The following is a 426,316-nucleotide window of genomic DNA, read 5'->3' on the forward strand; positions in this document are numbered from 1 at the left end:
ATATCTTAATAAAAATTATTAATTTAAGTATGCATTTAATACGTTAGTTTTGTCAATATTATTTAGCTTTGAGAAATATTAAATAATGAAAATTATGTATTATGATTAGTTATTTAGTACTATTTAATCTATTATGTTAAACCTCTTATAATTTTTTATATTATTGTTATTTTAGTTTTTCGATTTCTTTCTTAGTTAAACCTGTAAAGTCTATTATTTGATCTAAAGGCTTATTTTTTACTAACATCTTTTTAGCTAAAATAATTTTTTCTTTTTTAATTCTAGCTCTTTCTTTTTCGATACCTTGTTGCTCCCAATGATGTGCTAAATTTCCATAATATTTGCTATATTATTTTAACTTCTCAATCTCTTCTTTTTTTAACTTAGTATATTTTATAATTTTTTCTAGCGGCTCTTTGTTAGCCATCATTTCTTTAGCTATAGTAATTTTTTCTTTTTAAATCTTTATTCTACTTCTAGCTCTTTCTTTTTCAATACCTTGTTGCTCCCAATGATGTGCTAAATTTCCCATAATATTTGCTCCTAATTCAGGATTTAAATGTGATTTAAGTATTTTTTCTAATTCTATTTTATCATTTTCTTTTATTCTAGTTGTACATAATCAACTCCACTATTAGAGTCAGCAAACTCTGGTAAAGTATTGGCTAGTTGTTTCCATCTTGGTAATAAATCATGCTCATTTATATATTTCATTAGAATTTGTAAAGGAGCAAGCCAAGGTCTTTCTTTTAATTGTTCATCAGGAATATCAAACAAGTTGATTAGTTGATAATCGTTGCTCCAAGTTTCTTTTGCCAGCTCGCTATTTTCAAATAAATCCCACAAGTTTAAAGGAGCAGTATATTTTTTATGATCATTTGAATATACTAACGGATATATAAAAGGAAACTTTTTAGAATCGGGATGCGAATTTAAGTGTCTTTCAGCAATATTTAACATATATTTAAACAGGCGAAAAGCCATAAGAGGGTCAGAACTACTTTGATGTTCACACAAAATATATATATAACCATCTCTATTATTAATTTTAGCAGAATATAAAACATCTGTAATAGTTTCTTTTAAGCTTGGCTCTATAAAACTATCATTTTCCAATTTCAAAGTAGAGGGCAAGAATAAAACTTTTATTTCAGTTGGTAAATATTCCTCAAAGAATTCTTTAGCTATTAATGGATTTGCTAAAGCTTGCTGAAAAAACTTATCATGCTCTTTTCTATCTGACATAATTTTATTATTGTAACTAATAAGAGAGTATTATACAAGCTTTTCTATTATAAGTATACATTTAATAAATTTAAAGAGTAGATAAACGAGACTCTATTATTGAGTATAGTTAAAAAACTATTGCTTATTTTTGTTCTGTAATTTATATTGATTAACAAATCGTACACCATTCTACGTTAAACCTAGCTAACCAGCAAATAATTATAATTAAATAGGTCTGCAAGCCAGACTATTATAGTCAATTCAGTTGAATTTTGTGACAGGCGTGAGGGTAGAGCTTATAATAATAGGCAAGACGATGAACAACCTGCTACATGCGTTCAAATCAATTGACTATAGGTAAGGGATTATGCCTAATTTCAGTATGTTCAAAAGCATATTACCTGATCATCATGATCAATTTGCTGAAATTTTTGATCAAATTAATGATTTATTAGAAGATCATAATTATAATGCTGCGGCTAGCAGGCTTGCAGAACTTCATTATGCTGATTTAGCTGATTTCTTAGATAATTTAAGTCCTAAAATCTATAAAATAATCATTCCCCTACTACAAGACAAAATCAAACCTGAAACCTTGGTTTCATTAAATGCTTACAGCAAACCTTTAATAATAGAAACGCTTGGTATTAAAAAATCAGCAGAATTAATTGATAAGCTAGATATAGAAGATGCTATTGAAGTTGTAATTGACTTAGATGATGATATTAAAGATTTAATTTTAAATAATCTTTCTAAGGAAAAAAAACATCAAATTACTATTGGGTGTACATATCCAGAAAATACAGTAGGAAGAGTAATTGAGCGAGATTTTGTTAATCTTCAAGAAAATTGGACTGTTAAAGAGTCGTTAAATTTTATAAAAACTGTCAAAAATGACTTCCACGCTGCTATTGTTACAGACAATAAACTACGTCCTATCGGTATCATCTCTCTTAGTACTTTAATTAAGCATGAAAAAAATGAATTGGTGAAAAATTTAATGAGTAAAGATTTTAAACTGGCTGATAGTTTCACCGATTTAAATGAACTTAGTTTCATTTTTAAACAATATGCTTTAACTATAGTACCAGTGGTCAATAAAAATGGTAAATTAATTGGTAGCGTATCTATTGACAATATAATCTATATTATTGAAGAACAAGCCGAAAAGGATATATTATCGCTAAGCGGTGTGCATACACAAGATACCTTTTTTAATTTCTTTTATACTGTAAAGCATCGATTTCCTTGGTTATTTGTTAATCTGATTACCGCTTGCATGACTTCGCTTATTATTAATCATTTTAATGATACTATTGCAAAGCTTGTAACACTTGCAGCTACTATGCCTATTGTAGCCTCTATGGGCGGCAATGCAGGTACGCAAGTTATGACAGTAACAGTTAGAGCACTTGCCAATAAAGATATTCATTATAGTAACGTAAGTAAAATAATCTTAAAAGAAATAGCCGTATCGGGTTTTAACGGCTTTGTGCTAGCAATTATCGGTGCAGGACTTAGCTTTGTGATGCTGATGGACCTTAATCTTAGCGTAATTTTTGCTATTGCTGTAATCTTAAACTTTCTGGTAGCAGGGTTATTTGGCTCTGCTATTCCTATATTACTGCACTATTTCGATATTGACCCAGCTGCTGGCTCTGGTGTCTTCCTAACTACCCTAACCGATGCTTTAGGCTTCCTCACCTTTTTAAGTCTTGCTCACGTCTTTTTGGTATAGCATAAATTAAAAGCTCTAGATTTTAGGCAGGGGAGGATTTGCTTTTGTTTTAGATTTAGTTTGTTTAATTTTCGACGGCAATACTGGATTTTTTAATTTCTTCAATTCTTTAAAATTTTCCTTTAATTCCTCTAGGTTTTTCTGCTTATCTTTATCAACTGAAGATATTATTGCACCTGATTTATGTAGCTCTTTTGAAAGCTGTTCTAACTGCTTTCTTACTTCCGGTTTCATAGTAAAGTAACAAATTTTACTACCTATTACTTCTTTTATATTTTTAAGATTTTCTTTTGAAATTTTGTAATATTTTATACCACAATAATTAGCTATTTTTGACCATATAGATCGTTTTTGATAAAGCTCTTGATGAATTATATCTATTAACTTTTTTTTGTTAGAAGTTAGTGCTTCAATTGAAAATTCCTCTAAAAATCTAGATATACGTCTCTTAATTTTTTCTCGTTGTTGACCTTCAATAGCTATTTTTTTATTTTGCTCTAACTTTCCTATTGATGTTTCAATTATTGAAGATATTTCGGCTTCTTTTTCCTCATTTTTTTTATTCTCATATTTTTCTTGAGTATTAGCATGCTTTTCTATATATGCTGCTAATTTTTTCTCTACCAAATTTTGAACATATTTGCCGTTAGGGTTTCGTATGTCACTTTCTGCGATCAGTTTATCCATATCAGATAACTTCTCATATTCTTTTATTTCTCGAAAAAGAGGAGCATATAGCAGAAAATTAATACTTTGAGCAATCCTACTATCTATTGAGTCTTTGGAATCCCTTTGGGGATAAAATTTTTGTTTGAGAACGAAATAATGGTTTAATATTTCTTGAGGTATATTTTTGATATTAAGAGGCTGTAATTCTGACTTGGAGTTAAGTTCGGCTTTCATACCATGACGTTTTGCCTCTAATAATAATAATTCTCCCCAAATTTTATTATCAGTAGTACGACAAACAAAATTCGGGTCATTAGCCGGCATTAGCTCGCTTGCACGTTCCATTACTGCCCTATTTAATTTATGTAACTGATTATTTTTAAGATTTGTATTTATAATAGATATAAAAGCTTCTCTCTGCTTTTGCTTACTTGCAGTACTAAAGGCTTGCTGTATTTTTTCTAAAACTTTTAAATCAAAATTCTCATTTTCTAATTCTTCAATAACTAAATCTGCTAAATTTTTATTTGTAATAGAATTTTGATTCTTCTTTGATTCTTTTAACATATATGGTAATAACTTAATGACACAATTATATTAAATATGTAATAAACTAATTACTATGAAATTTTACTGACTATATCACTAAAATTTTAGGATAGTAGCTCGTAGGTCATAATTCTGTTTCAATAGTTCCTAAAACTTTTACTGTAATTATTTCATCATCTAATTTACTATACATTACTGATTCTAAAATATCTGAAGATGCTAAATTACTAATATAAATACCATCTATATCATTTAATACTTTATTAACTACTATTACTCTAGTATCTTTATTGTCTGGATATCCTAATTCTAATGAATTATCTAATTTGCGTTTAAATATAGGCAACTTAACTACTTTATTTAGATCATGCTCATTAATATATTTACTTATAAATAAACACATTGTACTTTCTGCTAAGCTCTGTTTAACATAATGATTTTCTAACTCATCTTTACTTTCATCTTTTAAATTTTTTTGATGTAAATTATATATTTTTTTCTGAGTTTCATCATCTTTAAACTTTTTCAAATAAAAATTATTAACTAATAGTTTATAAAGCTGCAATATTGAATTAGGAAAATTAATTGTTAGATCTCCTTCTTCATTAAATTCAGCGGTAAAATTATTTCTTATTGCCTCTAAATAAAGTAAGTTACGTAATATAGAATCATCTGATTTGCGTAGAAAAAAACTTAGATCTTCAGAAACAGATAAATTTATAGCATGCTCCATTATTTTTTCGTTAAGACCATGTAACCCTTCATCAGATATTTTACTTTCTAAATTCAATAGAAATAATTGTTTTATATGTTTCGGTAAATTTGATAGTTTTTGTAGTTCTTGTAAATCTTCTAACGTAATTTTCTTGCTTTTAATATTATAAATTATATGTTCTGCAATATAATTTATCTCATACTCATTATCATCACTTTTAACTGTTATACAAAAAAATTTAGTAAATTTCATTTATCCTCCTTAAATATCAAAAAGGCATATTATGCATAGTTAATAAATATTAGCAAGAATTTTATACAATAGTTAAAATATTTTTAATTTTTACTGAGGGGATGATGTAGTAACGCTTTTTTAAGATGGTTAGTTTGAAGATGAGTGTAAATTTGAGTAGTAGAGATATCAGCATGACCTAATAGCTCTTGAATAACACGTAAATCCGCTCCGCCCTCAAGCAAATGGCTTGCAAAGCTATGACGCAATACGTGCGGGGAAATATGCTCAGGATTAAGGCCAGCGTAAAGAGCAGCCGATTTTAAGAGAATAGCAAAATTTTGCCTAGTCATATAACCGGCAGCAGCTGAAGAGGGGAATAAGTAAATAAGATTTTTTGGTTTTGTTTTATTTACAAAGTTATCTCTAACTACTAAATATTTAACAAGACTATTAATAGCCGGCTCATTTATTACTATAATTCTTTCTTTATTACCTTTACCAAGCACGGAAAATATTTTTTTTACCTCTCTTGACACTTTATTACTTAAAATATCGCTGAGTTTAAGGCTAACAAGCTCTGAGACTCTAAGACCGCTAGCATACAGCAAATGAATCATTGCATTAAGCCTAGCACCTTCAGGTGAAATATCTTGCGAGCAATATTCAAGCAATGATTTAATATCATCTATAGATAATATTTCAGGAAGTTTATTTTGATATTTTGGTAAATCTATATTTAGTAAAGGATTTAAGTTAGTATGGTTTTCACTAATTAAAAATTCATAATAACTTTTTATAGTTGATATTTTTCGGTTAATAGAACGAGCTTGCAAACTATTTTCTGCTAGATACTCAACCCAATTTCTAATATTGTCAGTAGTAATATTTAATTCTGATAATTTTTGCTTGGCAAGATAATTATGAAAATCTAATAAATCACGCTTATAACTAAGTATGGAATTTTTTGATAATGCTCGCTCAGCGAGTAACATTTCTAGGAATTGTGAAATAAATTCCATAAAATTTTTAATTTTAGATGGAGGCTAGGGTCGGAATCGAACCGACGAATAGAGGATTTGCAGTCCACGGCATTACCACTTTGCTACCCAGCCAGTATTATTAATGTCATCCCGTGGCTTGTCCACGGGATGACAGGATTAAATAACAAACCGCATATTACCAACAATAAAGAAAAAAAGCAAATAATATATTTATACAAACTCACTAATCTGTGATTTTGCAAATAGTTTAATTTGGAAATCAATAAACTCTGCATTACCATTTGCACCTATTTCAGCAAACTTATTAGCTTTAAGTAACAGGTCATAATCTCTTGCTAAATCAGCAAAGAAAAAATCCATCTCACCGCTTTGCTTTACACCTAGAATCTCACCACTACCCCTTAGTTTTAAGTCCTGCTCAGCAATATAAAATCCATCATTAGTTTGCTTCATTATCTCAAATCTACCACGCCCAACTTTACCAAGTCTTTTAGGGTTATATAGCAATATACAATATGATTGTAAACTACCACGCCCTACTCTGCCTCTCAGCTGATGGAGCTGAGCAAGCCCGAAACGCTCGGCATTTTCGATAATAATTAATGTTGCTTCAGGCACGTCTATCCCGACCTCGATAACAGTTGTTGCAACTAATATCTTAATTTCGCCATCCTTAAACTGTTTCATTACAGCATCTTTTTGCTCATTTTTCATCTTACCATGGATAATACCAGTACACCCCTTATAGATATTCTCAACCGAATTAAAACGATTCATTACATCCATTAATAGGCTGTCCGCTTCTATTGTCATCCCGTGACCCCGCCACGGGATCCAGTCAAAATTATTGGCATTATTAGCTGTTTTTTGGATACCGCAGTCGAGCCGCAGTATGACATCGGAGATTTTCGCTTGCTCTATCAATGGACATATCCAATATATTCGCTCGCCTGCAACAAGCTTCTTATTTATCGCTTCTAAAATATGTTCGATTTTATTGATAGACATAGTGTTTGTAGCAATAGGCAGACGATTTTTGGGCTTTCCTTGAAGCTTAGATATAGTCATATCCCCAAACATAGTAAGAGCAAGACTTCTTGGAATTGGTGTTGCAGTCATAACTAAAACATCGGGGTTTATACCTTTATTTATTAGATCAAGTCTTTGCTGCACTCCAAATCTATGCTGCTCATCTATCACTATATAACCAAGCTTCTTAAAATTTACTTTTTCTTGAAATAAAGCATGAGTGCCAATTAATATATCAATTTCACCATTTTCAAGCTGCATCATAATATTTTTTCTAGCTGAGCCGAGTATTTTACCGGTAAGTAATCCAATTTTTATATCGGTATTTTTCAAAGCTCTAACAAAAAACTCATAATGCTGATTGGCAAGTAAGTCAGTCGGTGCCATTAATGTTGCCTGAAATCCTACGGCTGCTACATTCGTCATGGTAAGCAGGGCTACTAAAGTTTTACCTGATCCAACATCACCTTGTAGTAATCTCATCATCTCAATGCCGCTAGCCTGATCTTTTTCTATCTCTTCTATTACTTGCTGCTGATAAGAAGTTAACTCAAACCCAAGACTATTTAGTATATTAGTTTGAACTTGCTTTGCTTTAGGATAAATATTACCATGCTTTCCTACTATTTGCGTACGTGCCTTAAAAAGAGATATCTGATTAGCGATGAGTTCTTTAGTGGCTAAGGATTTTTTATGTACATCGTCATTGCGAAGCCCCTTTAGGGGCTGTGGCAATCCAGAAATTAATGATTTTACATCACTAGATTGCCGCATCGGCATAAATGCCTCCTCGCAATGACGAAGAGCATGCACCCCTTTCAAACTTTCTAACACTTCATCCAAATATTCCTTTACCTCTTTATCCTGCACATTCTTACATTTCTCTTCAAACATATCTATTGCTTTTATGATATATGAATATAACTGTTTGTTACTAATTAAATATGTCAAAGAATAAATAGGCTCTAGTTCCTTTGTAAGCTTGGGATTAACGATAAATTCAGGATGAGAAATTTGTAAGTGATGATCAAAAAACTGTACTTTACCGCTGATAGTATGCTTACTTCCAACTTTCAGCTTATTAAAAATAAATGGAGGCGGTTTATGAAAAAATACTAATAGCAATGAACCTGTATCATTACTTGCTGTAATTCTTAGCGGCTGATGGCTTTTATTGGGTAGATTAACGCTTTCAATTATTACTTCTACTTGAATTAAATCCCCCTCTCTAACCTCTGTTAGATTAGGTGATAATGTTTTTGTTTGATAAGAAACAGGGGAATAAAATAGCAAATCACGAATATTACTAATACCAAGCCTTTTAAGGGCAGCTATAGTATCTTCACGAATATTAATAAAAGCTTTGATGGGGGAAAATAAACATTTCTCTAAAATAGTTAGCATATATAATCATAATTACCTTACATATGAATATATACTTTATAATAAAAATTAAAATATAATTTTAAAAAGCATCGTATGTCATTGCGAGCGAATGAAATGAGCGTGGCAATCTCATGAAACAATGCGATACTCCTGAGATTGCTTCGTTAATTACTTCGTAATTTCCTCGCAATGACTAATTTTTAGCAATAAAAAGACTTATAAATCCAGTTTTAGACCTGCTCTAACTATAGCTGAAGATTTTAAAGGCATACCCTCTATAAATCCTGCTGTTTTATAACCACCTGAACCAACTATTTTAAATGTATCATTTAAGCTAAGTTCAAAATTAACAGCTCCAAAGCCACCTTTTTTACATTTTTCCTTTAAAGGAGTAGCAGTTAGCATTTTAGGCTGGTTCCAATAAGCAGCTTCTAAACCTAAAGAAATAAAATCAAATTTTGCTAAGTTATTTGCCTTAATTCCAACACCATAAGACTTAAATTTTTGATTTTTTCCGTAGTTAATATTAAGTTGTATATATTTATCATCAATAACAAAATGATTAACTAAACCACGCTCTAAACCGTATGGAGCAAGTATAGCTCTGGTAGCCGGTAAATATTTTACTCTTCCTAAATTAATCATTGGAATATTGTCAAGATTAGTATTCATTACAAATGAATAAGCAGAATAGAATAAAAATGGATCAATTAAATCTAAATAAGCATAAGAACGCATTTTGCTTTTCGTAATATAATTATCACCATATATGCTATTCATCAGTTTTGTATAAGCATTAATATTATTGCCCTTTTTATCAGTTTCATTAAAATTAGTGTCAAAAATATAAGTTGCTTGATCTAATCTTGCTATAAAATAACCTATACCATAAGTAGGGTTAATTTTATTACTGCTCATATATCTATCTTTAATATTTTCAGATAATAGATAACTTGCTTGCATTCCTCCAACATCTATAGCTGCTTTTTTATGAACCTGTAAAGAATCAAAATCTTTTGCCTTATATTGAGTGAATCCATCGAAAGGATTAACTTTATACTTTGTTACTTTTAAGTCAAACTCTCTCATTCTAGCACCATGCCCACCTATTTCATGATTAGCAACCATAACCCATGAAGCAGCAGTAAATCTTGTGACATAGCTTAAAATATTCATAGCATATTATCAGAATTAGAAAATATAGCATCGTCTAACGCACGATATCCTTCGAGCAATGACATAGCGGCATTACTACTTGATATAGAAGACATATCTTTATCATAAGTTAATACATAACTATATCCTTTCTTGGATGAGGTATTATCTATGCTTGATGCATTTGCTGCTACTGACAAAATACATGTAGCAAAGGCTAAACTTAATTTACTTATTTTCATAATTATTAATATTTGTTAATTTATCAGAAAGGCATTATATATAATATTTCTAATATATAATATTTCTAAAATTAACAAGTAAATTTTTTAATAAGTTAAAGTTGTTAATATTCTTGACTTATTATGAAAATCCCCATAATTTCTTAATAGTAAGTATTAAATAATAAAAAATTTATGAATAAAATCTATCCTTCAGCTGAAGCAGCCCTTGAAGGATTACTTTATGACGGCATGACCATCATGTCGGGCGGATTTGGTCTATGCGGTATCCCTGAAAATCTAATCAATGCCCTACTTAAGAGCAACGTCCAGAATCTTACGATTATTAGCAATAATTGCGGTGTTGATAATTTCGGTCTTGGTTTACTTCTTCAAACTAAACAAATCAAAAAAATGATCTCTTCTTATGTAGGGGAAAATAAAATTTTTGAACAACAATATTTAGATACAAGTATTAGAGCTTGAATTAAACCCACAAGGAACTCTTGCCGAGCGAATTAGAGCTGCTTGTGCTGGGATTCCCGCTTTCTATACTAAAACCGGTATAGGTACAATCGTAGAAGAGAATAAAGAAACTAAAGAATTTAACGGCGAAAAATATATAATGGAGACAGCACTTCAAGCTGATCTTGCTATTATTAAAGGCTATAAAGCTGATAAAAGCGGGAATGTTATTTATATAATAAAACCGCTAGAAATTTCAACGCTGTAATGGCAGGTGCGGCAAAAGTCACTGTTTGTGAAGTAGAAGAAATAGTTGAAGTTGGTGAACTCAATCCTGATGATATTCACACTCCTAATATTTTTGTGCAGAGGCTAATAGTCGGTGAAAAATACGAAAAACGCATTGAGCAACTAACAACAAGAGCAAAATAAATGGCTTGGAGTAAAGAACAAATTTATCAAATAACAGCAGAGCTTGAACTTACGGACGGCTTATATGTTAATCTTGGTATAGGTATGCCAACTAACGTGGCAAACTATATCCCTAAAGGCGTAACTATAACGCTTCATAGTGAAAATGGTATGCTTGGGATGGGCCCTTTTCCTTATGTAGGTGATGAGGAACCTGACTTAATTAATGCCGGTAAGCAGACTATAACGGCTTTGCCAGAAAGTAGTTATTTTGACAGTAGCTTTTCTTTCGGGATGATTAGAGGTGGGCATATTGATTTGACTATTTTAGGAGCTATGCAAGTTTCAGAAAAAGGCGACCTTGCTAACTGGACTATCCCGGGTAAAATGGTTAAAGGTATGGGCGGGGCTATGGATTTGGTCGCCAACACCAAACGAGTAGTTGTTATAATGGAACATAATGCCAAAGATGGCGGTGTTAAATTATTAAAAGAATGTAACTTTCCTTTAACAGGTGCTAAAGTAGTTAATAGAGTAATTACCGACCTTGGAATTTTTGATATTGATAAAGATAAGATGATACTCTCTAAAAAAGCCGAAGACGTTACTGTTGAAGAAATAAAATCCAAAACAGAAGCTGAATTTGTAGTGAATTTATAGAAAATTCCCGTTATTGCGAGGAGGCATTGTTGCGTGGATCGAAAAGCACTTTCAATGTCATCAACTATGTTTTAAATTAAAAAGAAGAGATTTTAATTTAGCATTAGCGATGACAATAATTTTACGCATTAAAGCGGTAAGAGCGACCATTTTCTTTTTACCATTGTTAATGAGTCGCTCATAAAAGAGTCTTAAACCAGAAGTCTTGCTATTACGGGCTGACATAGCAGCAAGGAATAGTATAGCTTGACTCCTGCTCTACCATGTCCTACCTTTCTATATCCTTGATATTTACCACTATCATTAGCTTTTGGAGCAAGCCCTGCAAGAGAAGCAATCTGCCGTCTTGTTAACTTCCCTAACTCCGGTAATAATATTAATAACTCAAAAGCAACTATATTACCAATGCCATTTATCTCTTTCAATATCTCATGCTTTGCTTTTAACAGCTGATCTGATGATATAATCACTTCTACCTGATTAGTAATCTCTGTAATTTGATTACTTAAAACATCTATCATATTTATACAGCTATTTTTAACAAACTTATCTGTATTTGCTTGTTGTAATCTATTCTTTTCGGCAACTAACATTTGCTTTAAATCATTCCGTCTTTGTACTAACCGAAATAATTGTATATTTTGTTTTGATTCAGGCTTAAATACTTCAAGCTTATCTGCTCGCTCCTTACCATATAATCCTAATGCTTTAGCATCTAACTTATCTGTTTTTGCACTATTACCATATGATCTGATAAAATTCTTTACCTTTCTTGCATCTGCTCTATGTACTACATAACCTCTTTCACATAAGCTATACAATAACTCTAGTTCATATCCGCCTGTTGTTTCAACTACAGTTAGAGAGTTTGCTAAAATATCCTTATTATCATTAATAAATTCAAATATACCGAAACTTGTATTCTCATATTCTTTTGTATCTTTTATGCCCTCTATTCCTACTACAAAATTATATTTTCCTATATCAATTCCTATATGTTTGTGATATTTTATCATATGTACCTCGAGATTTTATATTGTTTAGGATTGTAATCGGGCGTGCTTATCGCATCCCTTCCAACTATTCAAACTTCTCGAGAGTCGGGCTATAGTACCTTGATGACTCCGGTCGTATAAAACCTACTATACCGTGACGGTCGCTTATGCCCGCTTAATACCCTATATCATTATATAGGGTATTAACACTCTCTTATAAATGTTTATATTACATTTATAACTTATATTATATCACTTTCTTTTCTTACAATACCGTAGCGGCATTGCCTGCGTGGATCGAAAAATGCCCTATATGTCATTCCGTTGATCGCAGGAATCCAGTATAAAGCGAGATAAATCGAGCTTTTAATTTTAAAAATTTGCTGTATTTATGCTTTTTTTCTTGGATTCCTGCGATCAACGGAATGACATCGGAATCACGCAGGCAATGCCTCAACGGGATGACACCGAAGATACTCTCGGCTTATACAAGTAATAACATTAAAAGCTTTTTCTTTTCTTAAGTTGATTCTTGCTTTTGCAAAAATAAAAGTTTCACCATTTTATAGTGATAGAATAATGATCCTACCGAGCTTAGTAAAATTATTATAAAATCTAATAATAGATTTTGCTTTAAAAATAATTCTAGAATACTTACCTTAACAAAAAATAACGGACTAATTGGCAAGCCGCTGCTACAAATTACAGCTATTATTACTAAAACTTGGTTCGGTTTTTTCTGATATGCTTCTTTATAAGCAGCAATTAGAAAAAGAGCTATTTTATTTACACTATCTATAATCAATAAACATGGTAAAATTTTCATACCGCTATTGGTAACATATAATAAAAATACATAGCCTATTTGAGTAATACACGAATATACTATAATTTTCTTAAAATTCTCAGCTTTATAAGCAAAATAAGGAGCTATGATAAGCGTCAATAAAGCAATAGGTCTTATAAAATTGTTAATTGCTAGTTTAATCGTTTCATAATTTATAATGAGATAGGTAAATTTATATATTATATATACACCTATTATGGTCGAAATTCCTGCCAAATATACTAAAATCACGGAGGCAGTGGTGCTATAAGCTCTCATCATCCAAAAATGCATAGGGAAAAAAGCAGTTTTTAAAATACCCCCTATTAAGAAAAATCCTATAGATAAAGTTACAATACGTGAATTAGAATATTTTTGTAAAAATCCAGCTACATCTAGCATATTTAAACTACCGGTAATACTTAGCAGAAAGCCTATAGCTATAAGAATCAAGGTTGCACCGATACTACCCATTATTAAATAATCAAGAGCACCAATTAAAGATTTAGGGTTACCACCACTAGCTATCAAAACATAGCTACTAAGTGCTGAAATCTCTATAAACACGTATAAATTAAAGAAATCATTAGTACTAACCATCCCTAAATAACCCATATGAGCAAACAACAATATAGCGAAAAATAAAGCTCTTCTATTGTGGTTAATATATTTTAGGATAGTTTGGTTAGTGATGTTATAGCAAAAAATTAGAAAGAATAATAAAACCGAATTAAGGTAAACAATAATAGCTTGATTCAAAGAGGTTAAATAATACTCAATTCCGATAGACGAAGCCCACCCTCCCATCACATAAGAAATCTCAGTATTTTTTACAATAGAATATCCATAAATACTAACTATGAAGCTTGTTAAAATAGAGCAGATAGTAATGATTCGAGTTAATAAAATAAAACGAAAAAATATTGTCGCAAGTAATGCACCTGCAAATGGGAATAAAATCTGTAAGATAGGAAAATGCTTAGCTAAGATCATGGGTTTTTATTCAAATCGGTGTCATCCCGTGGCTTGGGAACTAGATCCAGAAAATAATAAAAAATACTAATTTTATTAGTATTTTTAACTGGATCCCGTGAATAAATCACGGGATGACAATACATAAATAACATACTAGAAATATATCTATTTATCAAAACTAATTTCGTTTTCTGATATTGTACCAAAGTGTTTATAAATTTGATATATGAGACTTAGAGCTACGCTAAGTGTTGCAAAGCCCACTACTATAGCTGTTAGCATCAATACGTGAGGCAATGGGCTGGTGTAGGTAGTGACGCCTTCTTGCATAATAGGTACAATACCTGTTTTAACTTTACCTAAAGCTAAATAAAAAACTAATACTGAACTTTGAAAAACCCCAAGTCCAATAACCTTATGAATATAATTATGGCTTGTAAGCATTATAAACAAACCCGAAGTAAGTAATATTAAAGCAAAAAAATATATTAAGTGGGACATAAAATTGTCATCCCGTGGCTTGTCCACGGGATCCAGAAAAAATTTTGATTAAAAGACTGGATCCCGTGGTCAAGCCACGGGATGACAGAACTCAGTATGCTCTAAAAGATTCATTGAATATACAAGTAATCTTTTTACCTTTACGTACGGCAAGTTTTGGGAATACTTGTTCAAGAATAACTAAATTAGGGTTATCTGGAGCGAGGCGATAATTTACTAAAGACTCACGCAGTGAATCATCTACAGCAAAAATCCCAGGAATTTCAGAATTTTTATCTCTAAATTGTAGATAGGTGAATTCGCCATCGTCAAAAATTTTAATAGGAGCTATTTCTTCACTACCGCTAATATAATAGTTGAAGTTATATTTTTCTGGATGATTAAGATCAGGGGTTGCTGAAGAGGCAATATAAGTTTGCATGTGACCACCAGCATTATCATTTTCATCATCAGGATAGAGGAACTTGACGTTAAAAACCATTTCTGGATCACGCATATCAAGAGTCTCAGCAGCGTATAGTTCAAAGAAATATGTTCGTTTATTAGTAATTAAGGTCATATTAGTGGTAGCGTCCTGCTCCATAGGTTTAATAAAAATCCTATGACCTGCAGGTACTATTTGCCATGAGGTAGTATCACCCATAGAGATACTCACTATTTCTTCATCTCTTGCAAGTTCTATACTTGCTTGATAGCCGTAATATCCTGTAAATTTAAAAACATCATCAGGGTTATAAACCATAACTCTTAAACGAGAATCTTGCCCCAAAGGTCTTGACTCTCTAATAGCAAATATATTTAATGTAAAAAATATTATTGTAAAAAATATTATTAATTGCTTCATATTATTTCTGGTTTTTATCTTTTAATAATTTTAGCTTATAACTGGTAACAGTAAAGTTAAATGAAGCATTAGGCGGAAGATTTGCACTGATAGAATCCATTATATAACCTATTTTTGCTTCCCATAACATATTTTCTAAAACTTCCCCTGCACTATTTTTAGCTAATGACTCAAAAGTAACAACTACTTCATTATTATTTATATTCTGAATTGATGTTATACTAATTGAACGCCTATATAATTTTTGATATCGCATAACCGGTGATAGTGGGTTATCAATATTCATAAAATTAGCAAATTGCATATAAACAATACTTGTAGAACTATTTTTAATAAAGACAAATTGTTGTTTTAATAAATCATAATTATATTCTTCTCGCTGTAGCACATAATTTTTGAGCATAATATTAGCAACAGAACCATAAGGATCACGCAATGTAGATTCTTTAGTATTAGTAATAGTAATAGTAGCTTGTTTTTCGGTACTACATTTTATCAAGTAGCTTATTTTTTCGTTTATAGGTAATAATACATCAATATTTATACAAATTATAGCAAGTAATAATGTAAATGTTGCACATGCTAAAAGTAAAAGAGACCTACTACTTAACGGCACTACATATTTAAAGCTGTACCATTTTCTTGCATCACTAAAATATTCGCCGGATTTAACATATTCTTGTACGGCACTAAGTACTGGATCCATAATTATTTAGTAATTGATGTGTATTTTTATTCCCATAACCTTAGCATAATTATTTTAATATAATTATCATTTGTTAATTTAAGATTATTTAAGTTATAAAATAACTTTATATTGTTGCTACAATACCAAAATACTACTTAAATTTTAAAGTTAAAATAAATAATTTATAAGTTTAAATTATACAATAATAATTATTGATGGTAATAATATTGTATCAATATTATTGTTATATAACACTGTTTACAATCTTTTTAATATTTTTTTATACTTAAAATAAATTTTTGTAAAAAATGCTTGTGAACAATTATATACTAAGCTAATTTAAACAAGTAATAAAATAAACCACTATTATATATTTAAGATGTTAAAATTATTCAAGTTTGGGGTATTATTAATTATGCTTTCACAATTATTATCATGTACACCCTCAGCACCTTACGAAATTAAAAGCCCGTGTGTTGCAGCTGAAATTAATGATGAAGCAGAGTTAAATATGAATCCTTGTGTAAGAAGACCGGTTAATTCTATAATAGATATAGCATAAATATATCAATGACACTTATTTCGCTAGTAACCGTTTAATATAACAATAGAAGTATGTTAGATAATATATTCGGCTTCTTTAAATCAAGTGATAAAGCACAAAATGATGCAAAGAGCGAGCAAAACCAAGCAAATCCGCTAAAGATAACTCAAAATTGGTATGAAGAACGTGCTGATAAGCTGATTGTTCAACGTAACTTATTAATAATATTACTGATAATATTATTAATTTTTATGATAATATCTACTTTAGTAATAGCTTTTGTGGTAAAATCTAAACAATTTGATCCTTTTGTCATTCAACTTGATGACACTACCGGTCGTGCATCAGTAGTAGAGCCTATTTCATCACCAGTGCTTACTGCAGATGAGTCTCTTACAAGATATTTTATAAAAAAATATATAAATGCAAGAGAAACATATAATTTTGTTGATTTCACTACCTTGGCACGCACTACTATAAGATTACTTTCAACAAGTAATCTTTTTTATGGTTATCTTGGGTATATAAGAGATAAAAACAACGATCCAAGTTTAAAGTATCAGGAAAATAATACGACTTATTTAGTAGTAAAGTCATGGTCAAAAATTGCCTCAGACAAATATATAGTTAGATTTTCCGTAAATGAAGCAACAGGAAATCAAACAGTTTATAATAAAATAGCAGTAGTAAGTTATGCTTACGTACCAATGCAATTAACAGATTCAGAACTTGATATAAATCCTGTAGGATTTCAAGTTAACGGATATAGGGTAGACGATGATAATAGTTAGATTTTGTTTTTTAATTTTTATATACTTAAGTGGCTTAATAGCTAATGCTGACTGTCCACTTTTAGAAAATGATCCATGTAGTAATATCAGTAATAATTATTTGGATGATTTATCTATAACTAGAGATAATAGGATACAAACATATATATATAATCCTAATGAAGTTTATTTATTAACATTGCATTTCGGCTTTCAAGCACATATAGAATTTGCTAAAAATGAAGAAGTTCAAAATATCATCCTTGGAGACGCCTATGCATGGAAACTAACTCCTATTGGTAATCGTTTATTTATAAAACCTCTTGAAAAATATATTCGTACTAACATGACTATCATAACTAACAAAAGAACATATGAATTTGATATTTCTTCTGTTGAGTTGATGGAAGGGCATGAGAAAGAGTTAGTATATGTAATTAAATTTGACTATTCTAAGAATAGAACAAGCAATAATTACATGGCAAGGTACTAGTGTCATCCCGTGGCTTGACCACGGGATCTCAGGAACATAGCTTGTGACAAAAGATCCCGCAATCAAGTCGCAGGATGACAATAAATAACTATAATATAATTTAAATATGGCCGAAGAGCAAAACAATAACAGTTCTTTATCAGGAGCAGATACACCTGAAGTTCAAAAAGAATTATCAAAAGTTTCAGTGAGTTTTAATAAAAGTATCGCTATCGTAGTTGTAATTTGCGGTATTCTTATATATATTTTTTATTCTCTTTTCTTTGCTCCTAAAAAGGAAGAAATTCAAAATACTAATATACCTAGCAATATTGTTAAACCTGTTGAAGATAATTCAGATAACGTACCTGAAATACCTAAATTACCGGATCCACCAAAACTTGAGACACCGACAGCTCCACCTCCTCCACCTACAGTGGAAGTACCACCAGTTTTACCTCCAACTACCCCAGTAGAAACGGATAAGTCAAAAACACTTCCAGCTCCACCTATTTTGTTACCTTCAACAAACGAACCTTTAGTTGAAAGTGACGAAGAAAAGAAGCGTAAACAAGCAAAAAGAACATCATCTATTGTGCTAGTTAGCGGCGTAGAACCTAAGAAGACAGCTGAACAAGTTGCTGCGGATGCAGTATTTAAAGATCGTGGTGACATGTCTTTAATCTTAGGGCGTGGTAAATTAATTGAGGCAGTACTTGAAACAGCCATAAATAGCGATCTTGGTGGCGAAATAAGAGCTATTATTAGTAGAGATGTATATTCTGAGAAAGATAAGATAATATTAATACCAAAAGGATCGAAAGTATTTGGTAAATATGCAACTTCAACTTCAGCAGATAGCTATGGCAGAGTTTCTGTAATATGGGATAGAATAGACTTAACTAATGGCTATACTATAGCATTTGATTCACCTGCAGTTGATAATTTAGGAAGACCAGGGGTACAAGGAAGAGTAGATAATAAATATAAGGAACAGTTTGCTAATTCAGTATTACAATCTGCTTTCAATATAGGAATTGCTAAAGTTCTTGATAAATTAGTACCTCCGCCTATAAACTCACAAGCTGCTGCTACTAATAGTGCTATTGCTACTCAGTTATTAAATACTGCTCAAACAATTTCCCAAAATACTAGTTTGGATCCAAATACAAGAATAGTTACAATTTGTACAAATGTTTTAGCTGCTATTACTGATAAAACATCTACTGCCTATACTACAATGACACAAGCCTGTACAACTGCCCAAGATGCTTCTTCGGCAAATACACCTGAACAGAGACTAGCTACATTAGTACAAGCGGTTAATACAGCTGCTTCAAGCTTGCTTACTAGTACTTCTATAGCATCGAATCCAACTCAGGCACAGCAAGCTTCTACGCAAGCTTTTACAGATATTACTAATACTGTACAAAATATGATAACTCAGCAGCAATTTAAACCTACTACAACGATTAATCAAGGTACTCCGATTAAGATATACGTTAATAAGGATTATAAATTCCCTGCTACCGTATTAACAAAATCAAAGGTAGTAAAATGAGTGATGCATTTGCTGCCTTAGAGACCTTTTTATTACCGTTTAAAGAATTATTTGCTGAAGATGGTATTAACGAGATTATGGTTAATAAACCTGGAGAGGCATGGGTTGAGAAAAAAGGTGATATATATTCTAAACAATTACCAGAGCTTGACGCAGAACATTTACTTTCGCTTGGACGTTTAGTTGCTCAATCTACTGAACAAATGATTTCAGAAGAAAAGCCTTTACTTTCAGCCACCCTTCCAAATGGTTATCGTATTCAAATAGTATTTCCACCTGCTTGTGAAATAGGACAAATCATTTATTCTATAAGAAAGCCGAGCGGTATGAATCTAACTCTAGATGAATATGCTAAAATGGGAGCTTTTGATGAAACTGCAACAGAAAGTTTAGTAGATCAAGATGAAATAATTCTAAACGGATATTTAGCTGAAAAGAAGATAAAAGAATTCATCAAACATGCAGTTATTTCAAAGAAAAATATTATAATTAGCGGCGGTACTTCAACAGGTAAAACTACTTTCACTAATGCAGCACTTACTGAAATACCTCAATTGGAAAGATTAATTACAGTAGAAGATGCTCGTGAGGTTGTATTATCTAGTCACCCTAATAGAGTTCATTTGCTTGCTTCTAAAGGCGGGCAAGGACGAGCAAACATTACTACTCAAGATCTAATAGAAGCGTGTTTGCGTTTAAGACCTGATAGAATTATAGTTGGTGAGCTTCGAGGTAAAGAAGCTTTTAGTTTCTTGCGAGCTATTAATACTGGTCACCCAGGTTCTATATCTACACTCCACGCTGATAGTCCTGCTATGGCAATTGAACAACTAAAATTGATGGTTATGCAAGCTGATCTTGGTATGCCACCTGAAGAAGTAAAAAAATATATTTTAACAGTTGTAGATATTGTAGTACAATTAAAACGTGGCAGTGGCGGTAAAAGATATGTATCGGAAGTATATTATAAAAAGAATAAAAACGCCGAAGGAATGGTGTAGTGAGAGCGTCATTGCGAGGATATGCATAGCAGAGGCGGAGGCAATCTCATAAAACAGTACAATACTCCTGAGATTGCCACGCTCCTTTTAGTCGCTCGCAATGACATAAAAAATAAAATCAAGGATTACTAAATGGAATGGCATAACATACTCAAAGTCACTAGAAATATATTCGGTCATGCTATAATTCATCCGGTTGTTATTTTTAGTACCTTATGGATAAGTGGTGCATTTGTTGCAATCTTTACCAATGAAATTGGGACTCTTGGAGTAGATGTAACTGCTATAAATATTGCTTACAAATGGTCTTATTGGCTTGTTAGCGTTTGGGGACAATTAAAAATCTCTGATTATAACTATTTAAAATTAAAGCTACTTGCTTCACTTCTTGGTCCTGCTCTTGTCGTTATAATATTTTACATTAAAAACTTTGAGAGAATCAAATCGCTACAATTTTTTGAGCAACCTGAAAAAGTCTATGGTGATGCTAGGTGGGCAAGTCCTGCAGATGTTGAATCGGCTGGTCTTAGAGCTAAAAAAGGTATGCTAATCGGGGTTGATAGTGGTGGTTATTTTGTTGCTGATGGATTCCAGCACGCCTTATTATTTGCTCCTACCGGTTCTGGTAAAGGTGTGGGTTTTGTTATACCTAACCTATTATTTTGGTCTGATTCCGTAGTCGTTCATGATATAAAACTTGAAAACCATGGCTTAACGAGCGGTTGGCGTGAAAAACAAGGTCAGAAAGTCTTTGTATGGGAGCCATCTAACCCAGATGGTATTACTCACTGCTATAATCCGATTGACTGGGTTAGTACTAAGCCTGGGCAAATGGTTGATGACGTACAAAAAATTTCAAACCTTATCATGCCTGAAAAGGATTTCTGGAATAACGAAGCACGAAGCTTATTCTTGGGCGTAACTTTATATTTAATAGCTGATCCTGTTAAAACCAAATCCTTTGGTGAAGTGGTGCGTACCATGAGAAGTGACGATGTAGTATATAATCTGGCGGTCGTGCTTGATACTTTAGGCGGAATAATCCACCCTGTTGCATATATGAATATTGCAGCTTTCCTACAAAAAGCCGATAAAGAGCGTTCAGGTGTTATATCAACCATGAACTCATCACTTGAGTTATGGGCAAACCCATTAATTGACTCTGCTACTGCTTCTTCCGATTTTAATGTACAAGAATTCAAGAAAATAAAAACAACTGTATATGTAGGTCTTACTCCTGATAATATACAACGTTTGCAGAAATTAATGCAGGTATTTTATCAGCAAGCTACAGAGTTTTTAAGCCGAAAAATGCCTGATTTAAAAGAAGAACCTTACGGCGTGATGTTCTTACTTGATGAGTTCCCAACACTTGGTAAGATGGATACGTTCAAAGCAGGTATTGCTTATTTCAGGGGGTATAGAGTTCGTTTATTCTTAATTATTCAAGATACCCAGCAGCTAAAAGGAACATATGAAGATGCGGGTATGAACTCTTTCTTATCTAACTCAACATATCGTATTACCTTTGCTGCTAATAACTATGAAACTGCAAATTTAATATCACAATTAGTCGGTAATAAAACTGTAGAACAAAGATCATTCAGCAAACCTATATTTTTTGATCTTAATATTTCTACTAGAACACAAAATGTTTCTCAAGTTCAAAGGGCTTTACTTTTACCTCAAGAAGTAATACAGTTACCAAGAGACGAGCAGATTGTTTTAATAGAGTCTTTTCCTCCGATAAAATCTCGTAAGATTAAATATTTTGAGGATAAGTTTTTTACTAGTAGATTATTACCGCCGACTTTTGTACCTACTCAAGTACCTTTTGATCTGCGAGCAAATAATAATGAAACTTCTAATGAGACAGAAGAGGCTGCTGTTGCTCCAGAAAACAGTGAGTAATATATACCCAAATGATTTGAGTATAATTCTACTCTTAAAAGAAAAGAAGTATATACGAAGATGCGTTCAGCTATTATTGATATCGGTTCAAATGCTTTAAGAGCTGTAGTTTATGAAACCGATGAGCTTGGAGCTCCTGAAATTTTTAATTATAAATTCAAAAATTATTTAACCAATCTACTCAATTTAGATAATTTAGATATAAAACATCAAACATATTTATCTCTACAATATCTCACTCATATTTTTACTAAGCTTTCTGTTACTAATATCAGATGCGTTGCAACAGCTATACTCAGGGGACACCCAAAAGCAGAAGAATTTAAAGCAATAATCGAAAAGAAATTCAATATTGAAGTTGAGATTATCTCAGGTGAACGTGAAGCTTATTTAACCGCTGCCGGTTTAATTTCCGGAATTAGCGATGCTTCAGGTATTGTAGCTGATCTTGGTGGCGGCAGCTTAGAGCTTGCACAAATTGCGGATAAAAAAGTTGGTAAGTTAAAATCGCTACCGCTTGGCACACGGATTATTGCTAATAATAATTTTGATAATCTTGGGCTTATTACAGAATTAATTGAAAAAGAATTTGGTCTTGAGCATTATCCTAACCTATATTTAATCGGTGGTGCATTACGTTTAATGAGCCGAATATATATGGAATCTATTAATTACCCTCTTAAAAATTTACATAACTTTGAAATAAGCCGTGTAGAATTTGAATTATATTTGGAAAAATTATCACAAATCGATAAGTTAAAGCTTAGCTATTATGAACAAAAAGCGATTAATTATAACGCTGTTTTAGTAATAAAGGCGATGATTAAAGTGTTTTCTCCAGAGAAAATTATCATCTCAAATTATGGCTTAAAAGAAGGGGTAAGATTTGATTCACTACCGGATAATGAAAAAGAAAAAGATATTATTTATGAGCGAGTTAAGAGATTAGTAAAATTTGATAGAAATATATGTAAAATCGATCAATATATTGAAGCAGTAGAATATCTTTTAATTAATCCTGATACTACAACTCTAATAACGGTGGAGCTAGCTATAATGCTTGCTCAGTATAACAAAAATATCGATAAAACCCTTAGAGCTAATTTCGTTTCAGAATTTATTCTATCTTCAGATATTCCCTTTAGCCATAGACAGCGTCTAATGCTCGGTATTGCACTAACTGTTACTTATACTGCTAAAACTGATATGAATATTAATAAGATAGCTAAAAAAATGATCAGTAAAAGCGATTATTATAACAGCCATATTATCGGTTATTATATAAAAATTGCTAGAGAAATCGATGGTCCAGAATTTCAAGAACCCTCTTTCTCTATTAAGCTAAAAGATGACGAATTTTTACAAATTAATACTTCTATCCTCCCTAAACAAGTCTTCGGAAAAGTCCATGAACGCCTAAAGGATATAAGAAGTGCTAGAAAGAATATCAACCAAAGCTTTAGTGATTAGTATACTCATACCGCCACAGGATGATATAATATAATTTACATAAATTACATAAAATAGTATAATACATAAAGTATGATAATTTTATTAGGTTATAGATATGGCACAGATAGTTAAAGCAACAGAAGCCGTTCGTTCATTTTCCGATATTATTAACCGTGTTTATTATAAAGGCGAAAGCTTTGATATTCAAAAAGGTAATAATATCGTGGCACAAATTACACCTGTCGAAAATAAATCTTCTGTAAAAGTAAAAAATTTAGATGAACTTTTTAAAAATGGTCCACATCTCGACCCTGAGGATGCTGAACAATTTATGAAAGATGTTGATGATGTAAGACGTAGTACTAGAATAAACATTGAGGAGTTGTATCGTAAATGGGATTAATTGTTGATACCTCTATAATTATAGCTTTAGAAAGAGGAAAAATTAGTACTAAAGCATGGTCAAATTATGATCAAGCTTATATTAACCCTATTGTGTTAACTGAACTATTAATAGGAATAGATAGAGTTAAAGATGAAAATAAGCGTGGACAATGTTTAACTTTTATAGAATATGTAAAAAGCTTATTCACTCTACTACCTTTCGGTATTGAAGAAGCATATGTATATGCAAAAATTATAGATAATTTATATAAAGAACGCATAACTATTGGTGTTCATGATTTATTAATTGCAGCGACAGCAATAACTTATAATTATCCAATACTAACTTTAAATACAAAAGACTTTAAAAGAATTCCTGAACTAGAAGTATTAACAGTTCCGCTTAAAGATTAAAATGTTTCAAAACACTAAACTATCATTTTTTCTTGCTAATTTCGAGCTAGTGTTCGACTTTAGCACGCAAAACCAATTAATAGCGGTAGCATTTTTACTAATTACCGCTATTGCAAATTTATATGCGATTTCTCAAAATAGAAAACTTGAAAGTTTAATCGGTAGTTTATATTGCCTTTCATCTCTCATCTGCTTATTTTCAGGCGATTTTATCTCTATGATAATTTCGTTAGAATTTATGACAATTTTTGCCTGCATAATTGTTTTTATAGGAAGTTGTAGTGTAAAACATACTAGGCAATATTTCCTAACCCATTTATTTAGCAGCGGATTAATTCTAACTGGCATGAGCTTGTTAATTGATAAAACAGCTAATATAGCTTTTACTCCATTAACAACAGCGATATATAATTCTGAATTACCGGCAATATTAATACTTGCGGGCTGCCTAATAAACGCTTCAATTATTTTCTTCAATGGATGGGTAGTTAATTGTTATCCTAAAGCTTCAAGTAGTGGGATGATTTACCTACTTAGTTTTACTACTAAAATCGCATTAATCACAATATTTAAATTATTTAGTGGTCTTGAAATACTTAAATTTTGTGGCCTAGCTATGATCATTTATGGTTTAATATTTGCTTTAATAGAAAAAAACCTCAGAAGACTAATATGCTACCTCACTGTTTCACAGCTTGGTTTTATTTTAGCAGCTATAGGGATAAACTCTCCTAGAATATTATATCTTATTCCAATTTTTATATTTATGCATATATTATATAACGGAGTATTTGCTTTATATTTTGCTATTATAGAAGATTCAAACAAAATTAAAAATTACCAAGACCTTAAAACTACTAAATATAATCCTATTTTATTAATTGGATTTATACTTACCATATTAATATATAGCTCCATACTTCCAATTAATTCTTCCTATATTAAATTAGAACTAGTAAATGCTTTAAACGAAAACTACGTTATGATTTTCTTTAAAATAGCAACCTGTACTATATTATTTAGCTTGGTTTTTGAGGGGGTATTAGCATTATTGCAAGTGAGTAATAAAGAGGTAACACGTCATTGCGAGCGACTACAAGGAGCGTGGCAATCTCATTTTATTATCCTGAGATTGCTTCGTCAAAACTTACAGTTTTTCCTCGCAATGACGCCAGTTTATTTACTATACCTCTCTTCCTGCCTTATCACCCTAGCAATATGTGCATTTTATCCTGTTCAAATTTCTGATGTAAATAATAACTTATCAATTATCTTAATTGCATTCTTTCTAGCTTTACTATTTCGCTCATCACCACGTATTTTAACAAAAAATATTAACCTTGATCTATACCGCTATATACAAAAAATTATTTACTTCTGTATCACCAAATATAAAGAAACAAAAAGTGATGAAATAGAGGAAGATGAGTATTTAAATTTTAAAGCTTTCTGGCAAGATACTTTAAGTAAAATATCTACTTGGCATAATGGGCAAACTGCTATATTTATTATAGTATTGATGTTAGTTAGCTTGATTTTAGTACTGTAGTATACACTGTCATCCCGTGGCTTGACCACGGGATCCAGTAAAAAAATACAATTATAAAAAGCTCGATTTATCTCGCTTTATGCTGGATCCCGTGGACAAGCCACGGGATGACCAAAAACCCTATAACACTTATAAACATATGAAACCACCAATTGCCGACAAACAAAACTATAATAATGACGATTATCACTGGCTGCGTGATCCCAAATGGCCAGATGTACAAGATAATAAAATCCTAGATCATTTAAAAGCTGAAAATAAATATACCGAGCATTTTTTCACTGATTTACAAGATGATAAGGAAAAGATCTTTGAAGAATTAAAAGGACGCATTAAGCTAGATGATACATCCACATACACTAAGAAAAAGGATTATTACTATTACCATAGAGTAGAAGCAGATAAAAACTATCTAATATATTGCCGAAAATATAAAAATATAAATGCTCCTGAAGAGATAATATTAGACGTTAATCTTTTAAATACCGGTTTTACTGATGTTGGTGAAGTTGCAATGTCACCTGATCAAAATTTAATGGCTTATAGTGTCGATTTCACAGGTAATGAAAAATATGACATCAAAATATATGATCTCAAAGAACAAAAATATTTAGCTGATATAGTCAAAGAAGTAGCCCCTACTATAATCTGGCATGAGAAATTAAATGGCTTTTTCTATATTACTATTAATGAAAATCAATGCTGGGATAAAGTAATGTTTCATCGTTTAGGCGAGGATGCAACAAACGACAAGCTCATATTTGAAGTAAAGAACTCGGCTCATTTTGTTAGCAGTGAGAAATCTAGTAGCCGCAAATATTTATTTATTAATTCAGGTGATTACAATGGAAATGAAATTTATACAATTTCTATGCATGATGAGAGTTTTACGCCAAAATTAATACGACCTCTTGAGAGTCATATATTTTATGACGTAGCTCATCACGAGAATTATTTTTATATCAAAACTAATTATAAAGCTAAAAATTTCCGTATAGTCAAAGTTCCAGTAGATAACTTCCAGAACGATGATTGGCATAATGATTATATTAAGGAAGAGCAAGATAAATATTTGAAAGATTTTGATATAACAGAAAATTATTTTATTTTAAATTATCGTGATAATGGCTTACCGCTCGTCAAAATAAAAAGATTTAGAGACTCTTTAGAGAAAATCGTTTCCTTTCCTGACGAAAGCTTCCAAGCAAACGGCTATTCTACTAATTTCGATGAAGATGATATACGCTTAAACTACTCTTCTCTTGCAAGACCGAACACCACTTACAGCTATGATTTTGATAGCGATAAGCTAATAATATTAAAAGAGCAGGAAATACCATCTGGCTTTAATCCTGACGAGTATAAAGTAGAGCGAATATTTGCAGATAATCAGGGCGTTAAAGTTCCTATCACTCTCTTTTATAAAAAATCTCTATTCAAAAAAGATGGCTCAAATCCCTTATTTTTAATGGGTTATGGAGCTTATGGTATCGCAATGCCGGTTAATTTTAGAAATATGGCAGTTAGCCTTGCCGATAGAGGATTTATTTACGCAGTTGCTCATATTAGAGGTGGTGATGATCTCGGGCATGATTGGTATAAGGCTGCTAAATTTTTAAATAAAAAAAGAACTTTTGAAGATTTTATAGCTTGCTCAGAAACTCTAATTCAAGAAAAATATACAAGTATAAATAATATAGTAATAATGGGCGGTAGTGCTGGCGGTATGTTAATCGGCTATGTTCTTAATGAGAAACCAGAACTCTATAAAGTATCCGTCGCTTCACGTGCCATTTGTAGACGTTCTAAACACCATGCTTGATGAGACTCTACCCCTAACTCTTTTAGAATATAATGAATGGGGTAATCCAAAGGAAAAAGAATATTTTGACTATATCAAATCCTATTCGCCTTATGATAACGTGAAACCGCAAAACTACCCTGCTCTATTTGTTACTTGCGGTATATCAGACCCACGTGTAGGATATTGGGAACCGGCAAAATGGGTAGCAAAATTACGTGAATATAAAACTGATAATAACCTCTTATTGTTAAAAACAAATATGGATACGGGGCATAAAGGTTCTGCTGGTCGTTTCGACTATCTTAAAGAAACAGCTGAAGAGTTAGTATTTATTTTTAAGATGTTTGATGTAAGGGTTTAGTGTAGTTTATGTCATTCCTAGCTAAAAGCGGGAATCCAATCAATTATATTGTCATCCCGTGACTTGATCACGGGATCTTGTGCCATAGAATGTGTCCTAAGATACCGCAGTCAAGCCGCAGTATGACAGACTTTTTTCTGGATTCCCGCTTTTAGCTAGGAATGACATATAAGGTGCTTATTCGATCCACACCACCACCATGGCATGACACTCTATAAGGTTAAACATGTTTGACGATAAACTCAGTAAAGATTTGTTACTATCTGCTAGAGCTAATAATAATTTAGCTGTAATAAGAATATTACAAGATACAACCAGTGCAATTAACCCGAATCTACAAGATGAGAATGGAAAAACCGCCTTACATTGGGCAGTAATAAATTTAAATCCTCTTATAACTTGCTATATACTTAAAATCGAAAAAGTAAATGTTAATATTCAAGACAATACTGGCTTTACTGTTCTACATTATCTCGCTAAAACAATAAGTAATCTTAAATTTACCACTATCAATGGTTCTTTTTATAAAAGCAACAATTATAGCATTTTAAAAACTTTGTTTGAATATGGTATTGATGTTAATATCCAAGATAATAAAGGTAATACTGCTTTACATTATGCAATATGTAAGAATAATTTCTTTTTTATAGAAGAGTTATTATCCAATAATGCTAGTCCTTTTATTTTAAATAAAGCAGGTTTTTCTATCTTATATAAATTAAATACAAAAAATTGTAATTTTAAAGATGAAATTATAGAATCTTTACATTCTAAATACCCTGAATCAATTGAACTTGGACTAGTTGATAACAAAATTATTATTTATGATATACATAAATTACTTTATAATTTACCTTATTTTATGTATGAACATAATATTTTGATACTAGGAAATGATGCATAAAAATTATTTTGACCAAATAAAAAGACTACCACTTACTTTAATCCTACTCATTAGCCTAATTTGTTCTATTGGGTTTATTGTTCTTTATTCTGCTGCAAACAGCAATCTGCAACCTTGGGCACTTAAACAAATTGTGAATTTTTGTATATTCATGCCTATAGCTATAATCATTGCTTTAATTGATTTACGGATTATCTTTAGATTATCTTATATTTTCTATTTTTGCGTACTCGCTTTATTAGTTGCCGTAGAGCTTTTTGGCTCAACTGCCATGGGCGGAAAAAGATGGATAGATATCGGGATAGTAAAGCTGCAACCTTCCGAGCCGATAAAAATTGCCATAGTATTGATGTTAGCCCGATATTTTCACTCACTAACAGTGGATGATCTAAGTAAACTTCATAAAGTAATTATACCAATTATAGGCGTGCTAGTTCCAGCTTTTTTAATAATTAGAGAACCGGATCTTGGTACAGGTATGATTACTTTAATTGTCTCTAGCATTATATTTTTTGCAGTAGGTTTTAGAATAAAATATTTTATAATACTTGGAGTTACAGCCCTTGTTAGCTTACCTATCGCTTGGAATATGATGTATGATTATCAGAAAAAACGGGTAATGGTATTTTTAGATCCTGAACAAGACCCGCTAGGTGCTAGCTATAATATTATACAATCTAAAATCGCTATAGGCTCAGGGGGCTTTTTTGGGCTTGGGTTAAACCAAGGTAGTCAGAGTCATTTAGATTTCTTGCCCGAACATCAAACCGATTTTATTTTTGCTACTTTTGCTGAAGAATTCGGCTTTTTAGGCGGTATGTTTTTACTTGTGTTATATTTCTCACTTATAACTCTTTCCTTATTAATTGGCGTCAATTGTCGCACTGTTTTTAGCAAATTAATGGTCATAGGCATAACTGCCACGCTATTTAGTCACGTATTTATCAATATGGCTATGGTTATGGGATTAGTACCTGTAGTAGGAGTACCACTACCATTTATTTCTTATGGTGGTACAATGATGGCATCAATGTTGATGGGCTTTGGATTGGTTATGAATGCTCAAGTAAATGGGCATACTAACTTAACAAATATATGAGAGTTTGGTTTGACTATTATAACGAGCATGTTATAATAGTCACAAATATTATTTTTTATAACCACTTCTTCTTTTTAAAATATTTATAGGTAACGGCTATAGATATGACCATTAAAAACAAGGCTATAGGGTAGCCGTAAGGCGATTGAAGCTCAGGCATCATAGTAAAATTCATGCCGTAAATACTAGCTATTAAAGTAGGCGGCAGGAAAAATATAGTCACTAATGAGAAAAGCTTAACCATATTATTCTGCTCAATAGCAATCATACCAAGTGCTGCGTCTAAGGTTCTTGCGATCTCACTAGATATAAATTGTGAAAAATTAATTATTGAATCCACATCCCGAAGTAGTGTATCTAATAAATCTTTTGATGCTTTATTTTGACTTATTTGCGGGGATTTTAAAATATACTGAATAACCATAGTAAGTGAAAATAAACATTCACGACTTTTTGAAAGTAAATCACCTTTCTGTCCTATTTTCTTTAATATTCTTTTATGGTCTATTCGTAAATCATTTAAATTATTATCAAGTATCAAACGCCCATAATCATCAATATCCATACTAACAGATTGCACAACATTTGATAAGCCTGTTACCATATTACGAAGTAACATAAACAACATATGCTCTGCTGTATATTTATACGTCAACTGTTTAGCAAATTTATTAATACAATCATTGAAAGAGGTTAACTCTACATAACGAACAGTTATTAAATAAGATTTATGTAAGATAAATACTATAGAATGCGTTTCTGGAAATTTCTTCTCTTTATTAATAAGCTCTGTAATAGTTAGATATAATGCATCATTTTCCGTATATAATCTTTCTGAAATCTCAATTTGTGATATATCTTTTAATGTTGGTATATCTATATTTAATGAATTCTTTATCTCTTCTCTTTCTTCATTTGTAATATTAAATAAATCAATCCATAAAGTTGATTCATTAACAAGATACTCTTCTTTTTTTACTATAGCATTATTTTCTTTTAAATATGTGGTAATCATAACCTTAAGTAACAAATTTTATTATCAAGATTAGCAAAATTCTGTTTTTAAAGCAACTTAAAGCTATTATTCATAGAAATATAGAATATATAATAATATAAAAAAACAGTTTAAAGGAAAATGAAATGCAAGTTCTAAAACCAAAAATAAATACAAGATATTGTAGTATATGTGCAGGGTTACTATTTATCTTATATTTTGTCATATTCACCCAATTAGGAATATCTCTAAACGTGCTTATTGTGCTTTATTTAGCTATAACAACTTTCACTATACTAGGAGTTAAAATATTTTTTCACTGGATAGAATATTCCATTGATGAATATAAAGTCTCAAAAATCAATAATTTTATTACATATGAGAGAGTAGATATTAGATATCAAGATATAAAAGAAGTAAATTTGAAAATTGGACTTTTACAACGTTTTTGTAATCTTGGAACTATTTCTATGCTAAGTAATGCTACCATAGAAAAAGCCGGCATAACATTTTTCAATGTAGAAAATCCTCTTGAAATATACCAAGAAATACAAAATAGAATTGATCAGTGTAAAAAAGTAAATAATTAGACTTTCTTATATTATTGAGTTACTGCCCCTAATATAGTCAATTCAGTTGGATTAGCATACAAGGAGCGAGGAGCAACACCTATAAAAATAGGCGAGATGACGAACAAGGACGTAGGCTAGTTTAGATCAATTGACTATAAATGAAAAATTTTATTAGGTTCTGTAAATAAGTCATTAATTTATATTTTTAATTAAATATCTATTGCATTCTTAAAACCCTTTATTATGATTCTACCAATAGTTAATTTTTAATAGAATATTAAAAATCATAGAATTTAATAAGAGTTTAAATATGAAAGAATTAATAGAACTTTTAGAAAAAAAAGGTTTAAAAGAAAAAGCTGATAGTTTAAAAAATGGTAGTACTAAGCTTAATATTATAGGTAACAAAGTAGGAACATGGGGAGCAAAAGAAATTATATACATTTTTAAATTTGATAATTTAACTAAGCTTAATATTACCTATAGCGAAATAGGAAAAAGATGGTTAATATTAATTTTCTCCCTTCTCAAATTTCACGACTCTTTAAGAGTGCTTAATCTTTCTGATAACATAATTAAGAACGAAAAGGTAATAGTAGAAAAAACATGGTTACCTATGATTTTTAATGGTCTTAAATTTAATATATCATTAACTAAGCTTAACATTTCTAATAATTTAATAGGACAAGAAGAAACAAGAGTAATTTTTGATGCTTTAAAATTTCACAACTCTTTAACTGCTCTTGATATTTCCAATAACTTAATGGGAAAAGAAAGAGCAATATCAAATGCATTTTTCCTTAAATCTAATACTTCTTTAACTGAACTTAATATTGCCTCTAATAAAATAGGGAAAGAATGGACAACAGTAATTTTTGATGCCCTAAAATTTAATAAATCTTTAAGAGTACTTAATCTCTCTAATAACACATTAGAGAGAGAAAAAACAATAATAGTGACAAAATGGATAACAGCAATTTTTTACGCTCTTAAATCTAATAATTCTTTAACTACTCTCGATATTTCTAATAACTTAATAGGGAGAGAAGAAGCAATAGTAATTTTTAATGCTCTTAAATTTAACAAATCTTTAACTGAGCTTAATATTTCTTATAACTTAATCGAGAAAGAATGGATAGAGGCAGCTTTCAATGCTCTTAAATTTAATAACTCTTTAAGAGTACTAAATCTTTCTAATAACAAAATAGGAGAAAAAGAAATAGTAATTACGGATACGCTTAAATCTGGTAGCCCTTTAAATGAACTTGATATTACTAATAACTCACTACAATATTTTACTAAAATAGAGGAAAAAATCCAATATAACAATATCCAATATAACGAGCAATTAACAAGATTTATTTTGTTTCTAAAAAAAGCTTTTCCAGATAAAAATGAACAAATTAACACTATTAGAAATGATTCTTATGATATTTTTAAGATTGCAAGTGCTATAAAATTTTATAAAAAAGTTCCTAAGAAACTGTTAAAAGAATGTTTACAAGAACAAAAAATTGATAATTTTAAATTTACAATAGAAGCGATGAATAACTTTAAAAAAGCATATCCTTTTTTTATTGCCGGAATATGTATAAAAATGGAAATTATTGTTTCTGTAGATTATAGCATTATAATACCTAATGATATAACATTCCATATTGCTTCTTATTTAGAAAAGGAAAAATGGGGAATAGATGTTGAGGTTTTAGGAAAAAGTATATACCCCTAATAAATGAAAAATCTAAATTTTATTCATAACAAGTATTTAAAAGCTTTTTGGAGAAAAGTATAAAATACTCCTTTCCAAAGAGAAGAAGCTTACATCACTTCCCCTAAAACTTCTAGTTCATCATGTTGAGCCTTTTCATATCTATCCTTTATTTCTAATAACTCTGTCCATGTAGTTTTTATTTCCGGCAGTTCAGTAGGAAGATTTTTTGATATTTCATTTAAAGAATTTTGATCTTGTGAAGATAGCGGAAACTTTTGTATATTTTTGATTAAATTACAAAGCCCATTAGCCCATAAATTTTCTGATACATTATTAGTTTTGGTAATTTTATTGTACAAAGATTTAAGATATGGAAATACTACTTTGCAAGTATTTAAAGCTGTGGAAACAAATTGTAAATTATTAAGCCCTTTATTTATATCTACTATTTCCTTACTTACATCAACTATGAAAGATATATCGCTATATATTATAGCTACTGCTCCACCGCTAGCAATTGTAAGCTTTGTACTAGAATCTTGAGGCAGTTTAGAATATATGGCACTACCTATAGTATAAGCAGAAAAAGCAAGTTGGGTTAAGGGATTAACAGCAGATAAACCTACTATAGCTACTTTACCGGCAATAATAACTCCATTCATATAACTTTTATCTTCCATATAATCTTTAATAGAAGAAAGAATAGATGGAATTAAATGAATAGGTAAATTATATAAGTTAACCGACGGAAGTAGTGAAGCTACATAAACTACTGTACCAGTAACAGGGATAATAACTTTTAGGCTTGGGTTATCGTTATCTAAAAAACCAAAAGTATTTTTTACTATTTCGCAACTATTACCTATTTGTATTATAGTACTAGCATTTTGATTTAACGTGCTAATATGATTATTTCTATCATAAGGCAGAGATAATATTTCTGCTAAATTTTGCGGTTTCTTACAAACCTTAGCCCAAGCAGGTAGCTCTTTAATAGGTGTGTTATAGTAAACATTAGCACATCCACCAGAACTATCATTACGAATAACCATATTTACTTCATTTTGTCCATCAATACTTCTTACTATATGCTGTTTAAAAGGACCAGCTACATGATGGCATCCTTGATAAGAATTATACTGCTTCCAGACATTATTTTCTTCAACAATGATAGAACTAGATAAAGAGGCTATATTTTACCATTAAGCGATACGTATTTTTCGCCGATAAAAATATCATTTTTAGGTTGTTGCTTTGAATGGTAAATATTAGAAATACTATTTATCCCTTCTCTTATTGATCCTATTATATTATTAATAAACGAACCGCTCTTACTAGCACCCGAAGTTAAAAATTCTGCGTGATAACTAGCTTCATCTATATTAAATTCTGTTTTACTATAATGATTATACCTTATTTGGTGCATAGTTTGAGCTGTATTAATTAGGCTATCTATAAATTCTATTACAGATGTAGAGCTAAATGAAATTTGTTCTATAGCTTTTCTATATTCTGCTACTTTTTCTTTAGAGATAGATTTAAGCGGTAAGCTTTCATGTAAGATAAATTTATATTGGCTTAATAATTTATCATTAATACAATCTTTTAATTTTATTAGATCATTTGGAATGAGATTATAATTTTGTAAATATTGCATTTGCTCTAATAACGAAGCAAAACCTAAAGCTTTAGCAGTAGAAACATTTTTAATATTTTCTAATGCTATTAAATATTTTAATTCATTTATATCTAAACAATTTGCTTTATTACCAAGTTTATCTATATGTATATATGCCTCTTGTACTATTCCGGCTTGCAATAATTGAAATTGGAACGAATAATCGCTATTATGATAGATGATTATTGGTTCCAATAATTCTTCTAATCCCCAAAATTCAAATATATCAATATGTGAGGCATAAGTGTCGGAATATACTTTTGATATAATAAGTTCGTAACCATTTACATGTTTTAAAACCATATCTTCACTTTGTCTCTCAACTGTTATATCATTTGGATTAATATTCCAAAACCTCACTATTCCAATTTTTTTATTCTCTTCTGGAGTTGGATGCGAATCAGTATATATATCTTCTATATTATGAAATATTTCCTCATCCTGAGTAAAATCAAAATTATATACTGTAAATATATCAGGATTATTTAGATTTTTATGATTTAGTGTTAAGATATCTTGATTGATATGAGGTAATTTTATAGGATTTTTATAATCTATAGCTTTGTTATATTTATAGAACTTAAAATTTTTCCATGATTCATGGTCAGAGTAAAAATCTTTTAACACTATACTTGCTTGTAAACCGATAAGTCTATTAGTAGTTAAAAATATTAAATCATAATCTTTACGGTATATTTCATAATTAGTGTCTTCAATAACTGCTAATTTTGTATCGGATGATACTAAAAATACGTTTTTAGTATTACTTGCCCTATAGAAAGGAGCTAATATTAACCCTGTTTTTGGAGTATTAAATGGAATAAACCCGTTATATTCTTCATCTAATAACATTAAATGCTGATATTCTGCTCCTTTAAAATAATCTAAAACATCAACAATCTTAATACTATTTTTCTCTTGATTTGTTATTTTTAATTTTAAACTATTGCTTATATTAGCTATTTCCATACTACTTATACTATAAGGTATATACAGCACATCTAATTCTTGGTCGGTTGCTTTGTTATTAATATAAAATTTAGAATACCATAATAAAAATTCTGCTATATATATCGCCTTTCTCATTACCCTGAGCGTAAATTACCTGCTTGTTTAAACTTATAATATCTTTCCCGTCAGAACCTAAAATTATATTCTTCTTATTATCACTATCAAGCTGTAATATTTTGTTATAATCTTCTATATCAGGAGAGAAAAACGGTATTTCCATTACTGTTAGAATTTTATACCCTTCCTTAGAGCTAGTAATTTTCTTTAAATATTTTTGGTATTGTGATAGATTTTGTAATTCTTGCACTATACGCTTATCATCTTGATTTGGATAACGTACATCTAACTCAAAACGATTGATTATTTCGTTATTAGATAATTTAGGAATAACATGAGTACCATATTTGTCGAATAATATGTAGTTAGTGTTTTGATAATTTTTAAGTTTTAAAGTAAAAATCTTATCATTGCCCCAAGGACTGATATCAAAATATAAAATATCATCTTCCTTGGAATAATAAATCTTCTGACAATCTTTTAATAATACGATATCAGGAAATGTAACTGTTACATTACCTTTTACATCAATTTCTGATTTTGTATTATAATCACCAAATCCGCTAGTTTTAATATAAAAAAGATATTTTCCTACTTCTCCTGAGATATTACTATTTGGCCAAACTACAACATCATTACAATTCTTTATTTTATCAGGATAAAATGAATTATTGGCACCTCCTGTATTAACTAATATAGGACTTTGAAGTTTAGATTTTGAAACTAAGTCATTAGTATCACAAATAACAGTATCAGTATTATTTCTACTTCCATATATATTTATTTTTATCTTTTCATCAATTTGTTCTGCCCATATTGTAGATTTTCCATTACCAAACCTTATATTCATCAAACCGGATATCGGCACCGCAGAATTCCAAGAAATTTTAATATCTTCATTTGACAATTTTGAGATATCTATAATATTAGTTGAGTTATATGCAAATTTAATTCTACCTGTAAAATTTTTTTCTAAAAAAGCAAAATGATTAGTTGTATTTTTACCACCCCTTAATGTGCTATTACCCTCATGAATATAAAAAATATTATTCCACTCATTACTACCGATAATATAGCCTGATTTTATATATGCTAAATCATAAATAATTTTTGGGTTTTTAGAAAAACTATTTGCTTGCGACTGAATGACTACGGCATTTTCACAATAATATTTACTATCTTTTGAATTATTACTTTCTTCTGAATACTCATAATTATTGTTTGTTTTCTTTGGTAAGCAAATCATATCTGCTTCTGAACGTTTTTTAGGTAAAAATCTCGATAAGCTATATTTTTTATTATGAGGTTTACTCATATCAATTACGGAGGAAGAAGAACAAAGCTTAGTATTTGTTTTTTCAACTTCTACTTCTCTATAATTTTTGCTTATAAGATTTGGTTTAACAAGCGGTCCTGGTGTTACAATTTCTTTAACTTTAACTGTCTCTAAAAATATTTCACCTAACCCAAATCCATAAGCTACGATATCGACATTATTGGATAAAGCCTGGAAATTCGCAAATGCTTGTTCCGTCAATTTATCTATATATTTTACGCGAGCAGCTAATTCTGTTATATCCTCATGCATTGGATATGATAAAAAACTACGCCAAAAAATACTCCAATTTTCATTATGAGTTGTGTCGTACTTTTCTTCATATTCTATAATATTACTAACACCGTTATATATACCCTGCCCAATCATTAATACAGTACCAACTACAATACCTGCAATAGGATTAGCAACAAAAACTATACCGCTTATAAAAGATACAGATGAAAAAGTTATGGAAGCTATAGAGTCTCTTATTTCTTTATCACTACATTTAGTATCTATTGCTGATAGACATTCGTTTAATTTTACTGATGCTAAGGTTATATCTACAATATCAAATGCTCCTGCTATAGCACCAGCAGCACCTTTTGCAAATTTTACAGCATATTTTCCTGCTCCTACTTTAATTATAAATTCCGGTTTTATAAATTTGAAACGGGTTAGTTTACTTGCAATATTTCCAGCATTATTTAGGGATTTAATAGTATATTTAACTGCTATATTTTCTATAGGTTGCGATAAGAATGAGTAGCTAAATCCTGCCAAACCCAACATACATTCTTTAGTTGCATCATCTTGGACGCATGTTTGGCTAATACTATGAAGAGAGTTTATTAATTGTATATGACCTGCTGCATTTAATAATTTATTTCCTAAAGCCTTTCCATACTGCTTACTATGAATATTAGGCATAATTTCTTGAATATGTACGCTTTCTAAATATTTATCATACCCACCATACTGCCCTATTTGATATTTTAATTGATCATAGTCTTTCCCTGTTACTATTTGTATTTTGGAATTTTCTAATAAAGAAAATTGTTCAATTGCTTGTAAGCTAAATTTATTTTGGCTTATATCTAAGATAGGTAATTTATTTAAATTGATTAATGATAAGGCATCTTTAATATCCAATTTATTATTACGAATACTTAATTCTTTTAAATTCGGAAAATTTCCTGAATATAATATTGCTTCAAGACCATTCATTCCTATATTGTTATTATCAAGAATAAGTGTTTTAACTTTATTAAGATTTATCTTTGTTAATTTTTTTATATCTTTATTTTGGAAATTATAGCCTGATAAATCTAAAATTTCTTTTTCTGAAAAGTTTTTTATACCTGGTACTTTACCTTTCAATAACTCTTGATAATCTGTGCTAATTTGATTTGGGTTGAGATTTAATTGGTTGACTGCTTTTTTAGGTAAAGGATTTGCTAGTACATAACAATTATGGTGAAGATTAATACCATTAGCTGAAAAGAATTGTTTAATAAAACTACTAAATTCTGGATATGTTAAGTCAGCCTTAAGCGTAAATATTTCATTATAATTTATGGATTTACTATATAATTTATATTGATTATTTTCTTTAAACAATAATATAGTATGCTCTCCATTACTGTATAATGCAGGTAATTGTTTAGGGAAATCCTTTTTACTTATTGCTTTTAAACTATTTTCATCTATATATTTCTTTCTAAAGTTCGAGGCTTTTCTTGATAATAAATCAAGTTTTCTCTGCTCAACCTTACTATGGTTTTCTTTTGTTTCATCTAGCAGCTTACTAAGATTTGTTATATATTTTAAGTTATGACTCTGCTTAGGTTCTACCATAAAAGCATAATCTAAATATTGATTAATAATATGTTCATTATCAGGTAACGGTTGATATAAAGGCTTAAATTTTGTACAAGGATCAGTAGAACGCTTTTGTTTGCTACTACAAGCTGTAGCTGTTTTAGTTGTTATTTTTTCAAGAGAATCAGTAAGTGAGTCTATATTTTCTTTATGTAACTTATTATATGCGTCAGTAGTACTCTCAATTGTTTCACCTATATCTCTTCTAAAATCACTTAATTTATTTAATAACTCCTCAGCTTCCGGTAATGTAGCTAATTTATTTACAAGGAAATCAGCTTGTCTTTGTAATTCATTTAGATATTTAGATTCTAATACAGATTTCCATACATTAGGATTTTTACTATTTAATATATTGTCAGATAATTTATATTTATTTTCTACAGGTACATTATACGGGCTGGCAGCATAGACAAAAGCTTGCACTCCATCATGATGTATAGCTTCAATTTCTGCAGTGCACCCCGCACAAGTAGAAGGTGGGTACATATTATTAGGTGCTAAGCCTATATTTATTTTTAATATTTGTGAGGATTTGTGTTTTACAGTTTTTATTATTTCCTATTGACTTTTATATAAAAAGGTATAAGTTCTTTACAATTTAATTTTTTGTAAAGAAATTATGTTAAAATATGCACAAGAGCAAAAAAGCTTAACACGGGAACAAAAGCAAGCCATAGGTTTATTATCAATAGGTACATTCCTAGAATATTTTGACCTAATGCTATGCATATGGCAGTACTTCTTAATAAAATATTCTTTTCTCCAGATAATTCTTACTCTATTAAAGTACTTTCTGCTTTTGCTTATTGTTCAACTTTTATATTTAGACCTTTTGGTGCTTTATTGTTTGGCTGGATAGGTGATAATATAGGGCGTAAGCCGGTAATTTTAATAGCAACTTTTTTAATGGCTTGTACCTGTATAGGTATTGCTGTACTTCCTTCTTATGATGAAATAGGATTTACTGCAACAGTACTAATTACACTTTTTCGTGCTATTCAAGGTATTTCTTCTGCTACAGAAGTTACAGGGGCTCAACTTTACATTACTGAAATGGTAAAACCCCCCTTACAATACCCTGCGGTAGCATCAACCACAATTTTTAGTACATTAGGAACTTTAGCAGCACTTGGTATAGCAGCTATTGTAACTTCAGGAAATTTTAATTGGCGTTATGCTTTTCTATTTGGAGCATTTGTAGCGGTCACTGGTCTGATGGCAAGAACAACATTAAAAGAAACTCGGGATTTTATTGATGCTAAGAGACGGATAAAATTAAGTTTAGAAAAAACCGGCATAGACCCAAAAAAAATTGAGAGTAATAGCATTATAAAAGAAAAAACAAACTTTAAAACTTTCATTTCTTATTTTGCAATACAATGTACATGGCCTGTATGGTCTTATTTTGGATATTTTTATTGTGGAAATATTCTAACAGAAAATTTTGGATATAGTCCTGCTGAAGTTATTCATCATAATTTTTTTATTTCCATGATAGAACTTACAGGTACTATATTATTAGTATATTTAAGTTATAAAATTTATCCTTTAAAAATATTAAGAGCAACATTTTACATTCTTATAGTATTTTTTTGCTTTTCACCTGTGATAATGCAGAATTTGACACCCTCTTATATAATGTTAATACAAGTATATTTTCTTGTATTTGCTCCTGGTTATTTTCCGGCTACAGCAATTTTTTATAAACATTTTCCCGTCTTCAAACGCTTTATGCATACTAGCTTCATATTTGCTATGTCACGTGCGTTAATGTATATTATAACATCATTCGGTCTTGCATATTTAACAGAATATTTTGGTTACTGGGGAATACTAATGATTATGATACCAGTAACGATAGGCTATTATTTGGGGTTGCGTCACTTTGAGAATTTAGAAAAGAATATGATATATTAATTTTATTGGAATTAGGCGAAAAATTATTGTTAATAAAATTGTAACATATATTAAATAAATAATTTTCTATAGTTTTAGTTTCAAAATATACAGCCGTAACTAAAAAACAAGATAAAGTCTCTTCAATAATTTTTCGTGCTTTCTCGGGCGATTTAGCACCCAATGTTTGTATATTATGTATTCTATCAAATAATTTTATTAATACTGTATCATATCTTTTTTGTTTAGCTAGCAAATTCAGACTTTCTTCTGCACTAATCTTGCCATAAGATTTAATATGGGTTAAGCCCTCAACGTGTCGTGCAACTTCTTCCCCAAAGATTTTAGCAATCATTTCCTCTGTAAGTTCTGTATCTTCAATAGTATCATGAAGTAGTGCTGCTTGTATCATTACAGCATTGTAAAGCTTAGGTACTTCCATTGCTGTAAACTCTGCAAGCATAATTGCCACTTCGATTGGGTGAGAATAATAAGGATCACCTGACTTACGCATTTGTAAGCCATGATACTTTCGGGCATAATAAATACCCTTTTTGACTTCGAGGGGATCTATAGGATTATTTACTTTGGTGTTTAGATATTCGAGTTTATCAAGTAGTTTTTTAGCATAAATACAGCTTTCAAACTTTTCTTTCCAACGGCTTAAATCTTCCATAAAAGTTACATTTAAATTTATTAAAGAATTTTTTATAACAGTTTCTACTTAAAATTAAAAGTGAGAAATTGCAATAATAAATATTTTTAAAACTTTGTGTGGCAAAAATAAACTAGCTTATATACCTTAATATGACTAGCAAAATAATATTAATTTGGTGCTACGTTAATTAACTAACTTTAAAATAATAACCAACAAAAAGAATTTTTATTAAAAACTAGCGATGCAACTAATAATTGTATTTATAAACTTCAAACTTTAATCAATTCATAGCTATAGTTAAAGTTTTCAAAAGCTTTTTTTAAGTGAAAAAAGTAGTCGGCGGTAATTCTACTACCTATAAACGCTGTTTTTGGTTTAAGAAAAATTTTGTTATTTATCTGGTCCTTTGTCGTTAATTCTAACTTACTAAACCAAGCTATATCAACCATTTTTCCACAAGAATATATTAAATACTCCCTAACTTTACGCCATATGTCGTCAAGTCCAACAAGTGCCGTTTCAATATAACTTTCAACACTTAATTCTTGCGTTTGTTTGACAATTGGTTTAGCGGCACTAGTATAAATTACCTTAAGGTGCTTTACTTTTTTAGCTCCATAAACAGCTTGTATTTGGTTTAGTAAAATTCTTTTGATATGTTCAGATAAAGAAATATTATATTTTAGTTTTAGCGTATATTCTTCCATTTCAATTTCTTCAGGAAATATACTTGCTTGCAGTATTTTATAAGCATCATTTGGTTCAAATACTGCAGCTATTTTACGCTTTAATTGTGCTTCAGCCCTAGTGTCGCTACTAAGTTCTATTTCCTTTAAATATGTTTCTATTTTTTTTGTCTTATGGTCATATTCAAAGCTAAAATCTTCACTATTAGCCGTAACAGTGTCACGTTTTTCGTTTATTAAAGCTTTAGCCATATAATTTAACAATTTTTCTTTTGTGCTAAAACGATTATTAGGCTTATTATCAGCAAGTTTTAACAATAATTTATTCATAAATCTTAAGTTAAAATCACGACCTGACTTTGATCTTAGCCACTGTTCATCTTCCTCGGTCAATGGATGAAATTCTTCCGTTTTCTTCATAACACCTGAAGAAGTAGCCTGATTTATTACTTTCGGCTCTAAACTTTCATTTTTACTTTTAGAAATTAGCGTGTTATCCAAATCATTTATATTTTCGTTGCTTAAATTTCCTTTATCAAAAATATCATTTTCAAAATCAGCTTCTTCATATCTAGATTTATTATTATCTATTATATTGTGTGGGTGAAAATTATTTCGGGCAACCCCGAAATAATTTTCAGGTTGACCTGAAATTTTTTGCGGGTAGGGTACAAAATTTTTTACAAGCTTGATACTTAAAATATTGCGATATTTAGTATATTGTTCAGTCATATTAATTAAAGCAACTTTAATATAGCCACTTTTTTCAAGTTCTACTAAACATTGTCTTATACGTCGTTGACAAAGCCCAAGAAGTTTCTCAAAATAATAGTAAGTTTCCTGTAATTCATTTGATAAATTTATGCCATTACTATTTATTTCTTCAGCTTTATCTTCTATATAAGGCATTCGTGAAACCACAAGCGATAAAATTTGCCTTGCGGTTTTGCTCAAAATTTTTCCACTACTAGAAGTTAAATTTTTCCATTCAGGCGGTATAAAATTCCCTACTATATCGTAAAAAATTGTATCGTTGGAAGACTCTGACAAAGAAAAAGGAGCAACTATTTTATTCATAGTTCCTCCATTTTATTGAGGGAAAACCAGCATAAAGCCAGCATATACCCAGCATATAAAAAATATATATAAGGTAAGGATGTGTTAGAAAACTGATTATAATATGGTGGGCGATGACAGACTCGAACTGCCGACCCTCTCGGTGTAAACGAGATGCTCTACCAACTGAGCTAATCGCCCTATATTATTAACTTAAAGTTAATTAGATAAAATACAATGAAGAATAAATTTATTAAATAGAAACTAAAATTAAAAAATAACATAATTATTTTTATGATTTAAATTTAATTCATAGTTTTTATTTTTTTTGATAATTTACTGATTTTTCTTGATGCAGTATTTAACTTAATTATATTTTTTTTCACACCTTGCATTATCTTAGATTGTGCAATTACTAAAGCTGAGTTAGCTTCTTCTTTATTACCTTGATTAATTTCATGTAAAACCTTTTTCACAAAAGTTTTTATTGCACTAGCTCTTCTTTTATTAACTAAGGTTTTTTTTACTGTTTGTCTTGCAGCTTTCTTTGCTGAAGAATGATTAGCCATTATTTAGTCCCTTTATTACTTTTAATATCTTCTTTGCTATTATCTTGAGGTATATTTCCTTTAGCATTAATATCTCTATCTACAAATTCAATATATGCGATTGGAGCTAAATCACCATAGCGAAATCCGGCTTTTACTATTCTAGTATATCCACCTGGTCTATCTTTGTATCTAACACCTAAAACATCTATAAGCTTCTCGATTGCTTTTTTATCTTTTATTTTTGATAGAATATTTCTTCTTGCTGCTAAGTTATTATCCTTAGCCTTAGTAACTAGAACTTCGATATAAGGTCTTAATTCTTTAGCTTTTGGCAAAGTAGTTTTTATTTGCTCATGAGTAACAAGTGATACTGCCATATTAGCAAGCATTGCTTTCCTATGGCTACTTGTTACATTTAATTTTCTACCTTTAATTTTATGTCGCATCTCTATTGTCCTTAATTATAAGAATCTTCGTAACGTTTAGATAATTCATGTATATTTTCTGGTGGCCAATCTGGTACATCCATACCAAATCTCAAACTAAATTTTGCAAGTATTTCCTTAATCTCATTTAAGGACTTTCTACCAAAATTTGGAGTTCTTAGCATATCAGCTTCCGTTCTTTTTACCAAATCACCTATATAAATTATATTATCATTTTTTAAACAATTTGCTGATCTAACTGATAATTCCAATTCATCAACTCGTTTAAGTAAATAAGGAGAAAATGGTAATGCATCTGTTTTAACTTGTTTATCTTCTTCTTGTTCTTCGAAAGAAATAAATAATTGAAGCTGTTCTTGCAAAATACGAGCAGCTAAGCCTACTGCCATTTCAGGCAATATATCACCATTAGTTTCAACAAACATAATTAACTTATCATAGTCAGTGACCTGACCTATCCTTGTATTTTCTACTTTATAAGTAACACTTTTTACAGGATTAAATAAAGCATCTATAGCTATTTCACCAATTGGTAAGTTATTATCCTCATTATTGTTTGTACTAAGTGTATACCCCTTACCAACTTTGCAAGTTAATTCCATTTCAAATTGTTTATTCTTAGCTAAATTGCAAATTACATGATCAGGATTTAATATTTCTACGTCATGCCCGGCTTCAATCATACCAGCCGTTATAGCACCAGGTCCTGTTGCTTTTAATCTTATAACACGTTTTTCTGCAACGTGCATTTTGATTTCTATGCCTTTAACATTCAAAATTATCTCTGATATATCCTCTTTTACACCTGGTATAGAAGAAAATTCATGCTCTATTCCAGGAATTTTTATAGAGGTAACCGCTGCTCCTTGTAGAGAAGAAAGTAAAACTCTTCTCATAGCATTACCTAGAGTCAAACCAAATCCCCTTTCTAAAGGCTCAACTATAATCTTAGATTTATTATTAGTCTCAGGGAAGCTCTCATAAGATACTTTATCTGTTTTTATTAAAGCGTTCCAGTTTTTACTTAACGATAACATTTAATACCTATGCTTCTTATACTCTTCTTCTTTTTGGTGCTTTTACTCCATTATGAGCAATTGATGATACATCTAAAATTGATGTAACTACAAAATTTTGCCCAAATAAAGCTCTCATTGCAGATTCACGCTGAGCACCAGGTCCTCCAATTCTAATAGAAATAGTTTTCAGACCGTATTCTTTTGCCTTTTCAGCTGCTTTATCAATTGTTATCTGAGCTGCATAAGGGGTAGCTTTTTTTGCTCCCTTAAACCCATTAGCTCCGGCTGATGCAGAAGATATCGCATTACCCTGAACATCAGTAAATGTTACAATAGTATTATTAAACGATGCTCTAATATGTACCACACCTAGGGTGATAGTTTTTTTCTTTTTTTTAGCTTTAACCGTCTGATTCATTATGTTTATACTCTACTTTAACTATTATTTTACAGCTTTTTTCTTTCCGGCTATTGCAACAGCTTTACCTTTTCTAGTTCTAGCATTAGAATGAGTATTCTGACCTCTTACAGGTAGCTTACGTATATGTCTAAGCCCTTGATAACTTCTAATATCTTTTTTCTTTTTAATATTAAGCGTTACTTCTCTTCTTAAATCACCTTCAACTTTATATTCATTTTCGATAATATTACGTAAGCTTATTAGTTCTTGATCAGTAAGATCTTTAACTTTCTTATCTTCTAATATTTTTGCTTTTTTACAAATTGTTTTTGCCATAGTAGTCCCAAGACCATAAATATAAGTCAAGCTTACTACTAAACGTTTATTATCGGGAATGTTAACACTCGCAATTCTTGCCACAAATATTCTCCAAAATTTTACTGGTAACTAGAAAATAATATAAAAATCTTTACTAAAGTCAATTTATTTTTAGTACTTTCTCTATATGATCTTCTATTTGCTCTTCATTTTTATTTCCATCAATCATATAAAAATCATCATTGTTTTTATAATGCTGTATTAATGGATAAGTTTCAGTTTTAAATATATTAATTCTTTCTTTTATTACTTCTTCATTATCATCTTTTCTATATTCAAATACGCTTGATTTACAAACATCACATATTTTATCAATTCTAGGCTTTAGAAAATAATCATTATATATTTTTCCGCAACTTTTACAACTATATCTACCTAAAATTCTTTTAATTAGTAATTCATCTGAAACATTTAAATATATTACTTTTATTTTTTCTGTGACAAATGATTCAAAAAACTTAGCTTGTTCTAAATTACGCGGATATCCATCTAATATATAACCTTTTTTATAATCAGAAGATGATAAAAAATTTTTAATTATATGATTAACTATTTCATCAGGAATAAGCTTTCCTTGCTCAACATAACTATTAATTACTTCAGCATCCTTACTTGATGTTTTAATAATTGCTCTAAATATATCGCCAATTGCTATATGTGGTAAATGAATTTTTTTAGCTATTTTTTTTCCTTGAGTTCCTTTTCCAGCACCGGGAGGACCTAAAAAAATTATTATCACTTCTAACTCATTTTTAATTTTTTAATTTTACTTTTTTCATTAAACTTTCATATTTACTACTAAATAAGTAAGTTTGAATTTGAGTCAATGTATCAAGTACTACATTTACTACAATTAAAAAACTTGTACCACCTAAAGAAAGAGAAATAACATATTTATTCATTAATAACTCAGGTATTATACATATTACGCTTAAATATATACCACCTACAACCGTAAGCCTAGTAAGTATATAATCAAAATATTCAGATGTATTTTTTCCTGGTCTTTTACCAGGAATATAAGCACCGTATTTTCTTAAATTATTAGCAGTTTCTTCAGAATTAAATACTATTGCAGTATAAAAAAAGCTAAAAAACATTATCAATGCTACATACAATAATATATATATAGGCTTCCCGTGACCCAAATAATAAGTAAGCATATTCATTATTTCAGAATTACTACTTGAAAAATTAGCCAGTGTAGCCGGGAATAATAAAATTGAACTAGCGAATATCGGAGGAATTACCCCAGAAGTATTTAACTTAAGTGGCATATATGTTGAATCACCACCATAAATTTTATTTCCTACTTGCCTTTTAGGATACTGAACTAATAATTTTCTTTGTGCTTTCTCAAAGAAAATTATTATAGATATTAATATAACTACTCCCGCACAAACAGCAATTGCAACTAAAGGTGATAATGCACCTTTTCTTGATAGTTCAAACATACTAATAATAGCACTAGGCACACCGGAAATTATACCTATAAATATAATTAAAGATGTACCATTACCTATACCACGTTGTGTAATTTGTTCACCTAACCACATTAGTAGCATCGTACCTACCACTAAAGTAATTACTGTTGTAATTTTAAAGAAAAGCCCCGGTATAATTACTACAGGTCCGGTATTTGTTACAATTGACTCTAAACTTACTGCAACACCATAAGCTTGAAGTGAAGCAAGCAAGACTGTTAAATATCTAGATAATTGATTTATTTTCCTTTTACCCGCTTCTCCTTCTTTTTTTAAATTTTCTAAAGGCTTATATGCTACAGACATTAGCTGAATAATTATTGATGCTGTTATATATGGCATAATCGCTAAAGCAAAAATGGACATTCTGCCTAGTGAGCCACCTGACAGCATATTAAACATACCAAGTATCCCTGACTGATTTTTTTCAGCAATACTACCTAAAGCAATAGCATCTATACCTGCAATAGGTATAAACGAACCAAATCTGCATATTATAAGAACAAAAATAGTAAAAATAATACGATTAATTAAATCATTGCTAGATTTTTTAGAGAAATTTTGGTTCATAAATTATAATAATTTTCCGCCTGCTTTTTCAACTATTTCTTTAGCTTTAGAAGAATAAGAATCTAATTTAAACGATAAAGGATAATTGAAATCATCACTGCAAATAGATAACAATTTTACTAACTTTTTATTACTTTTATTAATTAAACCAATTTCTATTAATTTTTCCTTAGTAATAACATCATTAGCATTTAAACGCTCTTCTGCTATTGCTGCTTCAATATTATAAATATTAATAACATTATATTTTTTAGATGAGATACAATTAAAGCCCCTCTTAGGCAGCCTCTTAATCATTGGAGTTTGACCACCTTCAAAGCCTTTTATTGCAACACCTGCTCTAGATTTTTGACCTTTAACACCTCTTCCAGCAGTTTTTCCTTTTCCACTACCAATACCACGTGCTACTCTTTTCTTATTTTTTTTAGCACCTATATTATTATATAATTCATTTAATTTCATTGAAAAACTCTAATTACACATTTTCTATTTTTAATAAATGCTCTACTTTTTTGAGCATACCTTGAACTGAATCAGTATTTTTAAGAACAACAGATTTATTAATTTTATTTAAACCAAGCCCAATTAATGTTAATTTTTGATCATATTTACGACCTATACTGCTTTTAACTTGAGTAACTTTTACATCATTAATTAAATTTTTATTATTCATAGCGTATACATCTTACCTTAAAATATTATTCATTAACTTGGATATCAGAAGATTTTATAAAAATTTCATTCATTTTTTTATCTCTTCTTGCAGCAATAGATTTTGGGGACGAAAGTTTTTTTAATGCATCAAACGTTGCAGCTATCATTGTATAAACATTTGTTGAGCCTATCGACTTAGCAACAATATCATGAACACCTAAAGAATCAAAAATTGCTCTCATAGACCCCCCTGCTATAACACCTGTACCTGCTTTAGCTCTTCTTAAGACCACCTTAGCTGCTCCACTTCTGCCTATAACATCGTGATGAATTGTTCTATTTTGATATAAAGATACTTTCATCATTTTCTTTTTAGCAGCTTGTTTTGCTTTTTCTCTTGCTTCATTTACTTCTTTCGCTTTACCGTGACCTGCTCCAACTCTTCCAGCTTTATCACCAACTACTACATAAGCAGAAAAAGCAAATCTTCTACCACCTTTTACTACTTTTGTAACTCTATTTACATCAACTAAAACTTCACTTAAAGCTTCTTCGTTTTTTCTAACTTTAGACATATTTTAAACCTTAAACTAAAATCTTATTTTTTTTCTAGCAGCATCAGCAAGAGCTTTTACAACACCATGATACTTATATCCACTTCTATCAAATACTACCTCTTCTACACCACAAGATACAGCTTTCTCAGCTATTAATTCACCTATTTTTGTAGCATTTTCAACATTACAATGAGATTTTTTTAATTTTTTAATCTTTTCGTCTAAAGTTGAAGCAGAAGCAATTGTTACTGATTTAGTATCATCAATAATCTGTGCATAAATATGTCTACCTGATTTAAATATTGACAATCTAGCTCTATTAGCTGTTTTAGCTATTTTATGTCTTATTCTACTTCTTCTCTTTTCAAATTTTAGCTTAGCACTACGCATATTTAACTCTTAAATTAATTTTTCTTACCTTCTTTGCACGGTATAAATTGATCTTCAAATTTAATTCCTTTTCCTTTATAAGGTTCAGGTGGTCTTTGTTTTATAATAATTGAAGCAAATTGACCTAATTTTTCTTTATCTGTACCCTCAAGAATAATTATATTCTGCTTAGGTACTTCAACTTTAATGTGTGAAGGTATTTCAATTTTTGTGTTATGACTTTTAGCAAGCATTAGATTTAAATACTTACCTTTCATCATTGCCCTGTACCCTACACCATTAATTTCAAGCTTTAACTTAAAGCCTTCTTTAACTCCGGTAACCATATTTGATATTATGCTTCTAGCTGTACCCCACATAGCACGTGCACTTTTACTTGAAGATAATGGCTTTACTAAAAGCTTATTTTCTGCTAATGAAATTCCTATGCTACCTTTAAAGCTTTTTGATAACTCACCTTTAGGTCCTGATATTTTTACTTCTAAATCATTTAACCCGACTTTTACACCTTCAGGTATAATAATCGGTAACTTTCCAACGCATGACATTTTTTTACCTTAAAATACTTTACAAATTACTTCACCGCCAACATTTTTAATATGAGCTTCTCTATCAGACATAACACCATAAGGAGTAGATAGAATATATATTCCCATATTATTGTAGTATCCTTTTAAGTCCTTAATTGCAGAATACACCCTTTTTCCTGGCTTTGACACTCTATGAATCTCGCATATAGAAGCATCACCATTAGCAGAATATTTTAAGGTTACCTCAGTATAGCTAATGTTATCTTTTGGAGTACTTGTATAATTTTTTATATAACCTTCTTTTTGTAGCACTTCTAAAATTGAAGTTTTAATCTTAGAACTAGGAAAAGAAACATTTATTAGTTTGCTTTTATAAGCATTTCTAATTCTAGTTAACATATCTGCTACATTATCTGTCATTGACATATTTATTCACCTATTATTTTTACCAACTTGACTTAATTATCCCTGGAACTAAACCTCTGCCACTTAATTCTCTGAGTTTATTTCTTGATATGCCAAATTTTCTTATAACCCCTCTTGGTCTACCTGTAAGCTCACATCTATTTCTAATTCTAGTGGCTGATGAATTTCTAGATAATTGTGCTAATGACATTACCAAAGAAAAACGCTCTTCTAATGAAATATTTTTATCGTAAATTTTATTTTTTAATTTCTCACGCTTATTATGTAAACTTTGTGATAATTTTTTTCTTTTTTCATTCTTTTTTATAGAACTTACTTTTGCCATTATATACCTTAAACTTAATTATAAAAAGGTAAATTAAATCCTGATAACAAGGATTTACCTTCTTTATCTGTTTTAGCAGATGTAACGATTGTAATATCCATTCCTCTTATAGAGTCAATTTTATCATAATTAATCTCAGGAAAAACTATCTGTTCTTTTAGTCCAAAAGTAAAATTACCTTTACCATCAAAACTTTTGTAAGAAAAACCACGAAACTCTTTAACACGAGGTAACGCAACAATTACTAACCTTTCTAAGAAATCATACATTCTATCTTTACGTAAAGTAACTTTGCAACCTATTTTCATACCATCACGTAACTTAAATGTTGCAATAGATTTTCTTGCTGAAGTTACAAAAGGTTTTTGACCAGAGATTAAAGTTAAATCATTTACTGCTTTATCAATCACTTTTGAATCAGCTATTGCTTCCCCTACACCCATATTTATGACAATTTTTTCAATAGCTGGAATTTCATGTTTATTTTTATAAGAAAATTCTTTTTGCAAATTGCTAATAATTTCCTTTTGATATAATTCTTTAAATCTTAACATTATTTGCCTTCCTTACCAATAATTTCTCCGGATTTTTTTGCTATTCTAACTTTAGAACCATCTTCTAAAAATTTAAAAGCTACCTTAGTAGGATTACCAGTTTTAGGATCAACATGTGCAACATTTGAAATATCTATAGGTAATTCTTTAGTTATTATGCCGCCTTCGCTTACTTTGGTAGGTTTAGTATGTTTTTTAACTAAATTTATTCCTGAAACAACTATTTTATTTTGCTCAGGAAAAACCTTTAATATTTTTCCTTTTTTCCCTTTGTATTTTCCAGTAATAACAATAACTTCATCACCTTTTTTTACTTTTAATTTTATCATTTATAACACTTCCTCTGCGAGCGACATAATTCTAACATATTTTTTTGCTCTAAGTTCTCTTGTCACAGGACCAAAAACCCTAGTACCTATAGGCTCATCTTGTTTGTTTAAAAGCACTAATGCGTTCTTATCAAACTTTATTGTACTACCATCAGCTCTTACAACCCCTGTTTTTGTACGGACAATAACGCCTTTATAAACGTCACCTTTTTTAACTTTACCACCAGGTATAGCTTCCTTAATAGATACAACTATAACATCTCCTAGCTTTGCTACCATATGATGGGAGCCACCTAGAACTTTAATACACATAACTTTTTTGGCACCGGAATTATCTGCCACTTCCAAAATGCTTTGCATTTGAATCATATATCACTTCCAATTTTATTCACGAAAGACAAAATAAACAATTTTCCCAATAAAGTCAAAGGATAAAACCTTTACTCTTCATTTATTACTACCCATGTTTTAGTTTTTGAAATAGGGCGACTTTCAATTATATTAACTTTATCGCCTTCTTGAAACTTATTATTTGGATCATGAGCTGCGTATTTTTTAGATACTTTTATAAATTTTTTATAAATAGGATGTTTAAATCTTCTTTCTACTTTTACTGTAACTGTTTTATCAGTTTTTGAACTTATAACTACCCCTTGTAGGACTCTTTTAGGCATTTTAATTACTCTCCACTACTAGATCTTTTTGTTAATTCAGTTTTAATACGTGCTATAGACTTTTTAACTAATGAAAACCTACTAGTATTTTTTAATTCGCCCAGAGTTTGCTGAAATCTTAAATTAAATAGTTCTTTTTTTAAAAGATTAAGATGCTTAAAAAGCTCTTCAACTGTTTTACTTGTCAATTCACTCTTTAATGATTTTAAATCATTCATAATGCCTCACTATCCTTGTTCTAACAGGTAATTTTGCACTTGCAAGCTCTAAAGCTTTAACTGCAACATCTTCCTCAACCCCTTCAATTTCAAACATAATTCTTCCAGGTGATACCCTTACTGCAAAAAATTCAGGATTTCCTTTACCTTTACCCATTCTTACTTCAGCAGGCTTCTTAGAAACCGGAAGATCAGGAAAGATTCGTATCCATAATCTTCCTTGACGTTTCATACATCTAGTAGCCGCTTTTCTTCCTGCTTCTATTTGTCTAGCAGTAACACGCCAACCATCTATAGATTTTAAACCAAATGATCCAAAGGCAAGTGTTGTACCTGCTTTTGATTTTGAAACAACTCTACCTTTATGAGCTTTTCTAAATTTTTGTTTTTTTGGAGCTAACATTTTAATACTTAAAAATTAATTATATCTTTTATTTTCGGTATACTCGCCTTTGTAAATCCAAACTTTAACTCCTATAACCCCATAAGTAGTTATAGCTTCTGCAGTCGAATAATCAATATCTGCTCTTAAAGTATGCAATGGCATTCTCCCTTCTATATACCATTCTGTTCTAGCAATCTCAGCTCCACCAAGACGTCCTGAGCAACTAACTCTTATACCTTGTCCACCTTGTTTAAATGAAGCTTGAATTGCTGTCTTCATTGCTTTTCTAAAGGATACTCTTTTTTCAAGCTGCGATGCTATTGTCTGAGCTACTATAGCTGCATCTATATTAAACTTTCTAACTTCATGAATATTTATATAAACTTCACTTAAAGAAGTCATTTTTTCAATGGCTTTTTTTAGCTTATCAATTTCACTACCGTTTTTACCGATAATTATATTCGGTTTTTTTGCATTAATATTGATAATAATACTTTTGTTAGAAGGACGTTCAATTAAAATTCTGCTAACTTGAGCTTGAGTAAAACTTTTATTAACTAATTCTCTAATCTTTAAATCTTGTATAAAAAGAGTTTTATACTGCTTTTCTGCATAAAATACAGAATCCCAACCTTTAATTAAAGTCGGTCCAACCCTAAAACCATGTGCACAAACTTTCTGCCCCATCTTAATTATCCTCTTTTTCTGTAACAGTTATATAAAGATTACTAAAAAACTTATTTATTCTAGTAGCTCTTCCTTTTGCTCTTGGCATAACTCTTTTCATTACTAAAGCCTTGCCTACTGTTGCGTTAGTTATAACTAATCTATCTATATCTAAACCTAGATTATTTTCAGCATTTGCTACAGCAGATTGCAGACAAGCTTTTACAACTTTTGAAATTCTTTTTGGCGAAAAAGTTAATTGCACTAATGCTTCAGAAACTTTCATGTTTCTAATAAAAGCTGCAACTAAGTTTAATTTCCTTGGACTAACTCTAATTGATTTAGCTTTTGCCGTGGCAAAATTTTTATTTTCCTGTACCATATGATTTTATTTTCTTTTAACTTTTTTATCTGCTCCATGCCCATGAAATGTTCTAGTAGGAGAGAATTCCCCTAGTTTTCTACCAACCATTTCTTCATTTACAGAAACTGGAATAAATTTATTTCCATTGTGAACAGAAAACGTAAAACCAACAAAAATAGGCAAAATGGTTGATCTTCTAGACCAAGTTTTAATCATTTCTGACTTACCAGATTCCATTAATTTTTGAACTTTTTTTATTAAATAACCATCTACGAAAGGCCCTTTCCACACCGAACGTGCCATAATTAATACCTAATTAATTTAAAAATTTATTTTCTTTTCTTTATAATAAACTTAGAAGTACGCTTATTTTTACGCGTCTTTTTACCTTTCGTCGGGAATCCCCAAGGAGTAACTGGATGACGCCCACCAGAGGTTTTACCCTCACCACCACCATGCGGGTGATCTACAGGGTTCATTGCCACACCTCTTACATGAGGTCTCCAACCAAGCCATCTATTTCTACCAGCTTTACCTAAGTTAATATTTTTTTGATCAGGATTAGATACTGTACCTATCGTAGCCATACAATCTAAAGGTACTAATCTAAATTCACCAGACTTTAATTTAATTTGTGCATATCCTGAATCTTTACCTACTAAATCTACCGACGTACCGGCTGATCTTGCAATTTGACCACCTTTACCAACTTTCATTTCAACATTATGTAAAGTAGTACCTATAGGGATATATCTTAAAGGTAAACAGTTGCCAATTTTTATATCTGCATCTTTGCTTGATATTATCTTATCTCCTACCACTAATTTTTGTGGAGCTAAAATATAAGCATGCTCACCATCTTCATATTTAATTAAAGCGATAAAAGCAGTTCTATTAGGGTCATATTCTATTCTTTCAACTATAGCAGAAATATCTAATTTATTTCTCTTAAAGTCAATAACACGATATAGTCTTTTATGACCTCCACCTCTTTGCCAAGAAGTGATTCTACCCTGATTATTTCTTCCACCTGTTTTAGATATCCCTTTAGTTAGAGCCTTAAAAGGTCTACCTTTCCATAAACTAGTTCTATCAACTTGAACTAACTCTCTCAAAGAAGGGGTAATTGGATTAAAACTTTTTAAAGCCATTTATTTAATTCCTCCGGCAAAATCAATATTATGATCTTTTTCTAATGTTACCACAGCTTTTTTTCTATCAACTTGACGTCCGATAACTCCCTTAAACCTCTTTTTCTTACCTTTGACATTTAAGATATTTACTTTTTTTACTTTTACTTTAAATATTTCTTCTATGGCTTTTTTAACGGCAAGCTTCTCAGCAAGTTTATCTACATAAAAAGTGTATTTATTTTGTTCTGAAAGAAGCGTAGTTTTTTCTGTAATAACAGGTCTTCTAATTAAATCGTAATATTTATAAGAACTCATTTTAACCTCTCTTCTAAAACATTCACTGCTTCTTGTGATAACAATACATATTCGTGTCTTATTATGTCATAGACATTTGCACCTATTTGCGGGACAACTACTGTATTATAAATATTTTGTGCTGCTAAAGAAAAATTAACATCCACTTCATTGCCATCTATTACAAAGAAGCTTTTACCTTGAAACTTATTTAATATATTAACAAGATTAGAGGTTTTAGGCGTTTCTAATTTTAAAGAATCTATGACTAGTAATTTTCCTTCAGAAAATTTTTCGGATAAAGCATGGATTAAACCAAGTTTTCGTACTTTTTTAGGTAATTTAGTTGCATGGCTACGTACTACAGGACCATGAATTACACCACCACCACGCATCTGTACAGATCTTAAAGAACCTTGTCTTGCATTCCCTGTACCTTTTTGCTTAAAAGGTTTTTTGGTAGTACCTGAGACTTCTGATACAGTTTTAGTTTTATGTGTACCAGCCATTGCTTTAGCTCGCTGCCAATCAACAACTTGCTTTATTATATCATCCCTAATAAACTCTACAGCAAATATATCTTCGTTTAAACTAATCTCACCGATTTCTTCATTAGCAAGATTTAATATTTTAGTTTTCATTTCTATTCAACCTATACAGTCTTATATAAAATCTTTTATATAAATAATTATTTTTTATGCAGTTATTGAAATCTTTTTTATTGCATCTTTTATTGAAATATATGAACCTTTATGTCCCGGTATACTTCCCTGAATCATAATAAGCCCTTGCTCTTTATCGATTGCAAATATTTTTAAATTTTGGATAGTAACTTGACTACACCCCATATGTCCAGCCATTTTTTTACCTTTAAAGACTTTTCCTGGATCTTGTCTTTGACCAGTAGAACCATGTGAACGATGTGATATTGAAACACCGTGAGAAGCTTCAAGTCCTCTAAAATTATGTCTCTTCATACTACCAGCAAATCCTTTACCTATAGTAGTAGCTGTTACATCTATAAATTGTCCTGCTGTAAAATGATCTACTTCTAAACTTGCTGCTATATCAATAAAGTTATCTTCAGAGATTCTAAATTCTTTTAATTTAGTTTTAGGAGACACTTTAGCATTAGCAAAAACTTGTTTCATAGGCTTAGTTACTCTAGATATTTTTTTATCTTTTATCCCTATAACTAAAGCATTATAACCATGTTTTTCAGCAATTTTATGTCCTACTACTTGGCAATCATCAACTTTCACTAGTGTTAATGGAACTCTCTTCCCATTATTATTAAAAACACTAGTCATCCCAACTTTTTGAGCAATTATTCCGGTTCTCATTACTCCCCACTCTCTAATTCAATCACTACATCAACACCTGCTGCTAAATCAACTTTACTTAAAGCGTCAACAACTACTGGATTTGGATCATCTATAACCAATAATCTTTTTTGTGTTCTAATTTCGTATTGCTCCCTTGATTTTATATGGACATGGGGAGATCTATTTACGGTAAATCTTTGAATTTTTCTAGGTAAAGGAATAGGACCACTAATATTAGCAAATGTCCTTTTAACAGCACTAACTATCTCTTTAGTAGCCTGATCAAGACTACGATGATCAAATGACTTTAAACGAATTTTAATTTTATTTTTCATTTAACAAACCTTAATTATAAACAGCAAGATGTTTTTTACATCTTAAAACATAAATACCTATTATTAAAAAATAATAGGTATTTATAAAGTGGACTAATTAATTACTTTAGAAACTACACCAGCACCTACTGTTCTACCACCCTCACGAATTGAGAACTTTAAGCCTTGCTGCATAGCAATAGGAGAAATTAGCTTAACTTTGAAAGTAGCATTATCACCAGGCATAACCATCTGTTTATCAGCCGGTAATTCTATTGTACCTGTAACGTCTGTTGTTCTAAAATAGAATTGTGGACGATAGTTATTGGTAAATGGAGTATGACGACCACCTTCATCTTTGCTAAGCACGTATACTTCAGCTTCAAATTCATCGTGAGGTGTTATACTACCAGGCTTAGCAAGAACTTGTCCTCTTTGTACAGCTTCTCTATCTATACCGCGTAATAATATACCAACGTTATCCCCAGCCTCACCACTATCAAGAAGCTTTCTAAACATTTCAACACCGGTACATGTAGAAGTTTGAGTTGCTTTTATTCCAACTATTTCAACAGCTTCACCCACTTTAACTTTACCAGCTTCAATTCTGCCTGTTACAACTGTTCCTCTTCCTGAAATAGAGAACACATCTTCGATAGGCATTAAGAAAGGCTTTTCAGTTTCTCTAATAGGTTGTGGTATATAACTATCTACTGCATCCATTAATTCATGGATAGCTTTTTCACCTTCAGGCTTTCCTTCTAAAGCTTGAAGAGCAGAACCTCTAATTATTGGTATCTCATCACCAGGGAAATCATATTTTGATAGTAATTCTCTTACTTCCATTTCCACTAATTCTAGTAGATCAGGATCATCAACCATATCAACTTTGTTTAAGAACACCACCATTTTAGGCACGCCAACTTGCTTTGCTAATAATATATGTTCTCTAGTTTGTGGCATTGGACCATCAGCAGCAGAAACAACTAATATTGCACCGTCCATTTGAGCAGCACCTGTGATCATGTTCTTTACATAGTCAGCATGTCCTGGACAGTCTACGTGTGCATAGTGCCTACTCTTAGTCTCATATTCTACGTGAGCAGTTGATATTGTTATACCTCTTTCCTTTTCCTCAGGAGCGGCATCAATTTCATCATATTTTTTAACTTTGATATCTTTATTATCTTTTCCAAGCACCATTGTTATTGCTGCTGTCAAAGAAGTTTTCCCATGATCCACGTGACCGATAGTACCGATGTTAACATGCGGTTTGGTTCTTTCAAACTTTGCTTTTGCCATATTTTTACTCTCTTACAATTTTTTAAGTTTAATACAAGTTAATTTAAAGTGCGTTTTTTGCTAAATTTATTTGTCACCACTATATTTAATGGAGCGGGTGATGGGAATCGAACCCACACAGCCAGCTTGGAAGGCTGGAACTCTACCATTGAGCTACACCCGCAACTAACACCAATTTTATTCAGACTTACAATTATACACGATTATATTTTATTTTTAAATATAATTTATAATATAAAATGATAAGTTTAAAAAATGATATGCTTCCCTGAACCATTCAAGTGGTGGAGGGAGAAGGATTCGAACCTTCGAACGCTTACGCGGGCAGATTTACAGTCTGCTGCCATTGACCACTCGGCCACCCCTCCTAAAGAACTTTAGTATTAAATAGACTAATTCACTTTAAAAGACAATATAAATTAGTATTAGGACTTAATAAAACTTCTCGCCGAATCATCAAATAAACAAATAGCAGCTTGCACATTTATTTAGTTGTAACTTTCTATAATAAATAGTAGTTTCTGTCAAGAACAAATTACCAAAGGTTTTCAATAACATGCAAAATAAAAAGTTGGATTCTAAAAATTACTACTATATTTATGGAAAACATCCTGTATTTTCAGCCCTTAATAATCCAAAACGTCAAATTGAGGATATTTTATGCACTCAAATGATCTTTGATGCAAATAAAAAATTAATAAGTTCCAAGCCTTATAAAATTGTTAATAATGATGTTTTATCTAAATTGTTAGAAAACCAAACACATCAAGGAATAGCTGCTAAAGTTAAGCCAATTTTTTCCCATAATATAGAAGATATCAACATAAAAAATCCAAAATGTAAGATTGCAATTCTTGATCAAATAACTGATCCGCAAAATATTGGGGCAATTATTCGAAGTGCAGCAGCTTTTAATATAGATGCTATAATCTTACCACTAGATAATTCACCGAATGAAAATGGCACTATAGCTAAAGCAGCTTGCGGAACTTTAGAATTAATAAAAATTATTAAAGTAACCAATCTAAACTCTTGTATAAATTACCTAAAAAAACATGGTTTTTGGGTTATAGGACTAACTGGGGAAGCCAATGATTATTTTACTGATAAATTAATCTCAGATAAAATAGCTTTAATATTCGGCTCAGAAGATAAAGGCATGCGAAGATTAGTTCAAGAAAATTGCGATTATTTAGCAAAAATTCCTATTTCTGATAAAGTAGAAAGCCTTAACGTATCAAATGCCGCTTCTATAATTTTTCACTCACTATGGGATCATTAACAAAGTTGAAATATTTTTAACAAATCAAATATTGTTTTTTATTTACTTCCATATAAATATTTAGTCTACTTAAATATATGTTTATTAAAATGATAACGTAAACTACTATTTGCGTTATCATTGTTCTTTATTTTTTCAGTATTAGATAAGATTTATTCTATCACGTTACTATTATTAATTTAGTTCTAATCGGTAGCGTTATGTCACAAAATATATTACAAAACAAACAAATTATTAAGAGCTTTGAAAAGCAACTTAATATATTCTTAGATGAATATAAAGAAAGAGAAATTACAAATATTGTTCTAAGTAATTTTCTCGATAAAGTAATTAATAATTTAAAACATGAAAAATTAATTAGTGATACACTATTTGAAGTATATCAAGGCAAAGCAGTAATTGCTAAACCGTTACATACAGATTACCCTCAATCACCCGAACAAGCACGTGACGAGAATTGGCAAAAATTTTATAGTTTTAATCATGATATCATGATAGAAAACACAATCGGATTTATTGCCAAAAATCTAAAAAAGCTTCCATTAAAGACAAATTATACTATAGTTTTGCTAAATTATCCGAGCAATTAGACTTAAATGCTATCAGTGATCATTTTATGAATAAAATAAATAATTATATAACATTTAACGATTTATGACAAACTATAGAACAGAAAGCGACTCTTTTGGGGAAATTCAAATAGAAGACAAATTTTATTGGGGAGCACAAACACAAAGATCATTAGAAAATTTCAAAATAGGCAAACAAAGAATGCCAGAAATTCTAATCCGCTCCCTTGCTATATTAAAAAAATGTGCTGCAAAAGTTAACCTCGAATTTGGTGATCTAGAACCTAAAATAGCTGAAAGTATAGATAAAGCTACAAGCAGAATTTTAAATGCTGAATTTAGCGATAATTTTCCTTTAGTAGTTTGGCAAACAGGCTCTGGAACGCAAACAAATATGAATATGAATGAGGTAATCGCCTCTATTGCAAATGAGGAATTAACCGGCATGAAAGGCGGTAAATCCCCTGTACATCCTAATGATCATGTCAATAAAGGACAGTCATCAAATGATTCATTCCCAACGGCTATGCATATAGCAACTGTGCTTGCAACTAGAGAAAAGCTAATACCGGCTTTAAATAATTTACTCACAGCTTTACAAAATAAATCAAAAGATTGGGACAGCATTATAAAAATCGGACGCACCCATTTACAAGACGCAACTCCTCTAACACTCAAGCAAGAATTTTCCGGATATATTACACAAATAGAATATGCTTTAGAAAGAATAGAAGACGCATTAAAAAAAGTTTATTTACTTGCCCAAGGAGGAACAGCAGTTGGAACAGGCATCAATTCACGTAAAGGATTTGATATAAAATTTGCTGAAGAGGTAGCAGAATTTACAAAACAACCTTTTAAAACAGCACCTAATAAATTTGAAAGCTTAGCCGCTCATGATGCACTTGTAGAATTTTCAGGCACTCTTAATACTATAGCCGTAAGTCTGATGAAAATAGCAAACGATATAAGATTGCTCGGGTCAGGTCCAAGATGCGGTCTTGGTGAGCTGCACTTACCAGAAAATGAGCCTGGCTCTTCAATTATGCCAGGTAAGGTAAACCCTACACAAGTCGAAGCTTTAACAATGGTTTGCACTCAAGTTATGGGAAATCATGTTACAGTTACTATTGCCGGCTCAAACGGACATCTTGAACTTAACGTCTTTAAACCAGTAATAATATATAATATTTTGCAATCTATCGAGCTACTATCGGATGCCGCAAATAGCTTTGTCACTCATTGTGTGGACGGGATAGAACCTAATATAACCCATATTAACGATTTACGTGATAAATCTTTAATGCTTGTCACCGCTCTTAATCCGCATATTGGCTATGATAATGCCGCCAAAATTGCTAAAGAAGCTCATAAACACGGAATCACTTTAAAAGAAGCTGCAAAAAAACTTAATCTTTTATCGGAAGAAGAATTTAACAAAATAGTAGTACCTGAAAAAATGGTTAGACAATCCTAGGTTTTTATAAAAAATTTAATTTAAACTACTAATTGTACTATACAAAATATAATAAATAGGCTAATATAATATTAGTTTATTTATTATATTACTTATATGAAGCAAAATTTATCTAATCAAATTAATTTGTTAGAAGCAAAAACACATTTTTCTAATCTAATACAACGTGTACAAGATGGAGAACAAATTACTATTTGTAAGCATAATACACCGTTTGCTGTACTTTCACCAATAACTCAAAAACCAAAAATAAAAACAGAAGATATAGTTGAACAAATAATGGAATTTAATAAAGATAAAACACTAGCACCATATACTATAAAAGAACTTAGAGATGAAAGTAGAAGATGAATAAAAAAACTCAGAACATACTACAATAATGGTTATCTTTTTATGGATCGAGAGTCGGCATTACAGCCCTGTCATCCCGTGATTTATGAACTAGAGCCAGTTAAAAATACTAATAAAATTAGTATTTTTTATTATTTTCTGGATCTAGTTCCCAAGCCACGGTATTGTAAGAAAAGAAAGTGATATAATATAAGTTATAAATGTAATATAAACATTTATAAGAGAGTGTTAATACCCTATATAATGATATAGGGTATTAAGCGGGCATAAGCGACCGTCACGGCATAGGTTTTATACGACCGGAGTCATCAGGTACTATAGCCCGACTCTCGAGAAGTTTGAATAGTTGGAAGGGATGCGATAAGCACGCCCGATTACAATCCTAAACAATATAAAATCTCGAGGTACATATGATAAAATATCACAAACATATAGGAATTGATATAGGAAAAATATAATTTTGTAGTAGGAATAGAGGGCATAAAAGATACAAAAGAATATGAGAATACAAGTTCCGGTATATTTGAATTTATTAATGATAATAAGGATATTTTAGCAAACTCTCTAACTGTAGTTGAAACAACAGGCGGATATGAACTAGAGTTATTGTATAGCTTATGTGAAAGAGGTTATGTAGTACATAGAGCAGATGCAAGAAAGGTAAAGAATTTTATCAGATCATATGGTAATAGTGCAAAAACAGATAAGTTAGATGCTAAAGCATTAGGATTATATGGTAAGGAGCGAGCAGATAAGCTTGAAGTATTTAAGCCTGAATCAAAACAAAATATACAATTATTTCGGTTAGTACAAAGACGGAATGATTTAAAGCAAATGTTAGTTGCCGAAAAGAATAGATTACAACAAGCAAATACAGATAAGTTTGTTAAAAATAGCTGTATAAATATGATAGATGTTTTAAGTAATCAAATTACAGAGATTACTAATCAGGTAGAAGTGATTATATCATCAGATCAGCTGTTAAAAGCAAAGCATGAGATATTGAAAGAGATAAATGGCATTGGTAATATAGTTGCTTTTGAGTTATTAATATTATTACCGGAGTTAGGGAAGTTAACAAGACGGCAGATTGCTTCTCTTGCAGGGCTTGCTCCAAAAGCTAATGATAGTGGTAAATATCAAGGATATAGAAAGGTAGGACATGGTAGAGCAGGAGTCAAGCCTATACTATTCCTTGCTGCTATGTCAGCCCGTAATAGCAAGACTTCTGGTTTAAGACTCTTTTATGAGCGACTCATTAACAATGGTAAAAAGAAAATGGTCGCTCTTACCGCTTTAATGCGTAAAATTATTGTCATCGCTAATGCTAAATTAAAATCTCTTCTTTTTAATTTAAAACATAGTTGATGACACCGTACGTGCTTTTCGATCCACGCAACAATGCCTTCCCGCATAGGCGGGAATGACATAGTGGTATTTTTCAAGCCATACAACAACACTAATTTGATGACGACTTTCGATCCACACAATAACATCATAATGATGTTCCACTATTAAACATTTCAAACAAAAGTTGCTAATCTAAATAAAACCTATTACATTAAAGACATAATGTATCGTGATAGGCGTTAGGGTAGAGCCTATAATAATAGGCGAGACAACGAACAACATGCTACATGCGTTCAAATCAGTTTACTATATATATGGAATTAATTTATGACAGATCCTTATGTTGAATATGCGATAGCTATCTTACCAAGCTCTGAAGTAGCACAACAATTTACAGATATAAATACAAAACTTGCTAAACAACTAGTACCGCAAGGTCTTGAGCATAAGCATAATAAATGCCATGTTACATTGTACCATGGTGTATATAACTTTCTGGATTTACCAAAAATCTCTGCTAAACTAGCAGATATAGCTTATAACACAAAAAATATCACATTAAATTTTAAGAATGAAATAATAGTTACCGGACCTAATAGATGGATTGATATAAATATTAAGCGTTTTGATGAAAATGATAAGGTCAAGAAAGATTATGAAGCAATATGTGATTTGCATAATAAAATAGTTGATACATTTAATGAATATCACAAGCGTCCCCTTGAAAGAGCAAGCAATACTCTCGAAACACTTAAACCCAAAATTGAAGCACAAGACGAAAATGCCTTGAAAATAGCTAAGCAAATTGAAAAATATGGCGTTTCAGGTGTTAAAGAATTATATACCCACATACTACAATATGGTATCAATGGCCTACAAATCCTGCTCTTAACGATGCTACGAATAGCGTAAAAGGCGAGGCTAGTGATTTTTCTTGTGATGCATCAGCTTTAGTTTTAGGAGAACTAGGATTTAACGGAAATATAGAAAATCCTTATGCTGTTTTTCCTTTAGGTCAAGATTTTACTATAGAACAAGCGATAGAACTTGCTGCAAAAACTAACCTTGACTGGTAGCATTCATAAATTTTCTTAAAAGATTATGGAAATTTCTAAATCTTCTATTATACTTAAATCATAATAATATAAATAAACGATTATCATGGCTTTAATAAATATAAAAGCACCAGAAAATATAATATTAAAACCGCATATCACAGTTTTTGGCGTCGGGGGTGCAGGTAGTAATGCAGTAAATAATATGATTGGTGCTAATCTGCAAGGAGCTAATTTTGTAGTAGCTAATACTGATGCACAATCATTAGAATATTCTCGCTGTGAAAACAAAATACAGCTTGGCGTCTCCACAACTAGAGGTCTTGGTGCAGGAGCTGCCCCTGAAGTTGGAGCAGCAGCTGCCCAAGAGTCAGAAAATGAAATTCGCAATTATCTAGAAAATAGTAACATGGTGTTTATTACGGCAGGCATGGGCGGCGGTACTGGTACTGGCTCTGCACCAGTTATTGCACGAATTGCTAAGGAACTTGGAATTCTAACAGTTGGAGTAGTAACTAAGCCTTTTCATTTTGAGGGTGGGCATCGTATGAAAACTGCCGATAAAGGAATTATAGATTTACAACAATTTGTTGATACTTTAATCGTGATACCAAATCAAAACTTATTTCGTATTGCTAACGAGCAAACTACTTTTGCCGATGCTTTTAAAATGGCAGATGATGTATTGCATGCAGGCGTTAGAGGCGTCACGGATTTAATGATTATGCCAGGGCTTATCAATCTTGACTTTGCTGATATCAAAGCTGTTATGAGCGAAATGGGCAAAGCTATGATGGGTACAGGCGAGGCTAGCGGTGAGGATAGAGCTACTAAAGCAGCAGAATCTGCAATCTCTAATCCATTACTTGACCATAGCTCAATGTGTGGTGCTAGAGGCGTATTAATTAATATTACAGGCGGACCAGATATGACTTTATTTGAAGTCGATAACGCTGCTAATAGAATTAGAGAAGAAGTAAATAATAAAGATGCTAATATTATTTTTGGTTCAACATTTAATCCTGAGCTAAAAGGGATTATTAGAGTTTCAGTTGTTGCAACAGGTATTGATGCAGATAAAATACCACTTTACAAACCTGTTAACTCTAGTGCTACCGATTTATCCATCGAAGAAGATGAGGATACAAAACTTAGAGCTCAATCTACTCAAGGAGATCAACCTGTTCATATTGAAGAAATTCCTAATTTTAACAGCTATAGTAACGACGAAGCAGAAATTGCTGACTCTCTAGACCAAGCCCCTAATTCAACCAACGATGATATGGAACCAAGAGTAAGTCTTACTAATGATGCTGGAGAAACTCCTAAATCATCTTTCTTTGTAAGGATGTGGGGGTCACTACGTACACAAAATAATAATCAAATCCCAGAACGAAAAAATGTTGTAGTTGGTATGCCCGATGAAGAGACTAAAGAATCTGACATTCACGATATACCAGCTTTTTTAAGAAAGAAAAGGGATTAAAATATCATTTCATTACTTACATGAATCGAAAAACGTTCTAGGTATCACTCCGTGACAGCATTGCCTGCGTGGATCGAAAAACGTCCTCGGTGTCATCTAGTTGCTTGACCACGGCATCCAAAAAATAATAAAAAATAATAATTTTATTAGCCGATAATAAATCGTTAAAAGATATTGCACCCTACCCTGAGCCCCTCAGTAATCAAAAACGTTATGTAATTTATTTACCTAATAAGCCTAATGAGGAAAATTTAAAAGTAAAATTACAAGCTACAAAAGAGGCAATGAAAGATTGTAATAATATGAGGTTTGGCGGTAAGCTAGAGGAAAAAACTTTAGATGGATGGGGATATAATTATTACGTAATTGATCAAGTTGGTGACCATCCTATTACTACATTAATGGGATGCCCGGGTGTAAAAGCAACTATGCAGCCTGTAAATGTATATTTGGGTGATAAAGCATTTATAAGGTATAACAGCAAATTACCTATCGTAGTTTATGCTCCAAAAGATGTTAAGTTACAGTATGTTATTTGGAATCAAGATGATACAATTAATGACGCAAAAGAAGAATAGATAAAACTAAATTTATATTCAACGTGGGAACCGCTTTCCACCTTGAATATTCATTATTTTAAAGCTTCTTTGAAGAATCGTATTTATACGATTCTTCAAAGAAAAGAAATTTACTCCTCTTCAACAGCCTCGACTTCTATAACCTCCGGTACGAAATGTTTCAGCATCGATTCAATACCGTTTTTTAAGGTAATAGTAGAGCTAGGGCAGCCAAGACATGCACCACGTAATGCTAGCTTTACTACACCATTTTCAAAACCTTTATAAATTATATCACCCCCATCTTGTGCAACAGAGGGACGCACTCTTGTCTCAATAATCTCGATAATTTGCTTCTCTATGTCTGAAAACCCTTCAAGGTTTACATCATCTACTTTGCTACTTACTTCAAATACTGGAAAGCCCGCAACGAAATGATCCATAACAACCATTAAAACTTCTGGCTTTATCACTTGCCAATCGCTTTCAGTTTTTTTAGTAACAGTTATGAAATCACTACCGAAAAATATTGATTTAACATTATTAATATTAAATAGCGATTCTGCGAGCTTGCTTTTTCCTTTTACCTCAGCACGCTCACTAAAAAATATAGGCTGAGTACTTATTTCCTGTCCAGGGAAAAACTTTATCGCATCAGGATTTGGGGTATCTTCAGTTTGAATAAACATAGTGACAATTACTTTAATAAATTTGTTTGTTATTATAACTTACTAGGGCTATTTTTACAATATAATATGTGAGCAATAAATTTTAAGTATTAAATATATGAACATTAAATTAGATTCTTACGAACAAGATATTGAAGATAATTTTGAAAAACATCAAGAAATTGATGATCCAGCCCTGATTACATTATTTCAAAAAGCCACAAAAGCACATATTGATAAAAAAATCTATATACTGAAGATACTTCAAAAGTTGGTAAGTCAATAAGCGGTGAACCTGTGCAGGCATTGTTGCGTGATTCTGATGTCATTCCTGCAAAAGCAGGAAGCTAGGAAAAAAAGCATAAATATAGCAAATTTTTAAAATTAAAAGCGTAGGTTATCTCGCTTTATACTGGATTCCTGCTTTCGCAGGAATGACATATAGGACATTTTGTAATCCACGCACCAATGCCGCCTGTGCAAACAGTATATATAATACGTGGCTACATATAAATCTCGAAATTTGGCTTACCAAATCTTGAAGTATCAAAGTTATACTCTAGGTAAATATCTGATTAGAATATATGCCGGTATAAAACAAAAGCTTGCAATAGCAAAAAAGTATCCCCAGCCTAAATAAGTAGCGGCGTAACCAGAAATACTACCAAACAATACAGTACTAATATAAGCAATAGAAGTGATCAAGGCGATCTGTGTTATGCAATATTTAGAGCTACAACATCTTAATTGGTAAGAAAAAAACGGCGACATAGTTAGCCCTTTGGTAAATTCCTGAAGAAACACTGCTATATAAAGAGTTGTAATAGTTTGACTATAAGAATAGAGCAGTAAAAAAGTTATACTAGATAAAGCATGATAAACTAACACTCTTTTAAAAATATAAGTATATTCATATTTCCGGCATAGAAAACCGCCTATAAATCCTCCAGCTATAGTAGCACACATACCAAAAGCCTTATATCCAAGAGCTAAATCTTTTTTCGTATAGCCGATATCAAGATAAAACATATTTGGCATAACCGCAAGAAAGTTATCCTGTAAGCGATATAGAAGCATAAAGCCAACAATTATTAGCCATTTAGGTTTTTTGATAAAATCATAAAAAGCGTGCCAAAATCTATCAAAATCATTAACGGCTATTTTTTCTTTAAATTTTAGCGGATAGAAAATAATTAGCAATAATGATGGCACACATAAAATCGCCATAGTGCGATAAACTTCTTGCCAAGATATGATAGTCGATAAATATAATGCACCAGACCCTGATATGAGTATGCCGATTCTGAACCCACTAGTGCAAGCTGCTTCGCTTATTCCCCAATTTTTATTATTAATAAGTAGCATTTGGGAAGATTGCAAAAGCATGTCATAAATAGAGGAAAAAAATGCCAGAATTATCAAGCACAAAGAGAAGGATATAAAATTAGTAGTGGGATTAAAGCCAGTTAAAATATATACGCAACAAATACAGCTAAGCAGTGAAAAGATTAAACAATATTTATATCCACGACTATTTGAGGGTATAAAGCTTATTTTTTCAAGTAGCGGTCCCCATAGAAATTTAAATATGTGAATGAAGTTAACCAGACTAAAAAGACCGATGGTAATTTTATCAAAACCGGATTCTCGAAGCCAAAAAGAAAGCGTCGAACCGGTAAGTAGATAAATTAAACCACCAGGGAGCGAAATGAATAATATAAATAAAATATTATATATATTTTGTAATCGTGAAAAATTAGAAATTATGAATTTATCCTCCTATAAATTATGTGCCATTGCATAAATTGGAAACGTCATGCTCATTTTTTGATCACAGCATCTCACGGTCTACATCCTAAGATCCCGTGGACAAGCCACGGGATCTAGAAAAAAGCTAGATGAATCGAGCTTTTAGTGCTAGAGGTTTAACGTATTTAAGTTTTTTTATTCCTAGATTCCCGCCTACGCGGGAATGACATCGAAACCACGCAACAATGCCACCACGGGATGACAGATTTTCCTCTTAAGATACTTTACTTCTTCTTTGACCGTAATTATTACTATCACCCTCAGAACTTCTCTTATTGCTAGAACCGAATCTTTTATTAGAGTTATCGCCTCTTCTATTATTACCAAAAGATCTTTTACGATTATTTTTGTTACTTCTAAAGCTCTCTCTAGGAGTGGACTCGCCTTGATTTATTAAACGATCAATAGCACGCCATCTAATAACATCATCAGGCGAAATAAAGGATAATGCGTTACCTTTAGCACCAGCTCTACCTGTTCTACCTATTCTGTGCAGATAATCTTCCGGACACATCGGTAAATCATAATTAATTACGTGCTGAGTATGCGGAATATCAAGCCCACGAGCAGCCACATCAGTTGCCACCATTATTCTATGGTTTGACTTGCGGAATGATAAAATTACTCTATCACGTTGACGCTGACTTAAATCACCATGTATAGCTTCTGCTTTATGATTTTCATATCTTAGCATTTTAGCTAATTGATCAGCAGAACGTTTTGTTTTTACAAAAATAATTACTGATCCTTCTCTATCACCAAGCTGCTTATTTAATTCAGTAAATTTTTCTTTATCTGTAATATGTACTGACTCCTGTTTTATTTCTGCTGCTGCTTTATTAGTAGCACCTACTGTAATACGTACAGGATTATTTAAATATTTTTGTGAAAGAGAAATAATATGTTTTGGCATAGTAGCAGAAAACATTAAAACTTGTCTTTTTTCCGGCAAGAATTTATTGATTTCTTCTAACTGCTCTTTCATGCCCATGTCTAGCATTCTATCCATTTCGTCAAGCACAGTTATACCTATACGATCAATTTTTAGGCTTCCACGATTTAAATGATCAATAATACGCCCTGGAGTTCCTATAATTACTTTAGGATTTTTCTTTAATTGCGTAAATTGCTTAGGCATAGGTTCACCACCTATCAAAACTGCATTATTTATTTTGAAAGACGTAGTTACTTTGTTTAAGGTAGAACAGATTTGTGTTGCAAGCTCTCTTGTCGGTACTAATATTAAAGTAGTAGTTTTATCTTTAATAAATGCATTAATTACTGGTAACAAGTAAGCTAAAGTCTTGCCTGAACCAGTTTGGCTAGAAGCAAGTATATCAGAACCTGCGATAGCAACCGGAATCGATTGTTTTTGTATTTCGGTTGGCTCTGTTATCTTCATCGCTTCAAGCGTAGTAGTTAATTCTTCAGGTAAATTAAAATTTTTCATTATATAATCCAATAAAGTTTAAGTTAAAATATGCACATTATTGATTGTATAAAAATAACTCACAGCAAAAAATAATGACTTTACTATTTTTGTATTACAAGAATACACTAATAGCAGCCATTAAATTATCTATAGCATATTAACAAAATAGCTTTAATTGATTCGAAGTAATAGCGAACCTATTTCAAAAAAATCTTATAATTTACAGCAAATAAAGATTTTAATTAGCTTTAAAATTATTTGTTAATAATACCATAATTATGATATTTTTTTACTTTTAAGCATTAAACCATTCCAATGCTTAAGACATGTATAAGGTTATTATAAGACAAAACAAAATATCTAATATTTTGTTGTAAAAGGTGACGAGGCTATCCAAAATTTGAAAACTTTGGATAGCTGTTTTTGGTACAAATATATTTATTTAATTCTGAGGTTAACTGCAGAAATTTTACCATTCTTGTCTTCAAGATCAAAAATTACATCTTGTCCTTCGTTAAGACCTGCAAGACCTGCTGCATCTACGGCAGATCTGTGTACAAACACATCTTTGCCGCCATTTTCCTGTTCAATAAATCCAAAATTTTTCGTCGGATTAAACCATTTAACTTTACCTACTATATTTGTAGTCATAAAAACCTTTTTAGATAGAAATTGCTTGTTGGAATTTAAATTATGCTTAATAAAAAATTCACTATGCAAAACTATCTTACCTTGCGGCATTTGTCAATAACATGCAAAAGAAAGTATTACTTTCTGGGTCTAATTATATCATATTATTACTATTTTGTCACTATTTTAGTTAATATATTACAGGCAAAATTTGATTTGCCTACATTAGACCTTTATTATTATGTAATTAATAAATAAAAGTTCTTGCTTTTTTTTCTTTTTTTTATTAATCTGTCCACTTAGCAAAATACAGTATTGTATTTTTAATTGCCCGCATGATGGAATGGTAGACATAACGGACTTAAAATCCGTGGAGCGTAAGCTCTTGCCGGTTCAAGTCCGGCTGCGGGTACCACATGTTAAAGTACATAGAAGATCTCCACTTTTAACTTGTAAACTTCCCCCTAAATTCTTTATTTCTAAGTCTTTTTTAGTTTCCTGTTTTATCTCACTATTTATAAGATAATTTATAATTTTTGATATTCTATTCAACTGCAAACCAAAAGTAGAAAAAATTATATTAATATCATTGCAAATACAATATAAATAGCTATAATAGCTTCAGGAATAGGAATTTAACGGATGCAATTTAAAGTTTAAATTAATAACAAAAAAGATGTAAATATAATAATATAACTCAAAATATATGGATAATTTAATAAAGTTTTTAGAAGAAAAAGATTTTACAGAAGAAGCAGTAAATTTAAAAAATGGCAGCGATATTCTTAACCTTTCGAAAAAAAGACTTACAGATAAAGATGTTAAAGAAATCTCTAAATTGCTAGCAAGCGATAATAATATTATCCAGCTTGATTTGTTTGGTAATAACATAAGTACAAACGGAGCTATAGAGCTTGCAAAACTGCTTAAGCTTAATAAAACTCTTATTGGTCTTGACCTTGGGAATAACGATATAGATAAAATAGGAGCAAGCGAGATTGAGAAAGCATTAAAAGCAAATACAACTCTTATTTTCCTTAATTTGACATGGAATTCAGTAGAATCAGCAAAATATAAAAATATCAAAAAATATTTAGTTAGAAATGCCAATTTAACAAACGAGCAAGAATTAGTAAAAATGGCAAAAAAATTTAATGAAATAGACGAAGAAAAATTATTAATGAAATTAGATATAATCTAATTTGAATTTATGCCGCTTGTTGTATAAAAAAATATTAATATCTATTTTCTAAGGCTTGTTAAAGTTACTAATTTAGATATTTGGGGATATTACATTTAAAGTGTGCAGACCTCTACTTTCAATTGTAATCCCAAAACACTCAATAAAGTTCTAACATTATCAAAACTTGGGTTTCCTTTACTAGATAACATTTTATATAAATGCTGCCTATTTATATGAGCCTCTCTAGATATTTTGGTGACTCCTCCTTTTGCTATAATAGCTTCTTTTAAAGTAACAAGAAATAACTCCTTATTATGGTCTAGAGAATATTGCTCTAAGGCCTCATTAATATAAGCTATCAATGTTTCTTCATTTTGTAATTTTTCTTTTAAATAATCTGTAAACTTTTCCATCTAAACCCTTTATTTATAAATCTCTTCCATTATTTCTAAGGCTTTTTTAATATCTTTACTTTGTGTATCTTTATCACCTGCATTTAACAAAAGTATAATTTCGTTATTTTTTTCAGTAAAATATATTCTATAACCCCTGCTAAAGAAAAATCTTAGCTCATATAATTTTCCTTGTATATTTTTATAATGGCACGAAAGCCTATATATTAATAATGATTTTTGTAGCAAGTTAAAAAATATATTACAGAATAGTAAATATTAATTGTAAAATATATTTACTATTTCTATCACCCTTGACAATAGATATTTCTTTCATTTATAAGTTAGTATATTTAAAGAATTAAGATTATGTTTAGAAAATATTTCTCAGGCTTATTTATTCTTCTAATTTTATCAGCTGCAATGTATGGCACTGAAGGAAATTTAAAATTAAAAGAGCTGTTAGACGTGATGCCGCAAATAGCAAATGCTACCTCCTCTTCTTCTGCTCATCCTGAAATTTGCAGCTCAAAAGTAACTATTAACGGCGTTAATTATGAAGTTAGGTATTTTAGTTTTGAAGATACTAGCAAAAACCTACCTCCAAATATGACTTTCAAAGAATATGCTGAAAAGCAAAATTTATTAGACATGAAAAGCTCTTATTCAAACCCCTTACCCGGGATAGATTTTGAGTCTTTTGATTTCCGTAACGTAAATCTCGGTGACGGGGTATATTTCAGCATGGCTTTGAGGAAAACTGAATAATGTGAAAAATATAATGCAATTTGCAATACATTGTGTTACAATAAAGCTAATATTATAAAATAATAGTAACATGGCAAAAAGTATTACAACCAGTATACGTTTAGAATTAAGTTTAAATAAAAAACTAGAAAAAGCAGCTCATGATTTACATCGTGGTAAAAACTGGTTAATTACTGAAGCAATACTTATGTATCTTAAACAATTAGAAAATTCAAGCCTAGCTGAAGAAGCTAAACAGCAATCTTTGTTAGTTAGTAAAATGGAAAAGTCTGATAATGATTTATGGGAAACAAATAGTGATCAAACAAATTGGATTTTTTAATGGAAAAGGGAGATATTATAATTTGTGTATTAAGTGGTGATTATGGTAAGCCAAGACCTGCAGTTTATTGTTCAATCTGATTTATTTAATGAAACTCATGCAAGTATAACAATCTGCCCTATAATAACATATTTGTTAGAAGCTCCATTATTTCGCCTTTCATTAATACCTTCAAAGCTAACAGGTCTTATTTCAGAATCTCAAATTATGATTGATAAAATCATTACTATTAAGTCTGAAAAAATTGACAGAAAAATCGGAAAATTATCATCTAATGAGATGATTAAATTGGATAATGCTCTTAAGTTATGGTTAAACTTAAGTTAAGGAAAATATAAGAAATGTTAAAGGTATATTTTCTTAACAATAAAATTAAACCATAATTTATCTTTACTTGCGGAGATTCTACCGTCTTCGCTTGTCCACATTTTAATTACATCGAAAAGCCCATCAAAATAAGGTTTTACTATATCTTCATTCATATTATAAAAATCTCGGTCATCAGCTTGCACTAAATCATCCCCATGAGTATAACAAGCATAAAAAATTCCATCTGGTTTCAATGCCCTGTGAATTTTTTTGTAAACATCTTTTGTTTCACTATAAGGAACATGGAGTAATGAAGCTTGAGCCAAAACTCCATCAAATATATTTTCAAAATCCATATCCTGAAAACTTAAATGCAGAATATCAATCCCCGTTGCTTTTGAAGCTAATTTTACCATTTCGCTTGAACCATCAAAAGCAGTTACTTGATAATTTTGACTTAGAAAATATTTTGTATCACGCCCTGCTCCGCACCCTGCATCTAAAATATGTGCTTTCTCAGGTAAATAACTTATAAACTCTTTATAGCTATCAGATAAATCTAGATTAATCGTTTTATCATAAAACGACTGTGCATTATTATCATAATATTGTATACTTTTTGTTATCATAATTTCATATATTGAATACAACTAATAGTATAGTTATACTTATCAAACAACAAAATACAAGTAGGAATATGAATATATAAACATTATAGCGAACGCTAAACAATTTTTAACGAATCAGTCGCTGTAGATGGATATCAAGTGCCACATTTTAGTTTTTTAGTTAGAAAAACTTAGTCGATACTATTTTTTTGATTATCATCACCGATGATTAATTAAAAATATTACTTTAATGCTTGCCCTACAACTTGCTAAAGTCTTAATTAAACAATTTGAATCTCTACAACTAACTCCTTATTATTGCCCAGCAGGACTTAAAACAATTGGTTATGGTCATGTAATAAAACCTCATGAAATGTTACATTTAGCTAATAAAATAACTGAAGAAGATGCTGAAAAATTACTTGATGCAGATATAGCAGAAGTAAATTGTGTTTTATATAAATACTGCCACAGTTCTTTAAACATTAATCAACAAGTAGCATTAATTTCTTTCATCTTCAATTGTGGTAGCACAGCATTTAAAAATTCTACATTGCTTAAAAAACTCAACCAAAATAAATATCTAGAAGCTGCTGATGAATTTCTTAAATGGATTTATGTTAAAGGTAAAAAATTGAAAGGGCTTGTTAAACGTAGACAAATTGAGAGAGCTATATTCTTAGGTAAAAATACAACCGAAAATTAAAATTGTTGACTTATTTTAATTCTTGCTATAGCTTTTTCATGATCGTTTAAACTAAATTACTAAAGGATTAGCATATGAACAATACAGAAGAAGAGCAAATTTTAACGTCTGAGTATCAGTTTGATGAAGAGGAAGAAAAACGATTAAAATCTCAAAATTCAAAAAAAGAGCTTAAATTAATATTGCTAACTTTTGCAATAATTTTAACCAGTTTTTTAACTTTTTGTTATTTCTTTTTTAGTTATGTAGAAGAAAAAACAGCAGAGTATAAATTACAACAAGAAGCAGAATCTAAGGAAGCTAATAACAAAATATAATAAATATAATGCATTGTTTAGAATAAGATTTTTTGTAGAATCTTATTCTAAATTGGCGTTAATACTATATAATTTCAGGATACTTACCTATTACTTCTGGCATATATTTTTCTCTCATATCTACAGAAATACATGTAGGATTTGGTTCAACACTTAAAGTTCCCTCTAATGCACTTATTATCTCAAATAATATATTCTGTTTTTTACAAGGCGTAGACTCTACGCTCATGGCTAAAATATATTGATATGCAGCCTCTTCATCTTGTTTTTGAGAAATTAGATAATCTCCTTTTTGACGATACGGGGTTACATTATCAATATCATCATTTGAAATACTATCTAAGGTTTTTAATATGTGAAAAAACTTGTTTAAGAGCATAATGATAATTGGCTAATGCTTCTTCATAATTTTCTGCTTTACTAAGAAGATTAGCGATTTTTAAATAACATGCAGATTTAGTTTTTTCAATTTCTTTAGGTTCATTATATATATTCAGCCATTTTATGGCTTCTCTATAATATTCTATAGGTTTATTATCTTGAGGCTGAATATTTTTTATGGAAGAAAGATAATTATCTTTTATAAATGACTTACAGATTTCTAATTTATAAGATTTATTAGAATTTAATGCTTCTTTGAAAAATAGTACTTCTCTAATTTGTTGATCTAATACATAATAATAATCCTCCATTTTATCATGTATTGCTTTATCATTAACAAATTTTTTTAAAATACTTAAAACTTTAAGCCCTGTTGGTAATTTATCATTATCTTGTTGCTTTAAAACTTCTTCAAGTTCAAATAATTGCTGTAATCCTGGAAAATGAGATGGATTTGTTTCCAAAGCTGGATAATTTAATTTTTTGGAAAATGGTTGAATAAAATTATTATAATTAAACAGATCACAAAATTTTGAGCAATCAAGCGTTGTATATATATCAAAGCCTTTTCCGTAAAAATTAATCGAATAACATCATATATTTTAGATATATTTGACTCTCTACTATCATATAAGCTTTGTACTAATTCTAAATGAGCTGCATTATAATGATCTATTGAAAAAAGTGAATTTAATTTCTTTATATTTATTTTTTTCTCACTCGTATTAATATTTTCTAGTTTTAAAGTGACCTCTTCATTTGGTGTGTTAGAAGCATATAAATAATATAAATCTTCAAATAATTGCGGAAAATATTCTAATATGACTTCTTGATTTTTTAATAATTGTACAAATGGTTCTTGGGTATTTTTATTAAATTTTGTTACTACGAATGTAACATTTTCTTTTAAATTTTCACGATTTGCTTCAGGGAATATATCTATAAAATAGTCTATAATTGCAATAAAGTTCTCAACAGTTTCATTAACTGTTGTTTTTTGTGGTGCTACTACAATAAATCCTACTTTATCTGAATTTTGCAATATATTTTTCAAAAAGAATCTATTAACTAGTGCTTGAAGGATAGATTCTTTATCAGTTGTATTAGTCTTTATTTTATTAGAACATTCCCAAAGTACTTTATCATTAACTTTTAAACCTTTTGGTAAATTTATGTTTGATGCATATTGCGAACTAAATTGTTCAGAATTTTCATTAGTTAAAGTTTTTAAAACATCAACCCTACCACTATCAGACGGTCCTATTACTATAACATTTTCTTTACCTGCTTTTTTAAGTAAATAATTAACTTCAGGAAGAAGTTTTAAAGCTTGCTCTTTTAAAAAATTAAAATTATGAACATCATCTGATAAAGGTTCAAAATACTCTTCTTCATCCTCACTTTCGCTTTCTATTATGACTTCTATTGTTTTCGACATTGAAGTTACCATTTAATATTTGATATAAATTTTTACGCTATCGCTTTGACCACTATCATTAATGGCTCTAATAACAAACTCGCCAATTTTTGCTTTCCACTTTACTGCTTCATTTGGCTTAGCAACTGCTATTAGTTCATTATTAACAAACCAAAAAATATTATTAGTTTTATTATCACCAATTGCGTTTAAAATTATATTATCACTATTTTTGATTGAGTATATGGAATTTTTTAACGGATGCGTAATTTTAGGTTTCTGATGATACCAATTTATCAAACTATTACAATAATTTGCCGGTATTGGTTTTGGTAATATATGTATACCGGCTTTTTGGTAAACTGATAACATATCTGTTGGCCATAAATTTACGATTTTATATTCTGTTTGTCCTTCGATAAAATTACAAGCCGGCATACCAGTTTTTAGATCTATCAACATTTTTCTATAAATGCCTGATTGTTTTATTGGCGATTTACCTTTAATAAATAAAGTCTTGGTCTTCACTGGACACATATCATTATCAAGATCACCCGTATCAGCACAAACTTTTACCTTAGTAATATTTAAATCATTTATCTTGGCAGCAATTAAATCTTTGTCTTTATTTGGATCAATTATTGATTCTATAATATTAAAAAATAGAGGTGCAGCAGAACCATTACCAGTAAATGATCCATGAGTTTGCCCTTTAAAATCTCCAACCCAAACAGCAAGTACATATTTCCCAAATATTCCAACACTAACCCCATCTCTAAACGAGCTAGAAGTTCCCGTTTTCCAATAAACCGGTATATTTATTTTTGTATTATAATTAAGTGGTCTTGTAGTATCTTTAATAATATCAAGCGTTAAGTAACTTGCTTCAGGTGATAATAGGTTTAGATGAGTTTCAGGTATGTCATTCCCGCAAAAGCGGGAATCTAGTAATTTTGTCATATCATTATCAAACTGTAATATTATAGCACTGGATTCCCGCTTTTGCGGGAATGACAAATCTAGCACTTTCCTAACTGGCTCGTAAACCCCCAAATTAGCTAGCATAGCATAAAGAGTAGTAAGCTCCTCTAAAGTAACTTCCGCTGTACCAAGGACTATAGACAATCCATAGCTTTCAGGTTTTCGTAAATTACTGATTTTTGTTTGTTGCAAAAATTCATAAAAATTCGGATTCTTTAATTTAGATGCAAGGAATATAACGGGTACATTACGGCTTTTTATTAATGACTCTTTAGCACTTAAGCCACCAGCAAATCTACTATCAAAATTTTCTGGTTTATAATTATCATAGTAAGTAGGAGTATCTTTTAGTAATGTTAATGGATGTATTAATGACTGATCAAAACTAAGTGCATATACAAAAGGCTTTAAGCTAGAGCCAGGAGATCTAGAACTCTTAACACCATTAATTTGCCCGCAAATATCGTTATTAAAAAAATTGCTAGAGCCAACACTTGCAAGTACCTCCATTGTGGTAAAATCAACAAGCATAACAGCAGCATTATTTATGCCATATTTTTTCTGATCATTAACATATAGCTGCACCTGCTTTTCTAAAATAGTCTGTAGGCTTTTATCAATAGTAGTATAAATTACTAGACTATTATTATCTGCTAATATATCTAAAGTAAAATGTGGTGCAATAAAAGGTAGGTTTTTACTTTGGCTAAATTTAATCGGTAAATTTATCAATTCTTTATAAATAATATCTTGCGGATGAGTTTCTAGCCACTTAGTAAATAAATATTTTCGCATGTCTAAAATATTTATATTATTACCACCTCGTTTCAGCGGATTTTGCGGGATAACAGCTAAGCTTAGAATATCGATTAGGTTTAAACTTTTTAGATCACGATTAAAATAAATATAGCTACTCGCCGATATCCCTTCAATATTACTACCATAAGGTACTAAATTTAGATAAGCCGTTAAAATCTCATCTTTTGAATAATGTAACTCTATGTGAATAGCTTTGATAATTTGATGAATTTTACCGAAAATAGTAGCAGAGTTTATACGATATTTCAGCCGTGCTACTTGCATTGTTATAGTAGACCCGCCTATTTTACGATCATTTTTTAGATAAGTAGAGTAAAAAGCTTTGATTAAAGAGCTGGGATTAATACCGAAATGTTTATAAAAATGCTTATCCTCATACAATAAAACTGCTTCTATAAAACTTTGCGGCACTTCATCAAGCGGAGTAAATATCCGATATTTATCATCCTTAGAAAGCGAGATACGCATTAACTCGCCATTCCTATCAAATACTCTTTGCGAAAAACTTACCTTTTCAAGCAAAGGAGTAGGAGGAATGACAAAGTATAATATTATACCGCTAATTATTGTAATAAGAAATAGTTTGATTTTAAGGGACAAAATAATAGCCTATATAAAAATACGTCATTGTAAGGATTTGTAAGATTTATTGCGTGGATCATTCTCTCTTTGTCATCCCGTGGCTTGACCACGGGATCCAGAAAAGCAACTTTTAATACTAATAATTTTAGTATTTTAAACTGGATCCCGTGGACAAGCCACGGGATGACAGGGGAAACTGATCCACACAACAAAGCCTATGCGGGAATGACACCGAAAGCACTTTTCGACCTATACAAACAAACCCTTAAGCAAGGATGACACAACAATAACTATACAACATTATAAAGCATTTTTTCAAGTTCCTCTAAACGTTGTTCTATTCTTTCAATATTTTTTTCTGTTGCGGGGTTTTCTAATAAATGTGCAACTTCATCTTTAAGAGTATTTATCTCTTTTTCAACGAAATCTAACGTAATATTGCTGATGGTTTTTGTATTTTGATTTGACATTTGATGACTCCCGATTAATTAAAACCACCAAACTATATAATTTTGGTGGTCGGGGCGTTCAAAAAACTGCCTAAGATCAGTCATAATAGCTTTTAGGTTTAAGGTTTACACCTTAAACCTTGAACATGACTATTATCACCCCGACCATAGAAGTCGAGGTTTGTATCATTTTATGGTTGATACTGCCCATCTTGGGTTTGGGTTTTTGAAGTCCCAGAATAGCATTAACTATTCCGGTTACGATTCTATATATGACTACTAAAAAGTCAATAAGTTTATAGGTTGAAATTTCCGCTTCTGTATGTCATTCCCGCAAAAGCGGGAATCCAGAAAAAAGGCATAAATACAGCAAACTTTAAGAACTAAAAGCTCGATATATCTCGCTTTAGCCTGGATTCCCGCCTATGCGGGAATGACACTGAAGATGCTTTCCGACCTACACAAGCAAACCTTAAACAGGAATAACATAGAAAACAAACCTATGATTATTAATTTTCTATATTTCCATCAACTAGATATTTTCCTTCGGAGGTTAATCCTATCACTTTCATACCTTCTATTCTTACAGCTTGATCTCCTTCAGGTCCTGCCGGATAAAACACTTTTACACCTAAATTTTGCTCTATATATTTAATATGAGCTGAGTGTTCACTTGGAGCAATTTCATCAAAATTAATCTCATTTACATCCATATATCTAGCTTTTTCAACATGCTTAGCTTCAGGATCAGCCTGTATAATAACACCAGCAAAAGAAGTGGTAGTTCCTACATTTCCTGTTATGGTAGCCCCACTCCAAGAATTTTCTAAAATTGGATTTGCAAAATCAATAGTACCTGAAATAATCGTAGTATTATCACCTCCTAAACTTTTAACTTTTAATTCTGTTGATGAATTACTAAAAGTTTCAGCACCTGATATCACTCCTGTTATTGTACCACTACCACTAAACACTAAATCCTTACAAAAATTATCAGAATTTTTACCTTTCATAGTTTACCTCTTATCTAATATTGCAATTGAAAATATATATTATAATAAATTTAATAAAAGTAAATATATTAATTATTATTTAGCTCTTCTTCCTGCTGTTTATACCAAAGTTCTGCGTAATAGCCTTTTTGTTTTAGTAAGGTTTTATGGTTGCCACGCTCAACTATATAACCATTATCTAAAACAATAATTTCATCAGCATCGATTATTGTTGATAATCTGTGAGCAATAATTAAGGTAGTATAATGCTCCGATATCTCTTTAAGACTTGCTTGAATCAGCTTTTCGGTTTTAGTATCAAGCGAGCTTGTCGCTTCATCAAACACGTATATAGATGGATTTTTGAGTAACGTCCTTGCTATGGCGATGCGTTGCTTCTCACCACCTGAAAGCTTTAAACCCCGCTCGCCTACTTGAGTCTCATACCCCTCCGGCAGGCTAATAATAAACTCATGAATATGGGCGTTCTTTGAAGCAGCTATAACCTCATCATAGCTAGCCGAATTATCACCATAAGCAATATTGTAATATATTGTATCATTGAACAAGACAGTATCTTGCGGCACGATTCCAATAGCTTTGCGAAGCGAGCTTTGTGTAACCCCTCTTATGTCCTGCCCGTCTATAGTAATACTGCCACTATTAATATCGTAAAATCTGAAAAGCAAACGTGAGATAGTCGATTTGCCTGCCCTACTACTACCCACTATGGCAAGCGTCTTACCACTATCTATAGTAAAGCTGATATCATGCAAAATCGGGCGTTCTTGATTATAAGCAAAATTCACCTCTTTAAAAGCGACTTCGCCTTTTGATATAGTAAGCTCTTTAGCGTCTTTAGAATCCTCTACTTCTTCTGGTATGTCTAAAAGATTAAACATATCTTCCATACCAACTAAGGCATTCTTAATTTCCCTATAAGCAAATCCAAGTATTGAAAGCGGAATTGATAGCTGGAAAAGATAAGTATTAACCATGATTAAATCACCGACAGTCATTTTACCTTGATTTATTTTAGTCGCCGAAAGTATCATAAGAGCGACAAGCCCAAGGGATATTATAACATCCTGCCCTATATTTAAAATGGATAGGCTATTAGTTGTCTTCGTTGCTGATTTTTCATAAATTTGTAGTGCCTCATTAAATTTAGAGGCTTCATATTCCTCATTACTAAAATATTTAACAGTCTCAAAATTCAGCAAGCTATCGATTGCCCTATTATTTGCGGTATTGTCGCTTTGATTCATCTCTCGTGCAAACGAAATCCGCCAAGTACTAATTAGGAAAGTGTAAAGAACGTAAATTGACATGGTTACTAAGATAGTGAAAGAAAACCAAATGCCATATACATACCATAATATCCCGCTTACAAGTATGATTTCTACACTTGTCGGAAGAATATTAAATAGTGAATAACGCAGCACCGCTTCTATGCCTTTAGTGCCACGCTCTATTGACCTACTTAAGCCGCCAGTTTTTCGGGTAATATGAAACCGCATGCTTAAATTATGCATATGCTTAAAGACATTAAGAGCAATAAGCCTAGTCGCTTGATGCCCTACTTTTGAGAAGATAATATTCCGTAACTCGCTAAATATCTGAACAAATATTTTAGTCCCGCCATATACCATAATCATGCCAATAGTGACCGAAAGGGCTAGGTTTTTATTTAAGCCGTCTATTACGTATTTATAAACTATTGGTACGAAAATATTTATTACTTTAGCAAGCAACAAACAAATAAGTGAAGTAACGATCCGCAAACGTATGTTAAAATCCCTCGACCATACATAAATAAGGCAGAAGTGAATAGAATGAATTTTTATGTTGATTTTGATTAGTCATTGCTCAGTGTCATCCCGTGGCTTGTCCACGGGATCCAGTTAAAAATAAAAATATGAAAAGCTCGATTGCTCTCGCTTTATGCTGGATCCCGTGGACAAGCCACGGGATGACATCGAGAGCGTTTTTCGAGCCATGCAACAACGCTTTGCCTACGTGGGATGACGGACAGGGTAATGCGATCCAAGCCACGGGGTGACATATAATTTAGTCTTTCTTCGGCTGTCCTTCTAGCAACTTATCTAATCTTCCCTCTTTGTCAAGATCGTATAAATCATCACAACCACCTATATGCATATTATCTATAAATATCTGCGGAAATGTTAATCTATCAGGATTATTTAACTTCTTTCTTAATACTGCTACGTTTGGATCTTGAGAGTTTTGAACTTCGATTTCTTCATAAGCAACTTCTTTTTTATCAAGTAGTGCTTTAGCTTTCATGCAATAGGGACAACCGGCAAGGGTGTAAATAATAATAGCGTGTAATATAGCTTTATTCATAATGTTGTACTCTTTTATTAAATTTTAATATATTATCTTAAACTATAAATGTTAAAGCAAGAAAAAAGCGATGAGTAACTTTTCTATTATATCAGATTATAAACCAGCAGGTGATCAACCAAAAGCAATTGATGAAATTATCAAGGGCTTAAACAACAAAAAGCGTTCTCAGATGTTGCTTGGTATTACAGGCTCGGGTAAAACCTTTACTATGGCAAATATCATAGAAAGAACCAACCGACCGACGCTTATTATGGCACATAATAAAACGCTAGCTGCACAAATTTATTCTGAAATGAAATCAATTTTTCCCAAAAATGCAGTTGAATATTTTGTCTCATATTATGATTATTACCAACCAGAAGCTTATATCCCGAAAACCGATGTTTTTATAGAAAAAGACTCTTCAATTAACGAGCAGATTGACTTAATGAGGCACTCAGCTACAAGATCGTTATTAGAGCGTCGTGATGTTATAGTTGTGTCCTCTGTTTCTTGCATTTATGGTCTTGGTTCCCCTGATTTATACTATCAAATGACAGTCAATTTAGAGCCTGGTAAAAGTTACCCTCGTGATAAGCTACTTAATGATTTAGTGAATTTGCAATATGAGCGTAATGATATTGGTTTTGAACGTGGTTGCTTTCGGGTTAAAGGCGATAATGTTGATGTTTTTCCATCACACTATAGTGATAAGGCTTGGCGTTTGTCATTTTTTGGTAATGAACTTGAGTATATTCACGAATTCGATCCGCTAACTGGTGAAAAACTTGTCAAGCTTGATAAGGCTATAATATACGGAAATTCTCACTTCGTAATGCCGAAAGAGACAGTAAATAAAGCAATATCAGAAATTGAAGAGGAATTGCAAAAACGTATCGCATTCTTAAAATCTCAAGATAAATTACTAGAAACACAAAGGATCAATCAACGCACTCAATACGATCTGGAAATGCTAACCGAAACAGGCAGCTGTAAAGGTGTAGAAAATTACTCCCGCTTTTTCACAGGTCGTAAAGCCGGAGAACCACCGCCCACCTTGTTTGAATATCTCCCAAAAGATGCATTATTATTTGTTGATGAAAGCCACGTATCCGTACCGCAAATTAGAGCTATGTATAACGGTGATAGAGCAAGAAAAGAAGTGCTGGTAGAGCATGGATTTCGTCTGCCGTCAGCTCTTGATAATAGACCGCTAAAATTTGAAGAATGGGATAATTTTAGACCACAAACTGTTTTCGTATCAGCAACGCCTTCGCTTTTTGAGTTAAATGAAACCGGCGGCGAAGTTGTAGAGCTAATAATTAGACCTACGGGGCTGCTTGATCCTGAATGTATTATTAAGCCAGCTACTAATCAGGTTGAGGATTTAGTGGGCGAAATTCAAAGCACGATTGCCAAAGGCTTCTGCGTATTAGTTACCACTCTTACCAAAAAAATGGCAGAAGATTTAACCAATTATTTGCAGGAACTTAAATATAAAACCTCTTATTTGCATTCTAACATCCACACATTAGAACGTATCGAAATATTAAGGGATTTAAGGCAAGGAACAATTGATATTCTAGTTGGGATTAACTTACTGCGTGAGGGTTTAGACATTCCCGAATGCGGTTTAGTTGCCATACTTGATGCTGATAAAGAAGGGTTTTTGCGTTCGGAAGTATCGCTGATACAAACGATCGGTAGAGCTGCAAGAAATAGCGAGGGCAGAGTTATACTTTATGCCGATAAAATGACTAAGTCTATCGACAAAGCTATTAGCGAAACGATGCGTAGACGGACTATTCAGCAAGAACATAACGAAAAATATGGCATAATTCCAAAAACCATCAACCGCACTATCCATGCTTTAGCAGAGCTTGAGAAAGTAGATAGTAAGCTCGATAAAAAACAAACGCATAATTTATTTGAAAATCCAGCTAAGCTAAAGGCTCATATTGATAAACTGAGAAAAGAAATGCTTAAAGCTGCAAGCAATCTTGAATTTGAACAAGCAGCAAAGCTTCGTGATCAACTCAAAACCCTTGAAGAAGCAGCATTAGAATTGAGCTAAATTTACGATAAGTAAACCTCTTTATCTAAAGTCCCCTCGCTATTATCAACAAGCATAGTGATTGTTGCATCACCTGTTATATTAATGGTAGTGCGTAACATATCAAGAATTCTATCTATTCCAGCAATAATTGCTACACCCTCAATCGGTAAATGTACAGATGAAAGCACCATAGGCAGCATTATTAAAGAAGCACCCGGAATACCAGCACCGCCAATTGAGCCAAGAGTTGAGGTTAGAATAATTACTAAATAATCATGCGGAGCAAGCGTTACACCCATCATTTGAGCAAAAAAGATAGTAGTAAGCGATAAATTTATAGCAAAGCCATCCATATTAATTGAAGCACCTATCGGCAATACAAACGAGGTACTAGACTCTGAAATCCCAAGTTTCTCACGACAAACTTGCATAGTAGTTGAAAGAGTCGCTTTACTACTTGAAGTAGAAAAAGCAAGTATCTGATACTCAAAGCTTTTCTTATAAAAAGGTATAGGAGAAACACGACAAAATATATATATAAGCAAACCGAATACTAAATATTGAAATGTCATTGCCACAACAACCGCTATAACAAGCTTTGAAAGGCTTATCATTACTTCTATGCCTTGCGTACCTATAATCCAAGCTGTTAGAGCAAAAGCACCATAAGGCGATAATTGAATAACAAATGATATCATTTTTAGTACTAATTTCGACATTAAATGTATTAAATCAGTAATAGGTTCCGCTGCTGCTTTCATTTTATTTAAGGTAATCCCAACAAAGACGGCAAAAAATACTACTTGCAAAACATCACCATTTGCAAAAGCACCGACAGCATTATCAGGTACTATATTTACAAAGAAATCTATTATATTAAAGGATGTTCTCTCAACCTTGCTAGAGCCAGAAGGAGAAAAATCTATATGCATGCCTACGCCGGGCTTCAATATTGCCGCAACAGCAAGACCAAAGACTGTAGCAAAAAAAGTAGTACCTAAAAAAGCTACTACCGCTTTCATGCCTACCCTGCCAAGTGCAGAAGTATCATTCATACTAGTAATGCCTGAAACCAAGCTAAAGAAAATTAGCGGTGCAATGATCATTTTTATCAAACGTAAAAATATGTCACCGACTGGCTTAATATAATCAACATATTGCGGTAGGTAAATACCGAATATAATACCGAAGATTAGACCTAAGGTAACTTTTTGCCATAATTTCATTTTTTACTCCGAATATACTTACTTAATTTAATTTTAATTCAACCATAGGTTTATTTACAATTTTGATTAATCCATTCTAAGTATTTTTGAAAGCCGCAGTCAATATTTATTTTTATTATTTGCGGTAATTCATAATTATGAACTTCAAGGATTTTATTTTCAATTTCTTTATAATTAGAAGATCTTGTTTTAATTATAATTCTATATTCTTTTTCAAAGTTTACTTTTCCTTCCCATTTAAAGTAACTTTTCACATCATCGATTTGTATGCAAGCAGCAAGATCTAACTCTAATAATAGAGAGGCTATTTTTTCAGCAATTTGTAAATCATTAGTCGTGGTCAAAACTAAGCAAAACTCTTGCACGCTTAGACCTCAACAAAACAATTAGGTGTTTCAAATAGTTTTATATTAGTAACAAAGAATTTTTGACTTTCAAAAAGCTTAGGGAAAATCTCATTTTTTAAATGCAGAGCAATATTTTCTGCCGTCGGATTATTCTTTAAATAATATACTTTCTGACCTGTGTGACTTTCAATTTTCTGCCCGATTTCTTTATCACCTTGATGCAAGATTAGGCTATGGTCAAAATTTTCATCAACCCAGCCTTTAGCTAAATCTTTAATCAAGCCAAAATCCACTACCATACCAAGTTCATCAGTATTTTTTGCTGCTATAGTTATTTCGAGAACATAGCGATGACCGTGCAGATATTGACATTTATTTTGATGACCGATAATTCTATGCCCTGCATCGAACTCAATACGACGAGTACATTTTATCATTAATTATAACTCCAAGCAAACTATAAGTTTAGCAGTAGCTTTTCAGGACTTTCTATTAGCTCCTTAATTTTTACTAAGAATGAAACAGCTTCCTTTCCATCAATTATGCGGTGATCGTATGATAGAGCTATATACATCATCGGACGTATTTCAATTTTACCATCTATAGCCACTACTCTTTCCTCAGTTTTATGTAGTCCTAAAATACCAGATTGAGGCGGATTAATAATAGGAGTAGATAAAAGCGAACCATATACACCGCCATTAGAAATCGAGAATGTGCCACCTGATAAATCAGCCATAGAAAGCTTACCATCTCTTGCTTTTTTAGCTAGCCCCCCTATTGTCTTTTCAATATCAGCAAATCCCATTTTGTCAGCATCTCTAACAACCGGCACGACAAGACCTTGTTCTGTTCCAACTGCTACACCTATATCGTAATAATTTTTATATACTAAATCATCACCATCTATCTCAGCATTTACTGACGGAATAAGCTTTAACGCTTCGATAGTTGCTCTAACAAAGAATGACATAAAACCAAGCTTTACGCCGTGCTTTTTCTCAAACTCATCTTTATACTTACCACGCAGAGCTATAACTTTTGACATATCAATTTCGTTAAAAGTAGTCAAAATAGCAGCTGTATTTTGTGAGTCTTTTAAACGCTGTGCAATGGTTTTACGCAAACGTGACATACGCACACGCTCTACTCTTTCCTCACTAGCTTTAGCTGAAGAAGTGGTAGAAGTAGCGGCAGGAGTAGGAGCGTTCATAGTCTCTAATACATCACCTTTGGTAATTCTACCATCTTTGCCTGTTCCTTTTATATTATTTGGATCAAGCTTATTTTCAGTAACTAATTTCTGCACAGATGGAGCAAGGGTATTATTAGCAACTGCTGGCTTTTTTGGTACTTTTTCTGGAACAGGCTGGGAAGCTGTTTGAGGTTTTGCTGCTTCGTTACTATTTGTTGCTACAGCTTCCCCCTCATTTATATCGCCTATTTCTTCACCAACTGCAACATTTGCTCCGTCAGCTTTTATTATTTTACCTATAGTACCATTGCACGGGGAATTAACTTCTAATGTTACTTTCTCAGTTTCAATTTCCAATAATAATTCATCGGTTTTAACAGCATCGCCCTCTTTCTTATACCACTTGGCAATAGTCGCTTCTGTTACCGATTCACCGAGAGACGGCACTATAATTTTAACACCCATATTATTTTACTCCTAAGGCTTCTTTTAATAATTTTTCTTGCTGCTTATTATGTGCTTGTAGTGAGCCTACTGCCGGAGATGCTGATTCTTCTCTACCTATATATTTGAATTCATTATTAATTCCTGCTTCTTTTAAAGCATTATTTAGGTGAGAGGTTATATATCTCCAAGCTCCCATATTCATTGGCTCTTCCTGACACCAAATAAATTCACTTGCTTTATTATATTTTTTTAACAGCTCTACTACAACCTTTTTTTCAAATGGGTATAATTGTTCAAGCCTAATAATCGCTATACTACTATTACTGCCACGCATTTCAAATAGATCATAATACACCTTACCGCTACATAAAATTACTTTAGTAATATTGCTTGCTTCTAGTTTATTTACTTCATCTAAAACCGGCAAGAACGTAGTATTACTACCTAACTCATCAAGTTTAGAAACCACATTTTTATGACGCAATAAAGATTTCGGTGACATCACGATTAATGGTTTTCTAACATTATCAATTATTTGACGACGAAGTAGATGGAAAATTGAAGCAGGCGTAGTAGGATATGTAACATACATATTATCCTCAGCTGCTAGCTGTAGGAATCTCTCAAGTCTTGCTGAGCTATGCTCTGGTCCTTGCCCCTCAAAACCATGTGGTAGTAAAACTACTAGTCCGCTCATGCGAAGCCATTTTGTTTCACTACTTGAAATAAATTGATCAAAAATAATCTGAGCTCCGTTAGCAAAATCGCCAAACTGTGCTTCCCATAAAACTAAATTTTTTGGGTTTGCGAGTGAATAACCATATTCAAAACCAAGCACTGCATATTCAGATAAATTACTATCTGCCACCTCATATGTTGCTTGTTCTTTAGACAAATTATTTAGAGGTATATAGGTAGTATCATCAACTTGATTATGTAATACCGAATGACGATGCGAGAAAGTGCCACGTCCGCAGTCCTGCCCTGTTAATCTTATATTAGTACCAGATGTTAGCAGGCTTGCAAAAGCGAGCTGCTCAGCTGTTGCCCAATCAATAGGCTGATCTGCGGTTAAAGCAGCTTTTCTAGCGTCAAATAGCTTAACTAATTTTGGATTAACGGCAAAATCTTTCGGCATTTCGCATAGTTTAGTCCCTAGACTTTGTAAGGTCTTTTTATCTACCCCAGTTACTGCCACTTGTGTGCGAGTGCGAGTAATACCTTGCCACAAACCACCTAAAAAATGAGCTTCTTGCTTATAATTCTTAGCCTGCTCATACTCCTTATCTAGTTTTGCTTTAAACTGTTCTTTTAATTTAGCAAAATAATTATTATCGATCACACCACTTTTCACTAGCTCATTTGCATAGATATTTCCAGGCGTTAGCTTACTCTTGATAATGTTATACATTTTACCTTGTGTATACATTGGCTCATCGCCCTCATTATGCCCATATTTTCGGTAGCAAATGATTTCCACAATAACATCTTTACCGAATTTCTGCCTATATTCTACCGCAATATTTGTGGCTTTTAATACTGCTTCTATATCATCACCATTAACATGCAAAATCGGTACTGCTATTATTTTTGCAAATTCCGTAGAATATCTACTGGCTCTGGTATCTGCTGCATTTGCTGTAAAACCTAGCTGATTGTTAATTACGAAATGTAGCACTCCGCCAATATTGTAAGCAGCTAGGGGTGACATAGATAAGCTTTCTGCCACAACTCCTTGACCACAAAAAGCAGCATCACCATGTACTAAAATAGCTTTGACTTTACTACGTTTATTATCTTTAAGCATGTCCTGTTTTGCTCTTACTTTACCTGCAAATATCGGGTTTACAGCTTCTAAATGTGATGGGTTATCAGCAAGTGATAAATGTATTTTCTTATCACCTACGACCCTATCCGATGAATAGCCTAAATGGTATTTTACATCACCTGAAACATTTAGCTCATCAGGAAAAACGCTTCCGCTTATAAAGCCTGCAATAACGGCTCTGTAAGGCTTACCAACTACTTTAGTTAGCGTGTTTAATCTTCCTCGATGAGCCATACCTATAACGATCTCTTCCACACCTTGATGCAGAGATAAATCAATAGCCTTATTCATAGCAACTATGGAAGCATCACCGCCCTCTACCGAGAAACGCTTAGCTCCTGGGAATTTTGTATGTAGATATTGCTCAAATCCTTCTACTTCTACTAAGTCATTTAGGATATTTTTCTTTTCTTCCGAGGAAAATGAAATGACACCTGATTCTAATTTAGAATATAACCAATTTTTTTCTTCCTCATTTTCTACCTGCTCAAATTCAACTCCAATAGAACCTGCATAAGTTTTATCCAGAAAATTAACCAACTCGCCTAAATTATATGTTTTTTCTAAAAATTTATGTTCTATTACTTTACTAAGCTGATCATTTGTAAAACCAAAATTTTCTATACTGAGCTTTAAATCCTCTTTAGTTTTAGTAACTTCAAGCCCAAGCGGGTCTAGCTTTGCAAGATAATGGGCATATTTACGATAATTTTTTATCATCGCACCAACATTAAAATTATTTGTGGTGGATACAGGATTTTCTGAAGTTTTAGACTCTTCTGTGGCTGCTGCTTTTAAAATTATTTTAGCAGTACTTTTATTAAGAAGCTGATTGCTATCCTTAACTGAGCTAAAAAACTCTTGCCAAGTTTGATCAACTGAAGCAGGATTTTCTAAATATTGTTTATATAGTTCCTCAATAAAAACAGCGTTCCCACCGAATAAAAAACCTGTCTTTTTTAAATTTTCTTCCATATTATTTTTACGATAATTTAATTTTTTAACGCCATTGCGACGAGATGTTCTATGTCATTTCCACATAGGCACATAGGTGTCAACTTAAGGCTCGGTGTCATCCCGTGATTTATTCACGGGATCCAGCATAAAGCGAGAGAAATCGAGCTTTTGACTTTAAAAACTTACTGTATTTTGCTTTTTTCTGGATCCCCGCTTTTAGCTAGGGATGACATCAGAGCCACACAAAAATCTAGACACAAGTCACGGCATGGCACCTCGTTTATTACAAATACTTCTCTTCCAAGTACTTAATGAACACTTCAGGATTTATATTCTCCTCACCGCTAGCACTCTTTAGCAAATCAGGCGAATTTTTTAGTGAACCGAAATTTCTGAAATTTTTATTCAAATAATTATTTAAGTTACTAAAGTCACCTTTTAAAATATCATCTTTTACGCTTTTGTTTATTTCTTTTACTTTCTTCATTACCATTGATGCAATAATTGCCCCATTTGTGTAAGCTGGAAAATAACCGAACCATCCGCTAGACCAATGAATATCTTGCAAACATCCTTCACTAAAGCTTCTAGGTTTTATTCCTAAATATTCCTGCATCTTACTATCCCAAAAATTTGGCAATTCATCAAGATTTAATTCACCGCTAATAAGTAATTCTTCTATTTCAAAATGCAATATTACATGCATCGGGTAAGTTACCTCATCAGCGTTAACTCTGATAAAATCCGGCTCAACTTTCGTAATTGCCCTATATAAATTATCTGCCGAATATTCTTCCGACTTAAGGTTAAATTCATCACGAAGTAATTTTGCTAAAAACTCCGTAAACTCTCTTGACCTACCTACTTGCATCTCCATAAACAAAGACTGACTTTCGTGAAAAGCCATGCCTTTAGCACGTCCGACCGGCTGCCCCTTGTACATTTCTGGTAAGTTCTGCTCATATAAAGCATGTCCAGTTTCGTGAATAATCCCCATTAAGCCGCTTATGAAATTATCTTTATCATATCTGATAGTTAAGCGTATATCATTTGGTGTTCCACCGCAAAAAGGATGAGTAGACTCATCAAGCCGCCCTTTTGTAGTGTCAAATTGCATAATTTCCATTATACGCTTGCCGATATTTTTTTGTATTTCAGGACTTAATTCAGTACTTTTTACCAGTTCTTTTTGACTTTTCTGCTTTTCTAAAACCTTACCAATAAGCTCAGAAAGATTTTCTTTAACATATGAAAAAACTTTTTTAATCTCGCTGCTTGTTCTACTTGGATCATACATATCAATTAATGCATCGTAAGGACTGCAATTAAATACACCTGCACGTACTTTAGCAACTTCTCTTGTATAATCTAAAACTTTCTGCAAATGAGGCTTAAATAAATTATAATCATTAGTATTTCTTGCTTTTCGCCAAACAAGTTCAGCTTTAGTAGTTGCAGCTACTATTCTTTTTTGTAATTCCTCATCGATACAATTTGCATCTAATATCTTCCGCTCAATTTCTCTTATATTAGCATTCTGCCATTCATCAAGATTTTTTGCCTCTTCCTTTGCTCTGCTAACTAACTCTTTAAGCAACGGGGATTTTACCAGAGAATGAACTAGCGAAGTTAAAGATACCATCTCGTTTGTCCTACTTTCCCCTGAACCTATAGGCATATTTACCGCTATATCCCAATATAATATGCTTAAGATATTTTTAAAATTTGAGATGGTTGAAAGTTCATTTTCTAGTTTTTTGTAATTGTTCATATATTCCTTATTGTTTGTCATTGCAAGGAGCTTTATTATATGATTTCTCTTTGTCATCCCGTGGTCAAGCCACGGGATGACAAAGTAGTTCCTTAGCCGCCTTTAAGCTTGCTTCAGTAATTGCTTTACCTGAAATCATGCGGGCAAGTTCTTGCTGTCTTTCGGCTAAATTTAAAGCTTTTACTGTTACTTTTGTTTCTTTTTCTAACTGCGTTTTCTCAATTTTTATATGCAAATCTGCTTTTCCCGCTACTTGAGGCTGGTGCGTTATAACTATTACTTGCGTAGCTGAGCTAAGCTTTTTGAGCCTTTCACCAACTTTATCTGCAACCTCACCGCCAATTCCCACATCTATTTCATCAAATATAATAGCAGGTTTAACCATTTTATTAAATAAGGAAGTTTTTAAAGCAAGCATAAATCTTGATAATTCACCGCCCGAAGCGATTTTATTAATTGCCTCTGGAGACATCCCCGGGTTGGTGGAAGCTTTAAAAACTATATCATCTATGCCATATGCTGCCGCTTCTTTTCTTTCTGCTATATTAACATGAAAAGTAGCTTTTTCCATTTTTAATTGCTTTAATTCATGGTGCAGCACTTCTTCTAAACGCTTTGCTGCGGCAAGACGTTTGCCCGATAAATCCTTACCAAGTTTATAATATTCTGTACTTAATTTTGCTTCTTGCACTTGCAATTCTGCTTGATTTGCTATTTTCCCTTTCAAGCTATTTAGCCGATTTAAAGATTCCTCTAAAAATGTCTTAAGTGCGTCAGCAGAAACATTATATTTGCGACTAATTGCTTTTATTGCAAATAATCTTTCTTCTATTTCTTCAAGGTTATAATCTAACTTGTTAAAATTTTCTAGAAGATTCGATAAATTTTGTCTCGCCTCTTCTAAATTATTATAAGCTTCTTCAAGATTTGTAGAAATATTTGCGAATTCTTCATTTTGGCTTTGCTTTGCTAATAGCTTTTCTGCTTTACTAATTGAGCTATTTATTTCAGGATTATTAACTTGCTCGAAAATATCTTTGATTAGCTGCAAATCTTTATCTTTATTTTGCAAATCTTTTCGTATATTTGTTAGCTGCTCTTCTTCGCCTGTTTGAACATTAAGCTTAATCAGCTCTTCGGTTACGAAGTTCAAATAATCAATTTCTTGTTCTATGGAATTTTGTTTAAGTGCTATTTCAGCAATTTCATTACGGATATTCTGCCACGCTTGATAACACTTGGCAAGCTGCATACGAAGTTCTAAAAGATCCCCAAAACTATCTAAAATATCACGCTGCGTATTGATTTCTAAAAGGGAAATATTATTGTTTTGTCCGTGAAGTTCAAATAAATAAGTAGCTAATTGTTGCATAATAGCTTTGTTAACTACTTGATTATTGATAAAGAAATTTTTGCGTCCTTCTGCTTTTTGGACACATTTTATAAGTAGCGATTCCTCTAATTCAATGAAATTTTGAGTTAGGAAATTTTTTATTTCATCATTTAATGAAAAGACTATATTAACGGCTGCATAATCTTTCCCATGCTTTATTATGCCGGCACTTGAAGTTTTATAGCCCAAACAAAATAAAATAGCATCAAGTAAAATAGACTTACCGGCACCGGTTTCGCCGGTAATAACGCATAAACCATTAGTAAATTCGATTTCTAACTCGTCTATCAGGATAAAGTTTTTAACTGAAAGACTATGAAACATAGTCTACTCGATGAATTTCAAAAATTGGCATCGTCGTCCTACAAGTACTGCGGTACTCACGTATTAATATACGCTCCGTTCCTCGTCTTGTGGATTCCTTGCTCTTTTTGAAATTGATCTTCGTATACATACTATTTATTTACCAATATTGTATCCTTTAATTAATTTATAAGCATAGCTATACCATTTACTATCTGGATAGTTATGACCAAGAACCGAAGCATATTTCATTGCCTCATCCGATAATCCAAGCATCATATAGCTTTCAGTTAAACGATAAAGTGCTTCTACACAATGAGAGGTAGTTTGATAATTTTCGACTACTTCTTCAAATCGATTAATTGCTGCCATTGGATTCTTCTTCTTTAAATAGAATCTACCAATTGTTAACTCTTTACCAGCTAAATGATCATTTACTAAATCAATTTTTAAAGATGAATCAATAGCATATTTAGTATTTGGGAATTTTGTAATTAGATCTTCAAAACTATCTTTAGCCAAGAAAGTTCTAGATTGATCATGATTCACATCAGAAATTAGCATATAATATGAAAGAGCTTTAAGGTAATATGCATAAGCAATATCAACATTTGCAGGATGTAAATTAATGAAAATATCAAGTACATCAACTGCCTCTTCGTATTGAGCAGCAAGGAATAATGAGTATGCCTGCATCAACTCTGCTTGCGGCGTAAATTCATTACCCGGATGCTGATAAAATATTTTTTCAAATTCTTCAGCAGCATTTTTATACTTCTTTTTCTCAAGCAGAGTAACACCCTCATTATAAAGAGTAGAAATAGGAGTAACTAAATCATCGTTACTTTTTTTGCTTTTACATCCGTTTAGAATTAGCCCTAAGCATAAAAGGGCACTTAATATTTTTGCTAATTTCATAAGAACTTAAAATTCAGTTAATACCTAAATATACATATAGGTTTAAAGGATTTCAAGAATTCAATTTCTAAAATTTTGTAAACTTATATATTTTTGCTAGGTTTTGTGTGTTTTTGATAAGGGTTTTTATTATTTTAATAGAAACTAGAATTTATAATGTTTGAGCTTTTAAATCTTAAAAAAAGAAAAAGTACCCATAAGAGCAAATCTTATGAGTACTTTATCTTTAGAACTTAAATGTTAACAATTACGAAGTAACGCTGGTGGTACCACAATTAGCATTACCAGTACTATCTGATACCATAGATACTATGTCTGGAGCTTTAAATAATATTATAATTGCCGCAACTATAACTAAAGCTACTTCCCATTGTAGTTTTCCTCTAAGTGTTTGAATACCTAGCACGATTATACCAACAACGGCAATACCTCTTGCTGTATTACCTCTAAATACTAAAATTACATTACATAATGCCGCACCTACTGGATCACCAACGCTAGCTGCAGCTAAACTATCCATGGACATTGTTATAATAGCTAAACCAAGTACCATAAATAATAGACGTAGCGACATGTTGTAATCAATTAATTCTTCATTTAATTTACGCAAATTCATATTTTTTACCTCAATTATGATTAGTTATTTAAAGATTAATGTATATTCTATTTACATATAAATCAACCTATAAATATATGTAATTTAAATTAATATACCAAAATATTGCAAAAATACTTGTTTTAAGTAACATTATAATCACATATTATGGTCTATAGTCTATGACTAACTACCAAATATATATACAAAAGTAAATAAAAATAACCATACTACATCAACAAAATGCCAGTACCATGCTGCAAATTCAAATCCTAAATGCCCATTATTTTTAATAGCAAAGTCACCTCTTCTCGCCCTGAAACAGCATACTATTAAAAATATAGTACCTATAATTACATGTGCACCATGAAAGCCAGTTGCTAAATAAAAATTAGACGGATATATACCATCAGTAAATTTAAAAGCCGCATGGTAATATTCATATGCTTGCATACAAGTGAAGAATATTCCAAGAATTATAGTAAGACCAAGAGCCGTTACACAATCTTTTTGATTACGTTCTTCTAAGGCATAATGAGCCCAAGTAACAGTAGTACCAGATAAAAGTAATATTAAAGTATTAATAAAAGGAATATCAAATGGATCAAAAACTTTAATGTTAGGTGGCGGCCATACGCCTTGTTTTATTACCCATACACCATCTAAAAGACCAACAGGCGATAAACTTGATTTAAAGAAAGATGCAAAAAATACTCCAAAAAACATTATTTCGGTTAAAATAAATAAAGCCATCCCAATTCTTAGACCATGTCTAACAGGCTCGGTATGACTATGATCTATTATTCCCTCTTTTATTACATCTCTCCACCAAGAATATAAGCAATAAGCCACTGAAATAACTCCAAAAGCTAATATGTAATGGTTAAATTTATAGCTATGCATAAATGAAACGCCACCCGCAACTAAAATAAGCAAAGCGAATGAAGTTAAAATAGGCCAAGGGCTTGGATCAACTATATGAAATAAATGTGACTTAGTAGTAGGATGAGAATTATTCATATTTTATTTTTTTATTTCTGATTACATACGTAAATATAAATTATTATTTATTTAAAAGCAAATTTTACCACAAAATATCAGCCAAAAAATATAAAAATAGTGCTTATTAACTGAAAATTACATTTTTTATCAATATAACAACTAAAGCCTCTTGACTATTTATATTATTCAACTAATATATGAAATGCTAATGATGTTTAAGCTCCATTGTTGCAAGACCAATCTGTCAAAAACTTATAAGTCAAGTTTATGCCAGGGGTCTGTTATTATAAGTGAGTAAAATCATGAAGTATAATGGAGGTTGTTATATTGTAACAACGGAGCTTAACCCCTGGCACCCTATTTTTTCTTAATTCCTAATACATGAAGACTATTAAACTTCAGAATCTAACCTAAACATAGAAAATATATATTTAGAACTTCTTGGATATGACGGCAGTGAGGATTAAATCTTTTTGCTTAGTTTAATAGCAATTCTACAAATCGCTTTTACTACGCTACTTGTTGCTTTTGCAAATATTGCTTGCTCGCTATCATTTATTATAGCTGTGTCTTTATGTTCAATCTCATCTAACCGAAATTTTACAATATTATCTAATAATTCTGGTTCAATGCCTTTATTTTCCAAATAATTTATTTGCTGTGCATAATGCTTCTCTATTACTTCTTCTACACTCTCCGTAACTAACATTGCTGTTTTTGTACCAATTTTAGAAGATACAGCCCCAAGTAAAAATCCATAATGATGCCAAAAAGATAATAAGGCAGTAGGTCTTACTTTCTTTTCTAATAATTTTTTCTCAAAATAATCTAGATGCACTTCTTCCTGCTCTAGCATCTCTTTAATTAATACATAGTCATTTTGAGATTTAGTATATTTTAACTGTCCTTGATAAATCCTTCTTGCTCCATACTCACCAGCATGGTTAACTCTAATTATCTCTTGAATTTGTTTATCAGGATCAGAAAAATCAGGTCTTGGCATAATGATATATTCCTTTAATGTCATTCGTAGCTAAAAGCAGGGATGACATCAACGATTTTTTGTAAAAGATCAAACCCGGCAGGATTTAATTTATAATCCACTTCCGCTTGTTGCAATATTCTTAAAGTCTTCAAGCACTCAGCTAGATTAAGGCTATTTGCTATTTTGGTAAAATCATTAATATACTGATAAAAAATAGGCGGTGATAGCGATTTTATTGCAGAATCAACACGCTCCCCATTTTTTACTTTCGCCAACACTATATATAAATTTAGATAATGCCTTATTAAGGCTCTAATCATCAGCACTTCATTTATATTTTGCTTTTTTAATATATCTAGTTCTTTTAAAAAACTGACATAATTTTTTTGTGAAAAGTACATTGCTAAATCGCTACCATTAGCTATGATCTCACTACTTAGCACCTCTTTAATGTCATTTAAGGTAACTTCTTGTTTATCATGCACAAAATATATCAACTTATTTATCTCGTTGGAAACTAACTCATGATCCCCTTTTAAATGATTTTTTAAATAAATGAGTGCTTCCCTATCTATAATTTTATTACATTTAGCTAATTTTTCTAAAACTATCTTCTCAATCTTTGCTTCATCATCATGATAACAAGCAAGCGAAGCTAGTGATTCTTCAGTTTCAAAAAATTTTCTAAAGCTGCTGCTTGAGGTAATATCTTCACCAATAAATACAGGAAAATTAATATAATTATCATTTAGAATTACTTTTAAATTCTTATCGATCGAATTTCCTACGCCTTTAATTCTAATTAATTCTTTTTGATTAAAGAAGTTAGGCGAATTAAGTAATATCTCTAAAGAAGAAATATTAAGGTCACTATATTCTATAGAAGTTTGCAGCATGTTAAACTTTTTCACTAAGTGACGGCAAATTTTATCTATATAACCTTTATCAGGACCATATAATAATAGAGCCTTAACCTTACCATTGGCTATTAATTCAAATAAACGATTAATTTGCGAAAAATAGAATTTCATAAATTATTATTTCGAGTAAAGTATAAAATTATTCTGCTGCGAATTTCCTCAGCTGCCGCATAGGCAAGGTCTATTCCTGTTTCATCTCGTTCAACACTTGAAGCATAGGGGGTAAAAATAGAATTATATGATGTTGATTGATAAAATTTTTCTTTGATTAATACTTTTTGGCTTTCTATATCAACTAATTGGTATTTGACTGACTGATTGATATACTCCCTTAAAACATTCGAGTTTTTTTCTATGGTAGCAGGCGTAGTAGCCCCTGCTAATTCTGCTTTAAGAATATATTTTGCTTTTGTTTTTTGTGGCAAGATACTTGTTAATCGGTGATAAAATTCAGACCCTTCTATTGTTTTAATAGGCTCTACCTCAATAGATTCTAAATTTTTAACTACCTCACTATTACTATATTCTGTATTATAAACAGGTTTTAAATTACAACCATTTACAAATAAGAGTAAGAAAACAATAAATAAATAACGCATAATTTTTTAGACTTTTTTTGATTACAAGATGCTGGTTGGATTATAAGTGTCATTGCGAGAAGAAACCGAAAGTTTCAATGAAGCAATCTAGTTGAACCAATGTCATCCCGTGGCTTGTCCAATAGTACAGGACAGTTTTTGTTTTATGTCATTCTTAGCAACGGCGGGAATCCAGGAAAATAAGTTTTTAAAACTAAAAGCTCGATTTATCTCTCTTTATGCTGGATTCCCGCCTATGCGGGAATGACATATAAGGCATTTTCCGAGTTATACAACAACCTAGGTACAAGCCATGGATAACAAATAACCCCCTAACATCTTTTTATATTAATATCAGTTTATTTTGCTTTTGTGAAAGGAAATTATGATAATTACTTTTTATTAATATTTAGTATAAGATTTATTAATTTATGTTGACACGCTTAAACAAGATTTGTATATTGCCGATTCAAAATAATTTAGGACCATGTTATATGATAAATATTAATTTAAAAGGAGCAAAAAATTTCTTCAAACTCATAAAAAATTTTGCTAAACCAAAAATGGACAATGCTAGAAATACAGCTATAAACAATATAACCAAGCAAGATTTAGAAAAATCTTTCAAATTATATGAGAAAAAGCTAATAGAGTTATCACAAAAATTTTCCTTACAAGCAGCAACTAATAATGATAATTACTACCCTAAAACAGAATGGCATAATGTTGAGGTAATGGGTGCAGATGGAAACATAGTAGTAAAAACTATACCGGTCACCGAATTATAAATCTATCAATATCATTCCTGTGAAAACAGGAATGATATATGAACAATAACGATCTAGCTTGGCAACACTTCAACATCCACTCCCATAGGCAGAACATAATAATTATTATCATCCATAAACCCTTTTTCATACATATAATTTTTTAAAACAGGTACTAGTTTTATCATTTCATTAAGTAATACATACTCTTCATTTTTAATTGCTAAATTTAATACCTTATCTAATATTAATTTCTCACTATACTTTAATTTATCCCTACTATTCTTGGTCATAGAGCATATATTGTTCTCACAAAGATACAGTTTATCTTTAAAAAATTGTAACGTATTTTCAGGCGTTATCCCCTCATCATTATTATTTATGTTATAGTTCTGTCCCATTAACCCCTCCTAAATTATTTCCTAGTAATTCGTCCTCGAAATCTACCATTTTTTCATTAGGCGGATCAGGCAAATACGAATCATACCTAATAGCATCTCTCTCATAGTCTTTCAGTATTGCTTTTATTTTATCAATTTCTTTCTTTGATAGTACTTCACTAAAGCCATATTTTTCTCCAAACATAAGAGGAGTCAAATTTTCCTTATTCTTCTCTGTTATTAGTTTAGGTTTACATTGCAGTAATATTTCTATCATTTCTGCATCTGCTTTTGCTTTATTTTTAAGTGCTATATGCAGTACATTATGACCTTCCGAATTAGTATAATCTATACATTTAGGATTATAGCTTAATATCTTTTTTACTAACTTTTTTTTATTTGACATCACTGCTTGATAAAAAACATCTTTATTTTGTTTTAAATTAACAGCTATATAAAGTTTTAAATTTTCTTCATTTCCTTTATCATATAAATATTGCAAAAACTTTAAACTATCTGGAGTTTCTTTAGTATCTTTAATAAATAATGATTTTGATTCTCTAATAGGTACTTTACCACTAGCAACTTTTTTCTCATAATGTTCTATTACTTTTTTAATTTTACTATTTTGCTCATTTTGAGCTTCTATGCCAAAACCATATCTTTCACCGAACATATAAGGATTTAGACTTTGATTGTCTATCCTTGCTACTAAATAAGGTTCATTTTCCAATAATATTTTTACCATCTCTACGTCTACTATACCAGCAAGAGCTTTATGCAGAATATTATGTCCCTCTAATTTAGTTTTTACGTCTATCAAATCAGTATTTATTGCCAGTATATTTTTTACTAATTCTTTCTTATTTTGTTCTACTGCTTGACAAAAAATACTTTTATTATGTTCAGTGATAGACCTAAAATATTTTTTTAATTCATTTTTTTTTTAATTCTCACAATCTTTTAAATCTAATTCTTTACAATCTGAGAGAATTGGTGCTGAAGTAGGTGTAGTTATTCTATCTTCTTCTGAATTAGGTGGAGGTAGTAAATCTTCCGATTTGCTTTTTTTTTTTGTAGCACTTAAATCTAAACTAGGTACGGATAATTGTTTTTGTTGCTTCTTCATTTTTTTTCCTAAATTATAATAATTAGAGCTTAAAATAATAAATTATAATGGTTTAGGCTTTTTTAAACTTCATCTAATGAGGATTGATCACTTCCTAATAATTCTGGCAAAAAATTTTTTAGCTTAGGTTCTATTTCCGACATATTTGCTACTAATTCCTTTTCACCATTCTCAAATGCGTGACAAAAAATATTTTTAATGAGTTCTTTATTACAACCATTAACATAGTGTTTTAATGCCCTAGGGTTTATTATTTTAAAAAATGCTAAATCCAATTTTGACGATACTTTTTCTGATATTAGACACTCTATTATCATATCTATATCTTCAGATGTAAGCGAATTATATATATTATTATTGGGTGCAGGGAGTAGTTGAGTCATTATTTCTCCTAAATTGATAAAAATTAAATTCTTAGTAATTTAAAGTTTATAAATTTAGAAGAAACAACGCAATAAACAGAGTTGAATTTGATATTATTTAATTGATTAACGATTGTTAATTTATCACAACTAAATTAGTTACTGAAGCTTTATATTTTCTGTATTCCATTCATAAGAAACATTATTATATTTAAGTATATATGGCTTAGTATCTATGGAATCTAAAGTTATATCTGCACTCATTTCATCATGAGACGAAATAATTTTATTGTAACCAAAATGAGCATAATATGGTTGATAATTTTTAAACCTTATAGTTATAAATTTATCTTTAGTAATATTTGGCATAAGCTTTATTAAATCATCAAGATTATTTAGCTTCAAATCTTTCATCTCAAAAATTTGCAGTCTATAAACATTTTTATAATCTTTAGTGAAAAATGTTGGTATAGAACTAAAGCTACTACCAGATTGAACTGAAGCTATGGCTAAAGATTTAAGCGGAATACCTGATTTATTACTAAAATAATCATCTACTTCAAAAAATATAGCACCGCCAAAATTTACCATTCTACTGATTTTATTATTATTGACGTTATATAAATTAACTGTTTGTTCAAGCTTTTTCCCATCACGGAATATAACAAGTTTCGTAACGGCGTTTTTAGAATTGTCCATTTCTCTATCAAACATCGCTAAATTACCACCTAGCTCTTTATCATTAATAGCCCAAATAATATCACCGGCTTTCAAGACCTTTTCAGCAGGCGAACCAGCTAAAACCGTCTTAACGCTTATAACTCTATTTCTACTATCGGGAAATTTCTTTATATATTTATCCATTTCCTCTTTAGGAAAATTATTATGTCTAACAGCTTTATTTAATGAATATAGATCGCTTATTATCCCCATATGCTGTCTTATTGGTTCTTTATTATTCTTTAAGCTTTCTAAAGTGCGGATTACATAATCGCCGTGCAATGCTAAAGAGTAGGTCTTACCACCACCATATAATACACCTATAGCCTCAATTTTATCGTTTAACACTGGTGAGCCACTAGCACCGCCGGTAACATTTAAATTAATTATATAAGTACCTTGCGGCATCATACCATCAATATTATATAGATCAGATAAATAACCTGTATGGAAAGAAAAACCTTGTGCTTCGGTGTTACCAACTACAAAAACTTTCTGGTTTAATGTTGGAGATTCGTTAGAAAAAGGTATTTCCATTGCTGACTCTGGTATATCGTTACCAGCTACTTTTAAAACGGCATAATCTTGCCAAATATCATAATATATTAATTTTGCCTCAGCTTGCTCACCATTATAAAAGGTAACAAAATAAGTACCGATTGCACTAAGCCCAATAACGTGAGTGTTAGTAATTATATAACCATTTTTCTTATCATTAATAAATCCGGTCCCTGTCCAGCTATTTGTATCTTCATAAGCTGATACAGCAATTCTAGTATCAATCGTCACAATAGCTTTCTTAGCTTTTTCAAATATAGTACTACTTATTTCCGGCGACGCTAAAACTATATTATTTAATAAAAATAGATTAACGATAAATAAAATTTTTGGTAAAATTAATAATTTTTTCATTAACACCTCTTGTAAAATGATTAAAGCAGCACTATATCAAATAAAAAGCAATAAACAAAATAAAAAATTAATAGAGGATTTATGGGAAAAGTAATAGGTATAGATCTTGGAACTACCAACTCTTGCGTTGCAGTGATGGAAGGTAAGGAGCCAAAAGTAATAGAAAACTCTGAAGGTGAGCGAACTACGCCGTCGATTATAGCTTTCGCAAATGGTGAAAAATTAGTTGGGCAGTCCGCTAAAAGACAGGCTGTAACCAACCCGCGTAATACTGTATATGCAGTAAAAAGATTAATCGGTAGAAATTTTACCGATCCAATGGTTAAAAAAGATCAAGAAATAGTGCCATATAATATAGTTAAAGCTGATAATGGTGATGCATGGGTTGAAGTTGAAGGGAAAAAACATTCGCCTAGCCAAATTAGTGCTTTTATTTTACAAAAAATGAAAGAAACAGCTGAAAATTATTTAGGTGAAAAAGTAACACAAGCAGTTATTACTGTGCCTGCTTACTTTAATGATGCACAGCGTCAAGCAACAAAGGATGCTGGTAAAATCGCAGGGCTTGAAGTACTTCGAATAATCAACGAACCAACTGCTGCAGCTCTTGCTTATGGTTTTGATAAATCAGCAAGTAAAACTATTGCAGTTTATGACCTTGGTGGCGGAACATTTGACGTTTCAATTCTTGAGATTGGTGATGGTGTTTTTGAAGTAAAATCAACTAACGGCGATACATTCCTTGGTGGTGAAGATTTTGATACAAGAATATTAGAGCATTTAATAAATACATTCAAAAAAGAAAGTGGTATTGATTTACGTAATGACCCGCTCGCACTTCAACGTTTAAAGGAAGCAGCTGAGAAAGCTAAAAAAGAATTATCATCTGCATTAACTACCGATATTAATTTGCCTTATATTACAGCTGATAATAGCGGTCCAAAACATTTAAATATTAAATTTACTAGAGCAGAACTTGAAAAATTAGTCGATGATTTAATTGAGAAAACCATAGAACCTTGCCGTAAAGCTTTAAAGGATGCAGGTTTAAAAGCTTCTGATATTCAAGAAGTAGTGCTAGTTGGCGGTATGACCAGAATGCCGAAAGTACAAGAAGCAGTAGAAAAATTCTTCGGGCGTGCCCTGCATAAAGGCGTGAATCCTGATGAGGTTGTAGCTCTTGGGGCAGCTATCCAAGGCGGAGTATTAAATAAAGAAGTAACCGATATATTATTATTAGACGTTACACCTCTATCTCTTGGTATTGAAACTTTAGGCGGTGTGTTTACAAGATTAATTGATCGTAATACCACAATTCCAAGTAAGAAAAGCCAAGTGTTTTCTACTGCCGATGATAATCAGCATGCAGTAACTATTAGAGTATTCCAAGGTGAGCGTGAAATGGCAAAAGATAATAAAATGCTTGGTCAATTTAATTTAGAAGGAATCCCTCCTGCTCCACGTGGTGTACCACAAATAGAAGTAACTTTTGACATTGATGCAAACGGCATAGTACATGTTTCAGCGAAAGATAAGGCTAGTGGTAAAGAACAAAGGGTAACAATACAGGCTTCCGGCGGTCTTAGCGATGCTGAAATCGAGCAAATGGTTAAAGATGCTGAGAAAAATGCAGATGAGGATAAAAAGCATAAAGAGCTTATTGAAGCAAAAAACGCTGCTGATAGCTTAATTTATTCTACCGAGAAAACTTTAACAGATTATAGTGATAAATTATCGTCTGAAGATAAAGGAGGCGTAGAAGAAGCTTTATCTGCTTTAAAAGCTGTTTTAGATTCAGAAGATGCTTCATTAATTAAAGAAAAAACCGAAAGCTTAACCGCTGCTAGTATGAAAATTGGCGAAGCAATGTATAAAGCTCAAAGCGACGCTGGTGCTGCGGGTAGTGCTTCTGAAGAAAATACTACTAGCAACGAAAAAGTAGTAGACGCAGACTTTGAAGATGTAGAGAAGAAGTAAAGTAGAACGTCATTGCGAGGAGCGAAGCGACGTGGCAATCTCATTAAACATCCTGAGATTGCTTCGTCAATTACTTTGTAATTTCCTCGCAATGACGTTTTATTAGTTATACATAGCCCCAAACAACCATATAATATAATTTCATGTCACAAGATTATTACCAAATCCTTGGAGTTAGCAAAACAGCAAATAGTGCTGATCTTAAAAAAGCCTATCATAAGCTAGCTAAACAATATCACCCTGATAATGCCGCATCTGGTGATACAAACGCCGAGAAAAAATTTAAAGAAATCAATGCCGCTTATGAGGTTTTAAAAGACGAACAGAAAAGAGCAGCTTATGACCGATTTGGACATGATGCTTTCCAAAATCAACAAGCAAGAGGCGGAGCAGGCAGTCAGGGCGGTCATCCTTTTGGTGCTGATATCAACGATATATTTGGTGATTTCTTTAGCGACTTTATGGGCGGTGGTGGCAGAAGAAAGCCAACTTCAAGCAAGGTTAGAGGCTCTGATTTAAAATATAATCTTACGATTAATTTAGAAGAAGCATTTCATGGCGTAGAAAAAAATATTAGTTTTTCCAGTGAAGTAAAATGCGATACTTGTCATGGTAGCGGCTCTGAAAAAGGTGAAACTACAACTACTTGCGATGCTTGTGGCGGCGTAGGTGCAACTAGAGTTCAGCAAGGCTTTTTTATGATTGAACAAACTTGTCATAAATGCCAAGGTAATGGTCAAATCATTAAGAACCCTTGTAAAAAATGCCACGGCTTAGGGCGTTATCATAAGCAACGAAACTTATCGGTGAATATTCCCGCAGGTGTTGAAAATGGCACTCGAATAAGACATCCAGGCGAAGGCGAAGCAGGTATTAGAGGCGGCAATAATGGCGATTTATATGTTGATATCGCAATAAAACCTCATGATATTTATAAGGTAGATGGAGCAAATTTACATTGCAAACTACCTATTAGTTTTGTAAATGCTGCCCTTGGCGGAGAAGTAGCGGTGCCAGTAATTGAAGGCGGCAAAGTTAACTTAACCATTCCAGCAGGTACGCAAAACGGTGATCAGCTAAGATTATGCGGCAAAGGTATGTCTAAAATAAGATCAACTATTAGAGGCGATATGCTTGCACATGTGCATGTTGAAGTACCTAAAAATTTATCAAAAAGACAACGAGAATTACTAGAAGAATTGAGAGGAGAATCCGCCAATGAAAAAGAAAATGACGGCAGCTTTTTTAACAAAATGAAAAGTTTGTGGTCATAAAATTAAGTTTAACTTTTTTCTAGAAATAAAACCTCTGATGTTATAAAATATTTTATGTGTCATTCTATTCCCGCTTGATGCTGGTCTTGTTGCATGGCTCGATTTTTCCCCTGTCATCCCGTGGCGGCATTGTTACGTGAATACTAAGTCGTCATTACGAGAAGCGAAGCGACGTGGCAATCTCAGGAAATAATAATGAGATTGCTTCGTCAAAACTTACAGTTTTTCCTCGCAATGACGAGAAAATGATCTACGCAACAATGCATCCCGTGGCTTGCTAACTAGGTTCAGCTAAAAAATGCTATAAGTTAGCATTTTTTTACTTCCTTGCTTCGTCAATTACTTTGTAATTTCCTTAGCTCAGACGGAAAAACTAATCCACGCTGACAAACCTCACGCTAGAATGACACCAAACAATACTATATATCAGAGGTTTTTTATGCCTTACAAAAACAATACCGACCTACCCGATTCAGTCAAAAATCATCTTCCAAAGCATGCTCAAGATATTTATCGTGAAGCTTTTAACCATGCATTTGAACAATATAAATCTCCTAAAAAAAGACGGGATAACGATTCTAGAGAAACTGTTGCACATAAAGTAGCATGGTCAGCTGTGGAAAAGAAATATCATAAAAACGATAAGGGCGATTGGGTGAGTCATTAGATTTTAAATTATTTTTTTCAGAGTCCCATAGTAACATTTTAGATTAGATTCACTCATGCAAAGAAAAAAAGAAGAATATTCAAAATTAATCTATAACTCTTCCTTAATTTTTAAAATTAAAAAAGTAGCACTTCCTACCCTTAAAGTTTTTCAACAAGAAGTAACTAAGAAATATCCTAATATTTCTATTAAAATTGATACTCAAACTATAATAAAAGAGATGGTTGACTCATTTTCAAAAGCTTTGTCTTCTTTATTTGAAGAAGATGATATAAAGTTTAATAATTTACATTATGCCGGAGGATATGTTTTAGTTTTTTTTTCATCTAATTTATGGACTTATTGGAAAGGTGAATATCTCTATCCTAAAATTCCAGAATATCAAAATCTAATGTTTTTAAGATCAATGTATATTTATAGTAAAATTGATTATATGCTTAATTACCAATATACTGATAAAATACAAAAAATTTATAATTATTTTACTCAATCCGATCAGAGTAATATTATCCATGCGAATGATTCTAAGGACAACCTAGTGTTATTAGAAGATTTTAAAAAGCAAAAAAAAACTTATACTAATCAAAAATTTGCTGATTCGCTTACTAACTATTTAGAAAATTTACTTTTGCAAGAATATTATAAAGCTTTTGATAAAATTAATATAGATGATAACTTAAACAACATATGCAACCTTTTTGAAATAAATGCGATAATGGAATTAATTAGTTCTATTAAATCATCAAATTGAACCGACTATAGTATACTCGTTTTATTTGAAAAATTGGCTATGTCGTCTTTGTATCCTTCAGATGCTCACGTACCTTTTGTACGCTCCGCTCCTCGGCTTACAGACTCCATGCTCTTTTCCAAATAAAACTTCGTCTACCCAACTTTTCATTTATTAGCAGTATATCCTGAATTGAGAGCAGGTAGCTAGTTGTTCGCCAGTTTGCCTATTAGTTATAAGCGTTTGTATTAATGCATGTTGTCCAATCCAATTGAGTTTAATTATGTAGGATTGTTAATAATTCATCTTGTGTTTACGGTGCCAATGTGGGGATTTGAACCCCAGACCTACGCATTACGAATGCACCGCTCTACCAGCTGAGCTACATCGGCAAGAATTTAAAATAAGAAAATTATTTTGAAAGTATTATTGTGGAAGTACTAGGCTCTGTAAAGGAAAATTAATTTAATTTTTTGGTATTACTAACTAAATATAGATATCGTCATAAGCTATGCGACTGCAAGGAGCTTGACAATCCAGGAAAAATAATAAAAATGCTATGCATTTTACTAGATTGCTTCGTCAAAACTTATAGTTTTTCCTCGCAATGACGATATCTATATTTAGTTAGTAATACCAATTTTTCTTCACGAACCTAACAATGCGTCCTTAATACAATTTTCGCATGGCATTGTGGTGTGGTTCGGTTTCACATCTGTGTTATGCCATGGCGGCATTGTTGTATGGCTTCGATTTCATTCCCTCGTGAGGTTTGCTTGCATGGATCGAAAAACGCCCTAAGGTAGTCATCTAGTTGCTTGGGAACTAGATCCAGAAAAATAACTAAAAATATCAATATTACTGATATTTTTAACTGGATCCCGTGAATAAATCACGGGATGACAGGAGGAAATGATCCATGAGGGCAATGCCGCCACGGGATGAGAAAGGAAAAATTACTTCACGCAAGCACAACGACTACGTTAGGATGACATTTTACACTTTTTTCAAGCTATGCAAGCCTGAAGCAAACTAGATTATAATACCACTAAAGATGCGTAGAAAATCTTAAGTGGAAATGCTGCGTATCGTCGTATTTCTTCTTTTTAACCGCAAAACCCCAATCCATTCTAATTGGTGCAAAGCGTGTTACCCAAATAAATCCAAAACCAACTGATGCTCTAAGTGACTTATCATTATAGATACCATTTGGACTTTGATATTTTGCTTTATTTAAGCCTACTCCCCATAAGCTTCCTAAATCCATAAATACTGCACCAGTGAGGTTAAATTCTTCAGGTACTGGAGTTGGGAAGTTAAGTTCAGTAGAAAATGTATAATATCTTTTACCGCCTAAACCTTCATTAGTAACTTTTTCACGTGGTCCAACACCACCGCTAGCAAAACCTCTTAAGCTATAATCACCTAAATTAAAGCGATCTGAAATTCTAATAACTCGTCCGCCGAGTGCTGCAATATCACCTCCAGAAGCAGATAGTTTTAAAGTAAGCTTATTTTGTATGAAAGATTTATAATATTTACCATCAACTTCATGTTTCAGATATTTATTATCACCTCCAATACCAGCATATTCTTGACTAACACTTACTAAATAACCATTCTTCGCAATAATTTTACTATCTCTTTGATCATAAGCAATAGTGTGACCAATAGCAGAAGTAATAAACTTACCCATTTGCTCCTGTAAAAATATTGAGCTTGATGGAGATGGAGCACTCAAAGTATCACGTTTAATTAAATAATCTATTTCGTGACTTAAATCTTCTTTAATTTCATAACCTAAGGAAGTTTTACCACCTACAGAATGCTGTCTATAATTTTGATCTGTGTTGGAAAGCACACTCTGACCACGACCGCTTTTATTGATAAATCCGCTTACACCTAGGGATAAATCACGATCTAAGAAATGTGGATCAGTAATACCACCATAATAGCTAGTAGTATTTTTACTTACCTGCACCCCAGCATTAAGTATTTTACCTGTACCTACTAAGTTATACTCTAAGAAAGAGAAGCGTCCAAATACCCCACCTGTGGTGTTATACCCTAAATCAAAACCGACAGAAGAAGTAGATTTTTCATCAACATCAACATTTAAGTCATATTTATCCTTGGTTTTTGCTTGAGCAAAAGTAATTCCTATCTTCTCAAAATAATCTAAGTTTCTAAGATTACGTTCTCCTTTTTCAATATAAGAACGGTTAAGTATATCATCTTCTTCAGATTTAAACTCTCTTCTTATAACATGATCTTCAGTTTTAAGGTTATTAATAATATTAATTTTATTGATATAAACTTTATCGGCTTTCTCTATAATAAATTTAATATTGATTGTATGATCAGGATTTTTTACAATATCAGGATAAACATTCACTGCTGGATAGCCTACTGCTGTAAAATATTCTCCAATTTTATCAGCAATATTTTCAACTGTTTTCATATTGAAAACACTACCTTGCTTAATATTGACAATTTTATTAACAGGAGTTATATCGATATTGGTTAATTTGTTTTCTATTGTAACATTGTCGAAATTATATTTTTCCCCCTCTTCAAGAGAATATGTAAGAACGAAATATTCTTTGGTATTATTTAACTCAGCTGATACCGAAATTACTCTAAAATCTGCAAAACCAACTGATTGATAGAATTCTTTTAATAATTCTTTATCATATTCAATACGATCAGGTTCATAAGTATCATTACTATCTAAGAAACGAAACCAACGAGATTCTTTAGTTAAAACAATAGATTTAAGCTCTGAATCGCTATAATTTTCATTACCACTAAAATAAATATATTTAATACCGGTTTTTGGTCCTTCTGCGATATCAAAAATAACCTTAACTCTATTATTTTCTAAATCTTCAATTTTAGGTGTTACTATAGTAGCAAAACGTCCGCTACGCTTATAAATTTCTGATATTTTTTTTACATCTAATTCAATTTTAGCTTGGCTTAAAGACTCACCTGCCATTGTATAAATCTCTTTAGATAGCATATTAGCTTTTATTTTAGAGTTACCTCTAAACACTACACTGCTTATAAATGGAGTTTCAGTAACGCTAACAATTAAATTACCATCGCTTGACATATCCATTTTGATGTTTCTAAAAAGTGAAGTAGCATATAAGCGTTTTATTGCTTCGTCTTCTTTTAAACTATTATAGCTTTCACCAGGTTTTAGCTTTAAATAGCTCTCAATAGTAGAGCGTTCAATTCTATGATTACCTTCTATAGTTATTTTACGAATAACTGAATCTGCTAAGGAAATGTTATAGTAAAAAATTGTTAATGTTAAAATTGCTAATTTAATAATTGACCTGATTATCACCTAAAACCTTCTTATAAGATTTATTTAAAATTTTTGCGTTAAACGTACACTATAGTAAATAATATTAACTAGAGCAAGTAAATCTACCTACTTAAGAGAATAAATTTTTTATATCGTTAGAAAAAGAAATTACAGTAAGGAAAATTATTATCATTATCCCTATTTGTAATAAAATATTTCTAGCTTTAATATTCGGTAATTTACCTGTAACTGCTTCATATAATATGAATAATAAATGACCGCCATCAAGTACCGGTATAGGTAACAGGTTAAGTAATCCTAAATTTACCGAAAGCATTGCTATAAATAGTAAATACATCTCTATACTATGTTCTAAAGTTCTTCCTGATTCTTTTGCAATAGCTACCGGACCTCCTATTTCACTTACTGATCGCTTTCCTACAATCATTTGTAATGCTGCTTTTAAAGTTACAACCGATACATCTATAGTATTACATATTGCTTCCGATAAACTTGATAATATCCCTATTTTAGTGTGAACAGGTTCATTTTTAGCCATAATACCAATACGCAGTATTTTTCTAGCTTTTTCTACAACTACTTCTTCAGGCATTATACTAACAGTAAATTCTTCACCTTTTCGCTCTATTAATAAAGTAGAAGAATTTAAACCATTAATTAGTATTTCTTTTTGTACATCACTAAAATCTTTAACTAATTTATTATTAACTTTAACAATTCTATCACCCTCTCGCAAATTAGCTTTTTCTGCTGGTGATTCAGCTATTACCTCCCCTATTACAGGCTGAATTTCTACTTTACCAAGGCAAAAATAAAATCCGGCAAATATTATTATAGCAAGGAAATAATTAATTAAAGGTCCTGCTGCAACTATTAAAAAACGCTCAAAACAAGACTTAGCATAAAACGCTACTTTTTCATTTATTTCTTGCGTTTTATCCATAATGTTTCGATCATAACCATAAATCTTAACATATCCCCCAAGGGGCAATAAACAAATTTTCCACCTAACCCCTTTTGAGTCTGTAATACCGATTAATTCTTTGCCGAAACCTATCGAAAATTCTTCGATTTTTACATTAAAGAATCTTGCAACTGCATAATGCCCTAGTTCGTGGATAAACACCAAGATACTAATTGTTATAATAAATCCGACTATAGATAACATAATTTTTTATTATTAATATGTAGGTAGACGAAGTTTAATTTGGAAAAGAGTAATCGGCTCATAAAATTAGGAGCGGCAGCAATGACTTAATACGTTGCTACCTGCACATTTATAGAATGACGTAGCCAATTTTCCAAATTAAACGAGTATACAAATAAGTAGTTTTAAAGTATAGTATACTAAATTTAAAACTTTATTCCTTTTTATGAGTTCAAATAAAATCAATAAGAAGTCGATTGCACGTATTGCAGCAATACAAGCTATATATCAACATATGTTACGGAACAATGACAATATAGATGATATAATAGAAAATGTACTTTCTTTTTATCGCAACGATACTTCTATGACTGATTCACCCATAAAAATATCACTAACTATAAGTCATTTTAAAATGTTGGTAAAGTTGGTATTTGAAAATATTGATAAAATAGATGAAATTATAAGTAATCATCTAGTAAATGATAAAAACCAAAATCATATACCTATTTTGCTACAAGCTTTATTACGCAGTGGTATATGTGAATTATTATTTTTTCCAGATATACCTACTAAAGTAATAATTAATGAATATACAGATATAGCAAATGATATGCTAAATGATCACGAAATAGGCTTTGTTAATTCTATATTAGATAAAATAGCACACGAAAATAAAAGATTTTATGACAAATAATTTAAGCGGTTATAGAAATAAGTTTGTTAGAGTTAAGACTTCTAAAAAACGCACTGTTTCTTCTAGTAACTGGCTAAGGCGTCAGTTAAATGATCCTTATGTTGCAAAAGCACGCATTGAAGGCTTTAGATCAAGGGCTGCGTATAAACTTCTTGAGATTCATGAAAAATTTAAAATTTTCACTCCAAATATGAAAGTAGTGGATTTAGGAGCAGCTCCAGGAGGATGGAGTCAAGTAGCTTCTAAACTTATTAAAGCTACGGATGGTAATTTAAAAAATAAAATAATTTCAGTCGATTTACTTGAAATCGAACCAATTCCTGGAGTTGAATCTTTTCAAAAAGATTTCTTTGAAAAAGATACTGAAGAATTGATTATACAAGCTTTAAAAGGCAAGGCTGATATAGTACTGAGTGATATGGCATCAAATACTATAGGTCACAAAGCTACCGATCATATAAGAACTCTGCTTTTATGCGAGCAAGCTTTTGAGTTTGCTTTAAAAGTTTTAAATCCTTCCGGTCATTTTATTGCTAAAATCTTTCGTGGTGGGGCTGAAAATGAGCTTTTAAACAAAGTGAAACGTGAATTCTCTACTGTCAAACATTTCAAACCATCATCCAGCCGCAAAGAATCAACAGAAATTTACCTAGTTGCTCTAAATAGAAAATGAATTATTAATAATATTTAACTAAATGGTTGACATTTATTTACTTATGTTTTATGGTGGTTTTTACTTAAGTTCTAGAAACCATAAAATATGGTAATTCAATTTAATAATGGAGAAAGTTAATGTTTTCTAAAATGTTTAATTATTTTGCTAGTAGTAGTAAAACGCATCTTGATAATACTCAAGAATCAGCTATAAATTGTGGTCAGCATTCTGCTGAAGCAGCAAGTTATGCCGTAAAAACTTTACCACAAATTCTTTTAGGTCTTATTACTTTTAAAGAAATATCTGGCTCAGTAATGACAGGATATGCTTTTGGGTTTGCTTTACCAGAATTTGCAAAGGTAATAGTAAAAAGCCTTGCTAGTACAATATTTTTCCATCCTACAGCTAGTATGGTAGGTACTGTAGCAGTTACAGTAGCTGCTAATTCTGAAAATGTAGTAGAGTGCATAAAAAATACTGCTCATGCATTATATGACGCAGGATCTACCGTTTATGAAGGTACTTTATGTGCAGTAAATGGAGCAGCCGCAGCTGCAACTTTTGTTTATGATAATGTTTGTAGCACCGACGTACAATTATCAGGAAATGCTATAGAAGCTGTATTATAAGTTTTCTATCAATTAAGTAAGGTAAAATTAAAGTTTCTTTACCTTACTTAATAATTCCTCTCGCCCTTTCTTCAAAAGCTGCAATCATTTTTTCGGTTATTTTAATAAAATAGCTGCCAACTAATTTCTCAAATATTTTCGATTTCATTTCAAAATCAATAAAAAATTTTAGCTCAGTTCCTACAGGATGTGAAGTAAATTGCCAAGTACTTTTTAAATACTTAAAAGGCCCAGAAATAGCCAAGGTATTAATGAAATATTCTTTATCATCTATTATTTTATTAGTAACATGAGAACGATAACTTTCTGAAAAACCTTTTAACTGAATCACAAGATCCGCAACGATTTCTTCACTATTTTCTGAAATAACTCTGCTAGCTACACACCAAGGTAGAAATTTAGGATAAGATTTTATATCCCAAACTAAATTAAATAATTCCTGAGGTTTATAAGGTAAGATTTTTGTTTGTTCGAATGATGGCATTATGTAGTTCTTTTCTTTTAAAATAGCAATTTTATACTCTTTTTAAAAGAAAAGAATAAAAGGAAATGATAATATAAACTTCAATAGAAAAAATATTAATTAACTAATATTTTTTTTCTTGGCGGGATATATACGGTTTCATCATCTTCTGCATGCGAAATTTTTTCCAAAAGACCAATAAAACGTCCCTTATTAGGCACTAGTTTTACTATTGCCCATCCTTCTTCTATTGCTTGTTTTATACGCTCTATATCAGCTTTATGTTCTGAAAAAGATATAAATTTTTGTGTTGGATTTTCCATCTTGATCAATGAACATGTTAATAAAAATTAATAGTATAATAAATTTTTCTTAATAAATCAAATTAATTTTATTACTTAGTTTGATTATACTTGAAATAAGAGCATGTTATTATGATTTAGTCAAGATAATCTAGTTGAAAATTAAAAGTTGCAGCATTAATTTTGTATCGTAATAAAATTTTATTGACTTTTGATCGAAAAAACCCTAAATATTTACATCTAAAAATTAGAATTAGCAAAGATTATGAAAAAATATATATTACTGACTATCATACTCTTAATGAGTAAGAATATATTCGCAAGAGAACAAATATCTAATCTTGTTACACCTGTTAGCTATTTTATAAATCATACATCACAAATAAAAAAGATCAAAAGTAACTTAATCAAATATAAACAATCAGGCATATTAGGTGTGAGTGGTATGGGTAAAACTCAGGTTGCTAGGATGTACGCTTATGATAATAAGGCTGATTATGATCTTATTTGGTTTATAGATTGTAATTTAGATATTGATGGACAGTTAATGAAGCTTGCTAAAGTTATTAACGCTCAAGCAAATTCTGCAGTCATTTCAGATAATATTAGTATGGTAAGAAAGGAATTAATGACTTATCTAGCTAGTAAAGATAAATGGTTATTAGTGTTTGATAATTTAAAAGTAGGCGAGAATAAAAAAATAGCAGATTTTATTAATTGGGAACATAATGGCAATATTATATTTTGTTCACAGGACAGTGAATTATTACCAAATATCGTAAAAATTACTGCTTTTGAGGAAAAAGAATCTAAAATGCTTATAGAAAATATTTTAGAAAGTAATAATTCGGAATCGATAGAATTTTTAGCCCAAGAATTTAAAGGATATCCAATTCTTATGGTTCAAGGATCACAAATATTAAATCAGGTACAGGGTTTAAGCTTAAATGAATATAAGAAGCAAATACAAGGAGCTAATGATAAAATTGAGCTAAATATTAGACTTGCTATTAATGAGTTAAGTACTTCTGCTAGAAAATTACTAAATGAAATAGCTTTAATTAACAATCAAAGTTTTTCAAAAGAATTTTTAAATTGTATCACTTCGGATAAGGATCATTTAGATGATGACATTTATAATATTTCCAAATTTGCTTTAATCACTAATATTGAGCCAAATGAAGATAATCCAACATTTGAAATGCATGATGTTATAGCAGAAAAAATATTAAAAATTAATGGATATACTAATAATAAAGAATCTATTGATCAGGTCGTTACTAATTATATAAGTTCTGTACCTTCAAGCGTGGTAAAGGCACGTATTTTTAGAAACGCTAAAACAGTATTAGGTAACATAGATATAATCACAAAAAACGCAGAAAAATATGATATACCCATAAATGTAATTTTAGGACTAAAAATAAATTTGATAACACAATATATAAATTCTTTAGATTTATATAGTGCTCAAAAATTAGTAGATTGGTTTAATGAAAATGATAGCAAAGGTAATTTTAAATTATCAAAAATGCGATTATGCCTCATATTTAAGTCTTATAGGTGGATATTATAGGCATCTTGGAAACCATCATAAATCAATTGAATATGATATAAGAGCTAAAAAAGTTTATGAGGATATTCAAGGATATAATTCTTACCGATGTAATATAAATTATACTTTGGCACTGGCATATATTGAACTCGGTCAGCTTGAAGAAGCAAAAAATAATATTCAAATTATGGAGGATATGTTTAACGGTGGGTTGGTTGATAAAGCCGATATTATAACTTTATATTCTGCAAGAGCTAGATTGTTCGCCATGCAAAGTAAATATGATGACGCACTAGAACAAATTAATAATACTATAAATACAGCTGTAGAGAATGGAATAAATCCTCAAGATGTATTTCTAAGCAATATATATCTTATTAAAGCAGATATATTAAATAACCTTGGTAAATATGAAGAAGCTTATTCTCAAGCACAACAAATATATGATATGAATAAGTTAGTTAAGAAAGAAAATCATCTGATATTTGGGCGTGTTTTTACTCAAATGTCAAAAGCAAAACTTGGTCTCGGAAACCCTAAAGAAGCACTAGAATATGCAGAAAAGGCTAAAACAATTTTCATTAGCGATACAAATAGACCTAATAAGGAAATTATTACATCACCAGATACAAGCTTGGCTAAAGCATTTGTTGCTGAAGGTAATGCACTAGCTAGCCTTAATAAAAATGATGAAGCAGTAGAAGCTTACGGCATAGCAGAAAACATATATTGGAATAACTATAAAGAAAATATGAAAAATGTAGACGAGATAAGTATTATGTATTTAAACGCTGCTAAAGCAAGCTGCCATGTACCTCTTAAATCTTTCTATAAAAACTTTCGTGATCATCAAATAAAGAAATTCGGGGAGCAGCATCCAAAAAGTATAGAAATACTAAAGCTCAATTGCCATAATTTAAATAATTAGACTATTTGGTATTACTAACTAAGTATAAAATCGTCATTGCGAGGAAAAACTATAAGTTTTGACGAAGCAATCTAGTAAAATGCATAGCATTTTTATTATTTTCCCTAGATTGCCACGCTCCTTACAGTCGTGTAGCTTATGACGATATCTATATACCGCAAATACTTCAAAAGTTGGTAAGTCAAATAAGCGGTGTGAGTCTGCGGAACGTAGATAAGTGAGCAAAGACGAATCCCGAAATTTGGCTTATACGAAGATTAACTTCAAAAAGAGCGAGGAGTTCATAAGACGAGGAGCGGCAGCAGTTACTTAATACGTGGCTACCTGCGTACTTATAGAACTGTCACCAATTTTTGAAGTTCTATCTTAGTATTTACCAAATCTTGAAGTATTAAAGGTATACTTAATTAGTAATGCTGACTATTTAGATAATTGTACAAATAGCTTTATTGCGTGGATTGTTTCCTCCTGTCATCCTATGGCTTTGTTGCGTAGATCAATTTTTCCTGTTTCATCCTGCGACTTGATCGCAGGATCCAGCTTAAAATACTAAAATTATTAGTATTAAAAGTTGTTTTTCTAGATGCCTTAGGTACAAGCAACTAGATGATTACCTTAGAGCGTTTTTTGATCCACGAAACAATCCCTGCACAAGAATAATAATATAATCCTAATAAATGAAAAGTAGATGACGAAGTTTTGTTTTTATTATATTAATATCATAATAGTAGCAAAATAAAGCATGTAATTAAACTTTTTTATACAAATTTATATTTAAAAATTGACTTTTGATAGAAAAACTATAAAATTTTTCCCTAAAATGGATGCATTATTGTATGATTTCGGTTTTTCCTTTATCATTAAAGGATTTAGTCGGCTTTATTGGAAAGGTAGATTTCTCATTTCTAACTAGGTTCTATTATGTGGATTAGTAGAACAACTGCGTCATACCATGACGACATTGTGGCATGGACACCCAATTTTCATGAGCTTGACAAACGAAATGAGCGTGACAATCCAGTCAACTATAATATGTTATCTATTTATGGTATCTTGTGCCATAAGCTGCATCCTAATATAGAGGGCATTGCCCGTGTGGATCGAAAAGCACCCTAAGGTAGTCATCTAATTTCTTGTACCTAAGGCATCCAGAAAAATAATAAAAATACTAGTATTTTTCAGCTGGACCAGTTCCCAAGCCACAGGGTGAGAAAATGATCCATGCGGACAATCCATAAAAGAGACCACTACAACAAGTGAGCTAATGACATCAAGCGTTTTTTATAAATTGCCCCGTTCTTTTTAGCCGCTCGCAACAACACTACTCTAAAATAGGTAAAGGTATTTAGTGAAACATACTATTATTAAGATAGTTTCTTGTATTATAGCATTTTTGATTTTTCTTATTTTTAATATTTCAGTTTATTATTGTTTAATATATTATCAAAAAAAAGAATATAAGGGATTACTCAAAGCTTATGCGAGTAGTATATCAAGCTTACTTACACAAGATCTAGAAAATGCTCTTAATAGCTCCATACCAAATAAAGAATTCTTCTTATTTAAAGGTTTTGAAGTTATTCCTAAATCTAAAACTACTGTGAATTTAATCACAGTAAGTGCCAATTCTATAAGAGTAAGAAATAAAAAAGAAGAATACATATTTAATTTACACAACTTAAAAGAAATCATAAATAAAATATTTCCTCCTTTTATAATTTATAAATTAAGCTTAAATAATCATGATATATTTTCCGAAAGAATAAATATAGATCAATATTTAACTGAAAGTAAACTTGTAGAAGCAAATGGTATTTTAAATTTAAAATTGGGTATTAAGAAAGACTCGCAATTTTATTTAGATGGAGCATATTTATTACGAAGAAATATGTTAATTTATAGTATCAGCTCATTTTTAACTCTTTCAATATTAGTATCTATATATTTTAAAATATATAATACCATACAGCAGAATTTTAGAATTTTACATCAAGAAATATATGAAGAAACTGAAATAAATACAGCATTGATAAATAATAATAAAGCCGATTATGACTTAAGAAAGCTCTTTATAAAAAAATTAACAGAAATATATTTAAAACAAGAATTAGGAGATACATACAATCCAAATGATTTTCCATTTAAGAATCAACTTTTTCCTATAAACTTAACTGATTTATCCCTTACTAAAATTAATATTGAAAATTTAATCAAGCTATTACAAGGATATTTCGCTCCTTATTTTGCTAAAATTGGTATTAGAACTACTAACAATATAAAAGAGAGTGAAATTAACTGCTCTCTTGAAGTTTTTTATCAATTAATATTTAGCTTGGTATTTAATTTGGTAAAATTTATAGATAGGCAAAGCAATATTCCTCAAATAATTAAGATAGATTTTAACCAAGATAAAATTACTATTACTAACGATTGTTTTTCATTAGATGAAAAGAAAATGATTAAATTATCTGATATTATAATAGAAGAATATACAGATCTTTTTATTTTAAATTGCTATAAGATATTTAAATCGTTAAATGAACATAAATTTAAATATAATATCTTCTCGCATGATGGCTCACACTTAATAGAAATAGTGTATCCTCCATTAAATAACTCTAATTTAAATACAGGGAAGATATTAGATTTCACTAAATATTTAAACAATAAAAACTAAATATCATATTGAATATTTTTCTTGGACACGCTGATGTAATATCCATTCAATAATTTTATTATCAATAGATTCATCAGGTGTAGGGCGGTAGTAATTAAATACTTCATTTAAGGTTTGAGAAAATTCTGTTTCAGAAACTACTAGATTTAATTTTTTTATTGTTTTTATTATCTCAGGCAAGATTTTTTGAAATAAGATATAATCATCTTGACCAAGGTAACCATTAACTTTAATATTAGGATTATATAAATCCTTAATTGAAACACCTAAAGTATCAGCTATTGTTTGTAGAATCTCTGCGGAAGGTTTCCTGGATATACCTTTAATAATGTTATAAACACTATTTTTCTTTAGCTCTGCCTTTCTCTCAAGTTCTGTAATTTGAATATTACGTTCCTTTATGAATTTATATAAATTCTTTTGCAATACTGTATCTGACATGAGTTTCAAATTATAGTTGTATTTTTATAACAAATTAAAACTTTCTTTGTAAAAATTAAAACTAAAGAAATATTATAGTTGATATTTTATTTTAAAAGTGGTTATTATAATTACATGTATGTAATTGAGAAACATTATTGCTAAACTATAATCAATTTAGATAAGTTTTAAACTAGCTATAAATTTAATAAGTAAAAGCTAGTAACAATTTACCATATAAGTCCATATAAATTGACTATAAAACTAACAATACTATCCAGTTGAATACAAATGTAATATAAAAACATTAAATTCATTATTTTAACTAAAATAATGTTGTTAGAACATATCATATGTCTTTGAAAAAAGGCAAGAAGATAATCATACCTAAATATACTCTAGGTATAAATATATTGCATTTTGTTACGAGAATATAGAAAAACAGAATATCTATACATCAAAATTCATCTCAACTTAATTACTTACTATTTTTTTATGCCTTAGTAATTTAAGCTCTTACTTTAAAGGCACCAAATATAGACAATAAGGAGAATATTTTTGTGAATTTTATAAGAAAAAATTTTCTTGGGGTTGGAAAAAATATAGACATAAATTTAAAAAATATTTTTAGACAAGTAAATGAAACAACCGAAATATTTAATACATTTCTTATAGATAAAAATTTTACTGATGAGTGGGATGATGAAGATGATTTTGATGATGGTGTATGGATAGAAGTTCCATTAATAGAATCAAAAGAAATCTAAATCAATATATACTTTTGAAGTATCTGCGTTATATTATCATGTCACTAGTTAATTTAATTTTTAAAGTAAATTTTTGAAAATTCCTTATGCGTTAATGATAATTTATAATATAATTTAGTTAAACTATATTATTTAATTATGTCAAACGATAATTCTCAAGCTACCCCTCCTCTTTCTAAGCAACAATTATTTGCTTTTTTTGGTATGGTTGTCGGTATGTTTATGTCAGTGCTTGATATCCAAATTGTTGCGAGTTCACTATCCGTAATAGCAGCAGGACTTGCGGCTTCAAGTGATTAACTTTCGTGGGTTCAAACATCTTATTTAATAGCTGAGGTTATCATAATTCCGATTACGGGATTTTTAGCAAGATTACTTTCCACTAGGATTTCTTACTTTATTGCAGCTCTTGGCTTTACGATTATGAGCGTATTATGCTCACTTGCAACGAACATTGAGTCAATGATCATCTTTAGAGCATTACAAGGATTTTTTGGTGGTGCTATGATACCAACAGTTTTTAGCACTGTTTTTATAATTTTTCCACCATCACAACGCCCTAAAATTACTATATTAATTGGGCTTGTTGTAACTGTTGCACCAACTTTAGGTCCAACGCTTGGGGGATATATTACAGAAATTTTATCATGGCATTTTATGTTTTTGCTAAATGTTATACCTGGTATTTTTGTATGTAGCGTAGTTTTTTTATATGGGCATTTTGATAAACCAAATTACAACTTGCTGAAAAATTTTGATTTCCTTGGTATAGCAATTATGGCTTTGACTCTTGGTTTACTACAATATGTTTTAGAAGAAGGTAATAAAAAAGGCTGGCTTGAGGATAATGTAATATTATTTTTAAGTATTGCGGTAGCTTTAGGATTTATTTTACTAATAATCAGAGAACTAACTTTTATAAACCCGATTTTAGATTTAAAAACATTTCTCCATAAAGATTTTACGTTTGGCTGTCTCTATTCTTTTGTTATGGGTATAGGATTATATGGAGCAGTATATATATTACCATTATTCTTATTTACCATAGCAGGTTATGATACTCTGCAAATCGGTGCTACTATGATGGTAACGGGAATAGCACAATTTTTATCAGCACCACTAGCTGGAAGAATGCTAGGAGCAGGCGTAGATTTACGGCTAATGCTGATTATAGGGCTTGGAGGCTTTGCACTTGGATGTCATTTAAATAGCTTTCTAACACCTGATTCTAAATTTGCCGAATTTGTACTACCACAATTCGTTAGAGGACTTTCTTTAATGTTTTGCTTTATACCAACTAATAATATTGCTCTTGGCAATATGCCAAGGGAAAAAGTAGGCAATGCGAGCGGTCTTTATAACCTCACTCGTAACCTTGGAGGAGCGGTAGGACTAGCAGTAATTAGTACTATACTAACTAATGATACTAAAATTTTTATGCAATATCTATCAGAAAACATCCCCTCCACTTCTATAATGGCAATGGAGCAATTAGATTCATACACCGCATTATTAAGCGGAAAAGTATTTAATCCCGAAAAAGCCTCATATTTATTATTGGCTAATAAAATAAATACGGATGCATTTGTAATTGCAATAAATAATATATTTAATATGATAGCGTTATTATTTATACTTATAATGCTGCTAATCCCTTTTACTTCAAATATCAAGCTATCAGGAAACACCAATGCCCACTAAAATTTCAATTATATTATATTTTCCTTGGTTATTTTGGGAAATATGCAAGTCAGCTTTTTCAGTTATTAAAATAATTTGGCAAAGAAATATAGTTGTAGAACCAGTTTTTGAATGGGTTGATGCAGAAGGATTAAAAGATATCGGTGAAATAATATATGGTAACTCAATTACTTTAACTCCTGGTACAGTAACATTAGACATAAATAACAATATGTTATTAGTGCATGCACTCAATAAATCATCGATTGATGATTTACACAATGGTAAAATGATTAAAAAAATTAAAAGAATTTTGAGGATATGACATCAAATTTAAAATATAAACGGGTTTTGTTGAAAGTTTCAGGTGAAGCTTTAATGGGTGATAAGCAATTCGGTCACGACTATGACACAATAAAAAAGATTGCTGGGGATATTAAAGAACTTATTGATTCAGGTGTAGAAGTTGCCATCGTAGTTGGCGGCGGAAATATTTATCGCGGGATTAATGCAGCATTAGTCGGTATGGATCGAGCATCAGCCGATTATATAGGTATGCTCGCAACTGTTATTAATGCTTTAACACTGCAAAATGTTATGGAAAGCCTAAACATCTACACAAGAGTTCTATCGGCTATTCCAATGATGAGCGTATGCGAGCCATATATTCGTCGCAGAGCTAAAAGACACATGGAAAAAGGTCGAGTAGTAATTTTTGCTGGTGGCACTGGTAATCCGTTTTGTACAACCGATAGTGCAGCAGTACTACGTGCAATAGAAATGAATTGCGATGTTTTGCTAAAAGCAACGCAAGTTGATGGTGTATATGATTCTGATCCGAAAAAAAATCCGAATGCTAAAAAATATTTCACTATTAACTATAAAGATGTTATAACTAACAACCTGCAAGTTATGGACTTGGCAACTATAGCAATTGCAAGAGAAAATAAGCTGCCTATAAGGGTATTTTCAATAAAAGAACAAGGTAATATTGCTAAAGTAGTTCAAGATCAAGGAGAATATACTACAATCGAAGAGTAGTATATTGCTCGTAAGAATTAACTGGAAAACGTCATTGCGAGGAGCGAAGCGATGCGGCAATCTTATCAAGCATCCTGAGATTGCCTCTGCCCTCTGCTATGCATATCCTCGCAATGACGATAATACCACAACTTATACAATAACATATGGATGAAAAATTATGGATAAAGTAACTCTTAAGAAAAATTTACAAGAAAAGATGGATAAAGCTTTAAAGGTTCTAGATCATGAGCTTAAAGGACTTCGTACTGGTAGAGCTTCAGTTAATTTACTCGATAGCGTAACTGTAGAAGCTTATGGTGATAGAATGCCACTCTCACAAGTTGCGTCTCTAACAACTCCAGATGCACGAACAATTAATGTGCAGGTCTGGGACAAATCGATGGTGTCGTCAGTAGAAAAAGCAATTACAGTAGCAAATCTTGGTTTAACTCCATCCTCAGATGGGCAATTAATCAGGCTACCTATACCAGCTTTAACGGAAGAAAGACGTAAAGAGCTTGCAAAACTTGCTCATAAATATGGCGAAGATACTAAAATTTCATTACGTAATATTAGAAGAGACGGAAATGAAGAACTCAAAAAAATGGAAAAGGATAATATTATAGCAAAAGATGAACATCATAGTTTAGCAGAACAGGTACAAAAACTAACTGATGAATATAGTAGCAAAGTTGATTCGGCGATAAAGCAGAAAGAGCAAGAAATAATGACTGTGTAATAGTATACTCGATGAACTTCAAAAATTGGCTACGTCGTTCTATAAGTACTTCGGTACTCACGTATTAAGTATACGCTCCGTTCCTCGTCTTATAACTCCTTGCTCTTTTTGAAGTTGATCTTCGTCTACTCATGCTTTACATTACAATTGTATGGAAATAATGTAATTATTTAAGACAATTAGAGACTAAAATATAAAAACAAAATAAATTATGATTACAAAAGAAGAAGTAAAAAAAATAGCAAAGCTTGCAAGGCTTAAATTTGAGGAAGATAAGGTAGAGGAATTCTCTAGCAGGCTTAGCTCTATAATGGATATGATCGATATTCTAAATGAAATAGATTGCACCGATGTTAAGCCTTTAACTTCTGTTTGTGACATGCAAGCAAGAATGCGACCTGATGAAGTTACAAGCAAAGACCATTCAAATGAATTATTTGATAATGTTCAGGGTGCTAGCCAGCAGCTTGCTAAAGAAGTGAAATATTTTATTACTCCAAAGGTTGTTGAATAATATGACGGAATTAAATAAGTTAAGTGTAGCAGATAGCCTAAAAGGCTTAAAAAATAAGGAATTTACCAGTAAAGAATTAGTTAATGCACATATTAAGCAAATAGAAAAACATAAAAACCTAAATGCTTATGTTACTGAGACTTTTGATCTAGCTTTAAAACAAGCAGAAGAGGCTGATCAAAGTTATGCCAAAAATCACTCAAGAACTCTTGAGGGTATACCTTTCGCTGCTAAAGATCTTTTTTGTACAAAAGGCATTAGAACAACTGCTTGTTCTAATATATTAAGAGAGTTTATTCCTAATTACGAGTCAGGTGTTACGCAGAATATTTTTAATAAAGGCGGCGTAATGCTTGGCAAAACCAATATGGACGAGTTCGCTATGGGATCGGCAAATATTACTAGCTGTTTCGGTAATGTAATTAGCCCATGGAAAGCTTTAGATGATGGTGCTGATCTAGTGCCTGGCGGTTCCTCAGGCGGATCAGCTGCGGCAGTAAGCGGCTTTATGGCTACCGCTGCCCTTGGTAGTGATACAGGCGGTTCGGTGCGTCAGCCGGCAAGCTTTACCGGTTTAGTTGGGTTCAAGCCTACATATGGACGCTGCTCAAGATATGGTATGGTATCGTTTGCAAGCTCTCTTGATCAAGCTGGTATATTTACTAGAAGCGTTTTAGACAGCAGTATTATGCTCGAAGCAATGATAGGTTTTGATGAAAGAGATTCTACTTCTATTAAAATGGAAGTACCGCAATTACAACCTGCTATCGGAAGTTCTATAAAAGGCATGAAAATAGGCGTACCTCTAAGTCTTGGAGAGGGCGGGATTATCGAGCCTGATATTATGAAGATGTGGCACTCTACTATAGAGCTGCTTAAAGATGCCGGTGCTGAAATAATCGATATTTCTCTGCCGCATACTAAATATGGCGTTGCTGTTTATTATGTTATAGCACCTGCTGAAGCCTCTTCAAACTTATCTAGATATGACGGCGTAAGATACGGGCTTAGAGTAGAGAAAGAAAATATGAGCCTAGATGAGATGTATGAAATAACAAGATCTTCCGGTTTTGGTGATGAAGTAAAACGCCGTATTATGATCGGGACATATGTACTTTCTTCTAGCTTTATGGATGCATATTATTTAAAAGCACAAAAAGTGCGTAGGCTTGTTGCTGATGATTTTAATAATGCTTTTGCAAAAGTAGATGCTATTTTATTACCATCTGCTCCAACAGAAGCATTTAGAATCGGTGAAAAACAAAATGATCCAACTATTACGTATTTAAACGATTTATTTACCATTCCTGCAAGTTTAGCAGGGCTGCCTTGTGTTTCAGTGCCGGCAGGCTTGTCAAATAGAGGGCTACCGCTTGGTATGCAAGTTATAGGTAAGCAATTAGACGAATATAATGTTTTAAGAGTAGCATCTGCTATAGAGGCAGGTGTTAAACATATTAAATTTGAGCCGGTAGGGTTTTAGTTATGGCATATATTGAAAGTAATAGCGGAAAATGGGAATATGTGATTGGGCTTGAAATACACGCTCAAATTTCCTCAAAATCTAAACTTTTTTCAGGCAGCGGTACAACATTTGCAGCAAGCCCAAATTCACAAGTATCCTATGTTGATGCGGCAATGCCTGGTATGTTACCAGTGCTTAATGAGTATTGTGTTCATCAAGCGATTAAAACAGGTCTTGGACTTAAGGCAAAGGTAAATAAATATTCGGTATTTGACCGTAAGAATTATTTTTATGCCGATCTGCCCCAAGGTTACCAAATCTCTCAGTTTTATTATCCGATAGTGCAGGATGGTACTATGGAAATACCAACAAGTACTGGTGAGCTGAAAACTATCCGTATTAATCGCCTGCATTTAGAGCAGGATGCTGGTAAGTCTATGCATGATCAATCACCACATTATAGTTTTATCGATTTAAACCGTGCAGGTATTGGACTTATGGAAATCGTAACCGAGCCTGATATATCCTCTCCGGATGAGGCAGCAGAATTTGTTAAGAAGCTCAGAAGCTTACTTCGTTATGTTGGTAGCTGTGATGGGGATATGGAAAAAGGTTCTATGCGTTGTGATGCTAACGTATCAGTAAGACGCAAGGGGGAGCCGCTTGGGACGAGATGCGAGATTAAGAATATTAACTCGATTCGTAATATTGTCCGAGCTATAGAGTTTGAAGCTAAAAGGCAAGTAGATTTGATTGAAAATGGTGAATCTGTAATTCAAGAAACACGTTTATTTAATGCTGATAGCGGTGAGACAAGAACTATGCGTTCGAAAGAAGAAGCAGCTGATTATCGCTATTTCCCTGATCCTGATTTATTGCCGGTTATTCTTTCTGATGAATTAATAAATGAATTAAAAGCAAGCTTGCCTGAGCTACCGGATCAGAAAATAGATAAATATATAACCAAATTCGGTTTAAGCAAATATGATGCTGAAGTAATCGTAGCTGATGAGTCGGCTGCTAAATATTTTGAAGAAGCAGCAAATGAATGTGATCCTAAATTACTAGCTAATTGGTTAATTAATGAATTATTTGGGCAGCTTAATAAAGCCTCAGCCGAAATAAGCGAGTGTAAAATTACGCCTAACGATTTTGCAAAATTAATCAAATTGATAGAAGATAATACCATATCCGGTAAAATTGCTAAGACTGTTTTCGAAATTATGTTTGAAACCGGTAAAGCAGCTGATAAAATTGTAGAAGAACAAGGCTTAGTACAAGTTTCAGACTCTAATGTGCTAAATACTGTAATTGATGAAGTAATCAGAGAAAACCCTGATTCGGTTGAAGGATATAAAGGCGGTAAGGATAAATTATTCGGCTTTTTTGTTGGTCAAGTGATGAAAAAAACCGGTGGTAAGGCAAACCCTGGGCTTGTGAATCAGCTTTTAAAGGAGAAGCTTGGTTCATAGTTATCCTTTGTCATCCTAGCTAACTTGATCGCGGGATCTCAGTATACAGTCTGGAACACAAGATCCCGCGATCAAGTTGCGGGATGACATACAATAAAAACTATTCAAATTTAAAATATTACTTTTTATGAAGTTTCTTAAAGTACTTTTATTATCTTTATTATTAATTTCTTGTGAAAAAAAAGAGCAAGAAGCAACTTTAATCGTTGGAACTTCAGCAGACAATCCACCCTATGAATTTATTCAAAATGGTGAAATTGTTGGGATTGATATAGATATTATCAACGCAATAGGCGAGCGTTTAAATAAAAGAGTCATCATAAAAAACTTTGACTTTAATGGCTTACTTGCAGCTTTGGTAAGCGAAAATATCGATATTGCAGTTGCAGAACTTTCAGTAACACCAGAACGTGCGGAATATATTAGTTTTTCCGATAATTATGCTACAGCAAAATTTGCTGTATTATACAGGTTAGAGGACAATGTACAAAGTATTGGTGATTTAGATAACAAAATAATCGGTGTGCAATTAGGTAGTGTATTAGAAAAAAAAGCTGAAGAGCTTTCTAAAACAATGAATATTAAAGTTCATTCCTTAGCAAATAGTTTAATGTTAGTTGAAGAATTAAAAGCTAAAGTCGTAGATGTTATTATTTCTGAAGAGTTTCAAAATAAAAAGTTACAAGAAGCAAATCCGAATTTAGCAAGCTATACTTTAGAGGAATTTTCTTCAGAATTTGCTTTAGGCTTGTCTAAAAATTCAGGATTAATTAAAGAAATTAATGAAGCAATAGATTCATTGAAAAAAGATGGTACTATCAATAAAATTATGAAGAAATGGCTGGGACAGTAACAGAAAATCAATTTAAAGATGCTATGAGCTGTTTTCCTGCAGGAGTGACAATCATAACTACTAATTTAAATAATAAGTTTTTTGGCTTTACTGCTAGTTCTTTTACTTCTGTATCTTTAAAACCTCCATTAATATTATTTTGTCTCAATAAAAATTCTTTTAGCATAAAAGGTTTTGAAAACAGTAGTAAATTTGCCATTAGTATTTTAGCAGAAAACCAAATTGATATCTCAGAACATTTTGCTAGGTCGCATACTGATAAATTTACAAGTATTTCTTATGAGCTTGGTTCTGCTACTTCTTGCCCCTTAATAAATGGAGCTATTTGTCATATAGAATGCCTAAAACATGCCACCTATGATGGTGGTGATCATGTTATATTTATTGGTAAAGTAATAAATACTGCTATTAAAAACGACTCAAAACCTTTAATATATCATCATAAATCTTACATAAAATTAATATGATTATAAATATAGGTCTTAGCGGTGCTACCGGTAAAATGGGTAGAACTATTTTAGAGAGAATAGATAACTTTAAAAATTGTAAAATTTCAGCAAAATTTAATAGCACCCGTGATTTACATGAGCTAAATGATTTATGTAAAAATTCTGACGTAGTTATTGATTTCTCTACTCCTGAAATATTAGAAAAATTAGTTGATAGTGCTTTAAAATATGATACCAAATTAGTAATTGGAACTACCGGTTTTACTTCCTCACAGTTTAAACTTTTAGAAAAAGCAGCAAAAACCTTACCTATTTTATATTCTGCCAATATGAGTATAGGTGCTAATTTACTCGGTTATTTAGCAAAAGAAGCAACAAAAATATTGGATGATTACGATATTGAGATTTTAGAAGCTCATCATCGGGCTAAAAAAGATGCTCCTTCAGGCACTGCTATTATGCTTGCTGAAATGGTTACCGCTGAAAAAGAACTAGATATAACATTTAACCGAGGTAATAAAACAAGAAGAACTAATGAAATTGGTATTTCTTCGCTTCGTGGCGGTAATGTACACGGCACTCATGAAATATTTTTCTTAGGCGATGACGAAACTATCACTTTGAAGCATGAAGCTCTTAACAAGAATTCTTTTGCCGATGGGGCAATAAGGGCGGCAATCTGGCTACAAGATAAACAAACTGGTTTATATTCTATGCTCGATTTTTATAAAAATTTAATTAATTATCACTTGAAAAAGCCCATTTAAAGGACTATATTTATACTATATAAACATAATCTTAAGGTTTCTTATGATCGATTATACAAAAACTTTGACAGCTTCATCATCTAAAAACAAAACTTTTGATGAAGGTCTAAGAAAATATATGCTTAAAGTATATAATTATATGGCTTTAGCATTATTACTAACCGGCATAGCTGCGGTAACAACTATATCAGTTGAGCCTTTATATAATTTAATGTTTCAAACAGGTTTTGGAACGCTTATAATGTTTGCTCCTCTTGGTATCGCTTTATATTTCTTTATGGGATTTGGGCGTATGAACCTGCAAACAGCACAGATATTATTTTGGGTTTATGCTGCTTTAACAGGTATGTCTCTTGCATATTTAGCTCTTGTCTATACTGGTGAATCAATAGCTCGTACTTTCTTTATTTGTGCTTCTGTTTTTGGAGCAATGAGTCTATATGGTTATAGCACAAATAGAGATTTAACATCTATGGGTTCATTTTGTGCAATGGGTCTTATAGGTCTTATAATTGCTTCATTAGTTAATATGTTCCTAAAAAGTTCAGGTCTTTCTTTTGCTACTTCTCTCATAGGAATAGTTGTATTTATGGGTTTAATTGCTTGGGATACTCAAAAAATTAAATCTATGTATTACATGGCAGGAAATGATGAAACAGGACAAAAGCTTTCTATTATGGCAGCTTTTACATTATATCTAGACTTCATAAATCTTTTCTTATATCTAATGAGATTTTTAGGCAACAGAAGAGACTAATATATACTCATTTTATTTGACATTGTCTTTTGCTGATAATCTTCCCTCATGGCGGCATTACTTGCGTGGATACCAAATCGTCATTGCGAGCGACTGTAAGGAGCGTGGCAATCTCATAAAGCAATATTTGACTCATGAGATTGCTTCGTCAATTACTTCGTAATTTCCTCGCAATGACGGAAAAATTGACCCATGCGTGTAATGCCGTCACATAATGATGATTATAGCCAATTCTTCAAAGCAGAAGAGTATACCACGGATAAATGAATAGTTGATATACGAAGCTCAACTTGAAAAAGAGCAAGGAGTCTATAAGGCGAGGAACGGAGCGTATACTTAATACGTGAGTACCGTAGAACTTATCAAGACGACGTAGCCAATTTTTTAAGTTCATCGAGTATATAATTAAAAATCTGTTACTTTTCCTTTATGCTGCCAATCACCATATCTTGTTGGCTCTAGACCTTTAGCCCCACCGATTTCCTTTGGCATTTCTTTTTCCTTTGGCAAATTTTCTTCTTCTAATATATTATCTTTTTTATTATCCATGATATCAATTTATGAAATTTAATCGTATCTATATTAATAACCATTTAGCTGAAAATATCAAGTTAGAATTAGGAAGTGATCACACTCATTATATTAAAACTGTATTACGTCTTAAGGTAAATGATCAATTTCGAATTTTTAATGGCACGGATGGAGAGTTCCTTGCACAGATTACTAAATTAGATAGGAATAACCTTATTATTACAATTCAAGAATGCTTGAGAAAACCTCGTGCTGAATCTTCATTAACGCTTGCTATGTCTATAATAAAACAAGATAAGTTAATGCTTGCAATAAATATGGCTACGCAGCTTGGTGTAACTAAAATTGTTACTCTAATTACTGAAAGATGTCAATTTAGATCAGTAAATATTGAGCGTTTGACAAAATGCGTTATTGAAGCAACTGAACAATCTGAGCGATTAAATCCTCCGGTAATAGAGCCTGCTATTTCTATACAAAATTATCTAAAAAAGAATAATAATTTTGTGTTATATGCAAACGAGCATGAGAAAGAAGAGAATTCTATATTAAAACTTAACAAAGATATTACTAATATTTCGATTGTGATTGGACCAGAAGGCGGATTTACCAATGACGAGATTGCTTTGCTTGCCTCATATAAGAATGCATATTCTATAAGTTTAGGAAAGAATATTTTAAGAGCTGAAACAGCCGCTATAGCAGCCCTTGCTCAAGTAAATCTAGTTAGATAACATAAAAGCATTTGGGGTCATTCCTTTGCGGTGGGAAGCCAGAAAAAATAATAAAAATACTATGCATTTTACTGGATTGCACGCGTACAAAATTTTCAATTTTTCCTCATAATGACAAATCTATTCTAATAACAACCCAAGCCTATTTCCCACAGTAACATCAATATATTTTGCAGCAGCTGGAAGCCCTTTGATTTCCATTTCTATATACGTATCTTGCTTTGGAGGGATTTTTGCTTTGAGCTTTGTAACAGATATATATTCATCTAGAGCTCTATTATTACCATCCATCGCCCTAACTTTAATTAAAGGATTAGATATTAAATAATCAGAGTTATTAGATATTTTATAAAACATTTTTATAGTACCAGCATTATGCGAACTTCCTAATTTAATTTCCTCTATTTTTAGCTGATCATACTTGCTCAAGGATTTAAAGCTATCTAGCAGTAATATAGCTAAACAAAAAATTATGAAGCTAGTCCACAATAATGGAAAGACATTATATTTTTGTTTAGGTGGAATATATGGCAAAATCACTGGTACGTTTGCAGAAAATTGATTACCATATCCATTTTTAATAGGTGTTTTAACAGCTTCAACTTTATTTTCGTCAAAATCACTTAATTTACTTGTTTTATAATCTAGTTTTTGATACCAAATATGGCTACATTTAGAGCATTTAACTCGTCGTCCATTAATACCTATTTGATTATTTGAGACAATAAATTTTGTTTGACAATTAGGACAACTAATATACATAGTAAATTTTTTTATATTTGACTTCATGATAAAGTTATTTATGCTTTTTAGCAATATAACAGTTAAAAATTATGTTCACATACATCAAAGAAATTGAAGAAGCTTGGCAAATAAAGGACAAGCTATTACAAGATTCCGTAAAACTTTCAGCATTTAAAAAAACATTACAAGATGTTATAGAAAACCTAAATAAAGGCACCATTCGTGTTTGTGAAAAACAAAATAGCAGCTGGCAAGTTAATGACTGGGTAAAAAAAGCAATTCTTTTATATTTTATGACGACTGAATCACAGCTTTATAATAATAATTATAATAGTTGGTATGACAAAGTTGCCCCTAAATTTCCTTTTGATGCTGAGCTTAACAAGTTTAAAGAAGCCGGCATACGCAAAGTCCCAGGATCGTTTGTTAGAACCGGCACATATATTGCTAAAAATGTTGTCATTATGCCGTCTTTTATCAATATCGGTGCTTATATAGATGAGGGTACAATGATTGATACATGGGCTACTATTGGTTCATGTGCTCAAATCGGTAAAAATTGCCATATTTCAGGTGGTACAGGAATTGGTGGGGTGTTAGAACCGCTGCAAGCAAAGCCCGTTATTATCGAAGATAATTGCTTTATCGGTGCAAGATCAGAAATCGCTGAAGGGGTTATAGTAGAAGAAGGAGCGGTAGTTAGTATGGGTGTCTTTATTGGAGCTTCTACAAAAATAGTTTACAGAGATAGCGGTGAGATTATCTATGGCATAGTACCTGCCTGCTCTGTAGTAGTGCCAGGGGTATTACCTAATAAAGAAGCAGATAAACCAGGACTTTATTGTGCTGTAATCGTAAAACAAGTTGATAAAAATACGAGAGCTAAAGTTAGTATTAATGAATTGTTAAGGAGTTGATATCTAAAAATATTAGAAAAATAAATAATTATAAATCGTTATTATTATTAAATAAAAATTATTTTTTATTTACATATAAAAATTTCACTTAAGTGTTGTTTTTTAACCTTGACTTGAAAAATATTAAGGCGTAACCTTATAGTTGCAATAAAATAATTAAGGAGGATAAAATGACAACTTTAATAGGAATCCAAAATAATTTTGTAGATGGAATAAAAGAACTGGTTGAACTTGATTACGATGCTATAGAAGCATATGAAGCCGCCATTAATAGAATTACCGATGAGAATTATAAAACACAATTACAAAGGTTTAAGGAAGATCACGAAAGACATGTAAAAGAACTAAATGAACTTTTATCAAAACATAAAGAAGACGAGATAACGGGTCCTAGCAGTAAACAATGGCTAACAAAAGGCAAAGTAGACTTGCTACACAGATTGGCGATAGAGCTATATTACATGCTATGCTTTCAAATGAAGAAGATACTAACACTGCTTATGAAAGGCTAAATAATCATGCTGATAAATGGCATGATGCAGAAAAAATTTTAGAACAAGGTTTTAAGGACGAACAAAAACATAAAAAATGGATAGAAAACCAACTTAACGACTGAATTAAAAGCTAAAAAATAAGGAGAGTACGAAGTTAGTACTCTCTATTTTCAGACTTGTAAAAGCCTTGGAACTATATAACTATGCAACATTAAACCCTTATAGGTTAGATATATATTGTCATCTAACCTAATTAAATCTAATTCTTGGTAATGGTTAAGGCTGCTAATATCTAAAATATTTTCTAATTTTGCATCTATTTTCTGCTCCAATGCAGAAATATTTATGCCATCCTTAAGGCGTAAACCCATCATCAAAATTTCTTCAATAATTTCTTGCTTAGTTAGCTTAACATTGGTTTGAACACCATTATTCTTATTATTAACTGCTTCTAACCATTTTTCTGGCTTATGCCACATCATAATTGCGGATACTGAACTAGGATTTTCAATTATTCTACTGTGAGCACCAGGACCTATACCTAAATAATCATTATAGTTCCAATAGGTTAAATTATGTACGCATTCCTGTCCTTTTTTAGCATAATTAGATATCTCATATCTAAAATATTTTTGAGATTCTAAATAATCATTCGTCCACTCATACATTTCAGCAGCCAGATCAGAATTTGGAAGAATTAAATTACCATCATGAAATAATTTATAAAACGGCGTACCTTTTTCAATAGTAAGCTGATAAAGAGAAATATGCCCTGTAACAAGCTCCATTGCTTGCTTTAGTTCTTGCTGCCAATCTTTTAGTTCCTGACCACTTCGAGCATATATTAGATCAAATGAAACTCTAGGAAAAATTTTACTAGCGGATTCAATCGTTTTAATAGCCTGCAAGGAATCATGAGTTCTGCCAAGCTTTTTTAAGTCATTCTCTCTTAAAGATTGTACACCAATCGAAACACGATTAATACCTGCCAACTTAAATGCTTTGAATTTCTCTGTCTCAAATGAAGTTGGGTTAGCCTCTAGTGTTATTTCTGTTTGCTTATCTATTCTTGCAAACCCACTAATTTTATTTATTATCCCCTCAACAATTTTGGGATTCATCAAAGAGGGAGTACCGCCACCAAAAAAAATAGATCTTATATATTTATTTTGAATAATATCTTTAAAATATTCTATTTCTTTCTCATAAGATTTAAGCCAATTATCATCATCTATACTATTCGCTATATGGGAATTAAAATCACAATAAGGACATTTAGACAAACAAAAAGGCCAATGAATATATATGCTTAAATCATTCGCCTTAACTTCTTTCATAGATATAACTTATTTTAACTACTTAATTTCTGCTTTTGATAATTTCGTAATTTTTATAACAGACTCTAAGGTAAGTCTTTCTTTCATCATTTCTTTTGCCATAATAATTTTTTCTTTTGCATTTTAATATTAGCTAGCCTTGTTGCTTCTTCTCTTACCTCTACTTTTCCTTGTTGTATCCAATGATGTACTATACTTTCCATAATTTTTTCTCTTTTTTAGGGGTTAATTTTAACGGAGTAATGTTTTTATTCCTCCTAATATTTGTAATAGTACATACATTTATTAATTGGCTTATTTAAGTTTTTTGATTTCGTCTTCATTTAAACCGGTTGAGGTAGCAATTAAATCAATTTTTAGACCTGCTTTAATTAAATTTCTAGCTATGGCAATCTTTTCTTCCTGCAATTTTCTTTACCATGATAGCTTTTTCTTCTTCTCTACCTTGTTGCATCCAGTGGTGAGCTATACTTTTCATAATGTTCTCTCTTTTTTTAAGATTTAATTTTGATTTAAGTAGTTTTTCTACTTCTATTATATCATCTTGTTTAATTCTGGTCAAAGTGTAGCATAAAATTAGTTCTATATGCTCAATACCAATATCTATTTTAGCAAATTTAGGCAAAAGATCAGCTACTTCTTCCCATCTTTTTAATAAATCACGCTCATGAATATGCTTCATAAAGAACTGTAAAATCCCAGACCATGCTTTTTCTTTCAATTTTTCGTCTGGGATATCATGTACATTTATTAATTGATAGTCATTAGTCCATGTAGTCTTTACAAGTTCACTATTTTCAAATAGTTCCCATAGATTTCGTGGAGCATTATATTTCTTTTGACCATTGTAAAATATCAAAGGATATATGAAAGGGAACTTTTTACTTTTTGTTGATTTCTTATGGTATTCAGCAATTTTAAACATATACCGAAATAACCTCAAAGCCATTTTATACTCAGGTGTGCTTTGGTGTTCTAAAAGTAGATATAAATAGCCCTTTTTCTCTCCAAACTTAGCAGAAAATAAAATATCTACTATAGATTTCTTAAGTCTTTTATCTACAAAGCTGTCTTTTTCCATTTTCAGCTTTTCAAAGGAAATCAAATTTTGTATATGGGGAGGTAAATGCATCTCAAAAAACTCTTTAGAAACTAAAGGATTCTCAAACGCACTTCGGATAATTTCGTCGTGTTTAGGCTTTTTAGACACTTATAATCGTTTACTATTAATACATAGTGAATTAACTTGGACTCAGGATAGTTAATTTAAAAGTAAGACTGCGGAACGTATACTTAATACGTGAACACAGGCGAAACTTGCAAAATTGACTGTCCCCAGTTCAAGTTAAAAAACTATAAACGCACTATATACATTTTCTACTAATAGTACAACAATAATATTATTTTTTTAATTAGAAGTGGTGATTTGCTTTTAGGAAAACAACTTTCCAAGTCCACTGCGAAGCAAGTTTTTAGGATTCATGTTGCTTGCTTTTTTCATCATGTCACTTATTTGCTTGAATTGTTTTAATAGAATATTTACTTTCTGTACTGTAGTTCCAGCACCCAAAGCTATACGTTTTCTGCGAGAAGCATTAATAATATCGGGATTTCTTCTTTCCTTTGGAGTCATAGATAAAATGATTGCTTCTTGATGCTCGATTATTTTACTGTTTAACTTCGATTGATCTATCTGATCCATAATCTTACCGCTACCAGGAAGCATACTAAGTATACTACCAAAACCACCTATCTTTTTTATACTTTTCATTTGTTGCAAATAATCATTTAAATCAAACTTACCTTTTTTTAATTTAGCTGCTGTTTTTTCTGCTTGTTCTCTATCTACTATACTTGCTGCTTTTTCAACGAAAGAGATAATATCCCCCATATCAAGTATTCTAGACGCTATACGTTTAGCATCAAACTCCTCTAAATCGGTTAATTTCTCACCACTACTTAGAAACTTAATTGGTCTTTGTGTAATATATTTTACGCTTAATGCCGCACCACCCTTAGAGTCACCATCAATTCTTGATAAAATTAACCCTGAAATTTCTAGCTGCTCATTGAAACTACTAGCCGTAACTACCGCATCTTGCCCTGTCATGCTGTCAATTACTAACAACGTTTCAGTTGGCTCAACTATCTTTTTTATTGCGATTGCCTCATTCATCATTTCTTGATCAATTTGCGTTCTTCCGGCAGTATCATAAATAACTATATCGTATGCCGATAATTTAGCTTCAGCCATTGCTCTTTTAACGATATCAAGAGGTTTCTCACCTTTAACAATTGGCAGTGAATTAATTTTTACCGAATTTGCAAGTATCTCTAGCTGCTCTTGTGCTGCTGGTCTATAAGTATCAAGAGAAACTAATAAGACTTTTTTATTCTGGTTTTTAAGACACAATGCCAGTTTGCCACTTGCTGTAGTTTTACCACTACCTTGCAAGCCCACCATTAAAAGATTTACTGGCGGTTTTGCATTTAAATTTAGTTTTATCTCATCTTCACTAGAGGATAAAATATTTATCATCTCTTCATGAATAATCTTAATTATCATCTGCCCAGGTGAAACGGATTTGATAACTTCCTGTCCTAAGGCTTTTTGTTTAACTTCTGCTACGAAATTTTTTATTACAGGCAGAGCAACATCCGACTCTAAAAGAGCAACTCTTATATCTCTTAAAGCAGCATCTATTTGCTCTTCAGTTAAAAGCCCAGAGCTTACTAGCCGATCAAAAATCTTCATTAAATTTTGCGTTAAAGTTTTAAACATAAAGATAAATAATTAAATAAAGTCTTTGTCTAATATATTTCTCTCTTTGCATTTTAGCAACAATAATATTTTGTGACTTTTATGCAACATATTAGTTTTTTAATAACAAATATAAATTAGAGCCATATTATACAAAAATGTCTTATAATAAGATAAAAACTTACAAAAATATTAAATTGCTGAAATTACCAAAAAACAAGAATCTAAAGAACTTGCAAATAACTAAGTAAAGAAAACTTATTAAAAATTTGAAAAAAATAATAAATCCCGAATCTAATCCTAAATCTATAAATGATCAAATAGCAAAGCTAGCTGTTCAAGATACAGTATTGTTAATATGTGAATTACTTAACAATAATACCTCGGATATTATTAGTTGTACTAGGAATTTTAAAGTATCAATTGAAGTTACTACAGATAATATTAAATATATAGAAGTAATAGGTAACACTGTACTTAGTAACTCCATCTTTGATGAATGATCTTCTTAAGAAAACTCACTCATCACTAATATATAACTAGCTTTTAAATCTAAATCATAATCAATTGTGTTGTATATTAGCTTTTTTATGTCGGCAAATTTCTGAACTAGATAGGAAGGAGTACGATTCGGTAATGCATGGAATATTTTATTTTCTAAATCTGAAAATTCAATATTAATACCTGAAGATTTTTTTAAGATACGGTTCATTAATAGTAATATACTATCAGTAAAATCCAACCATAATTCTCTATCTTTAGTATTAAATTGCTTAATAAACTCTAATTTAGAATTTAAGTTTTCATTATCTGCTATAGGCTGAATAAATTTAGAATATAATTCTTCTTCAGAATGTCTTTCAGATGATTTAGTACTAATTTTAAAACATCTAGATCTGATGGTAGAAATTATACTTGAAGCTCTTGAAGTAATCAAAAATATATAACTATTTTTAGGAGTGTCTTCTAAAATCTTTAAACATGAATTTGCAACATTCAGATTCATAAGATCTGCCGAATAAATTACGGCAACCTTACAACCTGAAATTGCAGAGGTTTTACTTAAGAACTCCTGTAATTTTCTTATTTGCTCGATAGAGATATTCTTAGCATTAGACGTAGCAGAAACTTCTCTAGCAATAAGATGATAATCTGGATTATTTTCAAGAGGAATACTATTCTTTAAAAGCTTTGAACATATAAATTTCTCTATATCTTTTAAAGCTTGCTCTATATTTTCTGCTTCAATAAGCCAGCTATTATGTAGCTTTTTATGTTTTAAACTAAATTCTAGATGCTCAATTATCATATAAACTAATAGTTAAGGCTTCCTTTAATGCCATGATTCTTGAAGCATAATTATATTACTAAAGCTATAGGACTGCTAACAGTCCCACGACTGTACCTCAGGCTTAACTGTGGTACTATAGGAAAAAAATATAAGTTACTTATTATTACAAGCTTCTTTAAGTTTACTTCCAGCTTTAAATACAGGTTGCTTATAAGCAGGTATGGTCATTTTTGCTCCTGTTTTTGGATTACGACCTTCTCTTGATTTTCTGCTTTGTATTCCAAACGAACCAAAACCTGTGATATTAACACTATGTTGATGTTTAGTAGCAGAAATTATAGATTCAAGCACCCAATTAAGTGCCTTTTCTGCATCAGCTTTTGTAAATGATTTATGCCCCTGATGTTTATGGTGGTGACCATGCTCAGTCATGAAAGCAATAAATTCTGTCTTATTCATTTTTTTAGGTTGTGTGCTCATAAGAAATCAACTCTCTTTTAATGGGTTAATACATTACTGTCGTAGTACAATAATATACAACTAGCAATAATGCACATCAATATATTTTTTTATTTTTTAACTAGGTTATTTAATTATAACAAACTCTTAGTTTACTGCAAATATCCATTATTTATAAAGTTTTAAAGATATATATAATTGTATAACTGATGAAAAAAATGTAGCCATTTTACATCAGTTATGCTTTTAAAGCTGGATATAATTAATAATTCAAGTAAAAATTTACAATAAATATATCAAAGAGAACATCAAATAAAATGTTATTATCTGAAATTTGCATAAAACGTCCGGTATTTGCAACTGTTTTAAGTTTAGTTATTTTAGTTCTTGGAACAATTTTTTTCACTAAGCTACAAATTAGAGGTACGCCAGATATTTCAATTCCTATTATAAACGTCAATGCTTTTTATTCTGGTGCTGATGCTTTATATATGGAAAAAGAAATCACAACCCGAATAGAAAAGGCTTTAAAAACAGTTAAAAACCTAGATTATATAACCTCACAAAGTAGTACTGGGCAAAGTAGTATTACTTTATCTTTCTTATTATCTACAGATATTGAAGTAGCATTAAACGATGTACGCTCTAAAATATCTGATATAACTTATATGTTTCCGCAGGATATGAAAGCACCATCGGTTGCAAAGCTTGATGCTGATAGCTTTCCAAGTCTTTTTATAAGCGTTGAAAGTGAACAATATAATGATTTAGAGCTAACAAAAATTGTTGAAGATTACTTGCAAACTCCTTTAGATAAACTAGAAAGCGTAGGACAATCACAAATTTATGGCGGCAATGAATATATAATGAGAATAGAGCCTGATCCTAAAAAATTATATCAACATAAAATTTCTTTATTAGATATTGAGGTTGCCATAAGAGAGCAGAATAAAGATTATCCTGCCGGTAACATTAAAACGGGAGTAAATAATTTTATAGTAACTCTTGAAGGTTCTTTATCTAAACCGGAAGAATTTGGCAATATTATAATAAAAGTTCAAGATAATAGTATAATCAAACTACAAGATATAGCTAAAGTATATTTAACTGCTCCAGATAGTGAAGTATTATTTAGGTATAATGGGAAAAATTCTATTGCTCTTGGGCTTATCAAAGAATCTAAAGCTAACGTTATAGATTTATCAAATGATGTTACAAAAGAGATTGAAAAAGTAAAAGAGTCAATTCCTAAAGGAATAAGCTTAAATATTGCATATGATGGAGCAAAACCTGTTAGAGCCTCGATTTATGCAGTATTTCAAACCATTTTTGAAGCTTTAATATTAGTGATTTTAGTAACATATTTATTTCTTGCCTCTGCTAAAATTACCCTAATTCCATTTGTTACTATTCCTGTATCGTTAATAGGTACTTTCAGCGTAATGTATGCTATGGGGTTTTCTATCAATATCTTTACGCTACTTGCCATGATCCTTGCAATCGGGCTTGTGGTAGATGATGCAATAGTTATGCTTGAAAATATATTTAGATACAATGAAATGGGTCATAAACCCATGGAAGCGGCATTGCTTGCCTCTAAAGAAATAGGATTCGCAATTATTGCAATGACTATTACACTTGCTGCTGTATTTTTACCTGTTGGATTTATAGATGGGTTTGTTGGGAAATTATTCATAGAATTCGCATGGACTTTAGCGTTTTGTGTTTTATTTTCAGGATTTGTAGCCTTAACCTTAACACCCATGATGTCAAGTCGTATGATTACTAAACATAACGCTCCGACACTTAAGTTTCTAGTTAAATTCAATGAGCTTTTACAATTAATACAGGACAAATATATTTATTACCTAAACCTAACTTTTGATAATAAAAAGAAATTTGTCCTAATTATTGCTGCATCATTTGTGGTATTAATAATCAGTTTTAAATTTGTGCAAAAAACCTTTATACCTCAAGAAGATGACGGGTTCTTGCAATTATCTTTTAAAGGACCGGAAGGATCTAGCTTAGAGCATTCTACTGAAGTAGTAATAGAAGCTGAGAAAATCCTTGCTAATTATAAAGACATAGCAGGTTACTTAATGGTAATAGGAGCAGGCGGTAGTGATAATGTCCTTTCTTTCGTACCATTAAAAGATTGGAAGCAGCGTTCTAGATCGCAAGAAACAATCAAGAATATGCTAAATAAACAGTTCTCCGAGATAGCAGGTATGAAAGTTTTTGCTATGGATCCTCGCTCGATGGTCAGTAGTGGCGGAGGTAGCCCTATCGAATTTACTATTCAAACAAATCTTGAGTATGATGATCTAGATAAAATATCGCAGCAATTTATAGATATAATGAAAGCAAACCCGATTTTTTCTAATGTTAATAGAAACCTACAATCAGCAATGCCAACTATTGCTATCGAAATTAATCGTGATAAAGCTTATTTGTATGGAATGAATATGGCAAATATTGGTAAAACAGTGCAGTATTTGCTGGCAGGTCAACAAGTAGGTGATTTTAGAATGGGGAACGATCTGTATGAAGTGATGCTGCAATTTAATCAAAAAGATCGTAGTAGCATTAGTGATTTTAGTAAAATTCTGATACCAACAAAAAATAATAATATGTTGCCCCTTGAATCAATAGCTAATATCACAGAAAAAATATCCGTAAAATCATATAGCCATTATAACAACTCAAAATCTGTTACCATCTCTTCCGATCTTAGCCCTGATAGTAAAATCGAAGAGGCAATTAACGAAATTAATAAGATAGCAGTTAAATTACTTGATCCAGGTAATACTATACTCGAATATATTGGGGAAATTAAACAAATGAAAGAAGCAGATAGTAATATGCTTATGACATTTGGCTTTGCTCTCATATTCATTTATTTGGTGCTTGCAGCACAATTTGAAAGCTTTGTTGATCCATTATTAATATTGCTTGCTGTACCTTTTTCAATAACCGGTGGCGTGCTTACTCTTTGGATTTCAGGTAACAGTCTTAATATGTATAGTAATATCGGGCTTATTACTTTAATTGGGCTAATCACTAAGAACTCTATTATGATAGTAGAATTTGCTAACCAACTAAGGGAAAAAGGAGCAAATATTAGAAATGCTATAATAGAAGCTTGTACTCTTCGCCTGCGACCAATCTTAATGACTACACTTGCTGCTGTTGTAGGTAGTATACCATTGATTTTTGCAACAGGTGCGGGAGCTAGTGCTCGTAATTCTATTGGTCTTGTAATAGTTGGTGGCTTAAGCATTGGTACTATATTTACAATTTTTGTTATACCTGTAATATATCAAACATTTAAGAAAAATTAATAATTTGTAAAATAATTTTACAAATATAAAAATTTCAATGGACATCTATCTAAAAATAGGAAATTATAATTGTATGGTAAATTGTTTTGAAGTCTAGATTTACTTAAACATCAATAATATGGAGAGCAAAATATGCTAATAAATACTTCTAGTAATCCACTTATTACTACTATACATTTACTATCTTCTATAGGTGCTATAAATTGGGGACTAATTGGACTATTCAATTTTAACCTAGTAACACTTTTATTTGGTTCATTCCCAATTATCGTTAAGTTACTTTATATAATTATTGGTTTTTGTGGGATATATTCATTTTTATGTTTAGGCAAATTATTATGTAAGCCAGGTGTAGAAAAGGGAAAATAATTACTACTTCAGTATTATCCGTTGAGAAAAAAGCGGGTAATACTATTTTTAGTCAATATAACAAGATTCTATATCTTGTTATATTAATAGCTGAATTTTGACGAAGCAACCTCAGGAATATATTTCCTTATGAGATTGCTTTTTAACCTTAAGCATTTTCTTCGTCAAGTTTTGCTGCTACTTTACGCATTTTGTCCATAAAGAAACCCTGTCCCTGCAGGTACTAAACGCCCAACTATAACATTCTCTTTAAGTCCTCGTAGCTTATCAACCTTACCAGCAATAGCAGCTTCGGTTAAAACCCTAGTAGTTTCTTGGAATGATGCAGCAGATATAAATGATCTAGTTTGCAGAGAAGACTTAGTAATACCTTGTAATATTAACTGAGCATCAGCAGGTCTTAAACCATTCTTAATTGCTTTTTCATTTATTTCGTCAAATTCACGTCGATCTATCTTCTCACCTACTAATAATGTAGTACCGCCTGAGTCTGTTATTTCTACTTTTTGTAACATCTGACGAATAATTACTTCTATGTGCTTATCATCAATTTTTACCCCTTGTAAACGATAAACAGCCTGGACCTCTTTAACAATATAGCTTGCAAGAAGTTCTACACCCATCACTTTTAAAATATCCTGAAGTACTGGATTACCATCAATTAATAAGTCACCTTTCTTAACAAAGTCTCCCTCATTAACCACAACATGCTTACCTTTTGGCACCATATACTCAAGACCCATTGAACCGTCAACTGGGTGTATAATAATACGTCTCTTAGATTTATAATCTTTACCGAACTCTACTCGCCCATCTATCTCAGCAATCACTGCATGATCTTTTGGACGTCTTGCTTCGAAAAGCTCGGCTACTCTTGGTAAACCACCAGTAATATCCTTAGTAGTAGTTGACTCTTTAGGAATACGTGCAATTATATCACCTACTGATATCTGCACCCCATCTTCTACACTTAAAACCGCTCCAACTGGTAAATAATATCTTGCTTCTAAACCATTTGATAACATGATAATTTCACCTTTAGCGTCAAGAAGCTGGATTCGTGGTCTTAGTTCTGCTCCACGTGAATATTGTTTTGATTCAATGATAACTTTGCTTGGAATACCAGTTGCCTCATCAGTTACATCACGAACCGAAATCCCCTCAACCATATCTTTAAATAATACCTTACCAGATTTTTCAGTAATGATAGGTATGGTATATGGATCCCATTCTGCAAGCTTCTGCGTCTTAGTAACCATATCACCCTCGTCAACAAGTAATCTAGCACCATATGGGATTTTACTATGAGCTTTTTCATTGCCGTTATTATCAAGTAATAATAACTCACAGTTACGGCTCATAACAATTTTGCGTTCTTCGGAATTAATAACCACGTTACGGCTAAGAATTTTTACTTTCGCATCATATGAAGCTTCTACAGAAGAAACTTCTGCTCCTTTCGTTGCTGCTCCTCCAATGTGGAAAGTTCTCATTGTAAGCTGTGTACCAGGCTCACCGATAGATTGAGCAGCGATCACACCTATAGCTTCCCCTTCGGAAACTAACGAACCAGTAGCAAGATCTCTACCATAACATATAGCACATATACCGGTGGAACTTTCACAGGTTAATACCGACTTAATCATAATTCTATCTAAACCTGCAGACTCAATTTGCTCTAATTTAGACTCATTAATTAATTCACCTTTGGTGAGAATTAAATCATTAGTCACCGGATGATATATATTAATAGCTGCCGTACGACCTAAAATCATTTCAGCTAAAGGCACTATTACTTCACCACCTTCTATAATACTCTTTACTTCAATACCTTTATCAGTGTTACAATCTTTTTCAGTAATAATACAATCTTGTGCAACATCTACTAATTTTCTTGTTAAGTAACCTGAGCTTGCAGTTTTTAAAGCTGTATCTATTTGCCCTTTACGCATTCCGTTAGCAGAGTTAAAGCATTCAAATACAGTTAATCCTTCCTTAAAGTTAGCGATAATAGGTGTTGGTATAATTTGACCATTTGATTTAGTCATAAGCCCACGCATACCACCAAGCTGTTTAATCTGCTGGAAAGACCCTCTAGCACCTGAAATAGCCATCATATATATAGAGTTTATCTTCTGTTGATTTGAATCATCACTAACAGGTGGTTTAGCAATTTCTTTCATCATGTCATTAGCTACTCTATCAGTACATCTTGACCATGCATCAATTACCTTGTTATATTTTTCGCCGTAAGTAATTAAACCATTTGAATATTGCTGCTCAAATTCCTTAATCTCAAGCTGTGTTTCATCGATATGAACAATTTTAGATTTTGGTACAACCATATCATCCATACCAAAAGAAATACCTGAAGAACAAGCATATTTGAAACCAAGCTTCATCAACTGATCAGCAAAAATTACTGTAGCTTTTTGACCGCAGTGACGATAGACTAAATCTATTACTAGAGATATATCCTTTTTAGTTAAAGGCTTATTAATAAACTTATATTCTATATTAGGATTAGAAGGCAACAACTCACCAACCATTAATCTTCCATAAGTAGTATCAACTATAACAGGAACTATTTTACCCTCAGCATTTAACTGATTACGACGATATTTTATCTTAGTATGAATCGTTATAAATTTGTTATATAAAGCATGCTCCATTTCAGTTAGGTCTGAGAACATCATCCCCTCACCTACCTCATGATCAAAAGCAAGCGTTAAATAATATAAGCCGAGTACTATATCTTTATCTGGTACAATAATAGGACGTCCATTAGCGGGGCTTAAAATATTATTAGTAGACATCATAAATACCCTAGCTTCAAGCTGGGCTTCAATCGATAAAGGAATATGTACAGCCATTTGGTCCCCGTCAAAGTCCGCATTGAAAGCGGCACAAACAAGCGGATGAAGCTGTATTGCCTTACCTTCGATTAATAATGGCTCAAATGCTTGGATACCCAAACGGTGCAGTGTCGGAGCTCTGTTAAGTAATACAGGGTGTTCTCTTATAACTTCCTCAAGCACATCCCAAACTTCAGGCTTTTCAGCCTCAACCATTCTTTTAGCTGCTTTAATAGTTGTAGCAATACCATATAATTCAAGTTTTGAGTAAATAAACGGCTTGAACAGTTCTAGAGCCATTTTTTTAGGTAAACCGCACTGATGAAGTTTAAGCTCAGGTCCTACTACGATAACTGAACGTCCTGAGTAGTCCACCCTTTTACCAAGTAAGTTTTGACGGAAACGACCTTGCTTACCTTTTAGCATATCGCTTAATGACTTAAATGGACGCTTATTAGCATTTTTTGCTGCTCTACCACGGCGTCCGTTATCAAATAACGCATCCACTGCTTCTTGCAGCATTCTTTTTTCATTTCTAACAATTATATCAGGTGCTTTTGACTCTATAAGCTTCTTTAGACGATTATTTCTATTAATTACTCTTCTATAAAGTTCATTAAGATCTGAAGTAGCGAATCTTCCACCATCTAACATAACAAGCGGTCTAAGTTCAGGAGGCATGACCGGCAACACGTTCATAATCATCCATTCTGGCTTATTTTCAGATTCTAAAAAGTCTTCTACTAATTTTAAACGCTTTACTAACTTTTTCTTTTTTACTTCTGAAGTCGTATTTTGTAGTTCTTCGTACAGCTCTTGCTTTAATGTTGGGAAATCAAGCTCTTTTAGCATTTGTTGTACTACTTCTGCACCAATAGAGGCAGTAAATGCATCTTCCCCGTATTTATCCTTTGCTTTTTGCAGCTCTTCTTCAGTTAAAAGCTCACCTTTTTGTAGAATAGATAATCCAGGATCAACTACCACATAATTTTCAAAATAAAGAATTTTTTCTATATCTCGCATCGTCATATCAAGAAGCGTACTAATTCTTGAAGGAAGAGACTTTAGAAACCAAATATGAGCAACGGGAGCCGCAAGTTCAATATGCCCCATTCTTTCACGTCTTACTCTAGAAACAGTAACCTCAACACCGCACTTTTCACAAGTAATACCGCGGTTTTTCATTCGCTTATACTTACCGCAAAGACATTCATAATCTTTTACTGGACCAAAAATTCTTGCACAAAATAAACCATCTTTTTCAGGTTTAAAAGTACGATAATTAATAGTTTCAGGTTTTATTACTTCACCGAAAGACCATGAACGTACTTGTTCTGGACTTGCTATATTAATTCTTATCTGATCAAATTGTTGAGTATTACTTAATTGTCCGTAAAAATTTACTACACTCATAAATACTTTTTCCTTAAAATTGCTCTTATATACCTTTGATACTTCAAGATTTGGGGGCTTGTGCTCACGTAATTTTCTACGCCTCACCGCTTATTTGCTCCCAAATTTTGAAGTATCTGCATTATACTTCTTTATTAGAGTCGTTGTGTGAGTATACTTCTTTTCTTTCAAGAGCAGCATTATATACTCCTCCTAAAAGAAAATTTTAATAGTTTTATTCAGTAATCCTTAAGAAGTCACTTCAAGTTTTACATTAAGACATAAAGATCTAAATTCTTTTATCATCACGTTAAATGATTCAGGAATACCAGATTCAAAATTATTTTCACCACGCACTATAGAGTCATAAATCTTAATTCTACCATTTACGTCATCTGATTTAACAGTTAACATTTCTTGTAACGTATAAGCAGCTCCATATGCTTGTAATGCCCAGCATTCCATTTCCCCGAAACGCTGACCACCAAAATGCGATTTTCCTCCAAGAGGTTGCTGAGTCACTAAACTATAAGGACCTATAGAACGAGAGTGAATTTTATTATCTACCAAGTGATGTAGCTTTAATAAATATTTCTGCCCTACAGTTACTAAGCGATCAAAATATTCACCTGTTCTACCATCAATTAGCTTTACTTGCCCTGAAAGATCTTGACCTGCAAGCCTTAGCATATCCTTAACGTCTTCAACCTTTGCACCATCAAATACTGGAGTTGCAAAATATACTCCCTTAGCAGCTTCATTACAGAATGAAATAATTTCTTCGTCAGATTTTTCAAGTATATGATTAATATTCTCACCATATAGCTCGATTAAAAACTTCTTAATCTTCTCAATACTTGCATGTTTAGTTTTATGTTCTTCTACTAAACCTGCTATTTTTTTTGCTAGATTCACTGATGCCCAACCAAGATGAGTTTCAAGCACTTGCCCTATATTCATACGAGAAGGAAGACCTAAAGGATTGAGAACAATATCAACTACAGTCCCATCTTCTAAGAATGGCATATCCTCTTCTGGCACAATACGTGAAATAACACCTTTATTTCCGTGTCTTCCTGCCATTTTATCACCAGGTTGTAATTTATGCTTAGTTGCGATAAATACTTTTACTACTTTTAAAGCACCTTGAGGTAAATCGTCTCCGCTTTGTAATTTTTCTACCTTAGTAGCGAACCTCTTATTAAGAGCTTCTTTTTTGCCATCATAATGACCTTTTAGCTGCTCTATTTCGTTCATTACATTTGCATCTTCAACAGTAAACTGCCAAAGTTGTCCTTTAGATAAACCTTTTAATATTTCGCTTGTAATAGTTTGCCCAGTCTTTACTGTCTTAGGACCATTAATACTTACCTGTCCTACTAAAAGCTTCTCAAGCCAACTAAATACAAAATGCTCAATAATTTCTAATTCATCATCACGGTCTTTTGCTAATTTCTCAATTTGTTGTTTTTCAATAGCAATAGCACGCTGATCTTTTTCAACACCTCGACGAGAGAATACTCTTACTTCTACTACCGTTCCGCTAACCCCGGAAGGAACATGCAGCGATGAATCTTTCACATCAAAAGCTTTTTCTCCAAAAATAGCTCTCAGTAATTTTTCCTCAGGAGTAATAGGTGATTCACTTTTCGGCGTTACTTTCCCTACTAAAATATCACCTGCTTTTACTTCTGCACCTACATAAATTATTCCGACTTCATCTAAATGACGCAGAGCTTCCTCGCTTACGTTCGGTATATCACGAGTAATCTCTTCAGGACCAAGGCGAGTATCTCTTGCTATTACTTCAAACTCTTCAATATGGACAGAAGTAAATACGTCTTCTTTTACTATTCGCTCTGATATTAAAATTGAATCTTCAAAATTGTATCCATTCCAAGGCAAGAAAGCGACTAAAACATTTCTGCCTAAAGCAATTTCACCATTATCGGTACTAGGTCCGTCAGCTATAATATCATTCTTCTTAACATAATGACCTACCTTAACTAAAGGTTTTTGATTGATACAAGTATTATGATTAGATTTTTGGAATTTTAATAAGTTATAAATATCAACTGAAGGTGCACTTTCGGTTTTTTGAGCAATAGCTCTAATTACAATTCTATTTGAATCTACTTGCTCAACTATACCATCATTTAATGCAAGCACAGATGCTCCAGAATCTTTTGCTACTACTCCCTCAACTCCTGTACCCACAAAAGGTGCATCAGTTTTAATTAAAGGAACCGCTTGTCTTTGCATGTTTGATCCCATCAAAGCACGGTTAGCATCATCATTTTCTAAGAACGGTATAAGAGAAGCTGCAACAGATACAACCTGCATAGGCGTTACATCAATGAAGTCTACTTCGTGTGGCTCTACCATTACAAAATTGCCACCTTCAACTCGGCAATTAATAAATTCGCCCTGTAATATCCCATCTTTATCAACCTTAGAATTTGCTTGACCGATCTTATACTTCCCTTCTTCAATAGCTGAAAGATATACTACTTCATCGGTTACATGCCCATCTTTGACTTTTCTATATGGGCTTTCTATAAAACCATGCTTATTTATTCTAGCATAAGTTGCCATAGAGTTAATTAGTCCGATATTTTGACCTTCAGGTGTTTCAATAGGACAGATACGACCGTAATGAGTCGGATGCACATCACGCACTTCAAAACCTGCTCTATCACGACTAAGACCACCAGGCCCTAATGCTGATAATCTTCTTTTATGAGTTATTTCAGACAATGGATTTGTTTGATCCATAAATTGGGATAATTGCGAAGTACTGAAGAATTCCTTTACTACAGAAACTAAAATTTTGGAATTCACTAAATCGTGAGGCATTACTGTATCAATATCACCTGCCGACATTCTTTCAACTACTGACTTTTCCATCCGGACAAGACCTATTCTGAATTGATTTTCTATCAATTCACCAACCGATCTAACCCTTCTGTTACCTAAGTGATCAATATCGTCTATAATCCCTTTGCGATCTTTAAGCTCTACTAAAACTCTTAGTATATTTTTTATATCATCTGTAGTTAAAACAGTAGTTTCATCAGAGATATTTAGTTCTAACCTTGAATTCATTTTTATTCGACCTACTTCTGAAAGATCATATCTTTCAGGGTCAAAGAATAAATTATAAAATAAACTTTCAGCAGCTTCAATATTAGCAGGCTCTCCCGGTCTTAATACTCTAAAAATATCAAATAATGCTGATTCACGATCTTGGTTTTTATCAGAAAATAAAGTATTTCTTATATATGGACCAGATTGAGGATTAATTACTAATACGCTAATATTTTTAATTTTAAGATCACTAATTACACTAAGTAATTCAACAGTAATCATTTCACCGATTTTTGCTAATATTTCATCGCTTTCAGGGTCTTTTAAATCCTCAGATAAATATTTACCAATCAAAGCTTTATGAGATACTAAAATATTATTAAGTCCTTCCCCAGCATATTTTTTAGCTAAGCGAGGAGTAATTTTTTGCCCTGCTTTAAGCAAAACATTTCCCGTATCAGCATCTATTAAATCACTTGTTAATCTATGAGCAGTAATATGGCTAGGCATAAATTTAACTGCCCATCCCTTATTTTTAACAACTTTATAATTTACTGAATCATAATAAAATTTTATAATTTCTTCTGTACTCATGCCTATTGCTTTAAGCAAAGTAGTAGCATAAAGTTTTCTTTTTCTATCTATTCTAAAATAAATAATATCTTTAGCATCAAACTCTAAATCAAGCCATGATCCTCTATATGGAATAACACGTGCAGAATATAAAAGTTTTCTAGAAGAATGAACTTTGCCCTCATCATGATAGAAGAATACCCCAGGTGAGCGATGCATTTGCGATACAACTACCCTTTCTGTACCATTAATGATAAAAGTACCATTTTTAGTCATTAATGGGATATTACCCATATATACTTGCTGCTCTTTGATACCTTTAATCTCTCGGCTTCCAGTATCTTCGTCTATATCCCAGATACTTAATCTTAAGGTTACTTTAAGAGCAGAATCATAGCTTAAGCTTCTTTGAGTGCATTCCTCCACATCATATTTTGGAGTATCAAATTCATATTTAACGAATTCTAAATTAGCTATATTAGAAGGATCAGAGATAGGAAAAATTGAATTTAATATAGATTGTAAGCCTTTATTTTTTCTTTCGGAATCTTTTGTATCTAGCTGTAGAAAATTTTTTTCATATGAATTTTTTTGAATTTCAATCAAATTCGGTATATCTGCTACTAAATTTATATGACCAAAATTTTTTCTTACTCTTTTATTATGTGACAAGGGTTGTACTTCAATATTATCCCTTAATGAAACCATATAATCTCCTGACTGATAAAAAATTAACTATCAACATTGAAGTTAACAGTTAAAGAAACTTAATAGACTTATTATTAAACTTTATTAACGCAAGCATTAAGATAAGATTTTAAAAAATCTGTCTTAATACTGATAAAAACAAGGAAATAATAGCTTAAGGTGGCTTTTGCTATCATTTTTATACTGTAAATTTTTTTAATATAATTTACGGTAAATCTTCATTTAATTAAGGACAAATCTTGCCAAAACCCTAATCTCTTTAGTCGAATTTTAAGATTAAATTTTTATCTTAAAATTTGCATTATTAACACTTTTCAAAGTGTGTATATTTTAATGCTTAAGGTCTAAGTTACGTAAATATGGTGTTACACTTTATATAACTTAAATACATTAACTAAAATTTTTGTTAAATGAAGATAATTTTGATAAAAATTTTTAATGGTAATTTTTAACTTAGCGTTAACTACTAGAAATTACTAACAAATCACTTTATAAAAAAGTAATTCATTAACAAAATAGCTAAAAGCCTTATTTAAATTTAATTACTAAAATAAGGCTTTTAAAAATTCTAATAAGCAATTTTAAATTTTATATTAACGTAAAAAATTTATTATAAAAATAAAATTACTTTAATTCTACTTTTGCTCCAGCAGCTTCTAATTTGCTTTTAATTTCTTCTGCTTCTGCTTTTTTCACATTACTCTTAATTGGTTTTGGAGCTTCATCAACTAATTTTTTAGCTTCAATTAAACCAAGACCTGTAATTTCTTTTACAACTTTAATTACTTCCACTTTTTTATCACCGCTAGAAGCTAAAACTACTTCAAAATCAGTTTTTTCAGCAGCTGCTTCAGCAGCAGGAGCGGCAGCGGCTGCTACAGCTACAGGTGCTGCTGCAGATACACCCCATTTTTCTTCTAACATTTTTACAAGCTCAGCTGCTTGCATTAATGTTAAAGATGATAATTGTTCTTCAATTTTAGCTAAATCTGCCATAATTTTTTCCTTTTTACTTTTATATATTATTATCTGAATTAATTTTTACTAGCATTTGCTTGTATTACCCTGGCTAAGCTTGAAGACGGTGCTTGTAAAACGCCTGCAATCTTAGTAGCCGGAGCTTGTAATAACCCAACAATTTTACTTCTAAGCTCATTTAATGAAGGTAACTTAGAAAGTTCTTTTATTGAATGTTCATTTAATACTTGTTTATCGACTATACCGCCAACAATCTTAAGATTTTCATTACTTTTAGCAAAATTAACTACTAATTTTGCCATTTCAACCGGTTCTTTAGAATAAACAATAGCGGTAGGACCTGAAAATAAGCTTACGATATCATCAAGACCTGCTTTATTTGCTGCTATTTTTGCTAAAGTATTTTTAACAACTTTAAAACCTGCATCTTTAGACTTAAGAGACTCTCTAAGTGAATTGACTTCACTAACAGTTAATCCGTGATAATGAGCAACGATTACAGATGGCGAATCTTTATAAATACTTGCTATTTCTTCTACAACTTCCGGTTTTTCTGATCTTAACACTTTATTAATTCTCCTTGTTACAACACTTGAGATGTTTCTATATTTTTCTCAATAACTTATTATTTATTAAGATAGCTATTTTTTTATATTTTATTAGTCTACTTATAAAAACAGTATAAACTTAGTAAATTTATCTTCACTGACATATTAGTCAATTTGTAAAGTTTTACTTAAAGCTATAGTGGCTTTCACCGCATAATTTATAAAATTTATTACAAACGAGTTTAATATATTAGGCTTTGCTAAAGGATCTAGACTCAAATGTATTAAATTTAGTTTATGCTATACTAGCTAAATCTATTTGTACTGATGCACCCATAGTAGAAGATAAATATATTGCTTTTAAATAACTTCCTTTCACTCCAGTAGGTTTTGCTTTAACTACTGCATCAATAAACGCTTTCAAATTTTTTAATAAATCTTGATCCGGAAAAGATAATTTTCCAAGCCCTGCGTGAATTATACCTGCTTTTTCTGCTCTATATTCTACTTGACCACTTTTAGCATTCTTAACAGCACCCTTAATATCTAATGTCACAGTTCCGAGTTTAGGATTCGGCATTAAACCTTTTGGTCCTAAAATTCTTGCAACTGAACCTATAACTGCCATCATATCAGGAGTAGCTATACATACATCAAAATTGATCTTACCAGCTTTAATTTCATCAATAATATTGGTTGAGCCTACTAAATCTGCACCTGCAACTTTCGCTTCTTCTTCTCTTTCTTCTTTACAAATAACGGCAACTCTTACAGTCTTACCTGTACCTGCGGGTAAATTAACTACACCACGTACCATTTGATCAGAATGTCTTGGATCAATTCCAAGCTTCATAACTATTTCTAAGGTTGGATCAAATTTAACATAAGAAGCGGATTTTAATTTCTCAACCGCAGTTGTTAAATTATATAAACTATCCGATCTTACTTTAATGCGTGCTTCTCTTATTTTCTTACCGCCGCTAGATTTTATAGCAACATCTTTGTTATTTGACATAATAATTAATTCCCTACAACTTCAATTCCCATAGATGCTGCACTACCACAAATAATCTTTGTTGCAGCTTTAATATCTTTTGTATTTAAATCAGGCATTTTTAACTTTGCAATCTCACGGCAATCATCCATAGTGATTTTACCTACCACAGCTTCCTTTTTAGTAGCCCCAGACCCTTTTTTAACTTTAGCATATTTCTTTATAAGATAAGATGCCGGCGGTGTTTTAACTATAAAAGTAAAACTCTTATCTACATATATAGTAATAACAGTTGGAAGAGGTGTTCCTTTTTCAATACTTTGTGTAGCAGCGTTAAAAGCTTTACAAAATTCCATAATATTAACTTTTCTTTGTCCAAGCGTTGACCCTATAGGAGGAGCAGCGGTAGCTTCACCAGCATTTACATTCAAGTTAATATGACCTTCTATTTTTTGTGCCATTTACAAATATCCTTCTTTTCTTTCTTATTATAGTCTTAGAATTTTCTTTTATTTTTAAAGATAATCAAATAATAATTTTATTTATTTACAATCTATTTACATTAGTCGTTTTTCTTTACTTGAGTAAAGCTCAACTCTATCGGAGTTGCTTTACCAAATATTGATACTGAAACTTTTAATCTAGCTTTTTCTTGATCTACTTCTTCTACAGTACCTGTAAAGGTTTCAAAAGGTCCTTCTGTAACAGTTACTATTTCGCCGACCTCATATAATTTCGCATCTTTTGCTTCTTTAGCTTCTGTTTCTAATCTAATATTCTGTATTTCGCTTTCTGTAAGAGCTTTTGGAGTAGTTTTACTACCTAAAAAGCCTGTTACTCCTGGTATATTTTTTACTAAATGCCAAGATTTATCTGTCATATTCATTTTTATTAGAATATAACTAGGCATTAATTTTTTTTCTACCTTGACGTTTTTACTGCGTTTAACTTCGGAAACACCAAAAACCGGTACTAATATATCATCAAAAAAATCTGACATTTTCTGCTTGCTAATTCTCTCAAGCATAATTCGTTTTATACGATTTTCTGCTCCTGATGCAGTATGTATAACGTACCACTTTTTTGTATCTTTTTCAGAATTTGACAATATATCATCTATATTTTGTTCTGCCACAATTTATTCCTTGATAACTTATTTACCGATGTTAAGTAAAATTTGTATTATATTATGTATACCATAATCGAGCACTAAACAAATTAGGCTAAAAACAAAAACCGCTACTATGACTACTAAAGTCGAAGCAGTTAACTCTTTTTTAGTGGGCCAAACTACTTTATAAGCTTCTTGTTTAACTTGTTCAAAAAACTTATATATTTTATATTCTTTAAACATATTTATAAGTTATTTTATAGTAAAAACCCTATTATTTGTAATGGCAGGAGCGACAGGCATCGAACCCGCAACCTCCGGTTTTGGAGACCGGTGCTCTACCAATTGAGCTACACTCCTATCATATTTTAAATAAAAAATCAACAAAATTTATTGAAAACCTTTTTATTTAAATATAATATTTTTAATTTTAAGCTAATAATAAATATTATTTTTTAGCTTTAATAGTATCTGCAACTTGAGTTGGTACTTGATCATAATGATTAAATACCATGCTATACTGAGCTCTACCTTGTGATAAAGATCTAAGCGTATTAACATAACCGAACATTTCAGCTAAAGGAACATATGCCTTGATCACTTGAGCATTACCTCTTGGCTCCATACCTTGAACTTGTCCTCTACGACTATTTAAATCACCAATAACATCACCCATATACTCATCTGGTGTAATCACCTCAACTTTCATAATCGGCTCAAGCAATTTAGGATTACCTTTAGGCATTCCCTCTCTAAATGCTGCTTTTGCTGCAATTTCAAACGCAAGTACGCTAGAATCCACATCATGGAAAGCACCATCAATTAATGTAGCTTTAAAATCGATCATAGGATAACCTGCAATTACGCCTGTTTCCCTAATGTTATTTAATCCTTTTTCTACGCCAGGAATATATTCTTTAGGTACAGCACCGCCAACAATTTTACTTTCAAAAATGAAGCTCTTATTTTTATCTTCTTCTTTTAGATCTTTTACATCTTTTAGAGGTTCAAAAATAATTTTTACACGTGCAAATTGACCTGCACCGCCTGATTGCTTTTTATGAGTATAATCAATTTCGCAAGCTTTAGTAATTGTTTCACGATATGCAACTTGAGGAGCTCCAATATTTGCTTCAACTTTAAACTCTCTTCTCATACGATCGATAATGATCTCTAAATGAAGCTCACCCATTCCTTTAATAACAGTTTGCCCTGTTTCTTGATCAGTTGAAGTTCTAAATGAAGGATCTTCAGCTGCTAAACGAGAAAGAGCTAGTCCCATTTTTTCTTGATCAACCTTTGACTTAGGCTCTACTGCAAGCTCAATAACTGGCTCAGGGAATTCCATTCTTTCGAGAATTACTTTTTTATCTTCATCTGATAATGTATCACCAGTAGTAGTAGTATCTTTAAGCCCTGCTAATGCTACTATATCACCTGCTGATGCTTCTTTTACATCCTCACGGTTATTAGCATGCATTAATAGCATTCTACCTATTTTCTCTCTCTTATTCTTTACAGTATTAATAACAGTTGTTCCGGAAGTAATCTTACCTGAATACACTCTAATAAAAGTTAATGAACCAACAAACGGATCATTCATAATTTTAAATGCTAAGGCAGAAAATGGCTCAGAAACAGAAATAGGGAAGTCTTTTTCTTCACCTGTACTAACTTCAACACCTTTTACTGTAGCAATATCAATAGGTGATGGTAAATAATCTACTACAGCATCAAGTAGAGGCTGTACGCCTTTATTTTTAAATGCACTACCACATAAAACTGGATAAAAAGCTGCTGAAATAGTACCTTTTCTTATTAACTTCTTAATCTCTTCTTCAGTTACTTCCTCACCAGACAAGTATTTTTCCATGATTTTATCGTCTAGCTCAACAACCATATCAAGCAAATTAGCACGATATTCTTCTGCTTTTGCTTTCATGTCATCAGGAATTTCTTGATAAGAATACTCAGCACCTAAAGACTCATCTTTCCAAACTACTGCTTGCATTTTAACAAGATCAACAACCCCTTTGAAATTTTCTTCAATACCTATTGGAAGCTGAATAACTAAAGGCTTTGCTCCTAAACGATCCTTGATCATGTCAACGCATCTATAAAAGTCTGCTCCCATTCTGTCCATTTTATTGACAAAACACATTCTAGGAACATTATATTTATCAGCTTGTCTCCATACTGTTTCAGATTGAGGTTCAACACCTGCAACGCCATCAAACACTGCAACAGCACCATCAAGAACACGTAAAGAACGCTCTACTTCAATTGTAAAGTCAACGTGTCCAGGAGTATCAATAATATTAATTTGTTTATCTTGCCATCTACAAGTAGTAGCAGCCGAGGTAATTGTTATACCACGTTCTTGCTCCTGCTCCATCCAGTCCATGGTAGCACCGCCCTCATGAACTTCACCTATTTTATGGGATTTACCTGTATAATATAGAATACGTTCTGTAGTAGTAGTTTTACCTGCATCAATATGAGCACATATACCGATATTACGGATATTTTCAAGCTTTTTACTCATATTTAGTTACCCTGCTTTGTTTTTTTAGGGCTAAAGTGTGAGAAAGCTTTATTAGCTTCAGCCATTTTATGAGTGTCTTCTTTCTTCTTAATAGCAACACCTCTATTATTTGAAGCTTCAAATAATTCTTCAGCGAGTTTATCAATCATCATTTTTTCAGAACGCTTTGTTGCCGCTGTAATAATCCAACGAGATGCAAGAGCATAGCCTCTTCTTTCATCAACCGGAGTTGGAACTTGATAATTAGCTCCACCTACTCTTACAGAAGTTACTTCCAAATATGGCTTTACATTATTCATAGCATTACTGAAAGTCTGATACGGATCAGCTTTATGTTTCTTTTCAATTTTATCGAAAGCAGAATAAACTATTTTTTCTGCGAGAGCTTTTTTTCCCTCTTTCATAATATTATTGATGAACCTAGAAAGTAAAACACTGTTATACTTCATATCAGGTAAAATTACTCGCTTTTCTGCGGCGTGACGACGTGACATTTGACTTTTTCTCTCTAACTAATAATTATTTTTTTGTAGCTACAACTTGTTTACGAGGAGCACCATAACGTGAACGACCTTGTTTACGCCCTTTAACTCCAGCAATATCATAAGCACCGAGTACCACGTGATATTTTACCCCTGGAAGATCAGGAACTTGCCCGCCTCTTACTAATACTCTATCGTGCTCTTTCACACTATGTTTTTCACCAGGAATATAAACATTTACTGTTCTTTTATTACTTAAACGCACAGTTGCTACTTTACGAAGAGCTGAGTTAGGCTTTTTAGGAGTAACAGTTTTCACTACTAAACAAACTCCACTTTTAAAAGGATTAGCCTCTAACGCAGGAGATTTAGTTTTACGAACTTTTGATTTTCTTTCAAAACGTACTAATTGATTATATGTTGGCATTAAAAAAACACTCCAAAAAAACTTACAAGTACCACAGAGATTTCAAAAGTTGGAAGTCAAATAAGCGGTGAGACTGCACAGCGTACAAATAGTACGTGAGCAAAAACGAATCCCGAAATTTGACGTACCAAATCTTGAAATATCAAAGGTACATACGATGATTAAAGGGCAAAAACTACTTTTGCCCTTTGAATTTTAAATGATTTTACAAATGTAAATAATATATTTACACTGTCAAATTAAATTACACTAAATTTAAATTATAATTACTTTTTCCATAAAAGCAAGTATGTTTTAACTAACAATTAGTTTTTTCTCTATTATTCTTGCTATAAAACTTATTAGCATCACTAAAATATAGTAACAACAAGCGGCAACAATCATGGGGAAAAAATAATTATACGTCTCAAGCGATACAATTTGTGCTCTTTTCATCAAGTCCATTTCTCCAAACATTGAAATAATGGCTGACTCTTTGATTAAATTAATAAGCTCATTGGTTAGCGATGGAAAAATATTTTTAATTGCTTGTGGCAAAATTATATCTTTCATAATCAAAAATTTGGGGATAGCAAGAGCTTCTGCCGCCTCAAACTGCCCTTTATCAACTGCATTAATTCCTGCTCTTATTACTTCCGAAACATAAGCACCTGAATTAAGAGAAAAAGAAATAGCACCTGCCATAAATACAGTAAATTTAATACCTATTAAATAAGGTGATGCAAAATATATAATACTTAACTGAATTAATAAAGGTGTGCCTCTAAAAATGGAAGTATAAAAATCTGCGAAAAGTCTTAATGCACGATTTTTATTTACCTTACAAAGTGCTAGCAATACTCCTATAACTAGACCAAATATAACAGCAATAACGCTATATTTTAAAGTGATCAAAGTTCCTTCTACAATAAAAAGAATTTTTGGAGAAAATTTTATTAAATATTCAAACATGTTTTTAGTGATATAATTTTTAGCTATTGTGTCAGATTTTTGTCATTGCGAGGAGCAAAGGACGTTATTGCATGGCTTGTTTATGTCATTCCACGGAGGCATTGCCCGCATGGATCATTTTCCCCTGTCACCCCGTGGCTTGTCCACGGGGTCCAGAAAACAGTAAAAGTACTAATACTTTTAGTATTTTAAGCTGGATCCCGCAATCAAGTTGCGGGATGACAGAGGGAAATCGATCCACACAACAACACCGCCGCAGGATAACACCAAGGATAATTCTAGTATACTCTCTTCGCTGGTGGAATTGCTTTCACTTCATCACTCAAAGTAGTTAAAGTAACAGGTTTGTAATCAAGCACCACCTTGCCGGCTTCATCAACCCCGCTAAGAGTGTGCTGCATCCATTCTTTATCATTACGATCGGGATAATCTTCCCTTGCGTGTGCTCCTCTGCTTTCTTTTCTGGCAGCTGCTGAATATACAGTTACTAAAGCCTGATCAAGTAAATTATCTAGCTCTAAAGCTTCAACTAAATCGCTATTCCAAATTAAAGATTTATCATTAACTTTTATATCTTTGTAACCGCTTCTTATCTCGCTAATCATTTCTGCCCCCTCATCTAGCACTTCTTGAGTTCTAAACACTGAAGCATGACTTTGCATAGTTCTTTGCATTTTAAGCCTTAAATCTGCAACCGAGATATTACCGCTACTATGACGAATTTTATCAAATCTACTAATAATTTTTTCAAGGGCTTCTTCTGATACAGGCTTATGCGGACTTGCTGGCTTAATAAGCTCAGCTGCTTTTAGTGCTGCACTTCTGCCGAATACTACTAAATCAAGTAAGGAATTTGATCCTAGACGATTAGCTCCATGCACCGATACACAAGCGGCTTCACCGATCGACATAAGACCTTTTACTACACTATTATGATTTTTGCCATCTTTAATTATTACCTGACCATGATAATTAGTAGGTATTCCACCCATATTATAATGCACTGTAGGAAGTACCGGTATAGGCTCTTTGGTTACATCAACACCAGCAAAAATTTTAGCTGTTTCAGAAATACCAGGCAAACGACTATGTACAATTTCAGGTGATAAATGATTTAAATGCAAGAATACATGATCTTTATGCTCTCCAACTCCTCGCCCCTCACGAATTTCGATAGTCATTGCTCTTGAAACCACATCCCGTGATGCTAAATCCTTTGCAGCCGGTGCATAACGCTCCATGAAACGCTCACCATTAGCGTTAACAAGATAACCACCCTCACCTCTAGCTCCCTCTGTTATAAGGCAACCAGCTGAATATATTCCGGTCGGATGGAACTGGACAAACTCCATATCTTGCAGCGGCAAGCCTGCTCTAATCGCCATTCCGCCCCCGTCACCAGTGCAAGTATGAGCCGAAGTTGCTGAAAAATAAGCACGCCCATATCCGCCCGTTGCAAGTACTACATTATGTGCTCTAAAACAATGCAAGCTACCATCATCTAAATTCCAAGCAACTACTCCTCTACATTCACCATTTTCCATTAATAAATCAATAGCGAAATATTCGATAAAAAACTGTACTTTATGCTTTAATGATTGTTGATATAAAGTATGAAGTATAGCATGTCCAGTACGATCTGCTGCTGCACATGTACGTTGTGCTGCCTTGCCTTTGCCATACTCGGTAGTCATGCCGCCAAAAGGACGCTGATAAATTTTTCCCTCTTCGGTTCTTGAAAAAGGTACGCCGTAATGCTCAAGCTCTAAAATCGCATCCGGAGCATTCTTGCACATATATTCGATTGCATCCTGATCGCCTAACCAATCAGAACCTTTAACCGTATCATACATATGCCAACGCCAATCATCCGCTCCCATATTACCAAGAGCTGCACTAATACCGCCTTGTGCTGCGACAGTATGGCTACGAGTCGGGAATAGCTTAGATATACAAGCCGTATTAAGACCCTCTTCAGCCATACCGAACGCAGCACGTAAACCTGCACCGCCTGCCCCTACGACTATTACGTCAAATTTATGATGAATTATATTATACGATTTGGTCATTAAGTTAATTTTTTACTATATATTTTGGTTATATCCATGTTTTTATGTAGCACTCTAAGTATTTCAATTTTATTGTCAACTAGTGCATATAATATCATATGACTATTTATAGCTATTGACTTAACACTTTCAAAAATTTCTGGACGATTTATTCTTATGTGTGGAAAATTACAAATTTCTATACATTTATTATGTATTTGAGTTAAATATTTTTTTGTTATATCTTGCCCCCATACTTCTTCACTATAATATTTTATTTGCAACAAATCACTTTCAGCAATTCTAGTTAATTTGTAAGGCAATATTTTACTCATCATCAATCAAGTCTAAAATTGATTTTTCGCTGAATATATTATTTTTTGCTTGATATATTCCTACACCTACAGCTTGACGTAATAATTCCAATTTAACACTTTGAGCTTTTTCAAATTTATCTAATAACCTTAAAGCCTCTGCAACTACTTCACTTTCATTATTGTACATTCCTGAGTTAACTTTAGCTGCTACCAATTCTTCTAAATTATTCGTTAAATTTATATTCATACAAACACTCCTTATATTTATCCCCTATAAAACACAGCTACTATAAAAGCTACGATAGTTAGAATACTAAATAGCTTCACTGCTATAATTAATGTATTACGTAACTTGTTGCAGCTTATATAATCCTCTATTACTACCTGCATTCCAAGCATGGCATGATATAAAGAAGTAATTACTGCGATTAATAAAGGTATTAAATTAATAGGTCTTTTCAGCTCCCAAATAATAATATTTACATCACTATTTTTATTGGCTAGCGTAAAATATAGTAACCATAAAGAACACAACACTAATATAATAGCGGTAATTCTTTGTAGCAACCAATGATGTGAACCACTTTTAGCAGAACCAGTATTTTTTGCTTTTACAATCTCTGCTCTAAAATCATATGTCATTAATTTTCTCTAAACACATTTTTTTTGTTATTAAGTATGTCATCCCGCATGCTTGTAGCGGTATCCAAAAAACGCCCTCGGTGTCATCCCGTGGCTTGGGAACTAGATCCAGTAAAAATATAAATGCAATAACTTCTTAACTTGCTTTATCTCGCTTTATGCTGGATCTAGTTCCCAAGCCACGGGATGACAAATAATATTACTACACCCACAACAATATCGTAAATAAGACGGAACAAATAACTACGCTCCAGCCTGTTAAATTAACTGCTTTTATAGAAAAGCCTAATCCAATATCCCAAAATAAATGTCTGATGCCGTTACATAAATGATAAAACCAAGCAAAGCTAGTTAGTATCAAACATATTTTTATAATGCAACAACAATTAGCTAGCTTTATATAATTACTATCAAATTTACTGAGGATAAACCACCATGCCAAAATTGAAACTGCAAAAAATAAAGCTACCCCTGTCATACGATGCAAAATCGATAAGGTAGAACTTATTTGCGGCTTATATATAGTTAGATGCGGCGAAGTCGGACGCTTATTATAAATTTCTTGTTTGGTTTTAGTCATATTATATTATTGGTTTGTATTATACTTTTAAGACGAAGCTTTATTTGGAAAAGAGCAAGGCGTTTTGAAGCTTTTAACCGCAGCGTACATATAGTACGTGAGGATTAAAAGCAAAAAACAACGTAGCCAATTTTTCAAACAAAGCGAGTATTACTTTCTCTCGAGCCAGTACCCTTCAGCGGGTGCTAAATCATCTGCCACCGCTCTTCTGTCATCAAAAACAAAGCACTCACCTTGCCATAAATTATTCTTATTTTGCGTATCTTCTAGATATTGCAATATACCACCTTTTAAGTGATATACTTCTTCATGTCCCATACTTTTCAGTAAGCTAGTAGATTTCTCACAACGTATACCACCAGTACAGAACATCGCAATTTTCTTACCTTTAAGTAATTCAGCATTTTGCTCAACCCAAGCTGGAAATTGTTTAAATGTTTCAGTATATGGATTAATTGCCGCTTTGAACGTACCGACTTCCACTTCATAGTCGTTACGTGTATCCACTATAACATCTTGTTTCGTAATAAATTCATCCCAATCTTTTGTCTCTATATACTCGCCTTTAAACAAATTAACATTTAAATTGTCAACATTCATCGCAACGATTTCTTTTTTAAGCCTGACTTTTAACTTTTGAAAAGGATGTATTTCGCTGCAATTTATTTTAACATTCACGTCTTTCGTATTAGTTAGTTTTTTTAATTCTTCAAGTACAAGATTTACACTTTCATATGAACCTGAAAAAGAACCGTTAAAGCCCTCTTTCGATAATAAGATAGTACCTTTAACATATTTTCTTTTACCGACAAATAATAGTTTCGGTATTAAGCTTTCCGGCTCTTCTATATTTACAAAACTATATGCACTTAAAATTGCAATTTTTTCACTCATAAATTATGGTATTGGTTGTTTTTATTTTATATGGTTTATGTCATCCCGTGGCTTGGGAACTAGATCCAGCATAAAGCGAGATAAATCGAGCTTTTTGTATTTTTATTATTTTTCTGGATCCCGTGGTCAAGCCACGGGATGACACTGTAACCTAATGCATAAGATAACGCTTAATCACATTACAGATAATGGAACGAACATACTACTATCACCTCTCTCAATCAAAAGCAAAATATTTTGCTTTTCTGATTTTTTAGCATTTTCGTATAATTCTTCTAGTTTATTTATATCGCTTATGCTTTCTTGATTAACATTACTTACTAAATCACCAACTCTAAAGCTACTATCTTCTTCATCAACATTTGTAATAACTAATCCTACTTTATCAACAGATATAGCAAATTTTTGCTTTAATTCCTCAGTCAAATTACTAAAAGTGATATTACTCTTTGTAATAGACGTGCCATTATCTTCTTTCTTAGTAACTTTTTCTATATTTTCTTCCGCAGCTTCTTGTTTAACTTCCTCATTATCTGATGTCATTTTTATTGGTAGTTCTATTGCTTCTCCGTCTCGTAATACTTTTACTTTCACTTCTTGATCAACAGGAATATCAGCCACGATTACACGTAATCTTTTAGTGTTTTTAACTGTCTGCCCTGCAAACTCTAATATTATATCGCCTGTTTTAATGCCTGCTTTATCACCTGGATCATCTTTTTGTATTTTAGCAACTAACACACCATTAGTGTCTTTTAGCCCTAATCCTTCTGATATTTCTTCAGTCAAATCTTGTATTGTTACACCAAGACGCCCTCTATTTATTTTACCATCTTTTTTAAGACGCTCAATTATAGGCTTTGCAGTATTTGAAGGGATAGCAAAACCAATACCTATATTAGTGCCAAGCGGTGAGAAAATTGCCGTATTTACACCAATTACTTTTTGGTCCAAATTAAACATAGGACCACCAGAATTGCCGTTATTAATTGCCGCATCTGTTTGGATAAAATTATCGACTATATTGTTAGTGTCAATATCAATATCTCGTCCTTTTGAAGAAATAATACCGGCAGTAACAGTACCACCAAGATTACCAAAAGGATTACCGATTGCAATAACCCAGTCCCCTACTCTTGCATCATTTGAGTCACCAAATTCTACGAAAGGCAGCGGTTCTTCAACATCTATTTTTAAAAGAGCTAAATCAGTTTTAGTATCACTACCTATTAATTTAGCTGGTAATTCAGTGTTATCGGCTAATTTTACATTAATTTTACTAACATTAGCAATCACGTGATAATTTGTAACTATCAAACCATTAGGCTCAATAATAAACCCAGAACCGAGCGGCATCGCTTTTGGAGTAGGATCAACTTCTTCAAGGTTGAGAGGTATGTTAAGACGTTCTAGAAAATCATTAATGAAATCCAGAGGTTTTTTTTCTTGTAAAGGATCTTTTTCTGCAGCTTCTGACTTACTATTAACATATTCTATAGTAGAAATATTAACAACAGCAGGGATTAAAGGCTCAACTATATCAGCAAAACTATAACGTGATGCATTATTTACTTTTAGAGGTATGGAATTTATTTCGGTAAATTCACTTTCCTCCTCCAAATCTATTGCTTTTGAAGATTTATTATTTTCTTTCGCTAAAATATTGTTATTAAATATTAAAATTATTATAATAAAAAATATTTTCAGATTCATATACTACTTAGCTAAATTAAGATATTTTAAAACTTCAGCATCGGGCGAAATAATAAAATTAGTATCTTCTTTCTTTAAAGAATTTTTATATACTAAAAGCGACTTATAAAATTTGTAAAATTCCGGATCAGTAGAATAAGAAGAATTATATATTTTAGCCGCTTTCTCATCACCATCACCTTTGATAATTTGGGCATCTTTGTAAGCTTTAGCAAGTATTATCTTACTTTCCTTATCTGCTTTTGAGCGAATACGAACACTTTCTTCTTGCCCTTCTGCTCTAATTTGTGTTGCTTCTTTTTCACGAGCAGTTTGCATACGGCGATAAATAGCCGCACTATTTTCCTTTGGTAAGTCAGCTCTTAAAATTCTAACATCAACCACATCAATACCGAAGCTTTTAGCTTCGCCGTCTACTTGATTTAAAATATTAAGCATTACATTACTACGCTCTTGCGATAATAAACTACTTAGTGAAATCTTACCTATTACTTTCCGCATCGAAGATTCAAGGTTACGAGTCAGCCTAATTTTGACTCCTTGATAATCATGGACCGTTTTATAAAACATTACAGGATTATTAATTTGAAACTTAGCATAAGCATCAACGATAACTCTTTTACCATCAGCAGCCGTTAACTCTTTTGCTTCAACTTCAACATCTAAAAGACGCTTATCAAAAAATTCAACATTTTGAATTAACGGAACTTTAATATGTAGTCCAGGTTTTTCTATGGTTCTTACTGCTTCACCAAATTGGAATACTACAGCAGATTGACGTTGATCAACTGAAAATAGTGAGCTAGAAATTAATATCAGCCCAAAAATAGCCGTAAAAATTATATAGTAAATCTTTTGCATTTAATTTAACATTTTTTGTTGTTTTTTGTATGTCACACTACGGCTTGACCGATGTTGTTGCATAAATCGAGAACTGTTTTTTATGTCATTCCTGCGAAAGCGGGAATCCAGAAAAATAAACATGAATACAGTAATGTTTAAAATAAAAAGCTCGATATATCTCGCTTTATGCTGGATCCCCGCCTATGCGGGGATGACATTAAGGCTTAATAGCCATATGCGGAAGTAACGCATTATTAATAATAGTCTTATTCGAGCCGCTTAATACTTCTTCAGCTACTTCTAAATATAGCCTGTCTCTAGTTACTTGCTTATTTGCAGCATATTGCTTATAAATTGCACTAAATCTTTGACTATCTCCCTCAGCCTTTGATATTATTTCCTCTCTATAGGCTTCTGCTTCTTCTATAATTCTAGCTGCTGCCCCTCTAGCTTCCGGTAATACTTTATTATTATAGGCTTGAGCTTGATTTATTTCCTTTTCTTTATCTGCTTTTGAAGTTTGCACATCTCTATAAGCATCTATTACCTCAGCAGGTGGCTCAGCTTTTAACAATTGCACCTTTTCAATCATTACTCCAGCGTTATAACTATCTAGAATTTTTTGTGCTAATGTTTCTATTTTATGAGTAATTTCCTGCTTCTGATCAGATAAGACCCAAGAAATAGGCGTATTCCCTATTACTTCTCTAACGGCACTTTCTACTGTTGACTTAACTGTTTCTTCAGGCTTTTGTACGTTAAACATAAAATCCTCAAGATTACTAATATGCCACATTACGTCACAATTTAAAGCAACAATATTCTCATCACCAGTTAGCATAATACTTTCACCGGCAATATTTTTGGTATCACCACCACTACGCACAAAGTTATTTGTACGATATCCAATCTCAATTCGTCTTGATTGTTTAACTTTCTCGACTATTTCTTTTTCAAATGGAGCAGGTAAACGATAATTAAGACCAGCGTAACCTTTACGAACAAAACGTCCAAATCTTGTTACAGCCGCTTCTTCACCTTCTTTTACTTCATAAATACCTGAAGCGAGCCACAAAACAAAAGATGCTAGAGCAACTAAAATTATTGTTTTTGTACTGAAATTAAATTGATTTTTTCTTGGTCTTGTGAATATGTTATCATCTTTATCGTTATCAAAATCTTTCCACGGAGATTTTTTGAAAATTGGGGTATATTTTTTACTAAGCATTTGCTTTTTATATTAATTTTGAAATTTGAAGATTTAGTGATTATATATATTATAGTATTTAACGTCAAGTTGCGAACTTATAGCAGACTTAAAAAGGAAATTTAATTATGGCTGATTTACACCAAAACCAAATTATCGATAAACTGCATAATATTGCTTTTAAAGACGGTACTTTTTTAAAACAAGTTATATCAAATATTATAATTAAACATAATAATGTTGGTTTTTCAATAGATATATCAGGCATTGACAAATTAGAAGTAGAAGAAATAAAAAATACAGCAATTAAAAAGCTTAATGAAATAGTTGGCATAGGTAAAATAACTATTGTTTTTACTGAGAGTAAAACAGTAGAAAAAAAACCTCAAAAACCCAAACATTTTGTTGAGAATGTTAAAAAGATTATCTTAGTTGCATCAGGTAAAGGAGGAGTCGGCAAATCTACTATTTCAGCTCTTATTGCTCAACAATTAAGTTTAGAGAATCACCGAGTTGGCATAGTTGATGCTGATATTTACGGACCTTCAATTCCCCATATATTTGGTATTAATGAAGTGCCGCAAACAGTGGGTGGGCGAATAATACCGGTAAGAGCTAAAAATATTGAGGTGATATCAATAGGCTTTTTCGTTAAAAATTATTCCGCAATTATTTGGCGTGGTCCTATGGCTAGTAAAACTATTTATCAATTATTATCAGTGACGAAATGGGATAACCTTGATTATTTAATTATTGATATGCCACCAGGAACAGGGGATATTCATTTAAGTATGCTGGAGAATTATCATCTAAACGGCGTGGTAATTGTCACTACTCCGCAAAAAATGTCGGAAATAGATGTCGTACGCTCGATAGATTTATATCAAAAATTAAATTTACCGATAATTGGAATAATCGAGAATATGAGTGATTTATTTGATGGTAATAGTGGGAGTCATTTATCACAAAAATATAATATACCATTAATAGCTCAAATTCCAGTTATACCAAAAATAGCTAATGCATGCGATAAATCACTGCCGCTTACTGACTTACTAAAATTATCTTTAAAGGAATATTTATGACTAATACAGATTTTTTGTATAACGAAGCTAATAAAGAGGAATTTGCAGGAGACACGGAACGCAGAACCGCAGCGTACAAAAACGTACGTGAGGATTCGAGTAACGGATCGACGCACAAATTACCTTTAGAAGCAAGCTATACGGAAAATCTGTGGGTGCTTACAGATAGTAGAACAGGTAATAACCACCAAGCAATCGCACTTGCTGAAAAATTAGCAGAAGAATATACAGTCATTAGACTTGAATATAATTGCTTAGCTAAGCTGCCAAATTTTTTACTTAAATATCATCCTGTTCATATAAAAAAAGAAATATTACGGGATATTTTAGATAAGCCTCTACCTGATATAATTATTACTGCTGGAAGAAGAACGGCAGCTTTAGCATTTTATTTAAAAAAGAAGTTAAAAAAAGAAATTAAACTGATTCAAATAATGCAACCTAATTTATCTTATGAAGTGTTTGAAGCGGTGATCTTGCCTTATCATGATCAACGTCATTGCGAGCGACTGCAAGGAGCGTGGCAATCTCAGGACTTTTTCACTAGATTGCTTCGTCAATGCTATGCATTTCCTCGCAATGACGATTTCATCATCCCAATAAACGGAGCTATTAATAACGTAACTGAAAAGTTTGCCACGGCGAATTTAGAACTACAAAAACATTACCCTAAGCTTAAAGAATTTATTGCCTTAATAATCGGTGGGAATAATAAGAAATTTAATTTCACTGAAAAAGAAGCTATTCATTTTTCTTCATTATTAAAAAGAATATATGATAATCAAAAAACTCCTTTTTTCATTAGTTTTAGCAGACGCACACCTGACATAGTAAAATCAATTATTAAAAATAACATGCCGGCTTCAACAATTATTTATGACCCAACTACTGATACAGGGTTTAACCCATATATCGCTATGCTTGCAAGTGCTAAATATATAATCTCTACAGCCGATTCTATATCAATGTGCAGCGAAGCAGCTTCAAGCGGCAAACCTCTTTACATATTCTGCCCATCAAATTTTAACTCCTCCAAGCATAAAATTTTTGTAAAAAAACTGGTTAAGCTGAAAATAGCAAAAATGTTTGATGAGTCTGTAACGAAATTAGAAGAGTATAGCTATCCACCTTTAGATGAAGCAGGAAGAGTAGCTGAGATTATTAAACCTTTAATATAAAAGCTGGTAATTAAATGAATAAAGATATACAATCCTACATATTTATCAAAAAGCTAAAATCTTTACCATTTATCGAAGAAATATGGCTTTTTGGTTCTCGTGCTAGAGGCGATAACAACAAGCGTTCCGATATTGATCTTGCTATCATTTGCCCTAATATTACAGATCAAGAATGGTTAAAAGTTGTAGATATTATAAATGATGCTGATACGCTTTTAAAGATAGATTGTGTCAGGTTCGATAACACGAAAATAAGCCGTGAGCTTTATGAAAATATAATAAGAAATAAAAAGATTTTATATGTTAAAAACAAATATTAGACTTAAAACAAAACTTGAAAACTTTCGTAAAGCTTTTATAGCACTTGAAGCTATTTATTTAAAACCAATCACAGAAGATCGTGCTTATATAGACGCAACAATTCAAAGATTTGAATTTACTTTTGAACTTGCTTGGAAATTTTTAAAAGAGTATTTTGCTCAAATGGGTATAGTTCTCAATTATCCCAAAGAAGTCATTAAAGAAGCTTACGCAGTGGGCATTATAAATGATGAAGATTTATGGATTCACATGCTTCTTGATCGTAATATGACCTCACACACCTATGATAAGAAGCTTGCCGATGAAATTTATGAACATATCAAAAATTATACTCCTGAATTTAAGAGGTTACTAAGTATACATCTAAAGTTGTTAGACGAGGATCAAATTGGAAAAGAGTAATTGGTCTGTAAGCCGAAAAACGGCAGCAGTTACTTAATACGTGAGTATCGGAAGATTTACAAGACGACGTAGTCAATTTTTCAAATTTAATTATTATTCAAAGACTTTATAATACCCTGTAGGATTTGGATTTCAGGGGTAGAGAGGTTATTGATACGCATAAATATATTGGTGATATTTTGCTGCATTATAAGTTTTCTTTCCGGAATTTTAAAGAATCCGGCTTTGTCTAATTTTCCGAATAAATGTGTTAGGAAATGATCTATTTCTTCTTTAGTAGCGAGTTTTTGAATATTATAAATATCTTCTCTTGATTCAGAATTACGAAATAATTCATAACATACAATAATAACTGCTTGTGCAATGTTTAGCGAGCTAAATTCCGTGGTGTTAATGGTGATAATCTTATTGGCAAGCGATATTTCTTCATTGCTAAGCCCATTATTTTCCCGCCCAAACATTATCCCGACTTTTGCAAGACTCGGATAATCGGAAGTTAGATTTTGTGAGAATACATAATCCTTATTTATAGCCCGCTTGATGCAGGTAGTAGCATATAGATATTCGAGGTCTTTAATACATTCCTCTAAGCTATTATAAATTTTTGCATTATCTATAATATTTACTGCTCCGACTGCATTACTGCGGGCTTGTTCATTAGGCCAACCATCTCTTGGGGTTATTATTCTAAGCTCATCCAAGCCAAAATTCTTCATGGCTCTTGCGGTAGCACCGATATTCTCACCCATTTGCGGTGCAACTAATATTATTATAGGCTTCATTTCAGTAATTTTTCGTAACTAGACAGGTATAAGCGATTGCTACAGCATCAGCTTCATCTGAGTTAGTAATTGCAGCAGTACCCGGCAGTAATAACTTAATCATATGCAAAATCTGATCCTTTTCGGCATGACCATATCCTGTGACAGTTTTTTTTATCGTGTTAGGTTTGAATTCTCGCATATCTAAATCATATCTACCAATTAGTGACATTATAGCACCTCTAGCATAGCCAAGCTTTAACGAAGTTACGCTATTAGTATTAACAAAAGTTTCTTCAATCGCTGCCATATTCGGCTTATATTCTAATATTACTTTTTCTAATATGCTGTTGATATAGCTAAGCCTATGATGTATTTCATCCTTACTACTTGTTTTGATAACGCCGCTGGCTAAATATTTCAGCTTTGCCGATTCTTTTGCAACCACCGCCCATCCCAAACTCCCAAGTGCCGGATCAATCCCAAGTACTATCATTGTTATCCCTACCGTGTCATCCCGTGGTCCCGCCACGGGATCTATAAAATGATTTTAAAAATACTGAATCCTGTGACTTGACCGCCAACTCTCATGTCACTCCCACCTTAGGTGTCATCCCGTGGCTTGGGAACTAGATCCAGAAAAACAATAAAAAATACAAACATAAAAAGCTTGATTCCTCTCGCTTTATGCTGGATCCCGTGGACAAGCCACGGGATGACACCGCACACGTTCTTCGATCCATGCAAACAAACCTAAGGCGGGAATGACAATTCTTTATATCTTCATATATTCATAATAATCAGAATTATCTTCCCACAACTCTTGCACCTTGACGAATAAAAACAAATGTACAGGAAAGCCAAAAAATTGTTGCATTTGCATTCGGGATTTTGCCCCTAGCTCTTTAATTTTTGAGCCGTTTTTCCCAAGTATTATAGTTTTGTAGCTCTCTCTTGAAACTACTATAATCTGATTAATTTTTACGGATTTATCTTTTAGCTCTTCCCATTTTTCGGTTTGCACAGTTAGCTTATAAGGCAGTTCTTGCTGCAACCCTAAAAATAACTGCTCTCTCGTAATTTCTGCGGCGATAAAACGCATCGGCAAATCGGTTATGTCGTCCTCTTCATAAAGCCAAGGAGCGATTTTTGCTTTACTTGTTATGTATTCAAGTAGCTTATCAACATTCTCACCTGAAATAGCAGAAATAGGGAAAAGTAAGCTGTCAGAATAATTTTCAGCTAAAAAAGCTTTAGTGTCGTCTATATATTTCGATTCAACATCTATTTTGTTTAACAAAAATACCGGCACAACATTAAGTGAGCGAAGCTTGTTTAAAATATCATGCGTTATGCTATCTAATGGCTTTAAGCTATCAATAATTAACATGACAATATCGGCACTATGCAGACTAGACCAAGCACATCTAACCATTGCCTTTTCTAAAGTTCCTTTCGGCTCAAATATCCCTGGTGTATCATATAGTATTATTTGGGTATCGTTTAGGGTAATGATGCCGGTAATGATCGACCTAGTTGTTTGAACTTTTGGGGTAACTATCGAAAGCTTTTCCCCGATTATTCTATTTAGCAAAGTAGACTTGCCGCTATTAGGTCTGCCGATAATACAAACCGAAACTGTTTTTTGAATTTGCTTGGTCACAAATTTTTACCTAGCTTTATAGTTTTTGCATTAATTCTTGTTTAAGTTGTTGAGCATCATAGTTTAAATGATTTAATTCTAGTGCTTTATTAACTGCTTCAAGAGCTAATTTATAATGACCTAATTTTTCTAATATTAAACTCTTATTATAATATACATCTGAATTATTAGGATTTAGTTCAATAGCTTTATTAGAAGCTTCAACAGCTAGACTATATTTTTCTAACTTATATAAAACAAAAGCTTTACCGTCATAAAAACCATAATCATTAGGATTTAATATAATCGCTTTGTCGTATGCTTTAATAGATAAATCATATTGAGTTAACATAGCTAATATGAAGCCTTTAAACCCATATAATTCTGGATTATTAGGTTCCAATTCAATCGCTTTATTTAAAGTTTCAATAGCTAAATCGTATTTATGTAGCCTAGATAAAGCTCTACTCTTACCAAGATATATATTTGGAAAAGTTGGATTTAATATAATTGCTTTATTAAAGGCTTCAATAGCTAAATCATATTTTTTTTAATTATAAAACTCAACAGCCTCATTATAATAATTTGCGTAGGAAGTGCCATCATTAGCACTAGCTATTGACATAGAAAACAATAAAAAAATAAACAGTAAATTCTTTAAGTATTTCATCATATTTTATAACAATTTGAGCTTATGTAATAATTCCCTTGCAGCGTTTTTTTCAGCTTCTTTTATAGAGTGTCCTTTACCTGTTTGCTCGTAGCCGTTTATTTTTACTGATACTGTAAAGGTTGACAAGTGAGCTACACCCTCTCTTTTAATTAGGCGATATATAGGGATATGATGATCTTTGCTTTGTGCCCATTCTTGTAAGGCGGTTTTAGGGTCATAATCTGTTAGATCTTTGACTTTTATAAATTCTGCCCATAATTTCCCTATAATATTATGAATTGTAGTAATATCACTATCGAGATATATAGCTGCGATTAAAGCTTCTGTAACATTTTCAATATTATTAGGATTATCACGCCCGCCGGCTATTTCTTCGCCATGAGTCATAATAATATAATTTTTTAAACCAAGCTTAGCTCCTACAACACAAATTGTTTCTTTACAAACTAAGTATGATCTAATTTTAGCTAAATTTCCTTCGTTATATTCTTTAAAATTATTAAATAAAATTTCTGTGATAATTAAATTTAATACCGCATCTCCTAGAAATTCCAACCGCTCATAATCTTTATTAGCCTTATATTCATGATGCTGTCTTAAAGAGGGATGACTTAAGGCTTCTGTTAAAAGTGCCTTATTCTTAAAACTATAATCTAGTAATTTTTCTAACTCCTCAAATGATTCCATCAATCCTCTATGCTGTATAGATTTCTAAATATCCTATTAAACCTAATAGACTCTGCCCAAGGCTTTAACTTTAATATCAGATTAATAACCCCTATATCACTATCCCACCATGTTATTTTTGTTGAAAACCAAATAAATTGTGCTTTAGCAATAAAATTCTCAAACGGCACAAAACCTAAATCAATCCTACTATCATTTGACTGGTCTCTATTATCCCCTAAAAAGAAATATTCCCCTTCCGGTACATAAAAAGCGTCTGTATTACCATATTTATCGTTAAACATAATTCCTAAAACAGGAGCAAGCTTATAAGAAAAATATGTTTTACCATTTGGCAGTGTTTCCTTAAATTTTAAATATTTTCTTCCCTCTTCACTAACATAAATTCCTGACTCTACACGCTCTATTTTTTCATCGTTAATATATATTACATCATCAATTAATTGCACTTTATCCCCAGGAAGCCCTATCAAACGCTTTATATATCTAGTATTCATCTCATGAGGAGGACGAAAAATTATGATATCGCCACGCTCTGGAGTGCGAGCAAATATTCGTCCCTTAAATAAATGAATAAAATCAAAAAAAGATAAAGAATAATTACTATATCCATAACTATATTTTGTACCAAAAATCCGATCATTTTCAAGTATAGTAGCTTTCATTGATCCAGTTGGAACCACAAAAGATTCTATTATTAATATTCTAATCATTAGTGCAATAACTACTACTAAAATGAAAGATTTCCATTCTTGAGCAGTTGTTTTATTGTTGTTTGATTCAGTATTTGTTTGCATAAAGTTTTTTAAGTTGTTTATAAATAATTTGTTATCCCACAACGTTGTAGTTGTGGAGGTCAATTTTTTCATTGTCATCCCGTGGCTTGTCCACGGGATCCAGTATAAAGCGAGATAAAATCGAGCTTTTAGCTTTAAAAACTTGTCGTATTTATGGTTACTTTACTGGATCCCGTGGACAAGCCACGGGATGACACCGATCTGACGCTCATGCACCTATGCGGGAATAACATAGGAACTATTGTATCCTGCTTTCAATCTCGTTTCTAAAATGTTTTATCAGCCCCTGAATTGGCCAAGCGGCAGCATCACCTAAAGCACAAATGGTATGCCCCTCTATTTCCTTTGTAACTTCAAGAAGCTGATCTATTTCGGATTTTTTGGCATCACCTTTAACGAGCCTCATCATAACACGCCACATCCATCCTGTACCCTCACGGCACGGCGTACACTGACCGCAAGACTCATGCATATAGAACTTACTAAGACGTGCTATTGCATAAATAATATCAGTCGATTTATCCATAACAATAATCCCGCCAGTACCTAAACTAGAGCCTGCTGCCTTTAAGCTATCAAAGTCCATATCGGCAGTTTCGCATAAGGATTTAGGAAGCAAAGGAACGGAAGAGCCACCCGGTATTATAGCTTTGAGGTTATCCCAACCGCCACGAACACCCCCTGCATGTTTTTCAATGATTTCTTTTAAAGGAATCCCCATTGCCTCTTCAACATTACAAGGCTTATTAACATGACCTGATATACAAAAAATCTTAGTACCGGTATTATTTGGCTTACCGATAGATGCAAACCAGCTAGCTCCTCGCCTTAAAATAGTTGGCACTACCGCAATAGATTCAACATTATTTATAGTGGTTGGACAGCCATACAACCCGAAGCCCGCCGGAAAAGGCGGCTTTAGCCTTGGCATGCCTTTTTTACCTTCTAAGCTTTCAAGCAGAGCTGTTTCTTCTCCACAAATATAAGCTCCAGCTCCACGATGCAAATAAATATCACAATTAAAGCCTGAACCGCAAGCATTTTTTCCTATCAAACCATCTTTATATGCTTCATCTAAGGCACGCTGAATATTGGAAGCTTCGTTGTAAAACTCCCCTCTAATATAGATATAACAGCTATTTGCTCCTATGGCAAAACTGGCAAGCAAACACCCTTCTATTAACTTATGTGGTTCATATCTTAATATATCCCGATCTTTGCAAGTGCCGGGTTCAGATTCATCAGCATTAACTACTAGATAAGATGGCTTTTTTGATTCTTTAGGCATAAACGACCATTTAGTGCCGGTAGAAAATCCTGCACCACCTCGCCCTCTAAGTCCCGATTTCTTAACTTCTTCAATAATCCACTCTTTGCCTTTATTAAGTAATGCTTTAGTATTATCCCAATCACCAAGCTTCTTGCTAGATTTCAAATCATGGCTCTGCTCACCATGTAAATTAGTAAAAATTCTATCTTCTTTTTTCAGCATAAATTACTCTTGTTTTGTCATTGCGAGGAGTGGCAAAGCCTTATTATGTCATATCGTAGGCATGGATCGAAAAACATCCTCATTGTCATCCCGTGGCTTGACCACGGGATCCAGTAATAAAAAATACGTATACAAAAAGCTCGATTCCTCTCGCTTTATGCTGGATCCCGTGGACAAGCCACGGGATGACAAGTTTTACTACTTACTTCTCAAATTTTTTATTGGCAAATATCGTAAGTATCGGGGCAGAAATAAAAATAGACGAATAAGTCCCTGCTATTATTCCAAAAAATACCAGTACGCTAAAACTACGGATTGCCTCACCGCCAAAAAGAACCAGTGCCAAATTAGCAAGTAGAGTAGTCACTACTGTTAAAATTGTTCTGGATAGAGTTTCGTTGATACTTAAATTTATAATTTCCGTGATGCCTTTCTTATGATATTTACGTAAATTTTCCCTGATCCTATCATATATCACTACCGAATCATTAACAGAATATCCTATGATAGTTAACACTGCTGCAATAGTGCTTAAGTTAAAATCAAGTTTTGTTATACTCATAAATCCAAGTGCTAATATAACATCATGCACTAAAGCAATAAGTATACCAAGCCCAAAATACCATTCAAAACGTACCCAAATATATATCATAATTGCCGCAAACGAAAATAGCATTGCCATAGTCCCTGCCTCAATTAACTGCCTACCAACCTGCGGACCAACAAAATCCACCTTACGATATTCAAAATTATAAGGAAAATTATTTTGAAGCGTCGATTTAATTAGCTCAATATTTTTCATTAAATTATCTTCGCTACTACTACCAAATCTAATCGATAAGTCACGCTCACTACCAAAGTTTTGCAGCACTACTTCACCAATTCCAAGCTCACCTAAAACTTGACGCATTTTTGGTAAATCTGGCGTTTGGTCAAGCCTTACTTCTATAACTATACCTCCGGCAAAATCAATACCGAAATTAAATTTGTACATACCAATCCAAATAAAGCTAATGAGTGATAAAATAATTGAGAAAGTGTAACTGACTTTTTTAAAATTCATAAAATCAAAATCGATTTTATTAGGCAAAAGCCTCAAAGGATAAATTTGCATTATTAATATTTTATTGAATAAAAATGATATTTGTATTATAATAGTAAATTCAAAAAGGTTAAATAATTTTTTATGTCTGAAGTAGTAGTAAAAGAACAATTAGAGCAATATTTAAGCAAAATAGAAAGGTTAGAGCAAGAAAAAGCTGATCTATCTGAAGAAATTAAGGATATTTTTCAAGATGCTTCTTCGCACGGATTTGATGTTAAAGCGATGAAAACTGTTTTAAAGCTAAAAAAACTTGATAAAGATAAGCTAGCTGAACAGGACGCTATGCTTGAGTTATATAGAGATACTTTAGGGATTTAAAATTCTACTACTTATTTTAAATCCCTAGCTTTATTTTTGTTAATTCATCCTTATAATATCTATAATTTAAATTATAACATTATTGACATAAGTTAACTATTAATATATTTTGTCGCTACAAAAGTTAATTTAAATTAAGATTTTTAAGATGACAGATATAAATAAGTATTGAATTAGAAGCAGTTAATTTTAGAGATAGCGTTATCCAAATTATTGCAGAATCTATACAGCAAAAATTTTTATTTGACTACCAAACACAAAAAGAAGTTTTTAAATATATTAAATTTAATATTAATTCAAAAAGCTATATATTACCCAAAACTATTTCTAATTCTGAAATTATAGATGAATTTATAGACCTTAGGGCAAATTTCAGAGAATATATTAAATGGAAATTATCCAATAAAGTGGAATCAGTAAATTTAGAAAAAACTACCGCTGAACTTTTAAATCAAATATATTTTCTTAGTATTAAATTTATTGATGAAACTATTTCAGAAATTACTGATAAAATAGACCGAATTAAAAATTGTAAGTCTGAAAATGAGGAGGAAGAAATTGCTCTTAAATGGTTTAATAGCTCAGAAGTAGAAAAAAATAAAATCGTTGAAAATTATCAAAAAAAGCTTGAGCAAAAATTAAGTGACACTATAAAAAGTCAAAAAGAGATTATTGATAGTCAAAAAAGCGAAACAAATCCTGGGGTAATTAGTTATCAAATCGAGCATATTTTAGATTTTGATCAAGACTTTAACAGCAAGTCTATATCAAATTCTATCAAACTTAAAAGTTTAAACTTTAATGAGACAGGATCTGGAAATTTAGATATTTCTGTACTTCATTTGACCGATGCACTTGAACAAAATACTACTATTACAAACCTTTATCTTAATTCGCATAATACAAATCAACCAAACAATAATATCATTTTTTCAGAAAGAGCAAGTACATTAGAGCTAAGTTTAGACAAAATAGACTTTACATTAGGCAAAATACACTTTAATCATCTATATAATCTAATAAACTTTTCTGAAACATCTATAGAGATAGTAGGTGAATTAGAAAATAATCCTGATTTAGAATAATAAATAAGACTAGATTTTTATTGTTTAAAGAAAAAAGGCTTAACAATTCTTTTGTTAAGCCTTTTTGTATTAATAGACTTACTATATAAAAAGAGCGTAGCAATCAACAAAAATATGTAAAAAGTGCTAATTTTAAGACTTTTTAATTGGGTTGCTTCGTCAAATTACTTTGTAGTTCTCCTCGTAATGACATTGTTTTTTCAAAAGAACAAAACGATCTATTACTGCCATGCTCAAGAAAATCAATAATTTGCATTACTATAGTATTGTTTTTATATTTCTCTTGAGCTTGCTTAATTCTATCAGCGAAATTACCTTCACCTAAAAAGATTTCTTGAACTATTTTTAAAGCGTTTAAAGACTCTGCTTTATCAAACCCTTTCCTATTCATGCCGACTAAGTTTAGCCCCTCAAGCACTGCACGTTTGCCGCTTGCAAGACCAAAAGGGATTACATCAGCTCCAACTGGTGATAAGCCGCCAATCATTGAGTGTTTACCAATTCTTGCATATTGATGAACTGCCGATAAGCCACCAATTATGACATAGTCTTCCACTTCTATATGCCCAGCTAGGCTTACATAATTAGCAAACACTACATTATTACCGATTTTGCAATCATGACCGATATGAACGCCAACCATAAATAAATTATTATTTCCTATCCTTGTAATCATTCCGCCGCCTTGGCTTCCTGCCTGCACTGTAACATATTCTCTAATAATATTGTTAGAACCGATTATCGTATTTGACCGCTCATTATTATATTTTAAGATTTGCGGAGGTTGACCGATAGACGCAAACGGATAAATTACTGTACTTTCGCCGATTTCAGTAATCCCCTCAATAACTACGTGAGACTTTAGTTCTACATTATCATGCAGTATTACTTCTGGACCAATAATACAATATGGACCAACTTTTACGTTCTTACCAAGTTTTGCACCTTCAGCAATTATACTAGTTGGATGTATATTAGAATTTGACACTACTATACCCTTAAGATTTATCTTTGATCATTGCGGTAAATTTACTCTCCGCTGCCATTTCACCATCAACTTTAACCGTACTTGAAAACTTCCATACATTAGCTCTTTGCTGATCAATAGTAGCATGAATATGCATTGTATCCCCTGGCTGAACAACTTTGCGAAATTTTGAGTTCTCGATAGCCATTAAAAACACTTCTTTATTTTTAGTAGAGCCAAGAGATTTAGCAACTAATATAGCTGCAAGCTGTGCCATAGCTTCAACCATTAAAACTCCAGGCATAACAGGTCTTGCCGGAAAATGACCTGTAAATTGTGGCTCATTAACAGTAACATTTTTAATGCCAGTTATTGATTTATTAGGATCAATTTCAACTACTTTATCCACTAATAAAAACGGATAACGATGAGGTATCAAATCCATAATTTCGGTAATATCGATAGTCATTTATTTAGATCTCTTATTTATTAATTGTTTCATAATAATAGATTGTCTGTGCCAATCCATAATAGGTACAGCTGGACTACCGCCAACAATCTTACCCGCTTCTATATTTTGTGCTACACCGCCTTGTGCTGCTACCTGAGCTCCATCACCTATATATAGATGTCCAGCGACTCCCACTTGCCCCCCAAGAGCACAATATTTACCAATTACGCTACTTCCGGCTATGCCTGCTTGTGCTACAATAATAGAGCCTTTACCTATTTTGACGCTATGCCCGATCTGCACTAAATTATCTATGCGGCATAAATCTTCTATTATAGTATCTTGCAGCGATCCCCTATCGATAGTAGTGTTAGCACCGATTTCAACATTATTACCGATTTTAACAATTCCAGTATGAAATATTTTATGATGCATACCTTTTTCAGTAGAAAAGCCAAACCCGTCTTGTCCGATTTTTGCTCCTGAAAGTATTACAACATCATCCCCTATAACAGAATAATTTATTGATACATTAGATTCGATTCTAGCATTTCTGCCAATAACCACTCCTGTACCTATAAAGCTGCCTGCTTCTATTATACTATCATCACCTATAACAACATTATCCTCAATAACTGCATTATGACCTACATAACAATTTTTACCTATAGTTGCTGATTCTGCAACATAAGCTGATTTCATTATTTTAGCAGGATACGATTTTACCGGAGCATAGAAAAAATCTATTAGCTTGCCGTAAGCAAAATATGAATTTTCAGCACGCAATAAAACAGTATTGGGATTTACTTCTCCCGTAAAGTCTTTTGGCACGATACAAGCTGCAGCTTTAGTATTTTTTAAAAATCGAGAATATTTAATATTACTTAAAAAGCTAATATCATTAGAAGAGGCTTCTTGTAAAATTTTAATATCATGAATAGCTACATCTTCATGAATTTTAGGAGCTTCTATAAAATCTTGTAGGAAATCTGCAATTGCCATTAGCTTTCTTGGTCCCAGATTCCTATAAAAATTACTATTTACCATGCAGAATTTTAGCAGATTTAATTTATCCCGTAAAGTATATAAGCGATAGCTTTATTATGCAACAAAATTTGCAAGAAGTTTTGTATTGTCATCCCATGATTTATTCAATAGTACCGAACAGTTTTTATTCTATGTCATTCCCGCGAAAGCGGGAATCCAGAAAAAAGCATAAATACGACAAGTTTTTAGAATTAAAAGCTCGATTTTTCTCGCTTTTTTCTGGATCCCGTGGACAAGCCACAGGATGACACTGAAGATGTTTTTCGACCTACGCAACTATCAATCCATTAAACAAGACTTATAAAATCAGATTGACTTATTTAAAGTTTTGCTTAGAATCTTTTTGGGGCAGCTAAATGCTGTTCTGGAGTGTAGAAACCTCTTAAGAACCGATTTATCATTTTCCGTAAAAATGTAATCCTCGATTTTTTTGATCGGGGGGATAATAGGGTATGTTCAGGGCTTATAGCATTTGCTTTAAGCCTAAAGCCTATTATAGCTGTTGTTCTTACGGTGTTTCTAACTCCCCGGTCACCAAATAAGCCTTGCTTCTTGGTGATCAAAATTAAATTAATTTAAAGGATATATTAAACCGTTATGAACAATATTGTAGAAAAAAGAATAGCCCTTATCGAGCCATATTTAGATTTTATTATTAAAAGCGAAGAATTATTGCGGGAAATCTATCCAAATGGGATAGATAGGGATTTAATGATAGAATTTATTTTAGCTAAGAAACCTTATAAATCTTATGCTTATTATACTCTAATTCGTAGTTTATTCAAATCGCCATGCAATAAAATTATACTTATAATTGATAAACAATTACTAAAATCTTTCTTGGGTTTATTCCGCTCTATTATCCTCGGTACGTTATCATATCTCAAGCTAATTAAAATTTTTATCTATGATGAAAATGATTTTGCTTTAGATATAAAAGCCTTAAAAAGTAATGAAAATTATTTCTGGTCATATAAAATCAATTACTTTAAAAAATTGATTAATTGGGAGTGATTGAAGAGTATAACTTAAATGGTGGAAGCAAATAAATATGATTTGCTAACCGCCATAAATAAAAAGTGTAAGACTTATAAAGATTTTATTTTCAGAAAATATTTTTTAATAACTTATACACTTCAGAGTCATTACGTTTGCCAACTAATATAACGTAAATCGTACTTTCATTAAAGTTGTAAATTATTCTATATTCTTCGATATCGCATCTATGGAAATGAGGATAACCTACTAATAATTTACTATTATTTGGTATTGGATTTTCCATTAAAGACAGAATTTTATTTTTAACTTGACGCTGATGCTTTTCAGGGTAACGTTCTAACGTTTTTATTACTCTTTTTTCTAAAACTATTTCTCTCATGGATTAGCTTCTAAGAAATTTTTCTGATTCTTTTGCTGATAGCCACTCCGGTTGTTCTGCAATATTTTTTGCTGCCTTTCCCCAATAATCATCTTCAAGTTTAGTAAAATATTCATAATCTACTAAAACAACAGTAGGTCTACCTTGTTTGTTAATGACTATTGGCTCTCTTAATGCTTGATCAATAATTTTTCCAGGATTCTTATTTAATTCAGTTGCAGATATATTCATATAGTTTTACGTATTATACTTAATATACCTATAATACTATATATATTAACTAATAACAAATAAATTATTTTGATCTTTAGATTTATTTAATTTTTCTTGCAATGACATTTTGCAAATTATCATACAAAGTTTACAAATCAGATTGACTTATTTAAAGTTTTGTATTGTTATCCCGTGGTGGCATTGTTGCGTGGATAAAAAAACGCCCTCGGTGTCATCCCGTGGCTTGTCCACGGGATGACACTCTTAACTATAAGCTAATTCGTAGTTTATTTAAATCACCATGTAATAAAATTATACTTATAATTGATAAACAATTGCTAAAATCCTATTTGGGTTTAGTTCGTTCTATTATTCTTGGTACTTTATCCTATCTCAAATTAATTAAAATTTTTATCTGTGATGAAAAATATAATGCTGACTTTTCAGATATTTTATTAGGTAAAGTTAATAAAATATCTGGATGTGATTCTACTATAAGCTTTGATATTAAAGCTTTAAATTTAAAAGAGTTTGATGACCCTATTAATATCTTAGAAAAAGATAAATAGTAATACGTTTACCCATGCTCCCTATGCTTAGGTGGAGCATATTTATTTTGAACCTTTATTTCATTGCTTTTATTTTTAGTTATAAACGACTCTAAATCATCTTTAGTAAATTTGAACTTAGCAATATTTTCATCATAAGTTTTAGTTTTATTAAATCTTGTATCTTTGCTTTTATCTATAGCAAACACTTCTATAAAACTTTCTTTTACTTCATTAGAAGCACTTGGATCATTCAATACATGGAATAAAGCTTTTACTGAATTTGTATTGTCTTTTAATGTACCATTACGGCTAGTTGCAGCTGCTATTACATATTCTGTAAGAAGTGGTTGTAGGTTTTCTTTAGTTAAAGCATTAACATTGCAAAATGATAATAGTATTTTTGCTTTATCATCATGGTTTTCAACAACTCCTTGTTGCCATTTAGAATCATTATTTTCCTTTGACGGAATAAACATTTCTAATAATTTAGTTCCAAAGGTTTTATTTAAATTCTTGTTGTCATAAACTTCATAAACATTTAATAGAAATTTCTGATGTTCAAGCGTTTTATCTTTTTCTTTAGCAAGCCCATGATTATTAGCATATTCCATAGTTTGGCAATATCCTTTAATATGTAGGTAATTAGCATATTTTTGGGCATCTTTAAAATCAAGAGTATCAATTCCTTGGGTATCTAAAACAACAGTATTTAAAGCATTTTCACGTAGCTGCTCATTTGTTTCTTTTAGAGTGTCGGTATATTTAAATTTTCCACCTATTTTTGCAATCATTTTAAATAATACGTCAACTAAAAATTTTACAATTTCACCTGGACTTTTAAATTCTCCAGCACTATATATCGCAATATTTGCATCCGCTTCCATGCCAACACCAAAAGCCATAGAAAGAGTTCTCCCTTGCTTTTTAGCTAATATAATCTCATCTGTATCATTCGTTATTTCTTTTACGTCAAATTCTGGTTCATTATCTTTAAAATATTTTGTCGGTACGTTATCCAAATAACCACCATCAACATATTTTTTGCCATTAATTTCTACTGGCTCAAAAACAAGGGGGATAGAAGCAGAAGCACGGCATGCTAAAGCAACTTCAACATCAGGCGTATCAAGGCTGCTAAAAATAGTTAGCACACCTGCATCTTTCTCAACAGCTGTAACCACTAAATCTTTATAGTTAGTAGGATCATATTTGCGAAGTAATGCTAAATCCCTAAAATATATTTTACCGCCGCTTTTATGCCTTTCTCTTAACTCATCTAAAGCTTTATTATCTTTGACATTTACAATATCTGGTCTTTGTAAAAAATCGCCTACATTATCTTTTATAGTTTTATCAAGCAAATTATATAAAGGTTTACCATCTTTATTTAACTGTAGAACGCCAGCAGAAAACCCTTTTTGTCCTAGTAAATCTTGTAAATTAGTAGTTTTAGATATTTCTTCAAATCGCTCAGCTGGTGTACCAAATGCCACTATTGCGGCAGTTATAGCACCGGCTGATGAGCCTGCAACAGCTTTTACATTATCTAAAAGATCGGCTTTTTTTAGTGCAGCATAAGCACCTGAATATATAGCCCCTTTAGCCCCACCACCGCTAAAAGCTACATATTCTATAAGAGCTTCTTTAGAATCTTCTATATTTCTAATTGGAGTTTCTTGAACTTCTTTTAGATCATCTATATATTTGACTTGCTCTTCTTGAACTTCCTTTAAATCAACAATAGGTTTAATAAAATTTCGATTTTTTTTAAAGTTTTCTATTTCTGCCATAATTTATATTCATTTAGTTAAATTATTTTCTACAAATTCCCAATTGATCATATGCTTAATAAAAATGTCAACGTAATCAGGACGTTTGTTACGATAATCAATATAATAAGCATGCTCCCAAACATCACATGCAAGAAGCGGTTGCATACCATTTGCTATAGGTGTACCAGCATTTGCAGTTTTTACAATTTGTAATCTATTATTATGATATACAAGCCAAGCCCAGCCACTCCCGAACTGCCCCGTTGCTTCTGCTTTAAACTGTTCACAAAACTCTTCAAAACTACCAAAATCCTCATTAATTTGCTTTAATATCTTACCACTTGGCTTTCCTCCACCATTCGGCTTTATTGAATGCCAAAAAAATGTATGATTCCAAACCTGTGCAGCATTATTAAAAATTGCAATATTTTGATTTTGCGATGACCAGTCTATAATTTCTTCTAAATTCTTTTTTTGTAGTTCTTCTTTATCTTTTAGCAAATTATTTAAATTCTGCACGTAAGCATTATGATGTTTACCATGATGATATTCAAAAGTTTCAGCAGTAAAATGTGGTTTAAAACTTTCTTTTTCATAAGGTAAATTAGGGAGCACAAAAGGATAGGAAGTTTGATTAGATTTATCACAATAAGTCATGTTATTTTTCTCCTGTTTTATTATTAGTCTCTAGAAAAAATATAAGAGAATAGCTTTTTGTACGAACAACCAAAAAGACTTATATCATATATAAGCATACTGTATTTGGTAGAATATTAAAACTAATAAAATTACTTTCAAGTGTTTTTAGCATTAAATTATTTTAACTTTTTCTTGACTTACATATTAATATCCTTTAGTAAAGGACCGTATTTTATGGTTTTTAACTTAAATTGGAGAATTAAATTATGTACACACCTAAAATGTACACACCCAAAGTTTTTAAATGTGTTATGCCTGTAGGTTTAACCGAAATTACCAGTAATTTAGGTAATAATATGAAATATGCAATTTCTCAAATAGCCAGCAAAACATTTCTATCTGTTTATACAACAAATGATGATGGAGAATTCAGAGAAGGTTATTCCGCTAATATTTTATCATGTGATTTACCGCAGATTTATAAGGATAGTAAGCAAGAAGGAGCAAGTTTAACAACAGTATTTAAGAATTGTGGTAATAGAAATGCAATACATGAAATAGCGGGTCTTATTAATAAAGATGGTCAAAATCATGTTATTTTAAATCAAGCTGCAACTGTTTCTCAAAATGATACAGCCACTGTTTTAGATCAGCTTTATGAAGTAGTAGATAATAGATTTTCTTTAGGTAATGAAACTATCTTAGGTTTAGAAGATTGTAGCCCTGAAACAGCTAATAATGCACTTCAACAATTTAAAGATTATTTAATAAGCTTGATACCTACCACCACCACAACTACAACGACTACAGAGTCACCTATTGATAAGGGTTGGGATATTAAAAATCATCTTAATATTACTTACAACTAGATGAAGAGACACCAATAGAAGATATAAATTACCCACAATTAATTCTAAAAATAACACAATTCTATAAACAGTTAAGTGCTTTATGTAACTCATTTAATGAAGCTAATACTACACCATACATTAAAGTCGTGCAAAAAGTAAAAGAAATAGAAGGAGTGATAAAATCATTAAGAGCATTAGAAGAAAGCAATGTTAATATTGATGATAATAGTCAACAACATTTGTATATTGGTCATGTAACTGATTTAAATAAAATATTCGCATTTAGTAATATTTATACATCCTCCGATTCTGGTATGCGTAGTAGCAATACAAGTAATGAGTTAGAGGAAACTATGACATTCTTAGGAGAAACCAGCGAGACTATATAGCTCCAATGTCATTCCTGCATGGCGTTGTTGCGTAGATCGAAGAACATCCTCGATGTCATACCGTGGGGGCATTATTGCGTGGATCGAGAGTTGTCATTGCGAGCGAATGAAATGAGCGTGGCAATCCAGAGAAAATAATAGAAAATGCTATAAATTAACATTTTTTATACTTCCTTGCTTCGTCAATTACTTTGTAATTTCCTCGCAATGACAGAAAAACTGACCCACGCAACAATGCCCCCATGGCTTGACCACGGGGTCCAAAAAAACAACTAAAAATATCAACATTTATTGATATTTTTAACTAGATCTAGTTCCCAAGCAACTAGATGACTACCTTAGGACGTTTTTCGATCCACGCAGGCAATGCCGACACGGCATGACACCGAACGTGCTTTCTGACCTATGCGGACAACTCTAATCTTTTTAGTTCGCCAAGAGAAATGCCTTTTCAAGAGGTAATAATTTGAGACTTGGTAACATTGGCATGATTAATTTTATTCCGGCTTTTTCGTTGCTGTTACCATGCACTAAGATAAAAGAACCATCTTGAACTTTTTCACCTTTTGCAAGCCAAGCATCGCTTCCGAGCGGAATAAATCCAAAATCTTTTAGCTTTTCTATTAATGTTTGATCTGAAACTAAACCAGGAAAACGAAAGAAAGGTGACGGAGCAATATTATGGCTAACTAATACTTTCCCTGCTTCAAGAACCTCTCTTTCAAAATTCTCTTTATTAGAAAGAAGAAAATTATTCTCAAGAGGTTTATCCTTGAAATAAGGGTGGCTAAATGAATGGTTAACCCAAGTAATTTGTAAATAGCCTTTTTCTTGTTGCTGCACTAACCATAAAAATTCTTTCTCATGTTTGTTAATCCATAAACCTGAAACGCATATAGCAATTGGCATAGGTTTATTTAGCTTAACAGATAGCTCAACAAGCTTGTTAAAAAATTCCTCCTCAAAGCTTTTAGAAGAGGGGCACATATCAATCGTAAGAAATTGTCCTTTTACCTCATACATTGAATGAGTAGCACCATAATTTTGCTGCACATAAGGCGGCTTCGTATATTTATTTAAAGCTTTGATATAAGGAGTATTACCTAATTTTTTTAGCAGATTTTGTTTTTCTGCTTCATTGCTAGGTAACTCCACTTGGTCTTGCGGAATTAGAGCAGTTTTAAAGGAATTCGGATCGACTAAAACAAAATATTTTTTAGAATTAGTTAAGTACGAACGTATAGCAATTTTTGTTTCTTTATCACTAGTAATTACAGGCAAAAAGACCGATTTATAGTCAACTATTTTTTCATTTGCATAGCTCGAATTAAAAAACAATATTATAAAAATAAAACTTAAAACTTTTCTCATTACTCTCTATTTATAACGCTTGTATAAAACTCCACAATCTTATCTTTTACCGCTATTGGATCATTCATTAAATTAACAGCTCCTCTAAATTCTGCCGAGTTGGGCAGCCCGCTACTATACCACCCCATATGTTTACGAGCGATAGGTACGCCTGCAGATTCGCCATAATAATCGACGATAGCCTGATAATGCTCAAGCACTATATCTAGCTGACTCTCTATAGATGGTGCCGGTTTTTCCTCGCCTGTTTTAAGGTAGTGGTCAATTTGTGAAATAAGCCAAGGTTTGCCATATGCCCCTCTACCGACCATAACCCCGTCCGCACTGGATTTCTCTAATGCTTCTTTAGCTTTGGCAAAATTAGTGATATCGCCGTTAGCTATAACCGGAATTTTTACTGCCTCTTTAACGTTTTTGATAAACTCCCAATCGGCATTACCTGAATAAAATTGGCATCTGGTTCTGCCGTGAACTGTCACCATTTGAATTCCTGATCTTTCTGCAATTTTAGCTAGAGTTGGAGCGTTTTTTGTTTGATCATCCCAGCCCATACGCATTTTAACGGTTACAGGAATTTTTACTGCTTTAACCGCCGCTTCAAAAATTTTAGCTGCAAGCCCCTCATCCCTCATCAAAGCCGAACCTGAATAGCCGTTTACAACTTTTTTCGCCGGACAGCCAAAATTCAGGTCAATAATCTTTGCTCCCATATCCTCGTTCATCTTAGCAGCTTCAGCTATAACGTTCGGCTCACAACCGGCAAGCTGCACGCATGCACTTGTTGCATCGTCTTGCATAATAGAACATTTTTGCAGTGATTGCCTAGATTCTACAATCATTGCTCTGCTTGCAATCATTTCCGACACCACAAGCCCCGCTCCAAATCTTTTCACTAATCTTCTAAATTCCAAATCCGTCACACCCGACATCGGAGCAAGGATTATGTTTGAAGAAAGTTCAATATTACCAATTTTTATCATAAAAAATGCTGTATAAATAATTATGTATACCTTTAATACTTCAAGATTTGGTAAATACTAAGATAGAACTTCAAAAATTGGTGACAATGTTCTATAAGTACGCAGGTAGCCACGTATTAAGTAACTACTGCCGTTCCTCGTCTTATGAACTTCTTGCTCTTTTTGAAGTTGATCTTCGTATAAGCCAAATTTCGGGATTCGTCTTTGCTCACGTAGTTTATCTACGTTCCGCAGACTCACCGCTTATTTGACCTACCAACTTTTGAAGTATTTGCGGTATATTATACTATAATTTCTTATTTTTGTCTAATACTAGTAAATTAAGAATAGACAAAAGCCAATTAATCTATTATAAGGATTAGATTACATCCCTAGGTAAAATGAATATAGACGAAGTTTTATTTGGAAAAGAGCAAGGAATCTATAAGACGAGAAACGGAACGTATACTTAATACGTGAGTACCGCAGTACTTATAAGATGACGTAGCCAATTTTTCAAATAAAACGAGTATATTTGGCCATGTAGCTCAGTTGGTAGAGCAAAGGACTGAAAATCCTTGTGTCGTTGGTTCGATTCCGACCATGGCCACCACTTCTTAATCACTCCCCATTAATTAGCTTTTTAAAGTAATTGATTTTATTAAGACCAGAATAATTTTCATTACTTTTTAAGACTTTTATATTTAACACAAAATCATTCTCATCATAGATGAAAATTAGCTTTACAAAACTACTGCCAAGTTGTAAATATAGACAATTTATATAAACTTAAGGGTAAAAATAAAGTAGAATTTATAGCTAATAGGTGAATAACATGTAATAACTTTTTTGGTTTATAAGGTAGTAATTAATGCATATATTATTTATTGATGAGTCAGGTGATCACAATCTTACAAAGATTGACCCTTCGTACCCTATTTTTGTACTTGGAGGTGTAATTATAGAAAAAAATTATGCTGATAATGAATTAATATATGAAATGAATAAATTTAAGCAAAAAGTTTTTGGTACTACAGATATCATATTGCATACTGCAGAAATATGCCGTAATAAAAACAAATTTTTATGTCTCAAAGATAAAGATTTTAGAGAGTTTTTTATCAAGAATTGAATAACTTAATGAATAGGCTGCAATATAAAGTAGTTGCTTGTGTAATTCATAAAAATAAGCATTTAGATAGTTATGGCCTTGCTGCACTTGATCCATATATTTTGAGTTTGAATATATTATTAGAACGTTTTGGTTATGAATTATCAAAAGGGAATCAAGGCGTAGTAGTTGCTGAAAGTCGTAATATTGTTTTAGATAATCAATTAAAAATAGCTTGGGAAAATTTAAAAATACAGGGTACAAGACATTTTAAAGCAAAGTATTTAAAAAAACGTATTTGTGATTTCAAGTTAGAGAATAAAAAAAATAATATTGCAGGATTACAATTGGCAGATTTAGTAGTATCACCTGTAGGACGTTATATAATAGGTAAAAAGGTTCAGGAAGATTTTCAAATTATTAAACAAAAATTCAGAAAAAATGATAAGGGAATTCATGATGGGTATGGATTAGTAGTTTTACCTAAATAACCAGCGTTGATAGCGGTCGTTACCCGCTACGCAGTTAACGACCTTAAGTTAATAGTAACATAAATTAATGCTATGTGCAATAATCATTTTATTTTGTAAGTCTTATTTAATGGATTGGTGTAGAGAAATACTAAAGTTAAGATACTTCAAAAGTTGAAAGTCAAATAAGTGATTGCAGTAGCTTGTAAAAATCAGCCGCTAAGAAAAGCGATCCGGTTATTATGATATTTGCTTTATTATCGCCATTTATTTTTTTTATGTCCATAATTGCTTCTTCAAGGCTTTCACTAGAGGTAAAATCAATACCGGTTTTACTTGCCTCTAAGGCTATTATCTCAGCATTATAGCTTAATGTTTCAGATAAAACTTTAATACCATAACCTTTAGTTATCAAACCTTTGAAGTAAGCACAAAACTCTTCTATATTGCGGTTTTTAGTCATACCGAGTATCAAATATATCGGTGATTTTAAATTATCACGAATCCACGCTGTTAAAACTTGTGCACCACTATTATTATGTGCTCCATCCACCCAAATTTGTACGTCATCACCTATTAATTTAGAATATTTTTGCGGGTTAATTTTCTCGATTCTAGCAGACCAAACAGTATTTTGTAGACCTTTAGCAATAGCTTCATTATTGATATTAAATTGTTTATTAATAAGACTTATTAGTGCAATAACGCTTGCTGCATTGATCAACTGATGATCACCAACTAAAGAGGGAGCAGGAAATTCATAGGTAAAATTTTGTGAGGAGTAAATAAACCCATTATCCGTTTTTTGTATACCAAAATCATATTCATAACAAAAGGTGGGGGCTGCTAAATTTTCTGCTTTTGCAAATAATATTTCATGAACTTCGGGAACTTGTACGCTTATAACACAAGGCGTGTCCTGCTTCATAATGCCAGCTTTTTCAAAAGCTATTAGCTGCAAGGTTGATCCTAGCACATGCATATGATCATATGAAATAGGGGTAATTAACGTAATTAACGGCTGATCTATTACATTTGTTGCATCAAATCTACCGCCGAGTCCTGTTTCTAAAATTAATATATCAGCTTTATTATTGGCAAATGCTAGAAAAGCTGCGGCTGTCGTTCCTTCAAAAAAACTAGGTTCAATATTAAATTTCTCACTTACTACCCTTACATGTTCACAAACTTGCCATAATTCATTATCTGAGATTTTCTCACCAGCTACTATAATTCGCTCATTAAACTCTAATAAATGCGGAGAAGTATAGCAATGTACTTTATAACCAGCTTGCGTAAAAATGCTTTTAAGCATCGCACTACTTGAGCCTTTGCCGTTCGTACCTGCTATATGTATTACAGGAGGAAGCCTTAAGTGAGGATCGCCTAAAGCCTTTAAAAGACTGTTTATATTTTCTAAATCATATTTAATTTGATTTTTCCAGTTTGGTTTTGGTACTGGAAAATGCGGCATGAACATTTTTGTTGATTTCTTTGTATGAATAATAGAGTTATATAAGACTTTAAAAGCTCAAGATAGAAAAAGATTTAAAAAAATCTTATTGTTGCATGGATTGGTTTTTCCGTCTGAGCTAAGGAAATTACCAAGTAATTGACGAAGCAATCTAGTTAAAAAATGCTATAAATTAGCATTTTTTGTTATTTTTTCTGGATTGCCACGTCGCTACGCTCCTCGCAATGACGATTTAATATCCATGCAGCAACGCCAGACAAGCCACGGGATGAACAGGGGGAGAATGATCCACGCAAGCAAGCCTTTGCGGGAATGACATATAACAGCTAATTTTTCAAGTTCAACTAGTATATTTGGCTTTTGGTTTTACTATGTTAATAAGCCCAATTAATAAAGCTGATTTAATTATACCAGGTATTATAAAGGGTAATACACCACCATAAAATGCACCACTTGCTCCTATCATTTTAGCAAGCCACATCCAACCTAAGCTCATAATAATTATATTACCGATTAAACATAATGATATTTGATTTAATAGCTTATTATTAATAAAAATTTTATCTTTTAAGCTTGCCATAACGTATACAACAATTATAAAGCCTGCTAAATATCCAGCTGTAGGACCGAATAATATTCGTAAGCCACTGGAAAATTCTCCAAATATAGGCATTCCTACTACTCCAAGAGTTATATAAGATAATATCGTTAAAGGGGCAGTGGTCTTATTATATGTAAGCCCGATAAACATAACTGCAACAGTTTGCAATGAAATAAATATCGGCTTCATAGGTATTATTATTTGCGAACAAATCGCAAGTAATGCTACTCCTAAAAATACTTCAAGAGTTCTTTGTTTAACTGTCGGGAAAGAGATTGTACTAAGTTGCATAAGCTACCTCATATTTTATTTTTAAGTAAGTAACTAAATAGAATGATATGGGCTCGTTGTCAATAAACTAAAATAATTATTTTAGTTTTCTTCCACAGAATCTAAATCAAGCTTTTTATACATTTCTTGATAAGAAGAATATTCATTTATGTTTAAGCCATTAACTGATTCTTCTAATATTTTGAGGGATTCTGCATTCAGTTCCTTTTCTTGTTTTTTCTTATTATCCATAATACTGTATTTTTATAGCTGGTATGAGCTTTTAGAAATCTAAATCTGTATAATAGCTTGGTGGAGTAAAGCCTGGGATTCTATCTTGCAATAATAATCTAAAAGCAGGTCTTGATTTAATTAGCGAATACCAATGTTTAATAACAGTCCATTTATCCCAATAAATTTCACTAAAATAATCAAGTACGGATAAATGACAAGCTGCTGCAATATCAGCAATAGTTAGCGAGTCTAAAACTATATAACTTCTTTTCTCAAGTAAGCTAGTCATATATTCTAGGTGATAATTTAGGTTATTTTTTGCAGCACGTAAAAATTCAGTTCTTGGACTGCTCATTTTAGCGATTGATCTTATAACTTTTTCATCGATGATAATTTTAGTAACTTCACGATAAAATTTATCATTAAACCAAAAGAATAATCGCCTGATTTCACAACAAACATCTACATCCTCATCTAAAAAATTAAAATTTGGATATTTGCTATGAAGATATTCTACCAAAGGATAAATACCAACTACCGATAAACCATATTGTTCCTCTAAAACAGGCAATGTTCCGGCAGGGTTTATTTTTAGAAATTCTTTATTAAACTGCCAATAATCTTCTTTAATTGTAGTAAATTGTATATCTAATTCTTTTAAAAAGACACGAGCTTGTCTTGAGATGGGACAGATAGGATAATGATATAATTTCTTCATTATGGGTTTAACATATATATTTATGTTCTTAGTGTCATCCCGTGGCTTGACCACGGGATCCAGCATAAAGCGAGATAAATTGAGCTTTTAATATAGCGAAAAAATTATTTCATAATTTTTAACTGGATCCCGTGGACAAGCCACAAGATGACAAAATAAGGTCTATAAGCCGGATTCTGTACGAACTATAAATAGCTCGTTGTAGTTATTTATCTAGGATAAACGTTATCGTTTACCTCAAGCAATCTACCCGCATTACAAACCGGTTAGAGATACCCGGGAGCTTATAAAAGCTCTGTAACACCTATTTGATTTTGCTCTTGGTGGGGTTTACCATGCGTAACTTGTTACCAACTTACCGGTGTGCTCTTACCACACCTTTTCACCCTTACCGTAATATAAAATATATTATGGCGGTTTATTTTCTGCGGCACTTTCCCTAAAGTAATATTACTCCGCCGGGCGTTACCCGGCACCATACCTCTATAGAGTCCGGACTTTCCTCGTAATTTTTTAAAAATCACGCAACTACACGACCTATTTAGATTATGCTAAATTTTCACAAATTAGTCAATATTTACTATTAACAATAATTTAACGTTGCCACTATTATTAGCATAATGTATAAATAGGGTTTAAGTTCCAAATACCATCAATAATTATTAGCAAATTTTATATATATATGAAAAAATTAATTTACTATTTTGGTAGTAACGGTAGCGATGGAAACGCTAGTATGAAAGATATACTTGGTAATAAAGGAGCTGGGCTTGCTGAAATGTCTAACTTAAAATTACCTATACCTGACGGCTTTACTATCACTACTGAACTTTGTAACTATTTTTATACTCATGATAATAGCTTTCCTAAAAATTTTAGAAATGAACTAAGAACAGCTGTAGAAAAACTTGAAGCCACCACTGGCAAAGTTTTTGGAAGCACCAAAAATCCTTTATTATTATCGGTAAGATCAGGCTCTATTGTTTCAATGCCTGGTATGATGGACACCATACTTAACCTTGGAATGAACGATGAAGTTTGTGCAGCTCTTGGAGAAGTATGCAAGGACAAAAGATTTGCTCTTGATAGCTATAAAAGATTTCTAGAAATGTATGGAGCAACTGTTTTATCCATACCAAGTGATTTATTTGAACAAATTTATGAAAGACATAAGATTCAAGCCGATATTTATAGAGATAGCGATGTTACACCACAATTATTAGAAAAGATCATTGAGGACTTCAAAAAATTACATGTAAAATATGCAGAAAAGTTAATAACTGATCCTTACGAACAGTTAGAATCGGCAATTAAAGCGGTACTTAATTCTTGGATGAGTAACAGAGCAGTCATATATAGAAAAATCAATAATATTTCCGAAAGCTCTGGCACGGCTATAAATATCCAATCTATGGTTTTTGGTAATTTAAGCAAAACTTCAGCAACAGGAGTTATTTTTACTAGATCACCCTCTACAGGTGAAAAAAAGCTTTTTGGTGAATTTTTGATAAATGCTCAAGGGGAAGATATAGTATCAGGCACTAGAACACCTTTGCCTATTATTTCTGATGATTCAAATTCCATGAAAGCAACAATGCCGAAAGTGTTTGATGAATTATCAAAAATTTCTGAAACATTAGAAAAGCATTATCTAGATATGCAAGATATAGAGTTTACTATAGAAAACAGCAAGCTTTATATACTACAAACTCGTACAGCTAAAAGAACTGCCATTGCTGCTATAAAAATTGCTGTACAAATGGTGGAAGAAAAGCTGATCTCTAAAGAACAGGCTTTAATGCGAATCGATCCTGAGTCGTTAAACCAATTACTGCACACTCGTATAGATTATAGCAAAGGTCTTACATCTATTGCAGATGGATTACCTGCCTCCCCAGGTGCCGCAACTGGTATTATCGTATTTTCACCTTATGATGCTGAAAAACTATCACATCACCATAAAGTGATTTTAGTTAGGCACGATACTAGCCCCGAAGATATTAATGGCATGCATGTTTCCTCAGGTATTTTAACAATACGAGGCGGTATGACTTCACACGCAGCGGTAGTAGCAAGAGGTATGGGCAAGCCCTGTGTTTGCGGAACTAATAATTTAGTAATAGATGAGAAAAAACAAACATTAATAGCTGGGGATCTGATACTTAAACAAGATGATATTATCACGATTGACGGCGGCACAGGTAAAGTTTTTTTAGGGGCAGTGCCATTAATTCAACCTACTTTTAGTGAAGAATCAAAACTAATTTTAGAATGGGCAGATGAGACAAGTAAACTAAAAATTCGTACCAATGCCGAAACAGTAAGTGATGCTTTAGTATCGGTAAAATTTGGTGCTAAAGGTATCGGTTTATGTCGTAGTGAACATATGTTCTTTGATAAAAACAAAATTCCTCTGGTACGGGAAATGATTATTGCCCCTGATATAGATAGAAGAAAGCTTGCAGTGCAGAAATTACTCCCTCTTCAAACACAAGATTTTAAGGCTCTATTTAGAGTGATGGGCGATAAACCGGTAAATATTAGATTACTTGATCCACCATTGCATGAGTTTTTACCTACTACTGAAGAAGATAAGAAAAATCTAGCAAGTAGTTTAAACTTGCCCTTATCAATGATTAATCAACGTCTGCACGCTATGCATGAGGTAAACCCTATGCTTGGTCATCGAGGTTGTAGACTTGGTATCTGCTCACCAGAAATTTATCAGATGCAAGTTGAAGCAATCTTTACAGCTATTTTTGAGCTCCATAAAGAAGAAAATATTGAATGCAAATTAGAATTAATGATTCCTTTAATTAGTAATGTTAACGAAATCAAGAAGCTTAAAGGTGATATTTATGAAATGATCCATGAGCTAGAAGAGCGTTATGAGCATAAATTTTCTTTTAGTTTAGGTACAATGATTGAGCTACCAAGAGCGGCACTTAACAGTAAAAAGATAGCTGAAGAAGTTGATTATTTTAGCTTTGGTACTAATGATTTAACACAAACTACATATGGAATTTCTAGAGATGATATAGCCTCTTTCTTACCTTATTATTTAGAAGAAAGAATTTTTGAGTCCGATCCATTTACTACGCTAGATGAAGAAGGAGTAGGAGAATTAATTGAGATTGCTATAAAACGAGGAAAAAGCAGCAACCCTAGCTTAAAGCTGGGTGCTTGTGGCGAGCATGCTGGACACCCTGCTTCTATAGAATTTTTTCACAAAATGAATCTGGATTATGTTTCCTGCTCCCCTTATCGTATTCCGATCGCACGAATCGCCGCCGCACAAGCTAAAATTAAGCACGGATAAGTATTGTTGCGTAGATCAGTTTTTCAGTTGTCATCCCGCACTGGAGGTATTGTTGCGTGGATATCAAATCGTCATGAGCTACGCGACTGCAAGGAGCGTGGCAATCCAGAAAAAAATAATAAAAAATATTATAAAGTTAGCATTTTTTTACTTCCTTGCTTCGTCAATTACTGCGTAATTTCCTCGCAATGACGACTCTCGATCCACGCAACAATGCCCGCACGGGATGACAGAGGAAAATAACACACACAACAACAATAGTTTCTTCTCACAATGACGTTTTTTACCTCTCTTTTAAAACCTTAATTATTTCTTAATTATTTGACAAATCTTAAGATTTAATGTATAATGCTTTTTACTTTGCAAATAAAAGCTTAATATTTTAACTATTACTTGACTAAGTTTTTATTGTGAATAATTTTACAAGGGGAATTTTATGTTAGATCTTAAGTCATTAAATACAATTTTATTTAGTAATAAAGAATCAGAATTAAAAATAGCAATAAAAAAGATAAGTGATCAATTTGAACCGGAAAAAGCTAAAAATATTTTAGCATATGCAAATACTTATAATAATATACTTTCTAGCTTACTTACAGAGTTTAATACATTACCTAAAATAATAAGCGATGAAGAGATTATCAATCAATTCTACAATTCAGAAATTAGTCCTTTTTTTGGCTTTTCAAGCTTTAAACACTTAGAAGAAGCAAAAAAATCTATCTCACAAGCTCAAATTAATACAGTTAAGAAAAACTATTCTAAGTTAGAAATAAAAAATAAAGAATTAGCAAACGCTAAAAAAAACAGTAATTCTTCTACAGTGCAAAAACTAGAGCAGGAAACAGAAAAACTTCAAACTTTTCTAGATAGCCCTCAATCACAAACCGCACTAAAAATATTAAAGCATAATATAGCTAAAGAACAATATATTAAATCATTTAAATTAAGCAAATTAGTAGCTGATTATATCGAGGAAAATAATACAATAGATGACAATTTAGCTTATAAACATGCATATGACATAACAGTCTGTTTAGGAGGAGAAATAGCTCAAAATCAAGATATTTTAGCTAAATTACAAAGCTTTCTAAGTGATAACGGATTCTTAAAAGCTAAAAAGCCATTGCACGATACATTTGCAAGATTTTCTCTACCTGAAAATAAGGAACATGTTACTTTAAAAAAGTGGCAAGGGTTAATTAGTAAACACGGCAAAGAGGCAATGAAGTTATTTGCAGTATCTGACGAAATTGAAGAAAAAAAAGCAGGGGATACCGGTATACATTTAGCACCAGAAAATTTACAAGATGCAATATTTCTTCAAACTCAATTAACCTATGAAAGAGCTGACGAATATCCTGAACTAGCTAAATTGGCACTTAAATATAAATTATCTGAAGAAGATTTTAACCAATGCTTAGAAATAGAAAGACAAAAAAAGAGCTTTGACAATTTACCAGATATTACAATTCATGGGAAAGATCTGGATTGCAAGCTTGATAGTAGCACATCATTAAAAGGTTATCATCTAGTTAAATTACCAATTAATGATCCTAGAGCTTATATTCTAGGTCATATTGTTCAAGACTGTCAATCTATTGGGGGGCATAGTGAAAGATGTGTAATCGATGGGATTACTAGAGAAAATAATGGTTTTTATGTTTTACTAAAAAGTAAGAACTCAGCTAAACCAAATGCAGAAATATTTACCTCAGATGGAAAAATTGATTATCAAAATTTTGATATAGTTGGTCAAGCATATGCTTGGCTTAGTAAGTTAGGTAACCTTGTTTTAGATTCATGGGAAAATTTACGTAATGAGAAGGAAGACGAGGAGGATGATGAGGAGGAGAATGATGAAGATGAAATTGAAGATGAAGATGAGATTGAAGATGAAGAAGAAGCAAAATCATTAAATGATGATAAAGTAATTGTACCTTTACTAAAAGAATTCGCAAAACAAGTTTGCAATACCACAAACATCAACAGAGTTACTGTTGGTCTTGGCGGCAAAACTCCTGAAAAATTTAAAGAAATAGAAACTGAATTCCCTGAAACTATATTAGAAGGTTATGATTATGGCGATGCTACAGACCAAGCTTTAATCTATCAAAAACCTGAATTAACAGAATTAGAAAATAAAATTAATGGTTACGTAGCAAAAACAGAATTTGAGTTTGAATTAAATAGAATTGATATAGCTAAAGCCTTATTAAATTTAATAGAAAATGAGCCAAATTTTAATGATCTTCTTAATAACATTAGTCACAAGTTACTAAAATTATTAAATGTATTAGCTATTAGTTCTGATTTAAAAAAATTTAATTATGACTATTTTAAAGAATTTTTAAATTTAGAAGCTGATGTAATAAAGCAACTTGGGGGCTTTTTAGAATATTATAATAAAAAATATTTTATGCCTCATGATCTAAAGGATTTAGGCACAGAAAGAATAAATAATATAACTTCATGTAATGTAATAGAATGTTATAAACAACAATATTTTACTTTTGAAGATCTTAAAGATTTAGATAACAAAAAAATAGAATTATTAACTTCAACTTGCATACAGAACGGTTATCGAGACCAATATTTTACTTTTGAAGATCTTAAAGATTTAGATAACAAAAAAATAGAATTGTTAACTTCAACTCGCATACAGAACAGTTATCGAGACCAATATTTTACCTTTAAAGATCTTAAAGATTTAGATAGCAAAAAAGTAGAATTACTAACTTCAATTTACACGAAGTGGGGTTATGAAAAGAAATATTTTACTTTTGAAGATCTCAAAATTTTAGACCTAGATAAATTAACAATAGCAACTTCAACAAACATAATTGAATGTTATGAAAGCAATTATTTCAAATTTAAAGAGTTTGTCGAATTAGATATAAAAAGAATAAAAAATATTTGTGACGATTTATTTGAATATAAAATGCTTTTGCAAAAGTATTGTACATTTAGTGAGTTAAAAGATTTAAGTTCAGATAAAATAAAAGCTCTTAAAAATTCTTTTGTAGTAAAAGGTTATGACAATAAATATTTCACATTTAACGACCTTAAGGATTTGAGTTTAGAAAAAATAAAATTATTAACTTTAAAGGATTCTGTTGAGGCTTATGAAAAGCAACATTGCACATTTAACGACCTTAAAGATATAAATATAGAAAAAATACCAATTTTAACAAGTCCATCAACAGTTACAACATGTCAACTAGGGTATTACAATTTTAACGATCTAAAAGATTTAAACTTAGATAAATTAGAAATAGCAATTTCAATGACAAGCTACTACGATATTATAAAATTTAAAGATTTTGTCGAACTAGATGTAGAAAAAATGCAAGCTATTTATAATACTAGAATTACATGTAGCAAAATCCTTAAAGGAAAACATTGTACATTTGATGATCTTAAAAACATAGATGAAAACAAAATGAAAGCTCTAACATCAGATATGGCACTTATGTGTTATAGAAGCAAGTATTTTACATTTAACGAGCTTAAGGATTTAAGCTTAGAAATAATACAAACCTTAACAAGTAAAAAATCTTATATTCACTATAAACGTAAGGGTTTTAAATTTGAAGATTTTAAAGCAAGTTTAGAAAAAATAGAAATAGCTGATAATCATAAAATAGAAATTTCTAAAAATCTTGAAGTCTCTTCTTTCACTGATTTAGTTGTTAACGATCATAATCATGAAGAGAATGTAGATATAATTGGAAGAGATTTATAGTTTAGTGTCATGAGCTACTCGACTGTAAAGAGCGTGACAATCTCATGAGTTAATACAATCTCCCTGAGATTGTCCTGTACTATATCTAATGTATTTCCATCCAATTATTACCAGCTCTAATTTCGGTAATAATTGGTACATCCATATTGGTAGAATTTTCCATAATTTGTTTGATAATAGGCATTATCGTTTCTATTTCATCTATTGGTGCTTCAAATAGTAACTCATCGTGAATTTGCAACACTAACCTAGTTTTGAGTTTACGCTTCTCTATTTCTCTATCAAGTAGGGTCATCGCTATTTTGATTATATCGGCATTAGTCCCTTGAATCGGGGCATTAATAGCGGCACGCTCGGCAAATTGCTTGAGTCTTTTATCATTAATTAGCGGCACAAAACATTTACGTCCGAAGAAATCAGTAACATATCCATTTGCTTGAGCAAAGCTTTTAGTCGCTTCCATATATTCCTGCACGCCCTTATATTCAGCAAAATATTTTTTGATATATTCGGCAGCTTCGGTATTACTAACATTTAGCTGCTTTGCAAGCCCGAAAGCACTTATTCCGTAAATAATACCAAAATTTATAGCTTTTGCTTTACGTCTATGTTCGCTAGTTAACTCCTCTTTTTGTAAATTGAAGATCTGGCAAGCAGTTTGGGTATGGATATCATCTTTATTAATAAATGCTTGTTTTAAAGCCTTTATATCCGCAATATGGCTTAATATTCTAAGCTCTATTTGCGAGTAATCCGCTGATATTAATTTATAGCCTTGCTCTGCAACAAAAGCTTGCCTGATTTTATTCCCCTCCCCTGATCTAATAGGTACATTTTGCAAATTAGGCTCTTGTGAGCTAAGCCGTCCTGTAGTAGTGGAAGTTTGCAAAAAAGTGGTATGAATCCGACGAGTTATATTATCTATTTGCTTTGGCAGACTATCAGTATAAGTATTTTTTAGCTTGGTAAGTTGACGCCATCTTAGCAATAAATCCGCAATAGGATAACCCTGCTCGCTAAGCTTTTCGAGTATATCAGCCCCTGTTGAATAGGAATTTGCTTTAGCTGAAGTTTTACCGAATGGTAATTGCATCTTTTCAAATAAAATTTCACCTAATTGTTTTGGTGAACCAATATTGAACTTCATGCCACTTAAAACAAAAATTTCTTCCTCAAGCTTTAATATTTCTGCTCCAAATTCGCTAGATAACTGATTTAAATAATTCGCATCTACCTTTATGCCAGCTTTTTCCATTTTATCTATTACAAAGCAAACAGGTAAATCGATTTCTTTATAAATTCTAAAAGCCTTGTTATCTTTAAGCTCTAAAATAGTTTGCTGATAAAGATCGATAAAGCCTACTACTATTTTTGCTGCCTCTTCTATTGTTGCTTCTTTTTCTACAGCTTCAAATAGATTTTTTTGCGGCAGACCTGCGGATAGTGCATAATTCATTAACTCTAAATCTTCGATTGCTGTAATTTGCTGTGCCCTACTAGCATAAAATTTCAGCAGAGGTTTTAGTGAATAAGTGATTTTCTTTATTGACTGGTCAGTTAGTAAATTAAAAATAATATCTGTAAACCATTCATTATCAGCCTTAGAATTATAAGTAAAAAGATTATTAGCCTCATTTGAGATTTTAATAATATAAGCTTGATTTTTTAGGGATAAAATAAATGCAATATTAGCTCCTTTATTCTGCAATATATATATTCCAAATATCCCTACTTTTTTAGCCTTTTCAGCGAAAGCTTCAAGCTCAGCTTTATTACTGATATCTTTTATCTCTACGGCTTTTTCTTCTATTACTTCTTTATGTTCACTAATTTTAATGTCAAATAAATTCTCTGCTCTTTTATATAAAGATTTAAAGCCATATTCATGTAGAAACTCTGTTAATTTATTATGATCAGGTGGCGACCATTCCAGAGCATCTAGCTTGAAATCCATGTCAACATTATAATCTAGTCCAATTAACTGCCATGAGATTAGAGCAGCTTCTTTTGAGTTTTGTAGCGTCTCACGTTGTTTTATGCTTGAAACTTGCTCTAGGGAATTAAAGATATTCTCAACTGTACCAAACTGGGTAATAAGGCTGCTTGCGGTTTTTGGTCCTATTGACGGCACACCAGGGATATTATCAGATTTATCACCGATTAAAGCCATCACCTCACGTAATTTATCAGAAGTAACGCCGAATTTTTCAACAACATTATCTTCTGTAATATATTTGGCTTTTAGCGGGTCATATATTTTTACATTGTCATTCATTAATTGCAATAGATCTTTATCAGAAGATATGACCACTACTTCTTCCCCAATAGAAGCAGTTTTAGCAGCAAAAGTTGCTATGATATCATCAGCTTCAAAGCCATTTTTTTCTAAAATTGGGAAGTTTAAATTTCTTGCAACATCACGTACTAATGGCAATTGTGCAATCAAATCCTCAGGCGGTGGTGGACGATTAGCTTTATATTCAGGATAAATTTCATGACGGAAATTTTTCCCACCACTGTCAAACACTACTGCTGCATGCTTCGGCTTAAAGTCATTAAGTAGCTTTAGCAACATTGACGTAAAGCCGTAAAGAGCCCCTACAGGCTCACCTTTTGGGGAAGTTAAAGGCTGTTGTGCATAATAGGCTCTGAAAACAAATCCGTATCCGTCTATAAGCAGTAAAGTATTTTTCTTGGTCATTTTGTACGAAGATTAAAGATAAATGATAATATAATAATGAATTAAGATCCTGATTTCAATTTAAGAATTTTACTCCTCTTTTTTTTAATCTCTGCTATATTCTATAAATGTCCTTAGTGTCATCTAGTTGCTTCGATGTCATTCCCGCTTAAGGCTTGCTTGCGTAGATCGAAAAACGCCCTCGGTGTCATCAACTATGTTTTAAATTAAAAAGAAGAGATTTTAATTTAGCATTAGCGATGACAATAATTTTACGCATTAAAGCGGTAAGAGCGACCATTTTCTTTTTACCATTGTTAATGAGTCGCTCATAAAAGAGTCTTAAACCAGAAGTCTTGCTATTACGGGCTGACATAGCAGCAAGGAATAGTATAGCTTGACTCCTGCTCTACCATGTCCTACCTTTCTATATCCTTGATATTTACCACTATCATTAGCTTTTGGAGCAAGCCCTGCAAGAGAAGCAATCTGCCGTCTTGTTAACTTCCCTAACTCCGGTAATAATATTAATAACTCAAAAGCAACTATATTACCAATGCCATTTATCTCTTTCAATATCTCATGCTTTGCTTTTAACAGCTGATCTGATGATATAATCACTTCTACCTGATTAGTAATCTCTGTAATTTGATTACTTAAAACATCTATCATATTTATACAGCTATTTTTAACAAACTTATCTGTATTTGCTTGTTGTAATCTATTCTTTTCGGCAACTAACATTTGCTTTAAATCATTCCGTCTTTGTACTAACCGAAATAATTGTATATTTTGTTTTGATTCAGGCTTAAATACTTCAAGCTTATCTGCTCGCTCCTTACCATATAATCCTAATGCTTTAGCATCTAACTTATCTGTTTTTGCACTATTACCATATGATCTGATAAAATTCTTTACCTTTCTTGCATCTGCTCTATGTACTACATAACCTCTTTCACATAAGCTATACAATAACTCTAGTTCATATCCGCCTGTTGTTTCAACTACAGTTAGAGAGTTTGCTAAAATATCCTTATTATCATTAATAAATTCAAATATACCGAAACTTGTATTCTCATATTCTTTTGTATCTTTTATGCCCTCTATTCCTACTACAAAATTATATTTTCCTATATCAATTCCTATATGTTTGTGATATTTTATCATATGTACCTCGAGATTTTATATTGTTTAGGATTGTAATCGGGCGTGCTTATCGCATCCCTTCCAACTATTCAAACTTCTCGAGAGTCGGGCTATAGTACCTTGATGACTCCGGTCGTATAAAACCTACTATACCGTGACGGTCGCTTACGCCCGCTTAATACCCTATATCATTATATAGGGTATTAACACTCTCTTATAAATGTTTATATTACATTTATAACTTATATTATATCACTTTCTTTTCTTACAATGCCGTGGCGGCATTGGTGCGTGGATCGAAAAACGCCCTCGGTGTCATCCCGTGGCTTGACCACGGGATCCAGTTAAAAATACTAATAAAATTAGTATTTTTTATTATTTTCTGGATACCGAGGATATTGATATTTCTAGTTGTTTTTCTGGATCCTGTGAATAAATCACGGGATGACAGAGGGGAGAATGATCCACGCAGGAATAACATCGAGAGTGCTTTCCTATCACTGTCATCCTAACATCAAGCCACCGGATGACAGAGCAGGCTTCGCCCATTCTCACAATGACGGAAAGACGCCCTACACAACAACCACGCCACAGCACAAACCCCTATATCTACTGTTGCTCTAATACTACTTATAAATACCCCATTAAAAAACTTCTTCAATTTTCTCTTTATTAATTGGTCTATATATTATTTAATTAAATTAGTTACTAATTATTAAGGGTTTTGTATGAAGAAGCAACACATAATAAATGAGACGTTTTTAGACGCAATTTTAGCCAAAAAATTAGGTACTTCCTATACCCCTCCAAAAGAAATTAACGACCCTGATTTTGATGAAGCAGCCAAGCATTTTATTAATCTGCTTGTTAGAGCGGATGGTTTCAAGCCTGTCAAAACGGCGGTAGTTCATCCTATTGATAAAGAGTCGTTACTTGGGGCAGTTAGAGCGGCACAATTTGGTGTAATAACACCCGTTTTGATTGGACCACAGCATAAAATCGAAGCAGTAGCAAAGGTTAATAACGTCGACCTTGCTAATTATCAGGTTATTAATGTTGAGCATAGTCACGATGCAGCAAAAAAAGTCCGTAGAGCTTGCAAAGAAAAGAGAAGTTGCCGCCATTATGAAAGGTTCGCTGCATACTGACGAGCTTATGTCAGCGGTAGTTCATAAAGAGAATGGACTTCGTACCGAACGCCGAATAAGCCATGCTTTCTTAATGGCGGTTGCTACTTTCCCTAAACCTTTTATCATTACCGATGCTGCTATTAATATCCGCCCTACCTTAGAGGACAAGCGTGATATAGTGCAGAATACTATAGATTTAATGCATATCCTAAAAGAAGATAAGCAGGTTAGAGTTGCAGTATTATCGGCTGTTGAGACTGTTACTTCCGCAATCCCCACTACTCTTGATGCAGCTAGCCTATCTAAGATGGCAGATCGTGGACAAATCACCAATGCTATAGTGGATGGTCCTCTTGCTTTTGACAATGCTATATCTTTATTTGCGGCAGAAGCGAAAGGCATTAGCTCATCTGTTTCAGGGAATGCCGATATATTAGTAGTGCCAGATCTTGAGTCGGGTAATATGCTTGCAAAGCAGCTTAAATATTTAGGTCAAGCAGTTATGGCTGGTATCGTACTTGGAGCTAAAGTGCCGATTATTCTAACCAGCAGATCCGACCCTATGGACATGCGTGTAATTTCTTGCGTACTTGCTTCGTTTATTTATAACCATTCTAAAGCCAAGTTACATGTACAAATGAAAGGTAGTTAGCATGAAAAATGTTATCTTAATAGCTAATGCCGGTTCGTCTAGTCTAAAAATTTCCGTTTTTGAAATTAAAGATAAGAAAATAAAAGATAAAATTTACAATATTTTTTTAGAAAAAAATGATACTAAAATAGTATTTCATATAAATAAAAAACAAGAATCTATTACAGAAATTAATGGCGATGCTATTTCAGCGATGATTGAGCTTTTTGAAAGTTGGTGGAAGAATCAGAAAGACTTACATTTGATTGCTACCGGTCATAGAATTGTTCATGGAGGAAAAAATTTCAATAAACCCGTTCTTGTTAATCATAAAATTAGTGAAGATTTAAAAGCGTTGATCCCTTTAAGCCCTTTGCATCAACCTTATAATTTAAAAGTATTAGATTTATTTCTCCAAAAATACAAAGCAGTCCACCATATAGCTTGTTTTGATACATCGTTTCACTTTACTAACCCACCAATCGCAAAAGCTTTCGGCTTACCAAAAAAATATTATGATAAAGGGATTATTCGTTATGGCTTCCATGGTTTATCATATAAATATGTTAGCAGTCATTTTAAAGAAATGACCAAAAAAGATTTATCTGAAAAAACTATCATAGCTCATTTAGGAAGCGGTAGTAGTTTATGTGCAATCAAAAATGGTATAAGTTTAGCTAGTTCTATGGGTTTTAGCGTACTTGATGGAGTAATGATGGGAACTAGAACAGGTAGCCTTGACCCTGGGGTCGTGCTATATCTTTTGGATCATGAGAAAATGACTACCACAGAAATAACTGATCTGTTATATAAGAAATCGGGACTGCTTGGTATATCAGGCGAAAGCTCCGACATGCGTACTTTGCTTGCAAGTAATAATCCTGATGCTAAGTTTGCGGTAGATTTATTTGTACATCGTATTGTGCTTGAAATAGGTAAGTTAGCGGCTGCTCTAGAGGGGCTTGATTGCTTAATCTTTACTGCCGGTGTTGGGGAGAATTCCGCTATAATACGTGAGATGATTAGCGATAAACTTTTATGACTCGGTATTAAAATAGATGATGAAAAAAATCAAAAAAACGAATATATAATAAATACAGAAAACAGTAAGGTTAAAGTTTTCGCCTTACCTACAAATGAAGAATTAATCATCGCAGAAGAGGTAATGAGGTTTATAAATATCTATACCTTACTTTATCATTGTAATTTCAATGTTATTTTTATATTATTATACTAAATAATTAACCAGTCAATTTTTTAAGTATGCACATAGAATATAAAGTTACTGTTTCTGAAAACGGTAGAATAAATATCCCAACAAAAATTCGTGATCAGTTGCATATTTCTTCAGGGGATCAATTGATGTTAGTTTTTGATAAGGAGTTAAAACTTATTCCTTTGAAAAATAAAATTAGAGCATTTCAAGAATTAGTAAAATCTAAAAATAAAAATAATATATCTTTAGTTGACTCGCTAATTAAATCGAGAAAAGAAGAGTTTGATAATGAATAAATGCATTTTAGATTCATCTGCTTTACTTGCATTATTTAATTCAGAAAAAGGTTGGGAAAAAGTTGAAGAATTATTGCCGTTATCTATTATGTCTACGGTAAATATAGCAGAAGTAGTTGCGGAATTAGATAAAAAATTAGCTGTATCATCTATTCAGAGTAAAGAAATGATTATAGCAGCAATAAATAAAATTGTGCCTTTAGATTTTGATCAATCTATTGAGGTTGGTCGTTTACGAAAAGGGCATTCCTTTAACTTATGAAGAATGGGATGGTGGTAATGCGTTACACGTTGCGTGCGGTGCAGGTGGAAGTTTAAAAATGGTAAAATTTCTTGTTGAAAATAATATATTAACTAATATTCATAAAAAATCTGAAAAATTTGGTGATACACCTTTAACATTAGCTATCTCCTATGATCATCATGATATTGTGGATTATTTTAAACAAAAATTTAATATTACTTCCGTTACTTTAAAAGATTTAGATGTTATAATAGACCGAGTGAAAGCAAATTATAGAAGATATTATAATATAAAAAAGTACTACGAAAATCAAAGTAAGAAATAATGTCCCTTATAGCTAACAAAAGAAAAGAAAAATCTTTAGTTAAAATATTATTCTATAAATTGTTATTAGCTATGGTTATAATATACTTGATAATACTATTTTACAATTATATGGATAAATTGAAAATACCTATATTAATTAAACATTCAGATTTTTATAACGAAGATAAATATAATCGTATTCAAGGAATTATAGATTATGTGAATGCTCTTCGAAATGCTTTATATAATCAAGAAGAATTAGATCAAATTATTCCTCAAGCTCAACAAGTATATTTTGTAGATTATTATTTAAGCCAAGTAGAAAACGGAGGACTCACCCAATATTTTTCTAATAGTAATTTTAATGGAAAACAGAATAATATTGTTTTAAAAGGTCTTGAAGATATAAAAGCATATAAAAATAAAGAAATATTTTTTCAGGCTTGTCAATTATTAAATAATATGGATGCCTCATTAAGAGAAGAATATTTATTTTCCGGTATGTATCGGGAAGAGGAAGTTAGACAGAAACCGATAATAAAAGAAATACATATAGAGCTAGAAAAGTTAACTGATCTATTTTTTGAAATAAATGAAAAAGAAGAACCCATTTTAGATTTAAATTTTAAATATGTAGAAAAAATCGATAATTTAAAAATAATCGATGATAAGCTATATGACAAAGAAATAGAAGCTATCGTAGCCTTAGTTCCAAATTATGACGAAAGAAAAAAATACTCAGAGGAACAATGGCTAAAAAATATGCCTAGATATACAAAAATTGCTCGAAAATTATGTAGTAAATATAACTTAGAATTATTATCAATTAATGCTTTAAGTTATGGAGAAAGTCTTATAAGTGAGGAAAAGGTTAAAGAAAATTATAATAATAATATTATGTTTTATCATATAAGTACAGATCAAGGATATTTTTATATAATTGATTTTGGCAAAACATCTGTACTTATTAATGGTGAAGATAATCAGCCAATAGGAAAAATAAATAATTTAGAAATAAATTTCGACCAAAGTAATATAGATATAAATAGCTTTGAAATAGAAAAAAGTACAAATATATTCAAAACTCCTAAATGGTCTATTCAATTAGAAGAAAATTGGAAATCAGAAATAAGCGAAGATTGCTATTCATTTTTTAATCCCGAAGGTTACGGAACGTTACAAATAAGTGACTATACTAAAGATACATCTATAACTTATGATGATGTATTAGATTTAGTAGGGTTTAGCTATAAAGAAAAAACACATTTAGAAGTAGTAAAATTTGGTGATTTTGAAGGTTTTCAATATGTTTATGTTAATACGGAAAATACTTTGTGAAGGAAATTATGGTTAAAAAACGATAAAATACTTTTATTCATAATTTATAATTGTGATATTAACTATGAGGATCATACGGTTGAAACTACAAATAAAATGCTATCCTCGCTAAAAGTTATAACTAAGTAAAAAATGTCCCGACTTCATGCTACTATCTTAACGGTTTTTCCCGAAATGTTTCCTGGGACTTTAGGGCATTCTTTGGCTGGGCAAGCTCTGCAAAAAAATATTTGGTCATATGATGTTATCAATATTCGTGATTTCGGTTTAACCAAGCATAAAAATGTTGACGATGAAGCTTATGGCGGTGGTGATGGGCTAATAATGCGTCCTGACGTGCTGGGTAATGCGATAGATCACGCATTATCTTTAAATCCAAGAGCTAAAATTTATTACCCCTCACCTCGCGGTAAAGTCTTTACACAAGGCTTTGCTAAAGAGATATTGAGAGATATACAGCTAAATTCAGAAAGCTTTAGACAAGATGAATTTAAGGAAGAGCCTGCGGAGCATATAATAATACGTGAGCAAAGGCGAATGCCGCAAAATTCGCTTGTATCAAGTTTGCTGAATGACGCTGTAAATATGATATTCTTGTGCGGACGTTACGAAGGGATTGACGAACGTGTAATTGAAGAGTATAATATAACCGAAATTAGTGTAGGCGACTACATTTTATCCGGCGGGGAAATACCCACTCTCACCATTCTTGATTGCTTAATTAGGCTACTGCCTGGTGTTTTAATGAACCAGAATACCCTTGCTTCTGAGTCTTTTGAGAAAGATGGGGAGTTTGAGGGAGGGCTTGAATGCGGCTTATATACAAGACCTGAAGTTTGGTACAACCGAAAAGTACCGAGTGTTTTATTATCCGGTAATCATAAATTGATTAATGAATGGAAAAAAGAACAGTCGCTTATGATTACAAAATTACGTCGCCCGGAATTATTAAAAGATTTAAGAGACAAGGAAAGGAGTTAATAAATGAATATTATTGACCGCTTTGAACAGGAAAATATTTCAAAGCTTATTGAAAATAAAAAAATTCCTGATTTTAAAGCTGGTGATACAGTTAAAGTTACCGTAAAAATAGTTGATAGATCAGTTGAGAAAGATGGTAAAGAAAAGCTGACTGAAAGATTCCAAGCTTATGAGGGTGTGGTTATTGCTAAAAGAAATCGTGGCATTACCTCTTCGTTTTTAGTGCGTAAAATTAGCCATGGTGAGGGTGTTGAGAGACGCTTCATGACTTATTCACCAGTAGTACATGCTATTGATGTAGTAAAATATGGTGTTGTTCGTCGTGCTAAACTTTACTATTTAAGAGAAAGAAGCGGTAAATCGGCAAGAATCAAAGAAAGACATATGCATATTGCTAAAAAGCCTAAAGCTAAAGTAGCTGAGGCTGTTTAATCTTAATCGTCATTCCTGCCTGAGGCTTTATTGATGACTCAGATGTCATTTTTAGCTAAAAGCGGGAATCCAGCATAAAGCGAGATACCTAAGCTTTTAATTTTAAAAACTTGCTGCTTTTATGTTTATTTTTCTGGATTGCCACATCCGCAGAAATGGCATAATAGTACCAACAGTTATTAAAAAGAATCAGTCATTGCAAGGAAATTATAAAATAGTTGTACGTACATAATCTAGTAAAAAATACTACAAATTAGTATTTTTTTATTAGATTACTTCAGCATTTTCTATAATGTTACCTGCTATTTTGATGCTAGCATTTTCAAACTGAAGATATTTAGTTACTTGAGGTATAATAGTTGGAACTAATAACTTAAAAGCACTATCTTGTAAGTTGTTAGCTATCACTGCTATTTCAAAAAAATTATTGTTTATAAAATTATCTACTTTATTCAGATCATCAGAGTTAAAATTCATTTGTGCTAAAAGAATTTTTAACGCCTCCTTTTTGTATTTTGGCAAGCTACTATATTCTCTTAATAAATTATACTCTTTATAATCTATACTGTTTTCTGTGTTAAACTTCTCTACAATAAATTTAGCCATTTCTAAGTAATCAAGCTCTTCATGATTGTTTATTATACCTCATACTAAATATATCATGTAAAACAGTTCTTATTTCACTTTGAGATCCGAGATATTGATATTCAAATTTAGGATTAATATTTGCTCTTTTTTTAATAAAAACTTTGTGCTTTCCATAGCATTCTCTTTAACAGCTGAGTGCAAAGCGGTTCTAGAATTTTCTGAAACTCTTTGATCAACGTTAAAAATATTATTATCTAATAAATAATTTATAACAGTTACAGAATTATTTGCCGCAGCAACATTAAGTATATTTACTTTTTCGCCGCATTCGTCTAACACTACAATATGTAAATTACCACCTCTAGTGATATAATTTTCTATCACGGGCAATAAATCATGCCTAGCAGCTTCTTGTAATATACCATCTAATTTATAATTACTATATTGCTGTTGAACTAATGACATTACTTCATCTGTCCATGCATCTAACCATTCATTTTTCTTTTTTTCTTTATATAATTCCAAAAATAGTGCTTTTGATTCCTCTAACATAATATTAATAAATCTTAATTTCTTTGATATAAGTTAAAATTGATTATATCAATATAATTAATTGTTAGTAGAAATCAATATGATTTTTAATATTAGAGGTATTAACTATATGCGTTAAATATAAGTAATCAAGAATTTTGCAATAAAATTGCTTGATTACCTTTGTCTGTTCTTTGATGTTTTTGTTCTATTATTAGGGGTGTTAGACGGTTGCAAATTGCCAAGTCTATTGATAGCTTGGCTATGCTGTTGTACTTTTTTTGCTCCGGCAGCTGCTATTGATCTAGTAACTTTAGCAGTTTCTAAGAAGATTTGTTGTGGAGTTTGTAACTGATCAATTTGACTATAATGATTTTTAAGAAATTCTTTTTTTACCTTTTCATCAACACCCTTTAAATCAACATATGATTTATATAATTCTTTCAATTGTGCTTTAGATTCTGCCATTTGCTTATCAGAGGATTTTTTAGAAAGCGATTTGATAGAATCGGTAAAAATATTACCTATCTTTTTAAGAGTATTAATAGCGGGTGTTGTTATTTTCTTTATTCCATCATAAATTTTACTTAAAGTATTAGCGATAATGTCTAATAATTTTGGTTCTTGTTCTTTAGATATATCAGGAGTATTTGCTATTATATCTCTCATATCGTATAGTTTATTAGTAAAATCCATTAAAGGTATTTTTGCTTCCTTTTCATTTATTTGTTTAACTGCTTTACTAGCCATTTTAGCTTGCGTATCTAAACTATCAGCAATAATTGATTTAGTCTGACGAAAAGTTAAATTTTTTGGTTTATTTATTACAGGCTTCTTAGGTCTGTCCTCTTTTAATCTTTTCAGCCTATCACCCAATTCTTGATTAGGTCTATCACTAAGCTCTTTACTTTTCTTCTCTAATTTAATTTCAGATTCTATTTGCTCTATTAACTTCTCTGCTTCACTGCTAGGCTTTTTGGATGGCACGTAAGGCTTATCTTGCAACTTAGCAAGTCTTGCTTCTAATTCTTCCAATGATGGAATATTATCTCTATCTTGTAATTTTCTTAATCTTGATTCTAGATCTGATATATCAAATGAAGCCATAAATTACCTAATAAATTTTAATGTCTCTGACATACTAGCATATTATATATAATATAGTCAATTCCTATACATATAAAATTATTAGTAGAACTCAATATAATTTTTGGTATTAAGGGTATATGTCAGATTTTAATGATGATCAATGTTGCTACCAGCTATTTTAACACTGCTATCTTCAAATTTAAGATATTGGGTTATTTGAGGCATAATAGTTTCTAATATCTCAAAATCACTCTTTTCTAAACTATTTGCTATTCTCGCTAGTTTGAAGAAATTATTGTTCACAAAATTATCTGCTTTTGTAGTAAGCTCTTCAAAAGTAAATTTTTCGTTTTTTAACACCCTCAGTGTCATCCCGTGGCTTGTCCACGGGATCCAGTTAAAGATATCAATATTATTGATATCTTTAGTTGCTTTTCTGGATCCTGCTACAAGCTCGCAGGATGACAAAGGATAAACTGATCTACGCAACAAAGCCTATGCGGGAATGATACCGCATGCGTTATTTGATCCATGCAACGACACCAATTTTTCAAATTCAGCGAGTATACTTATCCAGCACGTCAGACATGATTTTGCGGGCAATGGGAGCAGCAGCTTTACTTCCGCCGCCTCCATGATCGACAAAAACAGTAATGGAGTAGCGAGGGTTATGATAAGGAGCAAAACCTATAAATAAAGCATGATTTCGTCGCTTCCAAGCGATAGAATCACGGCTAAGATCATCGTTAGCATTTGCTTTTCCTTGCACTTGAGAAGTGCCTGTTTTACCGGCAAGTTGTCTATCTTCCCCGAGTATCCTATTATAATAGGCAGTACCGCCTGCAACATTCACTGCATTATACAAGCTTTCCTGCACTATTTTAATATTTTCAGAGTTAATATCAATATTATGATATTCTAGATCATTTTTCACTATTCTTGGTGTATATAATTTACCCGTACTTGCAATAGCTGTAATAAATCTTGCAAGCTGGATGGGGGTAACACCTAAATAACCTTGTCCGATTGCTAAATTAAAAGTATCACCTATTGACCAAGGAAGCTTTAGTTTTTTCTTTTTCCATTCCTTTGATGGTACGAACCCTGAACTTTCAGGGGCTAAATCAATACCGGTTTTTGAGCCTAGCCCAAATTTTCTAGCAACCTCAAGAATTTTGTCAGGTCCTACTATCCTAGAGATCTCATACATATAAGTATTACAGGAATGCTTAAGAGCAGATGACATATCAAGAGTGCCGTGACCAGTATGTTTCCAGCATCTAAAACTATTAGTACCCAGTACAGAAGTACCGCTGCAAAAAAAAGTCTTGTTTGGCTTAACGCCCGCTTCTAATGCTGCAAGTATGGTAATTATTTTAAAAACAGATCCAGGTGGATAAGAATTCTGCACTACTTTATTTATTAAAGGCTTATAAGGATCATTAGTTAGACTTTGCCAATAACTTTCGGATAATTTGCTAAAATTATTTGATTCAAACGCAGGTGAAGAAGTACAAATTAACACATTGCCGTTTTCAGTATCCATAACTATTGCAGAAGAACCTTGAGGATTTAGATATTCTTGTATTTTCTGCTGAAGATTTACATCAATATTTAAATGAATATCATTGCCTGATTTACTGGAAACACCAGAGATCTCTCTTATTTGTTTACCATAAGCATTAACTTCAACTTTTTTATAACCGAATTCCCCTCGCAATTTATCATCATAATATTTTTCGATACCAGATTTACCTATATTAAAATCACTTAAATTATATACGTTCAATCCTTGTTTTTCTTGTTCATTTATCTGCCCAAGATAACCGATTAGGTGAGAAGTCACATTTGAGAAAGGATAGGACCTTAAATATCCTATATCGATAAATATATTAGTTAACTTATGTTTCTGCTCTTCAATTAAAGATACTTGTTGCCAATCAAGTTGATCGAGTATCATCAAAGGCACGTGACGGCTAGATTTCTTAATTTTTTGCTGGATATAATTATATTTTTCTTCGGATAAGTTTAAAACTTTACTAACTATTTCTAGCTCATCTTTATAATTATTATTAACGCTTCGATCTATTAATAGCTGATAGCATGGCTTATTAGTAGCTAGAATATTATTTTCCAAATCGTAAATTCTGCCTCTGCTAGGTGGTAGAACAACAAAATTAATACGGTTTTTATCTGATAACGTCTTATATTCCTCGCTTTTGATAAGTTGCAGATAAAACATCCGCATTCCAAGTAAAGATAAAAGCCCTAGTTTACTTGCTCCAATTATAAAAGCACGGCGTGAGATTAGCTCATTATGTAATATTTTTTTGTTTAGCATGCTTTTTAAAATAACTTAGAGGAGAGTCAAATATAAGACGAATTAAATTATAAGAAAATATAGTTGTTAAATATTGAAATAAAATTGTTAAATATCCATCTATTTCTAACTTTTTCATTGTTACAAGTAAATATTTAAAGTTCAAGATAAATAAACAGTAAACACAAAATACGATGAAATTTACTAAATAATTTTTTACCGCAAAAAATTTTGAAGATAATTTTAAAATTATATAAGCTGATAAAAAAACTAAAGAATTTGTCCCAATAGGCATGGAATTTATTTGATCAAGCAGTAATCCTATCAAAAATATTCCAAGCATATTTAAGGAATATAAAGTCATGAAATAATAAATAAATATGATTTCTATTGCAGGAAAAATTCTGCTTTTTACCCCAATTTTATAAGCAAATTCAGGAAATAATATTATAAAAAAACATAATAACGCAAACAGCAATCTAAATACTATTTGTACAGTGTTGTTTATTATTTCTTGTTTTATTTTAAACATGTTAATAAATTTAATTTTGTGGCTTCTAGATTGTCATTGCGAGGAAAAACTGTAAGTTTTGACGAAGCAATCTCAGGATTTTATTATTATTTCATGAGATTGCCACGTCAAGGCTACGCCTCTCCTCGCAAGGTATTGTTGCGTGGATCGGTTTTACCCTGTCATCCCGTGATTTATTCACGGGATCCAGAAAAACAACTAGAAATATCAATATCCTCGGTATCCAGAAAATAATAAAAAATACTAATTTTATTAGTATTTTTAACTGGATCCCGTGGTCAAGCCACGGGATGACAGGGTAAAACCGATCCACGCAACAATGTCCTCCGTGACCCCGCCACGGAATCTAATAATCTTTACACAGAAAACCTATCTAATGACATTACCTAAAGAAGAGACAATAGGCATATCCAAATCATATCTTTCTATCAACTCCAAAACGAGCTTTATCGCCTCTCTTCCTTCCACTAGCTCTTTATATTCTTGTAAAAATTTCTGTTTGTCTTTACTTATGCCAAACTCATAACCAAATTTTGTATTACGTGAACTCCTCGAGTAACAAGTAAGCACTAAATCACCAACCACGCCAGCTTCTAGCAAAATATCCATATTATTTTTCATGCCACCTAAAGCTTTTGATAATATCGCTATTTCTTTTAAGGCAGATACGATTAGGGTTGCTTTTGCATTTTCGCCCTGCTCTTTTGCCATATCAATGCCGCTTTTAATGGCAAAAATATTTTTTAAAGCACCTGCTACTTGTAATGTTATAACGTCATTAATAGTACTAGCAACGAAAGCTTCTGAAGATAGATTATAAGATATTTTATTTGCTAAATCTATATCTAAGCTTGCAATGGTTGCAGAAGCAGGCAAACCTTTTGCTAGATCTTTTGCTAAATTCGGACCAGATAAAAATGCTATAGGGTTATTTGATAATAAAGTTTTAAGCCTATCAGAAAATAATTCAGTAGGATTACGTGCAAAACCTTTTGTAGCAATTAGAAGAATATTATCGTTTGAGATATGTGTTTTTAGTAACTTTATTGCCTCATCAAAAGCGTAAGACGGTACTGCAATAATAATTAGCTCAAAATCCTTAATTTTATCTAGATTAGTGGTAGCTTGTAGATTAGACGGTAGTTTAATATTGCCTAAATATTTTGTGTTGGTTTTCTTATCTGTTATTTCTTTTGCTATTTCTTCATCACGCAAAAATAAGGTAACGTTCTCGCAAACCCTTGCTGCTATGGCTGCAAGGCTTGTGCCGAAACTCCCTCCTCCATATACTGCAATATTTTTAAATCTTTTCATGATTTTATTTTTTTATTTGGAGGGGGCTAATATCTGTCATCCCGTGGCGGAGTTGTTGCATGGATCATTTCCCCCTGTCACCCCGTGGCTTGTCCACGGGGTCTAGCTAAAAAATACTAATATTATTAGTATTTTTTATTGTTTTTCTGGATGCCGTGGTCAAGCCACGGCATTGTAAGAAAAGAAAGTGATATAATATAAGTTATAAATGTAATATAAACATTTATAAGAGAGTGTTAATACCCTATATAATGATATAGGGTATTAAGCGGGCATAAGCGACCGTCACGGCATAGGTTTTATACGACCGGAGTCATCAAGGTACTATAGCCCGACTCTCGAGAAGTTTGAATAGTTGGAAGGGATGCGATAAGCACGCCCGATTACAATCCTAAACAATATAAAATCTCGAGGTACATATGATAAAATATCACAAACATATAGGAATTGATATAGGAAAATATAATTTTGTAGTAGGAATAGAGGGCATAAAAGATACAAAAGAATATGAGAATACAAGTTCCGGTATATTTGAATTTATTAATGATAATAAGGATATTTTAGCAAACTCTCTAACTGTAGTTGAAACAACAGGCGGATATGAACTAGAGTTATTGTATAGCTTATGTGAAAGAGGTTATGTAGTACATAGAGCAGATGCAAGAAAGGTAAAGAATTTTATCAGATCATATGGTAATAGTGCAAAAACAGATAAGTTAGATGCTAAAGCATTAGGATTATATGGTAAGGAGCGAGCAGATAAGCTTGAAGTATTTAAGCCTGAATCAAAACAAAATATACAATTATTTCGGTTAGTACAAAGACGGAATGATTTAAAGCAAATGTTAGTTGCCGAAAAGAATAGATTACAACAAGCAAATACAGATAAGTTTGTTAAAAATAGCTGTATAAATATGATAGATGTTTTAAGTAATCAAATTACAGAGATTACTAATCAGGTAGAAGTGATTATATCATCAGATCAGCTGTTAAAAGCAAAGCATGAGATATTGAAAGAGATAAATGGCATTGGTAATATAGTTGCTTTTGAGTTATTAATATTATTACCGGAGTTAGGGAAGTTAACAAGACGGCAGATTGCTTCTCTTGCAGGGCTTGCTCCAAAAGCTAATGATAGTGGTAAATATCAAGGATATAGAAAGGTAGGACATGGTAGAGCAGGAGTCAAGCCTATACTATTCCTTGCTGCTATGTCAGCCCGTAATAGCAAGACTTCTGGTTTAAGACTCTTTTATGAGCGACTCATTAACAATGGTAAAAAGAAAATGGTCGCTCTTACCGCTTTAATGCGTAAAATTATTGTCATCGCTAATGCTAAATTAAAATCTCTTCTTTTTAATTTAAAACATAGTTGATGACACCGTACGTGCTTTTCGATCCACGCAACAATGCCTCCCGTGGCTTGGGAACTAGACCCAGAAAAAAATACAAATAAAAAGCTCGATTTATCTCGCTTTATGCTGGATCCCGTGGTCAAGCCACGGGATAACTACCTTAGGACGTTTTTCGATCCACGCAATAATGCCCTCACGAGGTGACACTAAAGTTACTGGATTCCTGCCGCAGCTAGGAATGACATAAGAGCTGACGATAACGCCTAACCATTGAGTAAATCCAGCATAGTTTTGCCGATATCAGCAGGTGATCTTGTAATAGTTACGCCGGCACTTTGCAGAGCTTCAAGCTTATCTTCAGCACTACCTTTTCCGCCAGCAATAATAGCACCAGCATGTCCCATTCTTTTACCCGGAGGGGCAGTAATACCTGCTATAAAGCTTACTATAGGTTTTTTTATTTTTGAATGCTTGATAAAATCAGCTGCATTTTCTTCTGCGTCACCACCAATTTCACCAATCATGATAATTGCTTTTGTTTCGTCATCTTGTAAAAACATATCAATGCAATCTACAAAATTAGTGCCATTAACGGGATCACCGCCAATGCCAACACATGTAGATTGACCAAGCCCTACGGCTGTTGTTTGTGCTACTGCTTCATAAGTTAAAGTACCTGATCTTGAAACAATACCTATAGAACCTTTTCTATGAATATGCCCTGGCATGATACCTATTTTGCATTCATCAGGGGTTATAATCCCCGGGCAGTTAGGACCGATTAATCTTGTTCTAGAACCGACCAAAGCACGCTTTACTCTGACCATATCAAGCACCGGAATTCCTTCCGTGATACATACGACTATTTCAATTCCGGCATCAATTGCCTCTAATATTGAATCGGCTGCAAAGGGAGGTGGTACATAAATAACGCTAGCATTAGCACCGGTTTTGGCTTTTGCCTCATGCACAGTGTTATATATCGGTAAATCGAGGTGAGTTTTACCGCCTTTACCTGGGGTCACCCCACCAACCATTTTAGTACCATAAGCTATTGCTTGCTCGGAGTGGAAAGTACCTTGTGAACCCGTAAAACCCTGACAGATTACTTTTGTTTTTTTATTAACTAATATTGCCATCTTTGATAACTACTTATTATTTTTAAATTTGTTTTTGTACAATCGTCATTGCGAGGAGATGCATAGCAGAGGACGGAGGCAATCTTAGGAGTCTTGTACTATTTCATGAGATTGCCACGCTCATTTCATTCGCTCGCAATGACGGCAAAAATTGACCTTTTTGTATTTTTTATTACTGGATCCCGTGGACAAGCCACGGGATGACATTATTACCTAAATTGCTTCTACTATTTTACTAGCCGCATCAGCTAAATCATGAGCCGGTATTATTTCTAAACCTGAATTGGATAAAATCTCTTTACCTTTCTCAACATTTGTACCAGCTAAGCGGACTACTAGCGGCACTTTTATACCTATATCTTTTGCTGCTGCGATAATTCCTTCTGCTATGATATCACAACGCATGATACCGCCGAAAATATTAACTAAAATGCCTTTTACTTCTTTATCAGATAAAATTATTTTTAAGGCTTCTTTCACACGTTCACGATCAGCTCCGCCCCCAACATCTAGGAAATTCGCAGGTGTTGCACCATAAAGCTTAATAATATCCATTGTTGCCATAGCAAGCCCTGCACCATTTACCATACAACCAATACTACCATCCATTTTCACATAGCTAAGACCGGCATCAGCTGCTCTTGTTTCTAACGGATCTTCTTCATCTTGATCACGTAGAGCCATAATTTCAGGGTGCTTAAATAGACCATTATCATCAAAGGTAAATTTTGCATCTAATGCTAATAAATTGCCCTCTTTATTTACAATTAGCGGATTAATCTCAATTTGTGCTGCATCTGTTTCAATAAAAGCTTTGTAAGTTGCTTTTACTATTTCTTTCATTTGCTTTACTTGATGGTCTTTAAAACCTAATTCATATGCTATTCCTTGAGCATGGAAATTTTGCAAGCCGGTAGCTGGATCAACTGAAAATTTGATAATTTTTTCAGGAGTTTTTTCTGCAACTTCTTCAATATCAACACCGCCCTCCGTAGAAGCTATAAAGGTGATGCAGCTAGCTGATCTATCAAATACGACACTAAAATAATATTCTTTTAAAATATCACAACCTGATTCAATATAAAGACGATTTACTTTCTGTCCTTGTGGTCCTGTTTGGTGTGTGACTAAATTAATACCGAACATATCATGAGCAACTTTTTTTGCTTCCTCTTTACTCTTAACAACCTTAACACCGCCGGCTTTACCTCTACCACCAGCATGTATTTGTGCCTTAACTACATAAACCTTTGTATTTAGCTCATCAATCGCTGCATTAATACTTTCGGTTTTTGTAACCACTACCCCAGTTGAAGTAGGCACACCGTATTTTCTTAAAATCTCTTTTGCTTGATATTCGTGAATATTCATAAATAATTTATTTTATTATTGTTATTAATTTAAATTTCTACTTAAGGATAAGATGCACTTTTAATTTCTTGTACTATCTCTTTATCAAAACTAACAAAGTTATTAACGCTATTTGTCTCTCCTTCAGAAATAATCATATAATCAGCAAAATCTGCTTTACCTTTTATATATTTTTCAGCTGCTGATATTATTATATCTTGATGTCCGATAATAAAACCAGAATTATCAATAAGATTTATAATTGCACCATAAATTTCTTGGCGTGTAAACTTTTTTACTTTTAACACCCATGCAAATTCAAGTATTGCATATGAGGAAATAAAGATTTTATGATTAACATGATTTTTCAGAAAATTTTGAGCAGTCTTAGCCTGTACTTCATCATCTTCAAGGAAAGTACGAGTTAAAATATTAGTGTCAATCCCTATCATTTTCGATAACCGCAATACTAATAGCTTCATCTACGTCGATTGGACCATTTTTAGCTTTGTGTTTACCTTTACCAAAAAAACTAAAAATATCCTTTTTTATAGGAAGCAATTCTAATGTTTCGTTTTTCTTGTAATTAATAATTACTTCAGAACCTGAATGCAAACCAAGCTTATTTCTTATATATTTAGGTATAACTACTTGCCCTTTTGAAGAAACTATTACTCTAGCACTTTTACTCATAACACTAATATAGTAAGTTATGTAATCTTACTTATATAAAACATAGTTTTGTATATATGTCAATAAATTTATGATTAAATTAACTATTCCACATCCTCTTAAGTACATTATCCTTTCTAATAAAATGATGATAAAATGCAGCTAGTATATGAAGAATAATCAGAGCAGTAAATAATAAAGCTGCTTTTTGGTGGATTTTTTTGCAGATTTTGGCGAATTGTAAATCTTGGGCAAAAGATTGTATAGTAAACAAGCCGTAAAAATCTATATGATGATTTGACAAAATGGTCATAAGAAAGCCGCTTATTGGCATTAATATCATTAAAAGATATAAGAGATTTATGTTAATGGTGGCGGCTTTCTTTTGCCAGTTTGGTAAATCAGCAGGCAGTAAAACAGTAGTGTTATAGAATTTCCATAAAAGCCTTAATGTAACTAAAGTTAAACTAGCACTCCGGTTGCTTCATGTAAGCCAAATATTTGCCATTTTAAAGGCGGCTCTATGTAATCATCCATTAAAAAAACAGCAATGAGCATTAATATAACCATAATACTCATAACCCAGTGGAAAAGTTTAGCAATCAACCCATAAGAATTTTCAGTATTTGTAAGTAGCATAATTGTACTCCTAATGATGTCATATTAGGTAAAATGTCATTGCGAGCGACTACAAGGAGCGTGGCAATCTCATGAAGCAGGACTCCTGAGATTGCCACGTCGATGCTACGCATCTCCTCGCAATGACGTCTACCCAACTGCCTTATCTATTATCTTCTCTGCTTCTGCTCCATTTAAATTCTCTTGGTCGTTCAAAATTAAATTAGCATTTTTTAGATCATCGCCAATTTCTTCGGCACGTCCTTTTAAGATTTTAGCTAAAAATTGTTCGGCAAGAGCGTAATAAGAGATTCTGTTACCAGGTTTTGCAAAGCCGTGACCTTCATCTTTATAGAGTGCATAAACTACTGGTATGTGCTTTGCTTTCATAGCATTTACGATTTGATCGGATTCTGCTTGCACGACTCTCACATCATGAGCTCCTTGGGCTATGAATAAAGGCTTTTTGATATTATCAACAAAATTAATCGGTGATCTTTGTCTTAAAAACTCTTTTTCCTCTTCAGTATCCCAAGGACCTATACGTGTTTTATATATACTTAATAATGGAGTCAAATATGGAGCTTTAGTTTGCACATGAGTTAATAAATTAGACATACCAACAACATCAACTCCGCAGGCAAACACATCAGGTGTCATAGTAAGACCAACTAGCGTTGCATAACCGCCGTAACTTCCACCCATAATCCCTATTTTATCAGCTTCTGCTATATTATTCTTAATTGCCCAATTTACACCATCAATTAAATCAGTATGCATTTTACCGGCATATTCTAAATTTCCAGCATTAAGGAAATCTTTACCAAAGCCAGTAGAACCACGATAATTAATACTTAAAACTGCATAGCCACGATTAGCAAGCCATTGATGCTCCAGATCGTACCCCCAACTATCACGTGCCCATGGACCACCGTGAACATTAATTATTAGCGGAACTTTTTTATCAGGAATATTATTTTCATCAAGTTTCACATCATTTGGGAAAGTAATATAACTAACCAAATCAAAACCATCACGTGACTTAATAATTACCGGTATCATTTTAGCAAGTTTATATTGCTCTAATTCTTTACGGTTAGTGAATAAAAACTCAGCTTTTTTATTAGTGCGATCATATTTATAATATTTCACCGGTGAATTATCGCTATTATAAGCTATAATCCAAGTTTTATCATCAAGCGTTCTACTATTAATAATTAAATCACCACGATCAAGGTTTTGTAAATATTTGATATCATCTTCAATATCTTTATCTAATATTTTGTACGATACCATATCGTAATTTATTGATACTGCTTGCGGGGTCTGCTTAGTAGGATGCACGGCAAATAAACCAATATCAGCTTTTGAATCTTCTGCTAATATTTCTGAACTATTAGTAGCTAAATTTATAGCTTTAAGGGCTGAGGTATTACGATCACGCCCCTCTAGCATATATAAAGTTTCACCACTAGCATCAAAACCAAGTATAGCGGTATTAAACGAATCTTCCATTGATATTTTGGTAAATAGCTGAGGCTTACCATCTTTTAATTCGTAATATTCAACAGCACCATCTTTATCTAATAAACTACCAAATCTTAAATTTAAATTTTCATCTGTTACAAAATTGGTAAATTTATCATTTTGATAAATTAGTTCTTTTTCTAAAGTATCTAGATTTAATTTATAAATATCAAAATATTCAGGATTACGCTCATTTGAATCTATTAATATTTCATTCGGCTTTTTGTAGCTTAGTCCAACTAGCCCAGCCTTTACTCCCTTTTCCGGAGTAAGTAACTTTGTCTCTTTTGTTTCTATATTATAACTATAAATTCGGTCATTTTCATCACCGTTAAAATCTTGAGTGTATAAAATATTTTTATTGTTATAAGCTTTAGCATAAGACCATATACCACGCCCTTTATCATGCGTTATCGCCTCTGCCTTACTAATATCATCACTTGGGGCTAACCAAATATTTAGCACGCCATCTTTTGGTGCAATATATAAGATATATTTACCGTCATGGGTTAATGACACTCTTGCCTTGTCAGGATTACCGAACAGAACTTTACGAGGGATTATTTGGTTATCATCACCTGTTATTGTAGATTTACTTTGAAACATAAAAAAGACACCTATTATTAATATAGTGCCTATAATATAGAATAATTTATTCATTACTAATAGTTTGTTATGTTATTTATATGTGTCACGTGGCTTGATAATTGTTCGGTGTCATCCCGTGGCTTGTCCATGGGATCCAGCATAAAGCGAGAGAAATCGAGCTTTTATATTTGTATTTTTTATTACTGGATCCCGTGGACAAGCCACGGGATGACAGGCTCTAAGTAACAAAGTCACTACAGAGCAACAAAACTACACTTTCTCGATATTGCTTAAAAACCAATCCACTTCCTTGGTATTAGCATTACGGGTAAATGTCCATTCTTCTTTTAATTCCTCTATTTTGTCAACTACGTTTTTACCTTGAAATAGTAATTTAATAAATATGTTGTTGCCAAATGTATAAATTTCAGAATATTTAGCGTTTAAAGCCGTTGAGTCGAAAAAATTACCATAAGAATCAGATATTTTTTCAAATTCTTCTAAAAACCTTTTATCAACTAATTCAGCAAGTTCTTCTGTTTGGTTTTTATAAGCAGCTTCTATAATCATTTGGAAAGCGATTTTAGCGTTGTTTATAAATTTAATAGGTTGAAATGCATTAAGACGTTTATGCACTGTTTCCATACCATCTACAACTGCCGTTATATTCTGTTCTACTATCAAATTTTTAAAAGTTTTAATATCTTGTGCGGTTGGTAGATCTTTTTCTTCTTCATATGATTTATTAGAACTATGTGTTACATCTTTAATAACTGGTTCACCAAAATAAGATTTTTGTTTCGCTGGATCATCATCCGAAGTAGCACCAAGCGTTGTAATTAGCTTATTAATAATAAAAAAAGCAATACCAGCAAAAATTAATAACTCGATTATTTGAGGAGACATTCTACTTACTCTAAAAGATTATCTTCTTATTTTAGTATAAAAAAACAATCTTTGAAAGTTATTTATGGAAATAAGGCTTAATTTTTTATAAAAATTAATAAATTTTTATACTGGAAATATAAAAACATTAAGAAATAGTATGAGTATACTTATAGTTTAAAAAAATACTAAAAAGTAACTAAAAGCACTTGATTATTTTAATTACTGTTGATAGTATGTAAAACGTGAATGATGTTTAAACTCCATTATTGCAAAACAGCTTATTAAGCCTTTAGTGCAAACTTTATGCTAGGGGACCTAGGGGACTGTTGTACTAAGTATTTTTAAATACTTAGTACAATGGATAATTATTGTTTTCAATGATTGAGTTTATCCCCTAGCACCTGTTCCTATCTAAAATATATCTCATTTTTAATAATTATATATTATTAGTATCCTTTAGTAGTTGCTCTACCTTTAAGGCATTGTCAAATCCGTGATCGTAATGAAATCTTATATCGGGTGAGTATTTCATATTTATTTTACCTGTTACAAAATTTCTGATAGCATTTTTGGAATTATTTAGGCTTTCGGTAATTTCTTGAGGCGTTAGTTTAGTGTTAAAAGGTAGAAAATAGCAATTGGCTATTTTTAAATCGGCAGTAACTATAATTTTTGTTATCGTAAGAGGACAATCGTAAAGTCTAGGATCAAGCATTTTACCACGATGTAAAATCTCAATTAATGCTTCATTTATTATACTTGCTACTTTTTGCTGTCTATGAGAGTTTTCTGAGGTTAATTTTTTCATGGCTATTTATATAATATATAGTTCTGCAATATAATAACAGGCTTTTGCTAAACAACCAAGCCCCAAAAATTTTGAAAATTTTGTTTTAAAAAAACCAGAAAATAAGGAAATAAAGCTTCCCCAAAAAGGAAACGCCATCAGAAGAAGTATAAATATCTCATATTTATAAAAAAGTTGTGCTAAATTTTTATGCCTTAAGATATTTTGTTCATTTTTAGAAGAGTAGAAAATATTTAAAGCACATTTACCAAAAATATAATTAACTATATTACCACTAAGAGAAGCACAAGTAGCTACTATAAACATTATAGGGTAACTATAGTTACCAAACATTTTCATAGAATGAAAAATTAATTCACGCTGAAAACCGATGACTAAATTTGAGACAAAACTATCAACAAATAATAAACTAAATGCTTCAAATTGTTCCATAAATACTGTAATGTTTTTAAATTATTTATAATTAAACATCAAAAAATAGTAATCAGCAATGAAAAAACAAATTATATACCCAGATTTTATAGCACGTATTTTTTCTACGGCACTTGATTTATCTTTATTTGCTTTTATAGCAATCCCAATTTTACAATTTTGTTTCTTTTATCTAATGGTTTTTTTCTACCGTGATTATTTCCAGAGCTATAATATTGACTTGCATAATCAAAGCGAGGTGCTTAAATCTGTTATGAGTCAAGAATTTTATGAATATCTTAAAGCAGGAAATTTTAATAAATATATTCTATTTAACGTTTCAATTTTACTAATTAATTTAACAGTGATAGGTTCCTATTTTATAGGTTTTTGGTATTATAAAGGAGCAACCATTGGCAAAATATTTATGCGTATGAAAATAGTAGATGCAAACGACTTTAACCGTCCGACCCTTAAACAGTTAATTAAACGATTCCTTGGATATATGACATTTCCGATCGGTATTTTCTTTATACTTTTCTCTTCTCAAAAACAAGCATTACATGATAAAATAGCTGGAACTGTCGTAATAAAGGCTTAACATGAACGATAATAATAACGAGATAGACCAGCTAATTTATCTATTTTCTAAGCTTCCTGGACTTGGTAGCAGATCAGCAAGACGTATAGTATTATATTTACTGCAAGACAAGGATGTAAGGCTAAAAACTCTTATCAATAATCTTACAGAAATAGATAAGAAAATAGTAAAATGTCAGGTCTGTGGTAATATGGATACTGAAAATATTTGCGGTATCTGCACATCTGAATATCGAGATAAATCAGTTATTGCAATCGTTGAAACTGTTGCTGAATTATGGGCGATGGAGCGTAGTGGTAATTTCAAAGGATTATATCACGTGCTTGGTCATAATTTATCAGCAGCTAGCAGACAGAACCCTAGTATCTTAAGGTTACCAGAACTACTTGATAGATGCTTTAAGGAAAATATTAAAGAAGTCATTATCGCAACTAACTCTACTTTAGAAGGACAAACTACTGCCTATTTTATTACGGAATATCTAAAAGACCATCCCGCAAAAATCTCTCGTCTTGCTAGCGGCATACCTATCGGCGGTGAACTTGATTATCTAGACGAGGGAACTTTATCTGCTGCTATCAACCTAAGGCAACCTTTTGAGTAAGTTAAAAAGCTTCATGAAATTCTAAACTATGCTCTCCAGCAAATTTTATTACATCTTTATGATTACCAAAATGATCAAAATTTATTAATAACTCACCTTGGGGATTAGTATTTAATATATTTGTATATAAACGATTACCGCCATTAATTTTGATTTCAACAGCATTTTCCTTGAGAAATTTAACTCCATTATTTCCCTGCTGTTTGTAAATTATGCCTTTTTCTAACGCATTGATAAATTCATTATATTGAGTACTATCACATTTTATATCTGTGCTAATTCTTCCATAACAATCAAGTCCTTTATATTTACCCAAAGAAATAGCATCGTTTTTATTAATCTCTCCTTCTTAATTATCCACTTACTAACATTACTATTTGTATTATTGATAGCATGACGTAAATTAAGCTCTTTTATTGATCGATAATATTTATGAGTATTTTGTATATCATTAATGAAGTCTTTTTCATATTTTTCATGTAATAATACACTATATTCTTGGATTTTTTCTTGATTGTTGATTAATTCAGCAGCACTAAGACCAATCTCTATAGCACTATAGTTTTGAGGTTCAAGCAGTAATATTTCTTCAATTTTTTCTAAGGCTAATTTATATTGTTCATCTGCGACTAAACAGCTACTGACCTGAATCACTAAATCTATAGCATCTTCTTGTGATAAATCAAACTTACTTCTTAGTTCTTCTATATGAACTTCGCTTATATATTCGACAGGAGTTAATAAAAACCTAGTTTTTTCTATATATGGAGTTATTATATTTTTAGGTATTTTTTTGGCAAATTGTGCTGCTAGTTCATATTGTTTGGTATAAATAGCAGTTGTAAACGATAATACTGCGTAATCAATAACCTTATCAATCTCAATTAATTCTTCTTTCAAGTTTTCATAATTTGAGTCTCTTTCAGAATCATTATAGCTGTTAAATTTAGCAATATATTCAAAACAACGAAATTGACTTTTGCTTGTCGCAGGTAATTCATCCTGATTAATTGAATTTAGTTTTATAGTGCTAATCTCAGCTAAATCTAAACTCATCTCCATTAAAATTTTTAAATCTTTTGGGGAATTTTTTGTTAAATCCTTAGCCTTGTCTAATTTTTGTTGTGTTAAATAAATATTAAATAAGTTATAGAGAGCATCTTTATCGTCAGGTTCGGTTTTTAAAAAATGTAAAAGTTGTTTTTCAGCTAATGATAAATTAAAACGGCAAAAAATAATGCCATCCTCTTCCGGTATCACATTATTTTTTATATTTAATAATTTAGGTTCAAGTAATGTTATTATCTCTTCATCTTTTTCAAGCTCAAGCAATACGTTAGTAAGAGTGGCTAGAACATTAAAATCTTCTGCTATTGTATCGACTAATTGTTTAATAATATCAAATTGAAATTCAGGTTTTACAAAATGTACAATTTCTATAATAAAATGAAACGCTGTTTTATATTTCTCTTGATCTATAGTATTTAATAAATTTAAAACTATATGCCCCGTCTTGAATATATCTACAAATACTGCTTCCATTAATTGAATATTTTGTTCTATAGCGGCTAAATAAAAACTGCTTTTTTTAGCAAGAAAGTTGTTAAAAATTTTATCTTGTAAGCAAGAAGAATTAGAAAAAGATTTATATTCAAAAAATATAACTGATTTAGAAAATTTATGTTCTAAATATGAGCCATCTTCACTAATTTCATAATCTATAAACAATTTATGGTTTTTAAGTTTTTCATAAGGGTAATTTTCTAATAAACATTTTAGAAGATGATTTTTTTTATTAGCTATTCTTGTAATAGCTAAATTAGCAAATTCTAAAGCTAATTCTGGAGCATTTAAGTTTTGGGTTATTCTCAAATAATCTTTAAAACCAATTTCTTTTAACATACATTTATATAATTCTATAAATTTATTTTGCAAATCGCTTTTGAATATTTGAGCTTTGTCATCTTGATTAGGTAAGCATAAAAAATCTTTTTCTTGAGTAAGTCTAAAAGAATTTATTTTTCTTTCCATATTTTTTACATTAAAATTTTTTGAACGCATAGTATACACTAATTTATTTTTTTGTAAAGATTTCATTAATATTTTTTAATAAACTCTAAAGTAACTTGACTAGAAAGTTAAAAAATATTAACTTTTAGATCTCATCATCTTAAAAGGAGGTTTTATGCAAGAATTTAAAATTAACTCAGCATCCGTTGCTCATATGGCAACTCAGGTTAGAGTAAAACAATTAGCAACAAGAGATTCACAATATAAAGTACTAGCCTCTATAGTTGAAACATGGGAAAAAAATCAAGCTGATAAAAGTGGTGAAGCAAATTACAAAGAAATTATAAAAGATTTAAAAGAATATTCTACACTTAGTAAATCAATAAATGATTATTTTCACGAGCAAAAAATACCTGCAACAGATTTAGGCTATCCTATTAAATTTAATAAAACTGATTTACAGCTTAAAATGGCTTATAAATATGCAAAGCAACAAGATGATAATTTAATAGCACAAATAAAGAATGGTCACTTTTATAATAATCAATATTGTTATGTAGATTCAACTAAGTTACCTGTTTTACAAGCTGATAATAGCGATTCATATTATGGTAATGAAAATTCTTCTGTTAGCTCAGTATTACTTGCAAGTATTAATGCTTCGCTTGGTAACAAAGATATTAACATGCCTGGAGCGGCAACATTTTTTCCTTTCTATAATTCTAAATATACTACATTACCTAAAACATTTACAAAAGATTACGATTCCTCTAATGAAAATGGCATGATGCTTTTTGGTGATTACCAATTTGGTGGACATCGTTATCTTAAATATCAGTTTATATTTGGTCCTGAAGATTGCTCTAGTAGCGTAGGCAAAGCAACCGGTTTAGCTACTGAACAAATCAAAACTATAACTACAAGAGAAATGAGAGAAAATTATTCTCAATATGGTTATGAATTAGTTACAGAATTAAAGAGTATAGATGAACAGCAACTGAAATTAATTCAACCAGGTGATATTTATCTTCGTGGAACGCATACAGCAATTATTGCCACTCTACCAGATAATGAATCTAATATTACTACATTACAATTTGCAAGAGATATAGAATATGCCACAGAGAAAAAAATCTCAGGTGGTGGATTATACAATTACAATTTAAGTGAACAACTTAAAGGACATTCTTCTAACCCTATTTATATCTTACGTGCAGAAAATTCTAAACCATTAGACGAAGAAGTTTCCTCGCTAGATTTCTTAAATAAAATAGATAACGCATATACAGACTTATACCCGAACGGTCCCGATGGAGACGTAGTAGGTGATTGTTCAATATTTTTTGAAGATCTTGGGTAAATGAAGAATCAGTAGACGAAGTTTATTTTGGAAAGAGGAATCAGTTTTGATATTTTTAACTAGCTGCGTATAACAGACCTTGTTGCACGACTCCAATGTCATTCCCGCTTAAGGCTTGCTTGCGTAGATCGAAAAACGCCCTCGGTGTCATCAACTATGTTTTAAATTAAAAAGAAGAGATTTTAATTTAGCATTAGCGATGACAATAATTTTACGCATTAAAGCGGTAAGAGCGACCATTTTCTTTTTACCATTGTTAATGAGTCGCTCATAAAAGAGTCTTAAACCAGAAGTCTTGCTATTACGGGCTGACATAGCAGCAAGGAATAGTATAGGCTTGACTCCTGCTCTACCATGTCCTACCTTTCTATATCCTTGATATTTACCACTATCATTAGCTTTTGGAGCAAGCCCTGCAAGAGAAGCAATCTGCCGTCTTGTTAACTTCCCTAACTCCGGTAATAATATTAATAACTCAAAAGCAACTATATTACCAATGCCATTTATCTCTTTCAATATCTCATGCTTTGCTTTTAACAGCTGATCTGATGATATAATCACTTCTACCTGATTAGTAATCTCTGTAATTTGATTACTTAAAACATCTATCATATTTATACAGCTATTTTTAACAAACTTATCTGTATTTGCTTGTTGTAATCTATTCTTTTCGGCAACTAACATTTGCTTTAAATCATTCCGTCTTTGTACTAACCGAAATAATTGTATATTTTGTTTTGATTCAGGCTTAAATACTTCAAGCTTATCTGCTCGCTCCTTACCATATAATCCTAATGCTTTAGCATCTAACTTATCTGTTTTTGCACTATTACCATATGATCTGATAAAATTCTTTACCTTTCTTGCATCTGCTCTATGTACTACATAACCTCTTTCACATAAGCTATACAATAACTCTAGTTCATATCCGCCTGTTGTTTCAACTACAGTTAGAGAGTTTGCTAAAATATCCTTATTATCATTAATAAATTCAAATATACCGGAACTTGTATTCTCATATTCTTTTGTATCTTTTATGCCCTCTATTCCTACTACAAAATTATATTTTCCTATATCAATTCCTATATGTTTGTGATATTTTATCATATGTACCTCGAGATTTTATATTGTTTAGGATTGTAATCGGGCGTGCTTATCGCATCCCTTCCAACTATTCAAACTTCTCGAGAGTCGGGCTATAGTACCTTGATGACTCCGGTCGTATAAAACCTACTATACCGTGACGGTCGCTTATGCCCGCTTAATACCCTATATCATTATATAGGGTATTAACACTCTCTTATAAATGTTTATATTACATTTATAACTTATATTATATCACTTTCTTTTCTTACAATGCCGTGGCTTGCTAACTAGATCCAGAAAATAATAAATAATACTAATAAAATTAGTGTTTTTTATTATTTATAGAAATAACATTTGAAAATATAGCCTTTAAAAATTGGGGTGTTCTACTTTCATTAATAGCTTTTTGGTGGTATTTTCGTTATTATATAATTATCGTGTGGTTTTGAATAATTATCCTCATTAGTAATTTGGAAATTACCATTTTGTTTAATTAGCTCTACTACTTCCTCAAAATAATTTTCAATATCAGAAGTAAAGATCAAGCTACCTTTATTTTTCAGCTTAGTCTGTAGAATCGTTAAGCGTTCTTTATTCAAAATACGTTTCTTTTTCTGCCTATTTTTTATCCAAGGATCAGGAAATAAAATATAAATCCTGTCTAAGCTATTATTTGGTAAATCATGTAATATAAAATCTAAATTATTGGGAAATAATAAAAAGTTTGTAATGTTTTGCTCTTCTGCAAGTTTTAAAACATTTGCAACGCCGTTTAGATATACCTCCACACCGATAAAAAGTTTATCCGGATTCATCTTAGCTTGATTGATGAAATGCTCACCCATACCGAAGCCAATCTCTAAAAATATACTCGTTGAACTTGAAAAATTGGCTACGTCCTCTTTGTAAGTCCTAAGATGCTCACGTATTTTTATACGCTCCGCTCCTCGGCTTACAGACTCCTTGCTCTTTTCCAAGTTGAACTTCGTATAATTACTTTTAATTTTACAGGAGTTATAATTTTTACCAATAAGCTTTTCTTTTGAAAATAAATATTTCGGTAGTTCGTTATCTAATAAATTTTGTTGTATTCCTGACAGGCTCTTCCCGATGCGTCTTGCATATGAGCGATTTAGCTGAATTAAAGATATTTCTATTACTCTATTATGAGATTGCAAATCTTGATGGATATTATCAATAACATAACCATGATCTAAAAAGATTTGGCTAACTTGATCTGCTTGTTTATATCCTATTTCTAATATAATTTTACCATTTTGCTTTAGAAATTTTTTAGCATTCTCTGCTATGATTTTATAGCTCAGCAAGCCGTCTTCTTCGGCAAATAAAGCAATAGATGGCTCATAATTTATTGTCTCAATTGCCATTTCAGGCTTTTCATTTATAGATATATATGGCGGGTTACTAACTATAAGATCAAATTTTTGTTTTCCAATATTCTCAAACCAATTGCTATGAATAATTTGCAAACGATCCGTTACATCATGCTTTATGGCATTACTTTTTGCAACCTCTATCGCATCAATACTTATATCAGTTGCGGTTATTTGACTATTCGGTAGTTCGAGTAATAGACTGATAGAGATGCAACCGCTACCCGTGCCGAGCTCTAGGATGTTACTACTTTTAATGTTATTCCGTGGCTTGACCACGGAATCCAGTTGCTTTTTGTCTGGATTCCCGCCGTTGCTGGAATGACATAGAGAGTGCTGGGAATGATATTGAAGTACAACATCTATCAAAATTTCCGTATCGTTTCTTGGAATTAATACGTGTTTATTAACGATAAACTCACGTGAGTAGAATTCTTTTGTCCCTAAAATATAGGCTATCGGTTCGTGCTTTAGTCTTCTTTCTAATACTTTTTCAACAGCTTCTATTTCTAGCTGGTTTAGTTGTTTTTCAGGATTAGCAAGCAGATATTCATAAGGTTTATTTATAGCATGCTGCAATAAAATTCGTGCTTCTAATTTTGGATTATTAATCCCAATGTGTTGTAATTTATAAGCTCCTTCGTTAAGAAACTTTTGTATAGAATATTGCATTGTTATATTACTAACTTAATGCCTAAAGCTTGGCAACTTGCTATCAAGCTTTTATCTAGTGTTAGAATATCAGCTTCTAAACGTAATGCTAGCTCAAGATAGCAAGCATCATAAGAGGTTAAGTTGTGTTCAGTAGCTAGTCTAGCTATTGTATATAAAGATTCTGGAGTAGAACAAAACTTATCAACATTAATAGGTAATAAGTTTAACGATTTGATATAATCATCATAATCATTCTTATTAATTCTCTTCCTTTTTAAGGAGTTTATAAAAACATTATGGCATTCCAAATAAAATATAGATGGTACATATAACGTATATATATTTTCTGTTATTTGATCATAAATTTTATTATTTTTTTGAGCTGATTCATCAGGTAAAATTGATGACATAATAAAAGAGCAATCTACAACTAAATTCATTTTCTACCTAAATTTTTCATCTCTAAAATCTCATCCACACTGCCTAACGGTGCACGTTTTTTAAGTTCTGCAAATTCTTGAAATATATTGGCATATTTTTTCTTATAATATTTATCTATAGGAATTATAACAGCCACTTTTCTCCCTCTGTTTGTTATGCATAATTCTTCACCTGCTTCAACATCTTTAATTAGTTCAGGAAGATGAGTTTTTGTTTTGAACATTCCAATTGTTTTCATAAATAATCTCCATACCAGTTTATTAAACTAGTATAATACTTTTATAAAGTAAAAACAGTATAAATTATTTAATAACCCCCTCCATGTCCTTTGGTAGTTCACAAGAAAATTCCATAACTTCATTACTGGTTGGATGGGTAAAGCTTAAATACCAAGAATGCAGGGCTTGGCGTTTAAAATCTAATAATTTTGCCTTTAGTTCAGGCGGAGCATGGTTAATTTTTCGGTCGTTATTACCATATATTTGATCACCAACCACCGAGTGCTTTAAATGGCTTAGCTGCACTCTAATCTGATGAGTTCTGCCGGTAGCAAGCTTACATTCTACCATACTAATACTACCTCCATAAAATAGTTCTAGAGTTTTGTAGTAGGTCACGGCCTCTTTCCCGCCATATTTTAATATTGTCATTTTTTGCCGATCGCTTCGACTGCGACCTATATTATTCTTAATAGTTCCCTCTAGCGGATTAATTACGCCCCAAACTAAAGCCTTATATTTCCGTACGACCTGCCTTTGTTCAATCTGATTGGCAAGCAACATATGTGCTTTATTATTTTTAGCAACCACCATCAAGCCCGTTGTGTCCTTATCTAAACGATGCACTATGCCAGGTCTTTCTGATGAGCCGATATCAGATAAATTTCTTGTGTGGTGGAGTAGGGCATTAACAAGCGTATCGTCATGGTGCCCTGCTCCTGGGTGGACAGTCATACCGGCAGCTTTGTTGATAACTATTAAATCTTCATCTTCATAAACTATATCAAGTTTTATATCAGCTGCCTCGATTGTTAGCTCTTCTGGTTCTTTGAAAGAAAATAATATAATATCATTCTCCTTGACCAAAATATCAGAATCGAGAATAATCACATTGTTAATTTGTACACAAGAACTTTTAATTGCTTTTTGAATCTGATTGCGTGAGACATTTTCAAGAAGTTGAGATAAAGCTTTATCAAGCCTTAAGCCGCTTAGTTCAGTAGGTACAGAGTATTCTAACATATTTTATTTATTTAATGAATAATACATTTAAATGGCTAAATGCAATTGGGGTTGAATATTATTGCTCAGAGCATCCGCCAAAATTAAAAGTAAGCGATAATACCAAATTGGCTGAAAAGCCACAAGCAAAACCTACGCCTCAAAAAGAAAACGGGTTTAATATGAACGATAAAACACATGATAATATAAGCCTTGCAAGATCACTTGCCGATAAAGCCGATAATATAGCAGAACTAAAAGAATCTCTACTAAATTTTAATGGCTGTGACCTTAAGAAGCTTGCTACTAACACTGTATTTGGTGACGGTAATCCGGCAGCTAAAATTATGTTAATAGGTGAAGCTCCTGGCAGTAATGAGGATTTAAAAGGTATACCCTTTTGCGGTGAAAGTGGTAATTTACTTGATAATATGCTGCGTGCAATTGGGATTTCACGAAAAGATAATGCTTATATTACCAATACAGTGTTTTGGCGTCCACCTGCCAATAGGCAGCCAACTTTAGAGGAAGTTGATGTTTGTAGACCTTTTGTTGAGAAACATATTGCTTTAGTTAACCCAAAACTCATTATTTTAGTTGGTAGCACTGCTGCAACTAGTCTACTTGGAAAAAATGCCGGTATTACTAAAATTAGACAAGAATATTATTTTTACACCAATAAATATCTAGCCGCTCCTATCCAGACTACGGCAATGTTCCACCCTGCCTATTTACTCCGCCAACCTAGCCAAAAACGCACCTCTTGGTATGATTTGCTGAAGATCAAAGATTATCTTGAAAGTAAGAATTTGGTAACTGGTTAATTTTAGTTGCTTTATACTAATTGGTATGTATATTCAACTTTTGATTACAGATGTGTCATCTAGTTGCTTTACCACGGGAGGTATTATTGCGAGGATCGAAAAACGCCCTCGGTGTCATCAACTATGTTTTAAATTAAAAAGAAGAGATTTTAATTTAGCATTAGCGATGACAATAATTTTACGCATTAAAGCGGTAAGAGCGACCATTTTCTTTTTACCATTGTTAATGAGTCGCTCATAAAAGAGTCTTAAACCAGAAGTCTTGCTATTACGGGCTGACATAGCAGCAAGGAATAGTATAGCTTGACTCCTGCTCTACCATGTCCTACCTTTCTATATCCTTGATATTTACCACTATCATTAGCTTTTGGAGCAAGCCCTGCAAGAGAAGCAATCTGCCGTCTTGTTAACTTCCCTAACTCCGGTAATAATATTAATAACTCAAAAGCAACTATATTACCAATGCCATTTATCTCTTTCAATATCTCATGCTTTGCTTTTAACAGCTGATCTGATGATATAATCACTTCTACCTGATTAGTAATCTCTGTAATTTGATTACTTAAAACATCTATCATATTTATACAGCTATTTTTAACAAACTTATCTGTATTTGCTTGTTGTAATCTATTCTTTTCGGCAACTAACATTTGCTTTAAATCATTCCGTCTTTGTACTAACCGAAATAATTGTATATTTTGTTTTGATTCAGGCTTAAATACTTCAAGCTTATCTGCTCGCTCCTTACCATATAATCCTAATGCTTTAGCATCTAACTTATCTGTTTTTGCACTATTACCATATGATCTGATAAAATTCTTTACCTTTCTTGCATCTGCTCTATGTACTACATAACCTCTTTCACATAAGCTATACAATAACTCTAGTTCATATCCGCCTGTTGTTTCAACTACAGTTAGAGAGTTTGCTAAAATATCCTTATTATCATTAATAAATTCAAATATACCGAAACTTGTATTCTCATATTCTTTTGTATCTTTTATGCCCTCTATTCCTACTACAAAATTATATTTTCCTATATCAATTCCTATATGTTTGTGATATTTTATCATATGTACCTCGAGATTTTATATTGTTTAGGATTGTAATCGGGCGTGCTTATCGCATCCCTTCCAACTATTCAAACTTCTCGAGAGTCGGGCTATAGTACCTTGATGACTCCGGTCGTATAAAACCTACTATACCGTGACGGTCGCTTACGCCCGCTTAATACCCTATATCATTATATAGGGTATTAACACTCTCTTATAAATGTTTATATTACATTTATAACTTATATTATATCACTTTCTTTTCTTACAATGCCGTGGCTTGCTAACTAGATCCAGAAAATAATAAATAATACTAATTTTATTAGTATTTTTAACTGGCTCTAGTTCATAAATCACGGGATGACAGGGGAAAATGATCCACGCGGGCAATGCTTTCCCGTGTAGGCGGGAATGACATTGAATAAAAACTGCCCGGTACTAAATACGTGAGGATCAAAAATGAGAAGCGACGACGCCAATTTTTCAAATAAAACAAGTATATACTGCTTGTATTTCAAGAATTGAATTTTATTTTAACAAGCGAGTAAGCGGAGCGTACAAATAGTACGTGAGCATTATGAGACCTGACAAAATGAAAGAGCAATTCTTGAAAGATAAGTAGTATTACCCGCCGAACTGTTCTTTAATAATACGATCTTCTAAAGTATGATTCTTATTAAAGAGCAATTTGATAGACTTATCGTTAGTCGATTTAATAGTAACTGATTTTATATTACTAAATTCCTGAAAATCGGCAGTGGCATTTACTGGTCTTTTATTTGTATTAAGTATTTCAAATTTAATGGAAGCTGAAGACGGCAATAATGCCCCATGCCATCTACGTGGTCTGAATGAGCATATAGGGGGTTAGGCATAGCATATTCGACTCTAGAGGGAGAATATGACCACCGGCAGATAAATTATAGGCACTGCTACCTGCTGGTGTTGCAACTAAAGCTCCATCTGCTACTAGCTCGCTCATTCGCTCTACGCCGTTTACTTCAATTCTAAATTTAGCTGCTTGATTAGTTTTACGGAATATTGATACTTCATTAATCGCAAGAGCTTTATGTATTTGACCATCTACGTCTTCAGCCTGCATTAAAAGAGGATTAAGAGTAGATGCGGTGCTTTCTTGAATATTTTGTAGTATATTTTTAATATCCAAAGGATTCATCAGAAAGCCGAGACTGCCTAAATTAACACCATAAAAAGGTATGTTTAAATGCATATAACGATGTATGTTATGCAATAACTCCCCATCCCCGCCAGCTACCATGATTACGTCCGCATCTTCCACGTCACAATAAGTATAAAGTTTTTTTATTTCCTCTATACTACTTGAAGATTTAGAATTTTCGTTATAAACTAATGCTATTTTATTCATATTCATTGTGAATTTCTTTTTTAAAGATAGACGCTTAAGCAATAATAAGTTATAAGATATATACCTTTAATACTTCAAGATTTGGCAAGCCAAATTTCGGGATTCGTCTGTGCTCACGTAGTTTATCTACGTTCCGCAGACTCACCGCTTATTTGACTTACCAAATCTTGAAGTATTTGCGGTATGCAATAATAAATATAGAAATTAATATGTCGTCATTCAATATCAAAAATCATAAAAATGATTTACTATTTATACCTCTTGGTGGTTCTAACGAAATAGGTATGAATTTTAATCTGTATCATTATAAAGGTAAATGGCTAATTATTGATTGTGGTAGCGGTTTTGCTGATGATTATTTACCAGGCGTTGATATGATGATTGCAGATAGCAGTTTCATTGAAAAACATAAAAAAGATATAGTCGGAATGATTATAACTCATGCTCATGAAGATCATTTGGGCGGAGTACAATATCTATGGAATAGTCTTAAATGTCCTATTTATACTACTACTTTCACAGCAAATTTTTTAAAAATTCGTTTAAGCGAATATGATTTTGCTAAAAATATTAAAATTCATGAAGTAAAACCAGGAGGTAAAATAGATTTATCTCCTTTTTCGCTGGAAATGGTACCATTAACCCACTCAGCACCTGAGATGCAAGCAATTATGATCCGCACGGAAGCCGGTAATATTTTACATACTGGCGACTGGAAATTTGATAACGATCCGGTGCTAGGCAAAAAAGCTGATGAAGAGCTTTTAAAATCTTATGGGGACGAGGGAGTACTTGCGTTAGTTTGCGATTCTACCAACGTCTTTAATAAAGGAATATCCGGTTCTGAGGGTGATGTTAGAAAAAGTTTAATAGATATTATAGCTGGCTGCCCGCAAATGGTAGTAGTTTCAACTTTTGCTTCTAATCTAGCCCGCCTTGATACCATAATTCATGCTGCTCAACTTGCAGGTAGAAAAGTAGCCCTAACTGGTAGAAGCTTGCACCGCATTAAGCTTGCTGCCGAAGAGAGCGGATATTTTAAAGATATTGCACCTTTAATTAGTGAACGTGATGTTAGTAGATTCAGAAGAGAAGAGCTATTAATAATTGCTACCGGCTGCCAAGGTGAGCCGCTAGCTGCTACTGCAAAACTAGCCTCTAACTCTCACCAGTCAATAAAGCTTGCTCCTAAAGACACCATGATCTTTTCTTCAAAAATTATACCTGGTAATGAAAAGAAAATATTTAGGCTGTTTAATATATTCGTTAAAAGTGGTGTGGAAGTTATTACCGAACGAGACCATTTCGTTCATGTATCAGGTCACCCTTCTGTTGATGAGCTACAAAAAATGTATTCTTTAATTAGACCAAATATTTGTATACCTGTACATGGTGAGCCAGTACATATTCATGAGCATGTTAAACTTGCTAAGAAAAATGGCATAAAACAAGCAGTGGAAGTTGAGAATGGCAGCGTGGTGCTACTTGAACCTAATAATGCTAAAGTGATTGCAAAAGTTGAAAGCGGTTATTTAGCTGTTGATGGTAACTATTTACTCCCTGTAGAATCACCTATTTTTAAAGCTAGAAGACGTATGCGTGAGTCTGGTATAGTAATAGCCTCGATTGTGATTGATCAAAAAGGCTTGCTTGCCGCAAAGCCGATATTATCTATGCCAGGTTTACTTGACGCAAATGAAGATATGCAATTGATTAATATAATTAAAAATGACATCGCAGAGCTTATTAAAACGCAGCAGAGCCAAGCTAAAAAAGCTTTATCTAAGGAACAGATAGAAGAAAAAATAAAATCTACGATACGAAAAACTCTCAAACAAGAAATTAATAAATCCCCTGCGATAATAGTTAATATCGAAAAAGCTATAGAGTAGTTTTTTCTTTCTTATTCCATGTGAGCCAAAAAACGTTATTGCAAGGAACTGTAGGCGTTGTTACATAGATCACTTATGTCATTCCTAGCTAAAAGCGGAAATCCAAGTTTTTTATTGTCATCCCGTGGCGTATTGTTGCATAGATTGAAAAATGTCTTATATGTCATTCCTGCGAAAGCAGGAATCCAGAAAAAAAGCATAAATACAGCAAATTTTTAAAATTAAAAGCGTAGGTTATCTCGCTTTATACTAGATTCCTGCTTTCGCAGGAATGACATCGGAATCACGCAACAATGCCATCACGGGAGTGGTTGTTGCATGGATACCAAGTTGTCTGAGCTATACGACTGCAAGGAGCGTGGCAATCCAGAAAAAATAATAAAAAATGCTATAAATTAGCATTTTTTAACTAAATTACTTTGTAATTTCCTTGCAATGACGTTTTCTCCTCTTTCTAAAACCTTAACTATTCCTTAATTATTTGACAATTCTTAAAGCTTAATGTATAATGTTTTTTCTTTATAAATAAAAACCTAATATTTTAACTATTATTTAATAAGGTTTTTATTGTAAATAATTTTACAAGGGAAAATTTATGTTAGATCTCAAGTCATTAAATACAATTTTATTTAGCAATAAAGAATCAGAATTAAAAATAGCAATAAAAAAGATAAGTGATCAATTTGAACCGGAAAAAGCTAAAAATATTTTAGCATATGCTAAAACATATAATTCTAATTTACTTACAGAAGTTGACAAATTATCTAAAATAGTAAGCGATGAAGAAATTATAAATCAATTCTATAATTCAGAAACAATTAGTCCCTTTTTTGGTTTTTCAAGCTTTAAACATTTGGAAGAAGCAAAAAAATCTATTTCACAAGTTCAAATTAATACAGTTAAGAAAAACTATTCTAAGTTAGAAATAAAAAATAAAGAATTAGCAAACGCTAAAAAAAGCAGTAATTCTTCTGTAGCACAAAAATTAGAGCAGGAAATAGGAAAACTTCAAGCTTCTCTAAATAATTCACCCTCACAAACCGCTCTAAAAATATTACAGCACGATATAGCTAAAGAGCAATATGTTAAATCATTTAAATTAAGCAAATTAGTAGCTGATTATATCGAGGAAAATAATACATTTCATGTTGGTTTAAAAGATCATTTAATACATAAACATGCATATGATATAATAATTTGTTTAGGAGGAGAAGTAACTCAAAACCAAGATATTATAGCTAAGTTACAAAATTTTCTAAGCGATAAAGGTTTTTTAAGGGCTACCAAACCATTACATGATGCATTTTCAGATTTTTATCTACCTAAAAATAAACAAAATATTACTTTAAAAAAATGGCAAGAGCTAATTAGTAAACATGGTTTTGATGCAATGAAATTGTTTGCTATTGCTGATCGGATTGAGGCAAAAAAAGCCCAGAATACCGAAATGCAATATATAGCACCAGAAAATTTACAAGATGCAATATTTATTCAAACTCAATTAACCTACGCAAAAGCTAATGAATATTCTGAATTAGCTGAATTGGCACTTAAATACAAATTATCTGAAGAAAGTTTTAATCGATGCTTAGAAATAGAAAAACAAAAAAAGAATTTTGACAACTTGCCGAATATTACAATTCATGGAAAAGATTTAGATTGCAAACTTGAAAGTGGCACATCATTAAATGGGTATCATCTAGTTAAATTACCTATAAATGATCCGCGAGCTTATATTTTAGGTGATATTGTTAAAGATTGTCAATCTATTGGAGGAAATAGTGAAAGATGTGTTATCGATGGGATTACTAGAGAAAATAATGGCTTTTATGTTTTACTAAAAAATAAAAACTCAGCTAAACAAAATGCAGAAATATTTACTTCAGACGGAAAAATTGATTATCAAAATTTTGATATGGTTGGCTAAGTAATTCAGGCAACCTTGTCTTAGATTCATGGGAAAATTTACGTAACGAAGATGAAGCAACGAAAGCATTAAATGATGATGAGACTATCATACCTATATTACAAGAATTCGCAAAACAAGTTTGTAATACTACAAATATTGATAGAGTTGTTGTAGGTCTTGGCGGAAAAACTCCTAAAAAATTTAAAGAGTTAGAAATTAAATTTCCTGAAATTATACTAGAAGGGTTTAGTTACGGCGATGCTAAAGAGCAAGCCTTAATATGGCAAAAACCTGAGTTAACAGAGTTAGAAAATAAAATTAATGGTTATATAACAAAAACAGAATATAAGTTTGAATTAAATAGAATTGATAGAGCTAAAGCCTTATTAGATTTAATAGAAAATGAACCAAATTTTAGTGATTTTCTTAATAACAGTAATCACAATTTATTAAAATTATTAAATCTCTCAGCTGTTAGTACGGATCTAAAAAACTTTAATTACGAATATTTCAAAGAATTTTCCAATTTAAATCTTAATATAATAAAACGACTTGTAGACGACAATCGGGCTTTAGAAGGATATTCAAAAAAGTTTTTTACTTTAGAAAAATTAAAAGACTTACCCTTAGATAAAATAAAGATTTTAACGCAGAGACATAAGTTCAATAGCTATGAACAAAATATTTTCAATTTTGATGATCTTAAAGATTTAAATATAGAAGAGATAAAATTATTAACTTCATCCACCTCAATAGAGGGTTATGAAAATAAATATTTTACTTTTAATGATTTTAAAGGTTTAAATACAAAGAAAATAAAGGCTCTTAGAGGTGAGGAAGCTGTAAATGGTTATTCTAAGGAATATTTCATATTTGATGAACTTAAAAATTTAGATACAGATTTAATAAAAATGCTTGTAAGTGATGAGGCTAGATCTGGATATCTCGATAAATATTTTACGTTTGATGATCTAAAAAATTTAGATATAGATTTAATAAAAGTACTAACGGATAGAAATAATTTTATCAACAAAGGATATGAGAAACAACTTTTTACGTTTAATGATCTTAAAATTTTAAATATAGATACATTAAAGATTCTTACAAGTTCCAATATTTTAGAGGGATATGAAAAACAACTTTTTACATTTAATGACCTTAAAGTTTTAAGTTCGGATAAGTTAAAAATAGCAACTTCACCAAATATAATTGATTGTTATCAACTTAATTATTTTAAATTTAAAGATTTTGTCGAATTAGACGTAGAAAAAATGCAAGCTATTTATGATAATATACGTGGATGTCAGAGAGTCCTTAGCGAAGAACATTGTACATTTAATGATCTTAAAAATGTAGATCCAAATAAAATAAAAGCTTTAACGGAAAGTATTGTAATCCTAGGTTATAAAAGCAAATATTTCACATTTAACGGTCTTAAAGATATAAGTTTAGAAAAAATACAAACCTTAACAAGTAAAGAAGCTCTGATTAAATATGGAAGTAAGGATTTAAAATTCGAAGATTTTAAAGCAAGTTTAGAAATAGCTGATGATCATAAAACGGAAATGTCTGAAGTTTCTTCTTTTACTGATTTGGTTATTAATAATCATGAAGAGAATGTAGATATAATTGGAAGAGATCTATAGTTTATTGTTCAATGTCATTGCGAGGAGATGCAAGCATTGTTGCGTGGATCGAAAAATGTGTTCGGTGTCATCCCGTGGCTTGACCACGGGATCCAGAAAAGCAACTTTTAATACTAATAATTTTAGTATTTTAAGCTAGATCCCGCAATCAAGTTGCGGGATGACAGAGGAAAAACTGATCCATGCAACAAAGCCGGAGATGCATAGCAGAGGGCGGAGGCAATCTTATCAAACATCCTGAGATTGCACACGTACAAAACTTACAGTTTCTCCTCGCAATGACAATTCTTAATCCACGCCACTGCGGAGTGGCAACTAACCCACTATCTTATTGCTACCCATAACATTATAACCGCAATCTACATAATGAATTTCGCCTGTAACTCCGGATGCAAGTTGGCTAAATAAATATACAGCAGCTCCTGCCACGTCTTGCTGAAGAGTATTGCGTTTTAGCGGAGCAGTTGCCGCATGAGATCTAAGCATGCTATTAAAATCACCAATAACGCTACCTGAAAGAGTCTTAATAGGACCTGCTGAAATAGCATTCACACGGATATTATTTTCACCCATATCATTTGCTAAATATCTAACACTTGCCTCTAATGCAGCTTTTGCTACACCCATAACGTTGTAATTTGGTATAACTTTCTCAGCACCGTAATAGCTTAAGGTTACTATACTACCGCCATCATTCATTAACTTTTCAGCTTCTCTTGCAAGCTCAACTAAAGAGTAGCATGATATATGCAAACTATTATTGAAATTGCCAAGGCTAGTATCTATATAACGTCCTTTAAGTTCGTTTCTATCGGAAAAAGCCATGCCGTGAAGTAAGAAGTCAAAAGTTCCCCATTTTTCTTTTACTTCAGCAAATAAATTAGTAATTGATTCTGGATTTGTAACATCAAGCTCGCTAACAAAATTGCAGCCAACTTCTTCAGCAAGAGGTTTAACTCTTTTTTCTAAAATTTCTGATTGATAAGTAAAGCAAAGTTCAGCACCATGTTTGCGTGCGAGCTGTGCTATCGCCCATGATATAGACATATTATTTGCAATACCGGTAATTATACCTCTTTTCCCCTGTAATAATCCTGTAGTCATTAAACACGCTCCTAAATAAATATAAAATGAGATGGCATTGCTTGCGTAGATTGAAAATCCCACACCGTCATTTCGTGGCTTGAGAACTAGATCCAGAAAAACAATAAAAAATACTAATAATATTAGTATTTTTTAGCTGGACCCCGTGGTCAAGCCACGGGGTGACAGAGGGAAATGATCCATACCAGCAATGCCAAAATATAACTTGCCTGGATGATAGCATGATGTATTATTTTGTAAATAAAATAATTTTGATAAAAAAATGTATAAACCGAAGATTAGCTGTTTATTATTAGGTCTATTAAGCGGCTTGGTTTTTGCTCCGACTTTTCTATTACCTGCATTATTAACCTTATCTTATCTTTGCTGTTTGGTACAAAAATCTAAAGATTGGCAAGAGGCAGCAAAGCTTGGATATATATTCGGTTTTGGGCATTTTTTAAGTGGCATATATTGGATTAGCATCGGTGTTAGCGTTTATATATCAGATTTCTGGTGGGCTATTCCTTTCGCATTATTTGGCTTACCTATAATTTTAGCTTTTTTCGTATCTGCAAGTTGTGTATTTAGTTTTTTTGTTAGAAATAACAAATATTATCATTTTATATTTTGCTTATATTGGGTGTTATTTGAGTGGGTAAGATCGTGGATATTTACCGGTCTTCCTTGGAATTTAATAGGTTATGCTTTTTCATTCTCGGATATTTTAATCCAATCTTTAAATATAATTGGAATATATGGGCTTAGTTTTATAGTAATCTATATTTCCACTTCTTTTTATCCATTTTTTACCAAACAGTTTGATCAGTTAAAAGTTTTATTACTGACTTCAAGCATCACCTTAGCCGTGATAATTACTTATGGCAGTGTAAGGCTACATAATCATCCTACAAATTTTACTGATATAAAAGTCCGTTTAGTGCAACCATCAATCCCTCAAACCGAGAAATGGAGTGAGGAAGAATTTTGGCATAATTTAATGCTGCATATTAATTTATCAGAGAACTCACAGCCTATAGATTTAGTTATTTGGTCGGAAGCTGCTTTAGTAGTACCTTATGATATACCTGTAGTTAAATCAGAGTTGTTAGGGCTACTAAATTCGGTAGATGCTACTTTGATTACAGGTGGGATATCCGATAATAAAAAACGGGGAGAGGATTTTGAACTTTATACTGCTATGTATGCTCTTGAAAAGAACGGCAATAAATTATTTGAATATCATAAATCTCATCTAGTGCCTTTTGGTGAATATATGCCATTTAAAAAAATACTACCTTTTAAAAAGCTAACTCATGGTTTTGTTGATTATACTGAAGGAAATGGCGGACTTGTATATCTTGACAAATACAACCTAAAAATAAAACCTTTGATTTGCTACGAATCTATTTTCCCTGACTTTGTCCGAACGAATAATGAAACAGCCGATGTAATAATTAACGTTACAAATGATGCATGGTATGGAAAGTCTAGCGGACCATATCAACATTTTCATATTAGCAGAAGTAGAGCTGTAGAAAATGGTCTACCGATGGTTAGAGTAGCAAATAATGGTATTTCTGCAATAATAGACCCTCTTGGTAGGGTAATAAAAAAATTAGATTTAAACGAAATAAATTATATTGATGGTTTAATTCCTAAAAAACTAGATTCTCCCACAATTTTTTCGAAATTTGGAAATATTACTATTCTGCTAATCGTATTTTTTATATTTTTAGTTAACTATTTATTAGATAAAAAGCTTATTAACTCAAGGGATTAGTTTAATTGTATTAAATTTTAATAAAGTTGCTTGATTAAATACGTGCTATGTGTATAATGTATATTTAAAGTTGAATATACTTTGCAATAACCAATTTTTAATATTAAGCCTATTATTAATTATGAATACAATAAAACACATAGATAAAATCGCAAGTGAACGCTTAAAGCAACGTCGTATTGCAATAGGTCTTAGTCAAAAAGAACTCGGCGAAACTTTAGACATTAGTGCTATTCAAATAAAAAAATATGAAGAGGGAATAAGTACTATACCAGTAAGTAGATTATATGTTTTAGCAAAAATTTTAAATACGCCGTTAAAGCATTTTTTCAACACTTCTATTTCTGAAGAAGAAAGGTTAAATACTGACGATAATATTTTTGATAATGAAATTGAATATTTATCTAACGAAATAGATGAGCATCTTTTAAATAATGTGGCTGAAGAAGACGAAGATTATGAATATAACATTCCTTTTAGTAGAGAAGACTTAACTAGAACTTTAGAGAGAGAAATTTTATCATTAACTAGAGCGTTTACTAAAATACAGAATCCAGATGTTAGAAAAATAATCATTGAGCTTGTTAGATCACTCGCTATTTGCGTATAAGTATTTTCCTGTTACTCTGCATTGCTTATTGCGAGGAAGCGTTGTGGCATGAATCAATTCTATCCTGTGATGGCGTTGTTTCGTGGATGCCAAGCTGTCATTGCGAATGAGCGAAGCGAATGTGGCAATCTAGGAAAAATAATAAAAAATGCTATAAGTTAGCATTTTTTAGCTGGATCCCGTGAATAAATCACGGGATGACAGACGGAAAAAATGATCCACTAGGGCAATGCCGTCACGGCATAACAAGTGTTAAACTGGACCATACAACAACATTAATTTTTCCTTGTAATAAGGGAAAAACAAACCACACAGGCAATAAATCTTTATCTGTAATCTATATTATGCTAAAATGCTGTCTTTAATACTTTAAATAAAAAGGCAGCTATTAGTGTCAAAATTTTCCTTTAATATCAATCATCAATATAAAAAAGCAAGAAGCGGGATTATTACTACTGCTCACGGCAATATTCGTACGCCTGCTTTTATGCCGGTCGGAACAAGAGGAACTGTTAAAGCAATGCTGCCTGAATCGGTAGCCGAAACAGGGGCTGATATTCTGCTTGGTAACACCTACCACTTAATGCTACAACCAAGTGCCGAGCGTATTGCTAAGCTTGGTGGTTTGCATAAATTTATGAATTGGGGTAAGCCAATACTAACCGATTCTGGTGGTTTTCAAGTAATGTCTTTATCAAAATTACGCAAGATAACGGAAGAGGGGGTAAGTTTTAACTCGCATATTAATGGTGATAAATATTTGCTGACGCCTGAACGTTCTACCGAAATACAACATCTACTCGGCAGCACTATTACCATGGCTTTTGACGAATGTACGCCTTACCCTGCAACGTTTGAAGAAGCAAAAACCTCTATGCAGCTCACAACTAGATGGGCACATAGATCAAGAGAAGCGTTTGTTAAGCGAGATGGTTATGCACAGTTTGGTATTATTCAAGGTAGCACTTACGAAGAGTTACGTGAGCAATCGGCTAAAGATTTAATAGAGCTAGATTTTGAAGGATATGCTATAGGCGGTCTTGCAGTTGGGGAGGGGCAAGAACTTATGTTTAAAGTTCTTGCCCCTGATTTCCTACCGCAAAATAAACCTAGATATTTGATGGGGGTAGGAAAGCCTGCTGATATTATCGGAGCAGTCAGCAGAGGGGTAGATATGTTTGACTGCGTAATCCCGACTCGGTCAGGTCGTAATGGTCAGGCTTTTACAAAATACGGCACGGTAAATATCCGCAATAGTAAATATGCTGAAGATAACGATCCTTTGGAAGCTGATTGCCTTTGCCCTGCTTGTCAAAATTATAGCAAAGCCTATTTACATCACTTGGTGAGAATAGGCGAAATACTTGGAGCGATGCTAATGACTTGGCACAATCTTACATATTTCCAAAACCTTATGAGCCGTATTAGAGAGTATATTGCCTTAGGTAAAGATTTTGATTTTACTACTTGATGAACTTCAAAAATTGGCTACGTTGTCTTTTGCTGATAATCCTCACGTACTACATATACGCTGCGGTTATCAGCTGCAAGACGCCTTGCTCTTTTTGAAGTTGATCTTCGTAGTACTTATTTTATTTATATATATTAGCATCATGAAAAAATCCATAAAATCAAATAAATATTCTAATGCTGAAAAAGAAACTTTATATTTATTAAAAAGCCCTAAAAATGCTAAGAGATTAAAGCGAGCAATTAATGATTTTGAAGCAAATAAAAACTTTAAAACGACTTCTTTACAAAAACTCAAATGAAAAAAATTTTAGGAATTGAATCAAGTTGTGATGATACTAGTGTTTCTATAATAACTGAAGATAGGGAAATCTTATCGAATATAGTCATATCACAAAATACAGAACATGCAGATTATAAGGGAGTAGTGCCGGAAATAGCCGCACGTTCTCATTTAGCTAATCTCGAAAAAGCTATGAAGCAGGCTTTACTTGAGAGCAATACTAGCTTAGATGAAATTACGGCAATAGCTGCAACTTCAGGACCTGGTTTAATTGGCGGCGTTATAGTTGGCTCAATGTTTGCAAAGTCTCTTTCTAGCGTTTTAAATAAGCCTTTTATTGCAGTAAATCATTTAGAAGGACACGCATTAACTGCAAGATTAACCGATAACATCCCATATCCATATTTGCTTTTGCTAGCTTCCGGTGGGCATTGTCAATTTGTTGCAGTACTTGGGCTTGGAAAATACAAAATTCTTGGTAGTACTATAGACGATGCAGTAGGTGAGGCTTTTGATAAAGTGGCTAAGATGCTTGACTTGCCTTTCCCAGGTGGTCCTAAAATCGAAAAAAGGGCAAAGCTGGGCGATCCTTATAAATATAAATTCCCAAAACCAATTATTAATAGTGGTGATTGTAATATGTCTTTTTCAGGGCTTAAAACAGCAGTGCGTACTCTAATAATGAGTTTACAAGAGATTAACGATACTATAATTAACGATATAGCAGCAAGTTTTCAGTTTACGATAGGGGAAATTTTAAGCAGCAAAATACTAGAAGCTATTAAAGTTTATGAACAAATAACAAATGATTTTAATAGAAATATAGTAATAGCCGGCGGGGTGGCTGCTAATAAATATTTGCAAGAATTGTTAAGTAATTGTACCAAAATACATGGCTATCAGCTTATTTACCCGCCCACAACGCTATGTACCGATAATGCTGCGATGATTGCTTATGCCGGGCTTGAGCGTTATAATAATGGGTTATTTACGCCTTTAAATTTCTGTCCTAAAGCTAGATGGAGCTTAGAAGAAATATAATTATACCTTTGATACTTCAACATTTGGTAAACCATAGAAATTGGTAATAGCTATGGGATGACAAGAACCGAAAACGCTTTCGGTGTCATCCCGTGGCTTGGGAACTAGATCCAGAAAATAATAAAAAATACTAATTTTATTAGTATTTTTAACTGGATCCCGTGAATAAATCACGGGATGACAAAGGAAAATGATCCACATAACAAAGCCGCCACGGGGTGACGGATTTTTTACTTCATATTTCTCAAATGGTCTTCTAATTTTCTGAGCTTTCTTCCTGAATTTTCTACCGGTTTCTGGTATTGCGGCATTTTAGCATTTTCTCTATATTTATTAATTCGATCAATTTGAGTATTTACTTCATCAGTAATAGCCTGCTTTCTTTCTTCTATATTATTAAGCACCGATGCACTATATTCATAATTTTTAGCATTGATATTAAAGTTACTAACTGCTTCTTCAATCCTTTTATCTAGAGAAAGCTCTGTCTTACTATCAAAAGATTCTATTGGTTTCTCTCTTTCATATTGTGCTATTAAAGCTGGCATTTCCTCAAGCTTAATATCATCTCTTTTGAAATGATCTTTAATCTCTTTATAAGTTCTGTCGATATTTTCTTGAGCTTTTTCATGCATAATATCGTAATGCTCTTGACGACGAGTATATCTATCTTGATCTATAAATTCTGCATGTTTTTGATGAGCATTATCTATCATAGTCCGCATTTGATCATCGGTAGCTTTTTCTTGCATAAATCTATCACCCATTATCACTGGATCACTTCCTTCAGATAATCTATCACGCACTTCATGAATAAGCCTTCTTTGACCTAATTCCTGATAATATTCTACATCACTTGGTCTTTTTAATCTTGCTAAATATTCAGGCGATAATATATCTTCTTGAACAGCAAGCGTTTCTTTATTAATCTGCATTTGAAGCTCTTTGACTTCTCGTGCTCTTTCTTTATCTTTTAGACTTTCGCTATAAGTTCTAAGCTGTGGATCGTTATAGTCAAAGTCATGCCACTCGGCACTAGTTAGATTACCCTCATATTTATCACGTAAATCTTTACCAACTATCGCAGTAAGAGCATCTCTTTTTAATCCTGTATAGCCGGCATATATTTTCTCACCTATAGCTACACGTTTTTGTTCTTTTAATTCACGTTTAGTTTTCATGCGATTTTCCATTTCTTGCCAGCTTCTAAGCACTCCTATATTTTTACCAAATAGACCAACTCCTCTTCCTGACATTTCTTTATGAGCATATTTATAAGCACTTTGATAATCTCTAGTAAAGTTTGCATCACTTGCAAGCTCACGTAAGCTTTTTGCTGATTTACCTTTCTCACCTAAATCGGATTTCATGAATTTATCAAGCTCTAGTTTCTGATCACTAGTTAAAGAGCTATAATTTTTTGCACCATATTTATTTTTGGCAAATTCATCTCGAAGCTGCCCAAAATTCATAGTTGCTAGTTTTTTCACATCTAAATCACCACCTTTCGGTAAAAACGTTTTATTATCTAGCAATTTAGAAATGCCGTTTTTATAATCTGCTCCGGCTTGCATATTAACGTCTTTATGGTCTATACCATATTTTCTTTTAACTTCATTTTGCACTGCTTTGTTAGCCGAAGAACTGAGGGCTTTATTTTCAAGCCTACTCATCATAAGCCCTTGATATTTTTCAGCAAAAAACATACTCGTTTGCTCTTGCATTCGGTTTATCGGCTTACTAATAACTCCTGTTGCATAATTTATCGGTCTATTGACCTGCTTCATGATAGAATCGTAAGATTGCTGGTTAACAGCCTGTATCGATGTTAAATTACCCGAAGTACCCGCAATAAAACTAGCCGTCGATATAGCAGTATCATTAAATTTACTAAGCAAATAAATAGAAACAAATATCAATAATAAGCCATCAAGCTGGACGAATTTACCATTTATAAAATTACTAATTCTATTTGCATCTTTAACTAAGTCTAAAAACGGTAATTGAATATAACGTTTATCTATACATTGATATGCCAAACACTTAGTACCATCCTTTTTGGTATAATCTTCGGGGACTAATATATCTGCTTGAGTGAAATTCTCAATTCCTCCTTTCATCGGTACCGGAAACCACCAATAAAATATCGAATTACCAATACTTGAATCTAAATCTTCTGTAAAACTACCAAAAATTTGATTTATAGGTCCTAAATCGGGGAAATCTTTCTTACAGACGGCAAAACCTAATGTCGATTGTATTTCTGTTTTAATAATCATTCCGATAAAAGCAATACCGACAAATAAAATTATAGGTTGTATAGCATATGATATTAATTGCCTTAACCAATTTTCAAATAACGATCTAGTTATATTAAATAACATGAAACAAATAAATATCGGTGCCATTGTTATAATCATACCAATGGTTATTAATGCAGTAAGATAAATAATTGTAGCTTTGAATATAAGTAAGAAAATAAAATACAGAGCTATTAAATATAGTATGATATAAATAAACCCAAGCGGATCTACAAACAATAAAGAAAATAGCTTAGATAAAGTTTGCGGGGAAATAAGAAGGCTTAGTAAACTTTGCCCTGTTGAAGCATCTTGTACTATTTGTAATATCTGTGCTAGCCCTTCAACAAAAAATACAAATAAATAATCATGGAAAAATGTCCAAGCTTTACTTGTACTTAATAATATTGAAACTACACTGACTTTTAGTATTCTAACTACTAACTCAACATGAGTCATGTTTATGTTTCCTATTAAAAAGGAAAATCCAGTAAACATTATATAAAGAGTTAAAAGAGCCGAAACACTTAACCTATAGCCAGGTGTTTCAATTATTTGCTGATAAGTTTGCCTTACAATTCCAGGATCTTTATCGCTAGTACCAAATAACTCATTCTTTATTAAATTTGTTAAAAATTGTAGGGGATCAGGTCTTGTATCGCTGACTCCGGATTTTATTACTACCCTATATTGTCCACTATTATCATCATAAAATTTGTCTAAAATTTTAAAATATAGAGAAGATTGAGCATAATTTGAAGCTTGATCGCAAGGTAGGCTAGTACAACCATATTGGTAATTTATACCACCGGCTTGTAAAAACTTTCCAGTACTACTAATACTATAAAATTCATAATCTTGGCTTGCAACTGGTTCACCTAAATGCTGCGTTATACCTTTCGGACTACGCTGTGAATCTGGCGACATATTAGGATTAGAACCTTTATCAGCAATTAAAAAATAAAGCCCTACTCCGTTTGTAAGTATACAAGGAGCATTATTAATAGGTGCATCTCTTGGCGTAGGAGTTGGACACATCTTACCGTCAGTAAATTGACATGGTCGCAGTCTAACACAAAACTCAGCTAAGGTAGTAAAATTATTCTGCTGCCCATACCATGGACACCATGCTGATAACATCCCTGAAGTATTCTTGTCCCCAGACATATAATCCCAAGGTCTTACCATAATTGTTAAAGGATAACCATTTACTTTATAAGCACTATCCCGCCATGGTGCTACCTGATCCCCCTCTTGTCTTGAAGTAACTTCAGATGGATCATATCTAGAAGAAATATTAAATTTTATAAAACCGAAATCATCCGGATCGATACAAGTATCCCCGCTGCACCCCGACAGTGCCAATAACGATATTAATAATGTAATAAAAATATTTCTGTTCATTTTAAATCGATTTGTCATTCCGTGGCTTGTCCACGGAATCCATAAAAATTTTAATATTTTAAATTTCAATATCATTGCGAGGAGAAACTACAAGTTTTGACGAAGCAATCTTAGGATTCTTAAATGTTTCATAAGATTGCCACGTCGCCTACGGCTCCTCGCAATGACACTAATCGTTCCTTTCCGTCTGCTCAGGTTTCACATCATTACGATTTTGAAAAAACTTACCTGTATGCTCCCCACCACCTTGCGGCTTTCTAGCTTCATAATTCTGATCAATTACTTTATCTTTAAAAATCCGTGCTGGAGCAAGGGCAGCTTTTTTAATCGGGGCTGCTACTGAACCTATATCTTTCATAATAGATTCTGTAGGATTAGAAGGAGCTTGATAATTACCTTCTATTCGTGCAGGAGTAACCTGCGTTAACATACCAACAACTATAGTTACAAAACTTACTAAACCATACGACATTAGACAATATGAATAAAATAATAAAGCTGTAGTGAACAATACTAAAAATGTATTAGTGTCATTCGTTAAAATGTTAGAACTAGTAATATCTGGAACTTGTGGAACAAAAAAAGGTATTCCTGGTAAAAATGGTAAAGTAAAAGAGAAATTTAACGGAATACCAAGATTTGACAAATCGAGCCCTATTTTAATCGGTATGAGTGTATCCCAGCAAGCTCTGACAATTACCTTTAACAGCTGTTCTGATAAAATTTGATCTATTAATAAAAAGAAAATTAATAATATCGTTGGCTGCACTACATAGCTAAACAAAATTGATATCCAGTTGTTAAACATAGTTTTTGTTTTTTCAAACAACATTAATATTATAAAAAATGGTGCTAATGAAATCATAACTGTCAAGCCTATAAAGGCTATAACATAACCTATAATTACTTCAAGTACTGCTCTAAAATAAGTAATAAGTGAGTAAATGGTTATAATAACAATAAATGCTAAACCATTATGTATTTGCAATAGCTGAATAAACAGTAATCCCCAAATCCTACCATTAGTATATTTGTCAAATATAGGATCAATAAAACCAAAAATATTAGATTTAGAGCTTGTAGCACCTACAACATTCGTTGCAAAGAAATCTATACCATTAATAAATGCACTAAAGAAATTGTTATTAAAGAAACTCCAGCTTTCAGGTCTAAGTAAAATAGCTACTATAGTTATTTTAAATATACGAGTTACTACTTCTACAGCAGTTAATTTTAAAGCCCCCAAAACAAACATTAAACCAAATATAGTAACGTAAAGCGTTAATGCAGTTTTAGCTATATTTTGTATTGCAGAATTTGCAACTAACTTAAAATAAAAATCCTCACTATAAGTTCTAAATTGATCTGTAATAGGTTTAATTGCCCCATTATAAACTATATTTGAAAACCAAGTTGTACCAGTATAATTAGCATAATCTACACTAATTGTTCCCTGTATATTACTGTTAGGATTTTTTACTCTTAACCATAAATATCCATCTTGTGGTGCATCACCTGAAAAATCATAACCGACTGTAGTGCCGGGAGTAGATGAACTAGGTAATGTACCATCAGCTGTTATTAAATACTCTAAAGTTATATTTTTTTGATCACCTGGGCTAATGGTGTTTGTACCATTACCTATCTCAACAATCATTGCATAACGACCAAAATATAAAAAATTAGTTGCCCAATTACCATTAGTTATATAAGTTGCAAAATCAGTATAATTAGAAAAATTTCTACTCCAATCACTCATTGAAAAAGAATTATTAAACATACCGGTAGGCTGCCAATCGCTACTAAAATCCATAGCACCACCGCTAGTTGCTTGATAATACATAAAACCATTCTGTGTATTATCATTATTAACAAAGCTTTGATCACGATTTTTAATGACTTGTCCACCTATTTTAATAACCATTCCTCTACCTTGATCATAATAACAAGAAGGGTTAGCATTTAAATTAGAATTAGCAGGGCAAGAGTTAATCATGCTCATAAAATTTTGTAATGTAGTTACAGCCATTGGCTTACCAACTAATGCACCATTACTAACATTAGTATATTTTGTAGCCGAACCTGTACCAGTACATAAAGTTGCTCTTTGAGCATCTATAATATTACAAACTTGCTCTGCACTTGAGTAAACTATCCTATTTTCAAAATTACCAAGATTGCTTTCAGTATAAAGAGCAGAAGCAGCAAATACAGAACTATCGAGTTCTTTAGCTAGTATATTATTTAAGGTGCTTGGAGTTTTTGATGTACTTGGATTAAAAAAATCATCTTTATCAGCTAGACTAATATTTACTATATCACCAACATTAACCTGAATTTTTGGATTACCATTAGCATAATTAAAGTAGTTAACATAATTATTCATCTTAGTAAATGATAATGCATCAAGGTTTTTATCAGGAGGTATAACACCATCATTTGCTGTACTAAAACCTGGGAATCCTGCAACTTCAAACTGTGAGTTTTTGTAATTATAAGTTTTTATAAAGACTTGCGGAACACTAAACCTTGGGTCAATTCTATATAATACTAGATATTTTCGAGGCTCTGGGGTAAGACCTGCAGTAGACCATTTAATCTTAAGCAGCTTACCTTTTTCAACTGCATTACCTGTTGATTGCCAATCTCCAGCAGTCGATAAACTAATACCTATTTTACCCTCTTGGAAACTTGTAAATGTAGGTACTTCTAAACAACCAAAAATGCTTTTAAGACCGCTAAGCCCACTTGACATCCAAGCAAAGTCATCACCTTTGGCAGGCGACGCCATAAATAAAACTAATAAAATTAAACTTTTAATAATTTTCATAATTTTTTATTTTGGTATTTCCGCTTTAGGCGGCTCTTCTTTTGGTGCATTTTTTCTAGTTTTCTCAGCTTGCTTTAAAGTTTCATTACGTTGCTTTAATCGTTCTTTTGCTCTACCAGTAATACCTTTTCTTGTTTTTTCATCCATACCTACTTGGCTCAATGCTCCCTGCTCTGCAGCACCTGACATTGCTCCACCCATACTAGTAGCTGAAGGACCAGCCGCACTTGTCAGTCTTGCCACCATATTACCGGAAAACTCAACATAACCATACATACCATAAGCTATAATAACTAATGCAACTATATTTTGCATATTCACACCCATCATACCCGACATATAATCCATACCCCAAGGTGCAAACCAGTTTATACAAAAGATTGGTACATTAAGTAATGCAACAGGTAAAATAGTACCGATAAACGGAATTTTTATAGGTAGTGCACATTTCCAACAAACGCTATAACCTAAAACAAAATCTAAATATATCGTAAATAATTGAGTCAGCACAATGATACCCGCCATTAAAACAACCGGCTCAATCATATATCTAATTGTAAATCTAACCCAATTATCAAATAAATACCTAGTAAAATCAAATAATAAGAAGCTAATAAATATAGGTGCTATACCAATTAATATACAAGTCGCCATAAATGCCATAATATAAACGGCAGCTGCTCTAAATGCTGTTATAATTACAATCATTACTGCAATAACAGTAATTATAAAATATATAATACCGCTAAGACCTAAAGATAATAATGCAAGTAATTGTGCCATAAATGTTTGGCTAAACAATATCCTACTCATTACGGCATCTAAAAACATGAAAGGATTTGAAACAGTACCATTGGAATTAAATAAGCTATATCCGCTCATATTAGAAATAATTTCATCGGAAAAGTTAGCAATAGTATCAAATAGATAATTATTAAAAAACTCAAACGTATTGCCATTCATAAGTCCACTAACAATACCTATTTTTACTATTCTAACTACTAAATCTTTTTGGTTTATTTTTGCAAAGCCCAGTAAAAACATTGCCCCGTAAACCATAACATAAAGAATTAGAAGTGCTTTAATATAATTAAAAAAGTTAGTACAAGAAGACGTATCTCCTCCATAACATACTATATTTCGGAAAATAGACTCAGCAGCTCCTTTAACTTTACCTTTAAATAACTGAAGTAGAGGATTCATTACTTTAATGGTAAAGCTTCCTACTGACTGAGAAGTTGAAAAATGTACTTTATAACTACCCTCACTATCTTTATAATCATTCGGATCGTTTAGCACTCTCATCCATATATACCCTTCACCAGCTGCATTAAAATTAGCTTTACCCTTACTATCTACTATAGCAGCTTCAGGCGAATAATTCTTACCACTAGTATTTGGATTTTCTGCACTTGGTACTACTAAATATTGTACCTGACCACGATTATTAAAAACATCAGTTAAACTATTGCCATTTTCTCTATAGCATTTAGTTTGTTTGATGTTCATAACATAACCACCAGTATTTTTACTTGCATCCTGAGAAGTAGGACACCAGAGCCTATACTGTAAATAGCCTTTATCAGTATTACTATTAAATGGTATATTATATATTACTTTATATTCATTACCATATTCGGTAGGTTGATCTGAAGCTGTTACAAATTGAGCAAATTGTAGGGTGGAAGGTAGGGTTGAATCTACGTTACTTGTATTACTTATTTGCCATATTAAGCCTGTTGGACCCTTACCACCATTACCATCTGACGTATACCAAAATCTTCGTTGTGACTGAAATTCCCCTCCATTACATACACCTGAAGTACACCCAGCTCCGCCTATATAATCTTTATCTTTAGGACTACGATCATCTACACTATCAGGACATTTGCCGTTTGGCGGAATATTAATATTATTAGAACATTGAAGATTAGCATAATCAATAAATATACCCCCAGAATTACTTGCCCAACTAAAAGTAAAAGTGCCATCATCCTTATAAGGTTCAGGCATCGTTCCATAATTATTTACCCAAGCCGATAAGGAATCGCATACATAATAATAAGTACACCAAGCTGAGGGAGCCGTGTAACACCAATCTATCGTTCCCCAAACGCAACCATTTGGACATTTTTGCTTTTTATTACCTTGCCAATAATTTTGCTTTAATTCACAAGCATTTACATATGGTCCTGAATAAATAGAGTATCTTCCACAAATCGGATCATAAGCAGTTTTACCTTGTGAACAATCAGCCGTAACGTTAGTACCTTTAAAAGCATCCATAGCCCCTACTGTCCCACCTGCCCCAGGAGAATAATTAGGCGTCACCGAAACTAATATTCTATCATTAGCATACATTTCAGTAATATTACGCCACTCATTATTTTTTGCATCCATTATCAAGGAAAGCGGCGGTTTATTAACATCTGTAACACGAGGAATAGGAATCATCTTGCCATTATCGTCTAAATTAGACTTACCTGGTCTTGTACTTTCAGTAAATTGCAAATTATCTTTCGGCACATAAGCAAGGCATAAACTAATCTGACCAACTACTTGTAATGATACTGCTTGCTTATCTTTTACTTCTACTTGGGTATTTAACCACTCACCATAATGAGCAGGATCAGGAGTAAGCTGCATAGTACCATCTGGTAACATTGTAGAGGTATTAACATAATTAGCATTAGCGTTAAGAGTAATTGTACTAGTTATAGAATCTGAACCTCCTTTACCACCTGGAGCATACCTCATATAACAACCATTACCAACGCTTACTGCTCCTATCATTCCAAGGGCTGCAAAAACGAAGCAAACAAGGGTTGCTACTATAGCAAGCACACCTAAAATTTTTATTAAGCTACTTTGCATGTTACCTTATTTACCTCCACTCGATGATAGTGAATCTCCGCTGCTATTTCCTCCGCTTGAGATAAATGAATCATCACCTTTTTGTCCTTCTGAACGTTTACTTCCTCCATCGCCCGGCATATCACCACTGCTCGGAGGTTTACCTTGCGTTGCTTGTGCGGCATCTTTAATAAAAGCTGCCCCTTGCTTTACTAAATCAACGATTTTAGTTGGGCTTGCTGTTACCGCATCCATTTTTGGACCATTAGTTAAATCAGCAGCAAATTGACTTATCGATTTAGAGAAATAATAAAAAATTACCGAAAATACCAAAACGCACAACAGCTCAGCAAGAATGGACACAACATCTTTAGCAATTGATTTTATAGGGAAAAGTATGACTAAATGTTCTTCCCAACCTTTACCAGCATAATAATTTAGCATTTTATATCCAAAGCTTTCTTGACACACCTCTGCACTACTAGCTGGCAACCTTAATTCAAAAGTACTAAATTTTACATTATTTTTTTCGTAATCATACCTTAAGAACTCACAATTTTTAAATATTGCTGAATCATACATGGTAATTAATAAAGCTATAAAGCCTGCTACTACAGCTGGTTGTAATGCACATGACAATGATACTTTCAACCATCCATCGAAATAACCCTTTGTACGATTAAATAACATCATAGGAATAAATATTGGTGACACATATGTCATCACATAAATAGTAATCATACAAACTAAATAATGTGTGATAAAATATAAAAGTATAGAAAGGAATATTACCGCAAATACTAAACCACTTATAAGAATAATGACGTTTCCTGCCATAAAGAAACCAAACATAACAGTAAAAAACCTTAAAGATCCTACTGAAGTTAAAGCATTTGGACTGTTTTTATCAGGATTTCCGAGATTTGGTATAGGTATACTGCCACTACTATTACCACCATCACCTCTTGCAAAACTGCTCAATACGCCATTTTTATCTATATTATAAAGCAAATCTAGACCAAGATAATAACCTATACGGCAATCTATAGAATCCCATAAAGCATAAAATTGATATCCACTTTGGTATTTTGAAGTATCAAATACGCATAATCCTTTTGAACCCGCAGCATTAAAAATAATTTGTGCGAATTCCGGTGCTATCCCTGTTAAGAGAGGTAACCCATATTTTAACATACCATTCTCTTGAGTTGGCTGACTGCTATTAAAATTCAGAGGACCAAGCCCTATAGAAAAATAAGTAACAAATAAAAGTTTTATTACAAAAAGGGCTATTTTATCTGGGTTGCCATATTCTTTATTAAGCACCATATTAAATGCAAAAAACATTACGTACAGAATCAGAGCAGCACCAATAGCATTTTTTAAATATCCTTGAAAGGTAGGGAAAGCAGTAAGATTAGTTATTTCAGAACTTTGACTTTGTGAACCGCAACTATTTCCTACAAAAAATATTTTATCAAGAGTTTCTTTTAAACACTGGACAGCAAGACCAGAAAAATTAATTAATGATTGACTATAATTTGCTCCAGTATAGCAACTTTGTCCTATATTACTACAGCTAGGAACAGAAGGAGGAGCAGGAGGATTACTTAATGCTTTACATGCCACCGGCATTGGTCCTCTTGACGTTGGCATAAGCAAACATATATCATTTTGCCATGTTTGTACTGTTAGGACTATATTTTTTAATATAGGATTTGCACCAAGATCAGGATTATTATCCTTGCTTAAATCGCTAATTTTTTTAGAATCACCTTGATTTAAAGTATACATAGTACAAGGGTCACTACTACCATCTTTATTCTTAAAGCAAAAAGTTATACCCGGCTTGTTTGCATCACAATTTCCTCCGGGTGCTTTCATATCAATACTACGAATTATGTAACCATATGCCGTATCAGATTCTAAATACCCATCTGTAGTAGTTGGCAACGAGGCACAAGAATCTCCAAAGCCGGCAAAACTAGTTAAAGCAAAACCTTCCAAACAAACGACAATAATAATTTTTATAATATTATGGATTTTCATCGGAACCACTATCTATTTTCTTGCTTCTATTTTCAATCGTTCCATCATTTCGCTCGGTCGCTTTATCTTTTGCTCTACCACCCACACTACGATATAATTCCTCCGTTTCTTTTTCAAATGCTGCTCTTCTATCACGAATTTGAGCATTTCTCATCTCTTGCTTTACGTATCCTGCCTCACCTATCTTTAATTCGTGACTTTCTTGTTCGGTAAATTTTCTGTCCTTATCAAGCCCTCTGATAGTACGTGTAACTCCAAGGTTTTCGTCTAAATTAAGTTCCGGTTCCACCTCAGTAGTATGTTTTACTCTTGGCTCTTTTGGTTCTTCTTTCTGAGATTCAGGTACAGCTTCTTTAATTTCTTTTGTAACATTAAGCTTACTTGATAAATCTTCAAGCTTATCTTCTGCAGTATTTCTTACAACTTCTGCTGCACTTACTTTCGGTGGCTCAGTTTTAATAGCAGTATCAATTTGCGTTGAAACTGTCGTTGGTTGAGACACAGGTGCTTCTATAGGTTTTCTATTACTAAAGCTAGTATCAAGCATTTCTTCAGAAGCACTACTTGGTGTTGCTGTGCCGCCTACACTTTTACCAACAGAACTTAGTGCAGAAGATGGAGTTGCAGCCGTACTAGACGTTTCTCTAAGACCACCTGATGTGAAAGAATCACCTCCTTCACTACCACCGCCACCGCCGCTACCTTTTACTAAATCACCGGCTCTTCCACCTTTAGTGCTGAGTAAATCACCACCACCTCCACCTTTGGTAGCGAATTGGTCAAGACCTTTGGTTGCATTACCTGCAGCGGCAAGTGCAGCCATTGCGGCTTTAAATACCGCTTGCGGTTTTATGGCAACGCTGCTAAGAGCTACCCCTTCCGTCATATCTGCTGCAAAATTAGCTAGCTGGCTGCTAAAATTATACATTAAATATAAGGTAAAACAGGCTGTAACTAGAGCAAGTAAAATATCTTTAATCTTCTCAAAAAGTAATTTAGGAGAAACAAAGAACATTCCCGGACCTAAAATTACTCCTGATAAAAACTGGAATTTAGAGAGGAAACTACTTGTACTACTATCTCCAGGTTTTGGATTACATTTAGTATCTGCATCGGCTGCCTTTGGATCGCAAGTCTGGTTTGGCTTACTGCCAACTATTTGTTCTACACTGTCTTTGGCAAAGTTAAAAGCTGTTGAAATCGGATTATTTAACATATAGCCTAAGCTATTTTGACAACTTTCTGCATCTTCTTTACTATATTTTGTCCAATCATTATCAACAAAAAATACTAAAACATCCCTTTTAAAAGTTTGTCCCTGTAAGGCACCCTCTATACTATTATGAATCAATTTACTTTGATATTGGCATTTTCCGTAAAAACCAAAATCATAAACCGAAAACATAGTAATCATAAAAGTAACTACTACCATAGGCTGAAGTAAAAACGAAATCATTAGCTTAACCCAGCTATCAAAATAGCCTCGTGTATAGTCAAATAAAAACATTGGCACGAAAAGAGGGGCTAAAATACCAAGTATTACTATAGATACCATGCACATAACGGTGGCATTAACCATAAAGGCAGCCACTGAGATCACAAGCAACGGATAGGCAAGAGCTAGAGATACTAGCATCATATTGCCAGATATTATAGCGGGTATTAGTAAGTAAATATATGGAGGAGCACTAAAGCTAAAAAAGTCGAAATTTGCAAAATTATGGCTTTTATAAGTATTCTCAACTAATAGTGTAGATAACATATCTAGCCCCAAATAATGGGCTACCCGACAATCTAAAGCATCCCATAATGCAATATATGCAACACTATTGTCATATGAAATATCCGGACCATTAAATTTACATAACCCAGATGGGGCAGCATTCATAACCCAACTTGCTAATCCGTTTATACCATTAAGCAAGAAAGGAAATGCCCATTGAATCATCCCATCCATACGATCATAAGGGGAAGTACTACCTGGTGTTATGTTTAATCCTATTGAAAAATAAGTTACAAATATTATTTTTAATATAAAGTTTATATACTCATTTTTTGGGGGAACTTGACCTGCAAGAAGTATTTTAGCACCAAAAAGCATAACATATAAAGTTAAGAAAGCCGTAACTATTCTATACATTCCTACTTGAAACTGGAATAAAGCACTAGTCTGCCTTGAAGCTGAATTAACTACTGCGTTTACATCATCAAAGCTACATACATCTTCACTAATCAATAATCTTGCGATCATTTGTCTTATGCATTCTATAAGCGGAGAAGTCATAACTACTGCAGTTCTTGAAGCGTTATAAGCTTTTTGATAGCAACCTCCACCTGCTGCACTACAAGAAACCAATGCTAAAGGATCAACAGCTTTATTATTAGGATCGTCAATAAAATTTGTATCGTTTACATCCATAAAGCTATTATACATAGATTTTGGAAATGGCTCTTTTATATATTTACATCCTACTGGTACTACACCCGTAAAACCATATGTCCCAACACATATACGATCATTATCTTGAACAACTTTCCAAAAAATTGGTACCCCTAAATCCCACATTGTACCGCTATCTTCTGGTTTTTGGGTATATATATTATAATAATCTGCTTTATTGTTTTTCCAAGCTTCCTTTATATCATCCCATGGATCATTGCCGGTTAATACAGCCTTAGCAATAGCAAGTGCTGAATCTACAACTGCTTTTGCTCTTACCCCTGCCAGTTTTAAATTACTACATAAACCAAAAGTTAATTTAAGATCATTTGGGTCAGCTCTGTTTTCACGCGTACATTGCCCTCCCGGAAATTGTGTACCAAATAATTCATTGTCATTTATTCTAAGCTTTAAGAATGTATTCATGTATAAAACAGGAGATACAAGATTCATTATAGCAAAAGTAAAAAATGGAGCGACAATACAGGTTTGAGAAAATTCGGTACGTAATAAGTCACCGACTCCTTGTGTTTCACAAGTTAAATTCTGTAGTGTATTAACAATAGTATCGAGGGTATCATCGGCATATGACTTGCTTGTAACCCCAAAATTGAGGATAAAACTGACCACTAGAATTTTAAGTAAAGTACGAGGAAATAATTTCATGACTAGTTACTTGCCCTCGTATGTGATAAACGTCATTGCGAGGAAAAATTGAAAATTTTGACGAAGCAATCCAGTAAAAAATGCTAATTTTAGCATTTTTTTATTATTTCTTCTGGATTGCCAGGCTCCTTTTAGTCTCTCGCAATGACGATTTTTTAGGCTTACAACAACAAGTAACCATAATCCATTAAATCTACAATGTCTTAACTGCTTCATAGAATATAGGCAACCATTTTTCCGGATCATTCCCGTATTTTTCCCTAATTTGATCGAGTAGTATAACAGTTTCCACTCTACCCGATAAAACACTAATTATATTATTCATACCGTCTAAATTCACTTTAGCAACTACTGCGTCTACTCCTTGTTTTACCAAAAAGTAACGTGTCGTAGGGTCGGTAGTTTTAATCAAAATATATTCTCTCTGACTTAACATAAAAGCACTACGATAAATATCGGTAGCTTTAAGGTTAGGTAGGAAAATTTGTGTAGCCGTCTGCTGAATTAACGTATCACTAATTCTACTTTTTGCTGCATCTTCTACGCTTTGAGTAGCAAATATAACAAAAGTATTTAGTTTTCTCAACACTTTTAACCAATCTTTGATTTTAGGAGCAAATACTGGATTATCGATTAAAGCCCAAGCCTCATCAAGTACTATCATAGTTTTTTGCCCATCCAAAGAAATATTTATGCGATGGAAAATATACAACAATACCGGAGCAAGGCTTATTGGGTCTTTAAGTAATTCAGTCATATCAAAGCCAAACACTCTAGCTTTTTGCAAATCAATATCATCTACTTCATTATCAAATACTTTAGCGTGAGAACCATTTCCAACCCACATCGCAATTCTACTTGCTAGACTATCTGGTGTATCGATTCCAAGAAACGCTACTACATTACTAAGCCGTCTATCTTTTTTTTCTAGTCTAAAATTACCACTCACTGCTTGCGATAATATTTTATTATCTTGTGCTGTTATACTCTCACCATTAGAAGTTACAAGCACCCTTAACCACTCTAAAATAAACGTTCTATTTTCACTAGTATCTTCAAGCTGCAATGGGTTAAAGTTACATTTTAAACCTGGATCTATAACTGTATAAACACCGTTTAAAGCTCTGATAAATATTTCAGCACCACGATCTTTATCAAAAAAGAACATACGTGGTTTGAATTTTTGTGCTTCAGCACATAAGAAATTCATAAGAACAGTTTTACCGGCACCAGTCGGACCTATGATTAAAGTATGCCCAACATCTCTTACATGGAAATTAAAATAGAACGGAGTACCTGAAGTTGTATCTAGCACTGTGACATATTCGCCCCAATGGTTATTTCTCACCTTTCCAATAGGGTAGTTATGTTGAGAGGCAAAACTAGCCATATTAAGGGTATTTATGGTGGATGTACGAACTATATACTCCATATTTCCCGGCAACTGTCCCCAATAGCTAGGCTCCATGTTAATTTTTTCTCTAACAGGCTGAATTCCTGAGTTAGAAAGCTCAACAGATGCCATTGATAATATATCTTCTAAAGCTTTAATACTATTTGCAGAACATAAAAGTGATAGATGATGTTCTCCAAAGCCAATATCACCACTAGTTGCCATATCAAGTGCTGTTGATATTTCAGCAATTTGTGAAGTAGCTTTATCACCTGCTTGTATCATTCTATTTTGCTGTAATTGCATTTTACCAATTGCTACAGTTCTGTTAGCAAATATAAAACTCTGAGTCATTACAAACTCAAAAGGCATTTGCAAAAATCCATCAAAAATCCCTGCAGAAGTAGTAGGTCCATATTCAAGAATACTTATTATTCCAGCATATTTAGTTCCAATCGAACTTCTTGCCTCAATAGTACGTGAATCAAAAAACAAACGATGTGTTGGTAAATATTCATCTATAGTACTACGTGGCAATGCTACTGGACCTGGCGAGTCGCCACAATTAACTAAAGATGAAAGGAATTCTAGCATTTCACAATAATTACCTGTAGGAGTTTTACGAACTCCAAGAATCCTAGCTCCATAACTTCTAAATGTATTAACTATTCTGTTTGACATTTCTTGGAGATTTTCTTTCATCTCTTTCATGTCATTTTCCCAAACATTTTTATTAGATTTTTGTCTAAGCTTTTTTAAAAAATACTCAACTATAGCTGCACCACCAGTATCAGGTTTGTATAAAATACTGACATATAATTCATTAAAAAACGATCTAGCACCTGCGTGTTTTTTACGCCATTCTGCTCCAAGATACGTAATAAAATCGTTTGGTACTTTTACAGTAGGATCATAAGTAAATTCAGTATCGTCAAATATTACTGCTTTACGTCTTCTGATAGTATGAAAATATACAACAATATTTCCTGAAGCCATGTTTTTAAGTAAGGCATTCCTTATATTCTTTTTAATATCTAAATCTTCATCATCGGCTGTTTCAAAAGAAAAACCATTTATTTTAATAACTTGTAAAAGCGAATTATCTTTAGTTAAAATGGTATTACTATCCCAATGGCATTTATAAGGGATAAAATGCGAAGTAGGTCTATCTTGTTTAGCTCTTAATTCATTAGCTGCTCTAGTTCTAAATAACTTCATTGTGTAACTCAACTTAACTATTTTGATTTTTGGTTCTTATAATGTCATTCCCGCTTAAGGCTTTGCCCGCCTGGCTCGATTTTTCCCCTGTCATCCCGTGATTTATGAACTAGAGCCAGTTAAAAATACTAATAAAATTAGTATTTTTTATTATTTTCTGGATCTAGTTCCCAAGCCACGGTATTGTAAGAAAAGAAAGTGATATAATATAAGTTATAAATGTAATATAAACATTTATAAGAGAGTGTTAATACCCTATATAATGATATAGGGTATTAAGCGGGCATAAGCGACCGTCACGGCATAGGTTTTATACGACCGGAGTCATCAAGGTACTATAGCCCGACTCTCGAGAAGTTTGAATAGTTGGAAGGGATGCGATAAGCACGCCCGATTACAATCCTAAACAATATAAAATCTCGAGGTACATATGATAAAATATCACAAACATATAGGAATTGATATAGGAAAATATAATTTTGTAGTAGGAATAGAGGGCATAAAAGATACAAAAGAATATGAGAATACAAGTTCCGGTATATTTGAATTTATTAATGATAATAAGGATATTTTAGCAAACTCTCTAACTGTAGTTGAAACAACAGGCGGATATGAACTAGAGTTATTGTATAGCTTATGTGAAAGAGGTTATGTAGTACATAGAGCAGATGCAAGAAAGGTAAAGAATTTTATCAGATCATATGGTAATAGTGCAAAAACAGATAAGTTAGATGCTAAAGCATTAGGATTATATGGTAAGGAGCGAGCAGATAAGCTTGAAGTATTTAAGCCTGAATCAAAACAAAATATACAATTATTTCGGTTAGTACAAAGACGGAATGATTTAAAGCAAATGTTAGTTGCCGAAAAGAATAGATTACAACAAGCAAATACAGATAAGTTTGTTAAAAATAGCTGTATAAATATGATAGATGTTTTAAGTAATCAAATTACAGAGATTACTAATCAGGTAGAAGTGATTATATCATCAGATCAGCTGTTAAAAGCAAAGCATGAGATATTGAAAGAGATAAATGGCATTGGTAATATAGTTGCTTTTGAGTTATTAATATTATTACCGGAGTTAGGGAAGTTAACAAGACGGCAGATTGCTTCTCTTGCAGGGCTTGCTCCAAAAGCTAATGATAGTGGTAAATATCAAGGATATAGAAAGGTAGGACATGGTAGAGCAGGAGTCAAGCCTATACTATTCCTTGCTGCTATGTCAGCCCGTAATAGCAAGACTTCTGGTTTAAGACTCTTTTATGAGCGACTCATTAACAATGGTAAAAAGAAAATGGTCGCTCTTACCGCTTTAATGCGTAAAATTATTGTCATCGCTAATGCTAAATTAAAATCTCTTCTTTTTAATTTAAAACATAGTTGATGACAGAAAAAAATGATCTACGAATAAATCCCGCCACGGTATGACACAGGACATATAAATTACAAGTTACCACCTATTATTTGGGATTCGTATTCAGATAATTCTTGTGCTTCATATTCTAGATATTTCCACTCATCTGTTAGAAAGCTAAAGTTTGCTTTGATTTCGTCATATTTTCCTAGATTAGTGAAGCATAGAGCTTTAGCCTCATTTTCTATTTTATCACTTAAATCTAATGAAATATTACACTTTTTCGTTATATTAATAGCTTTTAGTTGACTTAGAATCTCACTAATATTAAGCTTTAAGTTATTTATGGTTGTATTTGCATTATTTATATCTTCGTTATATTTGGTCTCATCAAACTTTTTAACCTTAACATCCTTATATTCCGGCACCTCTTTATTTTTAGTAACAGTTCGAACTTTAATAACATCCCGTTCTTTTGTTACCTCTTTTGATTTTATAATAGGACGAGTATGGGGTACATCTTGTAATTTTATCTCTCCACGTATCAATTTAATAACAAAAACCGACTTACGGTCAGGGTCATGTTCAAGTTCATGTTTATACTCATTGCGGTAACCAAGTTTTTGCCCTGTTTGGGTATTAACCCACATTTTCCTTGTATAATGTTCTACATCTTCATAAGGTACAGTTTCTGTATAAGGTTCTTTGTCTGAATATAGTTGTTCTTCGGTGTAAGATTCTGACTTAAAACCTATAAATTTTTTCTCTGTGTCATAAAAATAATATTTATCATTATTTTTATTGCTTTCAATATTTGCTTTATTTTTATAAGCATTAAAAAGCTCTGCGAAAAGTGTTTTAATGTTTTTTGAATTTTCCCCAAAACAGCCAATAGTAACTATTTTTGTTTTTTCTACGAATGAAGAAAAAAGCTCATCTGCTTCATGAATAATGATTTTGGCTTCATCAAGAATATTTTTAAATAAACTATTAGCATCAATTAAAGTTCCCCAATTTTCTTTTACTTGCTGAGTTTGATTATTTGGTTTTGTAAATGAGGCTAAAAACTCTAATTCTTGACTTAATTTTTTTATACCTTCGGATATTAATAACTTTAAAAAATTATGGTAATTTAAGTGATTAAAATAATCAGTCAAACTAGTATTTTGTTTGTGACAAACTTTTTCCTCTACAAAATTTACAAAATGTTTTAATTCTGTAGCACGTATAATAAGCTTATCATGTAAAGCTTGCTCTACAGAAATATTGTAGTAAACTGGCGGCTTTGGTTTTTACTATTTCAAAAGCTATGCTCATCTGCTCTCTAACTTCTACTGAAGAAGAATAGTTAAATAAACCTTTAGGAATGCTCTTAAAAGTCATATTTCGGATTAAATCAATTATTTTATTGCGTTGATCTAAATTCCATGTAGGAGGGGTATAAAGGTTATTTTCCTCAATTTCATCAGAATATTTAGAAAAAGTAGCAATGCGATTATGTTGAATCAAATTTTCAATAGCGGGTTTATATTTTAATATTTGTGGATTATTGCTAACGCTTTTTAAATAAGATTCGATCGTTTTATTAGTATTCGAAATACGCCCTGCATGAGACACTATTAAGCCAATACTATCTTTGAAATAATTAATATCGCTTAAAAATTGAGCGGATTTTTCTAAGCCATTTTTGAAAATGATACCATATGAACCAGAAGGACTAATTGAATCTTGACTAGTAACCATGAGAATCTTAGCGTTTTTTACATTTTGAGCTATGATAGATTTAATTTTAGAATTAATAATTTCTGGAATAATGCCGTTACTGTCAAAATCACCTGCACAATCAATAAAGGATATATTTTGAAAATCCCCTGTACTTGCACGAAAAATATTAGGCACTATAGTTGTAGAGCCTTCGCCTTGCCCGACATAAGCTATCCCCTCACCATCCATTGGGAATATTCCCGGTTTATCGTTATAAGTTCTAAAATATAAATCTTTGCCGGTGATATAGTTTAGTAAAGTGCTTTTCCCAACACCAGTAGGACCTATTAAAAAAACTGTATTATCATATATTTGTTGATGATGCAGAAAAGGTTCTAATATATTCTGGATAGAATTTATAATATTAGATATTTTTGAGTACTTCATATCTAAATTATTATTGGATTCCTCAGGTGAAATTGCTTCATCAAAAACTTTTTGTAGTTCAATTAGTTCTGCTCGTAAATTAATCATAGATTTACCTTTTGGTTAGATATTTTTAACTTTTGGTAGAGATAACCATAAGTTGTTTAATACATAAACCTAAAATTTAAATTTTTGCAACATAAATTTTTGTTGTGGTGTTGTGGAGGGTAATTCTGTCATTCCGTGGCGGCATTGCCAGCGTGGGATGACAGCGAAAAATGATCTACGAATAAAGCCCGCCACGGGATGACACAGAGGGTGTTTTTTGATCCATGTGGGCAATGCCGCCACGGGATGATGCAGGACATAAAAATCGTGGGATGGTACTGGTACTATATCCTGAGATTGCCACGCTCCGCTCGCAATGACGCCTAAAATGACACTGAGTATATAAAAAAAAGCTTTAGAAAACTAAAGACTCTTTTCTTAGGTTTAGGAAGTTTGAAGATGTAAAAAATTACATATCAAATCTTAGACCAGCCATTAAGTTATTACCTCTATAGCGTGTTCCACCATATCTTGTTGAATCACTACCTTCAGTAATAGTTTTAGTTTTTGTCTTACCGTAATCTCTCCAGCTATATACTAGCTCAGCTTTTACACCTTGAGCAACTTCAAATGAAGCACCTAAAGATAACTGATAAGCAAAATTTGTTTTATTTTTAATATTTACCTTACCATTTTCGATATCAGGATCAGGGAATGTATATGAAATTTTTTCTTTCACCATTGCAGCACCGATACCAGCACCAGCAAAAACTTTAAACATATTTAAATCAACTACGTCAACATAACCATTTAATAAAAAGCTTACAATATTAGGTCTATGTTTTACTGAAACTCTATCACCATATTTATCATTCGCTGATTTTTTTAAATGATTACTTGTTACTAAACCAACTGTGAAATCAGTTCTTAGATTATCCATAATATAGTAACCTGCTCCGATTTCCCCAGTAAAGCCAGTATTAGACTTCACTTTTATTCCTGTAACCTTATCTTTTTGGCTATCAAAAATCACAGCACCAGCATCTAATTTTAAATACCATTGATTTTCCATAGCTGATGCCGGCATTGATGAATTCATAGCTGAATCAGTCATAGGGGCATTCATCACAACTCCTTCACAAGGATCAGTAGCAGCAAATATTGCAGCTGAAGATAAAATAGCTGTACTTGCAGCTGTTATTAAAAGTAATTTTTTCATATTATTAATATTCCTTAAATTATTTGTTAGTTATTAAAATTAAATTTTAGATAAGATTATTACCTAAATCTAATGAAAATAGTTCCAAGTAATAGAAAAGTTATTTTAATTACTTGAAACTATTAAATATTGCTTATTATTTGATTATATATCAAATCTTAAACCTGCCGTTAGGTTATGGCTTTGATAACGTATTCCTTTAACTTGTTTGTTTCCTAAACCAAATAATTTTACATTTCCGCCTTTTGTCTTACCATCACTTATCCAGCTATAAGCTAACTCTGCTTTAACTCCATCAGAAATTTGTGAAGAAGCACCTAAAGTTAGTTTGTAAGCAAGGTTAGTTGTGTTTTTGCTTGAATAAGAAGTAGAAACAGTAGCACCACTATTAATGCCAGAAAATGAAACTTTTTCTTTCAGCATTGAAGCACCGATACCAGCACCGGCAAAAACATCAAACATTTCAAAGTTAGATAGATCTACGTAACCATTAATAAGTAAACGTGTGATATTAGGCTTATGGCTTGCTGAAATATTAGCTCCTCCAAGAGAACTAACAGCACCTGACTTCTTTAATTTACCACTAAATGTAGTACCTAAAGTTAAGTCAGCTCTGAAATTTTCTGCAATATAGTTACCAACACCAATATCACCAGTAAAAGCTGTATTAGATTTTAATTTAAGACCAGTTTGGTTGTCCTTTTCTTTATTGAACATTGCCGCACCAGCATCTACTCTTAAATACCAGCTATCATTCCCGCAATCAGCGAATGAAAGGGCTGAAGATAAAACTGTTGCACTTGTAGCAGCTATTAAAAGTAATTTTTTCATTTTTAGTACCTCAATAATTTGAATTAATTAATAAAAAGCTATCCTTAGGGCTGGTATAACATACTATTATTAATAGTGCTAGATTAATATATAAAATTAATAGATTAAAGCAATAAGTTTAGATAAGTTTGTGACAAAATAGACACAAATAGATAATTAGCCCTTTTATACACCAATATATTTATTAAATTTATCTTTTTCATCTTTGAATTTATCAGCATCTGGTAGGGCGGGTTTTTTCTTAGTAATAACTTGCCATTTTTCATGTTCTATAAAGTGTTTTGCTCGCTCTACCCATTCAATTAATTCTGGTGTTTCAGGTTTTATTGCATCTATTGGGCAGTCAGGCACGCATACCCCGCAATCTATACATTCATCCGGATTGATAACCAGCATAAACTCACCCTCATAAAAACAATCTACCGGACATACTTCAACACAATCAGTATATTTACATTTCACGCATTCATCAGTTACAACGTAGGTCATTTTTTTATCGGTTTTTAATTTTGTTGATTAATATAGAGGTTCTTAAAAATAATATTAACAAAAAATATAATATAAAACTTACAAACATTATCATTAAAGGTTTTAGCATTGATGAGTGAATAGTTGGTGATCCTAATCTTAAAACACTAGCTGGCTGGTGCAGGCTATACCAAAGATTTACAGAAAATTTTATTATTGGTATGTTAATAAGTCCAATAAGGGCAATAATAGAAGCAGGGTTTTGTGCTTTTCTTATATCTTCTGCATTATTAACTATTATAATGTAGCTTAAATATAGTAGGAATAATATTAACATTGAAGTAAGCCGTGCATCCCATACCCACCATACTCCCCATATAGGCTTTCCCCATATACTGCCTGTTACTAAGCTAATTAAGGTGAAAGTAGCTCCGGTATAGCTAGCAGCTACCGCAAGCAAATATGACATAGTAGTTTTCCATACTAAATAGCTGAAGCTACAGGCTGCCATAAAGACATAAATAGCGAGTGCCATCCAAGAGGCAGGCACATGAACATACATAATACGTACGAAATCGCCTTGTTGATAATCAGGCGGGGAAACTACTAGCCCTAAATAAAGACCAATAGCCGATGTTAGAAAAGTCAATATTGTCAATATAGGAATTACTATTTTTGATAATTTATCAAAATAATGAGGGTTTAGTAATTTAAACATAATGCATTTTGTAGGTTTTATTATATGGTTCTTAAAAAACGTTCAATACTGTTCCTAGCTGTAACAGAATTTGTTGCGTGGATCATTCTCTCCCCTGTCATCCCGTGATTTATGAACTAGAGCCAGTTAAAAATACTAATAAAATTAGTATTTTTTATTATTTTCTGGATCTAGTTCCCAAGCCACGGTATTGTAAGAAAAGAAAGTGATATAATATAAGTTATAAATGTAATATAAACATTTATAAGAGAGTGTTAATACCCTATATAATGATATAGGGTATTAAGCGGGCATAAGCGACCGTCACGGCATAGGTTTTATACGACCGGAGTCATCAAGGTACTATAGCCCGACTCTCGAGAAGTTTGAATAGTTGGAAGGGATGCGATAAGCACGCCCGATTACAATCCTAAACAATATAAAATCTCGAGGTACATATGATAAAATATCACAAACATATAGGAATTGATATAGGAAAATATAATTTTGTAGTAGGAATAGAGGGCATAAAAGATACAAAAGAATATGAGAATACAAGTTCCGGTATATTTGAATTTATTAATGATAATAAGGATATTTTAGCAAACTCTCTAACTGTAGTTGAAACAACAGGCGGATATGAACTAGAGTTATTGTATAGCTTATGTGAAAGAGGTTATGTAGTACATAGAGCAGATGCAAGAAAGGTAAAGAATTTTATCAGATCATATGGTAATAGTGCAAAAACAGATAAGTTAGATGCTAAAGCATTAGGATTATATGGTAAGGAGCGAGCAGATAAGCTTGAAGTATTTAAGCCTGAATCAAAACAAAATATACAATTATTTCGGTTAGTACAAAGACGGAATGATTTAAAGCAAATGTTAGTTGCCGAAAAGAATAGATTACAACAAGCAAATACAGATAAGTTTGTTAAAAATAGCTGTATAAATATGATAGATGTTTTAAGTAATCAAATTACAGAGATTACTAATCAGGTAGAAGTGATTATATCATCAGATCAGCTGTTAAAAGCAAAGCATGAGATATTGAAAGAGATAAATGGCATTGGTAATATAGTTGCTTTTGAGTTATTAATATTATTACCGGAGTTAGGGAAGTTAACAAGACGGCAGATTGCTTCTCTTGCAGGGCTTGCTCCAAAAGCTAATGATAGTGGTAAATATCAAGGATATAGAAAGGTAGGACATGGTAGAGCAGGAGTCAAGCCTATACTATTCCTTGCTGCTATGTCAGCCCGTAATAGCAAGACTTCTGGTTTAAGACTCTTTTATGAGCGACTCATTAACAATGGTAAAAAGAAAATGGTCGCTCTTACCGCTTTAATGCGTAAAATTATTGTCATCGCTAATGCTAAATTAAAATCTCTTCTTTTTAATTTAAAACATAGTTGATGACATTGAAAGTGCTTTTCGATCCACACAGGTAAAACCTTAAGCGGGAATGACATATAATCCACACAATAGGCTAATCCCTAATAGGAATGATATCAAATTCAAATTCCGTATGAATTTGCCCCATAATAAAATTTATTAGGACATTGGCTAGTCCTTGACATTTTATTCATATACAACTCTATAAATCGTGGCTCTTTAAAGCATATAATATAGGCTATTAAATGTAGACCTGCTGCGATGAATAAAATCATAATGCCGTTATTCCAAATAAATACTATCATAGTCATGATCATATTTAATGCTGCAAATTTAATACTCACACCAAATATCATGGGTGGTCTAGTTAGCCCTACGAATAAAAGATCGGTTGCTAATGTTCCTGCCATATACTTTTCCTCTTTTATATTTTTTATTCAATAATAAACATAAACTTAAAAATTATTAATATAAATTTATATTTTTATTTGCAAACATAGTTAATAATATTGAGTTTGGTATTTTACTATTAACAAAATGCACATTATTACCTATACTTTCAATCACCTTAATTGCTATTTTGATTAATTCTTCTTCTAAATAATGATTACTATCATTTAGCATTGATTTTAACAAATTAGCATTTTGTATTTTCATATTATACTGAAATCCTCTAAATATCTGGGACATTTCATATGGAAATATTAGATGCTCTGCTCCTAAAGTAACAGCAATTGTTGCAGCAGTTAAATTAACATTTAGTAAATGGGTCTTTTCTTGGTCATCATTAGCAAAAGGAGTTATTACAGGTATAATATTACTATCTTCAAAATTTAATAGAATTTCTGGGTTAACTATAATAGGCTCGCTTACAAAGCCAATATCTATAACGTCACGATTTGCAACTCTTCTATGTGATAGTTTTGATTTTCTTGCTTGTAGTAAATTCGCATCTTTTCCTGAAATACCAACCGCATAACAACCTTTATTGCTAAGTTTTGTCACAATAAGTTTGTTGACATAACTCGATAGAATTTCCATAATAATAGGATTATCTATGGAACTATTTTCCCTTACTTTATTAAATTTTTTACTGAAACTTTTATCTAATTGTGATATTAAAGATAGATTACCTAAATCTATATGGTCATGTACTATATAGATTTTAGCACCGCACATCTCAAGCAGTTTGATAGATTCTATAAAAGAAGCAAACAACTTCTTATTAATAATAATATTGATTGGTAACTTTAGAACTATCGCTTGATTTCTAAGCTCATTACTACATGTGATTATATCCCTAATTATAGTAATGTCGCCTAATTCAGAAATATTATCTATTTCTTTACTTTTCAAGTTTGATGCATTTTGCCAAACTAGTTTTAAGTTCTCTTGCACCTTCTTTACTCCTACTACTTACATAAATAAGATTACATGAGTAGTTTAAAGTTGCAAGAAAATTCTGTGCTTCTAGGTTAAGGTTTTTACGATCCGTAACTTTATCGGATTTTGTAAAAATAATTTGGAAATCTCGCTTATTTGCAAGTAATAACTCCGCTACTTTTTTATCGTTCTCTTTAATTCCCCTTCTTGAATCTATCAATAAGTTAACTAATTTTAGATTATCACTCTTGCGTAAGTAATGATTAATTAATATTTCCCACTGATCTTTAACTTGATTTGGAACTTGTGCAAAACCATAACCTGGTAGGTCAACTATTATAAGTTTATCTACAAGATTAAAGAAATTAATCTGCCTAGTACGCCCTGGGGTATTAGAAACTTTAGCAAGTTTTTTGTTATTACATATAGTATTTATTAGACTTGATTTGCCGACATTTGATTTACCAACAAAAGCAATTTGCGGTAATGCAAAATTAGGAAGTTGCTTTATATCCATAGCACCAGCTACAAATTTAGCTTGATGACGAAAAAGCTTATTATCACCTACTAATTTTTTATTAATTACTTTTTCATCAGTCATAATTTTGTAACCTATATTATTATACGTCCTGTGTCATCCTGTAGCAAAATTACCCTCGTGGATCAGTTTTTTCGTCATTGCGAGGAAATTACGAAGTAATTGACGAAGCAAGGAAGTATAAAAAATGCTAATTTATAGCATTTTTTATTATTTTTTCTAGATTGCCACGCTCATTTCATTCGCTCGCAATGACGACTCTCGATCCACACGAGAACTTCATCCACAAGGCAACAATAAAAAAATTAAAATAAAATATATGGTAGCGGGGGCTGGATTTGAACCAACGACCTTCAGGTTATGAGCCTGACGAGCTACCGAGCTGCTCCACCCCGCAATAAAGAAATTTGATGACTTTGTTTATTAATATTATAAACAAAGATTAGCGACATAAATGATTAGAGTAAGTTTTTACCCCATAGTAATGTGTGTTACGTGGATCATTCTCCCCCTATCATCCCGTGATTTATTCAGGGGATCCAATTAAAAATACTAATAAAATTAGTATTTTTAATTATTTTCTGGATTGCCACGCTCATTTCATTCACTCGCAATGACGACTCTCGATCCACGTAAAAAAGCCGCCAACGTGATGACACACTGGAAACGTTCTTGATCTATGCGGAAATGTCTCCACCCGATTATAGAAATTAACTAGCTTCCTTCTTTTGACTACCGAAAGAAAGACCGGAAAATCTTTTATTAAAATCACTAATGCTTTTGTTAGACTGATTTACTACATTTCCAATATCTTTATTCCATGCTGGGTGTTTTCTAAAATCAACATCCATTAAAATCTCACCTGCAGGATGAGTTGACATTGTTTCAAAAACATCACTTCCAACTTTAATTAAAAACTTTTTATAGTCTGGATGTATCCCATTTTTCATAATGATTTTGCCATCTTAGTCTGAATTATTTTTTTCTTAATAGCTTTAGCTGTAGTGGATAAAGCATCATTATTAGCTTTTAACATATACGCATCAAACCCGCCAGCTTTTTCAACTGAACTTATGCATCTAGCACTAACTGATAATCTATATTCTGCGGTTGTTATATCACTTATAAACTTAACCGATCTTAAATTAGGCTCAAAACGCCTTCTAGTTTTACGCTGTGAATGCGATACATTATTGCCATATAAAACACCCACTCCAGTGAGTTCACATTTACGAGACATAAGCTTAACCTATCAAACTTTAACTTATATAATAGATAAAAAATATAAAGTAATACTTGTATACTGTCAAGAAGTAATTACTAATATTACTTACTTAAATTCAAATAGATAAAGAGAATAAAGCCTTATCTCTTTATCTATTTTGTTCTACAAATTAATTTTTAACTTCACTAACCCTTGATGGCTTTTATATTTTTTATGGGTGTAATGATTATATTCAAATACTACATTTATATTCTTCTTTGTTAAAAGAACATTACCTCCAATATTATAACCAAATTTAGGCTGTTTTGATATAATAATCTTCTCTTCTATTATTTGATTATTTAAAACTGCCTTAGCATTAACTTTTGTATCTTTATTATAAAAATGATTTTCTATACTCCCATACAAGCTCGGCACCAGCGTTATATCATTTAAAACCTTTATCGATTTAAATTCTACCTTACTGCCTAAACTAGTTGTTAATAGTCGATTTGACTTCTTTTGAATCATTAATTTTTGTACAAAATTATTTCCTTTATAACCACTACTTCTTGAATAATCGTATTTTAATCCAATATTTGGTATTAAGTATAAATTATAATTTATACGATATTTATAATTTAATAATGCTTCAAAATTAAAGTTATTATTTTGATATTTACCAATGATATTATTAGCAGTTGTAGCTTTATTTTTAATATAATTATGACCAACAGATGCTATAGCTTGCAATGAAAAATTTTTCGGTAATTCTTTTAAACCATAAACACTTAATAAATGTCCATTAAGTGCGGTCTTAGCAAACTTCTTATTATATTTAAAATGCGACTCAATTCTTGAATAAGCTATACCTATTACGTCAGAGCTATTACTAAGCTCTGTGTCCATACCGATAGTTACACCGCTAGTGCGTCCTTGATATTTCGGTATGCTTCTCCATGCTTTTTGATTGCTTACTCCATATAAACCACTGATCCATACTCCTCTGTTTATTGCGTCCTCTTCATCACCACCAGTAATCGCAGCAGTAGGCAATAACAATCTACCATGGATACCCATATGAATAGGTTTATTAGTAATAGAAGCTACTTGATTATGCAAAGTAACTTCTTCAGATATTTGCTTTTTTACAATTAAAGATTCTAGGTCTTGAGATTTTGAATCTAATAAACTTAACTCTATTATTATATTCTCATAATCTTCTGGTGAACATTTCTCTAAAAATGCTAGAGTATCAGGATCATTAAATACAGTTGGAAACAAATCGGGATGTGCTCTTATTATACTAACAAAATCTGGGACCTCTTTTAAAATTTTAAGTATATCTATCAAATCTTGATCAAAAGATATTGATGCATTTTCACCATTATTATTTAAAGCAAATAATCCAGTAATTTTTTTACTTTTTAATTCATCTAATTGTCTTTTTGCATCTTCAAGCTCATTAATTATATCTAGGTTATTAGTATTATTTTCTAAAAATTCAATTCGAGCTAATAATTTTTTCATTTTTTCATTTTCAGATAAATTATTTGTATCTTTCATTACTTTAGAAAGTGGTATATTTGCTGGTGTTAAATCCCAATTATTTTCAGCCCTTATTAAATTAAATTCTGTATTATCTATATATTCTTCAGAACCATCTTCCTTTACTATTTTTAGTCTTTTTCCATTTATTTTATTGTTATCTTCCATTAAAAACCTTGCAATTACAGCTCGTTTTTTTGCTTCATTTGTCACTAGTTTTTCGTACTCTTCATAGCTTATTTTACTACTACTACCAGGTTTAGAAACTTGATAGGTGTCCCAACTACTTTCTCCAATTTTTTCAAGTATTTCTTCACATTTTTTAATGTATTCTTCTTCACTTAAGATCGATCTATCTAGTTTATCTACCTCACTTTTGTATAATCCTGTCTTTTCTTCATAGGCACGTTTATAACCTAAAGCTTTAGTTATTACCTCTTTTTCATATTCTGTAAAATATTTTTCATAACTATTATCATTTATGTTGCTGTTATAATAGTCGACATATTTTATATTAGCACCATAAGCTAATTCTATTAGCGACTCAACTTTTGATTTTATTAGACCATAAACTCTTTCTTGTTCTATTTGCTTAAGTTTTGTTTCATCAAACTTCCTATAAGAATTTCCTTTAGAATCTTTTTCAAAACCTTTAGTAATATCAATAATTTCAGAGGTGAGATCTTTTTCTAAAATCTCTGTTGGCGTACTATACGAAATTATATACTTATAATTTGGATTAAAATTAGAAATATAAGATGTAGAACCTATTATATTATTATTTAAGTTTGTATTATCAATTATAATGTTACCTTTATCATCTTTCTCATATATTCCATTATTAGCCGCAATTTGGTTTGCTAAATTAAATTTTTCTGTAGGAGACAATTTATTATTTCTTATAATATCTTTGAAAAACCTTGCACGTAATTCATCATTATCAGTGTGTTGAGTAAGAACAATAGAAAATAGCTTAGACATCTGTGCTATTCCATTCAAATTTAAAAAGGCTTCTAAATCAGAATTATCTTTTTTATTTTTTATATTTTTCCTATTTTTTTTAAGTGTATCATAAGGATTAAATGTTGGACCTAATTCAGCATTAATATCTTTTGCTGCTGATTTAGGATCAACAGGCGGTGTTTTTGGCAGCGGAGGCGGAGGTGGCGTCGGAGGCGGAGGTGGTGGCGGAGGTGGAGGAGGGGGTGGTGGCGGAGGAGGGGGTGGTGGAGGTGGTGCAGCTTCTGCTTTATTATTTAAAGTAAGCAATAATATTCCTGAATTAATTGCCAATAAATTTATTGATATGGCAACAACGAAAGAGTATTTTAACAATGTAGATTTTAGCTTATATCCCAAACTCATTAGATTTATCTCATTAATATTAACTTAAACGAGTGACAATATATAATTTTCGTTAATTAGAGTCAATAAAAATTATTAATTTCTATTAACTATTGGATTTTTTAATTATACTATGGCTAAAAAGCCTCATAATATGATAAAATCTAACTTTTTGTAAATAAACCAAACCTTATGCAAATATACTTATTTAACACCCTCACTCAAAACAAAGAACTATTTGAACCTGAAGATCAGACTAATGTAAAAATGTATGTCTGTGGACCTACTGTTTATGATAACCCACATATTGGCAATAGTAGATCGGTAGTGGTATATGACTTACTTTATCGCATACTTGTAGATATATTTGAGGCTAAATCTGTAAAATATGTACGGAATATTACCGATGTAGATGATAAGATAATTGAGAGAGCAGCAAACTTAGGTATTAGCATTAACGAGTTAACAGACAAAGTTACAAAAGAATTTCATACGAATATGAAATATCTATTTTGTTTACCACCTACTATAGAACCAAAGGCTACGCAGCATATTGATGTAATGATCGAAATAATAGAAAAGCTAATTAAATCTGGGCATGCATATATTGCAGATGATCATGTTTATTTTGATGTTTTATTAGCTCCTAATTATACAGAACTATCTAACCGAAAATTAGAAGATATGTTTGAAAGCGTACGGGTAGAAAATAGCAAAACTAAAAAGCATCCACAGGATTTCGTTTTATGGAAACCAGCAAAACCAGATGAAGATGTACATATGAACTTCAAAAGCCCATGGGGGCTAGGGCGTCCCGGCTGGCATATTGAATGTTCAGCAATGAGTTATAAATATTTAGGCAAAAATTTTGATATTCATGGCGGCGGTGCTGATTTAATATTTCCACATCATACTAACGAGATTGCACAAAGTAAATGTGCTTTTTCGAACTCCACTTATGCAAAATACTGGGTTCACAATGGCTTTTTAACAGTTAACGGCGAAAAAATGAGTAAATCTCTTGGTAATTTTATTACTGTCAGGGATTTAATGGATAAACAAATTAAAGGCGAAATAGTAAGATTATTTTTATTAACCGCCCATTATAGACGTCCTCTTGATTATAACGACAAGGCTATAGAGGATGCTAAAAAAACTCTAGATTATTGGTATAGAGCTATTCAAAATATAAATATACAAAAAATAGATACTCTGCCTAGCGACTTTATGCAAAGCTTGTTTGACGATATGAATAGTCCGCTTGCTATTAAAATAATTAACGACTATGCCAAAGCTATTTTTACAGCTACAAACGAGGAAGAAAAGCAATTTAATGCCTCTAATCTTATTGCTTGTGCTAATTTTATTGGATTAATGAACGAAACACCACATGAATGGTTTAATAAAGATGTAGACGAAAATTATATAAATAATCTTATTAATGAACGCTTAGAAGCAAAAAAACAAAAAAATTGGGGATTAGCTGATCAAATTCGTAACAAATTATTAAATGAAAAAATTATTTTAGAGGATAAGCCAAACGGCACTACTATATGGAGGAAAGAATAAGGACTTGTAAATTACGGAATATAAGTATATAATTTGTAGGCTTATATTTTTAAGCAAATTCACACGTAAGATAAATGTTAGTTCATTAAAATAAATAGTGAATAGGTAGACGAAGGTCAACTTCAAAAAGAGCAAGGAGACGGTAAGCCGAGGAACGGAGCGTATACTTAATACGTGAGTACCGGAGAACTTACAAAGTCGACGCAGCCAATTTTTGAAATTCATCGAGTATACATCTTACGGAGGTATAAACTAACAATAATCAGGAGAAATAAATGTCAAAAATACCACCAGTTAACGTTAAAGATTTATTAGATGCCGGCGTGCATTTTGGTCATAAGACTTCACGTTGGAATCCTAAAATGGCACCTTATATATATGGTGAGCGTGATGAGGTACATATAATTGATTTAAGACAAACAGCAGCTTTAATGAATGTTGCTTTAAATGCAATATATGAAACTGTAAAAAATGATGGCAAAGTATTATTTGTGAGTACAAAAATACAAGCAAGCGATATTATAGCAGAATATGCTGAAAAATGCGGACAATACTATGTAAATCATAGATGGCTTGGCGGAATGCTAACTAACTGGAAAACTATTTCAGGTTCTATAGAGAAATTAAATAAATTAGAACAAACTTTAGAAAATGAAGAAGCTTGCATCGGTTATACTAAGAAAGAAATACTTGATATGAACCGCAAGAAAGATAAATTACTTCTATCACTTGCTGGAATCAGAGAGCTACATTCTAAGCCAGATTTAATAGTAATTATCGACACTAATAAAGAACATATTGCGATTAGCGAAGCTGTAAGACTTGATATACCTATCGTGGCTGTTGTAGATACTAATTCTAACCCTGATCATATAGATTATCCAATTCCAGGTAATGATGACGCTATAAGATCAATTAGGTTTTATTGTAGTTTATTTGCTGATGCTGCACTACAAGGTTTAGAAGAATCAATGAAAGCATCAGGAGTCGATTTAGGCAGCATCCAAGAACATGGTGATAAAAATTTAGCTCCTAAAAATGTTTCTAAATTAAAACAAGCTAAAAAGTTCTCTAAAACAAAAAATATAAATGAAGAAGCAAATACAGAATTTGAGCAAGCATTAAGTGATGCTGATGAAGACAAAAATTAGACATCTTTTTAAAATGCATAATTAAATGGAGATAGATAAAGTATGAGTGAAGTAAATATAAGTGCTAGTGACGTTAGAGAGCTCAGAGAAAAAACTGGTGCTGGAATGATGGATTGTAAAAAAGCCTTAATCGAGACTAAAGGCAATCTTGAAGAAGCTGTTGACTTTTTACGCACGAAAGGTCTTGCTGCTGCTGCAAAGAAAGCTGGACGTGTTGCTGCTGAAGGGTTAACAGCTGCTAAAGTTGACGGATTAACTGGAGTTGTTGTTGAAATAAATTCTGAAACCGATTTTGTCGCAAGAAATGAGCAATTCCAAAATCTAGTTACAAATATTGCTAATCTTGCAATAAATGTTAAAGATATAGAAGAACTAAAAGCAGCTAAAATGCCAAATGGCAAATCAGTAGAAGAAGACGTTGTAGAAAATATTGCTACAATAGGTGAAAACTTAACACTACGCCGCATGGAAGTACTAAAAGTATCTGAAGGAGCGATTGGCTCTTATGTACATAATGAAGTTGCATCAAACTTAGGTAAAATTTCTGTATTGGTAGGTCTACAATCAAGTGCAAAAGATACGGCAAAACTAGAAGCTTTAGCTAAGCAAATCGCTGTTCACGTGGCAGGAAATAATCCACAAAGTATAGATGATTCTGGTTTAGATCAAGCCCTTGTAGAACGTGAGAGAAAAGTATTCTTTGAGAAGTCAAAAGAAGAAGGTAAGCCTGACAATATTATCGAAAAAATGGTAGAAGGCAGAATTCGTAAATTCTTTGCTGAAGTTGTGCTACTACAACAAAATTTCTTATTTGATAATAAACTAACTGTTGCTGAAGTAATCAAAAATGCTGCTAAAGAACTTGGTGCAGAAATTCAAATTACTAAATTTATCAGATATGAACTTGGTGAGGGTATAGAGCAGGAAGAAAAAAACTTCGCCGATGAAGTAGCCGCTGTAATGAAAGGCTAATATACTTACCTTTGTCATGCAGCACCTTTTTTTGTTGTACGAATCAAAAAGTACTTACAATGGCATTCCCACAGAAGTACAGTAGCGTCCGGATAAAATTGTAATATTATTAAAATAATTATTGCAAGAAAGCATTGTTTGTATGAATCCAAAAGCACTCTTGATGTCATGCCGTGGCTTGACCACGGCATACAGAAAAGGCATTATTGCTTGGATACTAAATCGTCTGAGCCTACGTAAATGAAATGAGCGTGGCAATCCAGAAAAATAATAAAAAATGCTACGCAATTTACTAGATTGCTTTGTCAAAACTTATAGTTCTTCCTCTCAATAATGACCTGCATTCCTCATTGCTTCATATAATTATTATATTTTCTGGTATTAAAAAATATTAGGTATTGCAATAAATTTATTTATCCTATAAATGTAAAATTACAATAGTTTTTCAAGTTTAAGTTATATTTATATTTTTAGTGTAATTAATAATTAGCATTATTTTAGTTTTGTGTTATATAAGCTAAAATAATAATTATTACTTATATGACAAAATTAACCAAAATGGAACTAAAAGAACTAGTAGAGCAAAATGAATACGAAATAAAACTAGTCCAATATTATGAGCAGATAGATAGTTATAAAAATCTTGATTATATAACACAAAATACGGAAATACCAGGAACTCAACCCACTATATCTGTGCCAGGCTATAGAGCATTACTTGAGCTATATATGGCTTCTAATGATGCCCCTCACAAAGAACTAGAAAATTTTAGTAATAGTTTAGAAAAAATCTCTACATATTTATTTAACGACGATCATGATAAATTTACAGAACAAGTATTTAATGATTTAGAAGAGAAGAATAAATCTTTTATATTTTATAGTAATTTTAATAATTCACATGCAAATTTTATAAAATATTCTAAAGAAAATAATCAATATTACAGAACATTTTATAATGTAGGTAGTGGGGATATCGAAAGTGAAAATCAATCAATAAAAAAATTTGTCTCAGGAGCAGGATTTTTATTTCAAACAAAAAAAATATTGGTTGGAGGAAAGTCTGAAATTCAAAAGAAAATAAAACAAGATCTAGTTAATAATGCTAAGGGAGTAAATAATGAACCCGATGAGTTACTAAAAAATCAACCTTTTGAGGTTTCAGATGTACAAGTAAAAGAACAACGATATAATAATTGTAGTACAAGAGCTCTACGCGAGGCTTTAAGAGATAATATACCTACAGAAGAATTTAGGGAGCTTTATGAATTTATTGCAAACAATTCTTATTCCGATATGTTAAAAGCAGCAGGAATTGAAAAATCGATAAAACAGGAAGAAATAAAAGATTTTGAATCCGCTTTGAAAAAATACATTCAACTTCAGAGAAAAAAGTTTGATATGGCTCAAACTAATTTGAAAAAAGAAGAAGATAATGAACTGACTCAAAAGTATAACAATCTTAAAATTGAGTATGCAGAAATCGTAAAAAAATTAAAGAGCTGAAAGCTCAGCTTCCTGAATCTCAAGATAAAATAAATATTCGAAAAAAAGTTAAAGAATTATTAAGTCAGCAAGGAAAATTATTAGATCAACAACATAAAGTATTAAATCAGCAAGAACAACTTTCACAAAATCCTACTAATACTAGTCTTAATATGAAAAATCATATTTCTAATTTTAGAGATCAAGGCTTTAATATTTTGACGAAACAACAATTATTAAATGAAACAGCAACTCAATATTCAGAAAAGTTAGACAAGGAAAGAAGTCAAAATTTATGGCTTAAACTTTTTAAAGAAAGCTTAAATGATATTGATTTACCTTTAACTAAAGAGTTATTAGAACCGGTCAAAAGACATTTTTCAAATTGTCTTAATAAAAGCAGTGATGATAATGAAATATTTAATGAATGGAAAAAGGAGTGTATAGAAGATCTTAGAATAGATCCAATAATTAAAGCACCTATTATAAAGTCGATGATTGAAAATAAAGAAGATTTACCAAAGTCAATAAAACATTACGCTAAAAGTGATAATGCAAAAATAAAAAATTTAACAGTAAATGATATATACAAAAACCTTTTAAAAGAAAATATAGCTCAAAGAGACATTAACGCCGCTCATCGTCAACAAGATATGAAAGAATCTAACTTGACCAGTGAACAACTGTATAAAAAATACCTTAAAAAAGAAGCTTCTAAAAAAACTCTCGACGATATTAAAAAAACACTAGATTCTCATCTTACAAAAAAACACTCCAGTACTAATATAGTACCAAATTTTAAAAAACAAGAAAGTAACAAATCTAATACTCGTTAGTTATATTACATAAACGTTTATCATCATCTAATAATTTTAGATTTACTTCAATTAAAGGCGTAGGTAGGAGATGTTTAATAATTTCAGACCATTCTATTAAAGTTAAATTACCGCTTAATGCCTCTTCAAGCCCTAATTCATAAATTTCTTCAGGTGATTTTAGGCGATAAAGATCACAATGATAGATAGTAAAATGAGGTGTTTTATATGTTTGTAATAAGTTAAAGGTTGGACTTATAATTGAGGTGTTTTCACCACAAAAATATTTAATAATTTCACGACAAAAAAAAGTTTTACCTACTCCAAGATCACCATTTAATAACACAATATTATTAGGTTTTAAGGTTGCAGCAAAAGCCTTAGCAAAGTTTTTTGTTTCTTCTTCGCTATTTAATATGGTTTGACTATTTAACATTTGCAAGAATAGATAGTGGTTGTTTGAGATAGCTACTTTTTGAAAAGCTTTTCTTACAAAGATCGGGATCAGATCGTTTTTTCGTAATTACAAGGTAAAATTAATGTTATTATATGATCACTTCCCAGCAACGCTGGAAATCCATTCAATTATACTATCACCCCGTGGCTCGACCAATAGTACCGGACAGTTATTAAAAAAATGTTATATTTTATTCAGGTGTAGGTGACCTTATATGTCATTCCCGCATAGGCGGGAATCCAGTAAAACTACATAAAAACAGTAAAATCTTTAAAATAAAAAGCTTAGGTTATCTTGCTTTATTCTGGATTCCCGCCGTTGCTAAGAATGACGTAGAATAATAACTGTCCGGTACTATTGTTTATAAAACGAGGAATGAAACCGTTACTTAAGGCATGAGTACCGCAGTACTTATAAAACGACGACGCCAATTTTATCGAATATACCGCAGATACAGCATGTTTCAGAAAGGTCGATACAAGCGAATTTTGCAGGATTCGCCTGTGCTCACGTAGTTTATCTACGCTGTGCAGTCTCACCTTGAAATTCATCTTGTCTAGACCTTTCTGAAACATGCTGTACTTCAAAAGTTAGAAGTCAAATAAGTGGTGAGTCAAGCTAGGCGTATATTAATACGTGAGCAAAGGCGAATCTCAAAATTTGACTTACCAAATCTTGAAGTATCAAAGGTATACTATGCCACCAACTTTTCGCGTAATACTTCCACTAACTTATTAATAGCTTCAGATGAATCTATGTTTTCAAGAATAGCAAGTTCACCTGCAAGTCTATTTAGAGCTGCTTCATAAAGAGTTCTTTCACTATAAGAGCGGTCATTATCAACATTTTTATGTAAGTCACGTAATACCTCGGCAACTGCTACAATATTACCTGAATTAATCTTTCCTTCATATTCTTGAGCTCTTCTGCTCCACATTCTATTACCCTGTTTTGGCTTGCCTTGAAGGGTTGAATATATTAAATCTAGATCTTTTTTGCTCGCAACTGCTCTAAGCCCTACAACTGTAGCTCTACTAACCGGTACTTTTACAGTCATTTTATCTTGAGGAAAAGAGATTACATATACCTTTATCTCAGTACCTGCAATAGTATGATTCTCTATATTTGTAATTTCACCTACTCCGTGTGCAGGATAAACAATTCTTTGTCCTATTTTAAACTCAGATTTTTGTTGTTCTGTTTTGTCTTCGGATTGTGCTATATTTACCATTATTAATTCCTCCGTAGTAATTCTTAGTGCTTAAGAATCCAATGTTAGACTATTATCCTGTCTAGCATAACACATTTTGCTTAAATGATAAAGCAGATAATTTTATATAGCAAATTTATTTACTATTGAAATAAAGTAAATAAAACCTTATTGTATTGTTAAATCAATATTATAAAGGGTTAAATTATGCGAAATAGTTTTATTACGTTAATATTTCTATTGCTTTTGAGTGGTTGCTCAGAAGAAAAAGAGAAAGTAGTAGAGCAAGAATCATCTGAATCCATAACTCCAGCTCAGGCTTCAACTTCAGATGAAAACAACAATCAAACAACCGAAACAACAACTCCAGCTGTAATAACTCCGGCTGTGCAAGAACAAATAGAGCAAAAGCCTGAAGTAAAAACTTTTAAGGTTACTTTTAAGATAGATGAAAATGATATGGTTCTTGGGAATAAAGACTCTAAAATAGTTGTAGTTGAATATTTCTCTCCTACTTGCCCACATTGTGCTTATTATCACTCTACAATCTTTCCTGAACTTAAACAAAAATATATAGATACTAATAAAATAGCATATGTTACTAGAGAATTTATTGCTACTAAACAAGATTTAGATGCTTCTATTTTAGCACGTTGCAAAGGTGATATAAATAGCTTTATGCTGTTTCATGATATTATATTAAAGCAACAAGATAAATGGTCAGTTAGTAATAAATATAGAGAGTTATTAACTGATATAGGTCAGCTTGGCGGCGTTACTCCGGAAGAGTACAAAAAATGTTTAAGCGATGATAAAATTACTGAAACCTTAATTGCTAATACTAATTTTATAACAAAAGCACCAAAATTTATAGGAACTCCTTCTTTCTTTGTTAACGGAGTACAAACTGAGAATTATAGTATAAATAGTATTTCAGCAGCAATAGATAAAGCCATAGAAGAATCAAAAAATAAAATAGATTTATAGTGGATAATGATAAATTAAAAGATATTAAGACAAGAATTAATCAGTTAAAAACTGATAAAACCCCTAATTCTAACTTGCAACAGGAAATAAGTCCGTTTACTATAGCTATAGATTTAGTTTCCGGAACAATGGTAGGGTTTGTTATTGGTTTATTAACTGATAAATTCTTTCATTCTAAACCTTTATTTATTATTATATTTACCATAATCGGAATTATAGCAGGATTTAATATAGTCAGGCAAAGGCTAATCAGTAAGAAATAACAAAATGCTTCATAATCCTTTAGTACAATTTGATATAAAAAAGCTGATAGACATCAAAGTTATGGATTTCGATATTAGCTTTACTAATTCAGCTGCCTATATGCTACTTGCTAGTGTTTTAGCTTTAACTTATTTTTACTTGGCTTTTTCAAATCCTAGGTTAGTACCATCAAGGTTACAAATAAGTGGCGAAATAATCTATAACCTTGTAACTGATATGCTAAATCAGAATGTAGGCAGTAAAGGACGCAAGTTTGTTCCTGTAATTTTCACTCTATTTGTTTTTATTTTATTTTGTAATTTATTTGGCATGATACCTTACGGGTTTACTGTTACCAGCCATATCATTATTACTTTCGCTTTAGCAATTCTAGTATTTTTAATGGTGACTATAGTTGGCTTTGTAAAGCACGGCATGCATTTTCTTTCCCTCTTCTTGCCCCATGGTACGCCTTTATGGCTTGCCCCACTAATGATCATAATTGAATTATTTACATATCTAGCAAGACCGGCTAGTTTATCCTTAAGGCTTGCGGCAAATATGATGGCAGGTCATATTTTATTAAAAGTAATTGCTAGCTTTGTTGTAACATTGATGATTTACTTGAAATTTCTACCAATACCTCTTATGGTTATATTAATTGGGTTTGAAATCTTTGTTGCAATTCTTCAGGCTTATATTTTTACTATTTTATCTTGTGTATATCTTAATGATGCAGTTAATTTACACTAGAGTTTTTTAATTAATTAAAGTTGAGTTTTTTTATGGATATGGTTTCTTTAAAGTTCATCGGTGTTGGTTGTATGGCTATTGGAATGCTTGGTGCAGCTTTAGGCGTCAGTAATATATTTAGTTCACTACTTAATTCAATAGCTAGAAATCCTTCAGCTACCGAACAGCTTCAGAGAATGGCACTTATTGGTGCAGGTCTTGCTGAAGCAATGGGGCTTTTTTCTTTTGTAATCGCAATGCTACTTATCTTTTCCTAAAATTTGCTTTTAAATAATATGCCTCAATTTGATATTAATACATATTATTCACAAATTTTTTGGCTAATAGTTACTTTTAGCTTATTATATATTTTTGTCTACAAATTTATAGTTCCTAAAATTGAAAGAGTTTTAAATAATAGACAATCCAATATTCAAGATAATATTGCAAAAGCCGATGAATTAGCTTTAGAAATCGAAAAGTTAAATAAATACTATAATGAAGAAATAACAAGAATAAGTACTGAAATAGATAGGTTAAAAAAAGAAAAAATAGATTCTTTAGAAGCAGAATTTTTGATTAAAAAAACTAATTTAGAACAAAACCTACGAAAGCTGATAAATCAAAATATTAAAGATATAAAATTAGTTGCAGAAAAATTTAGAACTAGTAAAGTAGATGCGACTATAATGCTTGCTGCTAGTATTATCGAAAAAATCACTGGCACTAAAGCAGATATAAACTTACTAAAAAATATAAAAATACAATAATAATGCATTTTCTAGATGAAAGCTTTTGGCTTGCTATTAGTTTTATAATTTTTGTGTATTTAATTTATAGACCAGCAAAAAAAGCAATTTTAAAATCTTTGGATATGAAAGTTTTAGAAGTACAAGAGAGAGTTCTAAAAGCTGAAAAATTAAAAGACGATGCAAAATTATTATTTGAACAAACTGAAGAGCAAATAAAAAATTTAGAAGCTCTGCAACTTCAAATGACCAAAGAAAATAATGAAATTACAGAAAAAATAGTTCAAGAAAAAACTAAAGAAATTGAAGAATTTTTAGAGCATAAGAAAGTTGAAACTATTAAATTAATTGAAAGCCAAAAATTATTAGCAAGTAAAGAACTACAAGATGAATTTTCTGATGAAGTTGTTAAACTTGTTTCAGAATATTTCCATTCAACCAAAAATAATAATCTTTCAGAAACCGATATAGCTAAGAATTTAATGGATAAAGTATAGCACATTCCATAAAGGTCGATACAAGCTAATTTGGAAACAATTGCCCGGTATCATTGGGTATATTATTCTATGTCATTCCCGCTTAAGGCTTGCCCTCATGGATCAGTTTTCCAATTGTCATCCTGTGATTTATGAACTAGAGCCAGTTAAAAATACTAATAAAATTAGTATTTTTTATTATTTTCTGGATCTAGTTCCTAAGCCACAGTAGGCTTTGTTGCATGGATTGAGAGTCGTCATTACGAGGAAATTACGAAGTAATTGACGAAGCAAGGAAGTAAAAAAATACTAACTTTATAACGTTTTTTATTATTTTTTTCTGGATTGCCACGCTCCTTGCAGTCGTGTAGCTCATGACGATTTGGTATCCACGCAACAATGCCGCCACGGGATGACTACCTTAGGACACTTTTCGATTCATACGGGCAATGCTTTTCCGCAGAAGCGGGAATGACATATAAGGTCACCTACGCCTGAATAAAATATAATATTTTTTTAATAACTGTTCGGTACTATTATTATCACTGCCTAATTAGTCTTTTAGAACTCGGTAGAGTATAGTTTGAATCAGTAGAACGATACGGGCAAATATCAATTCCACCTCGTCTTGTGTATATTATATATATAGAAAGAAATTCAGGATTTATAGCATTTTTGATATCAGTAAAAATACGCTCTGCACATTGCTCGGCAAATTCATTACAATTTCTAAAAGATACCAAATATTTTAAAAGTGCATCGTGTTTTAACTTCTTTCCTTTATATTTTATAATTATTGTCCCCCAATCCGGTTGCCCTGTGACTAAACAGTTTGACTTTAATAAATTAGAATTAAGTTCTTCCTCTACTAAAACATCTTCATGTTTAATCAAGCTATTATTAGGTGGACCATACTCACTACATTCTATATCTATATCATCGATGTTAATACCGGTTGGACTACCAAATTCTATTTTTGTATTTATAGGAAATATTTCTCCTGTTACTTCGGCATGTGTATTATTGCTTAAATCCTGCAAAATAGTTCTTTTTAACTCTTCCATTGAATCAACAACAAAATTATTAAAAGAGTTAAGATATAATTTTACTGATTTAGATTCTACAATATGAGAAGAAGTTGTTGGCACAAAAAAAGTAAAGATCGCAACACAAGGCTTACCTTTTTTATCTAGCCAAGATAGCTCATAAGCATTCCAAATATCTACGCCATGAAATGGAAGCTTATCATTAACTATACCTAATTCTTTACGATTATCTATACGTGGGATTTTAAACAATAAAGTTGGATCGTAAGTATCTTTATAAGTACTTTTTTTACCAAGAGCGGAATTAGATAATGTCATAATATATTATAGTAAATGAAAAGTTTTTTTGTCATTGCGAGGTGATGCGTAGCATTGATGCGGCAATCTCAGGAGTTTTATACCACTTCATGAGATTGCCACGCAGCCTACAGCTGCTCGCAATGACGACTTAGTATTCATGCAACAACACCTATTTCTAAATGAAAATACATTATGCTCCTTGGGCTAAAGCTTCCTTATGTCCATTCTCATCATACTCTTTTAGCATATAACCACGTCCCCAAACTGTATCTATATAGTCTTTACCACCAGCAGCATCGCTTAATTTCTTACGCAATTTACAGATAAATACATCGATAATCTTCATTTCAGGTTCATCAAGACTACTATATAAATGATTTAAGAACATCTCTTTAGTTAAAATTGTTCCTCTACGCAATATTAATAGTTCTAAAATAGCATATTCTTTATTGGTTAAATGTACTTTTTTACCGTCAATTTCAACACTTCTAGTATCTAAATTTACACTGACTTTATCAAATCTAAATACTGATGCAGCATGCCCTTTAGAACGTCTAACTATAGCTTTAATTCTAGCGATTAGCTCTTCTCTAACAAATGGTTTAGTTAAGTAATCATCAGCTCCTGAAGAAAAGCCAGTAATCTTTTGGTCTGTATCAGTTAAACTAGATAAGATTAAAATAGGGGTTTTTATTTTTGCTGCACGCAATCTTAGTAATATTTCGAAACCATTAATATCAGGTAACATTAAATCTAAAATCATTAGATCATACCTACCAAGTTTACCTAATCTTAAACCTTCTAAACCAACCGAAACTTTATCGCAAACTATTCCTTCTGAAGCTAAAGTAAGCTCAATTAGATTAGCCATTTCTGGTTCATCTTCAATTAATAAAACTCTCATTTTATTTTCTCCTAAAATTCAATTTTTATGTTTGTGCTATAATTTAATTACAGTTAATTATTGTTAACTAAATTATAATTTTTTATTAGTGCTTTATACATTTATTAGCAACGTAAGTAAAGAATTTTTAATTATATTGATAAAATTTTTACTATTAAAGTATATCTGTGATTTAAAAACCATACCAATTAATTAAGTAAAAGGTAAGATTTCATAATACTTAAGCGGTTTTTAGTTCTGATGCTCAGACATTTTCTTATGGTACAAAGCTCCAAAATCTATCGGATCAATCATTAAAGGTTGAAATCCCGCATCTTGGGTACAACTTGCTATAATTTTTCTAGCGAATGGAAATATCATTGCCGGACAATGGACTGATAGCAAAATTTGATGTTGCTCAGGAGCAATATTAATTAAGTTAAATACACCTGCATATTTTAGCTCTACTTGAAATAATTTATATTTCTCATTTCTTGCTACTGCTTCAATATTTAATTCGACTTCATAAAAATTTTCTTCTGATAGATTAGTGATATTTATATCAAGAGACAAATCAATTTGAGGTCTATGTTCTAAAGCTGCCAAAGAAGATGGAGCATCAGGATTTTCAAGAGATAAATCTTTTATATATTGTGCATTAACAGAAATATGAGGCATTGCCTCGTTTGCATCGGTATTTATTGTACTCATAAAATCCTTTATTAAGAAAAATGGTTATTAAATATATTATTAAAAATTATACTTTATGTTATCTTAAAGTAAAAATTAACATGCTTTTATATAAAATAATTTACATGTATCTTGCAACAAAAAAAGTAACAATTATGTTAATGGCAAAGTTACACCTAATTGTTTCATATATTTTCCTTGACGATCTGCATAAGATAAGTCGCAAATTTGATCACCTTTTAAAAATAAAAATTGACAAGCTCCCTCATTTGCATAAATCTTAGCCGGCAGCGGTGTAGTATTTGAAAACTCTAGCGTTACATGCCCCTCCCATTCTGGTTCTAGAGGCGTAACATTTACTATTATACCGCACCTTGCATAAGTAGATTTACCAACACAAATAACTAATACGTCACGTGGTATTTTAAAATATTCTACAGTTCTACCAAGTGCAAAGCTATTGGGCGGAATAATGCATACATCCACTTCCCTATCAACTAAATTATATTTATCAAAATTTTTAGGATCAACCATAGTAGAGTTTATATTTGTAAATATTTTAAACTCATTTGATACTCTAGCATCATAGCCATAAGAAGATAAACCATATGAAATAATTTTTTCTGAATCTTTAACCCTTACTTGCTTTTCTGCAAAAGGCTCAATCATTTTATGATTTATAACAGCTTCCCTTATCCATTTATCCGACATTATAGACATAATAAATTTATTATTTAGTTAAACTATAAAATATAACTGATAATTATTTTTAATACAAAGTAATTATGTTTATTTAAAATTGTAATTGCTTTAACTTTAAACCACTTTAATAACATAAGTTGTAATAATACAACATTATACATCTATAAATAAATAATTACAAATTAAAATATGTTTATTTATTGTAAGTTTTAAAAATTATATTATATTATATTCAACATAAATTAATTTAGCCGCTATAACATAATAACCTTAATTATAGCATATAGTTTCACTAATATATGAGGTTTTAAAGTGAAAAAGTTATTATTAGCAAGTATTATTGGTCTTGCATCTACTACCAGTTTTGCCTCAGGAAGTACAACTCCTGTCATTTCTAGTTCTGATTCTGAAATAAAATTAGAAGGTTTTTATCTATTTGAAAGTGGTTTCTCGAATCAAAATCGTTTAGGTGAATTTGAAAATTTAAGTGACAATAGGAAAAAAACAGCGTTTTATACAGAGGCAGCATTTGCGGCTACTATAACTAAAACTATAAATGATGTAATAGGTGGGGTTAAAATAGTATTACAACCTACTACAAGATCAAAAACATCTACATCTTATAATGGTTCTCACATCTTTATTGAAACTAGTTACGGTAAAGTAGAGCTTGGTTCTCCTTATGATGCAGGTAATAAACTTCGTATTACTGGTGGTCAAGTAGCTGCTGGATCAGGTGGATATTTGAGATATATTAACGTTGGTAGTAAATACATGCAATATGAAAAATTAAAACCCGATTTTGATACCAGCCCTAGCTTCTATATAGAGTCATTTTCTAACAATTTTGACGAATTTAATGTTAAAGCTGAGGCAGCTAGAAAGATTAGCTTCTATACCCCTAAAATGAAAGGTTTCCAAGCCGGTATATCTTATACTCCTGATTCTGCCAACACAGGTGGTAATAAAAATATAAATAATGTCGTATTTGATGATTCGATTACTGGTATTACTAATGTCCGCACTGGCATAAAGCGTAACATTGTAGAAAACGACGAAATTATTACTATTAATCAAAATGTTACAGATTCAATATCTGGTGGTTTAACTTATGAACATGCACTTGGTGAAGATGCAGATTTAAAATTATCCGTTACTGGTGAATATGGTAAACCTGCTCGCCTTGCTGTTCGTTCCAAAGTAATAGATAAAACATATACAGTATTAGATACTTATAAACTATCTAACTTAAAAGCTTATAATCTCGGTGCAGTTTTTACATATGGTAATTTCTCATGCGGTGCTTCTTATGGTAGCTTAGGAAAAAGTTTAACAACTCCTCAATACCATAAAAATGGTCGTAATACTTATTATTACAACGGAGCTATCGCTTATGGTCAAGGTCCTATTAAAACAAGCCTTAGCTATTTTAAATCTTCAAGATATAAGAACACTGTGGATACTATAACTGTAGCTACAGAATATAAAATTATGCCAGGTTTATTACCATATGCAGAAATTTCACATTTCCAAGCTAAAGGTAAACCAGTATATTATCCTGAAGCTCCTAACAAGAAAACTAAAGGTACTGTTGGTCTGATCGGTACAAAACTTAAGTTCTAATAAAAGTCATTGCGAGGAGAAACTGCAAGTTTCGATGCGGCAATCTCATGAGGTAGTATAAAATTCCTGAGATTGCAACAAAGCTTCGCTCCTCGCAAGGCATTATTGTTTGGATCGGTTTTTTCGTCATTGCGAGGAAATTACGAAGTAACTGACGAAGCAATCCAGCTAAAAAGTACTAATAATATTAGTATTTTTATTATTTTTTCTGGATTGCCACGCTCATTTCATTCGCTCGCAATGACGATTCTTTATCTATACAACAACCCACTGGATAATATTACACCGCAAAAGAATTGCCGCAGCCACATTTTGCTTTAGCTTGTGGGTTGCTGACATTAAAATATGAACTGCCTAGCTCTTCTATAAAATCAAGAGTGCAATCTAACATAAATTTTTGAGAAATAGGATCGATAATAACAGTAGCATTATGTTTAGTAAAAACATAATCATCTTTTTCTAAAGTATCTTTGGAAACTAGTTCGTAATTATACATTAGCCCAGAGCAACCACCGCTATCAACGGATACTCGTAGCACTAAATCCTTATCTTTTTCTAACTCTATTAATTCCTTTACCCGCTCAAAAGCTCTATCGGTAATTGTGATTGTCACTAAAATAACCTTGTAAAAATCTTATAAATTATATAATATACCTAATATTTCATATTTTTTCAAGGTAGCGTTGTTGTGTGTGTTAAGCTTCAACGTCACTGCGAGGAACTGGTATTGTTGCATGGCTCAAGAAATATGTGTGATGTCATCACGTGGCTTGGGAACTAGATCCAGATAAAGCGAGAGAATCGAGCTTTTAATTTTAATAATATAATGAAACAATATTATGTATATATATTAGCTAGTAAACGTAACGGTACATTATATACTGGCATAACCTCGAATATTATAAAACGTATTTATGAGCATAAGAATAAAATAATTAAAGGATTTTCTTCTAAATATAACACAAATAAATTAGTTTATTTTGAACAATATCATTATGTCATAGCTGCAATTAGTCGTGAAAAATTACTAAAAGAATATAAAAGACAGTGGAAATTAAATCTGATTGAATCTCAAAATCCAGAGTGGCTTGATTTATATGAAAAAATTATTTTATAATTTTTAACTGGATCCCGTGGACAAGCCACGGGATGACACCGAGAACGTTTTTTGATCCACGCGGGGCAATGCCGCCACGGGATGACAATGGCAGAAGTAATCATGCAACAAACCATAGGATGACAGCGATAGAACCAAGCTACACAACAAGGAAAATAACATACCGATTACATAAAACATAAAGGATAACAATGCTAGCTTCATATGCTTCTGATCCGCTTAAAAGCAGAGGAAGATTATACAGAGAAATACCGACCTCTTACCGCAACGAGTTTGAGCGTGATCGTGATCGTATCATCCATACTAATGCATTTAGGCGTTTGCAGTATAAAACTCAGGTTTTTATCAACCATGAGGGCGATCATTATAGAAATAGGCTAACTCATTCTTTAGAAGTCTCAACAGTTGCTCGCTCTATTGCTAACACTTTAAATCTTTCAAGTGATTTAGCCGAAACCATAGCACTTGCTCATGATCTTGGTCATACACCTTTTGGTCATGCGGGCGAGAGATCCTTGAATGAGTGCATGAAAGAGCATAACGGCTTTTCTCATAATGCTCAATCTTTGAAAATATTAACTTTACTTGAGAAAAGATATGCTGCTTATAGAGGAGTAAACCTTACTTGGGAAGTTTTAGAAGGGATAGTAAAGCATAATGGTCCTATAAGCGGCGAGGTAAATGAGTATATAGAAGAGTATAATAGCCAAAATGATTTAGAGCTTAATACTTACGCTTCTGCTGAAGCTCAAATAGCAGCACTTGCTGATGATATTAGCTATATTTCACATGATTTGGAGGATAGTATCGGTGCTAAAATCATCGATTTTAATAATCTTGCTGAGCTTAAATATATCGACCAACATGTTTTTGAACTTAAATCAAAATATAAAAATATAAGCTCTTCTTGTTTAATATATGAAGTAGTACGCAAGCTAATGCATGAACTCATTACCGATTTATTATGGCAAACTAAGACTAATATAAATAAAGAAAAAATTACTCATATAGATGAAATACGTAACCTAAATTATCAAATAGTCGATTTTACAGAAAAAACTAACGAGCGTATTAAAGAGATTAAAAAATTTCTACATGAGCGGGTTTATAAAAGTAATAGGATTACTGCAATCAGCCTTAAATGTACTAAGATCGTGCAAGGCTTATTTAAGGTTTATATGGAGGATGTTAATTTACTGCCTGTTAATTGGAAGATACAAATAGATTCTAACAATCCGAATAGTAAAGCTAGAATTATTGCCGATTATATAGCCGGTATGACTGATCGCTTTGCTATTCAAGAGTATAACCAACTTTGTTCGCTGAACTTTAATAATATTTAAAACTTAATCATGAATATATTTAACAAACTAAAACACGATATAATTACTGCAAGTACGCAGTTATATAATAATTCTGAAATAGCAAATCATGCTAGTATTGAAACTCCGAAAGATAGCTTTAACGGCGATTTATCAAGTAATATCGCCATGATTATTGCTGCCAAAAAAAACGTTCCTCCTCGTGAAGTTGCATTAAAATTCAAAGAAATTCTTAATGAACTACCATATATCGCAAGTATAGAAATAGCAGGACCAGGGTTTATTAATTTTACTATTAAAGCTGATAGCTGGCACACTGCAATTAAAGATATTTTACAAAACGAATCTAAATTTTTTGAAATTGACGTAGATAAAAACAAAAATATCAATATTGAGTATGTTTCAGCTAATCCAACTGGACCGATGCATATAGGGCATGCAAGAGGTGCAGTATATGGAGATGTGCTTGCAAATATCTTAAAAAAAGTAGGATATCCTGTTACGAAAGAATATTATGTTAACGATGCAGGTTCACAAATAAATGATTTAGTAAGCACAGTAATATTACGTTATAGGGAAGCTTTAGGCGAAAAAATTACTATTACTGAAGGGTTATATCCAGGGGAATATCTAATTCCTGTCGGGCAAGCCTTAGCCAAAGAATATGGTGATAAATTATTAAATATGGATGAGCTGGAAAGGTTTAAAATAGTTAAAAATTTCGCTATCCAAAAAATGCTAGATTTAAATAAAGAAGATTTAAAAGAGCTAGGCGTTAAACACGATGTATTTTTTTCCGAGCAGACATTACACGATAATGGTAAAATAGAAAAAACTGTTAAATTACTGACCGACATGGGGTTAATTTATGAGGGTAGTGTACCTGCTCCCAAAGGTAAAGTCCACGCAGAGTGGGAAAACAGAACGCAAGAATTATTTAAGTCTACAAAATACGGTGACGATCAAGATCGCCCTATAAGGAAAGCCGATGGAAGTTGGACATATTTCGCTTCCGATCTTGCATATGCAAAAGATAAAATAGATAGAGGAGCGAACCACTTAATTTATGTACTTGGTGCTGATCATAGCGGGTATGTCAAAAGAATCGAAGCGACTGTTAAAGCTTTAGGCAAAGAACAGGTTAAAGTTGATGTTAAAATCTGTCAATTAGTGAACTTTGTTGAAAATGGCGTGCCGGTTAAGATGTCAAAGCGTCTTGGAACTTTCGCTAGCGTGCAAGACGTAAATCATGAAGTAGGCAAAGACATTATAAGATTTATGATGTTAACAAGAGAAAATAACAAGACACTTGATTTTGACCTAATAAAAGTAAAAGAACAATCTAAAGAAAATCCTATATTTTATGTCCAATATGCACATGTTAGAACGCTATCGATATTATCGAAAGCTATGGAAACGATTCCGCAATCTTATAATAGCTTTGAAGCTGGCACATATGATTTATCGTTATTATCATCGGAAGAAGAGATTGAGATAATAAAGCTCTTAGCTAGCTGGACAAAAACCTTAGAAACAGCAGCAAAATATTTTGAACCGCATAGAGTGGCGTTTTATTTGATAAATCTAGCTTCAAAATTTCATGCTTTATGGAACTTTGGTAAGGAAAATAACGATTATAGATTCATAATAGAAAATAATGTAGAGTTAACAACAGCACGCCTTGCTCTTGCTAAAGCCATACAGAAAATTATCGCTAGCGGTCTTGAGGTTATAGGTGTAGAACCGATGACTAGAATGTAGCTCAATTGTTATCCCGTGGCGGCATTGCTCGCATGGATCAGTTTTCCAGTTGTCATCCCGCACGCTTGTAGCGGGATCCAGTTAAAAATACTATTAGTATTTTTTATTATTTGCTGGATCTAGTTCCCAAGCCACGGAATGACATCTCAAATATTTTATATATGATTAATAATATTTTTACTAAAATATGTTTGGTGTTTTTGATATGTATTGCTGCTATTTATTTTGCTTATCAATATTATCAAGATAGCAAGCCGGTAATTACTATTTATGCAGACGAACTACCTACAAAAATAAAACCTACTAAAGTAGAAGATATTATGCCATCTGCGGTGCATAGTACTATATACGAAAACCTTATTTCTAAAAATACCAACCCTAAAAATGCAAAACTTCTTCCTGAACCTGAAAAGCCTGTCAATATAAATTCACGCAATCAAAATGATGACCCTTTTGAGATAAATTCTTCAGATGACATATCAAATCTGCTTTCTTTAATAGAACCAAATAATACTTCACAAAAAGATGAAACAGAGTTAAATATAATAAAACGTGATAAAGAAAGTACAAATAGTAATAAAAATATAAAAAGTTCTAATAATTCAAATAGCTATAAAGTGCAGCTTGGTTCAGTAAAATCGGAAGCAGATGCAACAAATGAAGGTGAGAGAATAAAAAAGAAATTTCCAAAAATCCTAAAAAACGCTGTTATCACTACTCAAAAAGTTAAATGTGACGATGGAAAATTTTTCTATTTAATATTAGCTGGTAACTATGATAACCTTAGTCAAGCAAAAGCAGTTTGTAAGAAACTAGCACAAAATAAGCAAAGCTGCGTTTTGAAGTAGTATACTCGTCTACCCAACTCTTTATTTAATATTTAGTGAGAATAATTTATGACAACAAAGGAAGAAGATTTTGATGAAATTACACTTGAAGAAGATATGTATTTTTCAAAACTCGCAGATAAAAGATTGGAAGAAACTAAACATTGGATAAAGCACGAAGATTTTTGGGGTACTCCTCCTTTCATTGCAAAGGTTGAAAAACACTCTCGGTGTGATCTCGTAGACAAGCCAGCATTGCTAGATGGCTCCTATGTCATTCCCGCAAAAGCGGGAATCCAGCAAAAAAAAAGCCTAAATACAGAAAATTTTTAAAATTAAAAGCTCGATGTCATCTCGCTTTATGCTGGATCCCCGCTTTTGCGGGGATGACACTGTGTGTTTTTCTTGAGTCATACAGCAACGCCGGACAAGCCACGGGATAACACCGCAACAAAAAAATTAAATAAATTATGAAAGAAGCTAAAATAGAAAATATTGACTTTGGGAGTGCTTTATCCGAGCGTTATCTTGCTTATGCACTGTCAACGATCATGTCCCGCTCGCTTCCTGACGTACGTGACGGGTTAAAGCCTGTACATCGTCGGTTATTATACGCAATGTTGCAGCTAAGGCTTGAACCGAATTCGGGCTATAAGAAATGTGCAAGGGTGGTCGGTGACGTAATCGGTAAATATCACCCACATGGCGACGTTGCAGTATATGACACTTTAGTGCGTCTTGCTCAACATTTTTCCCTCCGCTATCCATTAATTGACGGACAAGGTAATTTCGGCTCTATCGATGGCGATAATGCGGCTGCAATGCGTTACACCGAATCACGTATGACGGAGATATGTACGCTTCTTATGGAAGATATCGACAAGGATACAGTAGATTTCCGCTCAACATATGACGATTCCGATTTAGAGCCGGTCATAATGCCGGCAAGCTTTCCGAACCTGCTTGCTAATGGTTCAGAGGGCATAGCGGTCGGTATGGCAACTAATATTCCGCCGCATAATTTGCATGAGCTTTGTGATGCTTTGATGCATTTAATCGATCATCCGAAAGCCGAAATTAGTGACATAATGAATTTCATTAAAGGACCTGATTTTCCGACCGGTGGCATAATTATTGATAAAAGTGATGTTATCACTAGTGCCTATATGACGGGACGGGGTAGCTTTAGAGTAAGAGCTAGATGGGAAAAAGAAGAGCTAAATTATGGCGTATATCAGATAGTTGTAACTGAGATACCTTATCAAGTTCAAAAGTCAAAGCTTATAGAGCAAATCGCAATATTACTTAAGGATAAAAAAATACCGCTTGTTAGTAATATTAGAGATGAGTCAACTGATATTATTAGGCTTGTTATTGAGCCAAGAGATCGTAGCTGTGACCCGCAAATAGTGATGGAATCTCTGTTTAAGTTGACGAATTTAGAAAGCCGTATCCAGCTAAATATGAATGTCATCGGTAGTAATAACGTGCCGAAAGTGATGAATATTTTAGAGGTTCTGCAAGAGTTTTTAAGCCATAGACAAAATATTATTACTCGCAGGTCGACTTATCTATTAAACAAAATAAAGCATCGTTTGGAAATTCTAGAGGGTTTACGAATAGCCTATCTAAACCTTGATGAGATTATTAAAATCATCCGTGAAGAGGATGAGCCGAAAGCGATAATGATGCAGCGGTTTCAGTTAACCGAAATTCAGGTAGAGGCAATATTAAATACTCGCCTGCGTTCGCTTCGTAAACTTGAAGAGCAAGAAATTATAACTGAACATAGTAATTTGCAAAAGCAGCAAGCAATACTTGAGGAAATCTTAAATAATCCAAAAGAGCTATGGAAAGTCGTTAAAAAAGAAATAAAAGCTGTGCAGGCTAAATTCGGCTTAAATACTACGATAGGAGCGAGGCGAACTAGTTTTGAACAAGTAACACTAACGAATCAAGTAGTTGACATAACGGCCTTTATTACTAAAGAACCAATTACGATTATCTGTTCAAAAATGGGCTGGGTGCGTTCGCTAAAAGGTCATAATAACGATTTATCTAGTATTAAATATAAAGAGGGCGATGCAGAAAAGTTTATTTTAGAGGCTTACACAACCGATAAAATATTGATAATCAGCTCAGAAGGAAGATTTTTTACCCTCCTTGCCGATAATATTTCTAAAGGTAAAGGCACGGGTGAGTCTATAAAATTGCTTGTAGATATAGGCAATAATGATATTACTGAGATTTTAGTCTATAAGCCAGATCATCTTTTATTGCTTGCAAGCAGCATAGGTAAAGGCTTTGTGGTTAATTCAAACGAGGTAATGGCTCAAACAAAAAGTGGCAAACAAATTATGAACGTGCCAGATGGTCATACATGTATAGCCTGTTTACCGGTCAATGGTGATAGCGTTGCTTGCATTGGTGAAAGCCGCAAGCTTCTGGTGTTTAATATCGATGAAATACCGGAAATGAAAAAAGGACAAGGCGTAACGCTACAAAAGTTTAAAAACGCCAAGCTTTTAGATATTAAAATATTTAATAGGGAAGATGGCTTAAGCTGGAATAGTGGCGGGAAAGTGAAACTTGAGAAGAATATTATTGCCTTTTTAGGTAAACGAGGTAGCACCGGTAAACTACCCCCTATGGGCTTCCCGAAGAATAATAGGTTTAGTTAATTCTCTTATGTCATTTTTGTATGAGGTTTACCTGCATTGTGTTAGCTCCACCCTTGTCATCCCGTGATTTATTCACGGGATCCAGTTAAAAATACTAATAAAATTAGTATTTTTTATTATTTTCTTGATCTAGTTCCCAAGCAACTAGATGACTACCTTAGGGCGTTTTTCGATCTACGCATCAATGCCTCCAGTGGATGCTCTTCGATCTAAGCAATAATGTCTTTCATAGGAATGACACCTAAAGCATTTTTTCATTCATACAATAATTTTGCTAAATTATTTTAGTCGCTGATTTATAATATTCACAATATTCTTTGATAGGGCAGATTTCACAGTCGGGCTTTCTTGCCTTACAAATATATCTACCGTGCAGGATTAACCAGTGATGGGCATGACTTAGCCATTTTCCATCGATAATTTGCAGCAGCTCCTTTTCCACTGCTTCAGGTGTGTTACCTTTAGCAAGCCCTATTCTTTTTGCTACTCTAAAAACATGGGTATCAACTGCCATTGTTGGCAAGCCAAATAAACAATTTAACACAACATTTGCGGTTTTTCTTCCAACCCCAGGCAGTTTAACTAACTCTTCAAAATTATTCGGTACTTTGCTGTCATAATTACTTATCAGTATTTGACATAAGGCAATAACATTTTTTGCTTTGCTATTAAATAATCCGATAGATTTTATGTATTTTTTTAAGCCCTCTTCACCAAGCCCTAAAATTTTTTCTGGTGTATCATAAATTTCAAACAAAGATTTAGTCGCTAAATTCACTGACACATCTGTTGCTTGAGCTGATAATATTACCGCTACTAATAGGGTAAAATTGTTTTTATAAACTAACTCAGTTTTTGGGTTTTCATTATTCTTGCTAAAAACTTCAAAGATTTTATTAACTATTTCTGCTTGCATGGTGTATAATGTTACAAATAAAATTAAACATATCAGGTTTTTAATGTTAGAAAATAAAAGTTTTAAATTTATAGAAAATGAGATAAAAAATAATAAAGTAGTATTGTTCATGAAAGGCACTAAGGAAGCTCCTATGTGTGGGTTTTCCGGTAAAGTAGTGATGATTTTGACTAAGCTTGGCGTCGAATTTCGTGATATTGATGTGTTATCAGATCCCGAGTTACGTGAGTCTTTAAAAGTTTTTAGCGATTGGCCTACATTCCCACAATTATATATTAATGGCGAATTAGTTGGTGGCTGCGACATCGTAACAGAATTATATAGTAGTGGTGAACTTGAGAAGATGCTGAAATAATATTGTCATACTGCGACTTTAGTGTCATTCTTAGCAACGGCGGGAATCCAGAAAAAAGTCTGTCATACTAGCTAGCTTGACCGCGGTATCTCAGGACACATTCTATGGCACAAGATCCCGTGATCAAGTCACGGGATGACAATATAATTGACTGGATCCCCGCCGTTGCTAAGAATGACATATACAATAACAAATTACAAAAAACCATGAATAAAAACTTTGAATATCCTGAAATAGCAAGTTTAGAACAGCCAGCAAAAAAATTGGTAGTATTGCTGCATGGTGTCGGTTCGGACGGTCACGATTTAATAGGATTAGTCCCTTATATTAAAGACGATTTACCAGATTGTCATTTTATTTCGCCGCATGGCATCGAGCCTTATGATATGGCTCCATATGGCAGACAATGGTTTAGTTTACAGGATCGTAGCCCTGATAATATATCTAAGCTTCTGGTAAAAAATATTTCTAAGCTAGACGATATCATAAAGCAAAAGCAGGAAGAGCTAAATTTAACTAATAAAGATACGATAATTATCGGATTTTCTCAAGGTACTATGATCGGGTTATATTTAACTCTCATTCAAAAAGAGCCGTTTTATTGTACTGTAGGTTTTTCGGGTGCATTAATTCCGCCTGCTGAGATTAATAATAAGACCACGCCTATATGCTTGATTCATGGAGAGCTGGATGATGTAGTAAGTGTTAATGAAATGTATAACGCCTCGCATTATTTATCCAAATATCATATACCTCATAGTGGGCATAAATTAACGAGACTTAGCCATTCAATAGATGGTAGAGGGATTGAGATTGCTGTTAATTTTATATGTCATACCGTGGCTTGACCACGGTATCCAGAAAAACAATAAAAAATACTAACGTATTTTAACTGGACCCCGTGAACAAGTCACGGGGTGACACCGAGGACGTTTTTTGATCCACGCGGGCAATGCCATACAGGAATGACATAAATACATAACAAAACCAAAAAATACATGAGGCATAATGAACATTTTTAATAATAAATTACAAGAAATAGATAAAGGAATTTTCGAAATAATTAAGCATGAAAAAACCCGTCAAAATAGTGTGATTGAGCTTATTGCCTCTGAGAATTTCGTAAGTCCTGCGGTGCTTGAAGCTCAAGGATCGGTACTAACTAATAAATATGCTGAAGGATATTCAGGTAAGCGTTTTTATAATGGCTGTGAAGAAGTAGATAAAGCCGAAAATTTGGCGATAGAGCGAGCAAAAAAGCTATTTAACTGTAAATATGCCAACGTGCAACCTCATTCCGGTTCGCAAGCAAATCAAGCTGTATACCTTGCTTTAATGCAGCCGGGTGATACTGTACTTGGTATGTCTTTAGATAGCGGTGGGCATTTAACGCATGGCTCAACTGCTAATATGTCAGGTAAGTGGTTTAATGCAGTTTCTTATAGCGTCGATAAAGAGACTTACTTAATTGATTATGATGAAGTTGAACGCTTAGCAATTTTACACAAACCAAAATTGCTTATAGCTGGTTTTTCAGCTTACCCACGCAATCTTGATTTTGCTAAATTCAGAGAAATAGCTGATAAGGTAGGAGCATATCTTATGGCTGATATTGCTCATATTGCGGGGTTAGTTGCGGCAGGTGAGCATCAAAGCCCTATTCCACACGCTCATATTGTTACCTCAACTACCAATAAAACACTTAGAGGACCAAGGGGTGGCTTAATTTTGTCTAACGATGAAGAGATAGGCAAAAAAATAAATTCTGCTTTATTCCCGGGTTTGCAAGGTGGTCCATTAATGCATATAATAGCAGCAAAAGCTGTAGCATTTTTAGAAAGCTTGCAGCCGGAATATAAAAGCTATATAAAACAAGTTATAATTAATGCCAAAGCTTTAGCCGGTAGCCTGCAAGAGCGAGGATATGATATATTAACAGGTGGCACTGATAATCATATTGTGCTAGTGGATTTACGAAAAGACGGCATTACCGGTAAAATTGCTGCTAATTCTTTAGATAGAGCAGGTATTACTTGCAATAAAAATGCTATTCCTTTTGATAAAACTTCGCCTTTTATTACTTCAGGTATTAGGCTTGGCACACCAGCTTGCACTACTAGAGGGTTTAAGGAAAAAGATTTTGTGCTAGTTGGTCATTTAATAGCTGATATTTTAGATGGCTTAAAGAATAGCGAAGATAATAGCAAAGCTGAGCAGAAAGTGTTAAGCGAAGTAACAAAATTAATTAAATTATTTCCGTTTTATGACTAACTTAGATAGACATCTTTCCAAATTCGCTTATAGAGAGGAATTTGCAGGAAACACGGAAGTGCTTGCCACCGCAGCGTACAAAGAAGATTGCGCAGATGCGAGTACCGGATTGACGCCCAAATTACCTCTAGAAGTAGAATTTGGGAAGATGTCTAAAAGACCTGATTGGATAAAGGTTAAAGCTCCTAACTCTTCAGAGTATTATAATACAAAAGATTTAATCAAAAATCTAAAGTTAAATACTGTGTGCGAAGAAGCGGCTTGCCCTAATATCGGTGAATGCTGGTCAAAGAAACATGCAACTGTGATGATCTTAGGTTCTGTTTGTACTAGAGCTTGCAGATTTTGTAACGTTAAAACTGGCAGACCGGATTTACTTGATCCGCATGAACCACAAAGGCTAGCGGAAGCAGTACAAAAGCTGGGTCTTAAGCATGTAGTAATTACTTCGGTTGATCGTGATGATTTAGAAGACGGCGGAGCTACGCATTTTGCTGAGTGTATTAGTGAAATTCGCAAATCTTCACCAAATACCACTATCGAGATTTTAACCCCTGATTTCTTAAGGAAAGACGGAGCAGCGGAAATAATAGCGAACGCAAAACCTGATGTTTTTAACCATAATGTTGAGACTGTCCCGTCTTTATATAACACGATTAGACCAGGAGCTAGATATTATAACTCTCTAAGTTTACTCCATAACATTAAAAAACTATCACCAGAAGTTTTCACAAAATCCGGTATGATGGTAGGGCTTGGGGAAGAAATCAGCGAAGTAGTGCAAGTTATGGATGATCTAAGAGAAGCAAAGGTTGATTTTCTAACTATTGGGCAGTATTTGCAGCCTACAAAGAATCACGCAGAAGTGGCAAAATACGTTACCCCTGAAGAGTTTAAATATTTAGAGCGAGTAGCACGCACAAAAGGATTTTTGATGGTTTCCGCAAGCCCCCTAACCCGCTCTTCATACCATGCTGACGAGGATTTTGAGAAGTTAAAGGAAAATTATAGGCATCGTCATTGCGAGGAAAGGCGAAGCATTGACGTGGCAATCTCATAAAACAGTATAAGTTCCTGAGATTGCACACGTACAAAACTTACAGTTTTTCCTCGCAATGACGACAAAAATTATACAATAATGATAAACGTAGAGATTATAAAAAACTACAGCAAGTGGCGTGAGCATAAGCAAATAAATAAGGCTTTGATTAAAAAAATTACTCAAAAAACCTTATCACAATTTGATAATTTTAGTGAAATAAAGCAATTCGAACTATCAATTTTGCTAACAAATAACGAAGAAATATTGACCTTAAACAAGCAATTTCGTAATATAGAAAAAGCAACCAACGTTCTTTCTTTTCCTGCTAATGAATTAAATTGGCAAGATTTGCGTTTTAGCGGTAACGAAATAGCTTCTAGTAATAAGCCTATTATCCTTGAAAATTTAGGGGATTCTGATTATATGCATTTAGGAGACATAGCATTTTGCCATGATGTAATATATAATGAATCATACGAACAACAAAAAACTTTTGAGAATCACTTTATTCATCTTTTAATACATAGTATTTTACACTTAATCGGGTTCGATCATCAAAATGACACAGAAACAAAGATCATGGAAAATCTAGAAATCGAGATACTAGCACATTTCGGTATATCCTCCCCTTATTTATTAATTAAATAAAAAAATTTATGTTAAAATCTTCAAAAAAAGAAGATGACAGTAAAAAGAATCACGATAATAAGTCAATTTTTCATTTGCGGAAATTATTCTCACCGATAAAATCTTTATTTTCAAATAAAGTACCGGATGATTTTTTTAGCGTTATAAAACGTCTAAAAACTAATAGTCAGAAAATGACTTTAGATGAACGTAATATTTTAGCTAATTTGCTAAAATTAAAAGGCAAAACCATTGAAGACATAATGGTACCACGCTCTGATATTGCGGCAATAAAACTTACTACAAATATAGAAGAATTAAACGAATCTATTAAGGTAAAAATTCCGCATACCAGAACTCTAATATATGATGGTACTTTGGATAATATAGTTGGTTTTATTCACATCAAAGATCTATTTAAAGCATTAGTTACGAAACAAAATTTTCGCTTAAAAAAGCTAATACGTAAGCATATAATCGCTGCTCCCTCTATGAAGTTATTGGATTTGCTTGCAAAAATGCGTCGTGAGAAAACTCATATTGCTATAGTTATTGATGAGTATGGCGGTACTGATGGATTAGTTACGATTGAAGATGTTATGGAAGCATTAGTTGGGCGAATCGATGATGAGCATGATCAGAAATCAGAGTATGATAACTATAAGGTCATTAATAACTCAACAATTATTTCAAACGCACGTGTTGAAGTGGAAGTGCTTGAAGAAATAATCGGCGAAAAGCTAAAAGACGATGATGATGAGTTCGATACTATAAGCGGTTTAGTGCTTACGAAAATGGGCAATGTTCCGGCGGTGGGTACTAAAATAAATGTTTCAGAAAATATTGAAATTGAAGTAACGGATGCAAATCCTCGCTCATTAAAGCAAGTCAAGATTACGCTTAAAAATAGTTTAAAACGTGCTAAATCATCTTAAATCTTTATTACAAAACTATAACAGTATTCACCCTGAAGAAATTATTTCCAAAGAAAAAATGCTAGAGTTTTTGGATAATTTTACATACTCAAATGATTTGGAGAATTGGAATGTAAAACGAGGGGCGAGTACGCACAGCCTATACTTAATAGGCGAGCATACGAGTTCCCTAAAGTTTTGCAGAGCCAATTCTTCAAAGCAGAAGAGTATGGGGCATTTTACTGCCTCTGCGTTCTTACTCAATCATGATCAAACTAAGTTTCTATTGATGCATCATAAAAAGCTTAATAAATGGCTTCAACTTGGTGGGCATTGTGAAAGTGATGATATATTAACTGAAGCAATTAGAGAAGCACGAGAAGAGTCAGGAATTAATGAGATTGAGGCAGTAAGTAATAATATTTTTGATATAGATGTTCATTATATCCCTCAAACACCTAAAGAACCCTCTCATTATCACTATGATATACGTTTTTTATTAAAAACAATAAATAATGATAATTTCATAAAAAACAATGAATCACATGAACTAAAGTGGTTTAGTTTTTCTGATTATCCACAACTAGGTGTAGAATTAGAACGCTCCGTTACTCGCATGATAGAGAAGTTTAAGAATGTATAGCCGAAGCGGAATAAAAAGGATATGTATGTCATCCCGTGACTTGATCACGGGATCCAGAAAAGCCTTTAAAAGCACTGGATTCCGTGGTCGTAGCCACGGAATGACAGATTAACGGTATAACCATTTTATCTAGGTTTAGCTATATAATTTATATTCAAGGTATAAATTATACATCGCTTATTTAACACAATTTAAATATTTTTTTATAATTGCCAACTCTATTTAATATTTCTACCTAGAATTTAAAAAATATTTTGTTAATATCATAAAACAAACTAACAACGGAGAAATATTATGTCTGAATCAGAAAATAATTCGAAAGAATCATTATTAGAAGGGGCAAAAAATTTAATAAATACAACACAAAAAATATTAGATACCGCAAGAGATGCATTAGACCACCCTGAATCATTGTTAGGCAAGGCAAAGGACTTAATGAAGAGTTCAGAGAAACAAGAGCAAGAAAAAAAAGTAGATTCAACTGAATCAAAAGAATAATGTTAAAGCTCTTGATTAAAATAACAAAACGGATAAATATAGTATCTTTTGATAAAGCTTATTGTTAATTTTAAATGTACTATAGTAAAATGAATTGAATTAGGTGCAATTTCTAAATCATTTTTTAATTTTTTAAGAACATATCTCATACCGTAAATGGGTTAGCATTAGCAGTATTCGCTATCCCCTTAAAAAATAAAATATTTCCTATAAATCACACCTAATTCAATTCATTTTATTATAATGGTTTAAACACCATTAAGAAGAAAATAACAATCAGACTAATAAATGCTGGCCATCCTAAGTAAAACCATAATTTAAATAATTTATAATATTTCTCTGGTAAGGATGCTTGCTGTTTTAATGCCTCAACTGCCATATTTCTTAGCTGAATTTGGATCCATACCACTGGAAGCCAACAAATTCCAGCAATTATATATCCTATATAAGTTAAGAAAAGCCATAATTCAGAATAATTATGACCAAGCATATTTACTAATATTATGCCGCTAATCGGTTGAATTATCACAGTTGGAGTAATAAAAAGAAAATCAGTAATAACTATAGTCCGAGCTGCATATGCTTTCGCATACAAGTCACCAGTTTTATTTGCCCACCACATAAAAAAAGCAGTGCCAATGCCAGTACCAAATAAAATAGTAGAGCTAATAATATGAATAGTTTTTATAAAAAGATATACCATTATTTATCTCTTTCTATAGCCATTATTACTAAAGTAAGTAATATTATCGGAATATTTTTTAGTATTGGACCTAGAGGATCCAACCATAATATTGGCTTAAGATACGTTAATAGTGAAGTATAAGATAATATTAGTAAAATTTGTAAACTACATATACTGCTTATTTTATTCTTAATAATTAGTAAAATTCCCAGAATAATATCCATAAAGCAGCTTCCATATAATATGTAAGGTGCTATTTGCTTATTAAAACCCAGTGATATTATAATTTGCTTGCTAGCATCATAAGCAAAAATACTTGAAATAATTCCTGTCATTATCCAAAATAACCCTAAGGCAATTTTTATTATAGGTTTTAGAAAATAAAGCCTAGCATGCTATATAGATTGTACGGTTAAAGGTTCTGTTGTAAGACCTTGCTGCAAGTTTCTAGGAATTATAGAAGTAAAATCAATAAAATCATTTTTATTGGCAATATTAGGTTGAAGTAACATATTATACGACGTAGAATTAATAGGTCCTATTTTGAAAAAATCCCCTAACTTAGAGGCTATTTTAATGAATATTAAAGGAATTTTTATCAGTCTTGCAGGTTCGACCCCAAGCCATCTTCTAAATCCAATCAAGATGTCTTTCATAGTAACTATGTCAGGTCCAACTATTTTTAATAATCTACAAATTTTTCCTTTTCTTTCTACACAATGAATGATTACTTTCGCTAGATCTTCAATATGGATAGGTTGAAATTGTTGTAAACCGTCACCTATCAGAGGAATAAAATACGGTAATGTTGCTAAAAGCCCTAAATAATGATGTACCGCCATAGCAACCGCTCGCATAAATGAGAGAAGGTTGTAAAACTACCCAATCTATATTTTCTAATTTTTGTAAATATCTTTCTGTTACTTTTTTGGTTAAAGCATAAGAAGTGTTTTCTTCATCATCTATTCCAAGAGCTGAAATATGAATAATTCTTTTTACGTTAGTAATAGTGCAAGCCTTAAATAGAGCTTTTGGACCGTTGATATGAACATTTTCAATATTATTAGCATGACTAGACGTTAATACACCTGAGGCATTAATAACTATATCTATTTTCTCTAATTTATTTATCCTGAGGGCTAAGAGCTGTATTAAAATCACAATGTATAATTTCTGCAGTAGGAAATTTTTTTCTAGTAGATTCAATATCCCTAACGGCACATACTACTTCATAATTACTTTTTAATAATGCAGCAGTAATATATGATCCAATAAAGCCGTTAGCTCCAGTTACTAATATTCTCATGTTCAATGCCAATTATCTATATCAATTTGTAATTCTTATAAGGTGGAATAAAATATGATAAAATTTTTCCTGCATAGTTTTGTGGGATCGTTCACATATTCCATTAGTCTGAGGACTATAGGCTTTAAATAAGCTTTATTCTAGTAATTCAAAATTAGTAGATCCTTGTCAATTTTAAAGCCTTTAAAGCGTTCAAGTACTGACATACCAAGAAGAGAAACATCCAGATCCCCAAGTCCGATATGTCCACTAACATCCTTAAATTCTTTTCCTATTATTACACTATCTAATTTTATAGGAGCGGCTTTATTCTCACCATTAGCAGTTAAATAAGTTCTAGTATATTTTAGCTGAGTTAGATCGAATCCTAATTTTTGAGCATCTTCTTTGGTTAAAGCTACATCACTTGCCCCAGTATCAACCATAAAGCTTATTTTAACGTTATTCACAACAGCATCAATATAAAAATGTCCGTCTCCGCTGCGAGCTATTATTATTTCGCCAGCTTCCGTAGACCAGTTATATGATGGAATTAGTACTGATGCTACTCTTTGATAAGCATAATTTAGCTCAAATCTAAAAGCATAGCCGATGATTATAACTAAAAAAATTGCTGCCCAAGCTGCTAGTTGCAGGCAAAATTTACGTATTTCATTTTGACTCATAGTGCTATAAATTACACTAAATAATATTAATAACGATGCACAAAAGCTTCCTATATTTTGCGGCTCTTTAAAAAACTTTGGATAGTGCTGATTTATATATTTATATGCTAAGCCGGTTACAAATATAGTACCGCAAATTATAAATATAAGTTTATGTATTTTCTGTCCATATTGAAAGTATAACAATTAATATCAAAAGTGGAAGCCGCCTTTTATTTTTGATACTTTTTAATTTATTCTTTTCTATAAAAAGGTGCAGAAATGCACTTCTTTATAGAAAATCCCCGATATTCTCTAAAAACAACCTAGCCCTATGAGAAGCTGGTTTGCTAAAAAACTCTTGGACTGGCTGATTTGCTAAAATCTGTCCTTGATCCATAAAAATAATACAATCAGCTATCAGTTTTGCAAATTTTAAGTGATGGGTTACTACTACCATACTCATTTGTTCTTTTAATAAATTAATATTCTCGATCACATCCTTAATATTTTCAGGATCTAACGCTGAGGTCGGTTCATCAAATAATAAAATTTCTGGTTTCATCATTAAGGCCCTTGCTATTGCGATACGCTGCTTCTGCCCACCTGATAGATTTGCCGGATATGAGTCAAACTTCTGGCTTAGCTTAAACTTCTCAAGCAATTCCTTTGCTTTTAATATAGCTTCATCTTTTGGAATTTTTAAAACATTCACTGGTGTATAGATCAGATTATTACCTACAGTTAAATGCGGAAAGAGGTTAAAATTCTGAAAAACCATCCCGACCTTTAGCCGCAATTTTCTTCTATCTTTTGGCAGCAGCTTTTTGCCGTCTACAAGCAAAGTTCCGCTAGTTGGCTCTTCTAAATTATTTAAAACACGTAGTAAAGTAGTCTTACCACCCCCTGATGGACCAATTATTACCGTGGTTTCTTTAGCGGTAAAACTTAAATCTATATTTTTAATGCCGTAATTTTTGCCGTAACGCTTACAAACTTTTTCTAAAATAATCATATATTACACTATAAACCTATAGCCATCATAAAGCGGTTTAACATTATCTGGAAGTATTTTTATAATTTCGTGATAATCTATAGTATGACGCATATTTGTCAATAATATTTGCTCTGGTTTATATTTCTCTCGCCACTCTAACACTTTATCAAGCCCTGCATGGTTTTTATTTGAAGTATAATCCATACAATCTAAAATCCATATTTTTATATTCTGCAAAAATTTTTCTGACTCAGGCGGAAAATTAATAACATCAGGCGAATAAACAAAATCACCTATCCGCAAACCTAAACTATCGATAGGACCATGATTTTGCCTAAAAAATTGTATTTCAATTGTGTTAATCTTAATTTTATCAAAAAAACCAATATTTTTAGTTTCAAGAACTGGACCTTGCATAAATGAATTATAACCAAATAAATAGTCGAAACTTTTATGTAAATTTACTGCTGTATTCTCGTCTGTATAGATTTCTAATGCCTTTTTTTCCATAAAAGAAAATATTCGTAAATCATCAATTCCATTAACATGATCGGAATGATAATGGGTTAATACCGCACAATCAAGTTTATTTACCTTTTCTCTTATTAGCTGATGTTTGATATCAAAGCCAAAATCAACTAATATTTGACTATTTTCATCGTTGATATATATTGCTGATCTAGTTCTTTTATTGTACTTTGAATCTGATAAACATATAGAGCAACCGCATCCGATTACCGGTACGCCTATAGATGCTCCGCAGCCCAGTATTGTCACCTGTAACATAAACTAATAAAATAATGTTTGAAGTTTTTTATAATTTTTGCGGTTTAAACCAAGAAATATTTTTATTCTTAAATAAAATTACTAATATCGGGCTGTTTGCCTATTTTTTAAGAATATTTTCTTTTTGTTTTAATATCGCTAATTTTGCCATAATATATATTTTATACTGTATATATCTTTATATTCAACTAAAGAAAATCAAAAACGATAATGAGCGACAAAATAAATTTTGGCATAGTTATAATAAATTAGTTGAAATCGGGATAGTATATGGCGTATCTGGTTTGGTTTTTACTGCTCTTAAATTTACTGTTAATTTACCACGCCCTTATTGTAGCCTACCTGAGGGAAGTTTTATCACTATATTAAATACTGCAAGTGAAAGATGCTTATCGAGTTTTCCAAGTAGTCACGCAGCACTTAGCGTTTTATTAACGTATTTTATTTGGAATTATGTAAAATTACCAATTAAAATATTAATGATTTGTGTTATTATATTAGTGTCTCTATCTCGCATTAGTCTTGCTATGCACTATCCAAGCGACATAATTTATGGTATTATCACCGGACTTATAACAATATTAATTGGTAAGCTAATTTACCGAATTTTTAAAAATAATATAATAAGATGGGTGGGTGCTCTGTCATTCCGTGGCTTGCTAACTAAATCCAGTAATAAAAAATACAAATAAAAAGCTCGATATTATCTCACTTTATGCTGGATTCCCGCCGTTGCTAAGAATGACATAAAAACCAAGGGATAACACCAAAACCAATTTTCAAATAAAATAAGTATATATGTTACTATATCGAAAATATTTTATAAAAAATATCCTACCTCTGCTTATAGTCATTACTTTTTCAATGACTAGCTTGGTATGGATTACTCAAGTATTAAAGCTTTTATATTTATTTGACAAAGGTATAAAAGTTATGGATTTCTTGAGTTTAATAATTTTAGTCCTACCTACCTTACTATTTATTTTATTACCTATCATAACAGTTATTACAATAATTTATATTTATAATAACCTAAAAATTGAGAGGCAATTAATTATATTACAAACTTCAGGGGTAGGTAACTTACAGCTAGCCCTACCTGCTTTATATGTTGCATTGATAGTCGCATTACTTGCTTATTATATATCTTCCACTGTCATGCCTTTATCCCATATAAATTTAAAATCACGTTTAAGCTTTATAAAGAATAACTATATATCAAGTATGATTGAGGAAAAGACTTTTAACAAAATAACAAAAGATATTACTGTTTATATAGATAAAAAATCTACAGGGAATGTTATGAAAGGCGTAATCATATTTGATAACCGCAATACTGATAACCCATCCGTAGTATTTGCAAATTCCGGCATACTTAATATACATGAGAATGATCCTATTTTTGAGCTTAGTAAGGGTAGTAGACAAGAATATGACATAAATGGGAATATAACGCAGCTAACTTTTGATTCATTGATGATAAAGCTACAAAATGATAATCCATTAATCTCACAAAGAACAACACATAATAAGGAAGCAAACGAATATTATATTGAAGAATTGCTTGAACCTCCTGTTGATTTAAATCCCATGAAAAAAATTAAATTAATTGCCGAAGCCCACCAACGAATCATTTGGCCTTTATATAATTTTGTATTACCATTTTTAGCATTGGCAGTTTTCTTAAAATATCCTTATAGTAAAAAAACAACTTTCATGCCGATATTATTTGCTGCTTTATCAGTATTAATAGCTACTTCTGCTCACTTTACATTACAAAACTTTGCTTCAAAAAATTTAGCTTTTATTACTGCTTGCTACTTGAATATATTCTTTATTTTATCAATAGGGTTATATTTATTTATACGTAAAAGAATATAGCTAAAATATATTATTAGTATTTTTAACTGGATCCCGCTACAAGTGAGCTAGATGACAACTGGAAAACTGATCCACGCTGGCAATATGTCCCCACGGCATAACACAAAGGGTATTTTTCAAGCTATATTACTCTGTATTTCGTTATTCTCTCCTAAAGCCCCAACTTCGTTTGGATTAAGTGGTGGTACATTCTCATTTACTGGTGGATTCGGTGCTGATGGCACTGGTGCTTGTGACTGCTGCGGTTGTGGCTCTGGCTGAATCACTGCTTGTGGTTGTGGTGGATCAATTTCATCATACAGATCTTTATATTGCGTTTCTTGAGGTATCTTAGTAATATTATTAAGCAACTTTTTAGTTTTTACTAACTTTCCTAAGGCTTTCTCTTTAAATATACTAAGATCTTCGAACTCACCTTTCTCACGTTTAGCTTTAAGGAAAGAAAGATTTGACCCCATTCCTCTAATTTCATTAATTTTTACTTCTAGTTCTATTTGCTCTTTACTATCGTTAGTGAGCCCCTGGGCTTCTTGAAATTTATACTCTGCTTTTCTGAATAAACCTAATTTTAATAAATATTTTCCTAAGGATTTACATAGTTGTTTTTGCAAATTATCCTTTATATCTCTTGGTTGTTTATCGAAAATTCCTGTAAGAATTGTGTCGCATGCTTCAATATACCTCAAATTTACGCTTATCATAAAGTATTTCATGGCTCTCAAAATTAAAGGAATGGAGTGCTCACTTTGATTTGTGCTATCGTAAGATTTACCTAAGTTTAAAAGTAAATTACCTATCTTTGAACAAATAACAGAAAAAGTAGTTTTACACTCCCCAGAACCATACATAAAACTATAATCTTTTTCAGCTTTTGTATTTTCACAATATTCTTTTAGTTCTATTTTTAAAGCTTCGATATATTCTCTAACTGCTAAAAGCGAATATAGCTTTTTTTCGTTTGCAGCAAGCCAATTATTATTTTTATATGATATGCCTAAATATTTATCATCAACCTTAATACTACCAACAAGACTAATATTATTTTCATATAACATACCTAAAAAATAATGCGATTTAGCTTTCATTTCATTAGCAGTAAAATTAGCACTATATTGTTCTATTTTTGAAAATTTTCCTGCACTAAAATCATTAAGCCAACTTAGTACTTCTTTATAATAATCAAATTGCTGTTGATTATTCCCTGTATTATTGGTAGCTTTATAAGGTTCTAATTTTATATCTATAATAGCCTTACTTAATAAATCTTCCTCAATTAAAATTTTTCCTGCAATATCAACAGCTTTTTTAAGTGGTTCAAATGTTGCGGAGTGAGGGAAGAGTTTTTTGCAGAATGATAGAGCTTCCAATTGCTGCTTTATAAAACATACATAATTTCCTAATTTTTCTTGAAAAAGGTCTTGTTTTTCATCAGTAGCAGTCCCTTTTATATTATAAAACTTCCTTATAATTTCCAGAAATGCAGGAATCATTTTAAAATGCTCATCAATGTTGTTAGTATAAACATCTTTCAATTCTTTTATTTCTTGTAATGCTGAAAAAGTTTTTTTATTAACTACTTCTATAGGGCTTATTGCTTCTGGCAATATTTTTCTTGGTAAATACCTTTCTAGCAAATCATAATGCTTGGAAAACATTTCTGAAGCTAATTCTTGTTGTAGATTAAGACTAAAAAACGAATAAATAGGATCCTCTATAAATTCTTTATTAGCTTCAAAAAACTTTATGATAATTTTACCCACTACCTCAATATTGTATTTGATCATTTTAGCTAAAACTTCTGGTAACTCTATTATATTTTCTTTATATGAAATAGGACTTATATATACTTCTTTTAACCCCCACCATTTATCTGTTTTTAATAAATCCTTAAGATTCAGTGACTCGGAAAATACCTCTTCAAAGTTTGCTTTTTTGAATAAATGAACAGACTTAATTAACTGTGATATTACAAGTTTCTCTGCATCTTTTGAACTTTTTATAAGATCTTCTAAATATTTTTTTATTCCTGTAATTTTGTTATTTTTTCTTTCTTCTGTCCCACACTCAGTTGCAAAATTTACTATATAAAATAATGCATCCTTGAGATTTTCTTGAACTTCTTTAGTTAATTCATTAGTTTCATTTTTAAAAAACTTGATAAATTTTTTTATAGTATTAGTAATTATTGGTTTCCAATTGTTATCTATGATAATTATTCCAAATTTAATTTTTGCTGCCAATTTAATTATTTGCCAATAAGCATATAGGTCTAAAATTTCTTGTACTTGATCTATCGCCCCGCCATGTATGCCAGAGCATTCCATAATATTTATTCCTAAATCTTTATTTAAAAAATTGTTAACACGCTTATAATCATCTTCTTTATTTGTATTATCTGGGTTAACTGGGTTGTTTTGATTGCTTTGATTATTTGGATTATTGTCAATGATTTGGCTATGCCTTATCTTTTTATTATGTTCAGAATCTACAGGTTTTAATTTATTTAATTCTGTTACTGTAAATTTTTCTGCATTTGTAGAATCGCTTAATTGACACCCAATTACTGTTTTTCCCATTTCTTCTAGTCCAAATAACATCAATACTTTATCTAAATTTCCTCTCCCGATAATTTCATTATAACTTTCCGTAATAAGCCTAAAAAGTATTCCTGCATCCTTATATTTTTTCTCTTCTAACGCAGAACGTGTTGTATTAACTCGTAAATTTTTATTTTCAATAGTATAGTCTAAATTTTCTTCTTGTAATTTTTTTAGATAAGCATTTATAGCTTCTTTATCAAAAATATTTATCTCCTTGCTGCTACTAATTTTTATCTCAATTTTATCTGTAGCATTTTCTGTATAATGAAAATCCATGGGGTTTTCATATTGACCTGGAAGATAAACTAATAATTCTTGTAATACCTTATTATATTCTTTTATATTTAATAAAGTTTTGATTCCAAACGCAGTTATTTTTTCATTATCTGCTAAAGAAAAATGCCTTATCTTATCATTATACCAGAAAATATTTGCAAAATATCTCGCATCTACATCATCAAAATTACAATATTTTTTCAATAGTTATATCATTTCTTAAACAATCTGCTAAAAATTCTCTATCTTCTTTTTTTGAAAAGTTATAACTAAACTCAAAAGATTTAGCAGGAATAAATTTTTCAATAGTACCATTTGGCTTTTCTAGTTTTTCATTGAACTTATTACGGAAATTATTAAATAAATAAGCAAAAACTTCTTTATTTGTCGGAGGGTTATGAGATTCTGATTTAGGGGTTAGTATTTTTCCAATATTAATATTTTCTATTTTGGACTTAGCTGTGGCATCTCCGTTATTTTCTTTGTTAAATAAATCATTAAAATATTCTGGAAATTCGTCTATATTATTTACTGTTTTCTCTATTTCTGTTTTATGCTCTTGCTTAGGACTTCCAATAAAACTAGTCATCAATTTATACATAATATTAACTCTAAAATATTTATCATTACAAATAAAATCATCTTTGATCTGTAAGTTGAATAAATAAATATTAACACTACTTAAAAAATTTTCATAAATAAGTAAATTTACAACAAGAATTAAAAGGATGTCATTGCTAGGAAAGTTTGTTGTCATCCCATGGCTTGGGAACTAAAATGCTGGATTCCTGCTTTCGCAGGAATGACATTGGCGTACTAATCCTTAATAGTCTGAAGGGCTAGTTTGATTATTTTTGTGATACCGGTATTGGTATAGGTAGAGATTGGGAAAATTTCTTTACCGGTGATTTTTTGCAATTGAGTTGTTTTTTCTGCTATTTCCTCATCAGTCAAAACATCGATTTTATTAAGGCAAATAATTTGGGTTTTATCTTTTAAATAATCTGAATAAGATTCAAGTTCCGTACGTACTATATTATAATCAGCAACAACGTCTTCGCTACTGCCGTCTATTAAGTGAATCAGCACGTTACATCTTTCAATATGCTTTAGGAATTTATCACCCAAGCCATGCCCTTGACTAGCTCCCTCTATTAAGCCTGGAATATCGGCTATAACAAACTCTTCATCATCAATATACACTACTCCAAGATTTGGCACTAAAGTAGTGAAAGGATAATCGGCGATTTTAGGTTTAGCTGCCGATACTACCGATAAAAAGGTAGATTTACCGGCATTAGGAAGCCCCACAAGTCCAACATCGGAAAGCAGCTTTAGGCTTAGCTGAACCCACATTTCTTCAGCAATTTCGCCCTCTGTTCTACGTCTTGGTGCTTGATTGACTGATGTTTTGAAATGACTATTACCAAGACCGCCATTTCCGCCTTTAATTATTTCAAAAGTCTGATCATCTTCGGTAAAATCATGCAGTAATATATCGCTATCTTCTGCAAAAATTTGTGTACCGATTGGCACATCAAGGGTTAGAGATTTTCCCGATTTACCGCTTTTATTTGAGCCTTTACCATTTTCACCACTATCTGCGATAAAATGCTGCTTATATCTATAATTTACTAGCGTATTAAGATGGTGATTGCTTCTAAAAATAATGCTACCGCCACGTCCGCCGTCACCACCATCAGGACCACCTCGATCAATAAATTTTTCACGGTGGAAACTAACGCAACCATTGCCACCATTCCCACCTTTTATGTATATCTTAACTTCATCAATAAAATTCATATAACCTTTGTTGTAACGTTGTTGCTACACGCACTTATATGTCATTCCTGCGAAAGCAGGAATGACATTGGACATGGGCAATATCACTTAAAAAACGCATTATATCAAAATTTATCTCTCTTTAATAGTCTTATATTCTCTATGAACTTGACCAGTATAAAGCTGCCTTGGTCTGCTGATTTTTTGCTCTGGGTCTTCATGCATCTCTTTCCATTGTGCCATCCAGCCTACTGTTCTTGCTGTGGCAAAAAGCACTGTGAACATCTGCGGGGGTATACCCATCGCTTTATAAATAATACCCGAATAAAAATCAACGTTTGGATATAATTTTCTCTCAATAAAATACTCATCTTTAAGAGCGATAGCTTCAAGCTCTATCGCTATTTGTAGTAATGGGTTGTTATCTAGCTGCCCTAATTCTTTTAACACCTCCTTGCAGGTCTCTTTAAGCACTGCCGCACGCGGATCATAGTTTTTATATACACGATGACCAAAGCCCATTAGCCTAAAATTATCATTTTTATCTTTAGCTTTCGCTATATATTTAGGTATATTCTCTACACTGCCTATTTCTTTCAGCATATTTATCACTGCTTCATTAGCCCCGCCATGAGCAGGACCCCAAAGCGATGCAATACCAGTACTGACGCAAGCAAAAGGGTTAGCTCCTGAAGAGCCGGCAATTCTGACTGTTGAAGTAGAAGCATTTTGCTCATGATCAGCATGTAAAATAAATATCTTGTTTAAGGCATTTTTTATTACTGGATTTACTTTATATTTTTCACAAGGTGTGGCAAACATCATATGCAAGAAATTTTCAGTAAAATCTAAAGAATTATCGGGATAAACAAAAGGCTGACCTATAGAATATTTATAAGACATTGCAGCAATAGTTGGTATTTTAGCTATCATTCTAATAGCTGTAAGTTCATAATCCGCTTCTTTAAAAAAATTCAGCAAATCAGGATAAAATGCAGAAAGAGAACCAACCGCCGCAAGCATAATAGCCATAGGATGCGAAGAGCTACAAAACGTTTGGAATAAATAATGTAATCTTTCATTAACTAACGCATGATGAGCAACCTTTTTAGTAAAATCATTATACTGCTTATTATTTGGTAATTCCCCATAAATCAATAAATATGCCACCTCTAAAAAGTCGCTTTTTTCGGCTAAATCTTTTATATCATAACCACGATGCCGCAAAATTCCTTGATCACCATCTATATAAGTTATAGTTGATCTACACGAAGCAGTAGACATAAAACCCGGATCGTAAGTAAAGCAATCCGCTTCAGAATATACTTTACTAATATCAATTACATCCTGCCCAATACTTGCTTTCAGTATGGGTAATTTGAATATCTTATCTCTAATCTTTAATTCGGCAAATTCTGTATTATTATTTTCACTGGTCATATATACCCTTAATGTTGTTATATACTAGAAGTATAAACCTACTTTAAGAAAATGAGAAATTATTTTTATCTTTATAGGATTCTAAAGTATAGTATAAACTAAAAGCCGCAATACTTAAAAAATCATTTTTTATAATTATACCATTATACAATTTTATCTCTTGGTAAGATTTTTTATATATTTGTGTATCGATTAAACCAAGCAGATATAAAGTACCAAGTACTGTTGTCAGAATAATACTATTTGGATTATTTAACAATTTATCCTCAACTAATGCTGTAATGGTTGTAGATGCATCTTTTGTTTGATTAACTAAATCTCGTAAAATAGAATATTCAAATGTATTTTTTTCTATTATTTTTAGTATAGTAAAATTATACTGTTTGCAGTAATTAGTAATAAGTTCTTTGCGGCGTTTACGATTTTTGGAGTTTGAAAGAGGGGTAAGAAAGATTATTATTTTTTTAGTATCAGGCATATTATTTTCCCATATAGTTAAACTTAAAAAGTTTGAACCACCAAAGAATACAACCTTTGGTGGTCGGGGAAGTAAGAAAACCATCAACGACAGTCATAATAGTTTTTGGGTTTAAACCTTGGACATGACTATTATAACCCCGACCATAATAAAGTCGAGATTATACCATTCTATGGTTGATATAATACCACGTTGATTAAGAGGTTCTTACGCCCCAAAATAGCATGAGCTATTTCGTTTAAGATTCTATATATAAACGCCAAAAAGTCAATCAAGAACTGGATTATTATTTAGGTATTTTTTGCTCCAAATAAAACTGCTTAATATCCTGTCGAACTTTTTCCCAAGAAACTAATTTACCCTGAGCTGCTTGATCTAAGCCTACTTGAATTTCTTTGTTAAGCCACATTGTATAGTTCTCTTTTTCTGCCTTTTTATATCCTGAGCTAGTATTATATTGTTTTAATAAATTTGTTAAATTATGCATTATTTATCATATTTTTGTAAGCAACTAACATTTTATATATTCGTTTAAAGCTTTTTTAACTATTCCGTTTAAACTATCACCATGCTGCATAGCATATAAACTTACTTCTTTATGTAACTCAGGATCAATTCTAACATTAAAACTGCCTTTAAACGGTTTATCCGGAGCTTTACCTAATATATTACAATCTTCTAGATAACTATCCACGGCTTCATGAAATGATTTTATTAAAGTTTTAGCATCTGAGGCTTCGTAACTTACTAAATCTCTTATAAATTCTATTTTACCAAAAAATATTTCTTCCGAAGCATTAAAATGCACTGACCCAAAATAACCTTTATAACTTATAAAATCGTTTTTTGTCATATTAACTATTATTGTTATTATTGTCACCCCGTGGTGGCATTGCCCGCATGGATCATTCTCCCCCTGTCATACCGTGATTTATGAACTAGAGTTATTGTATAGCTTATGTGAAAGAGGTTATGTAGTACATAGAGCAGATGCAAGAAAGGTAAAGAATTTTATCAGATCATATGGTAATAGTGCAAAAACAGATAAGTTAGATGCTAAAGCATTAGGATTATATGGTAAGGAGCGAGCAGATAAGCTTGAAGTATTTAAGCCTGAATCAAAACAAAATATACAATTATTTCGGTTAGTACAAAGACGGAATGATTTAAAGCAAATGTTAGTTGCCGAAAAGAATAGATTACAACAAGCAAATACAGATAAGTTTGTTAAAAATAGCTGTATAAATATGATAGATGTTTTAAGTAATCAAATTACAGAGATTACTAATCAGGTAGAAGTGATTATATCATCAGATCAGCTGTTAAAAGCAAAGCATGAGATATTGAAAGAGATAAATGGCATTGGTAATATAGTTGCTTTTGAGTTATTAATATTATTACCGGAGTTAGGGAAGTTAACAAGACGGCAGATTGCTTCTCTTGCAGGGCTTGCTCCAAAAGCTAATGATAGTGGTAAATATCAAGGATATAGAAAGGTAGGACATGGTGTAGAGCAGGAGTCAAGCTATACTATTCCTTGCTGCTATGTCAGCCCGTAATAGCAAGACTTCTGGTTTAAGACTCTTTTATGAGCGACTCATTAACAATGGTAAAAAGAAAATGGTCGCTCTTACCGCTTTAATGCGTAAAATTATTGTCATCGCTAATGCTAAATTAAAATCTCTTCTTTTTAATTTAAAACATAGTTGATGACACCGTACGTGCTTTTCGATCCACGCAACAATGCCTCCTCAGGGTGACAAGGGAAAAACTGATCTATGCAAGAACGCATAGACAAATTTTTATGAACGGCTTTGTAGGCTTTGCACTAAAGCATCAAAACCTTGATCTTTTAGAGTCGAAGTAAAATCTTGTTGTTGAGCACCAATAAAACTTACACCTTCTGTAATAACGTCGGAAACTTTGAATTTTCCATTTTCCATTTTACGCACTAAATATTCTACTTTAATATCCTGTCCTTTATTATTAATATTCATGCTAACCATAGAATCTTTTGGGCTTAGAACATGCACTCCTGTTACTTGAGGTTTTTCACCTTTGTAATCTTTTATTAGATCAGTATAAGCTTTAGTAACATATTTAGAATAAACTTCTGTAAACTTTGCAATTTGTTCCTTAGATAAAGTTTGTACTCCGTTACGTCCTAATGTATACCTAGCCATCCAGTCAAAATCTAGATTATTATGCATTAGTTCACGTGCTTTGGCAACTTTTGCATCTTGAGATAGGTTAGGATTATTTAAAGTAGTAGAAGCTTCATTTACTAAGTTAGTAACATAATCATTTAAACCTGCGGGGGCATTATCGTCTGCATAAGAAGAAAATGTAAAAATCAATAAAAATAAGCTAGTAATAATTTTTTGCATAAGAACCTCTTTTAATTAGAATTTACGTTTTTAGGTTTAGGACATTTAAAGTTTTTAGGATATTGAACAGATGCTTCACGAGCTTGGTGTAATGCCGATCTGATAGTAGCATAAGGGTCTAACGAATTCTTCATAACATAATCACTAAATGATAATACATTATATCTATCATTTATTTTACTCACCGCTAAAACACTTAATTCAAAATCTTTATGGGTATAATACATTAAAGGATTAAGTGCATAATTAGTAAATATTGGGTCAGTCATATCCCTTGCATTAGTACTACCTATTATCGGTAACACCAAATAAGGACCTGGACCTACTCCATAATGTGCAAGAGTATTACCAAAAGTCTGGCGATCTGATGACAGCCCTACTTTACCTGCTACGTCAAATAAACCACCTATACCAAGCGTTGTGTTAATGATAAACCGCCATACGCTTTTCATAGTCTTATCGTAATTAAGCTGCAACCCATAATTTACAGCAGTAAGTGGCATATCAATATTACCAACAAAACTATTAACCCTTGCTTTCATATAATCATTTGTAAGGTTTTTATACCCAACAGCTAAAGGACGTAAGAATATATAATCTAATACTGAGTTAAAAGCAAAAATTTTACGGTTAAATTTTTCGTATGGATCGTAAACTTCTCGGCAACCATTAATATTACTGCTACCATTATAGTTGTATATGTCATCATCTACATATTCAAGATCGGCTTTCGTGAATAATGAACATAGGATAATCGAAAGTATAATTAGTATTCTCATGATTTATTTTCAGTTTTCTTACAAATAATAATACCGTATTTATTATTTTCCGCTAGTATTATTTCTTCAGAAGTTAATATAACGAAATTATTTTTTTGTAAAATATTATTTATTTCACTTAAATTAAAAATAAATTCTTTACGTTTTACTGAGAAATGCGTATCCAAATTAGTAGGTAAACAAAGAGAAAAATACCCACCTTGATTAAGCGATGAATATATTGCATTGAAATATGCAGAAAGATCTTTAGTAAAAGTTAATCCGCAAAAACTTAAGATAATATCAAATTTATTTGAATTTTGTTTCAGAAACTCATTTATGGAAATGTTATATATCTGATCGTAAATTTTAAGGTTAGCATAATATTCTTCTTGAATATCATTCATTAAATTAGAAATTTCTACAGCTGTTAAAGTAAAGCTCTCCGGAAAACGCTTTTCTAATTCGTATCCGACAAGTCCTATATTACTACCAAGCTCTAGGATAGAATAATCATCTGGCAGGTCAGTTATCTGCTTCAAGCTCTCATTCACAAATCTATAAGGCAAATGAATATTTTTATCATTGTTAAAAATACTTGGATAATTTTTTGCAGTTAAGTCCCTGTATTTTCCCCAAATTTCCACAGGTATTTCGGTAGCATTTTTATAATTTTTCAAAAAATTTATAAAAATTGCTTTATATTTTTCATTTGATTTTTCCAAATATTTTATGGCTTTTGGATAGTCATTTTTTAAAAAATAAGTCCAACCTAATTGGTAATATACTCTAGAATCATTAGGACTAAAAAAGTTATCGACTAATTTAAATCTAAGTAATGCATCGTTTAAATTACCTCTATATAAATGTTCAAGTCCAAGCTCATAATTGGTTTCACTTAAATGATTCATTTTATATTTACAATCATTTAAATATTTTTTAAATTCTAGAATTTTGTTTTTAATAAAATTTGGTATATTTATTATCGTTAAGCAAAAATGTTTGATTTTATCCTTTATTTTACTAAGCATAGCTATTTTTAAATTAAATATTATCTAATATAATAAAGCATATCTTTATAAATTTTAAAATAAAATAATGGTTATATTATGAAATCAATTACTGATGAAGATGATGAATCTACAAAAGAAACACTATATTTACTGTCTAATTCAGTAAATGCTAAGTGGATACAAGAATCTATTAAGCAAGCAGAAAAAGGCGAATTTATTGAAGTTGATTTAGATGATTAAGATTTTCTTCACAGAATTTAAAACTTACTATATTATCATTTTCATCAATACGGACTAACGTTATGTCAATTATTTCTACGCAATTAAATGCTATAAAACCATCTCCGACGCTTGCAGTAGTTAGGAAAACGCTCGAGCTTAAAAGAGCGGGTATTGATATTATTGCACTTGGGGCAGGTGAGCCTGATTTTGATACGCCTGATAATATCAAAGAAGCAGCCATCAAAGCCATTAAAGATGGGTTTACTAAATATACAAACGTTGAGGGGATACCAGCTTTAAAAGAAGCAATACAAGCTAAATTTAAACGAGAAAATAATATAGATTATGATCTTGAGGAAATAATAGTTAGCACCGGCGGCAAGCAAGTTATATATAATTTATTTATGGCATCTTTAAATAAAGGGGATGAGGTTATTATTCCTGCTCCTTATTGGGTGTCCTATCCCGATATGGTTTTACTTGCTGAAGGTACTCCGGTTTTTGCAAATTGCGGTATTGAAAGTAACTTTAAACTAAGCGGTGAGGCTTTAGAGCAGTTAATTACGCCTAAAACTAAATGGCTTATTATTAATTCACCTAGTAATCCAACAGGTGCAAGCTATAGCCATTCAGAGTTAAAAAATATTGCTGAAGTTCTAAGAAAGCATCCGTATGTAAACGTCATGTCTGATGATATTTATGAGCATATTACTTTTGATGGTTTTAAATTTTATACTTTAGCAGAAATAGCACCTGATTTAAAAGATCGGATATTTACTGTTAATGGCGTATCCAAAGCATATTCTATGACAGGTTGGCGTATAGGTTATGGTGCAGGTTCGAAAGCTTTAATTAAAGCTATGACTATTATTCAGTCACAAAGTACTTCAAACCCGTGTTCAATAAGCCAAGTAGCAGCCGTTGAGGCACTAAATGGCGTGCAAGGCTATATTGCACAAAATGCTTTAAATTTTGAGAAAAAACGTGATCTTGCTTTATCGATTCTACAAAGAGTGAAATATTTTGAATGCTATAAACCTGAGGGGGCTTTTTACTTATTTATTAAATGTGATAAGATTTTTGGAGCTAAAACTAAATCAGGAAAAGTAATTAATAATAGTAATGATTTCGGTGAATATTTACTTGAAGAAGCAAAAGTCGCTGTAGTCCCTGGTATTGCTTTTGGCTTAGAAGGATATTTCAGGATTTCCTATGCTACTTCTATGGAAGAGCTGGAAGAGGCTTGTTTGCGTATGGAGCGGGCTTGTGGTTCATTATAATACAAACTTGTTTCATGTCATCCCGTGGCTTGACCACGGGATCCAGTATAAAGCGAGATAAAATCGAGCTTTTTTATTTGTATTTTATATTGCTGGATCCCGTGGTCAAGCCACGGGATGACACCAATTCACTTGCACGGGATGACACATATAGGTAATCAATGCGTAAAGCTTTTAAAAAATTTTTAAAACGTAATAAATTTGTCCTTAGTTTAATTACTATTTTACTATATTGGTATTTGCGTTTTGTTTATTTTACTTCAAAGCAGAAATTTATATTCTATGACGATGGCAATAAGGAAAAGTTTTTAAATGAGCAAGGCGTAATTTTTGCATTTTGGCATAATATGCTTGCATTAAGTCCTGCTATGTTTAAAGGAATGCCAGATGTCTACGCATTAATATCCCCACATTTAGATGGCAAGATATTAAATGATTTAGTCGATAAATTTGGCTGCAAAGTTATAGTCGGTTCTAGCAATAAAAATCCACTTGGGGCATTGCGGAATATTATCGAAAAGCTTTCTCAAGGTGCAAATGTAATAATTACGCCTGATGGTCCTAAAGGTCCTGTATATAGAGTAAATAGCGGAATTACTGAAATTGCTTATAAATACAATAAAAAATTAATTCCGGTAGTCAGTACTACTTCTAGATGTTTTAGGTTAAAAAGCTGGGATAAGTTGATAATCCCTTTGCCATTTGGTACGATTAAAGTAATAATAGGGTCACCTTTAGAGCTGACCGACAATAAAGTACAAAATCATATGAATCTTGAAAAATATTTAGTTAATTTAACTGAGAACTTAATAAAATGATGCGTTTATATTACTTTTTAAGTTTTTTGTTATTACCTATTTATTTTGTTATAATTTTCATTCGCCTATTAATAGGCAAAGAAGATATAAGGCGTGTTAAGGAGCGTTTTGCTATCGGTAAACACAGACAAGATAATAGATTTTTAATTTGGATTCATGCGGCTAGCGTCGGCGAATCTATGATTGCTTTAAATTTAGTTGATAATATAAGCAAACATTTTCCTGAAGTCCGTTTTTTAGTCACTTCTTGGACACAATCTTCTGCTAAAATATTAAGTACTAAATTACCTAAAATAGCTACTCACCAATTGCTTCCGATAGATAATATTATTTTTACCAAAATTTTTCTAAATAATTGGAAGCCTGATTTAGGTATTTTTATAGAATCAGAATTATGGCCAGGTACTATTAATGAAGCAGCAAAGCAGTGTAACTTATTGCTTGTGAATGCCCGCATGTCTGATAAATCCTTTGAATCTTGGAAGAAAAGAAAAGGCTTTTTTCAGCTCATTGTTAAAAATTTTAGCGAAGTTATTGTGCAAAGTGAGCGTGATTTACAGAAATTTAATGAGCTTGGAATATCAAACACAACTAATTTAGGAAATATCAAATTTGCTAATGAAAAGCTTCCAGTTAATCAAGAAGAACTTATAAAGCTAAGTGAACATCTAAAAAACAAGCAAGTTATCCTATTTGCTAGCACTCATCCGGAAGATGAGGAAATTATTTTACCTATTATAAAAAACTTGAAAAAACAAGTTATAGATTGCTATATTATCTTAATTCCTAGGCATCCTGAGCGTATTAAATCAATTCTAGATAACTGCATAGCACAAGATTTATCAGCTACTGCTAAATCACAGAATGACTTACCTGTTTTAACCGATGATCTTTATATAGTTGATAGGTTCGGTGAAATGGGGTTATTTTTCTCTATAGCATCAATTTCATTTATTGGCGGCTCTTTCAAACAAGGCGGGCATAATATTTTAGAGGCGGCACATTTCTCTAATTGTATTATCTTTGGTCCTGATATGAGTAAAAACACTGATATTGCTAAAGGCGTGTTGCAAAGTAAAGCAGCTATTCAAATCAAAAGCGGTGAAGAGTTATTAAATATGCTGGAATATTTGCTTGATCCTAATAATTCTAGAGAATTAAAAAACTATCAAGAAAATTCACTAAAATTTGTTGAAAGAAACCAGAAAATACTTGATGAATATCTTCAAATAATTACAAAATTTTTCCCATAAAATATAACAAAAGTAGAATTTCTAAAAATAATATTTGACTTTTGATTGTAAAATGATTAAATAGCCTTACTTGAATTACAAGTAATTTATCATTTTAAAGGAGAGCATTTTATGAATAGTGATGAAATGTGGGAACAAGGAAAAATTATTCATGCTGAAGCATACAGACAACAAGAATATGAAAAACAAAGAAGAAATGGCGGCAATTCTTCTAGTAATGATGGAGAACTACTTGGGACATTAATAGTAATTGGATGTTATGCAGCATATCAAGGAGCAAAATTCGCTGGAAAAGCTGCTATAGCAGGCGGAAAAATGGCTGTGGAAGGAGGAAAGATAGCAGGTAAAACGGTAATAAATGCTCGTAAATTACATAAAGGAGAAGTAGAAATTGTAAATACCGATAACCAAGGAAATATTATAGAAAAAGCTCCTGAATATAGTCCTACACTTACTGGATCTCAAGAAAGCCCTACATTTTCCAAAAGAGAAAAAGTAAAAGAATGGATTGGAAAAGGAATTAAAAAGAGTAGATCAGCTAGGAGCTATTGACAAGTGCTTATAAATTAACTACTAGCACAACAGAAGAGGTTGTGACAGACGCAGGAGATAAAACCAAAGTTATTATTAAACCTAATACTGTTAATACTGAAGACCATAAGATTAGACCTCTTATTAATAAACAAAATAAATATTATGGCGAAATACAAGAAGATACTATAAATACTATGCTGAAATATAGATTTAATGGTAACAAAATTGTTGAGGTAACAAAATATAAATCATTTACTATTCCGAGTACCATACTACCAGGGGAAAAATTTGAGCTAAATTGTCCTAATGGTGAAAAAATACGTGCAGATGATACTGCTTATCTTCAAGTTAACTATGATATAAGCGGTAAATTAGTAAAATTAGCTATACCTAACCAACCTGTAGTTTGTCATAATCCTAGTTATCCTGCACTAATTGCTTATCATAATGAATTATATGTTCTACCGGTAAATAGTGGGCATTATAATTATTTAACGTATAAAGTTCACGAAAATGGCGGAGTAGTAGAAATAGGTAATGCCGATCCTGGCTATCATATAGAAGCTATCTCATAATAATATTAGCTATTTATTTAAAATCTGAATATAAAAGGTGGAAACCGCTTTTCGTCTTTTATATTCAATATTTCTAACCGAATAGCAGATTATTTAATAATATAACTAACTTAACATGAAAATAATAGCCGGCAGTAGTAATAAGCTACTTGCAACTCGTTTAGCTATAACATTAAATATCAAATATATTGAACCTAAAATCACTTATTTTAGTGACTCAGAAATAAAATTAGAAATTCAAGAACCACTACATAATGAAGATATCATCATAGTACAATCCACTTCAAAACCTATTAATGATCGTTTAATTGAGCTATTTTTACTTATAGATACTGCAAAAAAAGTAGGAGCAAATAAAATAATTTTAGTAATGCCTTATTTTGGTTATGCAAGGCAAGATAAAACATCAAATCAAGCTGCTATGCCAGCACAATTAATAGCTAATTTTCTAGAAAAATTAGGAGTAACTCACTTAATTACCATTGATTTGCATTCTGATAAAATAGAAAGATTTTTTAATATTCCGGTTTCTAATCTCAAACCTATCGAATTATATTTACCATTTTTGCAAAATTATAAAAATTGTATTATAGTTGCCCCTGATAAAGGAAACATTAATAAGGTAGAATCCATTGGAAACTTGTTAAACGTAGATTTAGCCTATATAACCAAAGAAAGAGATGTTAATAATAGCTGCAATATGGTAGAAATAACAGGGAATGTTGAGGGCAAAAATTGTATATTAATTGATGATATTATCGATAGTGGTGAAACTATTTATAAAGCTGCTAATTTTTTAAAGCAGCATGGAGCTTTATCGGTAAATGCTTTTATTACGCATGCTGTACTTTCAAAAAATTATGATATCGCATTATTGGATCGTATTTTTGTTACTGATACTATAGAAACAGATGACTTATCTTCTAAATTTCATATAATACCTATATATTGCCTATCTTAGTAAAAGAGTTAAAAAATATAATATGAGTTTATGCACTCTTGAAATAAATTTGTCAGCTATAAAAGCTAATTATCGTTTGTTGAAAAATATTTGTGAAAACTCGGTAGATTTTTTGCATAACGTAGCTAATAAAGAGGAATTTGCAGGAAACACTTCACCTCGCACCGCAGCGTACACTTTAGTACGTGAGGATGCGAGTCTAGGCTCGACGCCCAAATTACCTTTAGGAGCAAGTTATGCAAAAAATCTATTAGTAGGGGCGGCAGTTAAAGCCAACTCTTATGGACTCGGTGCAATAGAAATTTCTAAAACCTTGCTAGAAGAAAATTGCCGATATTTCTTTGTTGCTTCAAGTAATGAGGGAATTAGTTTGCGTAAAGCTATAGGTGATGAAGTAAATATTCTTATTCTTAACGGCGTATTTGAACATGATGCTTTAGAACTTATAGAATATAATTTAATACCTGTTTTAAATAATTTAAACCAAATTAAGATTTGGCAAAAATTTAGTAATCTAAAAAATCAATTACTACCTTGCTACCTGCATTTTAATACTGGCATTAATCGCCTTGGGCTAAACCATAATGAGATAGAACAGCTAATTAATAATCGTGATTTGTTAAAAGGGTTGAATGTGGAATATATCATAAGCCACTTATCAGCTTCTGAGGATAGCGATAACCCTTATAATTTAGAACAACTAAACAAATTTAAAGCTTATTTAGAATATTTCCCAAATGCTAAAGCAAGTCTTGCTAACTCCGGCGGTATATTTTTAGGGAAAGATTATCATTTTAATTTAGTAAGACCTGGTGCTGCTTTATATGGTTTAAATCCTTTAGGCAGTAACAAACCGAATCCGATGCAAAACCCTGTAACCTTAAAAGCACCTATAATTCACTTACAAAATTTGACATATGGGAGTCGTATCGGCTATAATATGACTTTTACAACCAAGCGTGATAGCTTAATTGCAACTCTGCCTTTTGGCTATGCTGATGGGTTTAGTCGTAATTTTAGTAATCAAGGTACCGTATTTATTAATAGTCGCAACGTCCCAATAATAGGACGAATATCAATGGATTTAGTCAATATTGATGTTACCGATCTACCACCCTCAGATATTTTTCTAGGACAAGAAGTAGAAATTATTGGAAATAATTGCACTCCTGATAAAATAGCAGATATTATAGGTACTATAGGATATGAGATATTAACTAGCCTTGGTAATAGATATAAGAGAATTTATACTTGATAATATTATAACCTTGTTGTCATCTAGTTGCTTGTCTATGGGATATTGCCTGCGTGGATCATTTTCCCCTGTCATCCCGTGATTTATTCACGGGATCCAGTTAAAAATACTAATAAAATTAGTATTTTTTATTATTTCTGGATGCCTCAGGTACAAGCAACTAGACGACACAAGGGTGCTTTTCAATCCATGCGGACAATGCCCTAGGATGACAGCAAAACAACTTTAATAATTTAAAATATAAAAAGAATAATACAGATGTTATTAAATATAGCTAATTCTATTGGTAAACGTACCATAAGACTAGCACAAAGTATCGGCAAATTTTCTATATTTAGCTTAGCTGCCATTACTAGCATTATAAGACCACCTTTATATTTTAGTTTAATTATCAAACAATTATTATTTATCGGCTTTTATTCTTTGCCTGTTGTCGCCATGACTACCTTTTTCTCAGGTGCAGTATTGGCATTACAGAGTTATACAGGATTTTCTCGCTTTTCTGCCGAAAGTTCTATCGCAACTGTAGTGGTGTTATCCTTAACTAGGGAACTCGGACCAGTGCTTGCGGGGTTAATGGTAGCAGGAAGAGTAGGAGCATCAATTGCAGCGGAAATAGGTACTATGAGAGTTACCGAACAAGTAGATGCTTTATATACTCTCTCTACAGATTCTATTAAATATCTTGTTTTCCCAAAAGTAATTGCAGCTATTATTACTATGCCTTGTCTAGTTTTAATCGGCGATGTAATCGGGGTTATGGGAGGTTATTTAGTTGGCGTGTATAAGCTTGACTTCAACAGTAGCACTTATCTAACTAGCACTTTTCAATATTTAGAGCCAATAGACGTAATATCTGGTCTTGTTAAAGCTGGCGTTTTCGGCTTTATTATTTCTATAATAAGCTGCTATAGTGGTTATTATTCAGGTAAAGGAGCTAAAGGTGTTGGACGAGCTACTACTTCTGCGGTAGTAAATTCTTCCATTTTAATCCTAATTAGTAACTACTTAATAACCGAATTATTTTTTAAAGTATAAAAAGATATGAGTGTAGAAGAAATAAAAATTAAAATTCGGTCATTATATAAATCTTTCAAGGGTCATAAAGTATTAGATGGAATAGATTTAGATGTAAAAAAAGGTAGTTCTTTAGTTATTTTAGGCGGTTCAGGCAGTGGTAAGTCGGTCCTAATTAAAAATATAGTAGGGTTAATTAAACCTGATCAAGGTCAAATCTTTATTGATGGTGCAGAAATTCAAAATATCTCAAGCAAAAAAAGATTTGAGATTATGAAAGATATCGGATTTTTATTCCAAGGCGGAGCTCTTTTTGATTCTTTAAATGTACGTGATAATATTACTTTTGATACTAACAAATTATCTAAAAAAGAGAAGAACGATCTTGCTGGAGCGAAACTTGATTCAGTAGGCTTATCACCTAGAATTCTTGATCTATATCCATCAGAATTATCAGGAGGCATGCAAAAAAGAGTAGCACTTGCACGAGCAATTTGTAGCACTCCATCAATTTTATTTCTTGATGAGCCAACAACTGGGCTTGATCCTATAATGGCTAATGTTATTAATGAGCTGATTATAAAGATCCAAGAAGAGCTAGGAGCAACTACAATTACTATAACTCATGATATGATTAGTGCTGAAAAAATAGCTAAAGAAATAGCAATGATTTATCAAGGAAAAATTAAGTGGTATGGTAGCAAAGATGAAATGCGTAATAGTAATAATCCTTACTTAAAGCAGTTTATAAACGGCTTAACTACCGGTCCTATTGAGGTATAATATGTTTAAAAATTTATTATTTATACTAACGATTTTAAGTATAAGTTTTAATGTTTATGCCATAAATAATAGAGCTTATACGACATCAGATATAGTAAAAATAGCGATCGTTCTTGGAATTGTCGCTTTAATTTTTAGCCCTGCAAAATTTCGTATTATAGTTATTGGTACGGCTCTAGGTCTAACTCTTGCATATTATACCTATAAATATATAGTACCTATCTTTATTTCTTCATTAAACGGTCCTTGAAAAATAAGACGAATTTAATCTATTTTATACCCAACTAACGCTTGTTTAAAAACTTCTACATCTACCTGCCAATCGTTGGTATCAAGGCTAGAGGGTAGAATCATTTGAGGTTTAATAGGAAAATAAGCTAACCTAAATCCCCATTTAATTCCCCCAATAATTTTTATAGTTTTATTTTGATTATCTATTTTCACTGCATAAGTATGGGCAGTCCAATAAGTTAACGGCTTAGAAAAAAGTGTATAGTACCATAAAGGAGCATCGTAGAAATCTTGCTCCAAAGTATAAAAAGGATGTAATTCTAGATTAGTATCTATAAATTTTTGTAATTTTTTATCTGAAGAATCAGTGCGAACAATCTGAAGCCAAGCATTATGCTCTTGCTTAAGCTTAATATGAATAATAGGAAAAGATGGATTAAAACAATTTCTTGGAGCATTCGGGATATAGGAAATGTTAAAATCTCCTTCCCTAGAATTAAGCTCAAGATTCTTATAATTACTTTTGTATAAACAGTTTCCTATATCTTCAGCTACTTCATTATTTATCTTAAGGTCCTGCCAAAGTAAAATAAATAAGAATATACTGATGAAACAGATTGAGCTAAAAATATTTTTAGGTTTCAACACAATTTTTGACCGTTAGGTACTTTAGGGTCAATCGTGACTAAACATATATCGTTATTAGAATCAGGAAATCCTACTAATAAAAACTGAGATAAGAAGCCGGCTATATTCTTTTCTCCTAAATTTACACAGCCAACTATGGATTTGCCTATTAATTCTTGAGAGGTATAATGTTTTGTTATTTGTGCGGATGTTTGCAAAGTTCCAATTTCTGCACCAAAATCTGCCCAAACTTTAAATGCCGGCTTTTTGGCTCTTGGAAACTCTTCTATTTTGGTAATTGTCCCTGAACGTAACTCAACATTCTCAAATTCTTTGTAGGTTATCATTACTATTTTTCTTTAGTAATTTCATCATATTTTTTGAGCTTTGTAAGGACACGCTCTAAATTATCTAACCTAATCATACATGGACCATCACTTGGAGCATTATCCGGATCCTGATGTACTTCCATATAAAGACCAGCAACACCCACCGCAACCGCAGCTTTTGCAAGTAATTCTACATATTTACGCTCTCCTCCAGTGCTTCCTCCAAGCCCACCAGGTTGCTGCACGGAGTGAGTAGCATCAAAAATTACAGGAGTATTTAGCTCAGCCATTATTGCAAGACCACGCATATCTGATACTAAATTATTATAACCAAAACATGTGCCGCGTTCAGTTAACAATATATCTTTTGCTCCAAATGATTCTAACTTCTTGTGTACATTTTTCATATCCCAAGGAGCTAGAAACTGCCCTTTCTTAACATTTACTATTTTTCCGGTTGCAGCTGCAGCCTGAAGTAAATCTGTTTGTCTGCACAAAAATGCTGGGATTTGTAACATATCAACTATTTTAGCTACCTCAGCACATTGATTTTCACTATGAACATCAGTAACTATAGGGCAGTTAAATGCTCTTTTTACTTCTGCTAAAACTTCCAAGCCTTTATCAATTCCAAGACCTCTAGCACCATTTACAGAAGTTCTATTAGCTTTATCAAAAGAAGACTTATATATGAATGGAATATTAAGTCTAGTAGTTAATTTAACAAGTTCTTCTGCCATAAATAAAGCATGATCTAGCCCCTCAATTTGACAAGGTCCTGCAATCAGAGTAAAAGGTAGATCATTGCCTATTTTTAAATCTTTTAACTTTATTATTTTTTGCATAATTTTTTATTACAATTTATTTAGCTATAGGCAGACTATTATCTACTTGATTTTCTTCAATTTCATTGATTTTAGATACTAAATCTGGTTTCTTCTGAGAAGAAAGATTAGCAAGTATTATTGCATTTATTAAAAATAATGACGCAAGTATTACAGTGCTTTTAGTAAGAAAATTATTTGCTGTCTTAGCACTTATTACTCCCATATTTCCCCCACCGCTTATACTGCTAATTCCATCTGAACCACTACGTTGCATTAGAATAACTATAATCAATAATATTGCGATAGTAATATGTACAAAAAGAAGTATGTCTAACATAATATAAAATAACCATTAGTATTGTTTTAAGGAATTATATAATAATTTTATCTTATTTGCAATGTAGCTTTAAGTAATAGATCAAATGAACAAAAAATGTACTATCCATTGATATTATTTAAATCATTATTTATAACTGATTTGATTAATTTATTATACTTTTCTTTTATTGCAACTAAATTATAGTCACCATCATAGTACCCCTCTATGCTAATAATTTTTTGTACATAGAAATTTAATTGTTCCACTTCTGATGAATCAACATTACTAAAATAAGATTTAATTTTTTTTATTTGATTGATAAGCATAGGAATATCATCAGGTTTTATTACAAACAATCCTATAAATAACACTATTAATGTTTGTATTAGTGACATATCTAAATTAACTTTTTATGCTTGTATTTTGGATTTAAAGTATTTTCTCCATTTATTTTTAACATATACTCGTGATAATCTTGATAATTTCCTTCAAACCAAGTGGCATTACCTTTTATATCATATGCAATAATGTGAGTAGCTATCCTATCTAAAAACCATCTGTCGTGACTAATTACTAATACACAACCTGCAAAATCTAAAATTGCATCTTCAAGAGCCCTTAACGTATCAATATCTAAGTCATTAGATGGTTCATCTAGTAATATAACATTTGCTCCTTCTTTTAATAACTTCGCTAAATGCACCCTATTACGCTCCCCTCCAGAAAGTTGTCCAACTTTCTTTTGCTGATCACCTCCTCTAAAGTTAAAAGCTGCACAATATGCTCTACTTTTAACTATTCTGCTACCAAGCTGTAGTTCATCTAATCCTTCTGCAATTTCTTCCCAAACAGTTTTATTACCATCCAAATGATCACGCGATTGGTCAACATATCCTAATTTTACTGTTGAACCGATTTTAATAGAGCCTTTATCAGGTTTTACTTTACCTGTAATAATATTAAATAATGTAGTTTTCCCTGCACCATTTGGTCCAATTATCCCTACAATCGCTCCACGTGGAACTTTAAAACTAAAATCCGATAAGAGCGTTTTATCATTGTATTTTTTGGCTATATGTTCTGCTTCAATAACTAAATCACCAAGACGTGGACCATTAGGTACAATTATTTGAGTAGGATCACTTTTTTGTTCCTGCTGTTTGTTTAACAACTCTTGATATGCTGTAATACGAGCTTTGCTTTTTGATTGTCTAGCTTTTGGGGCTTGACGAATCCATTCTAATTCACGATTTAATTGTTTTTTTCGCTCATCTTCTTCTTTACTTTCTAGAGCCAATTTTTCTTGTTTTTGTTCCAACCACGAACTATAATTAGACTTCCACGGTACACAATGACCTCTATCTATTTCTAATATCCATTCTGTAACATTATCTAAAAAATAGCGATCATGTGTAATAACTATTACAGTACCTTTATATTCTTTAAGATAGTTCTCAAGCCAAGAAACTGATTCTGCATCTAAATGATTTGTCGGCTCATCAAGTAATAACATATCAGGTTTTTCTAAAAGAAGTTTACATAAAGCAACTCTTCTTTTTTCTCCACCAGAAATTTCATTAATATTTGCCTCTTTTGATGGACAACGCAATGCTAGCATTGCAATTTCTATTTCTCGCTCTAAATCCCACGCATCACAATTATCTATTTTTTCTTGTAATTCTGCCTGCTTATCAAAAAGTTGATTCATTTCTTCATCAGTGATTTCAGTAGCCAGCTTATTACTTATTTCATTAAATTCATCGATAAGCTTCTTTTTCTCATGCAGACCTTCCATAATATTATCAAATACATTTTTATTTGGATTAAGATATGGTTCTTGAGGTAAATAGCCTACTTTTATATTTAGTGCTGCCATTGCTTTACCATCAAATTCCTTATCTATACCTGCCATAATTTTTAATAAAGTAGACTTACCTACTCCATTTGGTCCTATTATTCCAATTTTAGCACTTGGTAAAAAAGATAAATTTGTTTCTTTTAAAATTTTCTTACCGTTTATAGTTTTACTTAAACCATTTATTTCATAAATATATTGAGATGACATAAATTATTTATTTCCTTGTATTAACTTAACTCTAACAAAATTTTATCTAATTCTTTTAAATCCTTATAATGGAATATTAACTTTCCTCCTAAAGAATAATTTTCTATTGTCACTTTTATATTAAATTTTTCTGATAAAATTTTTACTAATGATTGTAAATCATTATCTTCTGTTTTTTCTTTAAAAAGCTGTTTTCCTATTCTATTATTATCAGGATACTTCGTATATTCATTTTGAGACCATTGCCTTACTAACTCTTCTGTTTGACGCACATTCAAATCATTGTCTATAACATAATTTGCTATTATTTCCGCATGCTCATGATTTATTAAGCATCTAGCATGTCCCATACTAAGTGTATTTTCATCTAATTTATTTTGAATAGATTGTGGTAAATTATTGAGTCTTAGCAAATTAGCTATATGACTACGACTTTTACCAAGTCTTTCTGCTAATTTTTCTGCTGTGTAATTAAAATTTTCTACCAAATATTTAAAACCACGAGCTTCTTCCATGACTGTTAAATCCGATCTTTGTATATTCTCAATTAATGCTATTTCCATACTCTCTTTAGCATCTAAATTTTTTATAATTACCGGTATCTCAGAAATTTTTGCTAATTTACATGCACGCCAGCGTCTTTCACCTGCTATAATTTGAAAACTATTATCAATAATAATAGGCTGAAGTAAACCATTATTTAATATAGAATCTGATAATTCTTTTATTTTATCATATTCAAAATGTTTTCTAGGCTGATTTTCATTTGGTTTTATTCTATCAATATTTATAATTTGTACTATTTCTAAACTTTCTTTTTCTGTAGATATAACCTCTTCTCCTAATAATGAAGACAAGCCTCTACCTAACCCTTTATTTTTCATTATATCTTCCCAAAATTTCTTTTGTAAGTTCCATATACGCCACTGCCCCTGCACATTTATAATCATATATAATAGCAGGTTTTCCATATGAAGGAGCTTCAGATAATTTAATGTTTCTAGGAATTACAGTTTTAAACACTAATTCTCCTAAACAACTTCTTACATCCTCTTCTACTTGCTCAGTTAAACGATTACGCCTATCATACATTGTAAATAATATACCTGTAATCTTTATCTTAGGGTTTAATCTTTTTTCTACAATTTCAACTGTCTTTAGCAAATGACTTAACCCTTCCAAAGAATAAAAATCACATTGCATTGGAATTAATACCTCATCGCCTGCAACTAAAGCATTTATTGTTAATAAATTTAACGAAGGAGGACAATCAATAATTATATAATCATATAATACTTTTATTCCTTCTAATAACTTCATTAAAATATATTCTCGTTCTTCTAATTTTATTAAATCTAGTTCAGCAGCAGATAAATTAGTATTTGAGGTTATTATTTCTAAATTTGGAATATCAGTAGAGATTATTGTATCTTTTAATTTAATTATATTTGTTAATGCTTGATATATAGTATTTTTTCGTTGTTGTTGGCTAACGCCAAAACCAGTACTACTATTACCTTGAGGGTCAAGGTCTATTACTAAAACTTTTTTATCCATAGCTGCAAGAGCAGTAGCTAAATTTACAGTAGTAGTAGTTTTAGCTACCCCTCCTTTTTGATTAACTACAGAAATTACTTTTACAGTCATATTATTTTTGTTAAGTCGCTAATTTCTAAAATTTTACTTTCTTTTGAAGTTATACTTTGGTTTATTAAACACTTAAATAACCATTTTTTTCTAGCTTCTTTTATTTCAGATAAATAGCTTTTTCCTTTTGGAAGCAAAAATTTATTTTGCACAGAGATATTTTTTGTGCAATCAAATATTGTATTTAAATTAGAAAAAGCTCTACAGGTTAATATATTACAGCTTATTTCTGTTTTTTCAATTCTTTGATTAATTATTTGTATATTATTATTTGATATTTTTGCTGCTTTCTCTAAAAAGATGCACTTACGTAAATCAGCTTCTATTAAACTTGTACTTGCTACTCCAGCGATAGACAATATTATACCTGGAAAACCTGCTCCACTTCCTATATCAACTAAATGTATTTCTTTATCGTTAATATACTGTATTAATTGCAAGGAATCTAATATATGACGTTTCCAAAAATTTTGCGTACTATTTTCTGATATAAGGTTAATAGCTTTATTCCACTTTTGTACTAAGTCCTGAAAAATTTGTAATTTTTCAATTACTTCATGTGGAACGTCTATCATTATATTTAGTCTTCAAATAAATTATAATAGCAGTAATTGCAGCAGGAGTAACACCAGGAATTCGTCGTGCCGCAACAATAGTAATGGGTTTATTATAAGAAAGTTTTTCTTGTATTTCTAATGATATACTTGGTATTTTAAAATAATCAATGTTTTTAGGAATTAATTGAGCTTCCTCACTCTGGAATAAATTAATGTCAGCATATTGTCTTACTAAATATGAAGCATATTTAGCTTCAATATAAAGTAATTGTAAAATATTATTATCTACATTTTTGAGTACAGGAAAAATTTTAATAGCTTGCTCAACATCAAAATTAGGTATTTTAAATAAATCCAACACAGTCTTATATGTACCATCCTGTGCAACTTGTATCCCCATTTTAGCGAGTTTACTAGTAGTTAAACATAAAGTATTTAATAATGATTTTGTACTTTCTATATTTTTGCATTTTATTGTAAATATTTCTTTACGCTTTTCAGATATAACACCAATACTTATTCCCATCTCTGTCAAACGTAAATCAGCATTATCTGCTCTTATAGATAATCTATATTCTGAACGTGAAGTAAACATCCGATATGGCTCTAAAGTTCCAAACGATGTTAAATCATCTATCATTACTCCGATATAACTATTTGCTCTTGTTAGTATAAAAGGTGGTTGATTTTTTACTGCTAAAGCGGCATTAATACCTGCTACTATACCCTGCCCTGCCGCTTCTTCATACCCAGTAGTACCATTAATTTGACCTGCAAAATACAGACCTGTTATTTTTTTTGTTTCCAGTGTACTACTTATTTCACGTGGATCAATATAATCATACTCTATAGCATAACCTGGACGTAAAATTATTGCGTTCTCTAAACCTGGGATAGTCTTTATTAATTGATGTTGTACTTCTTCAGGTAAAGAAGTAGAAATTCCGTTTGGATAAATTGTATGGTCGTCTACCCCTTCAGGCTCTAAAAAAATACGATGCTCTGATTTTGTACTAAATCTAACTATTTTATCTTCTATAGAAGGACAATAACGTGGACCTATTCCCTCTATTTGACCAGAATACATTGCAGATTTATCAAGATTTGCTCGGATAACATTATGCGTTTCTGTAGTAGTTTTTGTTACAAAGCAATTTATTTGGGGAACATTTACATTATCAGTTAATTCTGAAAAAGGTCGAGGCACTTTATCCCCAGGCTGTGATTCTACTTTACTGTAATCAATAGTACGCCCATCAATTCTTGGAGGGGTGCCTGTTTTTAATCGAGAGAGTTTAAAACCTATTCTTCTTAAGGTATTTGATAACCCATAAGATGGTTCTTCATCTACTCTACCAGCAGGGATTTTTTTTGATCCAATATGAATTAGCCCTGATAAAAATGTACCTGTAGTTAATATAATTTTTTGACATGGTATTTTACTACCATTATTTAAGATGACTGCTTTTATTTCTGAAGATTTAATTTCAATATCTTCTACTTTTGCATATAGTATTTCTAAATTTGGGTAGTTTGTTAGTATTTGATACATTGCTTTTTTATAAAGCTTTCTATCGGCTTGTGCCCTAGGTCCCCAAACTGCTGGTCCTCTAGTTTCATTAAGCATTTTATAGTGTATACCAGCTTGGTCTATAACATATCCCATTAATCCATCAAGTGCATCAATTTCCTTAACTAATGTACCTTTTGCAATTCCACCAATTGCAGGATTACAGGACATTTCTCCCAAATTTTCTGATTTTGGCGTAATTAATAGAGTAGAAACTCCAAGACGTGCAGAGGCAGCAGCAGCTTCAACACCAGCATGCCCACCTCCTATCACTATTACGTCATATTTTTGCATTAATTATTCTATAATTTCAGATTTTTTAAAGAAAAACTTAATTTCTCTTTTTGCACTATTTTCACTATCAGAACCGTGAATACTATTAGCTTCAATTGATTCACCTATATCCTTTCTAATAGTTCCAGCTTCAGCTTCTGCTGGATTAGTTGCTCCCATAACTTTACGGTTTAAAGTTATAGCGTCCATACCTTTAAGAACTTGAAGCACTACTGGACCTGAAGTAATATATTCAACTAAACTATCAAAAAATGGTCTTGCTCTATGTTCATCATAAAAACATTCTGCTTCATATTTAGTTAAAGTTGTCATTTTCTGAGCTACTATTTTTAAGCCCTCATTTTCTAAGTAAGTATTAACTTGCCCTATTTTATTCCTTTTTATAGCATCAGGCTTAATCATTGAAAAAGTATATTGTATTGTCATTTTTAACCTATTTATATAATTATTAAATTTATTTCTTTGCTGAACAATTCCATGTTAAAGCGAATAAGCTACTTCCTAAAAGAGCAGAAATACTAAAAAATATAAACACCCCATCCCATCCATAATTATCACTTATCCATCCAACACCGACTCCTGCAATTGCTGCTCCTAAATAACCAAACAACCCTGATAATCCATTAGCTGTGCCAACAGCTTGACGAGTACTAAAATCAGCTGCGGCAATACCTACAAGTAGTTGTGGACCTGAGACAAAAAAACCAACAAGAGAAAGAATTATTATACTCAGCAACTCACTTTGGATAGGAAGCTTCCAAAATAAGATTAATAACACACTAAGTAATAACATACATATTGTACTTACAGGACCACGTCTTCCTTGAAATAATTTATCAGATAAAAAGCCTGCGATCAACGCTCCTGGAATACTTATCATTTCATATAAACCTACTTGTAAACCAGCATTTAAAAGACTTATACCTCGTAAATCTTTTAAAAATGTAGGAGCCCAATAAATTACCCCTAAACGTATTATATATACAAACATGTTTGCTAAACAAACATACCATATTAATTTATTGCAAAATACTATTTTTATTAATTCGGCAGTTGGCAGTTTACCATAATCGCTTATTAATTCAGGAGGGTAATTTTTATATTCTTCAACTGTAGACAAACCTACTTCTTTGGGAGAATTGCGAAGTCTATTATATAAAAAAATTGATACTACACAAGCAACCACGCCAGGTACAAAAAAAGCAGATCTCCAACCGAACTTATCAATCAGGTAACCACAGCTTACCATAGCAAGAGCACCACCTATTTGGTTAGAAATTGCTCCCATTGCCCATTTAGTTCCTAGCTCTTTAGAAGCAAACCAGTGAGTTAACATTTTTGTAGCAGGAGGCCAGCCCATTGACTGGAACCAATTACTTGCTATCCACAAAATACCAATAAGGAATAAAGAATCTGAAAAGCCTATTAGAATAGTGATAATACCAACGAACAAAAGCCCCAGAACCATAAATATCCGAGCATTAGTCTTATCACTGATAAATCCATTACAAAATTTACTAACTCCATACATTATGGAAGAAGCAGTTAATATCCAACCGATTTGAGTTTTTGTAACATCAAAATATTCTCTAATAGCTGGTGTTGCTATATTAAAATTTTGACGACAAAAATAAAAAGTTGCATAACCTATAATGATAGAATACAAAATCCTTATTCGCCAACTATTATATTTCTTAACATATGGTGTTCTTGGAATTTTAATTTCAGATTTTGTATTTCTCATATCATAAATCCTATAATTACAAAGAAAATAAGCTCTTAAAAACCTATTTTCTTATATTGATACTATTTTTCAGTATTATTTACTAAAACTTGATATTCTTTATTTAATCCCTTAACGGCATATATCCACAATATTACTATCACAAAAAATATAGAAGCAAAATATGGGGTTGCTTCAACAAACCCCAATGCCGGGAATATAATAAAAAATGTAGATTGAATAATAGCACCACCTGATTTACCAAATCTTCCACCGATAACTTCAACAGCAGCTTGACCTTTTACTCGTAAATCTTTATCAAGTGGAATATAAGCCATATTTTTAGTAGCATCAAATAGAGAATATTTTACACCTTTACTTAAAACATTTTGAATTGTACCGATCATAACCGCAAGTGCTAAAGGACCTGATGCTAAAATACCTGTTAGATACATAGCAATTACACTATCAAAAAAGATAAACGCAAAAAACGCAATACCGGTAATTAGCATCATTAAAGGCGTAATCATCGCAGCAGTTAACCAAGATACTTTCCTCAAAATATTACTTCCTATAATCATAAAGGCTATAGCAACCCAACCTTGATAAGCTTGAAACTGCCCCATATACATAGTATAAGCTTCTTTTGTCGGGTGTAATTCTTTTAACTTTGATTTCCAAACACCTTCAACTAGATTTACAGAAATACCATAAGCAATAAGTAATAATGCGATATAACCTACATATTTAGAAGTAAATATCATTTTAAAGCTTTCTATTAACGACATCTTAGCTTTAGCCTTTTTCCCTTTTACAAGTGCTGGATCATAAAGTTTAGGATCAGTTAAAACATTTTTATTCATCCATCTATATGTAAGTATTACAGCCAAACTACTTATTATCATAATAACAAATAATGGAGTAAACTTTAAATGCTCTGCTACTATTTGGGTTTTTTCATGTAAAAAATACCCAATAATTAGCGATGTTACAGGTAATGCTAAATTAGCAAGCAATCCAAACATTGAATAAAAACGCTTAGCTTCATCAGTTTTAGTAATTTGGTTAGCAAATTGCCAAAATAGTAAGCTTAGCATTAATGTTCCCCAAAGCTCAGCCATAGTATAGAAAGATGCAAAACTCCATTTCCCAACTATTCTTATAAACCATTTAAAATTAGGATATGCTAAACTTAAGGATTCTATAGCTTCAGGATTAGGGTGAACTAAATCAGGATTAGGGTAAAGAACAAATGCAAATAATGCAAAATATGCTAGGAAAAAAGAAGTAATTACATAAAATACGTTTTCTTGCTTTAAAATGTCACATAGCTTAACGTAAACTATCATAGCAATTACCGCAGAAGGAAGTACTATATAAGTTTTTAAGAAGCTTATTGCTTCAGCTCCTATATCAGTTACTACAAAACCGTCTTTAATTGAACGAAGTGTTGAGTAATTTAGTAAAATACAAAACATCATAAATGCCATTGGCAAAAACTTTTTGTTTTCATACCTCTCAATAGGCCAAATTACTTTTCTTAGTTCCGAGATATAATTATCGCTTTTCGTAGTACTCATAAATTAAATTTTTCTATTTGTTTCAAAAAAGATAAGTATTATACTAAAATATGTTAGAAAAGTCAAATATGATGATTATTTATAATAGGCTACAATCAATATCACCCAAGAATTTTTATAAATTATTTCTTTAACCTCAAATCCTATTTTTTCATAAGCATTTCTAACATCTTCCAATTGATTATCAAGAAAACCTGATAATACTAAATAACCATTTTTATTCATAAGATTGCTAATCTGGGTAGATAACTCAATTAAAGGTAAAGCTAAAATATTACTTATGACTAAGTCAAACTTATCATTGTAATAGCTATCTAATAAAATATTTTCAGAGGTATTTTGATAGAATTTTATATTAGAATTGTTAAAGCTAGCATTTTCTTTTGCAATTTCTACCGATGCATTATCAATATCACAGGCTAAAATCTCTGCCTCATTCCATAATTTTTCAGCTATAAATGAAAGAATCCCACTGCCAGTACCTATATCTAAAATTTTATTTGCTTTAATAGCTTTAAGATATTCTAAAGCCTCTATACATCCTGATGTAGTCTCATGAGTACCAGTACCAAAAGCTCTAGAAGCTTCAATTAATATAAGTGTTTTATCTTTGGGACATTTATCTTGATGTAATGTTGTGCAAATAAAGAAACGATTTGTTTGAATTGGTACTAACTGGTTTTGATAAAGTGCTACCCAATCTCTATTTTCTATCTCTTCACTAATTATGTCACTAGTGATTTCTATATTGTTTAGTTTTGCTAATTCCTGTACTTCTTTTTTTAAAGAAACTAAATTTGTTTGATTATCACAATAAATTTCAAAGCACCAAATATCTTTAGGTTGTGATTCTAAAGTTTTTGACTTTACTTCATAAACAGAAATAGCACTTACTTTTTCTGTAAAAAATTCTTCAAATATATTTATATCCTTATACTGAATATTAAATGAAATTTTAAAAATATCTTTTGATTGACTATCAGATTTAAACATGATCTACTTATGTGATAAAATTTTAATAAGGCTTATATGATAAGAAACATAATTATTACTATTTCTGCAATATTATTGTTAACCTCAAAAGGCTTTGCAGATGATACTATATCTAATACTTCAAAAAAAGATACCAAAACAGATATTACAACCCAAAAAATTCTAGATGAATTTTATGCCTATGCTGGTACTATTAAACCAGAAATACGTGAAGAAATACAAAAATATAGGGTAGAAATAGTTAACATTAATAAAAAGAAACGTGAACTATATGACAAGCTTTCTAAAGAAGCACAAAATTTTTTAGCAAAAGAACAAGAATATAAACAAAGATTATCTTCCTCCAGCATGGCTACCGAAGATAGTAAAGATAATAATACTGCAAAAGATAATAAAGATGCTGATAAGAAATAATTAGTTATTTGCAGCACGTTTTAATCTATCGTTGATAGCAGCACCTATATTTATAGTAGGTATAGGAGCAACCGCTATATGTTCTATATTATGAGCAGCAGCATAATCATCTAATAATCTCAAATAGGCATAAAGATTGGCTGCTGCTTCTGTAAGGTCGCCTTTACTACTTAAGTTTAATGAATATTCCCCTTTAAGATTGCTATCACCGAAATTTAATCCAATTTCTTTATCATTTAAGTTTGTAGCATTTAATCTAATCGATACTGTTGGGGAATAATGTTTCTCAAGCATCCCTGGAGCTTTAATATTAATATTTTTCGATGCTTTATTGATTTTAATATCAAGTACTGTTTCTAACACTTCAGCGGTAATAAACCCCTCTCTAAGAATAGTAGGTATATCAGCTGTAGTATCGACTATAGTTGATTCTAAACCATACTTAGATTGATAATCTTTATCTGTTAGAATGAAAATTTCTTCATTCTCCTTAAAGTGCCTTGTAACATGATCTAACCTAGTTGGGCTGATATAATTTGAAGGGTTAGCACTTGGAGCAGCTATTGGCTTTCCAGATTGTTTAATAAGTTCTAATGCTAATGGGTGGGATGGTATACGAATTGCTATAGTTTTAAGTCCTGCCGTAACTGCCGTTGCAACATTTGCATTTTCTTTTAACGGAACAACTATAGACAAAGGACCAGACCAAAATTTTTCTGCTATTTTTTCGGCTATGTAATTAAAATCTCCTATTTCTTTTGCTTGCTCTATAGATGAGACATGTACGATAAGTGGGTTGACAGCAGGACGATTTTTAAATTGAAAGATTTTTAAACATGCTTCTTGATTGGTAGCATCCGCTCCTATTCCGTATACGGTTTCGGTTGGAAAAACTACGACTTTACCGGAGGTTATAAATTGAACTGCTTGTTTTATCATAAGCGGTTAAATTTAGCAATCTTATGAAATAATTTGCAAACATCTTGTAATATTAACAAACGATTTTTGGCAATTTTGGGGTCACTATCATTAACAAGTACATTATCAAAAAAGCTAGTAATCGGAGTTAATAGAGTCTGCAATAGATTTAATGCCTTATCATAATCTTTATCAACAATTTGCAGTGAAAGCTTTTGAGTTACTTCAAATAATTCCTTTTCAGGTTGAGTATTAAATAGACTAGGCTCAACAGCACCATCAATATTTTGGCTTCCAAGTATGTTACTTGCTCGTTTATAAGCATTTAATAATTGCTTTCCGTCTTCTTTTTCTAAAAACTCTTTCAACGCATCAAGCTTAAATTTTATATTTGCTAAATTTAAATCAAGAACAGCATTAATTAGCGAAATATCATATTCATTTTTAAAATAAAATTTCGCTCTTTCCTCAAAAAACGATATTATTAAATCCTTATCTTTATCAGATGAATATAATTTCAAAGAAAAATCAATTAAACTATTTAAATTCAGCTCTAATTTATTCTCAATTATTATTCTTATTATGCCTAATACCTGACGTCTTAACGCATATGGATCACCGGAACCTGTTGGGGCTTCACCAGCTATCATTAAACCTACTAAACTATCTAATTTATCCGCAATCGCAAGCAAAGCAGCATTACCAACCGGTACGCTATCACTCAAACCTTGCGGCTTATAATGATCTCTGATTGCTACGGCTATTTCTTCATTTAGGTTTTCATGTTTTGCATAGTAATAACCCATAATACCTTGTAGTTCAGGGAATTCTCCAACCATTTCAGAAACAAGATCACTTTTACAAAGTTTAGCTGCCGTAATTAAATCTTTATTATCCGGATCGATATATTTACAAATATTAGTAATACGCTCTACTTTTTCCTTTAAACTACCAAGCTTTGTGTGAAATGTTACAGCTGCAAGCTTTTCTAAATTTGCTTCTAAAGTTTTAGATATATCTTGCTTGTAAAAATATAAAGCATCAGAAAGCCTTGCCGATAATACTTTCTCGTTACCTTGTACGACTAGCTTGCTATTGGCAAACTGCCCGTTACTAACGAAAAGGAAATATGGGGCAAAATTTTCTGATCTGTCAAATAAACAGAAATATTTCTGGTGAGTACGCATTGAAGAAATTAGCACTTCTTTGGGCAACTCTAAAAACTTTTGCGGTATTGCTCCGCATAATACTACCGGAAATTCGCTAAGCCCTGCTACTTCTTCAATTAATCTTAAATCTTCTTTTATGGTTAAATTATGAGAATTTGCTTGCTCTAATAAACTAGTTTTAATTATTTCTTCTCGCTTCAATCTTTCTAAAATCACATAATTTTCTGTGAGTTTAGTTTTATAATCTTCAAAATCAGTTACTTCGAGTTTTTTATTATCAGTAAGACGATGCCCAAAAGTGACGTTATTAGCGGCTAAATGCCCAAATTGCAGAGGTAATATTTCGCTATCAAATATGCATAAAATATTTCGTAGCGGTCTAATCCATTTTATATTGTAATTCCCCCAAAACATAGATTTTGCCCAGCTATATTTATTAATAGCTTCTACAATAATTTCAGGTAAAATTTCTTTTATTTGTCTTTCTTCTACTTTTTTAATGTAGAAATAATATAATTGGTTATTAATTAACTTAGTTGAAAGCTCTAATTTGCTAACATTGTGAGCTTTACAAAAGCCATTAATTGCAGCTTCCGGTGCTTCTGTACTCGGTCCTTTAATCTCTATTTCTTTTGGTAACGTTACTTTCGGCAAATGTGTAGCATACAGCGTTATCCTGCGAGGTCCTGAAAATACTTGTATTTTTGCAAATATTTCGTTCTCTTCAAAAATTTTGGTGAAAATGCTTAAATACCCCTCTTCTGCATCTTTTTGTATAAAAGCCGGTATTTCTTCGCTAAATAGCTCTAATAATAATTCACTCACCGCTCATCTCCAACCATTTCATACAACAAATTTTAGCTAAATGACGCACTTTTAAAACATATGAAGCACGCTCGGTTACGCTAATTATTCCACGTGAATTCAATAAGTTAAAATAATGGCTTGCATTAAGACAATAATCATAAGCAGGTAACGGCAAGTTTGCTTCTACTAGCCGCTCACATTGTTCTTCACTATCTTTAAAATGCCGCAGTAACATTTCGCTATCGGCAAACTCTAGATTAAACTTTGAAAATTGCCGCTCAGCCTCAAAATCAACTTCACCATATTTTAAGGCTTTTTCACCTGTTTGACCATTCCAATCAAGTTCTTTTACCTCATCGATGCCTTGAATATATAAAGCAAGACGCTCTAAGCCGTAAGTAATTTCACCGGCAACGAGTTTACATTCAATACCGCCAATTTGCTGCATATAAGTGAACTGCGACACTTCCATACCGTCACACCATACTTCCCAGCCAAGCCCTGCAGCTCCTAGCGTTGGTGATTTCCAATCATCTTCAACAAATCTAATATCATGAGCTTTTAAATCTATCCCTAAGCATTCCAAACTTTTAAGATATAGCTCCTGAATATTGTCGGGTGAGGGCTTTAAGATAACTTGAAATTGGTAATAATGCTGCATTCTATTAGGATGCATGCCATACCTGCTATCCCCAGGTCTTCTTGACGGCTGCACGTAAGCGACAGACCAAGGCTTGGACCCGAGACAACGAAGTACTGTTGCAGGGTGAAACGTACCAGCTCCAACATGGGCATCGTAAGGCTGCAAAATCGCACATCCATAATCCTGCCAATAATTCTGCAAGGTTAGTATAATTTGCTGAAATGATAGTTTTTTCATAAGGCGTTGTTATCGGGAAAGAAAATTTTGATCAATTAAAAGGATCGAATATTTTGATATTAAACATATTATAATGCTTGGTATTTCTAGTAACTAATATCATATTGTTTTGTTTTGCTTTGTGCAGCTATTTAAAGCATCAATCGCATTAGTACCATCTATACTCATTAATTCACCCCATTCTTCACATATCTCTTTATCAATATTAAGAATTCTTTCATTATAATCTATGATTAGTTCTTCTAACCATTTTTTTAATTTTAGACTTGCTACTGAATCATTTTTGGATAATTTTAGCATACCTTTTCTTATTTCACCAATAGTAATACAACTTATATGTAATTGACTATAATGAACAACTGAAAACCATGCTACTACTTGAGGATTGGGTTTTTTCTTTTGGATTTCGGATACAACATTAGTATCTAATAAATATTTCATAATTCAAAATCTCTTGCCTTTCCTTGTACTCTTTCAATAACTAAATCATCTGTCTTAGGTATACTTAATAAATATTCTTTGAAATCAAGCTTTTGTTTAGTAAGTTGTTCATAGTATTTCATACTAATAACTACAACTGCTTCTTCTCCCCTTTTTGTAATACATTGAGGTGTACCTTGCATTGCTGTATCAACAATATTACTTAGCTTATTTTTTGCTTCGTGTAATTGCCATTTATTCATATTTAAGCTCCTACATGTCTAGATTAGCTAGATTATTATAACATAGATTATTTGTTTATGTAAATAAGTTTATAGGGCTTATGTGATATCGTCATTGTGAAAGAGTGGGGCAACCCAAAACTTTTGGGTCACCAAATTGATGCTATGACAGGAAGTAAATAAAAATTATTACATAGCAGTAATGCGTTGCTCTTCTGATTCTAATAATTTTTCTAATTCTTTTCTGTTATATTTTTTCTCTTTGAGATTTACTGCATTATCAAAAATATGTTGTACCGCTTTTTCTTCTAACGCAGGTCCTTTAAGCTGCTCAACAGCTCTAGGGTTATTTTTATAAAAATCAAACAACATATTTTCTTGACCAGGAAAGCTACGTGCTTGCTGCATAATAATTCTGCGAAGATCATCAGGCTCTACTTGTAAATTTTTATCTTTTGCATATTCTGCAAGCATTAACCCAATTCTAACACGACGTAATGCTAATTTATCATAGTATTCTTTTACTTGTTCTGGGGATTTATCTTTGAATACAGAATCATCTTGCTCGCTTTTGTCAGTTTCAGATTTCAAGATATTTTTTTCTTGATCTAATAAAGATTCAGGCACGTCAAAATCTAACAATTTTTCTAGCTGATCAAATAAATTCATTTTCATGATAGTAGAAATAGCTTCTTCCGACTCATTTTCTATTTTTTTGGTAAAGTGAGTGCGTAGCTCTTCAAGGCTATTGCTTTGGAATTTTTTAGCAAACTCATCATCAATAACTGTAGGTTCTGCAGTATGAACAGCTTTAACCTGGACTACAAAACGAGCATCCTTACCAGCTAAATCTTTAGCATGATAATTTTCAGGGAAAGTTACATTAACTTCTACTTCACTACCAGCTTTAGAACCTATTAATTGCTTTTCAAAACCAGGAATAAGTGCATTACTACCAATAACTACTTTAAAATCCGTAAGTTTGCCACCCTCAAAAGCCTCATCTTTAACATAACCAACTGCATCCATGGTAATTTGATCACCATCTTTAGCTTTTGCTTTACTTTCTTTGGTATAACTTTTCATCATTTCCGCAAGCTTTTTGAGTTGTTCTTCAACATCATCAGGGCTTACTTCTAATTTCGGACGATTTATAGATATTTTCTTTAAATCTGGAATATCAATTTTAGGCAATAATTCCATTTTTATTGTAAATTCTAAAGGCTTATTAGGTTCGTTTTGCAAATCATCAATCTTTGGTCTGCCGATAATATTTAAATTATGCTCCTTAATAACATGATTTACTGAATCATTGATTCTTTTTTCTATTATATCATTTCTGACAGAAGCACCATATTTTTTCTCAACAATTGCAATAGGTACTTTACCAGCTCTAAAACCTGCTATTTTGACCTTTTTTGTTAAGTCGACCAGCTCTTTTTGAATATCATTATCTATTTCACTTAAAGGAGTTGAAATTTTAATATGAAAATCTAGCCCTTCATTTTTTAATATGGTAGTTGCCATTTGTAATAATCCGTTATTTATAAATAATTCAGCATATTAGTTTGCTAATCAAAATAAACTATAGAGCCAAAATATGCAATAGTTTTTGTAAACCAGACATAAGTAGGTTAAGAAATTAGAATTGCCAAACCATTACATATCAATAATTTACAAAACTTGAATAAGTTTAAGATTTTACAATTTAAATTTGCATTTATATCTGATATAATTCTAAAGATTTTTTTAACAATTTACTAAATATGCAAGAAAAAACCAAAGCCTTTAACGTGTTAAAAACTCTATATAGTTTCCAAGATACTTTACCGAAGCTAATAGAGGATGAGCAAATTAAAGCCTTATCTTTAGACGAGTATTATATAAAATTACAGATATTACTTAGCGAAGATAATGACTCGGTCAAAGCAGCATTACATGATAAAGTTACCGGCGAAAAGAAACCGGTAGAAATAGAAAATATTTTTAAAGCTATAGATGTAGAAAATAGGATAAGAGAGCTACTTGAAAAGAATTATCAAGTTAGAGAAGAAATAATTAATGATATAATTAAGCCACTAATCGAAGAAGAAAATAAGCTGAATCTACTTTATAGAAATATACCTAATAAAAGTGAATCGGAAATAAAGTATATAGCCGAATCAATAAACAGAATACAAGCGGATGTCGGTAAAGTGCTGTTACTAGGTGGGGCAGGGATAGGCAAAACTACGTTAATGCACTATCTATCTTATAAATGGGGCAAAGATAATTTATGGAATGATAAATTTGATTATGTCTTTAGAATTAAGTTAAAGGAATTACTAAATGAAAATTGGAGTAGAGAATACGAAGCTAAGGAGCTACGTCAAAACAAACTAGCCTGTTTCATTCATTATTGCTTGAATTTAGAAAATATAGAACCGCACGAAATAATCAATATAAGCAACAAAGATAGAGTATTATTATTGCTTGACGGTTACGATGAAGTAGCATTTTTATCCCAAGATAATCGTGATTACCGAGATATTATGGAGGCAGTATTTCAGTATAAAAACGTAATAATGAGCTCTAGACCTAATGCAATCACAGAAAATATTAACAATAAGTTTGAACGCAAGGTAGAAAATACGGGATGGGATAGCGAAGGGATAAAGAAATATGTATATAAGAGTTTTGAATATGATAAAGAATTTGGAACACCATTAAAAAGCTTTTTAGATACTCATAGCCAAATAAAAGAAATATGTGAAGCACCGATTAATACGGCAATAATATGTTTAATTTGGAGTGATCAAGAAATAAGGCAAAATCTTCAAACAACTAGTAATGAAAATTTTAATATCAGTCGTTTATATAGTGAAATAATAAACTGGCTTAATAATAGGCATTTAGCAAAAAACAGGCATAAATATAAGAATAAAACAGAGGCTAATAATCATTTAAAAAATATAATGAGTTTTTTAGAGCAAATAGCTTATGAATCACTTAGCACAAGAGGAAAGTTAGTAGAAAGTAAATTAGTAGAAAGCAAAAAAAACACCCTAGATATAGACGAAGTTATAGAACAAGGATTATTAAGAAGAGAGGGACAAAATTATCAATTTATTCACTTAACCTTTCAAGAATTTTTAGCCGCCCGTCATTTAAAAAATCAATTATTAGATAATTATACTAAAAGCAAAGCAGCAAGTTTTTATAGGTGAGCATAGAAACGAACCAAAATATCTAATGACTTTAAAGTTTTTAGCCGGAATAGCAAGTAATGATGATAGTAAAGAATTAATAGAAATATTTTGGGAATCTGCAACTTGCAATGTTAATGAGATATTAGAGTTAGACATCAAAAAGAAAATTATATTGTTAATGCACTTATTAGCTCAAAGCAAAATCAAGGGTGAATTTAATAATAGAATACCGCATTTAAAACAAATCCAAAATTTAATAGACGATATTTTATTAAGAGATATTACAATCTGGGAACAACATATAATAGATAGCGGATATTTATCAGAAAAGATAGTTGAAGCAGTAAATGAAAAATTACAAAATGGAAAAGCTAACTTTCAGGAATTTAAAACAGCTGTAGAAATAATAACCGCTCTAACAAATAGAAATCAATGGGGCAATAAAACTAAAGTTTATGAAAGATTAATTTGCTTATTAAAAATTAGAGATACACAATTACAGAAGTTAGTATTACAAAAATTAGCACAAATATTAGATGAGACAATAGATAAGAAAGTAGTACATGAAAGCTCAAGAAAGATAATATTATTGTTAAATAAAGAAGTATTAAATAAATATATAAAAATAATATTAGCAAAAACAATAATTTTTATACCTGGTTTGAGTGAAGAAGTATTCAACAAAATACAAAAACTAAAAATTAAGTTCTTAAATAAAACCTTAATTATTACAGTTTTAACTGAGGTATTAATAGTAATGCCTACTCAAAAGGCAGTTAATATTTCAAAAAAGCTACTTGTAAACCCTAAATATGAACTTAGGTTTGTAGCTGCTACTGGCTTGTTTGAGATAGCAAAAGCAATGCCTACTCAAGAAGCGTTTATTATCTTGAAAGAACTATTTGTAAATCCTGATAATACAGTCAAGCATGTAGTTGCTAGAAATTTGACTGAGATAATGGAAATGATACCAAGCTTAATACAAGAAGCATTTGGTTTTTTAAAAGAACTAATTGTAAATCCTAATACCAGATATAATCTTAAGTCTGAAGCTATCACAAACATAGCAAAAATAGTAAGAACGACACCAAGTTTGGCATACGAAGCATTTATTTTTTTAAAAGAGATAATTCTAAGTTCTAATGGTGAGGATAATATAAGACTTGAAGCGATTAGAAACATATTAGTACCAGTAACAGCAGAACCAAGTTTAACACACGAAGCATTTATTTTTTTAAAAGAGATAATTATAAGTTCTAAAATTTATGATAATTCTAAGTCTAAAGCCATCGAAAGTATAGTATCGATAACACGAACAATGCCAAACTTAACTCAAGAAGTTTTTATTTTCTTAAAAGAGATAATTATAAATTCTAACTATAAATATGAGGTCAAATCTAAAGCAATTGAAAGTATAGTAGAAATAGTAAGAGCGATGCCGAACTTAACTCAAGAAATATTCACTTTCTCAAAGGCAATAATTACAAATATACATCCTGACGTTGACTATAATATTAATGCTAAAGCTATTGAAAGTTTGCTAGAAATAGTAGAAGAAGTACCAAGTTTAGCACAAGAGGCATTTATTTTCTTAAAAATAGTAATTACAGATTCTAAAAATGATCCATATATTATGGTCTATAGCTACTAACAATATATCAAATATAGTAAGAGCGATGCCAAACTTAGCCGAAGAAGCAGTTACTTTCTTAAAAAGAGTAAATATGACTCCTAAAAATAATTACAATATTAAATCTGAAGCTATTAGAGGTATAGCAGTAATAGCAAAAATGAAACCTACTCATGCAACATTTATCTTTTTAAAAACAGCAATTACAAATCCTAAAACTTACTCATATTTTAAGCCCATAATCGCTGAAAGTATAATAGGAATAGTAAAAATAATGCCAAGTTTAGCTCAGCAAGCATTCACTTTTTTAAGAGAGATAATTACAACTCTCAACACTTATAATATTGAGAATTATGCTATTAGAAGTATAGCAAAGATAGTAGAAATAAATTCAAGCTTAGCTCTAAAAGCTTTCACTTTTTTAAAAGTGAGAGTTATAGATGATAAAGATAAAATTAATTATGCAGCTGCTATAAGCTTAATTGAGGTGGCAGAGTCAGCACTATTTGATAAATCAAGTTATAAGCCGATTAATGAACTACTAAAAATTATTGAGTGGGCTGAGGCTAAAGATTCTTATGACAATCATCTACACACAGATGCAACCTTTGTCTTAAACAAAATAACCAACCATATCACTCAAGAATATGAGAAAAGAAAAAACCCTAAAATGATAAAGTGGTTTAATGGATGCTTTAAGGAATTGCCGAATATAACTGAAACACGAGTATTTTTAAAGGAAATATGTAAAACTATATTAAAGAGTGGGGTTATAAATCAGCTAGAAAGTCAGTTTATTTTAAACTGTGTAAAAAACTACCATTTTACTTTTACAGTAGCAGTTAATAAAGATCACAAAAAAATAGCAGGCGAGATAATCTTTGAAGATAGACGCTATGAAATATTTAAAAATGATAACTTAGAGGAGTTTGCTACTATGTTACTTGCCGCAACTGATGATCCGTTAGCTGAGCAGTATAAAACGCATAAGCCGCTATTTCAAAGTAAGGGATTAGGACTTAAGATAGCGGCGAGTGATATTATGGAAGTAAATAGTATTACATACGAAAAAACAAAACTTCCTACCGAAGCATCCCTTTTATCTTATGTAAGAGACATTAAGGATAATTCCGTAATATTATTAGAAAAAAGAAATGTTTTTGGAAACCATCTAATATATAAGTTTAATAATAATAATTTTGAGAACGTCGCAACTATTTATCCGCCTTACATTAGTAACGAAATAAGAAAACAAATATTTGAAGAGCTAGAATCTGAAAAATTAATTCCGTGCTTTATTAAGAATAAAATATTTAATTTTAATAGATGTGAGCTAGTAAACGAGAAGGGTAAGAGTTTTTTACAAAATGTAAAGAACATAATACAAGATGAAAAAGTAGAGTTACAAACTTCTAATTTTAAACTACTGAATGCAGGTACAGATAAAAGATTAGATACACATGAAGAAATAATAGATGATCTCGGGAAAGATTTAAAAGATGGCGGAATTACAAATAAAGCAGAAATCAATAGGGAAGTTGAAAGATTAAAAGAAGAGAATCCTAAATTATACAATTATTGTAATGCACTTTTTTGGAATACAAAAAATATTTTAAAAGCTTGCGGTATTGCAGAAACTGAGTTTTTTAAAAATAATATTAAAAAAACTATAGGAGAAAGAATAATATTGTTTGGAATAAAATTTTTCAATCCAGTAATTAAAGATTTACCTTTTGTTGGAGCTATAGCAGACTTTATAACTGATACAATAGAAGATATAATTTGTGTTTGGTTAGAAAAAAGACAAGATAGAAAACTTAAGAATGAAATAATTAGTATAAATAATATTCTTCGCCATAAAATCGGAATGCAAGATGTAGAGGATTATTTTAAGAAAATAGCTATCACTATAACCCACGCACGTAAAAACGAAATAATAAACCCTAAAGAAATATCTCAACCTAATTCCCTCGTTCAAAAGTTTCAAGCTTGTGTACAAGAAGCAGGAAATATGATTTATGATAAGACAAGAAATATTCTACTCCCCGAAATTATAGAGAGTTGCGATAAAGATAATAAAGCCGTGCAGTTAGCGTTAAAAGATTCTATTGCGTTTATTAACTATTTATATACAAACTATGACGATATATTAAATGACGATTTTGATTTATATGAACAATGTAAAAAAATTGTCGAAAACGGCACGCTAGATGCATTATTTACTCAAACTAACAAAAAATTTTAACATTAGCTAGCATTGTTACATCTAATGGTATGCTATACTTCTCATAATATTTATTTTTCTAAATCTTCTTTAGACAATTTTGTAATTTTTATAACAGACTCTAAAGAAAACCCTTCTTTCATCATTTCCTTTGCCATCATAACTTTTTCTTCTTGTACCTTCTCTGCCATTATAACTTTTTCTTCTTGCATTTTCTTTAGCATAATAGCTTTTTCTTCTTCTCTACCTTGTTGTATCCAATGATGAGCTATACTTTTCATAACGTTTTCTCTTTTTTTAGGATTTAATTTTGATTGAAGTAGTTTTTCTACTTCTATTATATCATCTTGTTTAATTCTGGTCAAAGTGTAGCATAAAATTAGTTCTATATGCTCAATACCAATATCTATTTTAGCAAATTTAGGCAAAAGATCAGCTACTTCTTCCCACCTTTTTAATAAATCACGCTCATGAATATGCTTCATAAAAAATTGCAAAATCCCAGACCATGCTTTTTCTTTCAATTTTTCGTCCGGAATATCATGTACATTGATTAATTGATAATCACCGCTCCATGTAGATTTTACAAGTTCACTATTCTCAAATAATTCCCATAGATTTCGTGGAGCATTATATTTTTGTACACCGTTATAAAATATTAATGGATATATAAAAGGAAATTTTTTGCTTTTTGTTGATTTCTTATGATATTCGGCGATTTTAAACATATACCGAAATAACCTCAAAGCCATTTTATACTCAGGTGTGCTTTGGTGTTCTAAAAGTAGATATAAATAGCCCTTTTTCTCTCCAAACTTAGCAGAAAATAAAATATCTACTATAGATTTCTTAAGTCTTTTATCTACAAAGCTGTCTTTTTCCATTTTCAGCTTTTCAAAGGAAATCAAATTTTGTATATGGGGAGGTAAATGCATCTCAAAAAACTCTTTAGAAACTAAAGGGTTTTCAAACGCACTTCGGATAATTTCGTCGTGTTTAGGCTTCTGGGACATAAGTAATAATGATATGTTGCACTATAAATATATCATTATTACAATTATTTCAATTAAAGATTGAATTTTTTATTACAACGAACTATAATTCTCTAACTGGTTTTAGTACTAATTTTTTCTTGTTAAAAATATTTATTTTAGCTAATAAGCTGACTTTAGCTTTTTTTAAACTACGTTTATAATTCTCACCGGTTACTGCGTCATAGCTAGTGATTAATGACGGAATAACCTCATTATAATATATTTTATAAAGCTCATGCATAGTTTCCTTTGTTGTTAGATATCCCCACTTCATTACTTGCTGAGGTACTCGTGCTAGTGCTTCAATGCAGGCTACTGCCTCTTCAATTTCAGGGTTTTTATTTTTATATACATCAGCTGACGGTGATAGATTAGCTTGCATATCTTTAAACATAGCATCAATCATTAATGCCATATATTTATCCGATTTAAATTTCCTGACAAAAACTAAACCATGTTTATTGCTATATCTTAAAAGCTTAAATTTATATATAAAAATCATGAAATTTATTGCTAGAATTTTTAAACCACTTACTTTATTAGCATGATAAAATTTAAGCTTTGTCTCATAATCTAGCTGCTTTTTCATGCCTGCTATAAGCAGTTTATGCAGTAAATTACGGCAATGTTCTATATCTTTTTTACGAGCAATACGTGCATTATCCGTTGCTTTAGTGCCAGAAAAATTAGCCGAATGGCGGGTGATTTGCCTGCCTTTATTATCCCTTTTTATATCAGCAAAATGCCCAAGTTCTTGAGCTGCTATAATCTGCAATCTTGCAACAGCAGCAAAGCCACCACCATAAATCGGGTGATCCTTACTATTTTCAGCAAAAGGGTTACCACCACATGAGACAAAAATAGCCACATCTTTGCCGTTAGTGCTTTGCATTCCACTATTACCGCCTACTTTCTGCCAGTTAACCATATCCATCATATCGCCAATATTATGAGAGTAGGTTATAAATATTTCTGTTTTATCAAGAAGTAACCATCTTATGACGATCGGGTGAGCAGATTGTACAAAAATACGGGCTAACATTTCCATTACTTCTTTTTTGACTGGCTGTAGTTTATGGATTTGTTTTTTTAGATTATCGAAGACAGATTTTATTTTTTGATCGGTAGCAGAATTTCTATATAGATTTTGGAAAAGTTTTGTGGTTTCAGGGATTAAATGTGGATCTGTTAGCTCTTCTTTGCTAACCATCATACTAATATTAAAAGCAGGGTCACTAAATCTTGCAAAATTGCAACAATCATCGGTATCTATTCTTAGCTTTCCCGACTTAATTATCTGCATTGCTAAATTCTCATACTCTATTTCCATATCCTCTTTATAAATAGCAGGAACGTGATCAAGAATATGGTATATAGTACTCATACTTACACATTACCTAAATTTAAGACCTCATTATACTCATCAGTATGTTTAAATATCTCAAAAGCCATCACACCATCTACGCCTACATTTTCATATTTTATATTCATTCTAGCTTTTTCAGCTTGAGCCTTTCTATACTCATCTAGCTTAGGACATACTCTTTTTAAGCAACTTTCAACAAATTGGTCTGAAGATTTTAATTTTAGTATATCCTTTGCATCTTTTTTGTGCTTTTCATCTTGAATACATAAATCAATATTACGTTCTGTAACAAATAATTGAGGAGCCTGAGTTCTTGCTAATTCAATTATATCTTTATTCTTTTTTGCAAAATTATGAATATTTTTTTCATAAGGTCCCTGAACTCCAATCAATTCATCTATGACTATTTCCATACTTCCATGTTTCTCGTTATTATCATTAATTTCCTTTTTTAAAGTACGGATATTTTCATCATTAAGCTTACACATTTTATATAATAGCAATAACATAAAATGATTTAAATCTTGTTCTTCACAAGGAATATTTTTTTTCTCACATTCTTTTTTATAATATTCCTTATTACAAAAATGATTAATTCCTCTTTGTTCACCTGACCAAGAAAGCTTTAAAAAATATAAAGACCAAGGATTAATTGAAATATAAGATAATGGAAGACTAGCCCATTGCCCTAGCTTCATTTTTTGAATTATAGTGTTAAATTCAGATAAATTATTTTCTATTTGTGAGAATTTATATTCTACAATATTAGCAGGATTACTTTTTACTACTTCTTCCCATGTTTTTCCTAATTTGGTTTTTACTCTGCTGCCAATTTGAGCTAAAAATGGTGTAGACTCCTTTACCATCGCATCAGCATTATACTCTATATAATTTATCAAAGACGCAATATCATTAAAGGCTAATTTTACTATAGGATCATCTCCTTTATCCTTATTTTTAAAAAATCTATTTTGTATAGGCAGAATTTTTTGTTTACAAAAATTCCAAAAGCTATCCTTACTATTTTCTGGTCCTATATTTAAAATCTCATCTTTTCTTAACTCAGTATAAAACAATGCTATTTGTTTCAAATGCCATTCAAAATCCATATTTTCATCATATTGCTTACCGGCTATCATATAAAACTTCTTAAGCACCTCTGATACCTTACTTTCCACACGTGAGTTATAAATATTATCAGCAATATCATGAAAAACCGAAAGTCCTCCAGTTACAAAAGGTTTAAACCATCCCGCCGCAACCATATCTAACACAATACATATTCCTTTTTCAATAGAAGTTGTACGCTCCATATGCCCAACATTTACTACTACTGCATCACTACTAGTAATACAAGAAGCCAAATATATAGACCGCAACCCTGAAAGAAAATGCTTATAATACTTATATAAATCGGAATCTTTCTTCTCTAGCTCTTTTATTTGTGTATTAATGCCATCTATAGTATCAATATTTGCATTAGATAACATTTTCTTTATCTTATCAATTTCTTGTTCTAATGCACCAATTCTTTGTCCTTGTTCTTGTTGTACTATATTTTGTCTTTGCTGTTCTAAAAATAAATGACGAATTGCTTCTTGTATAATTTGAGGCGATATATTATCATTATCTTGGATTGGATTAGCTATAACTAATTCTTGTGAATTCTTTTGCCCTAATTCTTGTGCAAGTTTATATAATCTAGTCTTTTGTAAAAATTGTAATGCTTTTTCTTCATTACCAGCGTTATTATATGCTGTTGCTATAAGCTGGTTTAGATCTTGCTCATTAAATATATCTTTCCGAAAGTTTGTTTGTGTCTCTTCAAAGCAATATGCGGCTGTTTCATAATATTGCTTTCGTTGAACTGGCTCCACTTCTTTCTGAGCCAGCTTATTATAGACTAAACCCGACTTATAGTCACAATGATGGACAAGTTTTTTCCGTTCAAATATATTTTCATGATTTGCGTCTAATTTTTTAGCATATTCAAATTGTTCAAGTGCTTCTTTATATTTTTTTTTTCTGTAAGATTTAGTCCCTTTTGTCAGAAAAAATTTTATACCTTCTGTTGTATCAAACTCCTGATATTCTCCGTCATCATTAACTGGATTTACCCTTTCTTTGCTCATATTAAAATCCATTAAATTATTTATAGCATGTTATGACCGCCATTGATTGAGATAGTTTCACCCGTAATAAAACCGGCATTTTCATCAACTAGAAATGCTACTGCTCTTGCGATTTCTTCAGGTTGCCCTAATCTTTTTTTCGGAATACTATTAACGATTTTTGCAAGCACATCTTCAGGTACTGCTCCTACCATTTCCGTTGCAATATATCCAGGAGCTATACAATTAACCGTGATATTTTTAGAAGCAGTTTCACGTGCTAAGGCTTTAGTAAAGCCAATAATTCCAGCTTTAGCAGCAGAGTAATTAGTCTGCCCGATTTGTCCTGCTTGGGCGTTGATTGAGCTGATATTTACTATACGACCGTAATTTTGATTTCGCATCGGCTCGATTACGTTACTTGACATATTAAAGCAAGAATTGAGATTAACGTTAATTACATCGTTCCAATCTTGATGACTCATTTTATGCAGCATTTTATCTTTGGTAATTCCGGCATTATTAACCAAAATGCTTACCGGCTGTTTATATTCCTATTCAATTTCTTTTATCGCTCTTCTGCAATCTTCAAAATCTGCAACATTCCAACGTTTTGTTTTGATACCATATTGCTCTTCCATAGCTTTTGCAGCTTCATGATTACTAAAAAAATTAGCAATAACAGTTATTTTTTAATTCTTTGGCAATAGACTCTCCTATTCCTCTAGTACCACCTGTTACAACTGCTAAATGCGACATTATTACCTCCCTATATTATTATCTTTATTACGTTGATTTACTTTTTGTGCAAATGTAACATTAGAAGTAATTTTTTCTCCATTACCTAATTCCACTTTAGGATTATATATTATTTTTTGTTGAGCTTTATTTAAATCCGGTATTAGTTCAGTTAGTTCAGTTAGTTCAGTTAGTTCATTTTTTGGAGTAGTTACCACAACAGAAGGTGTTTGTATATTTGCAGTTATTTCATAATTTGTCGTTTGATACGGATTAGGCGTTTCTTTAGCTTTTTTCTGCTCTACTGGTTCATTAATTACCTGACCTTTTTCAAGTTTCTTAATTTTATTATTAGCTCCCGATGGCTCAATCATACTTTTTAATGATTCTTGTCTAGATTCAGGAAAACCTTGTGCCGTCACTTTTAATGTACCATAACATCCGATTGTAGCACCACCCGCATAAACTCCGCCAGCTTGACCAGCAGTATGACCTGCTTTTAAAAGCTGTTCATCAGCAGCTTTTACTTCTATTCCTAATCTATTAGCTATAGCAGTACTAGTTTGGTCATGTTCGGCAAGACCTGTACGATCCTTACCACTTGCACACATAGTAAGCGTTTCGTGCTTTGGAACATCTTTAAAAATAGAGTCATTAGAATTTGAGATTTGGTTGCTTAAGTAATTTAATTTTCGTGAAATGCTACTACTTATATTTTCTTTATCTGCACCTCTATAAAAAATTGCGTCAGCTTTTTCTATATCTTGTTTTAAACTAGCTGCATTAGTTAATATTTCATGAGCTTGCTTAGATAACCTACCTGCATTAAATTCTGTATTCAGCATTATTTTTAGATCACCTTTTGGTTTATTAATACCAAATAATCTTTCTAATTTACCACGTGGTTTTAAATGGGTCGCAATATCTTTGAAGTTAGCTTCTTTTGGTAAATTATTAGCCAAATCGTTAAGTTGTTCTTTTGTACCACCAAAATGATTAAAACCTGCGATTTTTCTAAATTTATTAAACGCTGTATTAGTATAACGACCTCCTACATGATCTATAGCTCTTTTAGTAAGAGTTACTAACTTCGCATCAGGGTGCGGCACTACAAAATTTGCAGCTCCACTATTTAAAGTATTAGCATGCAATTTATGATCGCCCATCCATTCTTGAGCTTGCTTAGTATTTAAATCTGTAATTCTTTGTTGTGATTCTTTATCACGAGAAATAGAAGCAAGAGTTCCTGCATGTTTAGAGTTATGTATTATTTCAATAGGTTTATTTTCTTCAGCTATTGCTGTAATTTTCTCAAAAGCGTTTTTCATTCCTACTATTTGACGCAATTGAGTAGGGATAACATGCTCACCTTCTTTGATTGTTTCAGCATATTTATTAACTAACTGTCTTTCCCAACTAGGCATTTTCTTGAACCAATCTTTATCGGCTCTATTCTGATATTCTGCTTTTTGCTCATCAGTTATACCCTTTAGTGCTACTTCTGCCTCAATAACAGTATGATCTTTACCATTTTTATCTTTAATATTTGAGAGCGTTGCTATATTACAATGTTCATCATTAAAATTCTGAAAATCTTTTGCTACATTTAGCTTTTTATGCACCTCTTTAATGCCATTATTTTCTAGCAGTATGGCTATATCATTAATCTTATCCTTTACATTAGGAGAGATCTGCATTTGAGAATTTTTTTCATTATCTTTATGAAAGCTATCAATAAAATCTACTGCTTGTTTTTTTAATTCTGTTTTAAGTGCTTCCGGTTTTCCTTCGATTTCAGCTATGTCTATTGCTGCTCTTATGACATTTAAATATTGCATCTCAAAGCTTTCCGTTCCAAGCTCTCGAGGATCTTTAGCATTTCGTGCATCACGAATTATTATCGGTGTTGTACCTTCTATCAACGGATCAATTTTAGTAAGTGTTATACCGGTTCTTTCTTCACGTAAAATTTCAAGTTTTTGTAATGCTTCAGTAAAATTACCGCTTTTAACTGCTTCTCTAACTTCATCTCTGTTTGTATGTAGAGGATCTTGTTTGTTATTTGCTAAAAATTCATTTGTTTGTGTTATGAGAAAATATTTATCTGCGTCGAATTGTTCTTTTAATGAGGACATAGTGAAAGCTTTATATATTAATATTTAGTTTAGTTAGATAGTAGACGAAGTTTTATTTGGAAAAGAGCAAGAAGTTTATAAGCACGAGGAACGGAGCATAGATAAACTACGTGAGTACCTCAGCACCTGTAGGACGTCGCCGTCAATTTTTCAAATAAAACGAGTATACCGCAAATACTTCAAAAGTTGGTAAGTCAAATAAGCGGTGAGTCTGCGGAACGTAGATAAACTACGTGAGCAAAGACGAATCCCGAAATTTGGCTTGCCAAATCTTGAAGTATTAAAGGTATATACCCTTGTATTATAATTTTAAAGTAATTATATAAACAATATCTATTAAAAAATTTTAATCTTATTAATTAAAATATATTATTTATATGAATATTGATAAATTTACTGCACATGCTAAATCAGCGATAACAAACTGTCAACATATTGCTGCTAAAAATGATCATCAGCAAATATTACCTTTGCACTTATTAGCTAGTCTTTTTAATGAAGATACTGGGATTATCAGAACGCTTATTAATAATAGCGGAGGTAACTTAAATATTTTAGCTGATCAAGTACAAGTAGAATTAAATAAAATTCCAAAAGTACAAGTTGATGGCGGAGGAACAATTTATTCTTCTGCCGAACTCCTTAAAGTTTTACAAAGAGCTGATGACCTTGCTAAAAATAATGGGGATAGCTTTGTTACGATTGAGCGTATTTTGGAAGCTTTAAGTTTTGATAATACTATAGCTGGTAAAATTTTAACCAATAATGGAATCAGTAGTAAGAAGCTAGCGGCTAGTATTTTGCAGCTTCGTAAAGGCAAAAAAGCGGATACTGAATCAGCAGAAAATAGCTATGATGCTCTAAAAAAATACGGCAGAGACGTAACTGAGCTTGCTGAAAGTGGTAAGCTTGACCCGATAATCGGACGTGATGAAGAAATCAGAAGAACAGTGCAAGTATTATCTCGTCGTATGAAAAATAACCCTGTGTTAATTGGTGAGCCTGGTGTTGGTAAAACTGCGATAATCGAAGGGTTAGCACAACGAATATTTAGCAAAGATGTGCCAGAAACTCTTATTAATTGCCGAATTATCGAGCTTGATATGGGAGCGTTGATTGCGGGAGCAAAATATCGTGGTGAGTTTGAAGAGCGGCTTAAAGCTGTTCTTGGTGAAATAAAAGAATCAAGTGGTGAGATTATTTTATTTATCGATGAATTACATTTATTAGTCGGTACGGGTAAAACTGACGGAGCTATGGACGCATCGAACTTACTAAAGCCGATGCTTGCACGCGGTGAACTACATTGTATCGGAGCTACCACTTTAGACGAGTACCGCAAATATATCGAGAAAGACGCCGCTTTTGCTCGTCGCTTCCAGCCTGTTTATGTTAGCGAGCCAACTGTAGAGGATACGATATCCATACTTAGAGGTATTAAGGAAAAGTATGAACTGCACCATGCCGTACGGATTTCCGATAGTGCGATAGTTGCGGCAGCAACTCTATCAAACCGCTATATTACGGATCGTTTTCTACCTGATAAAGCGATTGATTTAATTGATGAAGCTTGTAGCCGTATGAAAATCGAGCTATCAAGTAAACCTGAAGAACTGGACGAACTAGATCGCCGCATTATTCAGATAAAGATAGAGCTTGCAGCTTTGAAAAAAGAAAGCGACGAACATTCTAAAAAGAAAATTGAGCATTTAACCGCAGAGTTAGAAAAGTTGGAATCTAACTCTTACGATATGAGTTCTAAATGGCAAGCCGAAAAATCCAAGATTCAAGGGCAGCAGAAACTTAAAGAAGAGTTAGACCGTGCTAGGATTGATTTAGAGCGAGCAGAACGTGACGCTAATTTAGCTAAAGCTAGTGAGTTAAAATATGGAATCATTCCTGAGATTATGAAAAAAATTCAAGAAACCGAAAATGCTGACAGTAAAGGCTTGTTAAAGGAAATCGTTTCAGAAAGCGACATAGCAAGCATTATTTCACGTATCACCGGTATTCCGATCGATACAATGCTATCAAGTGAGCGTGAACGTTTGCTTGTGATGGAGCAAAAATTACGTGAGTCGGTAATAGGGCAGGATGAGGCAATTAAAAGCGTTAGTGATGCCGTTAGAAGATCACGTGCAGGTATTCAGGATATTAACCGTCCGCTTGGCTCATTTTTATTCCTTGGTCCGACGGGAGTAGGTAAAACAGAGCTGACTAAAGCTTTAGCTGGGTTTCTTTTCGATGATCGTAACGCCATCTTACGTATCGATATGTCGGAATATATGGAGAAGCATGCTATTTCTCGTTTGATAGGAGCACCTCCCGGGTATGTTGGATATGATCAGGGTGGAGTCCTTACCGAAGCCGTAAGACGCCGCCCTTATCAAGTTATATTATTCGATGAGGTGGAAAAAGCCCATCCCGATATTTTTAATATTATGCTGCAAATCCTAGATGAGGGAAGACTTACCGATAGTCAGGGGATCACGGTTGATTTTAAGAATACTATTATTGTGCTAACCTCTAATTTAGGTGCTGAAATACTCGTTAACCAAAAAGAGGGTGAAGATACTTATAAGGTAAAAGACCAAGTTATGGAATATGTAAAAATGGTATTTAAACCTGAATTCTTGAATAGGTTAGATGAAATTATATTATTCCATAGATTAAACCAAAGTAATATTCACGATATAGTAAAAATTCAGCTAGAGGGTTTAAAGAAAATCTTATCAGCACAAAATATCATTCTTGAATTTGATGAACCGGCTTTAAACTATTTAGCCGAAAAAGGCTATGATCCGAGCTTTGGAGCAAGACCATTAAAACGTCTTATCCAGCGTGAAATACAAAATAACTTAGCTAAGATGATTTTAGCAGGCGAGGTAAGTAGCGGAAAAATAGTAAAAATAACCGCAAAAAAAGAAGAGCTGAAGATCCAGATAATTGATTAGTTTTTATAATAGTGGTATAATATACGTATAATATACGTGCAAGGTGAATATATGCAAAAAAAATTAACCATTTCTATAGACGAAGCTGTTTACCGCAATTTATATTCAGTAATTGGCGAAGGTAAAATTAGTAAATTTATAGAAAATATCATCAAACCATACTTAATTAATGAACAGCTTAAAGCATCTTATGAAGAAATGGCTCAAGATGAAAAGAGAGAAAAAGAGGCAAATGAATGGATAGAAGGGCTAATTCAGGACGATTTTAATGAAAAGAGGTGAAATATGGTGGGTAAATTTTGATCCTTCCGTTGGGGGAGAAATAAATAAAATAAGACCTGCAATAATTATTAGTAATGATGCAGCAAATGAAGTATTAAATCGTATCCAAGTTATACCTTTAACCAGTAATGTAAGTAAATGTTACCCTTGGGAAGTTTATGTAATTGTAAATGGTAAACAAAGTAAAGCCATGACGGATCAAATAATGACAGCAAGTAAATTAAGGTTAAAATCTAAAATTTCTACAATAACCAGTCAAGAGATGCTATCACTTGAATATGCTTTAAAACTTCAATTAGGTATATATTTATAGTAAATTAAAGAGTTGTCTTATTGTCATTACTGCGTAAGGCTTGCCCCGCATGGATCAGTTTCCCGTCATTGCGAGCGACTGCAAGGAGCGTGGCAATCCAGAAAAAATAATAAAAATGCTATGCATTTTACTAGATTGCTTCGTCAAAACTTATAGTTTTTCCTCGCAATTACGATATCTATACTTAGTTAGGAATGCTAACCACGCTCAATTCACTTACCGATTGACTTTTTTAGGAAATGGAATATAAAATTGTGTTTAAAATAGTTAAAGCTATTTCGGGGTTTCAAAGCCTCTTTGCTATTATGGTATATGCATCAGCCATAAAATGGTGCAATCCTCAATACTTATGGTTGGGGATGATAATAGACATGTCCAGAGCTTAAAGTACTAACTTTAGGCTTAAAATCTATTGTAAACTGTTAGTAGCGGTTTCTTTGAACTCCCCAACCACCATGAATGTTTTGTGGTGGTTAAAACTTGAGCAAATTAAGTTTATATTCAGCGGGGACACATGCTTAATACAAAAAAAATAATAATCTTCCTTATATACTCGTTGAACTTGAAAAATTGGCTACGTCGTCTAACAAGTTCTGCGGTACTCACGTATTAAGTATACGCTCCGTTCCTCGTCTTGTTGTCTCCTTGCTCTTTTCCAAGTTGAACTTCGTATATTAAATCTTTATCACTGTCAGCAAAATAATTTCCAAACATCAAAAATTATAGAGCAAAATTCATTCCATCATACTACTATACGTAAATTAATCGATGAAATAAAAAATGAGCCTAAAGGGACTTTTACTATTCTAATTGAGGATATAATACTAAACGATCCAAATAGTATAATTTTTACTTCAAGCCTTGGCACTTTATATTTGCTTGGGTTTATTCATACAGAAATATATAAAAAATCTTTCCAAGAGATAAAATTATATGATGGAATAAACGCAAAAAATGATTTTTTAAGTATAGCAGATTTTTGCCTATACTATAATTTGGCATGTTATAGAAACATAGAATAAATTATTTAGTCAACATATTGTTGACTAGTATTATAAGCTATAATATAATAAAATTAACTTATAAATAATTCTCAAATGGAATATACTCTTTGCTTTTCTAAAACTTCCTTAAAAAATTTGGTCAAAATTTTTGCAAATAAAAGAAAGGTTATATTAGAAAAATTAGAACAGCTAAGATTAGACCCTTATAAAACAAATAATAATATTAAAAAGTTAATAGGATACGATGCTTATAGGCTAAGAGTTGGAGACTATCGAGTTATATATAAAATAAACCAAGGAAGATTAGAGATTTTAGTAATAAATATTGATGTTAGAGGAGAGGTATATAAATGAGCGATAAACATATAATAGAGTATCAAGGAAAACCAGCTTTTGTTGTTCTACCCTTTAATGAATATCAAGAGCTTATAAACTTTAAGAAACGTCACATTACCGATGAAGAATTATATCTTGAGGGAATTGCTAAAAATGAAGAATATTTTCCTGAAGAATTAGTGCAGAAAATTCTAAGCGGCGAAAATCCTATCAAGGTTTATCGTGAATATAGAGGGCTTTCCCAAGAACAATTAGCTACTAAAATTGGTAAAACTAAACAATATATTTCTGCTATTGAAAAAGGATCACGTACCGGTACAATAGATACATTAAAGAAGCTAAGCACTGTTCTAAATATAGATTTGGATATGCTGTAATTTAGTGGCACAACCCTAGTATATGATATATAATGAGTTAATTTCTAGCTTTTATATAGTTAGTAATAAATGATGTTGATTAATTTTTAAGTTCATCTTTATTAATTCCTCACTATTAAAAAAAACTTGTAGATTCTCTCGAAGTTGTAGAGATTCTTCTTCAGTTATTAAGCGAGCTAAAACAACTCTGTCTTTAAATTCGTCATACCTAGCTAAAAGCAAGTCTTTATATTCATTAAAATCATAACTAGAAACATAATGTTCTACTTTTGAAAAAATATTCAAACTTTGACATATATTAGCTAACTTATTGCCTATGTCATAGTGAACCCCGTTAATTTACCCATAAGTCATGACAAGATTATAATAACGTTTGAAACTTTCGTTAGTTTCCTGATTATTTAGTTTTTGAAGAGTTGAACTTAGATCAGATTCTTGTAACGAAATTATCCCTTCTTTTTTTAATAAAGAACTCATCAGCTTTATAGCTTCAACAGGATTTTTCAGATGCATTAATAGTAATCTAGAATAGACAATATCGGCTTTGGGATAATCATTATTTGATAGTGAGTAAAGATCACTAACTATAAATGTAACATTTTTGAGTCCTGCATTCTTAATTCTTTGCTGGGCTATTTGGATTTGTTGCTCGCTAATATCAACTGCATATACTTGCCCATTATCACCTACTCTAGATGCCATGATCTCAGTCATTGTACCATTTCCACAACCAATATCCCAGATAATGGTGCTTTCTTTTAGACCAGCTTTTTCAAGTTGCTCTATAGAATGCTGCTTTAACATCTGGTGCTGAAAATCTAAATTTTTAGCTCCTGCTTTTCCTACACCTAATATGTAAGAATTCTTTTGTTTTAAATTGTTATCATGAGTCATAGTTCGAGACGTTCGTACAAATAGTAAAAACTGAAGAGTGGCACGCCCTAAAGGATTCGAACCTCTGACCTACGGATTAGAAATCCGTTGCTCTATCCAGCTGAGCTAAGGGCGCTGAAATGGGTGGATATGGTTTATGTGTTTCAGTGCAGTGTTTTTATGGCTCTGAAACCGTTATTATTAGTCATCCTGCGGTCAAGCCGGCATTGCCTGCGTGGATGCAAAATCGTCATTGCGAGGAGCGAAGCGACGTGGCAATCTCAGAAAATAATGATGAGATTGCTTCGTCAAAACTTACAGTTTTTCCTCGCAATGACAAGAAAATTACAAAGTAATTGTACGTACGCAATCCAGTAAAAAATACTAACTTATAACATTTCTTATTATTTTTTCTGGATTGCCACGCTCATTTCATTCGCTCGCAATGACGATTTTCGATCCACGCAACAATTTCTCCCATGGCTTGGGAACTAGATCCAGAAAAACAACTTTTTAATACTAATATTTTTACAATTTCTCACCTATAAAGGTGGTGCCGGATATCGGATTTGAACTGATGACCTACCGCTTACAAGGCGGTTGCTCTACCACTGAGCTAATCCGGCTTATTTTTTATTTATTACTTGAACTGAAAACGTCATTGCGAGGAGCAAAGCGACGAAGCAATCTCAGGAATTTTATACTACTTCGTAAGATTGCCACGTCGATGCTATGCATCTTCTCGCAATGACGATGGACGCCCCACCCACGCAGGCAAGCCTTAAGCGGGAATGACACCAAGAGCTTTTTTCAAGCCATGTAACAAAAATTTGGTAAAAATTAAAATAACTTATTATAAGTTATTTTACTGGACCCCGCAGGTACAAGCCACGGGGTGACAGGGAAAAATGGTCCACGCAACAATACCGCCACAGGATGAAATTACGCTTCTTTAGCTTCTTTTTTGCTTGGTTTAGCTTTACGGTTTTTTAGCTTAACTTCCATCTCTTTTTTAACTTTCTCAGGAAGAGCTATACCGGCTTGCTCGATAAATCTTGCAACTCTATCTGTTGGTTTAGCACCAGATTTAAGCCAATATTCTACACGATCCGCTTTTAGAACTACACGCTCATTACTATCTTTAGCAAGCATCGGATTATAAGTTCCAACTTTTTCTAAAAAATCACCATCACGTGGTGCGGTTGCGTTAGCTACTACTACACGGTAAAAAGGACGCTTTTTAGCACCGCCTCTAGCTAAACGAATTTTTACTGCCATATATTACTTCGATTATTTTATTTTTTCTTCTTTAAAAAGAACATGTTTTCTTACTTTTGGATCGTATTTACGAAAAGAAAGCTTTTCGGTTTGCGTTTTTGGATTACGCTTTTTCACTAAAAAAAAGCCTGTACCTGCGGTACTTACTAACCTTACCAAAATGTTTTTATTTTTCTTTGCCATTAGCTTATCGCCTAATCAAGATATTATAATATTCTAAGTAGAGCAGAATAAAACTAAATTAAGAAATAGTCAAGAAAAAACTCGGTTAATGCGTTTTTTTATTAGACTCCTTGCATAACGCAGTTAATAAAGAGGAATTTGCAGGAAACACGCAGTACAGCACCGCAGCGTACAAAAAAGTACGTGAGGATGCGAGCAGCGGATTGACGCACAAATTACCTTTAGAAACAAGTTATGCCCACTTTACCTCCGGTGGTAGCGACATTAAGATTGCCTCAACATTGCCGTCAGTCATTAAACCGAACTTTGTGCCTCTATCATATAGCAAATTAAATTCTACGTATCTACCTCGTCTTATAAGCTGGTATTCTTTTTGCTCATCCGTCCAAGGTAAAAATAGCTTATTTCTAACGATTTCAGGATATACTGATAATAACGCTTTGCCTACATCTTGCGTAAAAGAAAAATCTTGCTCAAAATTACCACTATTTAGATAATCGTAAAATATTCCGCCGACTCCTCTCGGTTCTTTTCTATGTTTCAAATAAAAATATTCGTCACATTGCTTTTTAAATTTAGGATAATAACCAGAATCATATTTGTCGCACGCTTCTTTGAAAGCTGCATGAAATTTTGCTGTCTCGTCTTCTTCTGGATAAAAAGGCGTTAAATCACCACCGCCACCAAACCAGTTTTTTGAGGTTTCAATATAACGAGTATTGAAGTGCATTGCAGGGATTAACGGAGATTTAAGGTGAGCAACTAATGAAATACCAGTAGCAAAAAACTTGCCGTCTAGCTCTGCTCCCGGGATTTCGGCACGAAACGCCTTTGAGAATTCACCGAATACAGTGGATATATTAACGCCGACTTTTTCAAACACTTTCCCTTTCATGACGGACATAACACCGCCGCCACCGCCATCACGTTCCCAGCTCGAGCGGACAAACTTACCAGGCTTTAAACCTTTTGCCTTTGCGTATTCTTCTTCGATTTTTTCAAATTCTGCACATACTAAATCACGTAAATTAGTAAACCAGCTACTTGTTACTTCTCTATTTTTTTTGTTCATAACTATATAACAACTGTTTGATTACTCTTCTCATCATATACATAATAATTAAAAATATAGCTGCAATAATCATGATATAGAAAGCTGGAGCGTAAAATAATTTAGTATGCTCAACAAGCCAACGTGAAATAATCGGGGACGTACCGCCAAATATTGCTATCGCAAAGTTGTAGCTGAAAGCAACGCCGGTAAATTTTTGTTCTGCAGTAAATAGAGAAATAACGAATATATATGCCGTACCTGCTATACTTCCTGCAAGCATGCCAAGAACAGTAAGTGCTAGAATTTGCTGCCAAGTTTCTTCTGCCGACATAAGTAACATAGTCGGTAAGATCAATAGCAAAATTGCAGTACCAACTAACATACTCATCTTAAACTTTCCGATAATATCGGCAGCACCGCCAGCAAGCGGCATCGCAACCATTGCAATAAACAAGCTATAAGCTGAATAGGATAAAGCAATAGCATTATCAAAATGCATAACATTGTAATAAAACACATTTATATATGTTTTTACTAAATACATAATACTGCTAGCTATGGCACCTATACATATGGTCAAAAACATAGATTTCCAAGCTGTTTTTATTACGTTGGAAAAAGGAGCTTTAAGAACTTTTTTCTTTTTCTCAAGGATTTTAAAAATCGGCGTTTCTGAAACACGCAGTCGCAAGTAAAATCCGGCAAGTCCTATAAAACCGCCTAGAAGAAAAGCAAACCGCCACGCAAAATCAACATGGGAAAAATAACGCTCTATTATAATACCGATAAAAATTGCTACTAATGTGCCAACAATATTGGAACCATGTACTAAACCTGCTGTAAAACCAGGTCTTAAATTTTGACGATGTTCTAAAATGAAAATAGCAGCTCCTGTTCCCTCACCGCTAATACAAAGTCCCTGAATAAGCCGCATTATGATTAGAGTTATAGGTGCATAAACCCCAATATCTGCATATGAGGGGATCAAACCCATGATAAAGGTCGGTATAGTCATACCAAGCATAGATATTATCAGGGCAATACGCCTACCATATCTATCACCAATATAACCAAATAATATACCGCCGATAGGTCTTGTCAAAAACCCAACCGCAAATACCGCAAGGCTTAAAAGAATCTGGATAAATTCTGACTCCCCAGGAAAGAAAATTCGCCCTATAATTGGCGAGAAAACTGAATATACAGTAAAGTCATAATATTCAAGTATATTCCCTGAAATGGCAGATAGAAAAATGAATTTAGATTTATTCATCGAACTCTAAATAACTTAATTACTAATTAGTTATTATAAACAAGTTCTATCATTTATAAAGTGTAAATTTTTATCTAATAAAATTTGCCCTTTTTGCACGTCGTGCATTTGTAGCTAAATCTCCAGTAGCCTTTTCATTATCTTGCTTTCTTTTTAATAATGTATCTTTTAAATCTTTACCTATTGTTGCTGCTTGTGTTACGGCAGTTTTCTTAGAAACATTTTTTAACTTAGCTTGATATTCTTTAATTTTTGATATTCGGTTTTCACGCAATTGTTCATAATGAGTTTTGCCACCTGTTCCTTGAACCTTTTCTTCCATTTTTGCCACAAAATTCTTAAGAGGCTCAGGCTCTTTGTTCTGAATAAGAATTAAACAATTTTTGTCTAAAGCTCCTGGCATTTTTTCTTGTATCTTTTTTATCCCACGGTACATATCTAAAGGTTCTGGAGCATAATGCCCACTATTATCAGATATTAATTTTATTTTTCCAGCATCGATAGATATCATTCCAGACATTTCAGCTGGTATACCACCTAAAAATGAAGCATGAGACAAGCTGGGGTTTTCTGGATCAACAGGCTGTCCTTCATGACTTCCAATATATAAATTACCTTTCTTATCCATAATAAAAGCTTGTTGATCTTCTACTCCTTTACTTGTCTTACCAACAGTGCTAGCATGTTTTCCCTTATGATCTAATAACGCTTCTAAAGGTTTACTGTATGTTATCTGGTGATTGCGTAGCATCTCTTCCGACATTAACTAGCATAGGAAATTCAAATGTATAACGACCTATACTTTTCACTAACTTACCAGTAGCTATCTGTTCCAGATAATCTGAATGATCTGATTTTTCAGATATTCTTACCCTTACTGAATCAACTGGATCTCCTAACGCATGTCTAAATTTATCAACAGCTTTCTTCCAACGATTTTCAGTGCCACTACCATTATTTTTCATAATACATTCTCTATTTATTGACTATTATTAAAGATATTCATGTTTTTATTATTGTCAAATTATATCGTGACTAGTAAAACCTGAGTCGTCTGAATCATAATCTGGAAGCGGTTCATTTAGTTTTAAAATATCTTTAATAGATAGATTTTTAATCCCTTTGCTAGTATCAACCTGCATATCTCTATGAATTTTTGTTTCCTTTCTTCAGTATTATGATACTTCTTAATATGATCAGCAGCATTAGTTTTTATTTTAGGGCTCTTTTTAAATAATTCAGCCCTAAAATTACCTTTAAATCTTAATTTGTTTGTATAAAAATCAAAATTATCTAGTAGGAACTTTTGGGGTTTCTACTTTTTTAAGTGCGGCAGCTTTCGGTTTTTTATTAATTCCTGCAAAATTCTTTTCTTGCTCTTTACGTAATTCTTCACCTATTTTTTTTGCAACTTCTCTACTACCTTTTAAAGCACTTCTAGCTGGTTTTTTATCAAGACTTTTCTTACCTTTTGAAGTATCAACCTTTTCACTTTTATGAAAAGTTTTAGTTGCTGCTTTTTCTGATATTTTTACAGTTCGTTTATCGCTTTTTAAAGTATTTTTAGTAGCTTGCTTTTCATTTCTAACACTTCCTAAATAATAAATTTTATTACTTTCTTGTTTAAACTGATTTTGATTTGGTATCGGTTTGCCTTTTAAATCTAAAAACTGATTATCCTTTTCTGCAGAAGCAGAAAATGATTTTAAAAACTCATTATTTTTCTTAATGGCAAATACTTTTCCATTTTTTTCAAGGATAGTTTCATCAAACTTAACACCCTCATCTAATATTACTTTTGCAAAATCACCTACCTCTCCAACTTTTTTACCATTAATATCATAAGCATAAAGTTTTGTTTCATGAAAATCTAAATCGTCTAAAAAATTTTCTATTGATTTTTTATCTTTAGTAAAAGCACCTATAATTTGTTCTTCTTTTCGGACTGATTCTACTGGAAATATTTCATTTACAGTAATTTTTTCCGTACGTTTAATTATACCTAAAAAAGCTAGAACTTTTTTAAATTTACCTAAATCACGCTTTACTTCAATTTCTCGTTTTCTTTCTAGGTTTATTTTTTCTTTATGTTCTACTTCTCCTACGATTAAATGCCCATCTACAGCTTTGCCGTGTTCATCTTTAAAATGTAGTATTTTAGCGTTTTTTATTTGATTTAGTTCGGTTGTTTGTGGATGCTCTTTTTGTGTCATAACTCCCTCTTAAAAATAAAAATTAATTTATTTTAGTGTAATACACTTTTCAAGAAATTTCTAGCATTAGTTATTTCTTAATAGTTAATGTTTATTAAGAAATTTGGGTTATTGTGCTGTCCAGCCCCCATCTATCAAGAGTCCAGCTCCTGTTATAGATGATGCTTTTTCGTCACATAGAAATATTACTAAATCAGCTATTTCGCTTGCCTCCACGAATTTCTTTGTGGCTTGTGATTTTAATATTACGTCTTTTAAGGCTGATTCTTCGCTAATATGGCGAGCTTTTGCAGTATCTGCTATTTGGTTTTTTACAAGAGGAGTATTTACATAACCAGGGCAGATAGCATTAACGGTAATATTATTCTCAGCTACCTCTAAAGCAACAGTTTTAGTTAATCCAAGGATTCCGTGCTTTGCTGCCACATATGCGGATTTAAAAGGGGATGCAACGTATGCGTGAGCTGAAGCGATATTGACGATACGCCCAAAGCCGTTCTTTTTCATTATAGGAATAGCGTATTTTGTAGTATAGAAAGATGCTATTAAATCTATACGCAAAATCTGTTCCCATTTATCTTCTGGAAACTCATCGATAGGGGCAACATGTTGAATGCCTGCGTTATTCACTAATATATCTATTTTTCCGAATTCTTTTACTATATTCTCAAACATAGATTTTATTTCACTCGGCTTTTCAAGATTTACTCCTTGATAAAATATTTCAGCTGCACCAAGCTTTTTTAATTCCATAGAAATTTTTTTCACTTCATCATCTTTTGCAAAACCATTAATAACTAATTTAGTACCAAGTTTTGCAAAATGCTTGGCTATTTCAAACCCAATACCACTTGTTGAACCGGTTATAACTACTACTTTATCTTTCATTTTTACCTCCTGTTATGTTACTTCTAAAAAGACTTGTATGCAGTGTTCGATGTCATTCCCGCATAGGCGGGAATGACATCGGAGTCATACAACAACGCCACCACGGATGGCATGATAAGTATTAAATTGTCTTTTATTTAAAAGTAACTTATGTTAGATGTTACTAAAAGAAAAATGTGTAAATCTATGGAAATTGTTAATAGTGTTGATGCATCTGTATCTTGCTGCGGTAAAGAGCCGCCTTATGATCATCCAAGAGTTTATCTAGAAATTGATAAAGAAAAAAAAGAAGTTAGCTGCCTTTATTGTAGTAAGAAATTTAGATTAATAGAACCAAAATGACTATAAAGCTTCTTTCAGAAAGTACTATCAACCGCATTGCTGCCGGCGAAGTTATAGAGCGTCCCGCATCGGTTGTAAAGGAATTGGTTGAAAATGCCGTTGATGCAGGTAGTACCAAAATTGACATTATCTTAGAGCGTGCCGGCAAAAATCTAATCATCATTTCCGATGATGGCGTCGGTATGACGGATAAGGAGCTAGAGATTGCCGTTGAGCGTCATACTACTTCTAAACTTGATGAGACCGATTTCCTAAATATACATACTTTCGGTTTTAGGGGCGAGGCATTACCATCTATTGCTGCTATTAGCAAAATGCTGATTACTTCTAAAAAACGTGATAATCAAAAAGCTTTTCAGATTAAGTTAATCGGTGGTGATGAGAAACAAATTGCTCCAGCTATCCATAATGAAGGTACTAAAATTGAGATAAGAGATTTATTTTTTGCTACGCCCGCACGTCTGAAATTTTTAAGAACTGATAAAACCGAGCTTGCAGCTACTGTAGATGTGGTTAAAAAGATTGCACTCGCACATCCTGAAATATCATTTAGCCTAACACATGATGGTAAAACCTTGCTAAAGCTTAAAGGACAAAATAAGGACGCCGAAAACAACTTAAAACAAAGAATAATTGACGTAATAGGGGAGGATTTTATAAAAAATGCCTCTTATATAGATTTTAAATCCCCTGATTTCTCTATTTATGGCTATACGAGCATCCCAACATATAATAGAGCATCTAGCGAAGATCAGTTTTTATTCATCAATAACAGACCGGTAAAAGATAAATTGCTGCAAGTAGCTCTAAGGGTAGCATATCAAGATTATATGCCGCGTGATCGCTACCCGCTATGTGCCATATTCTTGCAAATCGATCCACAACTTGTTGACGTAAATGTCCATCCGGCAAAAGCTGAAGTTAGGTTTCATGATCCAAATTATGTGCGAAATTTACTTATAGATTCAATCAAAAATGCCTTGTCGAATAAAAGTCATATCGCATCAACTACTATCGCATCTAGTGCTATTGAATTATTTAAAAACCCATTCGTTAATAAAGAACCAGCTATAAGTAAACCCTTAAACGTGAATAGTAAACCTAGCGAATATCGACCTGCTACGTCACCTACTGTGCCTAAATATACGCCAAATAATAGCTGCCAAAAATTAATAGATACACTACCACATGCTAGAATCGAGCAGGAAGTAGAACAGCGTATCCAAAACGAACCACAAAAATCTTCGCAATATAGGCTGGGAGCTGCTAAAGCACAGCTTCATACTACTTATGTCATTTCACAGACGGAAGATAGTATAGTAATTACTGACCAGCATGCAGCACATGAGCGTCTTGGATATGAAAAAATCAAGAATTATATTAAGAATGAAGAGCTGATAAAACAGCGTTTACTTATCCCTGAAATAGTGGAGTTACCGGACGAAAAAAGAGCAGATATTTTATATGAGAACAAAGATAAATTATCTAAATTAGGCTTAAGCTTAGAAAAATTCGGCGAAAAATCTATCATAGTAACCGAAATTCCCAATATTCTTGGTGATATAAACGTACAAAAGCTAATTCAAGATTTAGCTGACCATTTAGCAGAATGCGGGGAAAATATAGCCTTGACTGAGTTAATTGAGCATGTTACCGAGACCTATGCTTGCCACTACTCTATCCGAGCAGGACGAAAATTATCAGCCGATGAAATGAACGCACTACTCCGCCAAATGGAAAACACGCCATTTTCAGGACAGTGCAACCACGGCAGACCTACCTATATTGAACTTAAGCTTAAAGATATCGAACGTTTATTTGGTAGAAAATAAATAACCTTATTGCGTGGATCGACAAACGTCTTCAGCGTCACCCCGTGGCGGCATTGTTGCGTAGGCGGGAATCCAGCATAAAGCAAGATACCTAAGCTTTTAATAGTAAGTTGTAACTGTTTAGATAGTTTCTTAAGTTGCCTTTGAGCATTAGGTGCAAGCTCAATTTTATATTCAGAACGCATAGCTATAGCTTTATAATATTTCTTTTTTAAATTCATCTAAAGAAATAGTACCCTTTAACTTTGCCTCTTTAACAGCTTCTTTGGCTTCCTCTATATCTAATTTATTTTCAATCATTTCTATTAATTTTAAGTCTTCTATAGGTATTACTGCGGCTAAGTCTTTACCTCGACGGCTTAAAACTATTCTTTCTTTTCCATAGCTACTACGATTTATTATTTCTGAAAAATGCTTTCTAGCAACCGAGGTAGTTATGTTTGACATATAAATCAATTTGTTATTTATAACCATATTGTACAATTCGTACTAATATTTGTCAAGGCTATTGTAAGTTACGCTTATATAAAGGGGGCTATTTTGTATAACAAAGTCTACAAAATCAGATTGACTTATTTAAAGTTTTGCCTAGAATCTTTTTGAAGCAGCTAAAGGCTGCTTTGGGGTGTCGAAACCTCACGCCAATATGGTTGTATCTACCATAAACGATACGCCCTCAACTTTATTAGGGTTGGGGTGATAATAGCGTATGTCCAGGGTTTAAGGTGTAAATCTTAAACCTAAAGGCTATTATAGACTGTTATTGGCGGTTTTTCGAACTCCCCAACCACCATAAAATATTTTGTGGTGGTTAACACTTAAATAATTTAAGCTAGGAGAACTAAGCCGTTATGAACAATATTGTAGAAAAAAGAGTAACCCTCATTGAGCCATATTTAGATTTTATCATTAGAAATGAAGAATTAATGCGTGAAATTTATCCAAATGGCTTGGATAGGGATTTAATGATAGAATTTATTTTAGCTAAGAAACCTTATAAATCTTATGCTTATTATACTCTAATTCGTAGTTTATTCAAATCGCCATGCAATAAAATTATACTTATAATTGATAAGCAACTTTTAAAATCTTTCTTAGGTTTATTCCGCTCTATTATCTTTGGTACTTTATCATATCTCAAGTTAATTAAAATTTTCATCTATGATGAGAATGACTTTGCTCTAGATATAAAAGCCTTAAAAAGCAATGAAAATTACTTCTGGTCTTATAAAATTAATTACTTTAAAAAGCTGATTAATGGAGAGTGATTAGTTTTGCCTGCATGGATCGAGAGGCATCATAAGCTATGCGACTGTAAGGAGCGTGGCAATCCAGAAAAAATAATAAAAAATGCTATAAATTAGCATTTTTTATACTTCCTTACTTCGTAATTTCCTCGCAATGACGTTCCAAACGAAAATCACACTCCGTGCCGTTCAGCAATTAGACCTTTTATCTCAGAAATAGCCTTAGCAGGATTTAGACCTTTCGGACAGGTTTTAGTACAATTCATGATCGTATGACATCTATAGAGCTTGAATGGATCTTCTAAAGCCTCTAGACGCTCGCCTGTATGATCATCACGTGAGTCGGCAATCCATCTATATGCCTGAAGTAAAATTGCAGGACCTAAATATTTATCACCATTCCACCAATAGCTAGGGCAAGAAGTAGAACAGCACGCACATAATATGCATTCATATAATCCGTCAAGCTTCTCTCGATCTTTAATCGACTGCAATCTTTCAGCATTGGATGGAGCTGGGCTATCGGTTTTAAGCCATGGTTCTATAGATTCATATTGTGCATAAAAATGAGACATATCCGGCACTAAATCTTTTACCACTTTCATATGAGGAAGTGGATAGATCTTAATATCGCCTGAAATTTCTTCTATAGGCTTAATACATGCTAAAGTATTCGTGCCGTCAATATTCATTGCACAACTACCACAAATTCCCTCACGACAAGAACGTCTAAAAGTTACAGTAGAATCAATTTCGTTTTTGATTTTAATTAAAGCATCTAAAACCATCGGACCAGTTTTGCTTAAATCTATTTCAAAACTATCAATAGTAGGATTCTCATCAAGGTCAGGATCATATCTATAAATTTTTATTTTTCTAAGATTAGATACATCACCTTTTGCTTTATGTTCTTTACCTTTTTTTACAACTGAATTTGGCGGTAGCCTTAACTCTGCCATACTATATACTCTTCTAAAATTTGACGAAATAATTAGCTAATTCATAATCTTTCATACCATCAACAAAATCTTTAATTTTAATTGAATGTTATTACCGGGGTGCTTAATTGAATCTTTAGGAATTGTTTTGCTTAAAGAACCATTACCACCTTTTCTCTGAATTATGATATAATTACCTATAATAATATTACCTTTATTTGTAAAAATAATATCATAATTTAAAGATTTGAGAATATCTTTCATTGTATTCTAATAAATCAAGAATAAATAAATATACGAAGATCAACTTCAAAAAGAGCAAGGCATCTTGAAGCTGATAACCGCAGCGTACATATTAGTACGTGAGGATTATCAGCAAGAGATAACGTAGCCAATTTTTGAAGTTCATCGAGTATATAAGTTGATTATATGCGACTGCTTGTTTGTATGCTTTAATACTTATATCTATATTATGACCACAACTAAAACCTATTTTAACATCAGATTTTTCTGCGTACATGCCGGTATTAATAGCATGTAAAAAACTACCTTTTATTCCAAAAATACCTCTAACTTTATCAATTATGTCAGAATGATTAACGATACTATTCTTAAAAAGCAGTTCAGCATCTTTACCTATATACGCATTTCTATTACTCACTAATTGAGTCATAAATATTTGCTACTATTTGTGGAATTACTGCATTACCTAGTTGTCTATAGCCTTTTAAACCATTTGCAACGTAATGATCTTTAGGGAAACCCATTAAAGATTTACATTCATTAATTGATAATCTTCTTACTCTATCATTTACATAATATAGACCTGTTCTAGCACCACCGCCAAAAGCTGATAAAGTAATAGAATGACCTAAAGGGCTGTAAATCCTTTCACCTTGACCACCTTTATTAACTTGTCCTATTCTAATTGGTTTTAACTGCTTCTCAACAGAATTAGCATTTAAAACAATATCACTTCTATCAATATATAAATTCTTATCAATATCTTTCTCTAAAATATCATTGAGAAAAACATTTTCATATGATTCTTTTGGTTTTATATATTTCAGATTATACTCACTACTAAAGTCTTTTCGTAAGCAAACAAAATAAACTCTTTCCCGAGCTTGTGGCACGCCAAATAGAGAAGCATTTAATATATGTCTATATACTTTATAACCAATTTCTTCTAATTTTTGATCTATGGTTTTAATTACATTTCCGTTATCAATATTCAGAATGTTTTTTACATTCTCGAGCAATAATATATAAGGTTTATGATATTGTGCTATTCTTATTATTTCATAAAATAGTTTGCCGTTATTATCTTCTATACCACCTCTTTTACCTGAAATACTAAAAGATTGACAAGGGAAGCCAGCACATAAGATATCATGTTTAGGGATTTTATTTGCCGGCATCTCAGTAATGTCACCATGTGGTTTATCACCAAAATTTCTTTTATATGCCTCTTGTACATCCTTATCTATGTCAGATGAAAAAACACACTCAAGGTTTTTGCTTTCAAGAGCCTTTCTAAAACCACCAATACCGCAAAATAAATCTATAAACTTATACATTTGAATTCCCAAAAATACATTTATTAGCTTTTATCTTCCTTTTTAGCTTTAATTGGTTTTGCTTTCTTAAGGTCTTTTTCTTCGGCTATTTTTATGGTAGATGATGCCGCACCAAAAGGAAAGTTATTTTCTTCTTCAGAGTCTAGCTGTCTGCTGCTAAGTAAATTTTTAATTTGCTGACCTGATAATGTTTCATATTCTATTAAGGCTTTAGCAAGTATATGAAGTTGATCTAAGTGCTTAGTTAAAATGTCTTTTGCTAAATCATAGCCGGTAGTAACAATTTTCTTTACTTCTTCATCTATTAACTCTGAAGTACTTTCTGATCTATCACTAGAACTATTTCTATTAGTATACATATCTTCACTAGCACTTCCATGGTACACAGGACCGACCTTATCGCTAAGCCCCCAATCGGTAACCATTGCCTTTGCCATTCTGGTTGCCATCTTTATATCTGATGATGCTCCTGAAGTTACCTTTTCTTTACCAAATATAATTTCTTCAGCTACTCTACCAGCCATGGCTACCGCAATATCTGCCTCCATCTTATCACGTGGCATCGAAAAACGATCATTTTCTGGTAATCTCATAACCATGCCAAGAGCTCTACCACGTGGAATAATCGTAGCTTTATGAATAGGATCAGAGGCAAGACAATATAAACCAACTAAAGCATGCCCTCCCTCATGATATGCTGTTAATTTTTTCTGCTCGTCGGACATAATCATTGAGCGACGCTCAACCCCCATCATGACCTTATCTTTTGCCTCTTCCAAATCATGCATTTCTACTTCTTTTTTATTACGCCTTGCAGCAATAAGAGTAGCTTCATTAACTAAATTAGCAAGTTCAGCACCAGAAAATCCTGGTGTTCCTCTGGCAATAATTCTTGGTACGATTTTAGTGCTGTATTTTACTTTCTTTAAATGCACTTGTAGTATTTTTTCTCGTCCATCAATATCAGGATTTGAGACAGTAATTTGCCTATCGAACCTACCTGGTCTTAATAAAGCGTTATCAAGTACGTCAGGACGGTTAGTAGCTGCAATAATCACGACTCCTTCATTTGCCTCAAACCCATCCATTTCAACTAACATCTGATTTAGTGTTTGCTCACGCTCATCATTGCCGCCGCCCATACCAATACCTCTATGGCGACCTACCGCATCAATCTCATCAATAAAGATAATACATGGAGCGTTACGCTTGCCCTGCTCAAACATATCACGCACACGGCTAGCACCAACACCTACAAACATCTCAACGAAATCAGAACCAGAGATGCTAAAAAATGGTACGTTAGCCTCCCCTGCGATTGCTTTAGCAAGCAGCGTCTTACCTGTTCCTGGTGGACCTATAAGCAAACAACCTTTAGGTATTTTACCGCCAAGCTTTTGGAACTTGCTTGGATCTCTTAAAAAATCTACTATTTCGGTTAATTCGTCTTTTGCTTCGTCAATACCAGCTACATCTTTAAAAGTTATTTTTGGCCCCTTATCCGACAAAAGCTTGGCTTTAGATTTACCAAACCCCATAGCTTTACCGCCGCCATGCATTTGTCGCATAAAGAAAACCCAAACACCGATTAACAAAAGCATCGGAAACCAAGAAATTAAGAAGCTTAAAAAGGTGTTCATTCTTGTTTCAGGCGGCACTACTTCTATATTAACGTCATTATTATTTAGACGATTTACTAAATCAGGATAATCAGGAGCATAAGTGCTAAAACTAGATCCATCATTTGAAGTTCCTTCTATTATTCTTCCTTGTATTTTAACCGAGTTAACAGTTTTCTCATCGACTTTTGTTAAAAATTCTGAGAAAGATATATTATTTTTACTGCTAAGTAACCCGTCAGACTGAAAAACATTGAAAAGCAGTATTACAAAAACAAAAATTACTGCCCAAACTATAATATTTTTACCTTGATTATTCATTGATACAAAACCTAACAAAAATCATTAATTATAAACAAAAACATTTTTACCAGTTTAATTAACTGACTCAGTAAAAATGTGTAAAACGAGATGTAAAATCCGGAGCAAAAGAGACGTTAAAACTCTTTATGTCGTTATCATAGTACGATATATGTGGTATTGCTACAACTTTTTCAAGTATTTTAACAATAGGTAAGGTAAATAAAATCGCATTGTGGTTTCCACAAGATAGGTTTTTTAAAACTTCTAGATCTAATTTTTCTTTGATTATTTTATAATCTTCCAGAGATAAATATGTTGCTACACAATTTTCTATGTTATGGTTTTTTGTAATACGAAAACGATTATCCCAAACAAGCTGCTTATCTAATAATAACTTACTTTCTGGTAGCTTTTTACCAAACTCCCGATATATTAATAATTTATTTTGCATACGCTTAATTACGCAACCATGCAGAGTATTTTTAAAATCTAAACTTTGCCTAATTAATTTTAAAATAGGCTCTACCGAATAGAAACGAGCCGAGCGTTGCTGTCCGCTAATTATTATCAATAAAAAGTTAATTAGCTGCACTCGTACTTCTTGTGAAAATCCGCTAAATTTAATTAAATCAAGAAAAGCAAAACCATATTCAGATATCTTTACCGATTCAGCTATTGCGGATATTAATTCCGGTTTAAACTTATTTTCTATTAATTCATTAACTTTAATCTGCTGAGTAATTATATCGTCTTTAATATAAACTTCCTCTTTAGCTAATTTCTGCCGAATAGTATTACGTCTGTATTTAGTCGATAAATTTGATTGATCTTCAAACCATTTAATATTATTTGTAGCTAAATAATTTACTAATTCGCTTTTAGGAATATTAAACAGAGGTCTAATTATTTGCGTATTATTATGCCAGTTTACGCTGCTGCTGCTAAGTCCGAATACGCCGCTTTTACGCTCTAATCTAAGGCAAAAATTTTCTATGTAATCATCTTCATGGTGAGCAGTTAATAGAACTAATATATCAAGCTTCTGGCACAATGAAGTCATTAAATCATAACGCCCTTTTCTTGCTCGCTCCTGTAAATTAGAAAAATTATTTTGATGATCGAAAAAAAGGCTATAAAACTTAAGCCCTAAATCGTTAGCAGTATTTTGGATATACTCAATTTCCTGCTTTGATTGATCTCTTAAATTATGGTCAACCGATAAAACAAATAACTCTATATTATTTTTTTTAGCCCAGATATTTGCAAGATAAAGCAGAGCTACAGAATCACTACCGCCAGAAACCGCAATAGCTATTTTAGATAAGCCAAAACCACCTATTAAATTATTGATGTTGTGTTCAAATTTTTCGTATAGCATAGAATTATTATATATAGACAACGTAAAAGTTTAAAGTGAAAAAGAAAGCAATAAAATTTTATTTTTGTCAAAAATTTCTACAAATAAGAGAAAAACTATATTAGAAAAATTAGAACAGTTGAGGCTAGATTCTTATAGAGAAAATAATAATATTAAAAAACTAGCAGAATATGACGAGTACAGATTAAGAGTCGGTGATTATCGTATTATATATAAGTTGCTAAGACCAGTGCCGCTTTCGCCAGTGCCGGAGAAAGCGTGGGCTGGGGAAGAAGTAAGACCGCTCAAAGCCTCACCCATACCGCCAGCACAAGCATACCTATAGCAACATTACCCTTGCTTGCCAAGGCGTACGTCCCACCAAGTGCCGAATGCATCATTACTTTGGCTGCTCCTCTTTCACTTAGACCATATCGCTGTCCGATATCCCCGATATAGCCTTGACCGACTGCTAAAGCCCCATGTAACACCTCACTATCTTGAAGTTATCCCGAAGACTACCGCCCTTAATCGCTGTGTTAACGCCAGTCCGCAGCAGCACCCTCTCGAATATCCCTTGATTACGACCAGCTACCCCACCGAGCTTCGCCTTCTCTGCTACATTCCCAAAACCTGTCCCGTTCATTACTCCCGTCGTAATACCAGCTGCCAGCATATTCTTGCCAAGCGATCTTAACGCTTCCTTACTGGTAGATGCCTTGATCCCTTTCCCTACATTCCCTCCATTATTTGCAGCTCCTACCACCACACTTGATGCAAATCCACTCACCCCAGCCGCTATAGCACTACTTACGCCTGTTCCAACTGCACCTCCAGCTCCTATACCTCCTGCAATACCTGCACCAATCGTACTACCTACTCCTGCTGTTGCTGCCGTTACTGCTGTCCCTATTACCACTTGAGCTTGAGGGGTTAATGTACGTGTCTTACGATCCCAGTGCTTACTTTCTCTCTTTATCTCACTAATATTTACATTCTGCTTGCTCTCCAACATACTCAACCATAAAGGCTTCTTACCAAATTCAACCTCTACATCAATACTGCTATTGCTGTTAATTGCTACTCCTGTTGATATTTCCGTTGCTTTTACTTCTTTCCGGTAATTCCCTCTACTTTACTTTGGTCGTTGGTAGCTTATGCATTCCTCTATTGTTTCTGGAATATTGCCATATTTTGAGCACTCTTCTTCTAGTAAGTGAGTAGGTAATTTATATTTTTTTCCTACATGAATTAGTGCTTCTAAAGCTCCTATCATAAAAATATCATATAATAGCTCTAAATTATTCTGATCTGCCCATTCCAAGATCTCCATTTTAAGCTCTATTTCGATTGGTAAATCACCATACTTTTTATTTATTCTTTCATATTTGGGTATCAATAAATTTTTTGTACCATATAAATAAAGCAGCCCTACCCATTTAAATGGCATATCTTCAAAAAAATTTGAATCAATAAGTAATTGCTCTATTTTATCTTGCTCTACTACTTTTCCCGAATTTCTAACTCTTCCCATCACTAAAGCTACACCGCCCGGGACGTATTTTCTGTTATGTGCCATTACTTTCTCCTTTAATGATTACTCTTATTACCAGGTAATGCATCATTACCATATAATTTTTTAAATCTTTTTATAAGTTTATTTTCATATTCATAAGCATCTTTTTTACTATCAAAGGTTTTACGTATCTCTGTATCATAAAATTCCCCTGTTTCCCTTTCTAATTTTCTAGCTTGCTGCCTTGCTCTTTTTGATTCTCCATATTTAGTTAACCCCTGTGCACTTTCACCTATTTTATATGTTTTTCCTTCTTTATCAAAAATATTATAAACATGCGTATCACCCACATGTTTATGTGAATTTTTATGTATCTTTTGAACTTGTTTTTCAACCGTTTTGATATTAGAAGTAACTGTTTTCTTAGTTTTACTTACAACCTCTTTTTTAATATTTTTATTTAAATTGGTTGTATTTGATGTTTCAACCAACCTCAACCGTTTATTATCATTAGCAGGAGTGCCTATAATGTTAGTCAGTTTTGGGGAGGTTGTAAGGTCAGCATCCCTAGAATATAGTTTCTCTGTAACACTTGCTTTTTTAGACTTACCTAAAGGATTAAGTGAGTAGCTTTTTATCTTATTTTTTGCCAAACCTAATCCAGTTTTAGCCACTTTAACAGTAGCACCTATAGCAGTACTAACAGCTAAATCAAAAGCTACTTCTCCGCCTTTCTCACTCATATAACCCGAGGTATTACCTTTTAAAGACGATAAAACCCTGTTGGACTCTATATTATGGTCATACTCCCCAAATGCTTGATTATATCCTTCTAAGGCGTACATTGTTGAAGTAGTAGCAATAAAAGCTCCTGGAACTGCACCGACTCCTGTCGAACCTAATACTCCTGAGGCTAATATTCCAGCACTCCCAGAAACTATTTTTGTGCTTCCTACTATTTGCGTTATAGTCTTGTCATTTCTAGCAAAAAAATCTTCTATAGCATCCCATTTACTATATTCTAGCAGATGTTCTTTACCCAAAGCTTTTGCATATACTTCAAGCCTTTCATTCGCTGCAACATTAGATCTACCTTGTTCAACTCTCTCTAATAGTTCTTTATTGTTAGTAGTTATACCTTTCTCAGCACCTCTTCTTGCTAGCATAGCATTATCAAGAGCTAGCTTTTCTTTATCAGAACAATCTTGCTTTACTATCTCTAAAAAATCTCTATGTTCTTGATGTAAGATGTTATTATACTCCACCACAGAGGAAGAGATTGTGGTGGCGGTGGAAATGTCAGAAGCAGAGCCGCCGGCAAGCATCGCAGTAGCTGCGACTATAGTGTCGTTCCAATTAGATAAGCCTGTGCTGCTTTCACCAGTGCCAGAGAAAGCGTGGGCTGAAGATTCAGGCGAGGTAAGACCGCTCAAAGCCTCGCCCATACCGCCAGCGAGCATTCCTATCGCCGCATTACCCTTGCTTGCTAAGGCGTATGTCCCACCAAGTGCCGAATGCATCATTACTTTGGCTGCTCCTCCTTCACTTAGACCATATCGCTGTCCTATGTCCCCGATATAGCCTTGACCGGCTGCTAAAGCCCCACGTAATGCCTCACTCTTGAAGTTATCTCGAAGACTACCCCCCTTAATCGCTGTGTTGACTGTGGTACGCAGCAGCACCCTCTCAAATATCCCCTGATTACGACCAGCTACCCCTCCATCTTTTGCTCTCGCAGCTACATCACCAAAACCTAGTCTTCCTTAGTTTCTTCTATATCTTCTGTCCAGCTAGGATATTTAGAATATTTTGCTATCCAACCATCTTCACTATATAATTCTCCACATAAACCATCACTAATTTCTACTAAAGAATATTCATGATCATCTTCATCATACATATTTAACTGCATATCTTGTTCATGTTCTTGTAACATAAATAAGGTATAATGAAGTGATTTATCAACTGCTGAAGCTATTACAAATTTTAAAAGGTTTAGTTGATCAGGCATTAAATTTGCAATTCTTTTTTGTAATTTTTGGCTATAATAACCTTTATACTCATTATTTATAATCTGTTCCATCCCCTCCAATACATTATCACGTATAAAATTAATGTATGTCTTTCCAAATTTATCTAATAATTTTTGCTTCTTATTCATATTTCTACCTTTTGTTGTTTATTTTTTATTATACCAAGGGATATTGGTAGGTGCCAATACCTTATCTTTTCTTAACTGTTGCAAAGCTTTGGCTACAATATCTTTTGCTTGTTGCTCTGTTGCCCCTCCTGCTTTTAAAGCTTCAACCGCTATACGAGTATGTTCTTGCAAAGTGTTAGGTCTACCGCTTTTATATAGTTCACCAAATAATCTTCTCTGTGCAGTTGTCATATCTTCGTGTCGCAATTTATTTTCATGCATAAATTTTTCACTAATAGCGAAGCCTTTTTTAGGATCATAATTAACATGCCCTTCAAAAGCTTTTTTAGCATATGGATGATGACCTCCTACTTTACCATATGGTCCCATATCTAATTTAGTATTAGCTACCTTTCCTATTTTAGTTACCCTTTCTTCCACAACATTTTTAGTCAAACTAGTTGCAGATGTCGTAGTATTAGCAGGAGGTAAAGTAGGATAAAGTATATTTTGTGCATCTGCTATTTCATTCTGCAAATGGTTAAGCTTGGTGTCACGTTTATTATAGATATTAGTAATATCATCAGTTAGCTTTTCAATTTTATTTACAACCGCTTTTCCAGGATTGAAAAATCTTTCTACCTTCTCGACTTTACCTCCTACGTACTTTGTACCTTTATTCCACCCATTTACAGTAGAATTCTTAAGTGAGAAACCGATTTCCAAAGCTTCTTGTTTTAGCTGTTTTCCTTTTTGTGTTATATCTCTCAATGCTAATTTTGGATTTGCTCCATATTTTAGTGTTCCATCTATTAATGGAACACCATATCTATTTAATCCATATGACAAAGCTGCTATTATACTTGCATTAATAATTAGTTCAGGTGCTTTCTCTTCATAATATGTTGGTTGGTCTATTCTTGTGCTTGCAAGTACTCTTGCTCCTTGCGTAGGTACATGCTGCGTATTTCCCCATAATTGGTTGTTCCCTTCAACTGCTAAATTATACCCAGATGCACCCCCAACTCCTGCTACACCAAGCCCTATCGTAGGAAATCCTACTGCTGATAATCCACCTCCAGCTAATACACTCCCATATATCTCACTTACCCCAATTCCAAGCTTAGCTGCTCCTTCTAACCTAAAATAGATTCCATCATATTCTGATACTTTATCTCTAACTTTTTGATAATTAGTTCTACCTAAACTATTTTCTTTTCCTAATTCTCTTGCTACTTTCTTTATATGCTCTTGGGTTTCTCTATCTTCTTTTCCAAGCTTTACTCTACGATTTACTTCTTTATAATATAGATCGTGTGGTAATACTCCTACCTCTCCTCCCTGTATCGCTAGCATCACATTTTCAAGCTGCATTCTTTCTTCTACACTACCGCTTCTATTAGCTGCGGCAATTATATCTCTATGTTCTTGATGTAATATATCATTATACTCCACCACGGAGGAAGAGACAGTGGTGGCGGTGGAAATGTCAGAAGCAGAGCCGCCGGCAAGCATCGCAGTAGCTGCGACTATAGTGTCGTTCCAATTAGATAAGCCTGTGCCGCTTTCACCAGTGCCAGAGAAGGCGTGGGCTGAAGATTCAGGCGAGGTAAGACCGCTCAAAGCCTCACCCATACCGCCGGCAAGCATACCTATAGCAACATTACCCTTGCTTGCTAAGGCGTACGTCCCACCAAGTGCCGAATGCATCACCACCTTAGCAGCTCCGCCCTCGCTTAGACCATATCGCTGTCCTATGTCCCCGATATAGCCTTGACCGGCTGCTAAAGCCCCGCATAACGCCTCACTCTTGAAATTATCCCGAAGACTACCCCCCTTAATCGCTGTGTTGACTGTGGTACGCAGCAGCACCCTCTCAAATATCGCCTGATTACGACCAGCTACCCCGCCGAGCTTCGCTTTCTCTGCTACATTACCAAAACCGGTTCCGTTCATTACTCCCGTTATAACACCAGCTGTTAGCATATCTTTGCCTAGCGATCTCATAGCCTCCTTGCTGGTAGCTGATTTAAGACCTTTCCCTACATTCCCACCATTATTGATCGTTCCTACCACCACACTTGATGCAAAGCCACTCACCCCAGCCGCTATAGCACTACCTACAGCTCCGGCTCCAACTGCACCACCTACTTCCGCTGTTGCTGCCGTTACTGCTGTCCCTATTACCATTTGAGCTTGAGGAGTTAATGTACGTGTCTTACGATCCCAGCCTTTACTCTCACCTTTTACCTCCGTAATATTTACATTCCCCCTGCCCTCTATCATACTTAGCCAGGCAGGCTTCTTACCTGCTTCTATCTCTACATTAATTGGACCTCTAGCATTTATACTAACTCCTGCTGATATCTCAGTGCTCTTTATCTCCTTGCTATAATTCCCTTTGCTTATATGCGTATTCATCAACATATTCTTTTTCTTCACTTCTTCCATATTAATAAAGAATATTTTCTATAAGAACAGTGTGTTAAGGATTATTCAAAATTGATTGAGCATATGCATAAGGAAATAAGCCATAATATAATTATACTAGATTACCATGTTCCAGATTAATTCATTTCATTCTTATCAAATAAGAAAAAATTACCCACTTTCGGGATGATAAATTTATTGTCTGGGATGTTATGCTTTTTGATTGCTTGCTGTAACTCTAAAGGAGCTGCGTTAAAGGCTTCGTCAGCTAATTGAAAAACATCAAAATGGCTTGCTACAGAAAATTTAGACTGCAAATCTAGATGAGCAAGTACTGCTTCCTCAGGATTCATATGTACCGGTTGCATGAACCATCTTGGTTCATAAGCTCCTATTGGAATAAGGCTAAGTAAAATGTTATATTTTTCGCCGATCTCTTTAAAAATATTTGCATTATAACCTGAATCGCCTATAAAACAAATATCACCCATCTTAGTTTTAATAATAAAAGTTCCCCATAACGCTTCGTTCTTATCAAATATTCCTCTAGCTGACCAATGTTGTGCAGGCTCTAAGCAATATTCTATATTTTGATCTTTGTAAGATTCACCCCACCCTAAAGTAATAATTTCAGCATCTTTAATATGTTTTTTTTATTATTATATCATTCTTAAGAGGAGTAATAATTTTAGGCTTATCTCGTAGCCATAAATCCTTAATCGTTTTAATATCTAAATGATCATAATGATTATGGCTTATTAGTATAAAATCAATTTTAGGTAAATCAGCAAAATCAATACCGGGCTTTACTATTCTTTTCGGTCCTGCAAAAGTAAAAGGGCTTGCTCGCTCCGACCATACTGGATCAGTTAAAATATTTAGACCTTGTACCTGAATTAAGAAAGTAACGTGACCTACATAGCTTACTCTTACATTTTTATCATGAGTTATTGGAGGAATATCGGTTGTGATAGATTCCGATAATGGTAACCATTCTGACTTTTTTGAAGTCATTTTCCACTTTAAGATATCAAGCAAATTTTTAGGCTTAATATTAGGATCAAGGTTATAAAACATATTTTTATTTTAACGTGATCTTTCTGTTTGCTTATTAGATCGTTTAGCTTGCTCTTTTTCTACAAAAGATTTTTTTGGCTCATTTGGCTTTTGTACTGCTTTATGTGCAAACCCTGCTGTTTTTTCTCTTACTTCCATAACAGATTGAAGTGCTTCTTTTGGTAGTTGAGTTAAAAATGCTGGTATCTTTGATTCTACTTCTTTCTTGTTAACATTTATTTCTTTCGATTTCTTTAACTCTATTTCTTTAGCAAGATCTCTGCCAATAACATCATCTAATGCAGCTCCTATATAATCGGCAAACCGAACAATTGCTTCTGAGCTAGGTAATATTGTTTGTTCCTTTGTTATAAAATTTTTCCATAAAGTTTCATTGGTATTTGTTTCTGCAGCAAGTTTATATGCTGAAATACCTCTTTCTTTTAATTCTTCTTTTACCTTTTCTTTTAAATGATAACTTATATTATCTCTTAAATTTTCTTTATCGCTCATTATTTTTTCCCGTAAATATTCACTCCTAAAAAGCTTAAGAGTTATAACAATTTATTTCTAAATGATAAGAATTTATAGTTTGTATAGATTATTTATTAATATATAACTAATAAATGACAAATAGAAGATATTTCACGATATAAGTAATAAGTTTTAAGATATTTTAATTAATTATACCGAAAATACTTCAAAATTTGGAAAGTTAAATAAGCGTTAATCCAAGATACATGTATTTAAGTGTTAACAATGTCCTGTTTCAGATATTTTAAGAAGATCATATAAATCGAGAACTGTTTTCTCTACTTGTTTATCATTTATTAATAGAATAATCTTAATTTCCGATATTTGTACCATTTGAACATTAATATTATCTTTTGCTAATTTTGATAATATCACTTCAAGCAATTTCAAATCATTTTTAATCCCATGACCAATAATTGAAACTGTAGCAATTTCAGTATCAAAGGTAAAATTACTTATTTGATTATTATTTTTCAAATTAGTAAGTAGTATATGTAAACTATTTTTATCTGTTAAATTAGTAATAAAACTATATCTTTTGTTAGGCTCTATTTCTTGCATCACCTCAATATGATTATTATTTTGTGCAATGATACTCGCAACTTGAATAAAGTTTAACGAAGAGCTTTCTATAGTTATATATAATAAATTTTTATTAGAAGTAATACCGCTAATTATTCTTTTTTCCATAATTTTATCTTTTGAAGTGATTAACGTGCAACCTGCTTCAGGTGCAAAAGTTGAAAGAATACGCATATCTATTTGATATCGCATTACTATCTCTGCTGCCCTTGAATGTAATACTTTTGCTCCACTTAATGCTAGCTCTAGCATTTCTGAAAAGTCTATCTCATCTATCTTTTTTGCTTTTGGAATAATTCTTGGATCAGCAGCAAATACACCCTCTACATCCGTATAAATATCGCACCTATCTGCTTTCATAGCGGCAGCAATTAAAGCAGCGGTAGTATCAGAACCACCTCTACCTAATGTAGCTAATCTATTATGTTTATTGATTCCTTGAAAGCCAGCAATTATAGGAATAATATTTTGTTGTAAACATTCGTTCAATAAGTTTGTGTCAACTGATTCTACTAAAGCTTTACTGTGATTATCATCAGTCAAAATTGGTAATTGCCACGCCAAAAATGATCTGGCATTTATATTTTCTTCTTGAAGAGCAAGTGCAAGCAATGAAGCCGTAACTATTTCACCGCTAGAAAGTGCTACATCATATTCTGCAAGTTGAGATGATTTATTAAGACTTGATACTTCATTACATAATGTAACAAGTTGATTAGTGACCCCTGCCATAGCAGAAACTACTATAATTACTTGATTATTTTTAGCTATTTCAGCTTTTATAATAGGGATGATTTTTTTTATTCTGTCAATAGTTGTAACGGAAGTGCCACCAAATTTTTGAATTATTAAGGCCATATATAGAAGCCTATTACTGCTGTTTTTGTGGGGTATTAATATTGTTTAGTTTTTTCGTCATTGCGAGGAGATGCATAGCTAAAGGTACGGCAGTCTAGTTAACTATAATGTCATTCCTGCGTAAGGCTTGCCCTGCGTGGATCAGTTTTTCCGTCATTGCGAGAAAATTACGAAGTAATTGACGAAGCAATCCATTTAAAGAATGCTAATTTATAGCATTTTTAACTGGATCCCGTGAATAAATCACGGGATGACAGAGAAAAAAGATCTACACAGGCAATCCCACAAATCCTTAATTATGCACTAGCGATTTCTGTAACGTTTACTATTTTATGATCACGCTTAGTTAAAAACTCTACTCTTCCTGATGTTAAAGCAAAAATAGTATGATCCTTACCAATCCCAACATTTACTCCAGGATGGATTTTTGTACCACGTTGTCTAACTATAATATTGCCAGGTATTACATATTGTCCATCAGCTTTTTTAACGCCTAGTCTTCGACCGGCTGAATCTCTTCCGTTCCTAGAACTACCACCAGCTTTTTTGGTTGCCATCTTATGATTCCTTTATTATTAACTTTTACAAAAATTCTATTATTGTTTTGTAATATCTAATATTTTCAGCTCTGTCAATTCTTGACGATGACCGGCTTTACGACGATAATTTTTTCTACGTTTTTTCTTAAAAACTATAATTTTATTATCTCTAAGCTGGTTAGTAATTTCAGCTGTAACAACAGCTCCTTTTACTAATGGAGTACCGATAAAAGAAGGCTTTGAATACTCACCCATCATTAAAACCTGATTAAGTTGAATTTTAGAGCCAAGCTCACCTTCAATTTTTTCGACTTTAATAACGCTGTTTTGGTCTACTTTATATTGTTTTCCACCTGCTTTTATAACTGCGAACATGAAAAATATCTCTTTAAAAATTTATAAATATTTGTCGTATCATATTATTATATTGGCAATTAGTCAATGATAATTTAAAGCGATATACTCGTTTTATTTGAAAAATTGGCTAAGTCATATTATAAGTGCTGCGGTACTCACGTAGTAAACCTACGTGAGGATCCGAGTACCGGATTGACGTACAAATTACCTCTAGAAGTCAATTTTGCAAAAGGTCTATCTTTGCGGCTAAAATAAAATCGCTCTCAGTAAGACCATCAATTTTATGAGTCCATATTTCTACTATGCACGCTCCCCAAGATATAGTCAAATCCGGGTGATGTACTTCCTGCTCAGCAAGTGCGGCTATTTTATTAGCAAATTCTATAGGTTGCATAAAATCAGGAAATTTATACTTTTTGTATAGATGTCCTGACTCATTCACTATCCATTCATTTTGTAATTCAGATAGTAATTTATCGATTTCTTTTTTCTCAAGAGGTGGAACACCTCCCTCACATGGAATACATTTTTTATCACTTAGTGAACATGTTATTGTCATAATAAACCTATTTTTTAATTATTATTGTTTTATCTTTTTCCAGTCTAGATTATTTAGCATATCAAATAGCTGTTGAAAACTTTTAATTACAAAATATGTTTTCTGGAAAGAATCCGTCTCATACTCTGTTTTTATCACCTTATTTAAATCAAACTCCAAACGCATAGGAATTTCTGATTCTAAAGAGTAAATAGATTCACCTTTAGAGGAAATAATACCAGCTCCGTATATTCGCAAGCCATTATTTGACTGGATGAGTCCGAATTCAACCGTAAACCAGTATAAAGCTGAGGCAAATTTAAGCATACCCGCTTCAATGGCTTCTAAACCTTTTAGCCCAAATTGCTGCATAAAATCAGCAAATACAGGATTTACAAGTAACGGCACATGACCGAAAACGTCATGGAATATATCGGGCTCTTCCAAATAATCAAGCTGATGAGGCTGACGAATAAAACAGGTAGACGGAAATTTACGTTCTGCTAGAAATTTAAAAAATAAATCTTCAGGTATAAAACCTTTTACCGGTATTATAGAAAAATTGGTTTCTTTCATTAATATTCTATTAAGCTCCGTAAATTTAGGAATTCGATCGTTACAAATTTTTAATTTTTCTATTCCTTCTACTATTTCGTTTGTAGCTCTGTTTTTTAATAATTCGGTATGTCTGTTAAATAATGTTTTCCAAATTTCATGATCTGTTTCAGTAAATTTTTCCCATTGCTCAGAACACACCATTGGGTGGTCTAATAAAGATGACATAGTTTCCTCGTAAGAATAATATTGTTTGATTTAATTTATTCTCTTTTGAAGTATTAAAAACGTCATAATTGTCATCCCGTGGCTTGTCCACGGGATGACACCGAATGCTTAAGACAAAGAAGTCAAATAATAATAAACAAAAGAGAATTTAGTTAATTGGTAATAATTTAGAATTCGATATTAATATCGATAATAAGAAACTTTGGTGTAGTAGTATGAGAATGGAGTGGTGAAAGATATTAAATTAGCCGCAACACAACTAAATGTGAGGGATGGAATTTTTATAAGCTGGATAATTGGTGAGATAGACATTGTTTAAACCTGTTTGTTAAATTACATAATCGAGATATTTTTAAATTTTGATAATAGTAATACATAATTTACTCCTTAATTAATCATAAATTAATTATAACATACTTAACATAAAGCTTCAATAGGTTTTATCAATTAACACAAACACAATCGCATATTGTGTTACTGCGGCAAAGATTGCAGCAGCTAGATCATCAACCATAACCCCAAGGCTACCTTTAATATTTTTATCAAGCCAATTAATAGGCCAAGGCTTTAATATATCAAAAAGACGAAATAAACAAAAAGGTAATATAAAAAGTAATATTATACTAACTTTTAAAGTACTAAAATACTTTATTAGATTTGATTCATTTGCAAAAACTACTGAGAAAAATACTAAAATAACAGTTAGCATTTGCCCTACTACCTCGTCAATTACTACTTCTTTCGGGTCTTTAGAATCTGTATAATTTAAGTATATTTTAGTAAAATATGTACCAAGTATTAGGAGTAATAGACATATAGCAGAGGCTATAATGACCACACTGACAAGCTGAGCTTCATTAAGCGTAAGATTTGCAAAAGGAATAATTAGTTTATTATCAACAACAAAATACATTACAGCGTAACATAAAGGAAAAGCAGCAAGAGAGCCGAAAGTACCTGGGCAATATTTTATTTTTCCGATATAAAAGAAAGTAACAAAGAATTCTGAGAATTGTTTTTTGGTAAACATTTTTGCTCTGGATTAGATTTATAATATATAATATAATAAAATTTTAACTTATATAGCAAGAAATACTATGGGAATGAGCTTCAGCCATTTATTAATAATTCTATTAATTATTTTTGTATTATTTGGTGCTGGTAAATTACCACAAGTTATGTCCGACCTTGCCAAAGGTTTAAAAGCTTTCAAAGACGGCATGAAAGAGGATGACAGCACTAAAAAAGATTAGATATTGCTGAAATTTTATTTTGTGGTTTGAGAATTGCTTCGATGTCATCCTGTGGCGGTATTGCCAGCGTGGATCATTCTTCCCCTGTCCATCCCGTGATTTATGAACTAGAGCCAGTTAAAAATACGTTAGTATTTTTTATTATTTTCTGGATCTAGTTAGCAAGCCACGGGATGACATCGATGATGCACGATATGATAAAAATTATAAAATTAGCAAAGAACAGCTGCTTTATCTTATTGAGCGAATAGAAAAATTAAAAGAAATTACCGAAAGAATTTGCATAGCAAGAATTGGTGGATAATTAATAATTGAATTATATAAAAATATAGTTTATTAGTTAATATTGTATTAAAAAATTATGAGGGTACAAATGTTTTCAGGTAAAGAAACTGGGGAATTTATAGGGGGAAAAACTTCATTGCAAACTGAAGCGTACGAGAATGGGCTTAAGGATGAGGAATTGTATTACAATATAAAAGATGATTTAGGCTTAATATCTAGAGGAAATGTATATTTAGATAAAACTGCACAAACTATATTTTCTGAATTGTCTATTGCAATAGACAAAGGAAATTTAGAACCCCTAAAAAATTTTCTTAAGAACAACAAACTTCAGCACAAAAAAGCAGATATAAATGCCAAAAATGGTTATGGAGATACCCCATTATGTTATGCTGCTGAAAAAAACAATTTCGAGGTTGCTAAAATCTTAATTAAGTATGGTGCTGATTTAACTATTCACAATGCTAAAGGAGAAACTCCTATAGAATTATTCTCGCAGTACGGTAACAGAGAGGCTGTAAATTATTTACAACATTGTTTGGATATATTAGGGAATAATTCTCTATATGAGGATACAATATAAAAATATCTCTAATATCATCCTATGACTTGTTGCATGGTTTCTGTATCATTCTCAGCAATAGCGAGAATCCAGCATAAAGCGAGATAAATCGAGCTTTTAACTTTAAAAGCTTGCTGTATTTATACTTTTTTCCTAGATTTCCGCTTGTGCAGAAATGACATTGTACAATCTAAGAAAAATAATTTTCGTCGCAATAATTACTTTAAATTATCTATTTAACTTCCAGAAACAGTAGTGTAAGTACCATTTTCTTTTCTAATAATATCATATTGTCTTTGGGCTATCGAATCGATAAAATGGATATTACCAGATAGTCCTATATAATTTTGTCTACTATTTATTCTATTTAAAAATCTGCTTAAATCAAATTCATTTCCTATGAAGCTGGCAGTCATACGTCCTAAATCATAGGAAAGTAGATGCATAAACCCCATATGATTAATTCCGAGGGCTTTTGCTCGCTCAGGAACGTTACTGTTAAGAGTATTTAACGAGCCAGTAAAGCTAATATCAATATTTTCTGGATAATCTACATCGATGCGGTTATCACCGATTAGTATAGCTTTTTTATCTAAATTATATTTATTAATACTACCAGCAAGTAGGCTTAAATTTTTTGGATCATCCGATATATAAATAATAGGCTTTGTTGTATCGCTGCGTTCATTTATAATATCGGTATTATCCGAAACATTTTTTACAGCCTTTGCAATAGATTCAGGATTATCTTCATAAAATTCAGTAAGTGCTAAGGTGGCATTTTTCTGAATCAAAATATTTTGCATAACTTGGCTAACAGTTTGAGAGTGTTTGCCTGTAGGCAGTAATGCCATAAAATCCTTATGACTACTTCCATAATAATTAACGATCCGGATTAGCTGCTTTAAAGGTGCATGACCAAATACGAATAATTTATCATCTGCAAGAGCTGGATTATTTGACATAGTTATTATAACAATATTATTGGCTTTGGCTTTCTCGGCTATTAAAGAAGTAAAGTTAGAATATAAAGGACCTAGAATAATTTTAGTTTTGCGTGCTACTATTTTATCCATAGCAGCTAATACATTTTTCTCATCTGAACCATCATATGATGTAACATGGATATAAGATTTTACCCCATCATTAAGACCCATTTTAATCAAATCTTTATATTGCTTACCAACAATACCATCAGGACCTTGGTTAGGCATTAAAATTGCAATCTCAATTTCTTTTTGTGTTTTTTTTACAGGTACAATAGTTTCTTCTTTGGAAGTTTGACAGGATGATAGATATAAGGAACAAAAAAACATTAAAATGATTTTTGCAAAGTTTCGTGTTATACTAGCCATAATATTACTACAAGATTTAAAAATTATGTTTTTAAAAGCAGGATTATATATTGTTTCGACACCGATCGGCAATTTTGAAGATATCACACTTCGTGCTATATCAACCCTAAAAAACTCGGATATTATCTTATGCGAGGATACTAGAATATCACAAAAATTGCTAGCAAAACATGACATTCGTACTAAATTACAAGTTTACAATGATCATAGTGATGAGAAAGACAGAGAAAATATTATAAATCTAATAAAAGCAAATAAGATAGTAAGCTTAATTTCTGATGCCGGCACTCCTTTAATTTCTGACCCTAGATATAAATTAGTACGAGATTTAAGATCGCTAAATTTCCCCATAGATGTAGTGCCTGGTGTCTCTTCACCAATCACAGCATTAACATTATCTGCTCTACCTACTGATCGCTTTCTATTTTGCGGATTCTTACCCAAAACTATCGAAAGCAAGAAAAAGCTCTTTACTGAATTTGCAAACATTCGTGCTACGCTAATTTTCTTTGAGGCTGCACCCCGCTTAATAAATACTTTATTAATAGCTAAGGAAATACTCGGAAATCGTGAAATATGTGTAGCACGTGAGCTTACTAAGCTTTATCAAGAAATTAAAACTGCAAATATCGATGAAGTAATAGCATTTTATCAAAATAATACTCTAAAAGGCGAGATAGTATTACTAATTTCGGGGGTTTTACAAGAACAAGAAGAAAAGCTGGAACTCGATTTAATAGAATTAATAAAATCATGTTTGAGTAAAAATTTGAGTGCTAAAACTACTACTGACCTTGCTTATGAAAAATTTAAAAATACATATAGCAAAAAAGAAATATATAGATTGGTAAATAAGCAAAAGATCTAACATAAATTTACGGTAGAACATTTACCTTAAAATATGGTATAATTAAACAATAAATAAAATAAAAAAGATATGTATAAAGTTAATCCGAGAGTAGATTTAGCATTTAAAAAAATCTTTGGAGTGGAAGAGAATAAGGATTTATTGATATCACTTATTAATTCTATAGTAAGCAGTGAAGATCAGATAAAAGAAGTAATATTACTTAATCCATATAATCCAAAGAATTTTTTAAATGATAAGCTTTCTGTTTTAGACATTAAAGCCAAAGGCGAAACGGGTAAAATGTTTAATATCGAAATACAGGTAACGGATGAAGCTGATTATGATAAAAGACCTTTATATTACTGGGCAAAGATGTATACACAGCAGCTAAAAGAGGGAGCAAATTATTCAGAATTAAACAAAGCAATAGGTATACATATACTATTTTACAAGCATTACAAATACGGATAATTATCATAATGCATTTCATTTAACTGAGAAGAAAAGTGGTATTACATATTTTAAGGATATAGAACTACATACTATAGAACTTAATAAGTTTGCCAGTAAGGCTAAAGAAGAACTATCTGATCTTATAAAGAAAGTTAAGAGTTCATTAGATATATGGGTTGCATTTCTAACACGTAATGACTTGTTAAATAAAGATAGGCTACCTAAAGAATTAAACAATAAAGAGCTAAAGAAAGCATTAAATGTGCTTGAGGTAATAAATTTAAGTGATGAAGAAAGAGAAGAATATGAGAATCGCTTAAATTGGCTTAGAATTGAAGCTAGTGCCGTTAAAAGAGCTGAAGAAAGAGGTAAAGCTGAGGGTAAGGTTGAGGGTAAGGCTGAATTAATACAAATGATGATAAAACAAGGTAAAACTATTGAACAAATAATAGAATTTACAGGATTACCTAAGGAAGAAATAGAAGAGTTGAAATTAGAATAGGAAATAAATAGGTCGTTATGTTAAACGTAACGACCTATTTAGTAACGATTTATTAACTACAGCTACAACTTTTTTTAGGTTTGTTGTTTTCTGCTGATTGTTCAAGTTTTTTACCCGCAGCTTGCATATCCTGCCCTGCTCCCTGCATTGTGTTACAAGCACTAGTTAAGAAAGCTACAGAGACTAATATAGAAGTTAGAATTATTGAACGCATATTTTACCTTTATCAAATTGAATTTAGATTTTATGAAGCAAATAAAAACTTGTCAATTTAAAATACAGGAAAAAGCATTATATTATTTACTTTTTGTACAATATCTCATTACTAATATACCAAACAACGCAGAAAGTAGCGAACCGATAATTACTGCTACTCTCATAGAGTTTGAGGGGCAACCACCTTCAAACGTAATACCGCCTATAAATAAGCTTAAGGTAAAACCAATTCCTCCAAGAATTGCTATAGAATAAAATTTTAACCACGAAGTATTACTTGGTAGGCTACAGAAATTAAACTTCACGCATGGATAGGAAAATAGCATAACTCCTAAGTTGTTTACCTATGAATAAACCTAATATTATTCCAAAAGTTAAACTAGAGCAAACACTTCTAAAGGAGAAATCTTTTAGAAGAACTCCAGAATTCATAAACACAAATAAAGGTAAAATAAAATAATTTACAAAAGGCTGTATTAATTTTTCAAGCTTATGAAAAGAACTATTAATTTGTCCTTTAATATTAACTGGTATAAAAAGTGCTATTATAGCTCCGCATAAAGTTCCGTGAATACCTGCCTCGACCATACTTACCCATAAAAGCACCCCAACAATTGTATAATATAATAGATGCTTTACTTGCTTATAATTTAATATAAACAAGATAATTATGATCACAAAAGAAATAAACAAAGCCGGTATATTTATTGTTTTAGTTTATTATCTATACTCATGCTATTTAATATTATATCGAGATTATTAATATAAATTATTGAAACTTTTTAATAAAGTCAAAGTATAGTTTTTAATAGTAATTTATTCTTATAAATAGGATAAAAGTTGTTTTTATGCTTAAGTAACATTATAGTCTTGTACGAATATATATAGGAATATATAATTATTAATTAAGATATTTTAGTATTAAATTTTATGCTAGCAGAACAACAAACTGAGTGGATTATCAGTAACAACCTAGTAAATAAAGGTTGGCATATAGATAATGATGTTAAAAAAAATGTTTATTTTCAAAAGCCTAAGTTAAAAACAGAACAAACTAAGTTAAAAGGAAAGCGACCAGATTATATTTTATATGAAAGTAACACTGATAGACCTATTGCAATAATAGAAGCAAAGAAAACAGGTAAGGATTTAACTCAAGCTTTAGAGCAAGCAGCAGAATATGCAAAATTGCTTGATATTCCTATAGTATTCGCAATGAACGGAGCTTATTGTGAAGCTCGTTTTGTCGCTAACAATAAAGAGCTTATATTAAACGGCGATGAAGTAAAAGAATTACTACGTGAAAAAGAATTATTAGCTTTTATAGACGTAAATAGCCACGAAGCTTGGACTATACCTAAAGAGGTCAAAGTCTCACGTGAGGAATTGATATCCGTATTTAAAAACTTAAATAACCTTTTAAGAAGCGAGGGGCTTCGAGCAGGGATAGAAAGATTTAGCGAATTTGCAAATATATTATTCTTGAAATTACTAAGTGAGAATAATGAAAAATCTTGGTGGAATAGCATCAAGGCTCAATCAGATGACGATATTATCGGTTACATTAACGGACATGTTATAGAACAAATTAAGAATAAATATGGTGGTGATGTTTTCACCCCTATTTCTCTAAGCAATTCCCATACTCTTCGTCATATTATCGACGCAATTGATCCTCTTATTTTATCTTCAACAAATATAAAAGATAATGCGTTTGAGTATTTTTTAGAAAAAACTAGATCAACCTGTGATTATTTGGGTGAATATTTCACTCCTAAAAATATAATAAAGCTTACGATCAATTATGTAGACCCTAAATTTGGTGAAACAGTATATGATCCTTTTTGTGGCAGTGGAGGGTTTTTAACAGAAGCTTTTAAATATATCAAAGAAAATAATATAATTAACACTGACGAAGACTTGAAAAGATTAAGGCATAATACATTATATGGGCGAGAAATAACTACAACCGCTAGAATCGCAAAAATGAATATGATTCTACATGGTGACGGACATAGTGGAATCCAGCAGATAAACAGTCTTGAAAATTCAAAATATATCAGACCTACAACTAATCAAACATTAAAATTTGATATAATCGTTACTAATATGCCTTTTTCTCAGGAAATTACTAAAAAGACTATTAAAAACGGTAAAACTGTAACAGAAAATCATATTGCACATCTTTATTATAATGGCATCGCTAAAAATAACGGTGATGCCGCTTGCGTCTTTCATTGTCTTCAGAATTTAAGAGAAGGCGGTAGGATGGCATTAGTAGTACCTGAAAGATTTTTATTTAGAAGAGATACAGCTGCCGTTCGTCAGTTTTTATTATCGAAAGCAAAATTACAAACCGTTATTTCTCTACCGCAAGGTACTTTTCTACCTTATACGGGAGTAAAAACATCAATACTTTATTTCACTGACGCACATAAACCTAATTACCAAAGATACTATTGGTTTTATGAAAAAAAATACTAGTACCACCTCAAACAACAAAAAAAAGAAAAAATAATTCTTTCAATTTCAAAAAAGTCGTTGAAAATTCAAAAATTGATATGTTTGAATTTAGTTTTGAGAGGATAGACTTAAAAGAAGTAAAGAATAATAATTATAATTTAGTTGGCTCTGCATATAGAGATACTAAAAATATTATTCCTACTAACCAAAAAGATTGTTATAGAAAAAATCACACTACTTGGTAAAAAGATTTTAGCAACAACTAGATAGTCAAAAATAACTCTAATGCACACTACCTACCTAAAAAACTTGATCGGGTTCGAATCCCTAACTCCCCAGAGTAACGGAGCTATTGAATATATTGACGATTTGCTTAAAGAACATGGCTTTAAGACCGAGGTAAAAATTTTTGGTGAGACCGAGCAAGTTACTAATCTTTATGCTGTTTATGGCAATAGTAAACCTAATATTTGCTTTGTTGGGCATGTTGATGTAGTTCCTGCTGGTGATCCTAACCTTTGGCACAATTCTAATCCCTTTAAAGCTCATGAGCAGGAGGGAAAAATATATGGTAGAGGGACGGTTGATATGAAAGGGTCAATTGCATGTTTTTTAGCAGCTAGCTTAGACTTCATAAAAAATAATACCGATTTTGTAGGCTCTATTAGCTTTTTACTTACTAGCGATGAAGAGGGAAAGGCAAAGCACGGCACTAAGGAGATGCTACAATATATATATAATCAAGGACACGAAATTGATTTTGCTATTGTTGGCGAACCTACTTGCGAAAAAGAGATAGGGGACACAATTAAAATTGGCAGAAGAGGAAGTATTAATTTTAAGTTGGCTGTAAAAGGCTTAGGTGGGCATGTAGCTTATCCGCAAAAAGCAAATAATCCACTACCTTGCTTGATAAGAATATTAAACGAACTAACAAATATTAAACTTGATAAAGGGACTGAATTTTTTCAAAATTCAAACCTCGAAGTAACAAATATTGACGTTGATAATAATACTACAAATGTGATTCCTGAAACAGCAACTGTACATTTTAATATACGTTTTAATAACTTACATAGTGCAGAAACTCTAGCAAAACAGGTAGAAGAAATTATTAAACAACACTGCCAAAAGCATAAATTAGATTATACGCTAGAATATAATAGCTCTGCCGATAGTTTTATTCAAAATCCTAATGATAAGATAAAAGAATTTGCTACAATAGTAGAAAAAACTCTTAATATAAAACCAAAATTTTCTACAAGCGGCGGTACATCCGATGCAAGATTTGTTAAAAATTATTGCCCCTTAGTAGAATTCGGTTTATTATCAGACACTGCACATAAAATAAATGAATATACCAAAATTAGCGATTTACAAAAATTATACGATGTGTATTATAATTTTTTAATGGAAACATTAAATGTTACTGGATCCCCGCCGTTGCTGGGAATGACATAACAGAAAAATTGAACGATACAGCCAATTTTTCAAATACTATAAAAAATAATAGACGAAGTTTTATTTGGAAAAGAGCATGGAGTCTGTAAGCCGCGGAGCGTACAAAGGTATGTGAGCATCTAAGGATTTACAAAGACGACATAGCCAATTTTTCAAATAAACGAGTATATGCGGATGTGATGGAACTGGTAGACATGCAAGATTTAGGTTCTTGTGCCGCAAGGCGTAGGGGTTCAAGTCCCTTCATCCGTACCACTTAAATTTTTTCTCATAAGAATAATATTAAGGTTTTTATGCAGCAATTTAGTATTTATCAAACAAGTGATGAATTACTGCTGAAAGCAATTTTTCTTTTGATAGAGAAGTGTTATTATTCTGATCTTAAGAGCGTTGTACTTACTGTTGATACAGAGCAGCAAGAAATGCTAAATAAAAACCTCTGGACTTATTCCCGCAAACAATTTATCCCTCACGGCAGTAAAGTTGACCCACAACCTGAAAAACAGCCTATTTACATTACTGATACATTACAAAATCCCAATAACGCTAGTGTGCTTATTATTATCTCACCGACTAACATAGAGAAAATTTTACAAGCTAAAGAGTATGTCAGCGATTTTAAAAGAATAATTATAATAACCTATTTACCGGAAGATTTAAAAAAGCTGAATTTAAAAATAAACCAAATTACTAAACAGGAAAACACTATAGACTGTTTTACTCAAGATCAACGTGGTTCGTGGAATAAAATATGACATATTTAATTACTGATGAAGATATACAAGAAACAATATTTGTAGCTTCTAACAAAGAATTAAGCGATTCGATCATTGAGGGATTAAACACTCCTATAGAAAAATGCATCCCTATTAAGTTAACATAAAAAATATACTATCCAGCAGATGATAGACTAATGCTTGTGATCATGGTGGTGAGTATAAAAGCCTAGAGAGGAAAGGGCGTTTGAAAAATCAGAATTTGGAGTTATAGCGTTTGGGGTTCCGGTGCAACATATATGACCGTTTAAGCATATTACTTGGTCAGAATTTTTAATTACTGTAAATAAATCATGTGAAATCATGAAAACAGTAATATCTAGCTTCTTACGGATTAAACTAATAAGTTGATAAAATTCTTGCTGGCTTGTGACATCTAAAGATTGCAGTGGCTCATCTAAAATAATTAGATCGGGTTTGCTAAGCAAAGAGGATGCAAGAACTATCTTTTGAAACTGTCCGCCTGAAAGTGTAGAAATTTTTTGATCTTTTAAACGTTCTAAATCAATGAATGAGTGGATTTCTTTAATATCATTAGTAAGATTATTTGGTGCTAATAAATCTAAAAATTTCTTTACTGTAATTGGCAAATCAGAACTTAGGTTAAATTTTTGCGGCACATAACCGATCTTTAATCTAGGATCAATTATAATTTCGCCACTTGTTGGTTTTTCAAGCCCAAGCATTAACCTAACTATAGTAGTTTTACCTGCCCCGTTTGGTCCTATTAAAGTGGTAATATTATTTTTTTTAACAGTGAAACTAACATTATTTATTGGTAATTTATTACCGAATTTTTTAGATACGTTATGAAATTCTATTATGGGCTTTTTCAAGACTAATTAACTCCCTATGTCATTCCTGCGAAAGCAGGAATCCAGTAAAAATAAACATAAAAATAGAAAGTTTTTAAAATAAAAAGCTCGATATTATCTCGCTTTATGATGGATTCCTGCTTTCGCAGGAATGACACAAAAAACTAAAAGAACTATTTACGTCGAGTAAATACCTATCAGCTCCGCCTGCCCTAAAAGGTGCTTTTGCAAAGCCAGTACTAAATCCTGCTTACTAGCATTTTCTTCAAGTTCAAGATAATCATTTAAAGCATATAGCTTGAAAAAATACCGATGAGGTTTACCTGCTGGCGGGCATGGACCACCATATTTCTTTTCTTTCCAACTATTATTTAAAACTTTAATATCATCATTTACTTCTCCTTCTTGGAGCTGCGTTATAGAAGCCGGAATATTGTAGATTATCCAATGATCCCATATGCCGTGCGGCGGTGCTAATTCTACCGGAGCATCTGGGTCATCCATAATTAAAACAAAAGATTTAGTATTTGAAAGGAAGCCGTTCCACTCTAAATGTGGAGAAATATTCTGACCTTTACAAGTAAATTTATCAGGAATACGCTCGTTATGCTTAAATGCCGTACTTGTTATTTCAAAAGTCATTGGTTGCTCCTGTGAATGTATAAAATGTCATTCCCGCATAGGCGGGAATCTAGGCATAAAGCGAGATAAATCGAGCTTTTAACTTTAAAAGCTTGCTGTATTTATACTTTTTTTCTGGATTCCCGCCTATGCGGGAATGACATAGGACTTAATTAACAACTTGCCATTGTCCATCAGGTTGACGGCAGGCAGTGCCATAAGCTTTTTGTTGTTTTCCACCTACTACAACTGTTTGGGTATATTCACGGCAATATTGACCGGTATTGTTTTTATAAGCTTTGCTTGGTGTTACAGTACCATAATTACCATTATCAGGATTACGCCATTGTACACTGCTACCACTTGGTGCAGCTTCTAAAGCTCTTTGGGAGGTAAGCTCTGCAAGTTTTCTATCTTGTTCATCCATACCTGCACCAATTTGGTTACCAAGGATTGCACCAAGTAATGCACCTGCTCCTACCGCAGCAAGACGCCCTGTACCACCACCAAATTGAGAACCTAGTAATGCACCTGCTGTTCCACCGATTAGCGTACCACTACCTTGCTTATTCATGCCGCCCGGACCTTGGCATGCTTGCAACATTGAAGCTGCAAGTAATATAACAATAATTTTAGATATTATTTTCATATGATTTCTCATTTTAAAGTACTATATATAACTAATTATACGGTTTTTGGAATTTTGTAAAGTATAAAACAATATAGATAGACGAAGTTTAATTTAGAAAAGAGCAAGGAATCCACAAGACGAGGAACGCAGCGTATAATAATACGTGAGTACCGAAGTACTTGTAGGATGACGTAGCCAATTTTTCAAATTAAATGAGTATATCATTGAATTTTATATTTTCTTTGTTAAACTACTAAAAGGAATTAGAAATATTATTTATGGACATTAATAGTCGGAATTTATTAATAAAATCGGCATCTTACTTATCAGTTACTACGGCATTAATTATTCTAAGCGTAAAAATATATGCTTGGTTTGTGACTGATTCGCAATCAATACTTGCTTCTTTGATTGACTCAATGCTTGATATAACTTCTTCTTTTATAAATTTAATAGCTTTAAGATTTGCATTGCAACCACCAGATTATCATCACAGATTTGGGCATGAAAAAATGCAAGATTTAACACTTTTCTCTCAATCAATATTTTTCTTTGCCTCAGCTTTTTTTGTCGGTTTTTCCTCTATCAAATCCTTATTTGAAAAAACACAACCGGAAAATATTAGCGATGGTACGATGATAATGTACATATGTATATTTTTAACAATTATCTTAGTGCTTTATCAAACCTATGTAATAAAAAAAACTAAATCAGATATAATTAAAGCCGATAAGTTACATTATTTTACTGATTTACTTACTAATGTTATAGTAATTATCTCTTTAAATTTAAGTGATCGTTTTTGGTTTGTTGATCCTTTATTTGGGGTGGTTATTGCATTATATATATTTCATACTTCTTATTCCTTATTCAAAAAAGCTTTTAAAAATTTAGTTGACCATGAACTACCAGAACAAGACAGACAAAAAATTATTGCAATAATTAATAAGCATCGAGGCGTGAAAGGTGTACATGAAATGAAAACTAGATATGCCGCCCAAAAAGCTTTTATACAATGCCACTTAGAAATGGATGGCAATATGTCGCTTTATAATGCTCATGAAATTAGCGATGAAATTGCCTTTGATATATTACAAGAATTCCCTGACTCTGAAATAATAATCCACCAAGATCCTTATGGGGTGGAAGAGCATGTCAATTATCGTGAATATATTGTCAGATGAATTTTGATAATTTTTTCATGCGAGAAGCCTTAAAACAAGCAGAAATTGCTTTTAGTAAAAACGAAGTGCCGGTTGGAGCAGTTATTGTTGATAGAGAAAATCAGAAAATTATATCTAAAAGTTATAACAACACAGAAGAAAAAAATAATGCTCTTTATCATGCTGAAATTATTGCAATTAATGAAGCATGCAGAATTATATCTTCCAAAAATTTAAGCGATTACGATATTTACGTTACTCTAGAACCTTGTGCTATGTGTGCGGCAGCTATCGCTCATAGCAGATTGAAACGTTTATTTTATGGTGCTTCTGATTCAAAACATGGAGCAGTTGAGAGCAATTTGAGATATTTTAACAGCAAAGCCTGCTTCCACCGACCAGAAATATATAGCGGAATTTTTGCTGAAGATTCTGCCTTATTAATGAAAGGTTTTTTTAAAAAGATAAGAGACTAAGAAAACAACGTACTACGTGCGTTCAAATCAGTTTACTATTACTATATATCAGTCAAAAGGTTTTACTATAACCATAATAACCGCAACAATCATGCAAATGGCAGGAATTTCATTGACTATGCGGTAAAATTTTTCTGAATGAACATTCTTGCCAACGGCAAAATCTTTTCGCCATCTTGCAAGTAAACCATGAAATATTACTAAAATTAATACTGCAAACATCTTAACATGAAACCAAGCATCAAGGGCAGCAAATCCATAAATATAAGCGTTTATTAAACCAAATATAAAGGTGCTAATCATTGCGGGATTCATGATGAATCTAAGGAGCTTTAATTCCATTATTTGGAAAGTCTTATCTGTTTCACTACCTACTTTGACCTTAGTATGATAAACATATATTCGTGGTAAATATAATAATCCAGCCATCCAGCATATTGTAGAAATTAGATGAATTGATTTAAACCATAGGTAGTAATTTGCCATTTTCTATCCTTGTTTTTATAATTTTTTATTTACTAGATTCCCGCATAGGCGGAAATGAGGTAAAGCACAAACATTTACTAAATTTATCAGGACATATTCTTTCACCATTACTACTAGCTACTAAAAAATCATCCTCTTTTTTATTAATAAATTTTAATAAAATACTTGTCAAACTTTTAATAAAAATTTTATTTGTACTAAGCGTTGGGGTTCTATTATATTTTATTTTATACTTATCTGCAATTAATTTATATTCAATATCGAGTTCAACTAATGTTTCTACATGTTCAGAAACGAAAGCTATAGGCACAATTATTATATTTTTATTTTGTTTCCCTGCTATTTCTATTTCATCTTCCGTATTTGGCTTTAACCATTCTACAGGTCCTACTCTACTTTGATAAGTTACTTTATAATCTAAATCTTTTATATTTAACTCTTTAACTACTGCTTTTACTGTTTCTTCTACTTGAAAACTATATGGATCTCCTGCATCTATTATTTTTTGAGGCAAACCATGAGCTGAAAATAATACTCTAGAGTTTTTATCAAATATTTTTTCTTTTATTAAAGCAGTATGAGCTTTTATAAAATTTTCTTCTACTGGATAACAACAAACAACTTTAACCGGAATATTAATATTAAAGTTACTTAAAAAATTCTTTACCGATGAACCTGTAGTTGTTGTTGAAAATTGTGGATATAGGGGTAATAATATCACCTCTGTAGGATTATATTCTTTTATTTGCTTTATGGTTTCTTCTATTTTTGGTGAGGCATAACGCATATTTATAAAGATATTAAAATCTTCATTGGTAGCTTGTTTTAAATTTTCTGCCAATGCTAATTTTTGTTTCTCTGTTTCTTCAAGTAAAGGAGATTTTCCACCTATTAAAGAATAGATTTTTTGAGATTTCTTTTCTCTCGTTGTAGATATTAATTTAGCAATAATATAACGTAATGGGTTAGGTAGATTAATAATAGCTTTATCATAAAACAAATTAAATAAGAATGGTTTCACTGATTTAAGACTATCTGGACCTCCTAAATTGAAAAGCACTATTGCTATTCTTTTTTTATTTATATTCATATTCCCTAATACATTTTACTAAAAATTCTACATTTTCTGGTGGTGTTTCCGGTAAAATACCATGTCCTAAATTAAAAATAAAATTCTTATTTTCCATTATTGATAAAATTTTATGGATTTTTTCTTTTATTATTTTTTTATTAGTAAGCAATATTACCGGATCTAAATTACCCTGCACTGTTACTTTATTACTCCACAGTTTCATTTTCTCAAGCGGTATTAATGGATCAATAGCTATAATATCTGTTGGTACTTCTTCTAAAAATTTTTCATATAAAAGCCCTGCACCTTTAGGAAAAGTAATAATAGGAATATCAGGAAAATATCCCTTTATACTCTTTATTATTTTCTTCGTTGGTTCTATTACAAATTTTTTAAATTCTTCTTCTGGTAAAATACCAGCCCATGAATCAAAGATTTTTATTATATTTGCACCTGATTTTATTTGATTTATAAGATGATGAATTGTTTTTTCTGTAATAAAATTAAGTAATTCTTTTGCTAAGTCTTTATTTTCATAAATAAATTTTTTGCTAACTCTAAAGTCTTGCTTACCTTTTCCTTCTAACATGTAAGTCATTACTGTCCAAGGACTACCTGCGAAACCTATTAGAGAAGTAGATTTAGGTAATTCTTTCCTTACTTTTTTTACTATTTCATATACTTTTTCTAATTTATCATTTGAATTATCTTGTAAATATTTAAAATCTTCTTTTGATTTAAATTGCTTTAGTAACGGTCCAATATTTTCTTTAAAATCTACTTCCCAACCAAGAGCATGAGGCAATACTAATATATCAGAAAAAATTATCGCTGCATCAAAGCCAAAACGTTTTATCGGTTGGAGTGTTACTTCTGTTGCCTTATCTACATCATAACAAAATTCTAAAAAATTTTTCACCTCTTTTCTTACTGCCATATATTCAGACAAATACCTACCAGCTTGTCGCATTAGCCAAATTGGAGGTTTGTTATCTAATCTTTTAATAGGACTGGAAATTAATGTCATGTTATTACTAATAAAATAAGTATAATATATTCTTTATTTGTTGTATATGTAAGTAGAATTATGTAGATTAAATGTTTTCTACATAGTTATCAACAAAATATATATAAAAAATATTCCTATAAAATAAGTAATTTTAATAATTATTCACATAAATTTGAGTTAAGTTTTTATAAGTGGATAACTAAGTGTAATAGCTCTTTATTACTTAGAAAAGGTGATATTTTCAAAGAAAAATGTTACTTATTCACAATTTTATCCACAAACTGTTTGTTTAAAGTGAACAATACAAGATTTACTTGATTTAATAAGGATTTTGGATATTTTTTAAAAAATTTTAATAAGAAAAATAATAAGTTATAAAAACTTTTATCCACATTAGTATGTGTAAAAT

Annotated in this window: 426 protein-coding genes, 12 tRNA genes, 1 other RNA gene and 29 pseudogenes; 177 read left to right on the forward strand and 291 right to left on the reverse strand. The window is 32.0% G+C overall.

Translation table 11 applies throughout. From position 1 onward, the window contains the following. Positions 1–349: 349 nt before the first annotated feature. Positions 350–532, reverse strand: a pseudogene (locus RBE_RS09640) (transposase). 71 nt (positions 533–603) lie between these two features. Further along, a complete protein-coding gene (locus RBE_RS05180) occupies positions 604–1,245 on the reverse strand; it encodes an Rpn family recombination-promoting nuclease/putative transposase (protein ID WP_011477659.1) in 642 nt (213 codons plus the stop codon). A gap of 349 nt (positions 1,246–1,594) precedes the next feature. Here RBE_RS05180 and mgtE point away from each other — a divergent pair, with 349 nt between their 5' ends. Beyond that, the gene (mgtE, locus tag RBE_RS05185; RefSeq protein ID WP_011477660.1) at positions 1,595–2,965 is read left to right on the forward strand and encodes a magnesium transporter; all 1,371 of its coding nucleotides are present in this window, start codon (positions 1,595–1,597) and stop codon (positions 2,963–2,965) included. A 15-nt stretch (positions 2,966–2,980) separates the two neighbouring features. Here the strand turns inward: mgtE and RBE_RS05190 are convergent, their stop codons facing one another. The 7 genes from RBE_RS05190 to RBE_RS09295 all read right to left on the reverse strand — a co-directional run bounded on the left by RBE_RS05190 (position 2,981) and on the right by RBE_RS09295 (position 9,945). Next, on the reverse strand, positions 2,981–4,201 hold the full coding sequence (locus RBE_RS05190; RefSeq protein ID WP_011477661.1) for a DUF5410 family protein: 1,221 nt from the start codon (positions 4,199–4,201) through the stop codon (positions 2,981–2,983). 106 nt (positions 4,202–4,307) lie between these two features. Then, the gene (locus RBE_RS05195; protein ID WP_011477662.1) at positions 4,308–5,150 is read right to left on the reverse strand and encodes a DUF5410 family protein; all 843 of its coding nucleotides are present in this window, start codon (positions 5,148–5,150) and stop codon (positions 4,308–4,310) included. 83 nt (positions 5,151–5,233) lie between these two features. Beyond that, positions 5,234–6,151, reverse strand: coding sequence for a site-specific tyrosine recombinase XerD (locus RBE_RS05200; protein ID WP_011477663.1), 918 nt, complete (start codon positions 6,149–6,151; stop codon positions 5,234–5,236). Between the two features lie 18 nt (positions 6,152–6,169). Further along, a tRNA-Cys gene (locus RBE_RS05205) sits at positions 6,170–6,244 on the reverse strand. Between the two features lie 99 nt (positions 6,245–6,343). Then, entirely contained in the window at positions 6,344–8,566 is a 2,223-nt protein-coding gene (locus RBE_RS05210) for an ATP-dependent DNA helicase RecG (protein ID WP_011477664.1), read from the reverse strand. A gap of 198 nt (positions 8,567–8,764) precedes the next feature. Next, on the reverse strand, positions 8,765–9,724 hold the full coding sequence (locus tag RBE_RS09290; RefSeq protein WP_011477665.1) for a hypothetical protein: 960 nt from the start codon (positions 9,722–9,724) through the stop codon (positions 8,765–8,767). Beyond that, positions 9,721–9,945, reverse strand: a complete 225-nt coding sequence (locus RBE_RS09295) for a hypothetical protein (protein WP_012151834.1) — start codon at positions 9,943–9,945, stop codon at positions 9,721–9,723. Before RBE_RS09295 ends, RBE_RS09290 begins: the two co-directional genes overlap by 4 nt. Before the next feature lie 174 nt (positions 9,946–10,119). Between RBE_RS09295 and RBE_RS05230 the strand changes: the two are divergent. Continuing rightward, positions 10,120–10,821 (forward strand): annotated as a pseudogene (locus RBE_RS05230) (CoA transferase subunit A). Next, positions 10,822–11,460, forward strand: coding sequence for a 3-oxoacid CoA-transferase subunit B (locus tag RBE_RS05235; protein WP_011477668.1), 639 nt, complete (start codon positions 10,822–10,824; stop codon positions 11,458–11,460). Between the two features lie 60 nt (positions 11,461–11,520). On the opposite strand, the gene RBE_RS09300 is transcribed toward RBE_RS05235, so the two are convergent. The 6 genes from RBE_RS09300 to RBE_RS05260 all read right to left on the reverse strand — a co-directional run bounded on the left by RBE_RS09300 (position 11,521) and on the right by RBE_RS05260 (position 16,307). Continuing rightward, on the reverse strand, positions 11,521–11,685 hold the full coding sequence (locus RBE_RS09300; RefSeq protein WP_011476965.1) for a hypothetical protein: 165 nt from the start codon (positions 11,683–11,685) through the stop codon (positions 11,521–11,523). Beyond that, complete coding sequence (locus tag RBE_RS05240; protein ID WP_011476964.1) at positions 11,652–12,476, reverse strand: IS110 family transposase; 825 nt, start codon at positions 12,474–12,476, stop codon at positions 11,652–11,654. Before RBE_RS05240 ends, RBE_RS09300 begins: the two co-directional genes overlap by 34 nt. A gap of 499 nt (positions 12,477–12,975) precedes the next feature. Further along, positions 12,976–14,274: a proton-conducting transporter membrane subunit gene (locus RBE_RS05245; RefSeq protein ID WP_011477669.1), complete on the reverse strand. Its 1,299-nt coding sequence runs from the start codon at positions 14,272–14,274 to the stop codon at positions 12,976–12,978. Between the two features lie 147 nt (positions 14,275–14,421). After that, the gene (locus tag RBE_RS05250) at positions 14,422–14,757 is read right to left on the reverse strand and encodes a Na+/H+ antiporter subunit C (protein WP_011477670.1); all 336 of its coding nucleotides are present in this window, start codon (positions 14,755–14,757) and stop codon (positions 14,422–14,424) included. Positions 14,758–14,848: 91 nt separating this feature from the next. Next, positions 14,849–15,601: a P-type conjugative transfer protein VirB9 gene (virB9, locus tag RBE_RS05255; protein WP_011477671.1), complete on the reverse strand. Its 753-nt coding sequence runs from the start codon at positions 15,599–15,601 to the stop codon at positions 14,849–14,851. 1 nt (position 15,602) lies between these two features. Then, the gene (locus RBE_RS05260; protein WP_011477672.1) at positions 15,603–16,307 is read right to left on the reverse strand and encodes a VirB8/TrbF family protein; all 705 of its coding nucleotides are present in this window, start codon (positions 16,305–16,307) and stop codon (positions 15,603–15,605) included. A 361-nt stretch (positions 16,308–16,668) separates the two neighbouring features. Here RBE_RS05260 and RBE_RS05265 point away from each other — a divergent pair, with 361 nt between their 5' ends. The 13 genes and pseudogenes from RBE_RS05265 to rodA all read left to right on the forward strand — a co-directional run bounded on the left by RBE_RS05265 (position 16,669) and on the right by rodA (position 30,515). Further along, on the forward strand, positions 16,669–16,851 hold the full coding sequence (locus tag RBE_RS05265) for a DUF2706 domain-containing protein (protein WP_041804700.1): 183 nt from the start codon (positions 16,669–16,671) through the stop codon (positions 16,849–16,851). Between the two features lie 53 nt (positions 16,852–16,904). Further along, positions 16,905–17,624: a virB8 family protein gene (locus RBE_RS05270; RefSeq protein WP_011477673.1), complete on the forward strand. Its 720-nt coding sequence runs from the start codon at positions 16,905–16,907 to the stop codon at positions 17,622–17,624. Then, positions 17,611–18,096 carry a TrbG/VirB9 family P-type conjugative transfer protein gene (locus RBE_RS05275; RefSeq protein ID WP_011477674.1) on the forward strand — a complete coding sequence of 162 codons (486 nt, stop codon included), beginning with the start codon at positions 17,611–17,613 and terminating at the stop codon, positions 18,094–18,096. The genes RBE_RS05270 and RBE_RS05275 overlap by 14 nt, the downstream gene beginning before the upstream one ends. A gap of 106 nt (positions 18,097–18,202) precedes the next feature. Further along, positions 18,203–19,636, forward strand: coding sequence for a TrbI/VirB10 family protein (locus RBE_RS05280; protein WP_011477675.1), 1,434 nt, complete (start codon positions 18,203–18,205; stop codon positions 19,634–19,636). Continuing rightward, positions 19,633–20,637 carry a P-type DNA transfer ATPase VirB11 gene (virB11, locus tag RBE_RS05285; protein ID WP_011477676.1) on the forward strand — a complete coding sequence of 335 codons (1,005 nt, stop codon included), beginning with the start codon at positions 19,633–19,635 and terminating at the stop codon, positions 20,635–20,637. Before RBE_RS05280 ends, virB11 begins: the two co-directional genes overlap by 4 nt. Before the next feature lie 132 nt (positions 20,638–20,769). Then, entirely contained in the window at positions 20,770–22,548 is a 1,779-nt protein-coding gene (locus RBE_RS05290; protein WP_011477677.1) for a type IV secretory system conjugative DNA transfer family protein, read from the forward strand. Positions 22,549–22,608: 60 nt separating this feature from the next. Then, on the forward strand, positions 22,609–24,018 hold the full coding sequence (locus tag RBE_RS05295; RefSeq protein WP_011477678.1) for a Ppx/GppA phosphatase family protein: 1,410 nt from the start codon (positions 22,609–22,611) through the stop codon (positions 24,016–24,018). A gap of 97 nt (positions 24,019–24,115) precedes the next feature. Further along, the gene (gene vapB, locus RBE_RS05300; RefSeq protein WP_011477679.1) at positions 24,116–24,403 is read left to right on the forward strand and encodes a type II toxin-antitoxin system antitoxin VapB; all 288 of its coding nucleotides are present in this window, start codon (positions 24,116–24,118) and stop codon (positions 24,401–24,403) included. Continuing rightward, positions 24,394–24,798 (forward strand): ribonuclease VapC, encoded by a 405-nt coding sequence (vapC, locus tag RBE_RS05305; RefSeq protein WP_011477680.1) that lies wholly within the window; start codon positions 24,394–24,396, stop codon positions 24,796–24,798. Before vapB ends, vapC begins: the two co-directional genes overlap by 10 nt. Before the next feature lies 1 nt (position 24,799). Continuing rightward, positions 24,800–26,347, forward strand: coding sequence for a proton-conducting transporter membrane subunit (locus RBE_RS05310; RefSeq protein ID WP_011477681.1), 1,548 nt, complete (start codon positions 24,800–24,802; stop codon positions 26,345–26,347). A gap of 139 nt (positions 26,348–26,486) precedes the next feature. Beyond that, positions 26,487–28,512, forward strand: a pseudogene (locus RBE_RS05315) (S9 family peptidase). A 226-nt stretch (positions 28,513–28,738) separates the two neighbouring features. Further along, on the forward strand, positions 28,739–29,416 hold the full coding sequence (locus RBE_RS05325; protein ID WP_011477684.1) for an ankyrin repeat domain-containing protein: 678 nt from the start codon (positions 28,739–28,741) through the stop codon (positions 29,414–29,416). Continuing rightward, positions 29,409–30,515, forward strand: a complete 1,107-nt coding sequence (rodA, locus tag RBE_RS05330; RefSeq protein WP_011477685.1) for a rod shape-determining protein RodA — start codon at positions 29,409–29,411, stop codon at positions 30,513–30,515. Before RBE_RS05325 ends, rodA begins: the two co-directional genes overlap by 8 nt. 55 nt (positions 30,516–30,570) lie before the next feature. On the opposite strand, the gene RBE_RS05335 is transcribed toward rodA, so the two are convergent. After that, positions 30,571–31,530 (reverse strand): magnesium transporter CorA family protein, encoded by a 960-nt coding sequence (locus RBE_RS05335; protein ID WP_011477686.1) that lies wholly within the window; start codon positions 31,528–31,530, stop codon positions 30,571–30,573. A gap of 125 nt (positions 31,531–31,655) precedes the next feature. Between RBE_RS05335 and RBE_RS05340 the strand changes: the two genes are divergently transcribed. Together RBE_RS05340 and RBE_RS05345 are read left to right on the forward strand one after the other, a co-directional pair. Continuing rightward, the gene (locus tag RBE_RS05340) at positions 31,656–32,099 is read left to right on the forward strand and encodes a PH domain-containing protein (RefSeq protein WP_011477687.1); all 444 of its coding nucleotides are present in this window, start codon (positions 31,656–31,658) and stop codon (positions 32,097–32,099) included. Positions 32,100–32,391: 292 nt separating this feature from the next. Then, positions 32,392–33,810: a hypothetical protein gene (locus RBE_RS05345; protein WP_011477688.1), complete on the forward strand. Its 1,419-nt coding sequence runs from the start codon at positions 32,392–32,394 to the stop codon at positions 33,808–33,810. Positions 33,811–33,899: 89 nt separating this feature from the next. Here the strand turns inward: RBE_RS05345 and RBE_RS05350 are convergent, their stop codons facing one another. The 3 genes from RBE_RS05350 to RBE_RS05360 all read right to left on the reverse strand — a co-directional run bounded on the left by RBE_RS05350 (position 33,900) and on the right by RBE_RS05360 (position 40,226). Further along, on the reverse strand, positions 33,900–34,844 hold the full coding sequence (locus RBE_RS05350; protein ID WP_011477689.1) for a hypothetical protein: 945 nt from the start codon (positions 34,842–34,844) through the stop codon (positions 33,900–33,902). 137 nt (positions 34,845–34,981) lie between these two features. Further along, positions 34,982–36,556 carry a hypothetical protein gene (locus RBE_RS05355; protein ID WP_011477690.1) on the reverse strand — a complete coding sequence of 525 codons (1,575 nt, stop codon included), beginning with the start codon at positions 36,554–36,556 and terminating at the stop codon, positions 34,982–34,984. After that, the gene (locus tag RBE_RS05360; RefSeq protein ID WP_011477691.1) at positions 36,510–40,226 is read right to left on the reverse strand and encodes a leucine-rich repeat domain-containing protein; all 3,717 of its coding nucleotides are present in this window, start codon (positions 40,224–40,226) and stop codon (positions 36,510–36,512) included. The genes RBE_RS05355 and RBE_RS05360 overlap by 47 nt, the downstream gene beginning before the upstream one ends. Before the next feature lie 243 nt (positions 40,227–40,469). On the opposite strand from RBE_RS05360, the gene RBE_RS05365 reads away from it, so the two are divergent. Beyond that, positions 40,470–41,657 (forward strand): MFS transporter, encoded by a 1,188-nt coding sequence (locus tag RBE_RS05365; protein WP_081423355.1) that lies wholly within the window; start codon positions 40,470–40,472, stop codon positions 41,655–41,657. On the opposite strand, the gene RBE_RS05370 is transcribed toward RBE_RS05365, so the two are convergent. From RBE_RS05370 to RBE_RS05535, 34 genes are all read right to left on the reverse strand, one after another. After that, on the reverse strand, positions 41,581–42,312 hold the full coding sequence (locus RBE_RS05370; RefSeq protein ID WP_011477693.1) for an HD domain-containing protein: 732 nt from the start codon (positions 42,310–42,312) through the stop codon (positions 41,581–41,583). The two genes, RBE_RS05365 and RBE_RS05370, sit on opposite strands and share 77 nt — an antisense overlap. A gap of 251 nt (positions 42,313–42,563) precedes the next feature. Further along, a complete protein-coding gene (locus tag RBE_RS05375) occupies positions 42,564–44,057 on the reverse strand; it encodes a chromosome replication initiator DnaA (RefSeq protein WP_011477694.1) in 1,494 nt (497 codons plus the stop codon). A gap of 104 nt (positions 44,058–44,161) precedes the next feature. After that, a tRNA-Val gene (locus tag RBE_RS05380) sits at positions 44,162–44,237 on the reverse strand. Between the two features lie 104 nt (positions 44,238–44,341). Further along, positions 44,342–44,605 carry a 30S ribosomal protein S20 gene (gene rpsT, locus RBE_RS05385; RefSeq protein ID WP_011477695.1) on the reverse strand — a complete coding sequence of 88 codons (264 nt, stop codon included), beginning with the start codon at positions 44,603–44,605 and terminating at the stop codon, positions 44,342–44,344. Then, on the reverse strand, positions 44,605–45,033 hold the full coding sequence (gene rplQ / locus RBE_RS05390) for a 50S ribosomal protein L17 (RefSeq protein ID WP_011477696.1): 429 nt from the start codon (positions 45,031–45,033) through the stop codon (positions 44,605–44,607). The genes rpsT and rplQ overlap by 1 nt, the downstream gene beginning before the upstream one ends. 11 nt (positions 45,034–45,044) lie before the next feature. Then, positions 45,045–46,070 carry a DNA-directed RNA polymerase subunit alpha gene (locus RBE_RS05395; RefSeq protein ID WP_011477697.1) on the reverse strand — a complete coding sequence of 342 codons (1,026 nt, stop codon included), beginning with the start codon at positions 46,068–46,070 and terminating at the stop codon, positions 45,045–45,047. A 16-nt stretch (positions 46,071–46,086) separates the two neighbouring features. Further along, positions 46,087–46,470 carry a 30S ribosomal protein S11 gene (rpsK, locus tag RBE_RS05400; RefSeq protein WP_011477698.1) on the reverse strand — a complete coding sequence of 128 codons (384 nt, stop codon included), beginning with the start codon at positions 46,468–46,470 and terminating at the stop codon, positions 46,087–46,089. Between the two features lie 24 nt (positions 46,471–46,494). After that, positions 46,495–46,872 (reverse strand): 30S ribosomal protein S13, encoded by a 378-nt coding sequence (gene rpsM / locus RBE_RS05405; RefSeq protein ID WP_011477699.1) that lies wholly within the window; start codon positions 46,870–46,872, stop codon positions 46,495–46,497. 58 nt (positions 46,873–46,930) lie between these two features. Further along, on the reverse strand, positions 46,931–47,569 hold the full coding sequence (locus RBE_RS05410; RefSeq protein ID WP_011477700.1) for an adenylate kinase: 639 nt from the start codon (positions 47,567–47,569) through the stop codon (positions 46,931–46,933). Between the two features lie 13 nt (positions 47,570–47,582). Further along, positions 47,583–48,884, reverse strand: coding sequence for a preprotein translocase subunit SecY (gene secY, locus RBE_RS05415; RefSeq protein ID WP_011477701.1), 1,302 nt, complete (start codon positions 48,882–48,884; stop codon positions 47,583–47,585). A 3-nt stretch (positions 48,885–48,887) separates the two neighbouring features. Continuing rightward, positions 48,888–49,346, reverse strand: coding sequence for a 50S ribosomal protein L15 (gene rplO, locus RBE_RS05420; RefSeq protein ID WP_011477702.1), 459 nt, complete (start codon positions 49,344–49,346; stop codon positions 48,888–48,890). Positions 49,347–49,359: 13 nt separating this feature from the next. Beyond that, complete coding sequence (gene rpmD / locus RBE_RS05425) at positions 49,360–49,557, reverse strand: 50S ribosomal protein L30 (protein WP_011477703.1); 198 nt, start codon at positions 49,555–49,557, stop codon at positions 49,360–49,362. A gap of 25 nt (positions 49,558–49,582) precedes the next feature. After that, complete coding sequence (gene rpsE, locus RBE_RS05430; RefSeq protein WP_011477704.1) at positions 49,583–50,113, reverse strand: 30S ribosomal protein S5; 531 nt, start codon at positions 50,111–50,113, stop codon at positions 49,583–49,585. A gap of 15 nt (positions 50,114–50,128) precedes the next feature. Then, complete coding sequence (rplR, locus tag RBE_RS05435; RefSeq protein WP_011477705.1) at positions 50,129–50,485, reverse strand: 50S ribosomal protein L18; 357 nt, start codon at positions 50,483–50,485, stop codon at positions 50,129–50,131. Between the two features lie 14 nt (positions 50,486–50,499). Beyond that, complete coding sequence (gene rplF, locus RBE_RS05440; protein WP_011477706.1) at positions 50,500–51,033, reverse strand: 50S ribosomal protein L6; 534 nt, start codon at positions 51,031–51,033, stop codon at positions 50,500–50,502. Positions 51,034–51,042: 9 nt separating this feature from the next. Further along, complete coding sequence (gene rpsH / locus RBE_RS05445; RefSeq protein ID WP_011477707.1) at positions 51,043–51,441, reverse strand: 30S ribosomal protein S8; 399 nt, start codon at positions 51,439–51,441, stop codon at positions 51,043–51,045. Between the two features lie 19 nt (positions 51,442–51,460). After that, complete coding sequence (rpsN, locus tag RBE_RS05450; protein WP_011477708.1) at positions 51,461–51,766, reverse strand: 30S ribosomal protein S14; 306 nt, start codon at positions 51,764–51,766, stop codon at positions 51,461–51,463. 14 nt (positions 51,767–51,780) lie between these two features. Then, positions 51,781–52,320 carry a 50S ribosomal protein L5 gene (gene rplE / locus RBE_RS05455; RefSeq protein WP_011477709.1) on the reverse strand — a complete coding sequence of 180 codons (540 nt, stop codon included), beginning with the start codon at positions 52,318–52,320 and terminating at the stop codon, positions 51,781–51,783. Next, positions 52,320–52,649 (reverse strand): 50S ribosomal protein L24, encoded by a 330-nt coding sequence (rplX, locus tag RBE_RS05460; RefSeq protein WP_011477710.1) that lies wholly within the window; start codon positions 52,647–52,649, stop codon positions 52,320–52,322. Before rplX ends, rplE begins: the two co-directional genes overlap by 1 nt. Continuing rightward, a complete protein-coding gene (rplN, locus tag RBE_RS05465) occupies positions 52,650–53,018 on the reverse strand; it encodes a 50S ribosomal protein L14 (protein ID WP_011477711.1) in 369 nt (122 codons plus the stop codon). Positions 53,019–53,089: 71 nt separating this feature from the next. Further along, on the reverse strand, positions 53,090–53,323 hold the full coding sequence (gene rpsQ, locus RBE_RS05470; RefSeq protein ID WP_011477712.1) for a 30S ribosomal protein S17: 234 nt from the start codon (positions 53,321–53,323) through the stop codon (positions 53,090–53,092). Between the two features lie 5 nt (positions 53,324–53,328). Further along, on the reverse strand, positions 53,329–53,541 hold the full coding sequence (gene rpmC / locus RBE_RS05475) for a 50S ribosomal protein L29 (protein ID WP_011477713.1): 213 nt from the start codon (positions 53,539–53,541) through the stop codon (positions 53,329–53,331). Continuing rightward, positions 53,534–53,944, reverse strand: a complete 411-nt coding sequence (rplP, locus tag RBE_RS05480) for a 50S ribosomal protein L16 (protein WP_011477714.1) — start codon at positions 53,942–53,944, stop codon at positions 53,534–53,536. Before rplP ends, rpmC begins: the two co-directional genes overlap by 8 nt. 15 nt (positions 53,945–53,959) lie before the next feature. Then, entirely contained in the window at positions 53,960–54,613 is a 654-nt protein-coding gene (gene rpsC / locus RBE_RS05485; protein WP_011477715.1) for a 30S ribosomal protein S3, read from the reverse strand. Between the two features lies 1 nt (position 54,614). Then, positions 54,615–54,974, reverse strand: coding sequence for a 50S ribosomal protein L22 (rplV, locus tag RBE_RS05490; protein WP_011477716.1), 360 nt, complete (start codon positions 54,972–54,974; stop codon positions 54,615–54,617). 6 nt (positions 54,975–54,980) lie between these two features. Then, positions 54,981–55,259 carry a 30S ribosomal protein S19 gene (gene rpsS, locus RBE_RS05495; protein WP_011477717.1) on the reverse strand — a complete coding sequence of 93 codons (279 nt, stop codon included), beginning with the start codon at positions 55,257–55,259 and terminating at the stop codon, positions 54,981–54,983. A gap of 26 nt (positions 55,260–55,285) precedes the next feature. Then, positions 55,286–56,107 (reverse strand): 50S ribosomal protein L2, encoded by an 822-nt coding sequence (rplB, locus tag RBE_RS05500; RefSeq protein WP_011477718.1) that lies wholly within the window; start codon positions 56,105–56,107, stop codon positions 55,286–55,288. Continuing rightward, a complete protein-coding gene (gene rplW / locus RBE_RS05505) occupies positions 56,108–56,404 on the reverse strand; it encodes a 50S ribosomal protein L23 (RefSeq protein ID WP_011477719.1) in 297 nt (98 codons plus the stop codon). Next, the gene (gene rplD, locus RBE_RS05510; protein ID WP_011477720.1) at positions 56,401–57,024 is read right to left on the reverse strand and encodes a 50S ribosomal protein L4; all 624 of its coding nucleotides are present in this window, start codon (positions 57,022–57,024) and stop codon (positions 56,401–56,403) included. The genes rplW and rplD overlap by 4 nt, the downstream gene beginning before the upstream one ends. A gap of 54 nt (positions 57,025–57,078) precedes the next feature. Next, positions 57,079–57,726 carry a 50S ribosomal protein L3 gene (rplC, locus tag RBE_RS05515; RefSeq protein ID WP_011477721.1) on the reverse strand — a complete coding sequence of 216 codons (648 nt, stop codon included), beginning with the start codon at positions 57,724–57,726 and terminating at the stop codon, positions 57,079–57,081. Continuing rightward, on the reverse strand, positions 57,726–58,043 hold the full coding sequence (gene rpsJ / locus RBE_RS05520) for a 30S ribosomal protein S10 (RefSeq protein ID WP_011477722.1): 318 nt from the start codon (positions 58,041–58,043) through the stop codon (positions 57,726–57,728). Before rpsJ ends, rplC begins: the two co-directional genes overlap by 1 nt. A gap of 93 nt (positions 58,044–58,136) precedes the next feature. Then, positions 58,137–59,324, reverse strand: coding sequence for an elongation factor Tu (gene tuf / locus RBE_RS05525; protein WP_011477723.1), 1,188 nt, complete (start codon positions 59,322–59,324; stop codon positions 58,137–58,139). Between the two features lie 89 nt (positions 59,325–59,413). After that, positions 59,414–59,487, reverse strand: a tRNA-Gly gene (locus tag RBE_RS05530). Between the two features lie 119 nt (positions 59,488–59,606). Further along, positions 59,607–59,692 (reverse strand) — tRNA-Tyr (locus RBE_RS05535). A 188-nt stretch (positions 59,693–59,880) separates the two neighbouring features. On the opposite strand from RBE_RS05535, the gene rlmB reads away from it, so the two are divergent. From rlmB to eco, 9 genes and pseudogenes are all read left to right on the forward strand, one after another. Then, on the forward strand, positions 59,881–60,606 hold the full coding sequence (gene rlmB / locus RBE_RS05540; RefSeq protein WP_011477724.1) for a 23S rRNA (guanosine(2251)-2'-O)-methyltransferase RlmB: 726 nt from the start codon (positions 59,881–59,883) through the stop codon (positions 60,604–60,606). Positions 60,607–60,806: 200 nt separating this feature from the next. Next, positions 60,807–61,264: pseudogene (locus RBE_RS05545) on the forward strand (hypothetical protein). Next, entirely contained in the window at positions 61,261–62,652 is a 1,392-nt protein-coding gene (gene fumC / locus RBE_RS05550; protein WP_011477726.1) for a class II fumarate hydratase, read from the forward strand. Before RBE_RS05545 ends, fumC begins: the two are co-directional and overlap by 4 nt. A gap of 96 nt (positions 62,653–62,748) precedes the next feature. Continuing rightward, positions 62,749–63,003, forward strand: coding sequence for a type II toxin-antitoxin system Phd/YefM family antitoxin (locus RBE_RS05555; RefSeq protein ID WP_011477727.1), 255 nt, complete (start codon positions 62,749–62,751; stop codon positions 63,001–63,003). Between the two features lie 549 nt (positions 63,004–63,552). Continuing rightward, entirely contained in the window at positions 63,553–64,371 is an 819-nt protein-coding gene (locus RBE_RS05560; RefSeq protein WP_266105183.1) for an IS110 family transposase, read from the forward strand. A 309-nt stretch (positions 64,372–64,680) separates the two neighbouring features. Continuing rightward, entirely contained in the window at positions 64,681–65,265 is a 585-nt protein-coding gene (locus RBE_RS05565; protein ID WP_011477729.1) for a hypothetical protein, read from the forward strand. A gap of 249 nt (positions 65,266–65,514) precedes the next feature. Next, positions 65,515–66,511: pseudogene (gene ftsZ, locus RBE_RS05570) on the forward strand (cell division protein FtsZ); the annotation flags it as partial. Positions 66,512–66,750: 239 nt separating this feature from the next. Continuing rightward, a pseudogene (locus RBE_RS09710) lies at positions 66,751–66,894 on the forward strand (cell division protein FtsZ); the annotation flags it as partial. Between the two features lie 173 nt (positions 66,895–67,067). Further along, entirely contained in the window at positions 67,068–67,472 is a 405-nt protein-coding gene (gene eco, locus RBE_RS05575; protein WP_231278392.1) for a serine protease inhibitor ecotin, read from the forward strand. A gap of 110 nt (positions 67,473–67,582) precedes the next feature. Here eco and RBE_RS05580 read toward each other — a convergent pair whose 3' ends face one another. Continuing rightward, positions 67,583–68,140 (reverse strand): NifU family protein, encoded by a 558-nt coding sequence (locus RBE_RS05580; RefSeq protein ID WP_011477732.1) that lies wholly within the window; start codon positions 68,138–68,140, stop codon positions 67,583–67,585. A 97-nt stretch (positions 68,141–68,237) separates the two neighbouring features. On the opposite strand from RBE_RS05580, the gene RBE_RS08930 reads away from it, so the two are divergent. Next, complete coding sequence (locus RBE_RS08930; RefSeq protein WP_011477733.1) at positions 68,238–68,405, forward strand: hypothetical protein; 168 nt, start codon at positions 68,238–68,240, stop codon at positions 68,403–68,405. Between the two features lie 266 nt (positions 68,406–68,671). Here RBE_RS08930 and RBE_RS05585 read toward each other — a convergent pair whose 3' ends face one another. The 3 genes from RBE_RS05585 to RBE_RS05595 all read right to left on the reverse strand — a co-directional run bounded on the left by RBE_RS05585 (position 68,672) and on the right by RBE_RS05595 (position 72,011). Then, positions 68,672–69,886, reverse strand: a complete 1,215-nt coding sequence (locus RBE_RS05585; RefSeq protein ID WP_187145762.1) for an MFS transporter — start codon at positions 69,884–69,886, stop codon at positions 68,672–68,674. 256 nt (positions 69,887–70,142) lie between these two features. Next, entirely contained in the window at positions 70,143–71,378 is a 1,236-nt protein-coding gene (locus tag RBE_RS05590) for a DEAD/DEAH box helicase (RefSeq protein WP_011477735.1), read from the reverse strand. 420 nt (positions 71,379–71,798) lie between these two features. Continuing rightward, positions 71,799–72,011 carry a cold-shock protein gene (locus RBE_RS05595; protein ID WP_016948370.1) on the reverse strand — a complete coding sequence of 71 codons (213 nt, stop codon included), beginning with the start codon at positions 72,009–72,011 and terminating at the stop codon, positions 71,799–71,801. 308 nt (positions 72,012–72,319) lie between these two features. On the opposite strand from RBE_RS05595, the gene RBE_RS05600 reads away from it, so the two are divergent. Next, a tRNA-Leu gene (locus tag RBE_RS05600) sits at positions 72,320–72,405 on the forward strand. 291 nt (positions 72,406–72,696) lie between these two features. Beyond that, positions 72,697–73,191, forward strand: coding sequence for a hypothetical protein (locus RBE_RS05605; protein WP_011477737.1), 495 nt, complete (start codon positions 72,697–72,699; stop codon positions 73,189–73,191). Between the two features lie 95 nt (positions 73,192–73,286). Here the strand turns inward: RBE_RS05605 and RBE_RS05610 are convergent, their stop codons facing one another. Together RBE_RS05610 and RBE_RS05615 are read right to left on the reverse strand one after the other, a co-directional pair. Further along, a complete protein-coding gene (locus RBE_RS05610; protein ID WP_011477738.1) occupies positions 73,287–73,586 on the reverse strand; it encodes a DNA-binding protein in 300 nt (99 codons plus the stop codon). A 9-nt stretch (positions 73,587–73,595) separates the two neighbouring features. Next, a complete protein-coding gene (locus tag RBE_RS05615; RefSeq protein ID WP_011477739.1) occupies positions 73,596–73,814 on the reverse strand; it encodes a type II toxin-antitoxin system RelE/ParE family toxin in 219 nt (72 codons plus the stop codon). 120 nt (positions 73,815–73,934) lie between these two features. On the opposite strand from RBE_RS05615, the gene RBE_RS05620 reads away from it, so the two are divergent. The 3 genes from RBE_RS05620 (at position 73,935) to RBE_RS05630 (ending at position 74,982) form a co-directional block, all read left to right on the forward strand. Then, entirely contained in the window at positions 73,935–74,333 is a 399-nt protein-coding gene (locus tag RBE_RS05620) for a hypothetical protein (RefSeq protein WP_011477740.1), read from the forward strand. A gap of 70 nt (positions 74,334–74,403) precedes the next feature. Continuing rightward, on the forward strand, positions 74,404–74,655 hold the full coding sequence (locus RBE_RS05625) for a ribbon-helix-helix protein, CopG family (protein ID WP_011477741.1): 252 nt from the start codon (positions 74,404–74,406) through the stop codon (positions 74,653–74,655). Positions 74,656–74,697: 42 nt separating this feature from the next. Further along, positions 74,698–74,982, forward strand: a complete 285-nt coding sequence (locus tag RBE_RS05630; protein WP_228368732.1) for a type II toxin-antitoxin system PemK/MazF family toxin — start codon at positions 74,698–74,700, stop codon at positions 74,980–74,982. 17 nt (positions 74,983–74,999) lie between these two features. Here RBE_RS05630 and RBE_RS08045 read toward each other — a convergent pair whose 3' ends face one another. Continuing rightward, the gene (locus tag RBE_RS08045) at positions 75,000–75,593 is read right to left on the reverse strand and encodes a class I SAM-dependent methyltransferase (RefSeq protein WP_012151664.1); all 594 of its coding nucleotides are present in this window, start codon (positions 75,591–75,593) and stop codon (positions 75,000–75,002) included. A 229-nt stretch (positions 75,594–75,822) separates the two neighbouring features. Between RBE_RS08045 and RBE_RS05640 the strand changes: the two genes are divergently transcribed. Then, entirely contained in the window at positions 75,823–76,278 is a 456-nt protein-coding gene (locus RBE_RS05640; RefSeq protein WP_011477744.1) for a lysozyme, read from the forward strand. Between the two features lie 74 nt (positions 76,279–76,352). Then, positions 76,353–76,595 (forward strand): RP671a family tick cell line-upregulated protein, encoded by a 243-nt coding sequence (locus RBE_RS05645; protein ID WP_011477745.1) that lies wholly within the window; start codon positions 76,353–76,355, stop codon positions 76,593–76,595. Between the two features lie 64 nt (positions 76,596–76,659). On the opposite strand, the gene RBE_RS05650 is transcribed toward RBE_RS05645, so the two are convergent. The 8 genes and pseudogenes from RBE_RS05650 to grxC form a co-directional block, all read right to left on the reverse strand. Further along, the gene (locus RBE_RS05650; protein ID WP_011477746.1) at positions 76,660–76,974 is read right to left on the reverse strand and encodes a hypothetical protein; all 315 of its coding nucleotides are present in this window, start codon (positions 76,972–76,974) and stop codon (positions 76,660–76,662) included. Next, positions 76,931–77,440: a hypothetical protein gene (locus RBE_RS05655; RefSeq protein ID WP_011477747.1), complete on the reverse strand. Its 510-nt coding sequence runs from the start codon at positions 77,438–77,440 to the stop codon at positions 76,931–76,933. Before RBE_RS05655 ends, RBE_RS05650 begins: the two co-directional genes overlap by 44 nt. An 11-nt stretch (positions 77,441–77,451) precedes the next feature. Continuing rightward, positions 77,452–78,414, reverse strand: a complete 963-nt coding sequence (locus RBE_RS05660) for a hypothetical protein (RefSeq protein ID WP_228368733.1) — start codon at positions 78,412–78,414, stop codon at positions 77,452–77,454. Positions 78,415–78,426: 12 nt separating this feature from the next. Continuing rightward, positions 78,427–80,793, reverse strand: a complete 2,367-nt coding sequence (pbpC, locus tag RBE_RS05665; protein WP_012151660.1) for a penicillin-binding protein 1C — start codon at positions 80,791–80,793, stop codon at positions 78,427–78,429. A gap of 272 nt (positions 80,794–81,065) precedes the next feature. Next, entirely contained in the window at positions 81,066–81,245 is a 180-nt protein-coding gene (locus RBE_RS05670) for a hypothetical protein (RefSeq protein WP_012151659.1), read from the reverse strand. A 488-nt stretch (positions 81,246–81,733) separates the two neighbouring features. After that, positions 81,734–82,237, reverse strand: a complete 504-nt coding sequence (locus tag RBE_RS05675) for a hypothetical protein (protein ID WP_011477750.1) — start codon at positions 82,235–82,237, stop codon at positions 81,734–81,736. Between the two features lie 68 nt (positions 82,238–82,305). After that, positions 82,306–84,082, reverse strand: a pseudogene (locus RBE_RS05680) (ABCB family ABC transporter ATP-binding protein/permease). Positions 84,083–84,286: 204 nt separating this feature from the next. Beyond that, the gene (grxC, locus tag RBE_RS05685; protein ID WP_011477752.1) at positions 84,287–84,583 is read right to left on the reverse strand and encodes a glutaredoxin 3; all 297 of its coding nucleotides are present in this window, start codon (positions 84,581–84,583) and stop codon (positions 84,287–84,289) included. Between the two features lie 70 nt (positions 84,584–84,653). Here grxC and uvrB point away from each other — a divergent pair, with 70 nt between their 5' ends. Next, positions 84,654–86,639 (forward strand): excinuclease ABC subunit UvrB, encoded by a 1,986-nt coding sequence (gene uvrB / locus RBE_RS05690; RefSeq protein ID WP_011477753.1) that lies wholly within the window; start codon positions 84,654–84,656, stop codon positions 86,637–86,639. Between the two features lie 2 nt (positions 86,640–86,641). Here uvrB and RBE_RS05695 read toward each other — a convergent pair whose 3' ends face one another. From RBE_RS05695 to RBE_RS05755, 13 genes are all read right to left on the reverse strand, one after another. Next, a complete protein-coding gene (locus RBE_RS05695) occupies positions 86,642–87,847 on the reverse strand; it encodes a dicarboxylate/amino acid:cation symporter (protein ID WP_011477754.1) in 1,206 nt (401 codons plus the stop codon). A gap of 50 nt (positions 87,848–87,897) precedes the next feature. After that, positions 87,898–88,212, reverse strand: coding sequence for a divalent-cation tolerance protein CutA (gene cutA / locus RBE_RS05700; protein WP_011477755.1), 315 nt, complete (start codon positions 88,210–88,212; stop codon positions 87,898–87,900). Between the two features lie 2 nt (positions 88,213–88,214). Then, positions 88,215–88,631: a 6-pyruvoyl trahydropterin synthase family protein gene (locus RBE_RS05705; RefSeq protein ID WP_011477756.1), complete on the reverse strand. Its 417-nt coding sequence runs from the start codon at positions 88,629–88,631 to the stop codon at positions 88,215–88,217. A 20-nt stretch (positions 88,632–88,651) separates the two neighbouring features. Beyond that, positions 88,652–89,854, reverse strand: coding sequence for a 2-oxoglutarate dehydrogenase complex dihydrolipoyllysine-residue succinyltransferase (odhB, locus tag RBE_RS05710; protein ID WP_011477757.1), 1,203 nt, complete (start codon positions 89,852–89,854; stop codon positions 88,652–88,654). A 1-nt stretch (position 89,855) separates the two neighbouring features. Further along, positions 89,856–92,639 carry a 2-oxoglutarate dehydrogenase E1 component gene (locus tag RBE_RS05715; RefSeq protein WP_011477758.1) on the reverse strand — a complete coding sequence of 928 codons (2,784 nt, stop codon included), beginning with the start codon at positions 92,637–92,639 and terminating at the stop codon, positions 89,856–89,858. A gap of 265 nt (positions 92,640–92,904) precedes the next feature. Continuing rightward, positions 92,905–94,392, reverse strand: a complete 1,488-nt coding sequence (locus RBE_RS05720) for a carboxypeptidase M32 (protein ID WP_041804899.1) — start codon at positions 94,390–94,392, stop codon at positions 92,905–92,907. 64 nt (positions 94,393–94,456) lie between these two features. Next, a complete protein-coding gene (gene recN / locus RBE_RS05725) occupies positions 94,457–96,109 on the reverse strand; it encodes a DNA repair protein RecN (protein WP_011477760.1) in 1,653 nt (550 codons plus the stop codon). 135 nt (positions 96,110–96,244) lie between these two features. Further along, on the reverse strand, positions 96,245–97,006 hold the full coding sequence (locus RBE_RS05730) for an outer membrane protein assembly factor BamD (protein ID WP_011477761.1): 762 nt from the start codon (positions 97,004–97,006) through the stop codon (positions 96,245–96,247). Positions 97,007–97,253: 247 nt separating this feature from the next. Further along, positions 97,254–97,622 (reverse strand): TrbC/VirB2 family protein, encoded by a 369-nt coding sequence (locus RBE_RS05735; RefSeq protein WP_011477762.1) that lies wholly within the window; start codon positions 97,620–97,622, stop codon positions 97,254–97,256. A gap of 165 nt (positions 97,623–97,787) precedes the next feature. After that, on the reverse strand, positions 97,788–98,621 hold the full coding sequence (locus tag RBE_RS05740) for a cytochrome c oxidase subunit 3 (protein WP_011477763.1): 834 nt from the start codon (positions 98,619–98,621) through the stop codon (positions 97,788–97,790). Positions 98,622–99,066: 445 nt separating this feature from the next. Beyond that, positions 99,067–99,606: a demethoxyubiquinone hydroxylase family protein gene (locus tag RBE_RS05745; RefSeq protein WP_011477764.1), complete on the reverse strand. Its 540-nt coding sequence runs from the start codon at positions 99,604–99,606 to the stop codon at positions 99,067–99,069. Between the two features lie 20 nt (positions 99,607–99,626). Then, positions 99,627–100,619, reverse strand: a complete 993-nt coding sequence (holA, locus tag RBE_RS05750; protein ID WP_011477765.1) for a DNA polymerase III subunit delta — start codon at positions 100,617–100,619, stop codon at positions 99,627–99,629. Further along, positions 100,616–101,107 carry a hypothetical protein gene (locus RBE_RS05755; protein WP_011477766.1) on the reverse strand — a complete coding sequence of 164 codons (492 nt, stop codon included), beginning with the start codon at positions 101,105–101,107 and terminating at the stop codon, positions 100,616–100,618. Before RBE_RS05755 ends, holA begins: the two co-directional genes overlap by 4 nt. A 473-nt stretch (positions 101,108–101,580) precedes the next feature. On the opposite strand from RBE_RS05755, the gene RBE_RS05760 reads away from it, so the two are divergent. After that, positions 101,581–101,874 (forward strand): hypothetical protein, encoded by a 294-nt coding sequence (locus RBE_RS05760; RefSeq protein WP_012151652.1) that lies wholly within the window; start codon positions 101,581–101,583, stop codon positions 101,872–101,874. 53 nt (positions 101,875–101,927) lie between these two features. On the opposite strand, the gene RBE_RS05765 is transcribed toward RBE_RS05760, so the two are convergent. From RBE_RS05765 to RBE_RS05785, 5 genes are all read right to left on the reverse strand, one after another. Then, positions 101,928–102,254 (reverse strand): hypothetical protein, encoded by a 327-nt coding sequence (locus tag RBE_RS05765; RefSeq protein WP_011477768.1) that lies wholly within the window; start codon positions 102,252–102,254, stop codon positions 101,928–101,930. Then, the gene (locus tag RBE_RS05770; RefSeq protein WP_041804708.1) at positions 102,238–103,056 is read right to left on the reverse strand and encodes an ankyrin repeat domain-containing protein; all 819 of its coding nucleotides are present in this window, start codon (positions 103,054–103,056) and stop codon (positions 102,238–102,240) included. Before RBE_RS05770 ends, RBE_RS05765 begins: the two co-directional genes overlap by 17 nt. A 123-nt stretch (positions 103,057–103,179) precedes the next feature. Further along, entirely contained in the window at positions 103,180–103,362 is a 183-nt protein-coding gene (locus RBE_RS05775) for a hypothetical protein (protein ID WP_041804710.1), read from the reverse strand. A 62-nt stretch (positions 103,363–103,424) separates the two neighbouring features. Next, positions 103,425–103,745, reverse strand: a complete 321-nt coding sequence (locus RBE_RS05780; protein WP_011477770.1) for a hypothetical protein — start codon at positions 103,743–103,745, stop codon at positions 103,425–103,427. Positions 103,746–103,883: 138 nt separating this feature from the next. Then, positions 103,884–105,377, reverse strand: coding sequence for a S1C family serine protease (locus RBE_RS05785; protein ID WP_041804712.1), 1,494 nt, complete (start codon positions 105,375–105,377; stop codon positions 103,884–103,886). A gap of 60 nt (positions 105,378–105,437) precedes the next feature. Between RBE_RS05785 and dnaK the strand changes: the two genes are divergently transcribed. The 4 genes from dnaK to RBE_RS05805 all read left to right on the forward strand — a co-directional run bounded on the left by dnaK (position 105,438) and on the right by RBE_RS05805 (position 110,025). Next, entirely contained in the window at positions 105,438–107,333 is a 1,896-nt protein-coding gene (gene dnaK / locus RBE_RS05790) for a molecular chaperone DnaK (protein ID WP_011477772.1), read from the forward strand. A gap of 143 nt (positions 107,334–107,476) precedes the next feature. Further along, positions 107,477–108,607, forward strand: coding sequence for a molecular chaperone DnaJ (gene dnaJ, locus RBE_RS05795; protein WP_011477773.1), 1,131 nt, complete (start codon positions 107,477–107,479; stop codon positions 108,605–108,607). 439 nt (positions 108,608–109,046) lie between these two features. Further along, on the forward strand, positions 109,047–109,274 hold the full coding sequence (locus tag RBE_RS05800; protein WP_012151648.1) for a ChaB family protein: 228 nt from the start codon (positions 109,047–109,049) through the stop codon (positions 109,272–109,274). 55 nt (positions 109,275–109,329) lie between these two features. Further along, on the forward strand, positions 109,330–110,025 hold the full coding sequence (locus RBE_RS05805; RefSeq protein WP_011477775.1) for a hypothetical protein: 696 nt from the start codon (positions 109,330–109,332) through the stop codon (positions 110,023–110,025). Positions 110,026–110,323: 298 nt separating this feature from the next. Here RBE_RS05805 and RBE_RS05810 read toward each other — a convergent pair. The 3 genes from RBE_RS05810 to rseP all read right to left on the reverse strand — a co-directional run bounded on the left by RBE_RS05810 (position 110,324) and on the right by rseP (position 114,509). Beyond that, positions 110,324–110,396: transfer RNA gene (locus tag RBE_RS05810), tRNA-Thr, on the reverse strand. A gap of 656 nt (positions 110,397–111,052) precedes the next feature. Further along, the gene (bamA, locus tag RBE_RS05815) at positions 111,053–113,359 is read right to left on the reverse strand and encodes an outer membrane protein assembly factor BamA (protein ID WP_011477776.1); all 2,307 of its coding nucleotides are present in this window, start codon (positions 113,357–113,359) and stop codon (positions 111,053–111,055) included. 91 nt (positions 113,360–113,450) lie between these two features. Further along, on the reverse strand, positions 113,451–114,509 hold the full coding sequence (rseP, locus tag RBE_RS05820) for an RIP metalloprotease RseP (RefSeq protein ID WP_011477777.1): 1,059 nt from the start codon (positions 114,507–114,509) through the stop codon (positions 113,451–113,453). A 205-nt stretch (positions 114,510–114,714) separates the two neighbouring features. Between rseP and nusB the strand changes: the two genes are divergently transcribed. From nusB to RBE_RS05835, 3 genes are all read left to right on the forward strand, one after another. After that, positions 114,715–115,185: a transcription antitermination factor NusB gene (nusB, locus tag RBE_RS05825; protein WP_011477778.1), complete on the forward strand. Its 471-nt coding sequence runs from the start codon at positions 114,715–114,717 to the stop codon at positions 115,183–115,185. Then, positions 115,175–115,858: an RlmE family RNA methyltransferase gene (locus RBE_RS05830; RefSeq protein WP_011477779.1), complete on the forward strand. Its 684-nt coding sequence runs from the start codon at positions 115,175–115,177 to the stop codon at positions 115,856–115,858. Before nusB ends, RBE_RS05830 begins: the two co-directional genes overlap by 11 nt. Before the next feature lie 119 nt (positions 115,859–115,977). Then, positions 115,978–116,469, forward strand: coding sequence for a hypothetical protein (locus RBE_RS05835; RefSeq protein ID WP_011477780.1), 492 nt, complete (start codon positions 115,978–115,980; stop codon positions 116,467–116,469). 43 nt (positions 116,470–116,512) lie between these two features. On the opposite strand, the gene RBE_RS05840 is transcribed toward RBE_RS05835, so the two are convergent. Both RBE_RS05840 and RBE_RS05845 read right to left on the reverse strand, forming a co-directional pair. Then, positions 116,513–116,953, reverse strand: coding sequence for a type II toxin-antitoxin system RatA family toxin (locus RBE_RS05840; protein WP_011477781.1), 441 nt, complete (start codon positions 116,951–116,953; stop codon positions 116,513–116,515). A gap of 95 nt (positions 116,954–117,048) precedes the next feature. Continuing rightward, positions 117,049–117,255 carry a DUF2674 domain-containing protein gene (locus tag RBE_RS05845; protein ID WP_011477782.1) on the reverse strand — a complete coding sequence of 69 codons (207 nt, stop codon included), beginning with the start codon at positions 117,253–117,255 and terminating at the stop codon, positions 117,049–117,051. Between the two features lie 244 nt (positions 117,256–117,499). Between RBE_RS05845 and RBE_RS09305 the strand changes: the two genes are divergently transcribed. The 3 genes from RBE_RS09305 to RBE_RS05865 all read left to right on the forward strand — a co-directional run bounded on the left by RBE_RS09305 (position 117,500) and on the right by RBE_RS05865 (position 122,394). Next, complete coding sequence (locus RBE_RS09305) at positions 117,500–118,810, forward strand: hypothetical protein (protein ID WP_011477783.1); 1,311 nt, start codon at positions 117,500–117,502, stop codon at positions 118,808–118,810. Continuing rightward, entirely contained in the window at positions 118,734–119,717 is a 984-nt protein-coding gene (locus tag RBE_RS09310) for a tetratricopeptide repeat protein (RefSeq protein WP_143549773.1), read from the forward strand. Before RBE_RS09305 ends, RBE_RS09310 begins: the two co-directional genes overlap by 77 nt. Positions 119,718–121,065: 1,348 nt before the next feature. Continuing rightward, positions 121,066–122,394 (forward strand): hypothetical protein, encoded by a 1,329-nt coding sequence (locus RBE_RS05865; RefSeq protein WP_011477785.1) that lies wholly within the window; start codon positions 121,066–121,068, stop codon positions 122,392–122,394. A 3-nt stretch (positions 122,395–122,397) separates the two neighbouring features. Here RBE_RS05865 and RBE_RS05870 read toward each other — a convergent pair whose 3' ends face one another. Next, positions 122,398–122,835 carry a helix-turn-helix domain-containing protein gene (locus RBE_RS05870; RefSeq protein WP_011477786.1) on the reverse strand — a complete coding sequence of 146 codons (438 nt, stop codon included), beginning with the start codon at positions 122,833–122,835 and terminating at the stop codon, positions 122,398–122,400. Positions 122,836–123,374: 539 nt separating this feature from the next. Between RBE_RS05870 and RBE_RS05875 the strand changes: the two genes are divergently transcribed. The 12 genes and pseudogenes from RBE_RS05875 (at position 123,375) to RBE_RS05935 (ending at position 133,300) form a co-directional block, all read left to right on the forward strand. After that, positions 123,375–123,581 carry a hypothetical protein gene (locus RBE_RS05875; protein WP_012151641.1) on the forward strand — a complete coding sequence of 69 codons (207 nt, stop codon included), beginning with the start codon at positions 123,375–123,377 and terminating at the stop codon, positions 123,579–123,581. 138 nt (positions 123,582–123,719) lie between these two features. After that, positions 123,720–125,282 (forward strand): annotated as a pseudogene (locus tag RBE_RS05885) (DHA2 family efflux MFS transporter permease subunit). Next, a complete protein-coding gene (locus RBE_RS05890) occupies positions 125,272–125,586 on the forward strand; it encodes a monovalent cation/H+ antiporter subunit E (protein ID WP_011477789.1) in 315 nt (104 codons plus the stop codon). The pseudogene RBE_RS05885 and the gene RBE_RS05890 overlap by 11 nt, the downstream one beginning before the upstream one ends. Then, positions 125,583–126,302, forward strand: coding sequence for a UMP kinase (gene pyrH / locus RBE_RS05895; RefSeq protein WP_011477790.1), 720 nt, complete (start codon positions 125,583–125,585; stop codon positions 126,300–126,302). Before RBE_RS05890 ends, pyrH begins: the two co-directional genes overlap by 4 nt. Before the next feature lie 160 nt (positions 126,303–126,462). Further along, the gene (frr, locus tag RBE_RS05900) at positions 126,463–127,023 is read left to right on the forward strand and encodes a ribosome recycling factor (RefSeq protein WP_011477791.1); all 561 of its coding nucleotides are present in this window, start codon (positions 126,463–126,465) and stop codon (positions 127,021–127,023) included. A gap of 211 nt (positions 127,024–127,234) precedes the next feature. Continuing rightward, positions 127,235–127,537 (forward strand): Asp-tRNA(Asn)/Glu-tRNA(Gln) amidotransferase subunit GatC, encoded by a 303-nt coding sequence (gene gatC / locus RBE_RS05905; RefSeq protein WP_011477792.1) that lies wholly within the window; start codon positions 127,235–127,237, stop codon positions 127,535–127,537. A gap of 1 nt (position 127,538) precedes the next feature. Then, positions 127,539–129,020: an Asp-tRNA(Asn)/Glu-tRNA(Gln) amidotransferase subunit GatA gene (gene gatA, locus RBE_RS05910; protein ID WP_011477793.1), complete on the forward strand. Its 1,482-nt coding sequence runs from the start codon at positions 127,539–127,541 to the stop codon at positions 129,018–129,020. Between the two features lie 2 nt (positions 129,021–129,022). Continuing rightward, positions 129,023–130,474 carry an Asp-tRNA(Asn)/Glu-tRNA(Gln) amidotransferase subunit GatB gene (gene gatB / locus RBE_RS05915; RefSeq protein ID WP_011477794.1) on the forward strand — a complete coding sequence of 484 codons (1,452 nt, stop codon included), beginning with the start codon at positions 129,023–129,025 and terminating at the stop codon, positions 130,472–130,474. 127 nt (positions 130,475–130,601) lie between these two features. Continuing rightward, positions 130,602–131,327 (forward strand): ABC transporter substrate-binding protein, encoded by a 726-nt coding sequence (locus tag RBE_RS05920; RefSeq protein WP_011477795.1) that lies wholly within the window; start codon positions 130,602–130,604, stop codon positions 131,325–131,327. Then, positions 131,312–131,794 carry a flavin reductase family protein gene (locus RBE_RS05925; protein ID WP_011477796.1) on the forward strand — a complete coding sequence of 161 codons (483 nt, stop codon included), beginning with the start codon at positions 131,312–131,314 and terminating at the stop codon, positions 131,792–131,794. The genes RBE_RS05920 and RBE_RS05925 overlap by 16 nt, the downstream gene beginning before the upstream one ends. Continuing rightward, positions 131,794–132,543, forward strand: a complete 750-nt coding sequence (gene dapB, locus RBE_RS05930; protein WP_041804909.1) for a 4-hydroxy-tetrahydrodipicolinate reductase — start codon at positions 131,794–131,796, stop codon at positions 132,541–132,543. The genes RBE_RS05925 and dapB overlap by 1 nt, the downstream gene beginning before the upstream one ends. Positions 132,544–132,586: 43 nt before the next feature. Next, the gene (locus tag RBE_RS05935; protein WP_011477798.1) at positions 132,587–133,300 is read left to right on the forward strand and encodes a Bax inhibitor-1/YccA family protein; all 714 of its coding nucleotides are present in this window, start codon (positions 132,587–132,589) and stop codon (positions 133,298–133,300) included. Between the two features lie 405 nt (positions 133,301–133,705). On the opposite strand, the pseudogene RBE_RS08060 reads toward RBE_RS05935, so the two are convergent. Next, a pseudogene (locus RBE_RS08060) lies at positions 133,706–133,831 on the reverse strand (DUF1674 domain-containing protein); the annotation flags it as partial. Between the two features lie 29 nt (positions 133,832–133,860). Here RBE_RS08060 and RBE_RS05940 point away from each other — a divergent pair. Further along, positions 133,861–134,565 (forward strand): 16S rRNA (uracil(1498)-N(3))-methyltransferase, encoded by a 705-nt coding sequence (locus RBE_RS05940; RefSeq protein ID WP_011477800.1) that lies wholly within the window; start codon positions 133,861–133,863, stop codon positions 134,563–134,565. Between the two features lie 120 nt (positions 134,566–134,685). On the opposite strand, the gene RBE_RS05945 is transcribed toward RBE_RS05940, so the two are convergent. Further along, positions 134,686–135,327 (reverse strand): MJ0042-type zinc finger domain-containing protein, encoded by a 642-nt coding sequence (locus tag RBE_RS05945; RefSeq protein ID WP_011477801.1) that lies wholly within the window; start codon positions 135,325–135,327, stop codon positions 134,686–134,688. Positions 135,328–135,398: 71 nt separating this feature from the next. Between RBE_RS05945 and dapD the strand changes: the two genes are divergently transcribed. Further along, positions 135,399–136,226: a 2,3,4,5-tetrahydropyridine-2,6-dicarboxylate N-succinyltransferase gene (gene dapD / locus RBE_RS05950; RefSeq protein ID WP_011477802.1), complete on the forward strand. Its 828-nt coding sequence runs from the start codon at positions 135,399–135,401 to the stop codon at positions 136,224–136,226. 170 nt (positions 136,227–136,396) lie between these two features. After that, positions 136,397–136,738, forward strand: coding sequence for a DUF2383 domain-containing protein (locus RBE_RS05955; RefSeq protein ID WP_011477803.1), 342 nt, complete (start codon positions 136,397–136,399; stop codon positions 136,736–136,738). A 152-nt stretch (positions 136,739–136,890) separates the two neighbouring features. Here RBE_RS05955 and hemW read toward each other — a convergent pair whose 3' ends face one another. The 3 genes from hemW to ffh form a co-directional block, all read right to left on the reverse strand. Next, a complete protein-coding gene (gene hemW / locus RBE_RS05960) occupies positions 136,891–138,057 on the reverse strand; it encodes a radical SAM family heme chaperone HemW (protein WP_011477804.1) in 1,167 nt (388 codons plus the stop codon). 379 nt (positions 138,058–138,436) lie between these two features. After that, positions 138,437–139,267: an Rpn family recombination-promoting nuclease/putative transposase gene (locus RBE_RS05965; protein ID WP_011477805.1), complete on the reverse strand. Its 831-nt coding sequence runs from the start codon at positions 139,265–139,267 to the stop codon at positions 138,437–138,439. A 222-nt stretch (positions 139,268–139,489) separates the two neighbouring features. Further along, entirely contained in the window at positions 139,490–140,839 is a 1,350-nt protein-coding gene (ffh, locus tag RBE_RS05970) for a signal recognition particle protein (RefSeq protein ID WP_011477806.1), read from the reverse strand. A 248-nt stretch (positions 140,840–141,087) separates the two neighbouring features. On the opposite strand from ffh, the gene RBE_RS05975 reads away from it, so the two are divergent. After that, positions 141,088–141,321, forward strand: coding sequence for a hypothetical protein (locus tag RBE_RS05975; protein WP_041804715.1), 234 nt, complete (start codon positions 141,088–141,090; stop codon positions 141,319–141,321). 5 nt (positions 141,322–141,326) lie between these two features. Here RBE_RS05975 and RBE_RS05980 read toward each other — a convergent pair whose 3' ends face one another. Further along, positions 141,327–142,127, reverse strand: a complete 801-nt coding sequence (locus RBE_RS05980) for a DNA polymerase III subunit delta' (protein WP_011477807.1) — start codon at positions 142,125–142,127, stop codon at positions 141,327–141,329. A 135-nt stretch (positions 142,128–142,262) separates the two neighbouring features. Then, entirely contained in the window at positions 142,263–142,568 is a 306-nt protein-coding gene (locus tag RBE_RS05985) for an HU family DNA-binding protein (protein ID WP_179852190.1), read from the reverse strand. Between the two features lie 317 nt (positions 142,569–142,885). Here RBE_RS05985 and RBE_RS05990 point away from each other — a divergent pair, with 317 nt between their 5' ends. Then, on the forward strand, positions 142,886–145,912 hold the full coding sequence (locus RBE_RS05990) for an efflux RND transporter permease subunit (protein WP_011477809.1): 3,027 nt from the start codon (positions 142,886–142,888) through the stop codon (positions 145,910–145,912). A 132-nt stretch (positions 145,913–146,044) separates the two neighbouring features. Next, positions 146,045–146,281 carry a DUF378 domain-containing protein gene (locus RBE_RS05995; RefSeq protein ID WP_011477810.1) on the forward strand — a complete coding sequence of 79 codons (237 nt, stop codon included), beginning with the start codon at positions 146,045–146,047 and terminating at the stop codon, positions 146,279–146,281. A gap of 182 nt (positions 146,282–146,463) precedes the next feature. Here the strand turns inward: RBE_RS05995 and rpoC are convergent, their stop codons facing one another. The 12 genes from rpoC to rpsL form a co-directional block, all read right to left on the reverse strand. Further along, a complete protein-coding gene (gene rpoC / locus RBE_RS06000; protein WP_011477811.1) occupies positions 146,464–150,549 on the reverse strand; it encodes a DNA-directed RNA polymerase subunit beta' in 4,086 nt (1,361 codons plus the stop codon). A 228-nt stretch (positions 150,550–150,777) separates the two neighbouring features. Beyond that, positions 150,778–154,896, reverse strand: coding sequence for a DNA-directed RNA polymerase subunit beta (gene rpoB, locus RBE_RS06005; RefSeq protein ID WP_011477812.1), 4,119 nt, complete (start codon positions 154,894–154,896; stop codon positions 150,778–150,780). A gap of 624 nt (positions 154,897–155,520) precedes the next feature. Then, positions 155,521–155,892 (reverse strand): 50S ribosomal protein L7/L12, encoded by a 372-nt coding sequence (gene rplL, locus RBE_RS06010; RefSeq protein WP_011477813.1) that lies wholly within the window; start codon positions 155,890–155,892, stop codon positions 155,521–155,523. Positions 155,893–155,930: 38 nt separating this feature from the next. Further along, positions 155,931–156,440, reverse strand: coding sequence for a 50S ribosomal protein L10 (gene rplJ, locus RBE_RS06015; RefSeq protein WP_011477814.1), 510 nt, complete (start codon positions 156,438–156,440; stop codon positions 155,931–155,933). Positions 156,441–156,717: 277 nt separating this feature from the next. Then, the gene (rplA, locus tag RBE_RS06020; protein WP_011477815.1) at positions 156,718–157,437 is read right to left on the reverse strand and encodes a 50S ribosomal protein L1; all 720 of its coding nucleotides are present in this window, start codon (positions 157,435–157,437) and stop codon (positions 156,718–156,720) included. Between the two features lie 5 nt (positions 157,438–157,442). Beyond that, positions 157,443–157,877: a 50S ribosomal protein L11 gene (gene rplK, locus RBE_RS06025; RefSeq protein WP_011477816.1), complete on the reverse strand. Its 435-nt coding sequence runs from the start codon at positions 157,875–157,877 to the stop codon at positions 157,443–157,445. A 101-nt stretch (positions 157,878–157,978) separates the two neighbouring features. Then, positions 157,979–158,551 carry a transcription termination/antitermination protein NusG gene (gene nusG / locus RBE_RS06030; protein ID WP_011477817.1) on the reverse strand — a complete coding sequence of 191 codons (573 nt, stop codon included), beginning with the start codon at positions 158,549–158,551 and terminating at the stop codon, positions 157,979–157,981. 18 nt (positions 158,552–158,569) lie between these two features. Next, complete coding sequence (gene secE, locus RBE_RS06035) at positions 158,570–158,770, reverse strand: preprotein translocase subunit SecE (RefSeq protein WP_011477818.1); 201 nt, start codon at positions 158,768–158,770, stop codon at positions 158,570–158,572. A gap of 41 nt (positions 158,771–158,811) precedes the next feature. Further along, a tRNA-Trp gene (locus RBE_RS06040) sits at positions 158,812–158,887 on the reverse strand. Positions 158,888–158,975: 88 nt separating this feature from the next. Next, positions 158,976–161,072: an elongation factor G gene (gene fusA, locus RBE_RS06045; RefSeq protein ID WP_011477819.1), complete on the reverse strand. Its 2,097-nt coding sequence runs from the start codon at positions 161,070–161,072 to the stop codon at positions 158,976–158,978. A 2-nt stretch (positions 161,073–161,074) separates the two neighbouring features. Further along, the gene (gene rpsG / locus RBE_RS06050; protein WP_011477820.1) at positions 161,075–161,566 is read right to left on the reverse strand and encodes a 30S ribosomal protein S7; all 492 of its coding nucleotides are present in this window, start codon (positions 161,564–161,566) and stop codon (positions 161,075–161,077) included. A gap of 25 nt (positions 161,567–161,591) precedes the next feature. Then, a complete protein-coding gene (rpsL, locus tag RBE_RS06055) occupies positions 161,592–161,981 on the reverse strand; it encodes a 30S ribosomal protein S12 (RefSeq protein WP_011477821.1) in 390 nt (129 codons plus the stop codon). A 30-nt stretch (positions 161,982–162,011) separates the two neighbouring features. Here rpsL and RBE_RS08630 point away from each other — a divergent pair. Continuing rightward, positions 162,012–162,132: pseudogene (locus RBE_RS08630) on the forward strand (palindromic element RPE5 domain-containing protein); the annotation flags it as partial. Positions 162,133–162,275: 143 nt separating this feature from the next. Here the strand turns inward: RBE_RS08630 and RBE_RS06060 are convergent. The 10 genes from RBE_RS06060 to hflK form a co-directional block, all read right to left on the reverse strand. Beyond that, entirely contained in the window at positions 162,276–162,932 is a 657-nt protein-coding gene (locus RBE_RS06060) for an amino acid ABC transporter permease (protein WP_011477822.1), read from the reverse strand. A gap of 278 nt (positions 162,933–163,210) precedes the next feature. Next, the gene (gene sdhA / locus RBE_RS06065) at positions 163,211–165,001 is read right to left on the reverse strand and encodes a succinate dehydrogenase flavoprotein subunit (RefSeq protein WP_011477823.1); all 1,791 of its coding nucleotides are present in this window, start codon (positions 164,999–165,001) and stop codon (positions 163,211–163,213) included. After that, entirely contained in the window at positions 165,001–165,318 is a 318-nt protein-coding gene (locus tag RBE_RS07590) for a type II toxin-antitoxin system RelE/ParE family toxin (RefSeq protein ID WP_011477824.1), read from the reverse strand. The genes sdhA and RBE_RS07590 overlap by 1 nt, the downstream gene beginning before the upstream one ends. Further along, on the reverse strand, positions 165,308–165,544 hold the full coding sequence (locus RBE_RS06075; RefSeq protein WP_011477825.1) for a type II toxin-antitoxin system ParD family antitoxin: 237 nt from the start codon (positions 165,542–165,544) through the stop codon (positions 165,308–165,310). The genes RBE_RS07590 and RBE_RS06075 overlap by 11 nt, the downstream gene beginning before the upstream one ends. A 17-nt stretch (positions 165,545–165,561) precedes the next feature. Next, positions 165,562–165,939, reverse strand: a complete 378-nt coding sequence (gene sdhD / locus RBE_RS06080) for a succinate dehydrogenase, hydrophobic membrane anchor protein (RefSeq protein ID WP_011477826.1) — start codon at positions 165,937–165,939, stop codon at positions 165,562–165,564. Positions 165,940–166,141: 202 nt separating this feature from the next. Beyond that, positions 166,142–166,519 (reverse strand): succinate dehydrogenase, cytochrome b556 subunit, encoded by a 378-nt coding sequence (gene sdhC, locus RBE_RS06085; protein WP_011477827.1) that lies wholly within the window; start codon positions 166,517–166,519, stop codon positions 166,142–166,144. 150 nt (positions 166,520–166,669) lie between these two features. Then, a complete protein-coding gene (locus RBE_RS06090) occupies positions 166,670–167,413 on the reverse strand; it encodes a rhodanese domain-containing protein (RefSeq protein WP_011477828.1) in 744 nt (247 codons plus the stop codon). 174 nt (positions 167,414–167,587) lie between these two features. Next, complete coding sequence (locus RBE_RS06095; protein ID WP_011477829.1) at positions 167,588–169,126, reverse strand: Do family serine endopeptidase; 1,539 nt, start codon at positions 169,124–169,126, stop codon at positions 167,588–167,590. Between the two features lie 3 nt (positions 169,127–169,129). After that, complete coding sequence (gene hflC, locus RBE_RS06100; RefSeq protein WP_011477830.1) at positions 169,130–169,987, reverse strand: protease modulator HflC; 858 nt, start codon at positions 169,985–169,987, stop codon at positions 169,130–169,132. A 199-nt stretch (positions 169,988–170,186) separates the two neighbouring features. After that, positions 170,187–171,197: an FtsH protease activity modulator HflK gene (gene hflK / locus RBE_RS06105; RefSeq protein ID WP_011477831.1), complete on the reverse strand. Its 1,011-nt coding sequence runs from the start codon at positions 171,195–171,197 to the stop codon at positions 170,187–170,189. Positions 171,198–171,304: 107 nt separating this feature from the next. On the opposite strand from hflK, the gene RBE_RS06110 reads away from it, so the two are divergent. From RBE_RS06110 to RBE_RS06125, 4 genes and pseudogenes are all read left to right on the forward strand, one after another. Next, positions 171,305–172,261, forward strand: coding sequence for an Mrp/NBP35 family ATP-binding protein (locus tag RBE_RS06110; protein ID WP_011477832.1), 957 nt, complete (start codon positions 171,305–171,307; stop codon positions 172,259–172,261). 149 nt (positions 172,262–172,410) lie between these two features. After that, a pseudogene (locus RBE_RS06115) lies at positions 172,411–173,449 on the forward strand (mitochondrial fission ELM1 family protein). A gap of 4 nt (positions 173,450–173,453) precedes the next feature. Continuing rightward, a complete protein-coding gene (locus RBE_RS06120) occupies positions 173,454–173,759 on the forward strand; it encodes a nucleotidyltransferase domain-containing protein (RefSeq protein WP_011477834.1) in 306 nt (101 codons plus the stop codon). After that, positions 173,740–174,162 carry an HI0074 family nucleotidyltransferase substrate-binding subunit gene (locus RBE_RS06125; RefSeq protein ID WP_011477835.1) on the forward strand — a complete coding sequence of 141 codons (423 nt, stop codon included), beginning with the start codon at positions 173,740–173,742 and terminating at the stop codon, positions 174,160–174,162. The genes RBE_RS06120 and RBE_RS06125 overlap by 20 nt, the downstream gene beginning before the upstream one ends. 86 nt (positions 174,163–174,248) lie before the next feature. Here the strand turns inward: RBE_RS06125 and RBE_RS06130 are convergent, their stop codons facing one another. The 9 genes and pseudogenes from RBE_RS06130 to secF all read right to left on the reverse strand — a co-directional run bounded on the left by RBE_RS06130 (position 174,249) and on the right by secF (position 181,328). Next, positions 174,249–174,944, reverse strand: coding sequence for an RNA methyltransferase (locus tag RBE_RS06130; RefSeq protein WP_011477836.1), 696 nt, complete (start codon positions 174,942–174,944; stop codon positions 174,249–174,251). A 1-nt stretch (position 174,945) separates the two neighbouring features. Further along, positions 174,946–175,419, reverse strand: a complete 474-nt coding sequence (gene ruvC / locus RBE_RS06135) for a crossover junction endodeoxyribonuclease RuvC (protein WP_011477837.1) — start codon at positions 175,417–175,419, stop codon at positions 174,946–174,948. A 279-nt stretch (positions 175,420–175,698) separates the two neighbouring features. Next, positions 175,699–176,586 (reverse strand): GTPase Era, encoded by an 888-nt coding sequence (gene era / locus RBE_RS06140; RefSeq protein ID WP_011477838.1) that lies wholly within the window; start codon positions 176,584–176,586, stop codon positions 175,699–175,701. A 16-nt stretch (positions 176,587–176,602) separates the two neighbouring features. After that, positions 176,603–176,872: a tetratricopeptide repeat protein gene (locus RBE_RS09510; RefSeq protein WP_266105184.1), complete on the reverse strand. Its 270-nt coding sequence runs from the start codon at positions 176,870–176,872 to the stop codon at positions 176,603–176,605. Beyond that, positions 176,864–177,103: pseudogene (locus RBE_RS09515) on the reverse strand (tetratricopeptide repeat protein); the annotation flags it as partial. The pseudogene RBE_RS09515 and the gene RBE_RS09510, both read right to left, overlap by 9 nt. Positions 177,104–177,241: 138 nt before the next feature. Continuing rightward, positions 177,242–177,925, reverse strand: coding sequence for a ribonuclease III (gene rnc, locus RBE_RS06150; protein ID WP_011477840.1), 684 nt, complete (start codon positions 177,923–177,925; stop codon positions 177,242–177,244). Further along, entirely contained in the window at positions 177,925–178,722 is a 798-nt protein-coding gene (lepB, locus tag RBE_RS06155) for a signal peptidase I (protein WP_041804718.1), read from the reverse strand. The genes rnc and lepB overlap by 1 nt, the downstream gene beginning before the upstream one ends. Positions 178,723–178,960: 238 nt before the next feature. Next, a complete protein-coding gene (gene nuoF, locus RBE_RS06160) occupies positions 178,961–180,214 on the reverse strand; it encodes an NADH-quinone oxidoreductase subunit NuoF (protein ID WP_011477842.1) in 1,254 nt (417 codons plus the stop codon). 202 nt (positions 180,215–180,416) lie between these two features. Continuing rightward, positions 180,417–181,328, reverse strand: a complete 912-nt coding sequence (gene secF, locus RBE_RS06165; protein WP_011477843.1) for a protein translocase subunit SecF — start codon at positions 181,326–181,328, stop codon at positions 180,417–180,419. Positions 181,329–181,400: 72 nt separating this feature from the next. Between secF and RBE_RS06170 the strand changes: the two genes are divergently transcribed. Beyond that, on the forward strand, positions 181,401–181,637 hold the full coding sequence (locus RBE_RS06170) for a DUF2312 domain-containing protein (RefSeq protein ID WP_011477844.1): 237 nt from the start codon (positions 181,401–181,403) through the stop codon (positions 181,635–181,637). A 407-nt stretch (positions 181,638–182,044) separates the two neighbouring features. Continuing rightward, positions 182,045–182,722 carry a hypothetical protein gene (locus RBE_RS06175; RefSeq protein ID WP_011477845.1) on the forward strand — a complete coding sequence of 226 codons (678 nt, stop codon included), beginning with the start codon at positions 182,045–182,047 and terminating at the stop codon, positions 182,720–182,722. Between the two features lie 142 nt (positions 182,723–182,864). Here RBE_RS06175 and lpxA read toward each other — a convergent pair whose 3' ends face one another. Genes lpxA through lpxD form a run of 3 tightly spaced genes read right to left on the reverse strand, consistent with a single transcriptional unit; the run spans position 182,865 to position 185,187 of the window. Then, positions 182,865–183,710 carry an acyl-ACP--UDP-N-acetylglucosamine O-acyltransferase gene (gene lpxA / locus RBE_RS06180; RefSeq protein WP_011477846.1) on the reverse strand — a complete coding sequence of 282 codons (846 nt, stop codon included), beginning with the start codon at positions 183,708–183,710 and terminating at the stop codon, positions 182,865–182,867. Between the two features lie 10 nt (positions 183,711–183,720). Further along, entirely contained in the window at positions 183,721–184,158 is a 438-nt protein-coding gene (fabZ, locus tag RBE_RS06185; RefSeq protein ID WP_011477847.1) for a 3-hydroxyacyl-ACP dehydratase FabZ, read from the reverse strand. Further along, a complete protein-coding gene (gene lpxD, locus RBE_RS06190; RefSeq protein ID WP_011477848.1) occupies positions 184,159–185,187 on the reverse strand; it encodes a UDP-3-O-(3-hydroxymyristoyl)glucosamine N-acyltransferase in 1,029 nt (342 codons plus the stop codon). Between the two features lie 597 nt (positions 185,188–185,784). Here lpxD and RBE_RS06195 point away from each other — a divergent pair. Next, positions 185,785–186,201: a hypothetical protein gene (locus RBE_RS06195; RefSeq protein ID WP_011477849.1), complete on the forward strand. Its 417-nt coding sequence runs from the start codon at positions 185,785–185,787 to the stop codon at positions 186,199–186,201. A gap of 91 nt (positions 186,202–186,292) precedes the next feature. On the opposite strand, the gene RBE_RS06200 is transcribed toward RBE_RS06195, so the two are convergent. Then, positions 186,293–186,565, reverse strand: a complete 273-nt coding sequence (locus tag RBE_RS06200) for a type II toxin-antitoxin system RelE family toxin (RefSeq protein WP_011477850.1) — start codon at positions 186,563–186,565, stop codon at positions 186,293–186,295. 3 nt (positions 186,566–186,568) lie between these two features. Further along, positions 186,569–186,796, reverse strand: a complete 228-nt coding sequence (locus tag RBE_RS06205) for a type II toxin-antitoxin system Phd/YefM family antitoxin (protein ID WP_011477851.1) — start codon at positions 186,794–186,796, stop codon at positions 186,569–186,571. Between the two features lie 164 nt (positions 186,797–186,960). Between RBE_RS06205 and RBE_RS06210 the strand changes: the two genes are divergently transcribed. Then, complete coding sequence (locus RBE_RS06210) at positions 186,961–187,347, forward strand: hypothetical protein (RefSeq protein WP_228368734.1); 387 nt, start codon at positions 186,961–186,963, stop codon at positions 187,345–187,347. Positions 187,348–187,355: 8 nt separating this feature from the next. Here the strand turns inward: RBE_RS06210 and RBE_RS06215 are convergent, their stop codons facing one another. Together RBE_RS06215 and RBE_RS06220 are read right to left on the reverse strand one after the other, a co-directional pair. Beyond that, positions 187,356–189,119, reverse strand: a complete 1,764-nt coding sequence (locus RBE_RS06215; RefSeq protein ID WP_011477853.1) for a patatin-like phospholipase family protein — start codon at positions 189,117–189,119, stop codon at positions 187,356–187,358. Positions 189,120–189,128: 9 nt separating this feature from the next. Further along, the gene (locus RBE_RS06220; protein ID WP_011477854.1) at positions 189,129–189,758 is read right to left on the reverse strand and encodes a superoxide dismutase; all 630 of its coding nucleotides are present in this window, start codon (positions 189,756–189,758) and stop codon (positions 189,129–189,131) included. Positions 189,759–190,021: 263 nt separating this feature from the next. Between RBE_RS06220 and RBE_RS06225 the strand changes: the two genes are divergently transcribed. Beyond that, positions 190,022–190,609, forward strand: a complete 588-nt coding sequence (locus RBE_RS06225) for a DUF5460 family protein (protein ID WP_143549775.1) — start codon at positions 190,022–190,024, stop codon at positions 190,607–190,609. A 155-nt stretch (positions 190,610–190,764) separates the two neighbouring features. Further along, positions 190,765–190,980 (forward strand): hypothetical protein, encoded by a 216-nt coding sequence (locus RBE_RS06230; RefSeq protein ID WP_228368735.1) that lies wholly within the window; start codon positions 190,765–190,767, stop codon positions 190,978–190,980. Positions 190,981–191,406: 426 nt separating this feature from the next. On the opposite strand, the gene RBE_RS06235 is transcribed toward RBE_RS06230, so the two are convergent. Together RBE_RS06235 and dusB are read right to left on the reverse strand one after the other, a co-directional pair. Continuing rightward, positions 191,407–192,351 carry a polysaccharide deacetylase family protein gene (locus RBE_RS06235; protein ID WP_011477857.1) on the reverse strand — a complete coding sequence of 315 codons (945 nt, stop codon included), beginning with the start codon at positions 192,349–192,351 and terminating at the stop codon, positions 191,407–191,409. After that, complete coding sequence (dusB, locus tag RBE_RS06240; protein ID WP_011477858.1) at positions 192,351–193,331, reverse strand: tRNA dihydrouridine synthase DusB; 981 nt, start codon at positions 193,329–193,331, stop codon at positions 192,351–192,353. Before dusB ends, RBE_RS06235 begins: the two co-directional genes overlap by 1 nt. Positions 193,332–193,847: 516 nt before the next feature. Between dusB and RBE_RS06245 the strand changes: the two genes are divergently transcribed. The 3 genes from RBE_RS06245 to RBE_RS08100 all read left to right on the forward strand — a co-directional run bounded on the left by RBE_RS06245 (position 193,848) and on the right by RBE_RS08100 (position 194,912). Next, positions 193,848–193,923, forward strand: a tRNA-Phe gene (locus RBE_RS06245). A gap of 258 nt (positions 193,924–194,181) precedes the next feature. Continuing rightward, entirely contained in the window at positions 194,182–194,442 is a 261-nt protein-coding gene (locus RBE_RS07595) for a DUF3800 domain-containing protein (RefSeq protein ID WP_011477859.1), read from the forward strand. Between the two features lie 8 nt (positions 194,443–194,450). Then, complete coding sequence (locus RBE_RS08100; RefSeq protein WP_081178349.1) at positions 194,451–194,912, forward strand: DUF3800 domain-containing protein; 462 nt, start codon at positions 194,451–194,453, stop codon at positions 194,910–194,912. Positions 194,913–195,072: 160 nt separating this feature from the next. Here the strand turns inward: RBE_RS08100 and RBE_RS06255 are convergent, their stop codons facing one another. The 5 genes from RBE_RS06255 to rnpB form a co-directional block, all read right to left on the reverse strand. Next, complete coding sequence (locus RBE_RS06255) at positions 195,073–196,371, reverse strand: bifunctional folylpolyglutamate synthase/dihydrofolate synthase (RefSeq protein WP_011477861.1); 1,299 nt, start codon at positions 196,369–196,371, stop codon at positions 195,073–195,075. 334 nt (positions 196,372–196,705) lie between these two features. Then, a complete protein-coding gene (locus RBE_RS06260; protein WP_011477862.1) occupies positions 196,706–197,257 on the reverse strand; it encodes a biotin transporter BioY in 552 nt (183 codons plus the stop codon). A gap of 81 nt (positions 197,258–197,338) precedes the next feature. Continuing rightward, a complete protein-coding gene (locus RBE_RS06265) occupies positions 197,339–197,488 on the reverse strand; it encodes a hypothetical protein (protein WP_012151597.1) in 150 nt (49 codons plus the stop codon). 31 nt (positions 197,489–197,519) lie between these two features. After that, complete coding sequence (locus tag RBE_RS06270) at positions 197,520–198,188, reverse strand: glutathione S-transferase family protein (protein WP_011477863.1); 669 nt, start codon at positions 198,186–198,188, stop codon at positions 197,520–197,522. A gap of 149 nt (positions 198,189–198,337) precedes the next feature. Next, an RNA gene (gene rnpB, locus RBE_RS07640) (RNase P RNA component class A) lies at positions 198,338–198,732 on the reverse strand. Positions 198,733–198,870: 138 nt separating this feature from the next. Between rnpB and ppdK the strand changes: the two genes are divergently transcribed. Next, complete coding sequence (gene ppdK / locus RBE_RS06275) at positions 198,871–201,507, forward strand: pyruvate, phosphate dikinase (protein WP_011477864.1); 2,637 nt, start codon at positions 198,871–198,873, stop codon at positions 201,505–201,507. Between the two features lie 436 nt (positions 201,508–201,943). Next, entirely contained in the window at positions 201,944–205,252 is a 3,309-nt protein-coding gene (locus RBE_RS08940; protein WP_011477865.1) for a hypothetical protein, read from the forward strand. 85 nt (positions 205,253–205,337) lie between these two features. Here the strand turns inward: RBE_RS08940 and polA are convergent, their stop codons facing one another. The 3 genes from polA to RBE_RS06290 all read right to left on the reverse strand — a co-directional run bounded on the left by polA (position 205,338) and on the right by RBE_RS06290 (position 209,099). Then, positions 205,338–207,953, reverse strand: coding sequence for a DNA polymerase I (polA, locus tag RBE_RS06285; RefSeq protein WP_011477866.1), 2,616 nt, complete (start codon positions 207,951–207,953; stop codon positions 205,338–205,340). A 190-nt stretch (positions 207,954–208,143) separates the two neighbouring features. Then, positions 208,144–208,308 (reverse strand): hypothetical protein, encoded by a 165-nt coding sequence (locus RBE_RS09325; protein ID WP_011476965.1) that lies wholly within the window; start codon positions 208,306–208,308, stop codon positions 208,144–208,146. Further along, positions 208,275–209,099, reverse strand: coding sequence for an IS110 family transposase (locus tag RBE_RS06290; RefSeq protein WP_011476964.1), 825 nt, complete (start codon positions 209,097–209,099; stop codon positions 208,275–208,277). The genes RBE_RS09325 and RBE_RS06290 overlap by 34 nt, the downstream gene beginning before the upstream one ends. 707 nt (positions 209,100–209,806) lie before the next feature. Between RBE_RS06290 and RBE_RS06295 the strand changes: the two are divergent. From RBE_RS06295 to rplS, 8 genes and pseudogenes are all read left to right on the forward strand, one after another. After that, positions 209,807–210,860 (forward strand): annotated as a pseudogene (locus RBE_RS06295) (phosphate acetyltransferase). 1 nt (position 210,861) lies between these two features. Beyond that, a pseudogene (locus RBE_RS06300) lies at positions 210,862–212,016 on the forward strand (acetate/propionate family kinase); the annotation flags it as partial. A gap of 86 nt (positions 212,017–212,102) precedes the next feature. After that, complete coding sequence (locus RBE_RS06305) at positions 212,103–212,351, forward strand: AbrB/MazE/SpoVT family DNA-binding domain-containing protein (protein ID WP_011477870.1); 249 nt, start codon at positions 212,103–212,105, stop codon at positions 212,349–212,351. Further along, positions 212,344–212,592, forward strand: a pseudogene (locus RBE_RS06310) (PIN domain-containing protein); the annotation flags it as partial. The gene RBE_RS06305 and the pseudogene RBE_RS06310, both read left to right, overlap by 8 nt. Continuing rightward, positions 212,576–212,920 (forward strand): ankyrin repeat domain-containing protein, encoded by a 345-nt coding sequence (locus RBE_RS06315; RefSeq protein ID WP_187145739.1) that lies wholly within the window; start codon positions 212,576–212,578, stop codon positions 212,918–212,920. The pseudogene RBE_RS06310 and the gene RBE_RS06315, both read left to right, overlap by 17 nt. Next, complete coding sequence (locus RBE_RS06320) at positions 212,920–214,239, forward strand: DMP19 family protein (protein WP_011477873.1); 1,320 nt, start codon at positions 212,920–212,922, stop codon at positions 214,237–214,239. Before RBE_RS06315 ends, RBE_RS06320 begins: the two co-directional genes overlap by 1 nt. 174 nt (positions 214,240–214,413) lie before the next feature. After that, on the forward strand, positions 214,414–215,220 hold the full coding sequence (locus RBE_RS06325; RefSeq protein ID WP_338053124.1) for a tRNA (guanine(37)-N(1))-methyltransferase: 807 nt from the start codon (positions 214,414–214,416) through the stop codon (positions 215,218–215,220). A 3-nt stretch (positions 215,221–215,223) separates the two neighbouring features. After that, a complete protein-coding gene (gene rplS / locus RBE_RS06330; RefSeq protein ID WP_011477875.1) occupies positions 215,224–215,652 on the forward strand; it encodes a 50S ribosomal protein L19 in 429 nt (142 codons plus the stop codon). A 267-nt stretch (positions 215,653–215,919) separates the two neighbouring features. Here the strand turns inward: rplS and RBE_RS07605 are convergent, their stop codons facing one another. The 7 genes from RBE_RS07605 to RBE_RS06365 form a co-directional block, all read right to left on the reverse strand. Then, complete coding sequence (locus RBE_RS07605) at positions 215,920–216,258, reverse strand: hypothetical protein (RefSeq protein ID WP_011477876.1); 339 nt, start codon at positions 216,256–216,258, stop codon at positions 215,920–215,922. A gap of 69 nt (positions 216,259–216,327) precedes the next feature. Then, on the reverse strand, positions 216,328–216,792 hold the full coding sequence (locus RBE_RS06340) for an ankyrin repeat domain-containing protein (protein WP_011477877.1): 465 nt from the start codon (positions 216,790–216,792) through the stop codon (positions 216,328–216,330). A 156-nt stretch (positions 216,793–216,948) separates the two neighbouring features. Next, the gene (locus tag RBE_RS06345; RefSeq protein WP_011477878.1) at positions 216,949–217,878 is read right to left on the reverse strand and encodes a hypothetical protein; all 930 of its coding nucleotides are present in this window, start codon (positions 217,876–217,878) and stop codon (positions 216,949–216,951) included. Between the two features lie 129 nt (positions 217,879–218,007). Further along, positions 218,008–218,328 carry a hypothetical protein gene (locus tag RBE_RS06350; protein ID WP_228368737.1) on the reverse strand — a complete coding sequence of 107 codons (321 nt, stop codon included), beginning with the start codon at positions 218,326–218,328 and terminating at the stop codon, positions 218,008–218,010. 88 nt (positions 218,329–218,416) lie between these two features. Then, the gene (mrdA, locus tag RBE_RS06355; RefSeq protein WP_011477880.1) at positions 218,417–220,201 is read right to left on the reverse strand and encodes a penicillin-binding protein 2; all 1,785 of its coding nucleotides are present in this window, start codon (positions 220,199–220,201) and stop codon (positions 218,417–218,419) included. Beyond that, entirely contained in the window at positions 220,176–220,712 is a 537-nt protein-coding gene (locus tag RBE_RS06360; RefSeq protein WP_011477881.1) for a hypothetical protein, read from the reverse strand. Before RBE_RS06360 ends, mrdA begins: the two co-directional genes overlap by 26 nt. 369 nt (positions 220,713–221,081) lie before the next feature. Further along, positions 221,082–222,026, reverse strand: coding sequence for an NAD(P)H-dependent glycerol-3-phosphate dehydrogenase (locus tag RBE_RS06365; protein WP_011477882.1), 945 nt, complete (start codon positions 222,024–222,026; stop codon positions 221,082–221,084). A gap of 419 nt (positions 222,027–222,445) precedes the next feature. Between RBE_RS06365 and RBE_RS06370 the strand changes: the two genes are divergently transcribed. After that, positions 222,446–223,402, forward strand: coding sequence for an IS110 family transposase (locus RBE_RS06370; protein WP_011476926.1), 957 nt, complete (start codon positions 222,446–222,448; stop codon positions 223,400–223,402). Between the two features lie 242 nt (positions 223,403–223,644). On the opposite strand, the gene sucD is transcribed toward RBE_RS06370, so the two are convergent. From sucD to RBE_RS06420, 10 genes are all read right to left on the reverse strand, one after another. Further along, positions 223,645–224,520, reverse strand: coding sequence for a succinate--CoA ligase subunit alpha (gene sucD, locus RBE_RS06375; protein WP_011477883.1), 876 nt, complete (start codon positions 224,518–224,520; stop codon positions 223,645–223,647). Positions 224,521–224,733: 213 nt separating this feature from the next. Further along, complete coding sequence (gene sucC / locus RBE_RS06380) at positions 224,734–225,891, reverse strand: ADP-forming succinate--CoA ligase subunit beta (protein ID WP_011477884.1); 1,158 nt, start codon at positions 225,889–225,891, stop codon at positions 224,734–224,736. A 41-nt stretch (positions 225,892–225,932) separates the two neighbouring features. Then, entirely contained in the window at positions 225,933–226,322 is a 390-nt protein-coding gene (locus RBE_RS06385; RefSeq protein ID WP_012151577.1) for a PIN domain-containing protein, read from the reverse strand. Beyond that, complete coding sequence (locus RBE_RS06390; RefSeq protein WP_011477886.1) at positions 226,309–226,563, reverse strand: AbrB/MazE/SpoVT family DNA-binding domain-containing protein; 255 nt, start codon at positions 226,561–226,563, stop codon at positions 226,309–226,311. The genes RBE_RS06385 and RBE_RS06390 overlap by 14 nt, the downstream gene beginning before the upstream one ends. 79 nt (positions 226,564–226,642) lie before the next feature. Next, entirely contained in the window at positions 226,643–226,954 is a 312-nt protein-coding gene (locus RBE_RS08945) for a cytochrome b (protein ID WP_228368777.1), read from the reverse strand. A gap of 50 nt (positions 226,955–227,004) precedes the next feature. Further along, complete coding sequence (locus RBE_RS08950) at positions 227,005–227,181, reverse strand: cytochrome b561 (protein ID WP_011477888.1); 177 nt, start codon at positions 227,179–227,181, stop codon at positions 227,005–227,007. A gap of 129 nt (positions 227,182–227,310) precedes the next feature. Next, the gene (locus tag RBE_RS06405) at positions 227,311–229,347 is read right to left on the reverse strand and encodes a S9 family peptidase (RefSeq protein ID WP_011477889.1); all 2,037 of its coding nucleotides are present in this window, start codon (positions 229,345–229,347) and stop codon (positions 227,311–227,313) included. Positions 229,348–229,545: 198 nt separating this feature from the next. Further along, on the reverse strand, positions 229,546–230,181 hold the full coding sequence (locus tag RBE_RS06410; RefSeq protein WP_011477890.1) for a Tim44 domain-containing protein: 636 nt from the start codon (positions 230,179–230,181) through the stop codon (positions 229,546–229,548). Positions 230,182–230,599: 418 nt separating this feature from the next. Continuing rightward, positions 230,600–230,971: a 30S ribosome-binding factor RbfA gene (gene rbfA, locus RBE_RS06415; protein WP_011477891.1), complete on the reverse strand. Its 372-nt coding sequence runs from the start codon at positions 230,969–230,971 to the stop codon at positions 230,600–230,602. Between the two features lie 6 nt (positions 230,972–230,977). Further along, positions 230,978–231,403, reverse strand: coding sequence for a YqaA family protein (locus RBE_RS06420; protein ID WP_011477892.1), 426 nt, complete (start codon positions 231,401–231,403; stop codon positions 230,978–230,980). A gap of 58 nt (positions 231,404–231,461) precedes the next feature. On the opposite strand from RBE_RS06420, the gene RBE_RS06425 reads away from it, so the two are divergent. Further along, positions 231,462–231,983, forward strand: a complete 522-nt coding sequence (locus tag RBE_RS06425; RefSeq protein WP_011477893.1) for an RDD family protein — start codon at positions 231,462–231,464, stop codon at positions 231,981–231,983. Position 231,984: 1 nt separating this feature from the next. Further along, positions 231,985–232,587 carry a recombination mediator RecR gene (gene recR / locus RBE_RS06430; protein WP_011477894.1) on the forward strand — a complete coding sequence of 201 codons (603 nt, stop codon included), beginning with the start codon at positions 231,985–231,987 and terminating at the stop codon, positions 232,585–232,587. A gap of 1 nt (position 232,588) precedes the next feature. On the opposite strand, the gene RBE_RS06435 is transcribed toward recR, so the two are convergent. After that, positions 232,589–232,903, reverse strand: a complete 315-nt coding sequence (locus RBE_RS06435) for a hypothetical protein (protein ID WP_011477895.1) — start codon at positions 232,901–232,903, stop codon at positions 232,589–232,591. Then, positions 232,852–234,684, reverse strand: a complete 1,833-nt coding sequence (locus tag RBE_RS09330) for a hypothetical protein (protein WP_011477896.1) — start codon at positions 234,682–234,684, stop codon at positions 232,852–232,854. The genes RBE_RS06435 and RBE_RS09330 overlap by 52 nt, the downstream gene beginning before the upstream one ends. Positions 234,685–234,772: 88 nt before the next feature. Between RBE_RS09330 and RBE_RS06450 the strand changes: the two genes are divergently transcribed. After that, complete coding sequence (locus tag RBE_RS06450; protein ID WP_011477897.1) at positions 234,773–235,957, forward strand: RP439 family protein; 1,185 nt, start codon at positions 234,773–234,775, stop codon at positions 235,955–235,957. A gap of 150 nt (positions 235,958–236,107) precedes the next feature. Here RBE_RS06450 and RBE_RS06455 read toward each other — a convergent pair whose 3' ends face one another. From RBE_RS06455 to RBE_RS06475, 5 genes and pseudogenes are all read right to left on the reverse strand, one after another. Then, positions 236,108–237,064 carry an IS110 family transposase gene (locus tag RBE_RS06455; RefSeq protein WP_011476926.1) on the reverse strand — a complete coding sequence of 319 codons (957 nt, stop codon included), beginning with the start codon at positions 237,062–237,064 and terminating at the stop codon, positions 236,108–236,110. Between the two features lie 301 nt (positions 237,065–237,365). Further along, a pseudogene (trmB, locus tag RBE_RS06460) lies at positions 237,366–239,109 on the reverse strand (bifunctional peptide chain release factor N(5)-glutamine methyltransferase PrmC/tRNA (guanosine(46)-N7)-methyltransferase TrmB). Between the two features lie 2 nt (positions 239,110–239,111). Then, a complete protein-coding gene (locus tag RBE_RS06465; protein WP_011477899.1) occupies positions 239,112–239,531 on the reverse strand; it encodes a type II toxin-antitoxin system VapC family toxin in 420 nt (139 codons plus the stop codon). After that, positions 239,528–239,770: a type II toxin-antitoxin system Phd/YefM family antitoxin gene (locus RBE_RS06470; RefSeq protein ID WP_011477900.1), complete on the reverse strand. Its 243-nt coding sequence runs from the start codon at positions 239,768–239,770 to the stop codon at positions 239,528–239,530. The genes RBE_RS06465 and RBE_RS06470 overlap by 4 nt, the downstream gene beginning before the upstream one ends. A 64-nt stretch (positions 239,771–239,834) precedes the next feature. Then, complete coding sequence (locus RBE_RS06475; RefSeq protein WP_011477901.1) at positions 239,835–240,773, reverse strand: RluA family pseudouridine synthase; 939 nt, start codon at positions 240,771–240,773, stop codon at positions 239,835–239,837. 14 nt (positions 240,774–240,787) lie between these two features. Between RBE_RS06475 and RBE_RS06480 the strand changes: the two genes are divergently transcribed. Beyond that, positions 240,788–241,576, forward strand: coding sequence for a uracil-DNA glycosylase (locus RBE_RS06480; RefSeq protein WP_011477902.1), 789 nt, complete (start codon positions 240,788–240,790; stop codon positions 241,574–241,576). A 117-nt stretch (positions 241,577–241,693) separates the two neighbouring features. On the opposite strand, the gene RBE_RS09335 is transcribed toward RBE_RS06480, so the two are convergent. From RBE_RS09335 to RBE_RS09650, 4 genes and pseudogenes are all read right to left on the reverse strand, one after another. Continuing rightward, positions 241,694–241,858, reverse strand: coding sequence for a hypothetical protein (locus tag RBE_RS09335; RefSeq protein ID WP_011476965.1), 165 nt, complete (start codon positions 241,856–241,858; stop codon positions 241,694–241,696). Then, complete coding sequence (locus tag RBE_RS06485) at positions 241,825–242,649, reverse strand: IS110 family transposase (RefSeq protein WP_011476964.1); 825 nt, start codon at positions 242,647–242,649, stop codon at positions 241,825–241,827. Before RBE_RS06485 ends, RBE_RS09335 begins: the two co-directional genes overlap by 34 nt. A gap of 603 nt (positions 242,650–243,252) precedes the next feature. Further along, positions 243,253–244,021: pseudogene (locus RBE_RS06490) on the reverse strand (NAD kinase). 46 nt (positions 244,022–244,067) lie between these two features. Next, positions 244,068–244,207: pseudogene (locus RBE_RS09650) on the reverse strand (palindromic element RPE5 domain-containing protein); the annotation flags it as partial. A 17-nt stretch (positions 244,208–244,224) separates the two neighbouring features. On the opposite strand from RBE_RS09650, the gene RBE_RS06495 reads away from it, so the two are divergent. The 4 genes and pseudogenes from RBE_RS06495 to RBE_RS09715 form a co-directional block, all read left to right on the forward strand. After that, a complete protein-coding gene (locus RBE_RS06495; protein ID WP_011477905.1) occupies positions 244,225–245,907 on the forward strand; it encodes a ribonuclease J in 1,683 nt (560 codons plus the stop codon). Positions 245,908–246,502: 595 nt separating this feature from the next. Beyond that, the gene (locus RBE_RS09340; protein ID WP_011477906.1) at positions 246,503–247,834 is read left to right on the forward strand and encodes a hypothetical protein; all 1,332 of its coding nucleotides are present in this window, start codon (positions 246,503–246,505) and stop codon (positions 247,832–247,834) included. Between the two features lie 893 nt (positions 247,835–248,727). Then, a complete protein-coding gene (locus RBE_RS09345) occupies positions 248,728–249,462 on the forward strand; it encodes a hypothetical protein (protein ID WP_011477907.1) in 735 nt (244 codons plus the stop codon). Between the two features lie 27 nt (positions 249,463–249,489). After that, a pseudogene (locus tag RBE_RS09715) lies at positions 249,490–249,664 on the forward strand (MFS transporter); the annotation flags it as partial. Positions 249,665–249,777: 113 nt separating this feature from the next. Here the strand turns inward: RBE_RS09715 and fabI are convergent. Next, positions 249,778–250,566: an enoyl-ACP reductase FabI gene (gene fabI / locus RBE_RS06510; protein WP_011477908.1), complete on the reverse strand. Its 789-nt coding sequence runs from the start codon at positions 250,564–250,566 to the stop codon at positions 249,778–249,780. A 262-nt stretch (positions 250,567–250,828) separates the two neighbouring features. Between fabI and lnt the strand changes: the two genes are divergently transcribed. The 5 genes from lnt to tsaD all read left to right on the forward strand — a co-directional run bounded on the left by lnt (position 250,829) and on the right by tsaD (position 255,732). Continuing rightward, positions 250,829–252,328, forward strand: coding sequence for an apolipoprotein N-acyltransferase (gene lnt, locus RBE_RS06515; RefSeq protein WP_011477909.1), 1,500 nt, complete (start codon positions 250,829–250,831; stop codon positions 252,326–252,328). A gap of 121 nt (positions 252,329–252,449) precedes the next feature. Further along, positions 252,450–252,938: a helix-turn-helix domain-containing protein gene (locus RBE_RS06520; protein ID WP_228368738.1), complete on the forward strand. Its 489-nt coding sequence runs from the start codon at positions 252,450–252,452 to the stop codon at positions 252,936–252,938. Between the two features lie 391 nt (positions 252,939–253,329). Continuing rightward, on the forward strand, positions 253,330–254,409 hold the full coding sequence (gene tgt / locus RBE_RS06525) for a tRNA guanosine(34) transglycosylase Tgt (RefSeq protein ID WP_011477911.1): 1,080 nt from the start codon (positions 253,330–253,332) through the stop codon (positions 254,407–254,409). A 142-nt stretch (positions 254,410–254,551) separates the two neighbouring features. Next, complete coding sequence (locus RBE_RS08955) at positions 254,552–254,710, forward strand: hypothetical protein (RefSeq protein ID WP_187145740.1); 159 nt, start codon at positions 254,552–254,554, stop codon at positions 254,708–254,710. Further along, entirely contained in the window at positions 254,707–255,732 is a 1,026-nt protein-coding gene (gene tsaD, locus RBE_RS06535) for a tRNA (adenosine(37)-N6)-threonylcarbamoyltransferase complex transferase subunit TsaD (RefSeq protein ID WP_011477913.1), read from the forward strand. Before RBE_RS08955 ends, tsaD begins: the two co-directional genes overlap by 4 nt. 230 nt (positions 255,733–255,962) lie before the next feature. On the opposite strand, the gene RBE_RS06540 is transcribed toward tsaD, so the two are convergent. The 6 genes from RBE_RS06540 to RBE_RS06570 all read right to left on the reverse strand — a co-directional run bounded on the left by RBE_RS06540 (position 255,963) and on the right by RBE_RS06570 (position 272,885). Beyond that, entirely contained in the window at positions 255,963–259,436 is a 3,474-nt protein-coding gene (locus RBE_RS06540; RefSeq protein ID WP_011477914.1) for a type IV secretion system protein, read from the reverse strand. Positions 259,437–259,605: 169 nt separating this feature from the next. Beyond that, a complete protein-coding gene (locus RBE_RS06545; protein ID WP_011477915.1) occupies positions 259,606–262,266 on the reverse strand; it encodes a type IV secretion system protein in 2,661 nt (886 codons plus the stop codon). A gap of 6 nt (positions 262,267–262,272) precedes the next feature. Next, positions 262,273–265,140: a type IV secretion system protein gene (locus RBE_RS06550; protein ID WP_011477916.1), complete on the reverse strand. Its 2,868-nt coding sequence runs from the start codon at positions 265,138–265,140 to the stop codon at positions 262,273–262,275. Positions 265,141–265,146: 6 nt separating this feature from the next. Continuing rightward, positions 265,147–267,168, reverse strand: a complete 2,022-nt coding sequence (locus RBE_RS06555) for a type IV secretion system protein (RefSeq protein WP_011477917.1) — start codon at positions 267,166–267,168, stop codon at positions 265,147–265,149. Then, positions 267,155–270,274, reverse strand: coding sequence for a type IV secretion system protein (locus RBE_RS06560; protein ID WP_011477918.1), 3,120 nt, complete (start codon positions 270,272–270,274; stop codon positions 267,155–267,157). Before RBE_RS06560 ends, RBE_RS06555 begins: the two co-directional genes overlap by 14 nt. Positions 270,275–270,467: 193 nt before the next feature. Further along, the gene (locus RBE_RS06570) at positions 270,468–272,885 is read right to left on the reverse strand and encodes a VirB4 family type IV secretion/conjugal transfer ATPase (RefSeq protein WP_011477919.1); all 2,418 of its coding nucleotides are present in this window, start codon (positions 272,883–272,885) and stop codon (positions 270,468–270,470) included. Between the two features lie 430 nt (positions 272,886–273,315). Here RBE_RS06570 and RBE_RS06575 point away from each other — a divergent pair, with 430 nt between their 5' ends. Continuing rightward, entirely contained in the window at positions 273,316–274,272 is a 957-nt protein-coding gene (locus tag RBE_RS06575; RefSeq protein WP_011476926.1) for an IS110 family transposase, read from the forward strand. A gap of 59 nt (positions 274,273–274,331) precedes the next feature. Here the strand turns inward: RBE_RS06575 and RBE_RS07620 are convergent, their stop codons facing one another. The 6 genes from RBE_RS07620 to RBE_RS06610 form a co-directional block, all read right to left on the reverse strand. Further along, positions 274,332–275,399: a hypothetical protein gene (locus tag RBE_RS07620; RefSeq protein WP_011477920.1), complete on the reverse strand. Its 1,068-nt coding sequence runs from the start codon at positions 275,397–275,399 to the stop codon at positions 274,332–274,334. 82 nt (positions 275,400–275,481) lie between these two features. Next, positions 275,482–276,480: a GTPase gene (locus RBE_RS06590; protein WP_011477921.1), complete on the reverse strand. Its 999-nt coding sequence runs from the start codon at positions 276,478–276,480 to the stop codon at positions 275,482–275,484. A gap of 409 nt (positions 276,481–276,889) precedes the next feature. Next, positions 276,890–277,639 (reverse strand): outer membrane protein, encoded by a 750-nt coding sequence (locus RBE_RS06595; protein WP_011477922.1) that lies wholly within the window; start codon positions 277,637–277,639, stop codon positions 276,890–276,892. A 144-nt stretch (positions 277,640–277,783) separates the two neighbouring features. Beyond that, complete coding sequence (locus RBE_RS06600; RefSeq protein WP_011477923.1) at positions 277,784–278,470, reverse strand: outer membrane protein; 687 nt, start codon at positions 278,468–278,470, stop codon at positions 277,784–277,786. A gap of 165 nt (positions 278,471–278,635) precedes the next feature. Further along, positions 278,636–278,959 carry a ferredoxin FdxA gene (fdxA, locus tag RBE_RS06605; RefSeq protein ID WP_011477924.1) on the reverse strand — a complete coding sequence of 108 codons (324 nt, stop codon included), beginning with the start codon at positions 278,957–278,959 and terminating at the stop codon, positions 278,636–278,638. A 4-nt stretch (positions 278,960–278,963) separates the two neighbouring features. After that, on the reverse strand, positions 278,964–279,656 hold the full coding sequence (locus tag RBE_RS06610) for a heme ABC transporter permease (protein WP_011477925.1): 693 nt from the start codon (positions 279,654–279,656) through the stop codon (positions 278,964–278,966). 437 nt (positions 279,657–280,093) lie between these two features. Here RBE_RS06610 and RBE_RS06615 point away from each other — a divergent pair, with 437 nt between their 5' ends. Continuing rightward, the gene (locus RBE_RS06615) at positions 280,094–281,050 is read left to right on the forward strand and encodes an IS110 family transposase (protein WP_011476926.1); all 957 of its coding nucleotides are present in this window, start codon (positions 280,094–280,096) and stop codon (positions 281,048–281,050) included. Positions 281,051–281,151: 101 nt separating this feature from the next. Here the strand turns inward: RBE_RS06615 and RBE_RS06620 are convergent, their stop codons facing one another. The 7 genes from RBE_RS06620 to RBE_RS09655 form a co-directional block, all read right to left on the reverse strand. After that, positions 281,152–281,439 (reverse strand): type IV secretion system protein VirB3, encoded by a 288-nt coding sequence (locus tag RBE_RS06620; RefSeq protein WP_011477926.1) that lies wholly within the window; start codon positions 281,437–281,439, stop codon positions 281,152–281,154. Positions 281,440–281,494: 55 nt separating this feature from the next. Next, the gene (locus tag RBE_RS06625; RefSeq protein ID WP_011477927.1) at positions 281,495–282,427 is read right to left on the reverse strand and encodes an acetylglutamate kinase; all 933 of its coding nucleotides are present in this window, start codon (positions 282,425–282,427) and stop codon (positions 281,495–281,497) included. Further along, the gene (gene yihA / locus RBE_RS06630; protein WP_011477928.1) at positions 282,375–283,013 is read right to left on the reverse strand and encodes a ribosome biogenesis GTP-binding protein YihA/YsxC; all 639 of its coding nucleotides are present in this window, start codon (positions 283,011–283,013) and stop codon (positions 282,375–282,377) included. Before yihA ends, RBE_RS06625 begins: the two co-directional genes overlap by 53 nt. A 257-nt stretch (positions 283,014–283,270) precedes the next feature. Beyond that, positions 283,271–283,347 (reverse strand) — tRNA-Met (locus RBE_RS06635). Between the two features lie 313 nt (positions 283,348–283,660). Then, positions 283,661–283,900 carry a 50S ribosomal protein L31 gene (gene rpmE / locus RBE_RS06640; protein WP_011477929.1) on the reverse strand — a complete coding sequence of 80 codons (240 nt, stop codon included), beginning with the start codon at positions 283,898–283,900 and terminating at the stop codon, positions 283,661–283,663. Next, positions 283,897–284,190, reverse strand: coding sequence for a 50S ribosomal protein L28 (gene rpmB / locus RBE_RS06645; protein ID WP_011477930.1), 294 nt, complete (start codon positions 284,188–284,190; stop codon positions 283,897–283,899). Before rpmB ends, rpmE begins: the two co-directional genes overlap by 4 nt. 147 nt (positions 284,191–284,337) lie before the next feature. Further along, complete coding sequence (locus RBE_RS09655; RefSeq protein WP_011477931.1) at positions 284,338–287,067, reverse strand: autotransporter outer membrane beta-barrel domain-containing protein; 2,730 nt, start codon at positions 287,065–287,067, stop codon at positions 284,338–284,340. 171 nt (positions 287,068–287,238) lie between these two features. Here RBE_RS09655 and cysS point away from each other — a divergent pair, with 171 nt between their 5' ends. The 5 genes from cysS to RBE_RS06675 all read left to right on the forward strand — a co-directional run bounded on the left by cysS (position 287,239) and on the right by RBE_RS06675 (position 293,059). Next, complete coding sequence (cysS, locus tag RBE_RS06655) at positions 287,239–288,615, forward strand: cysteine--tRNA ligase (RefSeq protein WP_011477932.1); 1,377 nt, start codon at positions 287,239–287,241, stop codon at positions 288,613–288,615. 275 nt (positions 288,616–288,890) lie between these two features. Continuing rightward, positions 288,891–289,766 (forward strand): 30S ribosomal protein S2, encoded by an 876-nt coding sequence (gene rpsB / locus RBE_RS06660; protein WP_011477933.1) that lies wholly within the window; start codon positions 288,891–288,893, stop codon positions 289,764–289,766. Between the two features lie 42 nt (positions 289,767–289,808). After that, entirely contained in the window at positions 289,809–290,738 is a 930-nt protein-coding gene (gene tsf, locus RBE_RS06665) for a translation elongation factor Ts (RefSeq protein ID WP_011477934.1), read from the forward strand. A gap of 540 nt (positions 290,739–291,278) precedes the next feature. Next, positions 291,279–292,244 carry a hypothetical protein gene (locus RBE_RS06670; protein ID WP_011477935.1) on the forward strand — a complete coding sequence of 322 codons (966 nt, stop codon included), beginning with the start codon at positions 291,279–291,281 and terminating at the stop codon, positions 292,242–292,244. Between the two features lie 152 nt (positions 292,245–292,396). Further along, the gene (locus tag RBE_RS06675) at positions 292,397–293,059 is read left to right on the forward strand and encodes a hypothetical protein (RefSeq protein WP_011477936.1); all 663 of its coding nucleotides are present in this window, start codon (positions 292,397–292,399) and stop codon (positions 293,057–293,059) included. Here the strand turns inward: RBE_RS06675 and tsaE are convergent. Further along, on the reverse strand, positions 293,046–293,474 hold the full coding sequence (gene tsaE, locus RBE_RS06680) for a tRNA (adenosine(37)-N6)-threonylcarbamoyltransferase complex ATPase subunit type 1 TsaE (protein WP_041804728.1): 429 nt from the start codon (positions 293,472–293,474) through the stop codon (positions 293,046–293,048). The two genes, RBE_RS06675 and tsaE, sit on opposite strands and share 14 nt — an antisense overlap. Positions 293,475–294,072: 598 nt before the next feature. Between tsaE and RBE_RS08715 the strand changes: the two are divergent. After that, positions 294,073–294,190: pseudogene (locus RBE_RS08715) on the forward strand (palindromic element RPE5 domain-containing protein); the annotation flags it as partial. Here the strand turns inward: RBE_RS08715 and RBE_RS06685 are convergent. Then, positions 294,190–294,726 (reverse strand): CarD family transcriptional regulator, encoded by a 537-nt coding sequence (locus RBE_RS06685; RefSeq protein ID WP_011477938.1) that lies wholly within the window; start codon positions 294,724–294,726, stop codon positions 294,190–294,192. The pseudogene RBE_RS08715 and the gene RBE_RS06685 overlap by 1 nt on opposite strands. Positions 294,727–294,912: 186 nt before the next feature. On the opposite strand from RBE_RS06685, the gene RBE_RS06690 reads away from it, so the two are divergent. Genes RBE_RS06690 through RBE_RS06715 form a run of 6 tightly spaced genes read left to right on the forward strand, consistent with a single transcriptional unit; the run spans position 294,913 to position 297,913 of the window. Further along, positions 294,913–295,692: a DsbA family protein gene (locus RBE_RS06690; RefSeq protein WP_011477939.1), complete on the forward strand. Its 780-nt coding sequence runs from the start codon at positions 294,913–294,915 to the stop codon at positions 295,690–295,692. Next, positions 295,692–295,955 (forward strand): AtpZ/AtpI family protein, encoded by a 264-nt coding sequence (locus tag RBE_RS06695; protein ID WP_011477940.1) that lies wholly within the window; start codon positions 295,692–295,694, stop codon positions 295,953–295,955. Before RBE_RS06690 ends, RBE_RS06695 begins: the two co-directional genes overlap by 1 nt. A 4-nt stretch (positions 295,956–295,959) precedes the next feature. After that, complete coding sequence (locus RBE_RS06700) at positions 295,960–296,688, forward strand: F0F1 ATP synthase subunit A (protein ID WP_011477941.1); 729 nt, start codon at positions 295,960–295,962, stop codon at positions 296,686–296,688. Positions 296,689–296,720: 32 nt separating this feature from the next. Further along, the gene (locus RBE_RS06705; RefSeq protein ID WP_011477942.1) at positions 296,721–296,945 is read left to right on the forward strand and encodes a F0F1 ATP synthase subunit C; all 225 of its coding nucleotides are present in this window, start codon (positions 296,721–296,723) and stop codon (positions 296,943–296,945) included. 18 nt (positions 296,946–296,963) lie between these two features. After that, positions 296,964–297,437: a F0F1 ATP synthase subunit B' gene (locus RBE_RS06710; protein ID WP_011477943.1), complete on the forward strand. Its 474-nt coding sequence runs from the start codon at positions 296,964–296,966 to the stop codon at positions 297,435–297,437. A gap of 2 nt (positions 297,438–297,439) precedes the next feature. Beyond that, complete coding sequence (locus RBE_RS06715) at positions 297,440–297,913, forward strand: F0F1 ATP synthase subunit B (protein WP_011477944.1); 474 nt, start codon at positions 297,440–297,442, stop codon at positions 297,911–297,913. Positions 297,914–298,434: 521 nt separating this feature from the next. Here RBE_RS06715 and queF read toward each other — a convergent pair. The 4 genes from queF to dcd all read right to left on the reverse strand — a co-directional run bounded on the left by queF (position 298,435) and on the right by dcd (position 301,531). Beyond that, positions 298,435–299,256: an NADPH-dependent 7-cyano-7-deazaguanine reductase QueF gene (gene queF / locus RBE_RS06720; protein WP_011477945.1), complete on the reverse strand. Its 822-nt coding sequence runs from the start codon at positions 299,254–299,256 to the stop codon at positions 298,435–298,437. Positions 299,257–299,428: 172 nt separating this feature from the next. Further along, complete coding sequence (gene ctrA, locus RBE_RS06725) at positions 299,429–300,142, reverse strand: response regulator transcription factor CtrA (RefSeq protein WP_011477946.1); 714 nt, start codon at positions 300,140–300,142, stop codon at positions 299,429–299,431. 231 nt (positions 300,143–300,373) lie between these two features. Then, positions 300,374–300,832, reverse strand: a complete 459-nt coding sequence (secB, locus tag RBE_RS06730; RefSeq protein WP_011477947.1) for a protein-export chaperone SecB — start codon at positions 300,830–300,832, stop codon at positions 300,374–300,376. Positions 300,833–300,964: 132 nt separating this feature from the next. Continuing rightward, positions 300,965–301,531: a dCTP deaminase gene (gene dcd, locus RBE_RS06735; RefSeq protein WP_011477948.1), complete on the reverse strand. Its 567-nt coding sequence runs from the start codon at positions 301,529–301,531 to the stop codon at positions 300,965–300,967. Between the two features lie 294 nt (positions 301,532–301,825). Between dcd and RBE_RS06740 the strand changes: the two genes are divergently transcribed. Beyond that, entirely contained in the window at positions 301,826–303,136 is a 1,311-nt protein-coding gene (locus tag RBE_RS06740) for a porin (protein ID WP_011477949.1), read from the forward strand. 280 nt (positions 303,137–303,416) lie between these two features. Here RBE_RS06740 and RBE_RS06745 read toward each other — a convergent pair whose 3' ends face one another. Further along, positions 303,417–303,749 carry an iron-sulfur cluster assembly accessory protein gene (locus tag RBE_RS06745; RefSeq protein WP_011477950.1) on the reverse strand — a complete coding sequence of 111 codons (333 nt, stop codon included), beginning with the start codon at positions 303,747–303,749 and terminating at the stop codon, positions 303,417–303,419. A gap of 213 nt (positions 303,750–303,962) precedes the next feature. On the opposite strand from RBE_RS06745, the gene RBE_RS06750 reads away from it, so the two are divergent. From RBE_RS06750 to parC, 6 genes are all read left to right on the forward strand, one after another. Continuing rightward, complete coding sequence (locus RBE_RS06750; RefSeq protein ID WP_011477951.1) at positions 303,963–304,253, forward strand: GIY-YIG nuclease family protein; 291 nt, start codon at positions 303,963–303,965, stop codon at positions 304,251–304,253. Between the two features lie 191 nt (positions 304,254–304,444). Beyond that, positions 304,445–305,596 (forward strand): deoxyguanosinetriphosphate triphosphohydrolase, encoded by a 1,152-nt coding sequence (locus RBE_RS06755; protein WP_011477952.1) that lies wholly within the window; start codon positions 304,445–304,447, stop codon positions 305,594–305,596. A 9-nt stretch (positions 305,597–305,605) separates the two neighbouring features. Next, a complete protein-coding gene (gene argS, locus RBE_RS06760; protein WP_011477953.1) occupies positions 305,606–307,336 on the forward strand; it encodes an arginine--tRNA ligase in 1,731 nt (576 codons plus the stop codon). A gap of 161 nt (positions 307,337–307,497) precedes the next feature. Continuing rightward, entirely contained in the window at positions 307,498–308,184 is a 687-nt protein-coding gene (locus RBE_RS06765) for an SPOR domain-containing protein (RefSeq protein WP_011477954.1), read from the forward strand. 48 nt (positions 308,185–308,232) lie between these two features. Then, positions 308,233–308,496, forward strand: a complete 264-nt coding sequence (locus RBE_RS06770) for a hypothetical protein (protein WP_011477955.1) — start codon at positions 308,233–308,235, stop codon at positions 308,494–308,496. A gap of 137 nt (positions 308,497–308,633) precedes the next feature. Next, positions 308,634–310,844 (forward strand): DNA topoisomerase IV subunit A, encoded by a 2,211-nt coding sequence (parC, locus tag RBE_RS06775; protein WP_011477956.1) that lies wholly within the window; start codon positions 308,634–308,636, stop codon positions 310,842–310,844. A gap of 274 nt (positions 310,845–311,118) precedes the next feature. On the opposite strand, the gene nth is transcribed toward parC, so the two are convergent. After that, complete coding sequence (nth, locus tag RBE_RS06780) at positions 311,119–311,760, reverse strand: endonuclease III (protein WP_012151510.1); 642 nt, start codon at positions 311,758–311,760, stop codon at positions 311,119–311,121. Positions 311,761–311,803: 43 nt separating this feature from the next. Here nth and grxD point away from each other — a divergent pair, with 43 nt between their 5' ends. From grxD to RBE_RS06820, 9 genes and pseudogenes are all read left to right on the forward strand, one after another. Then, positions 311,804–312,115 carry a Grx4 family monothiol glutaredoxin gene (grxD, locus tag RBE_RS06785; protein WP_041804933.1) on the forward strand — a complete coding sequence of 104 codons (312 nt, stop codon included), beginning with the start codon at positions 311,804–311,806 and terminating at the stop codon, positions 312,113–312,115. Positions 312,116–312,321: 206 nt separating this feature from the next. Beyond that, complete coding sequence (locus RBE_RS06790) at positions 312,322–312,963, forward strand: dienelactone hydrolase family protein (protein WP_011477958.1); 642 nt, start codon at positions 312,322–312,324, stop codon at positions 312,961–312,963. Positions 312,964–313,123: 160 nt separating this feature from the next. After that, the gene (glyA, locus tag RBE_RS06795) at positions 313,124–314,386 is read left to right on the forward strand and encodes a serine hydroxymethyltransferase (protein ID WP_011477959.1); all 1,263 of its coding nucleotides are present in this window, start codon (positions 313,124–313,126) and stop codon (positions 314,384–314,386) included. A 4-nt stretch (positions 314,387–314,390) separates the two neighbouring features. After that, positions 314,391–314,540 (forward strand): annotated as a pseudogene (locus RBE_RS09720) (palindromic element RPE1 domain-containing protein); the annotation flags it as partial. Continuing rightward, a complete protein-coding gene (lipA, locus tag RBE_RS06800; RefSeq protein ID WP_041804935.1) occupies positions 314,535–315,446 on the forward strand; it encodes a lipoyl synthase in 912 nt (303 codons plus the stop codon). The pseudogene RBE_RS09720 and the gene lipA, both read left to right, overlap by 6 nt. A gap of 78 nt (positions 315,447–315,524) precedes the next feature. Continuing rightward, entirely contained in the window at positions 315,525–316,076 is a 552-nt protein-coding gene (gene ybeY, locus RBE_RS06805) for an rRNA maturation RNase YbeY (RefSeq protein WP_011477961.1), read from the forward strand. Positions 316,077–316,084: 8 nt separating this feature from the next. Further along, on the forward strand, positions 316,085–316,990 hold the full coding sequence (tlyC, locus tag RBE_RS06810) for a hemolysin C (protein WP_011477962.1): 906 nt from the start codon (positions 316,085–316,087) through the stop codon (positions 316,988–316,990). Then, positions 316,974–317,612, forward strand: a complete 639-nt coding sequence (locus RBE_RS09365; RefSeq protein ID WP_011477963.1) for an NUDIX hydrolase — start codon at positions 316,974–316,976, stop codon at positions 317,610–317,612. Before tlyC ends, RBE_RS09365 begins: the two co-directional genes overlap by 17 nt. 294 nt (positions 317,613–317,906) lie before the next feature. Continuing rightward, positions 317,907–318,110, forward strand: a complete 204-nt coding sequence (locus tag RBE_RS06820; RefSeq protein WP_012151503.1) for a hypothetical protein — start codon at positions 317,907–317,909, stop codon at positions 318,108–318,110. Between the two features lie 238 nt (positions 318,111–318,348). Here the strand turns inward: RBE_RS06820 and RBE_RS06825 are convergent, their stop codons facing one another. From RBE_RS06825 to RBE_RS06860, 9 genes and pseudogenes are all read right to left on the reverse strand, one after another. Then, entirely contained in the window at positions 318,349–318,813 is a 465-nt protein-coding gene (locus tag RBE_RS06825) for a DUF2269 family protein (RefSeq protein WP_011477964.1), read from the reverse strand. Next, the gene (locus RBE_RS06830) at positions 318,813–319,130 is read right to left on the reverse strand and encodes a DoxX-like family protein (protein WP_011477965.1); all 318 of its coding nucleotides are present in this window, start codon (positions 319,128–319,130) and stop codon (positions 318,813–318,815) included. Before RBE_RS06830 ends, RBE_RS06825 begins: the two co-directional genes overlap by 1 nt. Before the next feature lie 60 nt (positions 319,131–319,190). Further along, entirely contained in the window at positions 319,191–319,637 is a 447-nt protein-coding gene (locus tag RBE_RS09370; protein WP_228368739.1) for a hypothetical protein, read from the reverse strand. Further along, positions 319,573–319,956 (reverse strand): NAD(P)H-binding protein, encoded by a 384-nt coding sequence (locus RBE_RS08735; RefSeq protein ID WP_041804731.1) that lies wholly within the window; start codon positions 319,954–319,956, stop codon positions 319,573–319,575. Before RBE_RS08735 ends, RBE_RS09370 begins: the two co-directional genes overlap by 65 nt. Continuing rightward, the gene (locus RBE_RS09375) at positions 319,919–320,101 is read right to left on the reverse strand and encodes an NAD-dependent epimerase/dehydratase family protein (protein ID WP_228368740.1); all 183 of its coding nucleotides are present in this window, start codon (positions 320,099–320,101) and stop codon (positions 319,919–319,921) included. The genes RBE_RS08735 and RBE_RS09375 overlap by 38 nt, the downstream gene beginning before the upstream one ends. A gap of 8 nt (positions 320,102–320,109) precedes the next feature. Further along, positions 320,110–320,227 (reverse strand): annotated as a pseudogene (locus tag RBE_RS09380) (IS481 family transposase); the annotation flags it as partial. 14 nt (positions 320,228–320,241) lie between these two features. Then, positions 320,242–320,952 (reverse strand): TIGR02281 family clan AA aspartic protease, encoded by a 711-nt coding sequence (locus tag RBE_RS06850; RefSeq protein ID WP_011477968.1) that lies wholly within the window; start codon positions 320,950–320,952, stop codon positions 320,242–320,244. Positions 320,953–321,037: 85 nt separating this feature from the next. Beyond that, positions 321,038–321,760 (reverse strand): amino acid ABC transporter ATP-binding protein, encoded by a 723-nt coding sequence (locus tag RBE_RS06855; RefSeq protein WP_011477969.1) that lies wholly within the window; start codon positions 321,758–321,760, stop codon positions 321,038–321,040. A 3-nt stretch (positions 321,761–321,763) separates the two neighbouring features. Continuing rightward, positions 321,764–322,528: an MBL fold metallo-hydrolase gene (locus RBE_RS06860; protein ID WP_011477970.1), complete on the reverse strand. Its 765-nt coding sequence runs from the start codon at positions 322,526–322,528 to the stop codon at positions 321,764–321,766. A 14-nt stretch (positions 322,529–322,542) separates the two neighbouring features. Between RBE_RS06860 and RBE_RS06865 the strand changes: the two genes are divergently transcribed. Both RBE_RS06865 and RBE_RS06870 read left to right on the forward strand, forming a co-directional pair. Further along, on the forward strand, positions 322,543–323,220 hold the full coding sequence (locus RBE_RS06865) for a phosphatase PAP2 family protein (protein WP_011477971.1): 678 nt from the start codon (positions 322,543–322,545) through the stop codon (positions 323,218–323,220). A 106-nt stretch (positions 323,221–323,326) separates the two neighbouring features. Further along, complete coding sequence (locus tag RBE_RS06870) at positions 323,327–324,409, forward strand: LptF/LptG family permease (RefSeq protein ID WP_011477972.1); 1,083 nt, start codon at positions 323,327–323,329, stop codon at positions 324,407–324,409. 116 nt (positions 324,410–324,525) lie between these two features. Here RBE_RS06870 and RBE_RS08965 read toward each other — a convergent pair whose 3' ends face one another. The 7 genes from RBE_RS08965 to RBE_RS06910 all read right to left on the reverse strand — a co-directional run bounded on the left by RBE_RS08965 (position 324,526) and on the right by RBE_RS06910 (position 331,838). Then, a complete protein-coding gene (locus RBE_RS08965; protein ID WP_187145741.1) occupies positions 324,526–327,489 on the reverse strand; it encodes a hypothetical protein in 2,964 nt (987 codons plus the stop codon). Then, the gene (locus tag RBE_RS06885) at positions 327,473–328,042 is read right to left on the reverse strand and encodes a hypothetical protein (protein ID WP_011477974.1); all 570 of its coding nucleotides are present in this window, start codon (positions 328,040–328,042) and stop codon (positions 327,473–327,475) included. Before RBE_RS06885 ends, RBE_RS08965 begins: the two co-directional genes overlap by 17 nt. A 59-nt stretch (positions 328,043–328,101) precedes the next feature. After that, entirely contained in the window at positions 328,102–329,088 is a 987-nt protein-coding gene (gene obgE / locus RBE_RS06890; protein WP_011477975.1) for a GTPase ObgE, read from the reverse strand. A 111-nt stretch (positions 329,089–329,199) separates the two neighbouring features. Then, positions 329,200–330,507, reverse strand: a complete 1,308-nt coding sequence (locus RBE_RS06895) for a citrate synthase (RefSeq protein ID WP_011477976.1) — start codon at positions 330,505–330,507, stop codon at positions 329,200–329,202. Positions 330,508–330,550: 43 nt separating this feature from the next. Next, the gene (locus RBE_RS06900; RefSeq protein WP_041804948.1) at positions 330,551–330,985 is read right to left on the reverse strand and encodes a hypothetical protein; all 435 of its coding nucleotides are present in this window, start codon (positions 330,983–330,985) and stop codon (positions 330,551–330,553) included. Between the two features lie 286 nt (positions 330,986–331,271). Then, positions 331,272–331,472 (reverse strand): hypothetical protein, encoded by a 201-nt coding sequence (locus RBE_RS06905; protein WP_012151497.1) that lies wholly within the window; start codon positions 331,470–331,472, stop codon positions 331,272–331,274. A gap of 24 nt (positions 331,473–331,496) precedes the next feature. Next, positions 331,497–331,838, reverse strand: coding sequence for a type II toxin-antitoxin system HicB family antitoxin (locus tag RBE_RS06910; RefSeq protein ID WP_011477978.1), 342 nt, complete (start codon positions 331,836–331,838; stop codon positions 331,497–331,499). A gap of 73 nt (positions 331,839–331,911) precedes the next feature. On the opposite strand from RBE_RS06910, the gene RBE_RS06915 reads away from it, so the two are divergent. After that, entirely contained in the window at positions 331,912–332,544 is a 633-nt protein-coding gene (locus RBE_RS06915) for an IS110 family transposase (RefSeq protein ID WP_011477979.1), read from the forward strand. Then, positions 332,531–332,695 carry a hypothetical protein gene (locus tag RBE_RS09385; protein WP_011476965.1) on the forward strand — a complete coding sequence of 55 codons (165 nt, stop codon included), beginning with the start codon at positions 332,531–332,533 and terminating at the stop codon, positions 332,693–332,695. Before RBE_RS06915 ends, RBE_RS09385 begins: the two co-directional genes overlap by 14 nt. Before the next feature lie 92 nt (positions 332,696–332,787). On the opposite strand, the gene RBE_RS06920 is transcribed toward RBE_RS09385, so the two are convergent. From RBE_RS06920 to RBE_RS06930, 3 genes are read right to left on the reverse strand one after another with little or no spacing between them, the layout of a single operon-like run. Further along, positions 332,788–333,372: an MlaC/ttg2D family ABC transporter substrate-binding protein gene (locus RBE_RS06920; protein WP_011477980.1), complete on the reverse strand. Its 585-nt coding sequence runs from the start codon at positions 333,370–333,372 to the stop codon at positions 332,788–332,790. Positions 333,373–333,383: 11 nt separating this feature from the next. Next, on the reverse strand, positions 333,384–334,151 hold the full coding sequence (locus RBE_RS06925; RefSeq protein WP_011477981.1) for an MlaA family lipoprotein: 768 nt from the start codon (positions 334,149–334,151) through the stop codon (positions 333,384–333,386). Next, entirely contained in the window at positions 334,148–335,161 is a 1,014-nt protein-coding gene (locus RBE_RS06930; protein ID WP_011477982.1) for a methyltransferase domain-containing protein, read from the reverse strand. The genes RBE_RS06925 and RBE_RS06930 overlap by 4 nt, the downstream gene beginning before the upstream one ends. Positions 335,162–335,239: 78 nt before the next feature. On the opposite strand from RBE_RS06930, the gene RBE_RS08970 reads away from it, so the two are divergent. From RBE_RS08970 to RBE_RS06980, 11 genes are all read left to right on the forward strand, one after another. Beyond that, positions 335,240–335,383 carry a hypothetical protein gene (locus tag RBE_RS08970; RefSeq protein WP_012151558.1) on the forward strand — a complete coding sequence of 48 codons (144 nt, stop codon included), beginning with the start codon at positions 335,240–335,242 and terminating at the stop codon, positions 335,381–335,383. A 62-nt stretch (positions 335,384–335,445) separates the two neighbouring features. After that, complete coding sequence (locus RBE_RS06935) at positions 335,446–336,645, forward strand: pyridoxal phosphate-dependent aminotransferase (RefSeq protein WP_011477983.1); 1,200 nt, start codon at positions 335,446–335,448, stop codon at positions 336,643–336,645. Between the two features lie 161 nt (positions 336,646–336,806). Continuing rightward, positions 336,807–337,463, forward strand: coding sequence for a lysophospholipid acyltransferase family protein (locus RBE_RS06940; protein WP_011477984.1), 657 nt, complete (start codon positions 336,807–336,809; stop codon positions 337,461–337,463). Next, positions 337,460–338,716 carry a lipid IV(A) 3-deoxy-D-manno-octulosonic acid transferase gene (gene waaA / locus RBE_RS06945; protein WP_011477985.1) on the forward strand — a complete coding sequence of 419 codons (1,257 nt, stop codon included), beginning with the start codon at positions 337,460–337,462 and terminating at the stop codon, positions 338,714–338,716. The genes RBE_RS06940 and waaA overlap by 4 nt, the downstream gene beginning before the upstream one ends. Positions 338,717–338,827: 111 nt before the next feature. Continuing rightward, positions 338,828–339,268 carry a hypothetical protein gene (locus RBE_RS06950; RefSeq protein WP_011477986.1) on the forward strand — a complete coding sequence of 147 codons (441 nt, stop codon included), beginning with the start codon at positions 338,828–338,830 and terminating at the stop codon, positions 339,266–339,268. Continuing rightward, positions 339,265–339,825, forward strand: coding sequence for a Sca4 family protein (locus RBE_RS06955; RefSeq protein WP_011477987.1), 561 nt, complete (start codon positions 339,265–339,267; stop codon positions 339,823–339,825). The genes RBE_RS06950 and RBE_RS06955 overlap by 4 nt, the downstream gene beginning before the upstream one ends. Positions 339,826–339,940: 115 nt before the next feature. Then, positions 339,941–340,786 carry a ribose-phosphate diphosphokinase gene (locus tag RBE_RS06960; protein ID WP_011477988.1) on the forward strand — a complete coding sequence of 282 codons (846 nt, stop codon included), beginning with the start codon at positions 339,941–339,943 and terminating at the stop codon, positions 340,784–340,786. A gap of 22 nt (positions 340,787–340,808) precedes the next feature. Continuing rightward, complete coding sequence (locus RBE_RS06965; RefSeq protein ID WP_011477989.1) at positions 340,809–342,041, forward strand: alanine racemase; 1,233 nt, start codon at positions 340,809–340,811, stop codon at positions 342,039–342,041. Positions 342,042–342,299: 258 nt separating this feature from the next. Then, a complete protein-coding gene (locus RBE_RS06970; RefSeq protein WP_011477990.1) occupies positions 342,300–343,079 on the forward strand; it encodes an MlaE family ABC transporter permease in 780 nt (259 codons plus the stop codon). A 6-nt stretch (positions 343,080–343,085) separates the two neighbouring features. Then, complete coding sequence (locus RBE_RS06975) at positions 343,086–343,841, forward strand: ABC transporter ATP-binding protein (protein ID WP_011477991.1); 756 nt, start codon at positions 343,086–343,088, stop codon at positions 343,839–343,841. Position 343,842: 1 nt separating this feature from the next. Then, entirely contained in the window at positions 343,843–344,091 is a 249-nt protein-coding gene (locus tag RBE_RS06980) for a DUF5510 family protein (protein ID WP_011477992.1), read from the forward strand. A 14-nt stretch (positions 344,092–344,105) separates the two neighbouring features. Here RBE_RS06980 and RBE_RS06985 read toward each other — a convergent pair whose 3' ends face one another. The 14 genes from RBE_RS06985 to RBE_RS07050 form a co-directional block, all read right to left on the reverse strand. Continuing rightward, entirely contained in the window at positions 344,106–344,720 is a 615-nt protein-coding gene (locus tag RBE_RS06985) for a hypothetical protein (protein ID WP_011477993.1), read from the reverse strand. Beyond that, positions 344,714–345,046 (reverse strand): tRNA-binding protein, encoded by a 333-nt coding sequence (locus tag RBE_RS06990; protein WP_011477994.1) that lies wholly within the window; start codon positions 345,044–345,046, stop codon positions 344,714–344,716. The genes RBE_RS06985 and RBE_RS06990 overlap by 7 nt, the downstream gene beginning before the upstream one ends. A gap of 2 nt (positions 345,047–345,048) precedes the next feature. After that, positions 345,049–345,873 (reverse strand): 3-deoxy-8-phosphooctulonate synthase, encoded by an 825-nt coding sequence (gene kdsA / locus RBE_RS06995; protein ID WP_011477995.1) that lies wholly within the window; start codon positions 345,871–345,873, stop codon positions 345,049–345,051. 16 nt (positions 345,874–345,889) lie between these two features. Next, positions 345,890–346,192, reverse strand: a complete 303-nt coding sequence (secG, locus tag RBE_RS07000; RefSeq protein ID WP_011477996.1) for a preprotein translocase subunit SecG — start codon at positions 346,190–346,192, stop codon at positions 345,890–345,892. Positions 346,193–346,293: 101 nt separating this feature from the next. Beyond that, complete coding sequence (locus RBE_RS07005; protein ID WP_011477997.1) at positions 346,294–346,569, reverse strand: DUF2672 domain-containing protein; 276 nt, start codon at positions 346,567–346,569, stop codon at positions 346,294–346,296. A 2-nt stretch (positions 346,570–346,571) separates the two neighbouring features. Further along, on the reverse strand, positions 346,572–348,239 hold the full coding sequence (gene ettA / locus RBE_RS07010; RefSeq protein ID WP_011477998.1) for an energy-dependent translational throttle protein EttA: 1,668 nt from the start codon (positions 348,237–348,239) through the stop codon (positions 346,572–346,574). A 20-nt stretch (positions 348,240–348,259) separates the two neighbouring features. Further along, positions 348,260–349,126 carry a ParB/RepB/Spo0J family partition protein gene (locus tag RBE_RS07015; RefSeq protein ID WP_041804950.1) on the reverse strand — a complete coding sequence of 289 codons (867 nt, stop codon included), beginning with the start codon at positions 349,124–349,126 and terminating at the stop codon, positions 348,260–348,262. Beyond that, complete coding sequence (locus RBE_RS07020) at positions 349,113–349,886, reverse strand: ParA family protein (protein ID WP_011478000.1); 774 nt, start codon at positions 349,884–349,886, stop codon at positions 349,113–349,115. Before RBE_RS07020 ends, RBE_RS07015 begins: the two co-directional genes overlap by 14 nt. After that, a complete protein-coding gene (gene rsmG / locus RBE_RS07025; protein WP_011478001.1) occupies positions 349,883–350,461 on the reverse strand; it encodes a 16S rRNA (guanine(527)-N(7))-methyltransferase RsmG in 579 nt (192 codons plus the stop codon). The genes RBE_RS07020 and rsmG overlap by 4 nt, the downstream gene beginning before the upstream one ends. Further along, entirely contained in the window at positions 350,442–352,307 is a 1,866-nt protein-coding gene (gene mnmG / locus RBE_RS07030; protein WP_011478002.1) for a tRNA uridine-5-carboxymethylaminomethyl(34) synthesis enzyme MnmG, read from the reverse strand. The genes rsmG and mnmG overlap by 20 nt, the downstream gene beginning before the upstream one ends. Before the next feature lie 3 nt (positions 352,308–352,310). Next, positions 352,311–352,733, reverse strand: coding sequence for a nucleoside-diphosphate kinase (gene ndk / locus RBE_RS07035; protein WP_011478003.1), 423 nt, complete (start codon positions 352,731–352,733; stop codon positions 352,311–352,313). 28 nt (positions 352,734–352,761) lie between these two features. Beyond that, a complete protein-coding gene (locus RBE_RS07040) occupies positions 352,762–354,051 on the reverse strand; it encodes an MFS transporter (RefSeq protein ID WP_011478004.1) in 1,290 nt (429 codons plus the stop codon). Between the two features lie 62 nt (positions 354,052–354,113). Next, the gene (gene tlc1, locus RBE_RS07045) at positions 354,114–355,610 is read right to left on the reverse strand and encodes an ATP/ADP exchange transporter Tlc1 (RefSeq protein WP_011478005.1); all 1,497 of its coding nucleotides are present in this window, start codon (positions 355,608–355,610) and stop codon (positions 354,114–354,116) included. 75 nt (positions 355,611–355,685) lie between these two features. Then, complete coding sequence (locus RBE_RS07050) at positions 355,686–356,603, reverse strand: 50S ribosomal protein L11 methyltransferase (protein WP_011478006.1); 918 nt, start codon at positions 356,601–356,603, stop codon at positions 355,686–355,688. A 36-nt stretch (positions 356,604–356,639) separates the two neighbouring features. Between RBE_RS07050 and RBE_RS07055 the strand changes: the two genes are divergently transcribed. After that, entirely contained in the window at positions 356,640–357,017 is a 378-nt protein-coding gene (locus tag RBE_RS07055; protein WP_011478007.1) for a hypothetical protein, read from the forward strand. On the opposite strand, the gene RBE_RS07060 is transcribed toward RBE_RS07055, so the two are convergent. The 6 genes and pseudogenes from RBE_RS07060 to tig form a co-directional block, all read right to left on the reverse strand. After that, a complete protein-coding gene (locus RBE_RS07060; protein ID WP_011478008.1) occupies positions 357,018–357,956 on the reverse strand; it encodes an L-threonylcarbamoyladenylate synthase in 939 nt (312 codons plus the stop codon). Then, a complete protein-coding gene (gene glyS / locus RBE_RS07065) occupies positions 357,953–359,929 on the reverse strand; it encodes a glycine--tRNA ligase subunit beta (RefSeq protein WP_011478009.1) in 1,977 nt (658 codons plus the stop codon). Before glyS ends, RBE_RS07060 begins: the two co-directional genes overlap by 4 nt. After that, positions 359,922–360,791, reverse strand: coding sequence for a glycine--tRNA ligase subunit alpha (locus RBE_RS07070; protein ID WP_011478010.1), 870 nt, complete (start codon positions 360,789–360,791; stop codon positions 359,922–359,924). The genes glyS and RBE_RS07070 overlap by 8 nt, the downstream gene beginning before the upstream one ends. A gap of 31 nt (positions 360,792–360,822) precedes the next feature. Further along, a pseudogene (locus RBE_RS07075) lies at positions 360,823–361,232 on the reverse strand (type II toxin-antitoxin system VapC family toxin). Further along, positions 361,229–361,474, reverse strand: coding sequence for a type II toxin-antitoxin system Phd/YefM family antitoxin (locus tag RBE_RS07080; protein WP_011478012.1), 246 nt, complete (start codon positions 361,472–361,474; stop codon positions 361,229–361,231). Before RBE_RS07080 ends, RBE_RS07075 begins: the two are co-directional and overlap by 4 nt. A 168-nt stretch (positions 361,475–361,642) precedes the next feature. After that, the gene (tig, locus tag RBE_RS07085; RefSeq protein WP_011478013.1) at positions 361,643–362,980 is read right to left on the reverse strand and encodes a trigger factor; all 1,338 of its coding nucleotides are present in this window, start codon (positions 362,978–362,980) and stop codon (positions 361,643–361,645) included. Positions 362,981–363,219: 239 nt separating this feature from the next. Between tig and RBE_RS07090 the strand changes: the two genes are divergently transcribed. From RBE_RS07090 to RBE_RS09390, 3 genes are read left to right on the forward strand one after another with little or no spacing between them, the layout of a single operon-like run. Beyond that, complete coding sequence (locus RBE_RS07090; RefSeq protein WP_011478014.1) at positions 363,220–364,659, forward strand: NACHT domain-containing protein; 1,440 nt, start codon at positions 363,220–363,222, stop codon at positions 364,657–364,659. Between the two features lie 25 nt (positions 364,660–364,684). Beyond that, positions 364,685–366,292 (forward strand): hypothetical protein, encoded by a 1,608-nt coding sequence (locus tag RBE_RS08975; protein ID WP_011478015.1) that lies wholly within the window; start codon positions 364,685–364,687, stop codon positions 366,290–366,292. After that, the gene (locus RBE_RS09390) at positions 366,261–368,516 is read left to right on the forward strand and encodes a hypothetical protein (protein ID WP_011478016.1); all 2,256 of its coding nucleotides are present in this window, start codon (positions 366,261–366,263) and stop codon (positions 368,514–368,516) included. The genes RBE_RS08975 and RBE_RS09390 overlap by 32 nt, the downstream gene beginning before the upstream one ends. A gap of 50 nt (positions 368,517–368,566) precedes the next feature. Here the strand turns inward: RBE_RS09390 and RBE_RS07105 are convergent, their stop codons facing one another. The 5 genes and pseudogenes from RBE_RS07105 to RBE_RS07125 all read right to left on the reverse strand — a co-directional run bounded on the left by RBE_RS07105 (position 368,567) and on the right by RBE_RS07125 (position 375,879). Then, entirely contained in the window at positions 368,567–369,508 is a 942-nt protein-coding gene (locus tag RBE_RS07105) for an Rpn family recombination-promoting nuclease/putative transposase (protein ID WP_011478017.1), read from the reverse strand. Positions 369,509–369,590: 82 nt separating this feature from the next. Further along, complete coding sequence (locus RBE_RS07110; protein WP_011478018.1) at positions 369,591–370,913, reverse strand: DUF2748 family protein; 1,323 nt, start codon at positions 370,911–370,913, stop codon at positions 369,591–369,593. A 2-nt stretch (positions 370,914–370,915) separates the two neighbouring features. After that, a complete protein-coding gene (locus RBE_RS07115; protein ID WP_228368741.1) occupies positions 370,916–373,027 on the reverse strand; it encodes a hypothetical protein in 2,112 nt (703 codons plus the stop codon). Positions 373,028–373,047: 20 nt separating this feature from the next. Further along, positions 373,048–373,765 (reverse strand): annotated as a pseudogene (locus RBE_RS07120) (SDR family oxidoreductase). A 2-nt stretch (positions 373,766–373,767) separates the two neighbouring features. After that, complete coding sequence (locus RBE_RS07125) at positions 373,768–375,879, reverse strand: hypothetical protein (RefSeq protein WP_011478021.1); 2,112 nt, start codon at positions 375,877–375,879, stop codon at positions 373,768–373,770. A gap of 164 nt (positions 375,880–376,043) precedes the next feature. Here RBE_RS07125 and RBE_RS09725 point away from each other — a divergent pair. The 6 genes and pseudogenes from RBE_RS09725 to RBE_RS07150 all read left to right on the forward strand — a co-directional run. Beyond that, a pseudogene (locus tag RBE_RS09725) lies at positions 376,044–376,183 on the forward strand (palindromic element RPE5 domain-containing protein); the annotation flags it as partial. A gap of 73 nt (positions 376,184–376,256) precedes the next feature. Next, positions 376,257–378,833, forward strand: a complete 2,577-nt coding sequence (clpB, locus tag RBE_RS07130; RefSeq protein ID WP_011478022.1) for an ATP-dependent chaperone ClpB — start codon at positions 376,257–376,259, stop codon at positions 378,831–378,833. 51 nt (positions 378,834–378,884) lie between these two features. After that, positions 378,885–379,115 carry a hypothetical protein gene (locus RBE_RS07135; RefSeq protein ID WP_041804736.1) on the forward strand — a complete coding sequence of 77 codons (231 nt, stop codon included), beginning with the start codon at positions 378,885–378,887 and terminating at the stop codon, positions 379,113–379,115. After that, on the forward strand, positions 379,102–379,428 hold the full coding sequence (locus RBE_RS07140; RefSeq protein WP_011478024.1) for a type II toxin-antitoxin system PemK/MazF family toxin: 327 nt from the start codon (positions 379,102–379,104) through the stop codon (positions 379,426–379,428). The genes RBE_RS07135 and RBE_RS07140 overlap by 14 nt, the downstream gene beginning before the upstream one ends. Before the next feature lie 1,097 nt (positions 379,429–380,525). Further along, positions 380,526–380,786: a type II toxin-antitoxin system RelE family toxin gene (locus RBE_RS07145; RefSeq protein WP_011478025.1), complete on the forward strand. Its 261-nt coding sequence runs from the start codon at positions 380,526–380,528 to the stop codon at positions 380,784–380,786. Continuing rightward, the gene (locus RBE_RS07150; protein ID WP_011478026.1) at positions 380,783–381,145 is read left to right on the forward strand and encodes a helix-turn-helix transcriptional regulator; all 363 of its coding nucleotides are present in this window, start codon (positions 380,783–380,785) and stop codon (positions 381,143–381,145) included. The genes RBE_RS07145 and RBE_RS07150 overlap by 4 nt, the downstream gene beginning before the upstream one ends. A gap of 51 nt (positions 381,146–381,196) precedes the next feature. On the opposite strand, the gene RBE_RS07155 is transcribed toward RBE_RS07150, so the two are convergent. The 3 genes from RBE_RS07155 to RBE_RS07165 form a co-directional block, all read right to left on the reverse strand. Continuing rightward, entirely contained in the window at positions 381,197–381,430 is a 234-nt protein-coding gene (locus RBE_RS07155) for a hypothetical protein (RefSeq protein ID WP_041804738.1), read from the reverse strand. A 54-nt stretch (positions 381,431–381,484) separates the two neighbouring features. Next, positions 381,485–382,039 (reverse strand): class I SAM-dependent methyltransferase, encoded by a 555-nt coding sequence (locus RBE_RS07160; protein WP_011478027.1) that lies wholly within the window; start codon positions 382,037–382,039, stop codon positions 381,485–381,487. A gap of 38 nt (positions 382,040–382,077) precedes the next feature. Next, positions 382,078–382,154, reverse strand: a tRNA-Arg gene (locus tag RBE_RS07165). 4 nt (positions 382,155–382,158) lie between these two features. On the opposite strand from RBE_RS07165, the gene RBE_RS08155 reads away from it, so the two are divergent. Further along, on the forward strand, positions 382,159–382,374 hold the full coding sequence (locus tag RBE_RS08155) for a hypothetical protein (RefSeq protein ID WP_012152285.1): 216 nt from the start codon (positions 382,159–382,161) through the stop codon (positions 382,372–382,374). A gap of 195 nt (positions 382,375–382,569) precedes the next feature. Here RBE_RS08155 and RBE_RS07175 read toward each other — a convergent pair. The 3 genes from RBE_RS07175 to rpmG form a co-directional block, all read right to left on the reverse strand. Continuing rightward, a tRNA-Thr gene (locus RBE_RS07175) sits at positions 382,570–382,644 on the reverse strand. A 316-nt stretch (positions 382,645–382,960) separates the two neighbouring features. Next, on the reverse strand, positions 382,961–383,296 hold the full coding sequence (gene rpsP / locus RBE_RS07180) for a 30S ribosomal protein S16 (RefSeq protein WP_011478028.1): 336 nt from the start codon (positions 383,294–383,296) through the stop codon (positions 382,961–382,963). A 12-nt stretch (positions 383,297–383,308) separates the two neighbouring features. Further along, entirely contained in the window at positions 383,309–383,479 is a 171-nt protein-coding gene (rpmG, locus tag RBE_RS07185) for a 50S ribosomal protein L33 (RefSeq protein ID WP_011478029.1), read from the reverse strand. 110 nt (positions 383,480–383,589) lie between these two features. Between rpmG and RBE_RS08160 the strand changes: the two are divergent. Beyond that, positions 383,590–383,715, forward strand: a pseudogene (locus RBE_RS08160) (palindromic element RPE1 domain-containing protein); the annotation flags it as partial. Here RBE_RS08160 and hemF read toward each other — a convergent pair. From hemF to RBE_RS07215, 7 genes are all read right to left on the reverse strand, one after another. Further along, positions 383,712–384,551, reverse strand: a complete 840-nt coding sequence (hemF, locus tag RBE_RS07190) for an oxygen-dependent coproporphyrinogen oxidase (protein ID WP_011478030.1) — start codon at positions 384,549–384,551, stop codon at positions 383,712–383,714. The pseudogene RBE_RS08160 and the gene hemF overlap by 4 nt on opposite strands. Next, a complete protein-coding gene (locus RBE_RS07195; protein ID WP_011478031.1) occupies positions 384,535–385,806 on the reverse strand; it encodes an MFS transporter in 1,272 nt (423 codons plus the stop codon). The genes hemF and RBE_RS07195 overlap by 17 nt, the downstream gene beginning before the upstream one ends. Before the next feature lie 70 nt (positions 385,807–385,876). Further along, positions 385,877–386,557 carry a hypothetical protein gene (locus RBE_RS09395; RefSeq protein WP_012152288.1) on the reverse strand — a complete coding sequence of 227 codons (681 nt, stop codon included), beginning with the start codon at positions 386,555–386,557 and terminating at the stop codon, positions 385,877–385,879. Continuing rightward, on the reverse strand, positions 386,526–386,771 hold the full coding sequence (locus RBE_RS07205) for a hypothetical protein (RefSeq protein ID WP_011478033.1): 246 nt from the start codon (positions 386,769–386,771) through the stop codon (positions 386,526–386,528). The genes RBE_RS09395 and RBE_RS07205 overlap by 32 nt, the downstream gene beginning before the upstream one ends. Before the next feature lie 54 nt (positions 386,772–386,825). Continuing rightward, complete coding sequence (locus tag RBE_RS09530) at positions 386,826–386,948, reverse strand: hypothetical protein (RefSeq protein WP_266105170.1); 123 nt, start codon at positions 386,946–386,948, stop codon at positions 386,826–386,828. A 147-nt stretch (positions 386,949–387,095) separates the two neighbouring features. Continuing rightward, entirely contained in the window at positions 387,096–388,019 is a 924-nt protein-coding gene (locus RBE_RS07210) for a hypothetical protein (RefSeq protein ID WP_011478034.1), read from the reverse strand. 108 nt (positions 388,020–388,127) lie between these two features. Beyond that, a complete protein-coding gene (locus RBE_RS07215) occupies positions 388,128–388,907 on the reverse strand; it encodes a 3-hydroxybutyrate dehydrogenase (protein ID WP_011478035.1) in 780 nt (259 codons plus the stop codon). A 174-nt stretch (positions 388,908–389,081) separates the two neighbouring features. Here RBE_RS07215 and RBE_RS07220 point away from each other — a divergent pair, with 174 nt between their 5' ends. Further along, positions 389,082–389,249 carry a zinc-finger domain-containing protein gene (locus tag RBE_RS07220; RefSeq protein ID WP_081178493.1) on the forward strand — a complete coding sequence of 56 codons (168 nt, stop codon included), beginning with the start codon at positions 389,082–389,084 and terminating at the stop codon, positions 389,247–389,249. After that, complete coding sequence (gene mutL, locus RBE_RS07225; RefSeq protein WP_011478037.1) at positions 389,246–391,081, forward strand: DNA mismatch repair endonuclease MutL; 1,836 nt, start codon at positions 389,246–389,248, stop codon at positions 391,079–391,081. The genes RBE_RS07220 and mutL overlap by 4 nt, the downstream gene beginning before the upstream one ends. On the opposite strand, the gene RBE_RS07230 is transcribed toward mutL, so the two are convergent. Then, the gene (locus tag RBE_RS07230) at positions 391,030–391,302 is read right to left on the reverse strand and encodes a hypothetical protein (RefSeq protein ID WP_041804742.1); all 273 of its coding nucleotides are present in this window, start codon (positions 391,300–391,302) and stop codon (positions 391,030–391,032) included. The two genes, mutL and RBE_RS07230, sit on opposite strands and share 52 nt — an antisense overlap. Beyond that, positions 391,277–391,528: a type II toxin-antitoxin system Phd/YefM family antitoxin gene (locus tag RBE_RS07235; RefSeq protein WP_012152293.1), complete on the reverse strand. Its 252-nt coding sequence runs from the start codon at positions 391,526–391,528 to the stop codon at positions 391,277–391,279. Before RBE_RS07235 ends, RBE_RS07230 begins: the two co-directional genes overlap by 26 nt. 404 nt (positions 391,529–391,932) lie before the next feature. On the opposite strand from RBE_RS07235, the gene RBE_RS07240 reads away from it, so the two are divergent. After that, the gene (locus RBE_RS07240) at positions 391,933–392,349 is read left to right on the forward strand and encodes a hypothetical protein (RefSeq protein WP_011478039.1); all 417 of its coding nucleotides are present in this window, start codon (positions 391,933–391,935) and stop codon (positions 392,347–392,349) included. A 152-nt stretch (positions 392,350–392,501) separates the two neighbouring features. Here the strand turns inward: RBE_RS07240 and RBE_RS07245 are convergent, their stop codons facing one another. From RBE_RS07245 to tilS, 6 genes are all read right to left on the reverse strand, one after another. Beyond that, positions 392,502–393,287 carry a succinate dehydrogenase iron-sulfur subunit gene (locus RBE_RS07245; RefSeq protein WP_011478040.1) on the reverse strand — a complete coding sequence of 262 codons (786 nt, stop codon included), beginning with the start codon at positions 393,285–393,287 and terminating at the stop codon, positions 392,502–392,504. A 51-nt stretch (positions 393,288–393,338) separates the two neighbouring features. Then, complete coding sequence (locus tag RBE_RS07250) at positions 393,339–393,530, reverse strand: hypothetical protein (RefSeq protein WP_012152294.1); 192 nt, start codon at positions 393,528–393,530, stop codon at positions 393,339–393,341. A gap of 91 nt (positions 393,531–393,621) precedes the next feature. Beyond that, positions 393,622–393,939, reverse strand: coding sequence for a hypothetical protein (locus tag RBE_RS07255; RefSeq protein WP_011478041.1), 318 nt, complete (start codon positions 393,937–393,939; stop codon positions 393,622–393,624). After that, entirely contained in the window at positions 393,920–394,846 is a 927-nt protein-coding gene (locus RBE_RS07260) for a DNA cytosine methyltransferase (RefSeq protein ID WP_011478042.1), read from the reverse strand. The genes RBE_RS07255 and RBE_RS07260 overlap by 20 nt, the downstream gene beginning before the upstream one ends. A gap of 23 nt (positions 394,847–394,869) precedes the next feature. Then, positions 394,870–396,786: an ATP-dependent zinc metalloprotease FtsH gene (ftsH, locus tag RBE_RS07265; protein WP_011478043.1), complete on the reverse strand. Its 1,917-nt coding sequence runs from the start codon at positions 396,784–396,786 to the stop codon at positions 394,870–394,872. Between the two features lie 67 nt (positions 396,787–396,853). Beyond that, complete coding sequence (tilS, locus tag RBE_RS07270; RefSeq protein WP_011478044.1) at positions 396,854–398,146, reverse strand: tRNA lysidine(34) synthetase TilS; 1,293 nt, start codon at positions 398,144–398,146, stop codon at positions 396,854–396,856. A gap of 64 nt (positions 398,147–398,210) precedes the next feature. Between tilS and RBE_RS07275 the strand changes: the two genes are divergently transcribed. After that, positions 398,211–398,471 (forward strand): type II toxin-antitoxin system RelE family toxin, encoded by a 261-nt coding sequence (locus RBE_RS07275; protein ID WP_011478045.1) that lies wholly within the window; start codon positions 398,211–398,213, stop codon positions 398,469–398,471. A gap of 126 nt (positions 398,472–398,597) precedes the next feature. On the opposite strand, the gene RBE_RS07280 is transcribed toward RBE_RS07275, so the two are convergent. The 14 genes and pseudogenes from RBE_RS07280 to RBE_RS07350 form a co-directional block, all read right to left on the reverse strand. Then, complete coding sequence (locus RBE_RS07280; protein ID WP_011478046.1) at positions 398,598–399,140, reverse strand: DUF637 domain-containing protein; 543 nt, start codon at positions 399,138–399,140, stop codon at positions 398,598–398,600. A gap of 120 nt (positions 399,141–399,260) precedes the next feature. Then, positions 399,261–399,704, reverse strand: coding sequence for an Imm39 family immunity protein (locus RBE_RS07285; RefSeq protein ID WP_011478047.1), 444 nt, complete (start codon positions 399,702–399,704; stop codon positions 399,261–399,263). Between the two features lie 11 nt (positions 399,705–399,715). Continuing rightward, a complete protein-coding gene (locus RBE_RS07290; RefSeq protein ID WP_011478048.1) occupies positions 399,716–401,323 on the reverse strand; it encodes a DUF637 domain-containing protein in 1,608 nt (535 codons plus the stop codon). A 71-nt stretch (positions 401,324–401,394) separates the two neighbouring features. After that, entirely contained in the window at positions 401,395–401,802 is a 408-nt protein-coding gene (locus RBE_RS07295) for a hypothetical protein (protein WP_011478049.1), read from the reverse strand. 18 nt (positions 401,803–401,820) lie between these two features. Beyond that, the gene (locus RBE_RS08165) at positions 401,821–404,232 is read right to left on the reverse strand and encodes a DUF637 domain-containing protein (RefSeq protein ID WP_011478050.1); all 2,412 of its coding nucleotides are present in this window, start codon (positions 404,230–404,232) and stop codon (positions 401,821–401,823) included. A gap of 116 nt (positions 404,233–404,348) precedes the next feature. Continuing rightward, positions 404,349–404,798: an MBL fold metallo-hydrolase gene (locus RBE_RS09535; protein WP_081178364.1), complete on the reverse strand. Its 450-nt coding sequence runs from the start codon at positions 404,796–404,798 to the stop codon at positions 404,349–404,351. Beyond that, a pseudogene (locus tag RBE_RS09540) lies at positions 404,793–405,288 on the reverse strand (MBL fold metallo-hydrolase); the annotation flags it as partial. The gene RBE_RS09535 and the pseudogene RBE_RS09540, both read right to left, overlap by 6 nt. A 9-nt stretch (positions 405,289–405,297) precedes the next feature. Then, the gene (locus RBE_RS07320) at positions 405,298–405,780 is read right to left on the reverse strand and encodes a hypothetical protein (protein ID WP_011478053.1); all 483 of its coding nucleotides are present in this window, start codon (positions 405,778–405,780) and stop codon (positions 405,298–405,300) included. 240 nt (positions 405,781–406,020) lie between these two features. Continuing rightward, positions 406,021–407,241, reverse strand: a complete 1,221-nt coding sequence (locus RBE_RS07325; RefSeq protein WP_011478054.1) for an aspartate kinase — start codon at positions 407,239–407,241, stop codon at positions 406,021–406,023. Positions 407,242–407,537: 296 nt separating this feature from the next. Then, positions 407,538–407,798, reverse strand: coding sequence for a 50S ribosomal protein L27 (rpmA, locus tag RBE_RS07330; protein WP_011478055.1), 261 nt, complete (start codon positions 407,796–407,798; stop codon positions 407,538–407,540). Between the two features lie 39 nt (positions 407,799–407,837). Next, on the reverse strand, positions 407,838–408,155 hold the full coding sequence (gene rplU / locus RBE_RS07335) for a 50S ribosomal protein L21 (protein ID WP_011478056.1): 318 nt from the start codon (positions 408,153–408,155) through the stop codon (positions 407,838–407,840). Positions 408,156–408,354: 199 nt separating this feature from the next. Then, a complete protein-coding gene (locus RBE_RS07340) occupies positions 408,355–408,696 on the reverse strand; it encodes a 4a-hydroxytetrahydrobiopterin dehydratase (protein ID WP_011478057.1) in 342 nt (113 codons plus the stop codon). Positions 408,697–408,717: 21 nt separating this feature from the next. Next, complete coding sequence (locus RBE_RS07345; RefSeq protein ID WP_011478058.1) at positions 408,718–409,458, reverse strand: phenylalanine 4-monooxygenase; 741 nt, start codon at positions 409,456–409,458, stop codon at positions 408,718–408,720. Between the two features lie 430 nt (positions 409,459–409,888). Then, complete coding sequence (locus tag RBE_RS07350; RefSeq protein ID WP_011478059.1) at positions 409,889–410,488, reverse strand: phosphatidylglycerophosphatase A family protein; 600 nt, start codon at positions 410,486–410,488, stop codon at positions 409,889–409,891. 67 nt (positions 410,489–410,555) lie between these two features. On the opposite strand from RBE_RS07350, the gene RBE_RS07355 reads away from it, so the two are divergent. After that, a complete protein-coding gene (locus tag RBE_RS07355) occupies positions 410,556–410,711 on the forward strand; it encodes a twin-arginine translocase TatA (protein ID WP_011478060.1) in 156 nt (51 codons plus the stop codon). Positions 410,712–411,084: 373 nt separating this feature from the next. Then, the gene (locus RBE_RS07360; protein ID WP_012152308.1) at positions 411,085–411,579 is read left to right on the forward strand and encodes an ankyrin repeat domain-containing protein; all 495 of its coding nucleotides are present in this window, start codon (positions 411,085–411,087) and stop codon (positions 411,577–411,579) included. A 215-nt stretch (positions 411,580–411,794) separates the two neighbouring features. Here RBE_RS07360 and RBE_RS07365 read toward each other — a convergent pair whose 3' ends face one another. Next, entirely contained in the window at positions 411,795–412,913 is a 1,119-nt protein-coding gene (locus RBE_RS07365) for a penicillin-binding protein activator (RefSeq protein ID WP_011478062.1), read from the reverse strand. Positions 412,914–412,938: 25 nt separating this feature from the next. Between RBE_RS07365 and rsmI the strand changes: the two genes are divergently transcribed. Both rsmI and RBE_RS09405 read left to right on the forward strand, forming a co-directional pair. Further along, positions 412,939–413,781, forward strand: coding sequence for a 16S rRNA (cytidine(1402)-2'-O)-methyltransferase (gene rsmI, locus RBE_RS07370; RefSeq protein ID WP_041804963.1), 843 nt, complete (start codon positions 412,939–412,941; stop codon positions 413,779–413,781). A gap of 69 nt (positions 413,782–413,850) precedes the next feature. Next, a pseudogene (locus RBE_RS09405) lies at positions 413,851–414,718 on the forward strand (Rpn family recombination-promoting nuclease/putative transposase). Positions 414,719–414,770: 52 nt separating this feature from the next. Here RBE_RS09405 and RBE_RS07385 read toward each other — a convergent pair. Then, positions 414,771–414,932, reverse strand: a complete 162-nt coding sequence (locus tag RBE_RS07385; RefSeq protein ID WP_011478066.1) for an entericidin A/B family lipoprotein — start codon at positions 414,930–414,932, stop codon at positions 414,771–414,773. Between the two features lie 82 nt (positions 414,933–415,014). Further along, positions 415,015–415,648 (reverse strand): annotated as a pseudogene (locus tag RBE_RS09665) (Na+/H+ antiporter NhaA); the annotation flags it as partial. 216 nt (positions 415,649–415,864) lie between these two features. Between RBE_RS09665 and RBE_RS08190 the strand changes: the two are divergent. The 6 genes from RBE_RS08190 to RBE_RS09550 all read left to right on the forward strand — a co-directional run bounded on the left by RBE_RS08190 (position 415,865) and on the right by RBE_RS09550 (position 419,741). Continuing rightward, on the forward strand, positions 415,865–417,418 hold the full coding sequence (locus RBE_RS08190) for an HsdM family class I SAM-dependent methyltransferase (RefSeq protein WP_011478069.1): 1,554 nt from the start codon (positions 415,865–415,867) through the stop codon (positions 417,416–417,418). Positions 417,419–417,495: 77 nt separating this feature from the next. Then, entirely contained in the window at positions 417,496–417,642 is a 147-nt protein-coding gene (locus RBE_RS08980; protein ID WP_155980508.1) for a hypothetical protein, read from the forward strand. A gap of 40 nt (positions 417,643–417,682) precedes the next feature. Then, positions 417,683–418,858, forward strand: coding sequence for a succinyl-diaminopimelate desuccinylase (gene dapE, locus RBE_RS07400; RefSeq protein ID WP_011478070.1), 1,176 nt, complete (start codon positions 417,683–417,685; stop codon positions 418,856–418,858). A gap of 170 nt (positions 418,859–419,028) precedes the next feature. Then, positions 419,029–419,113, forward strand: a tRNA-Leu gene (locus RBE_RS07405). Positions 419,114–419,151: 38 nt separating this feature from the next. After that, positions 419,152–419,613 (forward strand): DNA polymerase III subunit chi, encoded by a 462-nt coding sequence (locus RBE_RS07410; protein ID WP_011478071.1) that lies wholly within the window; start codon positions 419,152–419,154, stop codon positions 419,611–419,613. Continuing rightward, positions 419,610–419,741, forward strand: coding sequence for a hypothetical protein (locus RBE_RS09550; RefSeq protein WP_012152315.1), 132 nt, complete (start codon positions 419,610–419,612; stop codon positions 419,739–419,741). Before RBE_RS07410 ends, RBE_RS09550 begins: the two co-directional genes overlap by 4 nt. 27 nt (positions 419,742–419,768) lie before the next feature. Here RBE_RS09550 and RBE_RS07415 read toward each other — a convergent pair whose 3' ends face one another. The 3 genes from RBE_RS07415 to RBE_RS07425 all read right to left on the reverse strand — a co-directional run bounded on the left by RBE_RS07415 (position 419,769) and on the right by RBE_RS07425 (position 421,719). Continuing rightward, positions 419,769–420,470 (reverse strand): ATP-binding cassette domain-containing protein, encoded by a 702-nt coding sequence (locus RBE_RS07415; RefSeq protein ID WP_011478072.1) that lies wholly within the window; start codon positions 420,468–420,470, stop codon positions 419,769–419,771. Between the two features lie 156 nt (positions 420,471–420,626). Next, positions 420,627–421,091: a YbhB/YbcL family Raf kinase inhibitor-like protein gene (locus RBE_RS07420; RefSeq protein WP_011478073.1), complete on the reverse strand. Its 465-nt coding sequence runs from the start codon at positions 421,089–421,091 to the stop codon at positions 420,627–420,629. A 148-nt stretch (positions 421,092–421,239) separates the two neighbouring features. After that, positions 421,240–421,719: an RT0821/Lpp0805 family surface protein gene (locus RBE_RS07425; RefSeq protein WP_011478074.1), complete on the reverse strand. Its 480-nt coding sequence runs from the start codon at positions 421,717–421,719 to the stop codon at positions 421,240–421,242. 260 nt (positions 421,720–421,979) lie between these two features. Here RBE_RS07425 and RBE_RS07430 point away from each other — a divergent pair, with 260 nt between their 5' ends. Both RBE_RS07430 and RBE_RS07435 read left to right on the forward strand, forming a co-directional pair. After that, entirely contained in the window at positions 421,980–422,885 is a 906-nt protein-coding gene (locus tag RBE_RS07430; RefSeq protein WP_011478075.1) for a cation diffusion facilitator family transporter, read from the forward strand. Continuing rightward, entirely contained in the window at positions 422,882–423,340 is a 459-nt protein-coding gene (locus RBE_RS07435) for a nucleoside deaminase (RefSeq protein WP_011478076.1), read from the forward strand. Before RBE_RS07430 ends, RBE_RS07435 begins: the two co-directional genes overlap by 4 nt. Positions 423,341–423,388: 48 nt before the next feature. Here RBE_RS07435 and hemJ read toward each other — a convergent pair whose 3' ends face one another. From hemJ to hemE, 3 genes are read right to left on the reverse strand one after another with little or no spacing between them, the layout of a single operon-like run. Further along, positions 423,389–423,826, reverse strand: a complete 438-nt coding sequence (gene hemJ / locus RBE_RS07440) for a protoporphyrinogen oxidase HemJ (protein WP_011478077.1) — start codon at positions 423,824–423,826, stop codon at positions 423,389–423,391. A gap of 25 nt (positions 423,827–423,851) precedes the next feature. Next, positions 423,852–424,916, reverse strand: a complete 1,065-nt coding sequence (gene hemH, locus RBE_RS07445) for a ferrochelatase (protein ID WP_011478078.1) — start codon at positions 424,914–424,916, stop codon at positions 423,852–423,854. Further along, positions 424,903–425,925, reverse strand: coding sequence for a uroporphyrinogen decarboxylase (hemE, locus tag RBE_RS07450; RefSeq protein ID WP_011478079.1), 1,023 nt, complete (start codon positions 425,923–425,925; stop codon positions 424,903–424,905). Before hemE ends, hemH begins: the two co-directional genes overlap by 14 nt. Positions 425,926–426,316: the final 391 nt, after the last annotated feature.

The sequence above is a fragment of the Rickettsia bellii RML369-C genome, from assembly GCF_000012385.1.
Lineage (GTDB): Bacteria > Pseudomonadota > Alphaproteobacteria > Rickettsiales > Rickettsiaceae > Rickettsia > Rickettsia bellii.

Excerpts from the sequence above, each read along its gene's own strand:
- lepB (WP_041804718.1), bottom strand. The coding sequence starts at position 178,722 with ATGCAAACAAATACTGAATCAAACAACAATAAAACAACTGCTCAAGAA.
- clpB (WP_011478022.1), top strand. The coding sequence starts at position 376,257 with ATGAATATTGATAAATTTACTGCACATGCTAAATCAGCGATAACAAAC.
- rplW (WP_011477719.1), bottom strand. The coding sequence starts at position 56,404 with ATGAGTTCTTATAAATATTACGATTTAATTAGAAGACCTGTTATTACA.
- ctrA (WP_011477946.1), bottom strand. The coding sequence starts at position 300,142 with ATGAGAGTTTTATTAATTGAAGATGAACCAGAAATGGCTAATCTAATT.
- secF (WP_011477843.1), bottom strand. The coding sequence starts at position 181,328 with ATGCAAATTTATCCTTTGAGGCTTTTGCCTAATAAAATCGATTTTGAT.
- RBE_RS07245 (WP_011478040.1), bottom strand. The coding sequence starts at position 393,287 with ATGGCAGAGTTAAGGCTACCGCCAAATTCAGTTGTAAAAAAAGGTAAA.
- mgtE (WP_011477660.1), top strand. The coding sequence starts at position 1,595 with ATGCCTAATTTCAGTATGTTCAAAAGCATATTACCTGATCATCATGAT.
- rpsK (WP_011477698.1), bottom strand. The coding sequence starts at position 46,470 with ATGAATCAGACGGTTAAAGCTAAAAAAAAGAAAAAAACTATCACCCTA.
- ffh (WP_011477806.1), bottom strand. The coding sequence starts at position 140,839 with ATGTTTAAAACTTTAACGCAAAATTTAATGAAGATTTTTGATCGGCTA.
- holA (WP_011477765.1), bottom strand. The coding sequence starts at position 100,619 with ATGAAATTCTATTTTTCGCAAATTAATCGTTTATTTGAATTAATAGCC.
- rplA (WP_011477815.1), bottom strand. The coding sequence starts at position 157,437 with ATGTCAAATAACAAAGATGTTGCTATAAAATCTAGCGGCGGTAAGAAA.
- RBE_RS06340 (WP_011477877.1), bottom strand. The coding sequence starts at position 216,792 with ATGTTAGAGGAATCAAAAGCACTATTTTTGGAATTATATAAAGAAAAA.
- rplN (WP_011477711.1), bottom strand. The coding sequence starts at position 53,018 with ATGATTCAAATGCAAAGCATTTTGGAAGTGGCAGATAATTCCGGTGCC.
- nth (WP_012151510.1), bottom strand. The coding sequence starts at position 311,760 with ATGCAAGCAGAAATAGTTAATAAAATCTTTGAAGTTTTTAGCAAGAAT.
- vapB (WP_011477679.1), top strand. The coding sequence starts at position 24,116 with ATGGCACAGATAGTTAAAGCAACAGAAGCCGTTCGTTCATTTTCCGAT.
- fumC (WP_011477726.1), top strand. The coding sequence starts at position 61,261 with ATGACAAACTATAGAACAGAAAGCGACTCTTTTGGGGAAATTCAAATA.
- hemE (WP_011478079.1), bottom strand. The coding sequence starts at position 425,925 with ATGACATTAATTTCCAGTCCTATTAAAAGATTAGATAACAAACCTCCA.
- rplR (WP_011477705.1), bottom strand. The coding sequence starts at position 50,485 with ATGCGTAGTGCTAAGCTAAAATTTGAAAAGAGAAGAAGTAGAATAAGA.
- RBE_RS05265 (WP_041804700.1), top strand. The coding sequence starts at position 16,669 with ATGTTAAAATTATTCAAGTTTGGGGTATTATTAATTATGCTTTCACAA.
- RBE_RS06425 (WP_011477893.1), top strand. The coding sequence starts at position 231,462 with ATGAAAAAACAAATTATATACCCAGATTTTATAGCACGTATTTTTTCT.
- nusB (WP_011477778.1), top strand. The coding sequence starts at position 114,715 with ATGAGTTCAAATAAAATCAATAAGAAGTCGATTGCACGTATTGCAGCA.
- RBE_RS05925 (WP_011477796.1), top strand. The coding sequence starts at position 131,312 with ATGGCTGGGACAGTAACAGAAAATCAATTTAAAGATGCTATGAGCTGT.
- RBE_RS05870 (WP_011477786.1), bottom strand. The coding sequence starts at position 122,835 with ATGTCAGATACAGTATTGCAAAAGAATTTATATAAATTCATAAAGGAA.
- RBE_RS07195 (WP_011478031.1), bottom strand. The coding sequence starts at position 385,806 with ATGAATAAATCTAAATTCATTTTTCTATCTGCCATTTCAGGGAATATA.
- RBE_RS07230 (WP_041804742.1), bottom strand. The coding sequence starts at position 391,302 with ATGAATTTAAAAAAGAAATATTATAAAGCTATAGCTATGCGTTCTGAA.
- fusA (WP_011477819.1), bottom strand. The coding sequence starts at position 161,072 with ATGAGTAAAAAGCTTGAAAATATCCGTAATATCGGTATATGTGCTCAT.
- queF (WP_011477945.1), bottom strand. The coding sequence starts at position 299,256 with ATGACATTATCTAATTCCGCTCTTGGTAAAAAAAGTACTTATAAAGAT.
- frr (WP_011477791.1), top strand. The coding sequence starts at position 126,463 with ATGGATAAAGTAACTCTTAAGAAAAATTTACAAGAAAAGATGGATAAA.
- RBE_RS06935 (WP_011477983.1), top strand. The coding sequence starts at position 335,446 with ATGTCAATTATTTCTACGCAATTAAATGCTATAAAACCATCTCCGACG.
- RBE_RS06405 (WP_011477889.1), bottom strand. The coding sequence starts at position 229,347 with ATGAATAAATTATTCTATATTATAGGCACTATATTAATAATAGGTGTC.
- RBE_RS06555 (WP_011477917.1), bottom strand. The coding sequence starts at position 267,168 with ATGAAAATCCATAATATTATAAAAATTATTATTGTCGTTTGTTTGGAA.
- RBE_RS05800 (WP_012151648.1), top strand. The coding sequence starts at position 109,047 with ATGCCTTACAAAAACAATACCGACCTACCCGATTCAGTCAAAAATCAT.
- RBE_RS06870 (WP_011477972.1), top strand. The coding sequence starts at position 323,327 with ATGTTACTATATCGAAAATATTTTATAAAAAATATCCTACCTCTGCTT.
- RBE_RS06305 (WP_011477870.1), top strand. The coding sequence starts at position 212,103 with ATGCACATAGAATATAAAGTTACTGTTTCTGAAAACGGTAGAATAAAT.
- RBE_RS06120 (WP_011477834.1), top strand. The coding sequence starts at position 173,454 with ATGAATAAAGATATACAATCCTACATATTTATCAAAAAGCTAAAATCT.
- sdhD (WP_011477826.1), bottom strand. The coding sequence starts at position 165,939 with ATGACATATGATTTTAGAGCAGAGATTGTAAAAGCAAAAAATACTGGT.
- RBE_RS06895 (WP_011477976.1), bottom strand. The coding sequence starts at position 330,507 with ATGACCAGTGAAAATAATAATACAGAATTTGCCGAATTAAAGATTAGA.
- sucC (WP_011477884.1), bottom strand. The coding sequence starts at position 225,891 with ATGAATATTCACGAATATCAAGCAAAAGAGATTTTAAGAAAATACGGT.
- RBE_RS09290 (WP_011477665.1), bottom strand. The coding sequence starts at position 9,724 with ATGAATATTTTAAGCTATGTCACAAGATTTACTGCTGCTTCATGGGTT.
- argS (WP_011477953.1), top strand. The coding sequence starts at position 305,606 with ATGAATATATTTAACAAACTAAAACACGATATAATTACTGCAAGTACG.
- RBE_RS06570 (WP_011477919.1), bottom strand. The coding sequence starts at position 272,885 with ATGAAGTTATTTAGAACTAGAGCAGCTAATGAATTAAGAGCTAAACAA.
- secY (WP_011477701.1), bottom strand. The coding sequence starts at position 48,884 with ATGAACCAAAATTTCTCTAAAAAATCTAGCAATGATTTAATTAATCGT.
- hemF (WP_011478030.1), bottom strand. The coding sequence starts at position 384,551 with ATGAACAAAAAAAATAGAGAAGTAACAAGTAGCTGGTTTACTAATTTA.
- sdhC (WP_011477827.1), bottom strand. The coding sequence starts at position 166,519 with ATGACTAAAACCAAACAAGAAATTTATAATAAGCGTCCGACTTCGCCG.
- RBE_RS05260 (WP_011477672.1), bottom strand. The coding sequence starts at position 16,307 with ATGGATCCAGTACTTAGTGCCGTACAAGAATATGTTAAATCCGGCGAA.
- RBE_RS09385 (WP_011476965.1), top strand. The coding sequence starts at position 332,531 with ATGTCAGCCCGTAATAGCAAGACTTCTGGTTTAAGACTCTTTTATGAG.
- RBE_RS07005 (WP_011477997.1), bottom strand. The coding sequence starts at position 346,569 with ATGTCACTAATACAAACATTAATAGTGTTATTTATAGGATTGTTTGTA.
- RBE_RS06900 (WP_041804948.1), bottom strand. The coding sequence starts at position 330,985 with ATGCCTGATACTAAAAAAATAATAATCTTTCTTACCCCTCTTTCAAAC.
- RBE_RS06075 (WP_011477825.1), bottom strand. The coding sequence starts at position 165,544 with ATGAATATAAATTTAACGAATAATTTAGAAGAATTGGTAGCAGCTAAA.
- RBE_RS05995 (WP_011477810.1), top strand. The coding sequence starts at position 146,045 with ATGCTAATAAATACTTCTAGTAATCCACTTATTACTACTATACATTTA.
- RBE_RS08970 (WP_012151558.1), top strand. The coding sequence starts at position 335,240 with ATGAAATCAATTACTGATGAAGATGATGAATCTACAAAAGAAACACTA.
- rplE (WP_011477709.1), bottom strand. The coding sequence starts at position 52,320 with ATGTTAAGATTTAAAGAATTATATCAAAAGGAAATTATTAGCAATTTG.
- RBE_RS08165 (WP_011478050.1), bottom strand. The coding sequence starts at position 404,232 with ATGGAAGAAGTGAAGAAAAAGAATATGTTGATGAATACGCATATAAGC.
- odhB (WP_011477757.1), bottom strand. The coding sequence starts at position 89,854 with ATGGGTGTTAAAATTATAGTGCCGTCTCTCGGTGAATCGGTAACAGAA.
- RBE_RS07280 (WP_011478046.1), bottom strand. The coding sequence starts at position 399,140 with ATGTTGGAGAGCAAGCAGAATGTAAATATTAGTGAGATAAAGAGAGAA.
- RBE_RS05780 (WP_011477770.1), bottom strand. The coding sequence starts at position 103,745 with ATGACTCAACTACTCCCTGCACCCAATAATAATATATATAATTCGCTT.
- RBE_RS09370 (WP_228368739.1), bottom strand. The coding sequence starts at position 319,637 with ATGGCGGTACATCATTATTTAGGGCTTTTAGCAACATTACCGTATTTT.
- RBE_RS05730 (WP_011477761.1), bottom strand. The coding sequence starts at position 97,006 with ATGAAATTAGCAAAAATATTAAGTGCCCTTTTATGCTTAGGGCTAATT.
- RBE_RS07340 (WP_011478057.1), bottom strand. The coding sequence starts at position 408,696 with ATGACAATAACATGTTCACTAAGTGATAAAAAATGTATTCCATGTGAG.
- RBE_RS05945 (WP_011477801.1), bottom strand. The coding sequence starts at position 135,327 with ATGTATATTAGTTGTCCTAATTGTCAAACAAAATTTATTGTCTCAAAT.
- RBE_RS05830 (WP_011477779.1), top strand. The coding sequence starts at position 115,175 with ATGACAAATAATTTAAGCGGTTATAGAAATAAGTTTGTTAGAGTTAAG.
- RBE_RS06700 (WP_011477941.1), top strand. The coding sequence starts at position 295,960 with ATGCTTCATAATCCTTTAGTACAATTTGATATAAAAAAGCTGATAGAC.
- RBE_RS07205 (WP_011478033.1), bottom strand. The coding sequence starts at position 386,771 with ATGAAAAATAATGGTAGTGGCACTGAAAATCGTTGGAAGAAAGCTGTT.
- RBE_RS06370 (WP_011476926.1), top strand. The coding sequence starts at position 222,446 with ATGATAAAATATCACAAACATATAGGAATTGATATAGGAAAATATAAT.
- RBE_RS06950 (WP_011477986.1), top strand. The coding sequence starts at position 338,828 with ATGAATAGTGATGAAATGTGGGAACAAGGAAAAATTATTCATGCTGAA.
- rpsG (WP_011477820.1), bottom strand. The coding sequence starts at position 161,566 with ATGTCACGTCGTCACGCCGCAGAAAAGCGAGTAATTTTACCTGATATG.
- RBE_RS07145 (WP_011478025.1), top strand. The coding sequence starts at position 380,526 with ATGGAATATACTCTTTGCTTTTCTAAAACTTCCTTAAAAAATTTGGTC.
- RBE_RS05365 (WP_081423355.1), top strand. The coding sequence starts at position 40,470 with ATGGCAGTACTTCTTAATAAAATATTCTTTTCTCCAGATAATTCTTAC.
- RBE_RS05890 (WP_011477789.1), top strand. The coding sequence starts at position 125,272 with ATGCCCACTAAAATTTCAATTATATTATATTTTCCTTGGTTATTTTGG.
- RBE_RS06265 (WP_012151597.1), bottom strand. The coding sequence starts at position 197,488 with ATGGATAATAAGAAAAAACAAGAAAAGGAACTGAATGCAGAATCCCTC.
- grxD (WP_041804933.1), top strand. The coding sequence starts at position 311,804 with ATGTTAGAAAATAAAAGTTTTAAATTTATAGAAAATGAGATAAAAAAT.
- RBE_RS06960 (WP_011477988.1), top strand. The coding sequence starts at position 339,941 with ATGAAAATAATAGCCGGCAGTAGTAATAAGCTACTTGCAACTCGTTTA.
- tsaD (WP_011477913.1), top strand. The coding sequence starts at position 254,707 with ATGAAAAAAATTTTAGGAATTGAATCAAGTTGTGATGATACTAGTGTT.
- RBE_RS07070 (WP_011478010.1), bottom strand. The coding sequence starts at position 360,791 with ATGAAAAAACTATCATTTCAGCAAATTATACTAACCTTGCAGAATTAT.
- RBE_RS05940 (WP_011477800.1), top strand. The coding sequence starts at position 133,861 with ATGAAATTTAATCGTATCTATATTAATAACCATTTAGCTGAAAATATC.
- RBE_RS05605 (WP_011477737.1), top strand. The coding sequence starts at position 72,697 with ATGGATAATTTAATAAAGTTTTTAGAAGAAAAAGATTTTACAGAAGAA.
- RBE_RS05325 (WP_011477684.1), top strand. The coding sequence starts at position 28,739 with ATGTTTGACGATAAACTCAGTAAAGATTTGTTACTATCTGCTAGAGCT.
- RBE_RS05630 (WP_228368732.1), top strand. The coding sequence starts at position 74,698 with ATGGTAAGCCAAGACCTGCAGTTTATTGTTCAATCTGATTTATTTAAT.
- RBE_RS08975 (WP_011478015.1), top strand. The coding sequence starts at position 364,685 with ATGACTTTAAAGTTTTTAGCCGGAATAGCAAGTAATGATGATAGTAAA.
- tilS (WP_011478044.1), bottom strand. The coding sequence starts at position 398,146 with ATGCTATACGAAAAATTTGAACACAACATCAATAATTTAATAGGTGGT.
- RBE_RS07255 (WP_011478041.1), bottom strand. The coding sequence starts at position 393,939 with ATGACTCAATTAGTGAGTAATAGAAATGCGTATATAGGTAAAGATGCT.
- rpsE (WP_011477704.1), bottom strand. The coding sequence starts at position 50,113 with ATGTCTAAAGTTAGAAAAAACGAAGAAGCTTTAAGTGAAGTTTTAGTT.
- RBE_RS05775 (WP_041804710.1), bottom strand. The coding sequence starts at position 103,362 with ATGAAGAAGCAACAAAAACAATTATCCGTACCTAGTTTAGATTTAAGT.
- RBE_RS06990 (WP_011477994.1), bottom strand. The coding sequence starts at position 345,046 with ATGATAACCTACAAAGAATTTGAGAATGTTGAGTTACGTTCAGGGACA.
- fabZ (WP_011477847.1), bottom strand. The coding sequence starts at position 184,158 with ATGACTATCGATATTACCGAAATTATGGATTTGATACCTCATCGTTAT.
- ftsH (WP_011478043.1), bottom strand. The coding sequence starts at position 396,786 with ATGAATAATCAAGGTAAAAATATTATAGTTTGGGCAGTAATTTTTGTT.
- RBE_RS06110 (WP_011477832.1), top strand. The coding sequence starts at position 171,305 with ATGGCTGATTTACACCAAAACCAAATTATCGATAAACTGCATAATATT.
- rplF (WP_011477706.1), bottom strand. The coding sequence starts at position 51,033 with ATGTCATGCGTTGGAAAGTTACCGATTATTATACCTGAAGGTGTAAAA.
- RBE_RS06600 (WP_011477923.1), bottom strand. The coding sequence starts at position 278,470 with ATGAAAAAATTACTTTTAATAGCTGCTACAAGTGCAACAGTTTTATCT.
- rpsL (WP_011477821.1), bottom strand. The coding sequence starts at position 161,981 with ATGCCAACATATAATCAATTAGTACGTTTTGAAAGAAAATCAAAAGTT.
- dnaJ (WP_011477773.1), top strand. The coding sequence starts at position 107,477 with ATGTCACAAGATTATTACCAAATCCTTGGAGTTAGCAAAACAGCAAAT.
- RBE_RS05765 (WP_011477768.1), bottom strand. The coding sequence starts at position 102,254 with ATGGGACAGAACTATAACATAAATAATAATGATGAGGGGATAACGCCT.
- yihA (WP_011477928.1), bottom strand. The coding sequence starts at position 283,013 with ATGACTGATGAAAAAGTAATTAATAAAAAATTAGTAGGTGATAATAAG.
- RBE_RS06260 (WP_011477862.1), bottom strand. The coding sequence starts at position 197,257 with ATGCAACTTAGTACAATCTCTTTCCCGACAGTTAAACAAAGAACTCTT.
- RBE_RS07020 (WP_011478000.1), bottom strand. The coding sequence starts at position 349,886 with ATGACTGTAAAAGTAATTTCTGTAGTTAATCAAAAAGGAGGGGTAGCT.
- RBE_RS09330 (WP_011477896.1), bottom strand. The coding sequence starts at position 234,684 with ATGAAATCTTTACAAAAAAATAAATTAGTGTATACTATGCGTTCAAAA.
- rpsP (WP_011478028.1), bottom strand. The coding sequence starts at position 383,296 with ATGGCAGTAAAAATTCGTTTAGCTAGAGGCGGTGCTAAAAAGCGTCCT.
- secE (WP_011477818.1), bottom strand. The coding sequence starts at position 158,770 with ATGTTTAAAGAATATAAAATATATAAGTTTTTTGAACAAGTTAAACAA.
- pyrH (WP_011477790.1), top strand. The coding sequence starts at position 125,583 with ATGACATCAAATTTAAAATATAAACGGGTTTTGTTGAAAGTTTCAGGT.
- RBE_RS07235 (WP_012152293.1), bottom strand. The coding sequence starts at position 391,528 with ATGTCAAACATAACTACCTCGGTTGCTAGAAAGCATTTTTCAGAAATA.
- RBE_RS07425 (WP_011478074.1), bottom strand. The coding sequence starts at position 421,719 with ATGAAAATAATATCTAAAATTATTGTTATATTACTTGCAGCTTCAATG.
- rpmB (WP_011477930.1), bottom strand. The coding sequence starts at position 284,190 with ATGTCTCGTAAATGTGAACTCACTGGAGTGGGTGTTTTATATGGCAAT.
- mutL (WP_011478037.1), top strand. The coding sequence starts at position 389,246 with ATGACTATAAAGCTTCTTTCAGAAAGTACTATCAACCGCATTGCTGCC.
- RBE_RS05350 (WP_011477689.1), bottom strand. The coding sequence starts at position 34,844 with ATGGTTATTCGTAATGATAGTTCTGGTGGATGTGCTAATGTTTACTAT.
- RBE_RS06470 (WP_011477900.1), bottom strand. The coding sequence starts at position 239,770 with ATGAAAACAATTGGAATGTTCAAAACAAAAACTCATCTTCCTGAACTA.
- RBE_RS05645 (WP_011477745.1), top strand. The coding sequence starts at position 76,353 with ATGAACAATACAGAAGAAGAGCAAATTTTAACGTCTGAGTATCAGTTT.
- polA (WP_011477866.1), bottom strand. The coding sequence starts at position 207,953 with ATGACCAAGAAAAATACTTTACTGCTTATAGACGGATACGGATTTGTT.
- RBE_RS09310 (WP_143549773.1), top strand. The coding sequence starts at position 118,734 with ATGATAGCAAAGGTAATTTTAAATTATCAAAAATGCGATTATGCCTCA.
- RBE_RS06465 (WP_011477899.1), bottom strand. The coding sequence starts at position 239,531 with ATGAATTTAGTTGTAGATTGCTCTTTTATTATGTCATCAATTTTACCT.
- RBE_RS06290 (WP_011476964.1), bottom strand. The coding sequence starts at position 209,099 with ATGATAAAATATCACAAACATATAGGAATTGATATAGGAAAATATAAT.
- rpsH (WP_011477707.1), bottom strand. The coding sequence starts at position 51,441 with ATGTCAATGACAGATAATGTAGCAGATATGTTAACTAGAATTAGAAAT.
- rplL (WP_011477813.1), bottom strand. The coding sequence starts at position 155,892 with ATGGCAGATTTAGCTAAAATTGAAGAACAATTATCATCTTTAACATTA.
- RBE_RS07050 (WP_011478006.1), bottom strand. The coding sequence starts at position 356,603 with ATGTTTAAATCTGATAGTCAATCAAAAGATATTTTTAAAATTTCATTT.
- RBE_RS09340 (WP_011477906.1), top strand. The coding sequence starts at position 246,503 with ATGTTAGATCTCAAGTCATTAAATACAATTTTATTTAGCAATAAAGAA.
- RBE_RS06325 (WP_338053124.1), top strand. The coding sequence starts at position 214,414 with ATGTTTCCTGGGACTTTAGGGCATTCTTTGGCTGGGCAAGCTCTGCAA.
- RBE_RS06550 (WP_011477916.1), bottom strand. The coding sequence starts at position 265,140 with ATGCAAAGTAGCTTAATAAAAATTTTAGGTGTGCTTGCTATAGTAGCA.
- rpmE (WP_011477929.1), bottom strand. The coding sequence starts at position 283,900 with ATGAAAAATGGGATACATCCAGACTATAAAAAGTTTTTAATTAAAGTT.
- RBE_RS09305 (WP_011477783.1), top strand. The coding sequence starts at position 117,500 with ATGAAAAAATATATATTACTGACTATCATACTCTTAATGAGTAAGAAT.
- RBE_RS06710 (WP_011477943.1), top strand. The coding sequence starts at position 296,964 with ATGCCTCAATTTGATATTAATACATATTATTCACAAATTTTTTGGCTA.
- RBE_RS08980 (WP_155980508.1), top strand. The coding sequence starts at position 417,496 with ATGTTTGAATTTAGTTTTGAGAGGATAGACTTAAAAGAAGTAAAGAAT.
- RBE_RS06205 (WP_011477851.1), bottom strand. The coding sequence starts at position 186,796 with ATGAATATATCTGCAACTGAATTAAATAAGAATCCTGGAAAAATTATT.
- RBE_RS05275 (WP_011477674.1), top strand. The coding sequence starts at position 17,611 with ATGATAATAGTTAGATTTTGTTTTTTAATTTTTATATACTTAAGTGGC.
- RBE_RS05935 (WP_011477798.1), top strand. The coding sequence starts at position 132,587 with ATGATCGATTATACAAAAACTTTGACAGCTTCATCATCTAAAAACAAA.
- RBE_RS06595 (WP_011477922.1), bottom strand. The coding sequence starts at position 277,639 with ATGAAAAAATTACTTTTAATAACAGCTGCAAGTACAGCTATTTTATCT.
- RBE_RS06830 (WP_011477965.1), bottom strand. The coding sequence starts at position 319,130 with ATGACAGGAATTATTTCAAGTATTTTTGCTTATGATGCTAGCAAGCAA.
- RBE_RS06920 (WP_011477980.1), bottom strand. The coding sequence starts at position 333,372 with ATGCAAAAAATTATTACTAGCTTATTTTTATTGATTTTTACATTTTCT.
- rplU (WP_011478056.1), bottom strand. The coding sequence starts at position 408,155 with ATGTTCGCAGTTATAAAAGCAGGTGGAAAACAATATAAAGTAGACCAA.
- RBE_RS05715 (WP_011477758.1), bottom strand. The coding sequence starts at position 92,639 with ATGGAAGAAAATTTAAAAAAGACAGGTTTTTTATTCGGTGGGAACGCT.
- hemJ (WP_011478077.1), bottom strand. The coding sequence starts at position 423,826 with ATGGCAAATTACTACCTATGGTTTAAATCAATTCATCTAATTTCTACA.
- RBE_RS06970 (WP_011477990.1), top strand. The coding sequence starts at position 342,300 with ATGTTATTAAATATAGCTAATTCTATTGGTAAACGTACCATAAGACTA.
- RBE_RS07355 (WP_011478060.1), top strand. The coding sequence starts at position 410,556 with ATGGGAATGAGCTTCAGCCATTTATTAATAATTCTATTAATTATTTTT.
- RBE_RS06215 (WP_011477853.1), bottom strand. The coding sequence starts at position 189,119 with ATGGCAGAAATAGAAAACTTTAAAAAAAATCGAAATTTTATTAAACCT.
- rpsB (WP_011477933.1), top strand. The coding sequence starts at position 288,891 with ATGTCAAAAATACCACCAGTTAACGTTAAAGATTTATTAGATGCCGGC.
- RBE_RS06770 (WP_011477955.1), top strand. The coding sequence starts at position 308,233 with ATGACAACAAAGGAAGAAGATTTTGATGAAATTACACTTGAAGAAGAT.
- RBE_RS09300 (WP_011476965.1), bottom strand. The coding sequence starts at position 11,685 with ATGTCAGCCCGTAATAGCAAGACTTCTGGTTTAAGACTCTTTTATGAG.
- secB (WP_011477947.1), bottom strand. The coding sequence starts at position 300,832 with ATGAGTACAATAAATACCGATGCAAACGAGGCAATGCCTCATATTTCT.
- ruvC (WP_011477837.1), bottom strand. The coding sequence starts at position 175,419 with ATGATAGTACTTGGGATTGATCCGGCACTTGGGAGTTTGGGATGGGCG.
- RBE_RS06765 (WP_011477954.1), top strand. The coding sequence starts at position 307,498 with ATGATTAATAATATTTTTACTAAAATATGTTTGGTGTTTTTGATATGT.
- dnaK (WP_011477772.1), top strand. The coding sequence starts at position 105,438 with ATGGGAAAAGTAATAGGTATAGATCTTGGAACTACCAACTCTTGCGTT.
- RBE_RS06170 (WP_011477844.1), top strand. The coding sequence starts at position 181,401 with ATGTCTGAAGTAGTAGTAAAAGAACAATTAGAGCAATATTTAAGCAAA.
- RBE_RS07080 (WP_011478012.1), bottom strand. The coding sequence starts at position 361,474 with ATGAATAAATGGCAATTACACGAAGCAAAAAATAAGCTAAGTAATATT.
- ndk (WP_011478003.1), bottom strand. The coding sequence starts at position 352,733 with ATGACAATACAATATACTTTTTCAATGATTAAGCCTGATGCTATAAAA.
- RBE_RS06910 (WP_011477978.1), bottom strand. The coding sequence starts at position 331,838 with ATGACAAAAAACGATTTTATAAGTTATAAAGGTTATTTTGGGTCAGTG.
- RBE_RS05760 (WP_012151652.1), top strand. The coding sequence starts at position 101,581 with ATGATAAATATTAATTTAAAAGGAGCAAAAAATTTCTTCAAACTCATA.
- RBE_RS05670 (WP_012151659.1), bottom strand. The coding sequence starts at position 81,245 with ATGTCAAATCAAAATACAAAAACCATCAGCAATATTACGTTAGATTTC.
- RBE_RS05955 (WP_011477803.1), top strand. The coding sequence starts at position 136,397 with ATGACAACTTTAATAGGAATCCAAAATAATTTTGTAGATGGAATAAAA.
- vapC (WP_011477680.1), top strand. The coding sequence starts at position 24,394 with ATGGGATTAATTGTTGATACCTCTATAATTATAGCTTTAGAAAGAGGA.
- rsmG (WP_011478001.1), bottom strand. The coding sequence starts at position 350,461 with ATGATAGACGTTCCACATGAAGTAATTGAAAAATTACAAATTTTTCAG.
- RBE_RS05565 (WP_011477729.1), top strand. The coding sequence starts at position 64,681 with ATGACAGATCCTTATGTTGAATATGCGATAGCTATCTTACCAAGCTCT.
- rplB (WP_011477718.1), bottom strand. The coding sequence starts at position 56,107 with ATGGCTTTAAAAAGTTTTAATCCAATTACCCCTTCTTTGAGAGAGTTA.
- RBE_RS07345 (WP_011478058.1), bottom strand. The coding sequence starts at position 409,458 with ATGTCATCTTTATTAGACCACCCAATGGTGTGTTCTGAGCAATGGGAA.
- RBE_RS08045 (WP_012151664.1), bottom strand. The coding sequence starts at position 75,593 with ATGATAACAAAAAGTATACAATATTATGATAATAATGCACAGTCGTTT.
- RBE_RS05755 (WP_011477766.1), bottom strand. The coding sequence starts at position 101,107 with ATGCGTTATTTATTTATTGTTTTCTTACTCTTATTTGTAAATGGTTGT.
- RBE_RS05625 (WP_011477741.1), top strand. The coding sequence starts at position 74,404 with ATGGCAAAAAGTATTACAACCAGTATACGTTTAGAATTAAGTTTAAAT.
- RBE_RS05190 (WP_011477661.1), bottom strand. The coding sequence starts at position 4,201 with ATGTTAAAAGAATCAAAGAAGAATCAAAATTCTATTACAAATAAAAAT.
- RBE_RS05835 (WP_011477780.1), top strand. The coding sequence starts at position 115,978 with ATGTTTTCTAAAATGTTTAATTATTTTGCTAGTAGTAGTAAAACGCAT.
- rnc (WP_011477840.1), bottom strand. The coding sequence starts at position 177,925 with ATGGAATCATTTGAGGAGTTAGAAAAATTACTAGATTATAGTTTTAAG.
- RBE_RS07430 (WP_011478075.1), top strand. The coding sequence starts at position 421,980 with ATGGACATTAATAGTCGGAATTTATTAATAAAATCGGCATCTTACTTA.
- RBE_RS06255 (WP_011477861.1), bottom strand. The coding sequence starts at position 196,371 with ATGTTCATGCCGCATTTTCCAGTACCAAAACCAAACTGGAAAAATCAA.
- RBE_RS05245 (WP_011477669.1), bottom strand. The coding sequence starts at position 14,274 with ATGATCTTAGCTAAGCATTTTCCTATCTTACAGATTTTATTCCCATTT.
- RBE_RS07435 (WP_011478076.1), top strand. The coding sequence starts at position 422,882 with ATGAATTTTGATAATTTTTTCATGCGAGAAGCCTTAAAACAAGCAGAA.
- RBE_RS05360 (WP_011477691.1), bottom strand. The coding sequence starts at position 40,226 with ATGTACCCACCTTCTACTTGTGCGGGGTGCACTGCAGAAATTGAAGCT.
- RBE_RS08155 (WP_012152285.1), top strand. The coding sequence starts at position 382,159 with ATGGGTGGATATGGTTTATGTGTTTCAGTGCAGTGTTTTTATGGCTCT.
- RBE_RS09655 (WP_011477931.1), bottom strand. The coding sequence starts at position 287,067 with ATGAGTTTGGGATATAAGCTAAAATCTACATTGTTAAAATACTCTTTC.
- RBE_RS07365 (WP_011478062.1), bottom strand. The coding sequence starts at position 412,913 with ATGGCTAGTATAACACGAAACTTTGCAAAAATCATTTTAATGTTTTTT.
- RBE_RS06360 (WP_011477881.1), bottom strand. The coding sequence starts at position 220,712 with ATGTTTAAAATAAAACAAGAAATAATAAACAACACTGTACAAATAGTA.
- obgE (WP_011477975.1), bottom strand. The coding sequence starts at position 329,088 with ATGAATTTTATTGATGAAGTTAAGATATACATAAAAGGTGGGAATGGT.
- ybeY (WP_011477961.1), top strand. The coding sequence starts at position 315,525 with ATGATAAACGTAGAGATTATAAAAAACTACAGCAAGTGGCGTGAGCAT.
- RBE_RS07110 (WP_011478018.1), bottom strand. The coding sequence starts at position 370,913 with ATGAGTACTATATACCATATTCTTGATCACGTTCCTGCTATTTATAAA.
- rplO (WP_011477702.1), bottom strand. The coding sequence starts at position 49,346 with ATGAAATTAAATGAATTATATAATAATATAGGTGCTAAAAAAAATAAG.
- RBE_RS05270 (WP_011477673.1), top strand. The coding sequence starts at position 16,905 with ATGTTAGATAATATATTCGGCTTCTTTAAATCAAGTGATAAAGCACAA.
- RBE_RS07215 (WP_011478035.1), bottom strand. The coding sequence starts at position 388,907 with ATGAAAGATAAAGTAGTAGTTATAACCGGTTCAACAAGTGGTATTGGG.
- RBE_RS07135 (WP_041804736.1), top strand. The coding sequence starts at position 378,885 with ATGCAAAAAAAATTAACCATTTCTATAGACGAAGCTGTTTACCGCAAT.
- RBE_RS06390 (WP_011477886.1), bottom strand. The coding sequence starts at position 226,563 with ATGAGTAAAAGTGCTAGAGTAATAGTTTCTTCAAAAGGGCAAGTAGTT.
- tsf (WP_011477934.1), top strand. The coding sequence starts at position 289,809 with ATGAGTGAAGTAAATATAAGTGCTAGTGACGTTAGAGAGCTCAGAGAA.
- RBE_RS06125 (WP_011477835.1), top strand. The coding sequence starts at position 173,740 with ATGTTAAAAACAAATATTAGACTTAAAACAAAACTTGAAAACTTTCGT.
- rodA (WP_011477685.1), top strand. The coding sequence starts at position 29,409 with ATGCATAAAAATTATTTTGACCAAATAAAAAGACTACCACTTACTTTA.
- rplX (WP_011477710.1), bottom strand. The coding sequence starts at position 52,649 with ATGATAAAATTAAAAGTAAAAAAAGGTGATGAAGTTATTGTTATTACT.
- RBE_RS06685 (WP_011477938.1), bottom strand. The coding sequence starts at position 294,726 with ATGGTAAATATAGCACAATCCGAAGACAAAACAGAACAACAAAAATCT.
- RBE_RS06965 (WP_011477989.1), top strand. The coding sequence starts at position 340,809 with ATGAGTTTATGCACTCTTGAAATAAATTTGTCAGCTATAAAAGCTAAT.
- RBE_RS09375 (WP_228368740.1), bottom strand. The coding sequence starts at position 320,101 with ATGAGAATATTAGTAACTGGAGCTAACGGCTTTATTGGATCATATATT.
- RBE_RS06715 (WP_011477944.1), top strand. The coding sequence starts at position 297,440 with ATGCATTTTCTAGATGAAAGCTTTTGGCTTGCTATTAGTTTTATAATT.
- RBE_RS05355 (WP_011477690.1), bottom strand. The coding sequence starts at position 36,556 with ATGAGAAAGGCGATATATATAGCAGAATTTTTATTATGGTATTCTAAA.
- tuf (WP_011477723.1), bottom strand. The coding sequence starts at position 59,324 with ATGGCAAAAGCAAAGTTTGAAAGAACCAAACCGCATGTTAACATCGGT.
- RBE_RS06620 (WP_011477926.1), bottom strand. The coding sequence starts at position 281,439 with ATGGCAGGAACATTAGCAACCGATCTTTTATTCGTAGGGCTAACTAGA.
- rplS (WP_011477875.1), top strand. The coding sequence starts at position 215,224 with ATGAATATTATTGACCGCTTTGAACAGGAAAATATTTCAAAGCTTATT.
- RBE_RS07220 (WP_081178493.1), top strand. The coding sequence starts at position 389,082 with ATGTGTAAATCTATGGAAATTGTTAATAGTGTTGATGCATCTGTATCT.
- RBE_RS07105 (WP_011478017.1), bottom strand. The coding sequence starts at position 369,508 with ATGTCCCAGAAGCCTAAACACGACGAAATTATCCGAAGTGCGTTTGAA.
- RBE_RS07055 (WP_011478007.1), top strand. The coding sequence starts at position 356,640 with ATGATAAGAAACATAATTATTACTATTTCTGCAATATTATTGTTAACC.
- RBE_RS09550 (WP_012152315.1), top strand. The coding sequence starts at position 419,610 with ATGACATATTTAATTACTGATGAAGATATACAAGAAACAATATTTGTA.
- grxC (WP_011477752.1), bottom strand. The coding sequence starts at position 84,583 with ATGAATAAAGCTATATTACACGCTATTATTATTTACACCCTTGCCGGT.
- RBE_RS07590 (WP_011477824.1), bottom strand. The coding sequence starts at position 165,318 with ATGATGAGTAAAATATTGCCTTACAAATTAACTAGAATTGCTGAAAGT.
- hflC (WP_011477830.1), bottom strand. The coding sequence starts at position 169,987 with ATGCAAAAGATTTACTATATAATTTTTACGGCTATTTTTGGGCTGATA.
- RBE_RS06820 (WP_012151503.1), top strand. The coding sequence starts at position 317,907 with ATGTCTGAATCAGAAAATAATTCGAAAGAATCATTATTAGAAGGGGCA.
- RBE_RS06750 (WP_011477951.1), top strand. The coding sequence starts at position 303,963 with ATGAAACAATATTATGTATATATATTAGCTAGTAAACGTAACGGTACA.
- rplD (WP_011477720.1), bottom strand. The coding sequence starts at position 57,024 with ATGAAAACTAAAATATTAAATCTTGCTAATGAAGAAATCGGTGAGATT.
- RBE_RS06095 (WP_011477829.1), bottom strand. The coding sequence starts at position 169,126 with ATGAATCTGAAAATATTTTTTATTATAATAATTTTAATATTTAATAAC.
- RBE_RS06930 (WP_011477982.1), bottom strand. The coding sequence starts at position 335,161 with ATGCTTAGTAAAATAAAGGATAAAATCAAACATTTTTGCTTAACGATA.
- rpsJ (WP_011477722.1), bottom strand. The coding sequence starts at position 58,043 with ATGAAAAATAAAATTAAAATTCGTTTAAAGTCATTTGATCATCGTAGT.
- rpmC (WP_011477713.1), bottom strand. The coding sequence starts at position 53,541 with ATGAATGATTTAAAATCATTAAAGAGTGAATTGACAAGTAAAACAGTT.
- RBE_RS05610 (WP_011477738.1), bottom strand. The coding sequence starts at position 73,586 with ATGGAAAAGTTTACAGATTATTTAAAAGAAAAATTACAAAATGAAGAA.
- RBE_RS05235 (WP_011477668.1), top strand. The coding sequence starts at position 10,822 with ATGGCTTGGAGTAAAGAACAAATTTATCAAATAACAGCAGAGCTTGAA.
- virB9 (WP_011477671.1), bottom strand. The coding sequence starts at position 15,601 with ATGAAGCAATTAATAATATTTTTTACAATAATATTTTTTACATTAAAT.
- fdxA (WP_011477924.1), bottom strand. The coding sequence starts at position 278,959 with ATGACCTACGTTGTAACTGATGAATGCGTGAAATGTAAATATACTGAT.
- RBE_RS06130 (WP_011477836.1), bottom strand. The coding sequence starts at position 174,944 with ATGAAGCCTATAATAATATTAGTTGCACCGCAAATGGGTGAGAATATC.
- RBE_RS05290 (WP_011477677.1), top strand. The coding sequence starts at position 20,770 with ATGGAATGGCATAACATACTCAAAGTCACTAGAAATATATTCGGTCAT.
- rbfA (WP_011477891.1), bottom strand. The coding sequence starts at position 230,971 with ATGAAAAAATTAACCTCAGAAAACTCTCATAGACAGCAAAAAGTAGCA.
- RBE_RS06270 (WP_011477863.1), bottom strand. The coding sequence starts at position 198,188 with ATGAAGAAATTATATCATTATCCTATCTGTCCCATCTCAAGACAAGCT.
- RBE_RS05735 (WP_011477762.1), bottom strand. The coding sequence starts at position 97,622 with ATGAATTTGCGTAAATTAAATGAAGAATTAATTGATTACAACATGTCG.
- RBE_RS05620 (WP_011477740.1), top strand. The coding sequence starts at position 73,935 with ATGTTTAGAAAATATTTCTCAGGCTTATTTATTCTTCTAATTTTATCA.
- RBE_RS06905 (WP_012151497.1), bottom strand. The coding sequence starts at position 331,472 with ATGCATAATTTAACAAATTTATTAAAACAATATAATACTAGCTCAGGA.
- RBE_RS05295 (WP_011477678.1), top strand. The coding sequence starts at position 22,609 with ATGCGTTCAGCTATTATTGATATCGGTTCAAATGCTTTAAGAGCTGTA.
- RBE_RS07150 (WP_011478026.1), top strand. The coding sequence starts at position 380,783 with ATGAGCGATAAACATATAATAGAGTATCAAGGAAAACCAGCTTTTGTT.
- RBE_RS05375 (WP_011477694.1), bottom strand. The coding sequence starts at position 44,057 with ATGAATAAAATAGTTGCTCCTTTTTCTTTGTCAGAGTCTTCCAACGAT.
- RBE_RS06090 (WP_011477828.1), bottom strand. The coding sequence starts at position 167,413 with ATGAGTGAAAAAATTGCAATTTTAAGTGCATATAGTTTTGTAAATATA.
- RBE_RS07595 (WP_011477859.1), top strand. The coding sequence starts at position 194,182 with ATGCATATATTATTTATTGATGAGTCAGGTGATCACAATCTTACAAAG.
- RBE_RS06455 (WP_011476926.1), bottom strand. The coding sequence starts at position 237,064 with ATGATAAAATATCACAAACATATAGGAATTGATATAGGAAAATATAAT.
- RBE_RS05650 (WP_011477746.1), bottom strand. The coding sequence starts at position 76,974 with ATGCTCTTAAACAAGTTTTTTCACATATTAAAAACCTTAGATAGTATT.
- dcd (WP_011477948.1), bottom strand. The coding sequence starts at position 301,531 with ATGTCTATAATGTCGGATAAATGGATAAGGGAAGCTGTTATAAATCAT.
- fabI (WP_011477908.1), bottom strand. The coding sequence starts at position 250,566 with ATGACTACAGGATTATTACAGGGGAAAAGAGGTATAATTACCGGTATT.
- recR (WP_011477894.1), top strand. The coding sequence starts at position 231,985 with ATGAACGATAATAATAACGAGATAGACCAGCTAATTTATCTATTTTCT.
- RBE_RS07385 (WP_011478066.1), bottom strand. The coding sequence starts at position 414,932 with ATGCGTTCAATAATTCTAACTTCTATATTAGTCTCTGTAGCTTTCTTA.
- RBE_RS05695 (WP_011477754.1), bottom strand. The coding sequence starts at position 87,847 with ATGAAATTATGGCAAAAAGTTACCTTAGGTCTAATCTTCGGTATTATA.
- RBE_RS06610 (WP_011477925.1), bottom strand. The coding sequence starts at position 279,656 with ATGTTTAAATTACTAAACCCTCATTATTTTGATAAATTATCAAAAATA.
- RBE_RS06540 (WP_011477914.1), bottom strand. The coding sequence starts at position 259,436 with ATGAACAGAAATATTTTTATTACATTATTAATATCGTTATTGGCACTG.
- RBE_RS07605 (WP_011477876.1), bottom strand. The coding sequence starts at position 216,258 with ATGGCTAAATTTATTGTAGAGAAGTTTAACACAGAAAACAGTATAGAT.
- rpsN (WP_011477708.1), bottom strand. The coding sequence starts at position 51,766 with ATGGCAAAAGTAAGTTCTATAAAAAAGAATGAAAAAAGAAAAAAATTA.
- RBE_RS06690 (WP_011477939.1), top strand. The coding sequence starts at position 294,913 with ATGCGAAATAGTTTTATTACGTTAATATTTCTATTGCTTTTGAGTGGT.
- RBE_RS05740 (WP_011477763.1), bottom strand. The coding sequence starts at position 98,621 with ATGAATAATTCTCATCCTACTACTAAGTCACATTTATTTCATATAGTT.
- RBE_RS05210 (WP_011477664.1), bottom strand. The coding sequence starts at position 8,566 with ATGCTAACTATTTTAGAGAAATGTTTATTTTCCCCCATCAAAGCTTTT.
- RBE_RS07090 (WP_011478014.1), top strand. The coding sequence starts at position 363,220 with ATGCAAGAAAAAACCAAAGCCTTTAACGTGTTAAAAACTCTATATAGT.
- lnt (WP_011477909.1), top strand. The coding sequence starts at position 250,829 with ATGTATAAACCGAAGATTAGCTGTTTATTATTAGGTCTATTAAGCGGC.
- RBE_RS06590 (WP_011477921.1), bottom strand. The coding sequence starts at position 276,480 with ATGATTAATTTACGAGCAGAACTAATTGAACTACAAAAAGTTTTTGAT.
- tlyC (WP_011477962.1), top strand. The coding sequence starts at position 316,085 with ATGTTAAAATCTTCAAAAAAAGAAGATGACAGTAAAAAGAATCACGAT.
- RBE_RS06450 (WP_011477897.1), top strand. The coding sequence starts at position 234,773 with ATGCAAGAATTTAAAATTAACTCAGCATCCGTTGCTCATATGGCAACT.
- RBE_RS07320 (WP_011478053.1), bottom strand. The coding sequence starts at position 405,780 with ATGAGCGATAAAGAAAATTTAAGAGATAATATAAGTTATCATTTAAAA.
- RBE_RS05340 (WP_011477687.1), top strand. The coding sequence starts at position 31,656 with ATGCAAGTTCTAAAACCAAAAATAAATACAAGATATTGTAGTATATGT.
- RBE_RS05840 (WP_011477781.1), bottom strand. The coding sequence starts at position 116,953 with ATGCCATCATTCGAACAAACAAAAATCTTACCTTATAAACCTCAGGAA.
- rpmD (WP_011477703.1), bottom strand. The coding sequence starts at position 49,557 with ATGAATAATAAAAATTTAATTAATGATGTAAAAGTTACTCAAGTTAAA.
- lpxD (WP_011477848.1), bottom strand. The coding sequence starts at position 185,187 with ATGGTAAATAGTAATTTTTATAGGAATCTGGGACCAAGAAAGCTAATG.
- RBE_RS06195 (WP_011477849.1), top strand. The coding sequence starts at position 185,785 with ATGAACAATATTGTAGAAAAAAGAATAGCCCTTATCGAGCCATATTTA.
- RBE_RS08950 (WP_011477888.1), bottom strand. The coding sequence starts at position 227,181 with ATGCTACTTACAAATACTGAAAATTCTTATGGGTTGATTGCTAAACTT.
- rpsC (WP_011477715.1), bottom strand. The coding sequence starts at position 54,613 with ATGGGGCAGAAAGTTTGTGCACATGGTTTTAGGGTTGGACCGACTTTA.
- RBE_RS05805 (WP_011477775.1), top strand. The coding sequence starts at position 109,330 with ATGCAAAGAAAAAAAGAAGAATATTCAAAATTAATCTATAACTCTTCC.
- RBE_RS07125 (WP_011478021.1), bottom strand. The coding sequence starts at position 375,879 with ATGTCCTCATTAAAAGAACAATTCGACGCAGATAAATATTTTCTCATA.
- RBE_RS05985 (WP_179852190.1), bottom strand. The coding sequence starts at position 142,568 with ATGAATAAGACAGAATTTATTGCTTTCATGACTGAGCATGGTCACCAC.
- recN (WP_011477760.1), bottom strand. The coding sequence starts at position 96,109 with ATGTTTCATAGTCTTTCAGTTAAAAACTTTATCCTGATAGACGAGTTA.
- RBE_RS06975 (WP_011477991.1), top strand. The coding sequence starts at position 343,086 with ATGAGTGTAGAAGAAATAAAAATTAAAATTCGGTCATTATATAAATCT.
- RBE_RS06495 (WP_011477905.1), top strand. The coding sequence starts at position 244,225 with ATGTCGTCATTCAATATCAAAAATCATAAAAATGATTTACTATTTATA.
- RBE_RS06235 (WP_011477857.1), bottom strand. The coding sequence starts at position 192,351 with ATGAGAAAAGTTTTAAGTTTTATTTTTATAATATTGTTTTTTAATTCG.
- RBE_RS05240 (WP_011476964.1), bottom strand. The coding sequence starts at position 12,476 with ATGATAAAATATCACAAACATATAGGAATTGATATAGGAAAATATAAT.
- secG (WP_011477996.1), bottom strand. The coding sequence starts at position 346,192 with ATGTTAGACATACTTCTTTTTGTACATATTACTATCGCAATATTATTG.
- RBE_RS05335 (WP_011477686.1), bottom strand. The coding sequence starts at position 31,530 with ATGATTACCACATATTTAAAAGAAAATAATGCTATAGTAAAAAAAGAA.
- sucD (WP_011477883.1), bottom strand. The coding sequence starts at position 224,520 with ATGGCAATATTAGTTAATAAAAAAACAAAAGTAATCTGTCAGGGTTTT.
- RBE_RS05745 (WP_011477764.1), bottom strand. The coding sequence starts at position 99,606 with ATGCCAAGACCTGATTTTTCTGATCCTGATAAACAAATTCAAGAGATA.
- nuoF (WP_011477842.1), bottom strand. The coding sequence starts at position 180,214 with ATGCTGAAAAAAGAAGATAGAATTTTTACTAATTTACATGGTGAGCAG.
- RBE_RS06705 (WP_011477942.1), top strand. The coding sequence starts at position 296,721 with ATGGATATGGTTTCTTTAAAGTTCATCGGTGTTGGTTGTATGGCTATT.
- RBE_RS06545 (WP_011477915.1), bottom strand. The coding sequence starts at position 262,266 with ATGAAAATTATTAAAAGTTTAATTTTATTAGTTTTATTTATGGCGTCG.
- RBE_RS05555 (WP_011477727.1), top strand. The coding sequence starts at position 62,749 with ATGAAGCAAAATTTATCTAATCAAATTAATTTGTTAGAAGCAAAAACA.
- rplC (WP_011477721.1), bottom strand. The coding sequence starts at position 57,726 with ATGAGAACCGGAATAATTGCTCAAAAAGTTGGGATGACTAGTGTTTTT.
- rpmG (WP_011478029.1), bottom strand. The coding sequence starts at position 383,479 with ATGGCAAAGAAAAATAAAAACATTTTGGTAAGGTTAGTAAGTACCGCA.
- RBE_RS06885 (WP_011477974.1), bottom strand. The coding sequence starts at position 328,042 with ATGACAACAAACTTTCCTAGCAATGACATCCTTTTAATTCTTGTTGTA.
- RBE_RS06475 (WP_011477901.1), bottom strand. The coding sequence starts at position 240,773 with ATGTTAGAATACTCTGTACCTACTGAACTAAGCGGCTTAAGGCTTGAT.
- ettA (WP_011477998.1), bottom strand. The coding sequence starts at position 348,239 with ATGTCATCTCAATATATTTATGAAATAAATGGTTTAAGTAAAACTATA.
- RBE_RS07040 (WP_011478004.1), bottom strand. The coding sequence starts at position 354,051 with ATGAGAAATACAAAATCTGAAATTAAAATTCCAAGAACACCATATGTT.
- RBE_RS08930 (WP_011477733.1), top strand. The coding sequence starts at position 68,238 with ATGAACATTAAATTAGATTCTTACGAACAAGATATTGAAGATAATTTT.
- RBE_RS05720 (WP_041804899.1), bottom strand. The coding sequence starts at position 94,392 with ATGAACAATTACAAAAAACTAGAAAATGAACTTTCAACCATCTCAAAT.
- uvrB (WP_011477753.1), top strand. The coding sequence starts at position 84,654 with ATGAGTAACTTTTCTATTATATCAGATTATAAACCAGCAGGTGATCAA.
- parC (WP_011477956.1), top strand. The coding sequence starts at position 308,634 with ATGAAAGAAGCTAAAATAGAAAATATTGACTTTGGGAGTGCTTTATCC.
- RBE_RS05845 (WP_011477782.1), bottom strand. The coding sequence starts at position 117,255 with ATGGAAAATCCAACACAAAAATTTATATCTTTTTCAGAACATAAAGCT.
- RBE_RS06865 (WP_011477971.1), top strand. The coding sequence starts at position 322,543 with ATGTTTGAAGTTTTTTATAATTTTTGCGGTTTAAACCAAGAAATATTT.
- RBE_RS06925 (WP_011477981.1), bottom strand. The coding sequence starts at position 334,151 with ATGAGAATACTAATTATACTTTCGATTATCCTATGTTCATTATTCACG.
- dusB (WP_011477858.1), bottom strand. The coding sequence starts at position 193,331 with ATGATAAAAATTGGTAATATTGAACTTTCTTCAAACATAATCCTTGCT.
- hemW (WP_011477804.1), bottom strand. The coding sequence starts at position 138,057 with ATGAAAGAAGTTAAGGCGAATGATTTAAGCATATATATTCATTGGCCT.
- RBE_RS07350 (WP_011478059.1), bottom strand. The coding sequence starts at position 410,488 with ATGTTTACCAAAAAACAATTCTCAGAATTCTTTGTTACTTTCTTTTAT.
- RBE_RS06060 (WP_011477822.1), bottom strand. The coding sequence starts at position 162,932 with ATGTTTGAATATTTAATAAAATTTTCTCCAAAAATTCTTTTTATTGTA.
- RBE_RS05595 (WP_016948370.1), bottom strand. The coding sequence starts at position 72,011 with ATGACTACAAATATAGTAGGTAAAGTTAAATGGTTTAATCCGACGAAA.
- RBE_RS06940 (WP_011477984.1), top strand. The coding sequence starts at position 336,807 with ATGCGTAAAGCTTTTAAAAAATTTTTAAAACGTAATAAATTTGTCCTT.
- RBE_RS05200 (WP_011477663.1), bottom strand. The coding sequence starts at position 6,151 with ATGGAATTTATTTCACAATTCCTAGAAATGTTACTCGCTGAGCGAGCA.
- RBE_RS07410 (WP_011478071.1), top strand. The coding sequence starts at position 419,152 with ATGCAGCAATTTAGTATTTATCAAACAAGTGATGAATTACTGCTGAAA.
- RBE_RS05675 (WP_011477750.1), bottom strand. The coding sequence starts at position 82,237 with ATGAAAGGTAAAAATTCTGATAATTTTTGTAAGGATTTAGTGTTTAGT.
- RBE_RS05280 (WP_011477675.1), top strand. The coding sequence starts at position 18,203 with ATGGCCGAAGAGCAAAACAATAACAGTTCTTTATCAGGAGCAGATACA.
- tig (WP_011478013.1), bottom strand. The coding sequence starts at position 362,980 with ATGGCAACTACCATATTAAAAAATGAAGGGCTAGATTTTCATATTAAA.
- rpsT (WP_011477695.1), bottom strand. The coding sequence starts at position 44,605 with ATGGCTAATCATTCTTCAGCAAAGAAAGCTGCAAGACAAACAGTAAAA.
- RBE_RS06825 (WP_011477964.1), bottom strand. The coding sequence starts at position 318,813 with ATGGTATATCTTTTTATAAAAACTATTCATATTATTAGCTCTACTATT.
- virB11 (WP_011477676.1), top strand. The coding sequence starts at position 19,633 with ATGAGTGATGCATTTGCTGCCTTAGAGACCTTTTTATTACCGTTTAAA.
- RBE_RS06385 (WP_012151577.1), bottom strand. The coding sequence starts at position 226,322 with ATGATAGGGATTGACACTAATATTTTAACTCGTACTTTCCTTGAAGAT.
- lipA (WP_041804935.1), top strand. The coding sequence starts at position 314,535 with ATGTCTAAAAGACCTGATTGGATAAAGGTTAAAGCTCCTAACTCTTCA.
- RBE_RS08940 (WP_011477865.1), top strand. The coding sequence starts at position 201,944 with ATGTTAGATCTTAAGTCATTAAATACAATTTTATTTAGTAATAAAGAA.
- RBE_RS07325 (WP_011478054.1), bottom strand. The coding sequence starts at position 407,241 with ATGGCCTTAATAATTCAAAAATTTGGTGGCACTTCCGTTACAACTATT.
- RBE_RS06420 (WP_011477892.1), bottom strand. The coding sequence starts at position 231,403 with ATGGAACAATTTGAAGCATTTAGTTTATTATTTGTTGATAGTTTTGTC.
- rpoC (WP_011477811.1), bottom strand. The coding sequence starts at position 150,549 with ATGAGTGTAGTAAATTTTTACGGACAATTAAGTAATACTCAACAATTT.
- tsaE (WP_041804728.1), bottom strand. The coding sequence starts at position 293,474 with ATGTTAAATAGTCAAACCATATTAAATAGCGAAGAAGAAACAAAAAAC.
- cysS (WP_011477932.1), top strand. The coding sequence starts at position 287,239 with ATGCAAATATACTTATTTAACACCCTCACTCAAAACAAAGAACTATTT.
- RBE_RS05920 (WP_011477795.1), top strand. The coding sequence starts at position 130,602 with ATGAAGTTTCTTAAAGTACTTTTATTATCTTTATTATTAATTTCTTGT.
- RBE_RS06200 (WP_011477850.1), bottom strand. The coding sequence starts at position 186,565 with ATGAGAGAAATAGTTTTAGAAAAAAGAGTAATAAAAACGTTAGAACGT.
- rplQ (WP_011477696.1), bottom strand. The coding sequence starts at position 45,033 with ATGCGACATAAAATTAAAGGTAGAAAATTAAATGTAACAAGTAGCCAT.
- RBE_RS07360 (WP_012152308.1), top strand. The coding sequence starts at position 411,085 with ATGTTTTCAGGTAAAGAAACTGGGGAATTTATAGGGGGAAAAACTTCA.
- RBE_RS05250 (WP_011477670.1), bottom strand. The coding sequence starts at position 14,757 with ATGTCCCACTTAATATATTTTTTTGCTTTAATATTACTTACTTCGGGT.
- RBE_RS09390 (WP_011478016.1), top strand. The coding sequence starts at position 366,261 with ATGATCCATATATTATGGTCTATAGCTACTAACAATATATCAAATATA.
- RBE_RS05180 (WP_011477659.1), bottom strand. The coding sequence starts at position 1,245 with ATGTCAGATAGAAAAGAGCATGATAAGTTTTTTCAGCAAGCTTTAGCA.
- dapD (WP_011477802.1), top strand. The coding sequence starts at position 135,399 with ATGTTCACATACATCAAAGAAATTGAAGAAGCTTGGCAAATAAAGGAC.
- sdhA (WP_011477823.1), bottom strand. The coding sequence starts at position 165,001 with ATGACCAAATCGTATAATATAATTCATCATAAATTTGACGTAATAGTC.
- RBE_RS05980 (WP_011477807.1), bottom strand. The coding sequence starts at position 142,127 with ATGATAATTGAGCATCTAGAATTTAGTTTAAAACATAAAAAGCTACAT.
- RBE_RS09325 (WP_011476965.1), bottom strand. The coding sequence starts at position 208,308 with ATGTCAGCCCGTAATAGCAAGACTTCTGGTTTAAGACTCTTTTATGAG.
- RBE_RS05580 (WP_011477732.1), bottom strand. The coding sequence starts at position 68,140 with ATGTTTATTCAAACTGAAGATACCCCAAATCCTGATGCGATAAAGTTT.
- RBE_RS07240 (WP_011478039.1), top strand. The coding sequence starts at position 391,933 with ATGAACAATATTGTAGAAAAAAGAGTAACCCTCATTGAGCCATATTTA.
- RBE_RS08190 (WP_011478069.1), top strand. The coding sequence starts at position 415,865 with ATGCTAGCAGAACAACAAACTGAGTGGATTATCAGTAACAACCTAGTA.
- RBE_RS06560 (WP_011477918.1), bottom strand. The coding sequence starts at position 270,274 with ATGAAATTATTTCCTCGTACTTTACTTAAAATTCTAGTGGTCAGTTTT.
- RBE_RS05310 (WP_011477681.1), top strand. The coding sequence starts at position 24,800 with ATGTTTCAAAACACTAAACTATCATTTTTTCTTGCTAATTTCGAGCTA.
- RBE_RS07115 (WP_228368741.1), bottom strand. The coding sequence starts at position 373,027 with ATGAGCAAAGAAAGGGTAAATCCAGTTAATGATGACGGAGAATATCAG.
- gatC (WP_011477792.1), top strand. The coding sequence starts at position 127,235 with ATGATTACAAAAGAAGAAGTAAAAAAAATAGCAAAGCTTGCAAGGCTT.
- RBE_RS06410 (WP_011477890.1), bottom strand. The coding sequence starts at position 230,181 with ATGTCTCCTCAAATAATCGAGTTATTAATTTTTGCTGGTATTGCTTTT.
- RBE_RS06980 (WP_011477992.1), top strand. The coding sequence starts at position 343,843 with ATGTTTAAAAATTTATTATTTATACTAACGATTTTAAGTATAAGTTTT.
- RBE_RS06675 (WP_011477936.1), top strand. The coding sequence starts at position 292,397 with ATGAAAAATCATATTTCTAATTTTAGAGATCAAGGCTTTAATATTTTG.
- RBE_RS07420 (WP_011478073.1), bottom strand. The coding sequence starts at position 421,091 with ATGACTTTTGAAATAACAAGTACGGCATTTAAGCATAACGAGCGTATT.
- RBE_RS07140 (WP_011478024.1), top strand. The coding sequence starts at position 379,102 with ATGAAAAGAGGTGAAATATGGTGGGTAAATTTTGATCCTTCCGTTGGG.
- RBE_RS06520 (WP_228368738.1), top strand. The coding sequence starts at position 252,450 with ATGAATACAATAAAACACATAGATAAAATCGCAAGTGAACGCTTAAAG.
- rseP (WP_011477777.1), bottom strand. The coding sequence starts at position 114,509 with ATGTTATCTATAGTCGGATTTATTATAACAATTAGTATCTTGGTGTTT.
- glyA (WP_011477959.1), top strand. The coding sequence starts at position 313,124 with ATGAACATTTTTAATAATAAATTACAAGAAATAGATAAAGGAATTTTC.
- RBE_RS06480 (WP_011477902.1), top strand. The coding sequence starts at position 240,788 with ATGAATAATACATTTAAATGGCTAAATGCAATTGGGGTTGAATATTAT.
- RBE_RS06615 (WP_011476926.1), top strand. The coding sequence starts at position 280,094 with ATGATAAAATATCACAAACATATAGGAATTGATATAGGAAAATATAAT.
- RBE_RS06365 (WP_011477882.1), bottom strand. The coding sequence starts at position 222,026 with ATGAAAAGATTTAAAAATATTGCAGTATATGGAGGAGGGAGTTTCGGC.
- RBE_RS07060 (WP_011478008.1), bottom strand. The coding sequence starts at position 357,956 with ATGATAAAACAAGCAGTTCAATTTATAACCTCCGGTAAAGTCGTAGTT.
- RBE_RS05590 (WP_011477735.1), bottom strand. The coding sequence starts at position 71,378 with ATGAAAAATTTTAATTTACCTGAAGAATTAACTACTACGCTTGAAGCG.
- RBE_RS05195 (WP_011477662.1), bottom strand. The coding sequence starts at position 5,150 with ATGAAATTTACTAAATTTTTTTGTATAACAGTTAAAAGTGATGATAAT.
- RBE_RS07250 (WP_012152294.1), bottom strand. The coding sequence starts at position 393,530 with ATGAAAGATATTCTCAAATCTTTAAATTATGATATTATTTTTACAAAT.
- RBE_RS05705 (WP_011477756.1), bottom strand. The coding sequence starts at position 88,631 with ATGATAAAATGTACTCGTCGTATTGAGTTCGATGCAGGGCATAGAATT.
- RBE_RS06485 (WP_011476964.1), bottom strand. The coding sequence starts at position 242,649 with ATGATAAAATATCACAAACATATAGGAATTGATATAGGAAAATATAAT.
- tlc1 (WP_011478005.1), bottom strand. The coding sequence starts at position 355,610 with ATGAGTACTACGAAAAGCGATAATTATATCTCGGAACTAAGAAAAGTA.
- RBE_RS06855 (WP_011477969.1), bottom strand. The coding sequence starts at position 321,760 with ATGATTATTTTAGAAAAAGTTTGTAAGCGTTACGGCAAAAATTACGGC.
- mnmG (WP_011478002.1), bottom strand. The coding sequence starts at position 352,307 with ATGCAAAAATATGACGTAATAGTGATAGGAGGTGGGCATGCTGGTGTT.
- RBE_RS05370 (WP_011477693.1), bottom strand. The coding sequence starts at position 42,312 with ATGGAAGATTTAAGCCGTTGGAAAGAAAAGTTTGAAAGCTGTATTTAT.
- RBE_RS06345 (WP_011477878.1), bottom strand. The coding sequence starts at position 217,878 with ATGGCTTCATTTGATATATCAGATCTAGAATCAAGATTAAGAAAATTA.
- RBE_RS09530 (WP_266105170.1), bottom strand. The coding sequence starts at position 386,948 with ATGCAGGTTGATACTAGCAAAGGGATTAAAAATCTATCTATTAAAGAT.
- RBE_RS06575 (WP_011476926.1), top strand. The coding sequence starts at position 273,316 with ATGATAAAATATCACAAACATATAGGAATTGATATAGGAAAATATAAT.
- rsmI (WP_041804963.1), top strand. The coding sequence starts at position 412,939 with ATGTTTTTAAAAGCAGGATTATATATTGTTTCGACACCGATCGGCAAT.
- RBE_RS05660 (WP_228368733.1), bottom strand. The coding sequence starts at position 78,414 with ATGTCGAAAACAATAGAAGTCATAATAGAAAGCGAAAGTGAGGATGAA.
- RBE_RS05990 (WP_011477809.1), top strand. The coding sequence starts at position 142,886 with ATGTTATTATCTGAAATTTGCATAAAACGTCCGGTATTTGCAACTGTT.
- RBE_RS08100 (WP_081178349.1), top strand. The coding sequence starts at position 194,451 with ATGAATAGGCTGCAATATAAAGTAGTTGCTTGTGTAATTCATAAAAAT.
- rpmA (WP_011478055.1), bottom strand. The coding sequence starts at position 407,798 with ATGGCAACCAAAAAAGCTGGTGGTAGTTCTAGGAACGGAAGAGATTCA.
- rpsQ (WP_011477712.1), bottom strand. The coding sequence starts at position 53,323 with ATGCCTAAAAGAGTCCTACAAGGGGTAGTTATAAGTTCAAAAACTGAT.
- gatA (WP_011477793.1), top strand. The coding sequence starts at position 127,539 with ATGACGGAATTAAATAAGTTAAGTGTAGCAGATAGCCTAAAAGGCTTA.
- hflK (WP_011477831.1), bottom strand. The coding sequence starts at position 171,197 with ATGCTTAGTAAAAAATATACCCCAATTTTCAAAAAATCTCCGTGGAAA.
- RBE_RS06320 (WP_011477873.1), top strand. The coding sequence starts at position 212,920 with ATGTCCCTTATAGCTAACAAAAGAAAAGAAAAATCTTTAGTTAAAATA.
- RBE_RS06225 (WP_143549775.1), top strand. The coding sequence starts at position 190,022 with ATGTACACACCCAAAGTTTTTAAATGTGTTATGCCTGTAGGTTTAACC.
- rplV (WP_011477716.1), bottom strand. The coding sequence starts at position 54,974 with ATGGTACAGGAAAATAAAAATTTTGCCACGGCAAAAGCTAAATCAATT.
- rplK (WP_011477816.1), bottom strand. The coding sequence starts at position 157,877 with ATGGCACAAAAAATAGAAGGTCATATTAACTTGAATGTAAATGCTGGT.
- hemH (WP_011478078.1), bottom strand. The coding sequence starts at position 424,916 with ATGAATATAAATAAAAAAAGAATAGCAATAGTGCTTTTCAATTTAGGA.
- RBE_RS09295 (WP_012151834.1), bottom strand. The coding sequence starts at position 9,945 with ATGAAAATAAGTAAATTAAGTTTAGCCTTTGCTACATGTATTTTGTCA.
- RBE_RS07295 (WP_011478049.1), bottom strand. The coding sequence starts at position 401,802 with ATGAATAAGAAGCAAAAATTATTAGATAAATTTGGAAAGACATACATT.
- RBE_RS06790 (WP_011477958.1), top strand. The coding sequence starts at position 312,322 with ATGAATAAAAACTTTGAATATCCTGAAATAGCAAGTTTAGAACAGCCA.
- RBE_RS09395 (WP_012152288.1), bottom strand. The coding sequence starts at position 386,557 with ATGCTACGCAATCACCAGATAACATACAGTAAACCTTTAGAAGCGTTA.
- rpoB (WP_011477812.1), bottom strand. The coding sequence starts at position 154,896 with ATGGTTTCATTAAGGGATAATATTGAAGTACAACCCTTGTCACATAAT.
- RBE_RS09345 (WP_011477907.1), top strand. The coding sequence starts at position 248,728 with ATGCTTGTAAGTGATGAGGCTAGATCTGGATATCTCGATAAATATTTT.
- RBE_RS08955 (WP_187145740.1), top strand. The coding sequence starts at position 254,552 with ATGAAAAAATCCATAAAATCAAATAAATATTCTAATGCTGAAAAAGAA.
- rlmB (WP_011477724.1), top strand. The coding sequence starts at position 59,881 with ATGCAAAATAAAAAGTTGGATTCTAAAAATTACTACTATATTTATGGA.
- RBE_RS05640 (WP_011477744.1), top strand. The coding sequence starts at position 75,823 with ATGCTTGCCCTACAACTTGCTAAAGTCTTAATTAAACAATTTGAATCT.
- waaA (WP_011477985.1), top strand. The coding sequence starts at position 337,460 with ATGATGCGTTTATATTACTTTTTAAGTTTTTTGTTATTACCTATTTAT.
- mrdA (WP_011477880.1), bottom strand. The coding sequence starts at position 220,201 with ATGCTAAACAAAAAAATATTACATAATGAGCTAATCTCACGCCGTGCT.
- rplP (WP_011477714.1), bottom strand. The coding sequence starts at position 53,944 with ATGTTAGCTCCAAAAAAACAAAAATTTAGAAAAGCTCATAAAGGTAGA.
- RBE_RS07260 (WP_011478042.1), bottom strand. The coding sequence starts at position 394,846 with ATGTATAAGTTTATAGATTTATTTTGCGGTATTGGTGGTTTTAGAAAG.
- RBE_RS09335 (WP_011476965.1), bottom strand. The coding sequence starts at position 241,858 with ATGTCAGCCCGTAATAGCAAGACTTCTGGTTTAAGACTCTTTTATGAG.
- dapE (WP_011478070.1), top strand. The coding sequence starts at position 417,683 with ATGCACACTACCTACCTAAAAAACTTGATCGGGTTCGAATCCCTAACT.
- RBE_RS07210 (WP_011478034.1), bottom strand. The coding sequence starts at position 388,019 with ATGACACAAAAAGAGCATCCACAAACAACCGAACTAAATCAAATAAAA.
- RBE_RS06670 (WP_011477935.1), top strand. The coding sequence starts at position 291,279 with ATGACAAAATTAACCAAAATGGAACTAAAAGAACTAGTAGAGCAAAAT.
- RBE_RS05345 (WP_011477688.1), top strand. The coding sequence starts at position 32,392 with ATGAAAGAATTAATAGAACTTTTAGAAAAAAAAGGTTTAAAAGAAAAA.
- RBE_RS06755 (WP_011477952.1), top strand. The coding sequence starts at position 304,445 with ATGCTAGCTTCATATGCTTCTGATCCGCTTAAAAGCAGAGGAAGATTA.
- RBE_RS05395 (WP_011477697.1), bottom strand. The coding sequence starts at position 46,070 with ATGTTATCGTTAAGTAAAAACTGGAACGCTTTAATAAAAACAGATAAA.
- RBE_RS06220 (WP_011477854.1), bottom strand. The coding sequence starts at position 189,758 with ATGACTTATTGTGATAAATCTAATCAAACTTCCTATCCTTTTGTGCTC.
- ppdK (WP_011477864.1), top strand. The coding sequence starts at position 198,871 with ATGAAAAAATTAATTTACTATTTTGGTAGTAACGGTAGCGATGGAAAC.
- RBE_RS07285 (WP_011478047.1), bottom strand. The coding sequence starts at position 399,704 with ATGGCACATAACAGAAAATACGTCCCGGGCGGTGTAGCTTTAGTGATG.
- kdsA (WP_011477995.1), bottom strand. The coding sequence starts at position 345,873 with ATGCAAAAAATAATAAAGTTAAAAGATTTAAAAATAGGCAATGATCTA.
- RBE_RS07160 (WP_011478027.1), bottom strand. The coding sequence starts at position 382,039 with ATGACTCATGATAACAATTTAAAACAAAAGAATTCTTACATATTAGGT.
- rpsS (WP_011477717.1), bottom strand. The coding sequence starts at position 55,259 with ATGGCACGTTCGGTGTGGAAAGGGCCTTTCGTAGATGGTTATTTAATA.
- RBE_RS06860 (WP_011477970.1), bottom strand. The coding sequence starts at position 322,528 with ATGTTACAGGTGACAATACTGGGCTGCGGAGCATCTATAGGCGTACCG.
- gatB (WP_011477794.1), top strand. The coding sequence starts at position 129,023 with ATGGCATATATTGAAAGTAATAGCGGAAAATGGGAATATGTGATTGGG.